The following is a 362550-nucleotide window of genomic DNA, read 5'->3' on the forward strand; positions in this document are numbered from 1 at the left end:
CATAACTATGGCTGTGGCATTGCGTTTTATGCGCCGGGATCTGAGATTCCTATTCGCACGCTGCGCAATCTGGCGTTGAATCCGAATCTTGGCGGCGCGCCCATGGTGGTGAGCCTGGGTTGCGAGAAGATGCAGCCCTCATCCATGCTGCCTGCGTCGACATTGCCCGTGCTGCAGCAAGCACCGTATGTGGTGACACTGCAGGATGAAGAACATCACGGCTTCATGGAGATTGTCTCTGCCATTCTTGAGATGGCGGACAAGCGTTTGGAAGAACTGAATCGGCGCACACGCGTGACATGCCCTGCAAGCGATCTTGTCGTGGGTATGCAGTGCGGCGGCAGTGATGCTTTTAGTGGAGTCACGGCGAACCCCGCAGTGGGTTATGCGAGCGATCTGCTGGTGCGTGCGGGCGCCACGGTGATGTTCAGTGAAGTAACCGAGGTGCGCGATGGCATCCACATGCTGACGGCGCGCGCAGCGAATGATGATGTGGCGCGTGCATTAATTCGCGAGATGCAGTGGTATGACGATTATCTTGCGCATGGCGGTATGGATCGCAGTGCGAACCCAACCCCCGGCAATAAAGCCGGTGGACTGAACAACATTGTGGAGAAGGCGATGGGTTCCATTGCCAAGAGTGGTCGCTCGCAAATCCATGGTGTGCTTGGGCCGGGGGAGCGTGCATCGACAAAGGGATTGCTCTTTGCAGCAACACCCGCGAGTGATTTTGTGTGCGGTACGCTGCAGCTTGCGGCGGGGATGAACATGCATGTGTTCACTACTGGACGCGGGACGCCTTATGGTTTGGCGATGGCCCCAGTGATTAAGTTGAGCACGCGATCACCGCTGGCGCGGCGCTGGCATGACCTGATTGACATCGATGCGGGCACGATCGCCACAGGCGAAGAGACGATCGCACAGGTGGGCGAGCGCATCTTCCAGATGATCCTGGATACGGCGAGTGGAAAACATACAACGTGGGCGGATCACTACGGTTTGCACAATGAGTTTGCTTTGTTTAATCCTGCACCCATCACTTAGAGAGAGCGCTTTCGGGCAATAAAAAAGGGCGCAGCTTTGGCTGCGCCCTTTCCTTATGTTTCAAACCTTACTTCGAAACCTTGAAGTCCTTCACGGTTACGTCGGTGTTGTGCGCCATGCGGATGCCAGCGAAGCCGTCGGTAGACTTCAGCTTGCCATCGCCTACGACCTCTGACTTGTTGTAGGTGGCGACGGTTGCGCCGTTGATCATGCAGGAAACGGTGTCGCCCTTCACCTGCATGGCGATCATCTGGGTTACCGGCTGGCCAGGGCCTGCGGCCTTATGCACGGCATCGTTTGCTGTGGGGCGGCGTCCGCCCAGCTGGAAGGCATCGGGGGAGAATCCGCGCACGATGAAGGTGCCGTTGCCATATGCGGTGCAATAGAGGCCATTGCCGCCTTCACCTGCGATAGCGATGCCGTAGGGATGCGGATGGTCGTTGCGGTTCATGTACTGCGGTTCCGTGAACGTTGCGGAAACGGTGTAGTCACCCTTGAGGGCCTTCTTCGTGTCCCAGTAGGTGAGTGCGGGGCCGGTCATGATGTGGAAGCCACCTGCTTCGGCCTTGAAGCTGGAGTCCTTTTCGCTTTGGCCCTGCTTGATGGCGCCAGCGTCCACGGTTGCCTTCCATCCGGAAACGAAGATGCCGCCGTCCTTGATGGGAGTCGCTTTTTCTTCGTGCTGCATAGCGCCTGCGGGAGCCTGTGCGTAAAGCATCACGGGCGCAAGTGCGAGGAGGGTGCTACAGAGTACCTTGTGCATGACGTGTGTATCCTGTGCCGCTGAGATGATGGCGGGGGGCCGCCGACGTTCGGCACTCATTCTACTGCGGTTCGTGTGCATGCTGCGCAAAATCCGCGGGAAATCGCGTTATGCTCACAGCACCGACCATGCGAATCCTCCCGGCCATAGTTGCATTGTGTGTTTCCATCCCTATTGCTGTCGCGCAGAAGCCGTTCAGCGTGGCCGATGCGTTGTCTGCACCGTTTATGAACCAGCTCACCGCCGCTCTGTCGAAAAACCGCGTGGCGTGGTTTGTGGATGACGGGGGGAAGCGTAATGTGTGGGCTGCGTCGCCCACAGAGAAGGCGCGCTCGCTGACGCATTACACGCAGGATGATGGACAAGATATTGATGACATCATCTGGTCGCGGGATGGTGAGCGCGTGGCGTACACGCATGGCACCGGCCCCGACGGTAGTGAGCATCCGGTGGCGGCGAATCCAGCGCATCTGCAGGAAGATGTGCAGCAGCGGGTGGAGATTGCTACGTGGGATGGTGCGGTGCGTGTGGTGGGCGCTGGGCACAAGCCAGTGTTTTCGCTTGATGGCAAGCGTGTGTTTTACCTGCATAGCGGAAAGATTTATGCGGCCGACGTTACTGATGCTTCGAAGCAGCCAGAGCAGTTGGTGATTGCAGAGGGGCAGGCTTCGCAAATCCGGCTCTCACTGGATGGAACGAAGCTTGCGTTCGTCTCCAACCGTGGCGATCACAGCTTTATCGGTGTGTTTACCTTTGGCAGCAAAACGCTACAGTATGTCGATCCGGGCACAGGGAAAGACCATGACCCCTTGTGGTCCGCAGATTCAAGACGGATTGCATTTATTCGCGAATCGCCTGTGTTGACGGAGCTTGATCTGCGCTGGATGCGGAGCGTGCCGGTGCCGTGGTCCATTCGTATGGCTGATGTTGCAAGCGGCAACGGTGAACAGATCTGGCAGGCGGACAAAGGCGCGGGTTCACTGTTTCACGAGATGGTGGCTCCGAATCAATTGCTTGGGATGAAAGATGGCCGGATCGTTTTTGCGTGGGAGAAGACGGGCTGGCTGCATTTGTATTCGCTGCTGCCGGGGGAGAGGCAGGCAAAGGAACTTACGCCCGGTGAGTTCGAGATCGATGATGTTGTCACGGATGGCGAGCGGATTGTTTACAGCAACAATCAAGTAGCAGAAACGTCAGACGACATCGATCGCAAACACATCTGGTCTGTGGAGCAGAATCGTCCTTCTCCTACGCCAGTCACGTGGGGTACGGGAATTGAGACGAATCCGGTAATTCTTGCAGACGGGCAGATGGCGGCGATGCAGGCAAGCTGGCGGGTGTCATTCGAGCCTGTGTTGCTCATGCCTCGTCCTTTTGAGAAGGGACCCCTGTTCCACACATGCGCAATGAACGGGCAACAACGTGACATCAATCGATGTGAAGCAGGAGCAGGGTTGACCCCATTCATGCTCCACAACACGAGCCCCGTTTATTTGCAACGATCCACGGCATTCGTTGAACCGAAGCAGGTCGTGTTTTCCGCGAGTGATGGGCTTTCCATTCATGGGCAGTGGTTTCTGCCGAAGAACACGAAGCCGGGCGAGAAGCTGCCGACGATTGTCTTCTTTCATGGTGGATCACGGAGGCAAATGCTGTTGGGCTACAACCCCATGCAGTATTACGCGCAGGCTTACGAGTTGAATCAGTACTTTGTATCGCGCGGGTATGCGGTGTTGAGTGTGAACTATCGCAGCGGCACCGGCTATGGCATGGAGTTTCGTCAGGCGAAGGATTACGGCGTTTTTGGTGGCAGCGAGTATCGCGATATTGAAGGCGCCGTGAAGTGGCTCAAGGCGCAGTCGAATGTGGATACGAAACGCATTGGTGCGTGGGGCGGAAGCTACGGCGGTTACATGACGGCGTTGGCACTGGCGCGTGACTCGGCAGATTTTGCTGCGGGTGTTGATTTGCATGGCGTGCATGACTGGTCGTTTGAGATGGATTCGTGGAAACAGACCAACGATCCGAATTACGATGCAGCGGCGCGGGCGAAGATTGCATTTGCTGCTTCGCCCATGGCGGATGTGGCGAAGTGGAAGTCACCCGTGCTGTTGATGCAGGGCGATGATGATCGCAATGTGCTGTTCGGGCAGACCGTGCGGTTGGCCGCGGCTCTGCGAGCCGACGGAGTCGACGTGGAAGAGAAGATCTTTCCCGATGAGGTGCACGACTTTCTGTTGCACCGGAACTGGGTGGCGGCCTATAAGGCTGCCGCGGAGTTCTTCGATCGGAAGCTGAAAGGGAAGTCGTCTTCCGTCCAACCGTAGTCCTGTGGGACGAAAGCGGCCTTCCGAATCGTCAGGATGAACCTCTGACAATAAGTGCGTCGATCTGGGTGCGTTCACTTTTAAACAGAGTGTTGATGTGGTGGTTGTTTCTGAAACCGGCCTTAGCTACGTCAAATTGTTCAGGCTGATTCTTTCCTGATGTTTGCATCCAAGGAAAGGCACACTGAAACATTTTCGCGGAGGCAGGACAGATGAGTTTGGCAGCATGGGTTGCGGCGCACGGATACGCGTCTGTGCTTGGGCTCCTGCTGTTGTCCTCGCTGGGGTTACCCATGCCTGCGGGACTGGCGTTGATTCTTGCGGGGGCGGCAAGCCATCGTGGTTTGTTGAGGATGGAAGTGCTTGTGCCGCTGGCCATTCTTACCGAAAATTTCGGTGCTACCACCCTTTTCACGGGTGGTCGGCTGACGGGATGGTGGTTGCTTGGACGGCTTTGCCGCCTCACGATTGATCCGGAAAATTGCATTTTCCGTTCCGCGGATTTCTTTTACGAACGCGGCCCCAGCGTTTTGTTGATCGCTCGCTTTCTTCCTGGATTGAATAGCATGGCGCCACCGCTTGCCGGAAGCCTGAATATGCGCTGGTGGAAGTTCTGGCGGTTGGACATTTTGGGAGCCATGCTGCATGTCTGCGTGTGGACGGGTGTTGGGTATTTCTTTAGCCGCTACATCAAGCTGGTGACAGATGGGTTGGCGGTAGTTGGGCATGTAGCGGCAGGCTTTGTGTTTCTGGTTCTGTTGGGCTACGCAGGTCTGTGGGTTTTCGTTTCGTTACGCGACCGGCGTTACAGCAATGTGCATCGCATCTCGGCGGATGAGGTCGTACGGCGGCTGGAGAATCCTGATCCCTGCCATCCGATTGTGATTGCGGATGTGCGTTCTCACGGCTATTACGATCCCGGGATGTTGCGTATTAAGAACAGCATTCGCGTTGAGCCGAATCGACTTGGCGCGGAACTGGACGCGCTGCGTGAGACGCTGGCGCCAGAATGCGATATCTATGTGTACTGTTCGTGCGTGCGGGATGCCACCAGCATTCGGATTGCCTATGCAATGGAGTCGCGTGGCACAAGGGTGCACGTGATTGAAGGTGGTCTGCGAGCGTGGCTGAAGGCTGGCTGGCCGACAGAGTTAGTGCCTGCCGGCGAGCTTCGGCATCTGCCGCGCTTCGATTAGTGCGCGTGCAAATCGTGCATGCTGCGTGCTAGTTTGTCTCCACGGTCATGCTGCGATGGATTGCCAGAACGGCGGCGGTTTGCGCTGCGGGTTTCCTGTCAGCCCAGATTTGCTGTGCTCAAACGAGTACGCCTTCACCGCAAGACGATAAGTCGACATTGCATGTCTATGTGAACCTGGTGCAGATTCCTGTGCTTGTGTTGAGTGGTTCGCTGCGCCCGATTCCACATCTTCCAGACAGCAGTTTCAAAGTCACTATCGACGGTCTTGGGCAGATACATCCCCAGCGGATTCGCATGGAGGGAGAAGACCCCATCAATCTGGTGCTGATTGTTGACCGGAGCTTAAAAGATGACACGCTGTGGAACGATCTTCCGAAATCGCTGGAGCCGCTGATTCAATCGTTACGACCGCGCGATCATATCGGCATATTGGGAATGGATGGATGCGTTGCACGGAGATTTGGGCCGGAGATGGCTCCGTTCGATCCTGATTGGTTGAGAGGGACGGCGAAGACCGTAACGGACATGGTGCCGTCGAAGGACCGCGGAAAGAAAGCCACCTGCGCGAAACCCACTACCTACTGGGAGTTGGTGATGTACGCGGCCAGTAAGCTCTCACAATATCCGGGAAGAAAGATTTTGGTTACGCTTGGGCCGGGAGACAAGCTTCCCCCGGAACTAACGCAGCAGGTGCATTCGTTGCTTACTGGGAACAGCATTACGATGTTTCCCATCGTTCACCCAAATGCGATGAATATCAACATCCCATATGCGCTGGGGCGGCCAACGCGTTCGGGTAACCAAACGCAGGTTTTGGCGATGATGAATCCGCGGGTTGATACGGATGCGTTACAGGCGATGACGACCCAGGCAGAGCTGAGTGGTGGCACCCTGCTGGGAGCTTCGTTTCAGGATTTCGCCAAGATCCTAGCACAGCCGGTGGAACTGGCTCGCGGGCGATACATCATCGAGTTTCCACGGCCCGATAAACTGCCACCCGGGACGCATTACATTTTTGTGGAGGATGGACATCCGCGGGATTTCATTCGCCCCGCAGGTATTTCCGTGCCGATTGCCGCGCCGAATGAGATGCGCGATGCCTCTGTCGAACATGGGACGCGCATGGAAGCGCAGGCGTCTGCTGCGGATAGCGGCATGACGCCACAGGATTCTGGTGCCGCGAAACCGCCGGAGACTTCGGCGCCTCAGCACCCCGCAGCGACCGGCGCTTTCGCGCCTCCACCACCTGCTGCACCGGCCGCTTCCCCAGCGCCGGTTACTTCAGCGGCAGCTCCCGCTCCCGAGGTGACGAAGCCGGTTGCGCCGAAACCGCCGCCGCCGGATCCCACAGATATTACGGACGATCTGCAGGCTCCGCGGTAATACGCGAAACCCTCGTAGAATAAGGGTGTGGGCGTAATGGAACAGTTCGATGTGCTGGTGGTGGGCGCGGGGCACGCCGGTTGCGAGGCTGCTGCTGCCTCGGCACGCATGGGCCTGCGCACCGCGCTGTTCACGCTGAGCGTGGAGATGGTTGCGCAGATGAGCTGCAACCCCGCGATCGGTGGCATTGCCAAGGGACATCTCGTACGCGAAGTGGATGCGCTCGGTGGCGTGATGGGTGAAGTGGCCGATGCCTGCGGCATTCAGTTTCGCCTGCTGAATACATCACGTGGCCCCGCGGTGTGGTCGCCGCGTGCGCAGTGCGATAAGGCGCTGTATCGCGTGAAGATGCGCGAAGTGCTGGCGCAGGTTCCGAATCTTTCCGTGGTGGAAGCGGAAGTTGTGGACGTGATTCTGGAAGACGGTGGCGATTCGGCACCGCGACGCTGCGTTGGATTGAAGCTGCGTGACGGGTCTGAGGTTCGCGCTAAGGCCGTCGTCATTACGACAGGCACGTTCCTGAATGGCCTGATTCATTGCGGTGAAGAACGTACGAGTGCGGGACGTACACCGACAGAAGCTGCGAGTGTGTTTCTCGGCGAGAACCTGAAGAAGCTCGGGCTGCGTGGATGCCGTTTGAAGACGGGAACTCCGCCACGGCTGGATGGCCGCACGATTGACTGGTCAAAGTTTGAAGAACAGCCCGGCGATGAAGACCCTACGCCGTTTTCGTTCCGTTCGAAGCAGGTTCCGCAGTTGAAGCAGGTGTCCTGTCACATTGCTTACACCACGCCTGCGTTGTTGCAGTTGATTCGCGATAACGTGCATCGGTCGGCGATGTACTCGGGACGGATTGAAGGCATTGGGCCTCGTTACTGCCCTTCCATTGAAGACAAGATTGTTCGCTTTCCGGATAAGGAGCAGCACCAGTTCTTCCTGGAGCCGGAAGGATTGAATACCGATGAGGTGTACATCAACGGCATGAGCACTTCGCTGCCGCGCGATGTGCAATTGCAGATGGTGCGCTCGATTCCGGGACTTGAGAATGTGACGATGCTGCGACCGGGATATGCGATTGAGTATGACTCGATTGATCCCACGGAGTTGGATCGCGCGTTGAAGGTGAAGTCGATTGATGGGCTTTATCTTGCGGGACAGATTAACGGCACCAGCGGTTATGAAGAGGCTGCGTGCCAGGGCTTGATGGCTGGCATCAATGCGGCGCTTGCGGTGAAGGATGAGCCTGCGTTCACGCTGGATCGCACAGAGGGTTATACCGGAATCCTTGTGGATGATCTGATCAGCAAGGGAACGAATGAGCCCTATCGCATGTTCACTTCGCGTGCGGAGTTTCGTCTGCACTTGCGCATTGACAATGCCGATCGTCGCCTGACTCCGCATGGGCGTCGGCTTGGATTGATTGATGATGACGCGTGGGCGGATTATGAAGCGCGTCAGGCTCGCATGGCTGCTATGACGGTTTTGTTGGAGACGCAGCGCGTTAGCGAGTCGGCGAGCCAGCCAGTTAGCTTGATGTTGGCTGAGCTGAAGTCGGGTGAGCCATCGGAGGGGGCTGAGGTTGTTTCTCCCGCTTCTGTGAGAGGCCAGACGTACGCACAGTTGTTGAAGCGGCCTGAGGTTCGTGTGGAGATGCTGGTTCCGTTCCTGCGCGAAGAGATTGGAAAGATCCTTGACTTGCGCGGGTATGCGGATGAGGCGATGACTTCGCGTGTACGCAATGAACTTCGTGCAGTCGAGACGGAGATCAAGTTTGCGGGCTATCTGGAACAGCAGCGGCGATCGATTGAGAAGCTAAAGAAGGCCGAGGCGCATGTGATTCCCGCTTCGTTTGTGTATCGCGGTATCAGTGGGCTTTCGCGCGAGATGCAAGAGAAGCTGGAGCGTGTGCGTCCGCAGACGATTGGTCAGGCGAGCCGGATTCCCGGCGTTACGCCTGCAGCGGTGACGCTCATCCACCTGTTGATTGAGGTGGAAGGGCGCAAGGTTGCGAAGGTCTAGCAGCCCTATCCTTACAACTTATTGTTGGCCCTTGCGGTAGTCGGCGACGTTGGCGTTGTGTTCGCTGATGTTGTTGGAGAAGCGAGTGTGGCCTGTGTTGTCCGCTACGAAGTAGAGAGCTTCGGTGTCAGCAGGATGCAATGCGGCTTTGAGGGCCGCAGCTCCCGGTGAACAGATGGGCGCGGGTGGCAGGCCCGTGCGCTTGTAGGTGTTGTATGGGGAGTCGCGGTCTAGGTCGCTGCGATGAATGACACCTGTCCAATGGCCTGCGAGGATTGCCGCGTAGATGACCGTTGGGTCTGTCTGTAATGGCATGTTCCGATTGAGACGATTGATGAAGACGCCTGCGGCTTGCGTGCGTTCGTCGTCGAAGTGAACTTCTTTTTCTACAAGTGATGCAAGCGTTACGGTCTGCGCGAGTGAGGTGCAGAGACCGGCGCAGGCCTGTGGCTGTTGAAGATCCAAGAGCGCGGTCTCTTTGCGGAAGCGCCGGACCATTGTGTCGAGCATGGTGCGCATGGTGGTGTGGCGGCTGAAGCGATAGGTGTCGGGATAAAGAAAGCCCTCGAGTGTCTGCGCGTTCGGCGACAGATCAGCGATCAGGTCTGTGTTCTTCTGCGCGGCTTCCAGGAAGGCGGCGTGCGTTCCTAGACCAGCGCCTTCGATGGCTGTAGCGATGTCGTAGAGGTTGAAGCCTTCGGGGATGGTGACGGCGCGTGTGTAGACGTCTCCGCGCGCGATGCGCTGATAGACGGTGAGCGCAGAGGCTGGGTCAGCAAAGCGATACTCGCCGGCCTTGAGATTGCCGCCTTTCCACACACGAAGAATCAGGAAGGCATAACGCGTGCGAATGACGTGTGCGTCCTGTAGTTTCTGCGCCATGGCTTGCGTTCCTGTGCCGACTGGGAGATCGACGAAGGTTTCCTGCGACGGCGTGAACGGCGCGTAGACAAGATAAGCGGCACCGCCTAAGGCGATGAGTACGAGCAGCAGAAGGAAGCCAAAGAACTTCACGTGGTTAGGTTCGCAGTTTGAAGCCGACGGGGCAAGTGGACGATTCTGGCGTTCGTGTCTGCCGCATTTTGGCGTCGTGCTGTTTGTCTGATTCGATACGCGCCTTCCGTTTCAGACGGTTGCGAGTTGTAGGTCTTTCGAGCAGATACCAGATTGGGAAATCCACTGATTTACGAAAGAAAAAGCTTGCCAACGTTTAGAGCTGGGGCGAATATAAGGCGAAGAAAAAGTCGTTAGGATAGTGGGTATACCCCCGCCACCTCTTTCAGTCCAGACTTACGACTTTCGATTTTTTCTCTATTGAATTCGCGTTGACTTGGTTTTTTGCGAGAACTTACTTTCTCAAAACCAACATGACGCTTTGAGACACGCACACGATGTGCGGAGCAACCTGCGGGTTTTGCGCGGGCATAAGCCCCCTTATGCCTTCTCCCGGGAGAACGCGAAATCTGTATGACGACAACCCGTTGCGAAGGTGGCCCACTGGCCGCAGAGCCAGCCATATTCGCGGCACAACAGACCGGAGATCGACCTTGGAGAAACGAGGCGGGTACCGGTAATGAAGGTGAGAAAGAAGCATGAATTACTTGCGCAGGGACTTGAAGGTGTAGGACAGCCGGGACGGTTGAGCTTGTTGGAAGAGCGTGTGGATCGGCATGAACGAACAGTGCAGCGGATGAAGGGTGTGGGTGGTGCATTAAGTCTGGTGGTGACGTTGTTTCATGTAGCACTGGATGTGATGCGACGTTAGTTGGTGAAAAACAGAGGTTGTAACGACGAACTGCTCCGAATGGAGCGGTTTTCTTTTTGGGGAGAAGAGGATGAATTTCTTGAAACTGTTTCTGCGTGGGATTGCTGTGCTGCCGAGTCTGATTCAGGGCATTGAGTCGGTTTATGGAGCGAAGACCGGTGATGAGAAGAAGAGCGCCGCACTGGAAATTGTGAGCGCTGCTGTGAAGATGGCGGATGCTGTTGCGAACAAGACGATTGTGAATGCGGATGGCTTCTCGACTGGGCTGGGGCAGGTGATTGATGGTGTGGTGGCTTGTTTGAATGCGAGCATCTGGGCGAAGTAAGTCTTTGCCTTCAGGAAGGCGATTTCACAACTCCATCCCATCCTCGGCAGGGTCGCCAATATAATCAATGGTATGGCTGATAGTCCGCTGATTGGCGTGGTTATGGGATCGAAGAGCGACTACGCGTGTATGGGCGCGGCGGTCCGCATTCTGAAGGAATTTGGTGTGGCGTACGAGGCGCGTGTGGTTTCCGCGCACCGTACGCCAGACCTGCTGTTTGAGTATGCGGAGCAGGCGCGGCCGCGAGGACTGCGGGCCATTATTGCCGGTGCGGGCGGGGCAGCGCATTTGCCTGGTATGTTGGCGGCGAAGACGATTGTGCCGGTATTTGGCGTGCCTGTGAACGCGACGTCGTTGAATGGCATGGATTCGCTGCTGTCGATTGTTCAGATGCCGAAGGGCATTCCCGTTGGGACACTGGCGATTGGTGAAGCGGGCGCCGTGAATGCCGCGTTGCTGGCGATTGCCGTACTGGCTACTACCGATGCGGCGCTGGGCGATCGGCTGGAGAATTGGCGCAAAGAACGCGAGACGATTGTTCGCGCGGAAACGCTGGAAGATGGAGCGACTGCATGAACACTACTCCTGCCGACCTGATGGAAAAACTGCGCGGACCGGTGTTGCCGGGAGCGACGATTGGCATTTTTGGCGGTGGCCAGCTTGGCCGCATGATGGGTATTGCTGCACGTTCGATGGGCTACAAGGTTCACGTGCTGGATCCTGATCCGGCATGCCCGGCCGGCTATATCGCTGACAAGGTGATTGAGGCTTCGTGGAATGATCGCTGGGCTGCTGCGAATCTTGCGCGTGAATCTTCGACGGTGACGCTGGAGATTGAGCAGGTTTCGATCACAAGCCTGGATGAGGCTTCGCGCTGGGCGCCGATGCGGCCAGGAGCGGCGATGCTGGCAGTGATTCAGGATCGCGTGGAGCAGAAGGATTGGCTGCATAAGCATGGCTTCCCGATTGGGCCGTATCGCTCAGTGCGTTCGCCCGAGCAGTTGGCCGAGGCCGTGAAGGTGCTGGATGGGCCGGTGTTTGTGAAGTCGGCCCGCGGTGGTTATGACGGTCGCGGCCAGGCGAAGCTGGGATTTGGCGGCGCTGTTGTGGACGATGCTGCGCTGCGCCAGGCCTGGCAAGATGTTGGCGCTACGGATTGTGTGGCAGAGCGCGCGCTTGAGTTGGCGAAAGAGATCAGTGTGATGGTGGCTCGTGCTCCGAATGGCGAGGTGAAGGTTTATCCTCCTGCGGAGAATTTTCACGAGAACCAGATTCTTAGCTGGAGCGTGATTCCGGCGAACATCTCTGATGAGTTGATGGAGAAGGCGCAGGCAGTGGCGAGCGAGATTGCCGATACGTTTGGGCTGGAAGGCTTGCTGGCCGTCGAGATGTTCCTGACCACTGATGGTCAGTTGTTGGTGAATGAGCTTGCACCGCGTCCTCACAACAGCTATCACGGCAGCGAACGCGCATGCACGACGGGGCAGTTTGAGCAGGCGATCCGTACAGCGTGCAATCTGCCTCTCGGCGATGTGTCGCTGGTGCAGCCTACGGCGATTGCGAATCTGTTGGGCGATGTTTGGCTGGATGACGAGGGCAAGGAGAAGCAGCCTGCTTTTGATAAAGCGCTGGCTGTTCCCGGTGTCCGGCTGACGCTTTATGAGAAGTTGAAGCCGCGTAAGGGCCGCAAGATGGGGCATCTGAGCGCGGTGGGTGCGACTGCGGATGAGGCTCGCGAGCGTGTGCTGGCGGCGAAGGCTGCGTTGTAACGAATCGTGGCTTCACTGGATACATCGCCTGTTGTTGGCATTGACTTTGGCACGACGAATAGTTCGGTGGCGCTTGCGCTGCCGGATGGTTCGTTGCAGTTTGTCGAGTTTCCATTCGCCGGTGCGCTGACGCGGTCTTCTCGGTCGGTGCTGTACATGCAGAAGAAAATCGGCGTGGGCAAACCTGCCTCTGTGTGGAGTGGGCCGGAGGCGATTGAACGCTATCTTGCCACGGACAACTTTGAGGATGAGGTGCAGGGGCGGCTTATTCAGTCGCTGAAGAGCTATCTGGCTGCACGGTCGTTCAATGGTACGGAGATCTTCGGGCGGCATTACCGCGTGGAAGATCTTGTGGCGAAGATGGTGGGCGATCTGCGTCGTCGCGCCAGTGTTGAGCTTGGATTTGAAGTAACGCGCGCAGTTGTTGGGCGACCTGTCGCTTTTGTTAGTGCAGACAACGATAGCGACAACGCATTTGCCGAAGAGCGACTACGGGCTTCGCTGCTGCAGGCTGGCTTTACCGATGTGCGATTTGCGATGGAGCCGATCGCTGCGGCGCACACGTACGCGGAAGGTATCCAGCGGGAAGAAACTGTCCTGATTGGTGACTTCGGTGGCGGCACGACGGACTTCTCGTTGTTGCGTGTTTCGCCTACGGAGCGCACAGTGCTCGGCACGACTGGTGTAGGGCTTGCGGGCGATGCGTTCGATGCGAAGATTGTGCATTATCTTGTTTCACCTGCGCTGGGATCGGATTCGATGGCGCGGTCGTTGAACAAGGTATTGCCTGCTTTACCAGCGTGGGTCTATGCGAATCTGGAACGCTGGCATACGCTGTCGTTCCTGCGGACGCGGCAGGTGATGGAAATGCTACGCACCACGCAGAAGCGCGCTCTGGAACCGGAAAAGATTGCTGCGTTGATTGCCGTGGTGGAGCATGATCTTGGCTATCGTCTGCATCAGGCTGTGCAGCGCGTGAAGATCGATCTGTCTTCACAGGACGCTACGGAGTTTGTGCTGGAGACAGACGCTGTCTCACTTCGCGAGGCGGTAACGCGCGCTGAGTTTGAAGGATGGATTGCACCGGAGTTGGAGCGGATGGAACGTTCCCTAGATGACGTATTGCAGAAGACCGGTGTTGCAGTTGCGCAGGTGGATCGCGTGTTTCTTACGGGTGGAACTTCGCTGGTGCCAGCGGTGCGACGCGTGTTTGCTTCGAGGTTTGGTGAAGAACGCGTGGTGAGCGGCGAGGCATTTACGTCTGTGGCGCACGGACTGGCGCTAATGGCCGCCAACAAGGACGCGTAGCAGGATTATTCCTGCTCCGCGTCGTCGACTTCCTCTTCGTCCTCTTCATCTTCCTCGTCTTCGTCAGCCTCGGCTTCTTCTTCGTCTTCCCATTCGTCCTCATCGGCGAGGTCATCTTCATCAGCGAGCAAGAGAGAGCGGTTGATCTCGTCCTGCAGGCTTCCCATTGGGAAAAACTCAGTTGTGTTCTGCATTTCCTCTGTCATCATGGCGGCTCACTTTCTGGCGAAACTGAAGGTTGGATGCGGTGCAGCGTCTTCAGTGTGGAGGAAAGCGGTTATTTCTCGATGAATGTGAGCAGAAAAGAGAACGGCTGCCGCATGTAAAGTGCGACAGCCGTTGTGTTTGTAGAGAGAAGCTATCGGTTAGCCGATGTCTTCGGACCAGTTCTCCAGGAAGTTCTTGAAGTCGGTCATGAACTTGCCTGCATCTGCACCATCGACGATGCGGTGATCGAAGCCGAGCGTGAAGCGCTGGACGCTGCGGACGGCGATGACATCGCCGCCATCCTTGTCCTGCACTACGAGTGCTTCCTTGTTCAGACCACCGATGCCGAGGATGGCTACTTGCGGCTGGTTGATGATGGGCGTACCGAACTGCTCGCCGAAGATGCCGGAGTTGGTGACGGTGAAGGTGCCGCCTGCCACTTCGTCCGGAGCCAGCTTCTTGTTGCGAGCGCGGTCGGCGATATCGACAATACCGCGTGCGATGCCGAGGAAGTTCTTCTCCTCAAGCTGCTTGATGACCGGAACGATCAGTCCCCAGTCGAGCGCGACGGCGATACCGATGTTGATGTTCTTGTTGTACTTGATGGCGTCGCCTTGCACAGCGGCGTTGAGGATGGGGTGCTTGCGCAGAGCTTCCGTAACGGCGCGGGTGATGAAGGGCATGAAGGTGAGCTTCACGCCGTTGCGCTGTTCGTACTTGTTCTTTTCTTTCTCGCGCAGCTTCACGATGCGTGTCATGTCCACCTTGAAGACAGTGTGGACGTGCGGCGAAGTGGCCTTGGATTCCACCATGCGCTTGGCGATGATGGAACGCATCTTCGACATAGGAACCAGATCGCCTGGCATGGGAGCGGGCGGTGCAGCGGGAGCTGCAGCCTTGGCCGGTGCAGCAGCAGCGACAGGTGCCGGGGCTGCTGCTGGCTTAGCGCCGCCCTGGATGTAACCGACGATGTCGTTCTTGGTGATGCGGCCTGCGGAACCCGAACCGGCGATGCCCGTTGCGGCGAGGTCGATGTTGTTGTCCTTCGCAATCTTGCGGACAAGCGGCGAGGAACGCGGTGTTTCACCCGAGGTCGCAACTGCGGCTGGAGTGGCAGCGGGAGCAGGTGCAGCCGCAGGAGTTGCGGCCGGTGCTGCAGCAGCCGGAGCTGATGCGCCTGCCGCGCCGCCGATGAGAGCGACGACGGTATTGATGGCGACCGTCGTGCCTTCCGCAGCCTTGATCTCGGTGAGGACGCCAGCGACGGGCGACGGGATTTCCGCGTCGACCTTGTCGGTGGAGATTTCAAAGATCGGCTCATCGCGCTCGATCTTGTCGCCGACCCTCTTCAGCCACTTGGTGATGGTGCCTTCGGTGATGGATTCCCCCATCTGCGGCATCAAAACTTCAGTCGCTGCGCCAGCGGGAGCGGCGGCCGGAGCCGATGCAGTGGGTGCTGCGGCAGGAGCTGCTGAACCGCCGCCGATGACGGCAACTACCGTGTTGATACCGACGGTGGTGCCTTCTGCGGACTTGATCTCGGTCAGAATGCCATCTGCAGGCGACGGGATTTCTGCGTCGACCTTATCAGTGGAGATTTCGAAGATGGGCTCGTCACGCTTGACGGTGTCGCCGACCTTCTTCAGCCACTTGGTGATGGTGCCTTCTGTGATGGACTCGCCCATCTGCGGCATCAGAACGTCAGTGCTTGCACCGGTTGCTGCGGCGGGCGCAGCAGGTGCGGCTGCCGGCTTGGGAGCCTCGGCAGCTGGAGCAGGTGTGGCAGCAGGGGCCGGAGCAGCGGCGGAGCCTTCCGCGTCCAGAATTGCCACGATGGTGTTGATGGCGACGGTGTCGCCTTCCTTCACCTTGATTTCTTTCAGCACACCGGCTGCGGGCGAGGGGATTTCCGCGTCCACCTTGTCCGTCGAAATCTCAAAAAGAGGTTCGTCTCGCGCGACCGTGTCGCCCGGCTGCTTCAGCCACTTGGTAAGGGTGCCTTCGGTGATGGACTCGCCCATCTGGGGCATGACGACTTCGGTTGCCATGAGATTCCTTCGCAGAAAGTGATGGTTACAGCCACATTGGGCTTACTTCCAGACCAGAAGATTATAGAGCGACGGCACTACTGCGCGCTTGAATGCGCGGTTATCGCACTTTCGTGTCGAGTATCGCCGGGATGTAATAAGGACTCCAACGATTCCACGGCGAGCATTTGCCGTTCGAACACGGTGCCAAAGTTGCGGGAGACCATGTTGCGGGCGTTCTCCATCGTGGGTGCGAGCAAGGGCGGATCGTCCACTTCGTTTTCGAGTGAGGTGGGCATGCGGTCGGTGATGCCGCAGGGGACGATCCATTGGAAGTCGCGCAGGTCCGTGGTGACGTTGAGGGCAAAGCCGTGCGAGGTGACTCCCTGCGAAACGTGAACGCCGATCGCTGCGAGTTTGCCTTCGAGCACAGAACCTCCGCCTACTGTCCACACGCCGGTGCGACCCTTGATGCGCTGTGCCTGCACTCCGAAGTTGCGGCAAGTGCGGATGAGTACTTCTTCGAGCAAGCGGACGAAGTCGACCGGGCCGAGGTGCGGGCCTTTCTTGCCGGGCAGATCGCCACGGAGATCAACGATGGGATAGCCGACGAGTTGGCCGGGGCCGTGATACGTTACGTCGCCGCCGCGATTGATCTCGTGGATTTCGACACCCTTCGCCTTCAGCACTTCATCGGATGCAAGGATGTTTTCACGATGGGCGTTGCGACCGAGAGTGAGGACGGGCGGGTGTTCCAACAGAAGAAGCGTATCCGCGATACTGCCTGCTTTGCGCGCCGCTACAAGCTCATGTTGCACGCGCAGACCTTCTTCGTATGAAACACGGCCGAGTTGAACCAGATGGACAATCACAACGTAGATACCAGTACAGCCTGATACATTTTCTCAAACTATGGGGTCTGAAGCGATGGAAGACGCTCTTCGACGGTATGCCGCGAATTGTTTCCTTATCTCAGTGACGTTGTTTGCTGTGGGGTGCCGTCACGATGGGCTTTCACCGTACAGTGAAGCGGATGAGGTTCGACTTCGCGCGGACGAAAGTAAGAATCTGGCGGATCCGCGCGGCGATCTTGCCTTTATGCGGAACATTGAAATTACCGGCAGTACCGTCATTGGAGACTCTGAGAGCAAGGGGATTGCGCTGGATCACTGGCAAGGCAAGCCATTCAGCATAGATCGCAAGGGTGGCCAAGTCGTCGCAGTCAGTAGTGGGTCAGAGACCTTGCTGGACGGCAAACCAATCCTGACAGGGCAGACGTTGCCGGATTCGGGTGCAACCTGGATCACAAATGGCAGTTTGAGTCTCCATTTGTTGAAAAACGGCGAGCGCGTGCGTTTCCAGGCGTTCGATGGCAAATCGCAGCCGCTCCAATCGATTCATGCGCCGAACTTCTATGCGCCAACCGCGGCGTACCGGATACCTGCGGAGTGGGTTCCTGCTGTCAGAGAGATGCAGTATCACCGCACAAACGGAGGCAGTGATATTCCAGCGCATATGGATGGCTATGTGCAGTTCTCGTTGGATGGCAAGTCATTGCGTCTCTATGGCGAAACGCTGCCTGCTGACGGCAAAGATCCAGCCATGCTCTTCATCGTCTTTCGTGACCAGACATCCACCACAGAGACGTATCCCGCCAGCCGTTTTTTGTACGTGCGAGATGGTTCACGGGAGTTTCCGAAGGGCTACAAGTTTGATTCCGCGAAGCCAACGAAGCTGATGCTTGATTTCAATCAAGCGGTGAATCCGGTTTGCGCTTATAACCCCAACACGCATTGCCCGATTGCACCGCCTGAGAATCGTCTGTCGGTGGCAATCCCCGCGGGTGAGAAGCGCTACAACGCCGAATAGAAACAGCGAAGCCCGCACCGTTGCGATGCGGGCTTCCGTGTTTCTGTTGATGCGTTATGCGTTCAGCGACATGCCGTACACAGCCGAGTAGCCATCGAGCAGGCTCTCGCTCAGCGTGGGATGCGCGTGGACGGTGTACATCAGTTCTTCCACGGTCATCTCAGCATCCATTGCAACGACTGCTTCCGCGATGAGTTCCGTGGCGAAGGGGCCGATGATGTGTACGCCGAGAATCTCGCCGTACTTGGCATCGGCAACGACTTTCACGAAGCCGTCGTGTGCATTGAGGATCGTGGCCTTGGAGTTTCCGGCGAGCGGGAACTTGCCCACCTTCACTTCGTGTCCAGCGGCCTTTGCAGCAGCTTCGCTCAGACCCACGCTGCCGATCTGCGGTTCGCAGTAGGTGCAGCCAGGGATACGCAGACGGTTCACGGGACGTGCGTACTTGCCAGCGATGTGTGCTGCGGCAACTGCGCCACTCATGCTGCCGGAGTGAGCCAACAGGGGCAGACCGGAGACGATGTCGCCGATGGCGTAGATGCCCGGCTCGGCGGTCTGCTGATACTGGTCGACCTTGATGGCGGTGCGATCCAGTTCGACCTTCGTCGATTCCAGGTTCAGAGCGGCGGTGCGCGGTGCGCGTCCAATGGCGACGAGAACCTTTTCGGCTTCCTTGATGTTGTCCTTGCCGTCGCTGGTGGTGAAGTGGACCTTCACGCCGGTCTTGGTCTCTTCAATCTTGTTGACCTTCGCGGATACATGGCAGTCCATGCCGCGCTTCTTGTACTGACGCAGGAATTCCTTGGAGATGTCGGCATCTTCCACGGGAACCAGACGGTCCGCCATTTCGATGATGGTCACTTCCGAGTTGAAGCTCTTGAAGACCGAAGCGAACTCTACGCCCACAGCGCCTGAGCCGATGACGACGAGCGACTTCGGCAGCTTGTCCAGCGAGAGGATTTCGATGTTCGTCAGAATCTTGTCGCTGGCCGTGTAGCCGGGGATCATGCGAGCGTCGCTGCCGGTGGCCAGAACGATCTTCTTTGCCTGCACCTGCTGCTTCTTGCCTTCAAACTCCACGTCCACGGTGTGCACACCACCCTTTGCAGGGCCGGTCAGCTTACCGGTTCCGCGTACCAGCGTGACCTTGTTCTTCTTGACCAGGTACTGCAAGCCACCCACGTGCTTGTCGATAATGGCCTGCTTGCGCTTCAGCACCTGCGGCCAGTTCACGGTGCCATTGCCAATGCCGTCGATGCCGTACATGGTGGCTTCGTTGGCGTGGTCGAAGATCTCTGCGGAATGCAACATTGCCTTCGTGGGGACACAGCCCACGTGGAGGCAAGTGCCGCCCAGCTTGTCGCTTAGCTCAATCAGAGCAACTTTCAATCCATACTGCGCCGCGCGAAATGCGCACGAATAACCTGCAGGGCCGCCGCCGATCACGGCCACATCAAAGATGGTCTCTGCCACGAATCTTTCTCCAGATCGCAGACCGGATGCCACGAGTACTCCCGACTGGCCCGGCCGCCGCATGGACCTTGGTCCACGCCTTGATATTAGAGTACGCCTTCCTCTTTTTGACTCGTCCCGAACCGTAAAGCCGCTTGTTCCTTGACTTATCGGGTCGTTGGATAGCGGCTAAACAAATCTCTGGTGAAAACTTAAATAGGGTGATGTCATAAAGCGCCAAAATACGACGCAATACGTCAAAATGAAGAAGCGGCATATCTGAACCAGCCGCTCGGGAGAAGTAGTTTGCAGACACAGATTCGACACATCGACGCAATGAAGAAGCAGTCGAAACTGGTTGCGTTCGGTTCGCTTCGAACACTGATTCTGCTGGCTTTGGTTCCCACTGGAATGACTGCGTTGCAGGTACACGCACAAACTCAAATCGCGGAAGCCGTGATTAAGGGATTGCCGGATGCCCCGGCCCCACAGAACGCCTCGCGAGCCGATCAAAGCCGCCGTCCCGCTCCCGTACCTCTCGCACAAGGCAATGCGACCCTTGCCGGGACGGTCACGGACAGCGATATGGCTGGAATCCCGGGTGCCACGGTCGAACTACTGGGAGAAGGAGGCGAGTTCTACAAGAGTGGGACAACGGATGAAGGTGGAGTTTTCCAGTTTCACGGCATTCCGGGAGGAAACTATCGACTTTTCGTAGAGCGAAAGGGTTTTTCCCAGACCATCACTGAGCGCCTCACGGTGGCAGAGGGGGAGGCTGTAGAGGCTCCGCCAGTACGGCTGACCGTGGCATCTGACGCAACCGAGATCACTGTGCGGCCGACAGAAGTCATTGCCGAAGAACAGATTCGTGCGCAGGAACAACAGCGCGTGTTCGGTCTTTTCCCTAACTTTTACGTGAGTTATGTCTGGGACGCAGCGCCCATGAACGCAAAGCAGAAGTACAAGCTGGCGCTGCATAAGATGTTTGATCCCATGACTTTTGTCGAAGTCAGCATTGCCGCCGGGATTCAGCAGGCTGCGAATACCCACTCCGATTTTGGTCAAGGCGCGGAGGGATACGCCAAACGCTGGGGAGCCCAGTTTGCAAATGGGCGCACTGGCGAACTGTTAGGTCGCGCGGTTTTTGCCTCAGTCTTCCACCAGGATCCGCGCTATTTCTACCAAGGTTCCGGATCAACACGGTCTCGCGCATTTCATGCGATTGGCTCGGCGTTCGTAGCGCGAAGTGACAAAGGAACGACGATGCCGAACTATGCCTACCTGCTGGGCAATATCAGTTCTGGCGCTCTATCGAACCTGTACTATCCTTCGAACGATCGGGGAGCGGGGCTGATCTTCCAGAATGCTGCCATCGGAATTGGTGGACGTGCGATGCAGAACCTGATCCGGGAATTTGTCACCAAACAACTTACATCGCACGTGCCGGGAAGCGGTAAACCTGCTGCGGGAACCCAGTAATAACCGGTGTTGGCTTTATTTTGTTTTTTTGCGGCTCGTTGTCTTCTTCGCTGTCGAATGGGATGTCGTAGCTTTTCCCTTTGAAGCGGTCTTTGCCTTGCGTCCTCGTGAACCAGGAGCCAGGCGCACAGGTTCTGCCACGTAGATCTTGCGGCCCAAGGGCAGTGTTCCAGAGCCCAGGTGGTTCCACTGGCGGAGGTTTTCCGTGGTCACGTTGAAGCGATCGGCCACGGTCACCAACGTGTCTCCGTGACGCGTGGTGTACTGCAGCGGATGCAAGCTGGCGGAGGCGGCGGAGACCAAGGGAATCACCAGGTCGTCGCCTTCTTCCACGGCAGAGTTTGCCGGGAGATCGTTTGCGGCCAGAATGTCTGCCGCGCTTACCTTGTAAAGCTGCGCCACCTGATCCAGCGATTCGCCTGCAACCACCTCGTGGAAGCGCCACGACGAGCGCTTCTCCACCGGAATGGCGGCGATGCGTTCGTTGAAGTTGTCTTTCGTGCCCTTCGGAATGTGCAGGTCAAACGGAACGCCGTCGGGCGTGCTCAACCGCAGGAGCGCAGGGTTCAGGCCGACCAGGTCTGTCATGCTCGCGCCGGTGATATCAGCGGCTAGGTGCAGATCCATCGCGTAGTCCACGGTGACCGTGTCGTACAGGACGGGCGCCGCCGGATGCAGATCCGTCAGTCCATACTTTTCGGGATTCTTCGCCATCAGGATCGCTGCCAGAATCTGCGGAACGTAGTTCTTCGTCTCGCGCGGCATTGCGTTACGGCGATAGAGTTCCCAGTAGTCTGCATAGCCGGTGCGCTGCACGGCGCGCTGCATGTTGCCTGGGCCCCAGTCGTAGCCGCCCATGGCCAGATACCAATCGCCAAACTGGTCATACAGACCCTTCATGTACTTGGCGTAGGCGCGCGTACTCTTTTCCGGATCAAAGCGCTCGTCAAAATAGCCGTTTCGCTCCAGACCATAAGCGCCCTTGAAGGGCATGAACTGCCACATACCGCCTGCACCGCTGGAGGCATTCATGGCCTGTGGCTGGAAGCCAGATTCTGCTACAGCCAGATAGATCATGTCCTGCGGAACGCCTTCTTCGCGCAGAACTCCCTGCATCATGTCCTTGTACTTGCCCAGGCGCTCCAGCGAGGCGCGCATGTGGGCTGTGAAGGATCGGGAATTGGCAAAGGCGTTAATGTAACCTGCGACTTCGGGATTGATGACCAGTGGCAGGTCCGACGTGGTGTTCAGGGTGCTCTTCAGGCTGGCGGTTTGTTCCGGTGTGGCGTCTGAGAAGGTCAGGTCGTTGACGGCTTCCAGCGGAGTCTCTTCCTGCTTGGGTGAGAAGCCGTTGCCCTGCTTCAGCGCGTCCATCTCCAGGGAATTGACCGCGTCTACCGTGCGCTCAAATTCGTCGCTCAGCGTAGGGTCAGACTTGATATCAAGACCGCTGGTCAACATGAGGTCGACAGCGTGATCGAAATCACTGCGCGCGCCGTCCAGATTGCCCGCGCGATAGTTCTGCACACCACTGCGATACGAGCGATCTACCTGCTGGATAAGCTCAGCGATGCGCGGATTCGTCTGCTCGGCTGTTTGCGCATTATTGCCTCCCACGGTTTTGGGGAGCGCCGGAGCTGTGGAGTTGGCAGGAGGTTTTGCCGCTGTCTGCTGTTGCGGACATCCCAGCAGGAATACGGTGCATGCCGAAGCCGCTATGGCCGCGAGGGGTCGGATTCGGGACGGAAGCTGGATCATCGGCACTCCCGCAATTGTATCGGCGGCCACAGGATTGGCGCATCTCCGGCCTTTCATCGAATGTTGTGCCTCGAAGGTGTTAGCAGTTGCTTACGGATGGTGTATCGCGGTAGGCTTTTGTGCGATTCCGCATCGTGTGAATCCGACGCGATGCTGTTGGCTGTCCTGGTGTACAGCCAGGCAGATGATTTAAAGGGGTGGATGGCTCCTATGGATGCTTTGCTTCTGCTTTTCTCAGGTGTTGCAGTTACGGTGGTTCTTCCTTGCCTCATCGCCAGCGCGTTGCGCGATGCCGCCAAGCGAGGCGCTCACTCCGTCTAATCGACGTTTTTCTGCAACTGAATTTCGTGGTCGGTGCCCCATTGCCTCCAGAGCATTCTGAAGGTCGCAGCGGGATGCACCAGAAGCCAGAACCATTGCCACTGTCCGCGTAACGCGTAGACGGTAGCCGGAAGATAGCTGAAAAACAGCGCACACAACGCCCAGGCTACTGGTGCCATTCCGACTCGGATGGGCGGCCCCAGAAACGGGATGATGTAGTAGGTCCTTTTCCATGCAAGCCAAAGCAGAATGGGCGGAAGCACCTGCCCTGGGATCACAAGCAGAGTTAGTAGCCACAACTGGGTAATGGACAGCTTCCCACTGCTCCGTCGGACAGACGGAGTCAACAGAGTCGCTGCCATCGTCGCGGCACAAACCGTTGCTGCGATGCACCACGCCAGTATCATCGGTCACTCCGTTCGGTGGTGACGCTCTCGTTCCTACTCTGTTTGCAGGATCAGCAACACGCCGCCTGCAGCGAGATGCACCGATCCGTTATTGCAGTTGCCAACCTGCAGATTCTTCGTCGTGTTGCCGTCGGTATATGACTGCACATGTTTCGCGTGAAGCACAGACATATCCGGTGTTACGTCACGTGCTGTGTCGTCGTTCATCACACCCACGTACCAAGTTTTACCAGTTGTGTCGGAATCTTATGCCAACCAAACCCCATTGTGCGCCCTGCGCATCCCATGAATCACGAGAGGAAAGCACATGGCCAAGTCGGAAGAGGAGTGGATACAAGTTGCGGGCCGAAGTGTACGCATCTCCAATCCGCACAAGCCATACTTCACAAGCGGTGTGCAGCTTTCCAAGATTGATATTGTTCGCTATTACCTGAGCATCGCAGACGGTGCACTGAACGGCATCCGTAATCGTCCCATTGTGCTGAAACGGTTTGTGGATGGGGCAGAGAAGGAACCCTTCTACCAGAAGCGAGCGCCGTCAGATACGCCGGAATGGTTGCGCACGGTTACGCTAAGTTTTCCTTCCGGTCGCACAGCAGAAGAAGTTGTGGTGGATGACGCCGCAGGGCTCGCATGGATCGTCAATCTTGGATGTATTGAGCTGCATCCACATGCCGTTACCGCAGACGACCTGGATCATCCTAACGAGCTTCGCATCGATCTCGATCCGCAACCCGGTGTTGCATGGAACGATGTGTGTTCTGTGGCCATGCAGGTGAAGTCGCTTCTGGATGAAGTTGGTTTGGTTGGATGGCCTAAGACCAGTGGCTCGCGCGGCATTCACATCAATGTGCGTATCCATCCGCAATGGAGCTTCACAGATGTTCGTCGTGCGGCGCTTGCACTGGCGCGAGAAGTGGAACGCCGACATCCCATGGCCAGCAGCAAATGGTGGAAGGAAGAGCGCCACGGCGTGTTTTTGGATTACAACCAGAACGCTAAGGACCGCACTACCTGCAGTGCGTACAGCGTGCGTCCACTGCCGGATGCGCGTGTAAGCACTCCGCTTGCGTGGGATGAGGTCATGCAGTGTGATCCGGCAGAGTTCACCGTGCTGACCGTGCCTGAGCGCTTCGCCAGGATCGGCGATCCGCAAGCGGCGATGGATCAAAATGCAGGTTCGTTGGAAGCGCTGCTGGAGATGGCATCGCGCGATGAAGCGAACGGCATTGGCGATGCACCGTGGCCTCCGCATTTTAAGAAGCAGTGGAATGAAGGCAAACGGGTTCAGCCATCCAAAGCGAAAAAGCCAGACATGCAGGAAGGCGAAGATGTTGATCCTGCAGCGTCTGCGAAAAAGCCTCGTGCTACGGGACGAAGAAAGTCGACGATGCCGCTGCTGGTGATTGCGCAGTCGCCGGATAAGGCAGCAGCACAAGCCGGGTTGGAGCGCTGGAAACAACGATATCCGGAAGCCGCGAAGCATCTGGCGGCGGACGACGTGCTTGTCGACCGCATGCGCGGTTCAGCTTACGTCTGGTATCGCATCCGGGTGAATCTGCGAAACGTGCCGGAGGAGATGCGTCCAACGCAGGAAGCACTCGATCCCGATGACGATCCAACCCGCGCATGGCGTGCAGAAGCGGGAGAAAAGGAATGAAGCCGATTGCCGTTCTGCCGTCGCTGTTGCTCGCATGCACGTCGCTCACAGGCTGCGTTGTTGTGGGCTATTCGACGCGCAGCGGTTTCTTCGTCTGGCACGGAGGCATCCTCATCACAGTGGTAGTACTGCTGGTGTTGTGGATTCTCTTTCGCAGTCGTTGATTACGTGCGTTCAGGAAAGATCTGCATTAACTCAGCCGCTGGTACTGTTTCCAGTTGTGCGTAGGTGCAGTCCTTCGGCGCCTTGTCTGGCCGCCATCTGCGAAAGTGTGCCAGATGCCGAAAGCGGTCGCCCTGCATGTGTTCATACGCGACTTCAACCACCAACTCAGGCCGCACTGGCACCCACGAAAGATCTTTGCCGCCACTCCATCGCGATTGGCCTCCGGGCATCCGTCCACCGGCTTGCGCCGCGGCATCAGCCCAGTTCTTCCATGGATGATGAGTCAAAGCGTCTTCGCGATATGGCTCAAGGAACTGAGTTAACTCTTTACGCTTTGCCGCGGTGAAGCTTGCACACACACCCACATGCTGCAACGCGTCCGCATCGTCATACAGGCCGAGCAGCAGCGAGCCAACCGCTACATTCTCGCCATCCTTATGCCAGCGGAAACCTGCTACGACGCAATCGCAATCGCGCTCATGCTTCACCTTGAGCATGGTGCGCTTGTCTGGCGTGTACGCACCTTCCAGTGGTTTCGCAATGACTCCATCCAGCCCGGCACCTTCAAAGCGGGTGAACCAGTCTTCTGCTATTGAACGATCCTGTGTTGCAGGAGTCAGATGGATCGGAGGATTCGCGTTCGCAAGCACTTGCTCCAGCCTCGCGCGCCGCTCACGAAATGGAACATCGTGGAGTTGGTGATCTCCATCCTGGAGTATGTCAAAGAAAACGATGGACGCAGGTGTCTGCTGGGCGAGCATCTTCACCCGCGACGCGGCAGGGTGAATGCGTAGTGATAACAGATCGAAGTCCAGACCATATTTTGTTGCGATGACGACTTCGCCATCCAGAACGCATCGCTGCGGCAACTGCTGCAAGAGCGGTTCGCGAAGTTCCGGAAAATAGCGATCAAGTGGCTTGCCATCTCTGCTCTGAATCAACAGTTCGTCGCCATCGCGAAAGACCAACGCCCGAAATCCATCCCACTTCGGTTCAAAGCTCCAATGCTGAGTATCCTCGGGAATGGAGTCCACGCGTTTGGCCAGCATGGGAAGAACGGGCGCTTGTGCAAGCAGGCTCATGCCTTAGTTGGATGCAGTTGCGCCCTCCAGCGCAAGCTCGGCCGCGTTTGCCTGCATTGCGCGCAGGCAGTTTTCGATGTGCTCTTCCATCGGAATGCCAAGCAGCGCTGCGCCCTCGACAATGTCTTCGCGATTCACGCCACGTGCAAATGCCTTATCCTTCATCTTCTTCTTCACACCGGCTACTTCCACATCGTGAATGCTCTTTGTGGGTTTCACCAGCGCGCAGGCAGTAAGAAATCCAGCCAGTTCGTCACAGGCAAAGAGCGCACGGTCCAGATGGCTTTCGCGCGCCGCGCCGGTGTAGGAAGCATGTGCCAGGATGGCATGCCGAATCTCCTCAGGCCATCCCTGCTCCGTCAGCAAGCGATTGCCAACAAACGGATGCTCCTCCAGTGATGGATGCCGATCGTAGTCAAAGTCATGCAGCAGCGCCGCCATGCTGTATTTCGCAATAAATTCCGCAGCAGCTTCGCCATTCAGGCCCAACCGTTCGGCCTCGCGTTCTCCATAGCTGCGGGTACAGGTTTCCACTGCAAGTGCGTGTTTGATCAGGCTAGGTGAGGTAGTCCATTCATTCAGCAATTCCCAGGCGCGTTCGCGTGTGTACATGCGGCTGAGTCTAACGCACTCGCCATTGTCACAAGGGTTTGGTAACGTCACCCACAGGATGTCTGTGCGCTCCGTTAGAACAGAAAATGGATTGGAACGGTGGGACGGGCTGTTTTGCGGCCTGCTCTGGCTGCTGGCTGCACTGTTAACGCGGCCCTTTGTCGAGTCCGGCCTCATCGACGACTTTTCCTATGTGAAATCGGCCTTCGTCTTCGCAGACACGCATCGGCTTGTTTACAACGGATGGGCCACGGCCACCATCGGCTGGCAGATTGCATGGGGTGGCATCTTCGCGCATTTCTTTGGCCACACATATAGTGCTGTTCGTCTTGCCAATTTCGTGACGTCGTTTGCAACGGTATGGATTGCGCAGGCAGCGTTTCGCCGCAGCGGACTTTCGCGTCGTAACGCCGCACTTGGGGCAGTTGCGCTTGCACTGTGCCCGCTGTTTCTCCCCATGTCCGTGTCGTTCATGTCAGACATTAGCGGGCTGTTCAGCATTCTGGTTTGCTACTACTGCTGTTTGCGTGCTCTGCAATCCAAAGAGGACAGCCATGTGCTCGGGTGGCTGGTTGCAGCCAGTTTGCTTAGCATTGTTGGCTCTACGGCGCGTCAGATCGCATGGATGTCACCGCTGGTGATGGTGCCTTCAGCAGCATGGCTGTTACATCGCAAGCGAGGTGTTCTTCCTATTGCAGTGGTGCTTTGGCTGCTTTCCGCAGCGGTCATGCTTGGCAGCATGAGGTGGTTTGCGCATCAGCCTCTCTCCGTGCCGGAAGGAGTTATTCAGGGCGCTGTTAATGCGAGGTCGTTCCGTGAGCTTCTCGGAAATATGACCGCGGCCATTTTCTGTTTGCTGTTCATGCTTGTTCCGTTGCTTGCTGCATGGACTGCAAAGCGCCTGCGTGCAGCGCGGGTCGCTGCTGTTGCCGTGGGCGCGCTCGTTGTGACATTCGTTGTGCGTTTCCTTACGGCCCACGCCATGGAGAAAGGTTGGGCGCCGTGGACGGGAGACATTCTCGACAAGATCGGGATGCTGGGCTATCGCAATGCGTGGACGCTCGGTATTGAGCCGTCACCACTGGCACCATGGGCACGCGCACTTTTGTCGTTCATCATCATCGCGCTCACGCTGTGGTTTGCGCTGGCTGTGATCAACAATGCACATAAGGAATCGGAAGAGAATGCAGCAAGTGAATGGCGTTCACTGCTGATTCTTACGGTGCCGTTTCTCGCGGCTTACTTCGTGCTTCTGTGCCCGCGTGCCATGTGGGGCATTGTCATTGATCGTTACCTATTGCCGCCCATCGCCTTTGGAATTCTGTTTCTGTTGCGGATGTCGCAAGAACGTATTGGATCGCGTCTTCCTGCAATCAGCTATGTTCTGCTTGGCCTCTTCGCACTCTTCGCGATCACGGGAACACATGATTGGATCGCCATGCATCGTGCGCGTGTAGAGGCGGTGCAGCGATTGCAGTCACAGAGTGTGGATCGTTTGCAGATTGAAGCGGGATATCAGATGGATGGCATGGCGCAGATTGATCGCGCGGGTGCAGTGATTGATCCGCGTGTGCATTACCCTGCGGAAATCGATACTCGCCCGTGGACGTTGCCCGATCTTCCGCATGGATGCAGAGAAATCTTGAATCCACATACGCCTGCACTGCACCCGCACTATTTCTTGTCTGCAAGCGAAACAGAGGCATCACTCACATTGGGTGAACCTGTGTGCCTAGTGCAATCGAATGAGCAGCCACAGGTCTATGGCGCGTGGTTGCCGCCATTCCAACGCAGGATCTACATTCTGCAAAGGCCGTAGATCGCAGCGCACTCATGCGACATGAGTGTGCCGGTCGTGTTCTTTCTGTTCTTCCATCGCCTGCAGACGTTCCAGATCGGCAGGTGTATCCACGTCGAACTCACCGCCACGCAGTGGCACGGTTAATACTGCATCGTCTTGCAACAACTCACGGGCTCCCGTATCGCCAGTTAATTCCTGCAATGCATGGAAGCTGAATTCGGGAAAGAGTGCTGGGATGCCGCGTCGTTCGTAATAGTGCGAAGCAACTACGTGTTCGCGATGCGACGCTTCCATCAGCCGTCGCAGATGTTCAGCGGTTACAGTGACCTGATCGCAGGTCAACACCAGCAGATCGTCCGCATCCACGCGCTCCGCCGCCGCGGCACCTAGCGCAATGGAAGTGGACATACCTCGCCTCCACCCTTTGTTGATCAGAATGCGCGGTTCGTGGGGATTAGTCTGCAGCACTTCCAGTAGCGCTTCATAGCCCGCGCCCAGCACAACGAAGACAGGCGATGCGCCCGCTTCATGCGCCATGCGAATCGCGCGATTCATCAGGCATTCCCCTTGATACTGCACCAGTTGTTTCGGTTGGCCTAACCGTTCGGATGCGCCTGCCGCCAGTACCAGCGCTGCAACTCTACGGCTCATCGCGCCTCCGTGTGCAGTGTGTTGTTCATCATGTCCTGTTCTGAAACCGCTGGTTCCATGTGCTCCACAAATATGCGTCCTTGTGCGAGTACGTGCAGTGCACCATGAGGTGAAGTCCGCGCTGCACGTCGCATGGGCACAATGTCTTCTGTCTCCAGCAATTCGCTGGCGAACAATACGTCTCCTCGTGCATCCATCACAAATCGCATCAGAGCTACATCTGTTTCAGGAAGAACCGTGATCACTGAGCGTGGCTCGCCTTGCAGTGTCGCTTCAAAAGCTGCGATGAGAGCTGCGGCCTCAGGCGTCTCGGAAGGCTCTGACAATAGATGCGTTTCTATGTCATGGCCATCCTGAACGATATGCATCTGCGCATTCGCAAACAAATCAACGCGTTGTAGAAATTCTGCGTCGACCCATCCAGCGGAAACCGAGCCTGCACTGCGCCCATCCGCTGGGGTGTAAATACGCGTCCCGGCAGCATGATCCGAGCTTCCACGCATCTCCACGAGCGTGAAGAGAACGCCACGCGGCGTGTGTCCATACAAATGGGCAATGTCGCGGCGCTCTTTCAGGTTCATACCAAAGTGTATGCTGCGGCCACGCCGCTTCTCAAGCGGCTGAGGCCTTTTGGGCTAGGCTTTGCCGTAAAAGCGAGGGCCGTTCTGCGTGAATCTTCAACACTAATTCACCAAATAGCGTGTTTGCCCACGCAAACCACGGCCGTGTGAACTTCGTGGGATCGTCCTTGTGAAACGCCTCGTGCATGAAGTTGGTGCCGGCAGTGGTGTTGCGTAACATCTTCAGGCAGTTGAGGATTTCTGCGTCCTCTGTGCTCGTCAGAGCGCGCATCGTAATGCTCATGGGCCAGACGTAGTCCATACCCACGTGTGGTCCGCCAACACCTTCCGCTGCCGATCCCTTGAAGAAATAAGGGTTGCTGTCGCTCAATGAGAATGCGCGTGTGTTGCGGTAGACAGGCTGCTTTAGCGGAATGCCAGTCAGGTACGCAATGCTCAGTAGCCCGGGCGCATTTGCATCATCCATCCAGTTCACATTGCCAAAGCCATCCACTTCGTAGGCGTACATCTCGCCAAAGCGAGCATGTTTTAACTGTCCATACGCCTTCGTTGCGGCTGAAACTTCCGTCGCCAGTGACGCAGCATCGTTAGCAAGCTGTGCATTGCCAACCGCTTTCGCGATCTCTGCCAACATGTTCAGAGCTGCCACAGCAAACAGGTTTGCAGGAACAAAGAGCGGATACGTACACGCATCGTCGGACGGTCGGAAGATGGAGTGCAACATGCCATTCGGTTTCGTCGGAGCGCCGTAGCCACTCAGAATTACTGAGTCCGTAGGATTCTCTGCGCGACGCTGGAAATGATACGGCCCGCGATCATGCATGCGCTGTTGTTCGCGGAAGGTCCTCAACACAAGCTGCATGGCTGCAACCCATTCGCTATCGAACGCAGCAGTGCTCCCTGTTGCTTTCCAATACCCATGCGCCAGGCGGATCGGATAGCAGAGCGAGTCCACTTCCCACTTGCGCTCACCCACACCGGGCTTGTGGTCTGTGGCATCTTGCACGGCCCAGTCCAATGGCTTGTCTGTGGGGTTGCGACGAAACGCATTTGCATAAGGATCCAACAGAATGCACATCGCATGGCGATGAATCAGACCCTCGATCACCGTTGCCAGCTTCGCATCGCTCTTTGCAAACGGTAGATATGGATGCATCTGCGCGGAAGAATCGCGCAGCCACAGCGCGTCAATGTCGCCAGTGATCACGAATGTATCCGGCTTGCCATCACGTGTGCCGGGAAAGACGGTCGTATCCAGAGTGTTCGGCAGACAGTTCGCAAAGATCGTACGCAACTGCGGATCGGCAATGTCGCGGCTGACAGATGCAATGGCATCTTCCACAGCCTGCGAGCGAAACAGTCGCTCACTCTCAGCAGGACGCTGCGTCAGATCGCGCTTCGTGTACTGCGCAAGAAGGTTTGTCTTTGCAAAGAAAGCTGCTCCTGCGGCAAGCGCTGCGGAGTTACGAACAAAGCTGCGACGATCGACATGCGAAACCATGCATGTCAGCTTACCTGCTTCCCGCAACACTTCGCATCAATGCAGCACGATCAATGTCGCCATGTGCGGCGGCAGAGTAAACACCTGGCCTTCTGTTGTCCTGCGGCTGCTGGTCTCACTCACCACGGTATTTACATGCGCCTCGTGCGCATCCAGCGCAGGCGCGATGAGAATCTGAATCGTGTCGAAGTACGGCGCGGTGATACGTACCGGTGTTGTGGCTTCCTTGTTCAGAATGGCCACGATTGTTTTGCCATCCGTGCGTTTGCCAGCATACGCGGTGATGTTTATCTTGCCTGCATCCAGCGTCACCGGTAGCATCGTCACGCCTTGGAATGCGGCGGCAAACTTCATCCCATATCCCACAGGCTCCAGCAGAAACTTGTTGTTCAGCTTGCCGTCCGTACCTGCTCCAGCCAGGGTACCTTCGTTTGCAATCGGTGTGTAGAACGGTTTGGGATGCGGCACAGTTGGGTCTTTCATCAGGGCTTCGCCGTGAAATACGCCGCCCACAGACACTGCCTGTGCATGGCCGGAACCGCCGTGTAGATTTACACCGCAATAGCCATCCAGCATCAGTTGGAAAAGATACTCCGCACTCCACAGTGCTGCGGCAAATACATCGCTCAACCCCGGCTTGCCGCCGCGATAGACCGTGTTGCCTTCGGTCATGCGATACGTAACAGACGGGCCGATCTTTGTTGCTGCTGCCTTTGCTGCGGCAGCATCTTCAGCGACTTTCACGTCCGGCTTCAGCAGGTTCTCGATCGTTGCATCCGGATTCGATGGTGGCCCGCTCCAGTAGTAGTGATGACTCAGCGTCACCACGTTGGGCTTGTCCTCGATGCTGGCCCAACGGTCAGCAATCTGCGTTAACCAGGTCACGTCCGCAGCCACATCCGGCATACCAAACTTAGCCTCGGGGAGTGCCTTCTGCACGGCGCGTGCAATTTTCAGCCAGTCCTCGAGGTATGTTTCTACATTCCAAGTTTGCGGATCACGCAGATGCCCCTTGAACTGATCCACCTCATTGCCAAGCTGGAAGTACTGCAAGCGCGGCCCAAGGCGCTTCATCACGTACGTCGCTTCGGCCACATCCACTTCAGGCGTTCCGTATCCGAGATTCAAGCCATAGATACAGTTCCAGCCTGTGGCCTTCAGGAAGCCGTCCAGGTTATCCACGGCCTTCGGCGTAATGGCGAACACGGTTGCGGCTGTTGGTTCGCCCTCGGCTTTCCATGATGACTCTGTGCGTGCGGGGGCAGTCGCAGCATCGGTTGCCTTCCACCACCCAAACTCACTGGTATTACCGCCAAGTCTCAGAACACCCTTGCTGGCAATGTTCCGGAACTGCTGCACAAGGCTGATGTTCTCTGGCGAAAAGAAGGTCGGATCTTCCAACTGCATGCTCTCGTAGGAAAGCCCGATGAAGTCTGAGGGAACCTTTGCTCCAGCTTCTGTGCCAACCTTCAGTGTTGCGGTTGGGATTGCGTCCGGAGTTTGTGCATGCAGGAGTATCGGCAGGGAAGCAGCAGTCGCGGAGCCAGTCAGAACAAAGTCACGCCGGGAAAACAAACGCATGCCGACAGCCTACCAAGCCATTTACGCGTGAGGAATGTGAGTGATATCAGTTGCGCGCCGCGGCGCGCTGCTCGCAGAGACGGCCGAAGAAAAACGCAACCGGTGCCATCACCAACAGGGCTACCATCTGGGCGTAGTGATGTTGGCCGGGGGTGTGGGTTTCGGCGAACAGTGCTGCAAGCGCCATGAATCCCGCAGCGCCCTCTGCTGATCCTCGCTGGGTTTCCGGCGAGAGTCGTGCTGCTACCCAACCACCTAACAATCCGAAGACTGCGGCCACAACGCCTGTCAGAGCGATGAAGCCCATTGGCGCGCCGTCCCATGGAGTGTCGTGATGTGTGATCTGGAAGAACCACGCAAGATAAAGCGCAAGCGCCAGGAAGGCACCTGCAAAAGCAGCGAAGGTGGCGCGGAATAAGCGCATGATAGTCGCTTAGATTATCGCAGCCCTGGGAACGATGCCGCGATAACTAACCTTATCCCGCAAAAGAAAACGGCCCCGGATGTACCGAGGCCGCTTCCTGCTTGTTCTGCCAGTTACTTCTTCTTGCCCTTGTTGGCCTTGAAGTCTGCGACCTGCTTCTGATCGAATGCGGAGACAATGCCCTGCACGTCGGCAGCATGAGCGCCGTTCGGAGCCAGCTCCAGATACTTCAGGTAAGCATCCAAGCAGCCCTCAGGAGCTTCCATCTTCTGTGTCTTGGCGTTCAGTGTTGCCTTGTCGATCAGACTCTGGCCCTTGATGTAGTACGACTCAGCCTTGGTCGGGTCGGCAGCGATTGCCTTGTCGGCAGCCTGCGCAGCCTGATCGTGGTTGCCGCTGTTGTAGAGCACGGCGGCTTCGTTGTAGTAGTACACGCCTGCCTTGGCCGGTTCAGCAGCAGCGGCCTTGTCGTAGGCGGCGAGTGCGTCGTTTGGCTTCTTGGCGCCCACCAGGGCCTGGCCCAGGTTGTTGTAGGCGCTACCCGAGATGGACGGGTTCGGCTTCTTGGATGCAGCGTTGGTGTCTGCTGCCTTCTGCAGGCTGGTAGCAGCGTCGTCGAACTTCTTGGCACCAAGCTGTGCGTTGCCCAGTTCCAGCCACAGGATGGCTTCGTCCGGCTTCTGCTGGGTGGCCTGCTGCATCTTGGCGATAGCGTCGTCGTACTTGCCAGCCTTCTCGTCGTCGCGAGCGCCCGTCAGCAGACCGTTCAGGTTGGCCACGGTCTTGTTGGCAGCAACGGTTGCAGCGTTGGCCTTCTTGAAGTCCTCAAGCTGCTTCTTCTGCTCGGGCGTCATGGCCTTGAGGAACTCTTCGCGGGTCATGTCGTCGTTCTGCGCGGTGTCCTGGCCGGGCTTGATCTCCACGTCGGCGATGTAGTCCACCGTGGCGCCCTTGACGATGTAGAACATGACGTACTTGCCGGGCTTGATGCCGGCACCCTTGAAGTCACCGTTCGCATCGAGGGGGAAGCTGTACTCGTACTTGCGGGTCTTGTCGTCAGTGCTGCTGCGGTCGGTCGTCAGCTTCACGTCGCCCGTGGACTGCGCCATGCCTGCGGCGTTCTGCACATGGCCGTGGATGCTGCCGGGCTGGTCCGGGGTCTGCTGAGCGAATGCCAGGCTTGCCGGCGAAAGAACCGCTACCATTGCGGCTACGGAAAGAATGCGAGACTTCATGGTCGTCCTGCTCCTTGCTTGTCACCGGCGATTAAGCCGGTATCTCTGAATGCAAACGTAAATGGGTTGCCGAAGTTGCGAATCACTGCCTAACGCTTCGATGCGTAGGGAATCGGGTCTGTGCTGCCAGCCTCCTGAAAAGCCCGCAGCCGTAGAACGCAGCTTTCACACACTCCGCAGGCAAACTCCTCGCCTGAGTAGCACGACCAACTTACATGTAACGGAGCACCCAATTCAACACCCAGACGCACGATCTCGCGCTTGCGGAGTTGGATGAGTGGCGTTTCCACCCGAATATCGCCCACAGCAGTGCCTTGGCGGATTAATTCGTTGAAGGCGTCATAATACGCCGGGCGGCAGTCGGGGTATCCGGAGCTGTCCTGTTCGACCGCTCCGATGAAGATGGTCTTCGCTCCGATGACCTCTGCCCAGCTTACGGCGGCGGAGAGGAAGTGGGCGTTGCGGAAGGGAACGTAGGTGACGGGAACGGCGTCGCCGATCTTGCCTTCGTCTTCCGGAGCGTCCGGAACGGCGATGGAAGTGTCCGTCAGCGCCGATCCGCCGATCTGGCGGAAGAGATCCATACGCAACTGGAGAAACTGTTTGAATCCAAGTGCTTCTGCCACGCCTTGCGCGCTCTTCAACTCGCGGGCTTCGGTGCGCTGGCCGTAGGAGAAGTGGAGGGCGTAGGCGTCGTAGTCGCGTGCCGCCAGCGCTGCGCATACGGTGGAATCCATCCCGCCGCTCAGGCAAACCACCGCTTTCTGGCGTGTTTCGTTGCTCATGGCTTCATTCTAAGTTGCTTGTATGAACGGCTATCCAAGGCAGGGGTACCCCCCTCCCCCTGTTTTTCTAAAATCGTCTTTCTATTGGGGTTACGGATTGGGTGGCGCTAAAATCGTCTGCCCATTGGGGTTAGGGGCAAAATCGTCTTTCTAAAAGAGTTAGGGCCGCACGATGGCGACCCTTTTCTCTTCTACTTCTATTTTAGAGGTTTGACGGAAATACCATGTCAACGATATTTCCTTTTGTTTGTTACAGATGTCACGTCCAGGGGCTTGACAGGTTTTAGAGGTCGTCGCCGTTGTCGGCGAGGGAGGCACCCTTTGCGGTTTCGCCCACGGCCACTCCGTCTTCCACGAAGACCGGGACGTTGTTCAGGAGCTCGCGGGCGGTCTCGGCGTCTTCCGCGCGTACCTGGAGGCGTGCGCCGCTTACGGGGAGCAGGATGTTTGCTTCTTCACCGCTGAGGAAGGAGTCGATGCCGGCTCCGTCGAGTACGCTTTGCGCTACGGATGCTTCGCCTACTTCGGAATAGCTGGCCACGGTTACAAAATCTTCGTTCTGCTCTGCCATTGGTCTTTGACCTTTCTTCTATACGGGATAGGACGCTGTTCGAGGTTGCAGAGATGGATCAGTTTCCGTTCGGCATCGTAGTGGTGCGAGAAGAATGCAGGTCCTTCGGCTTCGCTCAGGATGACGGTCTTCGAGCGTAGGATCGCGCGTTGCGCGATGCCCAGGTTAGCTTCGCGAACCTGGGTCACCCTTGTCGTCGATTTCCTTGTAGCTAGTGCTTGAGCAGGACGCTCTTCCAGAAGGCGGCCCGGGCTGCGTCTTGTTGCGATTGCGCTTTGGGTGTGGTGTCGATGACGTAGAAGGGGCCGCCGCCGTGCTGTGCGGCAACCCATGTGGATGAGGGTTTGCCTGTGGAGGCGAACTTCAGCCACTCGCCGCCTGCGATTTTGCTTACGGCGTAGTCGGCGTCTTCGTAGTCGCGGTCCTTTACCTGATCGAGTGTTTCGAAGAAGTATGGGACTTCTGCGGTGTGGTGTGCGCCGAACTCGGGGTGCGCCTTCCACGGTGGCGTGCGTGCGAACCAGTAGAGATAGACGGAGGACTCCCGGCGGCGCTGGTAGGCGTCTGCGTAGAGCGTGGTGATGGCGATGTTGCGGTCGCGACCTGCCTGCATCTGGCTCTTGGCTGCCTGTGCGTCATCGTCGGCGGGATAGAGCTTGAGGAAGCGATCGGCATTGTCGCCGTACTTCTTTGCGACGTCGGCGCGGAAGGCTTCCGCGGAGAGCTTTGTTGTGGGGAAGCCTTCGTCTTTCACCCAACCGATCATGACGGGAACGTCGCTGCCTACGGGATGTGTGAGGTCATCGCCCGGCTGTTCGGTGAGCCAGTAACCATCCACGACGGGGCGCTTGGGTGGTGCGTCTGGTGCATTGAGCAGTGTCTCTGCGGGGACGGCACGCAGAGCGTCCAGCGTGCCGCCGTACTTAGCGGTGAAGGCGTCGCCGAGCTTGGCTGCTTCGTCGAGCGAGCTAACGGTTGTGGCAGGCCACAGTAGCGGATCGCTGTTGAGGATGGCGCGTTGGAAGAGGCCTTTTGCCTTGGGCGATGCAAGTAGTTCTGCTACCGATTCCGCGCCTGCGCTTTGGCCTGCGACTGTAACTCGTTGCGGGTCGCCACCGAAGGCTGCGATGTTTTTCTTTACCCAGTCGAGTGCGGCGATCTGATCGGCGAGAGCGTAGTTGCCTGCACTGTCGTGGCCGCTGTCTGTGCGCAGGGCCGAGCTGGCGAAGTAGCCAAAGATGCCGAGACGGAAGTTCACCGTGACGACGATGAGTCCGCTCTTTGAAAGTTGTGTTCCGTCATAGCTGGAGATGCCACCGCTGCCTTCCACGAAACCGCCGCCGTGCAGATAGACGAGTACGGGGCGATGGCCGCTGAGCGAACCGGCTGTCCACACGTTGAGCGTGAGGCAGTCTTCGCTGACATCGTTTTGCACCATGAAGGCTTCGGTCCAGGGCAGATGGCTGCGCGAAAGTTTCTGCATGCAGGCAGGGCCGATCTTGTCTGCAGCGAGCGCTGTGGCGCTGCGCTTCACTGGCTCTGGGGCTTTCCAGCGTAAGGGGCCGAGCGGTGGTGCGGCATACGGTACGCCGAGGAAGCTGCGTACGTTGCCGTTGGTTTTGCCGATGAGGTCACCGCTGTCAGTGGAGACGGTTTTCTGCGCGAAGATGCAGGGGCTGAGTGTGAGAGCAAGAGCCGCAACCGCGATCTTCCGAGTTGAACTGCATGTGAGCCAGCGCATAGGCGCGATGATAAAACGCCATGGAAGACTGCGCCAATCGCCATGCTGATGATTTAGGGGAATCTTCACTGGATTGCGCGGCATCGCATTGCATATGCGAGTAATTGTGTTTGGCGGCAGCGGCATGGTGGGACAAGGCGTGTTGCGCGAATGCCTTCTGGATACGGGTGTTTCTGAAGTGTTGTCCGTGAGTCGGCGCGCGCTGGATGCGTCAGTGGATAGCGCTGTGGATCGCAAGAGTCCGAAGCTGCGTGAGCTGGTTTGTCCGAAGGAGTTTGAGTCGCTTGACTTCAATTCGTTGGCCGATCAGCTAACGGGTTACGACGCGTGTTTCTTTCCGCTGGGCGTGTCGTCCGTAGGTATGAAGGAAGCGGAGTACACGCGCATTACTCGTGACCTGACGCTGGCTGTGGCGCGTGTGTTGGTGGAGCGCAATTCTTCGATGGTGTTTGTGTATGTGTCAGGTGAAGGCACGGACGCGAACAGCAAGACGATGTGGGCGCGTGTGAAGGGCGGCGTGGAGAATGCGTTGTTCGATATGCCGTTTCGCGCGGCATATGCGTTTCGTCCGGGATTGATTCTTGCCAAGAATGGCATTCGATCGAAGGTGGCGATCTACAACTTCTTTTATCGTGCTCTGTTTCCTTTGGTGTGGGTGTTAGGTAAGTTTCCTAAGTTGTCCACGGATACGGAGACGGTGGGACGCGCGATGTTGCGCGCAGCAAGAGAAACGCCGCAGCAACGCGTTTGGAATACTGCGGCGATTAATTCTCTTGGGCGATGAGTGATTACGGCTTGGGCTGCGGCATGCGGTCGCGAAGTGTGGGCCAGTTGGTGACGATGTTGCGCACCACGACGTCGCCTACGCGGTATGCGGAGTCAAGCGATGGCAGGAAGGCCGAGTACTTGGTGATCTTGGTTTCAGCCAATGATTCCGCGGCGGTGATGCCTTCGCGCTGCTGGTCGTAGTTGCTGGCGGTGCGAAGGACGAGGACGCGCTTTGAGTCGACTTTGCCTGCTCGATCAAGCCATGTAAGCGATTGCAGCGTGCCGGTGTCTTCCATGCCGCAGATGGCGTAGGTGCCGTGTCCGTCGGTCTGGTAGCTGACCCAGTCGCGTGCCCATTGGTTCAGTAACTTACCGTGCCAGAAGGTGCTGGCGCTGAGGTTGTCGCCACGCAGGACGAATGGCGGCTTCTTTGCGGCGGGTTCTGCGAAGCTTTGGCGGCGTTCGCGGATCTCTGCGTTGTCAGGCAGCTTTACGTCGCGCGTGAGGTTGTATGCCCAGTCGACGAGGCCGGTGTTCAGGTGGAAGACGATGCCGTTCTCGTCGGTGCGCGGCTTCTCGTATGGTGTGGATTTGCGTAGAGGGACGTAGCCGGTGGGCCAGTCTTTGGGGACTTCGCGGACATCGATTTCGTGTGCGATGTCGCCGTCTACGATCCAATCGGACCACACTGCGGATGCGAGCGAGCCTTGCTTGGGATCGATGCCGCCGATGCCTGCGATGACCCAGTAGGCGTGTGTGAGATCGAAGCGCGGATCGGTGCCGAGCGCCATGATGGTAGCGGATGCGCGTGCGGTGCCGACGCCGGTGACGATGCCGAGTACGCCGTCGTCGTTCATGAGCGCATCGTGATACGCGGCGGGCATGGCGTAGCGATGGGTGAGGTGTTCGCCTTCGACCCAGTGCTGGAATTCGCCGGGAGTGTCGCCGGTGTCGTTCCCCACTTCAAACATGGTTACGACGACGACTTTTACTGGAATCTTTGTTTGTGCGGTTGCGACGCCGCAGAAGAGCGATGCCGCGAGAAATGCATGCAATTTGCGCATACTTTGATGGTACGCGAATGCTGTGTGCGGCCGCGGTAGAAGGGTGTTTCGTTGTAACAATCGCCTGTGCCTGGAAGTGCGAATCAAGCGCGATACAGCGTAGCGATGCCTTTGCGCGAGACTTCGTAACATTCGCAGGCTGCGTTCTCGAGGCCTGAGCGATTGATGATCTTGACGTTGCCTCGCACGTATTCGATGAGGCCCTTGCGTTTGAGGTCGCTGGCTACGGATGCAACGGTGGTGCGTTGCGTACCGAGCATTTCAGCCAGGAACTCCTGTGTGAGGTACAGCTGATCGCTTTCGGCGCGGTCGGCGCTCATCAGAAGCCATCGCGCAAGACGGGACTCGGCGTGATGCAACAGGCCGCAGGCACTGGTTTGGAGCGAGACATTCCATGCCATCTGCGCCCACTCCAAGACGTAGCAGCGGAACTCCGTTGATTGCAGGAACCATGCTTCGCCGGATCTGCGCGGAACGCGAAGGGCTTGCCCTCCAACCTGCATGACTGTTGCGGCAGCGCAGCATTGCGGGCCGAGCAGTGAAAGCGAACCTGCAAGGCCATCTTTACCGCACATGGCGACTTCAGCGGTTCTGCCGTCCTGCATGGATATGACCATGGAACACAGGCCCTTGGTGATGAAGTAGAGGTAGGGTTGTAGTTCTTCTACCGTGGCCAGATGGAAGGATTGAGGTAACGAGACCGGCTCTGCCACACCCGCTATGGCTGCACGTAATGCGGGTGAGAACGCATCGAGCATGTGGTTTCCGGTGGATACGGGCATCTGAGACGCACCTTCCAGGGAGTGCTGGAGACAAACTCCCGCATGTGACTTGAGTGCCACAGCCGATAAATGGTTTTCTGGGTAGTGCTAGACGCCCTTTTTTTGTGGTTCCCACACAAATTTATGGACTTGCAGGGAGAGGCGCGCGGGCAAAAGGTCGTCGAGCATCCACTGCACCAGGTCGCGGGCGTCCAGTTCCATGTTGTCCGCGGTGCGCAGCGGGGAAGGATGCTGGATAAATGCCGGTGAAAGCAGGATGTGTCCCAGTGTTCCGTCGGCGATTTTCGAAGCGAGATGCTCGCGAATGAAATCGCGTGCGAACTCGTAGTCGCGCCGGTCGCGGAGGACGAATTTCACTTCGTCGCGCGCGGTGAGCGTGTCGAGGTTGCTCATGCGGAATGAGCCGAAGGCGGTGCCGCTGCCGGGGCACTTCACGTCGACGATTTTGTGGACTGCTGTGGGGACTTCTTCCAACGGGCGTTCGCCGCTGGTTTCCATCATCAGCGTGTATTTCGTTTTTTCGTCGTTCAGCAGGCGCTGCATCAGCGGCAGAAGATCTTTCGCGTGCAGCATGGGTTCACCGCCGGTGAACTCAACCAGCGGGCACGCGAGTGCTTCAATCTGCGCGACGACTTCGTCTTCCGTGAAGGGCTTGCCACCGGTGAAGGTGTATTCGCTGTCGCACCAGGCGCAGCGAAGGTTGCACCCGGCAAAACGCACGAAGATGCATGGCACGCCGGTAAACGACGATTCGCCCTGAACGGATTTGTACAGCTCGATGAGGCGCACTGGTGATTACTCCGAGTACGTCGCCTGCGATGTGTTGGTTTCGAAGATGGTGCTGCTCTTCACGCGCACGCGGCCCTTGGTTACGTCAGAGAGGCGGGTGTTCGTTTCGTCGAAGAAGTATTTCGCCAGGTTTTCTGCAGACGGATTCACGGTGGTGAACGGCTCCAGATCGTTAATCATCTGGTGGTCCAGGTAGTTCACCACGGGCTTCAGAATGTCCTTCAGGATCTTGAAGTCCAGCAGCAGGCCGTTCGGCTCCAACTCTTCACCGGCAAGCGTTACCAGCACACGATAGTTGTGGCCGTGCGGGTTCTCGCACTTGCCGTGATAGTCGCGCAGGTAGTGTCCGGATGAGAAGTGGGATTCGACGGTTACTTCGTACATAGCAGTTCCTTAAAGAGATGCGCCGCAGTGTTATGCCGGTGCAGGATTCCGTTTCGTTTGTTGCAGCGGCCTTAGCCGCGGCGCTTGCGCTCGTTCTTTTCGTTTTCGCGCTGGCGCAGGTGTTGACGATGAATGTTGGCTTGTCCGCCGGGAGTGCGGCGTTCTGCCTGCTCGAACATGCCCTGCAGGACTCCCAGGAGGGCTACGAACAGGCCCAACAGCATGAGAACAATGCCGATGGTGCGCCACAGGCTGCTGTCAGAGGGAGCACCCACCTCATGGGTGATACCCGTGAAGCCGATGACGTAGCAGAGCAAGGAGAACGCAATAAGTGTTGCCGCCAGAATGTACAGATTGCGGCTCAGCATGACAGCGACCCCTGTTTACGCCGCATTCTTGCGGAATGTCGTGCCGGCCAATCCCGGAATGTTTTCGGTGGCGGGCAGCAGGAAGAACAGGCCGGAGAACAGCAGCGTGGAGATCAGATCGTTCTGATAGAACGGCACCGCTGCTGTGTAGCAGGCGATGAGACCTTCTGACGTGTGCGGATACATGCCGCTGCGCAGGAAGACCACGAAGTTGCTCAGCAGGAAAAAGCTGGTGGAAGATGCGAGCGCGGCCATGCCCACGCTAAGCCACGAGTGCTTGCGGTGCAGCGTTACAGAAGCTGCGAGGATCACCGCGGCATACCAGAGCCATGTGACGATGTAGCCGCTGAGATGGAAGGCATAGCCGTAACCGAAAACAGTGAGCCACCAGTCTGTGGCTGCAAGAGCTACTACGGCGAAGGCTGCGTGCCAGCGCTTTCCACTGGCCAAGCATGCACCGAAGAAGAGCAGCGATGCGCCCATGGTGGTCACATTGCCGCCAGTGATGTGCAGCAAGCTTGGCAGCACACGACTCAGGATAGCGATAAGGAGCACCAGGTAGGCCATACGTCTATTCTCCCACAGTGGCGTTGGGGTGATCTACGGCAGTTTCTGTTCGGTTTTGCCCAGAAACAGGCGCTGGACGTGCTGCGTGCCGTCCACCCAGGCTTCCGCGCCCAAAGGAGCGGTGCTGCCGCTCATGCCCAGTACCGGGTAGCCAAAACGCAGATCGGTGAACCGCACCACGTGCCAGGAGCGTTCCTGTGGCTCCAGATCCATCTCAGGATGCACCTGCTCTGCCGTGCCACGATCTTCGACCATGGGAAAACGTGCCCAGTCGAGATACACACGGCCGAGCCAGCTTTGTTTTGCAGCCACCACGGCGGGTGTCACGGGCGGTTTGGACAATGTGCGTATGGTGTCCGTGTCGTAGGTGCCGGTGTGGTTGTCAAAGCGGCCCAGTTCCATTGCGGATGAGGTTTCTGCCACCACGAACCAGCGGAACGGGTTGATGGGATATGGGTTCAGACCCATGCGCCACACAGGTCCGCTTTGATAGTCCTGATTGCGTGCCTGTGTTTTGGCGTCGCTGCGCTGCATGTAGCGGTAGCCCCAGAGCGCAGTCATAAGGATGAGCGCTGTTGCGGCCAGCCCTTGGCCAGCGGAGCGCGGTTTCTTTGCGCCGATCTCACCGTTGATCAGCGAGAGCAACATTGGCAGGATGAGTGCCCCACCGAGGAACAGGAGCAGTAGCGGTTCCACGATGAAGATCAGGTCGCCGTAATACCAGCGCGGGTTCCACGGGGCGAAGGGACGTACGCCGTAGTTGTTGGTCCAGTCGAGCAGCAGATGACTGAGCAGAGCCACAAGACAGAGGCCGAAGAGTAATGGCCAGTTCGTGGGGATATCGATGGAGCGGCGTTGGGGCCGTTGCTTCTGCATCCGATGGACGAAGTAAAAAGCGGCGGTGATAACTGCGGCTTGCAACGGCAGTGACCACAGTGCGTGTGTCCATCCGCGGTGGTGCTGGAAGTAAACGAGTGGGCCGCCGAGTCGGTAGACGTAATCCGCGTCCGGTATCTCTGCGGCGATGACGCAGGCGACGGTTGCGTAGCGGACCTTTGCAGGTAAACCCAGCGCACGCGAGAGGCATGCGCCCGTCAGCATGTGGGTAACGGGCTCCATTGAGCGCAAGCATACACTCTTTGCCGCGAGATAATGGCTGCATGGCCAGTAGTTTGCCGGTAATTGACTCGCAGAATGATTTGCATTCGTTGGTACAGGCTTTTGAAGCGGGAAGTCTGCCGAAAGCTGCGTGGACGCATGCCGCACATGTGGCTGTGGGAGCCAACTACGTCTCTCTGCATGGTGAGCCGCTTGCGCTGGAGACAATGCGTCGGCGCGTTCGCGCTTACAACGAGTCGGTGGGCACCGTGAACTCGGACACGAGCGGATATCACGAGACGCTTACGCGTTTCTGGATTGCGGTGTTGGCACGACTGCATGAAGAGGAGAAGGCAGCGTCGCATCTGATGTTTGTGCAGCGAGCCGTGACTCTTTATGGTGGCAGGCGAGATCTGCATCAACGGTTTTATAACTTTGACGTGGTGAAGAACACAGAAGCGCGGCAGGCATGGGTGGCACCTGACCATTGGCCCACCTGCGGCATCATTTCTTAGTCAGAATTTTTCAAGGCATCCATGAGCGAACAAACGACGGTAAAAGAAATTGACGCGCTGCGACGTGAGATTGAACATCACGAACACCTGTATTACGTGATGGACGCGCCGGAGATTACGGATGCGCAGTATGACCGGTTGATCAATCGGTTGAAGGCGTTGGAGACGGAGCATCCGGAGTTGGTTACACCGGACAGTCCTACGCAGCGTGTTGGTGGCAAGCCGAAGGAAGGCTTTGTGAAGGTCGCGCATTCGCGGCCCATGCTGTCGCTGGATAACGCATATAACGAGGCCGAGCTGCGTGCGTGGGCGGATCGCGTGGCGGCTTCGATCCATCGCAACGAGACGTTGGAATACGTTTGCGAATACAAGCTGGATGGCTTGTCGCTGGCGATGCACTACGAAGGCGCGGGGCATGGTGCAGCGCATCTATCGCGTGGGCTTACACGTGGTGATGGAACGGTGGGAGAAGATGTCACCAGCAATGTGAGGACGATTCGCAGTGTGCCCTTGGCCGTGAGTGCGGACAAGTTGAAGAAGGCGCATATGCCGCAGACGTTTGAAGTGCGTGGCGAAGTGGTGATGCCGCAGGCTGCGTTCATCAAAATGAATGAGGAGCGCGTGCGTGCGGGGCAGTCTCCTGCAGCGAATCCGCGCAATGCGGCTGCGGGAACGATTCGCACTGTGGAGCCGAGCATCGTCGCGCAGCGTCGGTTGGATTACTACGCTTACTTCCTTCTAGTGAATGGTGAGTTCTTATTGCCAACGCAGAGCGAGACGCTCGAGGCGTTGCGTACTGCTGGCTTCAAGACGAATCCGTATGCGCGCACGGTGGCCACGATTGATGATGTGTTGGCGTTCATTGCAGAAGCAGAGGCACGGCGCGACAACCTTGGTTATGAGATTGACGGCATTGTGATCAAGGTGAACTCGGTTGCGCAGCAGAAGCGACTGGGCTTTACGGGCAAGGCACCGCGTTGGGCCATTGCGTATAAGTTTCCTGCGCGTGGTGCGGTGACGAAGCTGCTGGGTGTGAAGTTCCAGGTGGGACGCACGGGTAAGTTGACGCCGGTTGCGGTGCTTGCGCCTGTTGGGATTGGCGGCATCACGGTTGCTCGCGCGACGTTGCATAACCCGGATGAGATTGCGCGACTGGGTGTGAAGATTGGCGACTCTGTTGCCGTGGAGCGTGGCGGCGATGTGATTCCGAAGATCACGGAAGTTGTGAGCGATGCGCAGCATCCACGTGGTGATGTGGAGATTGTGTTTCCTTCGCGTTGTCCGCGATGCGATCAGCCTGTGCTGCGTGAAGAGGGCGAGGTGGACTATCGCTGCGTGAATGCGAGTTGTCCTGCGCGTTTGCATGAGGAGTTGGTTCACTTTGCTTCGCGCGGTGTGATGAACATTGAAGGCCTGGGCGATGTGATGGTGGGGCAGTTGCTTGGTCACTCGCTGGTGGAAGCTGCGGAGGCAGAGGATGTGCCGTTGGAAGAGGCTGATGCAGCGAGTGAGGAAGAGCCGACTCGTGCTGCGTTGGTGCATACGGTTGCGGATCTGTATCGGTTGAAGGCCGAAGATTTATTGACGTTGGAGCGCGTTGGGCAGAAGACCGCGGATGCGTTGATTGAGCAGATTGATCGTTCGCGCAAGGCGCCGCTTTATCGTGTGTTGCTGGGGCTTGGCATACGGCATGTGGGCGAGCGGACGGCGCAGGATCTGGCGAATACGTTTGGCAGCATGGATGCCATCATGCAGGCTTCCGTTGATGAGTTGAAGGCTGCGGAGGGGATTGGGCCGATTGTTGCGCAGACGATCTATGACTTCTTCCAGGTGAAGAAGAATCGTGATCTGGTTGAGGATCTGCGTGGGCAGGGATTGCAGTTTACTGCTGAAAAGAAAGTAGTTGGCACGGCGCTGGCGGGAATGACGTTTGTTTTGACGGGTACTTTGCCTACGCTGACGCGTGATGATGCGAAGCAGCGGATTGAGGCTGCGGGCGGTAAGGTGTCTGGAAGTGTCTCGAAGAAAACGAGTTATGTGGTGGCTGGCGAGGAGGCCGGAAGCAAGCTGGATAAGGCCCGGGAATTGGGCCTAGCTGTACTGGATGAGGCTGGATTGCTGCAATTATTGGGCTGAATCGCGCACTTTTGGGGTCGTAAAGGGCACTTTTTGCTCGGTTTGGGAAGATTTTGGGAATGGTTTCAGAGGCATCTTACTTCTAGTCTGCTTATGGAAGCGGAAGGAGGAAGACGAATGAATCTTTTCAAATGGATGTTAGCCACGGCCCTGGTTCTGGATGCGGCGCTTGTGATGACGGCGCGTGTGGTTCCGACGACTTCTCCGGTGCAGAGTGTTGGCATGGCTACCGATCAGGAATCGAACCTTGCCGTGAGTACCGCTTCGCTTCGTTAAGTTCCTTATTCAATCTCCAAGAAGAACGGCCCGCATTGTGCGGGCCGTTTTGTTTTCCGGATGCGGTCGAGTTATTCGAAGTAGCGCATTACTGTGTCGACGATGATGGCGGTGTCGCGTGCGATGTCGCGTTCGCAGAGGTGCAGGAAGCGGCGCTCGTTGGAGCCGCGGATGGCGTCCATGACGAGCCAGCCGATGGCGCTGAGATCGCGGGGAGGCAGGTCGCCTTCGTCGATGGCTTGCTGAAGGATGTCGACGAAGCTGCGTTGTGCGGAGCGAAGGAGTGTCGCGGTTTGTTTGCGGTGCCTGGTTTCGCGACCCACGGTGAGAATCATGTGATACATGTCGCCGCGGGAGCACCAGAAGTCGAGGCGTGTGTGTATCCATGCTTCGACGCGGCTCCGTGTGTCTTTCGCTGCGGCTACGCGTTCGTCGGAAAGGACAGAGAGGTTATCGATGGCGTGTTGTAACGCGGCATCGTAGATGGCGTCTTTGGACTTGAAGTAGAGGTAGAGCGTGCCCTTGGCGATGTGGGCCTGGGTGGCGACGTCTTCTGTGCGCGAGTGATGGAAGCCTTTGCGTGCAAAGACTTTGAGCGCGGCCTCGATGATTTCGCTGCGACGAAGGTCAGTGAGGACCTGTTTGCGCGAGGCGAGGCGGGTGGATTTTTTCGTCGATTCCGAGACGGCCATTCCTGCCCCAAACTAACACGCGATTTGTTTGATGAGCCAACTTTTAGCTCGCGACAAAGACGGCCGGTTCTGCGGACCTGGCGGTGGGCCACGATCGTCACCGTTGGACGTAAGCGCTTCAGGGGTAAGAGGTTCTGCGGTTCGGGAAGTTTCGTTGCATCCGAGAGCGTTTTCGGCGACTCAAATGACCGGAGAGTCATTGCGCTGACTATGCAGTCATTACAGGAAGAAGAAAACGCTTTGCCGCCTGGGGAAGAGTCTCATGGGGCGTCATCGTTGCATCATGCGGAAGAGGTGATGGATCGCGCTGAGACGGCGCTGGCTCCCTCTGCTGCAGAATTTGAACCGGGTGTGCCGTTGGCGCGTGCACCCGAACCGCGTGTGTTTAATCCGTGGATTATTGCGCTTGTGGTGACGATGGGCACGTTCATGGAGGTGCTGGATACGTCGATTGCGAACGTGGCGCTGCCGCATATTGCAGGCAGCCTTTCTGCTTCGCAGGATGAGAGCACGTGGGTGCTGACGAGTTACCTGGTTGCGAATGCGATCATTCTGCCGATCAGCGGATGGATTTCAAGCGTGTTGGGGCGGCGGAATTTCTATCTTGGCTCAGTGATTCTGTTCACGATTTTTTCTGCGGCGTGCGGCATTGCGCCGACGCTGGGTGCGCTGGTGGTGTTCCGCGTGTTGCAGGGACTTTCCGGTGGTGGTTTGCAGCCGAGTGTGCAGGCGATTCTGGCGGATGCGTTTCCTGGCGAGAAGCGCGGTATGGCGATGGCTGTGTATACCGTTGCGATTTTGTGCGCGCCGGTGCTGGGGCCGACGCTGGGCGGATGGATTACGGATAACTATTCGTGGCGCTGGATCTTCTACATCAACATCCCGGTGGGTGTTCTTTGCGCCTTCTTCACGCGCATGGTGTTGCATGATCCTCCGCATCTGACGAAGGCTCGTGAAGCGCGTAAGGGCAAGCCGATACAGATTGATGGCACGGGTCTGGCGCTGGTGAGCATTGGTCTTGCAGCGACGGAGATCGTGCTGGATCGCGGACAGGAGCTGGACTGGTTTGGTAACCCGTTCATCCTGTGGAGCACGATCATTGCTGTGGTTGCAGTGGTGGGCGCGATCGTCTGGGAACTGCATGTGAAGAACCCGGTGGTGAATCTGCGGCTGTTGAAGGAACGCAACTTCCTGTTCTGCTGCGTGATTGTGCTGGGCATGTACACGGCGCTGTATGCGACGACATTCCTGCTGCCGCAGTTCATGCAGGAGTTGATGGGGTATGACGCAACGACTGCAGGTATTGCCGTGTCGCCTGCTGGTTTGGTGACGATGCTGGAAGTGCCGCTGGTGGGCTGGTTGTTGAGCAAAGGCACAGATGCTCGACGGTTGATTGCTTGCGGCATCATCACGATGACTGCGGGTACTTATTGGCTATCGCTGGGCAATCTTAATGTGGCGGAGACCAACCTGATCTGGCCGCGTGTGTTGCAGGTGATGGGGCTGGGCATGACGACGGTGCCGTTGTCGACGATCATGTTCCGCTTTCTGCCTGCAGATCAGAGCAGCAATGCTGCGGGTATTTATGCGCTGGTGCGTAACGAAGGCGGATCGATTGGCATTGCGCTGTCGAGTACGTTTCTGCAACGCATGACGCAGGCGCACCAGACGTATCTGAGTGCGGACATTACTTCGTCTTCACCGGGTGTGATGCAGCAAATCAAATCTGCGGGTGCTGCGATTGGCGGTGCGGCGATGGATAAGACGTATGACGGTATGGCGTTGCTGTATCACCAGGTGCAGCAGCAGGCGCTGTTGCTGGCGTATATGGATCAGTACCGTTTGTTCGCTTATATCCTGGCGTGTTTGTTGCCGATGGTGCTGTTGTTGAAGCGGCCGCCAAGGGTGGTTGGAAAGATCACGCTGGACGCACACTAACCAGACGGCTTGGATGGCGCCATGCCGATCTGTGCACGCATTCACTGCAGAGTAATTGGAGAGGCAGCACTGGGATCCGTGCTGGTTGGCAGGGGCACGGGACGTCCATCACAATCGACCTCGTTCGATTCAACATGGAAGTGGGTCAATTCCGCCAGGCCGAAGCTCGTGGTGATAGCCACGTCAGCAGCGTCTCTGCCGAAAGCCATCGGGATGCGGCCGAGTCGAGGCGTGTGGTGCCGTGCGTCCATGTTCCACCACTGGCCAGCAAGCCAAACCTGATACCACGCCGAAAAATCGCCGGGGCCCGCATAGGGGACGCGAATATCTCCCAGATAACCCGTGACATAGCGGGCGGGAATGTTTAGCGCACGAGTGAGCGTAATTGCCAGGTGCTGAAAATCGCGACAGACCCCGACGCGCTCCGTGAACACGTCCATCGCTGTTTTGGTCGATCGCGCCGCTTTGTAGTTGAAAGCGACCTTGTCATGTACCCAGTCGCGGATTATGGCTGCTCGCTCCCAACCGGGCTTGGTACTACCGAAAAGTTCGGCGGCAATAGCCCCGAATTCGTCGACCTGACAATAGCGGCTGGCGAGCAGGAACTGCAGCGCTTCGTCTGGAAGGTCTTCGATCGGTATCTGTGCAAGTCCCTCTCCCTGCGGATCGGGTGTTTCGGAGGCTTCCATTACATTGGACCCAGAAAGACGGACTGCTCCTTCTGGAGCGACGAAACGTGAACATCGATTTCCGAAACTGTCGATGTACTGTGATACCTGCAGCGGGATTGGTTCCAGCCGTTCCTCCACTGCAACAATGTGTTCGACCGTGAGGGTGTCAGCGGATAGAAGTCTGCTCTCCACGGACGGGTGGACGTGTAATACGGCAACGATCGGGGTCTGTTTCGGAATGTGAAACTGGATATCAAATTCGGACTTGATCTTCATTTGGATTTTTCGTGGAAGGGACGGCCTCCCCTCGACTCTCAAGAGATTTCATCGGCGCACATCAGCGGTGGTTTGATGCGCTGTTGGACGATCGCGGTTTCCCTTTGAGGAGATCGGCCCCAGTCCGTCGCGCACTAAAGCTAAGGCCCGCCCAAATGGAGCGGGCCTTTTGCATTGTTCACAGAGGTCGCATCTGCGTTGCTAACAGGCCATAGGCACAAAGACTGCCTATGCTGGTTGGATGAAGCGGCGGAATCTTTTTGCGTGTCTGATGCTGTTAGCGGTGAGCGTTTGTGTGGGGCTGCGGGCGCAGGTGAAGGCGATCTGGACTACGCCTCTTGCTCCATTTCGTATTGCAGACAACTTGTATTACGTGGGTAGTCAGGATTTGGCTGCTTATCTGGTGACCACGCCGGAGGGCAACATCCTGATCAATGCGAATCTGCCCTCGTCGCCGGTGCAGATTCGGGCGAGTGTGGAGCAGCTTGGGTTCCGCTGGAAAGATACGAAGGTTCTGCTGGTGGGGCAGGCGCACATGGACCATGCGGGTGGTGCGGCGCAGATTGAGCGCGAGACCGGCGCGAAGCTGAAGGTGATGGAGTATGACGCCGAGGTGATGCAGGCCGGTGGCGCGAATGATTTCCTGATGGGGACAGGATCGGTGCAGAACTATCCGCCGGCGCGTGTGGACACGGTGCTGCATGATGGCGATACGGTTTCGCTGGGTGGCGTGGTGCTGACGGCGCATCGCACCGGCGGCCATACGCGCGGCTGTACGACGTGGACGATGCGTGTGCATTTGCCGGGTGAGCCTGCGGGGAAACAGCGCGATGTGGTGATTGTGGGCGGCTATACGCAGTGGTCGGATTATCGGCTGGTGCCTTTGCATGCGAAGGCGGCTTCGTATCCGGGTATTGCAGAGGATTTTCAACACACGTTTGACACGCTGCGGAAGCTGCCTTGCGATGTGTTCCTCGCGGATCACGGCGAGCACTTTGGAATGTTGGCGAAGGTGAACCGCATGGCAAAGGAAGGCGATGCGGTATGGATTGATCCGGCTGGATATCGCGCTGTGATTGATGCGGGTGAGAAGAGTTTTCATCAAGCGCTTGCGGAGCAGCAGAGGGCTGCTGCATCCGCTGCGCGTTAATGCCAACGCTAGTGCGGCGTTTGCGGTGGATGCAGGTGGTTGAGCAGGTCCTTGTCGATTTTGAGAGCGATGCCTGAGTTGCGGTCGGCGACTTCTGTAACGCGATAGTGTGCGGCTACCCCGAGTAGCTGGCCGAGTTCGCTGGGATTGAGCTGATATTTGTTGGCGAGCCAGCCTGCCATGTTGCTGGTGGCGTCTTTGATGGCGTCGTCGAGGTAGCCGGAGTAGCCGAGGGCGATGATCTGCGTTGGTGTTTCGATGCGGGGGAAGCCGGTTCTTTGATTCTGGATGAGGTCGACGGTGACGGTGACATCCATGGATGTTTCGAGCGCGTTGCCGTTGAGTTCACCGTCGCCTTGCAGCGCGTGGCCGTCGCCAAAGTAAAGCAGCGCGCCGGGGTTGATGACGGGCAGATAGACGGTGGCGCCTTCGGCGATTTCATTGAAGTCCATGTTGCCGCCGTAGTAACCGGAGTCGCCGGTGGGGGGCGGAGCATCGCTGGGACCGACGGCTACGGCGACGCAGCCGAGCATGGGATGCAACGGGACATTGAGATCTTTCAACACGGCGCTGCCGGAGTCGGGCGATGCCGTCATGTGTACGCGGTCGAGCTTCCATTTAATGCTGCTGTGGTTGTCGCGTGTACGGATGGCAAGAGATGGTGAGAGCGCGGACTGCACGAGGTCGTCGTTTGAACCGGCGGTGTCGCGTGTGAGACGCAGCTTTTGGATGTGGACGGCGATGGTGTCACCAGGCTGTGCGCCTTCAATGTAGAACGGGCCGGTTTGCGGATTGCCGCCGGCGATGCGCTTGATGTCGTTCTCGTCGTTGCCGCCTGCGTCGACCGTGGTGGTGTGGATGGTGTCGCCGGAGTTGATGTGCAGCACGGGTTTGTTGAGTGCTGAGTATTGGCGGTAGTAGGTGGTGGGTTTGAACTCGTGCGTTTTGGGCGTGGTTTGGGGCAGCGGCTTCACGAGCGTGGCTGTGAAGGGGCAGACGAGGGGCGATGCGATTTCGCCGAAGGTGACTGTGCCGGTGAGGGCGTCGTGGTCCTGATGCGCGTCGACGATGACGTGGTTGCCGTTTTCAGTGCCTTCGACTTTGAGGTGGCCGCCGGTGTTGGTACCGGTGAGGTGGGTGCCGTTGTATGTGCCGGTGACGTGTGCGGCGTCGTGCTGGTCGAGGTCCAGGCGGTAGTAGCGTGTGGCGCCGTAGAAGTCGGCGGTGAGCTGCCAGCGTTCGTTGGTGGCGGATTGTTGTTGAGCAGGCGCCAGCGTGGCGGTGAGCAGGAGTAATGGCAGCAGATGCTTCATGGCAAGAGACGCCTTTCACAGTTGATTGCTACAGGGACATACGCGCTGCGACCCGACGGCGAATGCAAGCATTGTAGGAATCTGATGCCACGCTTGCCGCGTGCTGGCGCGATTCGCCTGATCCTTGTGCATTGCGCGGGGGCGGTCTGGCTTCGTACACTGGCCTGCACACAGGAGAACCACGCGAATCATGTCGTTCATGCGCAATGTTGCACTCGTTACCGCGACCACTTTGGTGGTCAGTACTGCTTTGTTGGCTCAGGCGGCTGCCGCACCTGCTGAGGCACCCAAACCGATTGATGCGGTGTTGGTGAAGGACCCTTCGACGCTGACGCCGAATGAAATTTCAGGCTTGCAGAAGAAGCTGGCGGATTATGCGAACCTGGCTCGCTATGCGAGTGCGAATGCCGCGTTGGGACCGGCGGAACCGAAGCGCGTGGTGTTTTTTGGCGACAGCATTACGGATGCGTGGGGCAATGCGGCGCTGAACAAGCCGACATTCTTTCCGGGCAAGCCGTATCTGGATCGCGGCATTGGTGGGCAGACGACTCCGCAGATGTTGATCCGTTTTCAGCAGGATGTGGTGGCTCTGAAGCCTGCGGCGGTGCTGATCCTGGCCGGAACGAATGACATTGCTGGAAATACAGGTATTGAGTCGCTGGAGCATGTGCAGGACAATTTCCGTTCGATGGCGGCGATTGCGGATGCGAACCACATCAAGCTGATCCTGGCGAGTGTGCTGCCGGTGGACGATTATCCGTGGCGTCGTGGTCTGCAGCCTGCCGAGAAAATCCGCACGATGAACGCATGGATGCAGCAGTTCTGCAAGGATCACGGCTACACGTATCTGGATTACTATTCGGCGCTGACGTCGCCGACGGGCGGCATGAAGCCGGACCTGGCGAAGGATGGGGTGCACCCCACGCCTGCGGGATATGCGATTATGCAGCCGCTGGCACAGGCGGCGATCGACAAGACGATCGGCAAGTAAATCGAACAAGGTGAGGCGGGGGAACCTTCAATGGTTCCCCCGTATGCTTTGCGGCCTGCTATGGTCAGGGGTGATGAAGCGGTCAATTAGTACGCATGTTTTTCTGCAACAACGGCTGCACGCGGGCCTGCTGGATGCAATGGTGGCGGCGGGTGCGCAGTCGATTGAGCTATTTGCGGCTCGGCACCATTTTGATTACACCGATCGCGCGGAAGTGAAGGAACTGGCGAAGTGGTTCCGCAGCCATGATTGCCGCGCGACGTTGCACCAACCCATCTTCGAAACACGGGCTTCCGACTGGAGCCGCCATGTTCCAGCGACCATCAACCTGATTGATGTGGAGAAGTCGCGCCGCATTGATGCGATGGATGAGGTGAAGCGCGCGCTGGAAGCAGCGGAGCAGATCGATATTGACAGCATTGTGCTGCACCTGGGCACGGCGAACGATACGTGGAGCGAGCGATCGCTGGACCTGTCGATGACTGCGGTGGAACACATTAAGGCATTTGCGCATCCGCTGGGTGTGAAGACGCTGGTGGAGACGTTGCACAACGACGTGACCACGCCGGAACACCTGATGGACATGCTGCGCATTGCGCACCTGGATACCGTGAATGTGTGCCTGGATATTGGGCATGTGAATCTTCACGATATGGGCGGCGTGCAGAATGCGTTTGCTGTTTTGGGCAATCGCATCCGCGAAATTCACCTGCATGACAACCACGGTGAGAAGGATGAACACCTGTGGCCGGGCGATGGCACCGTGGACTGGGATGTCGTGCGCAAGGGCATTACAGGGCTGAAGCATGAGCCGGTGGGAACACTGGAGATTGCGTACGAGCCCGAGATTGATGCGAAGGCGATGAGCGCGAAGGCCGCAAAGGCGTTTGCGATGTTGGAAGAGCCTGTCCGAAATTAAAAGTTCCTTGGAAAAGTAAAAGGCCGGATGCCGGCCTTTTACTTTCTTTTTTCATTTTGAGCGCTACCTGCTGCATCAGTGGGTGCTGTTGGTGACAGGTGCTTTCAGCGCTGCGGCGATTGTGTCCGCGAGAGGTGCTGTGGGACGGCCGATCAGACGGCTTAGCGTGTGCGACTCGTCGTCGAGAGCGCCGTTTGCGGCTTTTGCTTCGGCGTCGGCCAGGATTGTTGCGAGAGCGGGCGGCAGGAAGGTGGCGAGGATCTTCTCGTATTCCTGCTCCGGCAGGTCGTGATAGCCAATGGTCTTGCCGGTTTGTTTGCTGACTTCTGCGGCGAACTCAGCGCGGGTGAATGCTATGTCGCCTGCTAATTCATACACTTTATTTTCATGGCCTTCGCCGGTGAGTACGGCTACGGCAGCTGCTGCGTATTCTGCGCGGGTTGCGGCGGCTAGTCGGCCATTTTTTGTTGCTCCGATGAATGCTCCCTGCTGAAGCGCGGGGCCGATGCCGGGGGTGAAGTTTTCTGTGTACCAGCCGTTGCGCAGGAAGGCGAAGGGGATGCCGCTCGCCTGAAGGTACTTCTCCGTGGCCAGATGTTCTTCTGCGAGCAGAAGGCCGCCGGTGTCCGCATGCAGGAGGCTGGTGTAGGCGATGAGGCGAACTCCGGCGCGCTTTGCTGCGTCGACCACAGCTTGATGCTGCGCTATGCGCTGACCGAGTTCATTGCCGGAGATGAGCAGAAGTTCTGTTACGCCAGCAAAGGCCGCGTCGAGCGTTTCCGGGCGCCCGTAGTCGGCTTCGCGGACCTGAACGCCTTTGTCTGCAAATGCTTTCGCTTTGGATGGCGTGCGAACGGCCGCAACGATCTGGTTTGCAGGGACTTTCTGAAGCAGACCCTCTACGACAAGTGTTCCAAGGTGGCCGTTGGCTCCGGTAACAGCAATCATTATGTTTCTCCCTTCCGCCGTGGCGGAGTGTATGAGACAAGCGTATGCCTAGTAGCTTACTTGTAGTAAGTACATACCTATAGGTAAGCTGTATGCATGGCGTGGCCAAAGAGTACCAAGACAATTCGCATCCGGAAGGGTAACCTGTTTTCTTCCGATTGCCCGACACGCATCATCCTTGACGATGTGACGTCGCGCTGGGGATCGCTGGTGCTGGTGTTGCTGCACAAGGATGGCAGCTATCGCTTCAGCGAACTGGCGTACCTGATTGGTGGCGTGAGTGAGAAGATGCTGGCGCAGACGCTGCGCGCGCTGGAACAGGATGGTTTTGTACTGCGCACGGTGCATGCGACGAAGCCGCCGAAGGTAGAGTACAGCCTGACAGAGATGGGCAGCGAAGTGGCGGAACGGATGTTGGCGCTGGCGGCGTACATCGAGAGCAATGTTGGCCGCGTGATGGCGCATCGGGCGAAGATGGCACAGAAGACGGCATAACTGTTTCAGGGCAAAGTAAAAGGCCGGCTTGATGCCGGCCTTTTACCTTTGGGGGCTTGCGGGTCGCTTATGCCTCGGTGGTGCTGCCGGCGAAGGATGCAACGGCGCAGGGGGCGAGGATCATACCGAGGAAGGCGACTGCTACGAGAAGGTCATGCATCGGGGGCGTTTCTCCTGTTTCTTTGGAGAGCGTCTGCCCTCCTGACAGAACCAGAATCGCGCCGATTGGCGGTCGTCACCATTGCCTGAAAGCTTTGATATCAGGATCGTTCAGGGTATGTGCGGATAGCACCCGGGGAATGGGCGAATAACACCTTTGGGGAGGCCGGGGAGCATACACTGGAAAGTGTTATGGCAACGGAAACATCCGCACCCCTTACGTCGATTGCGAACATTGGCCAGCACGAAGGCGCAACAGTAACGCTGCGCGGCTGGCTGTATAACCTGCGTTCCAGCGGCAAGCTGCTCTTTCCCACCTTCCGTGACGGCACGGGTACGATCCAGGGCATTGTGCCCAAGGCGGCTGTGCCCGAGGAAGTGTTCAACACGCTGAAGGAATTGCAGTTAGAGAGCAGCGTGGTGGTTACGGGCAAGGTGCGTGCGGATTCGCGTGCTCCTTCTGGTTATGAGCTGGACGTGGAGAACGTGAAGGTTCAGCAGGCGGTGAGCGCCGATGAGCCGTTCCCGATCACGCTCAAGGAGCATGGGCCGGACTTCCTGATGGAGCGTCGGCATTTGTGGATGCGGACGCCTCGGCAGAGTGCGATTTTGCGCGTGCGCGCCACGATTATGCGTGCGGCGCAGGAGTTTTTTGACACGCAGGACTTTACGCGGACTGATCCGCCCATCCTGACACCTGCCGCGTGCGAAGGCACCAGCGAGCTGTTTGAGATGAAGTACTTCGAGGAGGGCAACGCGTACCTGACGCAGAGCGGCCAGCTTTACATTGAGGCGACGGCGCTGGCGCTGGGCAAGGTGTACAGCTTTGGGCCCACGTTCCGTGCGGAGAAGTCGAAGACGCGTCGTCACCTGACCGAGTTCTGGATGATTGAGCCGGAAGTGGCATATGCCGATCTGGACGATCTGATGAAGCTGGCGGAGGACTTCCTCTCGCACATCGTCATGCGCGTGTTGGAGAAGCATCGCATTGACCTGAAGACGATTACGGGTGGCGATGAGAAGGCCGCGAAGCTGGAGAAGATTCAGGCTCCGTTCCCGAAGATCAGCTACGACGAAGCGCACGCAATGCTGGAGAAGGCGTTTGCCGAGGGCGCGATTGAGAAGCCGCATGAGTATGGCGACGACTTTGGCGCGCCGGACGAAACGTACATCAGCAACCAGTTTGATCGTCCGGTGATGGTGCATCGTTATCCGGCAGTGGTGAAGGCGTTCTATATGCAGCCTGATCCTGCCGATCCGACGAAGGCGCTTTGCGTGGATGTGTTGGCGCCTGAGGGCTATGGCGAGATCATTGGCGGGTCGCAGCGAATTGATAGCTATGACCTGTTGAAGGAACGTATCCTGTCGCACGATCTGCCGCTGGAGGCGTTCGAGTGGTATCTGGATCTGCGTAAGTATGGTTCGGTTCCGCACAGTGGCTTTGGCATGGGTATTGAGCGGTGTGTGGCGTGGGTGTGCGGGTTGGAGCATGTGCGCGAGACGATTCCGTTTGCTCGTACACTGAACCGGATTTATCCGTAAGCATTTTGGGAACTATTCATTTACGAGGCCGCGATGAGGTTTGTCGCGGCCTTTGTGCCTCGCTGTGCAACGTATGGTTCCGCGTCGGAATCCGTCTCACTACTGGTGTGACGCGACTCGGGCGGTCAAGGGTGAAGATGACGGCACTTCGGAATGTGGCGGCGATATCGATCGCGGCTTTAGGAACGGTTGCGTGGGCACAGAGCTCGCCTGTTACGCGTATGGCAGAGAACGAACGCCAGGCGCGCATCGATCTGAGGGAACATTTTTCGTTCTTGTTGCAGGAGCGCTCACCGCGTACGGGTGGCCACCTGTGGACGGAACGTGTTGTGGAAGTGGATGAGGGCAAGGTTGCTCGTCTGCTGAAGGTGGATGGTGTTCCGTTGTCCGCCGAAGCAGCCGCTGCGGAACAAAGGCGTCTTACCGCACTTGCGAATGATCCGGAGGCGTTCCGAAAGTTGAATGCGTCGGCGCAGAGCGATGAAAAGCACCTGATCAGCCTGCTTGGCGCGCTGCCGTCGCAGTTTCTGATGACGCCCGCAGGCAGCGTGAACGGTTGTTCACAGTACAGTTTCAAGCCCAACCCTACCTATCAGCCCGCAAGCATGGAGGAGAAGGTGTTGCATGCGATGGAGGGCACCGTCTCCATCAAGGAGCCTGAGGATCGGCTGTGTGATCTGCAGAGCCGTATCGTAACCCCGGTTTCATTCGGTTTCGGTCTGTTGGGCAAGGTGAACCAGGGTGGCAACTTTCAACTGGAAAGGCGCCAGGTGTCGCCTGACACGTGGAAGAGTGTTCGCATGGTCGTCCATATGGATGGAAAGATTTTGATGATGAAGACTCTTACGCGCGATCAGGACGCAATTCGTAGCGAGATCAAGCTGGTGCCGCAACACATTTCGTTGCAGCAGGCCGTGGATCTGACTCGCTGACGCATCGCAGGTATCTACGAAGATGCATGATTGTCCTCCACAGGCGGTGGGACCGTACCATCAACATGGGTAGGTGCGAGGGAACTGATGGCGAAGAAGCTGCGTGTGGGTATTTTGTTTGGTGGGAAGTCGGGCGAGCATGAGGTTTCGTTGCGCTCCGGGGCTTCCATTCTGAATGCCATTGATCGCAGCAAGTATGAAGTGGTTCCCATTGGCATTGCCAAGACCGGGCAGTGGTTGGGCGCTGGCGATTCGAAGGCGCTGTTGGATGGCGTCACGGTGCCTGCGCTGGCGGGGAAGAAGTCCGCTGCTTCGAAGAAAAAAGTGGAGAGCACTGGGCTTACGTTGCAGGCCTCTGCTGCGGACTCGACGGCTGCTTTGGATGTTGTGTTTCCTGTGTTGCATGGCACGTTTGGTGAGGACGGCACAATCCAGGGCATGCTTGAGCTGGCCGATGTGGCGTATGTGGGTTCGGGTGTGTTGGGTTCATCGGTGGGCATGGACAAGGACGCCATGAAGAAGATGTTTGCCGCGGCGGGACTGCCCATTGTGAAGCACGTGACGCTGCTGCGGAGTGAGTGGAAGGCGAGTCCGCGCAAGTGCGCGAAGCTGATTGAAGAGAAGTTGAAGTATCCCGTGTTTGTGAAGCCGGCGAATCTTGGTTCGTCTGTTGGCATCAGCAAGGTGCGCGAGCGCAAAGAGCTTGCGAAGGCGATGGATGAGGCTGCGCAGTTTGATCGCAAGATTGTGATTGAAGAGGGCGTGAGCGGCAACGGCAAGCTGAGAGGCAAGGGTAAGGCGCGCGAGCTTGAGATTGCAGTGCTGGGCAATGATGATCCCATTGCCAGTGTCGTTGGTGAGATTGTGCCGGATCGTGAGTTTTACGACTATGAGTCGAAGTATGACTCGACCAGCACGAGCGAGCCGGTGATTCCAGCGAAGATCACGAAGGCGCAGGCGAAGCAGTTGCGGCAGATGGCGATTGATGCGTTCAAGTCGTGCGATTGCAGTGGGCTGGCGCGTGTGGATTTCCTGTTGGAAGAGGCCGATCCCGCCAGCAAGAAAGAGCCGAAGATCTATCTCAACGAAGTGAATACGATGCCGGGGTTCACGTCGATCAGCATGTATCCGAAGCTGTGGGAGGCTACGGGCATTTCCTACGTTGAGTTGATTGATCGGCTGATTGCGCTGGGTGTGGAGCGGCACGACGAGCGCAAGGCCACGAGCTTTACCAAGTGAGCGCCATGTTGAAAGTGATTCCCGCAGATGATTCGAAGATGACCGTGCCTGAGCCGGGACTGCGTCGGCAGGTGATGGCGACGACTGAGCCGATGATGCTGGTGCGGCATCGCATGGAGCCCGGTTGGGTGGGGGCTGCGCATTCCCATCCGCATGAGCAGTTGATCTACATCCTCAGTGGTGAGATTGCTCTTGTTGTTGATGGCGAGACGTATCTGCTGCATGCGGGCGATAGCGTGATGGTGCCCGGTGGTGTGGTGCACCAGGCTTCGGCTGCTGTGGAGAGCGAAGTCCTGGATGTGTTCACGCCTGCGCGGGAAGACTATCGCTTGTAAGCGAAAGAAAGGGCCTCGCCCCCGGACCGAGGCGAAGCCCTAAGAATTAAGGAACAAAACTAACGATTTGCTTTTCCGAAGGTATCCGCGGCTGCGTTGGCTTGTGCGGCGGTCATCGTATGTGGCGATAGCAACACGCGATAACGGAAGGTTGTTGTTTGGCCCTTCTCCACGGTGTAGTTCATGGGCGCGGCTTTGGTGTCGAAGATGTGCGCGCCTAGTGGATTCGCGGCAAACAGGCCGTAGCCCCGAGCGTGCCAGTAGGTGGGATAGCCCGGATTGCCTGGGTGATCCAGAATGGCGATTGCAGCCTGGTGGCCTTCCGGGTCGTGTCCGTTGAGCACACACCAGCGGCCACGTGTGCTCCACACGTCGTCGCCCTGCTTGCCTTCGCTGGTCAGGTAGACGCCGGTGGCACCCGCGCCTGTGGCGCCTTCCACCTTTGTCTCTTTACCGGAGGCATCCACAAACACGCCGCCCTTTTCGTTGGGCGACTCAAGCCAGCGTGCCACGCGGATTCCGAGCACGCCTTCCTTGTCGTCAGTGAATACGACCTTTTCGAGCGCCGTCAGCTTCGTCGTGCGATCGATCGTGCGCACATCGCCGTTCTGGCGGAAAACAAACGTTGTGGTTTCGCGCAGCAGGGCCTGACCATTTGCAGCAATCCATGTGGATTCTGTTGTGAGGTCACCTGAGTCCCTGCCGGAGTGCGAGGAGACAATCTTCTCCTGCCGGATGGAGCCCATGTGCGGCACACGATCGCCGGTGATGGCGTCAGAGTTGTTCCAGAAGTCGAAGCCGTTTACGTTGCCGTAGTTGAACCACAGGCCCGCGTGGTGCGGATGATCCTGCCGTTCACCGGCACGTGGCTCCAACGGGAAGCCGCGCGTGACGGTGATGCCGTCGCTCAACACCAGCGGATACAGCACCGGCTTCTTCAGCGATGTAGGCCAGATGTACGACGTGAACGGTTTGCCATCGACGGTGACGTCCACGCGGCGCTGAGCCTCGTGAACGTCTACCTTTACCTCTGCTGCTGCAACGCCGGACGAGAACATAGTGGAGAGCATAGCCAACGCGACGAGCTTATACATAGGGCTGACCACCTGCCAGCACCTGCTGCTTCGCGTCGTCAAACGTGACCTTCTTGCCGGTGCGGATGGATGCAACGCACATGCAGAGAGCGATGGAGTGCGAATAACCTGCTTCAATGCTGGCGTTCGGCGTCTTGCGGCTACGGACGCATTCCATCCAGTTCAGCATGTTCGCCACTGTCATGGGATCGCTGCCGGTGTTTGCTTCGTTGGAAACCTTCTCTACGTCGCCGAGCGAGAAGTCTTCCAGCAGATTCGGCTTCATGTTCATGGCGTGTGCTGCGCCCGCCTTCAGGCCGCCTTCTGATGTGACCTTCTGCGTGTCCATGTTGAGGGATCCGCCGTTGGAGTAGTAGATCTCCTTCACGTCGCCAGCGGAGTTTGTCTGCCGTGATGTGAACAGCACCTGGAAGCCCTTCGACAAGTCGTCGAGTGGACCGTAATCGAATACGGCGGTCAGTGTGTCCCAGTTGGTGCGGCCGTCATGCCACTGATAGATGCCGCCGTTGGCCACCACGGAACGTGGATGCGGATAGCCCGTGAACCAGTGCACCGTATCGATCTGGTGTACCAGCCACTGATCGGGAATGCCGGATGAGTACGGGTAGAACAAGCGGAATTCGAGGTACTTGCGCGCGTCAAACGGCTCGTACGGACGGTTCAGCAAGTAGCGCTTCCAGTCTGTGTCCTGTTCCTTGAGAAGGGGAACGACGTCGGGGCGGCGCCAGCGTGCGGGCTGGTTCACATTCCATGTGAGTTCGACCATGTTGATGTCGCCGAATTTTCCGGAGCGGATGTAGTCGTACGCGCGCATGTAGCTGGGCGTGGAGCGGCGCTGCGTGCCCACCTGAACAATCTTGCCTGTCTTGTGAACGGCGTCGCGGAACAAGCGAGCATCTTCCATGCGGTCTGCCGTGGGCTTTTCGACGTAGGCATCTCGGCCAGCGTTCACTGCTGCCGCGCCCATGATTGCGTGTTGGAAATCTGCTGTGGCAATCAGGACTGCGTCGACATCCTTGCGTGCATACAGTTCGTCGGTATTGCGGCATGTATCGATCTTTGTGCCCGCCACCTTCTGCACGTACGCAACGGCTTCTTCACGGCGGCGGCTCCAAAGGTCCGCTACAGCAACAAACTCAAAGTTCATCTTCTTCTGGTTCACCGCGAAGGCGGGAATCAGGGCGCCCTTCATGCGGTCGCCTGCGCCGACGATGGCTGTGCGGACACGGTCATTGGCGCCCGGAATGGCGGCGTAGCTCTTTGCGCTCCACGCTGCAACAGCAGCTGCGGCCGCGCCACCTACGATAAAATCGCGGCGGCTGGGCGTCATCTTCTTCGTTTCCGTCTGGCTCATTCGAAACGTCTCCATGCGTGCAAATCGTAACTATGGAACTGCGCCTGGCATTGTGATTGCTGGTTGCGCGTGCATTTTCGTTCGCCGCTTTTGCAGCGGAATCAAAACGTTTCACAGGCGCAAAACAGGAGTCTCGTCAGGCGAGAGGACTATATGGATGCCACCGCCCAAGAGTCAAGATCAGAGGGCGTAAGTCTGTCATCACAGGAAACACTCAGGCGCCCCCTAGACGGCCATCCTTAAGGCTGGACTAGGTTTTTCCGCGAACGCGAGGCGCTTACTTTAATGTGACCAGGATCGGTGTGTGATCGCTGGGCTTCTCCTGGCCGCGCGGGGTCTTATCGATGACGCAAGACTCCAGGCGTGGACGCAGGGCAGGCGACAGCAGGAAGTGATCGATCCGGATGCCACGGTTGCGCTCAAACGCCTGGCGAAAGTAATCCCAGTAGGTGTAGGCGCCGGCTTCCTCAGGATGGAGTGCACGGAATGCGTCTACCCAGCCCATGGTCTGCATGGCGCGGTAGCGTTCGCGCGGCTCGGGTTGGAAGAGGGCATCGCGAACCCAGTTCGCGGGCTTGTCGCAGTCGATGTCTTCGGGGATGACATTGAAGTCGCCGCCGATGATCGTGGGGATCGGGTCATCCTTCCACCGCATCATCTGGTGGATGAGTCGATCCATCCATCCGAGCTTGTAAATGAACTTCTCTGTGCCGATGGGATTGCCGTTGGGCAGATAGATGCAGACGACGCGCAGTCGCTTTCCATCGGGTTCATCCAGAATGGCTTCGATGAAGCGTGCGTGTGTATCTTCGTCATCGCCGTCGAGCTTTGTGGTCACGGTTTCGATGGGGAGCTTGGAAAGGATGGCTACGCCGTTGTAACTCTTCTGGCCGATGGCCACGGATTCATAGCCCAGCGCCTTGAAGTCCATCGCTGGAAACTCCAGCGTCTTCAGCTCCTGCATCAGCAACACGTCTGGTTGCTGTGCCTGAAGAAAGTCATGCGCATGCATCATCCGCGCACGGATCGAATTCACATTCCAGCTTGCAATCAGCACTGTCTCTTATCCCTCGCGTTTGTCTTAACGATTCTCGCAAAAAGCGAACGCAATACCAATGCGATGGCTCAATCGGTTATTCCTTTGCAGGCAGTGTTGCCACGAATGCCTTCGCTGCATCCAGCAGGCGTTTGCGCACCGCGTCATCTGCATAGACTGCTGCGGGCACACGGACCCATCCGTTCATTGGCTTGCCTGACATCATCTGCGTTACGCCCGGCAATGCGAGCGCCCATGCGTCATTGCCTTTGCCCAAGCGCACCAGCAGGTGTCCCACGCGTGCGCCGCACACCAGGTTGCCGCGATACATCCACGCCATTCCGCCGAACATGGCCTTGCGTGTCACGCGCAAATCTTCCAGCGCCTCTTCCACCATCGCTTCTAAGCCTGCATCGCGCGCCATGCCAACCATGATGGCACAACAAAAATAACTTCAGCCTTTATGCCTTTTTTATGGACAAAGCGAAATACTTTGGTTGTGGGCAAGGAACCGGATAGTCCGATCGTTGTCATGAAGTTTGGCGGTACATCGGTACAGGATGCGGCTGCGATTAGTCGCACTATCGAAATCGTCAATGGTCGTCGTAATCAGAAGATGCGTCCTGTGGTTGTTGTATCCGCCATGGCGCGCGTCACGGATCAATTGCTGGCAGCCGCGCATGCCGCGGTTGAAAACGATCTTCCCAAGGCAATTCTTATCTCCAACGTGTTGCGGAATCGTCATATTGAGACGGCTGCAGTTCTTGTTGGCAGGAAGCTAGCTCTTCTGATCCAAACGTTGGACAAGCTCTTCGATCAATTGGATAACGTGCTCACCGGCATTGCTGCGGTTGGTGAACTTACACCACGCACCAGTGATCTTGTGGTGAGTTTTGGCGAGCGACTCTCAAGCCTTATCGTGGCGCAGGCGTTGGAACATCGTGGTATCAGTAGCGTGCATGTCGATGCGCGAAACTGCATCATCACGGACGCGCATTTTGGCAAGGCGTCACCGTTGAGTGAAGAGACGGATGCTGCGGTGAGTGAGCATGTTCTCTCTGTCGTGAATGCCAATGCTGTTGCTGTGCTTGGTGGTTTTATTGCATCCGCTCGCAATGGGATTACAACTACACTGGGTCGCGGTGGGAGCGATTACAGTGCGGCGCTTATTGGTGGTGCGCTGCATGCGAATGCCATTGAGATATGGACTGACGTGAACGGTGTGATGACAACCGATCCGCGCATCTGTCCTGATGCGGTTCGTCTGCGCGCTATCAGTTTTGAGGAAGCGTCTGAGCTTGCTTATTTCGGAGCGAAGGTTCTCCATCCGGCTACGATTCTTCCGGCGGTGAAGAAGAACATTCCGGTCTGGGTGCTCAACTCGCACAATCCCGGCAACGAAGGCACCGTTATCACCGCGACTGCGACTGCGTCTTCCAGTCCGCTGAAGAGCATTGCGGTCAAACGCCATCTCGTGATCCTGCACATCATCTCGCGCAGGTTGCTTGTCTCGCATCGTTTTCTGCGTGCCGTGTTTGAGGTGTTCGATCGCTACGATTGCTCGGTCAACATGGTGGCTACGAGCGAGATCAGTCTCTCAGTGACTCTGGATGCGGTGGAGCATCTGGAAGCCATCCGCGAAGACCTGGCCAAGATTGCAGTGGTGGAGGAAGAAGAGGCGAAGTCGTTGATCTGCCTTGTGGGGGAGAAGCTGCGTGAGCAGCCGGGCATTGCGGCACGTGCTTTCTCAGCCATCCGCGGCACCAATCTGCAGATGATCTCGCAAGGGGCGAACGGTATCAGCATGAGCTTCGTTGTGGAGGACAGTGTCGTGGAGCAGACGGTTCGCTCACTCCATGCGGAGTTCTTTGCGGATGCCGATCCTGTTCTCTTCGACGTGTCCTCCCGGACGGCTGAACAGGAAGGCGTTCTGGTGTCTGCTTGATTGGCGTTGTGAGCGGGAATTTACGGGAATTGTCCGCATGATTAAGAACGTTTCCTAACTTGCCAGTCTGGTCGGAAGTGCGTGGCGCATTTCTGCGAAACCATTTCGCAAATCTCGGCGGGTTTTGATTGCGCCGTGCCCACCCATTCGATTAGCTTTGTGCCATCACAACATTTCTGAACGCCCGTGCACCAGCGCCCGGCTGTCTGCGCGCGGCTCTTCTTCCAGCGTCTGTGGGCCAGATTCCATCTCTGGCCCCGTAACCTGCATTTCCGTTGAAAGCGAGACTTTTCTGATGAATCTGCACCGTTTCAAGCAGGCAGCTGTTGCAACTGCCGCCGTCCTGCTCCTCTCTCCTGCCTTTGCGCAGCAGCAGACGGGCGACAAAGTGGATCTGGACGCACTGGCGCAGATCAAGCATGAAGCCCTTGAAAACTCGCACGTGATGGAAAACCTCTTCTGGATGTCAGAGGTTTACGGCCCGCGCGTGAACAACAGCCCCAACCACATGGCTGCCGCCGAGTGGGCGATGAAGCAGATGAAGGAGTGGGGACTGCAGAACGTTCATCTGGAGTACTGGCCCTTTGGCTACGGCTGGCAGATCAAGAAGTTCTACGGCGCGATGGAAAGCCCGGCTTACGCTGCGTTTACCGGCTTCCCGCTGGCGTGGACGCCCGGAACGCCTGGCGTTATCAATGTTGAGCCGATCTTTGCGCCCATCCACTCGGAGGAAGACTTCGCCAAGTGGCACGGCAAGCTGAAGGGTAAGGCTGTATTGATCTTCGATCCTGCGAAGCTCACTTTGCACACGCGCGCCGAGGCTCAGCCTTCGCCCACCGATGAAGAGATTCTTGCACGCGCAGGTCAGCCTCGCGGTGGTCGCGGAGCGGGTGGCCCTGGTGGTCCCGGCGGCGCTGCTGATCGCGATCCCAGCGGTCGTGGACGTCCTGGCGAAGGGACCCAGGAGTTCTCGCCCACATCGCTGGCCCTGGCGAATGCCAAGAACCATGATCTTCGCAACAAGATGAACAAGTTCCTGCACGATGAGCAGCCTGCCATTGTTCTGACGCCGGGTTACAACGGCGATCGCGGCACCATCTTCTCAACCTATGGTGGCTCTGAGAATCCGAATGATCCCGTCCCGCCGCCGATGGTCGCCATTGGAGCGGAGCAGTACAACCGCCTTGTGCGCCTGACGCAGCACAACATCACGCCGAAGCTCACGTTTGATGTGCAGGTGGAGTACCAGAAGAAGAATCAGAACGCTTTCAACGTGATCGGCGAAATCCCCGGCACCACAAAGAAGGATGAAGTCGTGATGTTGGGCGGCCACTTTGATAGCTGGCAGGGCGGCACTGGCGCAACTGACAATGGCACCGGTTCGTCTGTTGCCATGGAAGCTGTGCGCATTCTGGCCACCATGCACAAGCCCATGGCACGTACCGTTCGCGTGGCTCTGTGGGGCGGTGAAGAAGAAGGCGTCTACGGTTCAACAGCATACGTGCAGAAGCACTTTGCACCGCGCACCACCATGGTCAAGACGCCGGAGTATGACAAGTTTGACGTCTACTTCAACGATGACGGCGGTGCGGGCCGCTTCCGTGGCGTCTCCGCCGGCGGCAGCAAGGAGATGGGAACGATCTTCCAGTCGTGGATTGAACCCATCAAGGATCAGCACATCGTAGCCGTCAGCGGCACGGAGTTCCGTCCGACGTTGTCGCCCGGTGGTACTGACTCCACAGCGTTCTCATGGATTGGCTTGAACGGCATCAGCTTTATGCAGGATGGGCTGGAGTACGGCACCCTTACCCACCATTCCAACGCAGATACCTATGACCGCGTACCCGCGGCCGATGTGCAGCAGGGCTCGCTGGTTGAAGCATGGTTTGCCTACAACGCAGCTACTCGCAAGGACATGTTGCCGCGCATCCCAACCCCGGCGCCGGATCCGAACGCCAACGCTCACGAGTAAACAACGACACAGCAAGACACAGACGGGTGAGGCACGCAGCCTCACCCGTTTTCTATTGGAACTGCCTTAGTAGACCGAGGCTTCGCTCAGTTCCTTCAATTGCTCTGGCGTCAGCTCCAACTCCGTTGCAGCGAACAGATCTTCCAGTTGCTCTGTTGAAGTGGCACTTGCGATTGGCGCCAGGATGTTTGGGCGGGAGAGCAACCAGGCCAAGGCAATCGATGCCTGCTTTGCGCCTGTCTCCTTGCTCACTTTTGCGAGCGCCGCGAGAATCTTCATTCCGCGATCGTCAAAGTACTTGCCCAGCATGCCTGCGCGTTTTGCTTTTTCCGCATCCGCAGCCGTCTTGTACTTGCCGCTCAGAAAGCCCGAGGCCAGCGCGAAATATGGCACCACACCCAGGCTGAACTCCGCTACTACGGGTGCGAGATCATGCTCATATTCCGCGCGGTGATACAGGTTGTAATGCGGCTGCAGGGTCTGGTAGCGCGCGATACCCTCGCGGCGGGAAATCTCTTCTGACTCACGAAGACGATCACCGGAATAGTTCGACGCGCCAATTGCGCGTACTTTACCTTCCTTTACCAAGTCATCAAATGCACGCAGCGTCTCAGTCAGCGATGTGTCGGCGTCATCAATGTGTGCCTGATAGAGGTCGATGTAGTCGGTCTGTAAGCGGGTGAGTGACGCTTCTACGGCTTCCTTCATGTACACCGCGCTCAGGCCCTTTTTGCCTTCACCCATGGGGTTGCCGAGCTTCGTCGCCAACACGACGCTCTCGCGCTTGCCTGTCTTCTTGAACCAGTTGCCGATGATCGTTTCGCTCTCACCGCCCTTGTTCCCCGGAACCCATGACGAGTACATATCCGCCGTATCGATGAAGTTGTATCCGCGATCCACGAAGCGATCCAGCACAGCAAACGACTGCTTCTCATCGATGGTCCAGCCAAAGACATTCCCGCCCAGCATGATGGGCGAAACTTCTATTCCAGTGCTTCCAAGGGTGCGTTTGGTCATGATGTTTTGTTGGATGCGGCGACGCGGCTCCGCGGCGGACGCGCTTTTCCCATTCCACGTGATGGCAATGTAAATTTTGTGTCCGCCGGGATGTTGTTTCGCTTATGCGGACAACGGTGAGCTGTCCAACCATTCGCGCCAGGCGTTGAGGCCGCGTTCGCACTGGAGGCGATGGCGCTCTTTCTTGTCGCGGATCTTTTTGCGGAGTTCTTCTTCGAGCGGCAGCAACAGGTCAAAGGTGACGTTGGCTGGCTGGAAGCGCTTGGCTTCCGCGTGCGTGATGTAGTGCACGAGGGAGCCGTGGGCGCTGAGGCGGGGCGCGGGTTCTGGTGTTTCGCCGCGTGCGACGGAGGCGGCGAAACGGCCTGCGAGCATGCCTCCGGCGATGGACTCCGTGTAGCCCTCTACGCCGCTGAGCTGGCCAGCGATGAAGATGTTGGGGTGCTGACGCAGTTGTAGCTGCTCGTTCAGCAGCGTGGGCGAGTTGATGTAGGTGTTGCGGTGGATCTGGCCGTAGCGCAGGAACGTCGCGTTTTCCAAGCCGGGGATGAGGCGCAAGATACGTTGCTGGTCGCCGAACTTGATGTGATTCTGGAAGCCGACGAGGTTGTAGCTGTCGGCGCGCAGGTTTTCCTGGCGAAGCTGGACGACCGCGTACGGCGTGATTTCGGTTCCAGGGTAGCGCAGGCCCACGGGCTTCATGCAGCCGAAGCGGAGGGTGTCGCGGCCGCGGCGAGCGATCTCTTCAATGGGCAGGCAGCCTTCGAAGTAGTCGAGCTTCTCCCACTCCTTGGCTTCGACTTCGTGCGCGGCGACGAGCGCGTCGTAGAAGACGTCGTACTCCTCTTTGGTGAAGGGGCAGTTGATGTAGTCTGCGGAGCCTTTGTCCCAGCGTGCTTTGAAGTAGACGCGGTCCATGTTGATGGTGCTGGCGTCCACGACGGGCGCGATGGAGTCGTAGAAGGCTAGCTGGTCGGCGCCGGTGAGTCGCTGCAGTTCTGCCGCGAGTGCGGGCGAGGTGAGCGGGCCGGTAGCGAGGATGGTCAGCGTGTCTTCGCTGTTTTCGTCGAGCGACGTGACTTCTTCGCGGACGACCGTGATGCGCGGTTCGGCGGCGATGCGTTCGGCGACGCGTCGGGAGAACTCCACGCGGTCGACGGCGAGAGCGTGTCCGGCGGGGACGGCGCAGGCATCGGCTTCTTTGAGCAGGGCGGAGCCTGCGATGCGCATCTCCTGTTTGAGGAGCCAGGGCGCGGTGTTTTCGCTCTCGCTTTTGAGGGAGTTGGAGCAGACGAGTTCCGCGAAGTCGCTGGTCTGATGCGCTTCGGTGGAGCGGTTGGGGCGCATCTCGTGGAGGGTGACTTCGCAGCCGAAACGTGCGGCCTGCAGGGCGGCTTCCGGGCCTGCAAGGCCTCCGCCGATAACTTTGATTTTCTTCACAATTTCTATTTTCTCGCGAGCGGAACTTTTTCGGAGTAGGCTGCGTAGCAATACCCATGCGGACGTAGGCTTCTGAAAACCCGCACCGAGGCGCTTCATGCTTTGCCTGATCCTGTTAATCCTGTTCTTCAGCCGCCGCTGCTGGTACTGGTCGGGATATTCACCCTATGGTTATGGCTATTACGGCTGGCCCTATCGCGGATATGCCTATGGAGCGTATCCGTACGGGGCTTACAGCTACTACAACCCGTATTGGCGGGGATATTACCCGTATTACCGCCCTTACGGCTGCTACTAAGCGGATGTACCGGCGAGCCTTTTGAGCTCCTCGCCGGTCACGCGCAGGTTTAGCCATTCGCGCAGGACTTTGGCCCCGCTGGCTTCGTAGAAGTCGAGTGCGGGCTGGTTCCAGTCGAGACATTCCCATTGGAAACGGGTGCAGTTTCGTTCGAGCGCAATTTGTGCGAGGCGCTGGAACAGTGCTGCGCCGATGCCGCGTTTGCGGAAGGATTCGCGGACGAAGAGATCTTCCAGGTAGAGTGCCGGGCTGCCTTCCCACGTGGAGTATTGGAAGAAATAGAGCGCGAAGCCTGCGGTCTGGCCCTGCCATTCGGCCATGATGCAACGGAAGTAGGGCTGCGGGCCGAAGCCGTCGCGGAGGATGTCTTCTTCCGTGGCGATGACCGCGTGGGGTTCTTTTTCGTAGATGGCCAGGTCGCGGATGAGGGCGAGGATGGCGGGTGCGTCGGTGGGGACGGCGTCGCGGAGGATCAGGTCGTTTGGCATGTGTCTCTTGCGATTGTTACGCAGGAGGCGCACCTTCAGCACTTTGCGGTCCCAGCTTGCAGGTTTTAGCTACTGCGGCTTGCTGTTGTTGGTGTCGACCTTGAAGTCCTTGTCGTCCTTATCCTTCGAGTCCTTCGCGTCGGCTGCCTTGGCTGCGGCGGCTTTTGCGGCGTCGCGCTTGGTCTTTTCCTGGTCGAGATACTTGTCGAAGTTCACGGAGAAGGCGAAGAGTTCCGTGTCTTTGCCATCCTGCTTGGTGTGCATCATCTTCACGTAGAGCTCGGTGCCGCGGAGCGGAGGGTCGTCGAGGTCGCGGATGTCGTAGAAGAGGAAGCCGTTGGCGCTGCTGTGCGCCGGGATAGTGGTCTGGGTGAAGGAGAAGTCCTTGTCGTCGTCGAGGATCTTCTTGTCGACCGGCGTGGGGCGGTAGGTGATGGGCGTTCCGGGAATGCGCTTCTGCTTGATGTCGTTGAAGCGGAAGAGGCGGCGGTTCAACTCTTCGGGGGTGGCGGCGGGGAGCTTGGTGCCGTCCGAGCCGATGAGCTGGATGCGGACCTGGTTCAGGTCCAGCGGCGCGTCGCTGTCGTTCGCGATGATGAGGCGGATGGGCAGGATGCTGTGGCCGCTGTAGTCGAGCCGGAAGAAGTTGCCCTTTTCGCGGGTGTCGAATGGTTCGGCGGCGACGGTGACGTGCTCTTTCTCGTGCGTTTCGTGCGAGATGTACGCTGTGGCGGCGAGCACCGGCGGCGCTTCTTTCTTAGCTGCGAAAGCGGGTGCGGCGAGGGCCAGCAACAGCGCGGCGGCGAACCATTTTTGTGGGATTTGCGGCATATAGGTGTAGACGCGCGGTTTACGGCTCAGTTGCGCCGGCCACTTCGTCATTATGAGACGCCATGGGGGACGGGGTAAAGTTGGCTTTGGCTTTCTGTTGATTGCCTGACGCCATGATGATGCTTCTTTACAGCCTGGGATTGTCGCTGGCGCTGGTGCTGACTGCGCCGGTGTGGGGCTGGCGCATGTTGCGGCAAGGGCGGTATCGCGAGGGATTGCGCATGCGGTTGGGTGCGGTGCCTGCGCGGCTAACGGCTTTCGTTGCGGGCAGGCCGGTGGTTTGGGTGCATTGCGTTTCCGTGGGCGAGACGCTGGCGGCTGTGCGGCTGATTGCGGAGTTCGAAGCGGCGCTACCGGAGTATGCGGTCGTTGTTTCCACAACGACGCCGACGGGGCAGCGGGTGGCTCGCGAGCGGTTTGGTGTGGACCGCGTGTTTTTCTTTCCGCTGGATTTTGCGTTTGCGGTCCGGTCGTATCTGCGGGTGTTGCAGCCGAAACTGCTGGTGCTGATGGAGAGCGAGTTGTGGCCGCGTGTGCTGGTGGAGTGTGAGTGCGCGCAGGTGCCGGTGGCGGTGGTGAATGCGCGGGTGAGCGATCGCTCGTTGCCTCGGTATATGCGGCTGCGGATGTTGTGGAAGCCGTTGCTGGAAAAGGTGTCGTTGTTGCTGGCGCAGAGTGATGAGGATGTTCGGCGGTGGCGGCAGATTGGTGCACCAGAGTCTGTCGTGCGCAGTTCGGGCAATCTGAAGTTTGATATCCGTGTGGCGGAGGAGACGCCGCTGACGCGGCTGGTGCGGCAGCATTTGCCTGCGGCCGCGAAGGTGCTGGTTTGCGGGTCGACGCATGACGGCGAGGAGTCGTTGCTGCTGGATTGCTGGAAGACGCTGCCGGTGGCGGAACGCGTGATGGTTCTTGCACCTCGGCATCCGGAACGTGCGGGTGTGGTGGAGCAGTTGATTGTGGAGCGGGGGCTGCAGGCGATTCGCCTTACTGCGTGGCGGATGGAGCCTTCGCCCATTCTGGGTGGCGCAGTGTTGCTGGTGGATACGGTGGGCGAGCTTTCATCGTTGTATGCGCTGGCTTCTGTCGCGTTTGTGGGTGGGTCGCTGATTCCACATGGTGGACAGAATCCGCTGGAGCCTGCGCGGCTTGGTGTGCCGGTGGTGATGGGCGGCAGCTACCAGAACTTTCGCGGCATGGTGGATGCGATGCAGCGTGACAATGCGATTCGCATGGTGACGCGTGAGTCGTTGTGCAGTGCGTTGAGTGAGTTGATGACGCGCGGCGATGATGGCCTGGGTCAACGCGGTCGTTTGTTTGCGGCTTCGATGATCGGTGCGACGGAGCGGACGGTGGCGACGTTGCTGTCGGTGGTGCGGGAGCGTGCTTCGTGAAGCGGCCGTGGCTGTTGCCGCTTGTGCCGCTGTGGGCTGCGGGTGCGGCGTGGAAGAATCGTGGGTTTGATCGTGGTTCCGCGAAGGTGGAGCGGCTGGAACTGCCGGTGATTAGTGTGGGCAGTTTGTCCGCTGGTGGCGCGGGTAAGACGCCGTTTGTGATTGCGCTGGGTGAGGCGCTGCGGCGTGGCGGGATTGGGTTTGATGTGTTGTCGCGCGGCTATGGGCGCACCGTGGATGCACACGCAGCGAAGCGTGTTGTTGGCACTGGTTCGGCGGAGGAGTTTGGCGATGAGCCGATGATGATGGTTCGCAGGCTGGGTCGTCGTGTATATGTGGCTGCGGAACGCGCTGCTGCGGGGCGCATGGCGGAACGCGAGCATCGTGCGCAACGGGAGTCAGGGCCGTGGGTGCATCTGCTGGACGATGGATTTCAACATCGTCAGCTGGCGCGTGCGGTGGATATTGTTTTGCTGACGCAGGCGGATGTGCAGGATGCGTTGTTGCCCGCAGGGGATTTGCGTGAGCCTTTGAAATCGCTGTGTCGTGCGGATGTGGTTGTGCTGCGCAAGGATGAGGCGGCAGCGTTGCGGCCTGTTGTGGAACGTGTTGTGGCGTCGGCAAAGAAGAAGCCGCTGGTGTGGGAGATGGAGCGCGGCTTTCATTTTGTTGAGGGAACGCCTGCTTCTTCGCCGTTAGCCTTTTGTGGCATTGCCCGGCCAGATGCGTTTCTGGAATCGTTGCGGCTTAGCGGCGTGGAGCCTGCGTCGTTTGTGGCTTTGAAAGACCATCAACGTTATGACGATGGAGTGATGCAGCGGTTGGCGGAGACAGCGGAGCGCGTGAAGGCGAATGGCTTTGTGACAACGGCGAAGGATGCGGTGAAGTTGTCGCCAGCGATGCGTGCCACGTTGCAGCGTGTTGGGCCAATTGCAGTGGCGGATATTGAAGTGACGATCTGCGATGAGGCGCGTTTCATTCCGGAACTGATGAAGTTGCTTTGAATGATTCTTCACGTGGCCCACATGTCGTTTCACCTTATGCTCTTCGATGACTGCAGCGATGCGCGCTGCTGCGAATGGGAAACAGATTGAACAGTGCTCCCAACATTTTGATTGTGCGCGTGGGCGCGATGGGCGATGTGCTGCATGCCATGCCCGCGGTTGCGGCGCTGCGTGCGGCGATGCCGGAGGCATCCATCGGATGGGCGATTGAACCGCATTGGTCGCCGCTGTTGCGTGCATATCCCGGTGTAGCGGCGCGGGGGCTCGAGATGCCGCTGGTGGATCGCGTCCATACTGTTCCGGCGAAAGAGTGGTCGCGGCATCCGTTTTCGTTCGCAACGTTGAGCAGCATTCGCAATTTGCGGCGTGAGTTGCGATGGCAGCGATATGACATCGCGATTGATCTGCAAGGTTCGATTCGGTCGTCGGTGATTGCACGGATGAGTGGTGCGCGGCAGATTGTGGGTAGTGCCGATCCTCGCGAGAAGCAGGCGGGCTGGCTGTATCGGCAACGCGTGCAGACGCGGAAGACGAACGTGGTGGATCAGGCAGCGGAGATTGTTTCTGCGGCGATGAAGTTGTCATTACAGCCGGTGAAGGCGCCACTGCCGGTGTCGCAGCCTTCGGAGCAGTGGTGCGATACGTTGTTTCGTGGGTTGCCGGAGCGCCCTGTGGTTTTGTTAGCGCCGACGGCGGGTTGGGGCGCGAAGGAGTGGCCTGCGGTGCGTTTTGGGCATCTAGCGCGTGCGTTGGATGAGCGTGGCTACACGGTGCTGGTGAATGCGTCGCCGTTTGGGCCGGACGGCGCAGCGGGTATGGTGGTGGCTGCTTCGCAGGGCCATTGCAGGGCGGTGCCTTGCACCATTCCGCAGTTGATGGCGTTGGTGCAGCGTGTGGTGTTGGTGATTGCAGGCGATACTGGACCGCTGCATCTGGCGGCGGCTTGTGGTGTGCCCGCCCTGGGGTTGTTTGGGCCCACGGATCCGCTGCGTACCGGGCCTTGGGGCATGCGATCCAAGACGTTGCGGCATCGGCTGAGCCAAACGGATCATCGTCGGCACGCGATGGTGGAACGCGGATTGGCGGAGATTACGGTGGACGAAGTGTTGAACACCGCGTTGGAACTGTTGCCACAGTCTGACCGCAAGTAACGCGGCAGGGCATAATGACAGAGGCATGGCAGTGGAAATGGGCAAGGGCGAACGGTTGGTACGGAGGATTCGTGTTCCTCTGGGATTTGTCTTTGCGGCGTTGTTTTTGTGGTTGGCGCGACCTTCGTTTTTGTCGCTGGCGCTGAGTTTGTTGCTGGTGGTTCCGGGGCTTTGGCTGCGCGGTTATGCCGCCGGTTACGTCAAAAAGAATGCAGAGCTGACGCAGACCGGGCCATATGCGTACACGCGCAATCCGCTGTATCTGGGTTCGGTGATGGCGGCGTTTGGATTTGCGTTCGCTTCGCGGCGTTGGGAACTGGTTGTGCTGCTGGCGCTACTGTTCGTGGTGATCTACGGGCCGGTGATTCTGTCAGAGGAGCGATTCCTGCGCGGGCACTTTGCGGATTTTGATGAGTACGCGTCGCGCGTGCCTCGTTTGTTGCCCCGATTCACGCCTGCGCCCGCGCCAGCAGGACAAACTTCAGCGGGTTTCGACGCGGAGCGTTACAAGAAACATCGCGAGTACAATTCGGTGATGGGCGCGGCGGGTATCTACGCCACGCTGTTGGTGCTGATGTGGGTTCGCGCGCATTGGGGCATGCAATAAGGGTCTGAGTTCACGAGAGGGGCTACTGCGGGTTGAATCGGTTTCGGAATGCCCTTCTGGCAATGGTGTGTTTGCCAGCCCTGATTTCGCTGCCTGCGGCGGCGCAAAAGTTCTCATTGCCGTTTACTGCAGATAAGGAAGGTGTGCCGCCAGCACAGGCTCCGCTGATGACACCGCCCATGCAGGGCTATGTGTTTCCGCAACATCAGACGCTGACATTCACCGTGGATTGGCGCGTGTTTACCGCCGGGCGTGCCGTGTTTCAACTGGATCAGGCCGGGCCGCTGATGAAGGTGCAGGCCAGCGCCGATACGGTTGGCGCGACCAACATGATCTACCAGGTGATTGATCGCTTCCAGTCGAGCTTCAACATGGCGACTGGCTGCTCTGCAGGGTTCAGCAAGCAGACGCAGGAAGGCCGCAGAAAGATCAATAGCGATCTGGTCTTTACACCGGGTGCAACTGCTCCTGCGCCTGTAGCGGGTGGGCAGCCCGTGCTGGGAACGCAGGTGCTGACCGAACGCAATGTGGTGAAGAACACCACGAAGACGCAGCAGGGACAGATTCCTGCATGCGTGACGGATGCGCTGTCCGGCATCTTTTATGTGGGATCGCAGAAGCTGACGGTGGGGCAGGATTTCAAGTTGCCGCTGGCAGATGCGCTGCGTACTGTTGCTGTGACGATGAAGGTGGAGGCTCGCGAGGATGTGAAGACACCTGCGGGTACGTTCACCACGATTCGTGTGCAGCCGACGGCGGATGCCGGTGTGGTGAAGAATCGCGGCACGATTACGATCTGGTATTCGGATGATGCACGGCACCTGCCAGTGCAGATTCGCGCGAAGATGCTGTGGGGAACGATTACGTTCCATCTGCAGTCCGTTCAGTAAGTACTTCGGTACTTCGTACCGTTCTCGACGCTTCGCGTGTTTCCGCTTTGCGCTATAGAGCTGTCATCGGTGGCTTCCTCTACACTGTTGCGTATGGCTGCTGACTGCATCTTCTGCCGCATTGCCGCGGGGACCATTCCTTCCACGAAAGTGTTTGAGGACGAGCGCGTTCTGGCGTTTCGTGATCTGCATCCCGTTGCGCCGACGCATGTGCTGGTGATTCCGAAGGAGCATATTGCTTCTACCGCGCATGCCGTGGAGACGCATGAGGCGCTGCTGGGGCATCTTCTGCTGGTTGCCGCGAAGGTGGCGGAGCAGGAGGGGCTGGCGAAGGGATTCCGCGTGGTGACGAACACCGGTGCGGATGGCGGCCAGACGGTGGACCACCTGCATCTGCATGTTCTGGGCGGCCGTTCCATGACGTGGCCTCCGGGCTAAACTGCCGCCTCCCGAAAGAGCGTTCTCCTTGCTACACTCGCAGCACTCTGTCCTGTGACGGAGAGGGAGATTCATGGCCACGATCAACACGCCCCCGCCTGCCTTCAAACCGTTTGTTCCTGCAGAAGAGTCGCGACCGGAATTGACGGTTCGCGCCATTCTGATTGGCGCTTTATTCGGGATTTTGTTTGGCGCGGTGACGGTCTACGTGGGGTTGAAGGCCGGACTGACGGTTGCGGCTTCGATTCCGATTTCGGTGCTGTCAATTTCAATTCTGCGCGTGCTGGGGCGGGCGTCGATCTTGGAAAACAATATTGTCCAGACGACGGGCAATGCGGGGCAGTCGATTGCTTCGGGCGTGATCTTCACGCTGCCTGCGCTGATCTTTCTGGGTTTTGATCTGGAGTATGCGCGCATCTTTGCGCTGGCGCTGTTCGGCGGATGGATCGGTGTGCTGTTCATGATTCCTCTGCGACGACAGTTGATTGTGGAAGAGCATGGCGCGCTGTTGTATCCGGAAGGCACGGCTTGTGCGGATGTATTGATTGCGGGCGAGCGCGGCGGGTCGTTTGCGTCGCGCATTTTTCTGGGCATGGGAATGGGCTCGCTTTACACGCTGTTTCAGAACGAGAACCTGTTTCGCCTTTGGCCTGGAACGCCGACGTACGACTTTGACATGGGGCCGCAGCACCTGCTGAAGGGCGGTTCGATTCGCGCGGATGCGACTTCGGAATATCTGGGCGTGGGTTACATCATTGGGCCGCGTGTTGCGGGCATCATGCTGGCGGGTGGTGTTTTCAGTTGGCTGGTGCTGATGCCGGCGATTTACTTCTTTGGATCGCATTTGACGGGGCCGCTGTATCCGGGCACTGTGCCCATCCATGACATGAGTCCGAGCGATCTGTGGCGTACGTACATCCGTCCGATGGGCGCGGGTGCGGTGGCTGCGGCGGGATGCCTTACGCTGCTGCGTACGCTGCCTACGATTGCAAGCGCATTGATGGGGTCGTTGAAGGCTAAGAAGTCTTCGGGTGAAGAGGTGAAGGCGCGCACGTCGCGTGATCTGCCGAACAGCTTTGTTTATGGTGGGTCGGCGCTGCTGGTGCTCATCATGTGGGCGTTCCTGTACTTCAAGCCGGTGCCGGGCGCGCAGGTGGGGCTGTGGGCGAACCTTGCGGCATCGCTGTTGATTGTGGTGTTTGGGTTTTTGTTTGTTACGGTGAGTGCGCGCATTGTGGGCATTGTGGGTTCGTCTGCGTCGCCGGTGAGCGGCATGACGATTGCTACGTTGATGGCTACGGCGGCAATCTTCCTGGTGCAGGGATGGACTGCACCGGCGTTTGGTGCGTTGGCGATTACGGTGGGCGGTGTGGTGTGTATTGCCGCGAGTAATGCGGGCGATACGGCGCAGGATTTGAAGACGGGATTCCTGATTGGCGCTACGCCGTGGAAGACGCAGCTTGCCGTGATGATTGGCGTGGTGGTGAGCACGTTTGTCATTGGCATTACGCTGAGCGCGATGAACAAGGCGTTTGAGAGCTTTCGCCCCATGGCGACACCGATGGCGGTGAGCCTGTCGTCATTGCCGGAAGGCTTGCAGGATAAGGGAATGTTTCCGCGTCCGCACATCAGCTTGATCGATCCGAAGAACAGCGGTGCGAAGCAGGAGATCAACGACGCTACTCGTTATGAACTGATCAATGCGATTGGTTCGGCGCAGCTGGAGGATGGTAAGTATCTGCTGAATCGCGATACGGGCAAGCTCGAGATTCAGTGGGTGCAGGGCATTGGCAGTGAGAAGGTTGCCGCGCCGCAGGGCCGTTTGATGGCGACAGTGATCAACGGCATTCTGAGCCGCAAGCTGCCGTGGTCGCTGGTGTTGCTGGGTGTTGCGCTGGTGTTAGCGGTTGAGTTGCTGGGTGTGCGTTCGTTGACGCTGGCCGTCGGCGCGTATCTTTCCATTGCGACGACGCTGGCAATCTTTGTGGGCAGCATGGTGCGTTGGATGGCTGATGCTGCGATTGTCAAGGCTCGTGAGCGGGATCGCGCGATCCGCATGCAGCTTGCGGCAGAGGCGCTGGCTGCTGCTCCTGAAGGTGCTGTGGTTGCTGTGCTCACGGAAGACGAACTGCTGCGCGGTGAGGTTCGTCTGACCGATGCAGAGCAGGCGGAACTTACGGGCAACGAGCCGTTGACCGATCTGGATAACGAGGAGATCAGTCCCGGCTCGTTGTTTGCTTCGGGGCTAATTGCTGCTGGTGGTATCACTGGTTTGATCGGCGTAGCAGTCGCCGCGATGGAGAGCTTCTCTGAGGAGCGTGGTGGACACTGGCAGTTGTGGCGCTTCTCGCACGGGAATCTGCTGGATCACGACCCGGTGGCGATTGTGATGTTTGGTTTGTTGGCGTTTTCGCTTTATTACTTTGCACGTAAGCCGCTGGATACGAAGTGACGTTAAGAGAATTGTTTTCTAAGTCTGCGGAATTGCTGTGGCAGAATCCACGGCTGCTGTTGCCTGTGTTGTTGGCGGATGGCGTGAAGTTTGTGCTGTCAGCTGTGGAGAAGCAGGCTACTGGTGTAGTTATTCGTGCATTGTTGCCTAAGTCAGTCCTTGGGGGCTATGCGGGCCCGGCTCGAATGCCTGCATCGATTTGGATGGCAGTAGGTGCAATGAACCTTGTGACATACCTTGTGTGCATCATGGGGTTTGTTGCAGCATTGGGGCTGTTTGCGGATTGGGTGCCGCGTGTGCAGATCGGAAGCGAAGAGCCTCTTGTTTGGAGATGGCCACAGAGATTACGTAAACCGCTCTTGTCACTGCTGGGTTGCACTGTTCTCTTCGTTGCTCTGCAATATTCATTGTTCGCCATGGCAGATGTGATTCATTGGCGGGGTAAGTTTTCCTTGTATACGTTGCTTGCATTATCAGTGGGTGCTGCGAGTGCCGTATTTGGAGCGTCGTTGCATTCCTTTGTGGATGTAAATGGAGCAACAGGAAAACCGATGGCGTCGCGTTGGCAGTTTGCACTTTTGCTTTTATTTGGTTTTGCCTTAAGTGAGGTTTTGAGCGGCGAGATTCTGCTCGAGACAGGACGAGATGAAGGACTGAATTTGCTACTCCATCAGCCGGTTGGCTGGCTGATTGGTTTGTTCTTGTCGCTGCTCTCGGCGATTCCTTTTGCATGGAGCTTCGTTGGTATGTCTTTACGAAGTGAACACACGGAAATGGCCACATCTTCAGTAGGAGAAAACGAATGTTTCGAGTAAATGGATGGATTGCGGCTGCGGCTTTGGCGATTGTGGTTGCCCTGCCTGCTCATGCAGATGATGTTTCGAAGCGCGCCAAGATTGAAGAGATGTTTACGCTGATGCATATGCAGCAGACGCTGGATCAGCTAGCCGATCAGCAAGCTGGGCAGATGAAGAAGATCATGCCGCAACTTCTGGCCGGGCAGACGATTGGTCCGGATGATCAGAAGCAGATTGATGCGTTCATGGATCAGCTCACTGCCATGGTGCGTGATGCCATTCAGTGGGACAAGCTGAAGCCGCAGTATGAAGATCTGTACGCGGCCACCTATGACGAGACGACAATCGATGGCATGCTGGCGTTTTATCGCACGGATGCCGGACGCGCGATGGTGGCGAAGCAGCCGGAGTTGATCGCGAAGTCGCAGGGGATTGCGCAGGCCCAACTGACAGCAGTGCAACCGAAGATGCAGGCTGCGTTTGTGGACTTTGCCGCGAAAATGGCGAAGAGTGCGGCGGCAAAACAGAAGTAGCGCACGCTGACGCGAGATGACGAATGTAGCCACGGCGATTGTTGTGGCACTTTTGCTGGGGTCGTCTTAGACTTCGCCTGCGAGGTGCTTGATGCGGCGGTCGTTGTGGCTGTGTGCGGTGAGTTTTGCAGTGCTGGCGGTGGTGGCCGGGGCGCAGATGCAACATGCTCCCGATGGCGGTACGCGCGAGATGATTCAGAGCATTGATGTGCCCACGAAGGCTGGCGCTCCGTTCCGCGCGCAGGTGGCGACGTCGTGGAAGCGGCGGTTGGAGGATGGCACGGAGACGACCATCTATAACCGCCGCACCATTGCTCGTGACAGCATGGGCCGTGTTTTTCAGGAGCGCCGGGTATTTAGGCCGGATGGCAACACACGCGCCACGATAGTGAACGAGATGGATTATTACGATCCGTCGATGAAGACCACTACCGTGTGCCACACGCTGACGCGGCAGTGCATGGTCTATCACCAGAACTTCGCTAAGGCAGCGGATGATCAACCGTTGCCCGCAACGCAGACGTTCCCGAACGGCGTTAAGATTACGCGGGAGTCGCTGGGAACGAACACGATTGAAGATCTGCAAGTGACGGGGATGCGTGAGATTCGCACTTCTGGAAGTTCTGGCGACGCGGAGCCCACGGTGAAGGAGTTCTGGTACTCGCCTCGGCTGGGGATGAACCTGGTGGTGAAGCGGTTTGAGCCGCGAGGCGGTGCGGAAGATTTCAACGTGGAGAAGATTGATCAGACGGAGCCGGATGCTTCGCTATTCAACCTGCCACGTGCGTACCAGGTGATCGATATTCCAGCGCCACAGGCGATCGCGCAGCACTAAGATGCACTAGCCGCGTACCTTCAGGAAGCCAGCCAGCGCAATGATCATGCCCACCACGATTAGCGCCAGCAGCGTGCCGATGAAGTAGGCCGCGCGGCGTTCGCCTTCAGGCCCGGGCTGGGTGATACCGAAAGTGTTGATGAACGAGCGTGCGATCAGCAGAAGGAATCCCATGGCGTTTGTATTCTTAGTGTGCGCCTTTTAACGGTGTATCGTCGAGTCTCGGATAGTCTGGGTCATATTTTGTGGATCTGAGGTGCCGGCTTTGATCGAAGAGTTTGATGTTGTTGTGCTGGGCAGTGGCGAGGCTGGTAAGTACCTTGCATGGACGCTGGCTGAGAGCGGGCTGCGTACGGCGATGGTGGAGCGTCGCTGGATTGGCGGATCATGCCCGAACATTGCCTGCTTGCCCACAAAGAATGTGATCCACAGCGCGAAGGTAGCTACGCTGGCGCGTCGCTCTGCAGAGTTTGGTTTGTCTGCGGGTGAAGTGCGTGTGGATATGGAGGGTGTGCGAGCGCGCAAGCGTCGCATGGTGGATGCGCTGGTGCAGGTGCATGAGAAGCGCTACGCCTCCAGCGGAACGGAACTGGTGCTGGGACAGGGAACGTTTGTGGCGCCGCGTACTTTGCAGGTTGCGTTGAATGATGGTGGCAGTCGCACGCTGCGTGGTGCGAAGGTGATCATCAGCACTGGTAGTCGTGCGACGATTCCTGGTCTTCCTGGCATGAAGGAAGCCGCGCCGATGACGCACATTGAAGCGCTGGAACTGGATGTGGTGCCGGATCACCTGCTGGTGTTGGGCGGTGGCTATATCGGGCTGGAGATGGCGCAGGCGATGCGTCGGTTTGGGGCGCGCGTCACGATTGTGGAGCGGAACCATCGCGTGTTGCCACGTGAAGATGACGATGCGGTAGCTGAGTTGATGGCTATGTGTCAGCGCGAAGGCATTGACGTGGTGACAGGCGTAGAACTGCAGCGTGCGGAAGGCCGAAGCGGTGCGGAAGTATCGCTCTATGGGCTGCGTGATGGCGTTGCGTTTTCGATTTCGGGATCGCACCTGTTAGCGTCTGCGGGCAGAACGCCGAACAATGCTGGCATTGGCCTGGAGGCTGCAGGTGTTGAGCTAACGGAGCGTGGATTTATCCGGGTAAACGATCGGCTGGAGACTACTGCTGAGAACACGTGGGCCGTGGGAGATTGTGCGGGGAGTCCGCAGTTCACGCATGCTGCCTTCGATGACTTCCGTATTGTGCGTGACAATCTGCGTGGTGGAAGCCGAAGCACGCGTGATCGACTGATGCCGTTCGCGTTATTTACCGATCCTGAGTTTGCACGCGTTGGATTGAGCGAAAGCGAGGCGCGGCAGCAGGGCATTCCGTATCGGCTGGTGAAGATTCCCATGGCGGCGGTGTTGCGCACGCGTACGTTGAGCGAGGAGACGGGATTCCTGAAGGCTCTGCTGCACGCGGAGAACGACAGCATTCTTGGGTTCACTGCTGTGGGTGTGGAGGCGGGCGAGATTCTCGGCGTGGTGGAACTTGCCATGCGAACCGGTGCGCCATACACGGCGATTCGCGATGCTGTGTTGCCGCATCCCACCATGGTTGAGGGCCTGACGGTTCTGTTTGGACAGAAGCCGGTGCTGCACGCGTAGGTTATTCCGGCTGCTTTGAGGCGGCGTCTGGTTTGGCGAGGTCGCACGCGCGGTACAGGTACCAGGTTGCGATGGAGCGCCACGGACGCCAGCGTTCGCCGCGCTTGATCATCTCGGCGGGCTTGGGAAGGTCTGCGTTCGTTACTTTGTCAGTTGGCTTCAGTTTGCCGAAAGTGAGCGCGAAGCCTTTGCGTACGCCGTAGTCGTCGACGGGGAGAACGTCCGGACGACCGAGGCGGAAGATGAGCATCATCTCCACGGTCCATTTGCCGATGCCGCGCACCTGTGTGAGGTGCTCGATGATGTCTTCATCGGACATGCGGCGGATCTTCGCCAGCGTGGGGACGGTGCCGTCGAGAGTCTTCGCGGCGAGGTCGCGCAGGGCGAGCGTTTTGTTTGCAGAGAGGCCTGCGGAACGAAGCTGAATCGTGGGACATTCAAGCAGGTGTTCCGGTGAAGGATGCACGCCGAGTCCACATACGTCTTCAAAGCTGGCGATCATGCGTGCGTGAATGCTCGCTGCGGCTTTGCCGTGGAGTTGCTGATAGATGATGGCTTCCGTCAGCGCCTCAAACGGACTTTGCGCAGCGGCAATCTTCAGGCGTGGCGGACCCGCTTTGGCGATGAGTTTTGCCAGCTTGGGATCGGCAGCGGAGAGAGCGGCGGCGGCTTCGTCAACGTCGTAAGGCGGCTTGCGCGTTCGGGCAGTGTGAACCATGGCCAACAGTGTCCCACAAAGTCAACCGCTGCTGTCTTATATGCGGTGAGTGATTGTTCCCACGAAGAGGATTGCGCCGATCAGGATCAAGCCGACGTAGACATACTTCAGGAATCCTGTGCCGGAGAAGCGGCGATTGAGCGCTCGTCCTGCGAAGACTGCGGGGAGCATCGCTGGCAATGAGAAGAGGAACTCGTTGGTGACCGTGCGTGTCCACAGGCCTGCGCTCCAGTAGCCGATCATGCCCAGGATGCTGGCAGGGAGAAAATACGCGTGGATGGTGGCGCGGAAATGCTGTGGTGACCATCTGCGGAGTGAGCCGTACACGACCAATGGTGGGCCGTTCATGCCGTATGCGCCGCCCAGGATGCCTGCCAGAAATCCTGAGAGCAGAAGCAATGGTCGATTCTCATGTTTGAGATGAAATGTGCCAGAGTTCCACAGCGAATAGGCCGAGAACAGCATGATCAGAATGCCGAGACACGCCTTCACGATTTGCTGGTGAGGATTGGTCAATAGCCACAGGCCGATAGGAATGCCGAAGACGGTGGCCGAGAGCAATCCGACAGCACTCTTCAGGTGGATATGTTTCCAATCCTGAACGACGACCACGGCTGCGGCTGCGATGGAGAGCAGTACAGCCAGTGGCGCAGCTACCTGCAGCGGCATTACAAACGACAGCAGGGGGACTGCGATCAGAGCTTCGCCAAATCCAAAGGTGGACCGGACCAGCGTGGCCACAAAAACGATGGCCAGAACGAATACGAGTGAAGCGTGAATGGGGGACTCCGAAACAGTGTTCTCCACGCCGTTTGTGCAGCATGGAGAACGCTGATTCAAGGATATCGGGCTACGCGCGGACGCGGTTAGCGACGGGTTATATTGGCGCCTTCTTCTTTGGTGATGGGTTCGCCTGACTTCGGTGTGATGATGACGTTCTTCATTGTCACGTCGGCGTTGCGGATCTGGAGGCCCTTTTCGCTTTCGATCTTCACGTTCGTCAGCGTCAGGTGGCGGATGGGCATTTCCGGGATGCCGATGATGATGGCGTCCTTCGCTCCGGTGGCGGTTATGCCTTCAAGTGAGATGTCGTGGAAGCGCGGTGTGTGTGCGTCAACGGGCTTTGCTGTGTCGGTGCCTGCGGCGGGCCACTTGGGGTAGTACTCGGTGATCTGGATGGGCTGGCCGACGCCGGTCATGGTGATGTTCTTGTAGTGCAGGTCGTGGATGTCGTTGCCACGGGTGCGATTGCTCTTGATGCGGACACCTGCTTCGGTGTGTTCCATGGTGACGTTTTCCACGCGCACGTCGTTTATGCCGCCTGCGAGTTCGCTGCCCACGCTGAGGCCGTGGCCGTGGCGGAAGATGCTGTCGTGGATGTAGACGTGTTCCACGGGGCCGATCTTGGGGTCGCGCTCGACGAGGCCGCTCTTGAGGGCGATGTCGTCGTCGCCGGTGTCAATATCGACGTTGCTGATCTCAATGTTCTTTGAGCTGAACGGATCGATGCCGTCGGTGTTCGGCGCGCCGGTGGCGGGGTTGCGAATGATGGCGTGGTCGATCTTGATGCCGTCGCAGAAGAAGAACGTGAAGTTGTACATGGGCGAGTTCTGCAGCGTGATGTGATCGAAGGTCAGGTGCTGCGACTCTGTGATGTCGAGGAGCATGGGGCGCGGGAAGCCGCCGCTACCGCTCGTGTCGCCTGCGATGCGGTGGGTGTGGGCGAGTTCCCAGAACATGTCGCCGCTGCCGTCGATGGTGCCGCCGCCGGTGATGCGCAGGTTGGAGACGTGGTCGGCGTGCAGGAGAGCGACGCGGCGCCACTTGGCATCTTCACGGATGGGGTAGTCGTCCAGGTTGCGCGAGCCGAGGAGCTTGCTTCCTTCCGCGATGGAGAGTGTCAGGTTGCTTTTGAGCGTGAGCGGTGCGGAGACGAAGGTGCCACCCTTCAGGACGACGGTGCCGTGCTTCGGCGCGCAGGCGTCGATGGCCTTCTGGATGGCGGCGGTGTCGTTGGTTTTGCCGTCGCCCTTTGCGCCGTAGGTGTGCGCGTCGCAGGTGGTTTGTGCGGCGGCGGTTGTGGCGGCGAGGGCGATGAGGACGGCTGGAAGGAAGCGCATGGGTGTGTCTCCTGACGGAGTACAGTTTCGCCGAAACGTTTTTATTTTGTCGAGGGGTGGAATAAATATTCGTTTGTTGGACCCGGATTAGGTTCTATGTTTTCCCGCTGGCATCCCAGTGCGGGATAGGAAAGCAGATCCTTGGGCTTCGCTCAGGATGACTTTGCTTGGCCATTTGAGCTTGGCAGGCATGGTTAAGAAGATGAACTGCTTTCCACTTGCGCTGGGATGCGTTAGTGTTTTGTGCATGCCTACATCCAAGCTGCTTTGCCGCGTTGCTGCCGCGTCCTTTGCTGTTGTTTCCTGCGTCTTTGCGCACGCCTCCACACAGGCCGACGTGGAACGCCTCAGCACCAAGTTCTGGGAGTGGCGTGCGACGGAGCAGCCGTTTACGAATGACGATATTCCGCGTCTGGATCGTGCGCCGGGATTTGTGGCGCATTGGTCTGCGGCGGATGTGGCGGGGTATCGGAAGCAGATAGCCGCGTTTGAGAAGGAATGGCGCGCGCTGGATGTGAGCAAGCAGCCAGTGAGTACGCAGGTGGATTATCGCCTTGTTGGATCGGCGATTGCCCGCGTGTACTGGGAGCTGGATGTGATTCCGGTGTGGCAGCGGAGCCCGTTCTTCTATGTCGATCAGGGGCTGACGGCGACATACACGCTGCTGTTGCAGCATAAGAAGTTCACGCCGCAGATGCAGCACGATGTGGTGGTGCGGCTGGCGAGTTTGCCGCGTCTGCTGGATGAGGGCAAGGCGAACCTGACGGATATGCGGCAACCGTATGCCGTCATTGCCATGGAGAATCTGTCGAAGATTGAAGATCGCATGGGGCGGTTCAAGGACGGCATTCATGCGGAGGCGGGCTTTGATGCGAAGGAGCTTGCCGAGTTCGATAAGGCCGAAGATGCGGCTGTCAAGGCGATGGTGGCGTATCGCGAATGGCTGCGGCCGCAGGTGGCGGGCATGAAGCAGCAGACGGCGGTGGGGCGCGATGGCTACATCTGGTTTCTGAAGAACGTTGCGCTGATGAGCTATACGCCGGAGCAGATTGTGCAGGTCGGCAAGCTGGAGTTTGATCGTGCCGTGACGTTTGAGGCTCTGGCGCAGGCCGCGAATACAGGGCTACCGGACCTGCCGGTGTTTCCGGATGTGGCATCACAGATTGCCGATGAAGAGAAGCAGGAAGTGGCGATGCGAAAGACCATGCAGGCGCATAGTGTGTTGAGCGATCCGGCAGAGGTGCGGCATTACCACTACGTGGCGGTTCCGGCTTACATTGCGCCGCTGGGTTTTCTGGGAGTTGAGGATGACCTTACGGGGCCGGATCGTTTGAACGAAGAAGGTTCCAGCTACAAAGGCAAGCCGCGTACGGATGGCGGATTCTTTGGCAACATTACGGCGCGCGATACGCGTCCGTTGACCATCCATGAAGGTGCTCCCGGACATTATGAGCAGATGGCGTGGGCGTGGCATAACCCTGATCCGGTGCGGCGGCGCTATTACGACTCTGAGACGCAGGAAGGCATTGGCTTTTATGCGGAAGAGATGATGCTGGTGACGGGCGAGTTCGATAAGACACCGAAGGTGAAGGAAGCCATTTACAGCATGATGCGTCTGCGTGCGTTGCGCGTGCTGGTGGATGTGAGGCTGGCGACGGGTGAGTACACATTGCAACAGGCGGCGGATTACCTGAAGACGACAGTGCCGATGGATGAAGGCACAGCGCGCAGTGAAGCAGCGATGTTCTCGTCCACGCCGGGGCAGGCCATCACGTATCAGATTGGCAAGAGCGACATCATGAAGGGGCTTGCCGAAGCGAAGCTGAAGCAGGGCGCGGCGTTCTCGCTGCAGAAGTATCAGGACTACGTATGGAGCAACGGCAGCGTGCCGTTCAGCCTGCAGCGTTGGGAGTTGCTGGGGGATGTGAGCGATGTGCCGCCCATTCCGGCGAGTTTCTCTGCCAGATAATCAGTCCGATTCGGGCTTCTCGGCCTTGTCGATCACGAGTGTGTCGACGGGACCGTGGGTAGCCTTCATCTCCAGGCCAAGTTGTTCACGCATGGCGACGAGCAACGGTGGACTCTTTGAGTCTTGCGGGACGGGAATGGCGCCGCCGAACTGTGTTTCATCAGGCACCCAGTCCAGGTCGAAGTCGTAGCGGCCGGTGAGGCCGGTCTTGTTCACGACAGGGCGATCGAGGATGGCGCGTTGCATCACACGCGCGAAGTCGTCCATGCTGGCGTTGCGCGCGGGCATTTCGAGGTGGTCAGGGTAGACGACGCTGGTGACCATCGGTTCGCGATTGGGTGCGCCTGCTGTGTCGAACTGGATGCCGCCTTTGGCCACGGTGATTTCGTAGATCGCGAATACCTTCGGCACTCGGTGGAAGGCGAGATGAAAGCGGTCATGCAGAAGCGTGCGCAGCATCAGCATCTGCTGGTCGTGGTCCGGCCGCTTCTCGCCGGGTGTTAGCGCTTCAATGGTGAACTTGTCGGAATCGGTCCAGCCGGGGCCACCGGAGATCGTCCGCGGGTTCAGGTCGTAGGCTGCCGCGATCAGTAGCTTCAGCGTAAAGTTGGTGGCGATGAAGCGGTGGTCGTTTTCCATGCGGAGGAACCGGCCCGCCTTGGGGCCTGGATCCACTGGTTTGATGGTGGCGACTTCAAAGCTGGTCGCGGGGGATTGCGCCGCGGCGACTCCTACCGCCATGACGATACCCAATGCCACAGCCCTGAACATGATGCTTCTACCTCCGGCCGCTTCCTACAGAGAAGGACGCCGGTCGGGGCGTTTTGGTTCTAGGAACCTCTGTGAAGGGCTACGGAAGACAGCATAGACGCGGAGAGAGGGCACTTTCGAGGACCGGAAGACCCAAGCCCCGTGTCTGGCGCGATACGGCTTATTGTGCCGCTAGGGTGGCTTCTTCGAAGCGTGTCATGGCGGCGTCGTCCCAGGCGTGGGTGGTGGTGCGCCAGCGGTGGCTACCGTCGTCCATGAAGTTGGGGAAGTCGCTGCGGCAGAAGCTTTCTCGGCGCTCAAAGTCGACGAGCACTTGCGGGATGCCATCGATACGGAGGGCGGCCTGCTGGCCGTCGCGGCTCCATTCCACGGTGAGCAGGCGTTCGCGATCACCTTCGGACTCACGGCGCATGGCGGCGACGTTGTAGACCAGCATGGAGTCGAGGACGGTGATGTCGAATTCGTCTTCTACGGTGGCCAGGCGGCCGTCGCAGGCGTAGCAGTAGGCGGCCACGCCCTCATCTTCAAAGACCACGCGCCACGGGAGCTCGCGGATTGGGGAGTAGCTGACGAGGCGGCCGGAGCCTACGCGGAAGGTGAGGGAATCCATGTCTTTCAGGGTACGCGAGGATGAGGTTTTCGTAGGAGCCTGTTTGGCGGTTCCGCTGACTTGCTGAGTTTGGCTCAAGCTGCAACACTCGAAGATGCGTATCGACCATGAATTTTCGTATCCACTTCGGCAGGCCGCAACGGGTTGCGGCGCTGATCCTCCTGTTCTTTTTTGCGGAATGTCTCTACCTGATTGGGCGGACGGAACTTACTGACCGCGACTATCGCTATGCGCTGTGTGGACGTGAGATGTGGGAGAAGCCTGTTCCCACGGCCGGGTACTTCACCACCTGCGGCAACATGCAGGGCGATGGGACACTGGCATACCGTGCAGCCGCTCTACCGCTGACGGTGTACGTGAAGGCTTTGCAGGTTGCTGATTGGGTGGATGCGAAACGGCACGGTGCGGAAGCGCAGGACGATCCCACTGGTGGTTCGGTCTATGACCTGCGGCACCAGATTGTGGGAACGCGGTTCTTGCTGCGTGTGCCGTTTGCGTTGGCTGCCGCGTTGCTGGGAGCAGGGCTGTGGTGGGTAAGTCGCAGGTTGTTTGGCAATATCCCGGGAACGTTTGCGCTGGGGCTGTATTGTCTGTCGCCCGTGGTCCTGCGGTACGCGACCACTCCAAATAACGAGATTCTGGCGGCGTGGGGTTTGTTTGCCGTTGTGTATACGGCCATTGGCATTGCTCACGCCATGTACGGATCGCCGCGGAAGTGGCGTCCTCGGATTGTGCTGTACACCGTGGCGTTGGGACTTACGGCTTGCTCACACATCCTGGCGGCCTTAGTTGGCTTGATCGCTTCCGCGGTGTTCATGGTGTGGATTGCGGAGCGGCGCAGGACACTGGTGTTTCCGCTGCTGCTGGTGTCATCGTTTGGCGCCATGCTGATGGTGCTGGCTTCGTACGTGTTTCACATGAGCCTGTTCCTGTACGTGTTCACGGCAGGCGCGGCGCGATTCACGCTGGACTATCATCCGGCGCTGGAACTGCTGCGCGACCCCATGCAGGTGGCTGTCACAGGCATTCTTGCAATCGCAGTGGCGCTGTTTGTGCTGATGAAGCGGGCACGCTACTTCGGCAACGTTGTGCCGCTGCTGGTGGCGTTGGCGATTCTGCCCATCGTCACAACACAGGTGACCACGATTCCGGTGCTGTGGGCCTATCCGTTTCTGTTGACGTTCGCCGCGGGTGTGCTGGCCGATGCGAGCGAGACTCCGCAGCGCAAGCTGTTCCTGGCGACGATGCTGACGGCGCTGGTGTCACAGGCTGTCTGCTGTGGCACGTGGATCTATTTCCGTATGGCTTAAGCCATCTCTGGTTGCCTAGGAAGATCGCGCAGGATGGTTACGAGCAGGTATAGGTAGCACGCGGCAGGCAGCACCATGACGAGAAACTCAAAGGCTGCTAACGGGCTTCCTGTCATAAGGTCTGCATGAAGGCCGGTGGCGCTTTCCAGTGCCATGGGGCCGTACCAGAGGGAACTCTGGATCATGGAGAAAATCAAAAGCAATGCGTAGACCAAGGGAGCGATGCGGCGACCGCGGCGGAACGAGTCCAGAATGTATGCCGCCAGTGGGAATGAGGCAGGCAGCAGGTATACGGGGTAGGACTTCTTCGAAAAGAAGAGCAGGACAAGCTGGAGCGCGATGATGCCACACAGAAGAACGCGCATTTTTTCGCGGTCATCCGTTGCACGGAGTGAGCTTCGCGTAAGCCATAACAGAGCGAATGCATAAGCTGCTGCGAGGATGATGCTGGATACGGCTGGAGGAACCGCAAGCCCTGTAAGTGCCGTAAAGGCGTACGGCGCTCCACCCGCAGTTGCAAGCGCCCCTTCGGTTTTGAGTGATTGAAGAATGTCGGCGTGCTTCGCCATCAATGCGCCATAGGCGATGACTGGCAGCAGAAGTCCTCCGCAGATCCACACCCAGCGGCGACGCGCTGCAGCAAAGATCTGTGGGATCAGGATGATGGGCAGGAACTTAACGACGACCAGCGGCGCGGTGGCGGCCATGCCGGAAAAGAAATCGCTACGAGCCACGAGCGCTACTGCCGTTCCCAGAAGAAGGAAGATGATTGCGTCGTTGCGACCGTCGGCGGCGATGTTCCAGAGCAGCAACGGCTGCGTCATGACCATGAGGGCAACACAACGCGTGCGATCTTCCGGGAGCCAGCGGCGCAATGCTGTTAGCCAGATTGGGAACGCTGCTACATCGCAAATGATCACCAACAGCAGGAGCGCGTATCCGTTGTTCCAGATGCGAAGAGCAGTTGCATCAAGATATGAATGCAGTGGGCCGTAGCTCGAATGAAAATCGATGTAAGGGATCTTGCCGTTCAGAACTTCTCGGGCCTGCGGAAGATAGTACGCCGGAACGTCCGCATGCAGCGGCACGTGTGCCACGATCAAGGGCAGGAAGATGGCGAGGTGCAACAGAGCAAATCCTGCTGTCGTGGCAATGTCGAAGGAGCGCTTGTTCAAGCGCGTGAGACTTGCGGGAACACCCCGAAAGCACAGGAAAATCGCGACGCAAGCACCCAGCAGCCCTAGTGTGGCGCGGCTGCCAAGTGTCAGGACATCATGAGAATGTTTTAGGTCGCCAAGCGTGGCAAGAAGCATGATTGTGCCTTCACACTAACCGGGTGGCAATCTCAAGGCAAATGAAACACGGGGCGTTCATAGCCCCGTGTTTTATTTGCATGTCTTATTCTGTCCAGCGCTTGAAGATGAGCGAGCCATTGGTGCCGCCGAAGCCGAAGGAGTTGGAGAGGGCGTAGGTCATCTCTTTTTCCACGGGCTTGTTGGGCACGTAGTTCAAGCGGCATTCGGGATCCACGTTGTCCAGATTGATGGTCGGTGGAGCGATGCCCTTCTGCAATGCCATGAGCGTGATGCCTGCTTCCAAGCCGCCTGCGCCGCCAAGGAGGTGGCCGGTCATGGACTTGGTTGAGCTGACGAGTAGCTTGTGGCTCAGAGCGTGCTCGCCAAAAATCGTCTCCATGCCCTTGCTCTCCATTGCGTCGCCAAGCGGCGTGGAGGTGGCGTGAGCATTTACGTAATCGATCTGTTCGGGCTGCAGGTCAGCGGTCTTCAGTGCGTTCCGCATGGCACGTGCGCATCCCTCGCCTTCGGGGGCCATGCCAGTCATGTGGAATGCGTCAGAGCTCATGCCGTAGCCAACAACTTCACCCAGGATCTTTGCACCGCGAGCCTTGGCGAATTCCAGCTCTTCCAGGATGAGGATGCCCGCGCCTTCGCCGATGACGAAGCCGTCGCGATCCTTATCCCACGGACGAGATGCCTTTTCCGGAGCGTCGTTGCGTGTGGAGAGCGCCTTCATGTTGGCGAAGCCGCTTACGCCCAGGGGCGTGATGGCAGCTTCTGAGCCGCCCGCGATCATGGCATCGGCATCGCCGCGCTGAATGATGCGGAAGGCGTCGCCAATGGCGTGCGCCGAGGTGGTGCAGGCGGTCGCCGTGGCCTCGTTGGGGCCCTTTGCTCCGTACTTGATGGAGACATGGCCTGCGGCGAGGTTCACGATGGACGCCGGGATGAAGAAGGGAGATACCTTACGCGGGCCACCGTTCATCAGGTTGGTGTGCTCGCGCTCAATGATGTCGAATCCGCCGATGCCGGAGCCGATATGGACACCGATCATCTCTGCGTTTTCCGGCGTGACCTGCAGACCGGAGTGCTCCATGGCCTCTGCAGCCGCAGCCATTGCGAAGTGGATGAAGCGGCCCATCTTGCGGGCCTCTTTCTTTTCCACGAACACGTGCGGATCAAAGTCCTTGACTTCCGCGGCAAACAGCACGGAATGGCCTTCGAGATCGAAGGCCGTAATCCCTGCCATGCCGCTCTTGCCAGCCATCAGCGATTCCCACACAGCCGGAGCCGTGTTGCCGATGCCGCAGATCAGTCCGATGCCCGTTACGACAACGCGTCGTGCGGGAATTGTTGCTTGTGCCACGATTACTTCGCCTTTGCGTGCGCTTCGATGTAGTCCGTTGCGTCCTTGACGGTCTTGATCTTCTCAGCGTCTTCGTCAGGGATCTGAATGTCGAAGGCTTCTTCAAACTGCATCACGAGCTCAACCACGTCGAGCGAGTCTGCGCCCAGGTCTTCCTGGAAGCTGGCGCCGGGGGTTACCTCGGCCTCGTCCACCTGGAGCTGCTCCACGATGATGCTTTTCACCTTCTCGTCAACCGATGCCATTGCTTTCTCCTAAACAGAACCTATTGAAAATGATTACTGCAAACCCGTTTGGATGCGGAATCCGGACAACAAAACGCTCCGGACCTCCGGATGCCCTTTTCGGCATGCTGAACCGCTAACCAGTGTACAGAGGCCGGGGCCGCGTTACCAGAGAAGAGCCATCTTCCGGGCGCTTTTTACCATGCGGTGTCCGATTAATACATTTTTACAAAGCGTCATCTTAGGGCATCTAAAGTAGTCTGCAGTGGGTATGTGAGGTATCCGGAGGCGGATTTTCCGTCGTCGCCGGTGAACGGATGAACGAAAACCAAGACGAGACCGAATGAATTACCTCCTGCTACCGGATTTTTTCGCGATGTCACTGTTGGTGGGCGTGCTGTTGGCAGTGCGCCAGCGGCATCGTGACCGGGAGGGACTGCGGCTGTGGATCGGCGGATTGATGCTGATCCTGCTGGAATGCGCTGCTCACATCATTTACGTGCTGCGGAATGTATCCCTGACGGCGCATCGGATATCGCACGTGGTGGCGCTGGATGCTTACCTGCTGGCGGGCATCCTGTTTGTCTTTTCGGCGGTGGCATCGCTGCGTTCCGTACCGCGCCGGATGTTGATGGTCTGCATGAACTCCATTCCTCTGCTGGTGATGCTGGGCTATTACGGAATGGATGGAAGAAAGGCATCGGTCTATTGGGCCTGCATTGCTGTTGGTGCTGCGGTGAAGTTGATTTCCTGCGTGCAGACCAAAAGCTGGGTCCACTTTGGCGTTCTCACCATCCTGTGGGGCTCGAATGCCTTGTTCGTGTTTGGGGGACAGTACCGGAACGCCGTTTATGTCAGCCTTGCGCTGGTTTATTTGCTGTGCGCCTTCGCTTTTTATCACTCGCTGCCCAGAAGCAGCCGCGGAAGCGTGGCAGTGATCGGTGGATTCGCAATGTGGGCTCTCTGCTTCGCGATTCATCCCTGGATATCGGAGAAGCACCCGCAGTGGAGTGATTTCGCCAGCGAAGTCTGGAACATGCAGAAATTCATCATCACCGTTGGACTGCTGGTGGTGATGCTGGAGGATCAGCTATCGAACAGCGAATGGCTGGCGCTGCATGATGAACTCACAGGTCTGCCGAATCGCCGGCATTTTGATGACAGGCTGAATTTCCTGCTGACGCATGCGGAACCGGAGCATCACAGCGTGAGTGTATTCACTCTGGATCTGAATGGGTTCAAGCAGGTGAATGACACGCTGGGGCACGACGCAGGCGACATCTTGTTGAAGACGGTTGCCATGAACCTGGCGACGACGGCAAAGCCGCTCGGGATGGTGGCGCGGCAGGGTGGCGATGAGTTTTCCGTCGTTGTGAATGGCGCGGATGAGTTGGAGAACCTGCAGATCCGCAAGCTCCTGCTGGAGGCTGTGGAAGAGCCGGTGAACCTGGGGCCGCGCTATGCGGATCGCGTGGTGCGCGTTTCTGCAAGCATCGGTGTGGCGACGTTCCCACAGGATGCAGAAGAGCAGGGCGCGCTGATGCGTCTGGCAGACCAACGCATGTACGAGCAGAAGGCAATGCGCGATTCGCTGCGACGCAGTCGTGGATCGTCGGAGCGTACGGCGCAGTTGCAGTCGGCTTAGGAGTCGTCTTCGTCGGCAGCAAAGAGAGCGGGTGTAACTCCGGCTGGTTCGAAAGAGAGCAGGCCGCTCTTTGGCGGTGTTTCCAACGCAGGTAGTTCACTCACATCATGGAGCTTGCGATTGATCTGCCGGGTGCGGGTGCCAATGTCGCCGAGCGTGTTCTGGACTGTCTTGACGTTGTTTTGCACCTTGTCCATGAGGAGTTCGAATTTGCCGAACTCTTTTTTCACATTGGCGAGTACGTTCCAAACTTCGCTGCCCTTTTGCTGAATAGCGAGCGTGCGGAAGCCCATCTGGAAGCTGGTAAGAATGGCCATGAAGCTGGATGGCCCTGCCACGGTGACGCGACACTGCGACTGCAGTTCTGCCTGTAAGCCGGGGCGGCGCATCACTTCTGCATAAAGCGCTTCCGTGGGAAGGAACATGATGCCCACCGGGAGGGTCTTCGGCGGGTCGATGTATTTGTCGCAGATACGCTTTCCTTCGGTGCGGATGGCGCGTTCAAATGCGTTCCCAGCCTTGTCCTGCTCTTCCTTGGTGCCGTGCTCGTAGGCCCATTCCAGGCGCTCCCAATCTTCGCGGGGGAACTTGGCGTCGATGGGGAGAAGGACGTGGTTGTTGTCGCCCTCAGGGATTTTCAGAGCGAATTCCACCGCCTCGCCCGAGCCTTCTTTGATCTTCGCGTTCACCAGGTATTGGTCGCGGCTAAACATTTGTTCAAGCTGCATGCCGAGCTGGAATTCGCCCACAACACCGCGGGATTTCACGTTGGAGAAGACACGCTTCAGGTCGCTGACGCCGGTTGCCAGCTCCTTCATTTCGCCCAGGCCGGTGTGGACCTTGGTGAGTTGATCGCTGACTGTGCCGAAGCTGGCTGTGAGGCGCTCGTTCAATGTGGATTGCAGCTTTTCGTCCACGATGACGCGCATTTCGTCCAGCTTGGCGGCGTTGTCCGTGTTCAGGGTGCGCAGACCGGACTCGACGGTCTTCTTGAGTGCTTCGCCTCCCTCGCGCTGTTCCGAACGGATGCTTGAGAAGGCCTGTTGCAACGATTCGCGCAGGGTCTCGTTGTTCTTCGTGTTGTTGGCGGTAAGTTCCGTGAGGGCGCTGTTGAGCGCAACGCGAGATTCGCGTTCCTGCTTTGCGGCCTCTGCGAAGAAGGTTTCGAGGCGCTGACCAATGCGGTTAAGTTCAGCTGTGACAGCTTCGCGGAGCTTGTTGGCGGCTTCGGTGTTGTCTGTACGGAAGCTGCCGAAGGCGTTCGCGTTTTCGGTGCGGGAGGCGGTGATGCCTTCGTTGATTGCCTTCGACAGCGTCGTGATGGAACTGCTGACTTCTTCGCGCAGGTTGCGGCTGGTCTGTTCGGCCGCGTGGCGAGCCTGCGTGGCGTTTTCAGCCTGCTCACGGCGCAGCTCGACGACTTGGTTCCGCATGGCCGCATCGCTCGCGTCGAGCTTAGCGGCGAGCTGAATCATGGCATCCGGCAGGGCGGAAAGACGCGGGTCGGCGGCGGTGTTCGCGCCGGATTTACGCGCCAGTAGAACGACCAGAAGAACCAGAAGGATGAGTTGTAGCGCCAGGACGGCCAGCAGCATGTTTTCGCTTTCCCTTCACTTTCAGCATACGCTGTGGCCGGGTTTATTGCTGCCGTCCTGATTGCGGAAAACTCGGCGTGCTAGGGCAGTTCGCGAAGTTTGATATTGCGGAACTGAACGGGGAAACCGTGGTCCTGCAACAGGATGTAGCCGCGGTCCGCTTCGCCGAAGCCGGGGTAAACGTGGTACTTGCTGCCTGCGACGAGTGCGCGGAAGGCCGGGGTCTTGCGGTCGTATTCGACGACCTTGACGCCGTTCAGCCAATGTTCGCCGTGTGTGCCGCGAATGACGATGCGGGCGGTGTTCCATTCGCCGATGGGATGGGGGGGCTTGTTCGCGGCGGCGGGGATCATGTCGTACAGCGAGGCGATGGTGCGGTCGCCGTCTTTGCCCAGCTTGGCGTCGGGGTGCCGGGCATCGTCAAGAATCTGGTACTCGAAACCGATGTTCGAGCCGTGGCCCTCGTGGCCGGGTGTGTCGTTCAGGTTGACGAAGTACTTGATGCCGGAGTTCGCGCCGGGCGTGATGCGGAAGTCAACGGTGAGTTCGAAGTTGGTGTATTCGCGCGTGGTGATGATGTCGCCTGCGTTGCCGCCCTCTTCGCCGCCCGACTCAGTCACGGCAAGCAGGCCGTCCTTCACTTCCCAACCTGAAGCAGGGAAAGCGTTGGAGCGTGTGCTGCGCCAGCCAGTGCTGTCGTGGCCGTTGAATAGTAGCTTCCAGCCCGCGGACTTTTCTGCGGGAGTGAGCGTGTTGGGTGCCTGAGCAGGCGCGGTTTGCACGCTGAGAATCGCGGCCACCATGAAAATGCTGAAGATGCGCATGGCAGGAACGATACGCCTGTGGCTACGTGGTGCGGAAGAGGGCCTTGAAGCCGTAGTCCATGTGTTGCTGGATGTGGCAGTGAAAGAGCGAGAGGCCGGACTGATCTGCGGTGAAGTCGACGACGGCGCGACCGTAGTAGGGGACGACGACTGTGTCCTTCATAAGGCCGCCCATTTTTTTGCCGTTCATCTCAACGACTTCCCACAGGTGGCGGTGCAGGTGCATGGGGTGCGCGTCGTCGGTCCAGTTGCGCATGATGAGGCGGTAACGCTCGCCGCGCTGAAGTACGAATTCGTTTTCGTGTGGGTAGGGCTTGCCGTTGATGGTCCACACGTTGAATTTGCCCATGCCGCGCGGCAGTTTCTCAAAGTGCATGTCGATGACGTTCTTCGGAACAGGTTGCGTGGATTGCGGCAAGGCGAAGTGGGTGTAGTCCCAAAGCTCTTTCTTGGGATCGATCCATTTGGGCTGGTTCTTGAGCCCGGCGTACTCCACAATGCAGCCAAGACCACCTTCGCGCACCATCTTCTCCGTGCCGCCCAGAATCCATACGCCGGGGTTGTTCATGATGACTTCCACGTCGGCTCGTTCACCTGCACCCAAAAACACGCTGCTGCGATCTGCTGGCTTCGGTACGGGGTTGCCGTCGAGGCCGATGACACGCATGGTGTGGCCCGCGAGTGCGACGCGACGATTCTCAATGGGGCTGGCGTTGCAAAAGTGAATCAGCAGCTTCTGCCCCTGTTTCACGCGGATGGGATCGCCTGCGCCTAACGCTTTGTCGTTGATGCTGTAGGCGACGGAGACGACTTCCAGGCCGTTGGGATCGGTGTTGATCTTCGGCGGCTTTTCGAGCATGGGTGCGTCGTGGGTGTCGTCGTCATCGTCTTCCATGCTGCCGGAGAAGAACGGCTCCCAGTCGCGCAGGGTGAGGAAGAGTTCCTGGTCGTAACTGCCTTTGTCGTTGCCGTCTTCCACGTACACGAGGCCGAACTGGCCGGTATAGCCGCCTTTGTGCAGGTCGTCCATGGCCATGGCGTGCGAGTGGTACCAGCGCAGGCCGGATGGGCCGGGTGTAAACGTGACGCGGCGGTGCCCGTGTGGCGGAACGACGGGCGATTGTTCTTCCTCGGTGCCGTCAGCCTCGGCGGGGATGATCATGCCGTGCCAATGGACGAGTTCTGGTGTGTCAGTTTCGTTAAATATGTCGACCGTGACAGGCTTGCCTGCCTTCATCCGAAGCAAGGGGCCGGGGGCCGAACCGTTGTACCCGATGGTGGAGATGGATCGCTGCGGGTCCAGGTCAACCTGCACGGGCGCGATACGGAGTTCAAAATCGGCTTTGGGCTGTTGTGCGAATAGGGGCAACGGCCGCGCCAGATGGCCGAGTGTGGCGAGCGAGCCCATCTTCAGAAGGTGGCGCCGGTCCAAGGCTACCTCACATTTCTTTAGAAATGCCGCTCACGTGCCGGGTGGCTGCATCGTCTCATGCGCCAGATAGTCGCTGCAACTGTTTCAACGACACTGCAACCACTGCGCGGTGTCGTCCGTCTGTATCGGTAAGACGCACGCGATTTCTGTTAGTCTCAGCCGCACAAGCACGCACACCGCTTTTGTTGGAGGACGCCTCCCGATGAAGCTTTCGCGCATTGCATTGCTCGCCGCCCTGGGCGGAACCGTGTGTGCTGTTGGCGTTCGTGCGTGGCAGCGTGTGGGCAACTTCGGTTTTGGTAGTGACGATTCGCCTTCCAACGTGAAGTCAGAGTTCTACTGGTCGCGATTGTCGTATGCGTCGTCCCTCTCCAGCTACGGCGGCTATGGCGGCGGCTACTTCGGACGCTATTCCTGGGCGCGTGATTATCCCAAGGCAGACCGGCAGTTTCTGATTGCTATGCATCGGTTGACGCGCATTGATGGGCGTCCGTATGAGCAGGTAGTGAACCTGGATTCCGACGAAATCTTCAACTATCCGTGGATTTACGCGGTGCAGGTGCAGACGTGGAGCTTCACAGATGATGAGGCGAAGCGGCTGCACGACTATCTGCTGAAGGGTGGCTTCCTGATGGTGGATGACTTCCACGGCACCGACGATTGGGACAACTTTATGCGCGGCATGCGGCAGGTGCTGCCAGACAGCCCCGTGGAAGATCTGCAATCGAATGATGAAATCTTTCACACGCTGTACGACGTGGATGACAAGATGCAGATTCCCGGCGAGCATTACATCCGCACGCATCGCACCTATGAAAAGGATGGCTATCAGCCGAAGTGGCGTGCCATCCGCGATAAAGATGGCCGCATTATGGTGGCCATCTGCCACAACATGCACCTTGGCGATGCGTGGGAGTGGGCCGATGATCCTTACTATCCTGAACCGTTTGCCTCCATGGCGTTTCGCGTGGGGCTGGACTACATCCTGTATGGCATGACGCACTGAGGCGCTCTCCCAAACATGTTTCCGCTGCTCTTCAAGTATCCGAGTACGGTGTTTGCGAAGGGACATCTTGTGTTCCTGTCGCGGTGGCCTGTGTGGCTGCTGCCGTTGCTCGTGGTGTTGGCAGTAGTTGGTCTTGGCGTATTGATTCGTTATCGTCTGCGGCAGATCAAGCCGTATCGCAACGAAACTCCGGCAATGACACATCGGCGTGCGTGGAGCGTGTGGGCGCTGCAGTCAGCTCTGGTGGCCTTGATTCTTCTGTTGCTGTGGCAGCCCGCGTTGTCGGTTGCGGAATTGAGTTCACAGCAGAACATCATCGCGGTGGTGGTGGATGACTCGCGTTCTATGGCCACAGCGGACGCGGATGGAAAGCCACGCATTGATGTTGCGCTGAACGCGTTGCGCGGCGGTCTGCTGGATGGCTTGAACAAACGTTTTCACACGCGGCTGTACACGCTAGATAGCAAGTTAACAAAGGTTGATTCGCTGAATGGCATGGCTGCCGCCGGAAGCGCAACGCACCTGGGCGATGGATTGCAGCAGCTTGCCACGGAGACGGCAGATTTGCCAGTGGGTGCTGTTGTTTTGCTAACGGATGGCAGCGAGAACGCTGCGGGACTTGGTGGCAGCGGCATCTCGCTTGCTGCGATGCAGGCTTTGCGGAATCGCAGATTGCCGGTGCATACCGTTGCATTTGGCTCAGACAAGCCGCTGCACGATCTTGAGATGGAAGATGTCAGCGTTGCGCCGAATACTGTGGTGAACGCGCGCACGGCTGCTTCGTTGACGTTCATGCAGCATGGTTATGCGAATCGACAGGCTACGTTGACGATTCGTGATGGCGATCGAACGCTTGCGGCAAGGAGCATCACGCTGCAGCGCGATGGCGTGATGCAAACAGAGCCGCTGTTCTTCTCTGCGGGCGATGCGGGAGCGCGGACGCTTGTGTTTTCCGTGGAACCATTCGCGGATGAGAGTAACGCGAAGAACAATGCATTGACTCGGCCTGTGCTGGTGCGCGATGCGAAGCGCCGCATCTTGTATGTGGAAGGCGAGCCACGATGGCAATTCCGTTTTCTGCGACGTGCGGAAGAAGATGATCCTTCTGTGCAGATTGTCTCGATGCTACGCACCAGCGAGAACAAGATTTATCGGCAGGGCATCAATGGCCCGGATGAACTTGCCGAGGGATTTCCAACCAAGGCCGAAGACCTGTTTGCATATAGCGGCATCATCATCGGTTCCGTTGCTGCAGATTACTTCACACCTGCGCAGCAGGAGTTGATTCGTGAGTATGTGGATCGACGCGGTGGCGGCGTTTTGTTTCTCGGCGGTAGGCAAGCGCTGAGTGATGGTGGTTGGACGGCGTCAAGTCTGAATGAGTTGATGCCTACGTTTCTACCCTCCGGAACGAATCATTTCAAACGCAATGCGGCGCTGGTGAACCTAACGGACGCGGGTGTTGCATCACCGACGACACGGCTCTTGGAAGACCCACAGAAGAATGCGGAGCGTTGGCGAAAGCTCACGTATCTTGCAGATTTTGAAGATCCGGGCAGCGCAAAGCCTGGAGCGACAGTGCTTGCGGAGATGAACAGTGGCGGCAAGCGTATGCCGTTTCTCATTACGCAGAACTATGGCAATGGACGCACCGCAATTCTGGCTAGCGGTGGTACGTGGCGATGGCAGATGAGCGAGGCGCTGGGTGATCTATCGCACAATCTTTTCTTTCAGCAGTTACTGCGTTGGTTAGTGGCGGATACACCGGGTGCTGTGAGCGTGAACACATCGGCTCGCACGTTGTCAGACACAGGGCGTATCGATATCACGGCTACGGTGCATGACAAGCAGTTTCAACCCGCACGTGATGCCCACGTGATGGCCCACGTGACTGGGCCTGCTGGCGTTGACGCAGCCTTGGAGATGAAGGCTTCGCAGGAGACGCCGGGCTTGTATACAGCGAGTTACACGGCGGAGAAGACTGGCCCATATCTCACGGAGGTAACGGCAACCTCTGACAAGGATGAGCTAGGGCGCGATACCGCAACGTTTCAGCGTGAAGACGGCGTTGCAGAGGCGTTTCACACCGAAGCAAATCCGAAGCTGCTGGAACAGCTTGCCCGCGATACGGGCGGTAGTGCGTGGGCAGGGAATGATCTGAAGAATCTACCGCAGGATATTTCATACTCCGAGGCCGGCATCTCCGTTCGCTCCATCAAAGAGCTTTGGAATATGCCGATTGTGTTTGTGCTGTTGTTGGCATTGCCGCTGGCCGAATGGTTGATGCGTCGGAAGTGGGGTGTCGTATGAGGCGACTCCTCTTCTTGTTTTTGAGTTTCCTCTTCACGCTGCATGCTGCGGCTGCAACGTATTACGTGACCGTTGCAGGGCTGGGCGGTGAGCCGGATTACGAGCAGCGCTTCACGGCGAATGCAAAAGATTTAGATAAGGTGTTCCGCGGAATAACAGGTGCGCACGTTGTTACTTTGACTGGAGCGCAGGCCACTGCAGCCCAGCTGCGCGCAGTGTTGTCGAATGTAGCCCAGCAAGCAACGGCAACTGATGACTTTGTACTGGTGCTCATTGGGCATGGATCGTTCGATGGAACGGAATACAAGTTCAACCTTGTGGGTCCAGATCTGACGGCTGCGGAGATCGCTGCGATGTGCGATCGCATTCCATCGAAGCGACAGTTGGTGGTGGACACCACGAGTTCAAGCGGTGGCGCAGTAGCTGCATTGGAGCGCAGTGGCCGTGTTGTGATCGCGGCGACGAAATCTGGCACAGAGAAAAATGCGACGGTCTTCGCGCGGTATTTTGTCGAATCGTTGCAGGATAGTTCTGCGGATGTGGATAAGAATGAATCGCTGACAGCAGCAGAGGCTTATACCTATGCGTCGCGCAAGACCGCAGCGTTTTATGAGTCGCAGAAGCGGTTGGCGACGGAGCATGCCGTGTTCAACGACACCGGCCATGGCGAAGCGGTACGCGATGCCGGGAATGGCCAAGGCCAATTGATGGCCAGCTTTACACTGCTGCGTTATGGCGCCGCGCAGAAGGCTGCGAGCGATCCGGCGAAGCAGTCACTCCTTGCGAAAAAGGAAGAGCTGGAACAGAAGATTGATGTGCTGAAGTACAACAAGGCCGCGATGGATCCCGCGGAGTACAAGCAGCAATTGACCGCGGCGTTGTTGGAACTAGCGCGAGTGCAGGGGGAATTGGATAAATGAAACCCTTGCTTGCATTCGTCTTGTTCGCTTCTGCTGCGCACGCCGTGACACCTGCGGATTGTTGGAAGTTGGTGCATCATGGCCAGTCTTCACGTGCCTGCTTTACGCAATTAACGGAAAGCAGCAGCGCGTATGACCGTGCGGAGGGCGCGTGGGGGCTCGAGGACTGGCAGAGCGCGAACGAAAATTTCCGTGATGCCGCCGCAAGCGCGAGCAGTCCCGCAATGTACAAAGTCCGGTGGGGCATGTTGCTGCATGAGCGATTCAACAATGCGGAGGCCGCAGATCTGTTTCGCGAAGCACTGCAGAAAGACCCGAATAGTGCGCAGGCGTATTTGGGTCTTGCGACTGTGGAGGCTGAAGATTACAGCGGTAATCCGAATGCTTCGATTGCAAAGGCGCTCGAGCATGATCCGAAGTTGTCTGCCGCGCATGAGCTTGCAGCGAAGATCGCTTTGGATAACGACAATCGAGAGCTGGCCGAGAAGGAAGCAGATGCTGCATTGGTACTGGATGCGGAAGCGACAAGCGCCATGGCAACGCATGCTGCGTTGGAGCTGATCGCAGATCGTCCTGCAGATGCGTGGCTTGCGAAGATTGCAGCGGTGAATCCGCATGATGGTGCCGCGTATATGCAGATGGCACATCATCTCGAACTGCATTACCGCTTTAATGATGCCGCCGCGTATTACCGCAAAGCAACGGAGAAGCAGCCGGAGTTATGGGCTGCGCACTCGGCTTTGGGTGTGGAGGAGATGCGGCTAGGCCGTGCAGAGGAACCGCAGAAGGAACTGGAGCTTGCCTATAACAACAGCTATCGGGACCCCGAGACAGTGAATAGTTTGCGGCTGCTGGATTCGCTGGCCAAGTTCAAGACGGTGAAGGATGCGAGCACAGTGTTGATCCTCGATCCCAAGGAGAGTGATCTTCTCGCACCGTACATCCAAGCTGAGCTGCACAGCATTCTGGCGACGTATTCAAAAAAGTACGCGATGGAGCTGCATGGTCGGGTGCAGGTGGAGATGTATCCCAATCACGAGGACTTTGCGGTGCGCACCATGGGCATGCCGGGGTTGGGTGCGCTGGGTGTGACGTTTGGGCAGGTGATTGCGATGGATTCGCCATCGGGACGCAAGCCGGGAGAGTTTAACTGGGGCGCAACATTGTGGCATGAGATGAGTCACGCCTACATCATCACTGCGACGAATCAACGCGTGCCGAGATGGTTCACCGAGGGCCTCGCAGTTCATGAGGAAGGGCAGCGTTCGGCGGAGTGGAGAGACCGCGTGACGCCGGATATTCTGCTGGCGATTCGCGATAAGAAGTTGATGCCGGTGGACAAGCTGGATCGTGGATTTGTGCACCAGGAATATCCGGGACAGGTACTGGTGAGCTATTTCCAGGCGGGCGCCATTTGCGATTACATCGGCAATACAGCAGGTGAGGCGAAGCTATTAGACATAGTGCACGCGTACGCCGCCGGGCAGGACACGAAGCAGGCGCTGCAGTCGGTGCTGCACCTTTCGACGGAAGAGTTTGACAAGCAGTTTCTCGCTTCGATCGATAAGCAATATGGCAAAGAAGCGCAGGGCTTTGATGCATGGCGCGCGAAGTTGAAAGCGATTGTCGCTTCTTCCGAAGCCAAGCAGTATGACGATGTAATCGCAAATGCGCCCGCGGCGATTGCGCTGTACCCCGAATATACCGGCGATGCGAATGCGTATGAATTGCTTGCAGATGCGCAGCATGTAAAGGGAAATGCCGCGGAAGAAGCGAAGGCTTTGAATGCTTATATCCATGCAGGTGGACAGCAACCGGAGTTGTTGAAGCGGCTCGCAGCATTCCAGGAGAAAGCAGGTGATTCGCCTGCTGCCATCGCAACCTTGACGCGCATCCTCTATATCTATCCGGTGCGCGATACGGAGTTGCACAAGCATCTTGGATCGCTGTTGCTTGCGGCGAAGCAGTATGACGGTGCGGTGCGTGAATATGCCGCAGCCGTCGCAACACGTCCCCTCGATATGGCGGGCGCGCAGTATGACTTGGCATCTGCGTACATGGCAGGGGGGCAACGCGATAAGGCGCAGGAGACTGTGTTGCTGGCGCTTGAAGCAGCGCCGGATTTTCGTCCTGCGCAGAAGCTCTTACTTGAATTGCAACAAACGAAGTGAAAGGAACGCGAGACCAGATGGCCTTCACCGATCTTCCACCGGATGCAGCACAACTTCAGCAGCGCATTGAACGATTTCATGCCGTGCGCGAGGGTATTGTTCAGCAGGTTCGCCAGGTCATCGTCGGGCAGGACGATGTGATTGAGCAGGTGCTCATTGCATTGTTTGTTGGCGGCCATTGTCTGCTGACAGGCATGCCCGGCACTGCGAAGACATTGATGGTGCGCACCGTGGCGGAGGCACTTGGGCTGGAGTTTCGACGCATTCAATTCACGCCTGACTTGATGCCGTCAGACATCACAGGCACGGACATTATTGAAGAGGATGCATCGACGGGGCATCGTCGGTGGACGTTTGTGCAGGGGCCAATCTTTGGCAATGTGATTCTCGCCGATGAAATCAATCGCACACCGCCGAAGACGCAGGCTGCGCTGCTGGAAGCAATGCAAGAGCGTTCCTGCACGGTGCGTGGGCATATCTACAAACTGCCTTCTCCCTTCTTTGTACTTGCCACGCAGAACCCAATTGAACTGGAAGGAACGTATCCACTGCCCGAGGCACAGTTGGATCGCTTCCTCTTCAATGCGGTTTTGGATTATCTGAGTCCTGAAGATGAATTGAAAGTAGTAGACCTTACCACTGCGACGCGCATACCGAAGATCAGCGCAGTGACCACTGCCGAGGAGTTGCTTGATTTTCAGAAGCTGGTGCGTGAGGTTCCCATCTCAGAGACTCTTGCGCGCTATGTGGTGGATCTCGTCCGTGCCACGCGGCATAAGAGCGACAACGCGCCCGAGTTTGTGAAGAAGTATGTGAGCTACGGCGGAAGTATTCGTGCGGCGCAGTTTATTGTGCTGGCCGCGAAGGCGCGTGCATTGTCGCGCAAGCGGTATCACGTGTCGCAAGAGGATATTACGGCGGTGACGATTCCCGTACTGCGACACCGCATCCTGCTGAACTTTCATGCGGAATCGGAACGTATGGATGCGGACAATATTTTGACGCGATTGATTGCCACCGTGCCAAGGCCGAAGGAGTAGAGTTTGCAACGATTCCTACAACCCGCGGTGTTATCGGCTATCTCTTCGCTGGATCTGTTAGCGAAGACGGTGGTGGACGGCTTTGTGGCTGGGTTGCACCGGTCGCCTGACTTCGGCTTTTCGCAGGAGTTCGCGGAATATCGCGCGTATGCGCCGGGCGATGATCTGCGGCATGTGGACTGGAATCTTTTTGGACGAACGGATCGCACGTACATCAAGCGATATCGCGGGGAAACGAATTCGCAGTTAACGGTGCTTCTCGATGCGAGCAACAGCATGCAGCTTGCGAGTACGGATGTGTCAAAGATGGATTATGCCCGCTATCTCGCAGCGTCGTTGTTTTACATGGCGATCAAGCGGCAGCGCGACGCCGCAGGTCTGATTGTTTTCGATGACGAGGTACGCGAGTACGTGCGGCCTTCCGCACGCTCAGGGCAGATGGTGCGATTGATGGGCGGCCTGGAACATGCAGAGCCGCGTGCGCGAACGGACTTTGGCAAGCCTCTGCATCACTTTCAACAGTTACTACATCGGCGTGGGATCGCGGTGGTGGTTTCGGATTTTTATGAAGAGCCGGAACTGATTGTGAAAACAATTGAGCCATTACGCTTCCACGGCAATGAAGTGGTGTTGTTTCATGTGCTGGATCCGCAAGAGGTGCGGATGGAATTGAAGTCCGCCTCAGTGCTTGTGGATCTTGAGACCGATCAGCGCATTGAAGTGATTCCGGAGTATGCGAAGACAACGTATCGGCAGAAGATGCAGGCGCATATTGAAGCGTTGCGCTCCAAGGCGCGTGCGGCGGGACTGGATTATCGGCTGTTGTTGACGGATCAGCCGTTGGATCATGCGTTGCGTGAGTATTTGACGTTGCGACAGCGAGGGAATGCATGACAACGAACAGACATTGCAGAAAGGAGATGCATTAAACCGTGGGATTTCTTGCGCCGTGGTTTTTGGGTGGATTACTCGCGCTGGGTGTGCCGGTGTTTGTACACCTGCTGCGGCGTCATGTCACCGTGCCACGGCCTGTCGGTTCGTTGATGTTCTTTGAACGCGGGACACAGAGTTCCACGAAGCATCGGCGGCTGAAGTATCTGTTGTTGTTTGCGCTGCGAGCGGCGTTGGTTTTGTTGGTGGTACTGGCGTTTGCGAATCCATTTGTGAAGCGGCCGGCGACTGATCCTGCGGGACGGCTGATGATGATTGTGCTGGACAACTCGTACAGCATGCATGCGGGAACTCGCTTTGTAGATGCAAAGCGAGAAGCGTCAGAGATGCTGGCGAAGCGGCCTGCGTCGCAGCGGGCACAGATCATTGCGCTGGGTGGGCAGGTGCAGGTGCTGACGCAGGCAACGGACGATGGCGCTCAGTTGCGATCCGCACTGGAGAGTATCCAGCCTGGTGACGGACATGCGAGTTATGGCGAACTGGCGCGTACGCTGCGTTCGTTGCGCGAGGGAAGCAGACAGCCTGCAGATCTACATCTGTTTAGCGACGCGCAGAAGTCCGCGATGCCTGCGAGCTTTGCAGATATGGTGATGCCGCCGGATGTGGCGTTGATACTGCACCAAGTGGCGAAGGGAAGTCCCACAGAGAACTGGACAGTCGCCAGCGTGGATGCGCCTGCGGAGATTGCAGATGTAAAAGATCCGAAGCAATCGCGTGCGCGCGTGACGGTGACCGGATTTCATACACGTGCGGCGAAGAAGAGTGTCTCACTGCTGGTGAACGGACACATCGTTGCGACCAAACAGATGGATGTGCCGGAGAATGGTAGCGCCACCGTGGAATTTGCACCGCTGGATGTGGCATACGGATTCAACCGTTGCGAGGCGCGCATTGATGGTGGAGATGCGTTTGCGGCGGATGATGTGAGTTACTTTGCAATTCGTCGTTCCGACCCTGAGAAGGTGCTGTTTCTACACGGCATCGGTGATGCGCGTTCGGAGGTGTATTACGGTTCGGCATTAGCTGCTGCGGCTCGCGCTTCCTTCACACTGCAGACAACGAGTGCGGCAGCGGCAAATGATCTGGATCCTTCACGATTTGCGTTTGTTGTGTTGTCGGATGCCGTGTCGTTGCCTTCCATCTTTGAACACAATCTGCAGGATTACGTGCAGAAGGGCGGCAACGTGCTGATAGCGTTAGGCACCGCCGCGGGTCATCACGCGAGAATTCCGCTGTGGGGGAGCGATGTCAAGGACACCCATAGCTATAGCTCGAATGCTCCTGCCACGGTGGGGCAGGTGGACTTTACTCATCCCTCTCTGCAAGATGCGCAGCCGGGACGTGATAACGGTGGATGGGCCGAAGCGAAGGTCTTTTACGCGGCACAGGTGGACGCAACGAATGCTCACGTGCTGGCGCGATTGAATGATGGAACGCCATTGTTGCTGGACCGCCCGATGGGTGAAGGACATGTGCTGTTGCTCACCACTGGGTTAGATAACCTGACGAACGATCTGCCGCTGCATCCAGTATTTGTGGCGTTTGTCGATCGGAGTGCCCGTTATCTTGCAGGGGCTGAGCGACTGGCCGGTTCACGCATGGTAGATAGCTTTGTGGCTCTCCGAGCAGGCAATGCGTCGACCGCGAATGTTGAGGTGATTGATCCCGATGCGAAACGTGCCCTGTCGCTGGAGGAAGCACGTACAGCGCAGACGTTCCGGTTGGAGCGTACCGGGTTTTACAGTGTGCATTTTGCCAGTGGCCGTGATGCGGTGATTGGCGTGAATGCGAATCGGCTGGAGAGTGATCTGGAGCCGATGCCGCAGGATCTGCAGCAGTTGTGGGCAGGAAGTAACAACGGTGAGGCGCAGAGCCAAACTGTTGAAGCGACTGGCGATGCGAAATTTCAGCGCGTGAGCATGTGGTGGTGGGTTATGCTGCTGGCACTCCTCGTAGCGATTGCGGAGACGGCACTCTCCGGCAGCTACATGGCCACGCAGCGGGAGGATGCATGAGTTATCAAGGCGAACTCCGCGGTTATATTGCACGCATCCGGCAACGGTTGCAGTTGTTTGCAGGCGTGCGTGGCGTGGCAATCTTCTTTGCGACTGCATTGGTGATCACGCTGGCACTGGTGTTGTTGCTGAATCACTATGCGTTCCCTCATGCTGGCACAATCCAGGCGCGCGTCGTATTACTTGCTGCGCTTGTTCTGGTTGCATTTGCGGGCATTGCGTGGCCACTGTGGCGGATGACAGCGTCACGAGCGATTGCAAATTTAGAGGCTTCGCATCCTGAGCTTGAAGATCGGTTGACCACGTTTCATCAACGTGAGGAAGAGGCAAATCCGTTTGTTGAGTTGTTGGCAGCGGATACGCTGACACGAACAGAGCATGTATCGCCACGGACGGTTGTGAGCGCGCCTACCTTAGCGATATTTGCAGGGGCTGGCGTAGCGTGTGTTGCCGTTTTGCTATGGATGATCTTTGCTGCTCCGGGTTACGTGGGCTATGGCGCATCGCTGTTGTGGCGTGGCGAACGCAAAGCTGCGCAACCGCTGTATGCCATTGCGGTGCAGCCCGGCGATGTTACGGTCCGGCGCAATAGCGATCAACTCATCACGGCACAGGTAACGAATCTGCATCCAGAGCGTGTGGAGTTGTTCGCGCGCTTTCATAGCAGTAATGGATGGGAGCCGGTGGCGATGCAGGCGATCCCGTCTGCCACGGGCAACGCGAGTTATCAATTCACGTTTACTGGTTTGCCTGAAGATGTGGAGTATTACGTCACCGCGGGGCCGCTTTCCTCGGAACATCACACGGTGCGTGTGGCCGATCTTGCTGCAGTGAAGTCCGTAAAGGTGACGTATCACTACCCTGCGTGGACGGGACTGAAGACAGAGACACAGGAGCACGCCGGCGACCTGCGTGCGATTGAGGGCACGCAGGCAGAGTTGCAGATTGAGATGGACCGGCCATTGAAGGATGGCAATCTTTCTCTTGATGATGGGCGCACGATTCACCTGGAGCCAGTCGAAGGCAATCGTTACAAGGGAACGATTGCAATGGCGAAGGATGGTGCGTATCACGTCGCAGGTTCTGCTGATGGCAAGTCGGTGCGGTTGAGCGAGGACTACTTTATCGCCACCGATAAAGCTGAGCCGCCTCAGATTGCGATTGAGAAGCCGGGGCGTGACTATCGTGCGAGTCCGATTGAGGAAGTCACGGTTGGCGTGAAGGGCGGCGCGCAGTTCGGGCTTCGTGACATGCATCTGCATTACAGCGTGAATGGCGGCCCCGATAAAGACATTGCCATGTTGAATAAGCCGGGCGCGCGTGATGCCGATGGGAAGTACACGCTGCGGCTGGAGGATTTCAAGTTGCAGCCGGGCGATCTCGTCAGTCTGTATGCAACGGCACGTGATGGTCATGCGGAGTCGCGGACAGACATTTCGTTTATCCAGGCTGATCCGTTTGAGCGTGAGTTTTCGCAATCGCAACAAGGTGGCGGCGGAGGCGGTGGTGGAGGTGGACAGCAGGGCGGCAATCAGACTGATATTTCGCGACGCCAGAAAGAGTTGATTGAGCAGACGTGGAAGCAGATCAACGACAAGACCGCGACCGACAAGACTGCGAAGGCCCAAGGAGATTTTCTTTCCGGGGCGCAACTCAAGCTGCGAGATCAAGTGAACGCACTGAGCGTGCGCGTGAATAGTCGCGATCTTTCCGAAGCGAATGAAGAGTTCACCACTTTTGATAAAGCAATGCAGGAAGCAGCAAAGAATATGCTGCCTGCGAGCGAGAAGCTCTCGGTGACGAAGTGGCAGGAAGCGTTGACGTCAGAGCAGAAGGCGCTACAGGCGTTGCTGCGTGCAGAGGCGACGTTCCGGCAGATTCAGGTAGCGTTTGGCCAGCAAGGCGGCGGTGGCGGTGGTGGAGGGAACAGCACTGGGCGCGATCTGGCTTCGTTGTTCGATCTGGAGTTAGACACAGAGAAGAACCAGTATGAGACGGCGCGCACCTCCTCTCCGCAGGAGGAACACCAGAAGCAAGTCGAAGATGCGTTGGCCAAGCTGGATGCATTGGCGAAGCGACAGGAAGAGTTAGCGCAGCAACAGAAGAATCCGCAGCAAGCATTTCAAGAGCGTTGGCAGCAGGAGATGCTGCGGCGTGAGGCGGAACAGTTGCAGAGGCAGATGGAGCAGCTTGCGCAGAACAATCAGAATGGCCAGCAGGGTTCGCAACAGAGCGGACAACAGGGGCAATCTTCTTCGCAGAGCGGACAATCGTCCTCACAGAACGGACAACAGGGTGGCCAGCAGAGTGGTCAGGGTTCTTCCTCTTCCGGTAGCAGTGGTCAACAGCAGGCTCGCGGTGGAAGCAGCGGATCGCAGGGGAACACGGATCAGCGCATTGAGCAGGCTTTGAATCGTGTTCGCTCTGCGAGCGATGCCATGAAGCGCGCAGGAACTCCGGGCGCAAATGGCCAGAGCGCTGAGGCGCAGCGACAGGCGGCTGAACGTCTGCGTGAAGCGACGAGTCTGATGGGCGGTGCGCAACAGTATCTTGCGGGCAATCGCATGGGCCAGCTTTCGCGAGAGGCAGATCGCATTCAGCAGGAAGAAAAGACGCAGGCTCAGCGCATCGATGACTTCACCAAGCAGACCCAGAATCGCGACTTCAACACGCAGGATTATCAGAATCTCATGCGCCAGCGGAACCAGCTTGCAGGCGATCGACAGGGGTTGTCGGATAGCTTGTCGAAGTTGCAGAAGAACATGCGCGAGGCAGCGTCGGGCATGGCCGGGAACCAGCCGGACGCTGCGAAGAAGGTGCGCGATGCATTGTCCGAGATGGACAACAGTGATCTCGACAACCGCATGCAGCGCAGTGCGGACTGGTTGCGCAGTGGCGTCAATCCGAACAGCAACGGCACGGAAAAGGGCATTGCGGATGGCTTGTCGAAGCTATCGCAACAACTGCACGCTGCATCCGGTGCAGTGGGCAGTGGCAACGGGCAGCGTCCACAAGATACCGGTAAGCCCGATCAGACTGCGGCATTAGGGCAGGTGGCGCGTCTCCGTTCGGAACTGCAGGCGATGCAGGCTTCACGGCAGGGCAACGGTTTGAATCGCGGCGGCAGTGGCCCGCAAGGGAACGGTCTGCAGAATCGCAACGGCCAGCAAGGCCAAGGGCAGCAGCAGGGGCAGGGACAACAACAAGGCCAGGGTCAGCAACAGGGCAATGGATCGCAACAGGGGCGCGGTGGCCAGCAATCGGGAGGCTCTCGGCAAGGCGGTGGTACGCAGTCTGCGCAAAATGGTGGTGGCGGCCAGAATGGCAATGGGCAGATGGCAGGGAATCGCAATGGCGGAGCTCTGACACGCGGCAATGGACGCGATGGTTCTACGGATGATCGCGGTGGCCAGATGGGCGATTTAGGCGATCGCGTGAACGGCGGCGGTGGCGGGCGCGGGACAGTATTTGGTGGCGCCAATACCGGCAACAACACATATGCGGCGGGGGGAACGGTATTTGGTGCGAAGGATACTTCTGACAATCCCGCCGATACGGAACGGAACTTTCAGCAATCGTTGCGACAGTTGCAAGCGTTGCGCGGCGCGGTAAAGGATGATCCGCAGGCGCAGAAGGACCTTGCTGAGTTGACGCGACAGATGCAGAATCTGGATCCGAAGCGATTCCCGGGCAACCCCTCGATGGTGGAACAGATGCATAGCGAGGTGTTGCGCACGGTGGATCGGCTGGAGCTTGAGCTTCAACGCAGTGGGGACACCACCGCTCACACAGGAACGCCGCAAACAATTCCTGCGGGATACAACGATTCTGTTGCGGACTACTATCGTCGGCTGAGTAAGAACAGTAGCCGCTGAGCGCGTCTCAGAATGCCGCTTCGCGCACTGCGTCTGTAACGGCCATGGCTTCACGCGTGCGTCGAATATCGTGAACGCGGACGATGTGCGCCCCAGCAAGTGCGGCAATCACATTTGCCGCAGCAGTGGCTTTGTCGCGCAGATGCGGCGCGGGTACTTCATCATCGATCTTTCGCAACACTTCGCCAAGGAAGCCTTTGCGTGAAAGGCCTGCTAGTAAAGGGAAGCCAAGCTCCTGAAGTCGATCCATCTCGTGCAACAGGGTCCAGTTTTCATTCCCGACCTTGCCGAAGCCGAATCCGGGATCAAGAACAATGCTGGATCGCTCACATCCCGCAAGCATCAGGCGCAATGCCGTTTCTCGCAACTCTGCCAGCACCATCGGGACGATCTCGCGCGGCTCCAGTGGAGCTTGCTTCGCCCATTCAGATGGGAGTCCACGCGTGTGCATAGCGATGACACCGCAGCGTAACTCCGCGCAGGTGGCGGCCATCTCTCGATCCCACAGCATGCCGCTCACGTCATTCACAATTTCCGCGCCAGCTTCTATCGCCTGCCGCGCAGTGGATGCGCGATAGGTGTCCACAGAGATGATGGTTTCAGGCCGCGCATGCATCAGGTTGCGAATCAGCGGCAGGATGCGTGACTGCTCTTCGCTTGCGCTGACAGCATCGGGTGTCCCTGCTGCAGTGCCTGGACGAGTGGATTCGCCACCGACGTCAATGATGTCCGCGCCATGGTCCAGCATGTAAAGCGCGTGTTGCAGGGCAGAGCTTAGGGACACATATTCGCCGCCATCTGAGAAGGAATCAGGCGTGACGTTGAGGATGCCCATGACCAGCGTGCGCTTGCCCAGAGGCAACGTACGCGTGCGCAGTTTCCATTCGTATTGGCCACGCGGCGCGATCTGCATAGTTTCATTGTAGGAAATGCATGCGTGCTTGACTCCGAAACTGGCCATAAAGCTGTACACTCAGCCGCATGAGCTTGCGCTTTGTGCCTGCCCTATTGCTGTCTGTGTCGATTGCGTCAGCCTGTGCGCAGACGCAGGCATTGCCCACGTATGACGGTCTTCCGCTGGCGGAACGCGTGCAGCGCATTACCAGCGAGCCCAATGTGGTGCGGGCGCACTGGGGCGTGCGAGTGACAAAGCTGGACGGAACGCCGGTGTTCACCATGAACGATGTGCAACTGTTTCAGCCGGCATCGAATGCGAAGCTGTTTACTACTGCCACGGCAATGGCGTTGCTTGGCGCAGACACCACCTTTGAAACACGCGTGATTGCGAGCCCTCTCAAGCCGATCCACGAGGGCAGCCTGGATGGCGATTTAGAGCTTGTGGGCGACGGCGATCCGAATCTCTCCGGCACCACGTTGCCATATCTCTCACCGGCACAGAGGCCGAAGCTCGATCCGAATGCGCCACCGGTTGATCCGTTGCGATATCTTGCGCAGCTTGCGGATAAGGTTGCGGCGACAGGGCTCAAGCATATTGCGGGAAACATTGTTGGCGATGACACGCTGTTTCCTTACGAGCCGTATCCCGAGGATTGGAGCATTGATGATGCAGTCTGGGGTTATGGCGCGCCGGTCTCTGCGCTGACCATCAATGACAACCTGATCAACATCAAGTTGAAGCCGGGTGCTAAGGTTGGCGATCCGGTCACGTATGAGCTTTCGCCTGCGATGCCCTGGTATTCCATTGATACGGTGGATGCCAAGACCGGTGAGGCGAAGAGTGGATCACACCTGGCTATTGAGCGCATGCCGGATTCGCGCAGTGTCCGCATCTACGGAACGATTGCGATTGATAGCGAGCCGGACAACGAAGAGTTGGCAATCAATGATCCCGCGGATTATGCAGCGACTGCGTTCAAGATGTTGTTGGAGCAACGTGGCATTAAGGTAGATGGCAAGCCGGTCAGCAAACATCGGTTGCCGCAGAATGAAGGCAGTTTTACAGTGGAGGCGCGTAAGCCAGTAACACTGCCTGCTGCAGGTGAACTGGCACATCGACCAACAGGCCTGGCGCCTTCCGGAGCCGACCCGACGATTCACGCCACGTTAGCGTCGCTGACTTCGCAGACCGTAGCGACAGACATGATGCTGACCAACAAGATTTCCCAGAACCTGCATGCGGAGATATTCCTGCATCAACTGGGTGCTGCGTTCGGCAATGGTTCCACACTCAGCGGTGCGCGCGTGGTGAGGACGTTTGTGACGCAGCGCGCGGGTGTAGACCCGGAAGACTTTATCTTCTTCGATGGATCAGGCCTGAGTGGGCATGATCTGGTCACGCCGCGCGCCATCACGTCGTTGCTTCAATACGCCGCCACGCAGCCGTGGTTTGCCACGTGGAAGGCGACGCTGCCTGTCGGTGGCGAAGATGGAACATTACGTGCGCGTTTTCCCGGTGCGCCCATGAAGGATCATGTTTTTGCGAAGACGGGAACGTTGAGCGAGGCGCGTGCGCTCTCGGGCTACATTGATTGCGCCAGCGGGCAGACTCTCATCTTCTCTGTGATAGTGAATGCGCATACGCCACGTACCAGCGACGACATGAAGGCTATGGACAGGATTGTGTCTGCGATCGCTGCCACGAATTGACGGGGCGACGCAGTTGCCAGTGGCGCTGCAGGAATGTGAACATCATCCGCATGAAGCTGACGCCGCATCTTCTTGCTCTGTGTCTTATCTTTCCTGTCGCTCTGAACGCGCAGGCAAAACATTCGCCTGATCTGCGCACAGAAAAGATTGAATGGACATGGGCCGATCGGCCCGAATCGCCCAATCCTGCTTTGCCAAACGTTCTGCTGCTGGGCGATTCCATTACACGCGCCTACTATCCTGCAACTGCGAAGGCGCTGGACGGTGTTGCGAATGTGTATCTCTTTGCCACGTCCGCATGCAGCGCTGATCCTCGTTATGCAGGGCAATTAAAGGACTACATGGCACTTGCTGCTGTGCCGTTCGCGGTGGTTCATTTCAATAACGGCATGCACGGATGGCGATTCACTGAGGCGGAGTATGCGGCTTCGCTGCCGGGCGTGGTCGGCACGTTGAAGAAGCTACAGCCGCAGTCGCATCTCGTATGGACGAACACCACGCCTGTTCGCAAAGACTCGGATACAGGCGCAACGAACGCTCGCATTGACCAGCGCAATCGCGATGCGGCACAAGTCATGCAGCGGCTGAAGGTCTCCATGGACGATCAACATACGTTGATGCAGCCGCACACAGACATGCACGCCGACGACGTTCACTGGAATACGGCAGGCAGCGACCTGCAGGCAGAACAGGTCGCCGCATCGATACGGAAACAGCTAGGCCACTGAGGCTTGTTACACCGTTGCAGTTCTGTAGGAACGCTTCACGCTCAGCAGTAACAGCAGGCGTGAGAAGCCGGTGAACAGAATCGAGAATCCCAGCAACGTGCCGATCACCCACGTGGCGGCTGCAAGAACATGTGCCCAGATGATGCCAGCCAGCACCAGCGAGATGACACCGTCGAGCAGCAACCATCCGGAGCCGGGAATGCGTCGCGCAGCAAGGCCGCCCACAAGCTCCGCAATGCCCTTGATGAGAAGGTATGCGCCGAGGATGGCGGTCAATCCCACCAGTCCGGCCAGCGGATGCATGAGTGTGTAAATGCCGCAGAAGAGATAGACGAGGGCGACAAAGAACTCCCAGATGTGCGCACCCAAACCGCGTACCTGCCATCCGAGCACCAGATGGAGGAAGCCCATCAGGATCAGACCCCATCCAAAGATGGCTGTCACCGCCACGCCTGCCAGTAGAGGCATTGCCAGGGCCAGCAATCCGATCACAATCATCAGCACGCTGATGGCGATGGAGACACCATGAGAACGTTCTGTTGCGACAACATCTGTTTCAGCCATATCAAAACTCCTCCCCGCCTCATGGTGTCCCTTCCCGTGGCACAAGTCCACCGGAAAAACATGTAGTCTGCAGCGATGGAAACCTTTGAGACGCAAGAGGGCTGGCGAGGCGCGATCGTACGTCGCATCCGCATAGAAGCCCTGCCCCCGGAAAAGTTCTCGCACCAGGCGCGGCTCTATGCGCTGACTCGGCAGATTGCCGCTAGTTTCACTGAGCCGGTGGATGATGACGTCCTTTTTGGCGCGACGTGGGTGCATGATCTTGGAGTGTTCCTTGGACATAGGCCATCGGAGCCGGAGGCATTGAAGCGGTGGAACTCCACGGCCTATACCGTTGCCCATGCAGGCGCGGTCCTGCGCGAGTGCGGTTTCCCAGAGGAAAAAATCGCTGCTGCGGTCGAGTGCATCCGCACGCATGAGGCTCACGGAGAGCCCACTACGATTGAGGGAACGATCCTTCGTGATGCCGACCTGCTGGAGCAACTGGGTGCCGTGGCAGTGATGCGGACAACGGCAAAGATCGCGCAGGACACGCGCTTCATTACCTTCGCTGACGCAACGCGATCGCTGGAAAAAGCGCTTGCAACAGTGCCACCGCAGATCCGGCTGGAAAAGGCGAAGGAGCTTGCCGCGCCACGCATCGCTGCGTTGCGAAGCTTTCTGGATTCACTACAGCAGGAGTCGGGTGGCTTGTTGGATTAACGGCGTTAGGCTCCTCACAGAAACATCCGGGCCTCAACGGTCCGGCGCATGCACCTTTCAGAAAGGACTCGTTATTTCCTCGCCACGTAACAAACTGGTAACGACTCACGCCAGTCACTTACGGGAATCGGAGGGCGCGCCTAGTCTGAAAGGGCTCTGATGTTTGATTCTCCGCGGCCAGCCAACGGCATGCCCGCGACCCCCAACGGAACCGTCTCCCGCTCTCTTTCGGTGCGCACGGTGGCGCTTGCCCTTGCGGCAACGCTTCTGCCCACCCTGAGTTATGCTGCCACCCGCCACACCGCCGTTCATCCTGCTGCAAAGCAGGTAAAGACTGCGCCTGCCCATGCAACAACTGCCAAGTCTGCGAAAGCCCATCGCAATACGGAACTAGACCGTGCAGAAGCTGCTTCGCGTAAGCCTGTGAAGGGCCGAGTTGCGAAACAGGAAGTTGCTGCGAAGCCGGAAGCCGCCAAGCCTGAGGTTGCTGTAAAGAAGCGCACCGGACGCGAGGCCATTGAGGCTGCGCGCGCTGAAGTGCGTGGCGCTCATGCAGCATCGCAGACAAAGTCTGCCCCCGCTCCTGAGGCTCCTGTTCGTAAGGCGACCGCGCCGGTGGAAGAGGCAAGCGCCGATCGCGCCACGCAGGATCGTGTGCATGCTTGGTACAAGTCGCGCTCCGCTGGATCCTCTGATGAAACGGCAGACGTTGCTCCTGCGAAGTCAACCGTTGCGAAGGCAAAGCCGGTGAAGGCTGTTGTCGCACCCGATCTCGCAACCACAGCTCACAAGGCCACGGTCGAAGACTTTGACCGAGCTCTGGAACAGCAGCGGCAGGCCATCCGCACGGCGCAGGCGCAGAACATGGCGCGCACCACCGATGACGATGATGCTGCCGAGGCCGCCACGCAGATTCCGCGCACCGCACCCACAGCTCGTGTTGCTGCGCCATTCGTTCATGGTGATTTGTTGGCACAGGCTGCGGACGATCAGCCCGGTTCGTTGCCGGTGCAGGCGTCGCTTCCCGCTGCGAAGCTGGATCGCCACCTTGAGAAGCATCCAGACACTAAGCCCGACGCGGAAGTGCTGGCAAAGACGCCAGACGGCCTGGATTCGGCGTCGCCCTCGCGCGTTCGTGTAATTGCTGCTGAGACGGCATCCGCCGATGTGCCGAAGGTGAACCTGCCCAAGCCGATCTCCATTCGCAAGGATGCAGCGCCCGCCGTTGTTGCGGTGAAGGCAGCGGCAAAGAAGCCAGACCTGGACCCGCAGACGGCTCAGGCGTTGACCGACGCCACGTTTGACGATGACAACGATGCTCCAGCGGAAACCACTCGTAGCATCAAGGCTGCACCGGTTGTGCGTCGCGCTGTTGTCGCCAGCGATGAGGATGCGGCAGACGCAGCCGTTATTCCTGCCGTCAAGGTCGATCTTTACGACACCAACGGACGCATCAAGATGCTGCCCGCCATGAAGGGCAGCCACGAAATTCTGGTGCACCAGAACCAGATGGCTGTTGCCGATGGTCTGGATCGTATTGAAGACGACGATCAGCTTCAGCAGATGCGGCATTACAAACTACTGGTGTCGTTGCCGAACAACGAATCCATCATGGTGAATGACACCATGCCCGCAAATCGGCGCTATGCGCGTCCGTGGACGGTTCGTTTCCTGAATGATCTTTCGCGTGCGCACTATGCCCGCTTCCACACACCGCTGGTCATCACCTCTGCGGTGCGCACGGTCGAATTTCAGAAGCACCTGGTTCGTATCAACGGCAATGCCGCACCGCCCACCGGCGATGTTGCTTCGCCACATCTTTACGGACAGGCCATCGACCTCGGCAAACGCGGCATGAGCATGACGGAAATCGCATGGATGCGCGCATACCTTACGCCGGTGGAATCTTCCGGAAAGGTCGATGTGGAGGAAGAGTTCCAGCAGGCCTGCTTCCACATCAGCGTCTATCGCCGCTACCTGGGCTTGCCGCCGAAGAAGAACGGACCCGCACCGGATGCATTGCCGCAACGGAAGATGGAACTGGTAAAGGCTTCACCGGCTCCGTCCAAGCGCCGTCGTCATATCTCTGCGTTGCTTGCCGCCGGAGTGCGTTAGAGCTTGCCGCAAGTTGAGGTGCCGCCCGCAACGCAACGCTTTGACGGCGTGGACGTTCTGCGCGGCATCTCCATCGCGGCGGTGGTGCTGCATCACTTTTACCTGCGCATGTTGTTCTCGGGGCACGCCCTCAGATCGGTGATGCCAGCGTGGCTATTCCGCCTCCTGTACGTAAACGGTGGCAATGCTGTCACCGTCTTCTTCGCCGTCTCCGGTTTCCTGATCACGTATATTTCGCTACGCCGTTTCGGATCGATTTCGGACCTGAAGCCGCGCATCTTTTACCGCATCCGATTTGCTCGCATTGCGCCGCTGCTGCTGGCGCTCCTTGTTGTTCTGAGCGTCCTTCACCTGCTGCATGTGGATGGTTTTTCTATCTCGCCGAAGCGTGGAACGCTGTTGCGCGCTCTCACTGCCGCGCTGACGTTTCATCTGAACTGGTTTGAGGCAAAGCACGGCTACCTGCCACCGAATTGGGACGTGTTGTGGTCGCTTTCCATCGAGGAGATGTTCTATCTCTTTTTTCCCATCGCCTGCGTGATGGTGCGGCACGTGCGCCGTGGCGGCACGGCGTTACTGTGTTTCTTGTTGGCAGCACTCGTCGTGCTCGCACCCATGGGCCGCACCATCTGGGCTGCGACGGAACTTGAGGCGGAGAAGTCCTATCTCGGCGGTATGGGTTCCATTGCAATGGGCTGCCTTACCGCCCTTCTGCTGAGGCGCCTGCAGACGCGCGGCACGCTGCCGTCGCCGCGCCGGTTGCTGGTGTTGGCATGGGGTGGTGCAGTTGTTATGTTCATCGCAATGCCGCCGTTTCCGTTGGGCCATTGGCATCGCTTTCTCGGCGTGACAGATCTGGATGACTCGCTGCTCACGTTGGGGACCTGCATGGTCATCCTTGGGCTGGTGGGCCGTAATCGTGCGGGTTCGCGGTGGGCAGCGCCGATCCGATGGCTGGGCCAACTCAGCTACGAGGTCTACCTGACGCACGAATTTATCGTCATCGGCATCGCTCTGCTGGCGCTGCATGTTGGAACGCTGACCGGTAAAGGCCTGGGTTTCGGCATGTTCGCGTGGAGTCTCGTCACGCTATTCCTTAGTTCCGCTTTTGGATGGGTGGTCGCTACTTATTTCTCTGAGCCCATGAATCGTGGCCTTCGCGGCGCCCCATACCCCGCGGAACTTAAGGCTCCGCTCGCGCGTAGATAGAGCGGTACAATCCTCCACACTGCATACCGGAGACGATTCATGTCCGCTTATCCTGAAGCACTGCCGCCGGGCCCCATCGACCAATACGACAACCAGCCGCCACTCACTGCAGTCCAGCGCATTACCAACATCTTCTACGCGCCTTCGAAGACGTTCGCCGATCTTCGTCGTAATCGCTCGTGGTGGCTCGCATTCGTTGTCATGGCCCTCGTTGGATATCTCTTCACAACCACGGCGCTCACGAAGGTTGGCCCGCGTGGTTTGGCAGAATCTTCTATCCGCAACAATCCGGCGCAGGCTGAGAAGATGCAGAACGCCTCGCCGGAAGACCGCGCCAGGATGATTTCCATCACGGCCTCCATCATGCAGGTTTCGCTGTGGGCATGGCCGGTTTTCATCCTGATTACGGCGGCCATCGGTGCGCTTCTGCTGTGGGTGGGTTGCAATTTCATCCTTGGCGGATCCGGCACGTATCCCGGCATGTTTGCGGTGATGATCTTTGCGTATTTACCGGGCATCTTCCGATCTCTGCTGACTTCCGCGGTACTCCTCTTTGGTGATACGGAAAACTTCAACCTGAACGATCCCATCGGAACCAATCCGGGCTTCTATCTTGGCGCTGACTCCTCCGTCTTCCTGAAGACTTTTCTTAGCTCGGTAGATGTCTTCTCGCTCTGGATACTGATTCTTATGGGCATTGGCGGCGCCATCGTGGCTCGTGTGAAGGTGAAGAACGGCGTGGCGATGGTCTTGATTACGTGGCTGATCTTCGCATTGGGCAAAGCCGCCATCACCGCCGCCACGAGTTAAGGCGTTCTGCTCTCACGCTCTTTGCTCAAATGTGGTGCAATAAAAAGATCGCATTTTGAACGCAACGAGCCCATTTCAACCGCGCCGCTGGCTCCGCAACGGCCACCTGCAGACGATCGCTGGCAACTTCCTGCCGCGCACGGATCGCCTGCCCGTGGCCACAACGGAACTGATCCCTGTGCCATTGCCGCAGGAGATGCAGTCGCTGCCGCAAGCTGTGACGCTGGATCAGCGTCTGCCCAGCCGCATTCTCTGCCATTGCCATTGGCAAGCGGAACCTGAGAGCTGTGTCACGGTCGTTCTGGTGCATGGTCTTGAGGGTTCGTCGTATTCGCAATATGTGGTGGGCAATGCGAATCGCCTTTTTACCGCAGGATGCAACGTCGTCCGCATGAACATGCGCAACTGCGGTGGCACGGATGCGCTTTCGCCCACGCTGTATCACTCCGGTATGTCTGGCGATGTGAAGGCCCTGCTGACGTGGCTCATTGCGCGCGGATGCAGCCGTGTTGTTTTAGCGGGCTACAGCATGGGCGGCAACCTGTTGTTGAAGGCGGTGGGAGAGCTTGCAGACCAAGCTCCACAGCAACTGATCGGATGCGTTGCGGTATCACCTGTGATGGATTTGGGTGAGAGCGCCGATGCTCTGCATGAGCCGCAGAACCGTGTCTATGAGTACCGCTTTATACGGGCGCTGTTGCAGCGCTATCGCCTGAAGTGTCGCTTATATCCTGCGATCTACAAGCCGGAGCTTGCGGCGCGTGTGCAATCGATTCGCGACTTCGACGAATACATCACCGGCCCTGCATGCGGTTTTACTGGCGCCAGCGACTACTATTACCGCGCTGCATCGGCGCGCGTTCTGGACCGCATTGCTGTGCCCACATTGGTGCTGCACGCGTGCGACGATCCCTTCATCCGTCTCACTGCCGAAACGCGGCAGAAGCTGCATGACAATCCGCACATCACATTGTTGGAGCCACAAAACGGTGGGCACTGTGCCTTCCTCGAACAACCCACGCAGGAGTACGACGGCTACTATGCCGAGCGGTTGTTGTTGAATTTCGTGAAAGAGCGCGCTGCAGATTCGGCGCGTGAGCAGGTGCCGCTATGCTGACCGATTGGAACGCCGCATGTGGCCCGGATGATCCAGTGCTGGTGGTGCCGTGGGCATCACCGGACGGCTTGCTGCAGTGGGTGGACCTGCGCGAAGACCCGTACGCCGTGAATGAGATTCCCGAGGGTGAAGACTATCCCGCTTTGCTCGCGGCTCTGCGTGCGTTGAATGGCTCGCGCTCGCCAGTGTTTACCGCGAAGTGCGATGTGTGGGAGATGGACGCGGAAGAGCTGGAAGCCATGCGCGACGAACTTCTGCTGGATGAAGAAGTCGCCACCTCGGGACTTGCTTCTTATATCGATCTGCTGTGGCGCGAGCGTGCCATCTTTGCCTCGCGTCACCGCATGGAGCAGATGCTGCACCGGCTGGATCGCATGCTCACCGAGCTGCCTTACTCACTTGCAGCGGCAGAACTGACGATGCGTCCTGCCGTGCTGGACCTCGAGGGGACGGTGGCAGAAGGCTTTGCCATCACTCTGTACACCAAGGGCGTCGGCGTGGATGAAGCAGAAGCGGCGCAGCGGTGGGATGAGGCGTTGCGCGCCATCACCGCCACCTTCCGCAGCCGCGAACTTGCAGGAAGCTGAAACCGCCTACGGTCGGTTCAGGTCCTTGATGGCATCGCTGACCACGTCAGCGGCTTTACCTGCGGCATCCTTGATGTGGCCCACGGTCTGGTCGCCCGCGCCTTCGTCGGCCAAGTCATAATCGCCAATAGCTTCACCGAATTTCTGCTTCGCCGCGCCCAGGATGCTTCCACCGCTGCCGGTGACGCGCTGCTTGGCGCCCCATGCGCCAATGCGGTTTGCCGCATGCTCCACGTCCGGATCGCTGTAGCCAGTCTCTGGCTCGTTCAGGACAGCAATGACCACGGCGGCAGCGCCAACGGCAAGTCCAGCAATCAACCACGGAAAAGCTTTCATCGTAAGAATCTCCCGACTTGCTGTGATGCAGATTTTTCGAGCCGCGACAGTCGGTTGTTCCTCGCCGGTACACTCAAGAAGCAATGTCCACCACTGTTCGCTCCTACGCAAAGATCAACCTCGGCCTGAGGATCGGCCCACCGCGAGCGGACGGCTTCCACGAACTGCATACGCTGTATCAGAGCATCGGCCTGCATGATGAAGTGACGGTCACAGCGAAGACCGCTGCGGTGACGCGTATCACCATGGATTGCACTGACTTGCGCGTGCCCACCGATGCTCGCAACACGGCCTTCCGCACGGTGGAGATGGCTCTGACGGCGATGGAAATCACTGCGGAAGTCCACCTGTCACTGACCAAGAATCTGCCGGTGCAGGGGGGACTTGGGGCCGGATCGGCCAATGCGGCGGCGGCACTGTTGGGGTTGGAGCGGGAACTGGGCACCGCGCTAACCGGACCGCAGCGTATGTCTCTGGCTGAGCGCATCGGTTCTGATGTGCCGCTATTCCTTTTAGGTGGAACAGTTTACGGACACAACCGGGGACAGATTGTGCTGCCTTATCCTGACCTCCCAGCGATGCACTGCGTGGTCTTCGCGCCCACGGTGGGTTCCAGCACTCCGCTGGCCTTTAAGGCCTGGGACGAGCAGGTTTCTCGATTGACCCCTGAAGCCGCGCAGGATAGACTTGATGAGTTGAGCCGCGTCTACGCGTCCGCATTCGCCTGTACGGGAGCAGACAGTCAGACCGGCGCCTCCGGTGCTTTCGGAACACTCGATGCAGAGAATCTGCAACGATCCGGGAGCCTGGCCGGGAATCCTCTTCCTGCGCTTGTCCGTACCGGGATTGCGAACGACTTCGAAGAGGTCGTCTTCCAGCAACACCCCTTCCTGCGCGACATTCTGCATGCTCTTAAGGGCGATGAGGCTCTCGGGGAATCGTCTGCCGTGATGGCGGCGCTTTCCGGCTCCGGTTCGTCCTTGTTTGGTCTGTATCGGACAGAAGCAGACGCAGAAGCGGCACAGGCACGCACCGCGGAGTATGCAGGACGGTCTTTCCGGACCACCACCCTTACTCGTGAAGCGTACTGGAGTTCCATGTTCGTCTGAAGCCAGAAGCTTCCGGCGAATTGCGGCAAATCGCCGGGGCTGCCGGGCCAATGTCTTTAGTACACTGGAACTGGCAGAGTTCCCAACGCCAAACGGCGGGACGGACTTTTTGGGCGATCGACTAATGGTAGGTCAAGTGCCTTTGACGCACTTTGTCTAGGTTCGAATCCTAGTCGCCCAGCCATCAAGCGTCGATGCTCCCCCAGCGGCAGAGTTCTACGAGAGGGGGCAGAGGCAGGACAATCCGGCAGAACCAACCAACGCTAAACGGCTTGGAGGCTCGTACCGCAGTGACCGCACCCGAATCCATGTCAACCGCCGCAACCGCTACCCCCGCCACTTCAGAACCCATCACCGACCGCGCAACATTGATTGCCGCAGGCGGTGCCGCGAAGCAGCAGCCTGCTCCGGACAAGAAGCGTTCCAGCCGACTGGCTGACGATCGCCGCTTCAAGATTTTCTGTGGTTCCGCGAACAAGGCACTCTGTGAAGAGGTTTGCCAGTTCCTGGGCGTGCCCATGGGCCAGACCAAGCTCATCAGCTTCTCGGATGGCGAAATCCACTTCCAGCTGCTGGAGAATGTGCGCGGCGCCGATGTGTTCCTGGTGCAGCCGACCTGTGCTCCGGTTGAGCGCCACATCCTGGAACTGCTGATCATGATCGACGCGCTGAAGCGCGCATCGGCAGGCCGCATCACGGTAGTGATTCCGTACTACGGTTACGCTCGCCAGGATCGTAAGGATCGTCCGCGCGTTGCCATTACGTCCAAGCTTGTGGCTGACCTGTTGCAGACTGCCGGTGCGAACCGTGCATTGCTGGTCGATCTTCACGCTGCGCAGATCCAGGGCTTCTTCAACATCCCGGTGGATCACCTGTTCGCATCGCCGGTTCTGGTTGGCTACTTCCGCGATCTGAACCTGCCGAACCTGACCGTTGTTTCGCCGGACGCGGGTGGTGTGGAGCGTGCGCGCTTCTTCGCAACGAAGCTGGGCGTGCCTTTGGCCATTGTGGACAAGCGCCGTACCGATATCAACGTGACAGAAGTGATGAACGTGATCGGCGATGTGAAGGGCCGCACCTGCATCATTCTGGACGACATTGTGGACACCGCCGGAACACTCACCAAGACGGTGGATGCGCTGCTGGCGAATGGTGCAACAGACGTCTATGCCTGCGCATCGCACGCAGTGTTGTCTGGCCCCGCAGTGGAACGCATTAAGAACAGCAACCTGAAAGAACTGGTTGTGACCAACACCATTCCGCTCTCAGAAGAGGCGGCGCAGGTGGACAAGATTAAGGTTCTTTCTGTAGCAGGCCTGTTGGGTCGAGCTATTGAGAGCATTCACATGGAGACGAGCGTTTCAACACTCTTCTCATAAGTTTGCTGCTTAGCCTTTTGCTAAGTGGTGCAACACAAACGAAGTAACTACAGACAAGCTGCAGCACCTCAAGTGCAGCGAAGGGATTAGCTGGAAGACAGCGCGGCCCGAAAGGAAAACATGGCAAACACAGAAGCAGTAAAGGCAACACTCCGCTCAGGCAAGTTCAACAAGAATGCAGCGCGTCGCGTGCGCGTGGCCGGTCAGATTCCCGCCGTTGTGTACGGTGCGGGACTGGACTCGGTGGCAGTTGCACTGGACCCCAAGGTCATCACGAAGATCCTGCACTCTGAAGCTGGCCACAACACCATCTTCGACCTGGACATCGAAGGCGGCGCTGCCGCTAAGGCCATGATCGTGGATTGGCAGTATGAGCCCATCAAGGGCAAGCTGCTGCACGTTGACCTGAAGCGTATTGCAATGGACAAGGCCATGCGCGTTAGCGTTCCGGTCATGCTGGAAGGCGTACCGACGGGCGTGAAGAACAGCGGCGGCATCCTGGATCAGCTGCTCCGCGAAGTGGAACTGGAGTGCCTCCCGGGCGATATCCCGTCGCACATCGACGTGGACGTTTCCGGTCTGGAACTGCACGGCTCCATCCACGTGTCGGACCTGCCGCACGCTGGCAAGTACAAGTTCCTGGTTCCGGAAGAGACGATGGTTGCGCACGTAACGATCATCAAGGAAGTTGCACCGGCTGAGCCCACTCCTGCTGCAGAGCCGGAAGTGACGAAGGGTGCAACCAAGGCTGCCGCAGAACCGGCAAAGAAGTAGTTTCGAGTCTTAGTTTGTGGTCTTAGTTACTAAGACTGAGACTCACAAACCAGGACTGGAGCAATGCGACCGTGAAGCTGATTGTGGGACTTGGGAATCCTGGCCCGGAGTATGCTTTCACGCCGCACAATGCAGGATTTCTCGCCATCGATCGCATCGCAGAAGATCGCGGTGCGATGGTGGTGAACCGGCGCAGTAAGGCACTTACCGGCAAGGCAATCATCGCTGGAGAAGAGTGCCTGCTGATAAAGCCGGAAACCTTCATGAATCTGAGTGGCCTTGCAGTCGCTCCGCTGGTGAAGGAATACGAGCTGGACCCGGCAAAAGACCTGATCGTGTTGTATGACGAACTGGCCTTTCCGCTGGGCGAGCTTCGGTTGCGGCCAAACGGCAGCAGCAACGGGCACAACGGTGTAAAAAGCATCACCGGTGTGCTTGGGACAGAAGATTGGATTCGCATCCGGATTGGTGTGGGGAAACCTGCCCTGTCGGATGGCCGCGAGATCAAGGCAGGAGGTAAGGACTACTTACTTACTCCCATGCGTAAGACAGAACTCGCGGTGATGGATGAAGTACTTGATTGCGCAGCACGGGCAGTCGAGATGGTGGTTGGAGAGGGCATCGCAGCGGCGATGAATCGCTTTAACCAGAAAGACAGTTGTAAGTCTTAGTTATTCGTAACTAAGAGCCTGCACTACTTACTTTCCATACCTTCCGTTGCGAAGGTGCGGAGTTTACTCCGCAGAAAGAGAAGCAAAATGAACCGTACGTATGAAGTGATGTACATCGTTCGCCCCGACCTCGAAGAGGCGGATCTGGACAAGTTGATCGAAGGCTTCACCGCCGTTGTAACCAACGGTGGCGGCGAAGTTTCGCAGACCGAGAAGCTGGGACGTCGTCGTCTGGCTTACATCGTTCGTAAGTTCCAGGACGGCCAGTACGTGCTGATGCACGTTTCGGCTGATGGTCCTCTGGTAGCTGAGCTCGAGCGTCGTCTCCGCGTGACGGAACAGGTGATCAAGTTCATCACCGTTCGCACTGACGAAGAGAACAAGCGTCTTGCCAAGATCAAGGCCCACCGCGATAGCCGCGTGAAGGTTTCCGACCAGCAGGCTGCTGCTGCCGCCGCCGCTAACGCCGCTGCTGCCGCAGTAGAAGCACCAGTTGCAGCGGAAGCTCCGGCTGAAGCTGAGGCTGCCGCTGTCTAAGTTGGCCTGTTAAGTTTCTGGTTCCGATAACGGAACTTAGAAGTTTGGTTAAGTACCTGCGACGATCTGCTTCCGTATGACCATGGGATTCAATGCAATCCCGGAGCATGACGCCGCCGAACCCGATGAAAGGATTGGCAACAATGGCTGACGAAACCAGCACCCCTAGCACCCCGACTTCCTCCGCTCCGGCGCAGGGTGGATCGCGTCCTCCCCGTCCGGCGGGCGGCCCTGGCGGCCGCAAGTTCTTCCGCCGCAAGAAGGTTTGCAAGTTCTGCGTGGAAAAGATCGACAACATCAGCTACCGCGACGTTCGCCTGCTTCAGGGCTTCGTAGCGGAGCGCGGTAAGATCACGCCGCGTCGTCTGACCGGTGTCTGCACCACGCACCAGCGCCAGCTCTCGCAGGCCATCAAGCAGTCGCGTAACATCGCCCTGCTGCCGTTTGCTGCGAAGTACTAAGTCGAACTTACTCAGCGTGACTTAACGAGTAAGTCGCGCTCCACCGGACAGCGCACGTCGCGTCCGCAAGGAGAAAGAACATGGAAGTCATTCTGAAGGAAGACGTCGAAAGCCTCGGTCACCGTGGCGACGTCGTTAAGGTTGCAAACGGCTACGGCCGCAACTATCTGCTGCCGCAGCACCTGGCAATTGAAGCCACCAATGCAAACAAGGCAGTCATCAAGCAGATGCAGGAATCCGCAGCTCGCAAGGCAGCCAAGGACAAGGCTGTTGCGCAGGAGCAGGCAGAGAAGCTGAACGCTGTCGAACTCACGTTCGAGCGCAAGGTTGGCGCGAACGACGTTCTGTTCGGTTCCGTCACCTCGGCTGACATTGCTGCTGAGCTTGCAAAGCAGGGTTACGAGATCGACCGCCGCAAGGTGCACCTGGAAGAGCCGCTGAAGCAGATCGGCGAGTTCCACGTGCCGGTGAAGATCTACCGTGAGGTTTCGGCCCACGTGAAGGTCACCGTCAAGAGCGACGACCCGAACTACGTCCCCGGCGCGAATGCTGTTGTCGCCGCGGAAGAGACCGCAACAGAAGAGTAATTCTTCTGCTGCAAGAAACAAGAAAGGCATCCGGTTCGCCGGATGCCTTTTTGCTTGTCGCCAATTTCTTACACCGATTCCACAGGCTGTTGATGGAGCTTGCGTTGCAACAACAATGCTGTGATGAGGAAGTAAACCGCACCAAAGACAGCGTAGCCACCAAGATCTTTCGCATGCAGCTTACCGCTCAGGCCACCCAGTGTGAATGCCACACCTGCCGCGGTCGACTGTGCTCCGCTAAGGATCATCGCCCACTGGCCGCCAAGCTGTTTCCGTCGCGCAAGTCCAACGGCAAGTTGCAACAGACCCGCCGCAAGCGCCCACACACCGAAGGATGCAATGGCGTACGTCGGGTGCGAACCGTTTGTTACCCCGATGGAGATCGCCGTAAGCACTCCCAAAGCTACGTTTGCCTGCAAAATCATGCGGCCTTCTGAAGCCGACTGCAGGTCAAACAAAGTGCAGGCAACATCCCAGAGCGGATACAGAACAAGCAGCGCGGCCGTAACCCCAGGACAGAAGGCGCCTTTGATCACGAGTACTGCCCAGACAATCTGGACAAAGGTGCGTGCGAAATACAGGTTGCGAAGGGTAGAGGTTCTTGATTGCATGGTGAGAATCCTTTCAATCTACTAGTTGGTTAATTGAAGAACCGAGAGCGATGCGCGGGAAAGCAGGCATCGCACTGAATTTTAAGGAGTAATGCGCTTTAGAGCAGCATCGGTGGCAAGTTGGAAAACCTCGCAATTACCCGATACTCGTGCGGAAAGCATGGCGCCGTGGACGGCCGCCATGAACAACTGAGCTTCCGATTCGGCTGAAGATTCGAGTCGGATGGTTCCTTGTTGCGCACCCGCTGCCATCGTCCGTTGTATCCAGGCAGATAGGTCTTGGAAATGGAGACGAACCTCCGCTTGTACTTCGTCCGGCAGCGACGGCAGTTCTGCAGCCAGCAGGGCTGCTACACAGAAAGGGATGGACCCGTCGCGAATGCAGCCTTCCCAATACTTCACGTAGCTCTGCAAGCGCAGCGCGGGATCTGAAAATTTCGTGTCCAGCATCTCCATTGCCTTGGCCAGCCCCTGGCGGTGTGCTCGCAACACGGCAATGGCAAGTACAGCCTTGGTGGGGTAATGGAAGTGAATGCTTGCCTTCGTAATCCCAATGGCATCAGCAATATCCGCATAGCTGAATGCGGAATAGCCACGCTCCGTCATGAGTTCGCGAGCGGTAGAGAGGATACGATCTGCAGTTTCACCCTTCATGCTTAATAAGACTACCTACTAGATGGTTAGGTTGCAGGAAATTTTTCGTTCCGGGCTGCACACACCATTCGGCGGACATTTCTTAGGGAGCGATGAAGGTGTGGGATCCGCCAAAGCCAAGACGGCTTGGTTCAACGCCATCGTTCGACAGGGTGCTGCGAGCTTGGCATCCCAGACTTTCTCCGCTGCAAGATCGCATGCACAGAAACCCTCACCCCGCGTCCGCGTGGAAGCTGCTGGGGTTAGAGCATCAATCACATTGGCACACCGCACGGTGCGCCATGAGCAATCTTCGGATTGCTACACTCGCCAAGAATGATTCCCGTAAAACGCAAACGCCGCAAAGGCCCCACACCACGTCATCCCTTTGATCTGATTCATGGCACTGATACGGGCAATCTGATCCCCGGAGAAGATCTGGAAACAGGCCACGCGCATGACCGCCACATCACCGCGTATCACGGCGTGGCGCCGTCGTTGTTTCGAAAACTCATGACGCGCTGGCAGACGTTCGCGCAGCATCCAGTAGAGCAAACTGCATTCATCGACATAGGCGCAGGCAAGGGCCGTGCAATGTTGCTGGCATCGGAGATGCCGTTTCGCCGCATCGTTGGTGTGGAATTGCATCCTGCGCTTGCGGCTGCGGCTCGCAGCAACATAGAGATATGGCAGTCGGCCAATGACACACCGCCGATGCGGTTGGAAGAAGCAGATGTTATGCGGCTCCGCATGCCGGCTGGTCCATGCCTGCTGTTCCTGTTCAATCCCTTTGACATGGTGTTGATGGATCGCTTGCTTGACCGGCTGCAGAACATCTTCCGAGACCGCCCCGGTGAATTGGATCTGCTGTACGTCAATGATGAGCAGCGTGACCTGATGCGGGACTATCACAAGGGCTTTCGTGAGTTGTGGCGCGGTCGCATTCATCATTCGCGAGAAGATCGCGTCGCAGATAAGGCAATCATCGAGCACGATGCGGGTGACATGTACGTCACCACGGGCTATGAGGACTGTGGCATCTGGCGGCTGGAAACTTAGAATTCTGCCGGAAAAAAGAAAATTCGCAGGGCTAGCCTGTCCTACAGGTTTTTGGCTAGTATGGGAGCGCCGATTGGAAGCGCTTCCACCCCACAGCGAATTTTCATGGCCAATGTCGAATTCTGCGCGGCTGCACGGCGGTCGCAAAGGTTCAAAACCGGGAGAGCAGCAGAGTGGCCACAGAGCGCGAATCGAAGATTTTTTACGGCTGGTGGATTGTGGTGGCCGCCTTCCTGAACCTGTTCTTTGCCGTGGGCATCATCTTCTACGGCTTTCCGGTTTTCTATCCATCATTCGTGTCGGCGCTTGGCTTCAATCGCACACAGGTCACACAAGGATTCTTTCTCGGCTTCCTCACCATCGGTCTTCCCACTGGATTGGTCACGGGCATCCTCATCGACAAGATCGGTGCGCGTTGGGTCATCTTTGCAGGCGCATTGCTCACAGGCGGATCGCTGATCTTGATGGGCTTCATGCATCAGTTCTGGGAATACCAGGTGCTGTGTGTTCTCGAAGTTATTGGTTATGTGCTGGCTGGACCCATCTCAAATCAGGTGCTGATTGCGCAATGGTTTCGCGAGCGTCGCGGACGCGCCATGGGCCTTGCGTATCTCGGCCTGGGACTTGGTGGAACTGTCGCTCCGCCAGTAATCAACATGCTCATTCGCGATTATGGTTGGCGCAACTCCATCATCGCGGTTGGTGCGTCCATCATCGTAGTGCTCTTCCCGGTGGCCATCTTCCTTACACGTTCCATGCCGCATGAAATGGGCCTAAATCCTGATGGAGCTCCCGGTTCACTGGTAAGGCACACAGCCGCAAGCAACTCTGTCTTCGGCATCATCGGAGCAGCATTGCGCGATCGCAACTTCTGGCTGATTGTGATCGGTTCATCGTTGGTGATTGGTGCGATGAATGCGGTAATCCAGCACTTCATCCTCTTCTTGAAGAGCATTGGTTACGACGCCGCAACCGCATCGCGTTTCCTGTCTTTGCTGCTCGCAGCAAGCCTTGGTGGCCGCGTCATTGTGGGTTACATCGCGGATCGCTTTCGCAAGAAGAACATCATGGCCATCTTCTACTTCCTCCTTGGAGCAGCCATTCCGTTGTTGTTCCTTGCAAAGCAGCCCATCGCAGCAGCAGTGTTCGCCATCCTCTTCGGCTTTGCCATGGGTGCGGATTACATGCTGATTCCACTGGTGACGGCAGAGTGTTTCGGCTTAGCTTCGTTAGGCAAACTGCTCGCATTGATCATCGTCGCGTACTCGATCGGTCAATGGGCAGGCCCATACATCGCAGGTCGCATCTATGATGCGCACCACAGTTACGACCTCGCTTGGCAGGTGATGGCTTCTGCAGCCGTTCTTGGCTCGCTGGCAATTTATGCAATCGTGAAACGCCCTGACCACGCTCAGGCTTAATTCGAAATTCAACTGTAAGAGGACCACATGGCAGAGAAGCGCGTAGGCATCATCATGAACGGCGTCACCGGACGCATGGGTTTGAATCAGCATCTGATCCGCTCCATCCTTGCCATTCGGCAACAGGGTGGTGTGGCCATCGGCAAGGGCGACACGATCATGCCCGATCCCATTCTTGTTGGTCGTAATGAAGCAAAGCTGAAGCAGATTGCAGATGCGCATGGCCTCACGCGCTACACTACCGATCTTGCGCGCGCGCTCGGCGACAAGAACGACACCGTCTACTTCGATGCTGGCACTACGGGACTGCGCGAGCAGTTTGTCTCGCAAGCGATTGATGCAGGCAAGGATGTGTATTGCGAAAAGCCGCTCTCCACCAGTGTGGAATCATCATTGCGTCTCGCGAAAAAGGCAGCGCAGGCCGGTGTGAAGCAGGGCATTGTTCAGGACAAACTCTTCCTGCCCGGCATTCGCAAGCTCAAGCGTCTGATTGATTCGGGCTTCTTCGGCCGCATTCTTTCTGTTCGTGGCGAGTTCGGCTACTGGGTGTTTGAAGGCGATTGGGGCGGCCAGCCTGCGCAGCGTCCATCCTGGAACTATCGCAAGGAAGACGACGGCGGCATCATCCTAGATATGTTCTGCCACTGGCGTTACGTGCTCGATCACACCTTCGGCAATGTGGAGTCCGTCTCCTGCACAGGCAAAACGCATATCCCCACGCGCGTCGATGAAGATGGCAAGACGTACGATGCAACTGCAGATGACGCCGCATATGGTTCGTTTGAACTTGCAGGGGACATCTTCGCGCAGATCAATTCGTCGTGGACCACACGCGTCTATCGCGATGAGTTGTTCAATCTGCACGTAGACGGAACAGAAGGCAGCGCGATTGCTGGTCTGCGCGATTGCAAGACACAGCACCGTGTGAACACGCCGCGTCCCACGTGGAATCCTGATCTTCCAAATCCGTTCCAGTTCCGCGAGCACTGGCAGGAAGTGCCAGACAACACCGTGTACGAGAATGCGTTCAAGGTGCAGTGGGAGATGTTCCTGAAGCACGTCGTGATCGACACGCCTTTCCCACACACGTTTGTGGATGGCGCACGCGGCGTGCAGCTTGCAGAGCTTGGACTGCAGTCGTGGGCAGAGCGTCGTTGGCTGGATGTCCCCGTGATCAACGATGCAGAAGTGCTGAAGGCATAAGCCATGGCAGACCTGCAGAGACTGAGCCTGAATCAGGCGACGGTGCAGAACTGGAGTGTGCAACAGGCGGTGGAAGGATGTGTGCGTCATGGCATTCCTTCCATCGCGCTGTGGCGGCATAAGATCGCAGAGGCTGGTCTTGATGCGTCTGTGAAGCATGTGCGTGATGCCGGTCTGCATGTATCCAGCGTGTGCCGCGGCGGCATGTTTGTAGCGCCCACAACAGAGGAACGCCGCGAACGCACCATCGACAACTTTCGAGCTGTCGATGAAGCAGCGGCGCTCCAAGCGGACTCATTAGTGATGGTGGTTGGTGCATCACCGCAGGTCGCCATCGCAGATGCGCGCAAGATGGTGAGCGATGGTCTCGCAGAGCTCGTTCCGTATGCGCGCAAACACGGCGTCAAAATTGGTCTGGAACCGCTGCATCCCATGTACGCGGGCGATCGCTCTGTGTTGAACACAATCGATCAGTCGCTCGCAATGGCGTCTCCGTATTCTGCAGATGAAGTCGGTTTGATTCTGGATACGTTCCACTTCTGGTGGGACCCATATGCGTACGAACAAATCAAACGTGCCGCAGGACGCATCTTCGGCTTCCATGTGTGCGATTGGATTGTGCCCATGCCAGACATGCTGCTGGGCCGCGGCATGATGGGTGATGGCGCCATTGATAATCATGGCTTTCGCATGGCGGTGGAAGCTGCAGGATACAACGGTCCTATTGAAGTTGAGATTTTCAACCAGGCGCTATGGAATAGCGATGGTGACCACGTGCTGGCAACCGTGGTGGAACGATTTACGAAACTTGTGTAGCTGAAGGATCACGACGATGAAAGTAGAACGTCAGAGAACACCGCAGGAACTTGCTCCTGCAGTCACGCGGCTATTTAAGCTTGCTTCAGATAAGACAAAGCGCATCGCTGCGCGCTGGCAGGTAAGCATGGGCGCGCCTGTCGTGACGCGCGCCGGTGAGTATGCGGGTCGCAACTGGACACAGTGGACGCAGGGCTTTGCATATGGCAACGCCATCCTCTGCTACGACATCACACGTGATCCGAAGCTGTTGCAGATTGGCCGCGAAAATACGTTGCAGCACATGGCAGAGCACATCACACATATTGGTGTGCACGATCATGGCTTCAACAATCTATCCACGTATGGCCAGCTTCGTCGCCTGATGCAGGAAGGCATCATCCCACAGAACGAATGGGAGATGAGCTTTTACGAGCTTGCATTAAAGAGCAGTGGAGCAGTGCAGGCCGCGCGCTGGACGGATCTTCCAGAAGGCGAAGGTTTCATCCATTCATTCAATGGATCGCACTCGCTCTTCATTGACACCATGCGCACCGTCCGCATCTGCGGCGTGGCACACACGTTGGGACATACGTTGCTCGGTGAGCAGGATCGCAGCATCTCCCTGCTGGAGCGTTTGCTCACACACGCGAAGACATCCTCACGCTTCAATATTTATTACGGCGAAGGTCGCGATAGTTACGACACACCGGAACTGCGCGGACGTACCGTGCATGAAGCAGTATTCAACCCCAAGAGCGGAACCTTCCGTTGCCCATCCACACAGCAAGGCTACTCTGCATTCACCACATGGACGCGAGGCTTGGCTTGGGCCATGCTCGGTTATGCGGAAGAGCTAGAGTTTCTTGCGACGTTGCCCGAAAGCGACTTCATTGCTATCGGTGAAAACAAAGCCGATGCACTTGCATTGATGGAGAAGGCTGCGCGCGCCACCTGCGACTTCTACATACAGCAGGGAACAGCAAGCGATGGTATCTGCTACTGGGACACTGGCGCAGCGCAGATGCACAAGCTCGGTGATTGGATGAGCCGTCCTGCAGATCCATTCAATGACTACGAGCCCGTGGATTCCTCTGCCAGCGCAATTGCGGCGCAAGGGCTGCTGCGTTTAGGGCGCGTGCTCGGCAAAGATGGCGAAGCATACTTTCAGGCTGGCCTCGCAGTTGCAGATGCGCTGTTGCAGGAACCATATCTCTCTACTGGCGCTGCACACGAAGGCATCCTGTTGCACAGCATCTATCACCGGCCCAACGGCTGGGATTACACGCCGCCCGGCGCAAAAATCCCGCAAGGCGAATCGAGCATGTGGGGTGACTATCACATGCTGGAACTGAGCCTGCTGTTGCATCGCCTGGGTCAGGGCAAGTACTACACCTTCTTCGACGCGGAGTAAGCGATGACAAATCCAGCAGAAAACAAGGGGCGCGTCGCACTGGTAACGGGTGGCGGACGCGGCATCGGCTTTGGTATCGCGAAGAAACTCGCAGCCAGTGGATTCGATATCGTGATCACCGGACGCCGCGACAAGAGCGATGTTGCGGATGCCATTATTGCATTGGAAGAAGCGCGCGCGGACGCTTCGCAGGTGATCGAATACACAGCTGCCGATGTAAGCAGCGCGGCAGCGCGTGAAGCTTTAGTCCGTTTCGTGGACGACCGTTTCAAGCGAATTGATGTGTTGGTAAACAATGCCGGTATCGCCCCGCGTGTCCGTGCCGACCTTCTGGAAGCAACAGAAGACAGCTTTGATGAATTGATCTCCACCAATCTCAAGGGACCGTACTTCCTCACGCAGGCCATCGCGAAGTGGATGGTGCAGTTACAGGAAGCCAAACGGGAACGGCGCACGATTTTGAACGTGAGTTCTGTCTCTGCATTTGTCGCCAGCATCAATCGCGGCGACTACTGCATCAGCAAAGCGGGCATCGCCATGGCCACAAAGCTGTGGGCATCACGGCTCACACAGTACGGCATCGGTGTTTTCGAAGTGCAGCCGGGCGTCATTGCAACGGACATGACCGCTGGCGTTAAGGGCAAGTACGACGCTCTGATGGAAACCGATCTGCTGTTGGACAAGCGGTGGGGCACTCCAGATGACATCGGCACCGCCGTCGCGATGCTGGCAAACGGGAGCCTGCCATACGCCCCCGGCGCGACGCTCGTTCTAGACGGCGGCATGACCTTGCCCAGGTTGTAATTTGTCGTACTGAAATCGCCAGAAAAATCTGTGCGAATGGTCCGCTCATCGCTATCATCAGGCGCATGCCTGACATTGCGGTGCAGACGTTTGGACTGACTCGTCGTTTCGACGAGACGGTTGCCGTGCGCGACGTGAACCTTTCTGTGGAAGCGGGACGCTTCTTCGGCTTTCTGGGCCCAAACGGTGCAGGGAAGTCCACCACCATCAAGATGCTGACCGGCCTTCTGGCTCCTTCAGAAGGTAGAGTGGTGATCGCCGGGATGGACATGGCGTCACACTCATTGGAAGCGAAGCGGCTCATCGGCGTGGTTCCAGAGGGCATGGCGCTCATGGGCCGTCTTACCGGTTTTGAGTATCTGCGTTTCGTTGGCCGTATGTATGGCCTGACACGTGGACAGGCAGAAGAACGCGCGCAAGAGCTGTTGCAATTCATGGATCTTGCGTCCGCGCCTCGCAAGCTGGTGGCGGACTATTCACATGGGATGCAGCGAAAGCTGGCGTTGGCCGCAGCGGTCATTCATACGCCGCGCATTCTCTTTCTCGACGAGCCATTTGAAGGCGTGGATGCCATCGCAGCAGGAACGCTGAAACGCATGTTGCAACGCATGACGGAGCGCGGCGTCACCATCTTTCTGACGACACATGTGCTTGAGATTGTGGAGGCGCTGTGTTCGCACGTCGCCATCATTGATAAAGGTTCGCTGGTAGCGCAGGGATCACTCGACGAACTGCGGGCCGGCGTGGCGCATGAAGGCGAGCGTCTCACGCTGGAACAGATATTTCTGCGCGTGGTGGGCGAGCGTGAAAACATGCAGGAGCTGTCATGGCTGGCCTGAACGATCTCTCGCTGCCACGCGAGCGTGATCAGCTTGCAGCCTTGTTTGAGATGCGGTGGCGTCTCTTCGTCCGCAACATGACGCGTGACGAAGCCAAGGTTTCCTTTGTGTTGTGGCTTACTGGGCGGCTACTGGTTCTGTTGTTTTCTGTGGGGCTGGGCGTTATCGCAGCCTTCGTCCTGTACTTCATGCAGTCGCGTGGACAGGTACTTTCACCTGTATTCCATACGGTGTTTGTCGGCTGGCAGTTAATGAATCTGTTTCGCGGTTCATTGCCGCAAGGTGCTGAAGCTGAACTCTACCGTTTCCCTTTGCGCTTCCGTACGTATGTTCTTCTGTGGCTTTCCGCAGGCGCCTTTGAAGGGCTCACACTCATCGGCTCATGGATCTGCCTGGGCATGTTTGTCGGCATCGTTGCGGGCGGTGGCAACGTGTTACGCAGCGTTATTGTGATGCTGCTTTTTTACGCACTGAATCTGTTCACGACACGTGCTGTATTTCTGTGGCTCGGTCGCATGCTTGCTAGCAGACGCGCGCGGGACATCGTCCTCATCCTCTCGTCGTTGCTGAGCATCGGACCACAGCTTCTGCGCATGCACCACGAACGGATCGCAGGATGGATGCAAAAGATCTCGCTGCCACCATGGTTTGCGTATGTGCTGCACATAGCTCCCGGATATCTCGCCGCGAAAGCCTTGCAGCCGGCGAACGACATGTCCTTGCTCCTGTTGGCGGCATGGACTGCCGCAACGGCAGGTGTGCTCTTACTGGGACTGCATCGCTCGTTTCGAGGTGAAGAGTCGCATGAGTTTCGCGCGGCAGCGTCGGATTCTATTGCAGCGCGCAAGAGGAGCAGTGATCAACGAGATGGACCTCTGGTGGGTGCTATCGCGGCCTGCGAGTGGGACAAACTGCGCCACGGTGGCGCTGCCATCTATGCGTCTCTCTCACCGCTGCTATACCTCGTGTTCTTCGGCCTACGACTGGCGCGAGGTCCTTTGGGTACATGGATCGTGCCGATTGCAGCAGGTTATCTCGCTCTGTCTTTGCGATCTGTAAATGTATTTGGACAAGACGGACCGGGAGTGCAGACCTATCTGTTGGCACCTGTTCCGCTGCGCACCATTCTCTTAGGCAAGAATCTGTTTGCGGCAATGCTTTACATCGCACAGGTCCTATTGGGCTCTGCCGTGTTGATGCTGGTGACGCATCGAATCGGCATCGCGCCTTTAGTGTTTACTGCGCTGTGGATGGTGGCCTACGCCTGTGCCGCGTTTACGCTGGGAAATCAGCGTTCACTGAAGCGACCGATGCTTGTCCCAACAGGCAAGGTCACTCTGCGTGACGTGCGTCAGGCACGTCGCAGCGGCGGTGGTGGAGGCTGGATGAACCTGCTGTTGATCTTTGGAGGTGCCGCTGTCGGAGGCGCAGCCATCGCGCTGAGTTTCTGGCTGCACATGCCAGTCCTGGCGCCCATCGTCATGTTGCCTTGTGCCATTGCCAGCGTGATCGTGTACCGCAACAGCCTTCGAAGCTCGGCATATAACGGCGACATTCTTCAGGCAGAAGCACTGATGAATGTCGCTCGCACTGCGTGAACTCGGCGTCGAATGCGATTACTCGACGCCAAGCTCGCGCAGGAAGAATGCCTGAATGTCTGCCTCAACATCCAGTCGTTTTGAGAGAGGCATGCCGCCACCATGCCCCGCTCGTGTCTCAATGCGAATGAGTACCGGTGCGGGCCCGGCTTGATCCTTCTGCATCTGCGCTGCAAACTTGAAGCTGTGTGCAGGAAACACGCGATCATCATGATCGGCCGTGAAGATCAGCGTGGATGGGTACTTCGTCCCGGATTTCAGGTTATGCAGCGGCGAGTATTTATAGATCGCATGAAACTCCGCTTCGTTCTCACTAGGAGAACCATAGTCGGCCTTCCATCCCCAGCCCACAGTGAACTTATCGAAGCGCAGCATATCCATCACACCAACGCCTGCTGCCACTGCACCAAACAGATCGGGCCGTTGCGTAATCATCGCGCCCATCAATAGTCCGCCGTTCGATTCTCCTCGAATGGCAAGCTTCTTGGATGAAGTGTACTTATTGGCGATGAGCCATTCCCCGCTTGCAATGAAGTCATCAAACACATTCTGTTTGTTTAGCTTCATGCCCGCCTGGTGCCATGCCTCGCCGTATTCGCCCCCGCCACGCAGGCACGCCAGCGCATATACACCGCCACGTTCCAGCCAAGGAATCAGCGTGGCAGAGAAGTAAGGCGTTAGGGAAACATTGAAGCCACCATACGCATACAACAGCGTGGGGTTATTGCCATCCAGCTTCAGACCTTTTTTATAAGTCAGAAATACAGGAACCTTTGTGCCGTCTTTGGAAGTAACAAACACTTCCTTCGACTCATACTGCGTGCGATCGAACGCAACCTTCGGTTCGCGGTACACACTGGATTGCAGAGTCTTCATGTCAAGCCGGAAGATCACATTCGGCGTGGTGAAATTCGCGAAGCTATAGAAAGTCTCTTCGTCATCACGCTCGCCACCGAATCCTGCTGCAGTTCCAACACCCGGCAAAGCAAGCGTGTGCACGTGCTTGCCCTTTTCATCGAACAACTCCACCTGCGTGTGAGCATCCTGCAGATATTCCGCAATCAACGTGCGATGCACAAGCGACACGCTATCCAACTTGCTCTTCGCTTCAGGAATAACAGTGGTCCAGTGCTCGCGTTCCGGCTGTTTCAAATCAATGGCAATCACCTTGCCGTTGCTTGCATTCAGCGTCGTGTACAACCAAATGTGCGATCCATCGTTGCCAATCGGAGAGTAAGTCGCATCGGCGTTTGAGATCAGTCGTTGCACCTTCGCATGCGGATCGGTCAGGTCAAGCACTGCGAGTTCATTGTTCGGACTGGTGCCTTGCTGCTGCGTGATGAGCAGATATTTCCCATCATCCGTAACGCCACCGAAGATATAGATCTCCTTGTTATCCGGACGTTCGAAGATTACGGGATCGTTCTTCTGCGGCGTTCCCAGCTTATGAAAGAAGACCTTCATGCTGAAGTTCGCAGCCTTCAGTACGTCGCCATCGGGTGGGGCATCGTAGCCGCTGTAATAGAAACCACTGCCATCCAGCAGCCATGCAGCACCGCCAAACTTTGTCCACTGGATCACGTCAGGTAGGTCCTTGCCTGTCGTCACATCGCGGACAATGATTTTCTGCCAATCACTTCCCGCTTCACTCAGCGCAATCGCCGCAAACCGACCATCATGCGTGATGGAGAGCGAATTGATCGCCATCGTGCCGTCAGCAAGATAGGTGTTGGGATCAATCAACTCGCGCGGCTCACCGGTCAAACCCTCTGTCCAGTAGACGACTGCTTGATTCTGCAATCCGCTATTGCGCGAATAGAAGTAACGACTGCCCCGCTTCTGCGGCATGGAGAAGCGCTCATAGTTCGCCAGATCCATCATCCGTTTGTGAATGCCGTCACGAAACGTCAGCGGTTTGAAGTAAGCAGCGGTGACCTCGTTCTCCGCATCAACCCATGTCTTTGTCTCTGGCGAATCCAGATCTTCCATCCAGCGATACGGGTCGCTGACCTTAGTACCAAAGTAATCGTCAACCTGCGGAACGGTGTGCGGTGTGGGATAGTGCAAGGCGGTGGTGCTCCTGGGTGTCTGGGCGGTGGACATGCTGGCGGCCAGCAATATCGCTGCAAGGTGCCGATACATGTCTAACCCCGTCGCATGGAAATTTACGGCTCGCCAACTGAGTGTAACGCCGTCACAATAGCAACATGAGTTTGCGCGGATGGGTTTGCGGTCTTCTGGTGGCGGTTGGTGGCGTTCTGCATGCACAACAGCAGGCCACGCCGCCAGCACCGACAGATCAGCCATACACACTGCAGACCAGCGCCAAGATCGTGCTGGTGCCCACCACGGTCAGCCTCAAAGGGCAGATTATTTACGGCCTGAAGGCGAATCAGTTCCACATCACAGACAACGGAGTGGACCAGCCGGTAACGCTGGATGAAGATGCGGATTCATTAGGCCTCTCTCTTGTCGTGGCAGTACAGTGTTCGCGCATGGCCATCATGGAGTACGAAAAGCTGGAAGGACTGCCGCAACTACTTGAAAACCTTGTCGGCGGCGGCAAGCGTGAAGTCGCACTGGTCCGCTACGGAAGCCATCCGGAATTAATCCAACCCTTCACTCGCTCCAGCGCAAAGGTCGATGCGGCCATGCAGAAGATGGGCCCATGTGAAGACGACAAGAATGCCACACGCGATGCCGTCAGTTACGCAAGTTCCATTCTCGAGAATCGCGACAGCCACAACCGCCACGCAGTGCTGTTGATTGGTGAAGAGCGCGACCACGGCTCGACGGTGAAAGAGGCAGATCTGATCGCCCAGCTTGGCCGCAGCAACACTGTCGTGGATGCGGTGGCGTACTCACCCGGTACGAATGAATTGCGTGAGGAAACGACGCACTTTCGTGGTGGTTCTGGCCCTATTGGTTTGTTGCTCATGGCCGTTCAGGCGATGAAGAAGAACACGGTGAAGTGGCTCACAGCACAATCAGGCGGAGACTACTTCGGCTTCCACAATCGCAATGGCTTCGATGAAAGCCTCACGCGGCTCAGCAATCGCGTACACAACTACTACCTGTTAAGTTTCCCAGTCCCCAAAGGTGCAGATGACGGACTGCATGAGATTCGTGTAAGCGTCCCCGAATATCCCAAGGCCGACATCCGTGCGCGTCGAAACTATTACGCCGGCAACACGCCTCCGCCGGATGTAGAAAAGTAATGAGGCCCGATCCCATGCTTCATAAAGTAGCCAAAATGCAGGTTGATCGCGTCCAATGAGCAAGAGGCTACTATTCTTTGCGAATGCCTCAGGTGAGGTGCATTTGCAATCCTGGATTCGTGCCGCTGCGGCGCTGGCTGTGACTGTGGGCTGTTTTTCGCTCACGGGCTGCAGTGGGTTTTTCTTTGGCACCGGTGTCACTGTCACGTTGACACCTTCTGCGACCAACGCCACCTCTGGCACCAGCATCACGCTCACGTCTACTGTGGCCGCTGCTGACCCGGCAGCGCAGAAATCACAGGGAACTCCTGCAGGCAGCGTCGACTTCTATGACGGCAGCACAGATCTGGGAACAGGAACACTCAGCAGCGGAACCGCTACTCTGGCGGTAACTACGTTGGCCGTGGGTACCCACACGGTATACGCAATGTTTGATGGTTCGTCGTCTTATAACCAGGGCACATCGCCAAGCAAGACCATCACCATCACCTCCAGCGGCAGCAGCCTTACGGCTACGTCAACGACTCTTAGCCTTTCCGCAAGTAGCATCGCAACCGGAGGCTCAGTGACCATGTCGGCAACCGTGTCTCCCACCGCAGCTTCGGGCAACGTTAATTTTTACAACGGCTCCACGCTGTTGGGTTCTGGCACGTTGGCCAGCGGAACAGCAAGCTTCACAACTACGGCATTGCCCACTGGAAGCGACTCCATTACGGCCACCTATGAAGGTGACACCACGTATGCTTCCAGCACCTCAAGCGCCGTCACCATAACGGTGAACTAAGTGAACTAAATGTGTTGCACCACCGTGGTATGCCTGCGGAGATACCAACATGGTGGCAGCCATCCATTGGACGTGAGCGGAGGAAAGATACTGCGCGCGCACGTGATCGTGATATCGCCGTCAAAGTAATACTCTTCCTTGTTGCGCTTTAGCTCCGCTGCGCTTACCTGCGTGACAGTCACTTCATCCATGCCATTGCCGCGAGCCGCACGGATGCGCCATACGATCCAATCCGCACCCACGACCACACACACAATCAACAGCGCCAACGCCGCAATGCGAAGAATCAAGCGAGCCACGCAAACCTTCCTTTCTCTGCATGTGTAGTCATACATCACTCGAGGCCCGCGATGCTATGTCTGCATGCGGGGATGCATGAAGACGCAACAAAGCGAAACGGTTGCGCAGCATGAACATCGATCTCCGAAGAACTTGTCACTTCGGGAAAACTCTGAAATCACTTCCGCATCTATCGGGTTGGTAAAGATACGGAGCTGCCCACGAAGAATGGCGGCGAGGAGGTAAGGGACGATGAGTACTTTCGGAAAAAAGATTTCAGGTTTGGTTCTTGGTGGCGCCATGGCGCTCGGTATGGCGGCCCCTATGGTGGTGTCGCAGAATGCAAATGCACAACATCACGATTCGCGTTATTACTATCGCGACAGCCACGGCAACTGGCACAAACGCCATAGCGGTATCGGCACCGGCAAGGGTGCATTGATTGGTGGCGGTGCAGGCGCGGGTATTGGCGCACTGGCAGGCGGCGGTAAGGGTGCGTTGATCGGCGGTGCTCTGGGCGCAGGTGGCGGTGCTCTGCTGGGCCACGCCAACGAGGAAAAGCGCCACAGGGATGAAGCGCGTTACGACGCTTACGGTCGTCGCTACTAACAGCACTCGAAGTTTACGAAACACGCTGCCCTCATGATCAGGGCGGCGTGTTCGTTTTTGCGTAGACTTGCATCTGAAACCATATGCGAAGAAACGTCTGGACAGCGCTGCTCCTGTGCGGCGCATTCGATTGTGCAACGGCACACGCTGCCAGCTTTGATTGCGCGAAGGCAAAGCGACCCGTAGAGCGCGCCATCTGCAGCGATCCGAAGTTGAGCGCTGCAGATTCGGCAATAGGTGTTTCCTATCGCAATGACCTTTCACGGTTGTCTTCCAACAGTGTTGGTTTATTGCGCGTGGACCAGGTGCAGTGGCTCGCCTATGTGCAGCAATTGTGCCGAGTCAATGAACCTGCCGTGACGAGAGCAACCGCAGCAACATGTTTGAAGCCACTGTATGACGCGCGCATCAAGCAATTGCGTAGCGCAGTCGGTGTCCGTGATGGCGTCGCATTTCTCACGCGGACTCAATTTCTAGCAGAAGCAGACGCGGAAGGCGGCAATCCGAACATGCCCGCAGGCGAGCATCCCGGTTACGGCACACTGCAGGCAACATGGCCAGCGGCAGACACAGATGCAGAAGAGTGGATTGCATGGAGCGCCGGCGTCGAAGCACACATGCTGAAGACTGCAGGCGCAGGACAGCAGCAGGAACTCATCAACGGAACAAAACGGACACTGCCAAAAACATGGGACGACACAATGGCCGCGGGTGCGGATTCGCAGATCAAAGGCGTCTTGCGCAACGTGGAACATGATCGTGTCACCACCGTCATCACGGCCTTTGGCATGGGCCACGGCGCAGCGCATCCTTACGAGACATCTGAGACGCTTACCTGGCTGTTAAAGCAAAAACGAGCGTTGCGTGCAGAGGATGTATTCGCCGACGCATCGTGGAAACACCGCATCGGTGAGATGGCATGGGCGGATCTCAGCGCAAGAAACAAGAAGGAAAAGTTTCTTTACGAGAACATTGATGGCCCGCAGGTGAAAGCGTTACAGGACGTACTGAGTGATGTAACGAACTGGACGCTCGAAGCGGACGGCTTGCACATCAGCTACCCGGACTACACCATCGCGCCAAGGCTCTATCATCCCGAAGACACAGTGTTGTCATGGACACAGCTAAAGCCGCTGCTGGCAAAGGGATTCGTCACACCGTAAGACTCTTGTGAATGCGATCTGTTGTTAAGCGCGACGGCTGCGACGCGAACCCTTGCGCGAAGCAGTCTGCAGCGAGCGTCCACCAAACTGCCACTGGCGCACCGGACCCACATCCACATGGACGAACTGGCTCGTGGGGTAATAACCCACGCCGCCCATGCCAAGCGAAAGAGCAGCATTGCGCAGTGCCAGCGTGCTCACGCCGGGAATACGAATATCAATCGCCTTGGAGAGCATGTGTTGCGAATGCTCCGCCACGCCGGTTGAAGCGGAACGCGTACGCAGAAAGTTGTTGGACCACGGTGTGCGGTAGCCGCAAACAATATCGATGGTGGCGTTCGGCTTGCCCAGTTTCACCAGCAGCGCATGCAGCAGATCAAACTCGCGCGGATCGTAGTCGGCGGTATCTTGCGTGCGGTGGTCGCGAAGGAAATGGTTCAGCTTCACAATCCCGCTCTGGTCATACTCGCCATCGGTCTTGTATTCCACTTCGATGTCTTCGCCCGTATGAAGATGGTGCATCTTCAGGCGGAAGGTCTCTGCCAGTGTGGGCTTTGCCGTGGCCGGCTTGGCAACGGGGTTTACTGGAACTTCTTCCGCGGCGCGAACAGCGCGTGCGCCTGCGGCAATTCCAAGTGTGGTGAGTGTGGTCAAGGCAACGGCAAGCGTGCGGCTGGTGCGAGAAGAAAGGTTCAAGCGAAAGGGCTCCGGTCCGGAAATTGGTAAAGCGTCGTGCCTGAGCGGGGACTTCCATTTCGCGACCTGCAAATGGCATTCTCCGATGCCGATTTGTCCGCTCCAGTGCGCTACTTCATTTATTTTACCCAATTCCGTGGGCAACGTTGCGAAACACACTGGCATCATGGCGTCACACGCTGCCACATCCGGGTGATGGCGCATATAGGCTAGGGGCATGGGTCTGCTGGATCGTTTTCGCTCCTCAAAAGCCGCTTCTGAAGGGAAATTCGGCTTTGCCGTGGTCGGTCTTGGGCATATTGCCAAGCCTTTTCTGCAAGAACTCCGCGGTTCGCTCACCTGCCGTGTATCGGCCGTGGTCAGCGGCGACGCCGCGAAGGCCAGCGCCATCGCAAAGAAATATGGTGCAGAGGCCACCTATTCTTATGCCGATTTCGACCAGATCGCCAACAATCCAGCGATAGACGCCGTGTATCTCGCACTCCCCGTCAGCCTCCATCGCGAATACACGGAACGCGCCGCAGCAGCAGGGAAGCATGTGTTGTGCGAGAAGCCAATGGCCTCCACCGCTGCCGACGCGGAAGCAATGATCGCTGCATGCCGGAACGCAGGTGTACGACTCAGCATTGCGTATCGCTGCCCGCACACCATGCCGCACAAGCATCTGCGCGAACTGATCAGGCAGGGCACATTCGGACCGCAATCATCGTTGCGTATCGAAAGTGGATTTGGATTTGAGCTCAAGCCCGGCTGGCGCGATCAAGGCACGCTCGCGGGAGGCGGATCTCTCTGGGACGTAGGGATTTACCCACTGAACGCAGCCCGTTTTCTGCTGGGTGAAGAGCCCATCGCCGTCGAAGATGCCTCCGCCACATGCGATGCCAACGGCATGGAGCGCGAGGTGCGCTGGACGAGCGTATTCCCATCAGGCGCGCGCGCAGTCTGTGTTTCTTCCTACGAACGCGATATCCCTGACACGTCGCGGATCACAGGGGAGTTCGGCACCGCGCTGATGGCCCCTGCATTCCGCTGGCAGGAACCGTATCGCATCCGGGGTGAGGTCCATAACCCCGCCTACAATCGCCCCATGGAAATCAAGGTGCGTGAACTGGATTTTCCTGAGTTCCGCCTGGAAGCAGAGGAGTTAGCTGCTGCCGTCCGTGAAGACCGAAATACCATTACGCCGGGCGAAGAGGGGCTGAGGGATTTACATGTGATGGAAAACATTTACCATGTAGTGAATATCCCAGGTTTTTGAAAACAGAGAATGCCTTAATTGCAACAGGAATGGTGCAAATATCAGGCGTCATTGTATTTAGACGAAATGAACCAGGAAAAAGTCGCGATGATTTCCTGGGGTTTGTGCTACGCTATTCGCAATCGTTTGACCCTCAGTTTTGGTTCTTTGCTCGCCCTGCCCAAACGCACTTGCAAAACCTGTATTGAGAGATTCAGCGAAACACCAACGAAGTATTAGGACAGGGACAAGGCAATGGAACAGGGTAATGTGAAGTGGTTCAACGACGCTAAGGGTTTTGGATTCATCTCGCGCGACAACGGCGAGGATGTATTCGTTCACCACACCGCAATTCAGGCTCAGGGTTTCCGCTCGCTGCAGGAAGGCCAGCGCGTGAGCTTCAATGTGGTGAAGGGACCGAAGGGCTGGCAGGCTGAGAACGTACAGCCCGTCTAACTCTATGAGTTTCTGATGGAAAGAGGGCGACCTTCGGGTCGCCCTCTTCGCGTCTGCAACAGAAAATTCACACCGACTGACGCGTACGACGAAATGCGCATCTTACCAACTGTGTGCATGCAGGAGGACTGCCCTCCCCCACTCAGAACCTTCCGGGTTCCTCTGCATGTTCGGAGACACAAATTTCATCGGGCCGTTAGGGCCAGGAGCACACAGGATGCGCGTTGTTGTGCAGGATAAGTACTACCTTCGTGATTTGCACCGCGAAATTGATCTTTACGACCGTAAGCTGATTCACCTGCAGAAGCATGAGGTCTTCGCGACCGAAACTCTGCGAGACGCTGCCGTGAAGAAGATGGCAACCAAGCGTGAAACCCTCGTGGCAACCGCACGGTCGCTCGCCGCTTCCGGCATCGAGTATCACGAGAGCGAGCTTCCCCGGTCATTCCGTCCGGAAGGCTGGACGGACAACGTCTGCCATCACGACGACACGGCTGCATCGGTTGAGGAAGTGGCTGCCGCTACCTCCGCCATGCGTGCTGCTGAAGGCATTTCAGCGTTCGGAAAAAAGGTGAACTATCTGCAGCAGCAGGCGCTTCGCGAAGAGGAATCTCCTCTGGCGATTGCGTTGGGCTCGTGGCAGGACGATCTGGCTGCATACAAGAAGCGCCGCCAGAAGACCGCCCTGGCTGCTGCTATCTAAACAACGAATCTCTTTTGCGGCGGGTGAAACGGTCTGAAAAGACCAGGTCGCCCGCCGTTTATCTTTCATTGTTTCTCCAAGCCGGAACCACGATTCGCTGGTACCGGCTTTATGCTGGATGCCATGGCTTTCGATCTATATTCCGTACCTCTCACACGCATGGATGGCACCGTCACCACGCTGGGCGAGTATCGCGGCAAGGTGCTGCTGATTGTGAACGTTGCCTCAAAGTGCGGCCTCACGCCGCAGTACGATGCACTGGAAAAAACCTACAAGCGCTATCACGATGCCGGCTTTGAGGTTCTCGGCTTTCCTGCGAACGACTTCGCCGGACAGGAACCGGGTTCCAACGACGACATCCAGCAGTTCTGCCGCAGCACCTTTGGCGTGGACTTCCCCATGTTTTCGAAGATCACCGTCGTGGGGCCTTCGAAGCATCCGTTGTATGCAGCCATGATCGAAGCGCAGCCAAGCTCATCGGGCCCAGGCAAGCAAGCCATGGTGGATGGTCTGGTCAAGTTCGGTGTGAACCCGAATGAAGAACCAGAACTCCTCTGGAATTTTGAAAAGTTCCTGATCAGCCGCGAAGGCAACACCGTTGCTCGCTTCTCGCCAGACACAGTGCCCGATGCACCAGTGATCACCCAGGCAATTGAGCGCGAATTGGAAAAGCGCTAACGCTTACAACGCATCAAGAAATGGTGGGAACGTCAGCAACAAGCTTGCGGCTAGCAATACAAACGCCACGGCCACAATCTTCCTGACGTTCACATCCTTCTTCGCCCACAGGCGATGCAGCAACAGCCACGTCGCAAGCCACACCGCGATCGTCACCGTGGTCACTCCGGAAAGCGCGCCGGTAGGGCGGTAGAAGATCAGCGCATTCTTGATAGCTGGACTCTTGTCACCGGCAAGCGTCAGTACACCAAGCACAGCAGCGCCAACTCCCGCAGCCAACGTTGCTGCAGCACCAGCACCGTTCGGCAAGGAACGTGTCTCGGAAGCAGAGTTCATTTTGCCTCCGCCTGCGAGAACGTATAGACGCGCCCGCCAACCGTGGGCGCATATTTGTTGATCATCGCGCCCCACGTGCCCGCCACCGCTGCAGAAGCAAACGCCACAATGGTGAACCACAACACAGCACTGCGTAGATAGCGTTGGTTTTTAAGATCGCTGCCGTAGTGAAAAAACGTGGCTGCCGCCATCGTCATGGCAATCGGACTTAGCCACGCAACATGTTCTTTCCACTCCATGCCAAGCGTGTGCCAGCCAATCGTCGTTGGGCTCGACTTCAGCAACAGCTGCGGATACATCGCCAAATCATGCGTCCCAGCCGGTGCCACGGCGCGGTACCAGGGATAGACAATGTAAGTCCCGCTAAGAACAGAGAGCCACGCCAGCAACGCCATAGCCAGCAGATACCACTTCAATACAGCGTCCGTTTGGTCGCTGGTAGTGCCGTTGCTTCGACAGATACTCCAAAGCTGATAGACGGCAGCGGAACACGCCAGAAGAAACAGCGCACCAAAGCCCATGCCATGGATCAGCGTCCAAAGACCGCGAGATGTAATTTCCATCGTCCTGCCTTTTGCGCAAAGCATCGCTCTTTCTCGAAGAGGGAGCCGAACAGCTTCGCTTGTGTCGATACGGCAACATCTTAACGAACAAAGATGAAGGCAGGCTGAAGGGGAACGAATCCAAAACGGCAAATGGTCCTATCAGCCGTAAGGGGCAAATAGGACCATCGCGAAAATCGCTAAGCCACAGAAATTGATGGTCGGGACGACTAGATTCGAACTAGCGACCTCACCCACCCCAACCAGCTCCAGCGGACAATCCCAGCAATTTGGCCTTATTCCTCAATGCGCTAGGCGAGTTGAGAGAATCCCACGAAACACTAACTGCACCCAGACTGCACCCACGTTTGCACCCGGATTCAACGCTGGCATGATTCCCGTATTCAATACGCGGCACAGCTAACAGCCAGCCCTAATCCGTCCCATCTATCCCCAGCCTCACTCCGCGTATTCAATACGCAGCACGCCAGTGCTCTTTAGTTCATCCAACCGTCCTCATCCCCCACCAGATCGAGCCATCCACTGGACGGTGCCTCACCTTCTCCACTCAGCCACTCTGCCGCGAATACCCCCGCCGACTGAACGTGATGATCGTCGTCCCACTCTTCAACTATCCCTTTCACGCTCATGCGTTCGCGTAAGACAGCTATTTGGGCATCAATGCCCTCGATGTTGCTATCCCCAAACGCTGTTACAGGTGGAATCAAGTTGCGCAGTTTGATGAGTAGCGATATTTCTGCACCTATTTCATCGGGCGTGCGCGTGATGCGATGGGCTAAGCCCGTCGTGATTGAAATGACGTTGTTCATGGGTGACTTGCTCCTCGTGAAGTTATGGCAACCATCAGAGGATGACGTGACTCGCAAGCCTTGGGAAGTATCAAGAAAATTAGCTTTTAATTTTGTAGTAAACCGCCGTTGCATATAAAGGGCTTACCAGCTCCCTGAAATTTGTCAAAGCCTTAGACCGACCGGCGTATTTAATACGCGCCATCCTAGCCCCATTCGTTCGTACCCACACATATTGAGCCAACCGCTGTCAAAAAAGCGGCACGAAGGGCACGCCAGCCCAGATCAGCTGTTCCACTTTGGTTCTTTCAGTAGAGAGGATGGCAAATATTCCGTTAGAACCTAAGACCCTGCATGGTAGGCTGGCTCACACTCAAAATTGCCGTTCGAGAGCACGAAAAAAATGCAGCCGTCAAAACCGTCGCGTAACAAAGTTGGTCAGATTCTAGGGAAGTACAGCATCGCATCCGTCCGTAGTTGGTTGGCACGTAAGGGATTGCGCACCACGATGGGAAGCCGGGATGAAATGACAACGAAAGTCCACGACCTGGTGGACAAGGAAAAGCTTACCGAAGATGACCTTATTGAAGGTGCCATCGGAATTGAAGAAGCGAGTGCAAAGCGCGTGTACCTGTATCGCATCTCGACTTCAGCAGCGGACTTAGAGAAGATTGACGCCCAATTGGAAGCTCTCCAAATCCCACTATCCACCGAACGCACTCCTTCTGTGTCACCGACGAAAAAGCCCAAAATGATGTACGCGCTGAACGACCCCACGGCGTTGCGGGTCAAATGGAACGAGCAGCACATTCGCACAAAAGTGGATAAAAAGAATGAGCGGTTTGACCCGGTGCCAGAACCCAAGATTGTTGTTCTCGTCGTTGATAAGAAGACGGGTCTAGTGCAAATTCGCTACGATAAACCTGGGGATAAGCACATTCACGAGATTGACGGTGAACCCAAAGCCCAGGCCTATTTCGACTACTACAGGGAGCAGGCCGAAAATCTGCTTGGGCTTCCTTTGGAACCTATCGAACTGCGAACTGGCTTAGAGAAGACATTGAAGATGGTTCCTCCTGTTGTGACTGTTGCGCATGTGGTCGATGAAGATGAAGAGGGTATTCAGTCGAAGCGTACCCAAAAGAAGATCGGTAAAGACTTGCGTGATACAAAAGCCTGGAATCAGATGATGCAAGACCCGATGGTACGCACTTATGAAGAGGCACCATTGCGTTGGAAACACGGAATGACTGGCGGGAAACTCACCCGTGAGGTCTTCAGCAACGTGGATGCTGCAAACGGACAAGTACGGTTCGATGCACACTGCTCTGAGGAAGAAATAGATTATGTCCTTGCTCAACTGGTTTAAGCGATCAAGCCCGTCGTCGCCCCAGCTCAATGCGCTTGTCAACAGGGTTGTTGTTTACCTGCGAAGCAGACCTGGTGGCGATCAAGTCGTGCCCAAAATCGTTGGGAAGGCTATAGGGGAAACGGAGATTCGTGCGCTTACTGCTCTACGTGTGCTTGAAGAACAGGGCATCGTTCACCATCATTTCGGCCTGTACTGCACGGAAAAGGGCATCCCGCTGGAGTCCATTGACGACCTGTCGCAGCTTCCGGCGGAGAAGTATTGCGATGCCTGCGATGAAGATCATTCTGAAGCTGAGGGGGAGTACAAGGTAGAAATCTACTACACGATAGACCCACGAAGGTTGGCACAATTCAGAGAACGTAAGGTGGCGGCCTAGCTGATGGAACCCTCTTTCCTTCGTGAAGAGATCGCGCGATTGCGTGTGGAAGCAGAACGCGAGTCCGACCTCGGACTTAGGAAGGAGCACTACAAGACCATCCGCCATTTGCATCGTCAGTACCGAAAGGCTACAAGGCATCGTGCGCCCTGGTTTGGCTTTCTGCGAATCACTGGCTCATTTCTCGTCGTCTTTCTGCTCGCTCTATGGGGAGTAGTGAAGCTGACAAAAACGTACGGACGTGAAGAGACGATTACCGGCGGCTGGTTGGCTTGCATTGCCTTTGTGCTCATATCCGTCACGATGCTTGTCATGCTAAGACTTATCAGCGCAGACACATATTCGACCGTTGTCGGTGGAGCACTGAAAACGCTCCAAAGTATATTGGGCGTCAAACCCGAGACCTCGGATACGGAAAAGACTGACGCTAGGCCCGCAGAGCTTCCGAAACCGATAGAGTCATCTAGTTCTATTCAACACACCCCTCATGTCTCCTTTGATGAGGGCGGAGCTGATGGAACGTGATGACGAGGCAGCTCTGTCGAAACGACAGAGGGGCAGGCGACGGATTGTAATTCCATGCTTTGAAGCGCCTTCGATACATTGCTGACTCGTTGGCTTCCGCTAGAATGTCTTGACTTACTTCAACCGAGTTGCACTCCCCGTATCTTGCAGGGAATTGGGGGAAGCATCGCGATGTTCTCGACGAGATCGAAGGAGATGTGCAAATGCCCTATACAGCCGAAATCAGCCGCAGCAATCCCACTTGTTTTATCTTCCTGTTGGACCAGTCCGGATCGATGGCCGAGAATTTTGGAGAAAGCGGTGTGCGGAAGGCGGATTTTCTCGCTGATGTCGTTAATCGCACCCTACATGATCTAGTCATTCGCTGCACGCGCATGGAAGAGATACGTAGCTACTACCAAATTTCAATCATCGGGTACGGAGCATCCGTAGGTCCTGTTTTCAGCGGTTCGCTCAGCGGACGTTCGCATGTGCCTGTGGGAGAGGTTGCCGATTTGCCCGCGCGGTTGGAGAACCGCACCAAAAGGGTTCCAGATGGTGCGGGCGGTCTTGTAGAACAGCAAGTCAGGTTTCCAGTATGGATTGATCCGACAGCGAACGGAGGCACTCCTATGTGCGATGCTTTCGGCCAGGTTCGCTCTCTACTAGAGCAGTGGCTTCATGAGCATCCCAACTGCTTTCCGCCAACGGTACTGCACATCACAGATGGTGAATCTACAGACGGCGATCCATCTGGGGTCGCCAACCAAATCTTGTCCATGGGGACTAGCGACGGTCCGGTGTTATTGTTCAATTGCCACGTCTCTTCGCGTCATACCGTGAAGATCGAATATCCGGGAGATGAATCGCAGCTGCCCGATGACTTTGCTCGCATGTTGTTCAAAATATCGACGCCACTTCCAGGAGTATTCCAGCAAGCGGCTTCCAATATGGGTCTCAAAACTTCCGACGGAGCGCGTGGCTTTGTCTTCAACGGGGACCCGGTATCCGTAGCGCAATTCTTCGAGATCGGGACACGGCCAGCGAATCTACGATGAACGGTAGTGGTTGGCATTTCTCCGTGTCACAATTTCTGTTGCCCAAAGCTGGGTCGCTGGCCTCTGAATGTGAGGACGCAGCGGCGCTGTCTCTTAAGCAAGGTCGTTTCTGCGTCGCAGACGGCGCTACTGAAGCCTACGATTCAAGGCGATGGGCAAGACTGCTAACTAAGTGTTGGGCAGCTAGCAGCCACTTACTAACACGAGAAGAATTCGAGCCATGGCTTTCCGCCTTGGGGGACCGACTTGAACGTCGTTGGACCCGTCGAGCATTGCCGTGGTACGCAGAAGAAAAGGCAAGAGGGGGAGCCTTTGCTGCCTTCGTCGGGATTGCGTTCATCCCGTCGGAAAAATACCTCGCCTGGCAAGCGGTGGCATTGGGAGATAGTTGTCTAGTTCATCTCCGAAATAGAACGATTGTGAACGCGCTGCCGATTAGTGAGCCGGAGGCTTTTGGATATCACCCAACGCTTATCCCTTCCAAACTTCACAGACAGCAAGGAATTGGGGAGCAACTTACGGTCAGGTCCGGCAAGGTCGCATCGCACGATACATTCTTGTTGCTCACCGACGCAATTGCAGCTTGGTATCTCCGCATGTCCCTAGACGATTCTCCCCGTGTCCATGACTTGGCGCAACTATTGGATTCAAGGGACACTCTTGGCTTTGTTAATTTCATCGAGCAAGAACGTGACCAAAAGCGCCTTCGCAACGATGACGTGGCGATAATGCGAATCACTCTCGAAGGGCCGCCAGCTCACGCAGTGACGGTTTGATGAATGCCTGATGCCTACTGGTCCGTGGCCCAGCTCGCGCGATTACGTCGAAGCAGTTCAGAACCCCGGTGTGGCATTTCAAGACCCCGACCTTAGAACATCGGTTCCCGCAATAGACCGACTCGGTATGCCATTCGTCACATCTGGCCAGTTCGCCTATGTGTTCAAACTGAATACTTCTAGTAGCAAGGCGCAAGCGGTTCGCTGTTTTCGTGGTGCAGTTGGCGACCGACAAGACCGATATCAGAAAATCGACGACCACCTAGACAAGGTTTCGGCTCCTTGCTTTGTGAGCTTCGAGTACGATCCTCAGGGCATCCTGGTTGGGGGCCAGCGATACCCGATTCAGGTGATGGAGTGGATAGGCGGCTATCCTCTCGACGTGTATCTTCCAAATGTTCTGGGTAGGAAGGACATGCTGAAGTTCCTGGCCGATCAATGGCTCAAGGCACTGGCAACACTGCGCGATGGAGGCATGGCCCACGGCGATCTCCAGCACGGCAACGTTATCGTGGACGAGAGTAATTCCTTACGCCTTGTTGATCTCGATGGAATGTATGTGCCCTCAATGGTGGGCTGGAAGTCTTCTGAACTTGGCCATCGCCACTACCAGCACCCCAAACGATCAGCGGAATATTTCGATGCTACCCTCGACAACTTTTCAGGTCTCGTCATCCATCTTTCTCTGCTCGCTTTGGGAGAGCAGCCAAGTTTGTGGCAGGAATTTCATGACGAGAATCTTATCTTCGTCAAGAGCGATTTTGAGGCTCCACAGGCGTCCAAACTCTTAGGAAAAATCAAGCTCATTGGTGGAGACTGCAAGCGGCTAGCCGAAGCGCTTGAAAAGGCTTGCTCAGAAGACCCATCACGTTGTCCCTCAGTGTTGGACCTCATAGGGACTGTGCCGTCGAAGCTGCCTTCCTGGATGATCAACTCGCCAGTGGTTGCTGTCCAGCAGTCTACCCGCGAAGTGAAGCCCGGACAGGTACCACCGCCCGTCGTTTCGAACAGCTTCCCGTTCGCTGACCAGCGCAAAAGCGCTGGAAAGCCCTGGTATCTCGCAACATCAGCGGGAGTTACTCCGCAACCTCAGGTCACATTTACGACCGTACTCCAGCCGGTCAAAATGTCAGTTCGTGAGGTTGCGCGTCAGACGGTGGCCCATGCGTTTCTTGGGGTCTTCGCCATCTGGTTGATCATCCCGTTGTTACGGATGCCGTTCGTTTGGCTTGGAGCTTCATCACTAACGGCCACTTGGCTGGCCATTGTTGCGTATCTGACCACATGCAGTGTGCTCGCCTATCGCCGCGTAGCCAGAGGAATAAAGCCACCGCTCGCCTCTCCGTCCGCGAACGTGAGTGTAGTCCAAGCGGTTTCAGCTCCGCCTCCTGCCGTACGTCCGGTGCCGAACGCAACACTAGGGGCAGTTCCTGTTCAATCGTCGCGCCTGATACAAAAGTATTCGCTTCTTGGCTCGCATCAGGCTGGCTTCTCAAATCCCGCCTCGCGACCTCAGCCTAAGCCTCAGCCTGGGCTTACACCGAGAAAAGTCATAACCAGAAGCCCGGTTGCCATCCCGAACCCACTCGTCGGGAGTTCGATTAGGCTGATCTACCATAGGCCATCCTGCAAATGGGCCTTAAAGATTTCGCAACGCAACCGTGTGCGTTTCAGTTCCGAGGTAGATGCAAAAGCGCGTGGATACAGGCCGTGTAGCGTATGTTCACCATAGGTACTACCGGAACAAGCGGGCCATCAATCGTGATGACAATCTCCCTGCTAGACGACGCAGAACCCGCCGCAAAGCGCGCCCCTTGAGTAAAGCATCTACGTCACCGAGGAAGCGTGCACTGGCATAGAGAATGGTCCGGAACTTACCTATTGTCATCGCCGCACTTGCTGATTCAATTCCGATTTCTAGGACCTAAGACGAATGTCTGACCTGTTTACGAAGGCTGAGAAGGTCAAGACCGCTACAAAACTGTGGGTTATTGGGATTGCTTTGATCATTATGCTTAACATGCCTTACGGTGATGATCATACTCAACCTGCCCCCGTCATGACGCCAGCCCTCCATCCGCTATCCGCCGAACCGCAGTCTGTCGCGACAATATCCCCACCATCGAATACTCACCCCCCGCTGCCATCTTCAGTGACAGGAGAATATGTCGGCTCGGTGAGTAATGAAACTGCGGCGCTATCAGCCAATTTTGCAGTGACGTTACGAGAGTCTAAAGGAAAGCTTTCTGGTTCTATGTCTGTCGAGCCTCCGCTCTATGGAAGTGGCCCCTTGGAAGGAACCGTGAGCGGACTCCATATGGCTTTTGCCGTGTCTAGTTCGATAGGAAGCATTGAGTTTGTTGGTACCCGCAGCCGACAGGGAATTGTAGGGACATATACGGTCATCCAGAAAACCGGCGGAACAGAAAAGGGGAGCTTCACGTTGAAACGATCTGCGATGAAGGTTCCTAAGTGAAGTCCTCGCTGCCCGCCTGAATCAACCGTTCGGCTGACCAGCCCCTCGAAGACTCGAAGTCGTTGGGTATATCACGAACCTCAAGAAGACTTTCCGAAGGAAAGCGGACGTCCAAGATTGTTGAGGAAGACATCTGTCTTGTCGCAAATTAGGAGTTGAGCGTCCAAAGCAGCCAAGTAGTGTTCCGCTTTTTGAAGGGCACTCGGATTGCTGCGATCAACTAGTGATTCGACGCTGGTCTTCATATCGGTAAGCCATTTGCGAACGTTATTGTTTGACTTCTGTTCTTGTGCTGCGTCGAATTTCGCAAATGCGCTGATTGTGAACGAGTGAGATAAAGCCTGGAAGGGAAATAAAGCCGTCAGCTCTCCGTCGTTTTTGGTCATCCGCTTGAACATCTCCCCTAAACACCAGTCTCCATGTATGGCAACATATTTGGTGACATTGCGGTCTATCTCGACAAAAGGTGTTCCGCGTTCTTCAGCGGTTCTTTTGAATGCCGAGACACCTGCTTCGTTTTCGTATGCGCGGTGGTAGCCGGTGCCTACAAGCCGATTATCCTCATGGCAAATTGGACCGCGTGTTACATATCCCCTGCACATCACACCGAGTCGCATCAGTTGCATAACAAGCACCCAACAATGGTTGATTAGCTGAATAAGGCCCGCCGGAGACACTTCGCAAGACACGATAAGGGAATCAGAAATCTGGGTTACACGAAAGCTGAGATCACGGGATACGTGATGGCTTTCCGGACAGATACGTGCCCCACTCTTTTCTAGGCGTTCGCGGTGTTTCCGCTCCCCACTCTCTTCCAGTATGGCAAGCACTTGTCCCAACGTTGTATCGCCATTGTTCTCAGCTTTGACAACCAGTTGCTTGAATCCGAGGACATCCACAAAAGCCACGAACTTGTCCTGAAACTGAACGGCATTCCCCATGCACTACTCCAACCTCTGCGCGTCGTCCAGCAACTTTGCTTGATATTCTTTCTCACGTTTATAGACATTCTCCAAACGGCTGAGGCCCGCAACTATCGCTGCATACTTTTGATTAAACGCGGGAGCAGCATTAAGAAGACGATTGCACGCCCCCTTATGCTCTTCGATTTCGGCTTGTGGCAGATTCCCACCTATCGGCTGAGTCTCGTGGCACCTTTGCGCCAATTCCGATACCTGATTCACTAAGGGAGCAATGTTCGTCTCTAACGATCTTTGCAATGCCTCTCCCTGAAAGTGCACTTGGTCGGTGTTCAGGGATATTTGAGTTGCAGCGACTTCAAGCTGTGACCGGGCAACCGCCCGACTAGGATTACCGACTAGCTGACGTTCCCGCGTAACGTATTCGCTCACTTTTGCAGTGACGGCTATATACGCCTTCTCAGCATTTGGAAACCGTCCCAGATGCACATCGGCCTCAGCATCGAACCGCTGCATTTGGCTAATCACCCGGTCAACGTGGGACAAGAAATCCTTCTCCGCCTGAAGCGTCCGCCGTTGTCCGGCAGCCGTTGCACGAGCAGAAATGATCGTTTGCGAGCGTTTGCTCTGGTCGTCTAGCTGTGCCTGATAGTCCGCCAATGACGCACGCTTCAGGATGACCGGCGTGGATGGAACACCCGAAAGGGTAAGCGAATTGCCGTCGAACCTACCGGATAGCGTTGTCTGCGCCATCCCAAGGATGCCACCACCTGACAGCATGACGTTCTCTCCATTCACTGCACCAGTGAGAGACACGGACTCATGGTCAATCTTGCCGCCCGGCTTCAGCACGGAAGAGACGAGCTGCCCCGTGAGATGGTTATCTGGTGTGCGAACGAGCTGGAGCCAACAGACAGCTACCTCATCGTTCATCAGGTAGGAACCAGACACGTCTTTCTTACACCCAGTCAACAGCACTAAGGCAGCAAGGCAGCACAAAGCGAAGCGATTCATAGTCGTTCTCAGCCCAACTGTGATGGAAGCAACATGATAGCTCTCTTCGGCGTATCAGATACGCAAGCAACTCCTATTCTTCGTCACAAGACCTTTTGCAAGACCTGACAGAGTAGATGGCAGGCCGCTTCGCTAAGAAGCAGTGCATAATTTACGTCTTCTCCATGGGGGGTGAGACCTACCCGCTTGCTGAAATCCACGGGGTGCTTCTTGTCTGCCGAAGCAGTACGCAGGTCTGCCCCATGAGCGAGCTTATTGCGAAGCGTGTAGAGAGGAAGGGCAATCTCTTCGACTGTATAGGTTGGCGCATCAGATTTTGAATGCCAGTTGGGAAGTGCAAGTGTCTGAGGGCCTAGGCAATCGCAGAGTTTTTTCTTGAACTCTTCGCGTCCACCACTATCGAAAATTGCCTCTAACCCTGTGACCCAGAGAAGTCCGGCAATGTAAGGGTGGAAGTGCTCTAGGCCCAGTTGGAGTAGCGTGAGAGCGTTCTTCTGCTCTACGCTTTTCCCATCCATGACAGGTTGTATACGGTCGATCATGTCAGGGACTCGGGCAAGCATCTCATCATCGAACCTGTTCTTCCTGGCCCACTGGCCCGGCTCCATTGGCGGGCGTCGTTCTATCTGCTGCCGTCGATATACGAAGCCGAGGGTGCATATTGGCTTGATGACTTGAATAGCCATCAGACCGGCATAGAAGCGATTCGCGCCGCGTTCCGGGGCATCTCTCACTGACTCCCCCGGTATCCATTGCGGGTATTCACACACAAGGTAGCGGGCCGCCTCTGCCTCCTGCTCCATCTCTCCCTGCCCTTGTGCCCAGTCCCAGCGGTGAGCAAGCAGTTGATCGTTTGGGCGCACCAATGACAGCCCTTCACCCAAGGAAATGCGATCCTCCCCTTCTCTCGCAATGCCTAATAGCGCGGTGTGAATGGTGTCTATGCTCACGTAGTTTTCTCTCTCTCTCTCTCTCAGCTACGTTGTAAAACGCACTGCGATACGCCTTTAACTGATGACTACTTCGGCCTTCGGATTTGCCGATAGCACCCCACCGCAATAACTAGGACCATTCCCGCGAAGATAGTGAAAGCAAGATGGTCACCGGCTGCAAAGATCAACGTCCATGCTCCTGCCCACAGTGCCCAGATGATGAGGACCACAATCACAACCCAAACAATCCCCATCGCTGACCTCTCGCTGGAATGCGTACCATGATACGTTTCGCACCTAAACGCCTGTAGCTCTTCGGATGAATTGAGGCTAGGCCACGCCTGGCCCCGCGCCTCTCACACGTCACAAAGAAAAAGGCTTTTTCAAATCCTGCGTTAACTACCGCAACTCATGTCCGCGCATGGCGTTATGTCGCGCACAGAGGTATTTACAGGCACAGAAAAGCCCCAGCCGGGGCCGGGGCGTGTCTGGTGATAGTCAGACCCTATGCCGCTGCCTTGAGCTTCTGCACGGTGGTGGGTGAGACACCTAACTCCGCCGCGATCACACGCACGGACTTGCCCTCTTCGTGGAGCCTCTGAAACCGACGTACAAGCTTGTGGTCGTCCTCCGCCTTCGGGCGCCCGCCGACGCGGCCTTGTGCGCGTGCTCGTTCTAGCCCGGCGATGGTTCGCTCACTCAATCTAATGCGCTCCTGCTTTGCTATCGTCGCGAGGATACCGATCACTGCCTCTTTGAATACGCCCGTGGTGTCGAGGTATTGCTCCATGAAGCTGCGGAACTCCACGCCGTAGCTATCCAACCGTTTGAGATGATTCAAGGTCTCTCTTACGCCTTCACGTGAAAACCGGTCTAAACTCCAGAACAGCAGCACGTCGAACTCGCGCCGGGACGCAGCAGCAAACATCCTCTGGAACTGCTCGCGGTCGCTGTGCTTGCCGGTAGCCTTGTCCACATACTCTTGGACAATGCCCCACCCCTGCTTCTCAGCGAACTGACGTAGCTCGCGTAACTGGTTCTCCGTATCCTGCCCTTTGTCCTTTGTGCTCACTCGTGCGTACAGCGCAACCGATACGTTCTGCATGGCCTCACCTCACACGGATACCGTACCATAAAACGGTCGTTTTGCAGTACAGTATTTTTAGGCTCAAAATGCCTCGCCAAACGCCACCGGAAAAGTAACCCTTTTTTGGTACACCCCGAATGGTCGCCATCGGAATAATTCCCCGCCGAATTATCAGCGGCCCGCCCTATCCGATACGCCGCAAGCGCCCGGCATGATGTTCCTCGGTAGCGCCGCGTAGATCACCGCCCGGAGCGGCCTCATGATTCCTGATGGGTGTCTAGGGGTGTCAAACCAACCCTCTTCCGAGGCCGGGGCGGGGGAGTCCGCCGGGGTATGAGCTGCGTTGTGAAAGCTGGCGCGGCCAAGGAATCGAACCTTCCCTGTCCGTAGGGTGCATGCACGGAGTTCCAGAGGTTTAGGAGTCCCGGTCGGAGTCCCGCCCGGCTCCGTGCCGATCTCACAGAAAGACACTGCCTACGTCGTCATCTCTTCCCTGTAATTTCCTTGATTAGCTCACCATACGGTCCATACAACTTCACACCTACATCTACAACGCTCTTGCCGGTGAACTTCGCCTTGATCGCATCCCAGGCCTTGTCAACGATTGCTTCTCCCACCTTCTTGTAAGCGTGCTCTGCTGCTGCTTTACCCACACCCAAGGCAGCGCCAGCGGTCCCAATCTCTGCGAGGTGAACGACAACATGCCAAACTGCGAGCGCAGCCTGTGGAGCCATAGGGAATGACCGGTACTGCATGCTTCCGGGCTTGATAGGTGAAAATTGAGCCGCTTCTACTCCCTCGAAACCTTGGATGATTTGCGCAAGCTCCATCGCCTCTTTAGGTGTGAGACCGTCTGTTTCAATCCTGATCTGTGTCATGCGGGCGACGGTATAGCCAAAGGTACGAATCGCGCAAACGAACCGTCTGGCGCCCATGCTCTCAACTTATGAGGGGGACAGATGACGATACCAACACCGGGAACCGCGAGATATGAACGGCTCGCCAGTTTCTTAGAAGAGACAATGACCGACTCGCGTGTCTCACGCCGTATCCGGCTTAGCGCCGCACAACGATTGGACGCGCTACTGGAGCGGCAGGAGAAACGAGAGGCATCAGTCGCTCGCCGCACTGAACGGGAGCAACGCGAGGCCGCTAAGCGTGAAGAACGGGCATTTCCCGCGCCGGAGGACACGGCTGCTAGAGAGGCTGAAGAGCGCACACAGCGGGGTCTCAAGCTGATGAATGAAGTATTGAAAAAGGGTTCCTAGAAGGACTAGCTAAAACAATCGCGCATTATATCCCACTACCCATTGACACGCAAGCAAATTTGTGGTACTATAAGAAAGTTGATTGAGTTCGCAAGAACTCTCAGCAACCGCCGGGTCTCCTATCGGCGGTTTTTGAAGCACCCCAAAACTTATAAAGGGATACACACGATGTGGGCAATGTTTCCCTGTTCGTTTTCTCCTATTTTCGCGCCAAAACAGGGGTCTACGAAACCCGCATGAATAAAGGCGATTGCGAGCTTTGTGCGGTCATGCCTCTCAGACGTTAAAAACCGTGCGGTCATGAAACAGCATTTCGCCCAATATCCATGCGGGTATGGTGAGCTTTGTGCGGTCATAAGTTCATTTCGGGATATATACGGTGCCTTGTCCTGCTTGAATTGTTCACTGGAGATATGTCCCTATGTGCTCCATGCCCTGTGTCCTGCTGGATATCGGTATTAATGCCCATGCGTCCTGCCCTTGAGTAGAAGGATGCCGCAGAACGAAACGAACCAAGGAACCCATGAACCTCCACGATTGCAGAGTGCCTTATGTTGCACTCCCGGCAGCAGTGCTAAAGCTCCGCACTAAGTCAGAGATACTGCACGCGATTGAGATGTACCACACCAACACCACGCACGCCCCGTTGTGCCGTGCCCGGCAGACTCTCTTTACGGGAAACATGTCTTCTTATCAACGGAGACAGCGGCAGGATGTACTGGCAAGCCTTGAGCGTGCGGGCGTCATTGCTGAGAGCTATGACACAGATGCGTATGAACTTCTCCAACTCGCAGATACAACGAAAGACCGGATTACGATTCCTGCGCAGTTCGATTACAGCAGTCTGTCACTGGTAGCACTGAAGACCGCCCTCGCGTGCCATGCGGCAGCGCGTTACTCGCGGACACCATTCCGGTTCATCGCAACGCAACGCGAGTTGGCAAAGCAGGCTGGCGTGTCAGAATTTAGGCTTAGAACTGCCCTCGCGGAGTTGCAGCAAAAACACTATCTTCACGCTGTGAAGCTGTGGAGACAAGGCACCCAGGTCACACTTCATGAACCCGGTTCAGATGTTCCGTTGTACTACTTGGGCGAGTACCAACAGCAGCGGGTGGACACCTTGCCGGTGTACGACCGTTATCGATACCTGCTCGCCAAGTTCGACCCCAAACAGAAGTTAGAGCAGACGACCGGCCCCGTACATGGCTATCGAACGCACTGCCCCTTCTGCAAGTGCAGCACAGACCCCACGTTTGCCTTCACGTCTGAGGAGGATGATGACCATTGGCAATGTCACAATTGTCACCGCAGCGGTGATTCATACCGGCTGTGGGCGATGTTGAGCAACTGGCGTGAGGACAACGACTGGCGACAGATTGTTGCGTCCGGTAGCCCGCCGCCAATGGTGACAGAAGGGTGTGGACTAGAAGGGATGACGGCATGACGCTGATTCAGCGTAGCAATGATGCAAAGGCACTATGGAACGCGGTCGTATCAGATAGACCACCGCCCGATGATCGGCAGTTCATCGTGTGGGCGCGGCGTTTTACGGACTCACAGATAGAACATGCTTTCCTCAAGGTTGGCCGCAAGTTCGCAGGCCACCCGACTGAACCGGCAACGATTCACCGGTATGTGACGGGCCTGCTGCTGAACCTTGAGCGTGAAACAACAAAGGGGACCATGTCCGACGTGGCGACCGTATAAAGTACCGCCGTATCGAGTACGGTGCCGGGCCGCGTCCTACGGCCCCAGTAGAGGAACCCTTCAAATGCCAAGCAAAAAGCCCGCCAAGCGTGCGGCAAAGCCCGACGCTGTGAAAAAGAAGAAGAGCAGTCGCAGCCGCAAACCAAAGATCACACGCGTCACAACATCCGAAGATAGGTTCTACAGAATCGCCGACAGCATCCCCGATACATACCTCGGGGACAAAATCTACCTGCGTGACGAAGCTGTGTGCGATGCCGTATTCGCTGAGTTCTCTTTCGACGAACTCATGGAGCGCGATGCGTATGAACTCAACTCCGTCCGCCTAGCTTGCGGCACGCCCCACTTCTTTCCTGAAGTCCTGCCGTTCCTGTCTGAGGCCATCCGGCGACGTGATGCGAAACGCGAGGCGTTGCTTTGCCAACTCTTTGCGGCCACCGCGCTTGCGGATGACAGCGACACGTTGGCAAAGCGATTCAGGGAGCATCTGCGCCTGAAAGCCGTGAAGTACAACGGCGAACTGACACTCGGCGCAATCGCAGAGTGGGCATTAACTGAATTGCGAGATCGTGCATTGGCAGAGCAAGCGATGCGTGAGGATGAACGTGCATCGCTCGTAGAGTTCAATGAGATTTACCGTAAGGGCAACCGCGCCGCATTCGCGGGCGTTTGGTCGGTTTTGAGGAATTGTCCGTACTTGAATCCGACCGAAGAAGATGCCCGCGAATGCGTTAATATCACGCTCTTCAAAATCTGGCGCAATGCGTCTGAGTGGAGTTTGACCGACGCAACGGCCTCGATTGCAACGCGGGTTCGAAAGTTCGCTGCGTGTCAAGCTATGGGATGGCGCAATGCTGAGATCACCCGGCGGAAGCGTGAGCAAGCCCTGCGCGTTGAGTTGTCAGACTATCGTGGCGCGAAGAGCGCGAAGAAGCCCAGCTTGGGCGTGTATGACGAAAAACGATACGACCCCAAGGCTGCGTAAACGAACAAACGAACCGCAATCAACAAAAGCTCTTATCTAATGGGGAACTGACTCCACGCATCAGTCCCTATCTGCATCCGGCGGCTCAAGGGGCCATCGAGCTTGCGTACTGAGATACACACACGCCGCCGAGCAGAGCAGCGCAACACCCCGAACAGATCACGAAGGCAACAGGTATGGGCATCGACCCGTGCCGTCCTACTGTCTACGCCGGGCGCCGCTGTGTACGACCAAATCCAGAACGAGGAGAATGAAAAATTCAGAACGTAACGAGTCGGCTGAGGCCGAACTCAAAGCGCAACGGCGTGAGATCGTCACGAACGTCGCGAAAGCATACACCGCTTGTAAGGAACTCCCACCAATAGTTGCCATCGACCACGACCCAGCACCTGCACGGAGATCGCGACGATGGACGCCAGATTCCTGTCACTACGTCATTGACGTTGAGCACGCCGTGTCCTTCGCCGTCGTCGGCAAAAGCGACGAGCCTGCATTGCGTAACGCATGGGAGCGCCTATTACGCGATAGCAAAGTGATTGACACAAGCGTAGAACGCCTTATCAGGTTTCTCGCTCCTGTGCTCGACCGTCGCGGGCTACATCCGAGAGCATACTTTCGGCAAGTCCGCCACCGCAGCGCGAGGGCGGGACGATGAGGTTGTTTCAAACGAGGCATCAGGGCTGCGCCGCACTGCTCCGATACACCCTTGGGCCAAACGCGCACATCAAGACATACCGCGAGCCTCAAGGCATAACTTTCGTCTTCGATGACACGAGCGGAAAGTGTCGAGACATCTCACACAAGTTCTTCGACGACGATAACGAAGGACCGTTCAGCGTGAGCGATGGCAGGGCCTTGCTCGATCACTTCGCTACGATCCGAAGAACCATGACGGCAGCCATCAACGCACCCACCGGAGAGTGGGTAAACACTGGAGAAATCGAAAATGAGTAGTAGATTGGAAGCCAGTTTTGACAACTGGACAGGTCGGCAAAACGACGAGGGTCTGAAAGTTCTCCGTCTGGTTTCGATTCGGCCACCAGCATACGAAACAAAGTGCATCAAGTGTGGCACAGAGATGAAGGTGTCGCACAACAGGATTGCGTATCAACGGTGCTTAAACAGCGCGTGCGGAAAGCCACTGCGAAAGCCTTCGCGATTGGAACAAGAACACGCCGCCGCCCGTGCCCGTGAGAGGGCAGCAATTGCCGAACAAGATCGTCTTGCTGAGCTACGCATGAGCGAGGCCACGTCTGACTACAGATTGCCCTCTCGACAGCGGCCTCCCATTGAACACGTTGTTTTGACAGAGCGAGAGCGTATCGCGGCTCGACAGCACCGTGAAGAGGTCGAGGCTCAGGAGCGTGTCCAACGTGAGCAGCTTGAAAAACCCATCCGCGAACTCGAAGCAAAGATCAATCAGACCGCTCGCCAGACCGCAGCATTGGAACGTCGAGTGCTAACGGACCCGGCGACTCCCGATCCCGACTTCTGGCACGATCCAAAACTCGTTGGCTTGCACTTAACAGTCGAGGGTGCGACTCAGTGGAACTACGCAATGCTCAAGGGCTTCGCCGATAGCCACCCTGAGTTCGTGGTCAGCGACCATAACTTGCAAATTCTAATGGCTACTTCAGCAAACATTCCGTCTTGATGTTTACCACTGAACAGCTCCGGCGCGTGTACGAACGCATGATTGCCGCTGGCATCGTGTTTGACAAGCCCGAACCGGAGCAAACTCCTGTTGTTCACGAATCAGAGCCTCTTCCGGTACTGAGCATCGCCACAACGAAGGAACCCCAGCGGCCCAAGCCAGCCACTTTTGAGGGTTTCGACTTGGTTACTGGCGAACGCAGGGTGTACTCCGAACGCGAGATAAATCGTATGTCAGCGGACGAGATGAAGCGGGCTTTGCAGATGACGGTCCGTGGAGAGATGGAGTTGCCACGCATTGGTCCAGGCCCTAACGGGCGTGGCTACCAGGCATAACCCCTTCACACACGTTTCAACATCCCATCGCGCCCCTCTCCTCATGGGCGCCCCGTCCGTGCTCGAACACGCGGGCGGCCAGTAGCCGGGGCTATCGCTTGTCCCGATAGCCTCGGTGAAGTTCGCCACGCACGTGGATGGACGACGGCCAGAAGGATGCCGTCGCAGTCGCGGGCACCAGTGGCACGCGGCGAGCGTATTCGTTACGCAGACGCCGCACGAAGTGGAACATGCTCCCTGCAAATACATCTGTAGCACCATCAGCAATCACAGTACCCGTAATCGAAAAACCTCTCACCGCGCAACAACTCGCGGAGATTGTGCCACTGCATCCGGTCACGCTGCTTCGTTGGGCGCGGGAGAACCGTATTCCACACCGTCGCTTAGGCCCCCGCCGTGTCGTCTTCATGCCGTCGCAGATTCAACACTGGCTTGCCACCGGTTCGGGTCTATATCCTGAAACCGTTAGCTGTGCCGCCTCAACCCAAGAAAGGCAGGCGGCATGAACAACAACCGAAACGCACCACCTTTCCCGCTCAGGCGGGAGCGATACCAGTCAGGGTCATTGAAAATCGAGAAGAGAAACGCAGGCGTGGACGTCTGGGTTTATCGGTGGCGGGAATACCGTCACGATGGAACATCGACCTATCGGAAGAAGATCGTTGGCCCGGTAAGTGAGCTACGCACGAAGGCAGCCGCTCAGAAAGCTGTGCAAGGTCTTGCATTAGACATCAATGCGATGGTGTCAGCGGTTCCAGTGAGCCATACAGTTGCAGAGCTTATCTCTCACTACAAAGAGGTCGAGCTGAGCAGCGGCAGGCACACCACGCGAGTGCGGCAGGTTTATCAGCACAACCTAGACGACCTGATTTTGCCCAAGTGGGGCAACTATCGTTTGCAAGACGTGACACCAATAGCCATCGAACGATGGCTTGAGTCCCTGCCATACGCTCCGGCCACCAAGACCAAGGTGAAGGGGGTCTTCGGTACTTTGTTCCGTCACGGGATGCGCTATCAATGGGCGTCAACCAACCCCATTGCACTCGTGCGTTGCAGTAGCAAGCGCATGGACGCCCCGGACATTCTCACACCAGTGGAGATACGCGGCATTCTTGGCGAACTTGCCGAGCCTGCCCGGACTGTCACCATGCTTGCGGCCATCACCGGCATGAGGCGCGGTGAGTTGTTTGGTCTCAAGTGGGAAGACCTGGACGTCGAGCGCCGGACAATTCGCATCGTCCGCAGCTTGGTTGACCAGGTAGAGGGCAAGCCAAAGACGGAAACTTCGCGCAAACCATTGCCAATGTCAGACGATCTTGCAGCGGCCCTCAATAGCTGGCGTGACCAGACGCAATACGCGAAACCCAGTGATTGGGTCTTCGCAAGCCCGCAGTCCTTTGGCAGGCTTCCGTACTGGCCCGACATGATGCTACGGCGCCATATCCTTCCGGCTGTAAAGCGGCTGGGCATTCAAAAGCGAATTGGTTGGCATACGTTCAGACGTACCGCCGCATCGCTGCTGATGTCCTCCGGTTCCAGCGTAAAGACCACGCAAGAGCTGATGCGTCACGCAACGGCAGACATAACGCTGGAGCTGTACGCACAAGCTGTCACAGAGGACAAACGCGAGGCACAGAACACGCTCTCAGCACTCATTGCCGGGCAAACAATCCCAGCAATTCAGGGAGCAGAAATGGTCGCGTCAGCGTAACTGAACCCATCTGCACCCGCGTTTGCACCAATTTGGGCTGGATGCAAACGCTAAATGTAAGAAATGAATGGTCGGGACGACTAGATTCGAACTAGCGACCTCACCCACCCCAAGGGTGCGCTCTACCAGGCTGAGCCACGTCCCGACGGAGATCACAGGAGGCGCCGCCAGTGAGGCAGCGCAGGGTTTATCTCCCATGCGTCAGGTTCGATTGTACACGGTATGGCAGGGAGTCAGCCATCCAGACAAAAGCCTCACGCTCCCGCTGAGGCCCGATTCGCTGTGGCCGCAGTTGGAGCTGGCGGCAATGAGACACAAAACACTGACCCTTCACCGGGAGCACTCGTGCAGCGAATCGCTCCACCATGCCGTTCCACAATCTCTTCGGAGATGTACAGTCCCAGTCCGTTGCCCAGATCGCCCTTCGTGGAGAAGAACGGTTCGAAGAGTTGACGTTGTTGTTCTTCCGTCATCCCCACACCGTCATCGCCAACAATGAGCTCTGCACCGCCATTGCTCGTTGGACGCGCTTCAAGCCACACATTGCCGCCAAGCCGGGCTGCGTCCACAGCATTGGAAACAAGATTGGCGATCACCTGGCGGATCTGCCCCACAATGCCGCATACGGACACGTCGTGCCCATCGCGGATGGTGGCAGTCACATTGCGGTTCAGTATCTTTCCCTGGAACAGTCTCAGCACATCGGCAAAGAGACCTCCCGCGGTGAAGCTTTCCGCACCCAGCGAGTTTTCACGGCTCCAGCGAAGCGTCTGGCGCGTGATGCCTGAAATGCGCTCCAGTTCGCTTTCTGCTTGTGCCAGATACTGCTGAGACTGTGCGTTCGGCGGAAGGTCGTGCCTCACCAGGAACAGCAGGTTCGTGATGGATTCCAACGGGTTGTTAATCTCATGGGCAATCACAGAAGTCATGCGGCCGGTCAGTGCCAGCTTCTCCGTCATGCGCAATGCGGCCTCGCGCTCGCGACGTTCTGTAAGGTCGATCATGGAGCCAATCCATCCAGCGCGTTCGCCACTCTTACGGCGGAAGGGCACAACGCGCACCAGGTTCCAACGCAGCGTGCGTGGCTCGCCGCTGAAGAGGCGCGCCTCTTCCTCAAATGGTTCGCCCGTGCGAACGGCTTTGATCCAAGCCTTCTCGATACGAGCCTGATCCTCTGCATCCAAGCGGCCATCTTCGTACCAAATGCCTTGCTCTCCCAGGCCTTGTTCCAGCCAGCGGCCATTTACATACAGCAGTCGTCCGCTGTCATCTGCAGTGAAGATTTTCTCGGGCAGCGCGTGCGTCAACTGTTCAAACCTTGCGTTGGAAAGCTCAGCCTCTTCTTCAGCGCGCCGCAAAGAGATGGTCGTAATGGCAGCAAGAAATTCGCGGGCAGATTCGATCTCCGCCTCCGTCCAAACAATGCTTTGGCCGTGAAAAATCTCCCGCCACTTCTCAAACGATTTCCGGGGGTGCAGGTGCTCCGGGCCAGTGGGCTTAGCCGGCTCGCCAGCCCATGTCACGGTGCGCACCACCTGCGGCCGAAACCAAAGGATGTAACGTTGACGCACATCTGAGATGCGAATCGCCATCAGGCCACTCGCTGTATCGGCAAGATCAACCGCCCACGGCAGATCCTTGCTCAACTCACGTGTGACATAAATTTCATTCTTGGCATGCCTGTCCAGCCAGTGCGTAATGCGATGGATGTCCGCATCTGCTGGCACGGTTCCGGCCGCATGGATTTCTCCATCAATCGACAGTGCCACTCCTGCAGCCGCAGTGATCTGTTGTAGCGATTCCATCTGCGTCGAGAGAACATCAAGATAGTCATACTGTGCAGCAATGTCAGTCAGTAGTTGCCGCTGCACCGTATGAAAGCCAGTCAGCGTGTTGAGACGCGCTCTCGTACGGAATGTAGTAAGTTGCGTACCCACCAGCTTCGAAAGCATGTCGCAAGCCGATCGAACCAGATAAGGCACCGACCGTCGTTCGGAATGGTGGCCGCTGATAAGACCCCACAGCCGTCCCTCACTCACAATGGAAATGGACATGGACGACACCGTGCCCATGTTCTTCATGTACTGGATATGCACTGGCGACACCGAGCGCAGCACAGCAAGCGAAAGATCAAGGATGTGCGGTGCTACTTCGCTCACTGCGCGCAGCGGCGATGGCGTTGCGTAAGCATCCGGGATGATACGCACGGTGTTCTGCAGATAAAGCTCACGCGCCTGCCGTGGAATGTCTGCAGCTGGAAAACGAAGGTCAAGGTAACTGGGCAGGCGGCCATTGTTCTGCTCCGAGAGCACGGTGCCGTGGCCTTCTTCATCAAAGCTGTACAGCAGAATGCGGTCGTAGCCCGTGAGCTGCGCCACCTGCGCAGTAATTGCATCGCATAGCTCTTGCTGCGTCTCCAGCTTCGATAGCGTCCCCACAAAGTTCGTGATGATGGAGTTCATCATCTCCGAACTCACCAGGCGATCCTGTCGCTCAAACTCCAGGATGCGCTTGCCTTCCACGCAATGCGTGATCACCGCATATAACTCATCGCGCACACGGAAGGAGCCAACATACGTGACCATGCCTTCCGGTTCCACAGCGCACTTCTGTTGACGAATCGCGCTCAGCAATTCGCGGTCAAACAGAAGCTCAATAGAAGCATTCAGAATCAGCTTGAAGGGTGTGCGTAGCGAATCGGCAGCGTTCTCGCTGGCCACCACAATGTGTTCCTGATCTTCATCCAGTCCCAGAAGAAACCCGTGTGGCTGGATTGAGCCAGGAATGCGAATCGGTTCATTGGCGCAATCATCCGTGTCAATTGCAAGCGGCATGGAGGGGGAGTGCTTCGGCATGTCTTTCATAGGATGGCGATTACGAGGTGCGCGAACAAAAGGTAGAGGGAAGGATTGCCGCCGCATTTGATATGCGCAAATCAGGATACTTAGATTTTTTGCGACATCGTTTCCCCGAAGAGCGCAAACATGTTTTTTGCACTAGCCACCACGGTATCTGCTTGCTCGTCCGGAAGCTCTTCCAAAAATGATTTAAATTGCCGCCAACGTTCGCCCGTCGCTTCAGCATAGCCGCGGAAGTAGCTGTCACCCTCGCCTTCGGAAAATCCCAGCTGCTCTTCCACATGCCGAGCCAGAAGCTGTCCACCCAGCGTGGAGCCCTCCATCACGTACATCCGCCCAAGGAAAACAGCTCGAGGATTCCCCTCCACCGTGGTCGACGCCATGCGTTGATGCGGCACTTCCTCGTCCGAAGGCGTGGGAAATCCAAGCGTTGTCAGGTCGTCCGCCAGCAGGTCAGCCCGGCGGCGTGTGTGCAGGATGGGCTGTAGATCACCGGGGGCATGGGCATCCGCCCAGCTATCCCACGCACGAACAATCCGATACATGCGTGTCAGGGCGTCGCCGTATTGTGGCAGCGTCAGCGACGGATCCATCAGCGGTACGGTGCCTTCTGTGGCGCTGTGATCATCTCGGGTCTGATTGCGGAGGAAGACGGTATCCATCGTGTTCTTCCATGGTACTTGGCACTCCCGACATGCTGGATAGCCCACGGAGCATCCTTTTCGGCCACGGAAACGCGGCAGACCCCGCCAACCGCGCGACGGGCAGGGAAGCAAAGTGTGAGCCGGTTTTCTGCCCCGAATCCTCAAAATTTGACCGAAATGTACTCCCACACCCGAAAAGCCTCGTCGGACGTTGTGCGATCACTATGCCTGCACCCCGGCAATTTCCGGGACAGGAAAGTTTTCTTATTTGCCCCTACAGGACATAGCGCTATGGCGGTTACACTTCATGCCGACGTGTTGAAATTTGCAATCCGGGAACAGGTTTCTGTCGTCACCGAGCTGGACGACATCGACACGCTGGCGCGGAACTACCGTCCTCGGCTCCTGCGCTTCGTCATGGCCAGCGTCCGGGACGAGGATCTGGCAGACACGATCGTGCAGGATGCTCTGCTCAAGGCTTACCGCAATCGCGCCGGTTTCCGCGGCGATTGCAGCCTGAACACCTGGCTCACGGGCATCGCTGTGAACCTCATCCGCGACCACGCGCGTACGCAGAAGTTCAAGTTCTGGAAGAAGGCTGGCGCATCCTCGGTAGACGCCAGCGAGATGGCAAACCACCTGCGCAGCAGCGGCTCTTCCCCGGAAGGCACCCTGCTGGCACGCGAGCAGGCGCTCCAGGTGCATCAGGCGATGGAGGAACTTTCGCCAAATCAACGCACCGTCTTCCTTCTTCGTTTCATCGAAGAGATGGACCTTGCAGAAATTGCCGAAGTAATGGATATGCCGGTAAATACGGTGAAAACACACCTGCACCGCGCGGTAAAATCCGTTCGGGCACGTGTAGGAGGGCAACGGGTATGAAACAAGACAAGCAGAACCCGATGGATTCCTCGGAACACCTCAGCGATGAGCTTTTCTGCGAAATGCTCGTCTCGCACCACCATGCCTCGGAGGAAACGGCGGAGCTTTCTGAGATGAAGGACGCTCTGGACACCTACCGTTCCGAAACGCTGGCCTGGGCAGAGCGCCGCAGCGCCGCACAGCCCTCGTTGGCTGCGGCTGCACGTCGTCGTCAGTTTTGGGTTGTCGCCCCACAGTGGGCCATGGCCGCTGTCGCCATCATGTCGGTCACGGTCGGCGTCCTGCACTTTACGGGCGTCCCGGGCGACGAGACGGCCATGGATCAGCAAACAATTCCTGCCGTGGCGCAGGCCAGTCCGCAGCAGCAGCTTGCAGACGATAACGCTCTGCTGGAATCCATTGATTCCGCGCTGAATACAGGAAGTGCTCTACCGGTCGACGCGCTCGGTTTAGGGCGTGCACAGAATGCCGAGACACGGCATCATGGAAGTGCAGAGTAATAGCAAGCTCGATTGAAGGGACCAATGACGTTCGCACGCAATAGCCGGATACTGCTGATGGGCTGCCTGATGATGGCGGCTACAGCGGCGTACGCTCAGGGCCCCGGTGGTCCTGGTGGCGGCGGTCCGGGCGGCGGCATGGGCATGCCCGGCGGCGGTGGCCGCATGGGTGGCATGCGCGGTGGCGGTATGCCCCACGGCGATGGTTCCGGTGGTGGCGGCGGTATGCGTGGTGGCGGCTCGCACGGCAACGGCGTGTCCGGTCGCTGGTGGGACAACAAAGGCGTCGCAAAATCGCTGGGCCTCAACGGCGACCAGCAGAAGCGCATGGATCAGGTCTTCTCGCAGAACCGCGATACGCTCCAGCAGCGTTACGACGCGTTTGTAAAACAGCAGTCCAAGCTGGACGCACTGAAGCGCAGCAACAGCGCTTCAGAGAACGATCTCTTCACTGAGATTCAGCGCACCGCACAGGCGCGCGCCGAACTGGAGCAGGCATACACACACATGCAGTTGCAGATTCGCGGCGAACTCACGCCGGACCAGATCAACAAGCTGGAAGAAGCGCAGCACTAGAAAGATCACTTCCCGCATCAAGTACGAAGGCCCGGCAGTCAGCCGGGCCTTCCTTGTTTTGCGTGGATGCTTACGCGTCCTTCTCTGTAACCGCCTTCATTGGCTTCTGCGGATACGGCCGTCCACCATTCAGCGTCTTCTCCAGGTCATCGTCATAGCCGTACATATCGCGGAAGAAGTGCATCTCGCCATCGTCGCTCCACGCGGTGCCATAGAAAACCACAACCGGAATAGGCTTCGGCAGCAACACTGTCTTGTTGTCCTGGCCATCATTCATGGCGTCGGCAATGGAGTCCTCATCCCACTTGGAGTTATCGCGCAGCAACCAGTTCGCCATCTTCGGCGGATCCTGCAAACGAACGCAACCATGCGAGTAATCGCGGCGCGTACGCGTAAACAGCGCCTTCTCATTCGTGTCATGCAGATACACATTGAACGGATTGGGGAACATAAACTTCACCAACCCTAGCGAGTTCGAAGTGCCCGCCTTCTGCCGCACCATCTGTGTACCCTTGTCGATCGCAGCAATGTTCGGTGAAACCACGTTGCCCTTCAGGTCTACCGTCTCGTAGTTCTTCGCGCCAAGATATCCCGGCTGCTTCTGCATGTGCGGAATGATCTCTTTACGCGCAATCGACGGCGGCACATTCCAATAAGGACGGAAGACAAGATACTTCATCTGGTCTGCAATCACGGGCGTGTGATGCGTGTCGTCGTCGCTCTTGCCGTCCACCACATTCATGCGGAACACTTCGTGATGATCGTTGCCTGTACCTTCAAACGCGCGCAACTCAAACTCCGGCAGGTTCACAATGATCGCTGCATTCTGATAGTCGTCATTCAGCCAGCGCCAACGCTCCATCGTGTCCACGATCTGCGTCACGCGTGCCGTCAGTGGCGTATTCAACGCATCAATCGTGGCGCTACCCAGCTTGCCGTCTTCATTCAAACCATGACGATGCTGAAAGTGCTTCAGCGCTTCTGTCAGGTCCGCGGACGAAGCAGTGGCATTCGCATCGCCACTGTAATCGCCCAATAAAGTCAGCTTCTGCTGCAACGACTGCAGCGCAGGATAGCCCGCAGTAATCGCAATCGACTTCGCGTTCGGATTCATCTCAGGCAGAGGATCTGAGTGATCCTGCGGAACCAGATCCAGATACTGCTTCAGACCCTTCTTCAACGCCTTGTATTGCAGCGACTGCGGCTCCGCAGCATCCACTGCAGCGGTGACATCGGAAGCATCAATGATCTGCGTGTTCAGGATTGTGACCGCATCGATCTTCTTCTCGTTGTAACCCTTCACGCCAAAGGTGAAGTGCGCAGGATTCGTGCGGCCTTCGTGCAGGTCGTTGAGATACCGAATCGCATTGACGGTAAGTGCTACATCAAACAGCGCAGCGCCCTCGGGCGATTTCAAATTCGCCACACGCTCATCCCACCGGCTGGCGTCATAGTCTTCCGGACGCAGACCGCGCTGCATCGCGTTCGAAAACTCCTGCAGCATCGCATCTGCCTGTGCGGTGGGTTTGCCGCCCTTCACCCACAGCGCATCCACATCACGCATGTCGTACAGGTTGTTCACCTGCGCCTGGATGTCGGTGAAGTCGGGATACTTCATCCCGTCAATGTGCCCCGGCGTAATGTCTGCCAGAATCTGCGGCGTGTAATCCGGTTCACTGCTGGTCGCGTGATGAATGATCTGGTGCGTGCGTTTGCAGCCGGAGAGGGGAAGAAGGGTGAATGCAAGTACAAGAGCAAGTCGACGAGCGTAAGTCTGCATAGAGTCCTGCACGCTTGGATGCGTAAAGTGGCGTGTGTGGCATTAGCGTACCGGATGCGTTACGTTAGAGCCGGATGGACCAACATTTCTTTCATTTGCAACTACGCATGCTCGGCATGGGCCTGTGGCTGTACGCGGAACTCATCGGAGACTCGCCCGGCCCGGACCACGCTTTGCGTCACCTGCGTCCGGTGCGCTTCCGCAACGAGGCCGAAGCACTCCGTGCCCTCACTGCGGCAGAAGTCGGCACATGGTCCAGCTTCCCGCACGACGGTATCCACGCCACGCTGAACCGCACCAAACTTCGCACACTCGGATTTCGCGGTAACTTCTAAAGCTCGGCAGCCTGCAGACGCATTGCTTCCGCTGCCAGTGGCCCCGCAGGATCGTCCTCGTGTTTGTAATACACAAACACATCACGATCCGCCGCCATCGCATGAAACGTCGCGGCCTGGTCGGCAATGGTCACATCGTTATAGCCACCCGCCATCCGCAAGCGATAGCAGGCGAAGTCCTTGGCAGTCTGTACCTCAGGCGTCTTCAGGTCTTCACTTTCCGCAATGCACACAGCAGCGTTAAACCGGCGCAGCACGCTCCACGTCGCCTCGTCGAACCATGAAACATTGCGGAACTCAAAACACACACGTCCGGCATGGGCCATCTGGGGCAGGGAAAGGAAGTCTTCCAGCCTCGCCACATCGGCCTTAAAGTTGGGCGGCAACTGAAACAGCAAAGCGCCCATCCTGCCCGCATTCCGAACGGGCGTAAGCGCAGTCAGAAAGCGGTCAACCGAGTCGCCGCACTCTTTCAATCGTTTGCGATGTGTAATGACTTCCGGCGCTTTGAACGAGAACCGGAAATCCGGTCCGGCAGCCTCCATCCATCCGGCAAGCTGTGTCTCCGTGGGCAGCGCGCGAAAGGTGTAATTCACCTCAACGGAGTTCAGCCGAGTGGCGTAATGCTCCAGAAACCGTTTCTGCGGCAGCTTGTCCGGGTAGAACCCCGGTTTCCACGTTGCATACGCCCAGCCGGAGGTGCCTGCGAAGAGAGCCATGCCCAACAGCGTCTCATACTGCAAAGAAGAACGGACACCTTGTGGGTGTCCGTTGCTTAATTCTTGGGGCGGCTAGAGGGATTTGAACCCTCGACATCGGGTGCCACAGACCCGCGTTCTAACCCCTGAACTATAGCCGCCATTACAGGTACGATTGTACCATCCAAAAGCCCTTCTCAGGCCTTATGCTTCCTGCATGCCCGTGAACGCCGCCACTGCTGATCCGGATTTTGCCCGGACGCCTGATTCCGATATTGTCCGCACCGCCACGGTAGAAGCACCGCGTACAGAGCGGTTATTAAGCGTCGATCTGCTCCGCGGACTCACGATCGCGGTCATGATTCTGGTCAACAATCAGCCTGGAAACAAGGGCTTCTTCGAACTGCGTCACGCACAGTGGAATGGCTTCACCCTGACTGACCTTGTCTTCCCCACATTCCTGTTTCTTGTGGGATTGTCAGTCGTCTTATCCATGGCCGCGCGTCTCGCCAAGGGCGCCTCACGACGCACGTTGTTCCTGCACACGCTCCGTCGTTCCGCCATCCTGGTTTTCTTCGGCCTCATCGTAAACACCTTTCCCTTCCAGCATCTGGACAGCATCCGTTTCTATGGCGTTCTGCAGCGTACCGCCATCTGCTACCTGATCGTTGGAACGCTCTGCCTCCTGCGCTCCGGATGGAAAGACAAGGCTGTCATCGCCATCGCCTGCCTCATCAGCTACTGGCTGCTCATGCGTTACGTCCCGGTCCCGGGTTGCGGCATCCCAACGCACGAAATTCCCATCAACGACCCCAACTGCAACCTGACCTCGTATATTGACCGCGCCATCTTCGCGCCGCAGCATCTCTACCAGCGCGTCCGCGACCCCGAGGGCCTGCTCTCCACGCTTCCGGCCATCAGCACCGCCCTGTACGGCGTGCTGGCAGGCATGTGGCTGCGCACCAAGCGTTCCAACGCCTGCAAGGCCGCAGGAATCGCCGTCGCGGGCGTCGTGCTGGTTTCCTCAGGCCTGCTGTGGAGCATCGTCTTCCCGTTGAATAAAAAGCTGTGGACCAGCTCGTTCTCGCTCCTCGCAGGCGGACTTAGCCTGCTCCTGCTGGCCGCCTCGGTTTACATCATCGACGCCAAGCGCTGGGGCCGCTCCGGCCTCGCCGCCAACGAAGCACCGGCTATCTATAAGCCGCTCATGGTCTTCGGCACCAACTCCATCCTGGCGTACATGGTGTCGGAACTGCTGCCGCCCATCTTTTCGCAGGTCAAAAGCGCAGACGGAAACATCCTGCGCACCCTGCATTACAAGCTGGATTGGCTCATCCCGGGCCACGGCTGGCCGGAGCTTTGCTATGGCCTGATCGCCGTCTTGGTCACGTGGCTCATCGTCCTGCCGTTCTATCGCAAACGCATCTTCCTGCGGGTGTGACTTTCCCTGTGGCCGGAAAGCGAGTTCAATAGACAAAGCGATGCCGCCACGTCCCACCTCCGAGCCCGAAATCCTGCGCCCACGCTTCGGCGGTGGCGGCGACTTCTTCAGCGACCGCAACCTCGACGTACTCTCGCACCTGCTGGATGACTATCTGCGCATCCCCGGCACGCAGATTCGTTTCGGTCTGGATGGCATCATCGGCCTGATCCCCGGCATCGGCGACGTGTTGGGCGCCATGGCCTCGTGGATCATCATCCTGGCCGCATGGCTGCGCGGAGTGCCCCGCGTCACGCTGGCACGCATGTTCGCTAACGTGGCCATTGAAACCATCGTGGGCACAGTGCCCATCCTGGGCGACGCCTTCGACATCGCATGGAAGGCGAACCGCAAAAACTTCATGCTGCTGGAGCGCTCGGTCGGCACCATCCCCGTCTACAAAGACGGTGCCCCATCCATCCCAGTGCGCGGAGCCACCCCGCAACAGCGTCGCCGCCATCAGCTCTCTGACTGGCTTTTCCTTGGCGCTCTTTTCATGGGCATGATGCTCCTGTTGGCCATTCCCATCGTGTTGCTGGCCTACATTGCAGGACGTTTCTTCGCAATGGGCGCGCACCATTGATGCGGAAGCCCCCAATGAAGGTAAAATAGTCACAGTCGGGGCGTAGCGCAGCCTGGTAGCGCATCTGCTTTGGGAGCAGAGGGTCGGGAGTTCGAATCTCTCCGCCCCGACCATCAAATCCCCTTAAAACATATTCAGTGGAGCTGATCGAGGCGTTGCCCTGCATGGCGCTCTATCGTCAGCGGCCGTCTTAGGCGATCTTCGCGCCCGCTTCGGCCTCAACAAGTTCATCTTCGCCAATCGGCGGCTTAGGAAATCCTCCGCCAAACTTCCACACAAGCAGCAAAACCAGCGTGCCCAGCACAAGGCTCAACAGTGCATCGGTAACCAGCGCACCGTGCACTCCGAAGCGGTCCGCGCCAACACCATCCATCTTCACGGAGCCGGTGATCGCCAGGTTGCACGCCGCAATCGAAACCGCATACTGCGTAGCGCTCAACGGATTGTTCTTTCCCACAATCTGGAACACCAGCGCGCTCGTTGCGGTGTAGTTGATGCCTGCCATCAGGTTGTAAAAGAAAAGTCCGCATGCAAACACCCACGGTGTCTTCGGACCAAACGCCATCGCCAGCGATCCCAGTGCCGCAACCATCGCAGGTGCAATGAACAAAAAGCGGCGATCAAAGCGATTGCTCAGTGGCCCACCAATCGCAGCGCCAATGGCGCATGCAATCGTGAACAACAATCCCACAGAAAGATTCGTTAACTCCGGGCTCGCGTGAAAGTCCGCACCCATACCGCCGAAGAGATTCTGCAGCGCAAACGTCGCTGAAGGAATCACGAACACCAGCAGTGCAAACAGATAACTCGGTTGCCGCGCCGTCTCCCACAGATCGCTGAACAGCTTGCTCATGGCTTCGCCCACGCGACGCGGAATGCGATCTTCCTTCGGAATAAAGAAAAGCGGCGTCGCACCCAGCAGAATAGGAATGGGCACAGTGAACATCGCAACATGCGTAGGAAGATTACGTATCTCCCACACGCACAGCGCGCCGCCCGCGCCCGTCAGTGCAAGGTAGCTGATGTTGAGCCACGCACTCGCTGCGGAATGCTGCGAAGGACGCACCAGGTTCGGCACCATGCCACCAATGGTGCTGGTGTACATCTGGTTGCACAGATAGCCAAAGAACACCACCAACATCAACGCGGTGGCGTGCGGACCATGGCCTCCGTTTTCAGCGGCAGCGCCCAGCATAGGAACTGAGAAGCAAAGGCAAGCGGCAGCAGTGATCGCCAGCAATCCAGCCCACACACGCCGCGGCAATCCGCAGTCCACCAGCGGTGTCAGCAGAAAGCTGACGTAACTCGCTGTCAGAATCAGCGCGATCATATCGGCGGTGCGCCCCAGCGTCACGCCATGTTCCGGCATCAGTTGCGACAGGCTTACTGAAGCAAAGCCGTTATACATTCCGCCATAAAGAATGCCGGTGAGCCATGCAGGCATGTAGCGGCGTTGAGGCGCAGTGGGAGCGGAATACATTTTCGCTATCGTAGCTGCTACACACGAAAGCAGGCGCGGAAATCTTCGTTAGCTCAAACCTTCCGGAAGACAATCGCCATGCCGGGCTTGCCGGGAAGCTGTATGTGGTTGGTGCCACCACTTGCAGACTGGCCTGCATTCTCATCCGTAACATTGCCCGAGCTTTTTGTTTTGCCAGTGAATGTGCCAGGAAGCTCCTGCATCGTCATCGCGAAAGGATCAATCAGTGTGGCGAGAAAGGTCACTCCAGCAGGAAGAGGGAAGTCGTATTCCGCAAGCGCATGCGTGTCGAAGTAATACAGGTACAGTTCGCCGGGCGCGCCAGCAGAAAGATAGTACGCATCCACAAACTCGTTCAGGCCGGTTGTCGGTAAGCTTTCCACCAGCTTTCGCAGAAACGCAATGCGTGGTGCACTGTGCCCGCGAAGCTTGCCGCCATCGGACCACACAGGTTCGTTCGGCGGCGTAATGAAAGTCTCACCGTGCGAGGCATACGTGCCCCGAACAGTAGCCAGCCAGAAGCGTCGCGCCATCTCCTCAGCAGAAAGATTGCCCCAGCGCCGCGCAATGTTTCCTTCGTATTGAATCTCGTCATACACAATGGGCTTGCCCCACGCCCGCCGACGTTCTTCCGAACGTTCAAAGTCATACTCCTGCAGGCTGGCATGCGTGCACCACGGCTTGCTGTGGTCGTACACCACCTTGCTGTGATGGATCGATCGCAAATGATTGCTCGGGTCTGCCTCTGAAACCACGCGGAAGTAGCGATCCCAATCGCTCATCTGCTTCGTCTTCACCAGGTCGTATTCATTGGCAATGGCCCACCACACATTGCGATATGCAGAAAGTCGCGCAACGGCATAACGCAGATAGCGGTCATCGGCCTCCGCTGTCATGTTGCGAAATCCCCATCCATCGTACGGATGAAACAGGATCACATCGGCCTCAATACCCATCCGCAGCAGATCCAGAATGCGCTGTTCAAAATGTCGAAAGTAAGCCGGGTTGAAGCGTGTGAAATCAAACTCCTCCGGTTTGATTCCATCAGCCGAAGTGCGCACAAAGGGAAGTGCTGGTTCCGGTCGCGATCCTTGCCCCTTCGGCATCAGGCAAAGACGAACGTTGTTGAAGCCCGCCGTACGCAACGCGTCCAGCGTCTGCGTCTCCCACGGCTCTCCCATGAAGCCCATCGAGTAGCAGGTAGTACCGAACGGAAAGAACGGTGTCCCATCTGCATGCGCAAAGTGAAAACGATGCGCAACGCTAACGGGTCCATGATTGTCCTTCGCAGCCGACATCACACGCAGAGTTCCGGCATGGCCATTTAAAGCCGAGGCATTGCTTTCCGTCTTCCATGTCCATGCACCGGGCTGGTCCGGCATAAACCGGACACGATAAAGCCCCTCACCGTCGTAAAAACCCGGAACAGAAACCGTGCGCGAACCCAACCGAAATTGGGCACCGAAAGTGATATCAACAAATGGATTTTCGTCCGAGGGGCCATGCAGCGTCAGTTCAAAACAGTCCCACTGTTCTGCCGTCGCAGCCTTATCGTCGCGCGCGGAACCCGTCTGTGGAAACGCGGCGGCACCTGCGGACATACCCGCGATTTTCAGCCATTCGCGTCGGGTCATCATGCACTTTGCATCGTAGATGGAGGTGTGGAACGGTGTCATCCCGCGGCGCGTACTACGGCTTGATATGCTGAGAGACATACCCATGAACTCCGCTGCCTCACGTCGGCTTTTGTGCTGCGCTGCTGCCGCATTCTTTGCGGTGCTGCCAGTCGCGGCGCTGGGGCAGGCGTCGCCCACACCCACGGGCGAGCCGGAAGTGCTGCACGGCAACAACGGCTCCATCACCGAGGTAGGCGTATTAGGGCGTGCCGAATACCGCATCGACGTTCCTGCATCCTGGAACCGTTCGCTGGTCGTCTTCTACCACGGCTACTCGGAATCACCCTTCCGCTTCCGTCTTGACGGCAGCATCGGTGCGCAGCCTGAGCAGATGTACAAACGCGGCTTCGCCGTCATCCAAAGCGGCTACAGCGAAACCGGATGGGCGCTCCAGGCCGGCTACTCTGACACGGAATCGCTCCGTCGCTACTTCGTAAAGAAGTACGGCACCCCACGCGAGACATTTGCCGCGGGCGGCTCCATGGGCGGTGCGCTCACCATGATCACCATGGAGCTCAACAAGAACACCTATGCAGGTGGCCTGAACCTCTGTGGAGCGGTTGGCCCCAGCTATGTGCATCTCGATCGCAGGTTCGCCACGCGCGCCGCGTTCGACTACTACTTTCCCGGCCTGATGGGCTCTCTGGACCCCGTCCCACCAAACTTTGAAGAGAGCGAAGCGCTCCGGCAGAAGGTGCTCACCGCATTGCGTGCCAAGCCCGATGCCGCGCTCGCCATGCGCGAACTCATGCAGCTGCACTCTGACGTGGAGGTAGCCCGCGCCATCGGCTACTTTACCTACGTCATCGGCGATCTACAGAAGAAGGCGGGCGGCAATCCCTTCGACAATCGCAACTGGATTTACACCGGCACCAGCGTCAACACCGCCACGGACTACGCGCTGAACGACGGCGTCCGCCGCTATGCGCCCGATAAACCAGCACGCGATTACCTGATGGCGCATTACTGGCCAAACGGGCGTCTGACCAAGCCCATGCTGGCTCTGCACACCATTTACGATCCGTTGATTCCGGCAAACACCTTAACGCTGTACGCCAGCGAAGTAGCGCACGCGGGCTACGCCGACAATCTGGTGCAACAGTACGTCCATCGCGAAGGGCATTGCACCTTCACGCCGGAAGAAGTCGGTCGCGCCTTCGACGAGTTGCTCACATGGGTGCACAGCGGCAAGGCTCCACAAGCCGGCCTGCTGCACTAAAAGAAAACGCTCCGCCGGTTTACGGCAGCTTCAGCGTTAATTCCTGGACCTTTTTGTTATCGAAGGAACTGAGGTTCTTACTGTCGGACTTCTGTCCATTCAGGTCCGCCCACACTTCATAGTCCGTCGACGTGGAGAGCTGGGCAAAACGAAACTGCCCGTCATCCGCCGTAATGTAACTGCGCTGGGAAAGTGCGCGTGTGTCCTTCAGATGGACCACAGCACCCTTCGCCGGTGCACCGGACTTATCGACCACCGTGCCGGTCACACTGCGTGTAGCAGTCGCAGCCTGTGCCTGTGCGGTGGGCATGGTTAGGCTCACAGGGGCCAGCAGAAGGCCTCCAGCAAGCACGGACGTAAAGATACGCAATCGGTTCATGTATCGCCTTGCGATGGCTGCCTGGAGTGTCCGCGGCAGCCATCCCTTATATCGGATAGAACCCGAAGTCGTCGCGAGAGTCGCGATTACTCCTCGTCCTCGTCATCGTCATGAGAACGGCCGTAATCATCGTCCTCGTCGTCGTATCCTTCGGCGTCCACCGGCGCAATCTGCAGGGGCTCCGTGGAGACGATCTCCAGTTCTGTCCCACACTCGTCGCAGGTGATGGTTTCGCCCTCTTCGACCTCGTCTACATCGATGTCGAGCTGGTTATCGCACTCTGGGCAAGTCGCTGCCATGATCGTTCCCTCTAGCGTTTTGGTGTTGTGTTGCAGGTCCGGTACGTGCCGGTGCCCCATAGTATCGTTTTCCCGCTCAGGTGCAGTTGTGGCTGCGTTGTTTGCTACAGACGCCAACCGCGCCGCGCGGGGTTGTTTCGAACGGCATTCTTCAGCCGCTAAGACGGTCGTGCCACTTCAGCAGAGTACACAACTCTCTTTACGCATGCCGACAACGAACTGTGATGAAATGATGGTTGATGTCTCCGCGCGACCCAGTCACGCTCACTCTGCCACCCTTCCGCGGCGCCGTTCGCCGCCTCGTGATTTCGTTGCTGGCTGTGTATCTTCTCACAGGATTGCTGGCGCTGGTATCACCCGCTGTAGGCCGTTTTCTACAACTTTTCTTCCTGCTATCGCCATGGTCCGTTGTCCGCCACGGCTACATCTGGCAGCTGCTCACGTACCCGTTTTTCAATAGCGGCATCATCTCTTTCGCCTTCGCTCTGCTGAACCTCTGGTTCACCGGCTCCATGCTGGAAGACATCCGAGGCGCGCGCTGGTTCACGGAACTGTTTTACGTTTCGGCACTGGGCGGAAGCATCCTGGCCACGCTGCTCACCGCATTGCCGCCACTCGTCACCGGCGGACGCATCATCCTGCCGCACCTCGATCCCACCACCGCAGTGGGCGGCGTAGGCGCTCCGCTCTTCGGAGTCCTCATCGCCTTCGCCATCTTCTTCGGCGATACAGAATTTCTCCTCTTCTTCGTCCTCCGCGCAAAGGCAAAATACGTCGTCTGGATCGGCGGCCTGATCTACGTGGCGATGCTTATCTTCGAGGGCAATGCACTCTGGGCGCTCCTCGCCATCTGCAGCGGACTCAGCGGCTACGCCTACACAAAACTTGCGCACCGCACGGGCCTGTCCACCTCCACCAGCGAACGCTGGTACGGCCTTCGCAACGCCTACTACCGCTGGAAGCGCCGTCGCGCCGCGCGCAAGTTTGAGGTCTACATGCGCAAGCAGGACCGCATCGTGAAGTTCGACGAAGACGGCCGCTACATCGCACCCGAAGAAGAAGAGAGCAATCCACAAGACCGCAAGTGGATGAACTAACGCCGCTCTACGCGTCTACGTTCAGCGTGTAGCAGCGCGTGTCTTCTGCAGCTTCTCACGCAGCCTCTGCACAATCTCTGGATGCTCACTCGCCAGATTGTGCAACTCATATGGATCAGCCTTCAGATCGTAGAGTTCCAACGGCGCAGTCGGATAAGCAGGCTGCCCCCAGAACTGCCGCGTAGACTTCTCATTCAAACCACCCGTCTCTGGCTTGGTATGAATGCCAGGCCGCTCCGAACGATCCACCAATTTCCACTGGCCTTCCACAACCGCCAGCACCGTAGCCTCTTCCACTAGCGATTCACGACCAGCAGCGCTGCGCCCCAACAACGGCTGCAACATGTTCTGACTATCCTGCGCAGACCCCGCGGGCACAGCCTGCTTTGTAAGCGCAGCAAAGCTAGCCAGCAGATCCACCTGGCTGATCAACGCATCCGAAACTCCCGGCTTCACCGTGCCCTGCCAACGCAGCAGGAACGGCACACGCGTACCGCCCTCTTGAATCGAATACTTCCCACCACGCCACGGCCCCGCAGGTTTGTGCTGCCCCAGCTTGCGATCGGATCCATCGTCATAACCGTCATTCACAACAGGCCCGTTGTCTGAAGTGAATACCACAAGCGTGTTCTCATCCAGATGATTGCGCTTCAACGCAGCCAACACCTGCCCCACGCTCCAGTCCAACTGGCTGATCACATCGCAGCGCACACCGCATGTGTTCTTGCCCGCGAACTCTGAAGCAGGAGCACGCGGCACATGGATATCGCTCGGCGTGAAGTACAGCAGAAAAGGCTTGTCATGATTGCGATCGATGAACTCAACAGCCTTGCCCGTGAAGGTCGCAGCCATCTTTTCATCCACCCATCGCGCAGACTTGCCACCCTCCATCCATCCAATGCGACTAATGCCATCCACAATGGTGCCGTCATGCCCCTCGCTTAACTTCATCTTCAGCAGCTCGGGGTCTTCTTTACCGGTAGGTTCGTTACCTATCTTTGTCTTGTACGAAACATGAATCGGATCAGCAGGATCAAGATTCACCACACGATGATTGTGGATGTAAACCGTGGGCACTCGATCCGCCGTAGCAGCGAAGAAGAACGCATCATCAAACCCAAGCTCACATGGCCCCGGCTTGATCTCGCCATTCCAATCAATCGTTCCATCGCCCAGACCAATGTGCCATTTGCCCACAAGCCCAGTGGTATAGCCAGCAGACTTCAGCACCGACGCAATCGTCGCCTGCTGCGGATCGATCAGCAGCTTCGCATCGCCCGGCAACACGGCAATGCCATCCTTTCGCCACGCATAACTGCCGGTCATCATCGCATAGCGCGAAGGCGTGCATGTAGCGGCATCGGTATGTGCATTCGTAAATCGCAAACCCTGCTTCGCAAGCGAATCAATATGCGGAGTAGCAACATCCTTCGCGCCATAGCTCGACACATCGCCATAGCCAAGATCGTCCGCCAGAATCACCACAATGTTTGGTCTGCGCGTCGCAGCCGCGAGCAGGCTGGGTGTTGAGGTAACAGCAGCAGCCGCTGCCAGCCCACCAAGAAACCGTCTGCGATTCATGCGCATGTCCATAGCCACTGCTCTTTGTCTCCCATCTCGTGCTGCTCAAAGCACATGCCCACGCAGCGGGATGATTCTTTCACACAACAGAAATATGAACGTTCCGTAACGTGTGTTCTCGCGCGTTTCGCCAACATCATTTCGCGCATCCAAGCCATGCGAAGGAGATTTTTCCAATGGCTGATCTGGCAACACTGCAGCAGAAGTATGAACCCGTCCTGAAAGCAATTGACCGCTTCACACCGGAAGGCGCGCAACTGCAGGATGTATCTCTCGCAGGCGACAAGCTGCACGTAAAGGCAACACTGCCCTCGCAGGTAACACTCAACTTCGTATGGGATCAGATCAAGAAAGTCGACGCGCAATACGCTGACCTGCAACACGAACTCATCAACAGCGGCGGACAGGATCAGCCCTACACCACCAAGCCCGGCGACATGCTCAGCAAAATCGCACAGCACTTCTACGGCGACGGCAATCTCTACGGCATTATCGTAAAGGCCAACAACATCGCCGATCCAGACAAGCTGGCCGCAGGCACAACCCTGAACATCCCAGTGCGCAGCTAACAGCGCAACAAGCTGCATGACAAAGGGCCGAGGCAAACGCCTCGGCCCTTTCTAACCTCGTTAAAACTTAGTAGCCGTAGTAGCCGCGATGCGTATTCTGATTCGCCGCACCGGCAATGGCACCCACACCGGCACCAGCAGCACCACCAATCAGCGCACCCTTGCCGCCGCCCAGCAATCCGCCAAGCACCACACCGGCAATGCCGCCAATCGCCGCACCCGTACCCGGTCCAACACCGTTGTAGTGATTGCCATAGTAGTAGCGACCATCGTTGCGATAACCACCGTTATAACCACCACGATAATCCGTATCGCGATAGCCGTTGTTGCGGTAGCCATCATTGCGATACCCATTGCCGTAATAGCTGCTGGCATATTGCCCCGGCCGAGGACCCTGCGCCGAAGCCGCCACTGGAGCCACCATACCCGCCAGCAAAACACCCGACATCACCGCACGCATAATCCGTTTCATGGCCAACCGTCCTACGGCTCCCAGATCGCCGCGGCGCCCATCGCCGTCGTCGTCAAAAGCACGCATCAGTATGAACACACATCACGCAGAAAGTTGCGCTGCTTCATCCCGCTTGTCTGCGAAGCATCAAGAAACAGGTCGCTTACCAAACAGAGCATTGCTCCGCTGCTGGCCGTACCATCGCATCGCCTTCCTTGCACGCAAACGCCTTATCAAACTCGGGCATATTGCTCAGCGGGCCCAGCACACGATAGCGCCCCGGCGGATGCGGATCAGTGGACACTGCAGTGCGTGCCATCTCCGGGCGTGCCAACGCGCCACGCCACTGTCCTTCGGCCAGGAAGAACTGTTGTTCCGGTGTCAATCCGTCCACCGTTGGCTCTGGTCCTTTGCCCTCACGCGATCGCTCGTATGCGCGGAACGCAAGATTCACGCCACCCAGATCACCCAGCGCTTCACCTGTCACCAGCTTGCCCTGCAGGTGGAGTCCCGGCTCCACAAAGTAGTTGTCATACTGCTTCGTTGTGCACGCCGTGCGCTCCGTGAAGTTCTTATAGTCGGCATCCGTCCACCACTTCAGCAGCCGACCATCTGCGGCATACTGCGCGCCCTCATCATCCACACCGTGGCTTATCTCATGGCCAATGCTCACACCCACCGCGCCATAATTAATGGCATCCAGTCCCTTCGGATCAAAGCCCGGCGGCTGCAGATATCCCGCAGGCACCACCACCTCGTTCATCAGCGGGTTGTAATACGCATTCATCGTGGGCGGCGTCATGTCCCAGCGACCACGATCCACTGGCTTGCCAATCTGCTGCAGATCATCACGCACGGAGTAGCGGCGCGCGCTAATGACGTTCTCCAGAAACGTGTCGCGCTTCACCACCACACCTTCGTATGTCTTCCATTTGTCTGGATAGCCAATCTTGATGTTCAGCGCATTCACCTTCTCCAGCGCCTTCGTCTTCGTCTCCGCAGTCATCCAGTCACGCGTCTGGATGGACAGCTTTAACTCATTCACAATGTTCACGGCCATGGTGCGCGCACGTGCCTTTGCTTCCGGTGGCAGGTAGCGGTCCACATACTCGTGGCCCAGCGCCTCGCCCAGCATGCGGTCCGTTGTAATCACGCAGCGCTGCCACCGTGGGCGTTGTTCCTTCGTGCCACTCAACACCGTGCCGCGAAACGCAAACGACGTTTCCTCAAAGTTGTCCGCTAACGAAGCGGCATTGCCATCCAGCAGATGCCACCGCAGGTACGCCTTCCACTCCGCCAACGATACGGAAGTCAGCAGCCCATCAAATGCCTGCACCACCTTCGGTTGCCCCACATTCATGTGGCCCGTCGTTGGAATATGTTTTGCCTTAAAGTCTGCATCCCAGTCATAGTGCGGAGCCAGTGTCTTCAACTCTGCAAAGGTCGTCGGATGGTCTGTCGCCTTCGGATCGCGCAGCTCCACACGGCTCATCCGCGCCTGCGCCAATGCTGTTTCAATCTTCATTACGGCGGCGGAGTCAGTCGTGGCCTGCTCAGCGTTTTCACCCGCCAGCGCGTACATCTTCTTCATGTACTCCATGTACTCTTCGCGCACATGTTTGAATCGGGCTTCATCGCGCAGGTAGTAATCGCGGTCCGGCATCCCCAGTCCGCCAATCTGTATCTCCGCAATCATCTTCGTGGTGTCATGCGAGTCCTGCGTCGCACCCTCACCCACAGGCGCATCCATCCCCATCGCAGCCATCGTCACCATGGCTGCATTCAGTGCCTTTACGTCGCGAATGCTGTCCACGGCATGCAGCATCGGCTCCAGCGGCTTTAGCCCCGCGCTGTTAATGGCCGCATCATCCATGCACGCGCCATAAAAGTCGCCGGTTAGCTGAGCAGGCGAACCCTTCGGCGACGTCTTTTTCATATCGTCTTCCGCAATCGTCCGCAGACGCGCCCACGTATCGTCCTGGGTCACGCTCCGAATCGCCCACGTTGCCTGCCGTTCCGGCATCGGATGCGTCTTACGCCATCCGCCCACGGCAAACGCCTCAAAGTCATTGCACGGGTTCACAGAGCGGTCCAGATTCTCCACTGGCACACCGCGCAACTGCTGCGCAGACAACGAAAGCGTACAAACCAGAAGCGCACAAGCCGCAAAGCGCATGGAAGAAAACCTCGACTCGGAAAGTGTCTTCACAATACATCCTGAAGTCGCCTCCAAGGAGTGTTTCTAGGCGTTTGTGAAAGCGCTGGGCCTCCGCCATTTCTACTGAAAGAGACAACGGCGACCAATAACCCCAAAGAACGCAAAGAAGCCCGACACCCGCGTTGCCCTCGGTGTCGGGCGTCTCCGCTCATCAAAATCGAATAGCTATTTAGTATTCGCGGCCGTCGTCGGCGTAGCTGTCTGCCGCACGGCAGCATCCACCACCGCATACAGCAACTGGTCCGAATCACGACGAGACGCCGTCTTGATCAGCATGCCCATCTTTCGTCCGGCGGCTTCGGTGTCCGGCAATGTTAGGCCACGCTTCTGGGCGCTTAGGTTCGCGCACGCCTGCACCATCTGAAAGAACTTGTCTTCGTTTCGCCCGCTCTCCACCCACGCTTCGTGAACCGTGCTGGTCAGCAACTCTTGGCTCACCGGCATCGCAGCCGCGCTCTGTGCCGGTTTGCTCTGTGCCTGCACCGCCATCGGAGCCACCATCAATCCGCCCACCAGCGCCGCCTGTAGTACCCAATACTTCATCATCTCTTTGTCCTTTCGCGCTTAGTGGCGATAGCCGTGGTTGTAGTCACGATAGTCGCGATTATTGCGGCTATCCGCATTCGCCTTGCCCAGCAGCGCACCGCCACCGGCGCCCACCGCGCCGCCGATCAGTGCACCCTTCAGGCCGCCGCCAATCAGACCGCCCAGCAGCGCACCCGCACCGCCTCCAATCAGCGCGCCCTTGCCCGGCCCAATCCCACCGCTGTTGCGGTTGTCGTGGTACCGGCTGCGGTCATATCGGTCGTCATACGGATGCGTCCCACGGTAGCCGTTGTCATATCCGCCGTGATGCTGCGCCTCCGCTGGCTGAATCACGACCGCAGGGGCCACCGTTCCCAACAGCAACGCCCCGCTTAAAACCATTCCGAGTCGCTTCATCCTCTATCCAATCCGCGCCGCAGCTAAAGGCAGCAGCGCCGTACTCCGTAGGTAGATGCCTCAACCCACCACCGGTGTCAGCTAAACCTAAGTAAATTCATGGGGAACCGATTCGGAACACCAGCGTAAAAGCCGCGTAAATCGGGCCTCTGAAAGAAGCCAGCAGTTATACTGATAGAGACAATGGCAGACGATCAGAACCAGCTTCCCCTCGGCTCAAACGGCGGTAACAACCCCGAAGAAAACGCGAAGACGCCAGACACCGCACCAGCAGGTTCAGGAGGCGACGGCGGCAACACGCCCACCGGCCCCGGCGCAGCGTTCATGATCCCCATCAACATTGAAGAAGAGATGCGGCGGTCGTATCTCGACTACTCCATGTCCGTCATCATCGGCCGCGCTCTCCCTGACGTCCGCGACGGCTTGAAGCCCGTGCATCGCCGCATCCTGTACGCAATGCAGGAGATGGGGCTCCAGAGCAACAAAAAGTACACCAAGTGCGCCAAGGTCGTCGGCCACGCCATGGGTAACTACCACCCGCACGGCGACTCCGCCATCTACGACGCCATGGTCCGTCTCGCCCAGCCCTTCTCCATGCGCTATCCGCTGGTCGACGGCCAGGGCAACTTCGGCTCCGTCGACGGCGATCCACCGGCCGCCATGCGTTACACCGAAGCCCGCATGATGAAGATCACCGGCGAAATGCTCGCCGACATCGACATGGACACCGTCGACTTCACCCCGAACTACGACGAATCCACGCTCGAGCCCACAGTTCTCCCCGCGCGCTTCCCGAACCTCATCGTCAACGGTTCTTCGGGCATCGCCGTCGGCATGGCGACCAACATTCCGCCGCACAACCTCACCGAGATCATCAACGCCACCATCACGCTGGTGAACAACCCCACACAGGGCCCGGCTGCTGATCTCGACGCCGTACTCGAACACGTGCAGGGTCCCGATTTCCCCACCGGCGGCTTCATCTTCGGCAAGCGCAACATCCGCGAGTCCTACCGCACCGGCCGCGGTCGCTACCTCATGCGCGCCAAGTGCTCCACGGAAGAGCTCAAGGGTGGTCGCGAGTCCATCATCGTCAGCGAGATCCCGTACCAGGTCAACAAGAACAACCTCATCAAGCGCATCGCAGAGCTCGTCACCGACAAGGTCATCGACGACATCTCCGACGTCCGCGACGAGTCCGACCGCGACGGCATGCGTATCGTCATCGAACTCAAGCGTGGCGCGCAGCCTGAGATCGTGCTCAACCAGCTCTACAAGAACACCTCCATGCAGGAGAGCTTCAGCATGATCTTCCTGGCCGTGCACAACGGCCAGCCCCGCGAGCTCCCGCTGCCTGAGGCGATCCGTGCCTTCATCGAGCACCGTATCGAAGTGGTCCGCCGCCGCACCGCCTTCCTCCTCGGCAAGGCCCGCGAGCGCGAACACACCTTGCTCGGTCTGCAGATCGCGCTTGACCACCTCGACACCGTCATCCGCATCATCCGCAACAGCAGCAACCGTGCCGACGCCCGCGAGAACCTCTTCGCATACTTCAGCGGCAAGAAGATCAACCTGCGCGGCACCGAACTCGCAGGCGTCACGCTCGATCCCGCAAAGTACGGCATCGACTCCGCTCTGCTGCCCGCTGCACCCGCAGGCTCCGCGCTCTCCGGCACGCTCATCCTCAGCTACCGCCAGATCGACGCCATCCTCGAACTGCAGCTCTACCGCCTCACCCAGCTCTCCATCGACGAGCTCCTCAACGAACTCGCCAAGGTCCGCGAAAACATCGCCGAATACGAGTCCATCCTGGCCTCTGAGAAGAAGCTGCGCCGCGTCATCGTCAAGGAACTCGAAGAAGTCCGCGACAAGTACGGCGACGTACGCCGCACGCAGATCGTCGACGAAACGGCCGAACTGCAGCTCGAAGACCTCATCGCAGACGAGCAGGTCGCCGTCACCGTCTCGCACTCCGGCTACCTCAAGCGCACGCCCATCTCCACCTACCGCCAGCAGCGTCGTGGAGGCACGGGCCGCCTCGGCATGAAGACCCGCGAAGAAGACTTCGTGGCCTCGCTCATCGTCGACAGCACACACGCCTATCTGCTCTTCTTCACCAACACCGGCCGCGTCTTCTGGATGAAGATTTATGAAATCCCAGACGTAGGCGCCGCAGGCAAGGGCAAGCACATGGCCTCCATGCTCGCGCTCCAACCCGGCGAAAAAATCGTCAATTACCTCGCCGTGCGCAACCTCAAAGAAGAGGGCAAATACGTCTTCTTCGCCACGCGCGACGGCATCGTCAAAAAGACACCGCTCACTGACTTCAGCAACGTCATGGCCCGCGGCATCATCGCCATCAACATCGACAAGGAAGACGAACTCATCGGCGTCCGCATCACCTCCGGCGACGACGTGGTCTTCCTCGCCACCCGCGAAGGCATGGCCATCCGCTTCGAAGAAAAGTACGACCCTGAAAAGTCGGGCGGCCTCCGTCCCATGGGCCGTAACGCTGGCGGCAACAAGGGCATCACCCTCAAGAAGGGCGACTACGTCATCGGCGTCGCCGTCACACCGTCTGAGGACTCGCGCAACCGCAAGCGCCTCGAACTCGCCGCAAAGTTTGACGCTGCCAACCCGCCTAAGTCCGGCAAGCCCACCATGGCAGACCAGGTGAAGCAGGCCATCGACGAGCTGCAAAAGGCCAAGGGCAACGTCCCCCTCGAACTCGAAGGCGACCCCAACGAGAACGTGGTCGAAGCCGCCGCGCCAGAAGAACACGCAGGCCGCCTCGAAGCGCTCGACAAGGAAATCGGCATCACCCCCTGCCTCATCCTCACCGTCAGTGAGAATGGCTTCGGCAAGCGGACTGACGTCGATGCATACCGCCTCCAGTCACGCGGCGGCAAGGGCGTCATCAACATGCGCACCACGCCAAAGATCGGCAAGGTAAGCAGCATCCAGCTCGTCGATGAAACAACCGAACTCATGGTCATCAGCCAGTTCGGCAAGATCATCCGCATCGACACCAAGAGCATCCGCGCCGCAGGCCGAGCCACCATGGGCGTAAAGCTCCTCGACCTCGACGACGCAGACAAGGTAGCCGCTGCCGTAACCATCCCCAACGAAGAAAAGAACGAAGAAGAAAAACCGCTCGTGCAGTAAGTGTTTCTGAAACAGCAAAGAGGCCCGCTGCTCTTATGCAGCGGGCCTCTTTGCATGGTTCGCTTCAGCATGTGCAAGAGCGATTTCTAATCGCCCAAAATCTTATCCAGCAGGTTTGTCTTCGCCAAATCGATGACTTCATCGCCACGTCCGTTGAGTACTGCCTTCGACAGATAGAGTCCGAATCCCAACGCTTGCTGCGCGGTGATCGTCGGTGGCATGGAGAGTGTTCGCCTCGCGGTCTGTACGTCCACCAGTGCAGGGCCCGGGTATGAAAATGCTTTGTCCAATGCAGGGCGCAACTGTTCTGGTTGCTCCACGCGAACGCCAAGTAGACCGCAGGCATTCGCAACAGCCGAGAAGTCAGGATTCTGCAGATCGGTGCCGAATGGCACAATACCCGCCGCCATCATCTCTGTTTCGACAAACGCGAGAGAGTGGTTGTTGAAGACGATGATCTTCACCGGAAGTTTGTTCTGTACGGCGGTCAGCAGTTCGCCCATCAGCATCGCTAGACCGCCATCGCCGGACATCGAGATTACCTGTCGTCCTGGAAACGCTGCCTGCGCTCCTATGGCCTGCGGCAGCGCGCATGCCATCGTGCCATGCAACCACGAGCCCAGCAGACGGCGCTTGCCATTGAATTTCAGATAGCGCGCAGCCCAGATGCTTGGCGTGCCAACATCCACTGTGAACACGGCGTCGTCTGTTGCCATCTCGTTCAGCACTTTCGCCACGAACTCTGGATGCAACGGTGACGTTCCCGGCTTACCCACAGCAAGTTCATCCAGATCTTTGCGGGCATCTTTGTAATGTCCCAGGCTACTTGTCAGATGCGACGAGTCCTTTTTCTTCGCGTCAAGCAGCGGCAGCAGCGCCTCAATGGTTTCCTTCACCGTGCCGATGAGCCCAACGTCCACAGGCGTGCGACGACCAATCTGTTCGCCGCGTACGTCTACCTGTATCTTCTTTGCGTCTTCGGGATAGAACTGGGTATAGGGAAAGTCCGTACCCAGTGCAAGCAATGCGTCACAACGCTTCATCGCGCGGTAGCCCGACGAAAAGCCGAGCAATCCGGTCATGCCAACATCGTAAGGATTGTCGTATTCAACAAACTCTTTGCCGCGTAGCGCATGGACAATCGGTGACTGCAGCTGCTCCGCCAGCGCCAACAGTTCCTTATGGGCGCCTTCGCATCCGGCGCCGGCCAGAATGGTAACGCGCCGTGCATCGAGAAGAATCTCGGCAGCCTTCTGCAAACTCTCCGCACTTGGTACAACACGTGCGTTATTCCGTGTAAAGCCCAGTGCGTGTGCCGCTGTTGTGGCCTCTGCTAATGCAATATTGCCAGGCAGAACCACCACTGCCACACCGCGTTGTGCAATCGCCGTGCGCATTGCAATGCCCAGCACTCGTGATAACTGATCCGCCTCGTTTACTTCGCCGATGTAGTGGCTGCATTCCTTAAAGAGATGCATCGGCGAAGTTTCCTGAAAATAACCCGTGCCGATTTCGACTGTAGGTATTTGTGCAGCCAGAGCGAGCACTGGAACACGGCTGCGATGGGCATCGTAAAGCCCATTGATAAAGTGCAGGTTCCCAGGACCACAGCTTCCTGCACAAACGGTGATCTCGCCGGTCAGATGGGCTTCGGCACCTGCTGCAAAAGCGGCGGCCTCCTCGTTGCGCACATGCACCCAGTGAATGTCATTGCGCTTGCGGATGGTGTCGGTGATCGCATTCAGCGAGTCCCCCGGTAGCCCATACACGCGTTTCACACTCGCTTGAACAAGCGTCTCAATAAGAACTTCAGCTACATTCGCCATGCAATGTTCACCTGCACGCTTGGATGCAAGGTGTGGGTGCAGTGATTGTGTTTAGTAGCGTTAGATCGAGACAACAAGCTGCGCGTCATTTGAAACCCCACGCTTAGTGGGTTAGACGTTAAGCCGTAACAGAAAACGGCCCGTCCAAATCCACCTTCGGCTTAGCCAAGGCCTTCCATGCGTACTGCATGCCCCAGAACAGAATCAGCAATCCCAGCGCGCCGCTGCCGAATGACGTGAATAACTCGAGGAACGGCGAGATCAGCCCAAGTCCAAGCAGAAACGCGGCGGCGTAAATGTAGCCGTGATCCTCGGACTTATCCGCTGCCTTTGCGCTAGGGGATTCCTTCTTAGTCTGGTTTGCGCTCTGGGTGACGTTCGTCTTGGCTCGCGAATCCTTTGCGACCTGGTGCATTACCAGTGGAATAAACGCTGTGGACACGGCAGCGTAAGTCAGCAACACAGCCGCCCACTGATACCTGCGGCCACGCACACCGCCTGACCCGCGCAACATCGCGCGTCCAATCAGCCAGCCCACACCAATCGCCGCAAACCCAATCTCAATGCCGGTGATGATCTCGAAAGCGGCATAGGCAATCATGCCCAGGATGGCCGCTGGAATCCCCCACAGCAGCGCCTGCGTAAACGCCTTGTGCGTGTCCGCCGAAAAGGCTTGCTGCACATTCTCCACGCATACACCGCAACTCATCCGGTTCTGCAGCTTGAAGTACTCCGTCTCTAACCCACGACCGCAATAGCTGCACTGCTCCTGCTGCTTCTGCTCATCACCGGGAAACTGCACACGAGAAAAATCCACCACAGGCGGCGCAGGCGTAGCCATAGAACAAAACCTCAAGAAGGGAGTGCGCCAATTCTAACCAAGCCCCAACCCACACACCACCAAAACACAAAGCCGCACTCCCGAAACGGGAAGCAACCCTATCGAGTCGCATTCCCTGTTCTTCACGTCTTCGATCAAGAAGTCTCAACGCAGAAAGAAAGAGCCAAAAACTTTCGTTGACGGTTTCCGCGCGAGTGTTAAACTTCCGCCGTTCCCACGGAGGCAGCTTGGCTCGTATCTCATCGCAGATAAAGGCGGCTTGCACGCTGATCTTTTCAGTGGCCACCAGTGTCTCTACGGGGCTCGCCTCCACGCGTTACTTCGCAAACCCTCAGGGCGAATGGCAGCGGCCAGCCATCATTGCCGCCGTTTTCCTAATTCTCCAGGTACTTCTAACGTTCATTGATTCCGCAGAGGACAAAGAACTTGCAGAGTATCGAGCGCAACGGAAAAAAGAGGAGCAACGACGACAAGAGATCGCCGACTTGGATCATCAGAGAGCGATAGAAATCGCCAAAGGGAACGTGGAGTACCATAAAAACATCACCACGAAAGCGGTGGAGGCGATCAAGGCCGGTAACTTTACCGAATTGGATACGCTGCAAGAAGTGAGGAAAAAGATCGATGGCTAATCAACTCTATGTCGATAAGGCCGCAAGCGACCAGCTCGAGTCGTTCTCGGCTCCGGAACAGCGCGCCGTCGTGGAGACTCTTGAACGTCTGTCCTCCGATCCCCTTGGCAACAGTACGGAAGTGCCGCAAACCGACGACCTGCGTGTGGCTGTGGCGGATAACATTGGCATCGTGTTTAGCTACCAGAAAGCCAAACGGTCCGTAATCGTTACCGGTTTTGAAGAGCTCCCCCCCATCTCTCCTCAAGAGAAGAAATTCAAAATCGCCGCTGCCTAATTCTCCTAAGGTTTGCTTGATACCCCGTCCTCTCTTTTGAGGGCCTCGTTCTCTTGCTTAGCACCGCTCTCTCGAACAGAACCAAGCAAGCGCCAAAGGCGCGCCAAGATATTAGCCTAGGCCGAAGGCCTAGGTACGCCCACCCCACAAAAACAAAGCGCGGCCCAAGCAGCCAGCAGGAGTAAACCGCATCGCGCCGCGCCCCACAGAACCCCGCGGCTGGCCGCGCAGCGCCGAGAACGGCACGAAGTGCTGTCAACCCCAAGACACCCCATCCATCCCAATAAACCCATCCCCAACAACCACTTAAAAGCCAAACTTTGTTGGCATGATCATCCCACCAGACTTTCTAAAATAAGAAAGAGCCCAAAACCGAACCGCCCACCAAACCGTTAAGTCCTTTGGAAAGACGATTTTGCCTCTAACCTCAATAGAAAGACGATTTTAGAGACACCAAAACCGCAACTCCAATAGAAAGACGATTTTGCAAAAACAGGGGGGAGGGGGGAGGGGTACCCACCCTGCCGGAATCCGCCGCCTGCTCTCAACCCACCGCAAACTCGCTTCTAAGAGGGAAGATTTGCAAATCCTTCAGCGGGAGCGCCGATGCGCCTGGGAATCTTTCATGTCTGGCACGGTTGGTTCGTACCCTTCTTCGTCCTCTGCGCAGCGGTAGCGTTTTCCAACGCCTTCCACTGGCTCGTCTTCCGGTTCGTCCGTAAGGAGGAGGACAAGCAGAACCCACGATTCTCCGTCGGCCTGGGACTGCAACAGCACCTCGGCAAACCAGCGCGGGCAATCTTCCTCATCACCTGCCTGTTCTTCGTCCTCCCCTTCGTCCCGGTTCCCGAGAACATCCACGCCATCCTCCGTGAGATCCTCGCACTCGCCATGGTGTCCTCAATGGGCTGGTTCGCGGTCGGCACGGTCTATGTCGTGCAGAGCATCCTCTACCGCCGCTATGACGTCACGCTGGAGAACAACGTAGACGCGCGCCGCTTCCGCACCCAGTTCCAACTCCTCCGCCGCGTCATCGTAGCCTTCATCATCGTCATCACCATCGCGGCCTGCGCCTACACCTTCCACGACGACCGCCTCTGGCGCGCCGGCACCGGCTTGCTAGCCTCCGCAGGCCTCGCCTCACTGGTACTAGCAGGTGCCGCCAAGTCCACCGTGGGCAACTTCCTGGCCGGCATGCAGATCGCCTTGACACAACCCATCCGTATCGACGACGTGGTTGTAGTAGCAGGGGAGTGGGGCCGTATCGAAGAAATCAATTCAGCATATGTCGTGATCAAGATCTGGGACCTTCGCCGCCTCATCGTTCCCTTGAGCTGGTTCATCGAGAACAGCTTTGCCAACTGGACGCGCGAATCCGCGGACATTCTCGGCACTGCCTTCCTCTATCTCGATTACTCAGTCCCCGTCGATCCACTGCGCGCCAAGCTGAACGACATCGCGCGTAACGCCAAGCAATGGGATGGCAAAGTCGTCGGCCTGCAAGTAACCGACCTCCGCGAACACACCATGGAACTCCGCTGCCTCGTCAGCAGCCGCAACAGCAGCGAGAACTTCGACCTCCGCTGCATCATCCGCGAGGAGATGATGAAGTACGTCCGCGAGAACTACCCCGACGCCTTCCCGACAGCCCGCTTCCTGGCCCGCCCAAAGGACCAACCCAGCCAGTTCGAGATACCCGCGCAGCCCGTATGACTCTTACTGTTCCTCAGTAAGGTTCTCGCGGATGTTCTCCGCCACTTGCTCAATGGAGGTTTCCTGGCTCAGTGCCGCCACATCCCGGTCACGTGCCACGGCATACATCCCAAACTTCTCCGCCATCTCCCGGTTGATCTGTAGCAACGCCGTAGTCTCCTTCTCCGTCAGCAGCAGCACCTGTAGCATCAGGTGCTCGCGCTCATCGGCCCGGCGCCCCATGCGCTGCTGCCGCATCAAGATGAAACTCGCTAACAGGATCGCCTCAAGCGCCACAATCGTATCCAGCATCGCGAACGGATAAGGATCAAAGTGCCAGTGCTGAAGCGCATGCAGCGTGTTCCACAGAATCCAAACAGCAAAGAAGAGCAGGTGCAGAATCACAAAGCGCATGCTCCCCGCAAAGCCAGCGATAGTGTCACCGGCGCGTTCCGCTAGGGTGCGCTTTTCGGCGAACTCCTGTTCGTGTCGAGCGATCAGGTAAATGTGTTCCTGCACATGTTGATGGGACAAGGCTGTCTGCTGCTCCTGCATACGACGACTTACAGTCGCCTGTGCAAATGAGATGGCAATTCAGTCCACCGCGCCACTGCTGTCAAAGAGATTTCCATATCTGCAGAGACATCCCAGTAGAAGCACTTGCATCCCACACTGCAATGTGGCGGTAGATAAAACGTTTGAGGTGATGCAATGCTGATCGTTCTTCTGATTGTTCTGCTTCTCGTCTTCGGTGGCGGCGGATATTACATGGGCCCCGGCATTGGATATTACGGCGGCGGTGGCATCAGCTTAATTCTGCTGCTGGTAATACTGTGGCTGCTGTTCGGATCGAGCCGCGACATTTAGTCAAATTTGCTTTTGTTGGCGACGAGCGCATAAGTGCGCGATCGCCGACGCCAGACGTCCCCTTCGATGGCTAAGCCGCCGCGTTCGAGAGTCTTTGGACAGACAACGGGACAAGCGTAAGCAATACGCGTGTCCCGTGTTGTGCATCTCATAGTAACGATGCCGGTTGCCACTCGAACGAACGTTACACGCCTGCAGCCACTGCGGGCGTTGAAGGAACAGATTGTCGCACTGGATGCGGCAATGCTTGTTGCCATCACTTCAACTGAGGTGGGCGCAGTCCACAAACTGCGCACGACCACGCGTCGTGTGCAGGCACATCTCGAATTGCTTGAGCTGCTGGGGCACGGCAATCACCCGCTGCGTTTGCCGGAACATCACTCTCAAACACGCGCTGTAGCGCAGCGCTTGCGTCGCATTCGACGCGCTGCAGGCGCGGTGCGTGATCTGGATGTGCAAACCAGCATGATTGCGTTGGACGCGCCACAGAAAGCAGTGGTCCATAAGGGAAGCACCGGCGATGAGGTGCGCAAGCAGGCCAAAAAACTCCGCAAACATCTGGAGGCACAACGAGACGATGAAGCGAAGAAACTCGTCGCTGTGCTGAAAGACGAAGAGCAGGACTTGGCAGCATCGTTGCGCGATCTGGAACAAATGATCAAACCCGCAAATCGGCGAGGCATCACATCGTCCGCTCTGTTGGAGCACGCGGAAGAGTTCTTCGCGGCACAGGCAAAGCCTGCATTGGGGCAGCATCGCGCACGAAAAAACGAAGACCCTAATGAGAACTTGCAGCGGCGGCTGGAGCGGCTGGATGAAGATGCGCTTCATGCCATTCGCAAGGCAGCAAAGCTCTGTCGTTACATGGTGGAAGCGGCTCCACAAGGAACACCGGCGCGTGAGGCTGCGGCACGGTTTGAGTCAGTGCAAGAGGCGGGCGGTCACTGGCACGACTGGTTGCTACTGCAGCAACTGGCCACAGACTTTCACGGGCGCAACGCAGAGTTGGCGCACCGGTATGAGATCCACACGAACGCAGCATTGGCAGACTATCGTCTTCGGCTGTCGGAGCTGCTACCAAAGCTAACGGCGTAAATGTCGACTGACATTTACGCCGTGCGTTGCATCGCGGATAGCACTACTGCCTTGGCGGCTCACTCTGTTGTGGCTGTTTCTCAGGCTTGCTCTCGTTCGTAATGTCCTGTCCGTTGTAAATGATGCGTGCGGATGAACGATAACGACGGTAGTCGGTGTACTTCACCGTATTGCGCATGTGAATGTCGTTGGCCGGGCCGTCTTTGCTCGCGGCAAAGTGTACCGTGCCATCGGCGCGTGTGTAGGTGGGGAACCAGTTCACCGTATCCACCTGTTCGTAATACGTGGTGAAGGGAATGGAGAAGTGACCGTGCTTGATGTCGTCAGGCACGTTCTTGCCATTGATCATCACGATCTCAAGATCCTTCTGATCCACCCAGACGCGGCCTTCGAAAAAGCGATGCTTGAAGTCAGCGTTCTTTGGTGAAGCGTCAAAGACGTACGTGTCTAACTCATCCACCTTCTGTCTGCCAACGTACTTAACGTCATAGTTCGGAAGCTCTTCGGTGGTCAGAACAAGCGGAATACGTTTGGCCACGTCTTCCAAGTCGTAGGCGTCAAGGATGACGCGCTCCATCGTGTTCTGTGGAGCGAAGACGACTGTCTCGTTGCGCTTGCCATCTTTATCAAAGCCGATGTCCGTCACTTGGCGATACTCGCCATCGGGCTTGCCGTTGTCGTCATTGATGGTCTGCATGACGACAGACTGACGGAAGGTGTAGTTGTCGCGCGCCTTCACAAACTGCGACTCCTTCTTGCCCATTTCCGTGACGATCTGTTCCGGCGTCATGCCGGTGGGCTGTGAGGTGTCCAGTTTGCCCAGGCCGTTTTGTGCGCCTGCACTGGCCGCCACCAAGAATCCCGCCATTACACCTGCCAACACGTGCCGCATGCGTACGCTACTCCTCACCTTCGTATAGTTTGACGTGGACGGACCACTACTGGCGTACTTTGTTCTGCCGGTGTAACGTGGATACGTCTTTTGGCACGGTATCTGCCCTGGAGTGAATACAAAGTGAGTGCGAACGAGTCTGTCAATCGTCGTGAGTTTTTCCGTCGCGCGGGCGCAATGGGAATGTTGGGAGCGATGCCCGATGTAATGGCATTTGCAGAAGGCGGCCAGTCCAATGTGCAGCACGAAGTGGTTCCGAAACAAGAGGTTCCGGCTCCCACAGACACTATCAACTTCGCCGTTTGTGGCATGAGCCACGACCACATTTACGGAATGGTGGGCGCCATCATTCGCGGTGGCGGCAAGCTGGTGGCGTGGCACGGCACGGAGCCAAACAAGATTGCTCGCTTCGCCAAGGCGTTCCCCAACGCGAAACAGGCGCACAGCGAAGAAGAGATCCTGAACGACAAGAGCATTCACCTTGTGCTCAGCAGCACCATCGCGAACGAGCGCGCGCCGCTGGGCATCCGCGCCATGAAGGCAGGGAAGGATTTCCTCTCCGACAAGCCGGGCGCCACCTCGCTGGAGCAGGTCGAAGCCATCCGCAAGACGGTGAAGGAAACGGGCCGTATCTACGCCATCCTGTACAGCGAATTGCTCGAGGTCAAGGCCGCAGTCTACGCAGGCGAACTCATCAAGCAGGGCAAGATTGGCCGCGTCATTCAGACCATCAACATCGCGCCGCACCAGATCGTGCAGGGCTCCGGTAACGCGGGCAACGGGGGCGCTGATCCGCGTCCGGACTGGTTCTGGGTGCCGGAACAGTACGGCGGCATCCTCTGCGACATCGGCTCGCACCAGGTGGAACAGTTCCTCTATTACACGGGCTCCACATCGGCTGAGGTTGTCGAATCGCAGATCAGCAACATCGCTCACCCCGAACATCCCAAGTTCCAGGACTTCGGCGACATGGTGCTGCGTGGCGACAAGGGCTTCGGCTATGTGCGCCTCGATTGGTTCACACCGGACGCGCTGGGCACATGGGGCGACGGACGTCTCTTCATCCTCGGCACCAAGGGCTATATCGAAGTCCGCAAGTACACCAACGTTGGCGTCAGCAAGGCAGGCAACAACCTGTTCATGGTGAACGGCACAGAGCAGAAGTTCATCGATTGCAACAACGTCGATCTGCCGTTCGGTCGCCAGTTCGTTTCCGATGTGGTGCACCGCACGCACACTGCGCAGGACCAGTCGCAGGCACTGCTCGCTGCAGAACTGGTGGTCCGCGCGCAGAAGCAGGCGAAGTGGGTCAAGCTGGCCTAAAAAACTTTAGTTATTGGAACTTATTTCGTTAGGAGAATGAACCATGTCGCATAGTACGTTTACGCGCCGTAGCGCCCTGAAGGGGCTTGGACTTGCTGCAGCCGCGTCGGCAACACCGCGTTTCCTTTCGGCCATGGCACTCAAGCCTTCGCCCATCCGTCTGGGCATCGCCAGCTACACCTTCCGTGAGTTCAAGCAGCCGCAGCAGCTTGTGGACTTCATGCACCAGCTCAACCTGAAGAACATCAACCTCAAGGATTTCCATCTGCCCATGGGGCCGCTGGATGAGGTGAAGAAGAACGCAGACTGGTATCGCAGCCAGGGCCTCGTAATCACTGGCGGCGGCACCATCTACTTCCAGAAGGACGAAGACGAAGACATCAAGGCAAAGTTTGACTACGCCAAGGCTGCAGGCTTCCCCATCATCATCGGATCGCCGTCGCACGCCGCTCTGGAACGAGTCGCAAGCTTCGTGAAGAAGTACGACATCAAGCTCGCCATCCACAACCACGGTCCGGAAGACAAGGAATGGCCGTCGCCGCAGGACATTCTTGCGAAGATCGGCAACCTTGATAAGCGCGTAGGCTTCTGCGTCGACGTAGGCCACACCATGCGCGCAGGCAAGGACGTTCCCGAAACCATCAAGGAAGTCGGCTCGCGCCTGTACTGCATCCACATGAAGGATCTGGCGGAGAAGGACAAGAAGGAAAGCCAGGTTGCCGTCGGCGAAGGCATCATGCCGGTGAAGCAGATCTTCGAAACGCTGGTCAAAATCAAGTACCCCGGCTGCGTCGATCTCGAATACGAGATCAACGGCAAGGACCCCATGCCGGGCGTCACCAAGAGCATCGCAACAGAGCGCAAGGTGCTCGAAGAGATGGGTTACTCCGCGTAATCGAAGTATCCCCAAAGAAAGCACGGCCGCTGGCATAGACCAGCGGCCGTTGTGTTTTCAGAGAACAGTCCTGAGACAAGAGAAAGGCCTCGCCGAAGCGAGGCCTCTTTTGTAAAGCGATGCAATGAAGCTTAGACCGTCGGCTCCCAGCCCTTTTCGTAAGTGCGCTTACGCTTTGCCGTAGCTGCAGGATCGTTGACGAACTGGCCCGTAGCCGGATCCACCTTCAGTTCCTTCTTCAGGTCATACGCAACGTTGGCCATCAGCAGCGTGCCCACGGAGCGTGCTGCGTCTTCAATCGGCTGATCCTGCTTAGTGCTGCTGTCCTTGATGCAGTCGAGCCAGTTCTTGAAGTGGACATCCGTCATGCCGTCGCGGCCCACGGTATCCATGCTGCTGGTCGTGCCAGCCTTGGGCACCTTCCATTCCTTCACGGTCTTGCCCTTCAGGTCGTGGATCTCGTAACCATCGCGGTCAATGATGACGGTGCCTTCGGTTCCCACAACAGCGGTGCCGCGATCACGACCCCAGTACTTGAGGTGGTTGCAGCACAGGCACTCCCACTCAATCAGCTTGTTGTCGTACTCAAAGCTGGCGTTCAGGGTGTCATAGAATTCCCAATCGTCCTTGAAGTGGTAACGACCACCAGACACGGAAACGCGCTGCGGATACTTCACATCCAGGAACCAACGTGCCACGTCCAGTTCGTGCGTGCCGTTGTTCAATGCTTCGCCCGTACCCCACACGTGGAACCAGTGCCAGTTGTACGGATGGATGTTGTCCTTATAAGCCTGGCGTGGAGCTGGTCCCTGCCATAGGTCCCAATCAAGATTCGCCGGAACGGGAATGGGCTTGCCCACGCCAATGCTCTTACGCTCGTTGGTGTACCAGGTCTTGGCGTAGTAGGCGCGGCCAATCAGATTGCCGGCCTGCACCTGCTGAACCATGTCCCGTGTGTAGTCAGAGGAGTGCTGCTGGTTGCCCATCACCACCACCTTGCCGTACTTCTTCTGCGCGGCAATCAGCAGTTCGGTTTCGTGCAGGTTCTGGCTGCAGGGCTTCTCCACATAAACGTGCTTGCCCGCCTTCAGGCCGTAGATGGCCAGCGGCGTGTGCCAGTGGTCAGGCGTGGCAATGGTGATGGCGTCCACGTCCTTCTGCTCCAGCGTCTTGCGGAAATCTTTGTCGGCCTTGGGCGCAACGCCAAAATCCTTCTCGGTGGCGGCGGCATACTTGGCCAGGATCTTGGAGTCCACATCCACCACATGCGTGATGTTCACGGCGGACTGGTTTGCCTTCAGGCTGCTCAAGTGTGCATAGGCGCGGCTGTTCAGGCCAATCACCGCCACGTTGACGCGGTCGTTTGAGCCCAGAATGCGTGCATAGCTGTTAGCAGTGGTGGTAAAAGCAAGACCGGCGGCGGTAGCGGCGGCGTTGCGGGAAAATTCGCGGCGCGTCAGCATAATTTCTCCTTGAGGATGCCCATTCTATACACACAGCACCCCAATGGTCATACCACTTGCTAATCTTTCTTTCATGGCATTCGGTCGTCAACGCGTCTCACGCACACCGCTCGATCGCGATCAGTTGATGGAGTACGCACTGAAGTCGCTCGGCGCGCGCATGCAGAGCGTCCGTGACCTGCGCCGCAAACTTATTGACCGCGCAGAACCAGGGCCCTCTGGCGCAGAAGCCGTGGACTGGGTGCTGGCAAAGCTGCAGGAACTGCGCTATCTCTCCGACGATCGCTTCGCCGCAGACTTCACCCGGCTGCGGCAGGAGAATCGCAGCTTCGGCCGACGCCGCGTACAGCAGGATCTGCAGGCAAAGGGAATTGCATCGGAAGTGATTCAAACCACGCTGGATGAGGCCTACGAAGGTGTGGACGAGCAGGCTCTGGTGCGGCAGCACCTGGAACGCCGCCGCATCCCTCCGCCGACGGATGAAAAGAGTACCGCGCGCGTTCTGCGTCGGTTAACCGCGGCGGGGTTTTCGTCGAAGGCAATCTTTGCGGTGCTGCGGAGTCTGAAGAGTGGCGAGCAAGCTCTGGATCGCGCAGAAGCTGATGCTTCCGACGACCTCGCTTGAGGAGCATCCAAGCAAAGTAATGTTGCCTTCCACCATCATTGCCATCGATTGGTCCGGACGCGTGGACCCAGCCGGGCAGCGTCGCCATATCGTTGCCGCAACATGGCGCGCCGGCAAGGTGCGCGTGGAAAGCGGCAGAACCCGCGATGAGATTGCGGAATGGCTGATCGCACAGGCAAAGAAGGATCCTGCAATGGTCGTAGGATTCGACTTCTGCTTCAGCTTCCCGGCATGGTTCCTGCGCGAAGTGAATGTCACCAGCGCGCCCGCGTTCTGGCATGTGGTTGCCGAGCATGGCGAACGCTGGCTGTCGCGCGAGAACGAAGATCGCCGCTTCTGGGGTAAACCGCACAAGCGTCCAGCAGAGTTCAGCGGCGAGCAACTGCATCGCATGCTGCGTGCAACCGACATTGACTGCAAGCTGGCAGCGCACATCCCGGAAGAAGAACGAGCACTGCGCGTGAAAGGCATCACGCCCAAGTCGGTCTTTCAGATCGGTGGGTCTGGTTCGGTGGGCACGGCCTCACTGCGCGGCATGAAGACGTTGCAGCAACTGCATGAAGCTGGCTTCCGCATCTGGCCCTTTGACCGCCCAAAGGCAGGCGAGCCGCTGATAGTCGAGATGTATACCCGGCTGAATACCGGCCCTGTCCATAAATCGAATGCTGAGGCCAGAGCTGCGTATCTGGCGCGCAAACGAAAAGAAGACGCAGCGTATTCACAGTTGAGGTCGGCAGCCATTGCAAAAGCGAAGGCCAGCGAAGACGCGTTCGATGCGCTGATCTCCTGCATGGTGATGGCAGAACATCGGGAGCAGTTTTACAACTTAGGTAAGCCGCGCGATCCCGCCTATGCGTTGGAAGGATGGACGTGGGCGCCGCCGCCTTCCGGGCGGTGATCCTTCATGAGCATTGCGGCGTTCTTGCTGCGGGTGATCTGCTTCTCGCGGTAGAGAACAATGTCGCTGGCATGCAGAAGATCCTGCACGGTCATCTCATGGTGCGATGACGTGGCCACACCAACGCTCACCTGGATACGGAAAGGCGTGTCATCCACGGCATACAGCGTGCATCCGGCCACACCCTGCCGAATCTGGCTTGCAATCCATTCCGCGTTGTCCTCGCCGCATTCCGGTAGCAGAACAAAAAACTCATCGCCACCATGCCGGGTGATCACATCATCGGTTGGTCGCAGCATAGATTGCAGAACGCCAGCTACGGCGCGCAACGCGGCGTCACCCGCAGCGTGCCCCATGTTGTCGTTGATCTCTTTGAAGCGATCAATGTCCATCATCAGCGCAGAGCATGGCTTTTCCAGGCGAATGCACCGTTGCAACTCGCGATGTGCCACCACTTCCAACGCACGCCGATTCAGCAGGCCGGTCAAGGGATCGGTCATGGCAATGCGTTCCATCTCATGACGGGAGCGCAACGATTCCATGCCCAGAAAGCTGCCGCCCAGTCCCACAATGACGGTCATGCCCGCGTAAGCAAGCCAGCGCTGATGGAAGCTATCCGTAATAATGTCGCCGGTCCGTATAGCGAAGACAGCAACATGCAACAACAGAAAAACAGCCATGGCCATATTGGCCAGGCGTGTCGGACTATCCCTGCGGCGTAACAGGAACCAGACGTTCACTGCCTCCATCAACGGGATAGAAAAAACGGCCGGAGCACGGCGAATAGGCCAGTTCGGAACAACGATGTTGAGAAGTACGGTCGCCAGGAAGCAGCTTATGGTGATGCCAATCATCCACGGAAGCGTTCGGCGTACGCTCTGCCGTGTGGCGGAGCCTATCGCAACGTGCAGGATGTTGGGCGTCGCCACAAAGAGAACAATGCCAACCCAGTGAAGCGTGTTTGAGCTGGTGCTCAGGGCAATCAGTCCCAGGCCGCCGCAGAAACACGTTGCTGCAATCCAGTACGCGGAGCGGTCTGTCTTTTCAGTTTGAATGGCACGGTACAGCATCGCCACTGCAAAGCCTGTGGACAGTAGCAACAAACCGTACATCCGGTAGATCAGCAGATTTTCCATGAAAAAAGACAGACCAGGGAGAAGAAGAAAGTGGGAACAAATACCGCAGCACAACCAAATCTATCTTCCGGTTCGTAATGGAAGAGTGTCAATTGTTTGTTTGTGTTACCTTCATCCGCCGAAAGTCGTGAAGTTAGGCGTTATAGGGCTGAACGCGCCGCGGGCCGGGGACAGCCACAGGCTGGGGCTTCATGTCGGCAGAGGATTCTGAGCGCAAGGCCTGCTTTTCCCGATAGAGCATCACATCGCTGCCATGCAGCAGCTCCTCCAGCGTCGCGTTTTGCCCACTCAGGGTGATGCAGCCAATGCTGGTGGTGATCGTGAAGACCACTTCGCTCATCGTCTTCAGCCGCAGGGACTCGATAGCCGCTTTAAGCCGCATGACCACTTCAGTAGCCTGGGCTTCGCTGCAGTCCGGCAGCAGAACAAAAAACTCATCGCCGCCCAGACGGGTGGCCAGATCGGTTACCCGCAGCGTCTTTTGCAGCGTCTGCGCCACAGCGCACAGGGAAGCATCTCCCGCTGCGTGCCCCAACCCATCGTTGATCTGCTTGAACTTGTCCACGTCCATCATCAACGCAGAGCATGGCAGGTCGCGGCGACGGATGCGTTCCAACTCCCGTGCCCCAAACACATCCAAAGCGCGCCGATTGAACAGTCCCGTCAGTGGATCGGTCATGGCCGACCGCTCCAGCTCCGCATGCATCCTCAGATTGCCAATCCACAGGTAGCTAAGCGCCAGCCCGGCAATGGTGATGATGCCGCTCCAGGAGAACCACGCATCCGGAATCTGATACTTCCAGGCCAACGCCACGCGAACGAAATTGGGCAATGACTGCATGGCGAAACAGACAATGATCGCGGTCACTGCCGGACGGATCACTTCGTCTTTGTTTCGCAGGAGAAGGTCAATGCAGGCCAGATACATGACTGCAAGAATCGGCACCGCCTCAACCGTTCTCAGCACCACGTTCGGCTGCCACCACGTGTAGTAGGCGTAGTTCATCACTGTCGCTGCATTCAGCAGCAGCAACCACACCAGATAATCGCGCTTCTGACCGGTAGTCTTCGCAATCGCCCGGTTCGCCAGCGGTCCAAACATCAGGAACAGTGCGTTCCCGAACAGGATGCTGATCACATCCGAGATCATCCCGCGATACGCCTGCAGCCCAAGCCCCAGTCCCGCGCAGAAATACGCTGCCGCAAACCAAACGGAGCCCTTATCGCGGCGGTTTCTGGATTGGAAGTATGAGGACGCAAGAATGACGCCGCCCAAAAAGATGAGCAGGCCGGCCTGCACCGTGAATAACGTCCGTCGGTCCATGCGTTCGAAAGCGGCATGACACTGTCGTTACGAAGCGCGGGAACGCCGCCCCGAATGCAGACAGGCAGAGCGCCCAGTGTAGCACTTCAGTACAGTTCAATTCGCCGCAATTCCGTACATCCTTCCGGTAGCTTCAGTCCACGGAAGTGCTAATCCCGATTCAGGAAACAGCCCCACTCACTCAGAGCGACGGGTGCCGCACCACGGATGCTTAGCCGGATTTCATTTGCGTGGATTGGCGCCTCCAAGCGCACGATGCGGCAGTTGCCAATGGCTTCTCCGGAAGCCACACGCACCCAAGGGCCACTGCCGTCACGCACCTCCAGAACGAACTCCCTAACGCGCTGCCCCAGCGAGATTTCTTCACGCAGACGGAACAGGTTCAACTCAGTCCGAGCAGCGAACTGTGCCGTAACGGTCGCCTCTGTCTTGCCATCAGGAACGCTCCAGAACGTATCCGGATTACCATCCACCAGCTTCGCAGGCGAATAACCCGCTGAACGCACATCCGACGCCGTCAGCTGCGCCCCGCGCAGCAAATTGGTGGCAAACATCTTCTGTACCCGCGCAGCAAACGCGTACAGAACATCGGCGTCCGCATCCGCAATCAACCCACGAGTGTCCGGCGGAATATTCAACAGCAAACCCGCTCCATGCCCCACAGACTTCTCATAAATGTTCAACAGCGCTTCAACCGACTTCGGCTTTTCCTCCGGGTGATAGAACCAACCCTTGCGGATCGACACGTCGCACTCCGCCGGAATCCATTCCTTGCCGTCAGCAGAACCCGCGCCCGAGAGCTTCGTGTCCACATCGCCAGGAACAGCAGTAGCGTCATGATGCTCACTCAGCAGGGTCACCGTGTTCCAGCAGTTCTCAGCAGCAATGCCGCGTTCGTTACCCACCCAGCGAATATCCGGCCCAGCATCGCTGAAGATCACCGCACCGGGCTGCAGCTTGCGCACCAGCGCCCAGGTGTTCGTCCAGTCGTAATAGGTGTGCTTGTCGATGGTCCGCTTCTCGCGCGCACCACCGTAGAAGCCATCGCCACCATTCGCGCCGTCGAACCACACTTCAAAGATCGGCCCATAGTGCGTCAGCAGTTCTGTGATCTGTTGCCGATACGTCGTGATGTACTCCGGCTTGCCATAGTTGGCATTGTTCCGATCCCAAGGCGAAACATACACACCAAACTTCAGCCCATGCTTCTTCGCCGCAGCCGAGATGTCGCGGACAATGTCGCCCTTACCGCCCTGAAACTTGCTCTTACTAATGTTGTGATCGGTTGATTTCGTAGGCCACAGGCAGAAGCCGTCATGGTGCTTGCAGGTCAGAATCACACCCTTAATACCGCCCTGCTTCAGCGTCAGCACAATACTGTCCGCATTGAACTCGGTCGGGTTAAAGATGTTGGGATCCTCATCCCCCAACCCCCACTCACGCCCGGTAAAGGTGTTCACAGTGAAGTGTAGGAAAGCAGTAGTCCCCATACGCTGCCAGCTGAGTTGCCGCAGCGAAGGCGTCGGGCCAAACTTGGCAGGCGCACCTGTGCCTTTGGTCTGCGCTGCGGCTGTTATGCCGGTTGCCAATGCACTGCCTACAAACGTCCGACGTGAAAGTTTCATGGCTCCCATCGTATGACAGCGGCTAGAAGATGCCGAGGAAGCGCTTGCGAATCTTCTTGCCTGCCGGGTCTGCGCTTGTATAGAGAGGAAGCGTTGTCGCCGTAATGGAATAGTGCAGTGGCGTGATCGTAGTTCGCTTGATATCCGCACCCAGCATGTCTCCGTGAAAATCTGGGGGAATCTGCTCTCGCATGGCAAGATTACTGAGAGCAGGCAGGTGCGGCTTCCTCCATACTCGTTCGCCTGAAGTCCCTTCACAAACGACAGAACGTTTTCGCGCAACATCTCTGGCCCACGCCAAACTTCTGCCGTTTCAACCATTCCGTCTTTGGCAAATTCCACCCGTACGATGACCAGACCGGTGACGTGGGCGGCGCGAGCGATTGGCGGATAAGTGATCGTAGTGGTCTCTTTCACACCGCTAACGCCGCAGGGCGGCACCTGCGCAAGAAGGTTCGCACCGCCGCAAAGCAGCATTGCACCGAGACAGACTTGCGCGGGCATACTCACTGCTAGACTTTATAGGTCATGCAATACCGTTCCGGAAGCCAGATTCGCGAAGATTTTCTGCGGTTTTTTGAGGGCAAGGGCCATCGCCGCATCCACTCGTCGTCGCTCGTGCCGCACAACGACCCCACGCTGCTCTTTGCCAACGCGGGTATGAACCAGTTCAAGGACGTCTTCCTTGGCTCGGACGTGCGCACTTATTCGCGCGCCACCACCTCGCAGAAGTGCGTCCGCGCGGGCGGCAAGCATAACGACTTGGAAAACGTCGGCTTCACGCGTCGCCATCACACCTTCTTTGAAATGCTGGGCAACTTCAGCTTCGGCGACTACTTCAAGAAAGACGCCATCGCCTTCGCGTGGGAACTGCTCACCTCGCCCGACTGGTTCGGCATCGACAAGGACAAGCTCTACGTCACCATCTTCGAAGGCGACGCGCAGACCCCGCGCGACGACGAAGCGGAGCAGTTCTGGATCGAAGCGGGCGTGCCGAAGAGCCGCATCTATGAACTGGGCGCGAAGGACAACTTCTGGCAGATGGGCGAAACCGGCCCCTGCGGCCCCTGCTCTGAGATCTATTACGACCTCGGCCTCGCAGCCAGCGAAACCGGCGAAGACAAGCCCTTCGGCGAAGACGACCAGCGCTACATGGAGATCTGGAACCTCGTCTTCATGCAGTTCGACCGTCACATCACACCGGGAGGCCTCCCGGAACTCACGCCGCTGCCAAAGCCCTCCATTGATACGGGCATGGGCCTCGAGCGTATCTCCTGCGTTCTGCAGGGCAAGCTCTCCAACTATCAGAGCGATCTGTTTGTTCCGTTGATCGATGCTGCGATTCGTCTGACTGGCTTCTCTGCGATGAACGCGGAGGAAGGGTCTGTCAGCGATGCAAAGGGCGCGGCCTCACTTCGCATCATCGCAGACCACGCACGCGCAGCAACGTTCCTCATCGCCGATGGCATTCAGCCTGCGAACGAAGGCCGCGGTTATGTGCTGCGCAAAATCCTTCGTCGCGGCATCCGTCACGGACGTCTGCTCGGTCAGGATCAGCCCTTCATGCACGAGATGGTGCACGCCGTCGTCGCCGAGATGAAGGTTGCCTATCCCGAGCTGCTGGATGCGGAAGATCGCGTAGCGAAGACGGTTCTACAGGAAGAGCAGCAGTTCGCACGCACACTGCAGCTTGGCCTCGCACGCATGACCAATGAAGTTTTGCAGGATGGCGCGCAGGCATTCTCGCTGTACGAAACCTTCGGCATGCCGCTGGACTTCATGACCGATGCCGCACGTGACGCGGGCATCGAGTTCGATATGGTCGGCTTCGAGCGCGCCAAGGAAGAAGAGCAAAAGCGCGCCCGTGCCTCATGGAAGGGCGGCTCGCAGAAGACCGCCTCCCCTGCCTTCGCATCGCTCGATAAGACAGACTTCGTCGGTTACACCGGCCTCCGCGCCGATAGCGCAGAAGTCATCGCGCTTGTGAAAGATGGCGTCGGCGTACAGGTTCTTCAGCCCGGCGATACAGGCGAGGTAGTTCTCGACCGCACATCCTTCTACGCAGACAGCGGTGGTCAGGTGGGCGACACCGGCTGGCTCTTCCCAACCGATCACACCTCCACCATCGCGGAAGTGCACGGCTGCACCAAGCCCGTTGCGGGTGTCTTCGCGCACAAGGTCACGGTCAAGCGCCCCATCGCTGTGGGCGACAAGGTCGATGCAGTGGTCGATGGTGCAGAACGCACCGCCACCACCCGCAACCACACCGGCACCCACTTGATTCAGGCTGCATTGCGAGAGGTGCTGGGCACGCACGTGAAGCAGGCCGGATCGCTCAACAATCGCAATCGTCTTCGCTTTGACTTCTCGCACTTCGCCCAGGTGGCGGACGAAGAGTTGCAGGAGATTGAAGACATCGTGAACCAGCAGGTGCTCGCGAACACCAAGGTGGAAACCTTTGTAGACGTTCCCATCGACGTCGCGATCAATGAGTACAAGGCGACTGCGCTCTTCGGTGAAAAGTACGGTGACAAGGTACGCGTCGTTAAGATCGGCGACTTCTCCACCGAACTCTGCGGCGGTACGCACACCCTCGCCACCGGCGAAATCGGTTTGTTGAAGCTCACCGGCGAATCGTCGGTAAGCAGCGGCATCCGTCGTGTGGAAGCCATCACCGGAACCGGTTCGTTGTCTGAGTTCCGCAAGGGCTTCGCTCTGGCGAAGATGGCGTCAACGCTCGTCGGCGCAAACGATCCCGAAGGCTTCCAGGCAAAGCTCTCCGCTCAGGAAGAAGAGTTGAAGAAGCTTCGCCGCGAACTCGATCAGGCGCGCATGAAGTCGGCTTCGGCATCCACGGAGAACGCCGCGGAATCTGCGGTCGAAGTGAAGGGCATCAAGGTGCTCGCGCAGAAGGTCAGCGGCCTCGACCGCAACCAGATGCGTACGCTCGTTGACACACTGCGCACGCGCCTCGGCTCCGGTGTCGTCGTCCTCGGCGCAGCCACAGAAGATGGCAAGGTTGCACTGATCGCTGGCGTAACCAAGGACCTCACAGGCAAGGTGCAGGCAGGCAAGGTCGTCGGCGCAGTCGCAGCCAAAGTTGGCGGCAAGGGCGGCGGACGTCCAGACCTCGCAGAAGCAGGCGGCACCGACCCATCGCAGCTTGATGCGGCGTTGGCCTCCGTGCCGGATACCGTAGGGGGCCTCATCGCTTAAGTGTTCCCTCTGTAACAGGGGAGCGGTATCGTATCGGCGGAGGTTTTATGGCAGGCAAGTTTGTTCTGAAACCAACATCGTCCGGCGGCTACCGCTTCAACCTGAAGGCAGGTAACGGCGAAACCATCCTCACGAGCCAGAACTACTCATCCAAAGAAGGCGCCCAACACGGCATTGAGTCCGTAAGGGAAAATGCTCCCAACGATGAACGTTATGACCGCCTGACGAACAAGGCCGGTGAGCCGTATTTCAATCTGAAGGCGGCTAACGGGCAGATTATCGGAAACAGCGAGGGCTACAGTTCCACCTCAGCGCGTGACCACGGCATCGAGTCTGTAAAGACCAACGCTCCCGCGGCAACAGTGGCGGAAGAGAACTAAGCGCGCTGGGTGCGTTCGCATGACAGACCTCGCCATCCGGCGAGGCGAGGCCGAAGTCTGTCAAGCCCTGGAATCATTCAACTAAAACAAAATAAAGGAAATAGAGTTGGCGTGATATTTCCGCCAAACCTCTAAAATAGAGATAGAGCAAAAGAGCAGGGCCGCAGCGATGCGGCCCTAACTCGTTTAGAAAGACGATTTTGCCACTAACCTCAATGGATAGACGATTTTACAGCCGCTAAAAACCTAACCCCAATAGAAAGAAGATTTTAGAAAAACAGGGGGGGAGGGGGGTACCCCTGCGATACCAAATCCACAAATCGCAGATTCCCGTTGCTGTGGCCTAAAAGCAGCGCGCCGAAAACGCACGGCAACTGCAAGCGTTCTTGTCAGCGCAGCAGCCATCCGCAAACTCTTCCGGTCGAAGTTCCACATGGCAGACAGAGCAAAGCGATACATGCTTGTGCAGAACCGCATCGTGCATCTTGTGGCCCACATCGGTGATCTTGTGCCCGGCATTGTGCATACCGTGCTTCAGCGCGGACATCACATCGTGCAGCGAAGTGTGGTGCGGATTGTGTGTTCCATGAATGTTGGTGTCGGGCATCTCACTGCCTCCCAGGCCTTAGCCTCAACGCCTATGTTGTATTCCCACCGCAATAGTTTTGGCTACTGGTTTGTGATAGCGCACGGTTGCGGTGTGCGGCAAGCGTCACTACAGTGGAAGCCATGCTGGATGTCCACCCTCCCCACACACCCGCACACGGCGTAGGCGATTTCTTTCTGCACCTGTTCACCATCACCGTAGGCTTGCTGATCGCCGTCGGAATTGAGGGAATGGTGACACGCCACGAGCACAAGAAGCTAGCCGAAGAAGCGCGCGAGACGTTGACGGCGGAAATCCGCCACAACATGGCAAATACAGATGACGCGGTGCGCGACATCGCCGCCCAGCAAGACCGTATGAAGAAGAACCTGGACACGCTGGAGAAGATCCAGACCGCCCCGAAAGGAGCGGCCGCGGACAACGCCGATATCAATGCCGCCTACGGTTCCACTGGTCTGGAGAAGACAGCCTGGCGCACCGCCCAGGCCACCGGAGCCCTAAGCTACATGCCCTACGAAGAAGCCCAGCGCTTCAGCGGCATCTATGACGAGGTTGATAACTTCGAGACCGCGCAGAAAGCCCTCATCGAGGATGAGGCACAATTCTTCGGCGCACTCGCCAGCCATCCCATCGTGAACGGCCACATCACCAAAGAGGGTGCCGACGCCATGGCCGAACGCTTCGGATTTGGCAGGGCCACCTTCTCAACCTGCACATCGCCGCCCGCGTATTGCAGGAACATGAACGTGCCTTTTTGGAACATCGCGCGCCGTTGAACCATATGTCAGAAAAGATAGGGAATTAGCGCGCAAGCGTCGGTCTGAGACGGTAATCACGGAAGCTACCCCGTTGGCTTTCGTCCCCAAAACAGCCGGGTGACCTCGATACACTGAAGCCGGTTTGGCTTCTCTAGCTCCATCCCGAAGCGCACGATGCGTTGTCGCTGCGGCTCTGCTGTTGCCGTTGGCGTTGAGTGCGGTTGCGCAAAGACCGCGGACGTCTTCCGCTGCATCATCTACTAGGAAGAAGGCTGTCGAGCAGACGCCGTGGCAGATTGCCGAGGCAGCGCGAGAACAGTTGATGGCGATTCCGCCGGAGCAGCGCACACGCGACGACTACACGACGGTGATGGACGCGTACCGGCTGATCTATCACGGCAATCCCGCGGACGTGCATTCGCCGGAGTCCATCTACAACGTGGGCCTGCTACTCGCTGACCAGGCCATGACGCTGCACGAGCCAAAGATGCTCACCGCGGCGATTGGGCAGTTTGAGTTCCTGCGGACACAGTATCCGCGATCCAGTTTCCGCATCCTGGCATTGCTGGAAGAAGCACATGTTGCCGCGAATGATCTGCATGATGTGAAGCTGGCGAGGACCAAGTATTCGGCGTTTGTGGAGGAGTATCCACAGTCGTCCCATATCGATGAGGCACAAGCGGCGCTGAAGAGCCTGAAGGCAGGTGTTTTGCCAGCCTCTCCGGATACAGCGCAGGCGAGCGTTAAGCCTCAGGTAGTTGCAGCACCGAAGGGATCACTCCCGCGACTGCCGGAAGGAAGCGCGTCCGCATCCAACGGCGTCCCGGCCTCAACGGTTCCACATGAGATCCGCGAGGCTGTGAACGCAGCTGCCTCACAGTCATCCACGTTGCCCGCACTGAAGCCGACAGCGCGCATGCAGGAAGTGGAAGACGCATCGGCGAATGTACCAACGCATACTCGCAACGGTTTGGCGACAGTCTCGGCCATCCGCCACTGGTCTACCCCGACCTACACCCGCGTAGCCATCGATCTTGGCGACGAGGTGCAGTATGAAGCGGCACGTGTGCCAAATCCGGATCGCATCTTCTTCGATCTGCATGGAACGCGGCTGGCGCAGGAGTTGAGCGGCAAGGCGTTCAGCGTAACTGACGATGGCTTCCTGAAGAAGATCCGTGTGGCGCAGTACTCGAATGATGTCGTGCGCGTTGTGCTGGACGTAAATGATGTGACGGAGTATTCGGCGTTTCTGCTGCCGAATCCATATCGACTCATCATCGATATCCATGGTGGTGCTAAGAGCTCCAGTTCGTCCGTTCCGCTTCCTGCAACTACGACAGCTCCTCAGAACGACAAGCTACATGGAGACGATCTGCTGCATGCGCCGACGGTTACACAGAGTGCAGCGAACAACGCAAATCGCGCGACGGGTATATCGTCTTCTGGAGTTTCGTTGCCTCCCGCTCCCGTGCCTGCAGATACCGCTGCAGTTCCAAGCACGGTTGCGACACGTAGCAGCGGCCGCGATGTGGCCAGTCTGAGTAAGGCTCCCGATACGCAGAAGGCGACGTTGCTGCCGACGAGCAAACCGATTGCCGTTGTTGCGGATACGCGCACTGGCGACATTCCTGTGCCGACGCACAAGAACGGCAAGCGGAACGAGAAGGCCGTGGAAGCGGCGGAGCCAGGGCAGGCAGCAGCACCAACAGCTGATGGAGCACGCACCTTGCAACGTGCGTTGGGATTGAAGATCAATCGCATCGTGATTGATGCAGGTCATGGTGGACACGACAGCGGAACACTTGGCGTGGGCGGCATCATGGAGAAGGACGTTGTCCTCGATGTCGCGCTGAAGCTGGGCAAACTGCTGCAGGACAAGCTGGGTGCGCAGGTGATCTACACGCGCAGCGATGACACGTTCATCCCGTTGGAGACGCGCACTGCAATTGCGAATAAGGCGGAAGCGGACTTGTTCCTGAGCATTCATGCGAACAGTTCGCAGGACGAAACAGCGCGTGGTGTGGAGACGTACTACCTAAACTTCACCTCGCAGCCGGACGCGTTGGATGTTGCGGCTCGCGAAAACGCGGTCAGCGATCAATCCGTACATCAACTTGCGGATTTGGTGAAGAAGATCACGCTCAAAGACAAGCTGGATGAGTCGCGCGAGTTTGCTGCGGATGTCGATAAGTCTCTCTTTGAGGGATTGCACCGTGGCAACGAAGGATTGAAGGATCGTGGCGTTAAGAAAGCTCCATTTGTGGTGCTGATTGGAGCGAATATGCCGTCGATCCTGACGGAGATTAGTTTCGTGACGAACCCTCGTGATGCCTCGCAGTTACGGACGCCCGAGTATCGCGAACGCATCGCGGAGTCGATCTATAAAGGTGTGGCTCGGTATACCAGCGGTTTAAGCAGCGGTTCCGTGCCGACACGGGTTGCCAAGACCTCTACGCCCGATCCTCGCGGGCAGTAGCCGCTCTCCTTTGGGCGATGGTGGTAGTCTCACTTTGAGTGATGCTGCGTACTGCCCATTTCGCGCTTGTTTCCGCTCTGTTGGTTTCCTCTGCCGTAGCGCAGACGCCAGCAGCTTCTACGACGGTTTCTGTTCCGCCTGCACCCTTGTTGGCTGATCACTTTGGCCCATGGCAGGCTTCCGCTCCAGCCACGGTCAATGACATTCATCTGCCGGATGATGTGGCAAAGGAACTGATCGTTAAGCGATCGGACGCGAAGATCTATGAAGCCGAAGGAAACAAGGCTGCGGTTTCTGCGGTGGAACTTGCCGATGCCACAGGCGCTTACAGCGCGTTTACGTATTTGCGCACGGCAGAGATGCATCCATGCTCAACGGGAAACAGTCTGGGCGTAGACTGCGCAGTGTCCTCAGGACGGTTGTTGTTCTGGCAGGGCGATACGGTAGTGATCGTTGCACCAGCAGGGCTGAAGGGCATTGCCGCAGGTTCGTTCACGGATCTGGTGGGTACTCTTCCGAAGCCAAATGGCGCGAAGGCTGCGCATCCGTTGCTACCGGGCAAACTGCCTACAGATGGTCTGGAGAAGACCAGCCTGCGCTATGCCGTGGGACAGAACACATACACCGCTGGTGGTGGCGCGATTCCTGCTGAGGTGTTGGACTTTAGCAAGTCTCCTGAAATTCTTACTGCGCACTATCGTTCGTCGAAGAGCGGTACAGGATTGCTGACACTCATCTTCTATCCCACGCCAACGATTGCAGGTGATCGTATGCGTGCGATCCAGCAAGCGATTTCAGATAAGAAGATGCCTGCGTCGTTCCTTGCAGGCGATCCGCAGATTGCGCGATCGGGACCGATCGTTGCGATCGCTTCCAGTGGATTTACTGCGAAGGAAGCAGCGAAGCTGGTGGGTGGCGTGAAGTACCAGGCGCAGATTGCATGGGACAAGCCCGAAGGCTACATGGAGCAGTTCAAAGTTTCTGCTGCAGCCAGTGTGTTGGTACAGATCATGATCTTCGTTTTCGTGATGTGTGGCGCTGCCCTTGCGTTGGGTATTGTGTTCGGCGGAGGTCGCGCTGCCTTCCGTATATCGCGTGGTAAATCGGCTTCGTCGCTGGCAGATATGGAAGTCATCAGCCTGGGATTGCGTGGCAAGCCGGAACACAAAATCCAGTCCTAACAGCGCGTTTCTCATACGCTTCCGCACGGATGAATAAAAGAGAACAAAAAGCGAAATTATTCGCTTACGTTGTAACAGAATCTCTCCATTAAGATTCGTATTTTCAGTTAGATGCGATTCTCCTTGACACCGCCTGAAGCGGAGCCATAGACTTTCGCCAGAAAGTTCAGATGGCTTTGCCTCCGTCCGGACTATTCTCCCTGAGAAAAAGCCGCCCGCTTCGCAGGCGGCTTTTTCGTGCACGATTTTGGAGTGTGGAAACGCTGCTTTCAGCGCGATTTGGCACACACGGCAACCCACGATAGAATCACTAAGGAACGCCGACGTAGCTCAGTTGGTAGAGCAGCTGATTCGTAATCAGCAGGTCAACGGTTCAAGTCCGTTCGTCGGCTCCATACGCGTTCCATCCCCCTCTCCAAAATCATTTTTGTAAACGAGCAGTCTGCCTCCTTTGGAGGTTGCATTCTGTCGCACCTCTGCGATTTGCGTAAGATGGTGTGACCTCAGAGCAGAGCTTGTGGAGCGCTACTGGATGAATCAAAGCCGTCGCAGTTTCCTCGCATCGATGGCGGTAGCCGCCACGCTGCCTCACACGTCATTCGCAGAAGCTGATCCCGCGTTACGACCCGCAACTGCACTTGCGCATGATCCGCTGCGTCCGCAATTTCACCTGTTGCCGGCGCGCAACTGGATGAACGATCCGAATGGGCCCATCTTCTGGAAGGGCAAGTACCATATGTTCTTTCAGTACAATCCTGGCGGCGCCATCTGGGGCGACATGCACTGGGCCCATGCGGTAAGCGAGGACATGATTCACTGGCGGCATCTTCCCGTCGCATTGGCGCCCACGCCCGGAGGACCAGATGCAGATGGTGTGTTCAGCGGCACCGCATTTGTGCAGGATGGCCGTGTGGGCATGATGTTTACCGGCGTACGGAAGCCGACGCCGGAAGAGGCAGCGCATCGTGGTTCGTCGCTGATCGAGTCGCAGTGCATTGCGATGGCAGATAACGATGACCTTACGAGCTTCACCAAGGTGAAGGATGCTGTCATCCCGGCTCCTCCGCCCCAACTACAGACGAACGGGTTTCGTGATCCTTCTCCCTGGAAGCAGGGGGACTGGTGGTACACGCCCATTGCTTCCGGCATTGCGGGTACGGGTGGTTCTATTCTGCTGTACCGTTCGCGTGATTTGCGGCAGTGGGAGTTTGTCCACACCTTTGCGCAGCGGCAGCAGTCGTTTGAGGCTTATACGCCATGGGATGTGTGGGAGTGCCCTGAGTTCTTTGCGTTGGGCAACCGTCATGTCCTGATCTATTCGACCTATGGGAAGGCGTTCTGGCAGACAGGGCACTTTGACGCGGAACGTCTTCTCTTTCATCCGGAACGCGAAGGCATCCTCGATTACGGTTCCTTCTATGCTCCTAAGACGCAGCTCGATGCGCATGGGAACCGCATCCTGTGGGGATGGATTCAGGAGTCCCGCTCTTCGGCTGAATACGATGCGGCGGGATGGTCTGGCATGATGTCGCTACCGCGCGTTCTGACGATGGCAGACGATGGGACCTTGCGCTATCGAGTGGCGGATGAGGCGCTTGCGTTAAGGAAACAGGAGCGAAGTGCTGTTGGAGCCAATGCCGCTACGGTGAAGCTCAGCGATTGTTGTGGTGAAGCGACCTACCGCGTCCGTCGTGGCGATAAGGCGCTTCGACTTGTCCTGCGCGGCGATCGGACGAGCGACATCTGGATGACTGTTAGCTACGATCCAAAACACAGCGGACAGATCCAGTTGGATTACCGGCCTTTTGAAACGTCGTCCACCGGAACCTCGGAGATTCGTCTGCATGTAGATGGATCGCTGGTGGAAGTCATTGTGGATGGGCAGATCGCGTGGAGTCATCGCTTCTACTACAAGGGAGCGCAGCAGGCGGCATTGCTGCAGTGGGAGGGAGACGCGGCGTCGCTGCTTGAAGCGAAATGGTGGCAGATGGAACCCATCTCCGCGGATCGTCTGACGACCTGAAACAAGGTCATTTCATCGCCTGTTCAAGAAAAAGAATCAGTTGTGGTACAGGTTACCCACAAGATTCTTCATTTCGTGGTTATAGGTATCTTGCGCGCAATGTCCGGCGGCATCATACTCGGCATTAGGTGAGCAAAAAGCGCATGACCCGCTCACCGCTGGAGCACAGACGATGCCCGTAATGACAGCGCCTGTTTCCCGTTACAGCCGAGCGCAAGCCGCACGGATCCTGGGCGTTCCTGAACGCCAGGTGACTTCGTGGCAGCGAGCCGGGCTGATTGCCGACACGTCCGATTTCACCATTCGCGATTTAGCTGGGATGCGCAGTCTGCGTGACCTGCAGCATAAGCGGCATTCTGCAAAGTCGATTCGTGTGTCGCTCGAGGCGATGCAACGTGCCGGGTTTGCCGATCCGCTGCACAGCTTCGCACCTGTATCGCAGGGAGCGAAGCTGGTGTTCCGTCATGCCGGAGCGCTGCTCGACCCGCTGACACAGCAGCTTGCTTTTGATTTTGAAGCGCCGAAGCGGGCGTTGACGGTGGTGCGGCGTGAGTTGCCGCGCGATCAGCAGCTCCGTGATCAGGCGCGCGCCCAGGAGATCTTCCAGCGCGCTGTGCAGTTGGAAGAGAGGCAAGAGACGCTGTCTGAAGCCGCCGAACTGTACGAACAGGTGTTGGCAATCTGGCCGAAGCATGCTCCCGCTTCCATCAATCTGGGAACGATTCTCTACAACGACCGTCGGTTTGAAGAGGCGGAGAAGCGGTATCGCACGGCGGCGGAGATTGACCCGGACTACGCGTTGGCCTTCTTTGATCTGGGTAACGTGCTGGATGAGTTGCGCCGCCTCCCTGAGGCGATTGTGGCTTACCATCGGGCAATTCAGCTTGTCCCACAGTATGCCGATGCGCATTACAACCTGGCACTGGCGTATGAACGCACGGGCGAGAAGCGCAAGGCTTTGCGGCACTGGCTCTGTTATGTGCGGCTTGACCCGGTGGGACCGTGGGCGACACATGCTCGTCTGCAGGCGCGCCGTACCCTTGCGAGCGAGCGGCTGAGTATCGTTTCGCGATTCGGAAAGATGGCCGGGTAAAACTCTTAGGAAGAACGCGAAAAGAGAAATGCGCGGCGAGAGCCGCGCATTTCTGTATTTGAGAGAAGAGGAGCTTACGCTTCAGCCGGCGTGGCAGTCTCTTCCGCAGCCTGCTTCTTGGGTGCGGGGGCTTCCTGCTTCTTGCTGGGGGCAATGATGGCGTGCAGGGTGGTGCCTTCCATGCGCGGCATGAATTCCACGACGCCTGCCGGACCCACATCCATGATGAGGCGGTTGATGATCTTGTAGCCCAGGTCGCGGTGCGCCATCTGGCGGCCACGGAAACGCAGGCTGGCCTTCACCTTGTCGCCGTCGTTCAGGAAGCGGACTGCCTGATTTTTCTTCGTCTGGTAGTCATGCTCATCCACGGTGACGGAGAACTTAACTTCCTTGATGACGATGACCTTCTGCTTCTTACGTGCAGCGCGGTCGCTCTTGTCCTTCTCGTAGAGGTACTTGCCGTAATCCTGGATGCGGCAGACGGGCGGGACAGCGTTGGGAGAGATTTCCACGAGGTCCAGCGAACGCTCGCGCGCAATCTTCAGCGCGTCGAACGGGGCCATGATGCCAAGCTGTTCGCCATTTTCATCGATCACGCGGATTTCGCGCGCGCGGATTTTTTCGTTGGTGCGGATGAAACTCTTGACGGAACGCTTGTCAGTAAACGGTGGAATAGCTCGCCTCCGCAGCGCACCTCATAATATGTGCCGCTGCACAACCCAGTATACAACGTGGTCCCGCATGTCGAGCGGTTTCTCTGTGCCATTCGACATAGGAATCTATGCCTTGCGAGCCCACTCGGGAGCTGCCGTTAGAAAGGAAAGTGCTGTAGAAGGCGGTACATCGCGTCTAGAAAGAGGTATGCTTGCATGTGGTGCACACGCGGGCAGAGGCTCTGCTGCACGGGAGATAGACACGTTCCATGAAACGTCGCATTCTGCTGGTTGATGATGAAGTTGCCGTTCTGCTTACCCTCAAGGCGGTCCTTGAGATCAGCGGATTTGATGTGGATACGGCCACGAGCGCACGCGAAGGTAAGAGCCGAATCCGCCATCGCGAATACGAGATGGTGATTACCGACATGCGCATGGAAGATGAGCATGCCGGTAAGGAAGTGATTGCAGCCGCGAAGGAAGCGTCCTACAACCCGGCAATTGCACTGCTGACCGCTTTCCCCGTTGATGATGAAGCGCTTTCGACCATGGGAGCGGACAAGATGCTAGTGAAGCCGATGCACACGCGCATCCTGCTGCAGCAGCTTGAAGCGTTGTTCGCACGGCATACCGCGGCGAAGGAAAAGGCCTCTTCGAAGAAGCCGGTGAAGTCGGCGGCGAAGAAGTCGGCCGCGGTGGTGAAGAAATCGGCTCCTGCAAAGAAGACGGTTGCAGCGAAGAAGGCTGCTCCGGTCGTTAAGAAGGCCGCCCCGGCGAAGAAGGTGGTTGCGAAGAAGGTTGCGCCAGCCAAGAAAGCCGCTGCGAAAAAGCCGGTCGCTAAGAAGGCTGCGAAGAAATCGCGTTAATTATGTGGGATGAATCTTCCCTTCAATGAGAAAGGCGCTCCCATCGGAGCGCCTTTTAGTTTCTGTGTTGCCTTTATTTAGGGCTGTGCGTCTTGATGTAACTGCGCAGTGCCAAGTTGATTTCAAGTGCCTTGCTTGTGCCGTTGTCGAGCATGTGCAGCCAATCGCTGGCGGGAGATTTCAATCCTGCGGTGCTGAGCAGGTAGCCGGTCTGCACAATGATTTCAAGGGCATTGCTGAGGTCGTGCGCCAGCTTGCGAATCTCAAGGGCAAGGTCTTCCGGAATTACGGATTCGGTTGTGGGGGCAGAAGGCGAGTTTACGTTGCTCTGGTCCATGCGGAAACGGTGCTCCCAGCTAGTTCTGTGTGTGCTGCGCTTTGGATGCTACTGAAAAGTCTGAAGGTTGGATAGAAAGTGATGATGAGGCTGTTTGGTTTGACATCCTGTTCATCCTTTGGGACACTGAAAGAGCTGCAAGCGAAGTTCTGGCTCATGCCTGTGACGCTCGCTCCGTGCCGAAATGGCGGAATTGGCAGACGCGCATGGTTCAGGTCCATGTACTCGCAAGGGTGTGGAGGTTCGAGTCCTCTTTTCGGCACCATCAAGTTCTGTAAGGAACGTCAGAAGCGCGATGCGAAAGCATCGCGCTTCTGCTTTTTGTGTTGTTTACCGTCTTCTTCCTGGTCGGGTTTAGCATTAGGAACAGCCATGACGCATCTTGATCGCATTCTTGTTCAGACCCGTATCGCACTTTCGCAGCGACGTTCGCCCGACCGTTTGCGTGAGCTGGAGCGCATGGCCGCTGATCACACGCCGCGCGGATTCGCGGCGGCACTGCGGACGGCTGCGAAGACGCGTCCGGCAGTGATTGCGGAATTGAAGAAAGCCTCGCCCAGCAAAGGATTGATTCGACCGGAGTTTGATCCGGCTTGGCTGGCGCAGTCGCTGGAGCGTGGTGGTGCGGCGTGCCTGAGTGTGCTGACGGATGAGCCGTTCTTTCAGGGATCGCTACGGAACCTGGAAATAGCGTCGCAGTCGGTAAAGCTGCCGTGTCTACGCAAGGACTTCATTGTCGACGAGTTTCAGATTGTGGAAGCGCGTGCGCACCGGGCGGATGCCATTCTGCTGATTGTGGCGGCGCTGACCGATGCAGAATTGAAGACGCTGCGAGCTGCTGCAAAGGCAGCGGAGTTGGATGTGTTGTGCGAGGTGCATGACCGTGAGGAACTGGCTCGTGCTCTGGATCTGGGATGCGAGATGTTTGGCGTAAACAGCCGCAATCTGCGCACCTTTGAAGTGAACACGGCAGAAGCGGAGAAGCTGGCAGAGTTGTTGCCCGCTGACGCAGTGCGGGTTGCGGAGAGCGGGATCGGTTCTGCTGCGGATATACAACGCATGACGGCTGCCGGATACAACGCATTCCTGATTGGCGAATCGCTGATGCGGAAGGATGATCCGGGCGACGCACTGGCCGCACTGTTGAAACCGCAGCTTGTCGCGGCGGAGTAATTCCGATGTGGGTAAAAATCTGCGGCAATACGCGGCTGGAGGATTGCCAGCGCGCTATTGACCTTGGCGTGGATGCGCTGGGGTTCATCTTTGCGCACGGCAAGCGGTTGGTGACGGCAGAGCATGTGCGGACGATTACGTCGCTGCTGCCGGCACATGTGCCCACCTTCGGTGTGTTCACACAACGTGATCCGGAGTTCATTCTGCACACGGCAGAAGTAGCGGGAATTTCAGGCATTCAAATGCATGGCGTTTTTGATCCTTCGCTGGCGTCGGCCCTGCGTGTGCGTTTTCCGAAGGGCGATTCACCACGGCTGATCCAGGTAGTGCATTGGGATGTGGATGAGGCTTTGGAACTGCAGCAGGCTCGGCTTCGTGGGGAACTGAACGCGCTGGCAGATTCCGGTCTGGTCGATGCTGCATTGATGGACTCGCGCACGAAGCAGGACAGTGGCGGAACGGGCGTTACGTTCGATTGGATCGCAGCAGCTGAAGTGGTTCGTGAGTCGCGTTTACCGGTGATTGCGGCGGGTGGTTTGCGACCGGAGAACGTGGCGGAAGCCGTTCGTATCCTCAAACCCTGGGGCGTGGATGTTTCCAGTGGTGTCGAAGCTTCGCCCGGCGTGAAGGATGCCGAACGGATGGAGCAGTTTATCCAAGCCGCGCGGACTGGTTCACTAGAAAGATAAAGGGCGAGCAGCCGTCGCCACTCGCCCTGCTTGTCCTCGCCAAAGGACAAAGTTGGACTTGATATTCGCTCTTTTCAGGAACGAATACAAGTGCTATCTGGGTTCATCCGGATGCGCCGTCTCTTCGCGCTTCTTGATGGAATCATGCTTGCGCACCTTATTGGCCACCACGCCGCCCGTTGCGCCAACGCCCGCTCCGACAACTGCGCCCACAGGGCCGCCTACCAGTGCTCCAGTAGCTGCGCCGCCTGCCGCGCTGCCACCCACGATCTTTGCCTTGTTGTGATGCTTCGCGTCGTGCTCTTCCACCTGGGCCTTGGCGTCGGCGTGAGATTCCTGCGCCATTACTGCAAAGGGAGCCAACATTCCTGCCACTGCAACCGCTGCTGCCATTTTCTTCATGAACATCGCATCTCTCCCGCGAGGCCGTTTGGGGGACTCGGCCAACGCACGTGATGGGGATGGATGGGATCGCTGCCGGGAAGGTTTCCTTTTCAAACCGCGTAATTTCAGGTAGAGTTTTCCCTGATGGTGCGTTCCGTCTATTTTTGGCGATTTACTTTCCGTTACGGGGCAACCCCCGCGGCGCCAATGGAACACGCTCTCTAAGCAATCGCTGCCAAGACAGGGCAGCAGAGTAAGAGATCAAAGATTCCCAGAGCCGCGGACCCACTAGGGCCGCGGTTTTTAGTTTTGAACGCAGGACAGACGCAGAGGGACAGCAAGAGATGCCAGTTGTGGAATCGACAACGGAAGTAAGCCGCTCGCTGGGCACGGGGCGCTTTGGCGCGTACGGTGGCCGCTATGTACCGGAGACGCTGATGGCGGCGCTTCTGGAACTGGAACAGGCCTATGTGGAAGCGCGTGACGATGCGGCGTTTCAGGCGGAACTTGCAGACCTGCTGAAGCACTACGTGGGGCGTCCCACGCCGCTGTATTACGCGAAGCGTTTGAGCGAAGAGCTGGGCGGCGCTCAGATCTACCTCAAGCGTGAAGACCTGCTGCATACCGGCGCGCACAAGATCAACAATGCTCTGGGACAGGGCCTGCTGGCGAAGCGCATGGGCAAGAAGCGCATCATCGCCGAGACGGGCGCGGGGCAGCATGGCGTTGCCACGGCTACGGTCTGTGCGTTGCTTGGCCTTGATTGCGTGATCTACATGGGCGAAGAGGACATGCGTCGGCAGGAGCTGAATGTGCTGCGCATGCGTCTGCTGGGTGCTGAGGTACGGGGTGTGTCGGCGGGATCGGCCACGCTGAAGGACGCGATCAATGAGGCAATGCGTGACTGGGTCACGAATGTCCGCGACACGTTTTACATTCTGGGTTCCGCGCTTGGATCGCATCCCTATCCGACCATGGTGCGCGACTTCCATCGCGTGATCAGCAAGGAAGCGAAGCAGCAGTTTGCTGATCAGGTGGGCCGCAATCCGGATGTGGTGATTGCGTGCGTGGGCGGCGGATCGAATGCGATTGGCGCGTTCTATGAGTTCATTCCCGATGCTGCAGTTCGTTTGATTGGTGTTGAAGCTGGTGGCCGCGGCACGGCTCTTGGTGAACATGCGGCGCGATTCAGCGGCGGTCTTCCCGGTGTGTTGCAGGGCACATACAGCTATGTGTTGCAGGACGATGCGGGGCAGGTGGCTTCCACGCATTCGGTTAGCGCGGGATTGGACTATGCCAGCGTTGGTCCGGAACATGCCATGCTGCATGACCAGAAGCGGGCTGAGTATGTCAGTGCCACGGATGATGAGGCATTGCACGCGGTCAAGATGCTCGCGCAGACCGAAGGCATTCTGCCCGCGTTGGAATCAGCTCATGCTGTGGCCCATGCGATCAAAGTAGCGCCAACACTGGGTAAAGACAAGATCGTGATGATCAACGTGAGTGGCCGCGGCGATAAGGATATGGGCATTCTTGCGAACGAAATGCAACTGCGCGGGAGTTCTCTGTGACCCAGCTATGGAGCGAAGCTGACCGTCAGCTTCTTGTTTGGGCATTGCCTAACGAGATCGTGAATGGGGTCGGCTATGAACATTTTGAAGCGGCACTCGGAATGACAGAAGATGAGTACGTAACGTTGATCGGCAATCTTCGTTCTGACGGAAGGACGTTTATGCTGTCGCGTCAGGAGGCCGTTTTGATGAGAACCTCTCTGTCGGAAGTAATTGGAATGCTGGCAAACGAGTTTCAGACCAGAACGGGATACAGCGACTCGGAGGCTGAGAACTTACGAAAGCGGCTGGACGCATTCATGAATCAAGAAGAACTGGTGGCGGAGTAAAGATGCCGATTGATTTCAGCAGTAAGCCTGGACTGGTTGTCTATCTGACCGCAGGTGATCCATCTCTTGATGCGACCTATGACATTGCTCTTGCAGCGATCGACAATGGTGCACAGGTGCTGGAGCTTGGTGTTCCGTTCAGTGATCCGTTGGCCGATGGGCCGGTGATTCAGCGAGCCAGTGAGCGCGCGGTGGCGCGTGGCGTGCGTTTGAGCGATGTGCTGACGCTGGCGAATAAGATTCGTGCAGCAAGGCCGCAGGCGGGCATCATCCTCTTCAGCTATCTGAACCCCGTGGTTCGCATGGGGTTGCCGGAGTTCTGCAAGGCCGCGAAGGAAGCGGGTGCGGATGGTGTGCTGCTGACGGACATGATCGTCGAGGAAGCAGGCGAATATCTGGCCGAGATGGCGAAGAATGATCTTGCTCCAGTATTCCTGGCAGCTCCAACTTCGCCGGATGAGCGTTTGAAGGCGATCGCGGAGCATAGCAAGGGCTTCGTTTACGCCATCTCGCGTGTGGGCATTACTGGTACACAGGCGCAGATTGCCTCTGACGCGGAGTCGCTGGTGGCTCGGTTGAAGCAGTTTGCGAAGATTCCCGTGGCGGTGGGTTTTGGCATCTCCACGGCGGAGCATGTACGCTCGGTGAGCGAATTTGCGGACGCGGCGATTGTCGGCAGTGCGATTGTGAAGTTGATTGAAGACAGCAAGGCCGGTGAAGAGGCCATAAATGTCGGGAAATTCGTGAAGTCTTTGCGGTCGTAGCACTGGCCGCGCCGGATAATAGAACACAAGACCAATCAGAGTAGAGGGTAACGATGGAGATTGCAGACTGGCGGCAGAAGATCGACGGTATCGACGAGCAGATCGTCAAGCTCCTGTGCGAGCGCGCAGCAGCAGCCGCGGCCATTGGCGAGTTGAAGTCGCAGAGCGGCAGCAACATCTACGAGCCGGAACGTGAACAGGCAGTTCTGGCACACGTCGCCGCAGCCAACACGGGTGAGATTCCGCAGGAAGAGCTTACGGATATTTACGAACGCATTATGGACGTGATGCGTGGGTTGCAGCGGAAGCCGAAAGCGTAAGCGCAAAGATTAGTAAAGAAAACGAACGATTCTGCCGTGAGAGTCGGCAGGGAAGCGAAGGAACAGCAGCGATGATCGTGGTCATGCAGGGAACCGCCACACAGGAGAATATCCAGGCGGTGATTGAGCAGATGGTGGAACTCGGCTTCAATGTGCACCGCACCAGTGGTGCCGGACAGATGATTCTGGCGGGCGTGGGTACGCCGGCTGCCTTTGATGTGGCGGAGTTTCAGGTGCTCCCCGGTGTGCAGACGGCGTATCGCATCTCGTCGCCGTACAAGCTGGCAGGCCGCGGCTTCCGTCCTGAGGGAACGGTTATCACCTTCCCCAACGGCGTGCAGGTAGGCGGCGAAAACGTAACCATCATGGCTGGCCCTTGCTCTGTGGAATCGCGCGAGCAGATTCGCCTTTCCGCACAGCAGGTGAAGGCTGCGGGCGGCCAGTTCCTGCGTGGCGGCGCGTACAAGCCGCGTTCCTCGCCGTACAGCTTCCAGGGTATGGGCGTGGATGGTCTCAAGCTGCTCCGCGAAGTCGGCGATGAAACCGGCCTGCTGGTCATCACGGAAGTGATGGAGATTTCGCAGATTGAAGTGATGCTGCCGTACATCGACTGCTTTCAGGTGGGCGCGCGCAACATGCAGAACTTCAATCTGTTGCGTGAACTGGGGCACGTACGCAAGCCAGTGCTGCTGAAGCGCGGCATTGCGGCGACGATTGAAGAGGTCCTGCTGTCTGCGGAGTACATCCTGTCCGGCGGCAACTATGACCTGATGCTGTGCGAGCGTGGCATCCGTACCTTTGAGACGGCGACGCGCAACACGATGGATATCTCGGCAATCCCGGTGCTCAAGAAGCTGACGCACCTGCCGGTGCTTGGTGATCCGTCGCACGGCGTGGGCAAGCGTGAGTTTGTTCCTGCGATGGCACTGGCTTCGGTAGCTGCCGGTGCAGATGGCCTCCTGATGGAGATGCACCCGAACCCGGATAAGGCGATGAGCGATGGCGCGCAGTCGCTGTACCCGGAGCAGTTGGAAAAGTTGGTGGAGCAGCTTCGTCAGCTCGCACCGGTCGTGGGACGTCGCGTAGCGTAACGACCACGCCAGTATGTGTATAGGCCGTGCTCTTCGGGGCACGGCCTTTGTTCATTGCAGGGAGCGACGCGCTACACTCAAAACCAACAGGAGACAGCAGTCGTGAGTGAGTGGGTAAAGCTGACCGCATCCGATGGAGTGGAACTAAGCGCGTATGTATCGCGTCCCGCTGGCGAGCCGAAGGGCGCGCTGGTGGTGGTGCAGGAGATTTTTGGGGTCAACGACCACATTCGCGCTGTAACGGATGAGTGGGCCGCCGAAGGCTATCTGTGCATTGCGCCCGCGATCTTTGACCGCATTGAGAAGGATGTATTTCTCAATTATGACGAGGCTGGTTGGGCAAAGGCCGGCCCCTTGTACCAGAAGCTTGATATCGCGAAGTCATTGTTGGATGTCGAAGCTGCAGTGGCGTGGCTTCGTGGGCAAGCGGACGTGAAGGTGGGCATTGTGGGCTACTGCTACGGCGGATCAATGGCCTGGGTTACTTCGTGCCGCTCGAAGATCGACGCGGCAGTGGGTTACTACGGCGGCCTCATTCCAACGCTGGTGCAGGAGACTCCTCGTAATCCCATCATTCTGCATTTTGGTGGCGCAGACACTCATATCTCGGCAGAAGCCATCGCGAAGATCCAGCTTGCGCACCCAGAGGTGCCGGTGTTCTTGTACCCCGGAGCTGGTCATGCATTCAATCGCAAGCCCGATCCAAGCAGCTACGTGGCGGATGCAGCTGACTTGGCGAAGCGGCGATCTGTGCTCTTCTTTGAAGAGCATCTTGCGGCGAAATGAAATCGGTTCTCATCATCGGCACGGGGCTCATCGGTGCATCGGTGGGCCTTGCGCTGCGTGAGGCTGGATTTACCGGCTCCATCGCCGGCATTGATGCCAGTGGCGACGAGCTGAAAGCGGCGGAAGCGTCGGGTGCGATTGATCGAGCGGCGCGCTCACCAGAAGAACATCGTGCGGCAATTGCTACGGCAGATGTGATTGTCCTGGCGGTTCCGGTGATGGCTGTTCTGCAATGGATGCAGGGCATTGCGCCGCAATTGCGACCGGGCCAGCTTGTGACTGATGCGGGCTCAACCAAAAGCGAGATTGTGGGCGCGGCAGAACGACTTATGCCAGACAACTTCCTCCCTGGGCATCCTATGGCAGGTAAAGAGAGCGGTGGTGCGGCGCTGGCGGAGGCTTCACTATTCCGTGGTGCGACGTGGATCTTCACGCCCATGCATGAGGCCACTCCTGTTGAGGTTGAGTGGCGCGGATGGGTTGAGAAGTTTGGCGCAAAGCTGCTGGATATGGATGCAGCGCGGCATGACGAAATCTGCGCGTGGGTAAGCCACATGCCGCAGATGGTGTCCACGGCTATGTCGGCCATGTTGGAAGACAAGTTTGGCGATTCGCCAGAATTGCGCGCAATCGGCGGGCGTGCACTGCGAGAGATGACGCGGCTGGGCAGCAGTCCATTCAGCATGTGGCGCGACATTGCCCACACGAATCAAGAGAACATTGCAGAGACATTGCTGACACTTGAGCAGCGTTTGCAGCACCTCCGCGAGAACCTGAAGACCCCGGAACTGCGTGAGGAGTTCGGGCGTGCGAACGCGTTTCGGCGTCAGCTTTAGAAGGATCTTGTAAAGCGATTCGTGCAGACAGGGTGGTCGCTTTGCGGGTGCGACTCTATACTGTCAGGAACTCATGGACAATTCCGCGCTTCATAAGCCCAATCTGGATGGATATCTGCTGGATAATGCGTACGACGAAATGTTCGCCGCGCCGGGCGAACTGCGGCCGCAATACCAGGTGTTGATGGAGCAGTTCTCCTCACTGCCCAAGGCAGAGGTGGAACGCCGCAAGCAAGCTGCGGATCTGTCGTTCCTGAACCAGGGCATCACCTTCACGGTCTATGGCCGGGACGAGGGGACAGAGAAGATTTTCCCTTATGACCTGCTGCCGCGCATGATTACTGCGGCGGAGTGGGCAGTGGTGGAGCGAGGGCTTACACAGCGCATCACAGCGCTGAATCTCTTCCTGAAAGACATCTACAACGAAGGCCGCATCCTGTCAGATGGTATTGTGCCGCGCGAGATTGTCTACAGCTGCAAGCAGTTTCGCAGGCACATGATTGGTTTGCAGGTGCCGCGCAACGTGTACATCTCGGTGACTGGAACGGACCTCATCCGGCTCGAGAATGGCGAGTTTGTCGTGCTGGAAGACAATCTCCGTGTGCCCTCTGGCGTTAGCTATATGCTGACGAATCGGCGCGTCATGAAGCGCATCTTCCCGGTGATGTTTCGTCGGTACAACGTGCGGCCCATTGAGCAATACACGCAGTTGTTGCTGAGTACTCTGCGCTCTCTTGCTCCAGAAGGCAGGCCGGAACCAAACATCGTTCTGCTCACTCCCGGTGTATTCAATTCCGCGTATTACGAGCACGCTTATCTCGCGCGCCAGATGGGCATTGAGCTCGTCGAAGGCCGCGATCTGACCACGCATGACAACGTGGTCTACATGCGTACCACCAGCGGTCTGCGACGTGTGGATGTGATCTATCGTCGCGTGGACGATGACTTTATTGATCCCATGAGTTTCCGCCCGGACTCCATGTTGGGTGTTGCCGGATTGTTTAATGCGTACCGCGCTGGCAATGTCACATTGACGAATGCGTTTGGTACAGGCGTGGCGGATGACAAGGCGATGTATGCCTATGTGCCAGATATCATTCGTTACTACTTGTCGGAAGAGCCGGTGTTGAAGAACGTGGAAACGTATCTTTGTGCACGTGATTCTGAACGTTCCCACGTGCTGGCTAATCTCGACAAGATGGTGGTGAAGGCTGTGGGTGAGAGCGGCGGCTATGGCATGTTGATTGGCCCACAAAGCACGAAGGAACAACGCGAAGAGTTTGCCCGCAAGATTCAGGCCGATCCGCGCAACTATATTGCACAGCCAACAATTACCTTCAGTCGTGCACCCTGTTTGTTTGGCGAGGGATTCGAGCCACGCCATGTGGATCTACGTCCTTACGTCTTGTATGGCGACAAGGTTCGAATTGTGCCTGGCGGATTAACGCGTGTCGCACTGAAGAAGGGGTCGCTGGTTGTGAACAGCAGCCAGGGCGGCGGCAGCAAAGACACATGGGTGTTGAGTCAATAAGGCTTGCATCGCATGAAAACAAAGGCCCTTCGGGGCCTTTGTTTGTTTAGGAAACTTACGACTTCTTTATGCCGAATACAGCGGCACCCGTGACACAATAACCAAGGCGCAACTGCGCAGGGATATCTCTCAATGATCGTTACAGTTCAGGAGCCTCCGAGTACGGACGGCCGTTTGCTGTGACGATGCGGATATAAATGAACTCCGCTTCGTCATGGTTTTCAAAAACATGACAAGCGTCGTTGCACCGCCACTTCTTTTCGATGGTCGCTTCGAACGCATGCTTATCGCGCGTGACGAAAGAAGTTTCGAAATGATTTCCATGTCCCTCTTCTCGCGGCTTTTTGCTGCCGCCCTTCTTTGTGGTTCGTTTTGTCTGAACGCTCAGACCGCAGACGTGCCACAGGCATCTTCGCCCTCACCGACGATGTTTCCGCATTCTGACGATGCTCCGTGGTTTGCCGCCGGACAGTTCAACAGCATCCTGCAGGGACATCCCGCGTTTCATTCGCCCTATGAAGGTACGAACAGTCTGCGTGCGCGCGGCGAATACAAAGTATCGATGGTGGGCACTCTGTTTCTGGGGCTGCAGCCTTGGCAGATGTTTGGAAATCATGGAACCTCAGCGGAGCGTTACAACACGGACCTGATCCTGGATGTGGAATCAGCTGGCGGGCGCGGCATCAGTCAGGCGTTGGGACTCGCTGGATTTACGAATCTGGATGTGGTGCGCAATCCAAACCTGGGATCAAAGCCATACATTGCCCGTGTTGAGGTACACCAGACCATCGGCTTCACGAACGAGATGACAGAGAACCAGCGTGGACCATATGCGTTGGCGACAGAAGTGCCAGTGCGACGGTTGGAACTGCGTGTAGGAAAGATGTCGACCCCGGATGTCTTCGACATAAACAATGTGCTCAGTGACAGCCATCTGCAATTCACGAACTGGAGCGTTGATAATAACGGCGCGTGGGACTACGCCGCAGATACTCGAGGCTATACCTACGGTGCGATTGCGGAGTATCAGGATCGTGATTGGGCTCTGCGGTATGGATTAATGCTGATGCCCACGGTGGCCAACGGCATTGATTTGGATTGGAGTGTGAAACGCAGCCGTGGCCAGAACATGGAAGCCGAATTACGGCACGGATGGCTCCCTGGACATGAAGGCGTGCAACGCGTTCTCGCCTTCGTGAATACCGCGCATATGGGAAGTTATCGCGAGGCGATCGCAGCTTTTCAAGATGGCAAGGACAACACGCCAGACATCACGAAGCATGAGCATTTCGGTGCGACGAAATATGGTTTTGGCTATAACTTCGAGCAGTCGGTAACCAGCAATCTTGCGGTTGCGGGACGCTTCGGATGGAACGATGGTAAGACGGAGTCGTATGCCTACACCGAGATCGAGCAGACGGTGACACTAGGTGCGAGTTATAGCGGAAATCAGTGGGGCCGTCCCTCGGACAAAGCTGGGCTCGCCTTCAGTTCCAATGCGATCAAACGCGATCATCAGGAATATCTCGCTGCGGGTGGTCTGGGCTTCATCCTGGGTGATGGAGCGCTGCGTTACGGGCGAGAGAACATTGTGGAGGCTTATTACGACGCGCACGCGTGGCGAGGCCTGTACTTTGCGCCGGGGATTTCTCACATCAATAATCCTGGATACAACCGTGACCGCGGCCCCGTATGGGTGCCGTCGTTCCGGGCGCACGTTGATTTTTAGAAACGCACCGCAGGAGACCCGTCGGATCGGATCGGTGTAGTTGTCTGCTTTGGGAGGTGGTGGCCAGAGACGGGATCGAACCGCCGACGCCGGCCTTTTCAGGGCCGCGCTCTACCACTGAGCTATCTGGCCTTGGGAGATGTGTCGTTTTGCATTGACCGGGGTCCCTTGCTGTCCGCCGGTTTCTGAAGCGTGCGGCGCAAAAAGATGCGGCGGTTCAGACGACTTGTTGAGTATACCAAGGCTGCGGCGCTGCGCCAAATCGGGTTCCGGTCGGGTGTGTCCTCCGCTATGCTTAGGCATCGCGTTTTCCTGCTGCTCGCGCATGGGCAGCCCATTGCCTTTTTCTGTAAGGAGCTTCTGCCGCATGACTTTTCTGCCCCGTATTGCCGTGTTTTTGTTGGGCGCTGTCGCCTGTACCAGCCTATCCATGGCGCAGACGCCAGGTGCAGAATCACGCGCGTCGGCACGGCTGGAGGCGATTCGTAACAGCCCGCCGCAATTGCGCGCGTTTCTGACGCGCATGCCGAAGGGCGGCGATTTGCACATGCATCTTTCTGGAGCGGTGTATGCCGAGACGTTTATCGCAAACGCCACAGCCGACAATCTTTGTGTAGACCCCGTAAAGCTCGTGCTGCTGCCGAATGTGGGCACCACACGTAGCCTGCCTCCCAAGCCCGTATGTGCCGAAGGAACGGAGCCTGCTGCTGACGCCTTCAAGAATCAGGCGTTGTACGACCATTTGATCAACAGTTTCAGCATGCGTTCCTTTGTGCCAACGTCTGGATGGAGTGGCCATGACCAATTCTTCGCCACGTTTGGACGTTTCAGCGGCCTTCATAAGGAGCACCAGGGCGAGTGGGTCGATGAGGTCGCGACGCGAGCAGCTTCGCAGAATGAGCAGTACCTGGAGATCATGACGACACCGGACTTTGGTGTGGCATTGAAACTGGCAGCGCAGCAACATTGGGATGGCGATCCCGCAAAGATGCGTAACGCGCTGCTGGCTGGTGGACTGCGCGAGAACATTGCCACAGATCGCGCTGAGTTAGATGCGATGGAGGCCACTCGCAACGAGCGCGAACATTGCGGTACGGCACAGGCCACCGCTGCCTGCATCGTGCAGGTGCGGTATCTGTATCAGGTGTTACGCGGCGGAGAGCCGGAGCGTGTGTTCGCGCAAACGCTACTGGGGTTCGAGTTGGCCAGTGTTGACCCGCGCGTGGTTGGCATTAACTTTGTTCAGCCAGAAGACACATACCTGTCCATGTCGCAGTACGGAAATCAGATGCTGATGTTGAAGTATCTGCGCAGTGTTTATCCGAAGGTTCATCTGTCACTGCACGCAGGAGAGTTGGCTCCGGGTATGGTGCCGCCAGATGGACTGCGTTTTCATATTCACGATGCAGTGGAAGTCGCTGGAGCAGAGCGCATTGGGCATGGTGTGGATGTGATGTTTGAGACGGATTCTGCATCGCTACTCAAAACGATGGCTGCGAAACACATCATGGTGGAAGTGAACCTGACTTCGAACGATGGCATCCTCGGCGTGAAGGGGAAGGATCATCCTCTGCACAGTTATCTCGCGGCGGGTGTACCGTTTGCTTTGTCTACGGATGATGAGGGTGTATCGCGCATCGATCTGACGAATGAATATCTGCGCGCTGTCACAGAGCAGGGGCTCACTTACGTGCAGTTGAAAACGAGCGCACGGTCTTCGCTGGAACATTCGTTCCTCGCCGGCGAAAGTTTGTGGAGCACTCAGGATCGCTACACGGCAATGCGTGGAGGATGTATCGCATCGACACCCACACCGGCCGCATCGTGCAGCACTTTCCTGAAAGGTAGTGACAAAGCAACGCAGCAGTGGGAATTGGAACGTCGCTTCCGTACTTTTGAATCAGAAGTGGCAAAGGAGACACGATGAAGCATGTAGTTGCGGTGTTGTGGCAGACAGGCCTGTTGATAGTGGCTGCCTTTGCAGGATTCGTTACAGGCATGGTCGTTCCATCCATTCGGATACAGCGTGTGGTGTCTCAATCGGCCACGCACATCCGCACGTACGACTTCAACTGGATCCTCGCGGTGTTGCTTGTGTTCGTCGTGCTGCTGGCGGTAGGAGCCATCCTGAAGCGGTTTCGTGAGGTGGCCATCACTGCAACCATTGCGTTGGTGATCACCATTGCAGGGTTGGCGTTGTTTACTCAGATTGGCATCAAGGACGTCAGCTTTTCCTAAATTCGTTTGGGACTTACAGCCAATCCAGCGGCGTAACGAAGTGCAGATCGTCGCGCTGCAACAGTGCGCGTGTAACGGCGATGGTGTCTTCACGCGAGGCGAGCTGCTCGCCGTCGAGATGTGACGCATCGTGTAGCAACACGTTGGAAGCGCGACGTGCACGGCGATTCTTTGCAATGCCTGCATCAATGCGTTCTTGAATCCTTGCCACGCCGATAGGGTCCCAGTCGTGCGCTGTAATGTTCCACATCACTGGGGTTAATCCCATGGAACGCGCGATCTTCAAGACAGCGGGGCGACGTGCACCGTAGGGGGGGCGAAAGAGCTTCGCCTTCACTCCCAGCGTGTCTTCCAAAGTTTTCTGGCAGCGTTCCAGTTCCTGTTGCACGCGCTGGTTATTCTGCCTCGCTAGATTTGGATGCATCGTGGTGTGGTTGCCAATGACATGGCCAGCTGCCGCGACGCGCTGTGCAAGTTCCGGATGTTTGCGGACATGCTCGCCAATCAAGAAGAACGTGGCGCGTGCGTTGTGCTCTGCCAAAACGTCCAGCAGAGCGGGAGAGTTGCGCGGGCTGGGGCCATCGTCGTATGTGAGTGCGACGTTGTGTTTGCCATCGGTGGCGTCAGGTCCGCTAATGAGCGTTTTCCCGAAGATCTGAGATGTGGGCCAGTTCGCCGCGTAGGCGTAACCGCCGGTCATCAAACCAGCCGTGGCAATTCCTGCGGCAACGTCAAGCAAGGGGTTCATCGCACATCAGTGTACTGTGCGGCCGGGCCGAATGTGCAGTTCGCGTCAAGCGTGGGGCAGTCATTGGCGCTACAGGATTGCGCGTCCGACGGGCGTGTTGCAGCATCCAAAACGCAATCTGTAGATGCAATGCGGTACATTCCAGTTACACGCAATTTATCTGCCTGTTTGCCGACTCCCGGAGGACCTGCCGTGACCGAACGCGTTACCCATCGCCTGTGTACCCTGCTTGCTCTCAGCGCCGTGGCTCTTGTGCCCGTTTGTCTGTGTGCTCAGAGTGTGCCGGACGCGCAGCATCAACCGGATTCCGCATTTGCCATGCCGCTCCCGTTCGACCGCGGCGCCGCCGGGTTAGCGCAATCGTTGCGCAAGTTAAGCACGCGCGCCAGTCTGTTGCAGATCAATGCGCATCCTGACGACGAGGATGGTCCGTCACTCGCCTATGAGAGCCGTGGCGTTGGTGCTGAAGTCTCGCTGTTGAGCCTGAATCGTGGCGAGGGTGGGCAGAATGTGATGACCAGCGATTTCTGGGATTCATTGGGCATTCTGCGCACGCAGGAGCATCTTGCCGCGAATCGGTATTACGGCGTGCATCTGTACTACACGCGAGTTGCAGATTTTGGATTTTCTAAAACGCGCGAAGAGACGTTGAAGCAGTGGGGCCATGAACGTGTGCTGGCCGACGCTGTACGCGTGGTGCGCGAGACTCGGCCCATGGTCATTACAAGTGTCTTCGCGGGCAATGTATCTGACGGGCATGGACATCATCAAACCGCAGGCGTGACGGCGCAGGAAGTGTTCAACGCTGCGGCCGACCCGAAGATGTTTCCTGAACAATTGAAGGAAGGTTTGCGACCGTGGGCGCCTTCAAAGGTTTACGCACGCGCACCATTCGCACGCGCTTCCGGTAAGACCGTTTACGACTATGCGACAGGAAAAACAGAACCGCTGCTGTATCGCAACTATGTCACTGGCGCCACGATGGATTCGGTTCCCCCTGCAACTGTGACTGTGCCGTCCGGAACGTACAACGCTTTGTTCGGCGAGAGCTATGCGCAGGTTGCACGTGAAGGTTTGAATCAGCAGAAATCGCAGAATGGCGGTGTCCCAGTGCCGCTTCCTGGACCTACCCTCGGTAGCTATCACCTGTATGCATCGCGCGTTGCTGGCGCTTCATCGCCGGAAAAGGAGCGTGGCTTCTTCGACGGGATTGATACCTCTCTGCAGGGCATAGCCTCGTATCTTCCCGCTGCGAATCAGGCGGATGCAAAGCAGAAGCTGAACGCGATTGCAGCGCAGGTAAACGAAGCTACGGCGATGTCTGATGCGAATGATCCTTCCAAATCTGCGCCTGCATTAGCTAAAGGATTGGATCAGACGCGCGCACTGATTGCGTCATTGAAGGCAGCAAAGTTGCCGGATGAATCGCGCTATAACGCGGTGTTCGAGCTCGAGGTTAAGGAGCATCAATTTGAAACGGCGCTGGCCCAGTCGCTGGGTATGAGTCTCGTAGCCAGCTTGCCTTCTGGAGGAAGAGGTGAATCTTCCACGCAAAACGTGGTTGCTGGCGAGACATTCAATGTAAACGTCCACGTGACCGATCAGGGCATGACGCCGGTGAAGATAGACAGTGTTCGCCTCGTGCCTGCAGATGGCGGTGATTGGAAGTTGAACGCAGATAAGGCTGCGGGCGATATATTGGCTGCCGGCGATGCAAAAGACTTTTCGCAGCAAGCAACCGTGCCCGCGGACGCCAAGCCAACGGCGCCGTATTTCTCTCGCCCAAATCTTGAACAAAGCTATTACGACATTCAAGACCCGCGATATCTCACCCTACCTACCGCGCCATATCCATTGCAGGCAGTAGCGGAATATACGTTCAATGGCACGCATGCATCACTGGCGGGAGTGGTGCAGACACCACATCGTTACAACGGCATCGGCACTGTGTATGAACCGTTGTTAGTTGCGCCCGCCATCTCGGTTACCGTTTCTCCGGCCAGCGGCATTCTTCCTTTGAATGACACAATGCTGCCTTTGCAGGTCACGGTTCATAGCAGCGTGAAGGGAGCAGCCCAAGGCAAGCTTGAGCTGAAGCTACCTGAGGGGTGGTCCGCTGAACCTGCGTCGGCTTCATTCCGGACCATGCGTGCAGATGAAGATGTTGTCTTGAAGTTCCGTGTGCACACACCGGGGCTGCAGCAGAAGACGTATCGCGTCACCGCGATTGCGGATTACAACGGCAAACAATATACGCAGGGCTTCACAACGATTGGATATCCAGGCATTCGTCCCTATCCACGTTATGCGCCTTCTACCAGCCGCGTCACGGGCGTCGATGTGAAGGTGGCTCCGTCATTACGCGTGGGCTATGTAATGGGCTCGGGTGATGAGGTGCCTGAAAGCCTGCGCGAGTTAGGCATTGATCCTGTTCTGCTGACCGATGCGGATCTGCAGCGTGGTGATCTCTCGGCGTACGACTGCATTGTGCTCGGCGTGCGAACTTACACAGCACGTCCTGTGTTGCGGTCCGCCAACAATCGTCTGCTTGATTATGTGCGCAACGGCGGCACGGTGGTTGTGCAGTATCAGTCTGGCGAATTCGACCATGATTATGGCCCATATCCCATCTCAGTTCCTGGCGATCAGGCTCACACAGTAGTGGAAGAGGATGCGAAGGTAACGATTCTCCATCCAGACGATCCGCTTATGACATGGCCAAACCACATTGGAGCAGCCGACTTCGATAACTGGGTGGAAGAGCGTGGGCATGGCTTCACACGTTCGTTCGCGCCGGAATACAAAGCGCTCACCGAAGTGCATGACACTGACCAGGACCCGCAGCAGGGCGGCCTGCTCTATGCGCGTTATGGCAAGGGAACCTATGTCTATCTTGCGTACGCGTTCTTCCGCGAGATGCCGGAAGGTGTTCCGGGTTCATTCCGCATCATGGCGAACCTGCTGAGCGCAGGAAAGAATCCCGGGCTAGCGCACTAGAGCGTGTTGCGATTGTGATCAGTGTCGAAGCATATCTTGCGGCGGTAGAATGACAGCTATGGCAAAGCAGAGGGTAGTGGCCCGGCGCAGCAGTGAATCCGTGGACGACTACCTGAAGGCTATCTATGCGCTTGGTGGAGAACCGCCGCGTCGTGTCGGTAGTTCCGAGCTTGCTAAGCGACTTGGTGTGGCACCTGCGTCCATCACCAACATGCTGCAGAAGCTGTCCGGTGAAAAGGGTTCGTTGATCGATTACAAGCTGGGCCACGGTGTGTTGCTTTCGCCCGCAGGTCGTAGCCGTGCGCTGGAGATTGTGCGTCATCACCGTTTGCTGGAGACTTTCCTGTTTCAGGTGCTTGGTTATCCAATAGAAGAACTGCACGACGAAGCAGAACGTTTGGAACACTTCATCTCTGAGCGATTTGAGCAACGCATCGCAGAGAAACTTGGCGATCCGACACGCGATCCTCATGGTCACTGCATCCCGGCTATGGATGGTGCCATGCCTTCGCAGCATGGCGTGGACTGCAACTGCGGTCGTCCCTAGCGGAAGCGTAAGATTGCATATAGCGCTGTGCCGGATTATGCCAACTCGAATGCCCTCCTGCCGGGAGCTGTAAGTACGGAACCGGCCACTGTTCCTACTCCTGAGGCGATCTATTCCTGTCCAAACTGTGAGCATTGGATTGCGGAAGGCATTCTTGCGTGTCCAGATTGCGGCACGCTGGTTTACTCGCAGCATCTGAACAGCATTGGCGCTGCGGCTGCACGAGCAGAGCAGGAAGATCGCTTGGTCGATGCGCGCGAGTTGTGGCTGTCCGCTTTGCCTTGGTTACCGGAAGATGCTTCGCAGGCAGACCAGATCCGTCAGCATATTGCTTCGTTGGAAGGCCGTCAGCAGGCAGTCGATGATCGCCAGGCGAAGTGGAAGAAGCGGCTAGGACCACTGTTTCCGTTGTTCGTGGCCGCCGTGAAGCTGAAGAGTTTCTTCTTCCTCATCTTCAAGCTGAAGTTCCTGCTCGGTTTTCTGGGCTATTTCGCTTTGTATTGGGCGCTTTTCGGCTGGAAATTTGCGCTTGGATTTATCGCAGCAATCCTTGTGCATGAGATGGGGCATTATGTGGCGGTACGCCGGCGGGGGTTGCGGGCGGACCTGCCGGTGTTGCTACCGGGGCTGGGGGCCTATGTCCGCTGGTACAGCGAGGGCATTACGATGCCGGAGCTGGCGGCCATTGCGCTGGCGGGGCCGGTATGGGGATTGGGTGCGGCGGTTGCGTGCCTGGGGCTGTTTGTGTGGACACATCAGCCGGTGTTCCAGGCGCTGGCTTATACCGGTGCACTCATCAACCTGGTGAACCTCATCCCGGTGCTGTGGTTTGACGGTGCGCAGGCGACGTATGCGCTGAACCGGCTGGGACGCGGGTTGCTGCTAGTGTCGTGCGTGCTGTTCTTCGGCCTGATGCATGAGGGAGTGTTCCTGTTCCTGGCTGCAGGTATGGCATGGCGTATGTTTACGCCGGATGCGCCGCAGGAGAACAGTGTGCGGACGCTTACGGTGTATCTGGCGCTACTGATTGCGCTGGGAGCGTTCCTGTACTTCGTGCCTGATCCGGGTGCGATCGGGCGTCGTTAAGCGGCGTCATAACCGTCCAATGGATTAGGTCGTCGCGTTCCTGGCGGGACAGCCGCTCAGAGGCTTGTTGCATCGGACGTGGAGAGGTCTGGGAATGGGCGATCCTTCTGAGGCCTTAAGGTTGGCGTAAGCCACATCTGGGACACTTTCCGAGACGAGTCGGTTTTCCGGCCGCCGAGTCAGTGAACGGGAGTTTGGACACTTGGCAGAACTGCATTCTCTATCGCGCCGGTCGTTTCTGCGGCAGACATTCGCGTTTTCGGCTCTTGCGGCGATCCATCCGTCGTCCTTGTTTGCGCAGTCGGCTTCGTTCGCCAAGCCGGATTCCGGGGCGGCGCATATGTTCATGATCGGAGACTGGGGTACGGATAAGTACCTGGACCAGCAGAAGGCTGTGGCTGTGTCCATGGCGAAGTGGATGGAGAATAACCAGAGCCATCCGGGTGCGATGTTCCTGCTGGGGGACAACTGGTATGGACGTCTTCCCGGCGGCGTGAACGATCCGCGATGGAATGACCAGTTCGAGAACATGTATCCCACGAACCTGTTTCCCGGACCTGCTTACGCGGTGCTGGGGAACCATGACTACGAGCACCATGCAGGGTTCGACAAGGTGCAGTTGCAGCTCGACTATCCGAAGCAGCATAAAACACGCTGGACGTTGCCAGACAAGCGATACACCTTTACGTGGCCGGAGAAGAACCCGTTGATCACGTTCATCTGCCTAGACTCGAACCTGCCGGGTACGAAGTCGTGGGACTTTTCGCCGGGAAGCTATCTGATGAGCCATGCTGACGCCGATGCGCAGGACGCATGGTTTGCCGAGCAGTTACGCAAGCCGCGGACGACGCCGTTTGTGGCGGTTGTTTGCCATCATCCGCTGTACACCAACGGTGTTCACCGTGATAACCGCATCCTGATTCCTCGCTGGGATCCTTTGCTGCGCCAGCATAAGGTGGACTTCTACATCACCGGTCATGACCATGACCTGCAGCACCTGGAGTTCGATGGGCATCCGACGTCGTTCGTGGTGAGCGGCGGAGGCGGAGCGGAGCTGGTGAACTGGTCTGTTCCGCCGGAGAAGCGTGGGCCGTTTGGCGGCAAGGTGATCGGGTTCACCCATCTGGAAGCTGCGAAGGATGCGGTGATTCTGCGGCATGTGGGCGCCGATGCGAACCAGTTGCATGCCTTCCGGAAGACAACCGATGGGAAGATTACGATCCTGAATTCATAGGTACTTCGTACCGTTCTCGACGCCTTCGGCGAGGATAGTGGGATACCCTCCCCCCTCCCCCTTTTTTCCTAAAATTGTCTTTCTATTGGGTTTACGTTTTGGGTGGCTGTAAAATCGTCTGCCCATTGGGGTTACGGGCAAAATCGTCTTTCTAAACGAGTTAGGGCCGCGTATTTGCGCGGCCCTTTTCTACGTAGTTCTATTCTAGTGGTCTGGCGGAAATACTATGCCAACTCTATTTCTTTTGATTTGTTGGGGTTGGGAGGTTTGGGGGCTTGACAGCACTTCGTGCTGTTCTCGACGCCTTTCGCGTGGAGCCAGTTGCCAGATTCTGAGTGCCCGTAGGGCTGATGGCGGCTAAGCGGCGAATTCAATCCGAAGATATTCCATTTTGTACTTTCGCCCAGGTAGATCGACTCGGTAGTCTGAACGCGCTGTAAGAGCCTGCAGTCCAACCCAACTTGGTGTACTGAGTCCCGTTTGGGGGGTAAGAGCTATGTTGGCTTCAAAATTGTCCAAGCCAGAGAACAAGACTCCCGAGACTTCAAGCAAGAGGCCAGGGTTGGGCGGTTCGACGCTGGCAACGCGTGGATTCGACCGTGGTCAAGCGGGGTTTCCTCAACGAGAGATCAGAAATCAGGCAGCGCTGCGACGTTCGGTGCAGCAGGCTTCGCACACCGATCAAGAGATCAGCCCAGAGAACGCGTCGATCTCAAACGAGCGGCACGGCCTTTCGCTCGCCTTCCGCAACATCCCTGTATTTCCACCTGAAGACGCAAGCCAGCCACAGCCACCTTTCTTGTCCCGTCCAGTGCAGTTCGCAGGCGTCCAGAGAAAACTTGAAGTTGGAGCAGTGGACGATCCGTTGGAGCATGAAGCCGATCGCATGGCTGCGCACGTGATGCGGTTGCCGAGCACAGCATCCGTGACGCCTCCCACAGGGATGGCTGGCGGAATTTCAGCATTGCGGCGCAAGTCCACCGGTCCGCGAGATTCGAGTCTTAGCTCATCGCCCAATGATTCAGGAGCGACTGCCCCGCCTATCGTGCACGAAGTACTGCGTTCGCCTGGTCACCCTCTCGATCGCAAGACTCGGAGCTTTATGGAGGAGCGTTTCGCCAGTGACTTCAGTGATGTCCGCGTTCACGTTGATTCGCAGGCGGCGCAGTCCGCGGCGGCGGTACGTGCGCGTGCTTACACGGTGGGAAACAACGTTGTGTTTGGCGCGGGCAACTTCGCACCGGCCAGCCACGAGGGCAAGCGCCTGATTGCCCATGAACTGACTCATGTTCTGCAGCAGGGCGCGACAGTGCTACGTCGTGATCCGGAAAAAGATCCACAACCTTTGAAACCCTCTACGGATGCGAGCGAATTCCATGCTGACGAGGTAAAGGGCAATAAACGTACCTACTACCGAGGTGAGTATCGGGAGGTGCCAGATGGAAAGGGAGGAGTTGATAGAGAGGAAGTCTATTGGGTGAAATTCAACGTCGACGAGAAAGGGGTGATGACGGCAAGCGTCCGCACCGTCAACTCCGACAAGTCCTATCGCAGCCCACAATTGCGGTTCAAAGATGAGTTCAACAAGGCTCTGGAGACCTTCAAGAAAAACGGCGTCGAAGTGAAGGAGTTTGAAGGCGACTGGAGCTACATGTCCCCGGACGAGGCCTCTGACAATCTGCGGATATACCAGCAGGGGGTCAAGGGAGGAGATACAGAGAAGGACGCCGCCAGCAATACACCCACTGGCAGGGTCGTTACCAAGGCCGGATTCAAGATTGTGGATGTGAGGAATGACCCGGAGCCACAGCCTCACCTGAAAGACGAGAAAACCAGCTTCCCACGTGTGAGGGCGAGGTTTGTCCGAACGACAGACCAAGCGCCGGATGGGCCGTCCGGAGGCGGAGGTGGTGGTGGATCTACGCAGGGCGGGAAGACGACCCCGCAGGTAAAAGGACAGGGCGGAGCCAGTGCTCCCACCGAAACCGACGTTGAGCCCGCGGGTGGAGGCACAGGCGTATCCCCGAAGGTAAAGAGTCAAGGTGGAGTCAGTACGGGAGCTGATGTTGAACCCGGTGTCACAGGGAAAACCGGTGGAACCGCAGGAAAAAGCACAGGGCAGGCTCCATCGTCCGGTCGCTTCGGCGGCGTCGGTACCCTGGCGCTCCACTTTGGCATAGGCGCCGCGGCTGCAGTCGCCGATGCTATTGGTGCCTACTTCAAGGCGAAGTTCGATGCAAAGAGCGCACAGAAACAGACAGAGGCCTTCCTGGCAATCGCGACAAACAAGATCAATGCGAACCCTGACGAAGCGGTGAAGAAGATGCTGGCGAATCCCGAAGCCACGGTCTATGCATGGATTCATCTCGACAATTCAACGATCTCAAGCCTCGGCCCCGACGCATTATCGGGCGACCCCACCCTGCACACCTCTTCTCCCCTATTGGATCTGGGACCGATTGAATATGTGACTGGGCCGGTCGTTCCGGAATTGGCCACTTCGGTGCCCAAAATCGGTGGCGGAGGGCTTGCTCCCACTGTGACGCGCACCTTCATTATCGATGTTCCTCTGGCGACGCCACCTCTTGAGGAATTGATCGCCTACGCGAAAAAACGCAGTATGCCCCTGGACGATGTGTACGTCTATGCTTTGAATAAATTTCAAGCGGCCGCATCGGCGAACGTAGCCGTGCTGGAGACCCGTGTGCAACTCTTGCAGACCCGGCAAGGCAACGACGACACCTGGAAGAAGTTCGACGCGGAGTATAAGAAGGCCGAAAAAGCCCATGACGTTAAGCGGCAGGTGGCCATCTTGCAGACACTCACTTCCATTGATCAATCACAGCTATCCATCTCGGCCCAGCTCAACAACCTGGAAAAAGCGGCGCAACAGTCCGGCGAGAAAGTGGACTATTGGGAGCGCATGGTGAATCTACTCAAGCCAACTACGCCGTGATCGCGAGCTGCGTTGCACGACGATTCGCGCTCTACGAAATTGCGGCTTCGATTTGTTGGAGCTTTTTGGTTAGTAGTTCCTGTTCGCGCTGGTTTTGGGTGAGGGTTAGGGCGCGTTGGATTTCTTCTTTTGCTTCTTTGAGGCGGCCCATCTTCATGAGGAAGTCGCCGCGGACGCTGGGGAAGAGATGGTAGTTGGCTAGTGCGGTGTCGCTGGTGAGTTTGATTGTGTTGTCGAGTGCTTCGAGGCCTGCGGCTGGGCCTTGCGCCATGCTGACGGCTACGGCTCGATTGAGCGCGACGATGGGGGATGGGTTGATTTGCATCAGCGCGTCGTAGAGAAGGACGATGCGTTCCCAGTCCGTTTCTTCCGTGGTGCGAGCTTGTGCGTGGCATGCGGCGATGGCGGCTTGCAGAGCGTAGGTTCTTGCACCTCCACCTAGCTTTTGCGCTTGTGTGAGGGCGTTTAAGCCGCGGTGGATTTGGGCGTGATCCCAGAGGGCTCGGTTCTGATCGGGTAACAGGATGGCTTCGCCGTTTTTGTCTCGGCGTGCTGCGGTGCGTGAGGCCTGCAGTTCCATGAGTGCGAGAAGGGCGTGGGCTTCTGACTCGTTGGGCAGGAGCTGTGTGAGGATACGCGTGATGCGCAGAGCTTCTTCGCAGAGTGAGGAGCGCATCCACTCGTCGCCTGAGGTGGCGGCGTAGCCCTCGTTGAAGATGAGATAGACGACGAGGAGGACGGATTCGACGCGCTGATGTAACTCGTCGCCGCGTGGTGTTTCGTAAGGGACGTGCGCTTCGGTGAGTGTTTTCTTGGCGCGAACGATGCGTTGTGCGAGTGTCTTTTCCGGCACGAGGAAGGCGCGCGCAATCTCTGGTGTGGTGAGTCCGCCGATGAGACGCAGTGTGAGTGCGATGCGGCCTTCTACGGCGAGTACCGGATGACATGCGGTGAAGATGAGGCGCAGGACGTCATCTTCAATGACCTGATCGAGTGCGTGGTCCATGGCATCTGCCAGGCGTTGCTGTTGCCATTCGAGTTCGCGCGCGATCTCTTCGTGTTTCTGCATGAGCATGCGGCCACGGCGGAGCGAGTCGATGGCGCGTCGTTTGGCTGCGGTCATGAGCCATGCTGCGGGATTTTCGGGGATGCCTTCTTCTGTCCACACTTCGAGTGCGGTGATGAGGGCGTCTTGCGCGAGTTCTTCTGCGACGCCTATGTCGCGCGTGACGCGGGCGATGGCCGCGATGAGGCGTGTGGATTCCATCCTCCACACAGCCTCGATCGATTTGCGGACGTCGTTCATGGTTTACCGAGTGTTGTTCTTGAGTTGGTCGAAGCCTTCTGCGGCCTTCTGGACGTCTTCGGGGAAGTCGGCCATTTCCTGAATCTGGCGTACTTCAATGATTCCGTTCTCGTCGAAGGGCGCGCGCTTGGCCCACTCGATGGCTTCTTCGCGAGAGCGCACCTGAATGATCCAGTAGCCACCGATGACTTCTTTGGCTTCTGCAAAGGGGCCGTCGGTGACGGTGGGTTTGCCTGTGTTGTCGAAAGAGACGCGTGCGCCGGTGGATGGCGGCAGAAGGCCATCAAGTCCGAGGAGGACGCCTGCCTTTTGCAGTGCCTTGTTGTACTCCATCATTTTGGCTACGGCTTCGGCGGAGGGTGCAGAGTCGGGTGGTGCGGATTCGTAGCCTTTGGGAATGACGATCATCATGAAACGCATTTTGAATTACTCCTTATTTCAGATTTTGTAGAGGGCCGCCGAACTTGTAGGTGTTGACGACGATGCCGGAGGAGAGGGCGGTTGAGTTTTCAAGATGGAATGAGCGTGCGGGAGTTCCATCTGCGAAGAGGCGTTTGCCGGTGCCGAGCAGGACGGGGTTAACGAGGAGGACGAGTTCGTCTGCGAGTCCATGCTCGATGAGTTGCGAGGTGAGTGTGGAGCTGCCGCAGACGATGAGGTCTGCGCCGTCTGTGGCCTTGATGCGGCGGACGCCTTCGATGAGATCGTTGACGGCTTCGAAGGGACCCCATGCGAGGCTGTCCGGGGTGTGGGTGACGATGTATTTCGTTGCAGCGTTCAGGCGGTCGGCCATGGGGCTGCTGGGCGCTTTGGGCCAGTAACCGGACCATTGGTCGTAGGTGGTACGGCCGAGGATGAGGTCGAAGTTTTCGCCGTACATGGCGGTGACTGTGGCGAATCCTTCGGGGGTGCGGTAGGGGCCAGTCCAGTCGCCGTAGGTGCCGCCAGCGGCTTCAATGACGCCGTCGATGGAGATGTGTTCGAAGATTCTGAGCTTTCTCATTTGGGGGCCTCGGGGGTTAGTTGGATTTTCTTTGCGGGCGGATTCTGAGGAACTCGCGTACTTCAACGGGGACGCGGCAGGCGACGACGGCTTTGCGTGCCCAGGTGAGAGCTTCGTCCATGTCGGCGCATTCGAGAATCCAGAAGCCGCCGATGTATTCCTTGGCTTCGAGATAAGGACCGTCTGTGACGGTCACGTTGCCATTGGCTTGTTTGCGCAGCGATTTTGCGTGGTCCGTCGATTCGAGGCCACCAGCGAAGAAGCGGGCGCCTGCGGCGTCCATCTGCTGGTTTAGCTCGCTGATGTCGCGGATCATGTCGTCGCCTTCCAGCGAGGGGTCGTAGTTGTTGGGGTGCTGCACTGCAACGAGGAATTGCGGCATGGACTGCTCCTTAAGAATTCTGGCGGGCGGTTTTGCCCGCTATTACTAACTCGACGAACGGCGGAAACGGGATTCGACACGGTTCCGGAAATTATTTTTGATGCGAGTGGGCGGCTTCTCCGGGTGCTTCGGGAGAAGGTTATCTGGTTGGCTGAAGGAGGCGCGTCATTTTGCAAGGTGTTCAACAAACCACGTGACAGGCGTAGGGCGGGAAAGGTTACACTCGAACCCGTGAAAACCAAGATTCTCTTTGCCTCTCTGTTGGCTGCCGCGCTCGCCTCGACTGTCTCTGCGCAAGACTCCAAAGCATTCCTGGGTCGCTGGGACATGACGGTAACGCCTGCCAACGGTAAGCCGTACGCCCAATGGATTGAGCTGACCGATAACGGCGGCAAGCTGGAAGGCAAGTATCAGCCGCGCGGTGGCGCATGGCACCCGATTTCAGATGCCAATGTGGATGGCAACAAGCTGGTGCTGGGTGTGGAACCTGCTGGCCGAGGCCCGGCGGTGACGTGGGAACTGACGTCGCCCAGTGCAGGAAAGCTGACGGGTGTGGAGAAGCGTGGCGGGGAATCCGATGGCTCGTCGCTGGCCGGTGTGACGGCCCCGAAGCTGGATCGTCCGATGCCGAAGAAGTGGACGAAGCCGCGTCCGCTGTTCAACGGCAAGGACCTGACCGGTTGGGAACCCATCGGTATGGTGGCGAACAACAAGTGGGTGGCTCGTGATGGCGAGCTGGTGAATGACAACCCGGAAGTTCCGGGACAGCGCATTCCTCCTGCGGCAAACATCAAGACGACCGAGAAGTTCCAGGACTTCAAGTTGCACATTGAAGTGAACTGCCCGGAAGGCGGCAACAGCGGTATCTATCTGCGTGGTCGTTATGAACTGCAGGTGGGCACGGAAGGCGGCAAGCAGCCGACGCACGAGATGGGCGCGATCTATAGCTGGTATCCGCCGCCAGCAGGTTCGGAGCTGGGCCTGGGTAAGTGGACAACCTACGACGTTACGTTTGTTGGTCGCCATGTGACGGTGTATCGCGATGGCAAGCTGTATCACGACAACGTGGAGATTCCGGGACCGACCGGCGGCGCACTGGACAGCAATGAAGCTGAGCCGGGACCGTTCTTCCTGCAGGGCGATCACCACGGCGTGATTCAGTATCGGAACATTACGATCTCTGAACCGGCGAAGTAACTCTAGCTTTTGGAATGACGATGCCCGGCCGCTTCATGAGCAGCCGGGCATCTTTGTTTTTGGGACGGTGCATGCAGTTCGTGATTTGATTGTTGTTCTAAATTCACGGAACTGTTGTGCGCGTTCTGGACAATCGAAATGTCTGCACGTTCGAGGAGTGTTTCATGATTCGCAAATCTGTTCGTTGTTTCGCTGCCCTTCTTCTTTGCGCTATTGCCGGTGGTGCGCAGGCGCAAAAGGCTGACCTGAATTTTCTGAATAACAACCAGCCGGTGCTGGATGCGCATAACTGCTATCCGTATGAGGGGCATTGGAACAATCGCGTGTATCGCGCGCTGTCTTCGGGGTTCCCGGTTTCGATTGAGCAGGATCTTGCGTGGTATGTGGATCCGGGTACGGGCAAGGGACGTGTTGTGGTGTCGCATACGCCGAAGCCGAGTGGGCAGGAGCCAACGTTGCGCGATTACTTCTTTGAGCAGGTGCGTCCGACGATTGAGAAGGCCATCAAGGAAAATAAGAAGGACACGTGGCCTGTCGTGGTGTTGCACTTTGACTTCAAGGACAATCAGCCAGCGCTGTTGCATGCTGTGTGGGATTTGTTGAATGAGTATCAGCCTTGGCTTTCGACTGCAGTGCAGACAAACGATCCGCACACGCTCTCGAAGATTGAGCGCAGGCCAATTCTGGCCATTACAGAAGATAACGATGAGCAGGCGAAGGTGTTCAACGATGCTGTGCCGGTTGGTGGCAAGCTGTTGATCTTTGGTTCTGCGCATTCGGTGGAGGCACCTGCGGGGATGAAGGGGGCGGAGCGCGCGCATTGGGTGGCCACTGCCGCGCCGGAAGCGATGCTGGTGGACCGTCCGACAAATTATCGGCGCTGGTCGAATAACTCGTGGGCTGCGGTGGAAGAAGGTGGTCAGCACAAGGCTGGCGATTGGACTGCTGCAGATCAGGCACGGTTGAAGGCGTTGGTGGACCATGCGCATACGCTTGGCTATTGGATTCGCTTCTACACGATCGATGGATTCGATCCCGCTGAGCCGAACGAGAAGAACGGCTGGGGGCAGGGTTATAACTTCGGATCGCTGGATGCAGGTGTGCGGCGCATGAAGGGTGCGATTGCGGCTGGCGTGAACTTCATTGCGACGGATCAGTATGAAGTGCTGGCTCCGCTGTTGAAGCAGAACTCGCAGTCGCTGCGTCCTACTGCGACGAGTTTCTCCGCGAAGTAAGTGGCTATCAGCCGGACAGGTTTCTACTGTCCGGCTTGCACGATTGTGTTTGAACGCTGCTCTGAAAGATTCTGCAAATGTATTGGAAACGTATTGCGTCGCTTTTGATTGCAGCATCGTGCGTTACTCTTGCTGCCGTTGCACAAACGCAGACTATGTCTGCGGATGATGAGTTGCGCGGGGTTATCGTTCTTCTGCGGCATGGAGTGCGTGCACCGATTGAGAGCGAGATTCGTGCGAGTTCTTATAACGCGCAGCCTTGGCCGGCGTGGCCCGTTGAGCAAGGTGTTCTTACGCCGCATGGGACGAAGGCGCTGAACCTGTTGGGTGAGTGGTATCGCGCGCGGTATGCTTCGTTGTTGGAAGGATCATCGTGCGATAAGCGCGGTATCTATGCGGAGGCGAATACTTCGCAGCGCACGATTGCTTCTGCGCACGCGATGTTGGATGGGCTTGCGCCGGGCTGTGATGTTACGGTGCATCAGGCACCTAAAGGAAAGCGCAATCGTTTGTTCACGGGAGCCAGTGGTACCGCGGTAAATCAGCAGCAGCTTACGGATGCCGTTGATGGACGCATGGCGAATAATCCTGACTGGTATGTGCATGCGTTCGCTGTGCCGATGGCGTTGATGTATCACGTGATGCATGACTGCACTGTGTTGGATAAAGATTGCGATGCCAACACGCCGGACTTTCGCACGGTACGCGTGAAGGATGGCAAGGCGATGCCGCGCAATGCGCGCGAAGAAAATCCGGTGACGTTGGGTGCGGATTTTGCCGAGCACTTTCTGTTGGAGTACACGGAAGGCATGCGGATGGAGCAGGTGGGATGGGGGCGCATTACGCGTGCCGATCTTGATCAGTTGATGGAGATGAACACTCGCTATCACGACTTCATGTTGCGCACTCCGTATTCGACACAGGTGGTGGCATCGAATTTGGCGGATCGTATTCGCGCAACGATTGAGGCTACCGCTTCAGGCAAAGCTGTTCCGCGCGAGCTTGGTGTGGCGGCGGATCGTTTCATTTTGCTGGATGGGCATGATGGCAATCTGAGCTGGCTTGGTGGTCTGTTGCGGATGGATTGGGTGTTGAAGGATCAGACTTTCAACGCGACGCCGCCGGGTGGTGGCTTTGTGTTTGAGGTGCATCACAGCCGCTCGACGGGGAAGAATACGGTGCAGATTTCGTATGTGAGTCAGACGTTGGATCAGATGCGTTATCTACAGCCTTTGACGGAGCAGAATGGGCCTTCCATTGCTCCTGTCTTTGTGCCGGGATGCAGTGGGCCAGCACCTGCGTATGCGTGTTCTGTCGAGGATTTTTCGCGAGTGGTGGGTGCGGCGATTGATACCAATTTCTTAGAAGCAAATGATCGATAGTGGGTGTAGGCTCAACGCACGATGGTTCTGCGCAATCTTGATCTGGATACTCTGCGGACACTGGTAACGACGAATGATGTGGGTGGTTTTGCGCAGGCTGCGGAGCGGCTTGGGCGAACACCTTCTGCGATCAGTTTGCAGATGAAGCGGCTTCAGGAAGAGTTGGGGACGCCGCTGTTTCGTAAGCAGGGGCGCGTGCTGAAGCTGACTGAGGCCGGGCAGACTGCGCTTGGTTATGCGCGGCGGATGCTGGCGTTGAATGATGACCTGTTGCAGACGATGCAGGGTGTGACGCTGGCCGGTACGGTTCGCATTGGTGCGCCGCAGGATTTTGCTTCGGTGCTGCCGGATGCGTTGCGGCAGTTCACAACGCTGTATCCGCGGACGCAGGTGGAGTTGCGCATTGAAGGTAACGGCGCACTGATTGAAGCGTTGGATAAGGGCCAGCTTGATGTGGCGTTGACGATTGGATTTGCCGATCGTAAAGATGCGTTGTTGTTGGGCGAGTTGCCGGTGCTGTGGATTGCGAGCCGAGGCTTTCGCATGCAGGAGACTGCTCTGCCGCTGGCGTTGCTGGGACCACAGTGTGCTTTTCGTAAGGCTGCGGTGCAGCACTTGGAAGATGCGGGTATTCCGTATCGGATTGCAGCGACCAGTCCGAGTCTTGATGGACTTTGGGCGGCGTTGCAGGGTGGGCTTGGGATTACGGCTCGGACGGCGATGCAGTTGCCGTCTGCGCTTACCGCGAATAAGTCGCTGCATCGTTTGCCGGTGCTGCCGGGCTTTCCGGTTGCGTTGCATCGCAGTGCGAATGCCTCGGAGATTCCGGCGGTGGATGCTTTGCATTCGTTGCTGGCCACGGCGACGCAGGGGATTCTTGCGGGATTGGCTTACCCGGAGAACATGCGCATTGTGAAGAAGGCATAAGCGCCGCTCACGTTACACGTAAAAAGAATCAAATTGCGCGACGGGTTGTGCGCGGCTTACTTTGGACAGCATGATGATCAACCGTCTGCTGTTTGTTCCCGTCGTGCTGGCAGGATTTGTGACCGCTTCCGCGCAAAAGATGACAGAAGTTCCTTTGCCTGCGAGCCAGAATCAGAACAATGCCGTCCTCCCGATTTCTGGTGCTGTCTGGGTTGGGAATACGTTGTATGTGAGTGGATGGCTTGATCCGGACATGAAGTCGCATCCGGATACGACGTCGCAGACCGTGGGTATCTTTAAAGACCTGGAAAAGTTTTTGGAGACGCAGAAGCTGACACTACGCAACGTGGCGATGGTGCGCATGTTTCTGGGGAGCGATCCTGCGAAGGAAGGCAAGGTGGATTTCGCAGGAATGACGGCAGGTTATACGCAGTTCTTTGGAACGAAGGACTATCCGAATAAGCCTGCACGGACTACGTTGCAGGTGGTGTTGCCTGCGGGTGCGCGTGGTGCGCTGGTGGAAGTTGACCTAGTTGCCGTGAAGCTGAAGTAGGCGACTTATGAAGATGACTAAGTATGTTGCATTGATTGCTGTCACGCTGTTGGGTATCTCTTCCATGCGCGGCGAGGATAAGGTTGCGAATCCGTTTGTTGGTAGCTGGCAACTGATTGCTGCAGATAAGTTGCTGCCGAATGGGACACGTGTTTCGGACTATGGTGCTGAGCCGCACGGCATGGCGGTGTTTACGGCGGATGGTCACTTCATGATTGATGTGTTTCGGAATGTGCGGACGAAGTTTACGAGTAAGGATCGTGAGAAGGGGACGTTCGACGAGTACAAGGAGGCGCAACTGAGTAGCAGTTGCAGCTTTGGCACTTACACCGTTGATACTGCTGCAAACAAGATCACGTTGCATATTGACCGCAGCACGTATCCGAATGGCGATGACACGACGCAGGTTCGCGAGTACGAAGTGGAAGATGACACGCTTAGCTGGAAGGTGGCGCCGCGGCCGGATGGTTCGATTCCGATTACGGTGGTGCGTCGCATTGCTCCGTAGCTGTGAATGATTGCAAAAGTTATGGGCACGCGTTTTGCGTGCCCATAACTTTTGGTGTGAAGAGATGTTTTACTTTTCCATCTCTGGGTAAGGGCCGACACCGCCGCCTTTGATCCATGCTTCGAGGTATTCCTCGAGCACGGGAAGGGGAACACCGCCGGTGGCGAGAATGGCATCGTGGAAGGCGCGTATGTTGAACTTTTTGCCGAGCGCCTGTTGTGCGTGTTGACGCTCTTTCTGGATGACGGTCATGCCCAGGTAGTAGCTGAGGGCCTGGCCGGGCCAGGAGATGTAGCGATCGACTTCTTCTTCGATGTCGTGTTCGCTGAGTGCCGTGTTCTCACGCAGGAACTGCTGTGCCTGCTCGCGCGTCCAGCCCATGGAGTGCATGCCGGTGTCGACGACGAGACGTGAGGCGCGCCATGACTGGAAGCTGAGCATGCCGAATTTTTCGTAGGGCGTGTGGTACATATCCATCTCAGTGCCGAGGCGTTCGCAGTAGAGCGCCCAGCCTTCACCGAAGGCGGAGCCGCCGCCACGGAAGCCGTCGGGGTTCTGATGCTCGCGTGCGATGAGGCCTGCCCAGGAGTGGCCGGGTGCGGCTTCATGCAGTGTGAGTGCGGGCATGGCGTAGATGGGGCGCGAGGGCAGGTCGTACAGGTTGATCTGGAATCCGCCTGCGCCGCCGAAGCCTGCGGGTTGATAGGGCGCGACTTCGTCGGGGATGGGATGGATGCCGAAGCGTCCGCGTGGCTGATAGCCGAAGTAGCGGTCGGACTTATCGTCAAACTCCTTCATCATGTACGAGGCTTTGCCGAGGAGTTCGTCGGGTGTCTTGGCGTAGAACTGTGGGTCGGTGCGGAGGAATTTGAGGAAGGCCGAGAAGTCGCCCTGGAACTTGGCTTCCGCGATGGTGTCGAGCATCTCCTGATGAATCTTGGCGACTTCAGCAAGACCGATGTTGTGAATCTCTTCCGCAGTGAGGTCGAGCGTGGTGTAGCGCTTGATCTGCGCCTTGTAATAGGCCTTGCCGTCGGGCAGCGATTCAGCAGCGATGGATGTCTGCGTGTGCGGATAGTATTCCGTGTTCCAGAAGGCCAGCAGTTCCTTGTACGCCGGGATGACCTGCTGTTCAATGACCTTCTTGCCTTCGGCGCGGAGGCGCGCCTGCTCTGCGGTGTTGACCGTGGAGGGCATGTGCGTGAACGCCTTCCAGAAGGGCGTGGCATCGGCGCTGGTGGCGTTGGCGATGGGAACGATGGTCTGGTCGCGTCCGTTTAAGGTGATCTTCGGTGGTGCGAATCCGCGAGCCACGCCTGCGCGCATGTTGACGATGTTTTCCTGGAAGTAACGCGGGATGTCCGCCATCCAGAGCAGGTAGTTCTCGTAATCCTTTTCCGTGCGGAAGCCGCGCTGGCCGGTGCCCTGCGCCTCTGTCCAGAAGGTTTCGAGTGAGTTGACGGGCTTCTCGTACTCCTTGAATTTCTTGTCGGCGATCTGCGTGTTGATCTGGTAGACGTAAATCTCCAGATTCATGCGTTCGGCTTCGCTCATGCCGTCGGTGGAGAGCTTGTCGAGTTGTGCCTTCACGCCCTCGTAGTGTTCGAGCGCCTTCTGTTGCGTGGCGGCGTCGACTGCGGGAAGCACCGAGGGCTGGATGCGTTGACGTGCGCCCGGTGGGCGGTATCCACGCTGCGTTTCGCGCCATGCCATGTCGGCCTTGTGGATGGCCGTGAGTTGCTCGCCTGCTTTGCTGGGTGGGCCGGATGGAAACGGCGAAGCGGGGATGGGGCTGCCGTCTTCTGTGGTGGTGGCAGCGGCCGCCGCAGGCTGCGCGGGTTTGGCAGTGGCAGGTTTTGCCGATGGAGCCTGAGCGGCTGCAATGGCTATCGCTGAGCACATGGACACTGCGGCCCAGGCACGAAGTACGCGCATGACGTCTCCAGGAAGAGAGGATGTTTACCAACGTAAACTAACGCGACGTTTCTGCACGCGCGGCGACGCGACATTTATGCGCGCACGAAATGGAAGAGGAGTTGTTGCTTGCTGGCGACGGGCTTGCCTGCCTTGGTGGCGGGTGTGAAGGTCCAGGTCTGGATGACGGCCATGACGGCTTCGTCGAAGCCGTGTCCTAAGCCTTGATCGAGCGTGGTTTCGACGACCTTTCCGCTTTCGTCGATGACGATATCAACGACAACATCGCCGTTGGTGCCGTGGGGCAACATGGCGAGATCGGGCTTGGGGTCGGGATAGAAATCGGCGGTGGCGACGGAGACGTCGTCTTCGCCGGTGGGGTCGCCGCCGCTGCTTACGGGCGGGGGATCAGGCTGCTTGAGCGGAAGCTTTGGGGGATCTTTGGGGGGCTGAATTTTGGGTTTCGGCTTTTGCACGACGGCTTGATGGCCGGGCGCGTACGGGATGATGACCGCCGCGACTTTGTGCGGACGCGCGACGGCCTTCACCACCTTATGGAACTGGAAGGTGAAGGCCGCGAGCAGAACAAGATGCAACACCACAGAGGCCACTCTTTGAATGGACGTGCGCCTGCCGTCGCGGGGCATCTCCTGCACAAAGAGTGTTTGCATACGCTATCGTAGCGATGCTTTGCGGTTTTCCGTCAATACCGCTGGCGAGTTTTGTCTTACTGCTGCTTTGGTGCGCCGGTGTAATAGCCGTCGCGGTATTGCAGGATGAGCTTCTTCTGCTTGGGGATATCGACGGTGAGGCGATGGTAGCCGTCGTCGTTGTTTACGGGTGAGAAGCCGAGGCGGTACTGGCTGCGGAGTTCTTCCGCGATGTCCTTGTAGATGTCGGCGACGGTGTATTTCTTGGTGACTTCAAACATGCGTCCGCCGGTTTCTTCGGTCATGCGTTGCAGGATTTTCTTGCCGTCGTTCTTTTCGCGGCTGCCTTGATCACCCATGCGTCCGCCACCGCCGGGGAAGCCGCCGCGGCCGCCGGGAAAGCGTCCGGGGAATCCGTTGCCGTAGCCGTTGTGATCCTGCTCACCCTTGTAATAGATCGCGTAGACGGTGAAGTCGGCGCGTTGCGCGGCTTCGATGGCGTCGGTGAGGGTTTCGCGGGAGCCGCGATCGTCGCCGTCCGTGAGCAAGATGAGTGCGCGGCGGCTGGGGCCAGCGGGTTTCGCGTCCTTTGCGGGTTTGGGGAGGACTTCCGTTGAGGCTAGGTAGACGGCGTCGTAAAGGAGCGTGCCGCCGCCAGCTCCGCTGCGCTGGCCACCGCCTCCGGGACGTTGACCGCCGCCGTGACGGCCTTGTCCGCCGTAGCCTCCGCTGCCATAGCCACCGTTGCCGTAGCCGCCGTTGTTGCTGCTCCCGCTGTTACCTGAGTTGCCGCTGCCGTTGTCGCTACGGTCGTCCTGATTGAACTGCGGCTTTTCGCGGTCGGAGTCAATCTTTTGCAGCGCTGCCTGAAGCTTGGGCATGGAGCTGGTGACGTCTGCGAGGAGGTCTGCCTGGCGACCGAACTGGATGACGAATGCCTTGTCGCGGTCAGGCTGGAGCATGTTGTCGAGGAAGGAGGAGGAGGCGGTGCGCTCGGCGTCGAGGACGGTGCGCTGGCTGCCGCTGACGTCGACCATGAGGCCGAGGGTGAGCGGGAGGTTGTTCTCCTTGTCGAAGTAACGGATGTTCTGCGATTTGGCGTCGACGGTGAGGGTGAAGTCGTCTTTGGTGAGGGTGCGGACGAGCTTTTCTTTGCTGTCGCGGACGGTGACGGGGACGACGACGAGGCGTGCGTCGACGTTCAGCGTTTGCGTCTTGGCGTCTGCTTGTGCGGCGCTTTGAGCCAGGGCAGGCAGGGGGAAGGCGAGCAGAGAGGCGCACAGGAGGGCGGCAACAGGCGCGGAGTATCGCATGAACGATTGGACGTTGGCGGTGGTGCGAAGGCTACAGGATGCGCGAAGTTGCGTGGGCCTGTGGCTAACGTTTCATGATGGTGTTTGCGATGCCGTCCCAGAGCGTGAGGCGCGACTGGAGGGCGTAGGTGGCGGCTTGTTCCGCTTCCTGCCATTTGTGTTCGTCGTCGCCGCAGAGTTCGGCGATCATGCGGAGGGCCATGGGGCCGTGTGCTTCGCCGTCGACTTCGATGTGGCGTTCGAGATACCAGAGGAAGGTGTCGAGGTTGCCGCCGAGGTCGCGGTTCAGGTCGCGCACGAAGCCTTTGAACATGGCCGGGATGAGGTCTTCGCGGCCGAAGGTGAAGGCAGCGGCGGTGGTGTGGAGTTTCTCTTCGCTGAGGATGTGGAAGGTGTCGCGCACGAAGAGTTTGGCGGGTTCGGAGGCGTGGCTACCGCGCACGGCCTGATGAAGGTCCGCGCCGTCGCGCAGGGCGAAGACGAGGCGGTCGATGGCGGTGGTGTCCGCGCCGCACTGCTGCATGGCGAGGAGATACAGCTCGAAGTGGCTTAGGGATTGGCCCTGGTAGACGTCGGTTTCTTCGCCGAGGACGATCTCGTTGACGAGGCGGCGGCTCTCGGGGAATGTGCTGGGAATCCAGGGGACGTCAATGCAGGTGAGTCCGCGCTGGAGAGCTTTGAGCAGGCTCATAAAGTCCCATACGGCGAAGACGTGCGATTCCATAAAAGTGTGCAGGTCAGCGAGTGTGTGGAACGAGCTGTAGAGGCGGTGGTTTGCGAGCTGGTCGTAAAGCGGTTTCAGCTTGGCTTCGAGGGCTGCGATCTGCTGTGTTGTCGCGGTCATTTTGCGGCTACCTTGAAGGGCAATGCGTTCTGATCGAGACGGCGAAGGAAGTCCCAGGAGTAGATGCCGCTTTCGTGGCCGTCGGCCCATTTGAACTTGATGGCGTAACGGCCGATGGGCTCTGCGCTGTTGGGCTTGGCGGGCGGCGTGTAGATGGGGAAGAGGGCTTTGGGCGCGGGGCGGGGTTCGCCGAGGGCGCGGCCTGTCTTCTCGCGTTCTTCGTGGCAGGTGGCGCAGGGGCAGGCGTCGCGGAGGTAGGGGAAAGTCCACTTGGAGTGGTGGCCGTCTTTCCAGGTGATCTCCATGCCGGTGCCGTTGGTGATGTCGACTTTGACCTTGGCGGGACTGATGGCGGCAGGGGGCAGCGGCTGTTCGGTGGCGGCGGTGCGCTCACTCTCTTCGCGGCTGATCATGCGGATGCCTTCGTGACTCATACTTCTAATTCTCTTCCTTCAGTGGGCCGGATGCAGGGTGCGGTAGAAGAAATAGCCGCTGACACTGAATCCGACGATGATGACGAGGATGCGCATGGCGCGCTGGGGCAGTTTGCGGGCGTAGTGTGCGCCGATATAGCCGCCGATGCCTGCGGCGATCATGGCGATGAAGCAGTAATGCCAGACGACGGCGCGCTCCACGATGAACGTGATGACCGCCGAGAAGTTGGAGAGGCAGGCGACGAGCACCTTCATGCCGTTGAGCTGGTGCATGTTATCCACGCCGAGGAGGGCGAGCAGCGCCATGACCATGAGGCCTCCACCAGCGCCGAAGTAGCCGATGTAAATGCACACGGGCAGTAGCAGCGGAAAGAGCAGCAACGATGAGATGGGGCGATGTACATGTGGCTGGCTTGTTTCTTTACGCATCCAGCGGCTGATGCGTCCGGAAAAGAGAAACAGTAGCGTGGCGCTGCTGATCATCCAGGGCAGGATGTAGAGAAAGATTTGTGGGGGCAACCACAGTAGAATCAGCGCGCCAGCAACGCCGCCGAGGATGGAGGCGATGAATGCAACGATGAGGAGTTCGCGGCGGAGGTCGTTGCGGAGTTTCAGAACGCTGGTGAGCTGGCCGGGCCAGATGGCGACGGTGTTTGTTGCGTTGGCCTGCACGGGCGGGATACCCACGCCGAGCATGGCCGGGAAGCTGATGAATGATCCGCCTGCCGCTGCTGCGTTGAGAGCGCCGGCTGCCAGCGATGCCACCACCAACAGGATGTAATGGGCGTGCGTGGACAGCATTGTGGGCATTATTGTCCATTTTATCGGGTTGAGGAGCTGTGGCGCGGCAGGCGCAACCGCCTACGTCGCGGGCCTGTCGATACAGGGGTGTTTCATTTGAGGTAGTTAGGGCGCTCAGTATAATTGGCCCCATGCCGTCAACCGATGACCGTCTTTCTCCGCTCACCGAAGTACGGAATCCTGTTTCATCGGTAACAACAGTTAAGCGTCCGCCGCACCTGAAAGCATTGACGAGCATACGCGCGCTGGCAGCACTGTATGTGGGCTTCTATCACATGGTGCGGCCGTTTGAATTGTGGGGCAGGTTTGGCGGGTTCTGGGGTGCTGGCTACACGGCTGTCAGTTTCTTCTTCTTCCTCTCCGGGTTCATCCTGGTCTACACGCATGGCGTGGAGTTTGTCAGTGGGAGGGGAGACGTAAAACGCTTTCTGGTCGCCCGCTTTGCGCGCGTGTATCCGCTGTACCTGCTTGTCACAAGCATCGCGGGAATTCTTAGCTATAAGACAATTTTTCACCCTAAGTACCACGTGATCGCGTACATCGCGCAGATGTTTATGCTTCAGTCCTGGCATATCCGCCTGACGCCGTTCTTCAATATCGTTGCGTGGAGCTTGTCAGAAGAAGCCTTCTTTTACTTCTGTTTCCCATTCATCGCTCCACGCCTGCAGCCAAACTCCCTGCGCCATGGCATATTGCTGCTGGCGGGATGCTGTGTTCTTGCGTTGATTCCGGGCATGATCGCCATGCATCTTGACCCTGCTCGCGCCTGGCACGAGGTAGCTGTGTCCAATCGTGGGCCGGTGGTGTACGTTGTCCGACGGTTCCCACCGCTGATGCTTCCCCAGTTCCTGTGCGGCATCGTGGCGGGATGGATTTACCTGCAACGACCGATCAGCGACGGCTTTGCAAAGGTGGCATTGGCCGTAGGAAGCGTGGTGATGGTTACCGCGTTGCTCTTCGCGGATCATCTGCCGTTCGTTCTGCTGCATAACGGTCTGCTGATTCCTTGCTATGTGCTGATTCTTTATGGGCTTGCACGTCCGAATATCGTGTCGAATGTGCTGTCGTGGTCCCCGTTTGTTTTGGCGGGGGAGGCAAGCTATGCGTTTTACCTGACGCATTTCATGTTTAACGACTGGGCAGCGTGGGTCTTTCACTGGCCGATGACGATTGCCGGCCTGGTCCCTCGGCTGCTTGTTCTTCTGCCCCTGAGTCTCCTGCTGCATTTGTATGTGGAGCGTCCGGGCCGCCGCTGGGTGATGAAGTGGTGGGATGCCCGGGCGGCGAGGTTGCAGGCCGCTTAGTCCAGAGGGGCGTCCGCATCGTTATTCGGCCTGGAACATCCAATGACCGTGAGCAAAGTTCAGAATCACCCGTCTGTTTTACGTAAACTGCGGCAGCTCTGGAATGTTGTTCGTGAGAGCCACCGCCAACCGATGCAGGGCAAACCGAATCCGCCGAAGCTGGTGGACCCGGAAGAGCTTGGCGTTACCTTCATTGGCCATTCTTCATTCCTTATCCAGATTGCTGGCCGCAATGTGTTGGTAGATCCCGTGTTTGCAACGCGGTTGATCCTGCTGCGTCGCGCTCGGCTGCCGGGTGTGGAGATTGACCATCTGCCGCCGATTGATGCGGTTCTGTTGACGCATGCGCATATGGATCACTTGAATCTGCCGTCGCTGCGGAGGATTGTTCGTCATGCGAAGAAGCTGACGGGCGTGGCACCGGAGGCGATTGTGCCGAAGGGCGTAAGCGATCTGGTTGCCAAGATTGGCTTTCGCAAGGTGACGGAGTTGGAGTGGTGGGAGAAGACGTCGCTTGAGGGCGATGATGTGTCCGTGACGATGACTCCTGCGAAGCACTGGGGCGCGCGCATGTTTAGCGATACGCACCGGTTGTTCGGCGGCTATGTGATTGAAGGCGCGGGGCACAGCGTGTACCACTCAGGCGATACGGCTTACTTCAATGGCTTCCGCGAGATTGGGCGCAGGTTGCAGCCGGAGATTGCGTTGCTGCCGATTGGCGCTTACTACCCGGATAGCTATCGCGCGGTGCACACTTCGCCGGAAGAGGGGTTGCAGGCGTTTCTGGATCTGGAATCTGCAACCACGATGATTCCGATGCACTACGGCACGTTTCCGCTTGGCAAAGAGCCGATGGATGAGCCGCCGGTGCGGCTGATGGCCGCGGCGAAGAAGCTTGGTGTGGCGGATCGTGTGGATGTGATGAGTGAAGGCGAGACGTTTGTGGTGAAGACGGCTGCGATGCAGTCGGTGTAATTCTGAAGTGATTTAGACAGCCGCGGCGGGCGAGAGCTTTGCCGCGGCTTCTTCGTTTGTGATGCCGAGAACGTGGATCACCTTGGAGCGCGACGTGAGACCCGATGCGATTGTGATGCTTGCCTTTGGGATGTTGAGCGCGATGGCGAGATAGCGGATGAGCGCGTCGTTGGCTTTGCCATCGACGGCGGGTGCGTTCAGGGCGATCTTGATGGCGTCGCCGTAGAGGCCGATGATGCCTTCGCGTGATGCGCCGGGCTGCACGCGGACTGCGAAGCTTACGCCGCCGTCGATGCTGCGGATGTTCATTGTTACGATTCTTCTTCTTTGTCGTCTTCGCGGTACTTGGTGCGGGTGCCGAAGATGGCGGAGCCTACGCGCACGCAGGTGGAGCCTTCTTCGATGGCTACTGCGAAGTCGTGCGACATGCCCATGGAGAGTTCGGGGAGTGAGAGGCCTTCAATGGTGGCTACCGCTTCGTCGCGGAGTTCGCGCAGGCGGCGGAAGTAGGGGCGTGCGCCGTCGGGATCGTCGGTGTAGGGCGGTACCATCATCAGGCCGCGGACTTCGAGGCCGTCCATCTCTTCAAGGATGTTGCGCAGCAGGCCGCTGAGGGCATACTCGCCGATGCCGTGCTTGGTCTCTTCTTCAGAGAGTTTTACTTCGACGAGGATGGGGAGGACTTTGCCTACCTGTTCGCAGACGTCGTTGAGGCGGCGCGCGACTTTTACGCTGTCCACGGAATCGACGGCGCTGAAGACCCATGCGGCTTTGCTGGTCTTGTTGGACTGCAGGTTGCCGATGAGGTGCATTTCAAGCTGGCCCACATCTTCACCGAGGATGGTGTGGAGTTGCTGCTGCTTGTGTTCCCACTCCTGCAGGCGGTTTTCACCGAAGAGGCGCTGACCTGCGCGGAAGGCTTCGGCGACGACGTCCGGACCCCAGGTTTTGGAGACGGCCATCAGCTTCACGTCTGCGGGGTTGCGGTTGGCGCGGGCGCAGGCGGCTGCGATTTCCGCGCGTACCTGCTCTAAATTTTCTGCAATCGACATAGGTTTAGCTTAGTCGAACAGGGTTGGCTTATCGAATTGATTTGCCTTGGTGGGCACGGGATAGCCGAAGTGCTCGTAGGCGCGGCGTGTGGCAACGCGGCCGCGGGGCGTGCGGTCGAGGAAGCCGATCTGCATGAGGAAGGGTTCGTAGACTTCTTCGAGCGCGTCTTCTTCTTCTGCCAACGCGGCGGCTAATGTGTTCAGGCCGACGGGACCGCCGTCGTACTTTTCGATGATGGTGCGGAGGAGGCGGCGGTCGAGTTCGTCGAATCCGTGCGGATCGACTTCCAGCATCTGCAGTGCGGCCTGCGCGGTCTTCTGATCGATGACGCCGTTGGCGCGGACCTGTGCGTAGTCGCGCACGCGGCGCAGGAGACGGTTGGCGATACGCGGTGTGCCGCGCGAACGCATAGCGATTTCTGCTGCGCCATCAGAATCAATCTCTACGCCGAGGACTTCCGCGCTGCGTTCAACGATGAAGCGCAGGTCGTCGTCGTTATAGAACTCGAGTCGCAGGAGGATGCCGAAGCGCGAGCGTAGTGGCGATGAAAGTAGACCGGGACGCGTGGTGGCGGCGACGAAGGTGAAGGGACGAATCTCCATCACGTGGGTGCGTGCCGCGGGGCCCTGGCCGATGATGATGTCGAGCTTGTAGTCCTCAAGCGCGGTATAGAGCTTTTCTTCCAGCACCGGCTGCAGGCGGTGGATTTCGTCGAGGAAGAGCACCTGCTTTTCGCGCAGGTTAGTGAGGATGGCGGTGAGATCGCCCTGGATTTGCAGGGCAGGGCCGCTGGTCTGCTGGAAGCCCACGTTCATCTCGTTGGCGATGATGGTGGCGAGTGTGGTTTTGCCGAGACCCGGGGGGCCGTAGAGCAGGACGTGATCGAGAGCATCGCCGCGTGATTTTGCGGCTTCGAGCGCGATGGCGAGCTGCTCTTTCGCCTTGTGCTGGCCGATGAATTCGCCGAGGCGGTTGGGCCGCAGCTTGAGTTCAAAGGCTGCGTCTTCGCCCATGCTGCTGGCGCTGACGAGGCGCTCTGCATCTGCTGAGGGAGTGGAGCGGTTCAGGTCAAAGCGCTTTTTGTTGAGAAAGTCCATCGTTCAGGTCGCTAAGGCGATGGTACGGCGAAGATTGCGCTGTGGCAACGGCGCTGCCTGATAGGCTGTGGCCCATGACCCGAAAGCATGAAAACACATCGCGTTCGCTCGTCATTGTTGCGTTCGCCTGCGTTTACTTTTTTTGGGGATCGACGTTTGTTGCGATTCGCGTGGGTGTGCAGTCGCTTTCGCCTGCGTTTGTCTCGGGGTTTCGTTACTGCGCGGCGGGCGTGATTATGCTGACGGTGCTTGCGCTGCGCGGGACTCGGATTGTGTTGCCGCGTGCGGAGTTTCAGCGTGCGCTGTTGTTGGGCGTGGTGATGCTTACGGGCAATAACGTGATGATCAGTTGGGCAGAGCAGTCGCTTTCTGCCGGGCTGGCTGCGTTGCTGGCTGCGGGCATCCCCCTGATGATTGCGCTGGCGGAGACGTTTATTCCTGGCGGCACACCGTTGAATCGCATGGGCTGGCTGGGGACGGTGCTGGGGTTTGCGGGGCTGGTTGTATTGCTGGCTCCGTTGTTGCGCGGCGGTGTTGGTTCTGCTTCGACAGGCGTGGTGATCATGCTGGTGGCGGACCTGCTGTGGGTTGTGGGTTCGCTTTATTCCGGGCGCAGGCCTTCGACTGTTGATCCGCTGCTGGGTGCTGGATGGCAGATGTTGCTGGGCGGCACGTTGAGCATTGTGCTGGGATCAGCGCTGGGCGGATGGCAGAGTGCGCATTGGAATAAGAGCGCGCTGCTGGCGGTGTTGTGGCTGGTGTTCTTTGGATCGCTGGTGGGCTACACGGCGTACATGTGGCTGCTGCATCATGTGCCGGTGGCGAAGGTGGCAACGTATGCGTATGTGAATCCGATTGTGAGTGTGGCTTTGAGTTCGGTGCTGCTGCATGAGTCGCTGCATGGATCGCAGTGGATTGCGATGGCAATCATTCTGGCTTCTGTTGCGTTGGTGACGGCAAGTAAGTCAAAACCGAAGGCTGCTTAGTGCGAATCCAATAGTTGTTGTGCGGCTCGGATGCCGCTGCGCAATGCGCCGTGGACTGTGCCCCAATGGCCGGTGGTGTCTGTGTGTTCGCCTGCGAAGAAGAGCGTGTCTTCGACGGGATGCGTCATCTTTTCTGAAGCGTCGACCGCGCCTGCGGGCACCCATGAATAAGCTCCACCGAAGAGTGGATCGCTGCTCCAGTCGTGGCGATGCTGCGTGACGAGTTCGTCGAGTATCTGCTGCTTTGGCACACCGAAGATGCGTGAGAGGTCGTGGCATGCGGCTTCCGCAATTTGCTCATCGGTCATTGCAGCGAAGGCTTCTGTGGATGTACCGCCCGCCCATGCTGTGAGTACGGGATCGAGTGAGGGATAGCCCGCCCAGAAGACGCGGAAGTTCAGGTCGCTTCGTTGTTCTTCGGGAAGAATGAAGGAGAGTTTTTGAAGCGCCTTCTTCTGCAGGTGATCGAGTTGTGCCCACCAACGGTTGCGGAAGACCAGGCACATGCGAACGACTGGGCCCATCGCCATGCGGTTGGCTTGCTGCAGGATGTCAGCTGGCGCGGGAGAGAATGCAACACTGGATGATTGCAGGACACCGAGCGGCAGCGTGATGATTGCTGCGTCTGCATGAAGCGATTCGTCTGAGTGCAGTTGGACATCGACTGATCCGCGCGACCATGTGATGGATTTCACTTGTGACTGCAAACGGAGTGTTCCGCCGAGACGTGTGAAGCGTGCGGCGATTTCTTTTGGGAGGCGATGGTATCCGCCCTTTACGTGGTGAAGCGCCTCACCTTCAATGCTGTCTTCTGCTTCCTGCTGGATGGCGAGTGAGCGTACAGAGATGCGAGATGCATCGGCTGCGTTGAAGCCTTCGACGTATCCGCGAGCACCGGAATGGACGTCAGGATCGATGTTTTCGCGTTCGCACCATGCGTCGAATGCGAGGTCTTCCATGGGGTGAGCATCGCTCCATGCCGTCATCTGTTCGAGGACGTTGAATGGCGAATCTTTATCGCTGTGCGTGCCTTCGTCCTGCGGATGGAGCGAGTCGTCGCTGCAGTCGTAATTGAAGTCCTGGCCGGAGAGCTCGTAGGTTTCGAGGTTGAGGTCTTCGAGCAGCGCGAGAAGTTCTGGCGGATTGCCGTGTATGAATTCCGCGCCGAGTTCGATGTAGTTGCCGTCTTGTTGCACAGTGCGGATGCGGCCGCCGATGCGGTCCTGTGCTTCGAGCAGTGTTACCTGAAGGTCGCTGCTGGCGCGCAGTTTCATTGCAGCCATGAGGCCTGCGACTCCTCCACCGATGACGATGACGTGTTTCAACGGGCTATCTCCACGGGAGATTTTGCGAGCAGATCACGCAAGAGATTGATGGCCTCTTCGCGTGTGTGGATGGCGCCTTCGAGTTGCGCGTCTTCCAAGTCCTGCAACAGTTGTTTGAAACGCGGGCCGGGGCGGAGGCCAGCATCGATTAGGTCGCGTCCTGTAAGTAATGGCGTGGGGCGGTAGACCTCTTCGGGCGCTTTCTCGAACTCTTCTTTTGCGAAGTGGTACAAGTCCAGCAGGTTGTGCGAGCTGGTGACGTCGAGCTTGTGCAGCGCGAGATGCTCAGGGAAATCGTTCAGCCGGAAGAAGCGTTTGAGCGTGCTCTGCTTCATGTGCTTCACGTCGCCGAAGCGCATGTGGTTGGCGACGAGTGAGACGACCTGATCGATGTCCGCCGAAGAGAAACGCAGGCGATTCATGATGGCGCGCGTCATGGTGGCGCCCACTTCTGCGTGGCCGTTGAAGCGGATGCGCGGCTTGGGATCAGCAGGATCGGGGGGACGAAAAGTTGGCGGCTTGCCTACGTCGTGCAGCAGCGCGCCCCATGCCAATGTGCCCTTCACGTTTGCGGGAAGTTGATCGAGCAGAAGCAGCGTGTGAATCCACACGTCTCCTTCAGGGTGCCATTCGGGCGGTTGCTCCACTCCTTTCATGGCGGCAACTTCTGGCAGCACGTGTTGTAGCAGACCGGTTTCGTCGAGTAGTTCAAAGGCCCGTTTCGCGTGGCCTTCGGTGAGCATTTTGGTGAGCTCGTCGCGGATGCGTTCGTTGCTGACCTGCGTGATGGTGGCGGCCTGTTGCTGGATGGCGCGCATGGTTTGCGCTTCTATGGTGAAGTCAAAGCGCGCGGCGAAACGGACGGCGCGCAACATGCGGAGCTTATCTTCTTCGAAGCGCTTTTGAGGATCACCGATGGCGCGCACGATGCCGGCTTTCAGATCCTGCTGGCCGTTTACGAAGTCGAGTAGCTTTTCTTTGATGTTGTCTTCGGTGAGGCCAATGGGGTCGAGCAGCATGCCGTTGATGGTGAAGTCGCGGCGTTGTACATCGTCTTCTGGTTTCTCTGCGTATTCCACGTCTACTGGGCGACGGCCGTCGACGTATTCGCCGTCGCAACGGAAGGTGGCGACTTCCGTTTGTACTTCGCAGCCTTCGCCCTTGTTGGCGTTGCATACGATGACAACGCCGAAATGCGCGCCGACGGAGAAGGTGCGGTCGAAGCCCATCATTACCTTTTCAGGGCGGGCATTGGTGGCTACGTCGTAATCCTTGGCGGCGATGCCCATGAGCAGATCGCGCACGCATCCGCCAGCGAAATAGGCGTGGAAGCCGCGGTCGTCCAGTTCTTCCACAATGTGCAGGGCTGCTTGAAATGCAGGTGTTGCCTTCGCGTTTTCCAGTGCCTTCATCACTCTCTAGGATGCTCCTTTCGTGTGAGGATGTCTTTGCGGCAGCAGCGGCGCGGAAATCTGCATCAGAAAGTGTGAAGACCGCATGAGCAACTCCTCAATGGAAACCGGTACGGGGTACGCGCAGTGGCGAATGGCGGCGCTGTTTGCGCTGACGCTGACGTGCGTGGTGGCGACATTGCTGTTTGCGCACACGCTGATGTTTCCCATCATTGGCGCGATTACGCTGGCTGTGGTGACGCAGCCGCTGTCTGTGTGGTTGCGTAAGCGTTGGTCGCCCACGCTGGCCGGGATTGCCATGGTGGTGCTTGTGAGCCTGGTGTTGTTCGTGCCGATGTATGTGCTGATCAAGCATCTGGTGGTGCAGGCCATTGCGCTGGCTCGCTATGTTGAGTCGGGCGGTGTGGACGACTTTTTTGCTGAGCTTGCGGTGAAGCATCCGAAGCTGGGCGATGCAATCCAAAATGCGATTACGCAGTTTGCTCCGGGGATGTCAGGCCGCGCGATTGCGGGATGGTCTGCGCCCAAGCTGGGGCAGGCGTTTGGCGCGATCGTTCACGGCATTGTGAGCATTGTGTTGCTGCTGTTTTTCTACTTCTTCCTGGTGCGGGATGAGGCGGTGGCGCTGCGTGCGTGGGAGTCGATCTTGCCGTTGCGCGATGACGAGACATTTGATTTCAGCCGCAAGCTGCGCGACATTATCGACGCGATTTTTGCGGGGCGTTTGCTGATTGCCATGTTGCAGGGAGTGGCTTCCGGTGTGGCGTACTGGTTGGTGGGTGTGCCGGGTGCGCTGTTGTGGGGATTTGTCACGTTTATCTGCTGTTTGATCCCCGCGTTTGGCGCGTTTTTGGCGTGGGTGCCGATTTGTTTGTACGTGGGGTTGGTGCTGAGTTGGACGAAATGTCTGATCCTGGCGATCTGGTGCAGCGCTGTGGTGAGCACCATGGATAACTTTCTCTATCCGGTGTTTGTGGGGAAGAAGACGGATCTGCATACGGGCGTAGTGTTTGTCGCCATCTTTGGCGGCTTGGCTTTCTTTGGCATCAGTGGGTTCATCCTGGGGCCGGTTCTGGTGGCGTCGGCGATTCTGCTGTTGCAGATATGGAAGCAGCGGCTGGCGGAAGCAGGCGTGCACTAATCCCGATACGATAAAGAGATGGGCAAAGGCCTGATTTTGGGGATTGAAAGCTCCTGCGACGAGACTGCGGCGGCAGTGGTGCGTGCGGGAAGCGACGTGCTCTCGAACGTGGTGGCGACGCAGATGCAGATGCACGCGCTGTATGGCGGCGTGGTGCCGGAGCTGGCCAGCCGCGAACATCTGCGGAACATTGTGCCGGTAGTGCGGGAGTCGCTTCGGCAGGCGGGCATTGAAGCGAAGGACGTGGATGCCGTTGCGGTGACGGCAGGGCCGGGGCTGGCTGGGGCGCTGCTGGTGGGGATTTCGTATGCCAAGGCGTATGCATATGCGCTGGGAAAGCCGCTGATTGCGGTGAATCATCTGGAAGGGCATATCCACGCCGTGTTGATGGAGCAAGGCGGCGAGTCAGCCGAGTCTACGCTGGCGCTGGTTGTGAGCGGTGGGCATACGCATCTCTATCTGGCTGCGCTTGAGGATGGCGTTTGGCGCTATCGGAATGTGGGTCGCACTGTGGATGATGCAGCCGGCGAGGCCTATGACAAGGTGGCAAAGCTGCTGGGGCTGGGATATCCGGGTGGGCCGTGGATTGATCGGCTGAGCGCATTTGGGAATCCGAAGGCGGTGCCGTTCCGGTTTGTAGAGATCAATCGCGGGACGGCGGAGCAGCCGTCGTTTGATTTTTCGTTCAGCGGGATCAAGACGGCGGTGCTGCGGTACATCGAAACGCATGGCATGAAGGCGGCGATTGAGGAACGGCGGGCTACGTTAGAGAAGATTGATTCGCCCACGCTGGACGATGTTCGTGCGCTTTGCAATGCGGAGACGCTGGACCTGATCGCGAGTTTTCAGGCTGCGGTGGTGGGAAACCTGATCCGGCAGACGATGGCGGCGGCACAGCATTTTGGTGCGAAACGGATTGTGGTGAGCGGCGGCGTGGCCGCGAACAAGGAGTTGCGTACGCGGTTTGAAACGGAAGCTGGAAAGCGCGCGTTGACTGCCCGATTTCCGGCTGCGGCCATGTCGACAGATAACGCGGCGATGATTGCAGCGGCGGCGTGGCCGAAGTTCGCGCAGGGTGAGTTTGCGGGACCGGCTTTGAATGCCACGCCACAGCTTCGCCTCGGATAAGATTAAGAACGACGGAATGCGGCGGCGGGGCGGTGGCCCGGGCGCGCTCGCAAGTCCCGGAAGGCACGCGAATCCGCCGGATGCCCATCGAACTCTTTAATACTCTTGGCAGCCGCGTGGAGCCGCTGACTGCGTCGCGGGACAACACGCTGCGCATGTACTGCTGCGGCCCCACCGTGTATGACTACGGCCACATTGGCAACTTCCGCACATTTCTGCATGTGGATGTGCTGCGGCGCGCTGCGCGGCTGAATGGTCTGTCGCTGAAGCACGTGATGAACATCACGGATGTGGATGACAAGATCATCCGCAATGCTGGCGCTGCGGGCATGTCCATTGGCGACTACACGGCGAAGTACGAGAAGGCTTTCTTTGAGGACATGGATGCGCTGGGCGTGGAGCGTCCGGAGATTGTGGCGCATGCGACGGAGAGCATTCCGGAGATGGTCGCGCTGGTGGAGCAGCTTGCCAGTGAAGACATTGCGTACAAGACTGAGGATGGCTCGTGGTACTTCCGCATTGCGAAGTTTCCGGATTACGGCAAGCTGAGCGGCAAGGACCTTGAGGGTATTGAAGACGGCGCGCGCGTGGACGTGGACGAGTACGAGAAGGATGCCGCGCGCGACTTTGCCCTGTGGAAGGCGACGAAGCCCGGTGAGGCGTCGTGGCAGACGGAGATTGGCGAAGGGCGTCCGGGATGGCACATTGAGTGCTCGGCGATGGCTCTGAAGCACCTGGGTACGAATTTTGACGTGCACGCCGGTGGCGAGGATCTGACGTTCCCGCACCACGAGAATGAAATTGCGCAGAGTGAGTGCGCGACCCATCAGCCGTTTGCGCGGCACTGGTTCCATGTGCGTTTTCTGCTCGTTGAGGGCAAGAAGATGTCCAAGAGCGAGGGCAACTTCTTCACGCTGCGCGACCTATTGCTGAAGGGATATCGTGCGTCAGCGATTCGTTTTCTGCTGATCAGCGTTCCATATCGCAACCAGATGAATTTCACGTTTGAAGGTCTGACGGAGAGCGCGAATGCGATTGAGCGTCTGCGAACATTTGTGCGACGGCTGGATGCAGCGGTGAAGAATCCCGCACTGCCTGAGTCTGCGAACGAAGAGTTGTTGGCGCTGACTGTGTCGAAGCGTGACGCGTATCTTGCGGCCCTGCAGAACGATCTGAATACCGCCGAGGCGCGCGCTGCTGTGTTTGACATGGTGCGTGCGGCGAACATCACGCTGGATAACGGTACGTTTGGCCGTGGCAACGTGGATGCCGTGCAGAAGCTGCTGAACGACTTTGACGCGGTGTTCGACGTGTTAACGGATCGTGACGCAGCCGTGAGCAAGGCGGCTGTGGCGTGGGCGCAGACAGAGGGGCGCACGGATGTTGCGCCGGAGCTGCTGCAGGCCCAGAGCATTACGGACGAGGAAATTGAAGCGTTGATTGCAGAGCGTACCGACGCACGTAAGCGGCGGAATTTCGCTCGTGGAGACGCCATCCGAAACGAGCTGCTTGAAAAAGGCATCGTAATTGAGGACGGCAAAGACGGCGTCACGTGGAAACGCAAATAGTGTCGTGAAGCGGCGGGGGTAGCCAAAAGAGATACCCCCAATGCGATTTGCTATTCGGCATTCACAAATCACCAACCTATACTCGCGGAAGCGAGCAATCTATTTCGCAGAGGAGTACCGGATTTTATGGCCACCACCACTATCAGCGTTGACGAGTTTCAGGCGCTTGAACAGCGCGTTCTTCGCACCGTGGAGCTGATCCGGAGTGAGCGCGAGGCACGCGCCACTGCTGAGGCCGAGGTTGCTGCGCTGAAGGAATTGCTGGACACGGCTTCTGCGGAGAATTCGCAGCTTACCGCTGAGCTTTCTTCGTTGAAGAGCGAGCGCGAGCAGGTGAAGGGTCGCGTTGACGCGATGCTGAAGCAGCTCGACGAACTGGTGTAACCGAAGAAAAGAAGAGAAGGCATGCAGAATTCCGTCCCCCAGTCCGTAACGGTTGCCATCTACGACCAGAACTACCATCTGCGCGGCGTCGACCCGCAGCATATTGAAATGCTGTCGCAGCTTGTGGATAGCAAGATGCGTGCGGTGTCGTCGCAGGGCGCTACTGTTGACTCGTTGCGTGTGGCGGTGCTGGCAGCACTGAACATTGCCGATGAGTTGATGGAGCTGCGCGAACGTCATCGTGAGTTGTTGGATTCGCTGGATCATGCAGAGACGGCAAACCGGCATCGTGCGCATTCGCTGGCATCCATGCTGGATGAAGCTTTGCGCGATGAGTATCGCGTGGCCGTCTAAAACGATTCAAGTTTCATTTTGTGAGAGGGCGTGGCTTCGGCTGCGCCCTTCTCTTTTGCGGTTTGTTGCAAACGCTTCCAACCACGCGATACCATGCCGCCGTTGCGCTTCTGCCGGATCGCGGAGGCGCGAAAGGATTGGGATGAAACGTCTGCTTGCCCTGTTGTTGCTGTGCTCTTCTGCTGCGGCGGTCGCGCAGGATCGCATTCTGATTTACACGCGCAGTTACACGGCGGATGGCAAGGGATATATCCATGGGAACCGTGCCAGCAGCGTGGTGGCGTTGGAGAAGATTGCGGCAGAGTTGAAGATTCCCACGGACAACACGGATGATCCGATTGTGTTCACGCCGGAAAATCTGAAGAAGTACACCGTCATGGTGTTCAGCAACAGCAACAACGAAGCGTTCAGTACGCAGGCGCAGCGCGACGCTTTCAAGGGATGGATTGAGCATGGCGGCGGCTGGGTGGGTATCCACTCGGCTTCAGGCAATGAGCGTAATTGGGATTGGTTTGCACAGATGGTGGGCGGGCGCTTCCTGATGCATCCGAAGAAACAGCAGTTCACGGTGAAGGTGGTTGATCCGAAGTTTCCGGTGATGCAGGGCGTGCCCTCAGAGTTCACTGTGACGGATGAGTGCTACTTCACCAAGCGCTTCAGCGATACGATTCATCCGCTGCTGACGGTGGATACTTCAAAGCTGGATGTGACGGGCTTCAAGCTGGATCGTAAGGATTTTCCGAATCCACTGCCGATTGCGTGGTGGCACGAGTTTGATGGCGGGCGCGAGATTTATATCGCACTGGGCCATGACAACAGCTACTACGAAGATCCCGTGTTTGATGGGATTTTGAAGCGCGCGATTTTGTGGGCGGCGAAGAAACAGTAGCTATACCGCATTCCCTAAATGAAACAGCGGGAAGAAGATTTCTGTTGCCGTTTTTGGCTGCTCGGGTAAGCTGCTGCTGTGAAAATTCTCTCCTCTGTTCTGCTGCTTATCCTTAGTTCTGCGTGCGTTGCGCAAACTTCCACTGCCAACTCCTATGAAAGCCTTCCCGAGTTTCAGAAGCTTCGCGCACAGGCGAAGGATGAACAACGCTCCAACACAAAGATTATTTTTGCCGCGGGAACGTGGAAGAAGGCCAACAAGGTGGCGGGTGGCCACTGCATGGAGTGTTTGGAAGGCGTGTTCACCTCGCAATTACGGCTGGGTGAATACAAGGATGCGCTGAAGACTGCGAAAGAGTGGGATGCCGCCAGCGAACAGCCGCTTGATCATGTGCGTGCTGAGCTTGCTGAAGGGCGCGTCGCGATTGCGATGGTCGACAGGAATAAGCCGAACATGGCTGTGTTGCAGGATGCCCATGTGGAGCTACAGAAGGCTGCTGCAGCGCATGCCACGGCTGCTTACTTCTACGACGGTCAAGTGCTGGCGTTGATGAAGCAGGATGCGGACGCGGGTGCGGCTTTTGGTCAGTATGCGAAATTGACGCGGAAGGATGATGCGCTGCTGTCGCGCGCGACTTATTTCTCCACCCACCCTGAGATGGCGCGCGAAAAGATGGCGCCAGCCGTGTTGGTGAATACGCTGGGTGGAAAACGATTCAACCTGGATGACATGCACGGCCGTGTGGTGTTGATTGATTTCTGGGCCACTTGGTGCGGCCCGTGCAAAGAAGAACTTCCACACATGAAGAAGCTGGCGGAGGCATATAAGGATGAGCCTTTGGAGATCATCAGCATCTCCTGGGACTCGGACGCTAACAAATGGCGGCAGTTCATTGCCGACAACGGCATGAGCTGGAATCAGTATCTGGATGCGGATCACAGTGTGACGAAGATGTTTGGCATCGATGCCATTCCGCATTACTTCACGATTGATGCTAACGGTGTGTTGATGGCAGAGAATGTGGGATCAGGGTCGAATATTGACGGGCGTATTCGAAAACTGGTGACGCAAGCGAAGGAACAGAAGCAGTTAGCGGCGGCGGCAGGCGCACTAACCGCGGGGCAATAAAACACGAGGTATTTGCGAGCATTTCGTTAGCACAAAACGGCTTTGTTGCTCAACTTGCAAACCCTCGATACTCCGCGTAGCATCTGCCTTTAGATGACCGGCCTGCAAAGCAGGTGGGGGAACAACGTCGGTTGAACCAACATTCATTGAACAGGGGTTCGGCTCGTATACATGGTTCGGTGTGCAGTGTCCGCCAGTCCGGAATGCCTAAAGAGCCACGGCTGAATCCCACCGCTTATTGGCGGGTTCACCGGCGCTTCCAACACGGCCCAGCGGGTCGGTCTTCGCTTGATTGAAACGGTGGCTCTCAACAGAGTCACCGTTTTGTTTTGTCGAATGTTTGTCGCTGTATCGCTTTTGCCTGCGGGAATTGCGTTCCGGTGTGTCTCCATCGGGAAACGGTGAAGAGATTCCCAAGTATTCTTAAAGACAGCGTCTTATGCATCCGCATCTCTTCCGTCTCGGCCCGATTACTGTCCCCACGTTTGGGGCGATTGCTGCATTGGGGCTGGTACTGGCGATTTCGCTGGCCGCGCGTGGCGCTCGGGTGATGCGGCTGAATGAAGACGCCGTGTGGAACCTGTGTTTGTGGATGGCTGCGGGGACGCTGGTGCTGTCGCGGCTGATTATTGTGGCGCAGGTGTGGAAGTCGTTTGCGAAGTATCCGCTGTACATCCTGACGTTGCCCACGGTGACGAAATGGGGATTGCTGCTGGCGCTGGGCAGTGGTGCGGTGTACATGCTGGTGAAGAGGCTGCCGTGGCTGCCAACGCTGGATGCACTGGCTCCTGCGGCGCTGTTGTTGCAGGCGTTTCTGCACCTGGGAACGCACTTCTCTGGCGATGATCTTGGGTTGGCCACGACGTCTCGCTTAGGCGTGATCTTTGGCGATCAGGGGTATCACCCTGTTGCGTTGTATTCGGCGGTGTTGACGCTGGTGGCGTGTGTGGCGGCGTTTGTATGGCTGCATCGTGAATCGCAGCCGGGCGAGACGTTTGGATTGAGCCTGACGTTTGCTGCGTTGATTCGGTTTTTTGTAGATACACTTCGTCCGGGTTGGGTTTTGCCGGAGACGATGATTGGCAACCTGCTGCGTGTGGATCAGCTTGTGCTGGTGTTGCTTGCGGTGGCGGGTTTGAGTTTTTTCTTTCAACGAAAGGGCGTGCGTTATGCCCAGTAAAAATATGTTGCCCAAGGGCAAGCGTCGGCACTCTGTGAAGGCGGATTACCGCACGCAGCGGGATGCTTCGCGCGATGCGGAAGCTGCGGAGCTGGCGGCGACGGAAGCCGCGCTGTATGGCGAAGAAGTTCCTGTAGCGAAGCCTGCAATTCCCAATACTGCAGTGCCGGAAAAGCGTGGCAAGGGATATCAGAAGAGCGGCAAGCGGCAACAGCGAACGGTTGAGGCGGTCAAGGAGCTGCCTTCGTCTGCGATGGATGAAGATGATGAGTTGATTCTGCCGGTGGAGGCTGTGGTTTCCTCTGGTGGATTGACCACGACGCGCACGCTGGTTGCTACTCCTGAGGCTCGCGGCATGCGGCTGGATGCTTATCTGGCGTGGGCATTGCCAGAGATCAGCCGCGCTCGTGCGCAGTTGCTAATTGAGCATGGACAGGTACGTGTGGGCGGTTCGCCTGCGAAGGCGAAATACAAGCTGAACGGCAATGAGCATGTTGTTGTGGAAGGCCAGCCGCAGCCTGCGCCGCTTCGTGCGACGCCGGAAGATATTCCGCTGAGCATTGTCTATGAAGACAAGCACATGGCCGTGATTGATAAGCCTGCGGGCATGATGGTGCACGCGGGCAGTGGATTGACGGACGAAGCGCGCAGCAGTGGCACCCTTGTGAATGCGTTGCTGTTTCACTTCAAGGACCAATTGAGCGATGTGGGCGGAGCGTTGCGTCCGGGCATTGTGCATCGTCTGGATAAGCAGACCAGCGGTCTGATCATGGTGGCGAAGAGCGATGCGGCGCATCGTGCGCTGGCCGAGATGTTCTCAGAGCGGTCGTTGGAGAAGCGGTACATCGCGCTGGTGCATCGGGATGTGAAGAGTGATCGCGGCATCATTGATTTGCCGATTGCACGTGATCGGCTGCGCCGCACGCGTATGACGACGCGTGTGGGAAATCGCTACCTGACCACGGACAGCCACGGCACGCCTGCAAAGCGTCATCCGGACGAGCCGGAAGAGCGCACTTCGCGCAGGCCAAACGATCCGCGTCCGGCTCGCAGTCTTTACACGGTGCTGGAGCGTCTGCACACCACGGCGGGCGACTTCACTCTTCTGGATGTGAAGATTGAAACCGGACGCACGCACCAGATTCGTGTTCATATGCAGTCGCTGGGGCATCCGGTGGTGGGCGATACGTTGTATGGCGCGCCTGCGAAGATTCCGGGGCTCAAGTCGGAAGGTACGGGCCCAACGCTGCATCGCAATTTTCTTCATGCGGCGCATTTGGTGCTGGACCACCCGATTACAGGAAAAGAGTTGGATTTGGAGGCTCCCCTGCCGGAGGAACTTGCGTCTCTCTTAGAGCAGCTCCGTGCGCTGGAAATACCGGCGGCGCCCGCCAAGCCAAAACACGCCGAGGATTGGTAAACTACGCCCCGTATGGCAGTTTTTCGTAAGTTCGCTGTTCGAACCGTTGGCACCGTTGCACTGGTGGCGGCTTCGATTCCATTGTTTGCCCAGCAGCAGTCTGCACCGCTCCCACCGGCGAATACGAATCCACAACCTGGAGCGAACGCTCCGCAGCCGGATCAGCCCACGGGCGATGCGCAGGGTGGCGGCTATACGCTGAAGGCCTTCGTGCCTGAGGTGTACCAGGTGTTCACTGTCACGGATAAGAAGGGCCGCTTTGTCACCGGTCTGAAGCAGCAGGACTTTGGCCTGCTGGATGATGGACGACGTCCGGAACGCATCATCAGTTTTACGCAGCAGGCAAATCTGCCCCTGCGCATTGGCATCATGCTGGACACGTCGAACTCCATCCGCACGCGCTTCCAGTTTGAACAGCAGGCGGCGACGGAGTTTCTGCTACAGGTGTTGCGCCCTCGTCAGGACGCGGCGTTTGTCAGCGGTTTCGATGTGCGACTGGACCTGGTGCAGGATTACACCAACTCCATCGACAAGCTGAGCACGGCGATTGAGAAGTTGCGGCCCGGCGGCGGTACAGCGTTCTTTGATGCGATCTATCAGACGTGCCGCGACCAGATGCTGACGGTGACCAGCAACGAGACGATTCGTAAGGCTCTCATTGTGGTTTCTGACGGTGAGGATAACTACTCGCGGGTGCAGGAGCAGGAAGCCATCAAGGAGTGCCAGCGTGCGGATACGCTGGTGTACACCATCTCCACGAACGTTTCGCCGTCACGCGATAAGGGCGATGATGTTCTGCAGCGTTTGAGCGAAGCGACCGGCGGACGTACCTTCTTCCCCACCAAGATTGAAGATGTGGCCAAGGGTTTCCAGGAGATTGAGACGGAACTGCGTTCGCAGTATTCGCTGCGCTATCGTCCTGCAGGGCTGCAACAGGATGGTTCCTTCCGTACGATCTATCTCTCCACGGTTGACCAGCGCTACCACGTGCGTGCGCGTAAGGGATACTTCTCGCCGAAGCCTCCGCAGTAGGTGTTTCGGTACTGTTCTCGACGCCTTCGGCGTGTAGACAGCAAAGGGATGCGTTTTTAGCGCATCCCTTTTGCTTTGTCTAAGTGTTGTTTATGCGGCGCGGTGCTTGCCGCCGAGCTTGATGAGTGCGGCGACGATGGCTTCCTGCCATCCAGCGATTTCTTCTTCGCGCAATGTGTGTTCCGGGGATTGGAAGACGGTGCGCAGGAGGAGCGAGTATTCGCCTCTGGGAACGGCCTTGCCCTTGGCATCGCGGAAGATTTCGACGGGTTGCAGCGAGATCATTTCTGCGATGTTCAATGCGGCGATGGCCTGTGAGACTGCAGCCCAGGTGATGTTGTCTGCGAAGAGGAACGAGAAGTCGCGTTCGACGGCCTGATAGCGCGAAGGCTCTTTGGCTGCCGGCTGCTTCAGGTCGAAGGCGAAGAGCGCAGGGACGTTCAGCTCTGCGAGAACGACGTTTTCCTTCAGCTTGCGGCGCTCACGTTCTTCATTGGTTAGTTCACCGAACCAACCAATTGTCTTGCCTTCGAGTGTGATGGATGCGCCGCGACCGGGTGCGATCCACTTGGGAAGGTTGTCACCAGAGAATGTGGGTGCGCTTGCGACGAAGCGGGAGAGTAGTTCTTCTACTGCGCCTTTGACCTCGAAGAAGAGTGCATCTGCGGCGTCGATGGTGCGTGTGGCAGATGCGTTGCCGTATGCGCCGAGTGTCAGCGAAGGATGCTCGTTGACCTGTGCTGTGGAACCGATGAAGACGGTGCCGTACTCGAAGAGGCGGACTGCGGCGACGTCGCGTGTGCTGTTGAGCAGCAGCATGCCAGCCATTCCAGGTAGCAGCGACGGACGCAGATTGCCTGCTTCCGCATTGAGTGGATTGCCCATGGGCACTGCAGATTCCGTGGTGAAGAGAGCGGAGTCTGTCTCGGACGCGAAGGTGCTGCTGATGGCTTCGGTCCAGCCGAGCGCGAGCAGCGTGGTGCGCACGATTTCTTCTTTCGCAGCGTGCGGCAGAGCGATGACGCCGCCGGAGAAGCTGGGCAGCGTGTCTGCGAATCGGTTGTAGCCGTAGACGCGTGCGATTTCTTCAATGAGGTCGATCTCGCGTTCGAGATCGAGACGCCATGAGGGGAGTGTGACCTCATAGCCTGCCGCGTCTGCACTGGGGCGCAGATGGCAGCCGAGTGCTTGCAGATATTGCTCCACAACATCCGCGGGAACGAGATGGCCTGCGGTGCTTTCCTCGATGGTAGTGCCGAGCAGGCGCTGTACTTCTTCGACTGAGAGCGCGACGTGTGGGCGCTTGGTGGTACGCAGTTCCTGCGCTTCGATGACGACATCGCTCATGGGGCCGATGGCTTCACCACCGCAGGCTGCGATGACGCCACGCGTGACCAGACGGTTCGCAAGAGCGCACGCGCCGAGGTCGGCACCACGTTCGTAGCGGTGCGATGCGTCGGTGTGCAGGCCGTGGCGGCGAGACGTGGCGCGGATGGTTGCGGGATCGAACCATGCGGCTTCCACGAGGATGTTCTTCGTCTCTTCGGTGACGCGTGAGTCCCATCCGCCCATCACGCCGGCGAGACTGAGAGCCTTCTTTTCATCAGCGATGACAACGTCGTCGGTGGTGAGCGTTTTTTCGCTGCCGTCGAGCAGTGTGATCTTCTCGCCCGCGTGGGCGCGACGCACGATGATACCGCCTTCGATGGTGTCGAGATCGAAGACGTGCGTGGGGTGGCCCATGGAGAGCCAGTTGTAGTTGGTGATGTCGACGGCTTTGGAGATGGGCTTTTGACCGATCTGCGCGAAACGCTCGGCGACGATACCTTCACTGGGCTTGACGGTGACGCCACGGATGACCTGCGCAGTGAAACGGCCGCAGAGTTCGGGCGCGTCGATGCGCACGGGGTAAGCACCGTTTGCCTCGGTTGGAACGCAGCCTGGCTCGCCTTCCGCGTTCAGTACGCGGCGATCTTCCAGTTGCAGCAATGGCACGCCGTAGATGGTGGCAGCTTCGCGCGCGATGCCGTAGTGGTTCATGGCGTCGACGCGGTTGGTGGTGATGTCCATTTCGAACAAAGAACCACCATCGGGAAGCGCATGTACGCCCTCCACGGCGATGCCGCGGAGGGTGAGGTCGTCGGCGAGTTGCCGGTCACTTACTTCGAGCGCGGGAAGATATTCGCGCAGCCAGTTGCTGAGAATATTCATTGCAAATCCTGTGCGCTATCGCGCTAAACAAACTGCGACAAGAAACGAAGGTCGCCGGAGTAGAACTGACCGATGTCGCCAACGCCGTACTTCATCATGGCGATGCGTTCCACACCCATGCCGAAGGCGAAGCCGCTGATCTTCTTGCTGTCGTATGCGGGTTCGAGTCCGTTTTCAATGCGGCGCTGATCGACTGCGGCGAAGACAGCGGGATCGACCATGCCGCATCCCAGAAGTTCAATCCAGCCGGAGTACTTGCACTTGCGGCACCCCTTCTGCCCGCAGAAGGGGCAGGAGATCTGCACGTCCGCGCTGGGCTCCGTGAAGGGGAAGAACGATGGGAAGAAGCGCGTCTTTACGGACGAGCCGAAGAAGGCTTTCATCGCGTGGTCGAGCGTGCCCTTCAGGTCGCTGAAGGTGATGTTCGTGTCGACGCAGAGACCTTCCACCTGATGGAAGATAGGCGAGTGCGTGGCGTCGCTTTCGTCGTTGCGATGCACCTTGCCGGGGATGACGATGCGCAGCGGTGGTGGCTGCGAGATCATGGTGCGGATCTGCACGGGCGAGGTGTGCGTGCGCATCAACAGGCGCTCGCGGAGCGGCTTCTTGTCCTGATCGGCGACGACGAGTGTGTCCTGCGTGTCGCGCGCAGGGTGGTTCGGCGGGAAGTTGAGCGCTTCGAAGTTGTAGAAGTCGCTTTCCACTTCCGGGCCGATGCCGATGGAGTAGCCCAGCGCGGCGAAGACTGCGGTCATTTCGCGCATGGTGCGCGTGAGCGGATGCTCCGTGCCGATGGAGCGGCGGATGCCGGGCAGGGAGAGGTCCAGTGATGAACCTTCTGCGGCTGTGCTGGTCGGGCCAGCGAGAAGCGCTGCTTCAATCTCGTTCTTGAGGGCGTTGAAGCGCATGCCGAGCGACTTCTTCGCTTCGGGCGGCGCGGTCTTGAGCCAGCTTTCGCTGAGCAGCTTCAGGCGGCCCTGTTTGCGGCCAAGCCAGTCGAGGCGGAAGTTTTCCTGCGCCTCGGGCGTGGTCAGTTGCGCGGCTGCGGAGCGAACTTCGTCCGTGAGCGCGCGGAAGGCCTGGTCAAGCGAGGCGTCATCGAACGCGCTCAGGGGTGTGATGGTATCCGTCATGATGCGTCTTTACAGGATAAACGAGCGCGAGGCGCTACAGGGCGAGCCAGACGATGAGAGCGCATACAGCGCCTAACAGCCAGCTCATGCGATCGGTGATGGCGTAGACGACCGGGTCTTCATGCAACTGACCACGGCTGGCCAGCAGCCAGACACGGCTGATCCACAGAATCAGCACCGGTTCGATGAGCCACAGGCGGCTCATGTGGGTGTACAGGTGCGCCGCCGTCAGGTTTGAGATGTACATGCTGAGAACGACGACGGCAGCAAATGCGCTGGAGGTTCCAAGGGCGCGCAGTTGTTCGATGTCGCCGGTGCCGTAGCCACGTCCTGAGGCTTTGTCGCGCCCGCTGGCGACCATCAGTTCAAGCTCGCTGAAGCGCTTGACGAAGGCGAGCGAGAGGAAGAAGAAGATGGAGAATGCGGCCAGCCACTCTGAGATGAACACGCCACTGGCAGCCGCACCAGCCAGTAGGCGGATGGTGTACAGGCCGCTTAGTACGATGACGTCGACGAGGACCATTCTCTTCAAAACAAAGGAATAAGCCAGTGTAGTGACGGTATAAATGCCAAGCCACAGGACGAAACTGTCTGGTGCCTGGAGCAGTCCTGTTCGCTGTACCGTCCCGTTGAAATGAGTGGCTGTGTGGGGTACGAGCACCGCGAGCACCACGGCAATCAGGAAGAACGCAACCACAATTGCCACACCCGCGATGGGTGAGAGGTCTCCTGAGGCGAAGGGCCTGAGGCGCTTTCGTGGGTGACGGCGGTCCGCCTCAATGTCGAGCAGATCGTTGATGATGTAGGTCGCGCTGGCGCAGAAGGACAGGGAGAAGAACGCCAAAAGGCAGGCGATCAAGCTGCGCCCGGAGAAGTCGTGGGCCAGGATGGTGGGCAGGAAGATCAAGGCATTCTTCGCCCATTGGTGCGCCCGGATCGTCTTTAAAAAGACCTTGGAGGTGGACCTGCGGTCGATAAATTCGCGGTGAATGGCAGTGCGGTCGAGCTGGAGGGCCTTCCGCAGTTTCCGATGCGGATTGGCTACCATGGGAAGGACACTTTCGCGCAGGAGCGTGCGATCGGGAATGGCGTTACCGATGTAGGTGAAACCCTCGGGAAAGAGGTCCTGGAAGGCCTTCAGCTTGTTTGCACCTGCCAGATTCAGGGTGCCGTCAGAGGCCAGAACCCCTGTGAACAGGTCGCCAAAATGGGCTGCCACCTGTCGCGCAAATCCAATGTCTGCAGCAGTTGCGAGATAAATTCGGCGTCCGAGCGCATGTTGTTCCCACAGATAATCCAGCAGCGGCTGGTTGTAGGGCAGGAATTCGACGTCGACCCGGGCGCGACCGGTGATTTCGCGTTTGAACCCCGCCCGGCCCTTGCTGACCCAACGGGGCCAGTGCAGGGGAGAGGTGGGCTGCTGGCGAACCAGCAGGAGAACCGCGTCGATCAGGGTGTCGCTTTTGACCAGGGTGCCGTCAAGATCCACGCACAGAGGCACATCTTGGGCTCCATTTGCCTCTGGGTATGCTGTTGCGGCGACGCCGGTCAGGCGATCGTCTTCCATGGCTTGCAACTCCCTGTCTGTCTCAATCGGTGATTCGGGGAAGCCAGAATAAAGACCCGGCGACATGGCGATTATAAAGACGCGCTATTTGCGCACATGGGTGCTTCGAATGAATTCTCACGAAACCTTATGTCAGGGGTGTCCGTCATTCCTTATAGTCAAAGAGAGTATGCCGGATTTCCGGCCATGCCAGTGACACACCTCAATCTGAAAAAATCAGGACGGTTCTACGCAAACGTATGTCGCTTACTGCCAGCGAGCACCCAGTCTCTTCTTCGCACCCGGCGCTGCCGGACCACGCTTCGCCTTCTTCGACCGGTCTGGCCAATGATGCATCGCAGCATCCGGGAGAGCCGAAGAAGGGCGGTTCGTGGCTGCGCGTCCTGATTCTCATCCTGTTGGTGGGTGGTGCGATTGGTTTTGTGGTGTACCGCATTGTGACCAACAAGCCGAAGGAGACAGCCGGACCAGGCGGTCGCCGCGGTGGTGGTGCAGGACAGATTGTCCCCGTGGCCTTTGACGTGGCCACGCTGAAGACGATGCCGATCTCACTGCAGGCGCTGGGCACGGTAACGGCATACAACACCGTGACGCTGCGCAGCCGCGTGGATGGTCAGATCACGCGCGTGAACTTCACTGAAGGTCAGCGTGTGAAGCAGGGGCAGTTGCTGATTGAGATTGATCCGCGTCCTTATGCTGCGGCCCTGGAACAGGCAAAAGGAAACCTCACCCGCGATCAGGCAAATGCGGCGTACGCACAGGCTCAGGCACAGCGTTACAGCCAGCTTTATGCTGCCGGCGTTGTGAGCAAGGAATCCACACAGACGCAGGAATCCACCGCTGGACAGGCTGTGGGAACTTTGGCTGCCGATCGCGCCGCGATTGATGCGGCACAGGTGAACCTGAACTACACGCGTATCACGTCGCCCATTAACGGTGTTGTCGGTCTGCGCCAGGTAGACGTGGGCAATATCGTTTCGGCTGCTGCTACGACCGGTCTGGTGGTGATTACACAGGTACAGCCCATTGCCGTAATCTTCACGCTGCCGGAAGACCAGATTCCGCAGGTGTTCTCGCACATGCGTGGCGGCCAGAAGCTGGTGGCAGAGGCTTGGGATCGTTCCAACTCGCAGAAGCTGGCAACCGGTTCGCTGCTGACGGTGGACAACCAGATTGATACGACGACTGGTACGGCGAAGCTGAAGGCTGTCTTCCAGAACGAGAGCAATGAGCTCTATCCGAATCAGTTTGTGAACATCCATCTGATTCTGGAGAATCGTCCGAATTCGTTGGTGATTCCTGCCGCGGCAATTCAGACCGGCAATGGCGGCACGTTTGTTTATGCGATTGATCGCACCAAGGGACAGGCCAACCCGGTTGCGGGTGGCGGTGCTGCTGGTGGTGGTCGCGGTGGACGTAACGGCGGCGGCAATGCCAATGGCGGTGGTGCAAATGCTCCCGCTGGTGGCGCGAATACCGCAGCAGGTCCAGGATCGGCCGACGCGAATGCAGCCGGTGGTTCGGGTGGACGCGCTGGTGGTCAGGCTGGTGCCGGCGGCGCTCGTCCCAGCAACCAGAATTTCCCGGTGCAGGTGGTGCAGGTTGTTGTGGACAGCACGCAGGGTACGAATGTGATTTTGCGCAGCGGTCTGAAGCCGGGTGACCAAGTGGTGACGGACGGCCAGGAGAAGCTGCAGCCCGGTAGCCGTGTGATCCCGCGTCCTTCCGACGATATGCAGGCGGCTCGTAAGGCGGCCCAGAATCCTGATGCGCAGAAGGTGAACCCCAATCCCGGCGCTGGTGATTTCAGCAACGGTCGTGATTCGGATGTTTCTCCGGCAATGGCAGGACGCCGCGGGCAGGGGCAAGGAGCAGCTGGCACGGATAGCAGCGGTTTGGGTTCCAGCCACACTCCGAACCAGAATCGTGAAGGCGCGAATGGCCAGATGAGCAACGGGGCCAATGGCTCGGGTCGTCGTCGGCCACAGCAGTAGATTTCCCGGCAGCGATGCCGGTCACTCAGCGGCAATGCTGCTGACAACTGATGTTCCAGGCCGGAACGGAAGGCTTAACGCCCCGTCCCGGCCTGTTTACCCTTTCCGGAGCCTCCGCGCATGAGTCCGTCCCGGCCATTTATTCTTCGTCCGGTCGCCACAGTTTTGTTGATGGTTGCCGTTTTGCTGGCGGGTGGCGTTGCCTATACGCAGCTGCCGGTCTCGGCGCTGCCGCAGGTCGATTACCCAACGATCCAGGTGCAGACCTACTACCCCGGCGCATCACCGTCGGTGATGACCTCTGCTGTTACGGGTGCGCTGGAACGCCAGTTCGGCCAGATTCCGGGTCTGACGCAGATGACGTCGACGTCCTCTGGCGGCGGATCGATCATTACGCTGCAGTTCAATCTGTCGGAATCCATCGACGTGGCGCAGCAGGACGTGCAGGCGGCAATTAATGCTGCCAGCAGCTACCTGCCCCAGAATCTGCCCAACCCACCGATTTACAACAAGGTGAATCCGGCCGACGCGCCGATTCTGACGCTGGCTTTGACGTCGAAGACGCTGCCGCTGACGAAGGTGGAAGATCTGGCCGATACGATTCTGGCCAACAAGATCTCACAGCTCTCTGGCGTAGGTCTCGTTTCGATTGCGGGCGGACAGAAGCCGGGTGTGCGTATCCAGGCCAACCCGACGACGCTGGCCGGTTACGGCATGTCGTTGGAGGATCTGCGTACGGCGCTGGCAGCTGCAAACGTCGACCAGGCGAAGGGTAACCTGAACGGCCGTCTGCAGAGCTACACCATCGGCGCGAATGACCAGCTGTTGTCCGCGAAGGACTACCAGGATGTCATCGTTGCCTATCGCAACGGGTCTCCGGTACGCATGAGCGACGTCGCCAATTCAGTTGATGGAGCGGAGAACTCCTTCCAGGCCGCGTGGATGGGACGTCGTGATGACGAAGGCAATCCGAATACGCAGCCGGCCGTCATCATCAACATTCAGCGTCAGCCCGGCGCGAACATCATCGGCGTCGTCGATCGTATTGAAGCGCTGTTGCCGAAGTTGCAGGCGACATTGCCCGCATCAGTAAAGCTTGAGACGCTGACGGATCGTACAGGCACCATCCGCGCTTCCGTTGCGGATGTGCAGTTCGAACTGATGCTGACCATCGCGCTGGTCATCTTCGTTATCTTCTTGTTCCTGCGTTCGTGGCGCGCGACGATTATTCCGTCGGTCGCGGTGCCGCTGTCTATTGTGGGCACGTTCGCGGTGATGTACCTGCTGGGTTATTCGCTGAACAACCTGTCGCTGATGGCGCTGACGATTTCGACCGGCTTTGTGGTGGACGACGCCATCGTGATGGTCGAGAACATCGACCGTTATCTGGAAGAAGGACATTCGCCGCTGGAAGCAGCGCTGATGGGATCGGAGCAGATCGGCTTTACGATTCTGTCGCTGACCATTTCGCTCATCGCCGTGTTGATTCCGCTGCTGTTCATGGGCGATATCGTGGGCCGCTTATTCCGCGAGTTTGCCGTGACGCTGTCGGTGACGATTCTTGTGTCTGCCGTGGTTTCGCTGACGCTGACGCCGATGATGGCGGCCAAGCTGCTGAAGCATACGCCGGAACATGAGAAGGGCAAGTTCTACAAGGTTAGCGAAGACTTCTTCAATTGGGTTATCGCTCGGTATGCCACCGGCGTGCGCTGGGTGCTGCGCCACCAGACATTTACCTTGCTGGTGACGGCGGGTACTTTTGTTCTGACATTGTTGATGTACATGTGGGTGCCGAAGGGCTTCTTCCCGGTGCAGGATACGGGTGTGATTCTGGCCATTACGGATGCACCGCAGGACATCAGCTTTAATGCAATGAGCCAACGACAGCAGGCACTGGCGAATGCCATCCTGAAAGATCCGGATGTGGACTCGCTTTCGTCGTTCATCGGTATTGATGCGACGAATCAGACGCTGAACTCGGGCCGCATTCAGATCAACCTGAAGGACCGTGAAGATCGCAAGACGAGTGCTTCCGACATCATTCGTCGCCTGCAGCCGAACCTGGACAAGGTGGAAGGCATCAAGGCGTACATGCAGCCGTTGCAGGATCTGACGGTAGAAAACCGCACCGCACGCACGCAGTATCAGTACTCCGTGGAAGATGCGAACAGCGATGAGCTGGTGGTGTGGACGAATCGCATCCTGCAGAAGTTCAAGACACTGCCTGCGCTGGCAGACGTTGCTTCCGATCAAACGACGGAAGGTTTGGAAGCATCGTTGGTCATCGATCGCGATACCGCGTCACGACTGGGGATTACGCCGCAAAATATTGACGACACGTTGTACGACGCCTTTGGGCAGCGTCAGGTATCGACCATGTTCACTCAACAGAATCAGTACCACGTGATTCTGGAAGTGGCGCCGCAGTACCAGAAGAGCCCGACTGCGCTGGACAACATTTATGTGAAGTCATCCAGCGGAACACAGGTTCCTCTCTCCGCCTTCACGCACTTTGAGTCGAAGAAGACAACGCTGGCTATCTCGCACGAAGGGCAATTCCCGTCAGTGAACATCTCGTTCAACCTGGCTCCGGGATACTCCATCGGTGACGCTGTTTCGCAGGTACGTAAAGCGGAAAAAGAGCTGAATATGCCGCTGAGCGTGAATGCGAACTTCCAGGGAACGGCGGCATCGTTCGAAGCATCGCTTTCGAATGAGCCCATCCTGATCCTGGCTGCGTTGATCACGGTGTACATCGTTCTGGGTGTTCTGTACGAAAGCTACATTCACCCCATCACGATTCTTTCCACGCTGCCGTCAGCAGGTGTGGGTGCAATCCTGGCGTTGTTTATCACCGGAACCAATCTTTCGGTGATTGCGTTGATCGGCATCATCCTTCTGATCGGCATTGTGAAGAAGAACGCCATCATGATGATCGACTTTGCGCTGGAAGCAGAACGCGAAGGCGGCAAGACGCCGGAAGAGTCGATTTATCAGGCTTGCTTGCTTCGCTTCCGTCCCATCATGATGACGACGATGGCTGCACTGTTGGGCGGTGTGCCGCTGGCATTGGGCACCGGCACTGGATCAGAGCTGCGTCGTCCTTTGGGTATCACGATCATTGGCGGCCTGATTGTTTCGCAGGTACTGACGCTGTATACGACGCCGGTGGTGTACCTGTTCTTTGATCGCATTGGACGCAAGTATCTGGGAACGGAAGAGGGTGACCGCGAACGGTTGGCCCATCTGCATGAAGACGAACCGCACTATGCGACTGGAGATTAAGTCGCGTTCGTTATGCGCGATTGAGCTAATGACTGGTTTTTCCTGTCCAACACAAGGACCGATGCAATGAATACAGCACCCGAACCCGGCGATAAGACACCCACGGAGCATGTCCGTCCGGGGGACCGCGCCCGTCTGGATGAACGCTTTGTGCGCGGTGGGGATCACTATCCGCATGAGCACGCCACTGCAGAAGATGAGCGCAAGAATGCTGCTCGGGCAGAGGGCGAGTCCGACCCGCTTGGTGGTATTGCGGGCGTCCATTTTTCAAAGCCGTTTATTCAGCGTCCGATTGCGACGTTCCTGCTCTCTTTTGCGATCATTCTTGCCGGCGCAGTGGCGTACAAAATGTTGCCGGTATCTTCGCTGCCAAACGTAGAGTTTCCGGTCATCAGTGTGGGCGCAAGTGTTCCGGGCGGTGACCCGGAGACGATGGCGTCGTCTGTCGCGACTCCGTTGGAGCGCCAGTTCTCTCGTATCGCGGGCATCAACCAGATGACCTCGACGTCGTCACAGGGATCTGCAAACATCACGATGCAGTTCGACCTGAACCGCGATATCAATGGTGCTGCCCGTGATGTGCAGGCCGCTATCAGCGCGGCGCGTGCACAGTTGCCGGCGAACATGCCGCAGAATCCCAGCTATCGAAAGATCAATCCTTCTGAAGCTCCGATTCTGATTCTGGCGATGACCAGCGACACGCTCACTGTGCCGCAGATTTACGACGCCGCTGACTCGATCCTGGCGCAGAAGATTGCGGCAATTCAGGGTGTGGGCCAGACCTTCGTGGGCGGTTCCGCAAAGCCTGGCGTGCGCGTCGAGGCGAATCCGAATCAGCTCACGTCGTACAACCTATCGCTGCTGCAATTGGCGGCGGCGATCCAGACGATTAATGTTCTGGAGCCGACGGGATACCTGAACGGCGATGAGAAGCGTTGGTCCGTATCCACTACAGATCAACTCTTTGGCGCCAACGCGTATCGTCCTCGCATTGTGGCAATCACTGGCGGTTCGGTTACAAATGCGACCGCCAACAATGGGTTGCAATCGAACGTTGCCAGCGCCATCAGCAGTGCCAATAGCGCGACCGTTGCAAGCACGAACGCGAACATTAATAGTGGCGCTGGCTATGCGTCTGCTGCGGTAAGCAACTTTGCTTCGAACCAGACAGCACCCACACCTTCAAAGGGCGTTGGCATCGTACGCATTGGTGATGTGGGCGACGTGGTGGATTCCGTCGAGAACAATCTGACATATGGTCAGTTCAACGGCAAACCAGCCATCCTGCTTACGGTATTCAAGTCTCCCGGCGCGAACGTGATTGAGACGGTGGATCGTGTACTAGCGCAACTTCCTCAGTTGCAGGCGGCGATCAATCCCGCGATTAAGCTACAGGTTTCGCTGGACCGTACGCAGACCGTGCGTGCATCGGTGAAAGACATTACGCAGACCATGATCCTGACCATCGTACTGGTGGTGTTGGTGGTCTTTGCCTTCCTGCGCGAAGTGCGTTCCACGTTGATTCCATCGGTGTCCGTGCCGCTGTCGATCCTTGGCACGTTCGGAATCATGTATCTGCTCGGATATACGCTGGACAACCTGTCATTGATGGCGCTGACCATTTCGACGGGCTTCATCGTGGACGATGCGATCGTGGTGATCGAAAACATCTCGCGTCATCTGGAAGATGGGCTTGATCCATATCACGCGGCGATGGTGGGTTCGAAGGAAATCGGATTCACTGTGATGTCCATGAGCATTTCGCTCATTGCCGTGTTCATCCCGATTCTGTTGATGGGCGGCATTGTGGGCCGTCTCTTCCGCGAGTTTGCTGTTACGTTGTCCGTCGCGATTCTGATGTCGCTGGTGGTTTCACTGACAACGACACCGATGCTGTCCGCGAAGTTCCTTGAGCCACATAGCGAACGGAAACACGGCAAGCTGTATCTGTGGAGCGAGAAGTTCTTCGTCTGGCTTCGCGAAGAATACGAGCGCGGATTGACATGGGTGCTGCGCCATCAGTTGCCGGTGCTGATCATCTGGCTGGTCACGTTTGGACTGAACATCTATCTGTTTGCGATTGTTCCGAAAGGCTTCTTCCCGCAGCAGGATACTGGCCGCTTGGGTGGTCGTATTCAGGGGCAGCAGGATGTGTCGTTCAGTGTGATGAAGCAGAAGATCATCGACATGGCCACCATCATGAAACAGGACCCTGACATTGAGAATGTGATGGCGTTCGTTGGTGGCGGCGGCCCTGGCGGTGGTGCTTCAAACCAAGGCAATCTGTTTGTTTCACTGAAGAATTTGGACCAACGCAAGGACAAGGCGAATGCAGATGACATCATCAATCGCCTTCGACCGAAACTGTCGCGCACACCGGGTGTGGTGGCTTACCTGCAGTCGCAGCAGGAGTTGAATATTGGTGGTCGCCAGTCTGCTACGCAGTACCAATACACGCTGTCTGCGGATTCTGTTGCTGACCTGAATCACTGGGCGCCGTTGATGATGGCTCAGATGATGAAGACGCCACAGCTTCGCGACGTGGCGACCGATCAGCAGGACCATGGCCTGGAAGCGAAGTTGGTCATCGATCGTGATACCGCGTCGCGACTTGGTATCAGCGCGCTGACGATTGACCAGACACTTAACGCTGCGTTCGGTCAGCGTCAGGTTTCCACTACGTATAAACCGTTGAATCAATATCACGTGGTGATGGAAGTGGCTCCGCAATGGCAGGCTACTCCGGAACAGTTGCGCGAGATTTTCGTGAAGACCAGTAATGGAACACAGGTTCCGCTGTCGGCCATCACGCACTTTGAAAATCAGCGTATTCCGCTGCAGGTGAATCACCAGGGCTTGTCACCATCGGCAACGCTTTCGTTCAACCTAGCGCCGGGTGTGGCTCTGTCAGACGCTGCGCTTTCGATTGAGAACGCACGTAATGCGATTGGCATGCCTGCAAATATCAGTGGCGGATTCCAGGGAACCGCGGCTGCCTTCCAGGATTCGCTTTCCACGGTTCCTGTCCTGGTGCTGCTGGCGCTGACGGCGGTGTATATCGTCCTGGGCGTTCTGTATGAAAGCTTCATCCATCCGTTGACGATTCTCTCCACGCTGCCTTCTGCGGGTGTGGGCGCTGTTGTGGCTCTGTTGCTGACGCAGGTGGATATGTCGGTCATCGCAATGATCGGTATCTTGCTGTTGATCGGTATCGTGAAGAAAAACGCGATCATGATGATCGACTTTGCGATTGTTGCCGAGCGTGAGCATGGCAAGACTGCAGAGCAAGCCATCTATGAGGCTTGCCTGCTGCGCTTCCGTCCTATCATGATGACGACGATGGCTGCGCTGCTTGGCGGTGTTCCGCTGGCGTTCGGAGCAGGCGTTGGTTCGGAACTGCGTCGTCCTCTGGGTATCACCATCATCGGTGGACTCATTGTGTCGCAGTGCCTGACGCTGTTCACTACCCCCGTGGTTTACCTGTACTTCGATCGCTGGCGCGAACGCGTTGAGCGCTGGGGCCGCAAGTTGACGGGCAAGAAGGCAACGCAACCGCACGGACAGTTGGAACCAGTTGCTGGCGATTAATCGTCCACTGTGACCAGAAATACGAAGAGGATGCCATTCACTGGCATCCTCTTCGCGTTTGCGAACAAGTTAGTGTTCTGAACTTACTTTGTTTGTTGGAGTGTCTTTCGACAAGGCGTGCAGCAGCTGCGCATCGTTCGTGTCGCCACTCAGTTCCCAGACCATGATGCCGCCGAGGTTGTTCTCGCGAGCGAAGGCGGTTTTTGCCTGCAGTGAGACGGCATCCTCAAAGGTGAGGAAGTTGTCGCCATCGTAGATCCAGGGAGCGTGCGACAGAGGATCACGGTAGAGATGCGCGCCTGGATTCTGCATGAGTGTGACAGCGGTGGATTGATTCAAATTGCCACGGACAGGGTCGCCTTTGCTGTTGAGCCCATAGCTTCCGCCCTGTGCGACGTTATGCCATTGATAGGCATAAAAGGGAACGCCCAACAGAAGCTGTTTCGCAGGCGCACCGGCAGCAAGGTACGCGTTGATGGTGGTGGTAACTGTCTCCGCTTTTGGATTGGCAGATGCGAGTGGTGCGTGGAATCCCGTATCGCGTGCCCAAGGGCCGTAGTAGTCGTAAGCCATAACGCCAATCTGATCTACGTTAGCGGCGACACGTTTCCAGTCAATTGGTGTGATGTGTTTTTGAGCGGCACCGCTGGCGATGGAGAGGGTGAAACCGCGTTGCGAAGTGCCTGCACGCAGCGCCGTTGATTTCAATCGGATGGCATCCATCTGGCGGCGGAACTCTGCCATCAGTGCGTAGAAGTCGTCTGCGTGATCTGCGTCGGGATATTCCCAGTCCACATCGATGCCGTCGAAGAGATGCGGTGCTTCCACTCCGGAAGCGATATGGCCTTCGAGGAATCGTGCGATGCAGGAATGGACAAAAGCCGCGCGGTTTTCAGGCTTCGCGGCCTCTGCAAAGAGGTCGGGTCTGCCCTCGATGGAGATCAGGATGCGCAGCTTTGGATAGCGTGCTTTCAGCAGTTGCAGTTGATGGAAGTTGCCACGCAGGGGAGCATCCGGCTGATCGGCTACGCCGTCAATGGAGTCTTCTGCTTTGAACACCATTTCCGTGTCTGCCTTGGAATCGGCAAGGGCGCACGCGTTGTTGCTGATGTTGGCTTGCGAGTAGTCCAGTTGTGTAAGCGAGCGCACGGCACCGCTGTGGATGAGATCGACCGCGATGTAACGGCGGTTGTAGATACCCCATTGCGGGAAATAGCCAACGATTTCGGTTCGCTGTGCGGGAAGTGTGTGCAGCGGCGCTTTCGTCACTGCCGGCGTCGTTGGAGACTGCGCGGCGCAGAGAGAGGCCAGCAGGCATGTCATCGCCAAGCCATTGCAGAGTGCTGTAGGGAAACGCATCATTCTCAGGCTTAGACGCGCGTTGCGGGCGGAACGGCGCTTGTTTGTGTGTGTCGTAGATGCGAATTTGCATGTCGCTGCGCAGAGAAGCGCGGTAGAGTGAAGGGCATGATGGACAGGCGAGAGTTTCTGGAGCGGTGTGGCGCCGCAGGATTGGGGCAGACGTTGTTTCCGGGGGCGTTGCTGGGATTGATGGCGCAGAGTGCCTCTGCGCAACAGGCGGCCAAGTATGAAGCGCCCAGGATTAGTGAGAACCCTGCGATCACGGTAGAGATGCTGGACGCGGCTGCAGCGATTGCTGGCATTACGCTGACGGATGAGCAGAAGAAGATGATGCTGGGCGACGTGATCACGCAGCTCAAGGGACTGCAGGCGATTCGCGATCTCCATCTTCCAAATTCCGTTGCGCCTGCGGATGTGTTCGATCCGCGCCCGGTGGGATTTGTGATGCCGAAAGCCGGTGCCAGCGCAGAACAAGTCCATGAGAAGGCGGATGCGACGCTGCTCGCGAACAAGGAGAAGTTGGCCTTCGCTTCCATCGGGGAACTGGGCGCGTTGCTGCGTGCGAAGAAGATCAGCGCAGTAGAACTGGCGAAGTTCTACTTGGAACGCTTGCGTCGGCTCGATCCGAAGCTGCATTTACTGATCACGGCGACGGAAGAGCGCGCATTGAAACAGGCGGCTACGTTGGATGCGGAGGCGGCAAAAGGCAAGTGGCGTGGGCCGTTGCACGGCATTCCGTGGGGCGCGAAAGACCTGCTTGCTGTGAAGGGCTATCCCACGACGTGGGGCGCGGGCGGGTTTGAGCATCAGGTGATCGACGAAGACGCCACCGTGGTGCAGCGACTGGATGCAGCGGGTGCGGTGTTGATTGCCAAGTTAACGTTGGGCGCGCTTGCGCAGGGCGATCTTTGGTTTGGCGGAAAGACGCGTAATCCTTGGAATCCGAAGCAGGGCTCGAGCGGGTCGTCGGCTGGGCCTGCTTCTGCTGTGGCTGCGGGATGCTGCGCGTTTGCGATTGGATCGGAGACGCAAGGATCGATCTCTTCGCCAAGTACTCGGTGCGGTACGACGGGTCATCGGCCCACGTTTGGCTTTGTACCGCGCACAGGTGCGATGGCGTTGAGCTGGAGCATGGATAAGCTGGGACCGATCTGTCACAACGTTCAGGATGCTGCGCTTGTGATGGCTGCGATTGCTGGTGCCGATGAGAAGGATCTGTCTGTTCGTTCTGATGTTCACTTCGCAGGAACACCTGCAATCAAAATGGATTCGTTACGCGTGGGCTATCTGGAGAGCGCATTCGCGGAGCCAACACCGCGTGCCGCGGAGAAGGACGAGACACCAGCACAGCGGGAACAGCGCGAACGTAACTTTGAGCGCCAGCGCTATGACAGCAAGTATGATCGCGCCACTCTAGACGCGTTGCGCGGCATGGGGATCAAGTTGATTCCGGTGAAGCTGCCTGCGCTGCCGTTTTCTTCCATCAGCAAAGTCTTGGGTGTGGAGGCTGCGGCGTCGTTCGATGAGATTACGCGGAATGGTCGCGTGAATCTGCTGACGGAGCAGTCGCCCAACGATTGGCCAAATCAGTTCCGCACCGCTCGCATGTATAGCGGCGTGGATTATGTGCAGGCAATGCGAGCGCGGTCGTTGATCATTGCGGAGTTGGCCAAGCTGTTTGCGTCGGTGGACATAATCGTTACGCCCAGTGGCGGACCACAACTGACAGCAACCAACCTGAGCGGGCATCCTGCGGTGATTGTGCCGAATGGGCTGCGTGGTCAGGATGCACCGTTGCCGCAGGACACGAGTGATGGTGGTCGTATGAATGTGGGGGGACCGGGAACACCGGTGAGCATCACGTTCCTGGGCCAGCTCTATGACGATGCGCGGTTGCTGGCCTTTGCGCGGATGTACCAAGAGAAGACACGCTTCCACCTGGCACATCCTGCGTTGTAGAGCCTACGGAGCCTGGACGGCTGCGGCCATGTCGCTGTGCTTTGTTTCGCGGATGGCGAGCAGGCCAATCATGGTGAGCACGGCGGAGGAGCTGAGGTAATAACCCACGTACTTCAGCCCGTAGTGTTGTGCCAGCCACAGAGCGATATACGGCGCGAGTGAAGCGCCCAGGATTCCGGCGACGCTGAACGCGAGCGAACTGCCGGTGTAACGCACGGGTGTGGGGAACAGCTCCGAGAGAACGGTGCCCAGCGGTCCATAGACAAGGCCCATTAGAGTGAGGCCCAGGATGAGCATGAGTTGTGCGCCGCCGTGCCCTGCCTGAAAGAGCGGAGCGAAGACAAAGCCGTAGGCCGCGATGGCGATGTTGATGCCGATCATGACGGGCTTGCGTCCCTTTTCTGCGAGCAGCGCCGCAGCGGGGATGGCGAGCGCGAAGAAGAGTACGCCAACCAATTGCATCTTCAGGAAGTCTGGCTTGGAGTAGCCGAGAGCTTTCGTGGCCCAGGCCAGCGTGAAGACGATCATCAGATAGAACGCAACGAAGGCGGACAAGCTGGCGAGGATACCCGCGACCAGTACGCCGAAGTGGTTCTTCACGACAGAGAGGATCGGCACGCGCTGGGCTTCACGGCGCGCCATGGATGCGGCGAAGACGGGCGTTTCCGTAATGGTGAGTCGTACATAGAGGCCCAGAAGAACAAGAACACCGCTGGCCAGGAACGGCAGGCGCCAGCCGTACGAGAGGAACTGCGCAGGCGTCATCCATTGAGAAAGCACAAGGAAGACGGCGCTGGAAAAGAAGAAGCCGATGGGCGCTCCAAGTTGCGGAAACATGCCGTACCAGGCGCGCTTGTTTGGAGGCGCATTTTCCGTAGCCAGCAGCACAGCGCCACCCCATTCGCCACCCAGTCCGATGCCTTGTCCAAAGCGACATAGCGCCAGCAGCAGTGAAGCGAAGACACCTGCCGTCTTATAGGTGGGCAACAGGCCAACGCCGACAGTGGACAAGCCCATCGTGGAAAGCGCCAGAACCAGCGTTGTCTTTCGCCCAATGCGATCGCCGAAGTGCCCAAAGAGCGCCGATCCGATTGGCCGGGCGATGAATGCAATCGCAAAGGTGGCCAGCGATTGCAGCGTTGCCGCTGTGGGGTCTCCCGCAGGGAAGAAAAGCTGCGGAAAGACGATAACGGCCGCTGTGGCGTAGATGTAGAAATCGAAAAACTCTACGGTGGTGCCTACGAGCGAGGCGAACAGCACCTGCGCGGGTGTATTGATGGGCTTGGTTGATCCGGCGCTTGTCATGGATGCATTCCATGATGCTTGTCAAAGTGCGCCAGATTCAAGTGTGAATGCAATTTAGAGGTGCTGGAAAAGGCGCACGAGCACCGGCGCCAGCAGCGCTGTGATGAGGCCGTTGACGCCAATGGCGATGCCTGCAAAGGCCGCTGGGATGGGGCCGAGGGGGATGACGGAAGCGGCTGCGATGGCGGCGCCTGCTGTGCCTGCGGTGAGTCCGGTGGCTGCGGGATGGTGTACGCGGAGGATGCGAAGCAGCATGGGCAGGATGATGGCGGTGATGATGCCGCCCACTACCGCGAAGATGGCAGTGAGCGATGCCGTGCCGCCGATTGCGTCCGATACCCCCATAGCGATGGGCGTGGTGAGGGACTTGGGCATCATGGAGAGTGCCAGCGTGTGGCTGCCGCCACAAAGGAGGACGATGCCGTAGGCGCTGGTGGCTCCAGTGAGCGAACCTGCGATGAGTGCGATCAGCGTTGGAAGCAGGCCCCGGCGAAGGTGCTCTAGCGAGAGCACCATGGGAATTGCGAGTGCGACGGTGGCTGGTCCCAGCATGAAGTGCAGGATCTGCACGCTGGTGAAGTACCGCGTGTACGGGATGTGCAGCAGCTTGATCGTGATGCCGACGAGGACAATGCCAATGAGCGTGGGATTGGCGATGGGAGAACCTGTGCGTCGCTGCAGCCACACGCCTGCGAGATAGAAGAGGATGGTCAGTGGAAGCAGGAAGAGCGGCAGGGTGAGTAGCCCGGTCATCGTTACTGTTCCTCACTGAGCGTGACACGTTCGCCGCGATGGAGGAGCCACTGCATGACGAGTGCGGTGACGATGATGGTGAATGCCGTCGAGACGAGCAGGGCCATTATCGTGGGGAACCATGCTGTGCGGAAGAATCCAAGGTCGGCCACGATGGCTGCGCCTGCGGGAATGAAGAGCAGACCCAGCCATCTGAGCAAGCCGTTGGACGTTTGTACCAGGGCTGCATCCGGTTCACGTTTGCGCAGGAGCAGAACGGCTGCTAGCAAAGCCATGCCAAGCACCGGGCCGGGCAGCGAGAGATGCAGCGCGCGGTGCAGCGCTTCGCCCACCAATTGCGCAGAAAGCAGAATGAGGATGGAGCGGAGCATGGCCATGTTCAACACCAGCATAGAGTCAGATATGCCGTTTGAGGATGCTTCATTCTCAAATGACGCGCCGGATGCGCGCGGTTTGGTAGCATCCGCATTATGAATGCACCGCTATTGGTTGCCGAAGGGCTTGTGAAGGAATACGGCAACAGCCGCGTGGTGAGCGATGTTTCGCTTTCCATTGCACGAGGAGAAATCCTGGGGCTGGTGGGAGAAAGCGGCAGCGGCAAGAGCACCGTGGCGCGCATGGTGCTGCGATTGATTGAGCCAACGCAGGGCGCAGTTCATTTTGATGGCGTGGATGTGCTGAAGGCAGGACGCAGCGAAATGAAGATGTTGCGGCGTCGTATGGGGGTGGTGTTTCAGGACCCCTTTGCCGCGCTTGATCCCCGCATGTGCGTGCGCGACATTCTTGCTGAACCGTTTGCTATTCATGGCGAAGAGGCACTGCAAGGGAAGTCGATGGAAGAGATGTTGACGGCGATGCTGCGCGAAGTGGGATTGGATGCTTCTGCATTGGATCGCTATCCGCATGCGTTCAGCGGAGGCCAGCGGCAACGCATCAACATTGCGCGCGCGTTAGCGCTGCGACCGGAGTTTCTTGTTCTGGATGAGCCGGTAAGCGCGTTGGATGTTTCCGTGGGGGCGCAGGTGATTAACCTGCTGCGTTCACTGCAGCAGACGCGGGGATTAACGTGCCTGTTCATCTCACATTCCATGCCGCTGGTGCGATATTTGTGCGATCGCGTTGCAGTGATGCGTCGCGGCGAGCTGGTGGAAGTGGGTGATGCGGTTAGCATCTGTGAACATCCACGCGAGGCTTACACACAGGCTTTGATCGCAGCAACGCCGGAGTTTGTCGGGCTGTAATACCTCTTCTTTGCGCGGACGACAGTCCGGCACCTTCCCGCATCTGAACAACGCAGGAACTCGAGTTCCACGGACCGTTGCGTCCGTTCTGTGCCTGTAGCTTCGGCACATGCGAGGTACCTGCAATGACGCAGCCAACCATGCATAGCCCGGAAAGCCGTCTGCATACGATGGAGAAGAATGCGTGGGCGCTGGTGCAGAGTTCGCCGATCCATCGTATGTGGGATCTACGTGGAGTTCCGCTGAAAGAAGTGGCGAAGCGTACCTGGAAGGGCATTGATGATGACAACCTTTTCGGCCGCGCATCACAACTTGCGTATGCTTTCTTCTCTGCCATTTTCCCAGCGCTGATTGCGATTTCGTCGCTGATGGGTTTGATCGCGAAGTCCTCGAGTCATCTGTACTTTGCGTTGTTGAACAAGCTCGGCCAGTTGATTCCTCCTACGGCCTTTGCGCTTGTGACAGATACATTTCGCCAGACAACTAGCGCATCCACGCCAGGGAAAGTTACGTTCGGACTTTTGTTCGCGCTGTTCTCTGCAAGCGTTGGTATATCGGCGCTGCAGGACACGCTGAACTCTGTGTATCGCGTGAGGGAAACGCGCCCTTTCTGGAAGGCCCGTGCAGAGGCGATGGGGCTCACATTGGTTGTGGGCTCATTGATTCTTGCGTCTGTGCTTGTTCTCTTTGGTGGCGACCTTGCAGCGAATTATCTCGCTCACCTGTTTCGTGGTGCCTGGGTACTGGCCATCATGCTCCGCGTGATCTATTGGATTGTGGCGTCGTTATTGGTGATTTTGTCCTTTGAAGTGATGTATTACTGCTGCCCGGATGTGCAGCATCGCGTATGGCGTTGGTTCACTCCGGGGGGTGTGGTGGGATTGCTCGGATGGATTGCAGGTTCCGTTGCGCTGCGTGTGTATCTCCATTACTTCAACAGCTACTCGGTGACGTATGGTTCGCTAGGCGCTGTAATCATCCTGCTGTTGTGGTTTTATCTTTCCGGCGTGATGATTCTGCTGGGGGGCGAAGTGAACTCAGAGATTGAGCGCGCGGTCGCAGAGAAGAAGATTGTCAACGGTGAGCTGCCACCTGTTTCGGCCATCGAAAAGGTGGATTTGAAAGCAGAAAAGACGGCAAGTTGAGTCTTGCCAATTTCCCTAAGCTTCTGCCGGAGTAGACTCATTCGCACATGAGTCTTTATGGAATTGTGATTGGGCTGATCGTGGTGACGCTGCTTGCAGTGTCGCTTTCCCGCGTTCGGCAGGTGCGTACGAAAGCGGATTACCTGGTGGCCGGGCGCACGCTGCCCGCGGCTGTGCTGGTGTTCACGCTGCTCTCAAGCTGGATCGGTTCCGGATCGCTGCTGGGCGGCGCTGAGAACGCGTATCGCCATGGCTTTGCGGCCCTTTGGCAGGGCGGCGGCGGATGGGCCGGGTTAGCACTGATCTTCTTCATCGCGCCACGCGCGCGTAAGTTCGCGAAGTTCACCATTCCAGATCTGCTTGAAGCTCGCTACAACCAGACGGCGCGTGTGCTCGGTGTGATTGCAGTTCTGTTTACTTACACAGCGATCACCAGCTACCAATTGATTGGTGGTGGTGACATTCTTCACCTCATCTTCCCAGATCGCGTTAGCGCCGTGATGGGCCGTTACATCATTGCGGGATTCGTCATTGTGTTCACTGCGATTGCGGGCATGGGATCTGTGGCATACATGGATGTGGTGATCGGATCGTTGGCAACGGTAACGATCCTGTTGTCGCTGCCGATCCTGATTCACCTCACTGGCGGATGGCATGCGGTGCATGCCGCGCTTCCTGCAACGCACTTTATGGTGCTGGGCGATATAACACCCGTGCAGGCAGCGGAGTTGTTTCTGCCCACGTGTTTGCTCATGCTTGGCAATCAGTCGATGTATCAGAAGTTCTTTTCTGCGAAGAGCGAACGCGATGCACGCAACGCAGTCGTGGGTTGGGTGATTGGCACAGTGGTGCTTGAGACGGCGATCGTGGCACTCGCACTGGTGGGTTCAGCGATGTTCCCCACTGGAGAGGTGAGCCAGCATCCGCGCGAGATACTTGCCTACCTTGCGATGAACGGACTGCGTGGGAACGCCATGCTTGAGTTCCTGGGCGCGCTGATGATGGGCGCAATCTTTGCAAAGATCATCTCCACCGCGAATAACTATCTCTTCAGTCCGGCGACGAATCTTGTGAATGATGTGTTCGTTCGTTATCTGCGGCCAACGGCGGGCGATCGTGACGTTCTGTTGGTCTCGCGGTTGATGGTAGTGCTGCTGGGAGTGTGGGCGTTGTGGCAGTCGCTCGGTACGGAGAGCGTGCTGAAGAAGAGTCTGTATGCCTACACGATTTATTCGGCTGCGCTCACACCGGTGATTCTGGCGGCGTTCTTTTGGAAGCGCGCTACGGCTGCAGGTGCGGTGACGTCGATCGCATTGGGAACCGTGGTCACAGTGGGGTGGGATAGTGCGTGGGTGCATCGGGTGTTTCCTGCCGTGATTGCGGAGCGCGATGCGATTCTGCCAGCACTCCTGGTGAGCCTGATGGCGTTGGCGATCGTGAGCCTGATGACGCCGAAACCAACGGAGGAACAGTTGCAGCCGTTCCAGTCGTAAGACGCTGAAGTTTGCGCGTGGTGTGTCGATAAAAGACACATGCGACGCATCCATCGGAATTTGTACGGCAAGGTTTTGATCGTGGCAGGGGTATGGATGACGCTTGCAGTGTCAATGCGTGCGCAGCAGAGCCTCGCGGATGTCTTGCGCTCCGCAACGATGACGAACGGAAGCGCACCATTGTCTGATACGGTCGGTTTGCCCCAGCCGCCGTCCACGCTGGAAGATGCACTACATTCGCTCTACACGAGTGCGGATGTGATCTTCACCGGCGAAGTGACGTCGGTAGAACGCAGTGACGAGACGGTCACGGTGCGCTTTCAAGTGCTGGAAGGCATTCGTGGTGTGAGCGACGGTGCGACGTACGTGTTGCGCGAGTGGGCTGGCCTCTGGGTGGATGATCCTTCGCGTTACGTTGTGAAAGAACAGCGACTGATGCTGCTGCGTGCAAATTCAGCTTGCGGTTATGCTTCGCCTGCGGGAGGCGTTGGCGCGTTTACATTACATGGCGACAGCGCACAGGGAAGCGTTGACTTGCGATGGCTGGCTGTGCAGGTTCCGGCTTCCACCCAAAACACGGTGCAACCCGCAGCGCAGAGTTTTGCGGTAGTTGAATCGACCGTAAAAAGGGATGTTTCCCAGATGGATCGTGCAATGGTGACTTCCATGTTGCGTGCGTGGCATCGCATGGAGGTTACGCAGTGAAACGCGCGACGCTTTTCCTGTTGTTCTTCTGTGCGAGTGTTTTGCAAGCAGCCAATCCGCGATGGGTAGCGGGGTCGCAGTGGACGAATTCAGGCAAGGCGATGAACTGGTATCGCAACGATGTGCAGTACTTCGTCGATGCAGGATCACTGAGTTCTTCGGTCAGCCATGCTGCTGCTGTATCGATGGTGGATGCCGCTGCGTCCGTATGGAATTTGAGCGCGTTGCCCTTCACTCTGAAGAATGGCGGCGCCCTGGCTGAGGATGTTAGTTCAGCCAATGTGTATATGGGGTCCAGTGGACTGGTCTGGCCAACAGATGTTTCCAGTAGCAACTACACTTCGAAGCAGATCGCAGTCGTTCTGGATGCGGATGGCTCCATCACGGACGCGCTGTTAGGTTCGGGTGCGAGCGAACCATCTAACTGCCGTACGAATGGCGTGACGGAATTCGTTGATCTGTTTATTCAGCCCGGCAAGATCGCGCATGCGCGCATTGTTGTGAATGGCCGATGCAGTGGAGCCGCCGCGGAGCAGCAACTACAGCTTCAGTATCAATTGATGCGTGTGTTTGGCCGTGTTCTGGGGATTGGCTGGTCGCAACTGAACGACAACGTTTTTACGGCCGTGCCAGCGCCAACGTACGCGCAACAGATGCACTGGCCCATCATGCACCCAATCGACATTATCTGTGGGGCATATACGTATCAATGTCTGCCGCAGCCATTCACGCTGCGTGAGGACGACATTGCGGCCATGTGGCTGCTCTATGCCGACAGCACAACGTCTCTGGCGGCTTCAAACATGATCAACATGTCCGGCAATATCTACTCTTCCGGAGTGCGACCTTTGAGCGGGATCAACCTCACGGTGACTCGCTATCAGCGGTGGGGAAGTTATGGAGTAGATGGCTTTCAGTCCGTTTCCAATGTCACTGGATTCAACATGTCGTTTCAACGCGGAAATCCAGTTACCGGGCCGTCCGTCGATACGCAGGGAATTTACGGCCCCATCGTGGGCGATACAGCAAGCACCTTTAATTTTGCGGCGATTCCTCTAAGTACAGGAACATACGTTACGCTCGCTTCCGAGCCCGTGAACCCGCTTTACAAGGGGGCGTACGCAGTAGGACCGTACCAGATGGGAAGCCCTTCTCCTTCTGGATCAGCTATCTCCATCAGCAATGGTCCGTATTCTCCTGGCGCGAACGTATTCGTTTCCTATACGGTCCCCGATGCAGCGTCGGATTGCTCGACTGCAAAGGACGGGACAGAGAGTGTGCCTGGCAGCATCCCGCTGGATGGCACCTGGTCTTCTCGACTCTGCGGTGTGGGCCATTCGTCATGGACAGCGCTTTCAGTAAAAACAGGCCGCACAGCCACAGTGGAAGTGACAGCCACTGATGAGACAGGCAACGCAACTAGCAACAAGGCAATGCCGTTGATCGGCATGTGGCATGGATCCGATGCCACGGGCATACTGCCGGGACTCGCTGCGCAGACGGCTGCTTTTAACGGAATGCGCACAGGCATGTCACAGTTGCGCGTTTCGTTTTCTGCGACAGAGAGCGTCCGCCTTGCCATTACTGACGCTCGCGGCGATGGCCGCGCGGACTACACCTATCGTGCTCGTGTTCTTTATGCCGATTCCATTTCACCTGCGCGAGTGCCTTTATCAGGAGGAACGATCGCGATCACCGGAATGGGGTTTGCTGCTGGAAATACAGTGACCATTGGAGGAGTGGCCGCGAGAGTTGTCAGCATCTCCCCCACTTCCATCAGTGTTGTCGCGCCTGCGATGGGCTCCGGTGTGAAAGATGTCGTGATCACCGACCTTTCTACAGGCGGCTTCTCTACGATGACGGGAGCAATCACCTATGGCGGCGCTGCCTCTGATGTGCTTGCGATCACTTCGCAGCCCTCGGCTTCCGTAGTCGTTGGAACGCCGACACCATTCGCATTGCAGTTGAAAGATGCGAACGGTGCGGCCGTGCGGAATGGTCAGATTGCCGTTTCGGCATCTGCCGGAAGCATCGTTGTGGGCGCATGCAATCTTGCGCGATGCACCTTGGTGACGGACGCCAGCGGTGTGGCCCAAACCTACATCACACCCAGCGTTGCCGGTGCAATGACAGTGCGCGCTGTCTCTCCCGCTGGTTCCACGGTTCAGGCTTCATTCACGGCCATGACTGTTTCGCGTGCTGTGACCTTGCTGCGGCCCACGGAATATGTCGCCGCCGGATCCGGGGCCGCCTTTGCGCCGGTCGTAGACGTTACCCAGAATGGTGCCGCTGCTCCCGGTACGCCGGTTTCATGGACCGCATCCACATCGCGTGCAGGCCTCTCGTCTTCTGTATCCGCGGCGGATGCAGGAGGTTTGTCGAGTATCGACGCCATCGGCGCTTTACGCGATGGGGAAGCTGCCACTGTGCAGGCGTGTGCGTGGAGCACCGTTTGCAGCACGCAGAACGTGATTGGGGTTGCTGCTGCCAATCTGCGTGCGGCGGTGGTCAGTGGCGATGCACAAAGCCGATCCGCCTCGGATTCCCTGAGCAATGTGGCGCTGCGTGTGTTGGACACATCTGGCAATCCTGTTGCGGGTGCTGCAGTTGCGGTGTACCAAGCGGTGTCGGGATGGCAACCTGCGTGCACCAGCGGCAGGTGTCCCACGGCTCCGGTTTACGGCACAATCACGTCCAATGCCGTCAGCGATGATGACGGAATGGTGACAGTGTCGCCGCTGCAGTATGCGAATACCGCCGCTGTTACCAAGATCACAGCATCTGTCGGGACGCAGGGCGCCATTACGATTACGCTGTTGAAGACACCCTGACGCCCCGGTAGCGACCAAGGCAGCTTCTCGTGCATCTGACAGGGTGACCAGCAAGAAGGAGCGACCTGAATGGCGACGGGTGGTGTACGCAAGCGGGTATTGATCGTGGGTGGCGGCTTTGCCGGATTGAAGGCCGCGGAAGCATTGAAGGACGCAGACGTCAGCATCACGCTGGTGGATCGTCGCAATCACCACACGTTTCAGCCACTGCTCTATCAGGTTGCACTCGCGGTGCTGTCGCCCAATGAGATTGCACAGCCCATCCGCGCAATTCTTCGCGCGCCGAATACACAAGTTCTCATGGATGAAGTGGTGGGATTCGATGTGGCTGCGCAGCGCGCCACGTTGAAGAGTGGTGTCGTGCTGGAGTATGACTACCTGATCCTGGCCACGGGCTCTACGCATTCTTACTTCGGCAGAGAAGACTGGGCCAAGTTGGCTCCCGGCTTGAAGACGATTGAAGATGCGGTGGAGATCCGTCGCCGCGTGTTGCTTGCCTTTGAACTCGCCGAAGGCGAGATGCAGGAGACGGGCCGTCATCCAGCGTTGAATTTTGTTGTTATCGGTGGCGGACCCACAGGCGTGGAACTCGCGGGCGCTATCTCCGATATTGCGAAGCTATATATCCGTCGCGATTTCAAACACATTGATCCGGCGAAGGCGCAGGTGGTGATTCTGGAGGGTTCGCCGCACATTCTGGGCGCATATCCTGAAGATCTGCAGAAGAAAGCAGTGGAACAGCTTGCGGCGCTGGGTGTGCGAGTGCGCACCAATACTCGCGTGACCGATGTGCAGCCCGGTTATGTGATGGTTGGCGATGAACGCATTGATGCGGTGGTCACGATCTGGGCAGCAGGTGTAAAGGCCTCGCCTCTAGGTGCTCTGCTGGGCGTGCCGCTGGATAAGCGCGGATGCGTCATCGTGGATGGCCAGCTTCACCCGGAAGGACATCCAGAGATTTTCGTCTGTGGCGATCTTGCAGCCGCGACCAGCGAAGGCAAGCCTGTTCCCGGAGTGGCTCAACCTGCAATGCAGATGGGCGACTACGCGGGGCGTTCGATCGCGCTGGAAGTCCGCGGCGAGCAGATGAAGAAGCCCTTTATCTATGCGGACAAAGGCGACATGGCCACCATTGGGCGCAGTGCTGCTGTGGCGAATGTGAAGTGGCCGTTCAAGGGCCACCTCAGTGGATTTCCCGCATGGCTCACGTGGTTGGTCGTGCATATCTTCTTTCTCATTGGCTTCCGGAATCGCTTCTCGGTCTTCCGTAACTGGGCATATACGTATGCGTTTTTTGAGGAAGGCTCCCGTCTCATTGTGGGCGATCAGAACTTGCCAGGCTGGGATACGCAGGACGATCCAGAAGGCCACCTCACCACACGGCCCATTTCGCAGTCGTAAGGATGTTCTGATAGGGAACTGCAAAAGCCCGCGCTCTAGGCGGGCTTTCTTGCGATCACGACTCGTAGCGGTGGAAACGTGGTGAGGAAGCTTCCCCACTGCGTTGTTACGTTCAACCCAGCACTGCGAAAGTGATCGGCATATTCGCCCGTAAGTTTGTAGTCGCTGATCAGTGCCGTGGCGCCCGGTTTTAATACGCGAACAATCTGATCCAGCGCCAGCGAACGCGTTGGCTTGTCATAGATGTTGTGCAGGCACAGATTCGAGACGATGACGTCGAAGCTGGCATCTGCAAACGGCATTTCCTGCGCTGGAAGGCTAACCAGAGTGCAATGAGCCGCGATGCCTTCCAATTGCAGGTTCTTCTGTGTTGCAGCTTCAGCGTTACCGCCCATGTCTTCTGTAGACCAGATGTCGATGCCCGTGGCGTGACCGGTAGTGAGCTTCTTTGCAGCACCCGCCAGCAGAAGACCGCGTCCGCAGCCTACATCCAACACCTGCTCGTCACCGCTCCACATATGCATGCGCAACATAAAGTCGCGATGACGGAACTTGCCGTATTTCACATAGAGCAGGAAGAGGAGGCCTTCGCTGATGAGAAAGAATGCCGGCCACAGGAACGATGGGCGTGTGGCGAGTGCAATTGGTCCAAGATGCACCACTCGAGGAAGCAGCAGTCCTGCGAACAGACAGGCAAAGCCAATCAGAAACAGGTTGCGCATAACGCCGGGAGCGTCAACGCCGTAGTCGGTTCCGGGAGCGTGTGTTGGAGGCATGAAGAAATCCGTAGGAAAAGCGGATTCGAGTCTAGCACTAAGGCAAAAGCAAGACGGGCAACCATGTTGGCTGCCCGTCTTGCTTTTTGGATGAAGCGAAGTTTATGCGCCGACGGTTTCTGCCACTCGCACATTGACCGGCGTGAGCCAGTTGTAACGATCGCTCTTGCCACCGTTGACCAGGGCGAAGAATTCATCATGCAGCTTCTTCGTCACAGGACCCATGGAACCGTCGCCGATGAGAATGCGATCCACCGAACGCAGGTGCGAAACCTCTGCAGCGGTGCCGGTGAAGAAAGCTTCGTCGCAGAGATACAGCATTTCGCGCGGCAACGCCTGCTCGACAACTTCAATGCCGAAGTCCTTCGCAATCTGAATGACTGAGGCGCGAGTGATGCCGTTGAGCACGCTGTTCGCAAGAGGCGAGGTAAAGAGCTTGCCCTCGCGGATGAGGAACAGGTTCTCGCCCGAGCCTTCGGAAAGATAGCCGTTGCGGTCCAGCGCAATGCCTTCCACATAGCCGTTGATCTCAGCTTCCATGCGGATCAACTGCGAGTTCATGTAGTTGGCGCCAGCCTTCGCAAGCGACGGCATGGTGTTCGGTGCAAGGCGGTTCCAGCTGGATACGCAGACGTCTGCGCCTTGGTTGCCCTGCACATACTTACCCCAGGGAAAGTTTGCGATGTAGATCTCAACCGGCGACTTCAGCGGGTTGACGCCGATCTCACCGTATCCGCGGAAAGCTACGGGACGGATGTAGCAAGGAGCTACATTGTTTGCATCGACCACATCGACAACTGCCTGGCAAAGCTCATCAAGTGAGTAGGGAAGGGGCATGCGATAAATGCGCGCAGAGTCAATAAAGCGCTGCATGTGCTCACGAAGTCGGAAGATACCCGCCTTCTCGCCTTGTGTATAGGCGCGGATGCCTTCAAATACGGACGAGCCGTAATGCACCACGTGAGACATCACGTGAATGTTGGCATCGGCCCAGGGAATCAGGGTGCCGTTATGCCAAATTTTGTCAGTTGTTTGGATGGGCATGAATCGCTCCGGCCGGAAGAGAGCTTCCGGTGAAGGTCAGTATACCCAATGGTTCTTTGGGATTTATGGCATGGGCGGTTGCGGAAGTGCGGCGACACCGCTGCGGAAGGCCCGTCGAAAAAGCCGTATCACCCATCGGATCGCAAACAAAGCGATCCCGAGAAGCACAAGCACAATGGAGGCGGAAAGCCACGGATGGGAGGTGGCCAACCATGTTAGGCCAACGGCGGCCACGTCTTCTGTACTGCTAAGCGCAATGTTTGAGAAGGGTTCCGGCGATGGAGTCACGGCCACGCGAAGTGCAGTTTTGGATGTGTGCGCCAAAGCGGCAATGGCCGCGCCCGCAGCAATAGCGGCAATCTGCATTGGCGGCGTGAGGTGTTCTGTGGCTCGATAAGCCAGCAGCGCCGCGACTGGAATACGCACGACGGTATGGAGTGCGTTCCAGGCTACGTCCAGAGTCGGAACTTTATCAGCAATGAATTCCGCGAGAAAAAGCACAGAGCAGACTCCGATCACCCACCAGTTGCCCACCACCTCCAGACCAGGCGGAAGTTGCACCCAGCGCGTGTGCGCGGCCAGTCCCAAAGTCAGCAGCGTGGCGTAGGTGTTAAGGCCAGCAGAGAAACTGGCGGCAATGATCAGCGCGGCAAGGTTACCGGGAGTGAAGCTCACGATGGCCTCCGATGCGGCGGGCTCAGTGTACTTCTCAGCGGGAGAGCAGGCCAGTGTCATGCTGTCGCACCCGACAATCACTTGCTGATACCGTGTTACCCATGCGATTTCCCCTGCTTTCTCATCATCTGGCGCTGGCCGCTGTACTGTGTGTTTCTGCCCCCTGCTTTGCGCAGGAACATGGAGATGAGCCACCTCAGGCAGCACCTCCCGCCACAAAAGATGCAGCCAGGGATGCGAAGGATAAGCCTTCGTTCCCGCCGCTGCCTGCGGATGCGCACGTGGAACAGAGCATTACGCTGGACGGCAAGCCGCTGAAGTACACCGTGACGGTGGGCACCCTGCCGGTGCGCAATACTGACGGCAAAGTCGCGGGTCAGGTCGTTTTCACTTCGTACACCATGCCGGGAGCAGATCGTCCCGTGACATTTGCAGTGAATGGTGGCCCCGGCGCTGCCAGTGTTTATTTGAACTTTGGAGCCATCGGCCCCAAGCGCGTGCCCTTCGGCGAGGACAACTCCTCACCATCCGATACACCCACGCTGGTCGACAATCCCGGCACCTGGCTGGACTTTACCGATCTGGTCTTCATTGATCCCATCGGCACGGGCTTCAGCCGTTCTGAGGTTTCTGAAGCAGAGTCGAAGAAGCTTTTCTATGCGCCGACAGCCGATGTGAACTATCTCTCGCGCATCATCTATGACTGGTTGTTGAAGAACGGCCGCATGATGTCGCGGAAGTATCTCATCGGTGAAAGCTATGGCGGCTTCCGTGGTCCTCGCATCACGCGCTATCTGCAGACACAACTCGGTGTGGGGCTGAATGGTGTAGTGCTGGTGTCGCCTTATCTGAATCCCAGCATTACCGATAACGGCGATCTGTCTCCGCTGCCATGGATTGTCACCATGCCATCGATGGCTGCAGCGAACCTGGAGCGTCAGGGCAAACTAACATCCGCGTCGATGAAGGATGTCATTGACTATGCCGAGGGCGAGTACGCCACCGACCTGATCCGCGGCAGCTCTGATCCCGGTACGAAAGATCGCATGGTTGCGAAGGTGACGCAGCTCACCGGACTTGATCCTGATTTCGTGCGTGCTGAAGGTGGCCGCATTGAGCCGGATGTCTTCTTGCGAGAGGTTCATCGCAAGGAAGGCAAGTTGGGCAGCGTGTATGACTCCAACGTCACGGCATTAGATCCGTTTCCATATAACCGCGATCAGAAGACAGGTGATCCCATCCTGGATACGATCATTGCCCCACTGACGCAGAGCATGGTGAATTTCGTCACGCAGACAGTGGGCTGGAAGGTGGATGGCCGGTATAACGCCCTGAGCTATGAAGTGGGCCGTATGTGGGATCGTTCCGGAAGGGATGAGCGCAGCGGATCGGGAACACAGTTAAGGCAGGCGGTTGCAGCCGATCCAAAGCTGCATGTTCTGATTGCGCATGGCTGGAATGATCTTTCCTGCCCATTTATGGGATCGATAGTGACCGTGAATCAGATACCGCAAGCCACTGCGCAAAGAATTCTGATCCATGAATACCCCGGTGGACACATGTTTTACACGCGTCCTGGTAGTCAGAAGAGTCTGAAACAAGATGCCCGTGAACTTTTTACAAGTCATTAATCTGTAGTGGTTTATAGAAGGCTGCGGTCATGTTTTCCGCAGCCTTTTCCACGTTTGCGGTTGCACTGAGGCGGACGGCCCTGTAATGTCAATCAAGTCGAGCGCAGTGGTTGAGCGCGAAACGAAAGTAGCAAGCAAGTGGTAAGAAACAAGCCGCTTGACACAAGCCGAAACGGTTTGTATAAATGAAAAGTCAACCGGCAAGCGAAACGCTGCAAGTTGACAAAAGCCGAAAGGCTTGATATAAAAGAAAAGTCGACAAGCGGTCAGTATGAAGCGGTCGAGTGGGTAGCCGAAAGGCAGCCTGCAGCGTAAGACTCGAAAGAGCAGCAAATCAGTCCAAGCGTTTGTCACGCGAGGTCAAGCTGAGAGCGAAAGTTCTGGCGACCCAATCGACAAACCCAAGCACTGTAAGTAGAGATTGGAAGGGGCAGAAGCCCCGAGCCAAACATTCGCGACTCTGTCGCAGTTTGCGCTTGAGATGTTTTGAGAGATTGTGAGCGGTAAATGTCTGCGCGCAACATGCGTAGAGTGCGTCTTCGCTAAGAATGCTAAGTCGCCGCCGACTCCATACTGATAAGCAAGCGTTGCCCGCGGGGCTAGCGTCGACCAAGAGGATCGAGCAAACGAGCTTAATAGTATAGAGGCGAGCGGGTTGACAGGCAAGCGAAAACGCGATACTCTTAAGAAGTTGCAGCGAGGCAGTCAAGAGCGAAAGCGACGCGGTCTGAAGCGAAAAGCTGAAGATACGGCGAGCAAGTAGCCAGAGCGCGAAAGCGTAAAAGACACCAGCTCATACAAGTTCGAGGACACAACTGTCGAGTCGATGACTGACAGCGTCCTTGATCCAAAGCAGACGGCTTAGGCCTGATCTGACTAGGATCTTTGACAACATGGTTGAACGTGCCAGTCGTGAGAATCATTAAACCTTACGGTTTAGTCATCTCACTAGTTTTATCCTCGCAGCCTTTTCGAGCGCTGCGAGGCGGCTGACAGCTACGGACCTCCGTCCTGTAGCGCAGCCAACCAGTATTCAAACGAGAGTTTGATCCTGGCTCAGAATCAACGCTGGCGGCGTGCCTAACACATGCAAGTCGCACGAGAAAGGGACTTCGGTCCTGAGTAAAGTGGCGCACGGGTGAGTAACACGTGAATGATCTACCTCCGAGTGGGGAATAACTGAGGGAAACCTTAGCTAATACCGCATAACACTTACGAGTCAAAGCAGCAATGCGCTTGGAGAGGAGTTCGCGGCAGATTAGCTAGTTGGCGGGGTAATGGCCCACCAAGGCGATGATCTGTATCCGGCCTGAGAGGGCGCACGGACACACTGGAACTGAAACACGGTCCAGACTCCTACGGGAGGCAGCAGTGGGGAATTTTGCGCAATGGGGGAAACCCTGACGCAGCAACGCCGCGTGGAGGATGAAGTCTCTTGGGACGTAAACTCCTTTCGATAGGGAAGATAATGACGGTACCTATAGAAGAAGCCCCGGCTAACTTCGTGCCAGCAGCCGCGGTAATACGAGGGGGGCAAGCGTTGTTCGGAATTATTGGGCGTAAAGGGCGCGTAGGCGGTTTGGCAAGTTTGGTGTGAAATCTTCGGGCTCAACTCGAAGTCTGCACCGAAAACTGCCGGGCTTGAGTATGGGAGAGGTGAGTGGAATTTCCGGTGTAGCGGTGAAATGCGTAGATATCGGAAGGAACACCTGTGGCGAAAGCGGCTCACTGGACCATTACTGACGCTGAGGCGCGAAAGCTAGGGGAGCAAACAGGATTAGATACCCTGGTAGTCCTAGCCCTAAACGATGATTGCTTGATGTGGCAGGTACCCAATCCTGCCGTGTCGAAGCTAACGCGATAAGCAATCCGCCTGGGGAGTACGGTCGCAAGGCTGAAACTCAAAGGAATTGACGGGGGCCCGCACAAGCGGTGGAGCATGTGGTTTAATTCGACGCAACGCGAAGAACCTTACCTGGGCTCGAAATGTACGGGAATCACTTAGAAATAGGTGCGCCTAGCAATAGGCCCGTATATAGGTGCTGCATGGCTGTCGTCAGCTCGTGTCGTGAGATGTTGGGTTAAGTCCCGCAACGAGCGCAACCCTTATCTCCAGTTGCTACCATTTAGTTGAGCACTCTGGCGAAACCGCCTCGGATAACGGGGAGGAAGGTGGGGATGACGTCAAGTCCTCATGGCCTTTATGTCCAGGGCTACACACGTGCTACAATGGCCGGTACAAACCGCTGCGAACCCGCGAGGGGGAGCCAATCGGAAAAAGCCGGCCTCAGTTCGGATTGGAGTCTGCAACTCGACTCCATGAAGCTGGAATCGCTAGTAATCGCAGATCAGAATGCTGCGGTGAATACGTTCCCGGGCCTTGTACACACCGCCCGTCACATCACGAAAGTGGGTTGCACTAGAAGTCGGTGCGCTAACCGCAAGGGAGCAGCCGCCCAAGGTGTAATTCATGATTGGGGTGAAGTCGTAACAAGGTAGCCGTAGGAGAACCTGCGGCTGGATCACCTCCTTTCTAAAGAGAAACCGATCCGGAAAGAAGAAGCGTCTCGCGTATCGCGAGCACCTCGAGTGAGTTTCTTCTGGCCCGGACACCTTACAAGGCTTCGGCTAAGTAAGAGTCTGAACTAAACCTCTCTTTGGTTAATGACTATCTGCACGATGGTCAACGATCGACTTAGTCGATCCGCACGTTCAACTGTGTCCTCGAAAATCTTTCGAGAGCCAACTGCTTCGGCAGGGAGCTCAAGGGAATTTAGGGGCTGCACCCGATGGCGATAAGTTATCGGGTGCACACCTCTGACCTGGGCCTGTAGCTCAGTTGGCTAGAGCGCACCCCTGATAAGGGTGAGGTCGGTAGTTCGAATCTACCCAGGCCCACCATCCTCTTGACGAGCCTCCTTGATGGAGATACTCTAATCAAGTTGGTGCGAATGGGGCTGTAGCTCAGTTGGGAGAGCGCCTGCTTTGCAAGCAGGATGTCATCGGTTCGATCCCGGTCAGCTCCACCAATACTCTCGAAAAGATAAGAATCTGGATGAGGTTGAGACCCAATGGTCTGAGCCTTGGACAGAGCATAGTCCAGCACCTCAGGGTGCAGCACGCAGAAGCGTGTGTGATGTTTGACAACTGAATAGATTGGGTAAACATAACTACAAGGCTGAGCCTTCAGCTTGCAGGTAGTCTCTGCAAAACTGAAGATTTAGTAATGAATGTGTCTTTAGGATAAGTAACAAGGCGAATAATATGGACACTCGCAACAGAGTAATCTGCGTGCGAGTAAATTCTATGAACAAGCTACTAAGGGCGCACGGTGGATGCCTTGGCAGAATCAGGCGATGAAGGACGTGGCAAGCTGCGATAAGCTTCGGGGAGCCGCACACAGGCGTTGATCCGGAGATTTCCGAATGGGGAAACCCACATACGCAAACCGTATGTATGACCCGCTGAATACATAGGCGGGCTCAGGCGAACGGGGGGAAGTGAACCATCTCAGTACCCCCAGGAGAAGAAAGAAACCTCGATTCCGATAGTAGTGGCGAGCGAACTCGGAATAGCCCAAACCCGTTTTATTTCGGTAACACGGGGGTTGTAGGGCCTGCAACAGTAGAGTTACCAATCCAGTAGATAGTCGAAGCCCTTGGAAAGGGGCCCCACAGAGCGTGACAGGCGCGTAAACGAAATTTATCTGGACTCGAAGCAGGTACCTGAGTAAGGCGGGGCACGAGAAACCCTGCTTGAATCCACGGGGACCATCCCGTAAGGCTAAATACTCGATTCTGACCGATAGTGAACCAGTACCGTGAGGGAAAGGCGAAAAGTACCCCTTTGAGGGGAGTGAAAAGTACCTGAAACCGTGTGCCTACAAGCAGTGGGAGGACTATGCCCGTAAGGGAATGTCTGACCGCGTGCCTATTGCATAATGAGCCGGCTAGTTATTCTTGTCAGCAAGGTTAAGCGTGAGCGAGCCGCAGCGAAAGCGAGTCTGAATAGGGCGTTAAGTTGGCAGGAATAGACGCGAAGCGGGATGATCTACCCTTGGCCAGGTTGAAGATGGGGTAACACCCATTGGAGGACCGAACCGGTGTTTGTTGAAAAAAGCTCGGATGAGCTGAGGGTAGGGGTGAAAGGCTAATCAAATTCCGTGATAGCTCGTTCTCTCCGAAATAGCTTTAGGGCTAGCCTCGGGTGATTTGCGTTGGTGGTAGAGACATGATTGGACTAGGGGGCTTTCCGGCTTACTGAATCCAGCCAAACTTCGAATGCCAATGACAACCAGCCCGGGAGTCAGACTGTGGGGGCTAAGCTTCACAGTCGAGAGGAAAACAGTCCAGACCGCCTGCTAAGGTCCCCAAATTATAGTTAAGTGGGAAAGGAAGTCGGAACGCTCAGACAGCCAGGAGGTTGGCTTAGAAGCAGCCATCCTTTAAAGAAAGCGTAATAGCTCACTGGTCAAGCGGTCCGGTGCCGACAATACAACGGGGCTAAAACTATATACCGAAGCAGCGGATGCACACTTTGTGTGCGTGGTAGGAGAGCATTCTCGCGACAATGAAGTACGACTGAGAAGACGTATGGAGTTTCGAGAAGAGACCCTGCCGGCATAAGTAGCGATAATGAAGGTGAGAACCCTTCACGCCGAAAGTCTAAGGTTTCCTGAGGAAGGTTAATCCGCTCAGGGTTAGGCGGTCCCTAAGCTGAGGCCGAAAGGCGTAAGCGATGGACATCCGGTTAATATTCCGGACCTCCCAATTGGTCGTTATTACGATGGGGTGACGCAGAAGGATAGGCAGGTCGTCATATGGCTATGGCGGTCGATGCACGTAAGCTGGACCAGATAGGCAAATCCGTTTGGTCTTAACAGTGAGGTGCAAAGCAAGCCCTTAAGGGTGTAAGCTGCTGATTTCATGCTGCCAAGAAAAACCTCTAAGGAGAACGATTGGGAACCGTACCCCAAACCGACACAGGTAGACGAGGAGAATATCCAAAGGCGCTCGAGTGAAGGCTTGTTAAGGAACTCGGCAAATTAGACCCGTAACTTCGGGAGAAGGGTCACCACGGTAGGGTTCATAGCCCGAGGTGGTCGCAGTGAAACGCGTACGGCGACTGTTTAACAAAAACACAGGTCTCTGCAAAGTCTAAAACGACGTATAGGGGCTGACTCCTGCCCGGTGCTGGAAGGTTAAAAGGAGGGGTTAGCGCAAGCGAAGCTCTGAATTGAAGCCCCAGTGAACGGCGGCCGTAACTATAACGGTCCTAAGGTAGCGAAATTCCTTGTCGGGTAAGTTCCGACCTGCACGAATGGAGTAACGATCGTACGACTGTCTTAACGAGTTGCTCGGCGAACTTGTAGTACCGGTGAAGATGCCGGTTACCCGCAGCTAGACGAAAAGACCCCGTGCACCTTTACTATACTTTTACTGTGGGTTACGGCAATTGCTGCGCAGGATAGGTGGGAGGCTTTGATCCCGGACTCTCGGGTTCGGAGGAGCCAACGGTGAGATACCACCCTGCGATTGTTGTGACTCTAACCTCCTCCCCTGATCGGGGAGAGGGACATAGTAAGACGGGTAGTTTGACTGGGGCGGTCGCCTCCTAAATTGTAACGGAGGCGCGCGAAGCTACACTCAGGCTGTTTGGAAATCAGCCGTCGAGTGCAAAGGCATAAGTGTGGTTAACTGCGAGACCTACAAGTCGAGCAGATGCGAAAGCAGGCCTTAGTGATCCGGTGGTTCTGTATGGAAGGGCCATCGCTCAACGGATAAAAGGTACGCCGGGGATAACAGGCTGATCATTGCCAAGAGTTCATATCGACGCAATGGTTTGGCACCTCGATGTCGGCTCATCGCATCCTGGAGCTGTAGAAGGTTCCAAGGGTTAGGCTGTTCGCCTATTAAAGCGGTACGTGAGCTGGGTTCAGAACGTCGCGAGACAGTTCGGTCTCTATCTGCTGTGGGCGTAGGAGATTTGAAGGGGGCTGTCCTTAGTACGAGAGGACCGGGATGGACGAACCTCTTGTGTTCCAGTTGTCTTGCCAAAGGCACGGCTGGGTAGCGAAGTTCGGTTATGATAACCGCTGAATGCATATAAGCGGGAAGCATGCCCTAAGATGAGATCTCCCAACCCGTAAGGGATAAGAAGGGCCCTGGAAGACCACCAGGTTGATAGGCTGGATGTGGAAGTGCAGTAATGCATGTAGCTTACCAGTACTAATCGCCCGTTCGGCTTGATCATAGAATTTACTCTGCGCAGAAACTCTGCGATCCTAGAGAGATAATTCAATACAAGCCAAGTAGTTATATAAGACAAATCCAAATTTTGGTATATCGTCTACTCAATCTATTCAGTCGTGAAACCTCGCGCATGCGAGTTTCGACAATTTGCTGGTGAGAATACCGCGAGGGCCACACCCGTTCCCATCCCGAACACGGAAGTTAAGTCTCGCTGGGCCGATGGTACTGCACGGGTAGCTGTGTGGGAGATTAGGTGATCGCCAGCATTACATTGAAAAGCCCACTCTTCGGAGTGGGCTTTTCGCATTTGAGCAGTTATTAATCCCACATCATCGACTTAGATAACTTGCCCGAGAATGCCGTGTACTTTTAGGCCTCGAAGTTACTGCATAAGTCCCATGAAAAACACCTTCTTTACTCGCCTGGCGGCGAGCAAAGAAGGAAAAGGGTATCTCGTTTTATCGATCGCTCGTGTGTCGCCTATGTATCGGCGCGCCAACGAGTGGCTAGCTTTCGTAGAAAGCCACGGCCTCGAGTTACTGCATGCAGCGATCTATTCGCGGATGATCTTTACGAAGACGCCATCCGGCAATGACTTCCCACCCAATAAATGAATAGCGCCATCACGAACGAAGCCACGCAGCATTTCCCCTTGGGGGGGAGCTGACACTTCGGACCGTTGAGGGACAGGATCCATCCGACGAGGAGCTGCTGGCTCCGAAGACTTTTGGGGATATGGAGTGGCCTTTGCGGGAGCTGGTGTCTTCCCCATGCCGCGATCCATGGCCTCATTGGCAAGCCGGTCCGCGGTTTTGTTCTTGTGCCGCAGGGCATGGCTGATGTTGAACAGGTCCAGGCGCGCAATCCGCCGTTTGGCTTCTTCGAAGAGCGGCCGGAGATCAGGGCTATTGACCTTGTACTTGCCCTGGATCTGTTTCACCATCAGCTCGCTGTCGCTGACGACCTTGAGGCGCGTGTAACCGTTATCCAAAGCCCACTGAAGAACACCCAGCAGGCCGCTGTATTCGGCAAAGTTGTTTGTCTTGAATCCAAGGAATTCGCTTAGTTCTGCGAGAACAACGCCATCTTCTTTCGCAATAACGGCACCATATCCCGCAGGACCAGGATTACCTCGTGCTCCGCCATCGCAATGGGCCAGAAGAGTAATGGCTGCGGTGTTGCGGGGGGACGAAGGCTGGGGCGACGCGAATAGATCTCCGGTAGACATCGATCTATTAAAACAGGTACTTCGTGCTGTTCTCGACGCCTTCGGCGTAGCAGATCAGTGAGAGCGTCTTACAGGACAGTAGTACCGCTGACGAAGACCTGATCTGTCTTGTTCCCAAGAAGGCGATACAGCGCAAACTGCCGCGAACTACCGTGACGAAGCTCCATGAGTATCTCCGCACGGTTGGTCGCATCGGCGTCGACCACGTCAATGGGACGATACCGTGGAATCCGGTCAAGATGCATGCTATCGGTGACCGTCCGCATCGCGGGATGAAGTGTTCCATCAGGATCGGTATTCGCGACGACTGTCACATAGCGCTCCGGCGCTGAATCCGTCGCTGGAACCCGCGCAAAGAAGGTGTAACTGACGGGCGCGCTGAAATAAAGCTGGTAGGCGCCCATCTGTTCATCCGCAAACGTGACCGAAGGGGAAGCAGGAGCCGTTGTCTTCGCAGTCCTTGTGCTGCGGTTGCGAGCGGTAGTTGTCTTCGCAGTGGTCGCGGGCTTAACGGGCGCAGCTGCAGAAGGCTTCGGAGCTGCGGTTGTTTCCAACGCATCCGTTGCGAGTGCCGGATTCATCACAACCGCACGCGCCAGATCTTCCAACGCACTGAGTGCAGTCGCGCGCTCCGTGTTGTTGCTGAATTTGTAAGTGAAATCGTGCGCTGGACGGTCTTTCGCATCACTGACAGCAACGATCGAATCCAGCGGTGTAGAAAGCGTAGAAACAGTCGAGGCTTTTACCTTCACGACAGCCTGGGTATCATCCTTGGCCGTGGTGATCGCACCGCGTCGCAGGACCGGGCCACCCGACATGGTGTCGCCGCTGGAGATGGTACCGCCCTCCGTCACGGTCTCGTTGGCGGAAGATCGAACATCGGATGGGCCGGCCGCTCGCGTTTCAGCAGCCTTGGCAGTGCTGCGGCTTGCCAGCTCCATTGGATCTGGTGGAAGCGCATTCGGATCATCTTCTTCCGCGGCACGATGGCGGATGGTGGGGCGATCCGGATCGTCGGCAGGAGCATTGTTCTGCGTAACGGTCGCCTCGGGTGGCTTCTTGGAATCTTTCTTATTTGCCTTACCCTGATCTCCCGTGTTGTGCGCGGAAGATTCAGGCGAACGGTGCAGCGTGGGGCGCTCCGGATCGACAGAATCCTTGTCCTTCTTGCCGGAACCGTAGTCGTCCAGCGTTACCTTTGCAGGCGTATCTTCCTCGCGGCACTCTTCGGGAATCGCAGCCGCAGCGGCTTTCGGATCGGCTGTCTTGGAATCAGAAGACTTTGAACCAAAGTGAGGCTTGCCATCGTCCTTAGGGGCTTCCTGCACAACATGCGCGTTGCCGCAGTTCGGTCGAATGCGTCCAGCCTTGGGTGCCTTTGGAGCGGACACACGCCCGTAGCCGAACCAACCGTCATCGAACGGCAGGTTAGCGGCAATTGCGCTTCCCGCAAAATTCCGCGATGCAATCAGATCAAAAACATTCTGCTGCACGCCGCTCTTCTGCAGGTCGTAGCGAATACCGGATTCAAGGGCGAAAGGAATGGGCCGAGCCAGGTAAATGCCAGCGTCTTCATAGTGGCCACCAATGAAAAGCGACACCGGGATAAGCCGAGCAGCCTTTGGCTTCAATGGGTCATCGCCAACGTATTCGTACAGCGCGACGGCGCGCGTTACCTGATCCGGTTTCGCAACCTTGTGCATTTGCGCAACCGCCGCAAGAGGCAGCGAGCACAACACGGTTGCGGCAGAAAGCCAACGCATGGCGAACGAGCGGGCGTGCATACTACTCCATTGGACGGCGAAACGTTCTCAACAGCATACGCGGCGTAAGCTAGGAACTATGAAGATTGGCGACATCGTAGACTTTACGCTCAACGACCAGGACGGCAACAGCGTCTCTCTTTCACAGTTTCGCGGATCGCCCGTGGTGCTGTTTTTCTACCCTCGCGCAGACACGCCGGGCTGCACCGTAGAAGCCTGCGAATTTCGCGACATTTACAGCAAACTGAAGTCCGCAGGGGCGATTTTGCTGGGCATTTCGCGCGATACAGAGTCGAAGCAGAAGAAGTTCGCCACAAAATTTTCGCTGCCTTACACCCTGTTGGCAGATCCGGAACTAACTGTAGCCAAAAAGTTTGATGTGGTGCGCGACGCCACCATGTATGGCAAGCCCGTGATCAAAATTGAGCGATCAACGTTCTTGTTTGATCGCGAAGGCAAACTCTCAGCTGAATTCCGCAAGGTAAAGCCGGAAGGCCATGCAGCAGAGATGCTTGAGGCTATCGGTAAGGCCTAGCCGCCGGGTAGCTCAGTAGGCTGGAAAAATCAGTGTCTGCTGAGGCGAGATGCTCGCCTCAGTACCCTTTGCGGGGGCGGCATCGGCCGTCTCTCGTTGCCCCTGCTTGCCTTGCTGCGTAATCACCTGGCTTAACTCATCCTGACCATTGATTCGCGCAATCTGAAGACTCAGTTCGCCGGCGCTGGACATTTGTCCGGCCGCAGCCACGGTAACCACCGTTAGCTCTACCGGACTACCTGCTGGAGCATTGCCAGCAGCTTTGGCCAGTTTGCCGTGCAGTTTCTGGCCGTTGGCAGCGTGTGCGCTGTCTATATCGCTATCCAGGTGCACTTCAATAGGCGTGCCCGTGGCAATGCCCAGCGTATTGCGCATGGTCGCAATCCGTAGAGAGGCGTCGTCGCTTGCAGCACTGCCATTTCCAGCGACGGAGATCGCACCCTGGGCTGGTGGTGCGGCTGCCAGAGAACTGGTTTGCGCCGCAAGGGCGATTGTGAAGAACAGCAGGATTGCGCTGTGCATAGCGGTTCGCATCAACAATTGGGATGAACTCTGTCACCCGCAGGGTTGTCACGCATTCTGGCGTCGTCGGCATATCGTCAGCTATCTGAAGATTCCGTAAATGCATCCGTTTTATAAAGATTGTGACGAAATCCGGTCGTGTGACCGTAACGTGAGTGCACGGAGGGACTTGGACACATGGCAACGCGCATGGAAGACGTGATCATTGTGGGTGCAGGACCTACGGGATTGGCGCTGGCAGCGGAATTGCGGCGACTTGGCATTACGCCCATGTTGTTTGACCGGGTAACTGAAGGTGCAAATACATCGCGCGCAACCGTAGTTCACGCTCGAACGTTGGAGGTGCTGGAGCCACTCGGCATCAGCGACACGATGGTGGCGCGCGGTATCCCATTGCGTGCTGGGAATATGCGGGCAAAGGGGGGCACCATCAAGGCCACCATTGCCTTTGATGAGCTGCCAACAAAGTATCCGTTTGCATTAGCTCTCCCGCAGAATCTCACCGAAGAAATCCTGGTGACAAAGCTGCGGGACCTGGGCGCCTCCATTCACAGGCCCATCGAGGTCAATTCGCTCACTCAAACTGCGGATTGCGTCACGGTAACTTATACCGCTGCAGGCACGCTCGTTCAGGATCTGTGTGCGCGCTGGGTAGTTGGTTGCGATGGTCTGCACAGCACGGTGCGTCAGGCTGCGGGCATTGCCTTCACTGGTGGCGATTACGAAGAGTCGTTCGTTCTGGCGGATGTCGAGATGGATTGGCCGCTCTCGCCACATGCCACCGCGAATATGTTGGAAATGTTTTTAGGCGACGAAGGCATCACTCTGATCGCGCCTTTGCCAAACAACATCTGGCGCATCATCGCCACGCAGGAAGACGCTCCCAAAAATCCGACAGTCAACGATTGTCAGCGCATCCTGGATACACGCACCATTCCCGGCGCAAAGGTGCAGCGCGTGGTGTGGTCTTCGCGATTCCGCATTCAACATCGCGTGGCGCGCAAACTGCGGCAGGGCCGCGTGCTCATCGCTGGCGATGCGGCGCACGTACACTCGCCTGCGGGTGGCCAAGGAATGAACACCGGCATACAGGATGCGGTCTCTCTGGCAAGCGCATTGGCAACAGCGCTTCGTACTGGCGATGAATCGGAACTGGCTTCATGGGAAGAGAAGCGTTTGAAGATCGCGCATTCCGTCGTGAACACCACGGACAAGATGACGAAGCTGGCGCTGTCTCAGAACCCACTGACACCGCTACTGCGAGAAGCCATTCTTGGCCTCGCGGGACATGTGCCTGCCATGGGACAAGCAATGGCACGACGGATGTCCGAAATCGATAACCGTTAGTTAGGTTGCCTATCGAATGCTCTCGAACGGAATGTTCATGATGGGGTACTGCCTCCAGTCGCGGTAATCAAAGTGCCACCACTCCGTTGGATTCACCTCAAACCCTTCCTTGGTCATGGCGTGACGAAGAACACTGCGCAATTGCCGTTCTTCTGCGGTGCCGCCGGAATAATCGGCATAGGCGCGTTCTGTCATCTCGTCATAACCGCTGGGCATGGTTACTTCCTCACCCGTTTTCAAGTCATAAAGAGAAAGATCCACGGCGCAACCGCGATTATGTTTCGATCCGGCTTTCGGATCCGCAACGAAAATCTTCTGATGGTTCGGCGTTGCGTCCCAGAAGATTTTTGTCACGTACCACGGGCGGTATGCGTCGTGAATGATCAACCCATATCCAAGCGGACGCAGCGCGTTGCTGGCGCGCACCACAGCTTCCGCCGCGGGCCGCTGCAGGAATGCACGAGCCTGCGTGTACACCGGCGTTCCAAGGAAGTTGTTTGAAGTCGCATAGCGAATGTCGAGCTTGATTGTGGGATCGAGCGTGATGAGTTCCACAAGATCCGCTGCGCGGAAGTTTCCAGTCTCTTTGGGCGGCTGTGCCTGAAGCGCCTCGGCACGCAACTGCTCCACAGGACGCAGCGGAGTAATGCGGAACGAAGGTGCCTGTGCGTGGAGCGTGGCGCATGCAAGAACAACGCTGCAAAAGAAATGAAGTACTCGCTTCATGGTGCTGATGTTTGCACGACACGGCCGCAGAATCAATCGTGCAGACCGCAGATCCAATCGCCAATGCTGTCTGCTGTGCGATAACGGAAGGCTCTGCTGAGATGAGCGACCGTGTCCGTAGCAAGCACCGTGTGCTCGTCCATCTCACGCGCAGCGAAGTCACCCGCAAGCCCATGCAGATAAACGGCAGACGCTACGGCTTCGCGAACTTGGTTTGGCTTTTGCGCAAGACACGCAGCAACAATGCCGGTAAGGATATCTCCGGAACCGCCCTTCGCCATGGATGGATTGCCCGTGGTGTTTACAGCAATCGAACCATCGGGATGCGCAACCAGTGTGCGCGAACCCTTCAGCACTAGTGTCACACCATGCTGCTGTGCGAAGTCGCGTGCCAGATTCAATCGATCCGCCTGCACCTGTTTTGCCGTGATGCCGAGCAGCGTTCCCATCTCTCCTGGATGCGGTGTAAGAACGATCGTGCGCGCACCGTTACGTGAAGCTTCGTTCAGTAATGCAGCCTGATCTTTGAATGCGTTTAGTCCGTCAGCATCCAACACCAGTGGAATATCGCTCTCCAGTACAAGACGCCGAACAAACTCAGAGGCTTCGCCATTTGTACCTAACCCCGGACCAATGGCAAGAACAGAAATCTTCTTCAACCATTGGTCTTTCGACTGAAGGTTTGCAAGCGCAACAGAGCCGGTTGCATCTTCGCTGAGCGGATGCGTCATGAGTTCCGGCGTGATCAGTGCAACCGTATTCAGGATCGACGTTGGTACAGCAGCCGTGACTAAGCCTGCACCCGCACGCAGCGCAGCCAACGATGACATGGAAGGCGCGCCTGCCTTACCTGCCGCGCCACCGATGAGTAATACATGGCCATACATGCCCTTGTTGGATTCAAAAGGACGTGGGGTTTCGAAGATGCGTTTTGCAGCGCCTGTCCATGTGAGCTTTTGCTCACTTTCGATAGCTGCATCCGGAGAGCCAATCGGCGCGACAACGACAGGTCCAAAAACATCTGGCGCGGTGAGGTGCCCGAATGCATGCGCAAGCTTTGGCGCAGTGAAGGTGACAACTGCATTCGCGCGAAACGCTCCATCGGCGTACGTCTCTGTAAGGTTTGCGTCCCATCCACTGGGAAGATCAACCGCGATCACCGAAATCGTTGTATCTGCAACGATATCGCGCGCTACGGCAGCGGAGCCACGTAACGGCGGCGTGAAGCCTGTGCCAACAAGGGCATCCAGAAGAACATCAGCTTCACGAATCGCATTGGGCAACGACTCCTTTACTGCCGCCTCATCTGCAAGAATGCGCACAACAGAACCATCCAGCGATTGATAGGCCGCCGCAGCATCGCCCTTCAATTTCGCGGCATCGCCTAGCAGAAGCACTTCCACATTGCGGCCAGATTGAAGCAACACGCGCGCTGCAACAAATCCATCACCACCGTTGTTCCCAGCTCCGGCAAGTACAAGAATGTTCTTCGCCGTTGGGTACTGCTGCTGCGTGAACTTCGCCACGGCGGTTCCTGCATGTTCCATCAGTTCGCCAAAGGGAACTCCAAAACGCTCGGCGGTAGCGCGGTCTGCGGCGGACATCTCGGCTGCGGTGAGGATCTTCATGCTGCTCCATTCTAAGAAGAAAGAGCCCGGCAATGCGCCGGGCTCCTGTCATTCAAAATGCGTCGTATTAGCAGGTGGTTGCATTCACGGCGCAGGGCTTCGCAAATCCCGTTGGCAGCGGAGCCGTTGAAGGTGTTCCCGTTGTCTCCGTTGCAGGAAGACTGCTGGTAGGTAAAGCTGCTGGTGTCGGGCTCTGTCCAGGAACGGCTGTCGCAGCGGCTGACGGATCGGTCGCCGGCGATGTCGCCACCTGCGGAACAGCGTGCTGCTGGAAGTAACTCTTATCCGCAAGCGCACGATAGAAGACGCCCGTGAGTTCAGCGGCCTTCGGTCCAAAGGTAGGCCGTCCACCGGTGAGGAAGAAGACAGTTACGATGCGGCCGTTGGGCCCATCGCCATACCCCGCAAACCAACCAAAGCGCGTTCCATTGTCAGAGCACGTGCCGGTCTTGCCAAGGATGGGGAACTCGCTGAAGTTGGTCCGCAGACTACGCGCCGTACCGTATGAAGCGTCCACAGCGCCCGCCATGCCAGGCAGCATGTCCGGAATGTACTTCTGAATGTTCAGCGTGCGCTTCAGGCGCGGCTGAAAGTTGGCAATCTCGTCAGGCGTTGTCGGGTGCTGCAGATAGAACAGCGAACCGCCATTCGCAATGGCCGCCACGATGGCGCCAAGCTGCAGCGGCGTCATCTCTACGCTTTCGCCGAAGGAGCACATTCTGCCCACGCCGCCCTTCGATTCCGGCAGCGGATGATCCGGATAAACACCAAGCTGCTCGCCCGCAATGTTGTAGCCCGCAAGCTCGCCCAGACCAAACTGGTTGGCGTAGTGCTTCACGGTCTCAAAGCCCATCTGGCGACCCAACTCTTCAAAGTAAGGATTGATCGACCGGGCAAGAGCATACGTCAGGTCGATCTTGTAACCATGGCCCAGGTTCACGGGCGTGTCCTTGGTGATGATGCCTTCGGACAGCGCCGCCAGCGCCACGGTCAGCTTGATGGTGGAACACGGCTCTGCGCCGGGTCCCAGCGCCTGCTTCTGGTTCACCATCGCCAACACGCGACCGTTCTGCGGATCAATCGCCAGTGCGGTACCGTTCATGTTGCCCAGCGCCTGAATCAACGATGCGCGGACAAGCGGATCTTCTCCGGAGGTGACATCGCCCAGCGTGATGTTGTCCACGTTCGTGGCGAACGACGGTGCGCTAAAGTGCTCGACATAACGGACGCGGCGAACCACACGGCGCTTGCCGTGCGTCACCACGACCACGTTGGTAGCGGTAGCCGCCTTGCGAGTCTTCTTTGTGGATGTGTGCGCCGTGGAGCTATGTGCCAACTGCGACTTGCTGTGGTGGGCTTGTTTCGTGTTCTTCGTCATGGCCGGTGTGGCCACAACAGCAGAAAGAGCAAGCAGGGAACAGGCCGCAACACGCAGGGGTGAAAGAAAACGCATCGGCACGAAACTCCTTCATAGACTCGCCTCGCAATCGTCGCGAGGCGGGAAGGACGCTCGGTCTGCGGTCCCCTGCCGCAGATCTCCCGGTCCCTGAAATTTAGACGTCTGGAGCCCAATCCGGGCAGTTTCCAGACTAAGTTACAGGCTTCCCCGGCGCAAAAATGCGGGGATGTCGAGTTCGTCGTGCTCTTCTTGCGGTTCAGCAGGCGCTAGTCCCCCAAAGGAGGGCACGCGGACATCCGTACGAATCGTGGTCTCTTCCACCCGAATTGTGGTTTCTTCCACCACATAAGTGCCGTCTTCGCGGCGAGGCCGAAGGAAAAAGTCGTCGTCAAAGACGCTGGCCGGTACCGGCACCAGTTCTGAAGGCTCAGTCTGCTTGGTGAACGTCTGCGGCGGCTCTGGCGTGGTCGTGAAGACCGGATTGGCCGGGGCGGGAGTCGTCTGCGGCTCCGCATGAAAAACCGGAACTGCCTCTGGACGAACGGGTTGCGGCTGCGCAGAGAACGAAGGTGCCTGCGATCCTTCCGCAGTCTGCGGCACAAAGTTCTGCGGCTGCTGCGCTACCGGAGTGGGTGTCCCGTACGAAGGTTGCGCCACCGGAAATGTCTGCTGCGGAACCGACCGAACCGGCGGTGCAGCGGATTGCTGCGGCGCAGCCTGCTGCTGAACGGGGGCTGGTGGCGGTGCCACGTAACGCGGCTGAATCGGCGGAACATAGCCCTGTTCGGTCGCGGAACGGGCCTGACCGGGTTCCAGAAGGCGCTCACGACGCTCCAGGCCATCCTGCTTCGGCTCCTTGAAGCCAGTGGCAATGACGGTGATCTTGATCTCATCACCCATCTTTTCGTCCTGCACAGCACCAAAGATAATGTTGGCGTCTTCGTGTGCAGCATCCTGGATAAGCACAGCCGCATCATTGACTTCGCTCAGCTTCAGGGACGACGAGCCGGTGATATTGATCAGGATGCCGCGTGCGCCGTCGATCGCGCCAGCTTCCAGCAAAGGCGATGCCATGGCAGCCTGGGCAGCCTCGCGCGCGCGGTTGTCGCCGCTGCGAACACCGGTGGCCATCACTGCATAGCCCATGCCCGCCATCGTTGTCTTCACGTCAGCAAAGTCGCGGTTGATGATGCCGGGAATGGTGATGATGTCGGAAATACCCTGCACGCCCTGACGAAGCACATCGTCCGCAATGCGGAACGACTCAAAGAAGCCAGCATCCTTCGCCACTGCCAGCAGCTTCTCGTTCGGAATCACAATGACCGTATCGACGGCCTCAAGCAACTCTTGCAAACCGCGCTCCGCCTGCATCATGCGGCGCTTGCCTTCAAAGGAGAACGGCCGCGTAACCACGGCAACCGTCAGCGCGCCCATTTCGCTGGCCAGCGATGCAATAACCGGAGCCGCGCCGGTGCCGGTTCCTCCACCAAGTCCGGTGGTGACGAACACCATGTCTGCGCCTTCCAGCGCTTCAATGATCTTGTCGGAATCTTCCAGTGCTGCACGACGCCCCACGTCAGGGTTTGCACCCGCGCCCAGCCCGCTGGTCAGCTTCACGCCAAGCTGCAGCTTTACCGGAGCCATGGAGGTTTTCAGCGCCTGAACATCCGTGTTCGCTGCGATGAACTCCACGCCTTCCACGCCTGCTGCGATCATGCGATTCACAGCGTTATTACCGCCGCCACCTACACCGATGACCTTGATGCGCGCGCCGCGCTGCATGTCGTCGTGGTAGTGGATTCGCAGATCTTCATCGGGCATCATGGTGGGGCTCCTTCATTCCGGCAGGGGGAAAAACACAATCGCAAATGCGAAACAGCTTTGCGCATTTGCACAATGCGCTTTCTGTGATTCTGTCACGTTGCACTGTGCGGACGCTCGTGCAAAACCCCGCCGAATCTCGCGCAGAGTTCCATACTTGATTCCTCCCCTGCAATTTCTCAAAACCCCGGCCTCTCGAAGAGGCGCTTACAGGTAAGAGAACCCGAAAGTTTCGCGGAATGCACTCATCCATGTACAGTGCGCAGTGAACACTTTCTGGCAATTTTTCGGAGGCGTATGCAGATCAATGCGCAGGTAATACGCGCAACAGCAGTGGCCGGTCTCGGCGGCTTGCTCTTTGGCTTTGACACAGTAGTTGTTTCAGGCACCAACGCCTCTTTGACAGCGCTTTATAACCTGTCTCCCAGCGGACTTGGTTTCACCGTAGCCTCCGCACTCATCGGCACTGTGATTGGTGCGTTGACCGCCGGCATTCCGGGCCAAAAGCTTGGGCGTCGCGACAGCCTCCGCATCATGGCTGCGCTGTACTTCATCGCGGCATTGGGCTGCGCCTTTGCGTGGAGCTGGCCGTCACTCATCGTCTTCCGTGTTCTCAGCGGCCTGGCCATCGGCGGTTCCAGCGTGCTGGGTCCCATGTACATCTCTGAGCTTTCACCAGCGCAATACCGCGGACGTCTGGTGGGCTTCTTCCAGGTCAACATTGTTGTGGGCGTTCTCATCGCCTATCTGTCGAACTACGTCATTGGCCTTCAGCACCTCGGTTCAACCGAGTGGCGCTGGCAGCTTGGCGTTGCAGCAATTCCCGCAGCGTTATTCGTTGTTGCGCTATTCGGCATTCCCCGCAGCCCGCGTTGGCTGGCCATGATGGGACGCCGTGAAGAAGCACTGAAAGTGCTGAACCTCATCGGCGATCCTGACCCGCAAAAGCGTTTGGATCGCATTGAAAAAGAGATCAACGAAGAGCGCGCCGTGGCTCACATGCCGCTGTTCCGCAAGGCACATGCACGCGGCATCTTTGTTGCGGTAACAGTGGGTGCGTTCACCCAGTTCTCCGGCATCAACGCCATCCTCTATTACCTGAGCGACATCTTCCGTCTCGGCGGAGCTACCAGCATCTCCAGTGCAGGCCAGTCTGTCGCAGTAGGCGCAACGAATCTGGTAGCAACGCTGATTGCCATGTCGCTGATCGACAAGATCGGCCGCAAGAAGCTGCTGCTCACTGGCACATTCGGCCTCGTCATCTGTCTCTTCCTGGTGGGCCTGGTCTTCCACATGGATGCGCATAAGACCCTGTTGGTCTGGCTGCTCATGGCATACATCGCATGCTTCGCTTTCTCGCAGGGCGCAGTGGTGTGGGTCTACATCAGCGAAGTCTTCCCCACCGCGGTTCGCGCAAAGGGACAAGCATTGGGAAGCTCATCGCACTGGATTTTCAACGCGATCATCTCGTACGCATTCCCAGTCATGCTGCGCCGCTCCAGCGCTGCAACCTTCTGGTTCTTCTCAGCCATGATGGTGCTGGATCTGGTGCTCGTGAGCACGCTGTATCCCGAGACAAGCAACGTATCCCTGGAAGATATTTCGGCGCATCTCAGCCACTAAAAGTGTGTATGGCAACGAAGAAGGCCCGGCAAATGCCGGGCCTTCTTGTGTTCTCAGGTTCGCTGAGTCCTAGCGGTTACGCTGCGTGTGAAACACGATACCAACACTCACTGACTCAACCGTGTTTGACTTCACGCCGCCCATGCCAATGTTCTGTCCAATGCCCACTTCGGGCAGACGAACGGCCATGATCGGCAGCAGGTTGATGTCGAGTCCGCCCACAACGCGATAAGCGAAGAAGTTGTCGATGCGATCACGCCGATTCCATCCAAAGAGCACTTCGCCGTACGGCGTCAGAAAGCCCTTATCCGCGGAGAAGCTGGCACGAACGCCGCCCAGCGCGCTGTCCATGCGGAACGCATTCTGACCCGACAGAACGTACGAGGCGGACTTGTTGCTCTTGTAAATGTCGCCGCGCACGTCGACACCCAACAGCGCCGGTCCCATCTGCTTCCACTGGTAGTACGCGCCACCACCGCCGCCAATCGCGCGATCAACGCCATCGTTATACGAGCAGGGAAGAGGAGCGTCCTTGCAGGCCACGCCCGCCGCGCGTTCCACGTTGATGGTGCCGTAGATGCCCAACTGGGCATTTGCATGAACCGTGACGAGAGGCAGCGCAGCTGCCGCCAGAACCAGATGCAGGAACTTCAACTTCATATGTTAATGAGTTTACCTGCATGGCAGCAGGAACCGGGGAGTCCTTTAGAAGCTACCTGCAAATAGCGATTTCAGCTTCTGTTTCAGGCCCATCTCTTCGCTGGCGCGGCGCACCTGGGTGCGATGGGTGTAAAGCAGCATTCCGATGGCAGTGGCGAACTCCGGTCCCGCCAGCTCCTGCGGCATACGCGACAGCGGCACTGGCGATCCAATACGCGCAGGCGTACGCAACAGGCTCTCCGCCACATCCAGCAAACCAGCCAGTTTTGCGCCTCCGCCAGTCAGCACGGCGCCTGTGCCCAGCGCTTCCAGAACTCCGCCCTGACGCAGATTGTCACGCAGCATGGTGAACAGCTCACGCGCACGCGGCTCCAGAATCTCTGCCAGAAAACGCTGCCGGACGAGCCGTGGCGCCGTCGATCCACCCGTAGACAGGTTGCCGCCCACTTCGATCTCGTTCAACGAAGGCACGCTGGTCACCACGCAGTTGCCATACATCAGCTTCAACTGCTCGGCCTCTTCCGTGCTCACATGCAGCCCCACGGCAAGATCATTCGTAAAGTGATCGCCACCAATCGGCAACACGGCGGTGTGAGCTACCGAACCCTCAAAGAACACAACCAGTTCCGTGGTGCTGGCTCCAATGTCAGCAAGGCAAACACCCAACTCGCGCTCATCGGCACTTAGGACTGATTCAGCGGAAGCAATGCCTTCGTACACCGTGTCCACCACTTCCAGTCCCGCACGATTCGCACACGTCACCACGCTCTGCGCCACGCCACCGCTGCATGTCGAGAGGTGAAGATTCACCTCCAGCTTCGTGCCCACCATGCCAATGGGATCGTGAATACCGGGCTGGTCATCCAGGATGAATTCCTGCGGCAACAGGTGCAGAATCTCGCGGTCTGCGGGCAGCGCAACCGACCGCGCACGATCCACCGCGGCGCGTACTTCTTCACGCGTAATCTCGCGCATACGGCTACCCATGGAGATACCGCCGCGTGAATTGATGCCTTTCACGTGCGTGCCGCCAATGCCCACAACGGCCGTTTCAATACCGATGCGCGTCATGCGTTCCGCAGTCAGAGCCGCGCGATTGATAGCGTCGGCCGCAGGGCCAAGCTCCGCAATCAGTCCCTTGCGCATGCCTTTGGAGCGTTCAATCCCGTGGCCGCGATAACGCAGCACGCCGTCCTGCAACTCCGCCACCAGCACGCAACTCTTCTGGCTACCGGCGTCCAATACGGTGATCAGATTGTCGTTCTTCTCTTTCACAGAACGCCACGACTCCTTCGTGCATGATACTGCGGTGTTGCAGCCCCTTTTGGCTTTTGCTGAAGGGGGTATCCATCCTGACGACTACTCAGCCTTTGCCGTTGCCTTCGCAGCGCTGCGGGCTTTCTCTCGCTTCGCCATCCAGGCCTTAATCGCTTCCACACGCTTACGCGTCGCGGCTTCCTTCTCCTGCGCTTTGGTCGATGGCTTGTGCGCCGCAGGCGCCGTTGGTCGTGCAGGCGTGTTCACCACTACCGTTTTCGCCGCAGGAGCAGGAGCCTTCACCGGAACACTTACCTTCGCCACAGGCGCAGGCGTCTTCACAGGTGCGTTGACCTTCGCCACCTGCACCGGTGCACTCTTCTGCGAGGGCGCAGGATTCTGTGCAACGGTAGCGTCAGCAGCCGCAGGCCCACTGACCACGGTGGAATCCTTGGCCGGCATCTGCAGCACCACTTGCCGTTCGTAGCGCATATCCACACCGCTCAAACGCGGATACGTAGTGTGCCACTCGGGAATGTGTTCCTGAAACTTATGGAAGCGCTTCAGGAAGTCCTGCGTGCCAAAGTGCACCATCACGTCCTGATTGCTATACGGAATCAGCGCCTTCACATCCTCAGGGTCGGACAGGTCCACTTCGCTCAGTTGCGACGATGTATTCTTGCCATCCGAATCCAGATCCTTCAAAAACGCGGCAAAAAGCTGCATCTTCTGCTGACGCGACGTCGCTGCATCGGCGCCTTTGATCCCCGTGATCACGGGGAAGGTGTAACGTGCATTGCCCGGAGCATCCGGCGGAATATCCAGAACCACGCCGCTGGCATCAATCAGGCCAATGTCTCCGCCCTGCCGCAAATACGCCACAGGAACACGCTCCGTCACATGCACACGCAGACGATTCGGCAGCAGCCGCATCACCGTGGCGTGTTCCACCCAGGGCATCTGTTCCAGTTGCGCACGTCGCTCCTGCAAGGGAACGTGGAAGATATTGCGATCCACATCCTCACCAAAAACACTGAGCATCTGCGCGCGTGAAAGATGACTGTTGCCATCCAATTCCATCTGCTGCGACGAAGTAATGCGGAAGGTATCGCTCGTCGTCATGTAGCGCATCGCGGTGTAGCAGCCCGCGGCTACAGCAACCAGCGACAGGCCAACAGACACGCCCGCGATAATCCATCCATTACGAGTCTTGGGGATCAGGCCACGGCGAATACGACGATTACGTCCACTGGCGCGCAGGAACGCTTCCGTATCGGCGTCTTCCGTGAAGTCGTCTACCATCTCACGACGCGGACGCACCGATTCGACCGCTGGGCGGCGGAAGGGAACTGGCCCGGGACGCGACGCCACATCGTCCTCGTCATCGAGGACTGCAGCGACTGCGCCGCCATTCTTTTGAAGCTTCCGCATGCCTGAGCAGGGCCGCGGAGAATCGCCTGCGGCCATCTTACAGTGCTGTGATGCGGCATCCGCACGGAAACAATGGCCAGCCGGAACCTAACTGGGCAATCCCTCTGCGAGCGGTGGCTGCGACCAAATACAATTCCGCCCATGCGACTTTCCTTTGCTGCGCCGTTGTGTGTCCTGGCCTCTCTTCTTCCTGCTGCTGGATTTGCTCAGAAAGACTCAGACTGGGTGGGCACCTGGACCAGCGCAGCCATGCCGCTCACGCAGCCTTCTGACAAGGCCAAGCTGCCGTTGGGATACGACGATGTGGCCGTGCGGCAGGTTGTGCACATCAGCCAGGGGGGCAAGCGTCTCCGCGTCGCGTTCACCAACGAGTTCGGCACCACCCCGCTGCATATCCGCGCAGCGCACGTTGCATTCCTGGCCGCTGGATCAAGAATCCTTCCGGCGACCGACAAGGCACTCACCTTCGATGGCAGCCCTGAAATCACCATCGCTCCCGGCCAATTCGCCTACTCCGACGCGGTGGTCGAGTCAGTGCCCATTTTCTCCGATGTCGTGATCACGACATCCATTCCGGCGCAGACCATGCCCACCATCACGTACCACGCTCTCGGAATGACCACCACCTGGTTCGCCCCCGGCGGCGACGTGGCAGCGCAGGAGTTTGAGACACCTGCGGCCGTCCCTCCCGGCATTCAGCCTCCTGATGTGTCGGCGCCAGTGCGCAGTCTCTCGCGCAGCGAATCGCCGGTGCAGGAGCCCATCGTGAAGCCCCAGCCCGGAGCAGACACCAAAACCGCTGCGGCTCCCGGCGTCATCAAGACCAGCTCGTGGTACTTCCTCAAGAACGTTGAGGTGAATAAGGAAGGCCACTCTGCTGCGATCGTCACCATCGGCGATTCCATCACCGACGGCGCGCGCTCCACTCCAGATACCAATCGTCGCTGGCCCGATCAGTTAGCTCCGCTGCTCGCAGCGAATAAGAAGACCAAGCGACTTGGCATTCTCAACGTCGGCATCAGTGGCAACCGCGTGCTCAAGTTTGGCGCAGGCCCAAGCGCGCTGGATCGCTTTGATCGCGACGTCGTAAAGCAGCCGGGTGCAAAGTATGTAGTGCTCCTCGACGGCATCAATGACATCGGCAACATGCACCGCGCACCAGTGGATGCGATTACTGAAAAGGAAATGCTCGACGCGTACACGACGCTGGCGAACAAGGCGCATGCTGCAGGCCTGAAGATCATTGCCGCGACCATGACGCCGTATCAAGGCGCGAAGTATTACAGCGAAGACGGTGAACAAATCCGCGAACACCTGAACACATTCTTCCGCACCAGCAAGCTGTTTGACGGTGTGATCGACTTCGACAAGATCATTGCTGATCCGCAACATCCGCTGCAGTTCAACCCGAAGTACGATTCAGGCGATCACCTGCATCCTTCTGACGCAGGCTACACAGCCATGGCAGCTGGGATTGATCTGAAGCTGTTCCGCAAGTAGTTACTTCTTGGCCAGCTTAATGGTCTGGTGCAGAGTCTTGTAGCAGGGAATCGCGTCTGCGGCATGCGTGTTCAGCGTGTCGCGGACGCTGCCGTCATATAGCACGGAGTCTCCCGGGCGCAGGTAGATATCCGAGGCATGGGCATCGCACTCTGGTTCGCGCGTCACTTCCATCTCGAACACCTGCTGGCTACGGAGCAGGTCCGGACGAATAGGCAGCCCAAATCCTGGGTACTGGTCTATCAGCTTCACAAACTGGTGTTCGTTGTCTTTGGTGCTGACATCCGCCAGGTAGATTTCCTGATTACCCGCAAAACTCTGGTGTGACGAACTGCTCACAGCCAGAATCCGAACGTGCGCCTTCATCGGCTTCGACTGGTTTGTGAATGGCGTGGGCGCGGAAGCGGCGAGCGTGGTGGCGACCCCAAGCAGCACAGGTAATACGGTCCATCGCATTGGGTTTCGGTTCACATTCGCCTCCAAGACCGAAGTTTACTCCACCCGATTGAGTTTCGGCAGAGGCGCCAGGTTCGTCGGATAGCGAACAGATACACCCTGTTCATTTCTGTTCGGTATGCTTGCGATGGATGTACCGGTTGCGGCATCTATATCGCAACCAATGCCTCATTCTCTTGCCAGAGACATCCTCCTACCGCTGGCCTCAAATGCGGCAAAATCCTCTTCCTTCTAACCGGATCACAAGGAGATATGAACGTCATGGACACGCTCAAAATGCAGGACGGAGTCAGCATTTTTTTCAAGGACTGGGGTCCGAAGGACGCACAGCCCATCGTCTTCCATCACGGATGGCCTCTCAGCGCAGACGACTGGGATACGCAGATGCTCTACTTCCTCGATAAGGGATTTCGCGTCATCGCGCATGATCGCCGCGGCCACGGTCGTTCCACGCAGACATGGGACGGTAACGACATGGACACTTACGCTGCAGACATGATCGCCCTCGCCGACGCCCTCGACTTGAAGAATGCCGTGCACATCGGTCATTCCACCGGCGGTGGTGAAGTTGCTCGATACGTAGCGCGTTCCAAGCCCGGCCGCGTTGCCAAGGCTGTTCTCGTCAGCGCGGTGCCGCCCATCATGGTTAAGTCAGACAGCAACCCTGGCGGCCTGCCGATCGAAGTCTTCGACGGTCTCCGCGCTGCACTTGCCGCCAACCGCGCACAGTTCTACGTGGATCTACCTTCCGGTCCCTTCTATGGCTTCAACCGCGAAGGTGTGAAGACGATTGACGGTGTGGTGCACAACTGGTGGCGTCAGGGCATGATGGGCAGCGCCAAGGCTCATTACGACTGCATCAAGACCTTCTCTGAAACCGACTTCACGGAAGACCTGAAGGCCATCACCGTTCCCGTACTCGTTTTGCACGGCACAGATGACCAGATCGTTCCGTACAAGGACGCCGGCCCGCTTTCCGCAAAGCTGCTGCAAAACAGCACGCTGAAGCTTTACGACGGATACCCGCACGGCATGTTGACCGTGCACGCGGACGTCCTCAACCCGGACCTGCTGGCATTCATCAAGAGCTAACGCGAATATCGGCCGCAAAAGGGCTTCGTACTCAAATGACGCGTACGAAGCCCGCCCACAAATCGGGTACGATAGTAGTGTTCCCGAAGGAGATCTCCATGAGCGACCACCATCACGAAGAACTGTCCCTACCGGACCGCCTCTGGCAGCCGTTTGTTATCAGCCTCGGCGTTGTGGGCGTTCTTTGCCTCATCTTCTTTCATCCTGTCATCCGCTAATACGGACAAGGATCTTGAAACAGCAAAAAGCCCCGGCATCCGGGGCTTTCGCATGTCTGTAGCAATTTTCTTTACTGCACCTTGCCCAGCGGTCGTAACCGCGTCAGCTCCAGCGCACAAGCCACGGCCGTTCTCGCCGTCAGCTTGAGGTTGTCCGCAGCCAGCCACACCGCATAGCGATTGCCATCTCCCTTTACCTGCGCCAGCACCTGCCCCTGTCCAGCCGACGAAAGATTGCTCGGCGGATCACCCTCTTCGCCCACCAGGTCCATCGACTCGGAAGCGATCGCCGCGCTCACCGCTTCCAGCGTGACCGGCTGCGCAAACTCCAAAAACAGCGAAATCGAAAACCCATGGAACACCGGAGCCTGCAACCACTGCAACACGGGCAGGGAAGCATTCGGCAGCAACGACTTCAATTCGCGCACCACGCGGTCTTCCGTCTTCGCCAGCGGATTCTTCGCGGCCTCGCCCAGCGCGGGCAGCAGGTTAAACGCCACCTGCGTATCAAACTCCTCTGTCGGTGCCGACTGGAAGTTCAACAGATTAATGCTCTGCTGTTGCAACTCATCCAGAGCCGTGCGGCCATTCTCGCTGGCAGGCTGCAAGACTGTCGCATACGTGGCCTTCACCGTTCCCACACGTCCCGCCTGGGTCAACGCCAGTGCCAACATCGTCGTCACCGGATGCGCCACACGCACCTGTGCCGCTTCCAGATCCAGCGGAGCAGCATCGGGCAACAGCGGCAACCGCACCGGCGCTTCAACATCAGTGCCAGTCGCGTCGACCACAGCCGCACCCATCGCGCGCGCCGTACCGGCATACTCACGCAGCATCTTCGCATCCGCAAAGATCGCCACGTCCACGTTCTCCAGCGCAGCAGGTTCCATCGTCTGCAGAAACGCGGCTTCATCGCCCATCGATTCCAGCGTGCCGCTTGCCTCTTCGTTATCCAGCAGGATCGTCACAGCAGAAGCCAGCGGGCTCTCAACGATCTCGTCGCCAATTTCCTTGCCCAACAGCGACCCTGCGCCTACCACCGCAATGCGGTAATTCGTCTTAGCCATATATCTCTTTCAGATGCCCGGAATCGCTCTGCGACTCCAATCAGCGAAATCCCAAACGCGCAGCGTTTCGAGGACGGTACGAAGTACCTAGTTTGTACCCGGCAGCGGCATTCCCATCCGCCGCGCCCGTCGACTCTGCGCCGCATACATCAGCCGCGCCCACATGCCGCTCACCATATACGCCAGCGCCATGCTGATCAACAGATACTCTGAGAACTCCTCCAGCAGCACCGCCATCAGCACCAGCAGAACCAGCAATCGCACCGGCTGTTTATCAACCAGTGTGATCTCTTTGCCGCTCCAAAAGCGCCATCGGCTCACCATCAAAAATCCGGTAAACAGCAGCAGGCACAACCACACCAGCGCAATCCACGGATTATCAATCGGCGACCCATTAAAGCAATGCACCACACTGGCAATCACGCCAGCGGCTGCCGGAATCGGCATGCCTACGAAGTATCTGCGCCCCGGCCTTCCAGGATTGCTGGGCTTCGGGTTGATGGACACATTGAACCGCGCCAGCCGGCACGCACCGCAGATCAAAAACAGAAACGCGGCAACCAGTCCAAACGCAATCAAACGATGATGCAGCTTCGGATACGCCATCTGCGGCAGCATCCGAAAGCCCCATGTGTAAGCAAGAATCGCAGGCGCAACACCAAACGTAATCACGTCAGCCAACGAATCCAACTCGCGGCCAAAGTCGCTTTCCGTATTCGTCATGCGCGCAATTCGGCCATCCAGCGCATCGAACGGCAACGCAAACGCAATCGCCAGCGCAGCATGGTCAAACGCCGCGTAATCCGTGGCTGTCGCACGCATGCTCTGCGTAATGGCGTAAAAGCCAAGCGCGATATTGCCGCCGGTAAAGATCGACGGCAATACATACAACCCACGTCTCGGCCGGCCTCCCTTGCGAGGCTCCACGCTAGCCTTCCACCGTATCGCTGTTCTTGGAGGTAGGAACGGTGGCCAACACCGTGCTACCGCCCTTCACGCGATCGTCACGCCGCACCTTCAGGTTTGCATCGGACGGCATCAGCACATCCACGCGCGAACCGAACTTGATCAACCCAAAGCGCTCACCACGCTTCAGCGTGTCGCCCGGCTTCACCCAGCACACAATGCGGCGTGCCAGCAGTCCGGCAATCTGCTTCACCTGGATCGAGCAGTACTCGTTCTCAATCACCACAACGTTCTGTTCGTTCAGAACGTTGCTGTCTGCACGCATCGCGTTCAGGTACAGACCGGTCTTATAGTTCACCAGCTTCACGGTGCCTTCAATGGGCGACCGGTTCACGTGAACGTCAAACACATTCAGGAAGATGCTCAGTCGCAGACGGCTGCCGTCGGGCGTCTCAATCCACTCCGCCTCAGTCACTTTGCCATCCGCAGGCGACACAATCTCGCCCGGTCCGTTTGGAATGCGGCGTGGAGGATCACGGAAGAACCATAGAAAGAAAACTGCCAACAGCACTGGAATCAGGCTGATGCCCATGGATCCTGTCAATCGCCAAAGCACAAGCGCGACCACGATAAGGCCAAGCGCGTAGAAAATACCATCACGAACCATACTGCTCCATGATACCTATGCCGTCGGGTTCCCGTCCGGAAGTTAGGCTCTCTTACACTTTTGTGACGCTGGTTCCGCGAATCATGCAAACAGCGTCTTCCACGGGATTTGCGTAATATCTTGGACGCATTCCGTTGGAGTGGAAGCCACTCTCTTCATACAATTTTTGAGCACCGGTGTTGCTCACACGAACTTCCAATCGCAACTCTGCTGCACCGGCAGATTCAGCCCACCGCAACACTTCCTGCATCAACGCACGGCCCACGCCCTGCCTGTGCCATTCCGGAGCCACGGCAATGCTCTCCAACTCTGCTTCTACCGGATAAACAATTGTCACTGCGGAGACCACGGCGAATCCTAACACCGCCGTATCTCCCATAGCCACAAGCAATTCCCGCGTCACCGCGCTTTCGCCGGGCGACAGAATTTCTGCAAACTGCGCCAGTGTCCATTGCGGTGCAGAGGGGTTCGCCACAGCGATCTCATACACCTGCTGCAACTCATCGGCTGTAGCCGCGCGCACCATTAGGCGCATTGCTTCGCTCGCAACGCCAACTCCGCATCCGGCACGCGCAGATAGTTCGCGTCCAGCAGCGCCGTGTCCGCAAACTCACCCGCCACCAGCTTTCGCAGCGCAATCCCCGACGCCTCGCGAACACCCACCGGACTCACGCGCAAGGCGCGCGGCAGTAGCTCCGCCAGCCGGTCTTCCATCACCACCACCGGCCCATCTCCCGCAGCAGCAAGAGCGGCTGTTCCCGGCAGCATCACTTCTTCTTCGCGCACGGCACCGCGATACCGACCCACAAACACATCGCCACGACCAGCATCCAGCCAGGCCTGCACCGTCTCATGCAACGACTCCGGCCCACGTGCCGCATACCACCGCGAAACCAGCGACTCCAGTCGCGAAATCGCAATCAACGGCACATCCAGCGCATCCGCCAACCCCTTCGCCGCCGCCAGCCCAATGCGAACTCCTGTAAACGACCCCGGCCCGTGCACCACGGCAATCGCGTCCAGATCCGAACCCGTAACGCCAGCCTCGGCGAAAACCTCATCCAGGGCGCTCATCAGACGCTCCTGTGTCTCGCGCCCCGGCAGCAAACGCTCGGCAACCAGCGCAGCCGTCGCTCCATCCACTCGGGCCAGCCCAACACCACCGCCTTCGCCACACGTATCCAGAAGCAACAACCAGGCCATCCCCTGATGATACCCAGCCGTCGCAGGCGAGGGCATTGCACCGTACCTATGGGGAACGTCTCACTTTGAATTGGCAAACCAGTTCCTTCGCTCTGCGCGAATGTAAAAAGCGACTCCAGAAACAAGAGCTACCCCTGCGCCAACTGGAACGCCAAGGAAAAACCCGCCCATGCCGCCTTGTCCATCGTGCGGTGCGTAGTGCATGTCTATCAGCAGCATCGGTACGAACACTGCAAGAAACGCCACCACGAATGCCGCAAAAGCCACCACCAGCGAGACGAGAAGCCTTACCAAGCTGACCATTTTCGGATGCTACTGCATTACTTCTGCCGAGACTTGTATGGTCCGCGCTTCTTCGCTGCCTACCTATGGGTTGAGTTTGGTTGGGTCTCCAAAGTTGGGATCGCTCGGTCGTGCGAAGGATGTCTTCGGATGATCTGGCAGCTTGATAAACGCCAGCCATTCGCGTGCCAGGGCCTCTGTCGGAAAGTAACCGGAGGGCATTTCTTTATTGGGCAGAGTTTTCCCCGCGCGCTCAACGTGCGCTTCGCAAACATTCCAAAGCGGCAACCCCCAATGGTCCTTGTATGGCGTCGAGCATGGCTGAATAGAGCCGTACCAGCCAGACTTGAGGTTCATCGGCAACAAAGGCCGCTGCGGGTCAGGTTTTCTCTGGTCTATGACCGCTTGGAGCCAATGGAGCATGAAAGCCCGTGTGTTGTTGATGCAGCAGTGAGGGATGTTGTTCTGCACCAGGTAGACCCAGGGCGCTCCTTCGCTGCGGTGGTGTTCATAGAATGCGTACGGTTTCAGCACACCGCCAACGTTGTCCCGCCCACCCGCGATGATGAGTTCCGGCACAGCCACTCCATCTTCGTCGAGCTTGATCTTGTCGATGTTGTCAGGATCGCTTTGCCCGGGATTGGTAAGAATTGCAGCCAGGACGCGCTTCGGCGCATACGCCACAAAATGACCGAAGTAAGCGCCCGTCCCGGAAAATCCCAGAACGATGAGCTTGGCCTGCGCCAACTCAGGATGCCCACTCTCCTCCCCAAGCGAGTGGAGCGCCGCGAAGAGCGACCTCCCAAGGCCGTGCTCGGGATACATGTCCATTTCGCCCTTCTCTGGTGTTCGCGCCGCTGGACATTGGTGAGCCAGCACCATCGCCAGATCGTTCTTCGCCGCAAAAGCAAGCACATCCGGATCGAAGTAGAACGCGGTGATGTCGGGTCCTCGATCGTATGTGACCCATGCTGCTTTCACCGGCTTGTTCCCGGCCGGGAACGATGCCTCGTAGCGGCAAGGTTGATCGATGTTCTCGTCAGGCTGAGGCGAATCGACAGTCCTGAATTGCTGCAGTTGTGCGGCGGCAACTCCCGCTGTTAACAGCAGAAGAAACACGAGCTTTCTCACAAGGCTCACTTTCGTAGCGCATTCCTGTCCCATGGACCATATAAATAGCAGGCATCCACAAGAGAAGACGGCTCACCTCTGCCATTCGCTCGGTCCTTTCTGTGTCTACTTCCCGCACCCGTCCCTTCCGGTCACGAATCCCGGCTGTAATCACACCCCAAAACAAGCTCTTGACAACGCCTCACCGCGAATGGAATAAACAGTTCGCTTCCAACTGAAGACCATAGGGACGCGTTTCTCTGAACGCACCACCAGATTGGCCTGTCGGAAGCAGTTTTTTAAAGACCATTGTGAGACGTCTCAAAACGCTTTCAATGGACATGCACTTTTCAGTAATTGAGTGAGGTCTCTGCATGCGGAAACAAGCTCTCTGGTCGCTTTGCGTTGCGGCCAGTTCCTGCGCCTGCCTATGGGCAGCCAACTGGCCCACGGTGGCCGGTAATCCTCAACGCGACGGTTGGGCCCAGCAGGACACCCATCTGTCTCCCGAGACCGCCAGCAAAATCGTGCTGCTCTACAAGCACAAGTTCGCGGCTGTGAAGGCGATGGGCCTCAACTCCATCACCTCCACCATCGACGTCGCCACGGTCATCGGCTACACCGGCTTCCATGAGTTCCTCTGGACCGGCTCGGCTTCCGGTACCACCTACCAGACCGACGCTGACCTCAATTACGAGTTCAAGACTGCAACCACCGTCCCCGGCAAGGAAACCGTGAAGGCCAGTGCGCCCACCGTTCTCTGCCCCGGTGGCGTCACGGCAGCACCCGTTCTTGCCGGCCTCTCCAGCACCTCTCGTTTCGGCGGCGGCGGTGGCTTCGGTCGACTCGGTCTTCTCTGGAACATCGGTGAAGACGGTTACATCTACACCATGCGTCAGCAGGACTCGAACAATAGCTGGGTTCCGCCCGCCAAGCTTGCACCCGCCGGTGCCAACGTCTCCGCCCTGAACATCAGCGCGAAAGACACCTTCATCGCAGCCACCATCAACGGCTGCAACGGCACCGCCAACGGCCTCTACGCCTCCACCTTCACCGCGCCAACGATTGAAAACGAGCCGGACAAGCCCTTCAAGACGCAACCCAAGTGGACGGAGACTGTCAGCTTCCTCACCAATGGCGAAGGCTTCGCAGGAGCCGGTGGCACCGCCATCGACCTCAAGGGTGAATTCGTCTACGGCACCGCTCCCACTGGCAAAGGCGACGTGGCAGGCGGCTACTCGGACACGCTGCTGAAGCTTGATGCCGCAACCCTCGCCGTGAAGGATTGGTTCACGCCCGCCAGCGAACCCGCCTTCCATCCCGGCGACGCAGGCGTCACACCTGCAGTCTTCACCGAAGGTGGCAAGGAATACATCCTCGCAGGCGATCGCTCCGGCCATGTCTATCTGCTAGATGCCTCAGCTCCCGGCGGCAGCGACCACCACTCGCCGCTCTTCGCTTCGGAAGCTCTCGTAAAGCCAGGCAGCGGCGCGGGCATCTTCGGCCACTTCGCCACTGCAGTCGACGAGAAGACCAAGACGCGTTACGTCCTGGCCTCCGTCCACGGCCCGCTGGCAACAACGTTCCCCGGCTCCAAGGGCCCCATCACCCACGGCGCTATCGTTGCGTTCAAGTTTGACGCCTCCTCAGGCCGCGCCAAGCTCGTTCCGGCATGGTCCTCGGCTGACATGCTCGCACCCGTTGGCCCCGTCAGCATTGGCGGTCTGGTCGCTGGCCTCAGCTCCGGCCTGCCCAACAGCCTGACCAACGCCAGCGGCAAACTCAAGACCGTTGCGGAAGTCGAGAAGGAAGCGAAGCCCGCAAAGCTGACCATCTTCAATCTCGCCAGCGGCTCAGAAGTCTTTAACAGCGGTGCGGCCATCACGTCGTACGCCAACACACCGCTTGCCGCCGCCAACGGCCACATCTACGTCACCACGCATGACAACACCCTGCTGCAGTTCGGCATTCCAGAGGAGCGCTAATGTTCAACACCACCAAACTCAAAACGCTCTCCGCCATCGCTACCGTAGTGCTTGGCTGCGGCATGGCCGTTGCTCAGAACGGCAACTGGCTCATGTCCGGTGGCGACGTCGAACGCTCCGGCTGGAACAAGGATGAGCACATCCTCTCCAAGACCAACGTGGGCAAGCTGAAGCTTCTCTGGAAGACCAAGACCGACGTCTATCCGCAGGGCCTCCACACCCTCATGGATCCGCTCGTCGTCCAGAACGTACCCACCGCAGAAGGCCCGAAGGAGATCGTCTACATCCTCGGCGTCGGCGACACGCTCTACGCCTTCGACGCGAAGTCCGGCAAGCCCTTCTTCGAACACCACTTCAAGTACACGCCGCCCAAGCCGGAAGTCCGCATGGGCCCTGACGGCCAGCCGCGCCAGATGCCCGCGCAGCCAACCGACACGCGTCACTACAACTTCCTCAACCCCGGCGGTTCCACGGACGTTCCTGTCATCGGCGAACCCGATGCCAAGGGTGTTCGCCCCATCTACGTCATTGACGGCGGCGGCAATCTGCACACGCTCTCCAACGTCACCGGCGAAGATATCCAGGAGCCCATCAAGGGCGGCTCCACCAGCAAATTTGCTCTGCAGCTCTACAAGGGCAGCATCATCTGGGCAGGCCGCGGCGGCATCTTCTCCGCTGTCGTCACACCCGGCGCTGACTACGGCAAGGTAACCACCTCCAAGGGCTTTGGCGGCGGCGGCGGTCTCTGGGGGCGTCGTGGTCCCGTCATCACCTCTGACGGCACCGTCTGGACCACCACGGGCGACGGCATTTACAACCCGTCGAATCCCAACAACCTCGTACTCGGCAACTCCGTCGTCGGCTTCCACCTGAAGGACGGCAACTGGCAGGTCAAAGACTGGTTCACGCCCACCAACTGGGACTGGCTCCGTCGTCGCGACCTTGATCCCAACAACACGCCAACCGCCTTCACCTTCAAGGGCAAGGAATACATGGCTGCCTCCGGTAAGGAGTGCCGCCTGTACCTCCTCGACCCGCAGAATCCCGGTGGCACAACAGACCACCACGAGCCCTTCATCAAGACGCCGTACATCTGCAACGAGGCAGTTGACTTCGCCTCCGCTGGATCGTGGGGAGCCGTCTCATCATGGGAAGACAAGGCTGGCACGCGCTGGGTTCTCGTTCCTTTCTGGGGACCGAAGCACTCACAGTTCAAGTTCCCCATTGAGAACACGCCTGTCACCAAGGAAGGCGGCGTAGGCGCATTCAAGCTGGTGGAAGAAGGCGGCAAGCCCGTCTACAAGCCAGTGTGGGTCTCGCGTGACATGTTCCGTGGCGAACCGCCCATCATCGCCAACGGCGTTGTCTACACCTGGGGTTCGGGCGACGACACGCAGCAGGTCTGGCCTGACATCGGCCTGAACTTTGACTCGTCCAACCGCGCCGCTCTGTCCAACCACGTCACGGTCTACGCCCTCGACGCGGAAACCGGCAAAGAGCTGTGGTCCTCGAAGGACACCATCACCTCCTTCAACCACTTCACTGGCGTCACCGTAGCCAACGGCAAGGTCTACATGAGCAGCTACGACGGCAACGTCTACTGCTTCGGCCTCTAACCCAACTTTCGTTCGCCTCCAAATGCAACGAAAACCAGAAAGGCCCGCGCAAGCGGGCCTTTTCTATTGCATCCAGTGCATAGTGGAAGCAGGAACCCACAGGAGAACCAATGAAGCATCGCGTTTGGATGGTGCAACAAGAAGACGGCGACTTTATTGAAACCGAGATAGCAACACCAGAACCGCAAGCAGATCAGGTGTTGGTAAAGATCAGCGCAAGCGGCGTCGCCGTGCTCGACACAAAAATCCGTTCCGGCAAAGCAGGCCACGCAAAGCAGCCGCTCCCATCCGTGCTCGGTTTAGATATGGCTGGCACCGTCGTCGCCGTCAGCCCCAACGTCACCCGCTTCAAACCCAATGACGAAGTCTACGGAATGGTAGGCGGCGTAGGCGGACAACAAGGCACACTCGCCGAGTACATCCTCGCAGACGCTGATCTCCTCGCGCACAAATCCAAAAAACTCACCATGCGTGAAGCTGCGTCTCTGCCATTGAACGCAATCACCGCATGGGAAGGCCTCGTCGATCGCGCCAATGTTTCCGCAGGCAAAAGCGTCCTCGTACAAGCAGGCGCAGGCGGCGTAGGCCATCTCGTGGTGCAGATCGCCAAGGCCTACGGCGCGAACGTATTCGCCACTGTCTCCAAAGAAAAATCGCACCTCGTCGAGTCGTACGGAGCCACACCCATCGACTACAACGAAAAGACCGCCGCGCAATATCTCGAAGAACTCACCGCAGGCGAAGGCTTCGACGTCATCTACGACACGCTCGGCGGCAAGACGCTCGACGACTCCTTCACTGTCGCAAAGTTCTACACCGGCCACGTCGTCAGTTGTCTCGGTTGGGGCACGCACGCCCTGGCGCCACTCTCATTCCGCGGAGCAACCTACTCCGGCGTCTTCACCCTCATGCCTCTGCAAACAGGACGCGGACGCGCCCATCACGGCGAGATTCTGTCACACATCACAGACCTTGCAGACAAAGGATTGCTCCGCCCTCTCGTAAGCGAACAAACCTTCACCACCAGCAACATCGCAGAGGCCTACGCCAGCGTAGCGGCGGGCAGCAAAGGCAAGGTTGTTGTCGAAATTCAGTAAGCGCCACGACGCATAAACAACGATGCAGAAGAAGGCGACCGAAAACTAAACCGTTAGGTCCGCCTTCTTCTCATCCACCTTCTTCGCATCCATCCCCGGAGCCTTCTTCAAGTCATCAACAGACTTGAAGCCACCCACCTGCTCCCGATACTTCACCACCGCGGCAGCCTCTTTCCGCTTCAGCGAAAAAGCCGCCTCCAACTCCACCTGCGAAGCCTGGTTGATATTCAACTTCGGCCCCATCTCCGCAGGAAACGCAGCAGCCAGGTAAGCCACAATCTTCTTCTGCTCCGCCGCATCAATCTGCGCACCCAGAGCCTTCATCTTGTTCACGGTCGTCTGCCAACCGTCGGCATCCTGTCGCTGGCTCATCACGCGATCGGTGTCGTGGCACACCGTGCATTTCTTCTGCACCAGCGCCGCATCATGCCCCGCCGGCAACTGCGCCAAAGCAGTTCCACCCACAAAACCAAGAACGCAACCGAAGAGAAGAGAACGCCGCATCACGCCCGAATCCTAACACCGATTGACTAGCCCTCACCGCCCCGGTAGCCTCTTTTTCTGAAACGATTCAGCTCCCAGAGGCCGCAGTGAACCTTCGCCACGCCGGAACGCTTTTCCTTCTCGCATGCAGTCTCGCGACAAAGGCCCAAACCACCGACTACCTCACCGAGGGCGCCGACAACGGTCGCACGGGCCAACTCCAGGGCGAAACGCTTTTCACAAAAGACAACGTCGCGCAGACGCACCTCCTCTGGAAGTTCCATACCGACACCCCCACGCGCGAGATGCACAATCTCTTCCCGCCGCTCATCGCCTCGCAGGTGCAAACCGCAGAAGGCGTAAAGCAGATCGGCATCATGGCCGGCATCTCTGACGATCTCTGGGGCATTGATCTCGCCACCGGCAAACAACTCTGGCATCGCCACTTCGACAGCGCGTACACACCACCGCCAAACGCGCGTCCCGCAGGCACGCTCTGCCCCGGCGGCCAAACCGCCATGCCAGCCATGACCAAGTCTTCAGACGGCCACTACATCGTCTACGCCGTAGGCTGGGACGGCCGCTTGCTCACCATCGACCCCGGCACCGGCAAAGACATTGAAGCCCCGCAGAAGTGGCTCCCATCCAACGCCAAGCCCTACGCCCTGAACATCAAGGACGGCGTGGTCTACTCCTCCGTCTCACAGGGGTGCGGCGGCGTTGCGTTCACCTTCTTCTCGTATGACATCGCCACAAAGAAGAGCAGCCTCTTCGTTCCCACTGGTGGCGGTCTCTGGGGACGCCGCGGTGTCTCCGTCTCCCCGCAGGACGTCGGCTACATGGGCACCGGCGACGGCGAATGGAATCCTGAAGCCGGTCATTTCGGCAACGGCATCGTCGGCCTTCATCTCAACAACGGCAAGGAACTGCGTCTGCAGGATTACTTCTCCCCGCCCAACGCCGATTACATGTTCAAGCGCGACCTCGACATCAACGTCACGCCCGTAGCCTTCGACAGCAAGGGCCATCATCTCCTCGCAGGCACATCGAAAGAATGCCGCGTCTGGCTCCTCGATCGTGACGAACTCGGCGGCGACGACCATCGCACCTCGCTGTACAGCACGCCGCTCATCTGCAACGTGCAATCCAACTACGCCAACGAAGGCGTATGGGGCGCCATGAGCACATGGAACGACGCGAGCGGCCAGACATGGCTCACCGTCCCGTTCTACGGCCCCATCAACCCCGCCTTTCACGCGCCCATCGACAACGGCACCAACAGCAAGACCAAAGAGCGCAACAAGCGCGGTGGCCTCGCCACCTTCAAGGTGAACGAACGCAACGGCAAGTGGTCGCTCGATCCCGCATGGATCAGTGAAGACATCGACAACGGCGAAACCGCCATCATCGCCAACGGCATCGTCTTCGCCTACGCATCGGGTGAAGACGCCGCGCAGGCCCGTGTCGATCAGGCATGGAACGAACCACCTCCACCGCCGTTGCCGCAAATACCCACATCCATGCAGTCGGCGGTTCGCATCCAGCACTCACGCCGCGCCGTGCTCTACGCCTTCGACGCCACCACCGGCAAAAAACTATGGGACAGCGGCACACAGATCCAGGGCTGGAACCACTTCACCTCCATCTCCGTAGCCAACGGCCGCGCCTACATCACCACCTTCCAGGGTGACCTCTACTGCTTCGGAGTCGCCAAATGAAAACCTTCTCAGGCATCCTCCTCGTCGCAACCATCGCAGGCACAGCACACGCCCAGTTCTCGCGCACCGGCCCCGAATGGACCACCTCCGCCATGGATGCGCAACGTTCGCGCTCCGTCCCAGCCGACGTCCAGATCACGCCCGAAACCGCAAAAGACTTCCAACTCCTATGGAAAGTCCCAGTCCAGAACAAAGGCGAACTCTCCGAACCGGTACAGGTAAACACCTTCATCGCGTACACCGGCTTCAAAGCCTTAACGGTAGTGGGCGGCACCAACGCCATCTTCTCCGTCGATTACGACCTCGGCCGAACCTACTTCGACAAACACTTCACCAGCACCTCCAAAGCCTGCCCCATAGCGCTCGCAGGCCCCATCGGACGACTCACCCCACTCGTCCCACCACCCGTCACGGGCACAGGCCGCAAAGGCGGCTACCACTCATCAGTCTCCGCTCCCGGAGCCGGCGTAAATCTCGGCGAAGTCAGCCGCGCTCGCCCCGTAGCAGCACCTGTTCCAGCACCGGCCTCCACACAAACCCCCGCACCAGCCAACGCTCCCGCACCCAACGGCCCAGCTATCGGTGGAGCCTCAGGCCCCGGCGGCATCCCTGCGGACAACAAACCCATCACCGGCCCTGTCCGCACCGGCCCAGCCCCCGGCACCGGCCTGTACAAAGGCTCGCAGCCACTCTTTTACGTAACGACCGACGGCATCCTGCACGGCATCAGCCAGGGCAGCTTCAAAGAGCTACACAAGCCCGCCCCATTCCTGCCCGCAGGCACCGGCGTAGCCTCACTCATTGACGTCGACGACATCATCTACGCCAGCACCGCCAACAACTGCGGCCCGGCATCCGACTCCGTCTACGCCCTCGACGTCTCACACCCTGTCGTCTCCGGCATGGACCCCAACTCACCGCAACCCGCGCCCACCAAGTGGCAATCCAGCACCGGCCCCATCGTCGGCATCCCGGCATTCACTGAGTCCGGCATCCTCAACGTCGCCACGCCAAAAGCCATCGCGCAACTCGAACCGAAAACCCTGACCCACCGCCTCGACATCCCGGCTCCAACAGGCACCACCTTCACCTCGCAGCCAGTCATCTTCCGCGACGAGTCCAGCAAAGAACAGCTCGCCATCACCACCGCCGACGGCCGCATCCACGTCCTCTCCGCCACCGCCGCAGCAGGCACACCAGACATCACCAGCGCTACAGAAAACAACTTCAAACCCAACGCCCTCACCACCTTCGAGTCCGAAGGCACACGCTACCTGCTAGCAACAGACACGACCGCAACCACCGGCACCATCCACGCCTACAAACTCACCAGCACCGCGCTGGAACCGGCATGGACTTCCGCCACCATCAACACCCCATCCGCCCCCATAGCCATAAGCGGAGTCGTCTTCGTCCTAAGCAAAGGCACTCACAAAACCAACGCCACGCTCTACGCCCTCGACGCCACCACCGGCAAACCCCTCTGGAACAGCGGCACCCAAATCACCAGCCCCGTCACCACCAGCGCCCTAAGCTTCAGCCCCGGCCAAATCACCTTCGCCACCGCCGACAACACTATCTACGCCTTCGGCCTAAAAATCCCAACACAATAGAAAGCTCCAACACAAAGCAAATCGCGTGCAGATAGCCTCGTCCATCCGAGCAAGCTAAAATAGCTCATGGACCTCCCGCAGGCGTCTCCTGCGAACCCCGGAAATTCTGATCTCTCCTCGAGCGACTCTGGTCGCAACTTGGAGGCGGCTGTACCTGCGCTTACGCCGCTCTCCCCACAGGACTCCCATCGCCGCAACCAGACGCTTCCCGTCGCCAACGGCATTGAGGCCATGTTGGAGATGGACAACACCCTGCCCGTCCCCAATCCCAACCTCGCCGAACCAGAAGGCACGCTCGCGCCCGCTGAATCCACGCCCGCGCCTCAGCCCTCCGGCAACCCCAAGTCCGCGCAATACCTCCCCGGCTTCCCAGCAGCGCTGACCACCAAGATCGACGCCGACTTCGAAACCCTGCTCGAAACCGTCCACGAAGCGCGCCCTGCCGACGACCTCGAAATCATCCGTTCCGCTTGGCTCTTCTGCCTCTCGCAACACGAAGGCCAGAAGCGCGCCAGCGGCGAACCTTACGTCATCCATCCGCTTGAAGTCGGCCAGGTCCTCGCCGAAATGAAGATGGACAGCACCGCCATCGCCGCCGGCCTCCTCCACGACGCCGTCGAAGACACCGACGTCTCCTCCCAGGAGATCTCCCGTCGCTTCGGCCCGCAGGTCGCGCACATCGTCGAAGGCGTCACCAAGCTCGACCGCATCAAGTTCGCCAACAAGGAAGACCACCAGGCCGAAAACATCCGCAAGATGCTTCTCGCCATGGTCAGCGACATCCGCGTCGTCCTCATCAAGATGGCCGATCGCCTGCACAACATGCGCACCCTCGCGCACCTCAAGCCTGAGAAGCAGACGCGCATCGCCAAAGAGACCCTCGAAATCTACGCGCCACTCGCCCACCGCCTCGGCATGGGCAAACTCCGCGGCGAATTCGAAGACCTCGCCTTCCAGTACGTCGACCCCGAACGTTACCTCCAGCTCGCGCAAGACGTCGAACTCCTCCGCAACCGCGGCGGGTCAGAGTTCCTCAGCACCATCGCAGACCGCCTCAACCTCGAACTCACCCGCCACGGGCTCCCCGGCCGCGTCGAGTTCCGCATCAAGCGCCTCTACTCCATCAACTCCAAGCTGCAGGCGCATGCATCCGAAGGCGGCTCGCCCGAACTCAGCTCCGTCCACGACCTCTTCGCCGTCCGCGTCATCACGCAAACCGTGCAGGACTGCTACGCAATCCTCGGCCTCCTCCACAGCATCTGGCGTCCCGTCCCCGGCCGTATCAAGGACTTCATCGCCATGCCGCGCCCCAACCTCTACCAGTCGTTGCACACCACGCTCGTAGGCGAAGGCGGCTACCAGTTTGAAGTCCAGATCCGTACGGAGGAGATGCACCGCATCGCCGAAGACGGCATCGCCGCGCACTGGAAGTACAAGGCCAACGAAACCGTAAACGCCAAGGACGAGCAACGCCTCGCCTGGGTCCGCCAGCTCATGGAATGGCAGAAGGAGATGACCGACCCCAACGAGTTCATGTCGACCCTCAAGATCGACCTGTACCCCGAAGAGGTCTACACCTTCACCCCCAAGGGCAAAGTCGTCGTCCTGCCCAAAGACGCCACACCCATTGACTTCGCGTACACCATCCACACCGAAGTCGGGCACACCACCACCGGCGCCAAGGTCAACGGGCGCATCGTGCCCTTGCGCCACCGCCTCCGCAACGGCGACATCGTTGAAATCACCACGCAGACCGGCCACACGCCCTCGCGCGACTGGCTCAGCTTCGTTAAGTCCTCACGTGCCCGCAACAAGATCAAGCACTGGCTCAACGAGCATCAGCGCGAACGCGCCATTGAGATAGGTCGTAAGTTACTTGAGCGTGAAGCCCGTAAGTTCAAAGTAAGTCTGCATAAGTTATCTGACGACGATTACACCCGCGCCGCCAATGACTATGGCTTGGGCAACGCCTCTGACTTACTCGGAGCCATCGGCTTCGGTAAGTACTCCGCACGTCAAACGCTCAATAAGTTAGTCCCCGGCAGCACCACCGGCCACAACGCGGAAGGGCAGGGCACAGAATCATCGCAGCCCGGCACCGTAGGTGCGGCGATTAACGCGGGTAGCCTCTCCGCCGTACCGCCATCAGAACTTAGCAAGATGTCTGACGCCATCAAGCGCGTCTACTTTGGCAAAGGTTCTGACTCACTCCAGGTCGAAGGCCAGAACGACTTACTCGTCTACCGCGCCCGTTGTTGTAACCCCATCCGCGGTGAAGAAATCGTGGGCTACGTTACAAGAGGAAAGGGCGTCGCCGTCCACGCCCGTAGCTGTCCCAACGTACAAAACCTTCTCTACGAGAGCGACCGCCGCATCAACGTCGAATGGGCGCCTGACGCCCCCAGCGCAGCCGGTGGAGCCAAACCCACCCGCTACCCCGTCCGCCTCATCATCACCTGCGACGACCGCAGCGGCATGCTGAAAGAGCTAACGGCCATCATCTCCGACGACGACACCAACATCCGCAGCGTCGACAGCCGAGCCAACGACGACGGCACCACAGCCACAGTAGAGTTCGTAGTAGAAACCCTCGACCTACGCCACCTGAACAAACTCACCGTAGACCTACGAAGAGTCCCAGGCGTCCGCGAAGTCCAGAGAGTTAGCAAGATATAGTGGTTCCATCCGTTGAGATGGAGCGTGTGCGATGAATGAGCGAAGTAGCACGATTGGTGCCCAAGAGCCGGACGAGCCTACAACAACAGGACTGACACCTCGTGCAATTACTCGGATCGCGGTAACTGAGCTCTTTGGTTACCTGAACTACGACCTGCACACTGAAGCGTCCGACCACGAGTTCTCGAAACTCTTCATCCTTTATGGAGAGAATGGTTCAGGAAAGACTCGGCTTCTACAAGCCGTCTACCACCTGCTTTCCCCCGCCATGAATAGAGGGCACAGGAAGCGGCTCGCAGAACTGCCGTTTTTACGTTTGTCCGTAGCGATTTCAGGAGGTTGCTCTATCGTTGTTTCACGAGCAAAGGCAGAAACTGGAGATTATTCAGTTTATTGCGACTGCCCAGACATAGACGCTCCATTTGAAGTCTCGTACTTGGTCAAAGACGGAGAATTTGGTTCTGACGAAGAAGAGCGGCGTTTCAAGGCTTTTTTAAGAAAGCTCAACATTCAGATTTACTTACTTTCAGCAGAACGATCGTTCGCTAGCGATGTCTTACCTAATGAAGACCGAACGATCACGCACAGCAGGGATCACCTTGGCCGAATAATAAGACGGGAATATGACGCGCCCGAATTTGCCCAGCCACACCCCCTGACCCATGCGATGTCAGCCGTGACCGAGTACATCCGAGGAAAGTCTCGCAGAGCTACAGCCATGGGGAGCGTTAACGCCAACGCGATTTACAGCGAAGTGATCAGTAGTATCGCCAAGGTTGGACCCGTTGTAGCGGATCAGGCAAATCTTGAGTCACTCAGGATGAGGCTCTTTGAACTCTCAGATCGCTCGAAGGCCTTCGCAGAATTGAAGATGATTGCTCCCCTCAAATCTGACGATTTGGACAAGGGGTTGATCGAAGCAGATGTCAGCAAAGCCAATCTAGTCTCAAGCGTTCTCACGCCATATCTCGACAGCATTCAGGCTCAACTGAATGCATTACAGCCTGCGCAAAAGCTCGTATCGACGCTACTAAAAACAGCGAATGACTTCTTAATAGGCAAGAAGCTCAGATTCACAATCCCTGCTGGCCTGTATCTCACGAGCCGCGGAAGCACTCTGGATCCCACGCTTCTATCCTCGGGTGAACAACACTTATTGCTGATGTTCTGTTATGTCATCATTGCCCAAAACCGACAGACTATCTTCATCATTGATGAACCAGAAATATCTCTGAACATTAAATGGCAGTCGAAAATACTACAAAGCCTTCTGAAACTTTCTGGAGATGCGCCTATGCAGTTTCTTCTTGCTACACACTCAATCGAGCTAATAAGCGAATACATCGAGGGAGTGGTGCGACTTCCTCCTTACAAACACGAAGATGCTTTTTGACAGACGACGGGTTATTGATCTCATAGCCAGATACAAGCTAGAACCTTCTCTCCGCGACATATATGTGGAAGGTGCTGTCGATGAACGGTTGGTTCGACTCGTTCTTCGGCAGATAGGGTGCACGAATGCATCTGTTTTTCGTATCGATGTCGTCGATGTTACGGACGACATGCTCACTCGCGTGGGCCTCAATCGAGGAGAGAAGGCAGAGGTAATTGCGCTTGCCTGTGAGTTGGAGAGAGAGCTGGGGAGAACACTATCCTTTACCGGAATAGTTGATGCCGACGCAGATCGTTTACTCGGTTTGGAGCATAATTGCTCTCTCCTTCTGACGACCGATTACACATGCATGGAGATGTATTGGCTAGAAGAGCAGACCATCGACAAATTTTTATCATTTATCGGCGTCGACGACGTTGATCTAGCTGGGTTTTGTGCAATCCTTCGCCAGCCGCTCCAAGAAGTATTTCTCATTAGAGCTGCGATACAGGCGCTCAGGCTGCCGATCGCAATGAAGCCGTTCTCTCGATATGTCACGGAGAATGACGGCGTCCTCATCCTAGATTGTTCGGCGTATATCGACGCTCTTCTCAACGCTGCTTGCCTTACCAGGAAGCGCAACGATCTTGTTCGTAAGACGGAAGAGCTACGGGGGCTCCTAGCTGAGGACTTGAAGCATTCCGCTCAGGGACATGATCTTTTTAGTGCAGTAATTATCGCTTTCAGGAAAAAATTGCATGCCATGGGGTTAAGGGAAGACAAGGGTGTGTCTCACGCACTTTGGTGGGCGCTCAACCTTAACGCCTTGCAGGAATCGCCGCTCTTTGCCTCAGTTCTTGCAAGAGTTTCATAGGCTCCAACTCATGGGTTGGCATCAACTAAAACTAAACAAGATGAATGCTGTCAACCCCTTGTTCCGTCCAAGCCCAACAAACCAAAGCAAATAGAGTTGGCATGGTATTTCCCCAAACTCACTACAATAGAAACAGGACAAGAAAAGGGCCGCGCATCGCGCGGCCCTAACTCGTTTAGAAAGACGATTTTGCCCCTAACCCCAATGGGAAGACGATTTTAGCGACAACGTCGCCGTAAACCCAATAGAAAGACGATTTTAGAAAAACAGGGGGGAGGGGGTACCCTCCCACACCACCAGGGCCAGCCAAAAGGCTGGCCTTCACCATTTCAAGGAGAAAACACATGCAATACGGACTTTGCCGCCACATCCGCTCCAACGGAGACCAATGCCAATCGCCGCGGCTCCTCAAAGCCGACTTCTGCTACTTCCACAATCGACTTCACCAGCAGCATCGCAGCGCCATCGCACCACAGCGAAGCACAGAAGTCATGCTTCCCGTCCTCGACAAGTCCGGCACGCTCGTCGGCATGGAACCCGCGCCCAGCCAGATACTCGACCTCGGCCCGCTGGAAGACCGCACCTCCGTCCAGATGGCCATCTCCACCGTACTCAACGCCTTAGCCGCAGGCCGTCTCGAACAGTCCCGAGCCACTGCGCTCCTCTACGGCCTCCAGCTAGCCAGCACCAACTGCATAGCCCGCCGCTTCGACCACAGCTACGCCGTCCAACCCGTCCACGACGTGGAGATCACACCCGAAGGCACCACCCTGGCCCCCGAGCCCACCCCACGCCAAAGCCGCCGAACATAATCCCGCAAAACAGGCATATTTCCACAGAAAGGACTATGCTGAAGAGAGCACACCTTCTCGCCTCTAGTCCTCTCCGGACTTCACCTCTAGACGAGCGCACTTCCGCAAGTCAGCCGTCTGGAGTCGAGATGACCACCTACCAAACCAAAGATGTCGTGTATTACGGCCTCCTGCAGCCTGCACCCAAACGTGCCTGGGCATCAGAAGCGCCCGTTGGCCTTGAGCTTTGCCGCCATCCGCAACAGCCGCCTCGCTATTCCATCCTCTCGCAGAGCCGTGAGGAGCTGGACAATCCGGACAACACCCCCGCTATCAGCATGTGGCCCTATCTGATTGCCTCTGCACAAACGCAGCGGCTCAACGAGATCAGCATCTACTCCGAGAAAGGCACCACCTCGGACAAACTACGCTTCCTCTACCTGAACGACTTCGCCCTCTCCATCTGGGATGAGATGGACAAGCACATTCAGGTGATGGGCCGCCTACACCGCCCCCCACGGTGCGCCGTACTCTCCTTCGGCATGCCCTTCTCAGACTAGGCAATCTTCCAACCAGCCAACAACGTTCAAAACGAAAGGGAGTTCATCATGACTCTGGATCAAGCAAAAGCCGCCCTCGCAACAGAGCAGGACGCATGGAATCAAGTGGTGAAACAGCCCAACACGCTCGAACGCAACATCGTTCTGGCCGCACATCGTGGTGAAATCGGCCGGTTAGAGAAGCTCATCTCCAAGTCCAAGCAGTAATCGGGTAAACCTCGTAACACTGCAGTAAAGGCCGCGCGATGCGCGGCCTTTACTGCGTCTAGGAAGACTAATCCCAACAGGCATCAGGGCAGGGAAGCCTATACTCACCTCGTGCGTTCCCTAGGCCTTTTACTCCTCTCAAGCTGTCTGCTGTGTTGTGCTTCTCTGCCTGCGCAGGTGCGCGTCATCAACGACGGATTTCCCGGTGAGAACACCGCGGAACTCGACGCGCGCATCGACAACGCCTTGCATGAGTTCCATCCGCAGATCGTGATCCTGTTCGCAGGCACAAACGACGCACTGAACGACAAGAAGCTACTTCCCCTCGAATCCACCAAACAGCATCTGGAATCGATGGTGAAGAGCAGCACAGCCGCAGGCGCGCAGGTAGTCCTCGTCGAGATCCACACACCCGATATGGTTCGCCTGATGAGCCGCCACAAGCTGGAAGACTACGGCAACATCGCCCCACTGCAACGCCTCGCGGCAGTGAACGACACCATCGCCCAGATAGCCCAGAGGGACCACGCCTCACTGGTCCACTTCGGCGACATCCTCAAACAGGCCGGCGGACCGAACGACCAGCTAAGCACCGACGGAGTCCACCTCACCCCCAAAGGCTACGCCCTGCTAGCCCAGGCCATCCGCCAGCAACTCCCCGCCACCCTACCTCCCAACACAACCATCCTCTGCCTGGGCGACAGCCTCACCTACGGCACAGGGGTACGCCCCCCCAGCGCCCCCGACACCCCCACCACCTACCCCTCCCAACTGAGCTCCCTCCTCAAGTAAGAACACAATTGCAGTCGCCGGAAACAAGGAAAATAGGGTAAACGTGGGTCCTAATGGCAAATGCTGCGGCACGACTTAGGTGAAATATCTGAATGCTAGTATCTGGGTATGCCGGAAGGTTCCAGCCTGCAACAGGCCTCAGGTGTAAAGGTGACTGATCACTCAAGGCGGCCTTCGCTGCCTTATGTCGGTCTAGACCTGGTACGTGTGGTTGCGGCTGTCATAGTCATGCTCTTCCACTTCTCATGGTGGGAATGGGCCGCGTATCACGGGAAGATTCCTGCTTCTGTGCCGACTTATCCCCGATTGGGGCTGATATTTGCGGGCGGGTGGGTAGGCGTAGAGATCTTCTTTGTCTTATCTGGCTTCGTGATCGCATTCTCTGCGGCAGGCAGTGGTGCATTGGATTTTGTGCGAAAGCGATTTATTCGCCTCTATCCTGCGGCGTGGATCTGCGCCAGCATAACCGCGCTTATCCGCATCATCGTGAATAAGGAGCCAGTAGCGTCAATTGAGCCACTCTGGCGCCACTCTATGTTGCTTGTGCCCAACTCAACTTGGATTGACGGAGTGTATTGGACCCTGGGGCTCGAGATGATATTTTATCTCATACTCTTCGTGCTGCTTGCCTTTCATGCCATGAAGTGGTTGGAAGCTGTCATGTCTGTCCTCACTCTTGCGGGAGCATGTTTCTGGCTTGAGGCGCTGTTAACGCAGCTCGGGGTTTTGAAGTCATTCAAGGCTGCAGACATTTCACATCACTTTCTGCATGGGCGTTTTTCGCAAATACTGCTTCTACAACACGGTTGCTTTTTTGCAGCCGGCGTCTTCCTGTGGCTTATCCTCTTACATCGTCCAACGGTGACGCGATGGTGTTTCCTCACGCTTGCCGTACTTACCGGAGCCATTGAAATCTTCTTTCATGCTCTGGATCTGGAAAAGCTATCTGGAATGGCAAATCTTCCGTTTGCATGGCAATTGCCTCTGGCACTCTGGTTAGGAAGCCTTGTAATCATCATGCTGTCCGTACGTAGAAATGAGCTGTGGAGCCGTTTCTTCCGCAGGCGTGGCGTACATCTAGTCCGTATCGCTGCGCTGACTACATATCCTCTTTATCTGGTTCATCAGATAGTGGGCTATGAAATGATGTCGTTCGCCTTCAGAAGATATTCAGCGTTTCTTTGCCTTGTCATAGCTTGCGTGGCATGTTCTCTGCTGGCATTCGCAATCCATCGATTCGGTGAACTGCCATTGCAGCGGTTGCTCCGCAAATTAACTGGGTTAAGAAGACGAGATCCGTTGCCTGCTGTCAGCGTGCCATGATGTTGAACTGCTCGCTGGCGTCAGAGTTAACAGGGGGCATTATCATTTCCGTTCCTGTATCAAAAGTTAATCGTGTGACGTCCGCCGAGTTAGGCTAAGGTTTGCCATCATAGGCAATGCGCCAGATGCGGCCCTTGTTGGAATCCGCAACATAGAGAGCACCATCTGGACCCACCGCAACGCCAACCGGACGATAGATAGCCCGCTTGATGTTCTTATCCTCAAGCGATGGACCAGCGAAGCCATCGGCGAAGATCACCGGCGTTCCTGCCTTGCTGCCCTTGAAGGGGACAAAGACGATATCGTAACCAGCGTGGCCTGAGGGATCATCACTATCCGCGGCACCATGCATGGCGAGGAAAGCTCCCCCGCGATACATAGCAGGGAACTGCTTCGCCTGATAGAAGGCCAGATCAAGCACAGCCGGGCGGCGAGGTTGGAAGAACGCTGCTACAGGGGTGGCATAGTTGCCATCGTGCGGCGCAGTCT

Annotated in this window: 332 protein-coding genes, 9 tRNA genes, 3 rRNA genes and 2 pseudogenes (1 of these 346 only partly in view); 202 read left to right on the forward strand and 144 right to left on the reverse strand. The window is 57.6% G+C overall.

Annotation, left to right across the window (positions count from 1 at the left end; all coding sequences use genetic code 11):
* Positions 1–1044, forward strand: the 3' portion of a protein-coding gene (garD, locus tag BLT38_RS18695) for a galactarate dehydratase (protein ID WP_083346544.1). The gene continues 492 nt to the left of window position 1, outside the view; 1044 of the gene's 1536 nt are visible here — the last part of the coding sequence; its start codon lies beyond the left edge, outside the window; its stop codon occupies positions 1042–1044.
* Positions 1045–1111: 67 nt separating this feature from the next.
* On the opposite strand, the gene BLT38_RS18700 is transcribed toward garD, so the two are convergent.
* Positions 1112–1807, reverse strand: coding sequence for a hypothetical protein (locus BLT38_RS18700; protein ID WP_083347195.1), 696 nt, complete (start codon positions 1805–1807; stop codon positions 1112–1114).
* A gap of 110 nt (positions 1808–1917) precedes the next feature.
* Here BLT38_RS18700 and BLT38_RS18705 point away from each other — a divergent pair, with 110 nt between their 5' ends.
* From BLT38_RS18705 to mnmG, 4 genes are all read left to right on the forward strand, one after another.
* The gene (locus BLT38_RS18705; protein ID WP_231966621.1) at positions 1918–4134 is read left to right on the forward strand and encodes a S9 family peptidase; all 2217 of its coding nucleotides are present in this window, start codon (positions 1918–1920) and stop codon (positions 4132–4134) included.
* A 212-nt stretch (positions 4135–4346) separates the two neighbouring features.
* Positions 4347–5330: a VTT domain-containing protein gene (locus BLT38_RS18710; RefSeq protein ID WP_083346545.1), complete on the forward strand. Its 984-nt coding sequence runs from the start codon at positions 4347–4349 to the stop codon at positions 5328–5330.
* Between the two features lie 158 nt (positions 5331–5488).
* Positions 5489–6715: a hypothetical protein gene (locus BLT38_RS18715; protein WP_083346546.1), complete on the forward strand. Its 1227-nt coding sequence runs from the start codon at positions 5489–5491 to the stop codon at positions 6713–6715.
* A 36-nt stretch (positions 6716–6751) separates the two neighbouring features.
* The gene (mnmG, locus tag BLT38_RS18720; RefSeq protein ID WP_083346547.1) at positions 6752–8734 is read left to right on the forward strand and encodes a tRNA uridine-5-carboxymethylaminomethyl(34) synthesis enzyme MnmG; all 1983 of its coding nucleotides are present in this window, start codon (positions 6752–6754) and stop codon (positions 8732–8734) included.
* An 18-nt stretch (positions 8735–8752) separates the two neighbouring features.
* Here mnmG and mltG read toward each other — a convergent pair whose 3' ends face one another.
* Positions 8753–9748: an endolytic transglycosylase MltG gene (gene mltG, locus BLT38_RS18725; protein ID WP_083346548.1), complete on the reverse strand. Its 996-nt coding sequence runs from the start codon at positions 9746–9748 to the stop codon at positions 8753–8755.
* Between the two features lie 559 nt (positions 9749–10307).
* On the opposite strand from mltG, the gene BLT38_RS18730 reads away from it, so the two are divergent.
* From BLT38_RS18730 to BLT38_RS18750, 5 genes are all read left to right on the forward strand, one after another.
* Positions 10308–10499, forward strand: a complete 192-nt coding sequence (locus BLT38_RS18730; protein ID WP_083346549.1) for a hypothetical protein — start codon at positions 10308–10310, stop codon at positions 10497–10499.
* 70 nt (positions 10500–10569) lie between these two features.
* Positions 10570–10824, forward strand: coding sequence for a hypothetical protein (locus BLT38_RS18735; RefSeq protein WP_083346550.1), 255 nt, complete (start codon positions 10570–10572; stop codon positions 10822–10824).
* 72 nt (positions 10825–10896) lie between these two features.
* The gene (gene purE / locus BLT38_RS18740; RefSeq protein ID WP_083346551.1) at positions 10897–11400 is read left to right on the forward strand and encodes a 5-(carboxyamino)imidazole ribonucleotide mutase; all 504 of its coding nucleotides are present in this window, start codon (positions 10897–10899) and stop codon (positions 11398–11400) included.
* The gene (gene purK, locus BLT38_RS18745; protein ID WP_083346552.1) at positions 11397–12593 is read left to right on the forward strand and encodes a 5-(carboxyamino)imidazole ribonucleotide synthase; all 1197 of its coding nucleotides are present in this window, start codon (positions 11397–11399) and stop codon (positions 12591–12593) included. Before purE ends, purK begins: the two co-directional genes overlap by 4 nt.
* Positions 12594–12599: 6 nt before the next feature.
* Complete coding sequence (locus BLT38_RS18750) at positions 12600–13901, forward strand: Hsp70 family protein (protein ID WP_156785208.1); 1302 nt, start codon at positions 12600–12602, stop codon at positions 13899–13901.
* Between the two features lie 5 nt (positions 13902–13906).
* Here the strand turns inward: BLT38_RS18750 and BLT38_RS20720 are convergent, their stop codons facing one another.
* From BLT38_RS20720 to lipB, 3 genes are all read right to left on the reverse strand, one after another.
* The gene (locus BLT38_RS20720) at positions 13907–14110 is read right to left on the reverse strand and encodes a hypothetical protein (protein WP_172838352.1); all 204 of its coding nucleotides are present in this window, start codon (positions 14108–14110) and stop codon (positions 13907–13909) included.
* Positions 14111–14266: 156 nt separating this feature from the next.
* Complete coding sequence (locus BLT38_RS18755; RefSeq protein WP_083346553.1) at positions 14267–16156, reverse strand: 2-oxo acid dehydrogenase subunit E2; 1890 nt, start codon at positions 16154–16156, stop codon at positions 14267–14269.
* Between the two features lie 77 nt (positions 16157–16233).
* Positions 16234–16953: a lipoyl(octanoyl) transferase LipB gene (gene lipB / locus BLT38_RS18760; RefSeq protein WP_419865723.1), complete on the reverse strand. Its 720-nt coding sequence runs from the start codon at positions 16951–16953 to the stop codon at positions 16234–16236.
* A gap of 109 nt (positions 16954–17062) precedes the next feature.
* Here lipB and BLT38_RS18765 point away from each other — a divergent pair, with 109 nt between their 5' ends.
* A complete protein-coding gene (locus tag BLT38_RS18765) occupies positions 17063–18004 on the forward strand; it encodes a DUF1684 domain-containing protein (protein WP_172838353.1) in 942 nt (313 codons plus the stop codon).
* Between the two features lie 54 nt (positions 18005–18058).
* Here BLT38_RS18765 and lpdA read toward each other — a convergent pair whose 3' ends face one another.
* Positions 18059–19477 (reverse strand): dihydrolipoyl dehydrogenase, encoded by a 1419-nt coding sequence (gene lpdA, locus BLT38_RS18770; RefSeq protein ID WP_083346556.1) that lies wholly within the window; start codon positions 19475–19477, stop codon positions 18059–18061.
* Between the two features lie 285 nt (positions 19478–19762).
* Here lpdA and BLT38_RS18775 point away from each other — a divergent pair, with 285 nt between their 5' ends.
* The gene (locus BLT38_RS18775; RefSeq protein ID WP_083346557.1) at positions 19763–20935 is read left to right on the forward strand and encodes a carboxypeptidase-like regulatory domain-containing protein; all 1173 of its coding nucleotides are present in this window, start codon (positions 19763–19765) and stop codon (positions 20933–20935) included.
* Positions 20936–20950: 15 nt separating this feature from the next.
* On the opposite strand, the gene BLT38_RS18780 is transcribed toward BLT38_RS18775, so the two are convergent.
* Positions 20951–22693 carry a lytic transglycosylase domain-containing protein gene (locus BLT38_RS18780; RefSeq protein ID WP_156785315.1) on the reverse strand — a complete coding sequence of 581 codons (1743 nt, stop codon included), beginning with the start codon at positions 22691–22693 and terminating at the stop codon, positions 20951–20953.
* A 150-nt stretch (positions 22694–22843) separates the two neighbouring features.
* On the opposite strand from BLT38_RS18780, the gene BLT38_RS18785 reads away from it, so the two are divergent.
* On the forward strand, positions 22844–23014 hold the full coding sequence (locus BLT38_RS18785) for a hypothetical protein (RefSeq protein ID WP_156785209.1): 171 nt from the start codon (positions 22844–22846) through the stop codon (positions 23012–23014).
* Here the strand turns inward: BLT38_RS18785 and BLT38_RS18790 are convergent.
* Both BLT38_RS18790 and BLT38_RS18795 read right to left on the reverse strand, forming a co-directional pair.
* On the reverse strand, positions 23011–23421 hold the full coding sequence (locus tag BLT38_RS18790; protein ID WP_083346560.1) for a hypothetical protein: 411 nt from the start codon (positions 23419–23421) through the stop codon (positions 23011–23013). The genes BLT38_RS18785 and BLT38_RS18790 overlap by 4 nt on opposite strands.
* A gap of 33 nt (positions 23422–23454) precedes the next feature.
* Positions 23455–23640 (reverse strand): annotated as a pseudogene (locus tag BLT38_RS18795) (hypothetical protein); the annotation flags it as partial.
* A gap of 88 nt (positions 23641–23728) precedes the next feature.
* On the opposite strand from BLT38_RS18795, the gene BLT38_RS18800 reads away from it, so the two are divergent.
* Positions 23729–25081, forward strand: coding sequence for a DNA polymerase domain-containing protein (locus BLT38_RS18800; RefSeq protein WP_083346562.1), 1353 nt, complete (start codon positions 23729–23731; stop codon positions 25079–25081).
* A complete protein-coding gene (locus tag BLT38_RS20595; protein ID WP_156785211.1) occupies positions 25078–25245 on the forward strand; it encodes a hypothetical protein in 168 nt (55 codons plus the stop codon). The genes BLT38_RS18800 and BLT38_RS20595 overlap by 4 nt, the downstream gene beginning before the upstream one ends.
* Here BLT38_RS20595 and BLT38_RS18805 read toward each other — a convergent pair whose 3' ends face one another.
* The gene (locus tag BLT38_RS18805) at positions 25246–26328 is read right to left on the reverse strand and encodes an ATP-dependent DNA ligase (protein ID WP_083346563.1); all 1083 of its coding nucleotides are present in this window, start codon (positions 26326–26328) and stop codon (positions 25246–25248) included. It abuts the gene before it with no gap.
* 3 nt (positions 26329–26331) lie between these two features.
* On the reverse strand, positions 26332–26940 hold the full coding sequence (locus BLT38_RS18810) for an HD domain-containing protein (protein ID WP_083346564.1): 609 nt from the start codon (positions 26938–26940) through the stop codon (positions 26332–26334).
* 91 nt (positions 26941–27031) lie between these two features.
* Between BLT38_RS18810 and BLT38_RS18815 the strand changes: the two genes are divergently transcribed.
* Complete coding sequence (locus tag BLT38_RS18815; RefSeq protein WP_083346565.1) at positions 27032–28759, forward strand: glycosyltransferase family 39 protein; 1728 nt, start codon at positions 27032–27034, stop codon at positions 28757–28759.
* A 12-nt stretch (positions 28760–28771) separates the two neighbouring features.
* Here the strand turns inward: BLT38_RS18815 and BLT38_RS18820 are convergent, their stop codons facing one another.
* The 9 genes from BLT38_RS18820 to BLT38_RS18865 all read right to left on the reverse strand — a co-directional run bounded on the left by BLT38_RS18820 (position 28772) and on the right by BLT38_RS18865 (position 37895).
* Entirely contained in the window at positions 28772–29392 is a 621-nt protein-coding gene (locus BLT38_RS18820; protein WP_083346566.1) for a nucleotidyltransferase family protein, read from the reverse strand.
* Entirely contained in the window at positions 29389–29973 is a 585-nt protein-coding gene (locus BLT38_RS18825; RefSeq protein WP_083346567.1) for an XdhC family protein, read from the reverse strand. The genes BLT38_RS18820 and BLT38_RS18825 overlap by 4 nt, the downstream gene beginning before the upstream one ends.
* A 31-nt stretch (positions 29974–30004) precedes the next feature.
* Positions 30005–31474 (reverse strand): glycoside hydrolase family 125 protein, encoded by a 1470-nt coding sequence (locus BLT38_RS18830; RefSeq protein ID WP_083346568.1) that lies wholly within the window; start codon positions 31472–31474, stop codon positions 30005–30007.
* A gap of 36 nt (positions 31475–31510) precedes the next feature.
* Entirely contained in the window at positions 31511–33055 is a 1545-nt protein-coding gene (locus BLT38_RS18835; protein ID WP_083346569.1) for a hypothetical protein, read from the reverse strand.
* A 46-nt stretch (positions 33056–33101) separates the two neighbouring features.
* A complete protein-coding gene (locus tag BLT38_RS18840) occupies positions 33102–33479 on the reverse strand; it encodes a hypothetical protein (protein ID WP_083346570.1) in 378 nt (125 codons plus the stop codon).
* Positions 33480–33592: 113 nt separating this feature from the next.
* Complete coding sequence (locus BLT38_RS18845) at positions 33593–34714, reverse strand: tetratricopeptide repeat protein (RefSeq protein ID WP_083346571.1); 1122 nt, start codon at positions 34712–34714, stop codon at positions 33593–33595.
* 89 nt (positions 34715–34803) lie between these two features.
* Positions 34804–35499, reverse strand: a complete 696-nt coding sequence (queC, locus tag BLT38_RS18850) for a 7-cyano-7-deazaguanine synthase QueC (protein WP_083346572.1) — start codon at positions 35497–35499, stop codon at positions 34804–34806.
* 283 nt (positions 35500–35782) lie between these two features.
* Positions 35783–36070 carry a putative signal transducing protein gene (locus tag BLT38_RS18855; RefSeq protein WP_047490874.1) on the reverse strand — a complete coding sequence of 96 codons (288 nt, stop codon included), beginning with the start codon at positions 36068–36070 and terminating at the stop codon, positions 35783–35785.
* A 211-nt stretch (positions 36071–36281) separates the two neighbouring features.
* Positions 36282–37895 (reverse strand): carboxylesterase/lipase family protein, encoded by a 1614-nt coding sequence (locus BLT38_RS18865; RefSeq protein WP_172838354.1) that lies wholly within the window; start codon positions 37893–37895, stop codon positions 36282–36284.
* 10 nt (positions 37896–37905) lie between these two features.
* Between BLT38_RS18865 and BLT38_RS18870 the strand changes: the two genes are divergently transcribed.
* The gene (locus BLT38_RS18870) at positions 37906–38595 is read left to right on the forward strand and encodes an epimerase (RefSeq protein ID WP_172838355.1); all 690 of its coding nucleotides are present in this window, start codon (positions 37906–37908) and stop codon (positions 38593–38595) included.
* 4 nt (positions 38596–38599) lie between these two features.
* Here the strand turns inward: BLT38_RS18870 and BLT38_RS18875 are convergent, their stop codons facing one another.
* The 7 genes from BLT38_RS18875 to BLT38_RS18905 all read right to left on the reverse strand — a co-directional run bounded on the left by BLT38_RS18875 (position 38600) and on the right by BLT38_RS18905 (position 43652).
* Positions 38600–39643: a purine nucleoside permease gene (locus BLT38_RS18875; protein ID WP_083346575.1), complete on the reverse strand. Its 1044-nt coding sequence runs from the start codon at positions 39641–39643 to the stop codon at positions 38600–38602.
* Positions 39644–39726: 83 nt separating this feature from the next.
* Complete coding sequence (locus BLT38_RS18880) at positions 39727–40425, reverse strand: Crp/Fnr family transcriptional regulator (protein WP_083346576.1); 699 nt, start codon at positions 40423–40425, stop codon at positions 39727–39729.
* A gap of 87 nt (positions 40426–40512) precedes the next feature.
* Positions 40513–41214, reverse strand: coding sequence for a 7-carboxy-7-deazaguanine synthase QueE (locus BLT38_RS18885; RefSeq protein WP_083346577.1), 702 nt, complete (start codon positions 41212–41214; stop codon positions 40513–40515).
* Between the two features lie 6 nt (positions 41215–41220).
* Positions 41221–41598 carry a 6-carboxytetrahydropterin synthase QueD gene (queD, locus tag BLT38_RS18890; RefSeq protein ID WP_083346578.1) on the reverse strand — a complete coding sequence of 126 codons (378 nt, stop codon included), beginning with the start codon at positions 41596–41598 and terminating at the stop codon, positions 41221–41223.
* A 71-nt stretch (positions 41599–41669) separates the two neighbouring features.
* Positions 41670–41966: a hypothetical protein gene (locus BLT38_RS18895; RefSeq protein WP_197674909.1), complete on the reverse strand. Its 297-nt coding sequence runs from the start codon at positions 41964–41966 to the stop codon at positions 41670–41672.
* Positions 41967–41981: 15 nt separating this feature from the next.
* Positions 41982–42533: a DUF6580 family putative transport protein gene (locus tag BLT38_RS18900; protein ID WP_083346579.1), complete on the reverse strand. Its 552-nt coding sequence runs from the start codon at positions 42531–42533 to the stop codon at positions 41982–41984.
* A 33-nt stretch (positions 42534–42566) separates the two neighbouring features.
* Positions 42567–43652, reverse strand: a complete 1086-nt coding sequence (locus BLT38_RS18905) for a metal-dependent hydrolase (RefSeq protein ID WP_083346580.1) — start codon at positions 43650–43652, stop codon at positions 42567–42569.
* Between the two features lie 41 nt (positions 43653–43693).
* Here BLT38_RS18905 and BLT38_RS18910 point away from each other — a divergent pair, with 41 nt between their 5' ends.
* The 3 genes from BLT38_RS18910 to BLT38_RS20600 all read left to right on the forward strand — a co-directional run bounded on the left by BLT38_RS18910 (position 43694) and on the right by BLT38_RS20600 (position 46558).
* Positions 43694–44146 (forward strand): hypothetical protein, encoded by a 453-nt coding sequence (locus tag BLT38_RS18910; RefSeq protein WP_083346581.1) that lies wholly within the window; start codon positions 43694–43696, stop codon positions 44144–44146.
* Between the two features lie 21 nt (positions 44147–44167).
* On the forward strand, positions 44168–46282 hold the full coding sequence (ligA, locus tag BLT38_RS18915; RefSeq protein WP_083346582.1) for an NAD-dependent DNA ligase LigA: 2115 nt from the start codon (positions 44168–44170) through the stop codon (positions 46280–46282).
* A 117-nt stretch (positions 46283–46399) separates the two neighbouring features.
* Complete coding sequence (locus tag BLT38_RS20600; RefSeq protein ID WP_156785213.1) at positions 46400–46558, forward strand: hypothetical protein; 159 nt, start codon at positions 46400–46402, stop codon at positions 46556–46558.
* A gap of 71 nt (positions 46559–46629) precedes the next feature.
* On the opposite strand, the gene BLT38_RS18920 is transcribed toward BLT38_RS20600, so the two are convergent.
* Positions 46630–47250: a TetR/AcrR family transcriptional regulator gene (locus tag BLT38_RS18920; RefSeq protein ID WP_083347198.1), complete on the reverse strand. Its 621-nt coding sequence runs from the start codon at positions 47248–47250 to the stop codon at positions 46630–46632.
* Between the two features lie 210 nt (positions 47251–47460).
* On the opposite strand from BLT38_RS18920, the gene BLT38_RS18925 reads away from it, so the two are divergent.
* Positions 47461–49188 (forward strand): DHA2 family efflux MFS transporter permease subunit, encoded by a 1728-nt coding sequence (locus BLT38_RS18925; RefSeq protein ID WP_172838357.1) that lies wholly within the window; start codon positions 47461–47463, stop codon positions 49186–49188.
* Positions 49189–49229: 41 nt separating this feature from the next.
* On the opposite strand, the gene BLT38_RS18930 is transcribed toward BLT38_RS18925, so the two are convergent.
* Positions 49230–50135 (reverse strand): transglutaminase-like domain-containing protein, encoded by a 906-nt coding sequence (locus BLT38_RS18930; protein WP_083346584.1) that lies wholly within the window; start codon positions 50133–50135, stop codon positions 49230–49232.
* Between the two features lie 241 nt (positions 50136–50376).
* Between BLT38_RS18930 and bla the strand changes: the two genes are divergently transcribed.
* Entirely contained in the window at positions 50377–51285 is a 909-nt protein-coding gene (gene bla / locus BLT38_RS18935; RefSeq protein ID WP_083346585.1) for a subclass B3 metallo-beta-lactamase, read from the forward strand.
* Between the two features lie 8 nt (positions 51286–51293).
* Here bla and BLT38_RS18940 read toward each other — a convergent pair whose 3' ends face one another.
* A complete protein-coding gene (locus BLT38_RS18940) occupies positions 51294–52598 on the reverse strand; it encodes an acetamidase/formamidase family protein (protein ID WP_083346586.1) in 1305 nt (434 codons plus the stop codon).
* Between the two features lie 190 nt (positions 52599–52788).
* Here BLT38_RS18940 and BLT38_RS18945 point away from each other — a divergent pair, with 190 nt between their 5' ends.
* Complete coding sequence (locus BLT38_RS18945; RefSeq protein ID WP_083346587.1) at positions 52789–53589, forward strand: SGNH/GDSL hydrolase family protein; 801 nt, start codon at positions 52789–52791, stop codon at positions 53587–53589.
* A 73-nt stretch (positions 53590–53662) separates the two neighbouring features.
* Positions 53663–54508 (forward strand): sugar phosphate isomerase/epimerase family protein, encoded by an 846-nt coding sequence (locus BLT38_RS18950; protein WP_231966623.1) that lies wholly within the window; start codon positions 53663–53665, stop codon positions 54506–54508.
* 75 nt (positions 54509–54583) lie between these two features.
* Here the strand turns inward: BLT38_RS18950 and BLT38_RS18955 are convergent, their stop codons facing one another.
* On the reverse strand, positions 54584–55456 hold the full coding sequence (locus tag BLT38_RS18955; protein ID WP_083346588.1) for an SDR family oxidoreductase: 873 nt from the start codon (positions 55454–55456) through the stop codon (positions 54584–54586).
* Positions 55457–55552: 96 nt separating this feature from the next.
* Here BLT38_RS18955 and BLT38_RS18960 point away from each other — a divergent pair, with 96 nt between their 5' ends.
* The 5 genes from BLT38_RS18960 to BLT38_RS18980 all read left to right on the forward strand — a co-directional run bounded on the left by BLT38_RS18960 (position 55553) and on the right by BLT38_RS18980 (position 60158).
* Entirely contained in the window at positions 55553–55951 is a 399-nt protein-coding gene (locus tag BLT38_RS18960; protein WP_083346589.1) for a winged helix-turn-helix transcriptional regulator, read from the forward strand.
* 351 nt (positions 55952–56302) lie between these two features.
* Entirely contained in the window at positions 56303–57652 is a 1350-nt protein-coding gene (gene asnS / locus BLT38_RS18965; RefSeq protein WP_083346590.1) for an asparagine--tRNA ligase, read from the forward strand.
* A gap of 137 nt (positions 57653–57789) precedes the next feature.
* Entirely contained in the window at positions 57790–58584 is a 795-nt protein-coding gene (locus tag BLT38_RS18970) for a hypothetical protein (RefSeq protein WP_156785215.1), read from the forward strand.
* Between the two features lie 87 nt (positions 58585–58671).
* Positions 58672–59823: a D-alanine--D-alanine ligase family protein gene (locus BLT38_RS18975; protein WP_083346592.1), complete on the forward strand. Its 1152-nt coding sequence runs from the start codon at positions 58672–58674 to the stop codon at positions 59821–59823.
* Positions 59824–59828: 5 nt separating this feature from the next.
* Positions 59829–60158, forward strand: coding sequence for a cupin domain-containing protein (locus tag BLT38_RS18980; protein WP_083347200.1), 330 nt, complete (start codon positions 59829–59831; stop codon positions 60156–60158).
* 59 nt (positions 60159–60217) lie between these two features.
* On the opposite strand, the gene BLT38_RS18985 is transcribed toward BLT38_RS18980, so the two are convergent.
* From BLT38_RS18985 to BLT38_RS19000, 4 genes are all read right to left on the reverse strand, one after another.
* A complete protein-coding gene (locus tag BLT38_RS18985) occupies positions 60218–61252 on the reverse strand; it encodes a PmoA family protein (protein WP_083346593.1) in 1035 nt (344 codons plus the stop codon).
* A complete protein-coding gene (locus BLT38_RS18990) occupies positions 61245–62606 on the reverse strand; it encodes a Gfo/Idh/MocA family protein (protein ID WP_231966624.1) in 1362 nt (453 codons plus the stop codon). Before BLT38_RS18990 ends, BLT38_RS18985 begins: the two co-directional genes overlap by 8 nt.
* 277 nt (positions 62607–62883) lie before the next feature.
* The gene (gene xth / locus BLT38_RS18995) at positions 62884–63663 is read right to left on the reverse strand and encodes an exodeoxyribonuclease III (RefSeq protein WP_083346594.1); all 780 of its coding nucleotides are present in this window, start codon (positions 63661–63663) and stop codon (positions 62884–62886) included.
* A 76-nt stretch (positions 63664–63739) separates the two neighbouring features.
* Positions 63740–64066, reverse strand: coding sequence for a TfoX/Sxy family protein (locus BLT38_RS19000; RefSeq protein ID WP_083347202.1), 327 nt, complete (start codon positions 64064–64066; stop codon positions 63740–63742).
* A 108-nt stretch (positions 64067–64174) separates the two neighbouring features.
* Between BLT38_RS19000 and lysC the strand changes: the two genes are divergently transcribed.
* Both lysC and BLT38_RS19010 read left to right on the forward strand, forming a co-directional pair.
* The gene (gene lysC, locus BLT38_RS19005; protein WP_083347203.1) at positions 64175–65587 is read left to right on the forward strand and encodes a lysine-sensitive aspartokinase 3; all 1413 of its coding nucleotides are present in this window, start codon (positions 64175–64177) and stop codon (positions 65585–65587) included.
* Between the two features lie 295 nt (positions 65588–65882).
* Complete coding sequence (locus BLT38_RS19010; protein ID WP_083346595.1) at positions 65883–67559, forward strand: M28 family peptidase; 1677 nt, start codon at positions 65883–65885, stop codon at positions 67557–67559.
* 66 nt (positions 67560–67625) lie between these two features.
* On the opposite strand, the gene BLT38_RS19015 is transcribed toward BLT38_RS19010, so the two are convergent.
* Complete coding sequence (locus BLT38_RS19015; protein WP_083346596.1) at positions 67626–68576, reverse strand: aldo/keto reductase; 951 nt, start codon at positions 68574–68576, stop codon at positions 67626–67628.
* Positions 68577–68678: 102 nt separating this feature from the next.
* Positions 68679–70016, reverse strand: a complete 1338-nt coding sequence (gene trmFO / locus BLT38_RS19020; protein WP_083347204.1) for a methylenetetrahydrofolate--tRNA-(uracil(54)-C(5))-methyltransferase (FADH(2)-oxidizing) TrmFO — start codon at positions 70014–70016, stop codon at positions 68679–68681.
* Between the two features lie 97 nt (positions 70017–70113).
* Between trmFO and BLT38_RS19025 the strand changes: the two genes are divergently transcribed.
* Positions 70114–70314, forward strand: coding sequence for a hypothetical protein (locus BLT38_RS19025; RefSeq protein ID WP_083346597.1), 201 nt, complete (start codon positions 70114–70116; stop codon positions 70312–70314).
* On the opposite strand, the gene BLT38_RS19030 is transcribed toward BLT38_RS19025, so the two are convergent.
* Both BLT38_RS19030 and BLT38_RS19035 read right to left on the reverse strand, forming a co-directional pair.
* Positions 70311–70802, reverse strand: coding sequence for a GNAT family N-acetyltransferase (locus tag BLT38_RS19030; RefSeq protein WP_083346598.1), 492 nt, complete (start codon positions 70800–70802; stop codon positions 70311–70313). The genes BLT38_RS19025 and BLT38_RS19030 overlap by 4 nt on opposite strands.
* Before the next feature lie 69 nt (positions 70803–70871).
* The gene (locus tag BLT38_RS19035) at positions 70872–71684 is read right to left on the reverse strand and encodes a hypothetical protein (RefSeq protein WP_231966625.1); all 813 of its coding nucleotides are present in this window, start codon (positions 71682–71684) and stop codon (positions 70872–70874) included.
* 62 nt (positions 71685–71746) lie between these two features.
* Here BLT38_RS19035 and BLT38_RS19040 point away from each other — a divergent pair, with 62 nt between their 5' ends.
* The 10 genes from BLT38_RS19040 (at position 71747) to BLT38_RS19085 (ending at position 81734) form a co-directional block, all read left to right on the forward strand.
* Positions 71747–73027 (forward strand): 3-deoxy-D-manno-octulosonic acid transferase, encoded by a 1281-nt coding sequence (locus BLT38_RS19040; protein ID WP_331711388.1) that lies wholly within the window; start codon positions 71747–71749, stop codon positions 73025–73027.
* Positions 73024–74031: a tetraacyldisaccharide 4'-kinase gene (gene lpxK / locus BLT38_RS19045; protein WP_083346599.1), complete on the forward strand. Its 1008-nt coding sequence runs from the start codon at positions 73024–73026 to the stop codon at positions 74029–74031. Before BLT38_RS19040 ends, lpxK begins: the two co-directional genes overlap by 4 nt.
* Before the next feature lie 86 nt (positions 74032–74117).
* The gene (locus tag BLT38_RS19050; protein WP_231966626.1) at positions 74118–75182 is read left to right on the forward strand and encodes a glycosyltransferase family 9 protein; all 1065 of its coding nucleotides are present in this window, start codon (positions 74118–74120) and stop codon (positions 75180–75182) included.
* A gap of 25 nt (positions 75183–75207) precedes the next feature.
* Positions 75208–75789: a methyltransferase family protein gene (locus tag BLT38_RS19055; RefSeq protein WP_231966627.1), complete on the forward strand. Its 582-nt coding sequence runs from the start codon at positions 75208–75210 to the stop codon at positions 75787–75789.
* 32 nt (positions 75790–75821) lie between these two features.
* On the forward strand, positions 75822–76679 hold the full coding sequence (locus BLT38_RS19060) for a DUF3108 domain-containing protein (RefSeq protein ID WP_231966628.1): 858 nt from the start codon (positions 75822–75824) through the stop codon (positions 76677–76679).
* 93 nt (positions 76680–76772) lie between these two features.
* The gene (locus BLT38_RS19065) at positions 76773–77117 is read left to right on the forward strand and encodes a histidine triad nucleotide-binding protein (RefSeq protein ID WP_083346602.1); all 345 of its coding nucleotides are present in this window, start codon (positions 76773–76775) and stop codon (positions 77115–77117) included.
* 73 nt (positions 77118–77190) lie between these two features.
* Complete coding sequence (locus BLT38_RS19070; protein WP_083346603.1) at positions 77191–79569, forward strand: OPT family oligopeptide transporter; 2379 nt, start codon at positions 77191–77193, stop codon at positions 79567–79569.
* Complete coding sequence (locus BLT38_RS19075; RefSeq protein ID WP_156785216.1) at positions 79566–80384, forward strand: hypothetical protein; 819 nt, start codon at positions 79566–79568, stop codon at positions 80382–80384. Before BLT38_RS19070 ends, BLT38_RS19075 begins: the two co-directional genes overlap by 4 nt.
* Positions 80372–80899, forward strand: coding sequence for a DUF2059 domain-containing protein (locus BLT38_RS19080; protein ID WP_083346605.1), 528 nt, complete (start codon positions 80372–80374; stop codon positions 80897–80899). Before BLT38_RS19075 ends, BLT38_RS19080 begins: the two co-directional genes overlap by 13 nt.
* A 91-nt stretch (positions 80900–80990) precedes the next feature.
* A complete protein-coding gene (locus BLT38_RS19085) occupies positions 80991–81734 on the forward strand; it encodes a hypothetical protein (RefSeq protein ID WP_083346606.1) in 744 nt (247 codons plus the stop codon).
* Positions 81735–81740: 6 nt separating this feature from the next.
* On the opposite strand, the gene BLT38_RS20605 is transcribed toward BLT38_RS19085, so the two are convergent.
* Positions 81741–81908, reverse strand: a complete 168-nt coding sequence (locus BLT38_RS20605; protein WP_156785217.1) for a hypothetical protein — start codon at positions 81906–81908, stop codon at positions 81741–81743.
* An 82-nt stretch (positions 81909–81990) separates the two neighbouring features.
* Here BLT38_RS20605 and BLT38_RS19090 point away from each other — a divergent pair, with 82 nt between their 5' ends.
* Positions 81991–83391 carry a dihydrolipoyl dehydrogenase family protein gene (locus BLT38_RS19090; protein WP_083346607.1) on the forward strand — a complete coding sequence of 467 codons (1401 nt, stop codon included), beginning with the start codon at positions 81991–81993 and terminating at the stop codon, positions 83389–83391.
* A 1-nt stretch (position 83392) separates the two neighbouring features.
* Here BLT38_RS19090 and BLT38_RS19095 read toward each other — a convergent pair whose 3' ends face one another.
* The 3 genes from BLT38_RS19095 to BLT38_RS19105 are packed head-to-tail and all read right to left on the reverse strand — an operon-like array spanning position 83393 to position 86229.
* Entirely contained in the window at positions 83393–84109 is a 717-nt protein-coding gene (locus BLT38_RS19095; protein WP_083346608.1) for a DNA-3-methyladenine glycosylase family protein, read from the reverse strand.
* 36 nt (positions 84110–84145) lie between these two features.
* The gene (locus BLT38_RS19100) at positions 84146–84949 is read right to left on the reverse strand and encodes a sulfite exporter TauE/SafE family protein (protein ID WP_231966629.1); all 804 of its coding nucleotides are present in this window, start codon (positions 84947–84949) and stop codon (positions 84146–84148) included.
* Between the two features lie 26 nt (positions 84950–84975).
* Positions 84976–86229 carry a glycoside hydrolase family 28 protein gene (locus tag BLT38_RS19105; protein WP_083346609.1) on the reverse strand — a complete coding sequence of 418 codons (1254 nt, stop codon included), beginning with the start codon at positions 86227–86229 and terminating at the stop codon, positions 84976–84978.
* Positions 86230–86476: 247 nt separating this feature from the next.
* Here BLT38_RS19105 and BLT38_RS19110 point away from each other — a divergent pair, with 247 nt between their 5' ends.
* Positions 86477–88198, forward strand: coding sequence for a DUF885 family protein (locus BLT38_RS19110; RefSeq protein ID WP_172838358.1), 1722 nt, complete (start codon positions 86477–86479; stop codon positions 88196–88198).
* On the opposite strand, the gene BLT38_RS19115 is transcribed toward BLT38_RS19110, so the two are convergent.
* Positions 88199–88969, reverse strand: coding sequence for a TIGR03435 family protein (locus BLT38_RS19115; RefSeq protein WP_083346611.1), 771 nt, complete (start codon positions 88967–88969; stop codon positions 88199–88201).
* A 160-nt stretch (positions 88970–89129) separates the two neighbouring features.
* The gene (locus BLT38_RS19120; RefSeq protein WP_083346612.1) at positions 89130–89579 is read right to left on the reverse strand and encodes a DUF2251 domain-containing protein; all 450 of its coding nucleotides are present in this window, start codon (positions 89577–89579) and stop codon (positions 89130–89132) included.
* Positions 89580–89686: 107 nt separating this feature from the next.
* Between BLT38_RS19120 and BLT38_RS19125 the strand changes: the two genes are divergently transcribed.
* On the forward strand, positions 89687–90889 hold the full coding sequence (locus tag BLT38_RS19125) for a glycosyltransferase family 39 protein (protein ID WP_083346613.1): 1203 nt from the start codon (positions 89687–89689) through the stop codon (positions 90887–90889).
* On the opposite strand, the gene BLT38_RS19130 is transcribed toward BLT38_RS19125, so the two are convergent.
* The 3 genes from BLT38_RS19130 to BLT38_RS19140 all read right to left on the reverse strand — a co-directional run bounded on the left by BLT38_RS19130 (position 90886) and on the right by BLT38_RS19140 (position 93798).
* The gene (locus BLT38_RS19130; protein WP_083346614.1) at positions 90886–92202 is read right to left on the reverse strand and encodes a hypothetical protein; all 1317 of its coding nucleotides are present in this window, start codon (positions 92200–92202) and stop codon (positions 90886–90888) included. The genes BLT38_RS19125 and BLT38_RS19130 overlap by 4 nt on opposite strands.
* Before the next feature lie 85 nt (positions 92203–92287).
* On the reverse strand, positions 92288–93553 hold the full coding sequence (gene fabF, locus BLT38_RS19135; protein ID WP_083346615.1) for a beta-ketoacyl-ACP synthase II: 1266 nt from the start codon (positions 93551–93553) through the stop codon (positions 92288–92290).
* A gap of 2 nt (positions 93554–93555) precedes the next feature.
* Positions 93556–93798 (reverse strand): acyl carrier protein, encoded by a 243-nt coding sequence (locus BLT38_RS19140; RefSeq protein WP_047490765.1) that lies wholly within the window; start codon positions 93796–93798, stop codon positions 93556–93558.
* A gap of 322 nt (positions 93799–94120) precedes the next feature.
* Between BLT38_RS19140 and BLT38_RS19145 the strand changes: the two genes are divergently transcribed.
* Positions 94121–95422, forward strand: coding sequence for a GGDEF domain-containing protein (locus BLT38_RS19145; protein WP_083346616.1), 1302 nt, complete (start codon positions 94121–94123; stop codon positions 95420–95422).
* On the opposite strand, the gene BLT38_RS19150 is transcribed toward BLT38_RS19145, so the two are convergent.
* The 3 genes from BLT38_RS19150 to BLT38_RS19160 all read right to left on the reverse strand — a co-directional run bounded on the left by BLT38_RS19150 (position 95419) and on the right by BLT38_RS19160 (position 99273).
* On the reverse strand, positions 95419–97017 hold the full coding sequence (locus BLT38_RS19150) for a DNA recombination protein RmuC (RefSeq protein WP_083346617.1): 1599 nt from the start codon (positions 97015–97017) through the stop codon (positions 95419–95421). The two genes, BLT38_RS19145 and BLT38_RS19150, sit on opposite strands and share 4 nt — an antisense overlap.
* An 80-nt stretch (positions 97018–97097) precedes the next feature.
* Positions 97098–97841, reverse strand: coding sequence for a 3-keto-disaccharide hydrolase (locus tag BLT38_RS19155; protein WP_083346618.1), 744 nt, complete (start codon positions 97839–97841; stop codon positions 97098–97100).
* A gap of 22 nt (positions 97842–97863) precedes the next feature.
* Positions 97864–99273 (reverse strand): multicopper oxidase family protein, encoded by a 1410-nt coding sequence (locus BLT38_RS19160; RefSeq protein WP_231966630.1) that lies wholly within the window; start codon positions 99271–99273, stop codon positions 97864–97866.
* 202 nt (positions 99274–99475) lie between these two features.
* Here BLT38_RS19160 and BLT38_RS19165 point away from each other — a divergent pair, with 202 nt between their 5' ends.
* Genes BLT38_RS19165 through BLT38_RS19200 form a run of 8 tightly spaced genes read left to right on the forward strand, consistent with a single transcriptional unit; the run spans position 99476 to position 113561 of the window.
* Entirely contained in the window at positions 99476–100279 is an 804-nt protein-coding gene (locus BLT38_RS19165; protein ID WP_083346620.1) for a DUF4159 domain-containing protein, read from the forward strand.
* Positions 100280–100294: 15 nt separating this feature from the next.
* A complete protein-coding gene (locus BLT38_RS19170) occupies positions 100295–102589 on the forward strand; it encodes a glutamine amidotransferase (RefSeq protein WP_083346621.1) in 2295 nt (764 codons plus the stop codon).
* Positions 102586–103509 carry a hypothetical protein gene (locus BLT38_RS19175; RefSeq protein ID WP_083346622.1) on the forward strand — a complete coding sequence of 308 codons (924 nt, stop codon included), beginning with the start codon at positions 102586–102588 and terminating at the stop codon, positions 103507–103509. The genes BLT38_RS19170 and BLT38_RS19175 overlap by 4 nt, the downstream gene beginning before the upstream one ends.
* The gene (locus BLT38_RS19180) at positions 103506–105680 is read left to right on the forward strand and encodes a peptidase MA family metallohydrolase (protein ID WP_083346623.1); all 2175 of its coding nucleotides are present in this window, start codon (positions 103506–103508) and stop codon (positions 105678–105680) included. Before BLT38_RS19175 ends, BLT38_RS19180 begins: the two co-directional genes overlap by 4 nt.
* A gap of 17 nt (positions 105681–105697) precedes the next feature.
* Complete coding sequence (locus BLT38_RS19185; protein WP_083346624.1) at positions 105698–106720, forward strand: AAA family ATPase; 1023 nt, start codon at positions 105698–105700, stop codon at positions 106718–106720.
* A gap of 3 nt (positions 106721–106723) precedes the next feature.
* Positions 106724–107614 (forward strand): DUF58 domain-containing protein, encoded by an 891-nt coding sequence (locus BLT38_RS19190; protein ID WP_083346625.1) that lies wholly within the window; start codon positions 106724–106726, stop codon positions 107612–107614.
* 38 nt (positions 107615–107652) lie between these two features.
* On the forward strand, positions 107653–109686 hold the full coding sequence (locus tag BLT38_RS19195; protein ID WP_083346626.1) for a vWA domain-containing protein: 2034 nt from the start codon (positions 107653–107655) through the stop codon (positions 109684–109686).
* Positions 109683–113561, forward strand: coding sequence for a hypothetical protein (locus tag BLT38_RS19200; protein ID WP_083346627.1), 3879 nt, complete (start codon positions 109683–109685; stop codon positions 113559–113561). The genes BLT38_RS19195 and BLT38_RS19200 overlap by 4 nt, the downstream gene beginning before the upstream one ends.
* A gap of 7 nt (positions 113562–113568) precedes the next feature.
* Here the strand turns inward: BLT38_RS19200 and folP are convergent, their stop codons facing one another.
* The gene (folP, locus tag BLT38_RS19205) at positions 113569–114474 is read right to left on the reverse strand and encodes a dihydropteroate synthase (RefSeq protein WP_083347209.1); all 906 of its coding nucleotides are present in this window, start codon (positions 114472–114474) and stop codon (positions 113569–113571) included.
* 68 nt (positions 114475–114542) lie between these two features.
* Between folP and dacB the strand changes: the two genes are divergently transcribed.
* Complete coding sequence (gene dacB / locus BLT38_RS19210; protein ID WP_083346628.1) at positions 114543–116168, forward strand: D-alanyl-D-alanine carboxypeptidase/D-alanyl-D-alanine-endopeptidase; 1626 nt, start codon at positions 114543–114545, stop codon at positions 116166–116168.
* Between the two features lie 35 nt (positions 116169–116203).
* On the forward strand, positions 116204–116896 hold the full coding sequence (locus BLT38_RS19215; protein ID WP_083346629.1) for an SGNH/GDSL hydrolase family protein: 693 nt from the start codon (positions 116204–116206) through the stop codon (positions 116894–116896).
* Between the two features lie 6 nt (positions 116897–116902).
* Here the strand turns inward: BLT38_RS19215 and BLT38_RS19220 are convergent, their stop codons facing one another.
* Positions 116903–117460 carry an HdeD family acid-resistance protein gene (locus BLT38_RS19220; RefSeq protein WP_083346630.1) on the reverse strand — a complete coding sequence of 186 codons (558 nt, stop codon included), beginning with the start codon at positions 117458–117460 and terminating at the stop codon, positions 116903–116905.
* Positions 117461–117535: 75 nt separating this feature from the next.
* Between BLT38_RS19220 and BLT38_RS19225 the strand changes: the two genes are divergently transcribed.
* The 6 genes from BLT38_RS19225 (at position 117536) to BLT38_RS19250 (ending at position 124000) form a co-directional block, all read left to right on the forward strand.
* The gene (locus tag BLT38_RS19225) at positions 117536–118162 is read left to right on the forward strand and encodes an HD domain-containing protein (protein ID WP_083346631.1); all 627 of its coding nucleotides are present in this window, start codon (positions 117536–117538) and stop codon (positions 118160–118162) included.
* Positions 118163–118321: 159 nt separating this feature from the next.
* Positions 118322–120277: a DUF5715 family protein gene (locus BLT38_RS19230; RefSeq protein WP_083346632.1), complete on the forward strand. Its 1956-nt coding sequence runs from the start codon at positions 118322–118324 to the stop codon at positions 120275–120277.
* A 3-nt stretch (positions 120278–120280) separates the two neighbouring features.
* On the forward strand, positions 120281–121486 hold the full coding sequence (locus BLT38_RS19235) for an acyltransferase family protein (RefSeq protein ID WP_172838359.1): 1206 nt from the start codon (positions 120281–120283) through the stop codon (positions 121484–121486).
* Between the two features lie 39 nt (positions 121487–121525).
* Positions 121526–122296 carry a YIP1 family protein gene (locus BLT38_RS19240; RefSeq protein WP_083346633.1) on the forward strand — a complete coding sequence of 257 codons (771 nt, stop codon included), beginning with the start codon at positions 121526–121528 and terminating at the stop codon, positions 122294–122296.
* A 55-nt stretch (positions 122297–122351) separates the two neighbouring features.
* Positions 122352–123413 carry a YheT family hydrolase gene (locus tag BLT38_RS19245; protein ID WP_083346634.1) on the forward strand — a complete coding sequence of 354 codons (1062 nt, stop codon included), beginning with the start codon at positions 122352–122354 and terminating at the stop codon, positions 123411–123413.
* Positions 123407–124000: a hypothetical protein gene (locus tag BLT38_RS19250; protein ID WP_083346635.1), complete on the forward strand. Its 594-nt coding sequence runs from the start codon at positions 123407–123409 to the stop codon at positions 123998–124000. The genes BLT38_RS19245 and BLT38_RS19250 overlap by 7 nt, the downstream gene beginning before the upstream one ends.
* Before the next feature lie 6 nt (positions 124001–124006).
* On the opposite strand, the gene BLT38_RS19255 is transcribed toward BLT38_RS19250, so the two are convergent.
* Entirely contained in the window at positions 124007–124336 is a 330-nt protein-coding gene (locus BLT38_RS19255) for a CsbD family protein (RefSeq protein WP_083346636.1), read from the reverse strand.
* Positions 124337–124419: 83 nt separating this feature from the next.
* Between BLT38_RS19255 and BLT38_RS19260 the strand changes: the two genes are divergently transcribed.
* The 8 genes from BLT38_RS19260 (at position 124420) to rplI (ending at position 129854) form a co-directional block, all read left to right on the forward strand.
* A complete protein-coding gene (locus BLT38_RS19260; RefSeq protein WP_083346637.1) occupies positions 124420–125445 on the forward strand; it encodes a 4-(cytidine 5'-diphospho)-2-C-methyl-D-erythritol kinase in 1026 nt (341 codons plus the stop codon).
* Between the two features lie 110 nt (positions 125446–125555).
* Positions 125556–125629 (forward strand) — tRNA-Gln (locus BLT38_RS19265).
* A gap of 124 nt (positions 125630–125753) precedes the next feature.
* Positions 125754–126824, forward strand: a complete 1071-nt coding sequence (locus tag BLT38_RS19270) for a ribose-phosphate diphosphokinase (protein WP_083347211.1) — start codon at positions 125754–125756, stop codon at positions 126822–126824.
* A gap of 120 nt (positions 126825–126944) precedes the next feature.
* On the forward strand, positions 126945–127598 hold the full coding sequence (locus tag BLT38_RS19275) for a 50S ribosomal protein L25 (RefSeq protein WP_083346638.1): 654 nt from the start codon (positions 126945–126947) through the stop codon (positions 127596–127598).
* A gap of 71 nt (positions 127599–127669) precedes the next feature.
* Complete coding sequence (gene pth / locus BLT38_RS19280; protein ID WP_083346639.1) at positions 127670–128269, forward strand: aminoacyl-tRNA hydrolase; 600 nt, start codon at positions 127670–127672, stop codon at positions 128267–128269.
* A gap of 87 nt (positions 128270–128356) precedes the next feature.
* Positions 128357–128806, forward strand: a complete 450-nt coding sequence (gene rpsF, locus BLT38_RS19285) for a 30S ribosomal protein S6 (protein ID WP_083346640.1) — start codon at positions 128357–128359, stop codon at positions 128804–128806.
* A gap of 143 nt (positions 128807–128949) precedes the next feature.
* Complete coding sequence (rpsR, locus tag BLT38_RS19290; protein WP_047494348.1) at positions 128950–129267, forward strand: 30S ribosomal protein S18; 318 nt, start codon at positions 128950–128952, stop codon at positions 129265–129267.
* Between the two features lie 80 nt (positions 129268–129347).
* The gene (gene rplI / locus BLT38_RS19295) at positions 129348–129854 is read left to right on the forward strand and encodes a 50S ribosomal protein L9 (protein ID WP_083346641.1); all 507 of its coding nucleotides are present in this window, start codon (positions 129348–129350) and stop codon (positions 129852–129854) included.
* 68 nt (positions 129855–129922) lie between these two features.
* Here the strand turns inward: rplI and BLT38_RS19300 are convergent, their stop codons facing one another.
* Both BLT38_RS19300 and BLT38_RS19305 read right to left on the reverse strand, forming a co-directional pair.
* Positions 129923–130465 (reverse strand): hypothetical protein, encoded by a 543-nt coding sequence (locus BLT38_RS19300; protein ID WP_083346642.1) that lies wholly within the window; start codon positions 130463–130465, stop codon positions 129923–129925.
* A gap of 81 nt (positions 130466–130546) precedes the next feature.
* Entirely contained in the window at positions 130547–131119 is a 573-nt protein-coding gene (locus BLT38_RS19305; RefSeq protein ID WP_083346643.1) for a TetR/AcrR family transcriptional regulator, read from the reverse strand.
* Between the two features lie 315 nt (positions 131120–131434).
* Here BLT38_RS19305 and BLT38_RS19310 point away from each other — a divergent pair, with 315 nt between their 5' ends.
* The 8 genes from BLT38_RS19310 to BLT38_RS19345 all read left to right on the forward strand — a co-directional run bounded on the left by BLT38_RS19310 (position 131435) and on the right by BLT38_RS19345 (position 140231).
* Positions 131435–132157: a class I SAM-dependent methyltransferase gene (locus BLT38_RS19310; protein ID WP_083346644.1), complete on the forward strand. Its 723-nt coding sequence runs from the start codon at positions 131435–131437 to the stop codon at positions 132155–132157.
* 173 nt (positions 132158–132330) lie between these two features.
* On the forward strand, positions 132331–133578 hold the full coding sequence (locus BLT38_RS19315) for an MFS transporter (protein ID WP_083346645.1): 1248 nt from the start codon (positions 132331–132333) through the stop codon (positions 133576–133578).
* A gap of 27 nt (positions 133579–133605) precedes the next feature.
* Positions 133606–134781, forward strand: a complete 1176-nt coding sequence (locus BLT38_RS19320; RefSeq protein WP_047490685.1) for a Gfo/Idh/MocA family protein — start codon at positions 133606–133608, stop codon at positions 134779–134781.
* Positions 134782–134784: 3 nt separating this feature from the next.
* Positions 134785–135597: a sugar phosphate isomerase/epimerase family protein gene (locus BLT38_RS19325; protein ID WP_083346646.1), complete on the forward strand. Its 813-nt coding sequence runs from the start codon at positions 134785–134787 to the stop codon at positions 135595–135597.
* A gap of 16 nt (positions 135598–135613) precedes the next feature.
* Positions 135614–136990: a glycoside hydrolase family 88 protein gene (locus BLT38_RS19330; protein ID WP_083346647.1), complete on the forward strand. Its 1377-nt coding sequence runs from the start codon at positions 135614–135616 to the stop codon at positions 136988–136990.
* A gap of 3 nt (positions 136991–136993) precedes the next feature.
* A complete protein-coding gene (locus tag BLT38_RS19335; RefSeq protein WP_083346648.1) occupies positions 136994–137794 on the forward strand; it encodes a 3-ketoacyl-ACP reductase in 801 nt (266 codons plus the stop codon).
* Positions 137795–137859: 65 nt separating this feature from the next.
* Positions 137860–138633: an ABC transporter ATP-binding protein gene (locus BLT38_RS19340; protein WP_083346649.1), complete on the forward strand. Its 774-nt coding sequence runs from the start codon at positions 137860–137862 to the stop codon at positions 138631–138633.
* A complete protein-coding gene (locus tag BLT38_RS19345; RefSeq protein WP_083346650.1) occupies positions 138621–140231 on the forward strand; it encodes a hypothetical protein in 1611 nt (536 codons plus the stop codon). The genes BLT38_RS19340 and BLT38_RS19345 overlap by 13 nt, the downstream gene beginning before the upstream one ends.
* Before the next feature lie 18 nt (positions 140232–140249).
* Here the strand turns inward: BLT38_RS19345 and BLT38_RS19350 are convergent, their stop codons facing one another.
* Positions 140250–142373 (reverse strand): prolyl oligopeptidase family serine peptidase, encoded by a 2124-nt coding sequence (locus tag BLT38_RS19350; RefSeq protein WP_231966631.1) that lies wholly within the window; start codon positions 142371–142373, stop codon positions 140250–140252.
* A 65-nt stretch (positions 142374–142438) separates the two neighbouring features.
* Here BLT38_RS19350 and BLT38_RS19355 point away from each other — a divergent pair, with 65 nt between their 5' ends.
* Complete coding sequence (locus tag BLT38_RS19355; protein ID WP_083346651.1) at positions 142439–143449, forward strand: VWA domain-containing protein; 1011 nt, start codon at positions 142439–142441, stop codon at positions 143447–143449.
* A 55-nt stretch (positions 143450–143504) separates the two neighbouring features.
* Complete coding sequence (locus BLT38_RS19360; RefSeq protein ID WP_083346652.1) at positions 143505–144233, forward strand: Ig-like domain-containing protein; 729 nt, start codon at positions 143505–143507, stop codon at positions 144231–144233.
* 5 nt (positions 144234–144238) lie between these two features.
* On the opposite strand, the gene BLT38_RS19365 is transcribed toward BLT38_RS19360, so the two are convergent.
* The gene (locus BLT38_RS19365; protein ID WP_083346653.1) at positions 144239–144532 is read right to left on the reverse strand and encodes a hypothetical protein; all 294 of its coding nucleotides are present in this window, start codon (positions 144530–144532) and stop codon (positions 144239–144241) included.
* A gap of 232 nt (positions 144533–144764) precedes the next feature.
* Between BLT38_RS19365 and BLT38_RS19370 the strand changes: the two genes are divergently transcribed.
* Together BLT38_RS19370 and BLT38_RS19375 are read left to right on the forward strand one after the other, a co-directional pair.
* Entirely contained in the window at positions 144765–145121 is a 357-nt protein-coding gene (locus BLT38_RS19370) for a glycine zipper domain-containing protein (RefSeq protein WP_083346654.1), read from the forward strand.
* Positions 145122–145204: 83 nt separating this feature from the next.
* Positions 145205–146284: a DUF3298 domain-containing protein gene (locus tag BLT38_RS19375; RefSeq protein WP_083346655.1), complete on the forward strand. Its 1080-nt coding sequence runs from the start codon at positions 145205–145207 to the stop codon at positions 146282–146284.
* A 24-nt stretch (positions 146285–146308) separates the two neighbouring features.
* On the opposite strand, the gene BLT38_RS19380 is transcribed toward BLT38_RS19375, so the two are convergent.
* Complete coding sequence (locus BLT38_RS19380; RefSeq protein ID WP_231966632.1) at positions 146309–146980, reverse strand: DUF882 domain-containing protein; 672 nt, start codon at positions 146978–146980, stop codon at positions 146309–146311.
* 217 nt (positions 146981–147197) lie between these two features.
* On the opposite strand from BLT38_RS19380, the gene BLT38_RS19385 reads away from it, so the two are divergent.
* From BLT38_RS19385 to BLT38_RS19400, 4 genes are all read left to right on the forward strand, one after another.
* Positions 147198–148238, forward strand: coding sequence for a Gfo/Idh/MocA family protein (locus BLT38_RS19385; protein WP_083346656.1), 1041 nt, complete (start codon positions 147198–147200; stop codon positions 148236–148238).
* 234 nt (positions 148239–148472) lie between these two features.
* Entirely contained in the window at positions 148473–148673 is a 201-nt protein-coding gene (locus tag BLT38_RS19390) for a cold-shock protein (RefSeq protein WP_047490646.1), read from the forward strand.
* Between the two features lie 217 nt (positions 148674–148890).
* Positions 148891–149376 carry a hypothetical protein gene (locus tag BLT38_RS19395; protein ID WP_083346657.1) on the forward strand — a complete coding sequence of 162 codons (486 nt, stop codon included), beginning with the start codon at positions 148891–148893 and terminating at the stop codon, positions 149374–149376.
* Between the two features lie 123 nt (positions 149377–149499).
* Entirely contained in the window at positions 149500–150054 is a 555-nt protein-coding gene (locus BLT38_RS19400; RefSeq protein ID WP_083347214.1) for a glutathione peroxidase, read from the forward strand.
* Between the two features lie 3 nt (positions 150055–150057).
* Here BLT38_RS19400 and BLT38_RS19405 read toward each other — a convergent pair whose 3' ends face one another.
* The 3 genes from BLT38_RS19405 to BLT38_RS19415 all read right to left on the reverse strand — a co-directional run bounded on the left by BLT38_RS19405 (position 150058) and on the right by BLT38_RS19415 (position 151762).
* Positions 150058–150390, reverse strand: a complete 333-nt coding sequence (locus tag BLT38_RS19405) for a hypothetical protein (RefSeq protein ID WP_083346658.1) — start codon at positions 150388–150390, stop codon at positions 150058–150060.
* Positions 150387–150953 carry a hypothetical protein gene (locus tag BLT38_RS19410; RefSeq protein ID WP_083346659.1) on the reverse strand — a complete coding sequence of 189 codons (567 nt, stop codon included), beginning with the start codon at positions 150951–150953 and terminating at the stop codon, positions 150387–150389. The genes BLT38_RS19405 and BLT38_RS19410 overlap by 4 nt, the downstream gene beginning before the upstream one ends.
* A gap of 476 nt (positions 150954–151429) precedes the next feature.
* Positions 151430–151762 (reverse strand): hypothetical protein, encoded by a 333-nt coding sequence (locus BLT38_RS19415; protein ID WP_083346660.1) that lies wholly within the window; start codon positions 151760–151762, stop codon positions 151430–151432.
* A 505-nt stretch (positions 151763–152267) separates the two neighbouring features.
* On the opposite strand from BLT38_RS19415, the gene BLT38_RS19420 reads away from it, so the two are divergent.
* The 7 genes from BLT38_RS19420 to BLT38_RS19450 all read left to right on the forward strand — a co-directional run bounded on the left by BLT38_RS19420 (position 152268) and on the right by BLT38_RS19450 (position 158303).
* Entirely contained in the window at positions 152268–153110 is an 843-nt protein-coding gene (locus tag BLT38_RS19420; protein WP_172838360.1) for a hypothetical protein, read from the forward strand.
* Complete coding sequence (locus BLT38_RS19425; protein ID WP_083346662.1) at positions 153088–153489, forward strand: hypothetical protein; 402 nt, start codon at positions 153088–153090, stop codon at positions 153487–153489. Before BLT38_RS19420 ends, BLT38_RS19425 begins: the two co-directional genes overlap by 23 nt.
* Positions 153490–153492: 3 nt before the next feature.
* Positions 153493–154014, forward strand: coding sequence for a hypothetical protein (locus BLT38_RS19430; RefSeq protein WP_083346663.1), 522 nt, complete (start codon positions 153493–153495; stop codon positions 154012–154014).
* Between the two features lie 203 nt (positions 154015–154217).
* On the forward strand, positions 154218–155051 hold the full coding sequence (locus BLT38_RS19435) for a vWA domain-containing protein (protein ID WP_083346664.1): 834 nt from the start codon (positions 154218–154220) through the stop codon (positions 155049–155051).
* Complete coding sequence (locus BLT38_RS21230; RefSeq protein WP_083346665.1) at positions 155048–155827, forward strand: protein phosphatase 2C domain-containing protein; 780 nt, start codon at positions 155048–155050, stop codon at positions 155825–155827. Before BLT38_RS19435 ends, BLT38_RS21230 begins: the two co-directional genes overlap by 4 nt.
* 10 nt (positions 155828–155837) lie before the next feature.
* Positions 155838–157559 (forward strand): Ada metal-binding domain-containing protein, encoded by a 1722-nt coding sequence (locus BLT38_RS19445; RefSeq protein WP_156785220.1) that lies wholly within the window; start codon positions 155838–155840, stop codon positions 157557–157559.
* A 201-nt stretch (positions 157560–157760) separates the two neighbouring features.
* Positions 157761–158303, forward strand: a complete 543-nt coding sequence (locus BLT38_RS19450) for a hypothetical protein (RefSeq protein ID WP_083346667.1) — start codon at positions 157761–157763, stop codon at positions 158301–158303.
* 80 nt (positions 158304–158383) lie between these two features.
* Here the strand turns inward: BLT38_RS19450 and BLT38_RS19455 are convergent, their stop codons facing one another.
* The 6 genes from BLT38_RS19455 to BLT38_RS19475 form a co-directional block, all read right to left on the reverse strand.
* Positions 158384–159244: a hypothetical protein gene (locus tag BLT38_RS19455; RefSeq protein ID WP_083346668.1), complete on the reverse strand. Its 861-nt coding sequence runs from the start codon at positions 159242–159244 to the stop codon at positions 158384–158386.
* A 3-nt stretch (positions 159245–159247) separates the two neighbouring features.
* Positions 159248–160174, reverse strand: a complete 927-nt coding sequence (locus BLT38_RS19460; RefSeq protein WP_156785221.1) for a hypothetical protein — start codon at positions 160172–160174, stop codon at positions 159248–159250.
* Positions 160175–160320: 146 nt separating this feature from the next.
* On the reverse strand, positions 160321–161187 hold the full coding sequence (locus tag BLT38_RS19465; protein WP_083346670.1) for a hypothetical protein: 867 nt from the start codon (positions 161185–161187) through the stop codon (positions 160321–160323).
* A 68-nt stretch (positions 161188–161255) separates the two neighbouring features.
* Positions 161256–161423: a hypothetical protein gene (locus tag BLT38_RS20610; protein ID WP_156785222.1), complete on the reverse strand. Its 168-nt coding sequence runs from the start codon at positions 161421–161423 to the stop codon at positions 161256–161258.
* Positions 161424–161674: 251 nt separating this feature from the next.
* Positions 161675–162274: a recombinase family protein gene (locus BLT38_RS19470; protein ID WP_083346671.1), complete on the reverse strand. Its 600-nt coding sequence runs from the start codon at positions 162272–162274 to the stop codon at positions 161675–161677.
* A gap of 464 nt (positions 162275–162738) precedes the next feature.
* Positions 162739–163191: a hypothetical protein gene (locus tag BLT38_RS19475; protein ID WP_083346672.1), complete on the reverse strand. Its 453-nt coding sequence runs from the start codon at positions 163189–163191 to the stop codon at positions 162739–162741.
* A gap of 87 nt (positions 163192–163278) precedes the next feature.
* Here BLT38_RS19475 and BLT38_RS19480 point away from each other — a divergent pair, with 87 nt between their 5' ends.
* The 8 genes from BLT38_RS19480 (at position 163279) to BLT38_RS19520 (ending at position 169916) form a co-directional block, all read left to right on the forward strand.
* A complete protein-coding gene (locus BLT38_RS19480; RefSeq protein WP_156785223.1) occupies positions 163279–163524 on the forward strand; it encodes a hypothetical protein in 246 nt (81 codons plus the stop codon).
* Positions 163525–164206: 682 nt separating this feature from the next.
* A complete protein-coding gene (locus tag BLT38_RS19485) occupies positions 164207–164968 on the forward strand; it encodes a hypothetical protein (protein ID WP_172838361.1) in 762 nt (253 codons plus the stop codon).
* Positions 164965–165231, forward strand: coding sequence for a hypothetical protein (locus BLT38_RS19490; RefSeq protein WP_083346675.1), 267 nt, complete (start codon positions 164965–164967; stop codon positions 165229–165231). The genes BLT38_RS19485 and BLT38_RS19490 overlap by 4 nt, the downstream gene beginning before the upstream one ends.
* 64 nt (positions 165232–165295) lie before the next feature.
* Positions 165296–166216 (forward strand): hypothetical protein, encoded by a 921-nt coding sequence (locus BLT38_RS19495; RefSeq protein WP_083346676.1) that lies wholly within the window; start codon positions 165296–165298, stop codon positions 166214–166216.
* Positions 166217–167375: 1159 nt separating this feature from the next.
* Positions 167376–167870, forward strand: coding sequence for a hypothetical protein (locus BLT38_RS19505; protein WP_156785224.1), 495 nt, complete (start codon positions 167376–167378; stop codon positions 167868–167870).
* Positions 167867–168205 (forward strand): hypothetical protein, encoded by a 339-nt coding sequence (locus BLT38_RS19510; protein ID WP_156785225.1) that lies wholly within the window; start codon positions 167867–167869, stop codon positions 168203–168205. Before BLT38_RS19505 ends, BLT38_RS19510 begins: the two co-directional genes overlap by 4 nt.
* A 230-nt stretch (positions 168206–168435) precedes the next feature.
* Entirely contained in the window at positions 168436–168711 is a 276-nt protein-coding gene (locus BLT38_RS21235) for a helix-turn-helix domain-containing protein (RefSeq protein ID WP_172838362.1), read from the forward strand.
* 86 nt (positions 168712–168797) lie between these two features.
* On the forward strand, positions 168798–169916 hold the full coding sequence (locus tag BLT38_RS19520; protein ID WP_231966633.1) for a tyrosine-type recombinase/integrase: 1119 nt from the start codon (positions 168798–168800) through the stop codon (positions 169914–169916).
* A 68-nt stretch (positions 169917–169984) separates the two neighbouring features.
* Here the strand turns inward: BLT38_RS19520 and BLT38_RS19525 are convergent.
* From BLT38_RS19525 to BLT38_RS19535, 3 genes are all read right to left on the reverse strand, one after another.
* Positions 169985–170061: transfer RNA gene (locus BLT38_RS19525), tRNA-Pro, on the reverse strand.
* A gap of 109 nt (positions 170062–170170) precedes the next feature.
* Positions 170171–172771: an ATP-binding protein gene (locus tag BLT38_RS19530; RefSeq protein ID WP_083346682.1), complete on the reverse strand. Its 2601-nt coding sequence runs from the start codon at positions 172769–172771 to the stop codon at positions 170171–170173.
* 89 nt (positions 172772–172860) lie between these two features.
* On the reverse strand, positions 172861–173436 hold the full coding sequence (locus tag BLT38_RS19535) for a biliverdin-producing heme oxygenase (protein ID WP_083346683.1): 576 nt from the start codon (positions 173434–173436) through the stop codon (positions 172861–172863).
* Positions 173437–173709: 273 nt separating this feature from the next.
* Here BLT38_RS19535 and BLT38_RS19540 point away from each other — a divergent pair, with 273 nt between their 5' ends.
* Genes BLT38_RS19540 through BLT38_RS19550 form a run of 3 tightly spaced genes read left to right on the forward strand, consistent with a single transcriptional unit; the run spans position 173710 to position 175376 of the window.
* Entirely contained in the window at positions 173710–174300 is a 591-nt protein-coding gene (locus BLT38_RS19540) for an RNA polymerase sigma factor (protein ID WP_083346684.1), read from the forward strand.
* Positions 174297–174800 (forward strand): hypothetical protein, encoded by a 504-nt coding sequence (locus BLT38_RS19545; protein ID WP_083346685.1) that lies wholly within the window; start codon positions 174297–174299, stop codon positions 174798–174800. Before BLT38_RS19540 ends, BLT38_RS19545 begins: the two co-directional genes overlap by 4 nt.
* Before the next feature lie 24 nt (positions 174801–174824).
* Positions 174825–175376 (forward strand): hypothetical protein, encoded by a 552-nt coding sequence (locus BLT38_RS19550; RefSeq protein ID WP_083346686.1) that lies wholly within the window; start codon positions 174825–174827, stop codon positions 175374–175376.
* A 70-nt stretch (positions 175377–175446) separates the two neighbouring features.
* Here BLT38_RS19550 and BLT38_RS19555 read toward each other — a convergent pair whose 3' ends face one another.
* On the reverse strand, positions 175447–177156 hold the full coding sequence (locus BLT38_RS19555; protein ID WP_083346687.1) for a L,D-transpeptidase family protein: 1710 nt from the start codon (positions 177154–177156) through the stop codon (positions 175447–175449).
* Between the two features lie 74 nt (positions 177157–177230).
* Here BLT38_RS19555 and BLT38_RS19560 point away from each other — a divergent pair, with 74 nt between their 5' ends.
* Entirely contained in the window at positions 177231–177491 is a 261-nt protein-coding gene (locus BLT38_RS19560) for a hypothetical protein (protein WP_156785226.1), read from the forward strand.
* Here the strand turns inward: BLT38_RS19560 and BLT38_RS19565 are convergent.
* Positions 177488–178210, reverse strand: coding sequence for a DUF72 domain-containing protein (locus tag BLT38_RS19565; protein WP_083346689.1), 723 nt, complete (start codon positions 178208–178210; stop codon positions 177488–177490). The two genes, BLT38_RS19560 and BLT38_RS19565, sit on opposite strands and share 4 nt — an antisense overlap.
* Before the next feature lie 64 nt (positions 178211–178274).
* A tRNA-His gene (locus BLT38_RS19570) sits at positions 178275–178350 on the reverse strand.
* Between the two features lie 56 nt (positions 178351–178406).
* On the opposite strand from BLT38_RS19570, the gene BLT38_RS19575 reads away from it, so the two are divergent.
* From BLT38_RS19575 to BLT38_RS19585, 3 genes are all read left to right on the forward strand, one after another.
* Positions 178407–179630 carry an acyltransferase family protein gene (locus tag BLT38_RS19575; protein ID WP_083346690.1) on the forward strand — a complete coding sequence of 408 codons (1224 nt, stop codon included), beginning with the start codon at positions 178407–178409 and terminating at the stop codon, positions 179628–179630.
* Positions 179631–179670: 40 nt separating this feature from the next.
* Positions 179671–180252: a DUF4112 domain-containing protein gene (locus BLT38_RS19580; RefSeq protein WP_083346691.1), complete on the forward strand. Its 582-nt coding sequence runs from the start codon at positions 179671–179673 to the stop codon at positions 180250–180252.
* A 36-nt stretch (positions 180253–180288) separates the two neighbouring features.
* Positions 180289–180365 (forward strand) — tRNA-Pro (locus BLT38_RS19585).
* A 77-nt stretch (positions 180366–180442) separates the two neighbouring features.
* Here BLT38_RS19585 and BLT38_RS20825 read toward each other — a convergent pair.
* Positions 180443–181732: an MFS transporter gene (locus tag BLT38_RS20825; RefSeq protein WP_197674910.1), complete on the reverse strand. Its 1290-nt coding sequence runs from the start codon at positions 181730–181732 to the stop codon at positions 180443–180445.
* Between the two features lie 53 nt (positions 181733–181785).
* Entirely contained in the window at positions 181786–183369 is a 1584-nt protein-coding gene (locus BLT38_RS19595) for a DUF5060 domain-containing protein (protein WP_172838363.1), read from the reverse strand.
* A gap of 82 nt (positions 183370–183451) precedes the next feature.
* Here BLT38_RS19595 and BLT38_RS19600 point away from each other — a divergent pair, with 82 nt between their 5' ends.
* Positions 183452–184627, forward strand: a complete 1176-nt coding sequence (locus BLT38_RS19600) for an alpha/beta hydrolase (protein WP_083346692.1) — start codon at positions 183452–183454, stop codon at positions 184625–184627.
* Positions 184628–184646: 19 nt separating this feature from the next.
* Here the strand turns inward: BLT38_RS19600 and BLT38_RS19605 are convergent, their stop codons facing one another.
* Together BLT38_RS19605 and BLT38_RS19610 are read right to left on the reverse strand one after the other, a co-directional pair.
* Entirely contained in the window at positions 184647–185006 is a 360-nt protein-coding gene (locus BLT38_RS19605; RefSeq protein WP_083346693.1) for a carboxypeptidase-like regulatory domain-containing protein, read from the reverse strand.
* An 86-nt stretch (positions 185007–185092) separates the two neighbouring features.
* Positions 185093–185305 (reverse strand): hypothetical protein, encoded by a 213-nt coding sequence (locus BLT38_RS19610; RefSeq protein ID WP_047492415.1) that lies wholly within the window; start codon positions 185303–185305, stop codon positions 185093–185095.
* Positions 185306–185544: 239 nt separating this feature from the next.
* On the opposite strand from BLT38_RS19610, the gene BLT38_RS19615 reads away from it, so the two are divergent.
* Positions 185545–186402 (forward strand): rhomboid family intramembrane serine protease, encoded by an 858-nt coding sequence (locus tag BLT38_RS19615; protein ID WP_083346694.1) that lies wholly within the window; start codon positions 185545–185547, stop codon positions 186400–186402.
* Between the two features lie 21 nt (positions 186403–186423).
* On the opposite strand, the gene BLT38_RS19620 is transcribed toward BLT38_RS19615, so the two are convergent.
* The gene (locus BLT38_RS19620; protein ID WP_083347217.1) at positions 186424–187983 is read right to left on the reverse strand and encodes a sulfatase-like hydrolase/transferase; all 1560 of its coding nucleotides are present in this window, start codon (positions 187981–187983) and stop codon (positions 186424–186426) included.
* A 176-nt stretch (positions 187984–188159) separates the two neighbouring features.
* Between BLT38_RS19620 and BLT38_RS19625 the strand changes: the two genes are divergently transcribed.
* Positions 188160–188552: a LysM peptidoglycan-binding domain-containing protein gene (locus BLT38_RS19625; RefSeq protein WP_083346695.1), complete on the forward strand. Its 393-nt coding sequence runs from the start codon at positions 188160–188162 to the stop codon at positions 188550–188552.
* 67 nt (positions 188553–188619) lie between these two features.
* On the opposite strand, the gene BLT38_RS19630 is transcribed toward BLT38_RS19625, so the two are convergent.
* The 4 genes from BLT38_RS19630 to BLT38_RS19645 form a co-directional block, all read right to left on the reverse strand.
* A complete protein-coding gene (locus BLT38_RS19630; RefSeq protein WP_083346696.1) occupies positions 188620–189090 on the reverse strand; it encodes a hypothetical protein in 471 nt (156 codons plus the stop codon).
* A 76-nt stretch (positions 189091–189166) separates the two neighbouring features.
* Entirely contained in the window at positions 189167–191179 is a 2013-nt protein-coding gene (locus BLT38_RS19635) for a M13 family metallopeptidase (RefSeq protein WP_083346697.1), read from the reverse strand.
* 207 nt (positions 191180–191386) lie between these two features.
* Positions 191387–191767, reverse strand: a complete 381-nt coding sequence (locus BLT38_RS19640; protein WP_083346698.1) for a hypothetical protein — start codon at positions 191765–191767, stop codon at positions 191387–191389.
* An 18-nt stretch (positions 191768–191785) separates the two neighbouring features.
* Entirely contained in the window at positions 191786–192163 is a 378-nt protein-coding gene (locus BLT38_RS19645; RefSeq protein ID WP_083346699.1) for a hypothetical protein, read from the reverse strand.
* A 183-nt stretch (positions 192164–192346) separates the two neighbouring features.
* Between BLT38_RS19645 and gyrA the strand changes: the two genes are divergently transcribed.
* A complete protein-coding gene (gene gyrA / locus BLT38_RS19650) occupies positions 192347–195328 on the forward strand; it encodes a DNA gyrase subunit A (protein ID WP_083346700.1) in 2982 nt (993 codons plus the stop codon).
* An 86-nt stretch (positions 195329–195414) separates the two neighbouring features.
* On the opposite strand, the gene poxB is transcribed toward gyrA, so the two are convergent.
* Together poxB and BLT38_RS19660 are read right to left on the reverse strand one after the other, a co-directional pair.
* Positions 195415–197154, reverse strand: a complete 1740-nt coding sequence (gene poxB / locus BLT38_RS19655) for a ubiquinone-dependent pyruvate dehydrogenase (RefSeq protein ID WP_083346701.1) — start codon at positions 197152–197154, stop codon at positions 195415–195417.
* A 118-nt stretch (positions 197155–197272) separates the two neighbouring features.
* A complete protein-coding gene (locus BLT38_RS19660) occupies positions 197273–197995 on the reverse strand; it encodes a hypothetical protein (protein WP_083346702.1) in 723 nt (240 codons plus the stop codon).
* A 176-nt stretch (positions 197996–198171) separates the two neighbouring features.
* Between BLT38_RS19660 and BLT38_RS19665 the strand changes: the two genes are divergently transcribed.
* The 3 genes from BLT38_RS19665 (at position 198172) to BLT38_RS19675 (ending at position 200617) form a co-directional block, all read left to right on the forward strand.
* Complete coding sequence (locus tag BLT38_RS19665) at positions 198172–198627, forward strand: hypothetical protein (protein WP_156785228.1); 456 nt, start codon at positions 198172–198174, stop codon at positions 198625–198627.
* Positions 198620–198904 carry a hypothetical protein gene (locus tag BLT38_RS19670; protein WP_083346704.1) on the forward strand — a complete coding sequence of 95 codons (285 nt, stop codon included), beginning with the start codon at positions 198620–198622 and terminating at the stop codon, positions 198902–198904. The genes BLT38_RS19665 and BLT38_RS19670 overlap by 8 nt, the downstream gene beginning before the upstream one ends.
* 606 nt (positions 198905–199510) lie before the next feature.
* Positions 199511–200617, forward strand: coding sequence for a mechanosensitive ion channel family protein (locus BLT38_RS19675; RefSeq protein ID WP_231966634.1), 1107 nt, complete (start codon positions 199511–199513; stop codon positions 200615–200617).
* Between the two features lie 3 nt (positions 200618–200620).
* On the opposite strand, the gene BLT38_RS19680 is transcribed toward BLT38_RS19675, so the two are convergent.
* The gene (locus BLT38_RS19680) at positions 200621–201130 is read right to left on the reverse strand and encodes a DUF1003 domain-containing protein (protein WP_083347219.1); all 510 of its coding nucleotides are present in this window, start codon (positions 201128–201130) and stop codon (positions 200621–200623) included.
* A gap of 177 nt (positions 201131–201307) precedes the next feature.
* Here BLT38_RS19680 and BLT38_RS20615 point away from each other — a divergent pair, with 177 nt between their 5' ends.
* Both BLT38_RS20615 and BLT38_RS19685 read left to right on the forward strand, forming a co-directional pair.
* On the forward strand, positions 201308–201463 hold the full coding sequence (locus BLT38_RS20615) for a DUF3309 domain-containing protein (protein WP_156785229.1): 156 nt from the start codon (positions 201308–201310) through the stop codon (positions 201461–201463).
* Positions 201464–201622: 159 nt separating this feature from the next.
* Positions 201623–202558, forward strand: a complete 936-nt coding sequence (locus BLT38_RS19685; RefSeq protein ID WP_083346705.1) for a CHAD domain-containing protein — start codon at positions 201623–201625, stop codon at positions 202556–202558.
* A 43-nt stretch (positions 202559–202601) separates the two neighbouring features.
* On the opposite strand, the gene BLT38_RS19690 is transcribed toward BLT38_RS19685, so the two are convergent.
* Positions 202602–203450 (reverse strand): hypothetical protein, encoded by an 849-nt coding sequence (locus BLT38_RS19690; RefSeq protein WP_083346706.1) that lies wholly within the window; start codon positions 203448–203450, stop codon positions 202602–202604.
* Positions 203451–203540: 90 nt separating this feature from the next.
* Here BLT38_RS19690 and BLT38_RS19695 point away from each other — a divergent pair, with 90 nt between their 5' ends.
* Complete coding sequence (locus BLT38_RS19695; protein WP_231966635.1) at positions 203541–204773, forward strand: Gfo/Idh/MocA family protein; 1233 nt, start codon at positions 203541–203543, stop codon at positions 204771–204773.
* A gap of 43 nt (positions 204774–204816) precedes the next feature.
* The gene (locus BLT38_RS19700; RefSeq protein ID WP_083346708.1) at positions 204817–205668 is read left to right on the forward strand and encodes a sugar phosphate isomerase/epimerase family protein; all 852 of its coding nucleotides are present in this window, start codon (positions 204817–204819) and stop codon (positions 205666–205668) included.
* A gap of 131 nt (positions 205669–205799) precedes the next feature.
* Here the strand turns inward: BLT38_RS19700 and BLT38_RS19705 are convergent, their stop codons facing one another.
* A complete protein-coding gene (locus tag BLT38_RS19705; protein ID WP_083346709.1) occupies positions 205800–207131 on the reverse strand; it encodes a Gfo/Idh/MocA family protein in 1332 nt (443 codons plus the stop codon).
* Between the two features lie 73 nt (positions 207132–207204).
* Between BLT38_RS19705 and BLT38_RS19710 the strand changes: the two genes are divergently transcribed.
* The gene (locus BLT38_RS19710; RefSeq protein WP_083347220.1) at positions 207205–207756 is read left to right on the forward strand and encodes a regulatory protein RecX; all 552 of its coding nucleotides are present in this window, start codon (positions 207205–207207) and stop codon (positions 207754–207756) included.
* Positions 207701–208654, forward strand: a complete 954-nt coding sequence (locus BLT38_RS19715; protein WP_231966636.1) for a hypothetical protein — start codon at positions 207701–207703, stop codon at positions 208652–208654. The genes BLT38_RS19710 and BLT38_RS19715 overlap by 56 nt, the downstream gene beginning before the upstream one ends.
* On the opposite strand, the gene BLT38_RS19720 is transcribed toward BLT38_RS19715, so the two are convergent.
* From BLT38_RS19720 to BLT38_RS20620, 4 genes are all read right to left on the reverse strand, one after another.
* The gene (locus tag BLT38_RS19720; RefSeq protein ID WP_156785230.1) at positions 208606–209790 is read right to left on the reverse strand and encodes a GGDEF domain-containing protein; all 1185 of its coding nucleotides are present in this window, start codon (positions 209788–209790) and stop codon (positions 208606–208608) included. The genes BLT38_RS19715 and BLT38_RS19720 overlap by 49 nt on opposite strands.
* A 133-nt stretch (positions 209791–209923) precedes the next feature.
* Positions 209924–211114, reverse strand: a complete 1191-nt coding sequence (locus BLT38_RS19725; protein WP_083346711.1) for a GGDEF domain-containing protein — start codon at positions 211112–211114, stop codon at positions 209924–209926.
* 149 nt (positions 211115–211263) lie between these two features.
* A complete protein-coding gene (locus BLT38_RS19730; RefSeq protein ID WP_083347222.1) occupies positions 211264–212739 on the reverse strand; it encodes an alpha-L-fucosidase in 1476 nt (491 codons plus the stop codon).
* Between the two features lie 22 nt (positions 212740–212761).
* Positions 212762–212932, reverse strand: a complete 171-nt coding sequence (locus tag BLT38_RS20620) for a hypothetical protein (protein ID WP_156785231.1) — start codon at positions 212930–212932, stop codon at positions 212762–212764.
* A gap of 335 nt (positions 212933–213267) precedes the next feature.
* Between BLT38_RS20620 and alaS the strand changes: the two genes are divergently transcribed.
* The gene (gene alaS / locus BLT38_RS19735; RefSeq protein ID WP_083346712.1) at positions 213268–215955 is read left to right on the forward strand and encodes an alanine--tRNA ligase; all 2688 of its coding nucleotides are present in this window, start codon (positions 213268–213270) and stop codon (positions 215953–215955) included.
* 47 nt (positions 215956–216002) lie between these two features.
* Positions 216003–216335 (forward strand): YegP family protein, encoded by a 333-nt coding sequence (locus BLT38_RS19740; RefSeq protein WP_083346713.1) that lies wholly within the window; start codon positions 216003–216005, stop codon positions 216333–216335.
* A 343-nt stretch (positions 216336–216678) separates the two neighbouring features.
* Here the strand turns inward: BLT38_RS19740 and BLT38_RS19745 are convergent, their stop codons facing one another.
* Positions 216679–216942, reverse strand: coding sequence for a hypothetical protein (locus BLT38_RS19745; protein ID WP_083346714.1), 264 nt, complete (start codon positions 216940–216942; stop codon positions 216679–216681).
* Between the two features lie 113 nt (positions 216943–217055).
* Between BLT38_RS19745 and BLT38_RS19750 the strand changes: the two genes are divergently transcribed.
* From BLT38_RS19750 to BLT38_RS19775, 6 genes are all read left to right on the forward strand, one after another.
* On the forward strand, positions 217056–217718 hold the full coding sequence (locus BLT38_RS19750; protein WP_172838364.1) for a hypothetical protein: 663 nt from the start codon (positions 217056–217058) through the stop codon (positions 217716–217718).
* 124 nt (positions 217719–217842) lie between these two features.
* Positions 217843–220176 carry an N-acetylmuramoyl-L-alanine amidase gene (locus BLT38_RS19755; protein ID WP_083346716.1) on the forward strand — a complete coding sequence of 778 codons (2334 nt, stop codon included), beginning with the start codon at positions 217843–217845 and terminating at the stop codon, positions 220174–220176.
* A gap of 41 nt (positions 220177–220217) precedes the next feature.
* Entirely contained in the window at positions 220218–221357 is a 1140-nt protein-coding gene (locus BLT38_RS19760; RefSeq protein WP_083346717.1) for a DUF6599 family protein, read from the forward strand.
* Positions 221358–221676: 319 nt separating this feature from the next.
* A tRNA-Thr gene (locus tag BLT38_RS19765) sits at positions 221677–221752 on the forward strand.
* Between the two features lie 137 nt (positions 221753–221889).
* The gene (locus BLT38_RS19770; RefSeq protein WP_083346718.1) at positions 221890–223380 is read left to right on the forward strand and encodes a glycoside hydrolase family 32 protein; all 1491 of its coding nucleotides are present in this window, start codon (positions 221890–221892) and stop codon (positions 223378–223380) included.
* A 172-nt stretch (positions 223381–223552) separates the two neighbouring features.
* Positions 223553–224473: a tetratricopeptide repeat protein gene (locus BLT38_RS19775; protein WP_083346719.1), complete on the forward strand. Its 921-nt coding sequence runs from the start codon at positions 223553–223555 to the stop codon at positions 224471–224473.
* A gap of 74 nt (positions 224474–224547) precedes the next feature.
* Here the strand turns inward: BLT38_RS19775 and infC are convergent, their stop codons facing one another.
* A complete protein-coding gene (gene infC, locus BLT38_RS19780) occupies positions 224548–225108 on the reverse strand; it encodes a translation initiation factor IF-3 (RefSeq protein ID WP_156785232.1) in 561 nt (186 codons plus the stop codon).
* Between the two features lie 287 nt (positions 225109–225395).
* Between infC and BLT38_RS19785 the strand changes: the two genes are divergently transcribed.
* The gene (locus tag BLT38_RS19785; protein WP_083346721.1) at positions 225396–225992 is read left to right on the forward strand and encodes a response regulator; all 597 of its coding nucleotides are present in this window, start codon (positions 225396–225398) and stop codon (positions 225990–225992) included.
* 73 nt (positions 225993–226065) lie between these two features.
* Here BLT38_RS19785 and BLT38_RS19790 read toward each other — a convergent pair whose 3' ends face one another.
* On the reverse strand, positions 226066–226329 hold the full coding sequence (locus BLT38_RS19790) for a hypothetical protein (RefSeq protein ID WP_047492486.1): 264 nt from the start codon (positions 226327–226329) through the stop codon (positions 226066–226068).
* Positions 226330–226507: 178 nt separating this feature from the next.
* Between BLT38_RS19790 and BLT38_RS19795 the strand changes: the two genes are divergently transcribed.
* From BLT38_RS19795 to BLT38_RS19805, 3 genes are all read left to right on the forward strand, one after another.
* A tRNA-Leu gene (locus tag BLT38_RS19795) sits at positions 226508–226594 on the forward strand.
* Between the two features lie 107 nt (positions 226595–226701).
* Positions 226702–227502 carry an indole-3-glycerol phosphate synthase TrpC gene (trpC, locus tag BLT38_RS19800; protein ID WP_083346722.1) on the forward strand — a complete coding sequence of 267 codons (801 nt, stop codon included), beginning with the start codon at positions 226702–226704 and terminating at the stop codon, positions 227500–227502.
* 5 nt (positions 227503–227507) lie between these two features.
* Positions 227508–228191, forward strand: coding sequence for a phosphoribosylanthranilate isomerase (locus BLT38_RS19805; protein ID WP_083346723.1), 684 nt, complete (start codon positions 227508–227510; stop codon positions 228189–228191).
* A gap of 93 nt (positions 228192–228284) precedes the next feature.
* On the opposite strand, the gene BLT38_RS19810 is transcribed toward BLT38_RS19805, so the two are convergent.
* Positions 228285–228599, reverse strand: a complete 315-nt coding sequence (locus tag BLT38_RS19810; RefSeq protein ID WP_083346724.1) for a hypothetical protein — start codon at positions 228597–228599, stop codon at positions 228285–228287.
* Between the two features lie 320 nt (positions 228600–228919).
* On the opposite strand from BLT38_RS19810, the gene trpB reads away from it, so the two are divergent.
* The 9 genes from trpB to BLT38_RS19855 all read left to right on the forward strand — a co-directional run bounded on the left by trpB (position 228920) and on the right by BLT38_RS19855 (position 237532).
* Positions 228920–230146 (forward strand): tryptophan synthase subunit beta, encoded by a 1227-nt coding sequence (trpB, locus tag BLT38_RS19815; RefSeq protein ID WP_083346725.1) that lies wholly within the window; start codon positions 228920–228922, stop codon positions 230144–230146.
* Positions 230143–230475, forward strand: a complete 333-nt coding sequence (locus BLT38_RS19820) for a hypothetical protein (protein ID WP_083346726.1) — start codon at positions 230143–230145, stop codon at positions 230473–230475. Before trpB ends, BLT38_RS19820 begins: the two co-directional genes overlap by 4 nt.
* Positions 230476–230477: 2 nt before the next feature.
* Positions 230478–231239, forward strand: coding sequence for a tryptophan synthase subunit alpha (trpA, locus tag BLT38_RS19825; protein ID WP_083346727.1), 762 nt, complete (start codon positions 230478–230480; stop codon positions 231237–231239).
* 53 nt (positions 231240–231292) lie between these two features.
* The gene (gene pheA / locus BLT38_RS19830; protein ID WP_083346728.1) at positions 231293–231559 is read left to right on the forward strand and encodes a chorismate mutase; all 267 of its coding nucleotides are present in this window, start codon (positions 231293–231295) and stop codon (positions 231557–231559) included.
* 71 nt (positions 231560–231630) lie between these two features.
* Positions 231631–232650 carry a 3-deoxy-7-phosphoheptulonate synthase gene (gene aroF, locus BLT38_RS19835; protein WP_083346729.1) on the forward strand — a complete coding sequence of 340 codons (1020 nt, stop codon included), beginning with the start codon at positions 231631–231633 and terminating at the stop codon, positions 232648–232650.
* 102 nt (positions 232651–232752) lie between these two features.
* Positions 232753–233436: a dienelactone hydrolase family protein gene (locus BLT38_RS19840; RefSeq protein ID WP_083346730.1), complete on the forward strand. Its 684-nt coding sequence runs from the start codon at positions 232753–232755 to the stop codon at positions 233434–233436.
* Positions 233433–234272 carry a prephenate dehydrogenase gene (locus BLT38_RS19845; protein ID WP_083346731.1) on the forward strand — a complete coding sequence of 280 codons (840 nt, stop codon included), beginning with the start codon at positions 233433–233435 and terminating at the stop codon, positions 234270–234272. The genes BLT38_RS19840 and BLT38_RS19845 overlap by 4 nt, the downstream gene beginning before the upstream one ends.
* 115 nt (positions 234273–234387) lie before the next feature.
* Positions 234388–235803 carry a circularly permuted type 2 ATP-grasp protein gene (locus BLT38_RS19850; RefSeq protein ID WP_419865780.1) on the forward strand — a complete coding sequence of 472 codons (1416 nt, stop codon included), beginning with the start codon at positions 234388–234390 and terminating at the stop codon, positions 235801–235803.
* Positions 235804–236116: 313 nt separating this feature from the next.
* Positions 236117–237532, forward strand: a complete 1416-nt coding sequence (locus BLT38_RS19855) for a carbohydrate porin (protein WP_083347223.1) — start codon at positions 236117–236119, stop codon at positions 237530–237532.
* A 57-nt stretch (positions 237533–237589) separates the two neighbouring features.
* Here BLT38_RS19855 and BLT38_RS19860 read toward each other — a convergent pair.
* Together BLT38_RS19860 and BLT38_RS19865 are read right to left on the reverse strand one after the other, a co-directional pair.
* A tRNA-Phe gene (locus BLT38_RS19860) sits at positions 237590–237664 on the reverse strand.
* The gene (locus tag BLT38_RS19865; RefSeq protein ID WP_083346733.1) at positions 237644–237901 is read right to left on the reverse strand and encodes a hypothetical protein; all 258 of its coding nucleotides are present in this window, start codon (positions 237899–237901) and stop codon (positions 237644–237646) included. The genes BLT38_RS19860 and BLT38_RS19865 overlap by 21 nt, the downstream gene beginning before the upstream one ends.
* Between BLT38_RS19865 and BLT38_RS19870 the strand changes: the two genes are divergently transcribed.
* Positions 237900–239459, forward strand: coding sequence for an adenosine deaminase family protein (locus BLT38_RS19870; RefSeq protein ID WP_083346734.1), 1560 nt, complete (start codon positions 237900–237902; stop codon positions 239457–239459). The two genes, BLT38_RS19865 and BLT38_RS19870, sit on opposite strands and share 2 nt — an antisense overlap.
* Positions 239456–239770, forward strand: coding sequence for a hypothetical protein (locus tag BLT38_RS19875; RefSeq protein ID WP_083346735.1), 315 nt, complete (start codon positions 239456–239458; stop codon positions 239768–239770). The genes BLT38_RS19870 and BLT38_RS19875 overlap by 4 nt, the downstream gene beginning before the upstream one ends.
* 13 nt (positions 239771–239783) lie before the next feature.
* On the opposite strand, the gene BLT38_RS19880 is transcribed toward BLT38_RS19875, so the two are convergent.
* Positions 239784–240518 carry a polysaccharide deacetylase family protein gene (locus tag BLT38_RS19880; protein ID WP_083346736.1) on the reverse strand — a complete coding sequence of 245 codons (735 nt, stop codon included), beginning with the start codon at positions 240516–240518 and terminating at the stop codon, positions 239784–239786.
* A 192-nt stretch (positions 240519–240710) separates the two neighbouring features.
* Between BLT38_RS19880 and BLT38_RS19885 the strand changes: the two genes are divergently transcribed.
* From BLT38_RS19885 to BLT38_RS19905, 5 genes are all read left to right on the forward strand, one after another.
* Complete coding sequence (locus tag BLT38_RS19885) at positions 240711–243515, forward strand: PIG-L family deacetylase (RefSeq protein WP_231966638.1); 2805 nt, start codon at positions 240711–240713, stop codon at positions 243513–243515.
* A gap of 58 nt (positions 243516–243573) precedes the next feature.
* Complete coding sequence (locus BLT38_RS19890) at positions 243574–244062, forward strand: metal-dependent transcriptional regulator (protein WP_083346738.1); 489 nt, start codon at positions 243574–243576, stop codon at positions 244060–244062.
* Positions 244063–244089: 27 nt separating this feature from the next.
* Positions 244090–245148, forward strand: a complete 1059-nt coding sequence (locus BLT38_RS19895) for a site-2 protease family protein (RefSeq protein WP_083346739.1) — start codon at positions 244090–244092, stop codon at positions 245146–245148.
* Between the two features lie 202 nt (positions 245149–245350).
* On the forward strand, positions 245351–246382 hold the full coding sequence (locus BLT38_RS19900; RefSeq protein ID WP_083346740.1) for a metallophosphoesterase: 1032 nt from the start codon (positions 245351–245353) through the stop codon (positions 246380–246382).
* 562 nt (positions 246383–246944) lie between these two features.
* A complete protein-coding gene (locus BLT38_RS19905; protein ID WP_197674911.1) occupies positions 246945–249338 on the forward strand; it encodes a DUF4157 domain-containing protein in 2394 nt (797 codons plus the stop codon).
* 31 nt (positions 249339–249369) lie between these two features.
* On the opposite strand, the gene BLT38_RS19910 is transcribed toward BLT38_RS19905, so the two are convergent.
* Genes BLT38_RS19910 through BLT38_RS19925 form a run of 4 tightly spaced genes read right to left on the reverse strand, consistent with a single transcriptional unit; the run spans position 249370 to position 252029 of the window.
* Positions 249370–250644 carry an RNA polymerase sigma factor gene (locus BLT38_RS19910; protein ID WP_083346742.1) on the reverse strand — a complete coding sequence of 425 codons (1275 nt, stop codon included), beginning with the start codon at positions 250642–250644 and terminating at the stop codon, positions 249370–249372.
* A gap of 3 nt (positions 250645–250647) precedes the next feature.
* Positions 250648–251064 (reverse strand): YciI family protein, encoded by a 417-nt coding sequence (locus tag BLT38_RS19915; RefSeq protein ID WP_083346743.1) that lies wholly within the window; start codon positions 251062–251064, stop codon positions 250648–250650.
* A gap of 13 nt (positions 251065–251077) precedes the next feature.
* Positions 251078–251647, reverse strand: coding sequence for a dihydrofolate reductase family protein (locus BLT38_RS19920; RefSeq protein ID WP_083346744.1), 570 nt, complete (start codon positions 251645–251647; stop codon positions 251078–251080).
* 16 nt (positions 251648–251663) lie between these two features.
* Positions 251664–252029: a YciI family protein gene (locus tag BLT38_RS19925; protein ID WP_083346745.1), complete on the reverse strand. Its 366-nt coding sequence runs from the start codon at positions 252027–252029 to the stop codon at positions 251664–251666.
* Between the two features lie 231 nt (positions 252030–252260).
* Between BLT38_RS19925 and BLT38_RS19930 the strand changes: the two genes are divergently transcribed.
* From BLT38_RS19930 to BLT38_RS19955, 6 genes are all read left to right on the forward strand, one after another.
* Positions 252261–253226, forward strand: coding sequence for a 3-keto-disaccharide hydrolase (locus tag BLT38_RS19930; RefSeq protein WP_083347224.1), 966 nt, complete (start codon positions 252261–252263; stop codon positions 253224–253226).
* A gap of 164 nt (positions 253227–253390) precedes the next feature.
* Entirely contained in the window at positions 253391–254461 is a 1071-nt protein-coding gene (locus BLT38_RS19935) for a hypothetical protein (RefSeq protein WP_083347225.1), read from the forward strand.
* A gap of 77 nt (positions 254462–254538) precedes the next feature.
* A complete protein-coding gene (locus tag BLT38_RS19940) occupies positions 254539–255843 on the forward strand; it encodes a histidine-type phosphatase (RefSeq protein WP_083346746.1) in 1305 nt (434 codons plus the stop codon).
* 21 nt (positions 255844–255864) lie between these two features.
* Positions 255865–256770, forward strand: coding sequence for a LysR substrate-binding domain-containing protein (locus BLT38_RS19945; RefSeq protein WP_083346747.1), 906 nt, complete (start codon positions 255865–255867; stop codon positions 256768–256770).
* A 70-nt stretch (positions 256771–256840) separates the two neighbouring features.
* Positions 256841–257323: a Rid family hydrolase gene (locus tag BLT38_RS19950; RefSeq protein WP_083346748.1), complete on the forward strand. Its 483-nt coding sequence runs from the start codon at positions 256841–256843 to the stop codon at positions 257321–257323.
* Positions 257324–257330: 7 nt separating this feature from the next.
* Positions 257331–257831: a lipocalin-like domain-containing protein gene (locus BLT38_RS19955; protein WP_231966639.1), complete on the forward strand. Its 501-nt coding sequence runs from the start codon at positions 257331–257333 to the stop codon at positions 257829–257831.
* A 69-nt stretch (positions 257832–257900) separates the two neighbouring features.
* On the opposite strand, the gene BLT38_RS19960 is transcribed toward BLT38_RS19955, so the two are convergent.
* The 6 genes from BLT38_RS19960 to BLT38_RS19985 form a co-directional block, all read right to left on the reverse strand.
* Positions 257901–259766: a DUF885 domain-containing protein gene (locus BLT38_RS19960; RefSeq protein WP_083346749.1), complete on the reverse strand. Its 1866-nt coding sequence runs from the start codon at positions 259764–259766 to the stop codon at positions 257901–257903.
* Between the two features lie 74 nt (positions 259767–259840).
* Positions 259841–260416 carry an energy transducer TonB gene (locus tag BLT38_RS19965; protein ID WP_083346750.1) on the reverse strand — a complete coding sequence of 192 codons (576 nt, stop codon included), beginning with the start codon at positions 260414–260416 and terminating at the stop codon, positions 259841–259843.
* Positions 260417–260472: 56 nt separating this feature from the next.
* Entirely contained in the window at positions 260473–261708 is a 1236-nt protein-coding gene (locus BLT38_RS19970) for a VWA domain-containing protein (RefSeq protein ID WP_083346751.1), read from the reverse strand.
* A gap of 64 nt (positions 261709–261772) precedes the next feature.
* On the reverse strand, positions 261773–262552 hold the full coding sequence (locus tag BLT38_RS19975; RefSeq protein WP_083346752.1) for a DUF3050 domain-containing protein: 780 nt from the start codon (positions 262550–262552) through the stop codon (positions 261773–261775).
* The gene (locus tag BLT38_RS19980) at positions 262549–262986 is read right to left on the reverse strand and encodes a DUF971 domain-containing protein (RefSeq protein WP_047492578.1); all 438 of its coding nucleotides are present in this window, start codon (positions 262984–262986) and stop codon (positions 262549–262551) included. The genes BLT38_RS19975 and BLT38_RS19980 overlap by 4 nt, the downstream gene beginning before the upstream one ends.
* Before the next feature lie 18 nt (positions 262987–263004).
* The gene (locus tag BLT38_RS19985) at positions 263005–263796 is read right to left on the reverse strand and encodes a sulfite exporter TauE/SafE family protein (protein WP_083346753.1); all 792 of its coding nucleotides are present in this window, start codon (positions 263794–263796) and stop codon (positions 263005–263007) included.
* 122 nt (positions 263797–263918) lie between these two features.
* On the opposite strand from BLT38_RS19985, the gene BLT38_RS19990 reads away from it, so the two are divergent.
* Together BLT38_RS19990 and BLT38_RS19995 are read left to right on the forward strand one after the other, a co-directional pair.
* Positions 263919–265091 (forward strand): acyltransferase family protein, encoded by a 1173-nt coding sequence (locus tag BLT38_RS19990; protein WP_083346754.1) that lies wholly within the window; start codon positions 263919–263921, stop codon positions 265089–265091.
* Between the two features lie 42 nt (positions 265092–265133).
* Complete coding sequence (locus tag BLT38_RS19995; RefSeq protein WP_083346755.1) at positions 265134–266066, forward strand: MBL fold metallo-hydrolase; 933 nt, start codon at positions 265134–265136, stop codon at positions 266064–266066.
* Between the two features lie 12 nt (positions 266067–266078).
* Here the strand turns inward: BLT38_RS19995 and BLT38_RS20000 are convergent, their stop codons facing one another.
* Genes BLT38_RS20000 through ruvB form a run of 3 tightly spaced genes read right to left on the reverse strand, consistent with a single transcriptional unit; the run spans position 266079 to position 268216 of the window.
* Positions 266079–266375 carry a DUF167 domain-containing protein gene (locus tag BLT38_RS20000; RefSeq protein ID WP_083346756.1) on the reverse strand — a complete coding sequence of 99 codons (297 nt, stop codon included), beginning with the start codon at positions 266373–266375 and terminating at the stop codon, positions 266079–266081.
* Positions 266376–266377: 2 nt separating this feature from the next.
* Positions 266378–267118 (reverse strand): YggS family pyridoxal phosphate-dependent enzyme, encoded by a 741-nt coding sequence (locus tag BLT38_RS20005; RefSeq protein WP_083346757.1) that lies wholly within the window; start codon positions 267116–267118, stop codon positions 266378–266380.
* A gap of 9 nt (positions 267119–267127) precedes the next feature.
* Positions 267128–268216 (reverse strand): Holliday junction branch migration DNA helicase RuvB, encoded by a 1089-nt coding sequence (gene ruvB, locus BLT38_RS20010; protein ID WP_083346758.1) that lies wholly within the window; start codon positions 268214–268216, stop codon positions 267128–267130.
* A 74-nt stretch (positions 268217–268290) separates the two neighbouring features.
* Here ruvB and BLT38_RS20015 point away from each other — a divergent pair, with 74 nt between their 5' ends.
* Positions 268291–269202: an EamA family transporter gene (locus tag BLT38_RS20015; protein WP_083347227.1), complete on the forward strand. Its 912-nt coding sequence runs from the start codon at positions 268291–268293 to the stop codon at positions 269200–269202.
* Here the strand turns inward: BLT38_RS20015 and BLT38_RS20020 are convergent.
* Both BLT38_RS20020 and BLT38_RS20025 read right to left on the reverse strand, forming a co-directional pair.
* Entirely contained in the window at positions 269199–270527 is a 1329-nt protein-coding gene (locus tag BLT38_RS20020; protein ID WP_083346759.1) for a flavin monoamine oxidase family protein, read from the reverse strand. The two genes, BLT38_RS20015 and BLT38_RS20020, sit on opposite strands and share 4 nt — an antisense overlap.
* On the reverse strand, positions 270524–271939 hold the full coding sequence (locus tag BLT38_RS20025) for a CCA tRNA nucleotidyltransferase (protein ID WP_083346760.1): 1416 nt from the start codon (positions 271937–271939) through the stop codon (positions 270524–270526). The genes BLT38_RS20020 and BLT38_RS20025 overlap by 4 nt, the downstream gene beginning before the upstream one ends.
* An 85-nt stretch (positions 271940–272024) precedes the next feature.
* Between BLT38_RS20025 and BLT38_RS20030 the strand changes: the two genes are divergently transcribed.
* The 10 genes from BLT38_RS20030 to BLT38_RS20075 all read left to right on the forward strand — a co-directional run bounded on the left by BLT38_RS20030 (position 272025) and on the right by BLT38_RS20075 (position 282163).
* A complete protein-coding gene (locus tag BLT38_RS20030; RefSeq protein ID WP_083346761.1) occupies positions 272025–273080 on the forward strand; it encodes an AI-2E family transporter in 1056 nt (351 codons plus the stop codon).
* An 18-nt stretch (positions 273081–273098) separates the two neighbouring features.
* Positions 273099–274208, forward strand: coding sequence for a tRNA (adenosine(37)-N6)-threonylcarbamoyltransferase complex transferase subunit TsaD (gene tsaD / locus BLT38_RS20035; protein ID WP_083346762.1), 1110 nt, complete (start codon positions 273099–273101; stop codon positions 274206–274208).
* 80 nt (positions 274209–274288) lie between these two features.
* Positions 274289–275776 carry a cysteine--tRNA ligase gene (gene cysS / locus BLT38_RS20040; protein ID WP_083346763.1) on the forward strand — a complete coding sequence of 496 codons (1488 nt, stop codon included), beginning with the start codon at positions 274289–274291 and terminating at the stop codon, positions 275774–275776.
* Between the two features lie 126 nt (positions 275777–275902).
* Positions 275903–276160 carry a hypothetical protein gene (locus tag BLT38_RS20045; RefSeq protein ID WP_083346764.1) on the forward strand — a complete coding sequence of 86 codons (258 nt, stop codon included), beginning with the start codon at positions 275903–275905 and terminating at the stop codon, positions 276158–276160.
* A 21-nt stretch (positions 276161–276181) separates the two neighbouring features.
* On the forward strand, positions 276182–276514 hold the full coding sequence (locus BLT38_RS20050; RefSeq protein WP_083346765.1) for a cell division protein ZapA: 333 nt from the start codon (positions 276182–276184) through the stop codon (positions 276512–276514).
* Positions 276515–276656: 142 nt separating this feature from the next.
* Complete coding sequence (locus BLT38_RS20055; protein WP_172838366.1) at positions 276657–277403, forward strand: ThuA domain-containing protein; 747 nt, start codon at positions 276657–276659, stop codon at positions 277401–277403.
* Between the two features lie 78 nt (positions 277404–277481).
* Entirely contained in the window at positions 277482–278531 is a 1050-nt protein-coding gene (locus tag BLT38_RS20060; RefSeq protein WP_083346767.1) for a TlpA family protein disulfide reductase, read from the forward strand.
* Between the two features lie 439 nt (positions 278532–278970).
* A complete protein-coding gene (locus BLT38_RS20065; RefSeq protein ID WP_083346768.1) occupies positions 278971–279711 on the forward strand; it encodes a prolipoprotein diacylglyceryl transferase family protein in 741 nt (246 codons plus the stop codon).
* Positions 279701–281131, forward strand: coding sequence for an RluA family pseudouridine synthase (locus BLT38_RS20070; RefSeq protein WP_083346769.1), 1431 nt, complete (start codon positions 279701–279703; stop codon positions 281129–281131). Before BLT38_RS20065 ends, BLT38_RS20070 begins: the two co-directional genes overlap by 11 nt.
* A gap of 12 nt (positions 281132–281143) precedes the next feature.
* The gene (locus BLT38_RS20075) at positions 281144–282163 is read left to right on the forward strand and encodes a VWA domain-containing protein (RefSeq protein WP_083346770.1); all 1020 of its coding nucleotides are present in this window, start codon (positions 281144–281146) and stop codon (positions 282161–282163) included.
* 90 nt (positions 282164–282253) lie between these two features.
* Here the strand turns inward: BLT38_RS20075 and pheT are convergent, their stop codons facing one another.
* The 3 genes from pheT to BLT38_RS20090 are packed head-to-tail and all read right to left on the reverse strand — an operon-like array spanning position 282254 to position 287074.
* Complete coding sequence (gene pheT, locus BLT38_RS20080; RefSeq protein ID WP_083346771.1) at positions 282254–284374, reverse strand: phenylalanine--tRNA ligase subunit beta; 2121 nt, start codon at positions 284372–284374, stop codon at positions 282254–282256.
* 23 nt (positions 284375–284397) lie between these two features.
* Entirely contained in the window at positions 284398–285507 is a 1110-nt protein-coding gene (gene pheS, locus BLT38_RS20085) for a phenylalanine--tRNA ligase subunit alpha (protein ID WP_083346772.1), read from the reverse strand.
* A gap of 34 nt (positions 285508–285541) precedes the next feature.
* A complete protein-coding gene (locus BLT38_RS20090) occupies positions 285542–287074 on the reverse strand; it encodes a UbiA family prenyltransferase (RefSeq protein ID WP_083347228.1) in 1533 nt (510 codons plus the stop codon).
* A 239-nt stretch (positions 287075–287313) separates the two neighbouring features.
* On the opposite strand from BLT38_RS20090, the gene BLT38_RS20095 reads away from it, so the two are divergent.
* The 3 genes from BLT38_RS20095 (at position 287314) to BLT38_RS20105 (ending at position 295941) form a co-directional block, all read left to right on the forward strand.
* Positions 287314–289068: an efflux RND transporter periplasmic adaptor subunit gene (locus BLT38_RS20095; protein ID WP_083346773.1), complete on the forward strand. Its 1755-nt coding sequence runs from the start codon at positions 287314–287316 to the stop codon at positions 289066–289068.
* A 120-nt stretch (positions 289069–289188) separates the two neighbouring features.
* Complete coding sequence (locus BLT38_RS20100) at positions 289189–292353, forward strand: multidrug efflux RND transporter permease subunit (RefSeq protein WP_083346774.1); 3165 nt, start codon at positions 289189–289191, stop codon at positions 292351–292353.
* A 66-nt stretch (positions 292354–292419) separates the two neighbouring features.
* Positions 292420–295941, forward strand: coding sequence for an efflux RND transporter permease subunit (locus tag BLT38_RS20105; protein ID WP_083346775.1), 3522 nt, complete (start codon positions 292420–292422; stop codon positions 295939–295941).
* Positions 295942–296010: 69 nt separating this feature from the next.
* Here the strand turns inward: BLT38_RS20105 and BLT38_RS20110 are convergent, their stop codons facing one another.
* Entirely contained in the window at positions 296011–297303 is a 1293-nt protein-coding gene (locus tag BLT38_RS20110; RefSeq protein ID WP_231966640.1) for a glycoside hydrolase family 18 protein, read from the reverse strand.
* Positions 297304–297408: 105 nt separating this feature from the next.
* Here BLT38_RS20110 and BLT38_RS20115 point away from each other — a divergent pair, with 105 nt between their 5' ends.
* Complete coding sequence (locus BLT38_RS20115) at positions 297409–299262, forward strand: amidase (RefSeq protein ID WP_083346776.1); 1854 nt, start codon at positions 297409–297411, stop codon at positions 299260–299262.
* A 3-nt stretch (positions 299263–299265) separates the two neighbouring features.
* Here BLT38_RS20115 and BLT38_RS20120 read toward each other — a convergent pair whose 3' ends face one another.
* The 3 genes from BLT38_RS20120 to BLT38_RS20130 are packed head-to-tail and all read right to left on the reverse strand — an operon-like array spanning position 299266 to position 301697.
* Positions 299266–300567, reverse strand: a complete 1302-nt coding sequence (locus BLT38_RS20120; protein WP_083346777.1) for an MFS transporter — start codon at positions 300565–300567, stop codon at positions 299266–299268.
* A 54-nt stretch (positions 300568–300621) separates the two neighbouring features.
* Positions 300622–301320 carry an LrgB family protein gene (locus BLT38_RS20125; RefSeq protein WP_083346778.1) on the reverse strand — a complete coding sequence of 233 codons (699 nt, stop codon included), beginning with the start codon at positions 301318–301320 and terminating at the stop codon, positions 300622–300624.
* Positions 301321–301322: 2 nt separating this feature from the next.
* Complete coding sequence (locus BLT38_RS20130; RefSeq protein WP_083347230.1) at positions 301323–301697, reverse strand: CidA/LrgA family protein; 375 nt, start codon at positions 301695–301697, stop codon at positions 301323–301325.
* A 93-nt stretch (positions 301698–301790) separates the two neighbouring features.
* Between BLT38_RS20130 and BLT38_RS20135 the strand changes: the two genes are divergently transcribed.
* The 6 genes from BLT38_RS20135 to BLT38_RS20160 all read left to right on the forward strand — a co-directional run bounded on the left by BLT38_RS20135 (position 301791) and on the right by BLT38_RS20160 (position 310136).
* Positions 301791–302561, forward strand: coding sequence for an ATP-binding cassette domain-containing protein (locus BLT38_RS20135; protein WP_083346779.1), 771 nt, complete (start codon positions 301791–301793; stop codon positions 302559–302561).
* A gap of 125 nt (positions 302562–302686) precedes the next feature.
* Complete coding sequence (locus BLT38_RS20140) at positions 302687–303706, forward strand: YihY/virulence factor BrkB family protein (protein WP_083346780.1); 1020 nt, start codon at positions 302687–302689, stop codon at positions 303704–303706.
* 47 nt (positions 303707–303753) lie between these two features.
* A complete protein-coding gene (locus BLT38_RS20145; RefSeq protein WP_083346781.1) occupies positions 303754–305199 on the forward strand; it encodes a sodium:solute symporter family protein in 1446 nt (481 codons plus the stop codon).
* Positions 305200–305238: 39 nt separating this feature from the next.
* The gene (locus tag BLT38_RS20150) at positions 305239–305904 is read left to right on the forward strand and encodes a hypothetical protein (RefSeq protein WP_156785233.1); all 666 of its coding nucleotides are present in this window, start codon (positions 305239–305241) and stop codon (positions 305902–305904) included.
* A complete protein-coding gene (locus BLT38_RS20155) occupies positions 305901–308735 on the forward strand; it encodes an IPT/TIG domain-containing protein (protein WP_083346783.1) in 2835 nt (944 codons plus the stop codon). The genes BLT38_RS20150 and BLT38_RS20155 overlap by 4 nt, the downstream gene beginning before the upstream one ends.
* Before the next feature lie 69 nt (positions 308736–308804).
* A complete protein-coding gene (locus BLT38_RS20160; RefSeq protein ID WP_083346784.1) occupies positions 308805–310136 on the forward strand; it encodes an NAD(P)/FAD-dependent oxidoreductase in 1332 nt (443 codons plus the stop codon).
* 35 nt (positions 310137–310171) lie between these two features.
* Here BLT38_RS20160 and BLT38_RS20165 read toward each other — a convergent pair whose 3' ends face one another.
* The 3 genes from BLT38_RS20165 to BLT38_RS20175 all read right to left on the reverse strand — a co-directional run bounded on the left by BLT38_RS20165 (position 310172) and on the right by BLT38_RS20175 (position 312691).
* Positions 310172–310912: a class I SAM-dependent methyltransferase gene (locus tag BLT38_RS20165; protein WP_083346785.1), complete on the reverse strand. Its 741-nt coding sequence runs from the start codon at positions 310910–310912 to the stop codon at positions 310172–310174.
* Positions 310913–311014: 102 nt separating this feature from the next.
* Positions 311015–311956 (reverse strand): branched-chain amino acid transaminase, encoded by a 942-nt coding sequence (locus tag BLT38_RS20170; RefSeq protein ID WP_083346786.1) that lies wholly within the window; start codon positions 311954–311956, stop codon positions 311015–311017.
* Positions 311957–312019: 63 nt separating this feature from the next.
* A complete protein-coding gene (locus BLT38_RS20175; RefSeq protein WP_231966641.1) occupies positions 312020–312691 on the reverse strand; it encodes a DUF4126 domain-containing protein in 672 nt (223 codons plus the stop codon).
* 41 nt (positions 312692–312732) lie between these two features.
* Between BLT38_RS20175 and BLT38_RS20180 the strand changes: the two genes are divergently transcribed.
* From BLT38_RS20180 to rrf, 6 genes are all read left to right on the forward strand, one after another.
* Positions 312733–314262 (forward strand): S10 family peptidase, encoded by a 1530-nt coding sequence (locus BLT38_RS20180; protein ID WP_083346787.1) that lies wholly within the window; start codon positions 312733–312735, stop codon positions 314260–314262.
* A gap of 1033 nt (positions 314263–315295) precedes the next feature.
* Positions 315296–316795: ribosomal RNA gene (locus BLT38_RS20185) — 16S ribosomal RNA — on the forward strand.
* Positions 316796–317086: 291 nt separating this feature from the next.
* Positions 317087–317163, forward strand: a tRNA-Ile gene (locus tag BLT38_RS20190).
* 52 nt (positions 317164–317215) lie between these two features.
* A tRNA-Ala gene (locus tag BLT38_RS20195) sits at positions 317216–317291 on the forward strand.
* Between the two features lie 279 nt (positions 317292–317570).
* Positions 317571–320514, forward strand: a 23S ribosomal RNA gene (locus BLT38_RS20200).
* 148 nt (positions 320515–320662) lie between these two features.
* Positions 320663–320779 (forward strand): 5S ribosomal RNA (rrf, locus tag BLT38_RS20205).
* Together the 16S, 23S and 5S rRNA genes with 2 tRNA genes alongside form the textbook arrangement of a ribosomal RNA operon.
* A gap of 287 nt (positions 320780–321066) precedes the next feature.
* Here the strand turns inward: rrf and BLT38_RS20210 are convergent.
* Positions 321067–321741, reverse strand: a complete 675-nt coding sequence (locus BLT38_RS20210; RefSeq protein WP_083346788.1) for a ribonuclease HI family protein — start codon at positions 321739–321741, stop codon at positions 321067–321069.
* Positions 321742–321809: 68 nt separating this feature from the next.
* Entirely contained in the window at positions 321810–323525 is a 1716-nt protein-coding gene (locus BLT38_RS20215) for a hypothetical protein (RefSeq protein WP_083346789.1), read from the reverse strand.
* A gap of 58 nt (positions 323526–323583) precedes the next feature.
* Here BLT38_RS20215 and BLT38_RS20220 point away from each other — a divergent pair, with 58 nt between their 5' ends.
* Positions 323584–324039 carry a peroxiredoxin gene (locus BLT38_RS20220; protein ID WP_083346790.1) on the forward strand — a complete coding sequence of 152 codons (456 nt, stop codon included), beginning with the start codon at positions 323584–323586 and terminating at the stop codon, positions 324037–324039.
* Positions 324040–324051: 12 nt separating this feature from the next.
* On the opposite strand, the gene BLT38_RS20225 is transcribed toward BLT38_RS20220, so the two are convergent.
* Entirely contained in the window at positions 324052–324561 is a 510-nt protein-coding gene (locus BLT38_RS20225) for a hypothetical protein (RefSeq protein ID WP_083346791.1), read from the reverse strand.
* A gap of 177 nt (positions 324562–324738) precedes the next feature.
* On the opposite strand from BLT38_RS20225, the gene BLT38_RS20230 reads away from it, so the two are divergent.
* A complete protein-coding gene (locus BLT38_RS20230; protein WP_083346792.1) occupies positions 324739–325908 on the forward strand; it encodes an FAD-dependent oxidoreductase in 1170 nt (389 codons plus the stop codon).
* A 9-nt stretch (positions 325909–325917) separates the two neighbouring features.
* On the opposite strand, the gene BLT38_RS20235 is transcribed toward BLT38_RS20230, so the two are convergent.
* The 4 genes from BLT38_RS20235 to ftsZ form a co-directional block, all read right to left on the reverse strand.
* Positions 325918–326634 (reverse strand): M15 family metallopeptidase, encoded by a 717-nt coding sequence (locus BLT38_RS20235; protein WP_083347232.1) that lies wholly within the window; start codon positions 326632–326634, stop codon positions 325918–325920.
* A 32-nt stretch (positions 326635–326666) separates the two neighbouring features.
* Entirely contained in the window at positions 326667–328262 is a 1596-nt protein-coding gene (locus tag BLT38_RS20240; protein WP_083346793.1) for an NAD(P)H-hydrate dehydratase, read from the reverse strand.
* Between the two features lie 67 nt (positions 328263–328329).
* On the reverse strand, positions 328330–329715 hold the full coding sequence (locus BLT38_RS20245) for a penicillin-binding transpeptidase domain-containing protein (RefSeq protein ID WP_083346794.1): 1386 nt from the start codon (positions 329713–329715) through the stop codon (positions 328330–328332).
* A gap of 141 nt (positions 329716–329856) precedes the next feature.
* Positions 329857–331485: a cell division protein FtsZ gene (ftsZ, locus tag BLT38_RS20250; RefSeq protein WP_083346795.1), complete on the reverse strand. Its 1629-nt coding sequence runs from the start codon at positions 331483–331485 to the stop codon at positions 329857–329859.
* Between the two features lie 294 nt (positions 331486–331779).
* Between ftsZ and BLT38_RS20255 the strand changes: the two genes are divergently transcribed.
* On the forward strand, positions 331780–333105 hold the full coding sequence (locus tag BLT38_RS20255; RefSeq protein ID WP_083346796.1) for a sugar porter family MFS transporter: 1326 nt from the start codon (positions 331780–331782) through the stop codon (positions 333103–333105).
* 69 nt (positions 333106–333174) lie between these two features.
* Here the strand turns inward: BLT38_RS20255 and BLT38_RS20260 are convergent, their stop codons facing one another.
* The 3 genes from BLT38_RS20260 to BLT38_RS20270 form a co-directional block, all read right to left on the reverse strand.
* A complete protein-coding gene (locus tag BLT38_RS20260) occupies positions 333175–333765 on the reverse strand; it encodes a hypothetical protein (RefSeq protein WP_083346797.1) in 591 nt (196 codons plus the stop codon).
* 45 nt (positions 333766–333810) lie between these two features.
* The gene (ftsA, locus tag BLT38_RS20265; protein WP_083346798.1) at positions 333811–335040 is read right to left on the reverse strand and encodes a cell division protein FtsA; all 1230 of its coding nucleotides are present in this window, start codon (positions 335038–335040) and stop codon (positions 333811–333813) included.
* Positions 335041–335124: 84 nt separating this feature from the next.
* On the reverse strand, positions 335125–336453 hold the full coding sequence (locus tag BLT38_RS20270; protein WP_231966642.1) for a cell division protein FtsQ/DivIB: 1329 nt from the start codon (positions 336451–336453) through the stop codon (positions 335125–335127).
* Positions 336454–336594: 141 nt separating this feature from the next.
* On the opposite strand from BLT38_RS20270, the gene BLT38_RS20275 reads away from it, so the two are divergent.
* Positions 336595–337953 (forward strand): GDSL-type esterase/lipase family protein, encoded by a 1359-nt coding sequence (locus BLT38_RS20275; RefSeq protein ID WP_083346800.1) that lies wholly within the window; start codon positions 336595–336597, stop codon positions 337951–337953.
* On the opposite strand, the gene BLT38_RS20280 is transcribed toward BLT38_RS20275, so the two are convergent.
* On the reverse strand, positions 337954–338424 hold the full coding sequence (locus BLT38_RS20280) for a hypothetical protein (RefSeq protein ID WP_172838367.1): 471 nt from the start codon (positions 338422–338424) through the stop codon (positions 337954–337956).
* 246 nt (positions 338425–338670) lie between these two features.
* On the opposite strand from BLT38_RS20280, the gene BLT38_RS20285 reads away from it, so the two are divergent.
* Positions 338671–339501 (forward strand): alpha/beta fold hydrolase, encoded by an 831-nt coding sequence (locus tag BLT38_RS20285; RefSeq protein WP_083347233.1) that lies wholly within the window; start codon positions 338671–338673, stop codon positions 339499–339501.
* A gap of 289 nt (positions 339502–339790) precedes the next feature.
* Here the strand turns inward: BLT38_RS20285 and BLT38_RS20295 are convergent, their stop codons facing one another.
* The 7 genes from BLT38_RS20295 to BLT38_RS20325 all read right to left on the reverse strand — a co-directional run bounded on the left by BLT38_RS20295 (position 339791) and on the right by BLT38_RS20325 (position 344963).
* Complete coding sequence (locus BLT38_RS20295) at positions 339791–340786, reverse strand: Asd/ArgC dimerization domain-containing protein (RefSeq protein WP_083346803.1); 996 nt, start codon at positions 340784–340786, stop codon at positions 339791–339793.
* An 87-nt stretch (positions 340787–340873) separates the two neighbouring features.
* Positions 340874–341713 carry a CDP-diacylglycerol--serine O-phosphatidyltransferase gene (pssA, locus tag BLT38_RS20300; RefSeq protein ID WP_156785234.1) on the reverse strand — a complete coding sequence of 280 codons (840 nt, stop codon included), beginning with the start codon at positions 341711–341713 and terminating at the stop codon, positions 340874–340876.
* A 1-nt stretch (position 341714) separates the two neighbouring features.
* Positions 341715–342359, reverse strand: a complete 645-nt coding sequence (locus BLT38_RS20305) for a phosphatidylserine decarboxylase family protein (protein ID WP_083346805.1) — start codon at positions 342357–342359, stop codon at positions 341715–341717.
* Between the two features lie 52 nt (positions 342360–342411).
* Positions 342412–342894: a ribosomal protein S18-alanine N-acetyltransferase gene (rimI, locus tag BLT38_RS20310; protein ID WP_083346806.1), complete on the reverse strand. Its 483-nt coding sequence runs from the start codon at positions 342892–342894 to the stop codon at positions 342412–342414.
* On the reverse strand, positions 342885–343562 hold the full coding sequence (tsaB, locus tag BLT38_RS20315; RefSeq protein WP_172838368.1) for a tRNA (adenosine(37)-N6)-threonylcarbamoyltransferase complex dimerization subunit type 1 TsaB: 678 nt from the start codon (positions 343560–343562) through the stop codon (positions 342885–342887). The genes rimI and tsaB overlap by 10 nt, the downstream gene beginning before the upstream one ends.
* 60 nt (positions 343563–343622) lie before the next feature.
* Positions 343623–343865: a hypothetical protein gene (locus tag BLT38_RS20320; protein ID WP_083346808.1), complete on the reverse strand. Its 243-nt coding sequence runs from the start codon at positions 343863–343865 to the stop codon at positions 343623–343625.
* A gap of 63 nt (positions 343866–343928) precedes the next feature.
* Positions 343929–344963, reverse strand: coding sequence for a hypothetical protein (locus BLT38_RS20325; protein WP_083346809.1), 1035 nt, complete (start codon positions 344961–344963; stop codon positions 343929–343931).
* Between the two features lie 365 nt (positions 344964–345328).
* Between BLT38_RS20325 and BLT38_RS20330 the strand changes: the two genes are divergently transcribed.
* From BLT38_RS20330 to BLT38_RS20340, 3 genes are all read left to right on the forward strand, one after another.
* A complete protein-coding gene (locus tag BLT38_RS20330; protein ID WP_083346810.1) occupies positions 345329–346939 on the forward strand; it encodes a hypothetical protein in 1611 nt (536 codons plus the stop codon).
* The gene (locus tag BLT38_RS20335) at positions 346939–348555 is read left to right on the forward strand and encodes a PQQ-binding-like beta-propeller repeat protein (RefSeq protein ID WP_083346811.1); all 1617 of its coding nucleotides are present in this window, start codon (positions 346939–346941) and stop codon (positions 348553–348555) included. The genes BLT38_RS20330 and BLT38_RS20335 overlap by 1 nt, the downstream gene beginning before the upstream one ends.
* Positions 348556–348665: 110 nt before the next feature.
* Complete coding sequence (locus BLT38_RS20340; protein WP_083346812.1) at positions 348666–349652, forward strand: zinc-dependent alcohol dehydrogenase family protein; 987 nt, start codon at positions 348666–348668, stop codon at positions 349650–349652.
* 45 nt (positions 349653–349697) lie between these two features.
* On the opposite strand, the gene BLT38_RS20345 is transcribed toward BLT38_RS20340, so the two are convergent.
* Positions 349698–350156 carry a helix-hairpin-helix domain-containing protein gene (locus tag BLT38_RS20345; protein ID WP_083346813.1) on the reverse strand — a complete coding sequence of 153 codons (459 nt, stop codon included), beginning with the start codon at positions 350154–350156 and terminating at the stop codon, positions 349698–349700.
* A gap of 86 nt (positions 350157–350242) precedes the next feature.
* Between BLT38_RS20345 and BLT38_RS20350 the strand changes: the two genes are divergently transcribed.
* From BLT38_RS20350 to BLT38_RS20390, 10 genes and pseudogenes are all read left to right on the forward strand, one after another.
* A complete protein-coding gene (locus BLT38_RS20350; RefSeq protein ID WP_083346814.1) occupies positions 350243–351853 on the forward strand; it encodes a hypothetical protein in 1611 nt (536 codons plus the stop codon).
* Entirely contained in the window at positions 351850–353466 is a 1617-nt protein-coding gene (locus BLT38_RS20355) for a hypothetical protein (protein ID WP_083346815.1), read from the forward strand. Before BLT38_RS20350 ends, BLT38_RS20355 begins: the two co-directional genes overlap by 4 nt.
* 66 nt (positions 353467–353532) lie before the next feature.
* Positions 353533–356142: a RelA/SpoT family protein gene (locus tag BLT38_RS20360; protein ID WP_083346816.1), complete on the forward strand. Its 2610-nt coding sequence runs from the start codon at positions 353533–353535 to the stop codon at positions 356140–356142.
* A gap of 31 nt (positions 356143–356173) precedes the next feature.
* Entirely contained in the window at positions 356174–357535 is a 1362-nt protein-coding gene (locus BLT38_RS20365) for an AAA family ATPase (RefSeq protein ID WP_083346817.1), read from the forward strand.
* On the forward strand, positions 357525–358388 hold the full coding sequence (locus BLT38_RS20370; protein ID WP_083346818.1) for a DUF4435 domain-containing protein: 864 nt from the start codon (positions 357525–357527) through the stop codon (positions 358386–358388). Before BLT38_RS20365 ends, BLT38_RS20370 begins: the two co-directional genes overlap by 11 nt.
* A gap of 344 nt (positions 358389–358732) precedes the next feature.
* Positions 358733–359200 (forward strand): hypothetical protein, encoded by a 468-nt coding sequence (locus BLT38_RS20375; protein ID WP_083346819.1) that lies wholly within the window; start codon positions 358733–358735, stop codon positions 359198–359200.
* 128 nt (positions 359201–359328) lie between these two features.
* Positions 359329–359739, forward strand: coding sequence for a hypothetical protein (locus BLT38_RS20380; RefSeq protein WP_083346820.1), 411 nt, complete (start codon positions 359329–359331; stop codon positions 359737–359739).
* Positions 359740–359787: 48 nt separating this feature from the next.
* The gene (locus BLT38_RS20625; protein ID WP_156785235.1) at positions 359788–359946 is read left to right on the forward strand and encodes a hypothetical protein; all 159 of its coding nucleotides are present in this window, start codon (positions 359788–359790) and stop codon (positions 359944–359946) included.
* A gap of 96 nt (positions 359947–360042) precedes the next feature.
* Positions 360043–360738 (forward strand): annotated as a pseudogene (locus BLT38_RS20385) (GDSL-type esterase/lipase family protein); the annotation flags it as partial.
* Positions 360739–360846: 108 nt separating this feature from the next.
* The gene (locus BLT38_RS20390) at positions 360847–362061 is read left to right on the forward strand and encodes an acyltransferase family protein (protein WP_083346822.1); all 1215 of its coding nucleotides are present in this window, start codon (positions 360847–360849) and stop codon (positions 362059–362061) included.
* Positions 362062–362155: 94 nt separating this feature from the next.
* Here the strand turns inward: BLT38_RS20390 and BLT38_RS20395 are convergent.
* On the reverse strand, positions 362156–362550 hold a 395-nt coding region (locus tag BLT38_RS20395; protein WP_419865726.1), incomplete at its 5' end, for a PQQ-dependent sugar dehydrogenase.

Origin of the sequence: Terriglobus roseus (genome assembly GCF_900102185.1) — a bacterium.
GTDB lineage: Bacteria > Acidobacteriota > Terriglobia > Terriglobales > Acidobacteriaceae > Terriglobus > Terriglobus roseus_A.

What these genes read in the sequence shown, in the direction of transcription:
- BLT38_RS21230 (WP_083346665.1), top strand. Translation starts at nt 155,048, where the DNA reads ATGAACGGTAGTGGTTGGCATTTCTCCGTGTCACAATTTCTGTTGCCC.
- BLT38_RS19130 (WP_083346614.1), bottom strand. Translation starts at nt 92,202, where the DNA reads ATGCTTCTTGCCACGCTTGGCGACCTAAAACATTCTCATGATGTCCTG.
- BLT38_RS19445 (WP_156785220.1), top strand. Translation starts at nt 155,838, where the DNA reads ATGCCTACTGGTCCGTGGCCCAGCTCGCGCGATTACGTCGAAGCAGTT.
- BLT38_RS20050 (WP_083346765.1), top strand. Translation starts at nt 276,182, where the DNA reads ATGCAGAATTCCGTCCCCCAGTCCGTAACGGTTGCCATCTACGACCAG.
- BLT38_RS19995 (WP_083346755.1), top strand. Translation starts at nt 265,134, where the DNA reads ATGACCGTGAGCAAAGTTCAGAATCACCCGTCTGTTTTACGTAAACTG.
- queD (WP_083346578.1), bottom strand. Translation starts at nt 41,598, where the DNA reads ATGTACGAAGTAACCGTCGAATCCCACTTCTCATCCGGACACTACCTG.
- BLT38_RS20245 (WP_083346794.1), bottom strand. Translation starts at nt 329,715, where the DNA reads ATGCGTTTTCTTTCACCCCTGCGTGTTGCGGCCTGTTCCCTGCTTGCT.
- BLT38_RS19720 (WP_156785230.1), bottom strand. Translation starts at nt 209,790, where the DNA reads ATGGAAAATCTGCTGATCTACCGGATGTACGGTTTGTTGCTACTGTCC.
- BLT38_RS19565 (WP_083346689.1), bottom strand. Translation starts at nt 178,210, where the DNA reads ATGGCTCTCTTCGCAGGCACCTCCGGCTGGGCGTATGCAACGTGGAAA.
- BLT38_RS19250 (WP_083346635.1), top strand. Translation starts at nt 123,407, where the DNA reads ATGCTGACCGATTGGAACGCCGCATGTGGCCCGGATGATCCAGTGCTG.
- BLT38_RS20075 (WP_083346770.1), top strand. Translation starts at nt 281,144, where the DNA reads ATGGCAGTTTTTCGTAAGTTCGCTGTTCGAACCGTTGGCACCGTTGCA.
- BLT38_RS20270 (WP_231966642.1), bottom strand. Translation starts at nt 336,453, where the DNA reads ATGCGGAAGCTTCAAAAGAATGGCGGCGCAGTCGCTGCAGTCCTCGAT.
- BLT38_RS19805 (WP_083346723.1), top strand. Translation starts at nt 227,508, where the DNA reads ATGTGGGTAAAAATCTGCGGCAATACGCGGCTGGAGGATTGCCAGCGC.
- BLT38_RS19610 (WP_047492415.1), bottom strand. Translation starts at nt 185,305, where the DNA reads ATGGCAGCGACTTGCCCAGAGTGCGATAACCAGCTCGACATCGATGTA.
- BLT38_RS19935 (WP_083347225.1), top strand. Translation starts at nt 253,391, where the DNA reads ATGATTCGCAAATCTGTTCGTTGTTTCGCTGCCCTTCTTCTTTGCGCT.
- BLT38_RS19225 (WP_083346631.1), top strand. Translation starts at nt 117,536, where the DNA reads ATGGAAACCTTTGAGACGCAAGAGGGCTGGCGAGGCGCGATCGTACGT.
- BLT38_RS20135 (WP_083346779.1), top strand. Translation starts at nt 301,791, where the DNA reads ATGAATGCACCGCTATTGGTTGCCGAAGGGCTTGTGAAGGAATACGGC.
- BLT38_RS19600 (WP_083346692.1), top strand. Translation starts at nt 183,452, where the DNA reads ATGAACTCCGCTGCCTCACGTCGGCTTTTGTGCTGCGCTGCTGCCGCA.
- asnS (WP_083346590.1), top strand. Translation starts at nt 56,303, where the DNA reads ATGGCAACGGAAACATCCGCACCCCTTACGTCGATTGCGAACATTGGC.
- BLT38_RS19560 (WP_156785226.1), top strand. Translation starts at nt 177,231, where the DNA reads ATGGACCAACATTTCTTTCATTTGCAACTACGCATGCTCGGCATGGGC.
- BLT38_RS20095 (WP_083346773.1), top strand. Translation starts at nt 287,314, where the DNA reads ATGTCGCTTACTGCCAGCGAGCACCCAGTCTCTTCTTCGCACCCGGCG.
- BLT38_RS20365 (WP_083346817.1), top strand. Translation starts at nt 356,174, where the DNA reads ATGAATGAGCGAAGTAGCACGATTGGTGCCCAAGAGCCGGACGAGCCT.
- BLT38_RS19105 (WP_083346609.1), bottom strand. Translation starts at nt 86,229, where the DNA reads ATGCGCTTCCTTCCAGCCGTCCTCATCGCCCTCGCCGCCACAACCGCC.
- BLT38_RS18905 (WP_083346580.1), bottom strand. Translation starts at nt 43,652, where the DNA reads ATGGAGCCCGTTACCCACATGCTGACGGGCGCATGCCTCTCGCGTGCG.
- BLT38_RS19925 (WP_083346745.1), bottom strand. Translation starts at nt 252,029, where the DNA reads ATGCCGCAATTCCTCGTTGCAGTGCAGCACCCCAACAACTACGACCCC.
- BLT38_RS19645 (WP_083346699.1), bottom strand. Translation starts at nt 192,163, where the DNA reads ATGAAGCGACTCGGAATGGTTTTAAGCGGGGCGTTGCTGTTGGGAACG.
- BLT38_RS19425 (WP_083346662.1), top strand. Translation starts at nt 153,088, where the DNA reads ATGTCCTTGCTCAACTGGTTTAAGCGATCAAGCCCGTCGTCGCCCCAG.
- BLT38_RS19810 (WP_083346724.1), bottom strand. Translation starts at nt 228,599, where the DNA reads ATGTTCATGAAGAAAATGGCAGCAGCGGTTGCAGTGGCAGGAATGTTG.
- BLT38_RS20345 (WP_083346813.1), bottom strand. Translation starts at nt 350,156, where the DNA reads ATGCGGCGTTCTCTTCTCTTCGGTTGCGTTCTTGGTTTTGTGGGTGGA.
- BLT38_RS19150 (WP_083346617.1), bottom strand. Translation starts at nt 97,017, where the DNA reads ATGCTGCTGGCCGTCCTGGCGCTACAACTCATCCTTCTGGTTCTTCTG.
- trpB (WP_083346725.1), top strand. Translation starts at nt 228,920, where the DNA reads ATGCCAGTTGTGGAATCGACAACGGAAGTAAGCCGCTCGCTGGGCACG.
- BLT38_RS19790 (WP_047492486.1), bottom strand. Translation starts at nt 226,329, where the DNA reads ATGGACCAGAGCAACGTAAACTCGCCTTCTGCCCCCACAACCGAATCC.
- BLT38_RS18975 (WP_083346592.1), top strand. Translation starts at nt 58,672, where the DNA reads ATGGCGAAGAAGCTGCGTGTGGGTATTTTGTTTGGTGGGAAGTCGGGC.
- BLT38_RS19095 (WP_083346608.1), bottom strand. Translation starts at nt 84,109, where the DNA reads ATGGTTCACACTGCCCGAACGCGCAAGCCGCCTTACGACGTTGACGAA.
- BLT38_RS20620 (WP_156785231.1), bottom strand. Translation starts at nt 212,932, where the DNA reads ATGCGAGAGCAGATTCCCCCAGATTTTCACGGAGACATGCTGGGTGCG.
- BLT38_RS20165 (WP_083346785.1), bottom strand. Translation starts at nt 310,912, where the DNA reads ATGCCTCCAACACACGCTCCCGGAACCGACTACGGCGTTGACGCTCCC.
- BLT38_RS18790 (WP_083346560.1), bottom strand. Translation starts at nt 23,421, where the DNA reads ATGATACTGGCGTGGTGCATCGCAGCAACGGTTTGTGCCGCGACGATG.
- BLT38_RS19170 (WP_083346621.1), top strand. Translation starts at nt 100,295, where the DNA reads ATGTTTCCGCTGCTCTTCAAGTATCCGAGTACGGTGTTTGCGAAGGGA.
- BLT38_RS19030 (WP_083346598.1), bottom strand. Translation starts at nt 70,802, where the DNA reads ATGCCAAACGACCTGATCCTCCGCGACGCCGTCCCCACCGACGCACCC.
- BLT38_RS19065 (WP_083346602.1), top strand. Translation starts at nt 76,773, where the DNA reads ATGGCTGCTGACTGCATCTTCTGCCGCATTGCCGCGGGGACCATTCCT.
- BLT38_RS19120 (WP_083346612.1), bottom strand. Translation starts at nt 89,579, where the DNA reads ATGGATTCCCTCACCTTCCGCGTAGGCTCCGGCCGCCTCGTCAGCTAC.
- BLT38_RS18710 (WP_083346545.1), top strand. Translation starts at nt 4,347, where the DNA reads ATGAGTTTGGCAGCATGGGTTGCGGCGCACGGATACGCGTCTGTGCTT.
- purE (WP_083346551.1), top strand. Translation starts at nt 10,897, where the DNA reads ATGGCTGATAGTCCGCTGATTGGCGTGGTTATGGGATCGAAGAGCGAC.
- BLT38_RS20125 (WP_083346778.1), bottom strand. Translation starts at nt 301,320, where the DNA reads ATGACCGGGCTACTCACCCTGCCGCTCTTCCTGCTTCCACTGACCATC.
- BLT38_RS19085 (WP_083346606.1), top strand. Translation starts at nt 80,991, where the DNA reads ATGCGGCGGTCGTTGTGGCTGTGTGCGGTGAGTTTTGCAGTGCTGGCG.
- BLT38_RS19730 (WP_083347222.1), bottom strand. Translation starts at nt 212,739, where the DNA reads ATGAAACTTTCACGTCGGACGTTTGTAGGCAGTGCATTGGCAACCGGC.
- BLT38_RS20720 (WP_172838352.1), bottom strand. Translation starts at nt 14,110, where the DNA reads ATGATGACAGAGGAAATGCAGAACACAACTGAGTTTTTCCCAATGGGA.
- BLT38_RS20615 (WP_156785229.1), top strand. Translation starts at nt 201,308, where the DNA reads ATGCTGATCGTTCTTCTGATTGTTCTGCTTCTCGTCTTCGGTGGCGGC.
- BLT38_RS20175 (WP_231966641.1), bottom strand. Translation starts at nt 312,691, where the DNA reads ATGACACTGGCCTGCTCTCCCGCTGAGAAGTACACTGAGCCCGCCGCA.
- BLT38_RS19685 (WP_083346705.1), top strand. Translation starts at nt 201,623, where the DNA reads ATGCCGGTTGCCACTCGAACGAACGTTACACGCCTGCAGCCACTGCGG.
- BLT38_RS19080 (WP_083346605.1), top strand. Translation starts at nt 80,372, where the DNA reads ATGTTTCGAGTAAATGGATGGATTGCGGCTGCGGCTTTGGCGATTGTG.
- BLT38_RS18865 (WP_172838354.1), bottom strand. Translation starts at nt 37,895, where the DNA reads ATGCCGCGCAATCCAGTGAAGATTCCCCTAAATCATCAGCATGGCGAT.
- BLT38_RS19575 (WP_083346690.1), top strand. Translation starts at nt 178,407, where the DNA reads ATGCCCGTGAACGCCGCCACTGCTGATCCGGATTTTGCCCGGACGCCT.
- BLT38_RS19640 (WP_083346698.1), bottom strand. Translation starts at nt 191,767, where the DNA reads ATGATGAAGTATTGGGTACTACAGGCGGCGCTGGTGGGCGGATTGATG.
- BLT38_RS21235 (WP_172838362.1), top strand. Translation starts at nt 168,436, where the DNA reads ATGCTCCCTGCAAATACATCTGTAGCACCATCAGCAATCACAGTACCC.
- BLT38_RS18755 (WP_083346553.1), bottom strand. Translation starts at nt 16,156, where the DNA reads ATGGCAACCGAAGTCGTCATGCCCCAGATGGGCGAGTCCATCACCGAA.
- BLT38_RS18955 (WP_083346588.1), bottom strand. Translation starts at nt 55,456, where the DNA reads ATGATTGCTGTTACCGGAGCCAACGGCCACCTTGGAACACTTGTCGTA.
- BLT38_RS19010 (WP_083346595.1), top strand. Translation starts at nt 65,883, where the DNA reads ATGAATCTGCACCGTTTCAAGCAGGCAGCTGTTGCAACTGCCGCCGTC.
- BLT38_RS19175 (WP_083346622.1), top strand. Translation starts at nt 102,586, where the DNA reads ATGAGGCGACTCCTCTTCTTGTTTTTGAGTTTCCTCTTCACGCTGCAT.
- BLT38_RS19410 (WP_083346659.1), bottom strand. Translation starts at nt 150,953, where the DNA reads ATGGAAATTACATCTCGCGGTCTTTGGACGCTGATCCATGGCATGGGC.
- BLT38_RS18705 (WP_231966621.1), top strand. Translation starts at nt 1,918, where the DNA reads ATGCTCACAGCACCGACCATGCGAATCCTCCCGGCCATAGTTGCATTG.
- BLT38_RS19595 (WP_172838363.1), bottom strand. Translation starts at nt 183,369, where the DNA reads ATGATGACCCGACGCGAATGGCTGAAAATCGCGGGTATGTCCGCAGGT.
- BLT38_RS20065 (WP_083346768.1), top strand. Translation starts at nt 278,971, where the DNA reads ATGCATCCGCATCTCTTCCGTCTCGGCCCGATTACTGTCCCCACGTTT.
- BLT38_RS19630 (WP_083346696.1), bottom strand. Translation starts at nt 189,090, where the DNA reads ATGCGTGCTTTTGACGACGACGGCGATGGGCGCCGCGGCGATCTGGGA.
- BLT38_RS20045 (WP_083346764.1), top strand. Translation starts at nt 275,903, where the DNA reads ATGGCCACCACCACTATCAGCGTTGACGAGTTTCAGGCGCTTGAACAG.
- BLT38_RS20320 (WP_083346808.1), bottom strand. Translation starts at nt 343,865, where the DNA reads ATGGTCAGCTTGGTAAGGCTTCTCGTCTCGCTGGTGGTGGCTTTTGCG.
- BLT38_RS20375 (WP_083346819.1), top strand. Translation starts at nt 358,733, where the DNA reads ATGCAATACGGACTTTGCCGCCACATCCGCTCCAACGGAGACCAATGC.
- BLT38_RS19890 (WP_083346738.1), top strand. Translation starts at nt 243,574, where the DNA reads ATGGCAAAGCAGAGGGTAGTGGCCCGGCGCAGCAGTGAATCCGTGGAC.
- BLT38_RS20390 (WP_083346822.1), top strand. Translation starts at nt 360,847, where the DNA reads ATGCCGGAAGGTTCCAGCCTGCAACAGGCCTCAGGTGTAAAGGTGACT.
- BLT38_RS19775 (WP_083346719.1), top strand. Translation starts at nt 223,553, where the DNA reads ATGCCCGTAATGACAGCGCCTGTTTCCCGTTACAGCCGAGCGCAAGCC.
- BLT38_RS18950 (WP_231966623.1), top strand. Translation starts at nt 53,663, where the DNA reads ATGAAGCGGTCAATTAGTACGCATGTTTTTCTGCAACAACGGCTGCAC.
- BLT38_RS19165 (WP_083346620.1), top strand. Translation starts at nt 99,476, where the DNA reads ATGAAGCTTTCGCGCATTGCATTGCTCGCCGCCCTGGGCGGAACCGTG.
- rimI (WP_083346806.1), bottom strand. Translation starts at nt 342,894, where the DNA reads ATGCGCCTAATGGTGCGCGCGGCTACAGCCGATGAGTTGCAGCAGGTG.
- BLT38_RS20305 (WP_083346805.1), bottom strand. Translation starts at nt 342,359, where the DNA reads ATGGTTCGTGATGGTATTTTCTACGCGCTTGGCCTTATCGTGGTCGCG.
- BLT38_RS20360 (WP_083346816.1), top strand. Translation starts at nt 353,533, where the DNA reads ATGGACCTCCCGCAGGCGTCTCCTGCGAACCCCGGAAATTCTGATCTC.
- BLT38_RS19705 (WP_083346709.1), bottom strand. Translation starts at nt 207,131, where the DNA reads ATGCTGACGCGCCGCGAATTTTCCCGCAACGCCGCCGCTACCGCCGCC.
- BLT38_RS20610 (WP_156785222.1), bottom strand. Translation starts at nt 161,423, where the DNA reads ATGGGGATTGTTTGGGTTGTGATTGTGGTCCTCATCATCTGGGCACTG.
- BLT38_RS18920 (WP_083347198.1), bottom strand. Translation starts at nt 47,250, where the DNA reads ATGGCCGTCTCGGAATCGACGAAAAAATCCACCCGCCTCGCCTCGCGC.
- BLT38_RS20005 (WP_083346757.1), bottom strand. Translation starts at nt 267,118, where the DNA reads ATGTCGATTGCAGAAAATTTAGAGCAGGTACGCGCGGAAATCGCAGCC.
- BLT38_RS19220 (WP_083346630.1), bottom strand. Translation starts at nt 117,460, where the DNA reads ATGGCTGAAACAGATGTTGTCGCAACAGAACGTTCTCATGGTGTCTCC.
- BLT38_RS19980 (WP_047492578.1), bottom strand. Translation starts at nt 262,986, where the DNA reads ATGAGTCACGAAGGCATCCGCATGATCAGCCGCGAAGAGAGTGAGCGC.
- BLT38_RS18730 (WP_083346549.1), top strand. Translation starts at nt 10,308, where the DNA reads ATGAAGGTGAGAAAGAAGCATGAATTACTTGCGCAGGGACTTGAAGGT.
- BLT38_RS19545 (WP_083346685.1), top strand. Translation starts at nt 174,297, where the DNA reads ATGAAACAAGACAAGCAGAACCCGATGGATTCCTCGGAACACCTCAGC.
- BLT38_RS19745 (WP_083346714.1), bottom strand. Translation starts at nt 216,942, where the DNA reads ATGCCCGACACCAACATTCATGGAACACACAATCCGCACCACACTTCG.
- BLT38_RS19540 (WP_083346684.1), top strand. Translation starts at nt 173,710, where the DNA reads ATGGCGGTTACACTTCATGCCGACGTGTTGAAATTTGCAATCCGGGAA.
- BLT38_RS20070 (WP_083346769.1), top strand. Translation starts at nt 279,701, where the DNA reads ATGCCCAGTAAAAATATGTTGCCCAAGGGCAAGCGTCGGCACTCTGTG.
- BLT38_RS20595 (WP_156785211.1), top strand. Translation starts at nt 25,078, where the DNA reads ATGAAGCCGATTGCCGTTCTGCCGTCGCTGTTGCTCGCATGCACGTCG.
- BLT38_RS20230 (WP_083346792.1), top strand. Translation starts at nt 324,739, where the DNA reads ATGGCAACGCGCATGGAAGACGTGATCATTGTGGGTGCAGGACCTACG.
- BLT38_RS18945 (WP_083346587.1), top strand. Translation starts at nt 52,789, where the DNA reads ATGTCGTTCATGCGCAATGTTGCACTCGTTACCGCGACCACTTTGGTG.
- rplI (WP_083346641.1), top strand. Translation starts at nt 129,348, where the DNA reads ATGGAAGTCATTCTGAAGGAAGACGTCGAAAGCCTCGGTCACCGTGGC.
- BLT38_RS19450 (WP_083346667.1), top strand. Translation starts at nt 157,761, where the DNA reads ATGTCTGACCTGTTTACGAAGGCTGAGAAGGTCAAGACCGCTACAAAA.
- BLT38_RS18735 (WP_083346550.1), top strand. Translation starts at nt 10,570, where the DNA reads ATGAATTTCTTGAAACTGTTTCTGCGTGGGATTGCTGTGCTGCCGAGT.
- BLT38_RS20220 (WP_083346790.1), top strand. Translation starts at nt 323,584, where the DNA reads ATGAAGATTGGCGACATCGTAGACTTTACGCTCAACGACCAGGACGGC.
- bla (WP_083346585.1), top strand. Translation starts at nt 50,377, where the DNA reads ATGAAGCGGCGGAATCTTTTTGCGTGTCTGATGCTGTTAGCGGTGAGC.
- BLT38_RS20145 (WP_083346781.1), top strand. Translation starts at nt 303,754, where the DNA reads ATGAGTCTTTATGGAATTGTGATTGGGCTGATCGTGGTGACGCTGCTT.
- BLT38_RS19025 (WP_083346597.1), top strand. Translation starts at nt 70,114, where the DNA reads ATGCTTTGCCTGATCCTGTTAATCCTGTTCTTCAGCCGCCGCTGCTGG.
- BLT38_RS18910 (WP_083346581.1), top strand. Translation starts at nt 43,694, where the DNA reads ATGGCCAGTAGTTTGCCGGTAATTGACTCGCAGAATGATTTGCATTCG.
- BLT38_RS19710 (WP_083347220.1), top strand. Translation starts at nt 207,205, where the DNA reads ATGGCATTCGGTCGTCAACGCGTCTCACGCACACCGCTCGATCGCGAT.
- BLT38_RS19325 (WP_083346646.1), top strand. Translation starts at nt 134,785, where the DNA reads ATGGCAGACCTGCAGAGACTGAGCCTGAATCAGGCGACGGTGCAGAAC.
- BLT38_RS19355 (WP_083346651.1), top strand. Translation starts at nt 142,439, where the DNA reads ATGAGTTTGCGCGGATGGGTTTGCGGTCTTCTGGTGGCGGTTGGTGGC.
- BLT38_RS19015 (WP_083346596.1), bottom strand. Translation starts at nt 68,576, where the DNA reads ATGACCAAACGCACCCTTGGAAGCACTGGAATAGAAGTTTCGCCCATC.
- poxB (WP_083346701.1), bottom strand. Translation starts at nt 197,154, where the DNA reads ATGGCGAATGTAGCTGAAGTTCTTATTGAGACGCTTGTTCAAGCGAGT.
- BLT38_RS19070 (WP_083346603.1), top strand. Translation starts at nt 77,191, where the DNA reads ATGGCCACGATCAACACGCCCCCGCCTGCCTTCAAACCGTTTGTTCCT.
- BLT38_RS19960 (WP_083346749.1), bottom strand. Translation starts at nt 259,766, where the DNA reads ATGCGCGTACTTCGTGCCTGGGCCGCAGTGTCCATGTGCTCAGCGATA.
- BLT38_RS18875 (WP_083346575.1), bottom strand. Translation starts at nt 39,643, where the DNA reads ATGCGCAAATTGCATGCATTTCTCGCGGCATCGCTCTTCTGCGGCGTC.
- BLT38_RS18845 (WP_083346571.1), bottom strand. Translation starts at nt 34,714, where the DNA reads ATGAAGTCTCGCATTCTTTCCGTAGCCGCAATGGTAGCGGTTCTTTCG.
- BLT38_RS20090 (WP_083347228.1), bottom strand. Translation starts at nt 287,074, where the DNA reads ATGGAAGACGATCGCCTGACCGGCGTCGCCGCAACAGCATACCCAGAG.
- BLT38_RS19770 (WP_083346718.1), top strand. Translation starts at nt 221,890, where the DNA reads ATGAATCAAAGCCGTCGCAGTTTCCTCGCATCGATGGCGGTAGCCGCC.
- BLT38_RS18925 (WP_172838357.1), top strand. Translation starts at nt 47,461, where the DNA reads ATGCAGTCATTACAGGAAGAAGAAAACGCTTTGCCGCCTGGGGAAGAG.
- BLT38_RS19370 (WP_083346654.1), top strand. Translation starts at nt 144,765, where the DNA reads ATGAGTACTTTCGGAAAAAAGATTTCAGGTTTGGTTCTTGGTGGCGCC.
- BLT38_RS20235 (WP_083347232.1), bottom strand. Translation starts at nt 326,634, where the DNA reads ATGAAGCGAGTACTTCATTTCTTTTGCAGCGTTGTTCTTGCATGCGCC.
- BLT38_RS19605 (WP_083346693.1), bottom strand. Translation starts at nt 185,006, where the DNA reads ATGAACCGATTGCGTATCTTTACGTCCGTGCTTGCTGGAGGCCTTCTG.
- BLT38_RS19660 (WP_083346702.1), bottom strand. Translation starts at nt 197,995, where the DNA reads ATGGCTACGCCTGCGCCGCCTGTGGTGGATTTTTCTCGTGTGCAGTTT.
- BLT38_RS19910 (WP_083346742.1), bottom strand. Translation starts at nt 250,644, where the DNA reads ATGAACGACGTCCGCAAATCGATCGAGGCTGTGTGGAGGATGGAATCC.
- BLT38_RS19880 (WP_083346736.1), bottom strand. Translation starts at nt 240,518, where the DNA reads ATGAACCCCTTGCTTGACGTTGCCGCAGGAATTGCCACGGCTGGTTTG.
- BLT38_RS18870 (WP_172838355.1), top strand. Translation starts at nt 37,906, where the DNA reads ATGCGAGTAATTGTGTTTGGCGGCAGCGGCATGGTGGGACAAGGCGTG.
- pheT (WP_083346771.1), bottom strand. Translation starts at nt 284,374, where the DNA reads ATGAATATTCTCAGCAACTGGCTGCGCGAATATCTTCCCGCGCTCGAA.
- BLT38_RS18765 (WP_172838353.1), top strand. Translation starts at nt 17,063, where the DNA reads ATGGAAGACGCTCTTCGACGGTATGCCGCGAATTGTTTCCTTATCTCA.
- BLT38_RS19760 (WP_083346717.1), top strand. Translation starts at nt 220,218, where the DNA reads ATGCTGCGTACTGCCCATTTCGCGCTTGTTTCCGCTCTGTTGGTTTCC.
- BLT38_RS20120 (WP_083346777.1), bottom strand. Translation starts at nt 300,567, where the DNA reads ATGACAAGCGCCGGATCAACCAAGCCCATCAATACACCCGCGCAGGTG.
- BLT38_RS19395 (WP_083346657.1), top strand. Translation starts at nt 148,891, where the DNA reads ATGCGCGTTGTTGTGCAGGATAAGTACTACCTTCGTGATTTGCACCGC.
- pheS (WP_083346772.1), bottom strand. Translation starts at nt 285,507, where the DNA reads ATGACGGATACCATCACACCCCTGAGCGCGTTCGATGACGCCTCGCTT.
- ftsZ (WP_083346795.1), bottom strand. Translation starts at nt 331,485, where the DNA reads ATGATGCCCGATGAAGATCTGCGAATCCACTACCACGACGACATGCAG.
- BLT38_RS19865 (WP_083346733.1), bottom strand. Translation starts at nt 237,901, where the DNA reads ATGCGGCAGAAGCTCCTTACAGAAAAAGGCAATGGGCTGCCCATGCGC.
- BLT38_RS18940 (WP_083346586.1), bottom strand. Translation starts at nt 52,598, where the DNA reads ATGAAGCATCTGCTGCCATTACTCCTGCTCACCGCCACGCTGGCGCCT.
- BLT38_RS20130 (WP_083347230.1), bottom strand. Translation starts at nt 301,697, where the DNA reads ATGGCCATGCTCCGCTCCATCCTCATTCTGCTTTCTGCGCAATTGGTG.
- BLT38_RS19555 (WP_083346687.1), bottom strand. Translation starts at nt 177,156, where the DNA reads ATGCAGACTTACGCTCGTCGACTTGCTCTTGTACTTGCATTCACCCTT.
- BLT38_RS19725 (WP_083346711.1), bottom strand. Translation starts at nt 211,114, where the DNA reads ATGGACCGACGGACGTTATTCACGGTGCAGGCCGGCCTGCTCATCTTT.
- BLT38_RS20025 (WP_083346760.1), bottom strand. Translation starts at nt 271,939, where the DNA reads ATGAAGGCACTGGAAAACGCGAAGGCAACACCTGCATTTCAAGCAGCC.
- BLT38_RS20335 (WP_083346811.1), top strand. Translation starts at nt 346,939, where the DNA reads ATGTTCAACACCACCAAACTCAAAACGCTCTCCGCCATCGCTACCGTA.
- trpC (WP_083346722.1), top strand. Translation starts at nt 226,702, where the DNA reads ATGACGCATCTTGATCGCATTCTTGTTCAGACCCGTATCGCACTTTCG.
- BLT38_RS19420 (WP_172838360.1), top strand. Translation starts at nt 152,268, where the DNA reads ATGACAACGAAAGTCCACGACCTGGTGGACAAGGAAAAGCTTACCGAA.
- BLT38_RS18880 (WP_083346576.1), bottom strand. Translation starts at nt 40,425, where the DNA reads ATGCCCGTATCCACCGGAAACCACATGCTCGATGCGTTCTCACCCGCA.
- purK (WP_083346552.1), top strand. Translation starts at nt 11,397, where the DNA reads ATGAACACTACTCCTGCCGACCTGATGGAAAAACTGCGCGGACCGGTG.
- BLT38_RS19035 (WP_231966625.1), bottom strand. Translation starts at nt 71,684, where the DNA reads ATGACGAAGTGGCCGGCGCAACTGAGCCGTAAACCGCGCGTCTACACC.
- BLT38_RS18805 (WP_083346563.1), bottom strand. Translation starts at nt 26,328, where the DNA reads ATGAGCCTGCTTGCACAAGCGCCCGTTCTTCCCATGCTGGCCAAACGC.
- BLT38_RS19875 (WP_083346735.1), top strand. Translation starts at nt 239,456, where the DNA reads ATGAAGCATGTAGTTGCGGTGTTGTGGCAGACAGGCCTGTTGATAGTG.
- tsaD (WP_083346762.1), top strand. Translation starts at nt 273,099, where the DNA reads ATGGGCAAAGGCCTGATTTTGGGGATTGAAAGCTCCTGCGACGAGACT.
- BLT38_RS20015 (WP_083347227.1), top strand. Translation starts at nt 268,291, where the DNA reads ATGACCCGAAAGCATGAAAACACATCGCGTTCGCTCGTCATTGTTGCG.
- BLT38_RS18780 (WP_156785315.1), bottom strand. Translation starts at nt 22,693, where the DNA reads ATGATCCAGCTTCCGTCCCGAATCCGACCCCTCGCGGCCATAGCGGCT.
- BLT38_RS19700 (WP_083346708.1), top strand. Translation starts at nt 204,817, where the DNA reads ATGTCGCATAGTACGTTTACGCGCCGTAGCGCCCTGAAGGGGCTTGGA.
- BLT38_RS19940 (WP_083346746.1), top strand. Translation starts at nt 254,539, where the DNA reads ATGTATTGGAAACGTATTGCGTCGCTTTTGATTGCAGCATCGTGCGTT.
- BLT38_RS19785 (WP_083346721.1), top strand. Translation starts at nt 225,396, where the DNA reads ATGAAACGTCGCATTCTGCTGGTTGATGATGAAGTTGCCGTTCTGCTT.
- BLT38_RS19945 (WP_083346747.1), top strand. Translation starts at nt 255,865, where the DNA reads ATGGTTCTGCGCAATCTTGATCTGGATACTCTGCGGACACTGGTAACG.
- BLT38_RS19415 (WP_083346660.1), bottom strand. Translation starts at nt 151,762, where the DNA reads ATGAACAACGTCATTTCAATCACGACGGGCTTAGCCCATCGCATCACG.
- BLT38_RS19475 (WP_083346672.1), bottom strand. Translation starts at nt 163,191, where the DNA reads ATGGGCGCCAGACGGTTCGTTTGCGCGATTCGTACCTTTGGCTATACC.
- BLT38_RS19870 (WP_083346734.1), top strand. Translation starts at nt 237,900, where the DNA reads ATGACTTTTCTGCCCCGTATTGCCGTGTTTTTGTTGGGCGCTGTCGCC.
- BLT38_RS19430 (WP_083346663.1), top strand. Translation starts at nt 153,493, where the DNA reads ATGGAACCCTCTTTCCTTCGTGAAGAGATCGCGCGATTGCGTGTGGAA.
- BLT38_RS19845 (WP_083346731.1), top strand. Translation starts at nt 233,433, where the DNA reads ATGAAATCGGTTCTCATCATCGGCACGGGGCTCATCGGTGCATCGGTG.
- BLT38_RS19675 (WP_231966634.1), top strand. Translation starts at nt 199,511, where the DNA reads ATGCGCCTGGGAATCTTTCATGTCTGGCACGGTTGGTTCGTACCCTTC.
- aroF (WP_083346729.1), top strand. Translation starts at nt 231,631, where the DNA reads ATGATCGTGGTCATGCAGGGAACCGCCACACAGGAGAATATCCAGGCG.
- BLT38_RS20355 (WP_083346815.1), top strand. Translation starts at nt 351,850, where the DNA reads ATGAAAACCTTCTCAGGCATCCTCCTCGTCGCAACCATCGCAGGCACA.
- BLT38_RS19970 (WP_083346751.1), bottom strand. Translation starts at nt 261,708, where the DNA reads ATGCGATACTCCGCGCCTGTTGCCGCCCTCCTGTGCGCCTCTCTGCTC.
- BLT38_RS18895 (WP_197674909.1), bottom strand. Translation starts at nt 41,966, where the DNA reads ATGCTGAGCCGCAATCTGTACATTCTGGCGGCAACACTTATTGCGTTC.
- BLT38_RS19275 (WP_083346638.1), top strand. Translation starts at nt 126,945, where the DNA reads ATGGCAAACACAGAAGCAGTAAAGGCAACACTCCGCTCAGGCAAGTTC.
- BLT38_RS18800 (WP_083346562.1), top strand. Translation starts at nt 23,729, where the DNA reads ATGGCCAAGTCGGAAGAGGAGTGGATACAAGTTGCGGGCCGAAGTGTA.
- BLT38_RS20140 (WP_083346780.1), top strand. Translation starts at nt 302,687, where the DNA reads ATGACGCAGCCAACCATGCATAGCCCGGAAAGCCGTCTGCATACGATG.
- alaS (WP_083346712.1), top strand. Translation starts at nt 213,268, where the DNA reads ATGCAATACCGTTCCGGAAGCCAGATTCGCGAAGATTTTCTGCGGTTT.
- BLT38_RS19615 (WP_083346694.1), top strand. Translation starts at nt 185,545, where the DNA reads ATGTCTCCGCGCGACCCAGTCACGCTCACTCTGCCACCCTTCCGCGGC.
- BLT38_RS18980 (WP_083347200.1), top strand. Translation starts at nt 59,829, where the DNA reads ATGTTGAAAGTGATTCCCGCAGATGATTCGAAGATGACCGTGCCTGAG.
- BLT38_RS19340 (WP_083346649.1), top strand. Translation starts at nt 137,860, where the DNA reads ATGCCTGACATTGCGGTGCAGACGTTTGGACTGACTCGTCGTTTCGAC.
- BLT38_RS19740 (WP_083346713.1), top strand. Translation starts at nt 216,003, where the DNA reads ATGGCAGGCAAGTTTGTTCTGAAACCAACATCGTCCGGCGGCTACCGC.
- BLT38_RS19620 (WP_083347217.1), bottom strand. Translation starts at nt 187,983, where the DNA reads ATGAATCGCAGACGGTTTCTTGGTGGGCTGGCAGCGGCTGCTGCTGTT.
- BLT38_RS19145 (WP_083346616.1), top strand. Translation starts at nt 94,121, where the DNA reads ATGAATTACCTCCTGCTACCGGATTTTTTCGCGATGTCACTGTTGGTG.
- BLT38_RS19965 (WP_083346750.1), bottom strand. Translation starts at nt 260,416, where the DNA reads ATGCAAACACTCTTTGTGCAGGAGATGCCCCGCGACGGCAGGCGCACG.
- BLT38_RS18700 (WP_083347195.1), bottom strand. Translation starts at nt 1,807, where the DNA reads ATGCACAAGGTACTCTGTAGCACCCTCCTCGCACTTGCGCCCGTGATG.
- BLT38_RS20255 (WP_083346796.1), top strand. Translation starts at nt 331,780, where the DNA reads ATGCAGATCAATGCGCAGGTAATACGCGCAACAGCAGTGGCCGGTCTC.
- BLT38_RS19185 (WP_083346624.1), top strand. Translation starts at nt 105,698, where the DNA reads ATGGCCTTCACCGATCTTCCACCGGATGCAGCACAACTTCAGCAGCGC.
- BLT38_RS19635 (WP_083346697.1), bottom strand. Translation starts at nt 191,179, where the DNA reads ATGCGCTTTGCGGCTTGTGCGCTTCTGGTTTGTACGCTTTCGTTGTCT.
- BLT38_RS20240 (WP_083346793.1), bottom strand. Translation starts at nt 328,262, where the DNA reads ATGAAGATCCTCACCGCAGCCGAGATGTCCGCCGCAGACCGCGCTACC.
- BLT38_RS19485 (WP_172838361.1), top strand. Translation starts at nt 164,207, where the DNA reads ATGTCTTCTTATCAACGGAGACAGCGGCAGGATGTACTGGCAAGCCTT.
- BLT38_RS19490 (WP_083346675.1), top strand. Translation starts at nt 164,965, where the DNA reads ATGACGCTGATTCAGCGTAGCAATGATGCAAAGGCACTATGGAACGCG.
- BLT38_RS19385 (WP_083346656.1), top strand. Translation starts at nt 147,198, where the DNA reads ATGGGTCTGCTGGATCGTTTTCGCTCCTCAAAAGCCGCTTCTGAAGGG.
- BLT38_RS19405 (WP_083346658.1), bottom strand. Translation starts at nt 150,390, where the DNA reads ATGAACTCTGCTTCCGAGACACGTTCCTTGCCGAACGGTGCTGGTGCT.
- BLT38_RS19140 (WP_047490765.1), bottom strand. Translation starts at nt 93,798, where the DNA reads ATGGCATCGGTTGACGAGAAGGTGAAAAGCATCATCGTGGAGCAGCTC.
- BLT38_RS19345 (WP_083346650.1), top strand. Translation starts at nt 138,621, where the DNA reads ATGGCTGGCCTGAACGATCTCTCGCTGCCACGCGAGCGTGATCAGCTT.
- BLT38_RS19260 (WP_083346637.1), top strand. Translation starts at nt 124,420, where the DNA reads ATGTCCACCACTGTTCGCTCCTACGCAAAGATCAACCTCGGCCTGAGG.
- BLT38_RS20330 (WP_083346810.1), top strand. Translation starts at nt 345,329, where the DNA reads ATGCGGAAACAAGCTCTCTGGTCGCTTTGCGTTGCGGCCAGTTCCTGC.
- BLT38_RS19300 (WP_083346642.1), bottom strand. Translation starts at nt 130,465, where the DNA reads ATGCAATCAAGAACCTCTACCCTTCGCAACCTGTATTTCGCACGCACC.
- BLT38_RS19000 (WP_083347202.1), bottom strand. Translation starts at nt 64,066, where the DNA reads ATGGCGCGCGATGCAGGCTTAGAAGCGATGGTGGAAGAGGCGCTGGAA.
- BLT38_RS19985 (WP_083346753.1), bottom strand. Translation starts at nt 263,796, where the DNA reads ATGCCCACAATGCTGTCCACGCACGCCCATTACATCCTGTTGGTGGTG.
- BLT38_RS20115 (WP_083346776.1), top strand. Translation starts at nt 297,409, where the DNA reads ATGATGGACAGGCGAGAGTTTCTGGAGCGGTGTGGCGCCGCAGGATTG.
- BLT38_RS20285 (WP_083347233.1), top strand. Translation starts at nt 338,671, where the DNA reads ATGGACACGCTCAAAATGCAGGACGGAGTCAGCATTTTTTTCAAGGAC.
- BLT38_RS20275 (WP_083346800.1), top strand. Translation starts at nt 336,595, where the DNA reads ATGCGACTTTCCTTTGCTGCGCCGTTGTGTGTCCTGGCCTCTCTTCTT.
- BLT38_RS19400 (WP_083347214.1), top strand. Translation starts at nt 149,500, where the DNA reads ATGGCTTTCGATCTATATTCCGTACCTCTCACACGCATGGATGGCACC.
- BLT38_RS20370 (WP_083346818.1), top strand. Translation starts at nt 357,525, where the DNA reads ATGCTTTTTGACAGACGACGGGTTATTGATCTCATAGCCAGATACAAG.
- BLT38_RS20150 (WP_156785233.1), top strand. Translation starts at nt 305,239, where the DNA reads ATGCGACGCATCCATCGGAATTTGTACGGCAAGGTTTTGATCGTGGCA.
- BLT38_RS18855 (WP_047490874.1), bottom strand. Translation starts at nt 36,070, where the DNA reads ATGGCAGAGCAGAACGAAGATTTTGTAACCGTGGCCAGCTATTCCGAA.
- BLT38_RS20110 (WP_231966640.1), bottom strand. Translation starts at nt 297,303, where the DNA reads ATGATGCGTTTCCCTACAGCACTCTGCAATGGCTTGGCGATGACATGC.
- BLT38_RS19955 (WP_231966639.1), top strand. Translation starts at nt 257,331, where the DNA reads ATGAAGATGACTAAGTATGTTGCATTGATTGCTGTCACGCTGTTGGGT.
- BLT38_RS19270 (WP_083347211.1), top strand. Translation starts at nt 125,754, where the DNA reads ATGTCAACCGCCGCAACCGCTACCCCCGCCACTTCAGAACCCATCACC.
- BLT38_RS18820 (WP_083346566.1), bottom strand. Translation starts at nt 29,392, where the DNA reads ATGAGCCGTAGAGTTGCAGCGCTGGTACTGGCGGCAGGCGCATCCGAA.
- gyrA (WP_083346700.1), top strand. Translation starts at nt 192,347, where the DNA reads ATGGCAGACGATCAGAACCAGCTTCCCCTCGGCTCAAACGGCGGTAAC.
- BLT38_RS19975 (WP_083346752.1), bottom strand. Translation starts at nt 262,552, where the DNA reads ATGACCGCGACAACACAGCAGATCGCAGCCCTCGAAGCCAAGCTGAAA.
- BLT38_RS19670 (WP_083346704.1), top strand. Translation starts at nt 198,620, where the DNA reads ATGGCTAATCAACTCTATGTCGATAAGGCCGCAAGCGACCAGCTCGAG.
- BLT38_RS18830 (WP_083346568.1), bottom strand. Translation starts at nt 31,474, where the DNA reads ATGGTTTCGCATGTCGATCGTCGCAGCTTTGTTCGTAACTCCGCAGCG.
- queC (WP_083346572.1), bottom strand. Translation starts at nt 35,499, where the DNA reads ATGAGCAACGAAACACGCCAGAAAGCGGTGGTTTGCCTGAGCGGCGGG.
- cysS (WP_083346763.1), top strand. Translation starts at nt 274,289, where the DNA reads ATGCCCATCGAACTCTTTAATACTCTTGGCAGCCGCGTGGAGCCGCTG.
- BLT38_RS19480 (WP_156785223.1), top strand. Translation starts at nt 163,279, where the DNA reads ATGACCGACTCGCGTGTCTCACGCCGTATCCGGCTTAGCGCCGCACAA.
- BLT38_RS18900 (WP_083346579.1), bottom strand. Translation starts at nt 42,533, where the DNA reads ATGGCCTACCTGGTGCTCCTTATCGCTATCCTGAGTCGTGTGCTGCCA.
- BLT38_RS19495 (WP_083346676.1), top strand. Translation starts at nt 165,296, where the DNA reads ATGCCAAGCAAAAAGCCCGCCAAGCGTGCGGCAAAGCCCGACGCTGTG.
- BLT38_RS20000 (WP_083346756.1), bottom strand. Translation starts at nt 266,375, where the DNA reads ATGAACATCCGCAGCATCGACGGCGGCGTAAGCTTCGCAGTCCGCGTG.
- BLT38_RS20105 (WP_083346775.1), top strand. Translation starts at nt 292,420, where the DNA reads ATGAATACAGCACCCGAACCCGGCGATAAGACACCCACGGAGCATGTC.
- dacB (WP_083346628.1), top strand. Translation starts at nt 114,543, where the DNA reads ATGAGCTTGCGCTTTGTGCCTGCCCTATTGCTGTCTGTGTCGATTGCG.
- BLT38_RS19390 (WP_047490646.1), top strand. Translation starts at nt 148,473, where the DNA reads ATGGAACAGGGTAATGTGAAGTGGTTCAACGACGCTAAGGGTTTTGGA.
- BLT38_RS19055 (WP_231966627.1), top strand. Translation starts at nt 75,208, where the DNA reads ATGGCAGTGGAAATGGGCAAGGGCGAACGGTTGGTACGGAGGATTCGT.
- BLT38_RS20100 (WP_083346774.1), top strand. Translation starts at nt 289,189, where the DNA reads ATGAGTCCGTCCCGGCCATTTATTCTTCGTCCGGTCGCCACAGTTTTG.
- BLT38_RS20160 (WP_083346784.1), top strand. Translation starts at nt 308,805, where the DNA reads ATGGCGACGGGTGGTGTACGCAAGCGGGTATTGATCGTGGGTGGCGGC.
- BLT38_RS19920 (WP_083346744.1), bottom strand. Translation starts at nt 251,647, where the DNA reads ATGAGAAAGCTCAGAATCTTCGAACACATCTCCATCGACGGCGTCATT.
- BLT38_RS19950 (WP_083346748.1), top strand. Translation starts at nt 256,841, where the DNA reads ATGATGATCAACCGTCTGCTGTTTGTTCCCGTCGTGCTGGCAGGATTT.
- BLT38_RS19915 (WP_083346743.1), bottom strand. Translation starts at nt 251,064, where the DNA reads ATGCGTTTCATGATGATCGTCATTCCCAAAGGCTACGAATCCGCACCA.
- BLT38_RS20030 (WP_083346761.1), top strand. Translation starts at nt 272,025, where the DNA reads ATGAGCAACTCCTCAATGGAAACCGGTACGGGGTACGCGCAGTGGCGA.
- BLT38_RS19115 (WP_083346611.1), bottom strand. Translation starts at nt 88,969, where the DNA reads ATGTTCAGGGCTGTGGCATTGGGTATCGTCATGGCGGTAGGAGTCGCC.
- BLT38_RS19855 (WP_083347223.1), top strand. Translation starts at nt 236,117, where the DNA reads ATGATTTCCATGTCCCTCTTCTCGCGGCTTTTTGCTGCCGCCCTTCTT.
- mnmG (WP_083346547.1), top strand. Translation starts at nt 6,752, where the DNA reads ATGGAACAGTTCGATGTGCTGGTGGTGGGCGCGGGGCACGCCGGTTGC.
- BLT38_RS20180 (WP_083346787.1), top strand. Translation starts at nt 312,733, where the DNA reads ATGCGATTTCCCCTGCTTTCTCATCATCTGGCGCTGGCCGCTGTACTG.
- BLT38_RS19305 (WP_083346643.1), bottom strand. Translation starts at nt 131,119, where the DNA reads ATGAAGGGTGAAACTGCAGATCGTATCCTCTCTACCGCTCGCGAACTC.
- BLT38_RS18835 (WP_083346569.1), bottom strand. Translation starts at nt 33,055, where the DNA reads ATGCGTTTGTTTTCCCGGCGTGACTTTGTTCTGACTGGCTCCGCGACT.
- BLT38_RS19110 (WP_172838358.1), top strand. Translation starts at nt 86,477, where the DNA reads ATGCCTACATCCAAGCTGCTTTGCCGCGTTGCTGCCGCGTCCTTTGCT.
- BLT38_RS20225 (WP_083346791.1), bottom strand. Translation starts at nt 324,561, where the DNA reads ATGCACAGCGCAATCCTGCTGTTCTTCACAATCGCCCTTGCGGCGCAA.
- BLT38_RS20825 (WP_197674910.1), bottom strand. Translation starts at nt 181,732, where the DNA reads ATGTATTCCGCTCCCACTGCGCCTCAACGCCGCTACATGCCTGCATGG.
- BLT38_RS20260 (WP_083346797.1), bottom strand. Translation starts at nt 333,765, where the DNA reads ATGAAGTTGAAGTTCCTGCATCTGGTTCTGGCGGCAGCTGCGCTGCCT.
- BLT38_RS20210 (WP_083346788.1), bottom strand. Translation starts at nt 321,741, where the DNA reads ATGTCTACCGGAGATCTATTCGCGTCGCCCCAGCCTTCGTCCCCCCGC.
- BLT38_RS18840 (WP_083346570.1), bottom strand. Translation starts at nt 33,479, where the DNA reads ATGCGCTTATTCCGCGCCACCTTCGCTGCTTTTGCAGGTGCCTTCCTG.
- BLT38_RS18970 (WP_156785215.1), top strand. Translation starts at nt 57,790, where the DNA reads ATGACGGCACTTCGGAATGTGGCGGCGATATCGATCGCGGCTTTAGGA.
- BLT38_RS19990 (WP_083346754.1), top strand. Translation starts at nt 263,919, where the DNA reads ATGCCGTCAACCGATGACCGTCTTTCTCCGCTCACCGAAGTACGGAAT.
- BLT38_RS20605 (WP_156785217.1), bottom strand. Translation starts at nt 81,908, where the DNA reads ATGGGATTCCTTCTGCTGATCGCACGCTCGTTCATCAACACTTTCGGT.
- BLT38_RS20625 (WP_156785235.1), top strand. Translation starts at nt 359,788, where the DNA reads ATGACTCTGGATCAAGCAAAAGCCGCCCTCGCAACAGAGCAGGACGCA.
- BLT38_RS19255 (WP_083346636.1), bottom strand. Translation starts at nt 124,336, where the DNA reads ATGAAAGCTTTTCCGTGGTTGATTGCTGGACTTGCCGTTGGCGCTGCC.
- BLT38_RS20600 (WP_156785213.1), top strand. Translation starts at nt 46,400, where the DNA reads ATGAATCTTTTCAAATGGATGTTAGCCACGGCCCTGGTTCTGGATGCG.
- rpsF (WP_083346640.1), top strand. Translation starts at nt 128,357, where the DNA reads ATGAACCGTACGTATGAAGTGATGTACATCGTTCGCCCCGACCTCGAA.
- BLT38_RS19375 (WP_083346655.1), top strand. Translation starts at nt 145,205, where the DNA reads ATGCGAAGAAACGTCTGGACAGCGCTGCTCCTGTGCGGCGCATTCGAT.
- rpsR (WP_047494348.1), top strand. Translation starts at nt 128,950, where the DNA reads ATGGCTGACGAAACCAGCACCCCTAGCACCCCGACTTCCTCCGCTCCG.
- BLT38_RS18985 (WP_083346593.1), bottom strand. Translation starts at nt 61,252, where the DNA reads ATGTATAAGCTCGTCGCGTTGGCTATGCTCTCCACTATGTTCTCGTCC.
- ruvB (WP_083346758.1), bottom strand. Translation starts at nt 268,216, where the DNA reads ATGGACTTTCTCAACAAAAAGCGCTTTGACCTGAACCGCTCCACTCCC.
- BLT38_RS19310 (WP_083346644.1), top strand. Translation starts at nt 131,435, where the DNA reads ATGATTCCCGTAAAACGCAAACGCCGCAAAGGCCCCACACCACGTCAT.
- BLT38_RS19360 (WP_083346652.1), top strand. Translation starts at nt 143,505, where the DNA reads ATGAGCAAGAGGCTACTATTCTTTGCGAATGCCTCAGGTGAGGTGCAT.
- BLT38_RS19535 (WP_083346683.1), bottom strand. Translation starts at nt 173,436, where the DNA reads ATGGATACCGTCTTCCTCCGCAATCAGACCCGAGATGATCACAGCGCC.
- BLT38_RS19470 (WP_083346671.1), bottom strand. Translation starts at nt 162,274, where the DNA reads ATGCAGAACGTATCGGTTGCGCTGTACGCACGAGTGAGCACAAAGGAC.
- BLT38_RS20380 (WP_083346820.1), top strand. Translation starts at nt 359,329, where the DNA reads ATGACCACCTACCAAACCAAAGATGTCGTGTATTACGGCCTCCTGCAG.
- BLT38_RS19335 (WP_083346648.1), top strand. Translation starts at nt 136,994, where the DNA reads ATGACAAATCCAGCAGAAAACAAGGGGCGCGTCGCACTGGTAACGGGT.
- trpA (WP_083346727.1), top strand. Translation starts at nt 230,478, where the DNA reads ATGCCGATTGATTTCAGCAGTAAGCCTGGACTGGTTGTCTATCTGACC.
- lysC (WP_083347203.1), top strand. Translation starts at nt 64,175, where the DNA reads ATGAAGTTTGGCGGTACATCGGTACAGGATGCGGCTGCGATTAGTCGC.
- BLT38_RS19240 (WP_083346633.1), top strand. Translation starts at nt 121,526, where the DNA reads ATGTCCGCTTATCCTGAAGCACTGCCGCCGGGCCCCATCGACCAATAC.
- BLT38_RS20215 (WP_083346789.1), bottom strand. Translation starts at nt 323,525, where the DNA reads ATGCACGCCCGCTCGTTCGCCATGCGTTGGCTTTCTGCCGCAACCGTG.
- BLT38_RS19320 (WP_047490685.1), top strand. Translation starts at nt 133,606, where the DNA reads ATGGCAGAGAAGCGCGTAGGCATCATCATGAACGGCGTCACCGGACGC.
- folP (WP_083347209.1), bottom strand. Translation starts at nt 114,474, where the DNA reads ATGCAGATCGCGCCGCGTGGCCAATACGAATGGAAACTGCGCACGCGT.
- BLT38_RS19125 (WP_083346613.1), top strand. Translation starts at nt 89,687, where the DNA reads ATGAATTTTCGTATCCACTTCGGCAGGCCGCAACGGGTTGCGGCGCTG.
- BLT38_RS20055 (WP_172838366.1), top strand. Translation starts at nt 276,657, where the DNA reads ATGAAACGTCTGCTTGCCCTGTTGTTGCTGTGCTCTTCTGCTGCGGCG.
- BLT38_RS19330 (WP_083346647.1), top strand. Translation starts at nt 135,614, where the DNA reads ATGAAAGTAGAACGTCAGAGAACACCGCAGGAACTTGCTCCTGCAGTC.
- BLT38_RS19200 (WP_083346627.1), top strand. Translation starts at nt 109,683, where the DNA reads ATGAGTTATCAAGGCGAACTCCGCGGTTATATTGCACGCATCCGGCAA.
- tsaB (WP_172838368.1), bottom strand. Translation starts at nt 343,562, where the DNA reads ATGGCCTGGTTGTTGCTTCTGGATACGTGTGGCGAAGGCGGTGGTGTT.
- pheA (WP_083346728.1), top strand. Translation starts at nt 231,293, where the DNA reads ATGGAGATTGCAGACTGGCGGCAGAAGATCGACGGTATCGACGAGCAG.
- ligA (WP_083346582.1), top strand. Translation starts at nt 44,168, where the DNA reads ATGAGCGAACAAACGACGGTAAAAGAAATTGACGCGCTGCGACGTGAG.
- BLT38_RS19690 (WP_083346706.1), bottom strand. Translation starts at nt 203,450, where the DNA reads ATGCGGCACGTGTTGGCAGGTGTAATGGCGGGATTCTTGGTGGCGGCC.
- BLT38_RS20340 (WP_083346812.1), top strand. Translation starts at nt 348,666, where the DNA reads ATGAAGCATCGCGTTTGGATGGTGCAACAAGAAGACGGCGACTTTATT.
- BLT38_RS19155 (WP_083346618.1), bottom strand. Translation starts at nt 97,841, where the DNA reads ATGCGCATCTTCAGCATTTTCATGGTGGCCGCGATTCTCAGCGTGCAA.
- BLT38_RS18810 (WP_083346564.1), bottom strand. Translation starts at nt 26,940, where the DNA reads ATGTACACACGCGAACGCGCCTGGGAATTGCTGAATGAATGGACTACC.
- BLT38_RS19530 (WP_083346682.1), bottom strand. Translation starts at nt 172,771, where the DNA reads ATGCCGAAGCACTCCCCCTCCATGCCGCTTGCAATTGACACGGATGAT.
- BLT38_RS19180 (WP_083346623.1), top strand. Translation starts at nt 103,506, where the DNA reads ATGAAACCCTTGCTTGCATTCGTCTTGTTCGCTTCTGCTGCGCACGCC.
- BLT38_RS19230 (WP_083346632.1), top strand. Translation starts at nt 118,322, where the DNA reads ATGTTTGATTCTCCGCGGCCAGCCAACGGCATGCCCGCGACCCCCAAC.
- BLT38_RS19625 (WP_083346695.1), top strand. Translation starts at nt 188,160, where the DNA reads ATGGCTGATCTGGCAACACTGCAGCAGAAGTATGAACCCGTCCTGAAA.
- BLT38_RS19350 (WP_231966631.1), bottom strand. Translation starts at nt 142,373, where the DNA reads ATGTATCGGCACCTTGCAGCGATATTGCTGGCCGCCAGCATGTCCACC.
- BLT38_RS18785 (WP_156785209.1), top strand. Translation starts at nt 22,844, where the DNA reads ATGCTGTTGGCTGTCCTGGTGTACAGCCAGGCAGATGATTTAAAGGGG.
- BLT38_RS18930 (WP_083346584.1), bottom strand. Translation starts at nt 50,135, where the DNA reads ATGAAGATCAAGTCCGAATTTGATATCCAGTTTCACATTCCGAAACAG.
- BLT38_RS19580 (WP_083346691.1), top strand. Translation starts at nt 179,671, where the DNA reads ATGCCGCCACGTCCCACCTCCGAGCCCGAAATCCTGCGCCCACGCTTC.
- BLT38_RS18825 (WP_083346567.1), bottom strand. Translation starts at nt 29,973, where the DNA reads ATGAACCTGAAAGAGCGCCGCGACATTGCCCATTTGTATGGACACACG.
- BLT38_RS19455 (WP_083346668.1), bottom strand. Translation starts at nt 159,244, where the DNA reads ATGGGGAATGCCGTTCAGTTTCAGGACAAGTTCGTGGCTTTTGTGGAT.
- BLT38_RS20295 (WP_083346803.1), bottom strand. Translation starts at nt 340,786, where the DNA reads ATGGCTAAGACGAATTACCGCATTGCGGTGGTAGGCGCAGGGTCGCTG.
- BLT38_RS19550 (WP_083346686.1), top strand. Translation starts at nt 174,825, where the DNA reads ATGACGTTCGCACGCAATAGCCGGATACTGCTGATGGGCTGCCTGATG.
- BLT38_RS19040 (WP_331711388.1), top strand. Translation starts at nt 71,747, where the DNA reads ATGATGATGCTTCTTTACAGCCTGGGATTGTCGCTGGCGCTGGTGCTG.
- BLT38_RS20170 (WP_083346786.1), bottom strand. Translation starts at nt 311,956, where the DNA reads ATGCCCATCCAAACAACTGACAAAATTTGGCATAACGGCACCCTGATT.
- BLT38_RS18990 (WP_231966624.1), bottom strand. Translation starts at nt 62,606, where the DNA reads ATGAGCCAGACGGAAACGAAGAAGATGACGCCCAGCCGCCGCGATTTT.
- BLT38_RS19435 (WP_083346664.1), top strand. Translation starts at nt 154,218, where the DNA reads ATGCCCTATACAGCCGAAATCAGCCGCAGCAATCCCACTTGTTTTATC.
- BLT38_RS18960 (WP_083346589.1), top strand. Translation starts at nt 55,553, where the DNA reads ATGGCGTGGCCAAAGAGTACCAAGACAATTCGCATCCGGAAGGGTAAC.